The organism is Maribacter sp. UH1 (assembly GCF_056839145.1).
This window is the reverse complement of record NZ_CM166387.1, coordinates 2218259-2679631: the sequence shown is the minus strand read 5'-3', so window position 1 is coordinate 2679631 and position 461373 is coordinate 2218259. Positions and strand designations below refer to the sequence as shown.

At 34.5% G+C, this 461373-nt stretch carries 368 protein-coding genes and 5 tRNA genes (1 of these 373 running past the window's edge); 183 read left to right on the top strand and 190 right to left on the bottom strand.

All coding sequences use genetic code 11. The annotated features are described in order from the left end of the window. Positions 1–289 carry the beginning of a 2-oxoglutarate dehydrogenase complex dihydrolipoyllysine-residue succinyltransferase gene (odhB, locus tag UH1x_RS11600; RefSeq protein ID WP_482621836.1) on the bottom strand. 932 nt of this gene lie to the left of the window's left edge, so the window shows 289 of its 1221 coding nt (coding positions 1–289); its start codon is at positions 287–289; its stop codon lies off the left edge, out of view. 25 nt (positions 290–314) lie between these two features. Then, positions 315–3110, bottom strand: coding sequence for a 2-oxoglutarate dehydrogenase E1 component (locus tag UH1x_RS11595; protein ID WP_482621835.1), 2796 nt, complete (start codon positions 3108–3110; stop codon positions 315–317). Between the two features lie 117 nt (positions 3111–3227). On the opposite strand from UH1x_RS11595, the gene UH1x_RS11590 reads away from it, so the two are divergent. Continuing rightward, the gene (locus tag UH1x_RS11590) at positions 3228–3743 is read left to right on the top strand and encodes an alpha-ketoglutarate decarboxylase (RefSeq protein ID WP_482621834.1); all 516 of its coding nucleotides are present in this window, start codon (positions 3228–3230) and stop codon (positions 3741–3743) included. A 36-nt stretch (positions 3744–3779) separates the two neighbouring features. Beyond that, a complete protein-coding gene (locus tag UH1x_RS11585; RefSeq protein WP_482621833.1) occupies positions 3780–4883 on the top strand; it encodes an acyltransferase family protein in 1104 nt (367 codons plus the stop codon). A gap of 7 nt (positions 4884–4890) precedes the next feature. Here UH1x_RS11585 and UH1x_RS11580 read toward each other — a convergent pair whose 3' ends face one another. From UH1x_RS11580 to UH1x_RS11565, 4 genes are all read right to left on the bottom strand, one after another. Beyond that, entirely contained in the window at positions 4891–5244 is a 354-nt protein-coding gene (locus tag UH1x_RS11580; protein ID WP_482621832.1) for a hypothetical protein, read from the bottom strand. A gap of 46 nt (positions 5245–5290) precedes the next feature. Further along, entirely contained in the window at positions 5291–6562 is a 1272-nt protein-coding gene (locus UH1x_RS11575) for a metal-dependent hydrolase family protein (RefSeq protein WP_482621831.1), read from the bottom strand. Between the two features lie 76 nt (positions 6563–6638). Further along, positions 6639–7655, bottom strand: coding sequence for a UDP-glucose 4-epimerase GalE (galE, locus tag UH1x_RS11570; RefSeq protein ID WP_405410673.1), 1017 nt, complete (start codon positions 7653–7655; stop codon positions 6639–6641). 44 nt (positions 7656–7699) lie between these two features. Continuing rightward, complete coding sequence (locus UH1x_RS11565; protein WP_482621830.1) at positions 7700–8854, bottom strand: DegT/DnrJ/EryC1/StrS family aminotransferase; 1155 nt, start codon at positions 8852–8854, stop codon at positions 7700–7702. A gap of 89 nt (positions 8855–8943) precedes the next feature. On the opposite strand from UH1x_RS11565, the gene UH1x_RS11560 reads away from it, so the two are divergent. The 3 genes from UH1x_RS11560 (at position 8944) to UH1x_RS11550 (ending at position 10861) form a co-directional block, all read left to right on the top strand. Continuing rightward, the gene (locus UH1x_RS11560) at positions 8944–10191 is read left to right on the top strand and encodes a 3-deoxy-D-manno-octulosonic acid transferase (protein ID WP_482621829.1); all 1248 of its coding nucleotides are present in this window, start codon (positions 8944–8946) and stop codon (positions 10189–10191) included. A gap of 181 nt (positions 10192–10372) precedes the next feature. Then, positions 10373–10504 carry a hypothetical protein gene (locus UH1x_RS11555; protein ID WP_262493302.1) on the top strand — a complete coding sequence of 44 codons (132 nt, stop codon included), beginning with the start codon at positions 10373–10375 and terminating at the stop codon, positions 10502–10504. Between the two features lie 234 nt (positions 10505–10738). Beyond that, positions 10739–10861, top strand: coding sequence for a hypothetical protein (locus UH1x_RS11550; RefSeq protein WP_262493301.1), 123 nt, complete (start codon positions 10739–10741; stop codon positions 10859–10861). 185 nt (positions 10862–11046) lie between these two features. On the opposite strand, the gene UH1x_RS11545 is transcribed toward UH1x_RS11550, so the two are convergent. Next, positions 11047–13131, bottom strand: a complete 2085-nt coding sequence (locus UH1x_RS11545; protein WP_482621828.1) for a family 16 glycosylhydrolase — start codon at positions 13129–13131, stop codon at positions 11047–11049. A 299-nt stretch (positions 13132–13430) separates the two neighbouring features. Next, positions 13431–16226 (bottom strand): triple tyrosine motif-containing protein, encoded by a 2796-nt coding sequence (locus UH1x_RS11540; protein ID WP_482621827.1) that lies wholly within the window; start codon positions 16224–16226, stop codon positions 13431–13433. Between the two features lie 404 nt (positions 16227–16630). Here UH1x_RS11540 and UH1x_RS11535 point away from each other — a divergent pair, with 404 nt between their 5' ends. Further along, entirely contained in the window at positions 16631–16879 is a 249-nt protein-coding gene (locus tag UH1x_RS11535) for a hypothetical protein (RefSeq protein ID WP_036157715.1), read from the top strand. 64 nt (positions 16880–16943) lie between these two features. Here the strand turns inward: UH1x_RS11535 and UH1x_RS11530 are convergent, their stop codons facing one another. From UH1x_RS11530 to UH1x_RS11505, 6 genes are all read right to left on the bottom strand, one after another. Further along, positions 16944–17222, bottom strand: coding sequence for a DUF427 domain-containing protein (locus UH1x_RS11530; protein ID WP_209435205.1), 279 nt, complete (start codon positions 17220–17222; stop codon positions 16944–16946). Between the two features lie 20 nt (positions 17223–17242). After that, on the bottom strand, positions 17243–18448 hold the full coding sequence (locus UH1x_RS11525; protein ID WP_482621826.1) for a bifunctional alpha/beta hydrolase/OsmC family protein: 1206 nt from the start codon (positions 18446–18448) through the stop codon (positions 17243–17245). Positions 18449–18637: 189 nt separating this feature from the next. After that, positions 18638–19783: an alpha-hydroxy acid oxidase gene (locus UH1x_RS11520; protein ID WP_482621825.1), complete on the bottom strand. Its 1146-nt coding sequence runs from the start codon at positions 19781–19783 to the stop codon at positions 18638–18640. 8 nt (positions 19784–19791) lie between these two features. Beyond that, positions 19792–21165 (bottom strand): FGGY family carbohydrate kinase, encoded by a 1374-nt coding sequence (locus UH1x_RS11515; RefSeq protein ID WP_482621824.1) that lies wholly within the window; start codon positions 21163–21165, stop codon positions 19792–19794. Positions 21166–21175: 10 nt separating this feature from the next. Beyond that, complete coding sequence (locus tag UH1x_RS11510) at positions 21176–22456, bottom strand: sugar isomerase (RefSeq protein WP_482621823.1); 1281 nt, start codon at positions 22454–22456, stop codon at positions 21176–21178. A 76-nt stretch (positions 22457–22532) separates the two neighbouring features. Next, positions 22533–24638 (bottom strand): bifunctional aldolase/short-chain dehydrogenase, encoded by a 2106-nt coding sequence (locus UH1x_RS11505; protein WP_482621822.1) that lies wholly within the window; start codon positions 24636–24638, stop codon positions 22533–22535. A 230-nt stretch (positions 24639–24868) separates the two neighbouring features. Between UH1x_RS11505 and UH1x_RS11500 the strand changes: the two genes are divergently transcribed. The 9 genes from UH1x_RS11500 (at position 24869) to UH1x_RS11460 (ending at position 37444) form a co-directional block, all read left to right on the top strand. Beyond that, the gene (locus tag UH1x_RS11500; protein ID WP_482621821.1) at positions 24869–25915 is read left to right on the top strand and encodes a GntR family transcriptional regulator; all 1047 of its coding nucleotides are present in this window, start codon (positions 24869–24871) and stop codon (positions 25913–25915) included. A gap of 111 nt (positions 25916–26026) precedes the next feature. After that, on the top strand, positions 26027–26851 hold the full coding sequence (locus UH1x_RS11495) for a phytanoyl-CoA dioxygenase family protein (RefSeq protein ID WP_482621820.1): 825 nt from the start codon (positions 26027–26029) through the stop codon (positions 26849–26851). A 2-nt stretch (positions 26852–26853) separates the two neighbouring features. Next, the gene (locus UH1x_RS11490; RefSeq protein ID WP_482621819.1) at positions 26854–27561 is read left to right on the top strand and encodes a creatininase family protein; all 708 of its coding nucleotides are present in this window, start codon (positions 26854–26856) and stop codon (positions 27559–27561) included. Position 27562: 1 nt separating this feature from the next. Continuing rightward, positions 27563–28525, top strand: coding sequence for an aldo/keto reductase (locus tag UH1x_RS11485; protein WP_482621818.1), 963 nt, complete (start codon positions 27563–27565; stop codon positions 28523–28525). A 13-nt stretch (positions 28526–28538) separates the two neighbouring features. Further along, positions 28539–29576, top strand: a complete 1038-nt coding sequence (locus UH1x_RS11480) for an L-rhamnose/proton symporter RhaT (RefSeq protein WP_482621817.1) — start codon at positions 28539–28541, stop codon at positions 29574–29576. Between the two features lie 32 nt (positions 29577–29608). Further along, entirely contained in the window at positions 29609–31735 is a 2127-nt protein-coding gene (locus UH1x_RS11475; protein ID WP_482621816.1) for an alpha/beta hydrolase fold domain-containing protein, read from the top strand. 160 nt (positions 31736–31895) lie between these two features. After that, positions 31896–34298, top strand: coding sequence for an alpha-L-rhamnosidase-related protein (locus UH1x_RS11470; protein WP_482621815.1), 2403 nt, complete (start codon positions 31896–31898; stop codon positions 34296–34298). Between the two features lie 61 nt (positions 34299–34359). Further along, positions 34360–36162, top strand: coding sequence for a glycoside hydrolase family 2 protein (locus tag UH1x_RS11465; protein WP_482621814.1), 1803 nt, complete (start codon positions 34360–34362; stop codon positions 36160–36162). 34 nt (positions 36163–36196) lie between these two features. After that, positions 36197–37444 carry a hypothetical protein gene (locus tag UH1x_RS11460; RefSeq protein ID WP_482621813.1) on the top strand — a complete coding sequence of 416 codons (1248 nt, stop codon included), beginning with the start codon at positions 36197–36199 and terminating at the stop codon, positions 37442–37444. On the opposite strand, the gene UH1x_RS11455 is transcribed toward UH1x_RS11460, so the two are convergent. The 4 genes from UH1x_RS11455 to UH1x_RS11440 form a co-directional block, all read right to left on the bottom strand. Beyond that, positions 37441–40812 (bottom strand): VCBS repeat-containing protein, encoded by a 3372-nt coding sequence (locus UH1x_RS11455; RefSeq protein WP_482621812.1) that lies wholly within the window; start codon positions 40810–40812, stop codon positions 37441–37443. The two genes, UH1x_RS11460 and UH1x_RS11455, sit on opposite strands and share 4 nt — an antisense overlap. A gap of 100 nt (positions 40813–40912) precedes the next feature. Next, the gene (locus tag UH1x_RS11450; RefSeq protein WP_482621811.1) at positions 40913–42424 is read right to left on the bottom strand and encodes a RagB/SusD family nutrient uptake outer membrane protein; all 1512 of its coding nucleotides are present in this window, start codon (positions 42422–42424) and stop codon (positions 40913–40915) included. Between the two features lie 18 nt (positions 42425–42442). Next, positions 42443–45562 carry a SusC/RagA family TonB-linked outer membrane protein gene (locus UH1x_RS11445; RefSeq protein ID WP_482621810.1) on the bottom strand — a complete coding sequence of 1040 codons (3120 nt, stop codon included), beginning with the start codon at positions 45560–45562 and terminating at the stop codon, positions 42443–42445. 546 nt (positions 45563–46108) lie between these two features. Further along, positions 46109–46193: transfer RNA gene (locus tag UH1x_RS11440), tRNA-Leu, on the bottom strand. Between the two features lie 207 nt (positions 46194–46400). Here UH1x_RS11440 and UH1x_RS11435 point away from each other — a divergent pair. Beyond that, positions 46401–47615, top strand: a complete 1215-nt coding sequence (locus tag UH1x_RS11435; RefSeq protein ID WP_482621809.1) for a phage integrase SAM-like domain-containing protein — start codon at positions 46401–46403, stop codon at positions 47613–47615. An 85-nt stretch (positions 47616–47700) separates the two neighbouring features. Here UH1x_RS11435 and UH1x_RS11430 read toward each other — a convergent pair whose 3' ends face one another. The 11 genes from UH1x_RS11430 to UH1x_RS11380 form a co-directional block, all read right to left on the bottom strand. After that, on the bottom strand, positions 47701–48231 hold the full coding sequence (locus UH1x_RS11430; RefSeq protein WP_482621808.1) for an NADPH-dependent FMN reductase: 531 nt from the start codon (positions 48229–48231) through the stop codon (positions 47701–47703). A gap of 155 nt (positions 48232–48386) precedes the next feature. After that, positions 48387–49454, bottom strand: coding sequence for a TolB family protein (locus UH1x_RS11425; protein ID WP_482621807.1), 1068 nt, complete (start codon positions 49452–49454; stop codon positions 48387–48389). A 159-nt stretch (positions 49455–49613) separates the two neighbouring features. Continuing rightward, complete coding sequence (locus tag UH1x_RS11420; RefSeq protein ID WP_482621806.1) at positions 49614–50213, bottom strand: Crp/Fnr family transcriptional regulator; 600 nt, start codon at positions 50211–50213, stop codon at positions 49614–49616. A gap of 44 nt (positions 50214–50257) precedes the next feature. Then, on the bottom strand, positions 50258–51052 hold the full coding sequence (locus UH1x_RS11415; protein WP_482621805.1) for a DUF4138 domain-containing protein: 795 nt from the start codon (positions 51050–51052) through the stop codon (positions 50258–50260). Beyond that, entirely contained in the window at positions 51049–51975 is a 927-nt protein-coding gene (gene traM, locus UH1x_RS11410) for a conjugative transposon protein TraM (RefSeq protein ID WP_482621804.1), read from the bottom strand. Before traM ends, UH1x_RS11415 begins: the two co-directional genes overlap by 4 nt. Before the next feature lie 12 nt (positions 51976–51987). Further along, on the bottom strand, positions 51988–52617 hold the full coding sequence (locus tag UH1x_RS11405; RefSeq protein ID WP_482621803.1) for a conjugal transfer protein TraK: 630 nt from the start codon (positions 52615–52617) through the stop codon (positions 51988–51990). A 6-nt stretch (positions 52618–52623) separates the two neighbouring features. Then, entirely contained in the window at positions 52624–53463 is an 840-nt protein-coding gene (locus UH1x_RS11400; RefSeq protein ID WP_482621802.1) for a hypothetical protein, read from the bottom strand. Further along, complete coding sequence (locus UH1x_RS11395; protein ID WP_482621801.1) at positions 53463–54044, bottom strand: TrbJ/VirB5 family protein; 582 nt, start codon at positions 54042–54044, stop codon at positions 53463–53465. Before UH1x_RS11395 ends, UH1x_RS11400 begins: the two co-directional genes overlap by 1 nt. 34 nt (positions 54045–54078) lie before the next feature. Beyond that, a complete protein-coding gene (locus UH1x_RS11390) occupies positions 54079–56484 on the bottom strand; it encodes a TraG family conjugative transposon ATPase (protein WP_482621800.1) in 2406 nt (801 codons plus the stop codon). Then, positions 56477–56755, bottom strand: coding sequence for a hypothetical protein (locus tag UH1x_RS11385; protein WP_482621799.1), 279 nt, complete (start codon positions 56753–56755; stop codon positions 56477–56479). The genes UH1x_RS11390 and UH1x_RS11385 overlap by 8 nt, the downstream gene beginning before the upstream one ends. A gap of 31 nt (positions 56756–56786) precedes the next feature. After that, a complete protein-coding gene (locus UH1x_RS11380; protein WP_482621798.1) occupies positions 56787–57074 on the bottom strand; it encodes a hypothetical protein in 288 nt (95 codons plus the stop codon). 177 nt (positions 57075–57251) lie between these two features. Here UH1x_RS11380 and UH1x_RS11375 point away from each other — a divergent pair, with 177 nt between their 5' ends. From UH1x_RS11375 to UH1x_RS11350, 6 genes are all read left to right on the top strand, one after another. After that, positions 57252–57899: an N-acetylmuramoyl-L-alanine amidase family protein gene (locus UH1x_RS11375; protein WP_482621797.1), complete on the top strand. Its 648-nt coding sequence runs from the start codon at positions 57252–57254 to the stop codon at positions 57897–57899. Between the two features lie 153 nt (positions 57900–58052). Further along, the gene (locus UH1x_RS11370; RefSeq protein WP_482621796.1) at positions 58053–58340 is read left to right on the top strand and encodes a helix-turn-helix domain-containing protein; all 288 of its coding nucleotides are present in this window, start codon (positions 58053–58055) and stop codon (positions 58338–58340) included. Further along, complete coding sequence (locus UH1x_RS11365) at positions 58333–59277, top strand: HamA C-terminal domain-containing protein (protein ID WP_482621795.1); 945 nt, start codon at positions 58333–58335, stop codon at positions 59275–59277. The genes UH1x_RS11370 and UH1x_RS11365 overlap by 8 nt, the downstream gene beginning before the upstream one ends. After that, positions 59274–61799: a DEAD/DEAH box helicase gene (locus UH1x_RS11360; RefSeq protein WP_482621794.1), complete on the top strand. Its 2526-nt coding sequence runs from the start codon at positions 59274–59276 to the stop codon at positions 61797–61799. The genes UH1x_RS11365 and UH1x_RS11360 overlap by 4 nt, the downstream gene beginning before the upstream one ends. After that, entirely contained in the window at positions 61796–62998 is a 1203-nt protein-coding gene (locus tag UH1x_RS11355; RefSeq protein WP_482621793.1) for a Shedu immune nuclease family protein, read from the top strand. Before UH1x_RS11360 ends, UH1x_RS11355 begins: the two co-directional genes overlap by 4 nt. A gap of 10 nt (positions 62999–63008) precedes the next feature. Beyond that, positions 63009–64673, top strand: a complete 1665-nt coding sequence (locus UH1x_RS11350) for a DUF6035 family protein (protein ID WP_482621792.1) — start codon at positions 63009–63011, stop codon at positions 64671–64673. Positions 64674–64708: 35 nt separating this feature from the next. On the opposite strand, the gene UH1x_RS11345 is transcribed toward UH1x_RS11350, so the two are convergent. The 32 genes from UH1x_RS11345 to UH1x_RS11190 all read right to left on the bottom strand — a co-directional run bounded on the left by UH1x_RS11345 (position 64709) and on the right by UH1x_RS11190 (position 93476). Beyond that, entirely contained in the window at positions 64709–69181 is a 4473-nt protein-coding gene (locus UH1x_RS11345) for a restriction endonuclease (RefSeq protein WP_482621791.1), read from the bottom strand. A gap of 4 nt (positions 69182–69185) precedes the next feature. Continuing rightward, a complete protein-coding gene (locus UH1x_RS11340; protein ID WP_482621790.1) occupies positions 69186–69860 on the bottom strand; it encodes a hypothetical protein in 675 nt (224 codons plus the stop codon). 174 nt (positions 69861–70034) lie between these two features. Beyond that, a complete protein-coding gene (locus UH1x_RS11335; RefSeq protein WP_482621789.1) occupies positions 70035–70697 on the bottom strand; it encodes an ATPase in 663 nt (220 codons plus the stop codon). Then, a complete protein-coding gene (locus tag UH1x_RS11330; RefSeq protein ID WP_482621788.1) occupies positions 70694–71233 on the bottom strand; it encodes a hypothetical protein in 540 nt (179 codons plus the stop codon). Before UH1x_RS11330 ends, UH1x_RS11335 begins: the two co-directional genes overlap by 4 nt. Before the next feature lie 108 nt (positions 71234–71341). Then, on the bottom strand, positions 71342–71620 hold the full coding sequence (locus UH1x_RS11325) for a helix-turn-helix domain-containing protein (protein ID WP_482621787.1): 279 nt from the start codon (positions 71618–71620) through the stop codon (positions 71342–71344). Between the two features lie 276 nt (positions 71621–71896). Next, the gene (locus UH1x_RS11320; RefSeq protein WP_482621786.1) at positions 71897–72745 is read right to left on the bottom strand and encodes an RteC domain-containing protein; all 849 of its coding nucleotides are present in this window, start codon (positions 72743–72745) and stop codon (positions 71897–71899) included. A gap of 9 nt (positions 72746–72754) precedes the next feature. After that, positions 72755–73426 carry a DUF2461 domain-containing protein gene (locus tag UH1x_RS11315; protein WP_482621785.1) on the bottom strand — a complete coding sequence of 224 codons (672 nt, stop codon included), beginning with the start codon at positions 73424–73426 and terminating at the stop codon, positions 72755–72757. A gap of 102 nt (positions 73427–73528) precedes the next feature. After that, complete coding sequence (locus UH1x_RS11310; protein WP_482621784.1) at positions 73529–74311, bottom strand: hypothetical protein; 783 nt, start codon at positions 74309–74311, stop codon at positions 73529–73531. Positions 74312–74321: 10 nt separating this feature from the next. Continuing rightward, positions 74322–74711 carry an SRPBCC family protein gene (locus UH1x_RS11305; protein WP_482621783.1) on the bottom strand — a complete coding sequence of 130 codons (390 nt, stop codon included), beginning with the start codon at positions 74709–74711 and terminating at the stop codon, positions 74322–74324. Positions 74712–74808: 97 nt separating this feature from the next. Continuing rightward, positions 74809–75669 (bottom strand): helix-turn-helix transcriptional regulator, encoded by an 861-nt coding sequence (locus UH1x_RS11300; protein WP_482621782.1) that lies wholly within the window; start codon positions 75667–75669, stop codon positions 74809–74811. An 11-nt stretch (positions 75670–75680) separates the two neighbouring features. After that, entirely contained in the window at positions 75681–76385 is a 705-nt protein-coding gene (locus UH1x_RS11295) for an SDR family oxidoreductase (RefSeq protein ID WP_482621781.1), read from the bottom strand. A gap of 16 nt (positions 76386–76401) precedes the next feature. Further along, entirely contained in the window at positions 76402–77748 is a 1347-nt protein-coding gene (locus tag UH1x_RS11290) for a hypothetical protein (protein ID WP_482621780.1), read from the bottom strand. Between the two features lie 73 nt (positions 77749–77821). After that, a complete protein-coding gene (locus UH1x_RS11285) occupies positions 77822–78703 on the bottom strand; it encodes an SDR family oxidoreductase (RefSeq protein ID WP_482621779.1) in 882 nt (293 codons plus the stop codon). A gap of 62 nt (positions 78704–78765) precedes the next feature. Next, positions 78766–79341, bottom strand: coding sequence for a TetR/AcrR family transcriptional regulator (locus UH1x_RS11280; protein WP_482621778.1), 576 nt, complete (start codon positions 79339–79341; stop codon positions 78766–78768). Between the two features lie 79 nt (positions 79342–79420). Then, positions 79421–79882, bottom strand: a complete 462-nt coding sequence (locus UH1x_RS11275; protein ID WP_482621777.1) for an RDD family protein — start codon at positions 79880–79882, stop codon at positions 79421–79423. Between the two features lie 51 nt (positions 79883–79933). Beyond that, entirely contained in the window at positions 79934–82039 is a 2106-nt protein-coding gene (locus UH1x_RS11270) for a T9SS type A sorting domain-containing protein (protein ID WP_482621776.1), read from the bottom strand. A 118-nt stretch (positions 82040–82157) separates the two neighbouring features. After that, positions 82158–82679, bottom strand: a complete 522-nt coding sequence (locus UH1x_RS11265) for a DinB family protein (protein WP_482621775.1) — start codon at positions 82677–82679, stop codon at positions 82158–82160. 31 nt (positions 82680–82710) lie between these two features. Next, entirely contained in the window at positions 82711–83151 is a 441-nt protein-coding gene (locus UH1x_RS11260) for a DoxX family protein (RefSeq protein WP_482621774.1), read from the bottom strand. A gap of 78 nt (positions 83152–83229) precedes the next feature. After that, positions 83230–83889, bottom strand: a complete 660-nt coding sequence (locus UH1x_RS11255) for a hypothetical protein (protein ID WP_482621773.1) — start codon at positions 83887–83889, stop codon at positions 83230–83232. A 172-nt stretch (positions 83890–84061) separates the two neighbouring features. Continuing rightward, positions 84062–84808 carry a hypothetical protein gene (locus UH1x_RS11250; protein WP_482621772.1) on the bottom strand — a complete coding sequence of 249 codons (747 nt, stop codon included), beginning with the start codon at positions 84806–84808 and terminating at the stop codon, positions 84062–84064. 354 nt (positions 84809–85162) lie between these two features. Further along, on the bottom strand, positions 85163–85687 hold the full coding sequence (locus UH1x_RS11245; RefSeq protein WP_482621771.1) for an MBL fold metallo-hydrolase: 525 nt from the start codon (positions 85685–85687) through the stop codon (positions 85163–85165). Between the two features lie 125 nt (positions 85688–85812). Continuing rightward, positions 85813–86376 (bottom strand): GrpB family protein, encoded by a 564-nt coding sequence (locus UH1x_RS11240; RefSeq protein ID WP_482621770.1) that lies wholly within the window; start codon positions 86374–86376, stop codon positions 85813–85815. Between the two features lie 59 nt (positions 86377–86435). Then, positions 86436–86729: a hypothetical protein gene (locus UH1x_RS11235; protein ID WP_482621769.1), complete on the bottom strand. Its 294-nt coding sequence runs from the start codon at positions 86727–86729 to the stop codon at positions 86436–86438. A gap of 168 nt (positions 86730–86897) precedes the next feature. Further along, positions 86898–87767 carry an enoyl-CoA hydratase/isomerase family protein gene (locus UH1x_RS11230; RefSeq protein WP_482621768.1) on the bottom strand — a complete coding sequence of 290 codons (870 nt, stop codon included), beginning with the start codon at positions 87765–87767 and terminating at the stop codon, positions 86898–86900. Between the two features lie 67 nt (positions 87768–87834). Beyond that, positions 87835–88392 carry a Crp/Fnr family transcriptional regulator gene (locus tag UH1x_RS11225; protein ID WP_482621767.1) on the bottom strand — a complete coding sequence of 186 codons (558 nt, stop codon included), beginning with the start codon at positions 88390–88392 and terminating at the stop codon, positions 87835–87837. A 52-nt stretch (positions 88393–88444) separates the two neighbouring features. Then, positions 88445–89875, bottom strand: coding sequence for a type IV secretory system conjugative DNA transfer family protein (locus tag UH1x_RS11220; protein WP_482621766.1), 1431 nt, complete (start codon positions 89873–89875; stop codon positions 88445–88447). Positions 89876–89883: 8 nt separating this feature from the next. Continuing rightward, positions 89884–90912 (bottom strand): MobB family relaxase, encoded by a 1029-nt coding sequence (gene mobB / locus UH1x_RS11215; RefSeq protein WP_482626505.1) that lies wholly within the window; start codon positions 90910–90912, stop codon positions 89884–89886. 19 nt (positions 90913–90931) lie between these two features. Beyond that, positions 90932–91315, bottom strand: coding sequence for a BfmA/BtgA family mobilization protein (locus UH1x_RS11210; RefSeq protein ID WP_482621765.1), 384 nt, complete (start codon positions 91313–91315; stop codon positions 90932–90934). Between the two features lie 441 nt (positions 91316–91756). After that, on the bottom strand, positions 91757–91954 hold the full coding sequence (locus UH1x_RS11205) for a hypothetical protein (protein WP_482621764.1): 198 nt from the start codon (positions 91952–91954) through the stop codon (positions 91757–91759). 10 nt (positions 91955–91964) lie between these two features. Continuing rightward, positions 91965–92414, bottom strand: a complete 450-nt coding sequence (locus UH1x_RS11200) for a JAB domain-containing protein (RefSeq protein WP_482621763.1) — start codon at positions 92412–92414, stop codon at positions 91965–91967. Between the two features lie 75 nt (positions 92415–92489). Beyond that, the gene (locus tag UH1x_RS11195) at positions 92490–92825 is read right to left on the bottom strand and encodes a single-stranded DNA-binding protein (RefSeq protein ID WP_482621762.1); all 336 of its coding nucleotides are present in this window, start codon (positions 92823–92825) and stop codon (positions 92490–92492) included. A gap of 569 nt (positions 92826–93394) precedes the next feature. Next, positions 93395–93476: transfer RNA gene (locus tag UH1x_RS11190), tRNA-Leu, on the bottom strand. Between the two features lie 202 nt (positions 93477–93678). Here UH1x_RS11190 and UH1x_RS11185 point away from each other — a divergent pair. The 3 genes from UH1x_RS11185 to UH1x_RS11175 all read left to right on the top strand — a co-directional run bounded on the left by UH1x_RS11185 (position 93679) and on the right by UH1x_RS11175 (position 97052). Beyond that, positions 93679–95070 (top strand): dipeptidase, encoded by a 1392-nt coding sequence (locus tag UH1x_RS11185; RefSeq protein WP_482621761.1) that lies wholly within the window; start codon positions 93679–93681, stop codon positions 95068–95070. A gap of 261 nt (positions 95071–95331) precedes the next feature. Next, on the top strand, positions 95332–96240 hold the full coding sequence (locus tag UH1x_RS11180; RefSeq protein WP_482621760.1) for a YHYH protein: 909 nt from the start codon (positions 95332–95334) through the stop codon (positions 96238–96240). A 170-nt stretch (positions 96241–96410) separates the two neighbouring features. Next, positions 96411–97052, top strand: coding sequence for a toxin-antitoxin system YwqK family antitoxin (locus UH1x_RS11175; RefSeq protein WP_482621759.1), 642 nt, complete (start codon positions 96411–96413; stop codon positions 97050–97052). Positions 97053–97062: 10 nt separating this feature from the next. On the opposite strand, the gene UH1x_RS11170 is transcribed toward UH1x_RS11175, so the two are convergent. After that, positions 97063–97641, bottom strand: coding sequence for a PhnA domain-containing protein (locus UH1x_RS11170; RefSeq protein WP_482621758.1), 579 nt, complete (start codon positions 97639–97641; stop codon positions 97063–97065). A 225-nt stretch (positions 97642–97866) separates the two neighbouring features. On the opposite strand from UH1x_RS11170, the gene UH1x_RS11165 reads away from it, so the two are divergent. The 3 genes from UH1x_RS11165 (at position 97867) to UH1x_RS11155 (ending at position 102397) form a co-directional block, all read left to right on the top strand. After that, complete coding sequence (locus UH1x_RS11165) at positions 97867–98232, top strand: BlaI/MecI/CopY family transcriptional regulator (protein ID WP_405410717.1); 366 nt, start codon at positions 97867–97869, stop codon at positions 98230–98232. A gap of 2 nt (positions 98233–98234) precedes the next feature. Then, positions 98235–101156 (top strand): M56 family metallopeptidase, encoded by a 2922-nt coding sequence (locus tag UH1x_RS11160; protein WP_482621757.1) that lies wholly within the window; start codon positions 98235–98237, stop codon positions 101154–101156. Positions 101157–101293: 137 nt separating this feature from the next. Beyond that, complete coding sequence (locus UH1x_RS11155; RefSeq protein WP_482621756.1) at positions 101294–102397, top strand: DUF4407 domain-containing protein; 1104 nt, start codon at positions 101294–101296, stop codon at positions 102395–102397. Positions 102398–102455: 58 nt separating this feature from the next. Here UH1x_RS11155 and UH1x_RS11150 read toward each other — a convergent pair whose 3' ends face one another. Beyond that, a complete protein-coding gene (locus UH1x_RS11150; RefSeq protein WP_299797603.1) occupies positions 102456–102584 on the bottom strand; it encodes a hypothetical protein in 129 nt (42 codons plus the stop codon). A gap of 422 nt (positions 102585–103006) precedes the next feature. Here UH1x_RS11150 and UH1x_RS11145 point away from each other — a divergent pair, with 422 nt between their 5' ends. Together UH1x_RS11145 and tamL are read left to right on the top strand one after the other, a co-directional pair. Next, positions 103007–107998 carry a translocation/assembly module TamB domain-containing protein gene (locus UH1x_RS11145; RefSeq protein ID WP_482621755.1) on the top strand — a complete coding sequence of 1664 codons (4992 nt, stop codon included), beginning with the start codon at positions 103007–103009 and terminating at the stop codon, positions 107996–107998. Further along, entirely contained in the window at positions 107988–110309 is a 2322-nt protein-coding gene (gene tamL / locus UH1x_RS11140) for a translocation and assembly module lipoprotein TamL (protein ID WP_482621754.1), read from the top strand. The genes UH1x_RS11145 and tamL overlap by 11 nt, the downstream gene beginning before the upstream one ends. Positions 110310–110313: 4 nt before the next feature. Here tamL and UH1x_RS11135 read toward each other — a convergent pair whose 3' ends face one another. From UH1x_RS11135 to UH1x_RS11050, 18 genes are all read right to left on the bottom strand, one after another. Further along, positions 110314–111315, bottom strand: a complete 1002-nt coding sequence (locus UH1x_RS11135) for a metal-dependent hydrolase (RefSeq protein WP_482621753.1) — start codon at positions 111313–111315, stop codon at positions 110314–110316. Between the two features lie 73 nt (positions 111316–111388). Then, positions 111389–113788 (bottom strand): hypothetical protein, encoded by a 2400-nt coding sequence (locus UH1x_RS11130; protein ID WP_482621752.1) that lies wholly within the window; start codon positions 113786–113788, stop codon positions 111389–111391. A gap of 49 nt (positions 113789–113837) precedes the next feature. Further along, positions 113838–115610: a MutS-related protein gene (locus UH1x_RS11125; protein WP_482621751.1), complete on the bottom strand. Its 1773-nt coding sequence runs from the start codon at positions 115608–115610 to the stop codon at positions 113838–113840. A gap of 88 nt (positions 115611–115698) precedes the next feature. Next, entirely contained in the window at positions 115699–116181 is a 483-nt protein-coding gene (locus UH1x_RS11120; RefSeq protein ID WP_482621750.1) for an ExbD/TolR family protein, read from the bottom strand. A 4-nt stretch (positions 116182–116185) separates the two neighbouring features. Further along, positions 116186–116803: an ExbD/TolR family protein gene (locus UH1x_RS11115; protein ID WP_482621749.1), complete on the bottom strand. Its 618-nt coding sequence runs from the start codon at positions 116801–116803 to the stop codon at positions 116186–116188. 111 nt (positions 116804–116914) lie between these two features. Next, positions 116915–118783 carry a carboxypeptidase-like regulatory domain-containing protein gene (locus tag UH1x_RS11110; RefSeq protein ID WP_482621748.1) on the bottom strand — a complete coding sequence of 623 codons (1869 nt, stop codon included), beginning with the start codon at positions 118781–118783 and terminating at the stop codon, positions 116915–116917. Positions 118784–118816: 33 nt separating this feature from the next. Next, entirely contained in the window at positions 118817–119170 is a 354-nt protein-coding gene (locus UH1x_RS11105) for an MmcQ/YjbR family DNA-binding protein (protein ID WP_482621747.1), read from the bottom strand. A 79-nt stretch (positions 119171–119249) separates the two neighbouring features. After that, the gene (locus UH1x_RS11100; RefSeq protein ID WP_396635326.1) at positions 119250–119609 is read right to left on the bottom strand and encodes a Dabb family protein; all 360 of its coding nucleotides are present in this window, start codon (positions 119607–119609) and stop codon (positions 119250–119252) included. 53 nt (positions 119610–119662) lie between these two features. After that, positions 119663–120289 carry a DUF4230 domain-containing protein gene (locus UH1x_RS11095; RefSeq protein WP_482621746.1) on the bottom strand — a complete coding sequence of 209 codons (627 nt, stop codon included), beginning with the start codon at positions 120287–120289 and terminating at the stop codon, positions 119663–119665. Continuing rightward, positions 120282–120641 (bottom strand): DUF4260 domain-containing protein, encoded by a 360-nt coding sequence (locus UH1x_RS11090; RefSeq protein WP_036151739.1) that lies wholly within the window; start codon positions 120639–120641, stop codon positions 120282–120284. Before UH1x_RS11090 ends, UH1x_RS11095 begins: the two co-directional genes overlap by 8 nt. A gap of 2 nt (positions 120642–120643) precedes the next feature. Beyond that, the gene (locus UH1x_RS11085; protein WP_482621745.1) at positions 120644–121390 is read right to left on the bottom strand and encodes a cyclase family protein; all 747 of its coding nucleotides are present in this window, start codon (positions 121388–121390) and stop codon (positions 120644–120646) included. A 102-nt stretch (positions 121391–121492) separates the two neighbouring features. Further along, positions 121493–122626 carry a radical SAM family heme chaperone HemW gene (gene hemW, locus UH1x_RS11080; RefSeq protein WP_482621744.1) on the bottom strand — a complete coding sequence of 378 codons (1134 nt, stop codon included), beginning with the start codon at positions 122624–122626 and terminating at the stop codon, positions 121493–121495. 152 nt (positions 122627–122778) lie between these two features. Next, on the bottom strand, positions 122779–123144 hold the full coding sequence (locus UH1x_RS11075) for a four helix bundle protein (RefSeq protein ID WP_482621743.1): 366 nt from the start codon (positions 123142–123144) through the stop codon (positions 122779–122781). Positions 123145–123209: 65 nt separating this feature from the next. Beyond that, positions 123210–123767: a crossover junction endodeoxyribonuclease RuvC gene (gene ruvC, locus UH1x_RS11070; RefSeq protein WP_405410744.1), complete on the bottom strand. Its 558-nt coding sequence runs from the start codon at positions 123765–123767 to the stop codon at positions 123210–123212. Between the two features lie 5 nt (positions 123768–123772). Next, entirely contained in the window at positions 123773–124249 is a 477-nt protein-coding gene (locus tag UH1x_RS11065) for a hypothetical protein (RefSeq protein WP_482621742.1), read from the bottom strand. 42 nt (positions 124250–124291) lie between these two features. After that, positions 124292–125431, bottom strand: coding sequence for a tetratricopeptide repeat protein (locus UH1x_RS11060; RefSeq protein WP_482621741.1), 1140 nt, complete (start codon positions 125429–125431; stop codon positions 124292–124294). A gap of 3 nt (positions 125432–125434) precedes the next feature. Continuing rightward, the gene (locus tag UH1x_RS11055) at positions 125435–127879 is read right to left on the bottom strand and encodes an energy transducer TonB (RefSeq protein ID WP_482621740.1); all 2445 of its coding nucleotides are present in this window, start codon (positions 127877–127879) and stop codon (positions 125435–125437) included. Further along, positions 127876–128238, bottom strand: coding sequence for a BlaI/MecI/CopY family transcriptional regulator (locus UH1x_RS11050; protein ID WP_036151723.1), 363 nt, complete (start codon positions 128236–128238; stop codon positions 127876–127878). Before UH1x_RS11050 ends, UH1x_RS11055 begins: the two co-directional genes overlap by 4 nt. Positions 128239–128382: 144 nt before the next feature. Between UH1x_RS11050 and UH1x_RS11045 the strand changes: the two genes are divergently transcribed. Beyond that, the gene (locus UH1x_RS11045) at positions 128383–128898 is read left to right on the top strand and encodes a DUF456 domain-containing protein (RefSeq protein WP_482621739.1); all 516 of its coding nucleotides are present in this window, start codon (positions 128383–128385) and stop codon (positions 128896–128898) included. 8 nt (positions 128899–128906) lie between these two features. Here UH1x_RS11045 and UH1x_RS11040 read toward each other — a convergent pair whose 3' ends face one another. After that, on the bottom strand, positions 128907–129464 hold the full coding sequence (locus UH1x_RS11040; protein ID WP_482621738.1) for a nitroreductase family protein: 558 nt from the start codon (positions 129462–129464) through the stop codon (positions 128907–128909). Positions 129465–129604: 140 nt separating this feature from the next. Beyond that, entirely contained in the window at positions 129605–130498 is an 894-nt protein-coding gene (locus UH1x_RS11035; protein ID WP_482621737.1) for a LysR family transcriptional regulator, read from the bottom strand. 84 nt (positions 130499–130582) lie between these two features. On the opposite strand from UH1x_RS11035, the gene hutH reads away from it, so the two are divergent. The 4 genes from hutH to hutG all read left to right on the top strand — a co-directional run bounded on the left by hutH (position 130583) and on the right by hutG (position 136589). After that, the gene (gene hutH, locus UH1x_RS11030) at positions 130583–132157 is read left to right on the top strand and encodes a histidine ammonia-lyase (RefSeq protein ID WP_482621736.1); all 1575 of its coding nucleotides are present in this window, start codon (positions 130583–130585) and stop codon (positions 132155–132157) included. Between the two features lie 4 nt (positions 132158–132161). Further along, the gene (gene hutI, locus UH1x_RS11025) at positions 132162–133409 is read left to right on the top strand and encodes an imidazolonepropionase (RefSeq protein WP_482621735.1); all 1248 of its coding nucleotides are present in this window, start codon (positions 132162–132164) and stop codon (positions 133407–133409) included. 69 nt (positions 133410–133478) lie between these two features. After that, positions 133479–135479: a urocanate hydratase gene (locus UH1x_RS11020; protein WP_482626504.1), complete on the top strand. Its 2001-nt coding sequence runs from the start codon at positions 133479–133481 to the stop codon at positions 135477–135479. A 153-nt stretch (positions 135480–135632) separates the two neighbouring features. Next, on the top strand, positions 135633–136589 hold the full coding sequence (gene hutG / locus UH1x_RS11015) for a formimidoylglutamase (RefSeq protein ID WP_482621734.1): 957 nt from the start codon (positions 135633–135635) through the stop codon (positions 136587–136589). Between the two features lie 183 nt (positions 136590–136772). On the opposite strand, the gene UH1x_RS11010 is transcribed toward hutG, so the two are convergent. Next, positions 136773–137126 (bottom strand): hypothetical protein, encoded by a 354-nt coding sequence (locus UH1x_RS11010; RefSeq protein ID WP_036151705.1) that lies wholly within the window; start codon positions 137124–137126, stop codon positions 136773–136775. Between the two features lie 106 nt (positions 137127–137232). Further along, positions 137233–137691, bottom strand: coding sequence for a COG2426 family protein (locus UH1x_RS11005; protein WP_482621733.1), 459 nt, complete (start codon positions 137689–137691; stop codon positions 137233–137235). A 234-nt stretch (positions 137692–137925) separates the two neighbouring features. Between UH1x_RS11005 and UH1x_RS11000 the strand changes: the two genes are divergently transcribed. Next, complete coding sequence (locus tag UH1x_RS11000) at positions 137926–139317, top strand: Gfo/Idh/MocA family protein (RefSeq protein WP_482621732.1); 1392 nt, start codon at positions 137926–137928, stop codon at positions 139315–139317. Here UH1x_RS11000 and UH1x_RS10995 read toward each other — a convergent pair whose 3' ends face one another. Beyond that, positions 139318–139791: an Lrp/AsnC family transcriptional regulator gene (locus tag UH1x_RS10995; protein ID WP_348353385.1), complete on the bottom strand. Its 474-nt coding sequence runs from the start codon at positions 139789–139791 to the stop codon at positions 139318–139320. Positions 139792–140324: 533 nt separating this feature from the next. Between UH1x_RS10995 and UH1x_RS10990 the strand changes: the two genes are divergently transcribed. The 4 genes from UH1x_RS10990 (at position 140325) to UH1x_RS10975 (ending at position 146332) form a co-directional block, all read left to right on the top strand. Beyond that, positions 140325–143288, top strand: a complete 2964-nt coding sequence (locus UH1x_RS10990; RefSeq protein ID WP_482621731.1) for a TonB-dependent receptor — start codon at positions 140325–140327, stop codon at positions 143286–143288. A gap of 28 nt (positions 143289–143316) precedes the next feature. Continuing rightward, positions 143317–143820 carry a hypothetical protein gene (locus UH1x_RS10985; protein WP_282074617.1) on the top strand — a complete coding sequence of 168 codons (504 nt, stop codon included), beginning with the start codon at positions 143317–143319 and terminating at the stop codon, positions 143818–143820. A gap of 28 nt (positions 143821–143848) precedes the next feature. Beyond that, the gene (locus UH1x_RS10980) at positions 143849–145039 is read left to right on the top strand and encodes a pyridoxal phosphate-dependent aminotransferase (RefSeq protein WP_396632300.1); all 1191 of its coding nucleotides are present in this window, start codon (positions 143849–143851) and stop codon (positions 145037–145039) included. 117 nt (positions 145040–145156) lie between these two features. Continuing rightward, complete coding sequence (locus UH1x_RS10975; protein ID WP_482621730.1) at positions 145157–146332, top strand: AEC family transporter; 1176 nt, start codon at positions 145157–145159, stop codon at positions 146330–146332. Positions 146333–146340: 8 nt separating this feature from the next. Here the strand turns inward: UH1x_RS10975 and UH1x_RS10970 are convergent, their stop codons facing one another. Next, a complete protein-coding gene (locus UH1x_RS10970) occupies positions 146341–147693 on the bottom strand; it encodes a Gfo/Idh/MocA family protein (RefSeq protein ID WP_482621729.1) in 1353 nt (450 codons plus the stop codon). Positions 147694–147837: 144 nt separating this feature from the next. On the opposite strand from UH1x_RS10970, the gene UH1x_RS10965 reads away from it, so the two are divergent. From UH1x_RS10965 to UH1x_RS10940, 6 genes are all read left to right on the top strand, one after another. After that, entirely contained in the window at positions 147838–148716 is an 879-nt protein-coding gene (locus tag UH1x_RS10965) for a nucleotidyltransferase family protein (protein WP_482621728.1), read from the top strand. Between the two features lie 264 nt (positions 148717–148980). Further along, positions 148981–149346: a DUF7009 family protein gene (locus UH1x_RS10960; RefSeq protein WP_482621727.1), complete on the top strand. Its 366-nt coding sequence runs from the start codon at positions 148981–148983 to the stop codon at positions 149344–149346. Between the two features lie 82 nt (positions 149347–149428). Next, positions 149429–151726, top strand: coding sequence for an FdhF/YdeP family oxidoreductase (locus UH1x_RS10955; protein ID WP_482621726.1), 2298 nt, complete (start codon positions 149429–149431; stop codon positions 151724–151726). A 239-nt stretch (positions 151727–151965) separates the two neighbouring features. Beyond that, positions 151966–152829 carry a UDP-2,3-diacylglucosamine diphosphatase gene (locus UH1x_RS10950; RefSeq protein WP_482621725.1) on the top strand — a complete coding sequence of 288 codons (864 nt, stop codon included), beginning with the start codon at positions 151966–151968 and terminating at the stop codon, positions 152827–152829. Next, positions 152826–153860: a glycosyltransferase family protein gene (locus UH1x_RS10945; protein ID WP_482621724.1), complete on the top strand. Its 1035-nt coding sequence runs from the start codon at positions 152826–152828 to the stop codon at positions 153858–153860. Before UH1x_RS10950 ends, UH1x_RS10945 begins: the two co-directional genes overlap by 4 nt. A 74-nt stretch (positions 153861–153934) precedes the next feature. Beyond that, a complete protein-coding gene (locus UH1x_RS10940; protein ID WP_482621723.1) occupies positions 153935–155290 on the top strand; it encodes a GH1 family beta-glucosidase in 1356 nt (451 codons plus the stop codon). Positions 155291–155431: 141 nt separating this feature from the next. On the opposite strand, the gene UH1x_RS10935 is transcribed toward UH1x_RS10940, so the two are convergent. The 6 genes from UH1x_RS10935 to UH1x_RS10910 all read right to left on the bottom strand — a co-directional run bounded on the left by UH1x_RS10935 (position 155432) and on the right by UH1x_RS10910 (position 160414). Beyond that, positions 155432–156610: an acyl-CoA dehydrogenase family protein gene (locus UH1x_RS10935; RefSeq protein ID WP_036151675.1), complete on the bottom strand. Its 1179-nt coding sequence runs from the start codon at positions 156608–156610 to the stop codon at positions 155432–155434. 55 nt (positions 156611–156665) lie between these two features. Then, positions 156666–157379 carry a tRNA1(Val) (adenine(37)-N6)-methyltransferase gene (locus tag UH1x_RS10930; RefSeq protein ID WP_482621722.1) on the bottom strand — a complete coding sequence of 238 codons (714 nt, stop codon included), beginning with the start codon at positions 157377–157379 and terminating at the stop codon, positions 156666–156668. Positions 157380–157389: 10 nt separating this feature from the next. Next, complete coding sequence (locus UH1x_RS10925; protein WP_482621721.1) at positions 157390–158103, bottom strand: LytR/AlgR family response regulator transcription factor; 714 nt, start codon at positions 158101–158103, stop codon at positions 157390–157392. Next, complete coding sequence (locus UH1x_RS10920) at positions 158100–159185, bottom strand: sensor histidine kinase (protein WP_482621720.1); 1086 nt, start codon at positions 159183–159185, stop codon at positions 158100–158102. Before UH1x_RS10920 ends, UH1x_RS10925 begins: the two co-directional genes overlap by 4 nt. A gap of 112 nt (positions 159186–159297) precedes the next feature. Further along, entirely contained in the window at positions 159298–159825 is a 528-nt protein-coding gene (gene rimM, locus UH1x_RS10915) for a ribosome maturation factor RimM (RefSeq protein WP_396632313.1), read from the bottom strand. Between the two features lie 13 nt (positions 159826–159838). After that, complete coding sequence (locus UH1x_RS10910) at positions 159839–160414, bottom strand: 30S ribosomal protein S16 (RefSeq protein WP_405410802.1); 576 nt, start codon at positions 160412–160414, stop codon at positions 159839–159841. 400 nt (positions 160415–160814) lie between these two features. Between UH1x_RS10910 and dnaE the strand changes: the two genes are divergently transcribed. The 4 genes from dnaE to UH1x_RS10890 all read left to right on the top strand — a co-directional run bounded on the left by dnaE (position 160815) and on the right by UH1x_RS10890 (position 166972). Continuing rightward, positions 160815–165251: a DNA polymerase III subunit alpha gene (dnaE, locus tag UH1x_RS10905; protein WP_482621719.1), complete on the top strand. Its 4437-nt coding sequence runs from the start codon at positions 160815–160817 to the stop codon at positions 165249–165251. A 210-nt stretch (positions 165252–165461) separates the two neighbouring features. Next, positions 165462–165779: a thioredoxin gene (gene trxA, locus UH1x_RS10900; protein WP_024481982.1), complete on the top strand. Its 318-nt coding sequence runs from the start codon at positions 165462–165464 to the stop codon at positions 165777–165779. A 117-nt stretch (positions 165780–165896) separates the two neighbouring features. Beyond that, complete coding sequence (locus UH1x_RS10895) at positions 165897–166826, top strand: DUF58 domain-containing protein (protein ID WP_482621718.1); 930 nt, start codon at positions 165897–165899, stop codon at positions 166824–166826. A gap of 72 nt (positions 166827–166898) precedes the next feature. Then, positions 166899–166972 (top strand) — tRNA-Asp (locus UH1x_RS10890). 97 nt (positions 166973–167069) lie between these two features. Here UH1x_RS10890 and UH1x_RS10885 read toward each other — a convergent pair. Beyond that, positions 167070–167672: an RNA polymerase sigma factor gene (locus UH1x_RS10885; protein WP_482621717.1), complete on the bottom strand. Its 603-nt coding sequence runs from the start codon at positions 167670–167672 to the stop codon at positions 167070–167072. Between the two features lie 149 nt (positions 167673–167821). Here UH1x_RS10885 and UH1x_RS10880 point away from each other — a divergent pair, with 149 nt between their 5' ends. From UH1x_RS10880 to UH1x_RS10870, 3 genes are all read left to right on the top strand, one after another. Continuing rightward, a complete protein-coding gene (locus tag UH1x_RS10880; RefSeq protein WP_482621716.1) occupies positions 167822–168985 on the top strand; it encodes a FecR family protein in 1164 nt (387 codons plus the stop codon). 288 nt (positions 168986–169273) lie between these two features. Next, positions 169274–172468, top strand: coding sequence for a TonB-dependent receptor (locus UH1x_RS10875; protein WP_482621715.1), 3195 nt, complete (start codon positions 169274–169276; stop codon positions 172466–172468). A gap of 18 nt (positions 172469–172486) precedes the next feature. After that, a complete protein-coding gene (locus UH1x_RS10870) occupies positions 172487–174244 on the top strand; it encodes a RagB/SusD family nutrient uptake outer membrane protein (protein WP_482621714.1) in 1758 nt (585 codons plus the stop codon). Between the two features lie 666 nt (positions 174245–174910). Here UH1x_RS10870 and UH1x_RS10865 read toward each other — a convergent pair. From UH1x_RS10865 to UH1x_RS10850, 4 genes are all read right to left on the bottom strand, one after another. Further along, the gene (locus tag UH1x_RS10865) at positions 174911–175141 is read right to left on the bottom strand and encodes a hypothetical protein (RefSeq protein WP_482621713.1); all 231 of its coding nucleotides are present in this window, start codon (positions 175139–175141) and stop codon (positions 174911–174913) included. Between the two features lie 526 nt (positions 175142–175667). Next, positions 175668–176591 (bottom strand): PorP/SprF family type IX secretion system membrane protein, encoded by a 924-nt coding sequence (locus UH1x_RS10860; RefSeq protein WP_482621712.1) that lies wholly within the window; start codon positions 176589–176591, stop codon positions 175668–175670. A gap of 15 nt (positions 176592–176606) precedes the next feature. Beyond that, positions 176607–186500, bottom strand: a complete 9894-nt coding sequence (locus UH1x_RS10855) for an Ig-like domain-containing protein (RefSeq protein ID WP_482621711.1) — start codon at positions 186498–186500, stop codon at positions 176607–176609. Positions 186501–186889: 389 nt separating this feature from the next. Then, positions 186890–187159, bottom strand: coding sequence for a hypothetical protein (locus tag UH1x_RS10850; RefSeq protein WP_482621710.1), 270 nt, complete (start codon positions 187157–187159; stop codon positions 186890–186892). A 244-nt stretch (positions 187160–187403) separates the two neighbouring features. Between UH1x_RS10850 and UH1x_RS10845 the strand changes: the two genes are divergently transcribed. From UH1x_RS10845 to UH1x_RS10775, 15 genes are all read left to right on the top strand, one after another. Further along, positions 187404–187883 carry a UpxY family transcription antiterminator gene (locus tag UH1x_RS10845; RefSeq protein WP_482621709.1) on the top strand — a complete coding sequence of 160 codons (480 nt, stop codon included), beginning with the start codon at positions 187404–187406 and terminating at the stop codon, positions 187881–187883. Positions 187884–188447: 564 nt separating this feature from the next. Then, on the top strand, positions 188448–189794 hold the full coding sequence (locus UH1x_RS10840; RefSeq protein ID WP_482621708.1) for an undecaprenyl-phosphate glucose phosphotransferase: 1347 nt from the start codon (positions 188448–188450) through the stop codon (positions 189792–189794). Positions 189795–189868: 74 nt separating this feature from the next. Beyond that, positions 189869–190651, top strand: a complete 783-nt coding sequence (locus tag UH1x_RS10835; protein WP_482621707.1) for a polysaccharide biosynthesis/export family protein — start codon at positions 189869–189871, stop codon at positions 190649–190651. A 106-nt stretch (positions 190652–190757) separates the two neighbouring features. After that, positions 190758–193061, top strand: coding sequence for a GumC family protein (locus UH1x_RS10830; RefSeq protein WP_482621706.1), 2304 nt, complete (start codon positions 190758–190760; stop codon positions 193059–193061). Positions 193062–193112: 51 nt separating this feature from the next. Beyond that, complete coding sequence (locus UH1x_RS10825; protein ID WP_482621705.1) at positions 193113–194441, top strand: lipopolysaccharide biosynthesis protein; 1329 nt, start codon at positions 193113–193115, stop codon at positions 194439–194441. A gap of 14 nt (positions 194442–194455) precedes the next feature. Beyond that, complete coding sequence (locus UH1x_RS10820) at positions 194456–195427, top strand: glycosyltransferase (protein WP_482621704.1); 972 nt, start codon at positions 194456–194458, stop codon at positions 195425–195427. Positions 195428–195971: 544 nt separating this feature from the next. Next, positions 195972–196556, top strand: coding sequence for an acyltransferase (locus UH1x_RS10815; protein WP_482621703.1), 585 nt, complete (start codon positions 195972–195974; stop codon positions 196554–196556). Between the two features lie 175 nt (positions 196557–196731). Then, positions 196732–197973 (top strand): glycosyltransferase family 4 protein, encoded by a 1242-nt coding sequence (locus UH1x_RS10810; RefSeq protein ID WP_482621702.1) that lies wholly within the window; start codon positions 196732–196734, stop codon positions 197971–197973. 6 nt (positions 197974–197979) lie between these two features. After that, complete coding sequence (locus UH1x_RS10805; RefSeq protein ID WP_482621701.1) at positions 197980–199278, top strand: hypothetical protein; 1299 nt, start codon at positions 197980–197982, stop codon at positions 199276–199278. Next, on the top strand, positions 199253–200482 hold the full coding sequence (locus tag UH1x_RS10800; protein ID WP_482621700.1) for an acyltransferase family protein: 1230 nt from the start codon (positions 199253–199255) through the stop codon (positions 200480–200482). The genes UH1x_RS10805 and UH1x_RS10800 overlap by 26 nt, the downstream gene beginning before the upstream one ends. 64 nt (positions 200483–200546) lie before the next feature. Next, positions 200547–201542, top strand: coding sequence for an acyltransferase family protein (locus UH1x_RS10795; RefSeq protein WP_482621699.1), 996 nt, complete (start codon positions 200547–200549; stop codon positions 201540–201542). Between the two features lie 723 nt (positions 201543–202265). Beyond that, entirely contained in the window at positions 202266–203555 is a 1290-nt protein-coding gene (locus UH1x_RS10790; RefSeq protein ID WP_482621698.1) for a WcaI family glycosyltransferase, read from the top strand. Between the two features lie 487 nt (positions 203556–204042). After that, a complete protein-coding gene (locus UH1x_RS10785) occupies positions 204043–205032 on the top strand; it encodes a glycosyltransferase (protein ID WP_482621697.1) in 990 nt (329 codons plus the stop codon). 23 nt (positions 205033–205055) lie between these two features. Then, positions 205056–206195 carry a glycosyltransferase gene (locus UH1x_RS10780; protein WP_482621696.1) on the top strand — a complete coding sequence of 380 codons (1140 nt, stop codon included), beginning with the start codon at positions 205056–205058 and terminating at the stop codon, positions 206193–206195. 9 nt (positions 206196–206204) lie between these two features. Continuing rightward, entirely contained in the window at positions 206205–206768 is a 564-nt protein-coding gene (locus UH1x_RS10775; protein ID WP_482621695.1) for a WcaF family extracellular polysaccharide biosynthesis acetyltransferase, read from the top strand. Positions 206769–206778: 10 nt separating this feature from the next. Here the strand turns inward: UH1x_RS10775 and UH1x_RS10770 are convergent, their stop codons facing one another. The 4 genes from UH1x_RS10770 to UH1x_RS10755 form a co-directional block, all read right to left on the bottom strand. Continuing rightward, positions 206779–208938, bottom strand: coding sequence for a hypothetical protein (locus UH1x_RS10770; protein WP_482621694.1), 2160 nt, complete (start codon positions 208936–208938; stop codon positions 206779–206781). After that, a complete protein-coding gene (locus tag UH1x_RS10765; protein ID WP_482621693.1) occupies positions 208935–209672 on the bottom strand; it encodes a hypothetical protein in 738 nt (245 codons plus the stop codon). Before UH1x_RS10765 ends, UH1x_RS10770 begins: the two co-directional genes overlap by 4 nt. A 1-nt stretch (position 209673) precedes the next feature. Then, on the bottom strand, positions 209674–210240 hold the full coding sequence (locus UH1x_RS10760) for a T9SS type A sorting domain-containing protein (protein ID WP_482621692.1): 567 nt from the start codon (positions 210238–210240) through the stop codon (positions 209674–209676). A gap of 335 nt (positions 210241–210575) precedes the next feature. Further along, positions 210576–211316 (bottom strand): WecB/TagA/CpsF family glycosyltransferase, encoded by a 741-nt coding sequence (locus tag UH1x_RS10755; RefSeq protein WP_482621691.1) that lies wholly within the window; start codon positions 211314–211316, stop codon positions 210576–210578. Positions 211317–211773: 457 nt separating this feature from the next. Here UH1x_RS10755 and UH1x_RS10750 point away from each other — a divergent pair, with 457 nt between their 5' ends. Beyond that, positions 211774–213228, top strand: coding sequence for a right-handed parallel beta-helix repeat-containing protein (locus tag UH1x_RS10750; protein ID WP_482621690.1), 1455 nt, complete (start codon positions 211774–211776; stop codon positions 213226–213228). A 38-nt stretch (positions 213229–213266) separates the two neighbouring features. Here UH1x_RS10750 and UH1x_RS10745 read toward each other — a convergent pair whose 3' ends face one another. From UH1x_RS10745 to UH1x_RS10710, 8 genes are all read right to left on the bottom strand, one after another. Continuing rightward, positions 213267–214202: a nucleotide-diphospho-sugar transferase gene (locus tag UH1x_RS10745; RefSeq protein ID WP_482621689.1), complete on the bottom strand. Its 936-nt coding sequence runs from the start codon at positions 214200–214202 to the stop codon at positions 213267–213269. Further along, positions 214199–215086 carry a glycosyltransferase family 2 protein gene (locus UH1x_RS10740; RefSeq protein WP_482621688.1) on the bottom strand — a complete coding sequence of 296 codons (888 nt, stop codon included), beginning with the start codon at positions 215084–215086 and terminating at the stop codon, positions 214199–214201. Before UH1x_RS10740 ends, UH1x_RS10745 begins: the two co-directional genes overlap by 4 nt. A gap of 19 nt (positions 215087–215105) precedes the next feature. Further along, the gene (locus tag UH1x_RS10735) at positions 215106–216473 is read right to left on the bottom strand and encodes a lipopolysaccharide biosynthesis protein (RefSeq protein ID WP_482621687.1); all 1368 of its coding nucleotides are present in this window, start codon (positions 216471–216473) and stop codon (positions 215106–215108) included. Then, on the bottom strand, positions 216473–217735 hold the full coding sequence (locus tag UH1x_RS10730) for a hypothetical protein (RefSeq protein WP_482621686.1): 1263 nt from the start codon (positions 217733–217735) through the stop codon (positions 216473–216475). The genes UH1x_RS10735 and UH1x_RS10730 overlap by 1 nt, the downstream gene beginning before the upstream one ends. A gap of 39 nt (positions 217736–217774) precedes the next feature. Beyond that, a complete protein-coding gene (locus UH1x_RS10725) occupies positions 217775–220090 on the bottom strand; it encodes a GumC family protein (protein WP_482621685.1) in 2316 nt (771 codons plus the stop codon). 110 nt (positions 220091–220200) lie between these two features. Further along, positions 220201–220992, bottom strand: coding sequence for a polysaccharide biosynthesis/export family protein (locus tag UH1x_RS10720; RefSeq protein WP_482621684.1), 792 nt, complete (start codon positions 220990–220992; stop codon positions 220201–220203). Between the two features lie 203 nt (positions 220993–221195). Next, a complete protein-coding gene (locus tag UH1x_RS10715) occupies positions 221196–221888 on the bottom strand; it encodes a 4'-phosphopantetheinyl transferase family protein (RefSeq protein WP_482621683.1) in 693 nt (230 codons plus the stop codon). A 21-nt stretch (positions 221889–221909) separates the two neighbouring features. Further along, complete coding sequence (locus UH1x_RS10710; RefSeq protein ID WP_482621682.1) at positions 221910–229310, bottom strand: amino acid adenylation domain-containing protein; 7401 nt, start codon at positions 229308–229310, stop codon at positions 221910–221912. Between the two features lie 484 nt (positions 229311–229794). On the opposite strand from UH1x_RS10710, the gene UH1x_RS10705 reads away from it, so the two are divergent. Further along, positions 229795–230658: a class I SAM-dependent methyltransferase gene (locus tag UH1x_RS10705; RefSeq protein ID WP_482621681.1), complete on the top strand. Its 864-nt coding sequence runs from the start codon at positions 229795–229797 to the stop codon at positions 230656–230658. Between the two features lie 21 nt (positions 230659–230679). On the opposite strand, the gene UH1x_RS10700 is transcribed toward UH1x_RS10705, so the two are convergent. After that, positions 230680–234633 (bottom strand): non-ribosomal peptide synthetase, encoded by a 3954-nt coding sequence (locus tag UH1x_RS10700; protein ID WP_482621680.1) that lies wholly within the window; start codon positions 234631–234633, stop codon positions 230680–230682. A gap of 498 nt (positions 234634–235131) precedes the next feature. Next, positions 235132–235386, bottom strand: a complete 255-nt coding sequence (locus UH1x_RS10695; RefSeq protein WP_482621679.1) for a hypothetical protein — start codon at positions 235384–235386, stop codon at positions 235132–235134. A 945-nt stretch (positions 235387–236331) separates the two neighbouring features. Here UH1x_RS10695 and gmd point away from each other — a divergent pair. The 3 genes from gmd to UH1x_RS10680 all read left to right on the top strand — a co-directional run bounded on the left by gmd (position 236332) and on the right by UH1x_RS10680 (position 240046). Continuing rightward, positions 236332–237444, top strand: coding sequence for a GDP-mannose 4,6-dehydratase (gene gmd, locus UH1x_RS10690; RefSeq protein WP_482621678.1), 1113 nt, complete (start codon positions 236332–236334; stop codon positions 237442–237444). A 40-nt stretch (positions 237445–237484) separates the two neighbouring features. Beyond that, complete coding sequence (locus UH1x_RS10685) at positions 237485–238576, top strand: GDP-L-fucose synthase family protein (protein ID WP_482621677.1); 1092 nt, start codon at positions 237485–237487, stop codon at positions 238574–238576. Between the two features lie 123 nt (positions 238577–238699). After that, positions 238700–240046: an exopolysaccharide biosynthesis polyprenyl glycosylphosphotransferase gene (locus UH1x_RS10680; protein WP_482621676.1), complete on the top strand. Its 1347-nt coding sequence runs from the start codon at positions 238700–238702 to the stop codon at positions 240044–240046. Between the two features lie 21 nt (positions 240047–240067). On the opposite strand, the gene UH1x_RS10675 is transcribed toward UH1x_RS10680, so the two are convergent. The 5 genes from UH1x_RS10675 to UH1x_RS10655 form a co-directional block, all read right to left on the bottom strand. Further along, a complete protein-coding gene (locus UH1x_RS10675; RefSeq protein ID WP_482621675.1) occupies positions 240068–240934 on the bottom strand; it encodes a DUF808 domain-containing protein in 867 nt (288 codons plus the stop codon). A 127-nt stretch (positions 240935–241061) separates the two neighbouring features. Continuing rightward, a complete protein-coding gene (locus tag UH1x_RS10670; RefSeq protein WP_482621674.1) occupies positions 241062–241442 on the bottom strand; it encodes a hypothetical protein in 381 nt (126 codons plus the stop codon). 105 nt (positions 241443–241547) lie between these two features. Beyond that, a complete protein-coding gene (locus tag UH1x_RS10665) occupies positions 241548–243899 on the bottom strand; it encodes a GumC family protein (protein ID WP_482621673.1) in 2352 nt (783 codons plus the stop codon). A 235-nt stretch (positions 243900–244134) separates the two neighbouring features. Beyond that, a complete protein-coding gene (locus UH1x_RS10660; RefSeq protein ID WP_482621672.1) occupies positions 244135–245487 on the bottom strand; it encodes an exopolysaccharide biosynthesis polyprenyl glycosylphosphotransferase in 1353 nt (450 codons plus the stop codon). A gap of 229 nt (positions 245488–245716) precedes the next feature. Beyond that, complete coding sequence (locus UH1x_RS10655) at positions 245717–247207, bottom strand: hypothetical protein (protein WP_482621671.1); 1491 nt, start codon at positions 247205–247207, stop codon at positions 245717–245719. A gap of 269 nt (positions 247208–247476) precedes the next feature. Between UH1x_RS10655 and UH1x_RS10650 the strand changes: the two genes are divergently transcribed. Beyond that, complete coding sequence (locus UH1x_RS10650; RefSeq protein WP_482621670.1) at positions 247477–248529, top strand: glycosyltransferase family 4 protein; 1053 nt, start codon at positions 247477–247479, stop codon at positions 248527–248529. 149 nt (positions 248530–248678) lie between these two features. Here UH1x_RS10650 and UH1x_RS10645 read toward each other — a convergent pair whose 3' ends face one another. Genes UH1x_RS10645 through UH1x_RS10635 form a run of 3 tightly spaced genes read right to left on the bottom strand, consistent with a single transcriptional unit; the run spans position 248679 to position 251822 of the window. Next, positions 248679–249485, bottom strand: a complete 807-nt coding sequence (locus tag UH1x_RS10645; protein ID WP_482621669.1) for a glycosyltransferase — start codon at positions 249483–249485, stop codon at positions 248679–248681. A 46-nt stretch (positions 249486–249531) separates the two neighbouring features. Further along, positions 249532–250821 (bottom strand): hypothetical protein, encoded by a 1290-nt coding sequence (locus UH1x_RS10640; protein ID WP_482621668.1) that lies wholly within the window; start codon positions 250819–250821, stop codon positions 249532–249534. Next, positions 250821–251822: a glycosyltransferase family 10 domain-containing protein gene (locus tag UH1x_RS10635; protein ID WP_482621667.1), complete on the bottom strand. Its 1002-nt coding sequence runs from the start codon at positions 251820–251822 to the stop codon at positions 250821–250823. Before UH1x_RS10635 ends, UH1x_RS10640 begins: the two co-directional genes overlap by 1 nt. Positions 251823–252441: 619 nt before the next feature. On the opposite strand from UH1x_RS10635, the gene UH1x_RS10630 reads away from it, so the two are divergent. From UH1x_RS10630 to UH1x_RS10590, 9 genes are all read left to right on the top strand, one after another. Next, on the top strand, positions 252442–253452 hold the full coding sequence (locus tag UH1x_RS10630; protein ID WP_482621666.1) for an NAD-dependent epimerase: 1011 nt from the start codon (positions 252442–252444) through the stop codon (positions 253450–253452). 77 nt (positions 253453–253529) lie between these two features. After that, entirely contained in the window at positions 253530–254894 is a 1365-nt protein-coding gene (locus UH1x_RS10625; protein ID WP_482621665.1) for a lipopolysaccharide biosynthesis protein, read from the top strand. 13 nt (positions 254895–254907) lie between these two features. Beyond that, on the top strand, positions 254908–255570 hold the full coding sequence (locus tag UH1x_RS10620) for a CatB-related O-acetyltransferase (RefSeq protein ID WP_482621664.1): 663 nt from the start codon (positions 254908–254910) through the stop codon (positions 255568–255570). Between the two features lie 45 nt (positions 255571–255615). After that, entirely contained in the window at positions 255616–256881 is a 1266-nt protein-coding gene (locus tag UH1x_RS10615) for a hypothetical protein (RefSeq protein WP_482621663.1), read from the top strand. A 193-nt stretch (positions 256882–257074) separates the two neighbouring features. Continuing rightward, on the top strand, positions 257075–257665 hold the full coding sequence (locus tag UH1x_RS10610; RefSeq protein ID WP_482621662.1) for an acyltransferase: 591 nt from the start codon (positions 257075–257077) through the stop codon (positions 257663–257665). Beyond that, entirely contained in the window at positions 257662–258252 is a 591-nt protein-coding gene (locus UH1x_RS10605) for a serine O-acetyltransferase (RefSeq protein WP_482621661.1), read from the top strand. Before UH1x_RS10610 ends, UH1x_RS10605 begins: the two co-directional genes overlap by 4 nt. 77 nt (positions 258253–258329) lie before the next feature. After that, the gene (locus tag UH1x_RS10600; protein WP_482621660.1) at positions 258330–259511 is read left to right on the top strand and encodes a glycosyltransferase family 4 protein; all 1182 of its coding nucleotides are present in this window, start codon (positions 258330–258332) and stop codon (positions 259509–259511) included. A 63-nt stretch (positions 259512–259574) separates the two neighbouring features. Next, positions 259575–260684, top strand: coding sequence for a glycosyltransferase family 4 protein (locus tag UH1x_RS10595; protein WP_482621659.1), 1110 nt, complete (start codon positions 259575–259577; stop codon positions 260682–260684). 98 nt (positions 260685–260782) lie between these two features. Then, positions 260783–260920: a hypothetical protein gene (locus tag UH1x_RS10590; RefSeq protein WP_036151586.1), complete on the top strand. Its 138-nt coding sequence runs from the start codon at positions 260783–260785 to the stop codon at positions 260918–260920. Positions 260921–261130: 210 nt separating this feature from the next. On the opposite strand, the gene UH1x_RS10585 is transcribed toward UH1x_RS10590, so the two are convergent. Both UH1x_RS10585 and dinB read right to left on the bottom strand, forming a co-directional pair. Further along, positions 261131–264178: a DNA polymerase III subunit alpha gene (locus tag UH1x_RS10585; RefSeq protein WP_482621658.1), complete on the bottom strand. Its 3048-nt coding sequence runs from the start codon at positions 264176–264178 to the stop codon at positions 261131–261133. Positions 264179–264417: 239 nt separating this feature from the next. Then, positions 264418–265632 carry a DNA polymerase IV gene (gene dinB, locus UH1x_RS10580; RefSeq protein ID WP_482621657.1) on the bottom strand — a complete coding sequence of 405 codons (1215 nt, stop codon included), beginning with the start codon at positions 265630–265632 and terminating at the stop codon, positions 264418–264420. 175 nt (positions 265633–265807) lie between these two features. Here dinB and UH1x_RS10575 point away from each other — a divergent pair, with 175 nt between their 5' ends. The 4 genes from UH1x_RS10575 (at position 265808) to UH1x_RS10560 (ending at position 270335) form a co-directional block, all read left to right on the top strand. Beyond that, positions 265808–266485, top strand: a complete 678-nt coding sequence (locus tag UH1x_RS10575) for an outer membrane beta-barrel protein (protein ID WP_482621656.1) — start codon at positions 265808–265810, stop codon at positions 266483–266485. A 279-nt stretch (positions 266486–266764) separates the two neighbouring features. Further along, the gene (locus tag UH1x_RS10570; protein ID WP_482621655.1) at positions 266765–267712 is read left to right on the top strand and encodes a hypothetical protein; all 948 of its coding nucleotides are present in this window, start codon (positions 266765–266767) and stop codon (positions 267710–267712) included. 45 nt (positions 267713–267757) lie between these two features. Further along, positions 267758–269119, top strand: a complete 1362-nt coding sequence (locus UH1x_RS10565; RefSeq protein ID WP_482621654.1) for a hypothetical protein — start codon at positions 267758–267760, stop codon at positions 269117–269119. A gap of 172 nt (positions 269120–269291) precedes the next feature. Next, positions 269292–270335, top strand: a complete 1044-nt coding sequence (locus UH1x_RS10560; protein ID WP_482621653.1) for a DNA cytosine methyltransferase — start codon at positions 269292–269294, stop codon at positions 270333–270335. Between the two features lie 21 nt (positions 270336–270356). Here the strand turns inward: UH1x_RS10560 and UH1x_RS10555 are convergent, their stop codons facing one another. Together UH1x_RS10555 and UH1x_RS10550 are read right to left on the bottom strand one after the other, a co-directional pair. Next, positions 270357–271199 carry a CPBP family glutamic-type intramembrane protease gene (locus tag UH1x_RS10555; RefSeq protein WP_482621652.1) on the bottom strand — a complete coding sequence of 281 codons (843 nt, stop codon included), beginning with the start codon at positions 271197–271199 and terminating at the stop codon, positions 270357–270359. Positions 271200–271357: 158 nt separating this feature from the next. After that, positions 271358–271437, bottom strand: a tRNA-Leu gene (locus tag UH1x_RS10550). Between the two features lie 191 nt (positions 271438–271628). Here UH1x_RS10550 and UH1x_RS10545 point away from each other — a divergent pair. The 3 genes from UH1x_RS10545 (at position 271629) to pth (ending at position 273969) form a co-directional block, all read left to right on the top strand. Further along, positions 271629–272570, top strand: a complete 942-nt coding sequence (locus UH1x_RS10545; protein WP_482621651.1) for a ribose-phosphate pyrophosphokinase — start codon at positions 271629–271631, stop codon at positions 272568–272570. Positions 272571–272611: 41 nt separating this feature from the next. Continuing rightward, positions 272612–273244 (top strand): 50S ribosomal protein L25/general stress protein Ctc, encoded by a 633-nt coding sequence (locus UH1x_RS10540; protein ID WP_482621650.1) that lies wholly within the window; start codon positions 272612–272614, stop codon positions 273242–273244. A 95-nt stretch (positions 273245–273339) separates the two neighbouring features. Then, a complete protein-coding gene (gene pth / locus UH1x_RS10535) occupies positions 273340–273969 on the top strand; it encodes an aminoacyl-tRNA hydrolase (RefSeq protein ID WP_482621649.1) in 630 nt (209 codons plus the stop codon). Here the strand turns inward: pth and UH1x_RS10530 are convergent. Next, positions 273966–274616 carry a hypothetical protein gene (locus UH1x_RS10530; RefSeq protein WP_482621648.1) on the bottom strand — a complete coding sequence of 217 codons (651 nt, stop codon included), beginning with the start codon at positions 274614–274616 and terminating at the stop codon, positions 273966–273968. The genes pth and UH1x_RS10530 overlap by 4 nt on opposite strands. A 32-nt stretch (positions 274617–274648) precedes the next feature. Next, positions 274649–278413 (bottom strand): zinc-dependent metalloprotease, encoded by a 3765-nt coding sequence (locus UH1x_RS10525; protein ID WP_482621647.1) that lies wholly within the window; start codon positions 278411–278413, stop codon positions 274649–274651. Between the two features lie 53 nt (positions 278414–278466). On the opposite strand from UH1x_RS10525, the gene UH1x_RS10520 reads away from it, so the two are divergent. The 17 genes from UH1x_RS10520 to UH1x_RS10440 all read left to right on the top strand — a co-directional run bounded on the left by UH1x_RS10520 (position 278467) and on the right by UH1x_RS10440 (position 293689). After that, a complete protein-coding gene (locus UH1x_RS10520; protein WP_482621646.1) occupies positions 278467–279393 on the top strand; it encodes a bifunctional riboflavin kinase/FAD synthetase in 927 nt (308 codons plus the stop codon). A 2-nt stretch (positions 279394–279395) separates the two neighbouring features. Then, complete coding sequence (locus UH1x_RS10515) at positions 279396–280727, top strand: HTTM domain-containing protein (protein WP_482621645.1); 1332 nt, start codon at positions 279396–279398, stop codon at positions 280725–280727. Between the two features lie 80 nt (positions 280728–280807). After that, entirely contained in the window at positions 280808–282079 is a 1272-nt protein-coding gene (serS, locus tag UH1x_RS10510) for a serine--tRNA ligase (protein ID WP_482621644.1), read from the top strand. A 246-nt stretch (positions 282080–282325) separates the two neighbouring features. Next, positions 282326–283867 carry an amidase family protein gene (locus UH1x_RS10505; RefSeq protein ID WP_482621643.1) on the top strand — a complete coding sequence of 514 codons (1542 nt, stop codon included), beginning with the start codon at positions 282326–282328 and terminating at the stop codon, positions 283865–283867. Between the two features lie 103 nt (positions 283868–283970). Beyond that, complete coding sequence (locus UH1x_RS10500) at positions 283971–284849, top strand: endo alpha-1,4 polygalactosaminidase (RefSeq protein WP_482621642.1); 879 nt, start codon at positions 283971–283973, stop codon at positions 284847–284849. Positions 284850–284893: 44 nt separating this feature from the next. Continuing rightward, positions 284894–285220 carry a DMT family transporter gene (locus tag UH1x_RS10495; RefSeq protein WP_482621641.1) on the top strand — a complete coding sequence of 109 codons (327 nt, stop codon included), beginning with the start codon at positions 284894–284896 and terminating at the stop codon, positions 285218–285220. Between the two features lie 115 nt (positions 285221–285335). Next, positions 285336–287123 carry a tetratricopeptide repeat protein gene (locus UH1x_RS10490; protein WP_482621640.1) on the top strand — a complete coding sequence of 596 codons (1788 nt, stop codon included), beginning with the start codon at positions 285336–285338 and terminating at the stop codon, positions 287121–287123. A gap of 75 nt (positions 287124–287198) precedes the next feature. Next, positions 287199–287831 (top strand): DUF4286 family protein, encoded by a 633-nt coding sequence (locus UH1x_RS10485; RefSeq protein WP_482621639.1) that lies wholly within the window; start codon positions 287199–287201, stop codon positions 287829–287831. A 20-nt stretch (positions 287832–287851) separates the two neighbouring features. Next, the gene (gene rsmA, locus UH1x_RS10480) at positions 287852–288718 is read left to right on the top strand and encodes a 16S rRNA (adenine(1518)-N(6)/adenine(1519)-N(6))-dimethyltransferase RsmA (protein WP_396632398.1); all 867 of its coding nucleotides are present in this window, start codon (positions 287852–287854) and stop codon (positions 288716–288718) included. Beyond that, a complete protein-coding gene (mgtE, locus tag UH1x_RS10475; protein ID WP_482621638.1) occupies positions 288705–290057 on the top strand; it encodes a magnesium transporter in 1353 nt (450 codons plus the stop codon). Before rsmA ends, mgtE begins: the two co-directional genes overlap by 14 nt. Before the next feature lie 96 nt (positions 290058–290153). Next, positions 290154–290519: a cupin domain-containing protein gene (locus tag UH1x_RS10470; RefSeq protein ID WP_482621637.1), complete on the top strand. Its 366-nt coding sequence runs from the start codon at positions 290154–290156 to the stop codon at positions 290517–290519. Positions 290520–290529: 10 nt separating this feature from the next. Further along, complete coding sequence (locus UH1x_RS10465) at positions 290530–291474, top strand: 2-hydroxyacid dehydrogenase (RefSeq protein WP_482621636.1); 945 nt, start codon at positions 290530–290532, stop codon at positions 291472–291474. Position 291475: 1 nt separating this feature from the next. After that, a complete protein-coding gene (locus UH1x_RS10460) occupies positions 291476–291931 on the top strand; it encodes a DUF1801 domain-containing protein (protein ID WP_482621635.1) in 456 nt (151 codons plus the stop codon). Positions 291932–291937: 6 nt separating this feature from the next. Next, the gene (locus UH1x_RS10455) at positions 291938–292324 is read left to right on the top strand and encodes a VOC family protein (RefSeq protein WP_482621634.1); all 387 of its coding nucleotides are present in this window, start codon (positions 291938–291940) and stop codon (positions 292322–292324) included. 55 nt (positions 292325–292379) lie between these two features. Next, entirely contained in the window at positions 292380–292775 is a 396-nt protein-coding gene (locus tag UH1x_RS10450; RefSeq protein ID WP_036151530.1) for a TM2 domain-containing protein, read from the top strand. A 79-nt stretch (positions 292776–292854) separates the two neighbouring features. Further along, entirely contained in the window at positions 292855–293178 is a 324-nt protein-coding gene (locus UH1x_RS10445) for an ArsR/SmtB family transcription factor (protein ID WP_482621633.1), read from the top strand. A 10-nt stretch (positions 293179–293188) separates the two neighbouring features. Beyond that, positions 293189–293689: a GNAT family N-acetyltransferase gene (locus UH1x_RS10440; protein ID WP_482621632.1), complete on the top strand. Its 501-nt coding sequence runs from the start codon at positions 293189–293191 to the stop codon at positions 293687–293689. Here UH1x_RS10440 and UH1x_RS10435 read toward each other — a convergent pair. The 3 genes from UH1x_RS10435 to UH1x_RS10425 all read right to left on the bottom strand — a co-directional run bounded on the left by UH1x_RS10435 (position 293686) and on the right by UH1x_RS10425 (position 297359). After that, the gene (locus tag UH1x_RS10435) at positions 293686–295512 is read right to left on the bottom strand and encodes a GNAT family N-acyltransferase (protein ID WP_482621631.1); all 1827 of its coding nucleotides are present in this window, start codon (positions 295510–295512) and stop codon (positions 293686–293688) included. The two genes, UH1x_RS10440 and UH1x_RS10435, sit on opposite strands and share 4 nt — an antisense overlap. Before the next feature lie 80 nt (positions 295513–295592). After that, a complete protein-coding gene (locus UH1x_RS10430; RefSeq protein ID WP_482621630.1) occupies positions 295593–296840 on the bottom strand; it encodes an aspartate kinase in 1248 nt (415 codons plus the stop codon). Between the two features lie 36 nt (positions 296841–296876). Continuing rightward, complete coding sequence (locus UH1x_RS10425) at positions 296877–297359, bottom strand: GNAT family N-acetyltransferase (protein WP_482621629.1); 483 nt, start codon at positions 297357–297359, stop codon at positions 296877–296879. Positions 297360–297467: 108 nt separating this feature from the next. Here UH1x_RS10425 and fbp point away from each other — a divergent pair, with 108 nt between their 5' ends. Continuing rightward, positions 297468–298478, top strand: a complete 1011-nt coding sequence (gene fbp / locus UH1x_RS10420; RefSeq protein WP_482621628.1) for a class 1 fructose-bisphosphatase — start codon at positions 297468–297470, stop codon at positions 298476–298478. 51 nt (positions 298479–298529) lie between these two features. Here fbp and UH1x_RS10415 read toward each other — a convergent pair whose 3' ends face one another. Further along, complete coding sequence (locus UH1x_RS10415; protein WP_482621627.1) at positions 298530–298952, bottom strand: tellurite resistance TerB family protein; 423 nt, start codon at positions 298950–298952, stop codon at positions 298530–298532. 102 nt (positions 298953–299054) lie between these two features. Here UH1x_RS10415 and UH1x_RS10410 point away from each other — a divergent pair, with 102 nt between their 5' ends. The 5 genes from UH1x_RS10410 to UH1x_RS10390 are packed head-to-tail and all read left to right on the top strand — an operon-like array spanning position 299055 to position 305779. After that, a complete protein-coding gene (locus tag UH1x_RS10410; RefSeq protein WP_482621626.1) occupies positions 299055–300080 on the top strand; it encodes a ligase-associated DNA damage response exonuclease in 1026 nt (341 codons plus the stop codon). Next, positions 300077–301696, top strand: a complete 1620-nt coding sequence (locus tag UH1x_RS10405) for an ATP-dependent DNA ligase (RefSeq protein ID WP_482621625.1) — start codon at positions 300077–300079, stop codon at positions 301694–301696. The genes UH1x_RS10410 and UH1x_RS10405 overlap by 4 nt, the downstream gene beginning before the upstream one ends. Further along, positions 301689–304157, top strand: coding sequence for a ligase-associated DNA damage response DEXH box helicase (locus tag UH1x_RS10400; RefSeq protein WP_482621624.1), 2469 nt, complete (start codon positions 301689–301691; stop codon positions 304155–304157). The genes UH1x_RS10405 and UH1x_RS10400 overlap by 8 nt, the downstream gene beginning before the upstream one ends. Positions 304158–304168: 11 nt before the next feature. Continuing rightward, the gene (pdeM, locus tag UH1x_RS10395; protein WP_482621623.1) at positions 304169–304918 is read left to right on the top strand and encodes a ligase-associated DNA damage response endonuclease PdeM; all 750 of its coding nucleotides are present in this window, start codon (positions 304169–304171) and stop codon (positions 304916–304918) included. A 57-nt stretch (positions 304919–304975) separates the two neighbouring features. Continuing rightward, complete coding sequence (locus tag UH1x_RS10390; RefSeq protein WP_482621622.1) at positions 304976–305779, top strand: tryptophan-rich sensory protein; 804 nt, start codon at positions 304976–304978, stop codon at positions 305777–305779. Here the strand turns inward: UH1x_RS10390 and UH1x_RS10385 are convergent. After that, on the bottom strand, positions 305776–307125 hold the full coding sequence (locus UH1x_RS10385) for a dihydrolipoyl dehydrogenase family protein (protein ID WP_482621621.1): 1350 nt from the start codon (positions 307123–307125) through the stop codon (positions 305776–305778). The genes UH1x_RS10390 and UH1x_RS10385 overlap by 4 nt on opposite strands. A gap of 125 nt (positions 307126–307250) precedes the next feature. On the opposite strand from UH1x_RS10385, the gene mfd reads away from it, so the two are divergent. From mfd to UH1x_RS10355, 6 genes are all read left to right on the top strand, one after another. Continuing rightward, complete coding sequence (gene mfd, locus UH1x_RS10380; protein ID WP_482621620.1) at positions 307251–310619, top strand: transcription-repair coupling factor; 3369 nt, start codon at positions 307251–307253, stop codon at positions 310617–310619. Position 310620: 1 nt separating this feature from the next. Further along, positions 310621–310947 (top strand): TerB family tellurite resistance protein, encoded by a 327-nt coding sequence (locus UH1x_RS10375; RefSeq protein WP_482621619.1) that lies wholly within the window; start codon positions 310621–310623, stop codon positions 310945–310947. A gap of 99 nt (positions 310948–311046) precedes the next feature. Further along, positions 311047–312072 carry a 3-dehydro-L-gulonate 2-dehydrogenase gene (gene yiaK, locus UH1x_RS10370; RefSeq protein ID WP_482621618.1) on the top strand — a complete coding sequence of 342 codons (1026 nt, stop codon included), beginning with the start codon at positions 311047–311049 and terminating at the stop codon, positions 312070–312072. A 221-nt stretch (positions 312073–312293) separates the two neighbouring features. Then, positions 312294–312623 carry a hypothetical protein gene (locus UH1x_RS10365; protein WP_482621617.1) on the top strand — a complete coding sequence of 110 codons (330 nt, stop codon included), beginning with the start codon at positions 312294–312296 and terminating at the stop codon, positions 312621–312623. Positions 312624–312631: 8 nt separating this feature from the next. Further along, positions 312632–312964: a tellurite resistance TerB family protein gene (locus UH1x_RS10360; protein WP_482621616.1), complete on the top strand. Its 333-nt coding sequence runs from the start codon at positions 312632–312634 to the stop codon at positions 312962–312964. A 130-nt stretch (positions 312965–313094) separates the two neighbouring features. Then, positions 313095–314414, top strand: a complete 1320-nt coding sequence (locus UH1x_RS10355) for a TlpA family protein disulfide reductase (RefSeq protein ID WP_482621615.1) — start codon at positions 313095–313097, stop codon at positions 314412–314414. Here the strand turns inward: UH1x_RS10355 and UH1x_RS10350 are convergent. Beyond that, positions 314411–315070, bottom strand: coding sequence for an aspartate kinase (locus tag UH1x_RS10350; RefSeq protein ID WP_036151486.1), 660 nt, complete (start codon positions 315068–315070; stop codon positions 314411–314413). The two genes, UH1x_RS10355 and UH1x_RS10350, sit on opposite strands and share 4 nt — an antisense overlap. An 88-nt stretch (positions 315071–315158) precedes the next feature. Next, complete coding sequence (locus tag UH1x_RS10345) at positions 315159–315518, bottom strand: YraN family protein (RefSeq protein ID WP_482621614.1); 360 nt, start codon at positions 315516–315518, stop codon at positions 315159–315161. 185 nt (positions 315519–315703) lie between these two features. On the opposite strand from UH1x_RS10345, the gene UH1x_RS10340 reads away from it, so the two are divergent. Further along, a complete protein-coding gene (locus UH1x_RS10340) occupies positions 315704–317197 on the top strand; it encodes a DUF1800 domain-containing protein (RefSeq protein WP_482621613.1) in 1494 nt (497 codons plus the stop codon). 11 nt (positions 317198–317208) lie between these two features. Continuing rightward, positions 317209–318912, top strand: coding sequence for a DUF1501 domain-containing protein (locus tag UH1x_RS10335; protein WP_036151479.1), 1704 nt, complete (start codon positions 317209–317211; stop codon positions 318910–318912). Between the two features lie 54 nt (positions 318913–318966). Here the strand turns inward: UH1x_RS10335 and UH1x_RS10330 are convergent, their stop codons facing one another. Then, positions 318967–319146, bottom strand: coding sequence for a hypothetical protein (locus UH1x_RS10330; protein ID WP_396632427.1), 180 nt, complete (start codon positions 319144–319146; stop codon positions 318967–318969). 208 nt (positions 319147–319354) lie between these two features. On the opposite strand from UH1x_RS10330, the gene metG reads away from it, so the two are divergent. The 4 genes from metG (at position 319355) to UH1x_RS10310 (ending at position 325602) form a co-directional block, all read left to right on the top strand. Continuing rightward, positions 319355–321442, top strand: a complete 2088-nt coding sequence (gene metG / locus UH1x_RS10325) for a methionine--tRNA ligase (RefSeq protein ID WP_482621612.1) — start codon at positions 319355–319357, stop codon at positions 321440–321442. Positions 321443–321655: 213 nt separating this feature from the next. Then, positions 321656–323779, top strand: coding sequence for a Tex family protein (locus tag UH1x_RS10320; RefSeq protein WP_482621611.1), 2124 nt, complete (start codon positions 321656–321658; stop codon positions 323777–323779). 8 nt (positions 323780–323787) lie between these two features. Next, positions 323788–324690, top strand: coding sequence for a histone deacetylase family protein (locus UH1x_RS10315; protein WP_482621610.1), 903 nt, complete (start codon positions 323788–323790; stop codon positions 324688–324690). A gap of 78 nt (positions 324691–324768) precedes the next feature. Next, complete coding sequence (locus UH1x_RS10310) at positions 324769–325602, top strand: phosphatase PAP2 family protein (RefSeq protein WP_482621609.1); 834 nt, start codon at positions 324769–324771, stop codon at positions 325600–325602. Between the two features lie 19 nt (positions 325603–325621). Here UH1x_RS10310 and recQ read toward each other — a convergent pair whose 3' ends face one another. The 3 genes from recQ to UH1x_RS10295 all read right to left on the bottom strand — a co-directional run bounded on the left by recQ (position 325622) and on the right by UH1x_RS10295 (position 329128). Continuing rightward, on the bottom strand, positions 325622–327706 hold the full coding sequence (gene recQ / locus UH1x_RS10305; protein WP_482621608.1) for a DNA helicase RecQ: 2085 nt from the start codon (positions 327704–327706) through the stop codon (positions 325622–325624). Positions 327707–327846: 140 nt separating this feature from the next. After that, positions 327847–328179: a single-stranded DNA-binding protein gene (locus UH1x_RS10300; protein ID WP_299319354.1), complete on the bottom strand. Its 333-nt coding sequence runs from the start codon at positions 328177–328179 to the stop codon at positions 327847–327849. Between the two features lie 259 nt (positions 328180–328438). Continuing rightward, entirely contained in the window at positions 328439–329128 is a 690-nt protein-coding gene (locus UH1x_RS10295; RefSeq protein WP_482621607.1) for a GNAT family N-acetyltransferase, read from the bottom strand. A 283-nt stretch (positions 329129–329411) separates the two neighbouring features. Here UH1x_RS10295 and UH1x_RS10290 point away from each other — a divergent pair, with 283 nt between their 5' ends. Continuing rightward, the gene (locus UH1x_RS10290; RefSeq protein ID WP_482621606.1) at positions 329412–330911 is read left to right on the top strand and encodes a sensor histidine kinase; all 1500 of its coding nucleotides are present in this window, start codon (positions 329412–329414) and stop codon (positions 330909–330911) included. A 22-nt stretch (positions 330912–330933) separates the two neighbouring features. Here the strand turns inward: UH1x_RS10290 and UH1x_RS10285 are convergent, their stop codons facing one another. Continuing rightward, the gene (locus UH1x_RS10285) at positions 330934–331569 is read right to left on the bottom strand and encodes a CatA-like O-acetyltransferase (protein ID WP_482621605.1); all 636 of its coding nucleotides are present in this window, start codon (positions 331567–331569) and stop codon (positions 330934–330936) included. A gap of 154 nt (positions 331570–331723) precedes the next feature. Between UH1x_RS10285 and UH1x_RS10280 the strand changes: the two genes are divergently transcribed. From UH1x_RS10280 to UH1x_RS10265, 4 genes are all read left to right on the top strand, one after another. Then, positions 331724–331927, top strand: a complete 204-nt coding sequence (locus UH1x_RS10280; RefSeq protein WP_482621604.1) for a CDGSH iron-sulfur domain-containing protein — start codon at positions 331724–331726, stop codon at positions 331925–331927. A 109-nt stretch (positions 331928–332036) separates the two neighbouring features. Next, on the top strand, positions 332037–333329 hold the full coding sequence (locus tag UH1x_RS10275; protein WP_482621603.1) for an allantoate amidohydrolase: 1293 nt from the start codon (positions 332037–332039) through the stop codon (positions 333327–333329). A gap of 6 nt (positions 333330–333335) precedes the next feature. Then, on the top strand, positions 333336–333779 hold the full coding sequence (locus tag UH1x_RS10270; protein WP_482621602.1) for an SRPBCC family protein: 444 nt from the start codon (positions 333336–333338) through the stop codon (positions 333777–333779). A gap of 57 nt (positions 333780–333836) precedes the next feature. Continuing rightward, entirely contained in the window at positions 333837–335387 is a 1551-nt protein-coding gene (locus tag UH1x_RS10265) for a M20/M25/M40 family metallo-hydrolase (RefSeq protein ID WP_482621601.1), read from the top strand. 5 nt (positions 335388–335392) lie between these two features. Here the strand turns inward: UH1x_RS10265 and UH1x_RS10260 are convergent, their stop codons facing one another. Then, on the bottom strand, positions 335393–337981 hold the full coding sequence (locus UH1x_RS10260) for a cyclic nucleotide-binding domain-containing protein (RefSeq protein WP_482626472.1): 2589 nt from the start codon (positions 337979–337981) through the stop codon (positions 335393–335395). 203 nt (positions 337982–338184) lie between these two features. Here UH1x_RS10260 and UH1x_RS10255 point away from each other — a divergent pair, with 203 nt between their 5' ends. The 9 genes from UH1x_RS10255 to UH1x_RS10215 all read left to right on the top strand — a co-directional run bounded on the left by UH1x_RS10255 (position 338185) and on the right by UH1x_RS10215 (position 345415). Further along, entirely contained in the window at positions 338185–341340 is a 3156-nt protein-coding gene (locus tag UH1x_RS10255; protein ID WP_482626471.1) for a WD40/YVTN/BNR-like repeat-containing protein, read from the top strand. Positions 341341–341347: 7 nt separating this feature from the next. After that, on the top strand, positions 341348–341920 hold the full coding sequence (locus UH1x_RS10250) for a pentapeptide repeat-containing protein (RefSeq protein WP_482626470.1): 573 nt from the start codon (positions 341348–341350) through the stop codon (positions 341918–341920). 36 nt (positions 341921–341956) lie between these two features. After that, positions 341957–342523 (top strand): hypothetical protein, encoded by a 567-nt coding sequence (locus tag UH1x_RS10245; protein ID WP_482626469.1) that lies wholly within the window; start codon positions 341957–341959, stop codon positions 342521–342523. Positions 342524–342525: 2 nt separating this feature from the next. Next, positions 342526–342744, top strand: coding sequence for a DUF6500 family protein (locus UH1x_RS10240; RefSeq protein WP_482626468.1), 219 nt, complete (start codon positions 342526–342528; stop codon positions 342742–342744). A gap of 7 nt (positions 342745–342751) precedes the next feature. After that, positions 342752–343309: a hypothetical protein gene (locus UH1x_RS10235; protein WP_482626467.1), complete on the top strand. Its 558-nt coding sequence runs from the start codon at positions 342752–342754 to the stop codon at positions 343307–343309. Positions 343310–343516: 207 nt separating this feature from the next. Then, positions 343517–344026 carry an outer membrane beta-barrel protein gene (locus tag UH1x_RS10230; RefSeq protein WP_482626466.1) on the top strand — a complete coding sequence of 170 codons (510 nt, stop codon included), beginning with the start codon at positions 343517–343519 and terminating at the stop codon, positions 344024–344026. Positions 344027–344140: 114 nt separating this feature from the next. Next, entirely contained in the window at positions 344141–344521 is a 381-nt protein-coding gene (gene gloA2 / locus UH1x_RS10225) for an SMU1112c/YaeR family gloxylase I-like metalloprotein (protein WP_482626465.1), read from the top strand. Positions 344522–344572: 51 nt separating this feature from the next. Then, entirely contained in the window at positions 344573–345064 is a 492-nt protein-coding gene (locus UH1x_RS10220; protein ID WP_482626464.1) for a DUF6265 family protein, read from the top strand. Then, complete coding sequence (locus UH1x_RS10215) at positions 345065–345415, top strand: hypothetical protein (protein WP_396632451.1); 351 nt, start codon at positions 345065–345067, stop codon at positions 345413–345415. Positions 345416–345519: 104 nt separating this feature from the next. Here the strand turns inward: UH1x_RS10215 and UH1x_RS10210 are convergent, their stop codons facing one another. Continuing rightward, entirely contained in the window at positions 345520–345984 is a 465-nt protein-coding gene (locus UH1x_RS10210; protein WP_299319281.1) for a CBS domain-containing protein, read from the bottom strand. A gap of 120 nt (positions 345985–346104) precedes the next feature. Here UH1x_RS10210 and UH1x_RS10205 point away from each other — a divergent pair, with 120 nt between their 5' ends. From UH1x_RS10205 to UH1x_RS10190, 4 genes are all read left to right on the top strand, one after another. Then, entirely contained in the window at positions 346105–348387 is a 2283-nt protein-coding gene (locus tag UH1x_RS10205) for a M28 family peptidase (RefSeq protein WP_482626463.1), read from the top strand. Then, on the top strand, positions 348380–349186 hold the full coding sequence (locus tag UH1x_RS10200) for an SDR family oxidoreductase (RefSeq protein WP_482626462.1): 807 nt from the start codon (positions 348380–348382) through the stop codon (positions 349184–349186). Before UH1x_RS10205 ends, UH1x_RS10200 begins: the two co-directional genes overlap by 8 nt. A 125-nt stretch (positions 349187–349311) precedes the next feature. Then, positions 349312–349686, top strand: a complete 375-nt coding sequence (locus tag UH1x_RS10195) for a hypothetical protein (RefSeq protein ID WP_036151420.1) — start codon at positions 349312–349314, stop codon at positions 349684–349686. Between the two features lie 136 nt (positions 349687–349822). Further along, the gene (locus UH1x_RS10190; RefSeq protein ID WP_036151418.1) at positions 349823–350527 is read left to right on the top strand and encodes a tetratricopeptide repeat protein; all 705 of its coding nucleotides are present in this window, start codon (positions 349823–349825) and stop codon (positions 350525–350527) included. 140 nt (positions 350528–350667) lie between these two features. Here the strand turns inward: UH1x_RS10190 and UH1x_RS10185 are convergent, their stop codons facing one another. Further along, positions 350668–351168 (bottom strand): hypothetical protein, encoded by a 501-nt coding sequence (locus UH1x_RS10185; protein ID WP_482626461.1) that lies wholly within the window; start codon positions 351166–351168, stop codon positions 350668–350670. Between the two features lie 63 nt (positions 351169–351231). On the opposite strand from UH1x_RS10185, the gene UH1x_RS10180 reads away from it, so the two are divergent. Continuing rightward, the gene (locus UH1x_RS10180) at positions 351232–352173 is read left to right on the top strand and encodes an NAD-dependent epimerase/dehydratase family protein (protein ID WP_482626460.1); all 942 of its coding nucleotides are present in this window, start codon (positions 351232–351234) and stop codon (positions 352171–352173) included. Positions 352174–352294: 121 nt separating this feature from the next. Continuing rightward, the gene (locus UH1x_RS10175; protein WP_482626459.1) at positions 352295–352717 is read left to right on the top strand and encodes a hypothetical protein; all 423 of its coding nucleotides are present in this window, start codon (positions 352295–352297) and stop codon (positions 352715–352717) included. A 115-nt stretch (positions 352718–352832) separates the two neighbouring features. Here UH1x_RS10175 and rimK read toward each other — a convergent pair whose 3' ends face one another. The 6 genes from rimK to UH1x_RS10145 form a co-directional block, all read right to left on the bottom strand. Further along, entirely contained in the window at positions 352833–354203 is a 1371-nt protein-coding gene (rimK, locus tag UH1x_RS10170; RefSeq protein WP_482626458.1) for a 30S ribosomal protein S6--L-glutamate ligase, read from the bottom strand. Between the two features lie 37 nt (positions 354204–354240). Further along, positions 354241–355767, bottom strand: coding sequence for a bifunctional GNAT family N-acetyltransferase/carbon-nitrogen hydrolase family protein (locus UH1x_RS10165; RefSeq protein ID WP_482626457.1), 1527 nt, complete (start codon positions 355765–355767; stop codon positions 354241–354243). A gap of 115 nt (positions 355768–355882) precedes the next feature. Continuing rightward, the gene (locus UH1x_RS10160; RefSeq protein WP_036151408.1) at positions 355883–356206 is read right to left on the bottom strand and encodes a hypothetical protein; all 324 of its coding nucleotides are present in this window, start codon (positions 356204–356206) and stop codon (positions 355883–355885) included. Positions 356207–356208: 2 nt separating this feature from the next. After that, positions 356209–357186, bottom strand: coding sequence for a deoxyhypusine synthase family protein (locus tag UH1x_RS10155; protein ID WP_396632461.1), 978 nt, complete (start codon positions 357184–357186; stop codon positions 356209–356211). Further along, positions 357173–358111, bottom strand: a complete 939-nt coding sequence (gene speB, locus UH1x_RS10150; protein ID WP_482626456.1) for an agmatinase — start codon at positions 358109–358111, stop codon at positions 357173–357175. The genes UH1x_RS10155 and speB overlap by 14 nt, the downstream gene beginning before the upstream one ends. Positions 358112–358169: 58 nt before the next feature. Continuing rightward, positions 358170–359582, bottom strand: coding sequence for an arginine decarboxylase (locus tag UH1x_RS10145; protein WP_482626455.1), 1413 nt, complete (start codon positions 359580–359582; stop codon positions 358170–358172). Between the two features lie 484 nt (positions 359583–360066). Between UH1x_RS10145 and UH1x_RS10140 the strand changes: the two genes are divergently transcribed. Beyond that, the gene (locus tag UH1x_RS10140) at positions 360067–360816 is read left to right on the top strand and encodes a hypothetical protein (protein WP_482626454.1); all 750 of its coding nucleotides are present in this window, start codon (positions 360067–360069) and stop codon (positions 360814–360816) included. Positions 360817–361216: 400 nt separating this feature from the next. Here the strand turns inward: UH1x_RS10140 and UH1x_RS10135 are convergent, their stop codons facing one another. Further along, on the bottom strand, positions 361217–361786 hold the full coding sequence (locus UH1x_RS10135) for a RidA family protein (protein ID WP_482626453.1): 570 nt from the start codon (positions 361784–361786) through the stop codon (positions 361217–361219). A 237-nt stretch (positions 361787–362023) separates the two neighbouring features. Between UH1x_RS10135 and UH1x_RS10130 the strand changes: the two genes are divergently transcribed. Continuing rightward, positions 362024–363268 (top strand): MFS transporter, encoded by a 1245-nt coding sequence (locus UH1x_RS10130; protein ID WP_036151386.1) that lies wholly within the window; start codon positions 362024–362026, stop codon positions 363266–363268. Positions 363269–363342: 74 nt separating this feature from the next. Here UH1x_RS10130 and scpA read toward each other — a convergent pair whose 3' ends face one another. The 6 genes from scpA to UH1x_RS10100 all read right to left on the bottom strand — a co-directional run bounded on the left by scpA (position 363343) and on the right by UH1x_RS10100 (position 371073). Next, a complete protein-coding gene (gene scpA, locus UH1x_RS10125) occupies positions 363343–365505 on the bottom strand; it encodes a methylmalonyl-CoA mutase (RefSeq protein WP_482626452.1) in 2163 nt (720 codons plus the stop codon). Then, the gene (locus UH1x_RS10120) at positions 365498–366871 is read right to left on the bottom strand and encodes a methylmalonyl-CoA mutase subunit beta (protein WP_482626451.1); all 1374 of its coding nucleotides are present in this window, start codon (positions 366869–366871) and stop codon (positions 365498–365500) included. Before UH1x_RS10120 ends, scpA begins: the two co-directional genes overlap by 8 nt. Before the next feature lie 109 nt (positions 366872–366980). Continuing rightward, the gene (locus UH1x_RS10115) at positions 366981–367838 is read right to left on the bottom strand and encodes a DUF6503 family protein (protein ID WP_482626450.1); all 858 of its coding nucleotides are present in this window, start codon (positions 367836–367838) and stop codon (positions 366981–366983) included. Between the two features lie 249 nt (positions 367839–368087). Then, on the bottom strand, positions 368088–368240 hold the full coding sequence (locus UH1x_RS10110) for a YqaE/Pmp3 family membrane protein (protein ID WP_036151377.1): 153 nt from the start codon (positions 368238–368240) through the stop codon (positions 368088–368090). Between the two features lie 104 nt (positions 368241–368344). After that, complete coding sequence (locus tag UH1x_RS10105) at positions 368345–368761, bottom strand: response regulator (protein WP_482626449.1); 417 nt, start codon at positions 368759–368761, stop codon at positions 368345–368347. An 11-nt stretch (positions 368762–368772) separates the two neighbouring features. After that, entirely contained in the window at positions 368773–371073 is a 2301-nt protein-coding gene (locus UH1x_RS10100; RefSeq protein WP_482626448.1) for a PAS domain S-box protein, read from the bottom strand. 254 nt (positions 371074–371327) lie between these two features. Here UH1x_RS10100 and UH1x_RS10095 point away from each other — a divergent pair, with 254 nt between their 5' ends. From UH1x_RS10095 to UH1x_RS10075, 5 genes are read left to right on the top strand one after another with little or no spacing between them, the layout of a single operon-like run. Beyond that, positions 371328–374168 carry a TonB-dependent receptor gene (locus UH1x_RS10095; protein WP_482626447.1) on the top strand — a complete coding sequence of 947 codons (2841 nt, stop codon included), beginning with the start codon at positions 371328–371330 and terminating at the stop codon, positions 374166–374168. 20 nt (positions 374169–374188) lie between these two features. Next, positions 374189–375481, top strand: coding sequence for a DUF4249 domain-containing protein (locus UH1x_RS10090; protein WP_482626446.1), 1293 nt, complete (start codon positions 374189–374191; stop codon positions 375479–375481). Then, complete coding sequence (locus tag UH1x_RS10085; RefSeq protein WP_482626445.1) at positions 375478–376776, top strand: DUF4249 family protein; 1299 nt, start codon at positions 375478–375480, stop codon at positions 376774–376776. Before UH1x_RS10090 ends, UH1x_RS10085 begins: the two co-directional genes overlap by 4 nt. 9 nt (positions 376777–376785) lie before the next feature. Then, a complete protein-coding gene (locus tag UH1x_RS10080) occupies positions 376786–378093 on the top strand; it encodes a DUF4249 domain-containing protein (protein WP_482626444.1) in 1308 nt (435 codons plus the stop codon). Positions 378094–378102: 9 nt separating this feature from the next. Next, complete coding sequence (locus UH1x_RS10075; protein WP_482626443.1) at positions 378103–379881, top strand: hypothetical protein; 1779 nt, start codon at positions 378103–378105, stop codon at positions 379879–379881. Between the two features lie 3 nt (positions 379882–379884). On the opposite strand, the gene UH1x_RS10070 is transcribed toward UH1x_RS10075, so the two are convergent. The 7 genes from UH1x_RS10070 to UH1x_RS10040 form a co-directional block, all read right to left on the bottom strand. Continuing rightward, positions 379885–381798 carry an OmpA family protein gene (locus tag UH1x_RS10070; protein WP_482626442.1) on the bottom strand — a complete coding sequence of 638 codons (1914 nt, stop codon included), beginning with the start codon at positions 381796–381798 and terminating at the stop codon, positions 379885–379887. 11 nt (positions 381799–381809) lie between these two features. Beyond that, positions 381810–382760, bottom strand: a complete 951-nt coding sequence (locus UH1x_RS10065) for a PorP/SprF family type IX secretion system membrane protein (protein ID WP_482626441.1) — start codon at positions 382758–382760, stop codon at positions 381810–381812. Between the two features lie 3 nt (positions 382761–382763). Next, on the bottom strand, positions 382764–388439 hold the full coding sequence (locus UH1x_RS10060; protein ID WP_482626440.1) for a T9SS type B sorting domain-containing protein: 5676 nt from the start codon (positions 388437–388439) through the stop codon (positions 382764–382766). A 294-nt stretch (positions 388440–388733) separates the two neighbouring features. Next, positions 388734–389858: a glycerate kinase gene (locus UH1x_RS10055; protein ID WP_482626439.1), complete on the bottom strand. Its 1125-nt coding sequence runs from the start codon at positions 389856–389858 to the stop codon at positions 388734–388736. 10 nt (positions 389859–389868) lie between these two features. Beyond that, the gene (locus UH1x_RS10050) at positions 389869–391473 is read right to left on the bottom strand and encodes a sodium:solute symporter family protein (RefSeq protein WP_482626438.1); all 1605 of its coding nucleotides are present in this window, start codon (positions 391471–391473) and stop codon (positions 389869–389871) included. Between the two features lie 102 nt (positions 391474–391575). Then, positions 391576–392889 carry an amylo-alpha-1,6-glucosidase gene (locus tag UH1x_RS10045; protein ID WP_482626437.1) on the bottom strand — a complete coding sequence of 438 codons (1314 nt, stop codon included), beginning with the start codon at positions 392887–392889 and terminating at the stop codon, positions 391576–391578. 176 nt (positions 392890–393065) lie between these two features. Further along, positions 393066–395741, bottom strand: a complete 2676-nt coding sequence (locus UH1x_RS10040) for a TonB-dependent receptor (RefSeq protein WP_482626436.1) — start codon at positions 395739–395741, stop codon at positions 393066–393068. A gap of 194 nt (positions 395742–395935) precedes the next feature. On the opposite strand from UH1x_RS10040, the gene UH1x_RS10035 reads away from it, so the two are divergent. After that, entirely contained in the window at positions 395936–396961 is a 1026-nt protein-coding gene (locus UH1x_RS10035; protein WP_482626435.1) for a LacI family DNA-binding transcriptional regulator, read from the top strand. Between the two features lie 15 nt (positions 396962–396976). Here the strand turns inward: UH1x_RS10035 and UH1x_RS10030 are convergent, their stop codons facing one another. The 7 genes from UH1x_RS10030 to rseP all read right to left on the bottom strand — a co-directional run bounded on the left by UH1x_RS10030 (position 396977) and on the right by rseP (position 404445). Then, complete coding sequence (locus UH1x_RS10030) at positions 396977–398518, bottom strand: acyl-CoA carboxylase subunit beta (RefSeq protein ID WP_482626434.1); 1542 nt, start codon at positions 398516–398518, stop codon at positions 396977–396979. A 30-nt stretch (positions 398519–398548) separates the two neighbouring features. After that, positions 398549–400021 (bottom strand): acetyl-CoA carboxylase biotin carboxylase subunit, encoded by a 1473-nt coding sequence (gene accC, locus UH1x_RS10025; protein ID WP_482626433.1) that lies wholly within the window; start codon positions 400019–400021, stop codon positions 398549–398551. 92 nt (positions 400022–400113) lie between these two features. Next, entirely contained in the window at positions 400114–400593 is a 480-nt protein-coding gene (locus tag UH1x_RS10020) for a biotin/lipoyl-containing protein (RefSeq protein WP_482626432.1), read from the bottom strand. 235 nt (positions 400594–400828) lie between these two features. After that, a complete protein-coding gene (locus UH1x_RS10015) occupies positions 400829–401101 on the bottom strand; it encodes a hypothetical protein (RefSeq protein WP_482626431.1) in 273 nt (90 codons plus the stop codon). A 141-nt stretch (positions 401102–401242) separates the two neighbouring features. After that, the gene (locus UH1x_RS10010) at positions 401243–402439 is read right to left on the bottom strand and encodes an Lcl C-terminal domain-containing protein (protein ID WP_482626430.1); all 1197 of its coding nucleotides are present in this window, start codon (positions 402437–402439) and stop codon (positions 401243–401245) included. 499 nt (positions 402440–402938) lie between these two features. After that, positions 402939–403012 (bottom strand) — tRNA-Asn (locus UH1x_RS10005). Between the two features lie 80 nt (positions 403013–403092). Beyond that, on the bottom strand, positions 403093–404445 hold the full coding sequence (rseP, locus tag UH1x_RS10000; RefSeq protein ID WP_482626429.1) for an RIP metalloprotease RseP: 1353 nt from the start codon (positions 404443–404445) through the stop codon (positions 403093–403095). A 162-nt stretch (positions 404446–404607) separates the two neighbouring features. Between rseP and UH1x_RS09995 the strand changes: the two genes are divergently transcribed. Next, complete coding sequence (locus tag UH1x_RS09995; RefSeq protein ID WP_482626428.1) at positions 404608–405282, top strand: SCO family protein; 675 nt, start codon at positions 404608–404610, stop codon at positions 405280–405282. Between the two features lie 52 nt (positions 405283–405334). On the opposite strand, the gene UH1x_RS09990 is transcribed toward UH1x_RS09995, so the two are convergent. Beyond that, on the bottom strand, positions 405335–406990 hold the full coding sequence (locus tag UH1x_RS09990) for a hypothetical protein (RefSeq protein WP_482626427.1): 1656 nt from the start codon (positions 406988–406990) through the stop codon (positions 405335–405337). A 345-nt stretch (positions 406991–407335) separates the two neighbouring features. On the opposite strand from UH1x_RS09990, the gene UH1x_RS09985 reads away from it, so the two are divergent. The 4 genes from UH1x_RS09985 (at position 407336) to UH1x_RS09970 (ending at position 411565) form a co-directional block, all read left to right on the top strand. Next, entirely contained in the window at positions 407336–407581 is a 246-nt protein-coding gene (locus UH1x_RS09985) for a FeoA family protein (RefSeq protein WP_396632484.1), read from the top strand. Continuing rightward, positions 407578–409770, top strand: coding sequence for a ferrous iron transport protein B (gene feoB / locus UH1x_RS09980; RefSeq protein ID WP_482626426.1), 2193 nt, complete (start codon positions 407578–407580; stop codon positions 409768–409770). Before UH1x_RS09985 ends, feoB begins: the two co-directional genes overlap by 4 nt. A 2-nt stretch (positions 409771–409772) precedes the next feature. Continuing rightward, positions 409773–409922 carry a hypothetical protein gene (locus UH1x_RS09975; protein ID WP_482626425.1) on the top strand — a complete coding sequence of 50 codons (150 nt, stop codon included), beginning with the start codon at positions 409773–409775 and terminating at the stop codon, positions 409920–409922. Between the two features lie 104 nt (positions 409923–410026). Next, a complete protein-coding gene (locus UH1x_RS09970) occupies positions 410027–411565 on the top strand; it encodes a carboxypeptidase-like regulatory domain-containing protein (protein WP_482626424.1) in 1539 nt (512 codons plus the stop codon). On the opposite strand, the gene UH1x_RS09965 is transcribed toward UH1x_RS09970, so the two are convergent. Beyond that, positions 411562–411948 (bottom strand): DUF423 domain-containing protein, encoded by a 387-nt coding sequence (locus tag UH1x_RS09965; protein ID WP_482626423.1) that lies wholly within the window; start codon positions 411946–411948, stop codon positions 411562–411564. The genes UH1x_RS09970 and UH1x_RS09965 overlap by 4 nt on opposite strands. Positions 411949–412019: 71 nt before the next feature. Between UH1x_RS09965 and UH1x_RS09960 the strand changes: the two genes are divergently transcribed. Then, positions 412020–412418 carry a hypothetical protein gene (locus UH1x_RS09960; protein WP_482626422.1) on the top strand — a complete coding sequence of 133 codons (399 nt, stop codon included), beginning with the start codon at positions 412020–412022 and terminating at the stop codon, positions 412416–412418. 3 nt (positions 412419–412421) lie between these two features. Here UH1x_RS09960 and UH1x_RS09955 read toward each other — a convergent pair whose 3' ends face one another. From UH1x_RS09955 to UH1x_RS09940, 4 genes are all read right to left on the bottom strand, one after another. Further along, on the bottom strand, positions 412422–412844 hold the full coding sequence (locus UH1x_RS09955; RefSeq protein ID WP_482626421.1) for a DUF2141 domain-containing protein: 423 nt from the start codon (positions 412842–412844) through the stop codon (positions 412422–412424). 155 nt (positions 412845–412999) lie between these two features. Beyond that, entirely contained in the window at positions 413000–413440 is a 441-nt protein-coding gene (locus UH1x_RS09950) for a hypothetical protein (RefSeq protein WP_482626420.1), read from the bottom strand. A gap of 87 nt (positions 413441–413527) precedes the next feature. Further along, on the bottom strand, positions 413528–414349 hold the full coding sequence (locus tag UH1x_RS09945) for a ZIP family metal transporter (RefSeq protein ID WP_396632491.1): 822 nt from the start codon (positions 414347–414349) through the stop codon (positions 413528–413530). A gap of 27 nt (positions 414350–414376) precedes the next feature. Continuing rightward, the gene (locus tag UH1x_RS09940) at positions 414377–415039 is read right to left on the bottom strand and encodes a metal-dependent transcriptional regulator (protein WP_396632492.1); all 663 of its coding nucleotides are present in this window, start codon (positions 415037–415039) and stop codon (positions 414377–414379) included. Positions 415040–415116: 77 nt separating this feature from the next. On the opposite strand from UH1x_RS09940, the gene UH1x_RS09935 reads away from it, so the two are divergent. Then, a complete protein-coding gene (locus UH1x_RS09935) occupies positions 415117–417393 on the top strand; it encodes a TonB-dependent receptor (protein WP_482626419.1) in 2277 nt (758 codons plus the stop codon). A gap of 75 nt (positions 417394–417468) precedes the next feature. Further along, the gene (locus UH1x_RS09930; protein WP_482626418.1) at positions 417469–418611 is read left to right on the top strand and encodes a lycopene cyclase family protein; all 1143 of its coding nucleotides are present in this window, start codon (positions 417469–417471) and stop codon (positions 418609–418611) included. Here the strand turns inward: UH1x_RS09930 and UH1x_RS09925 are convergent. Next, the gene (locus UH1x_RS09925) at positions 418608–419582 is read right to left on the bottom strand and encodes a polyprenyl synthetase family protein (RefSeq protein ID WP_482626417.1); all 975 of its coding nucleotides are present in this window, start codon (positions 419580–419582) and stop codon (positions 418608–418610) included. The genes UH1x_RS09930 and UH1x_RS09925 overlap by 4 nt on opposite strands. Before the next feature lie 183 nt (positions 419583–419765). Here UH1x_RS09925 and UH1x_RS09920 point away from each other — a divergent pair, with 183 nt between their 5' ends. Genes UH1x_RS09920 through UH1x_RS09905 form a run of 4 tightly spaced genes read left to right on the top strand, consistent with a single transcriptional unit; the run spans position 419766 to position 426414 of the window. Then, the gene (locus tag UH1x_RS09920; RefSeq protein ID WP_036157597.1) at positions 419766–420371 is read left to right on the top strand and encodes a TetR/AcrR family transcriptional regulator; all 606 of its coding nucleotides are present in this window, start codon (positions 419766–419768) and stop codon (positions 420369–420371) included. Further along, positions 420372–421712 carry a TolC family protein gene (locus UH1x_RS09915; RefSeq protein ID WP_482626416.1) on the top strand — a complete coding sequence of 447 codons (1341 nt, stop codon included), beginning with the start codon at positions 420372–420374 and terminating at the stop codon, positions 421710–421712. It abuts the gene before it with no gap. Between the two features lie 25 nt (positions 421713–421737). After that, positions 421738–422904 carry an efflux RND transporter periplasmic adaptor subunit gene (locus tag UH1x_RS09910; RefSeq protein WP_482626415.1) on the top strand — a complete coding sequence of 389 codons (1167 nt, stop codon included), beginning with the start codon at positions 421738–421740 and terminating at the stop codon, positions 422902–422904. A gap of 6 nt (positions 422905–422910) precedes the next feature. Then, positions 422911–426414, top strand: coding sequence for an efflux RND transporter permease subunit (locus UH1x_RS09905; protein ID WP_482626414.1), 3504 nt, complete (start codon positions 422911–422913; stop codon positions 426412–426414). 72 nt (positions 426415–426486) lie between these two features. On the opposite strand, the gene UH1x_RS09900 is transcribed toward UH1x_RS09905, so the two are convergent. Then, a complete protein-coding gene (locus UH1x_RS09900; RefSeq protein WP_482626413.1) occupies positions 426487–426834 on the bottom strand; it encodes a toxin-antitoxin system YwqK family antitoxin in 348 nt (115 codons plus the stop codon). Between the two features lie 258 nt (positions 426835–427092). Here UH1x_RS09900 and aspS point away from each other — a divergent pair, with 258 nt between their 5' ends. The 6 genes from aspS (at position 427093) to UH1x_RS09870 (ending at position 432711) form a co-directional block, all read left to right on the top strand. Continuing rightward, entirely contained in the window at positions 427093–428847 is a 1755-nt protein-coding gene (aspS, locus tag UH1x_RS09895) for an aspartate--tRNA ligase (RefSeq protein WP_482626412.1), read from the top strand. Between the two features lie 129 nt (positions 428848–428976). Continuing rightward, positions 428977–429525 carry a hypothetical protein gene (locus tag UH1x_RS09890; RefSeq protein ID WP_482626411.1) on the top strand — a complete coding sequence of 183 codons (549 nt, stop codon included), beginning with the start codon at positions 428977–428979 and terminating at the stop codon, positions 429523–429525. Beyond that, the gene (locus tag UH1x_RS09885; RefSeq protein ID WP_482626410.1) at positions 429497–430324 is read left to right on the top strand and encodes a tetratricopeptide repeat protein; all 828 of its coding nucleotides are present in this window, start codon (positions 429497–429499) and stop codon (positions 430322–430324) included. The genes UH1x_RS09890 and UH1x_RS09885 overlap by 29 nt, the downstream gene beginning before the upstream one ends. A 35-nt stretch (positions 430325–430359) precedes the next feature. Continuing rightward, positions 430360–432144: a chloride channel protein gene (locus tag UH1x_RS09880; protein ID WP_482626409.1), complete on the top strand. Its 1785-nt coding sequence runs from the start codon at positions 430360–430362 to the stop codon at positions 432142–432144. Between the two features lie 38 nt (positions 432145–432182). Continuing rightward, positions 432183–432449: a hypothetical protein gene (locus UH1x_RS09875; RefSeq protein WP_482626408.1), complete on the top strand. Its 267-nt coding sequence runs from the start codon at positions 432183–432185 to the stop codon at positions 432447–432449. A gap of 70 nt (positions 432450–432519) precedes the next feature. Beyond that, the gene (locus tag UH1x_RS09870; protein ID WP_027065298.1) at positions 432520–432711 is read left to right on the top strand and encodes a cold-shock protein; all 192 of its coding nucleotides are present in this window, start codon (positions 432520–432522) and stop codon (positions 432709–432711) included. A gap of 61 nt (positions 432712–432772) precedes the next feature. Here UH1x_RS09870 and UH1x_RS09865 read toward each other — a convergent pair whose 3' ends face one another. Continuing rightward, on the bottom strand, positions 432773–433216 hold the full coding sequence (locus UH1x_RS09865; RefSeq protein ID WP_482626407.1) for a nucleoside deaminase: 444 nt from the start codon (positions 433214–433216) through the stop codon (positions 432773–432775). A gap of 63 nt (positions 433217–433279) precedes the next feature. On the opposite strand from UH1x_RS09865, the gene UH1x_RS09860 reads away from it, so the two are divergent. Together UH1x_RS09860 and UH1x_RS09855 are read left to right on the top strand one after the other, a co-directional pair. Continuing rightward, the gene (locus UH1x_RS09860; protein WP_482626406.1) at positions 433280–435046 is read left to right on the top strand and encodes a 1-deoxy-D-xylulose-5-phosphate synthase; all 1767 of its coding nucleotides are present in this window, start codon (positions 433280–433282) and stop codon (positions 435044–435046) included. A gap of 6 nt (positions 435047–435052) precedes the next feature. Then, positions 435053–436171 (top strand): DUF3078 domain-containing protein, encoded by a 1119-nt coding sequence (locus UH1x_RS09855; protein ID WP_482626405.1) that lies wholly within the window; start codon positions 435053–435055, stop codon positions 436169–436171. Here the strand turns inward: UH1x_RS09855 and UH1x_RS09850 are convergent. After that, positions 436168–437511 (bottom strand): deoxyguanosinetriphosphate triphosphohydrolase, encoded by a 1344-nt coding sequence (locus UH1x_RS09850; protein ID WP_482626404.1) that lies wholly within the window; start codon positions 437509–437511, stop codon positions 436168–436170. The two genes, UH1x_RS09855 and UH1x_RS09850, sit on opposite strands and share 4 nt — an antisense overlap. Positions 437512–437684: 173 nt before the next feature. Between UH1x_RS09850 and UH1x_RS09845 the strand changes: the two genes are divergently transcribed. The 3 genes from UH1x_RS09845 (at position 437685) to UH1x_RS09835 (ending at position 441337) form a co-directional block, all read left to right on the top strand. After that, positions 437685–438083 (top strand): carboxypeptidase-like regulatory domain-containing protein, encoded by a 399-nt coding sequence (locus UH1x_RS09845; RefSeq protein WP_482626403.1) that lies wholly within the window; start codon positions 437685–437687, stop codon positions 438081–438083. Positions 438084–438316: 233 nt separating this feature from the next. Further along, positions 438317–440584, top strand: coding sequence for an inorganic phosphate transporter (locus UH1x_RS09840; RefSeq protein ID WP_482626402.1), 2268 nt, complete (start codon positions 438317–438319; stop codon positions 440582–440584). 33 nt (positions 440585–440617) lie between these two features. Further along, a complete protein-coding gene (locus UH1x_RS09835; protein ID WP_482626401.1) occupies positions 440618–441337 on the top strand; it encodes a DUF6503 family protein in 720 nt (239 codons plus the stop codon). Here the strand turns inward: UH1x_RS09835 and nadD are convergent. The 6 genes from nadD to UH1x_RS09805 form a co-directional block, all read right to left on the bottom strand. Beyond that, entirely contained in the window at positions 441334–441918 is a 585-nt protein-coding gene (gene nadD, locus UH1x_RS09830; RefSeq protein ID WP_482626400.1) for a nicotinate (nicotinamide) nucleotide adenylyltransferase, read from the bottom strand. The two genes, UH1x_RS09835 and nadD, sit on opposite strands and share 4 nt — an antisense overlap. A gap of 6 nt (positions 441919–441924) precedes the next feature. Then, complete coding sequence (gene gmk, locus UH1x_RS09825; RefSeq protein WP_036151271.1) at positions 441925–442506, bottom strand: guanylate kinase; 582 nt, start codon at positions 442504–442506, stop codon at positions 441925–441927. After that, a complete protein-coding gene (locus UH1x_RS09820) occupies positions 442507–443364 on the bottom strand; it encodes a YicC/YloC family endoribonuclease (RefSeq protein ID WP_482626399.1) in 858 nt (285 codons plus the stop codon). A 133-nt stretch (positions 443365–443497) separates the two neighbouring features. Further along, on the bottom strand, positions 443498–444322 hold the full coding sequence (locus tag UH1x_RS09815) for a 3-keto-disaccharide hydrolase (protein ID WP_482626398.1): 825 nt from the start codon (positions 444320–444322) through the stop codon (positions 443498–443500). 12 nt (positions 444323–444334) lie between these two features. Continuing rightward, positions 444335–445072, bottom strand: a complete 738-nt coding sequence (locus UH1x_RS09810; protein WP_482626397.1) for a 3-keto-disaccharide hydrolase — start codon at positions 445070–445072, stop codon at positions 444335–444337. 8 nt (positions 445073–445080) lie between these two features. Continuing rightward, positions 445081–446133 (bottom strand): sugar phosphate isomerase/epimerase family protein, encoded by a 1053-nt coding sequence (locus UH1x_RS09805; protein WP_482626396.1) that lies wholly within the window; start codon positions 446131–446133, stop codon positions 445081–445083. A gap of 161 nt (positions 446134–446294) precedes the next feature. On the opposite strand from UH1x_RS09805, the gene UH1x_RS09800 reads away from it, so the two are divergent. Both UH1x_RS09800 and UH1x_RS09795 read left to right on the top strand, forming a co-directional pair. Further along, a complete protein-coding gene (locus tag UH1x_RS09800; RefSeq protein WP_482626395.1) occupies positions 446295–447998 on the top strand; it encodes a GMC oxidoreductase in 1704 nt (567 codons plus the stop codon). Positions 447999–448062: 64 nt separating this feature from the next. Next, positions 448063–448521, top strand: coding sequence for an ASCH domain-containing protein (locus tag UH1x_RS09795; protein WP_482626394.1), 459 nt, complete (start codon positions 448063–448065; stop codon positions 448519–448521). Positions 448522–448595: 74 nt separating this feature from the next. On the opposite strand, the gene UH1x_RS09790 is transcribed toward UH1x_RS09795, so the two are convergent. The 4 genes from UH1x_RS09790 to UH1x_RS09775 form a co-directional block, all read right to left on the bottom strand. Then, a complete protein-coding gene (locus UH1x_RS09790) occupies positions 448596–449735 on the bottom strand; it encodes a Gfo/Idh/MocA family protein (RefSeq protein WP_482626393.1) in 1140 nt (379 codons plus the stop codon). A gap of 166 nt (positions 449736–449901) precedes the next feature. Next, complete coding sequence (locus tag UH1x_RS09785) at positions 449902–451131, bottom strand: nucleoside permease (RefSeq protein ID WP_482626392.1); 1230 nt, start codon at positions 451129–451131, stop codon at positions 449902–449904. Continuing rightward, a complete protein-coding gene (locus UH1x_RS09780; protein WP_482626391.1) occupies positions 451132–451575 on the bottom strand; it encodes a DinB family protein in 444 nt (147 codons plus the stop codon). A 15-nt stretch (positions 451576–451590) separates the two neighbouring features. Further along, the gene (locus UH1x_RS09775; RefSeq protein WP_482626390.1) at positions 451591–452583 is read right to left on the bottom strand and encodes a sugar phosphate isomerase/epimerase family protein; all 993 of its coding nucleotides are present in this window, start codon (positions 452581–452583) and stop codon (positions 451591–451593) included. A gap of 173 nt (positions 452584–452756) precedes the next feature. Between UH1x_RS09775 and UH1x_RS09770 the strand changes: the two genes are divergently transcribed. From UH1x_RS09770 to UH1x_RS09760, 3 genes are all read left to right on the top strand, one after another. Then, entirely contained in the window at positions 452757–454466 is a 1710-nt protein-coding gene (locus UH1x_RS09770; protein WP_482626389.1) for a GMC oxidoreductase, read from the top strand. After that, positions 454466–455113 (top strand): gluconate 2-dehydrogenase subunit 3 family protein, encoded by a 648-nt coding sequence (locus tag UH1x_RS09765; RefSeq protein ID WP_482626388.1) that lies wholly within the window; start codon positions 454466–454468, stop codon positions 455111–455113. The genes UH1x_RS09770 and UH1x_RS09765 overlap by 1 nt, the downstream gene beginning before the upstream one ends. A 78-nt stretch (positions 455114–455191) precedes the next feature. Then, on the top strand, positions 455192–456115 hold the full coding sequence (locus tag UH1x_RS09760; protein ID WP_482626387.1) for a hydroxypyruvate isomerase family protein: 924 nt from the start codon (positions 455192–455194) through the stop codon (positions 456113–456115). An 890-nt stretch (positions 456116–457005) separates the two neighbouring features. On the opposite strand, the gene UH1x_RS09755 is transcribed toward UH1x_RS09760, so the two are convergent. Beyond that, entirely contained in the window at positions 457006–457563 is a 558-nt protein-coding gene (locus UH1x_RS09755) for a hypothetical protein (protein ID WP_482626386.1), read from the bottom strand. Between the two features lie 460 nt (positions 457564–458023). Between UH1x_RS09755 and UH1x_RS09750 the strand changes: the two genes are divergently transcribed. Together UH1x_RS09750 and UH1x_RS09745 are read left to right on the top strand one after the other, a co-directional pair. After that, entirely contained in the window at positions 458024–458758 is a 735-nt protein-coding gene (locus UH1x_RS09750; protein WP_482626385.1) for a LytR/AlgR family response regulator transcription factor, read from the top strand. A gap of 153 nt (positions 458759–458911) precedes the next feature. Beyond that, positions 458912–460747 (top strand): tetratricopeptide repeat-containing sensor histidine kinase, encoded by a 1836-nt coding sequence (locus UH1x_RS09745; protein ID WP_482626384.1) that lies wholly within the window; start codon positions 458912–458914, stop codon positions 460745–460747. Here the strand turns inward: UH1x_RS09745 and UH1x_RS09740 are convergent. Then, complete coding sequence (locus UH1x_RS09740; RefSeq protein WP_482626383.1) at positions 460740–461309, bottom strand: DUF3109 family protein; 570 nt, start codon at positions 461307–461309, stop codon at positions 460740–460742. The genes UH1x_RS09745 and UH1x_RS09740 overlap by 8 nt on opposite strands. Positions 461310–461373: the final 64 nt, after the last annotated feature.

Sequence of the window (461373 nt, the reverse complement as noted above, 5' to 3'; positions counted from 1 at the left end):
TTTTCTCTTCTTTCGGTGTACTAGATGCATCTGCAGCACCTTCTGGTTTCGCTGCACTCGTATCTATTAAGCAAACGACAGCACCTACGGCAACAGCATCACCTTCTTCTGCTTTCAATGTAATTGTACCACTTACTTCTGCTGGCAATTCTAAAGTAGCCTTATCTGAATCCACTTCTGCAATTGCTTGATCTTTTTCTACATAATCCCCATCTTCAACTAACCATTCCGCTATCTCTACCTCTGTGATAGACTCTCCCGGCGAAGGGACTTTCATTTCTAGAATCATTCTTTCTATAATTTGATATGTTATATTATTTTTTAGGTTTGGACATATTGTCCTTTGTCTTGTCAAAGACGTAATCTATAACTTGTTGGTGACGTGCTTTTGAACGTACAGAACTACCTGCTGCAGGTGCCGCATAAAAACGTCTAGACACTACTCTGAAATTTCTAGCCTCGTCAAAATGCGTTAATAAATGGCTCCATGCACCCATGTTTCTAGGTTCTTCTTGAGCCCACACCACGTCATCTGCATTTTTATACTTTGCAATAGCCGCTTTCATTTGTTTTTCCGGTATAGGAAACAACTGTTCCACCCTTACCAAAGCAACATCATCTCTATTGTCCGCTTCTTTAGCAGCTAGCAAATCATAATAGAACTTACCTGTACAGAATACTAAACTTTTTACTTTTTTAGCATCTGCAGTTTCATCATCTATTACTTCTTGGAAACCACCACCGGTTAAGTCCGCAATTTTAGATACAGCCCTTGGATGTCTCAACAAACTCTTAGGAGTAAATATGATCAATGGCTTTCTAAAATTAGACTTCATTTGTCTACGAAGAATATGGAACATCTGCGCTGGTGTAGTCACATCTGCTATATACATATTATCCTTAGCACACAATTGTAAGTAACGCTCCATTCTAGCAGAAGAGTGCTCAGCACCTTGTCCCTCATAACCGTGTGGTAATAACATTACCAAACCGTTTTGAAGCTTCCACTTATCTTCTGCCGCAGAAATATACTGGTCAATCATAATTTGGGCTCCATTACTGAAATCTCCAAATTGTGCTTCCCAAATAGTTAATGTATTAGGACTGGCCATAGCGTAACCATAGTCAAAACCTACCACACCATATTCTGACAATAGTGAATTGTATATTTGAAATTTAGCTTGCTTTTCAGAAAGGTGATTTAATAAAATAACCTCTTCTTCACTTTCTTCAACTTTCATTACCGCATGACGGTGAGAAAAGGTACCACGCTCTACATCTTGTCCAGACATACGAACCGCATAACCTTCTTCTAATAAAGAACCGTATGCTAAAAGTTCTCCCATTGCCCAGTCAAGATTATCGGCTTCAAAATACATGTTGTATCTATCTTTAACCAATTTCTCAACTTTACGTAAAAACTTCTTACCCTCTGGTAAAGCCGTAATTACTTTGGCAATTTTATTCAATTTGGTTTTAGTGAATTTAGTATTCACCGCATCCATCATTTCCCACTCACGCACATTTTCAAAACCTTTCCATTCATCTGCCATGAACGGTGTAATTACAGTTTTATCTTCTTTACGTGAATCTTCTAATTTTTCTTCTAGAGAATCTTTATACTGCTTTTCTAATTGCTTTACATAAGTGCCATCAATAACACCTTCTTGAATCAGTCTTTCCGCATAGATATCTCTTGGATTCTTATGTTTAGATATTGCTTTATATAATTTAGGCTGTGTAAATCTTGGCTCATCACCTTCATTATGCCCGTATTTCCTATATCCTAACAAATCTATAAATACATCACCCTTAAAGCGCATTCTATATTCTAATGCAAAAAGAGATGCGTGTACTACCGCCTCTGCATCATCTGCATTAACATGTAATACCGGACTCAATGTCACCTTAGCAACATCGGTACAATAGGTAGATGTTCTAGCATCTAGGTAATTAGTAGTAAACCCAATTTGGTTGTTTACAACTATATGTATGGTACCACCAGTCTTATATCCATCAAGACCAGCCATCTGAACTACTTCATAGACCAAACCTTGACCTGCTATTGCAGCATCTCCATGAACTACGATAGGTAAAACCTTAGAAATATCATCTTGATAATCTGCATCTTGTTTTGCTCTTGCAATACCTTCAACAACTGCACCTACCGTCTCTAAGTGAGATGGATTAGGAGCAATACTCATCTTAATTTTATTTCCGTTATCAGATTTTCTGTCAGACGTCCAACCTAAGTGATACTTAACGTCTCCATCAAAAATCTCTTGTTCGTAATCTTTACCGTCAAACTCACTAAAGATATCCTTAGCAGATTTGCCAAATATATTGGTAAGTACATTTAATCTACCACGGTGTGCCATACCCATAACAAATTGCTTCACACCCATTTCAGCGGCGCGTTCTACAATTACATCTAAGGCAGGGATCAATGATTCATTTCCTTCTAAAGAAAATCTTTTTTGCCCTACATATTTAGTATGCAAAAAAGTTTCGAAAGAAATAGCATGATTAAGCTTCTTAAGAATATGCTTTTTACGATCTGGCTCAAAATTCGGATGATTGTCATTTACATTTATCCAATCTTGAATCCATTTAACGCGTTCTGGCTTTCGTATATACATATACTCTACACCAATAGCATCGCAATAGATACTTTGTAAATGTCTAACAATCTCTTTTAAAGAATTTGGACCTATACCAATTACGTCACCGGCATTAAAAATAGTATCGAGATCAGACGAAGCTAATCCGAAGTTTTCAATATCTAAAGTTGGTTCGTAATGTCTTCGCTCACGTACGGGATTTGTTTTAGTAAACAGATGACCTCTGCTTCTATAACCATCTATTAATCGAATTACCTGAAACTCTTTCTGAAGAGATTCCGGCATTTCACTAGAATGGCCATTTACTACAACTGTAGTGCGATTTTCATCGATTTCCAGCTCATCTAAAGAGCTCTCCATTCCAAAATCGAATCCTTGAAAAAAGGCTCTCCAACTTGGCTCTACACTATCTGGATTTACTAAGTACTTATCGTATAACTCTGAAAAAAAAGAGGTATGAACGGTATTTAAAAAGGAATATTTATCCATGAATTACTTTCTGTATCTTTAGAATAAATTTCTAACAAAAATACAACATTTACAATATCTAACGATAGAATGCCATGTATTATTGAAAAAAACGAAACTTTAAAACAAAATCATCATATGAGCTTAAAAAAATTAATTTTTATAGGGCTAGCAACATTAAATATCACTTTCTCTCTTGCTCAATCTTCAAAAACCAATGCTGATTTCTGGAATAACGTAAGATTTGGTGGAAGTATTGGGTTAGGATTCACAAATAATGGATTTAATGGATCTATTGCACCAAGTGCTATTTACCAATTTAACGATCAATTTGCATCTGGAGCCAGCTTAAGTTTCAATTATGCCAAGTTTGACAATGATAAATTATTGGCTTACGGCGGTAGTGTTCTCTCACTTTATAACCCAATTCCGCAAATACAGCTTTCCGCAGAATTTGAACAATTACGTATAAATAGAACTATAGCTACATCAACCATAGATATAGAAGACAACTATTGGCTACCGGCATTTTTTATTGGCGCAGGATACAGCAGCAGAAATGTAACATTTGGTATACGCTATGATCTATTATATGACGACAATAAAAGCATTTACGGTAATGCACTAATGCCATTTGTACGTGTTTATTTTTAATAAATTGTTATCTTTCATAAGACCAAACCAACCAAAATGAATAAATTAAAGAACCGATATCTTTCATTGGATGTTTTTAGGGGGATGGATGTTGCGCTCATGATTATAGTGAACTCCCCCGGAAATGGTGACACGAGTTTTGGAATTTTGAAACACGCCGTTTGGAACGGATTTACACTTACCGATCTTGTCTTTCCTACATTTTTGTTCGTGGTAGGTAATGCGATGAGTTTTAGTATGAAAAAATACGAAGACGAAGGAAGTAATACATTTTTCAAAAAGGTTCTAAAACGCTTTTCTATAATATTTTTATTAGGATTTCTTATGTATTGGTTTCCATTTTTTGAAGATGGTGGTTTAAAACCGATTGCAGAGACCAGAATATTTGGAGTATTACAACGAATTGCACTATGCTATTTATTCGCTTCTATCCTACTCCATTATTTTAAAACAAAATCTGTATTGATTTTCAGTGCCCTAGCATTGATAGGTTATCAAATTATATTGTTAGTTTTTGGAGACTTCTCTTTAATGGGCAATGCCGTTTTAAAACTTGACAAATTCTTAATTGGCGCAGACCATATGTATCATGGTAATGGTGGCGTAGCTTTTGACCCCGAGGGATTATTAAGCACCTTACCTGCTATAGTAAATGTTATTGCAGGATATTTTACCGGAAAATTCATTCAAAAAAGCGGTCAGAATTTTGAAACCATTGCAAAACTTATAATGGTTGCAGGTCTTCTTGTTGTAGCAGGATTTGCATGGGATTTAATATTTCCGTTCAACAAAAAGCTTTGGTCCAGCTCTTTTGTATTACTAACTAGCGGAATAGACATATTTATTATAGCCGTTTTAATATATCTATTGGATATGTCCAAACCTGGCAAATGGACGTATTTCTTTGAAGTATTTGGCAGAAACACACTATTTATTTACCTATTATCCGAACTGTTCATTATCAGCTTGGCCGCAATATCCATGAATGGCACAAATGCTTATAACTGGATAGCAGATAACATTTTCATAGCCACAGCTGGCGATTATTTTGGTTCGCTATTATTTGCTTTATGGATAATGTTTACCTGCTGGCTAGTTGGTTATATTATGGACAAAAAAGGTATTTATATAAAGGTATAAAGTAACATTATTGATATCGATTACGATACCATACCTTTTTATACTCCCGCTTTAAAATCAATAATGTGACCTGATCTGCAACATCAACTGTATCGGTGATTTCAATATTCTGAAATGCACTTTCCGGAATGTCTATGATGTACATTAAGTTTAAATATTCAGCAAAATGCTCCATCATTAAGTAATACACTTTCTCACGAATAAGCGCTATAAACTCAGATTGACCTAATGGTTCAGTTATTTGCAGAGGTATATTGGCAAGAACAAAATCCTTCTCCACCTGATGCTTCAATTTATCAAAAAGAGAATCACCAATAGCAACCTGCATTAATTGCTCGCTATTATCAACATTTAACTTCATTTCGCACCTATATACCTTACTTCATGAAATAGAAAATAATCCATAATCATTGCTTATATACAACACCATCTTTCATAACAAAAACAACATCTGTTAATGTTTCTACATTATCTAATGGGTTTTCATTTACTGCAACGATATCGGCTAAATAACCTTCTTTGATTTGTCCTAATTCTTTCTCGCCTAAAAGCATTGCATTTGTAATTGTAGCTGAACGTAACGCTTCTATAATAGGCATACCTGCTTTGTTCATGTAGATAAATTCTTTAGCATTATCTCCATGAGGCGACACTCCAGAATCGGTACCAAAAGCAATACTCACCCCCTTTTTATAAGCTTTTGCAAAAGTTGCATTCAATTTAGGACCAATCTCCAAAGCTTTCTTAGCTACAACAGGTGGCAAGTAGTTTGGTATTTTTGCCAACCTAGCCGCTTCCTGTCCTGCAGAAATGGTCGGCACCATATACGTATCATGCTTAATCATTAAGTCCATTGTTTCCTCTGACATCAATGTACCATGCTCAATAGTTTTAATTCCTCCTAAAATGGCTCTTTGCATACCTTCATCACCATGCGCATGCGCTGCTGTAAGCATACCGTAATCTTTAGCCGTTTCTGTAATTGCTTTTATTTCCTCAATAGTAAACTGAGGGTTCTGACCATTTTTAGCAACACTTAAAACACCTCCAGTAGCAGTAATCTTAATGACATCCGCACCATCTTTATAACGTTGGCGAACCGCTTTTCTGCCATCTGCGGGTGAATTGACTACACCTTCTTTTGGTCCCGGATCACCCATTAATTCATTACTTCTACCGTTAGTTGGATCTGCATGACCACCTGTAGTAGCAAGTGCTTTTCCTGCTGTGAAAATACGTGGACCAACAACAGTACCTTTATTAACTGCATTTTTCAAGGCAATATTTACACCTGACCCACCTAAATCACGTACAGTTGTAAACCCGGCCATCAATGTTCTTTTTGCATAGACTGTAGATTCAAATGCTACATCAGCTTCATTCATGGTAAAAGCCTCTAAATATCTTGACGGACTAGATTCGCTTTCAATGTGCACATGCATATCTATAAAGCCCGGTAATATGGTCTTTGACATTAAATCCACCACCTGATCTTGATCGTTACCAACTACATAACCATTTTTGATTTCTGTAATCTTGTTACCCGAAATAACAATTGTTTTCTCAGACAACACCTTACCCGATTCAACATCTACAATTTTACCGCATTGAAGGTATGTGTCTTGCGCTGTAGCTACTGTAAAAGACAGAAGCATAAGAAGAAATAATGATTTTTTCATAAGAGGTGGTCTTTAAATTAAATAAGGGGAAATATAGCTATATTTCCCCTTATTTATATGGTTACACCTGAAAAAATCAGTCACGTATTTTCTGTTCCCAGATCCATGCATAATTCATGGCCTCTTCTAAAGTATACTCCGCTTTCCAGCCCAATACTTTATTTGCTTTAGTGGTATCTGCATAAGCAGTGGTAATATCACCTGGTCTTCTGTCAACTATTTTATAATTTAATTTTCTGCCAGATACTTTTTCAAAACTTTTTATAGCCTCTAATACCGAGCTACCAGTTCCGGTACCTACATTAAAAACTTCAAAATTAGATTCGTTTTTCCCGTTCAACAAACGCTCCAAAGCAACCACATGCGCTTTAGCCAAATCCACCACATAAATATAATCTCTTATACATGTACCATCTGGTGTAGGGTAATCATCTCCAAAAACAGATAACTGATCCCTTAATCCAATACCAGTTTGCGTAATAAAAGGCACCAAATTCTGAGGCACTCCTTTTGGCAACTCCCCTATTTCTCCACTTGGGTGTGCACCCATTGGATTAAAATAACGCAAGGCAATAGCATTTAAACTTGGAGTAACTTTACAGGTATCTGCTATTATTTCTTCGCCCATTTGCTTGGTATTACCGTATGGCGATTCTGCAACCTTAACCGGTGCGTCTTCTGTAATCGGCATTTTATCTGCCTGACCATATACCGTACAAGAAGAGCTAAAAATAAAACTAGCCTTATTCTTTTTACAAAGTTCTTTTAATATGTAAACTAACGTACCAATATTGTTTTCATAATACAACAATGGTTTCTCTACACTTTCGCCTACTGCTTTAGAGGCAGCAAAATGGATAACGCCAGCAACATCCTGATATCGTTGAAAAAAGTCTTCAACTTTATGTTTTTCTTTTAAATCTAACTTTTCATAAAGCGGCTTTTTACCTGTAATAGCTTTAATACCATCAAGTACATTTTCATCAGAGTTAGAGCAATCATCTATAATGACCACTTCAAAGCCTTTGTTTTGAAGCTCCACTACTGTGTGAGAACCGATAAAACCTAATCCGCCTGTTACTAATACTTTCATTTACAATGCTGTTTGATTGTTATCAAATTTAAAAAACTACACCACTACCCGTTTACAAATCCGATAATTAACTCAGTTATGTAGTTAATCTGTTCTTCATCTAATTCTGTGTGCATAGGCAAAGACAGTACTTCTGTCACCAATTGATTGGTTACAGGAAAATCTTCTTCCTTATATCGATCATCTAGATAAGCTTTCTGCTTATGTAACGGTATTGGGTAGTAGACACCAAAAGGAACTTTATTTTCAGCCAGAAATTGTGCTAGCTCATCTCTTTTACCATTTGTAATTCTCAAAGTATATTGATGAAAAACATGACAATCGCACACATCGCAAATACCCTCACAATTATTTACCGTTACTGGAGTAATGATATGTTCTTGACCCTCAAATGCTTTTGAATACGCACGAGCGGCATTTCTTCTTGCATAGCAATAACCATCTAGCTTAGGTAATTTAGCTCTCAACACTGCGGCTTGTATAGAATCTAATCTTGAATTAACACCAACTACATCATGGTGGTAACGTTCGTACATACCATGATTAACAATACCTCTTAAGGTATGAGCTAGTTCATCATCATTGGTGAAAATTGCTCCACCATCTCCATAACACCCTAAATTTTTAGAAGGAAAGAAAGATGTTGCACCTACATTACCCATACTACCAGCCATATGCTTTGTACCATCTTTTGAAAGGTATTTAGCCCCAATTGCCTGGGCATTATCTTCAATAACGAACAAATCATGTTTTTTCGCCAATGCAAGTATAGCATCCATATTAGCACATTGACCAAAAAGATGAACGGGAACAATAGCTTTCGTTTTTGGCGTTATTGCTTTTTCTATAGCTTCTATATTGATATTGAACGTATCTGGATAAACATCTACCAAAACCGGAGTAAGTTGTAACAATGCAATAACCTCTACTGTAGCGGCAAAAGTAAAATCTGCCGTAATAACCTCGTCGCCAGGCTTCAAGCCTAAACCCATCATTGCAATCTGCAAAGCATCGGTACCATTGGCACATGGTATTACATGCTTAACCTGAAGATAGTCTTCTAGCTCCTTTTGAAAAGCATGAACCTCTGGTCCGTTTATAAATGCCGACGTTTCTAAAATTTGAGTTATAGAAGTATTTACTTGATCTTTAATTTCTTGGTATTGACCACCTAGGTCTACCATTTGTATCTTTTTCATCTGTTGTAATTACATGAAGTCGTACAAAAATACGAAACAGACGACACTAATTTTATGGAAGAAACGTAATTTAGCCTAAAAGCATCTGTTTGAACTTTCTCTATAATCTTCTTGTCATAAGCGCATCTGCCATTTTAAAGGTATTAGCATTGGTGAATTCAAAACTATCGCTATTTGTAAAGGGCAGAAAAGAAACTATTTCGCTTATTAAGCAATCTATCTCAAAAGGCGACAGCGTTATTTGGATTCATGCAGCATCTTTAGGCGAATATGAACAAGGTTTGCCTGTTATTGAACAATTAAAAATTCATCATCCTACACATAAAATAGTACTTACTTTTTTTTCTCCTTCAGGATACGAAGTAAAAAAGAATAGCAAAATAGCTGATGTTATTTGCTACCTACCTATGGATACGAAGCGGAAAGTAAATTCCTTTTTCACAGCCGCACACCCAGATATCGCCATTTTCATTAAATATGAAATATGGCCCAATTACTTAAATGCCTTAAAAAAAGCTGATACTCCCACCTATTTAATTTCAGCATTATTTAAAGAAAATCAAATTTATTTTAAGTGGTATGGTGGTTTTATGCGCAACGCATTAAATAACTTCTCGCACTTTTTTGTGCAAAACGAAAAATCAAAATCATTATTAAATTCCGTTAACTATACTAATGTAACCATTGCCGGAGATACTCGTTTTGATAGAGTAAGTGAAATAGTAGAGCGTGACAACAAATTAGATTTCATGACCCGCTTTAAAAATGATAAGTACTGCTTTGTTGCAGGAAGCACATGGACAGAGGACGAAAAAATCATTATAGACTATATCAATAAAAATGTTCAGCCAATAAAATTTGTTATAGCTCCGCACGCCATTAAGGATAATCATATTGAAGAGATAATAGCAGCTATTGACAAAAGAGTAATACGTTATACAGAAATGGAAAACGCAACTTTAGCTGAATATGACGTACTTGTCATTGACACCATAGGTATTTTGACCAAAGTATATAGCTATGCCGACATCGCATATGTAGGTGGCGGTTTTGCTACAGGATTGCACAATACATTAGAACCAGCCGTCTTCGGTATCCCGGTTATTATAGGTCCACAGTATAATGGATTTGCCGAGGCAGAAGAATTGGTACAACTAGGAGGTGTCATTTCTATAAAGAATAAAAATGAATTCCAAGAGCATGCAGATATGTGCTTTGAAAGTATTGACTACAGCTCAAAAATCGGTCTTATAAACACAGGCTACATCAAAGAAAAAGCTGGTGCCACCGAACGTATTGTTTCTAAATTAAATGCAGTTTTAACATCAAATAATTGAATTATATTCAATTAACCACCTTCTGTATTATTTAATAAACCAATTTCATAACTGATAGTTATTGTATAGAAAACATACTTTACACAGATACTTTCTATACGTTAATCGATTTTACCCCTCTATTTAACAGCACTTTAGGCTAGATCTACCATATTGAAAGCAGAACAATAGAATAATGATTATGGAACAAGAACTAACCTCAGGAGTTAAAATACTCAATGGATTTCTTAAATTAATGGTTACCTGCTTGGTAATAATACTTTTATCTGTACCCTTGGCAGGCATAGCAGATTGGTTGAATCTTATTAAATAGATTTCATCATAATAATACTTACGAAAGCTAAAAATTGTGATATAAAATTCTAAAGTGCTGTAATTCAGTTATCGACGAGATACCATTTTCTAGGCTGAAATGCGTATTTTAAAAAACATATACCACAAAAATTTAGGATTTTACATCTATTTAAGAGAGTTTTACAACTTTTTCTATGGAATTGTTGCTTAATTCAACTAACTTTAGTAGTGTAACTTTAAAGTAGGTAATGTTATGAACAATTTATCATTTAAAACCGGAGTAGAAACTTATCTCTCCGTGCTTGTTATTGCAATGCATGCATTTTTAGCTGTAGTTGTGGTAGGAGCTTTTTTAGCCCTTTTGGGGATTGTCTAATCTTTTAATACCAAATCCTTATTGAGAAAAAATTACTTTAAAAAAAATGCCCCTTATTCAAGGGGCATTTTTTATATGATCAATTCATGTAATATTTAATCTTATAATTCTTCTAAAATTATTAAAGAAAAACAAAAGGGCTGTTGATTTAGAAATCAACAGCCCTTTATATAAACCAAATGTTATTATTGATAAACTCTTACATAATCTACTTCCATAGTATCTTCTGTAAAAGCCGCATCGATAGTACCACCTAGTGTACCGCCCATAGCGACATTCATTATTAAAAAGAAATCAGCATTGAATGGTGTTGTAGCATTGTTCACAAAACTGTTATGTACTAACTGATCATCTACAACAAACTTAATACTATCAGGTGTCCACTCTACAGTATAATTATGAAACTCAGAAGTTGCATTTTCCACTGGCGTAGATCCTACTACGGCATTACCTGCAGAATTACCAGGATAATGTAATGCACTACTAATAGTATTGTTATTATTACCAACATGTTCCATAATATCTATCTCTCCAGCCGTAGGCCAACCAACTTCATCAAAATTAGCACCTAAAGCCCATAATGCAGGCCAAGTACCACCAGTTGATGGAAGTTTAGCTCTTATCTCAACTCTACCGTAAGTAAACTCGAATAAGTTTTCAGATTTAATACGACCTGAAGTAATTCCGCCAGAAGGAGAAACACCAAAATCAAAAAACAACACAACTCGGTCATAAGTACCAACAGGAACACCAGTGAAATCAAATGTTAGTGTTTCCCAAGCATCAGCAACAGTTGAATTAACACTTACCTCAACATTCTCATCAGCATTAGCCTGATTCTCAAGTTTCAAAATTATATTGGCTCCAGCTGCAGGCGACCATGTTTTTAAACTAATACTAGGATATGCAACAAGATCAACCGGTGCAGACAAATCAAAGAAAGAACCTGCCCATGTCTCAGCACCTAAAGCTTTAGTAGATTCTGCCACATTAGCACTAGTATTCTCTCCCGTAGGATCCGGATTTGCAATTACTGCAGTACCAACACCACCAAAACCAGTAAAAACAGGGGCTGCACCTTCAAAATCTTGTAAAGTTTGCGTAGCACCACTTCCATCGACTAATGTCATTTCATCAAAATAGTGAACAGCTGCTTCTCCCTCACCAGCTATAGCGGTAATTTTTAAAACACCGTCTTCAACTTTAACGTTTTCAGCTGCATCTGTATATGTTTGAGCCTCACCATTACCCCAGCCACCTGCGCCAAGGTCATAACCCCAATTGGCAGCATTTGGTGCACCATCAACATCAAATTCATCTGACCAAACTAAATTGGTATAAATGGTTTCAAGACTTTCGTCTCCACCATCAACAGCAACATCAGAAGTAAATTTATGATACCACGCTAAATCAGCATTCTCCGTATCATATGTTCTTACATATAAGAAATCCTCGCTTATAGATAGTATTTCATATACAGAAGAACCTACATAGTACCCCATGAAACCTCCATCAGAAAATGTCATTTGTATTCCAGTTGTCTCACCCTCGGGAACATTTCCTTCTACTTCAGAAAGCTGAACTGCTTTTTCACCTGAAGTATCAAAATCATAACAAAAATCAATATCCTCACCTCCGCCAACAACAGCTTTATGACCTACATTAAAATATGTTTGACCTTTATTATCCAAACTGTAAACTAAACCGCCAGTCGCATTTACTGAAAATGTAAGTTCATCATCACAAAGACAATCAGAATCTTCCGTTCCACATTTTTCAAATGCAGCAGCGGAATACCATTTAGGATACCACCAATCGCCATCAATACCTTCTCTAGCAGGTCCAAGTCCTAAGTGACCCTGTTGAGATGCCGCTAAAAACCAAGTTTTTGAGCTATCGTTAGTTAAAAATGTTACCGTTTCAGTATCGGTAAAAGCTAATGAAACGGAAACCTCTAAAGTCTCAGATATCTTATTACCTTCAGTTGAACCCGCAGTAATAGTTACAGTATATGTATTATCACCTATTTCTTCATAGGTTTTTGAAGTTGCTCCAGAAGTTTCCAAAGCACTTGTGCCATCACCAAAATCATAATGATAATAATTAGCATTTGTTGCTGATGCTGTAAAGTCGAATACACCTTCGCCCATGTTCTGAGCACTAACCGTAAGATTAGAAGGCGTAACCGATTCTGGAATATCAATGTCATCACCATCGCAGCTCATCATTACTGCAAATACCGACACCATGATGTACTTTAATTTTTTCATAGTTAATTTTTTGAGTTAATTATTTGTTTTACAATTTATCTAAACATAACACCAACTAACTATGTAGTGTTAAAACTAAGATAATCGCTTATGCAATTTACAATATGCAATTATCAAATTATAAATTTTTACCACTACAAAAAACATACAATACAAAATAAATGGTTTAAAAAAGAGATTATGATAAACAAAGCCGTGAATTATCAACTTAAAATCAGAAACAAAACATACACTACAAATACATAAAAACATCTATTGTTGTGGTAATGTTGTGGTGCTTTTGGATATTGTAGTGGAGATTACAAATTAATGATATAGTCTGTTAATCCAGTTTCGTGCGGAAGATTCATTTTTTTACGCAGGCGATATCGTTTCACTTCAACACTTCTGACCGATATATTTAAAAGAGGTGCAATTTCTTTAGAAGACAGATTTAATCTCAAATATGCACATAATTTTAAATCATTAGCAGATAACTCAGAATGCTTTTCTTTCACCTTTTTCAGAAAATCTTTATCTGCATTATTAAATGCACTTTCAAAAAAATTCCAGTCATCTGCATTGTTAATATTACTATCTATAGTTTTAATTACTGATTTTATCAGTGGAATATCACTACTATCTTTCAACTTTTCTTTGATAGTATTCAAAAACTCATTCTTTTTTATAATACTCATCGTAGAAATAGCTAGTTCTCTATTTTTACTTTCTACAAGTTCTTGCAGCTGTTCATTTTTTATTTGAACTATCTTTCTTTGATTTTTCAGCTTTTTACGTTTCAACCTCTTATTATTCTCCTTGACAAGGTTCCTTTGCTGTTTCTTGTAATAATCCTTGTACATCTTATGAATTAAAACAGCTAGGAAAGCACCTAATATTATATAACCCAACAGCGCCCAGTAAGAGATGTACCATGGTCTTTCTATAACAAACCTATATGAAGATGTATTTTTGGTTAATTCATTACCTACTTTTCCTCTAACCTCAAATTCATAGGAACCATAAGGTAAATTATTAAAAGAAACTTCTGACCCAGTATCCCAATTACTCCAATCATTGTATAAACCGTCTAATCTATACTGGTAACAAACCTCAGTGAATTTATCATATGATTTAATGTTATAATTGAAGCTTAAACTATTTTGATCATATGAATACTTGTCATTGTCTTTAAAGGCGACAGGAACGCTTGGAACATCATAAGACTTACGTGAAACACTGTTAAGATTGATATTATAATCTCGCTTTTTAACATTACTAAGATTTAAAGTGACGTAACCGTTAGAAATTCCAATTAAATACAATTCATTTTCTAAATGAACTACAGATTCAAAACCAAGAACTCCCATACTTCTTCTAAAAAAATTGGGGATAGATATTTTAATAGTTTCTGGTTCTTCACTTAAATGCCCTGTAGAAACACTAATAATATTATCATCTGTGAAACCCCATAACCTCTCAAAATCATTAGTAGATTTTAGCACCCCAAGAATACTTTCATTTTTAGTGAAAAATTTACTAGTCAACAATGTATCTAAAACAAAGTTATTCTCCTTAGCCCTAAATTTGAAAACACCATTTATAGTAGAATATACTATATCGTTGTTATATCTCAACAAGCTTGACCCGTTACCTTTCGATTCAATTTGCTTGACATCTAAAGCTGATGTATATGTTACATCTACCTTTATGTCAAAAACACCTTTATAATCGTGGTTAACTAATATTCGATGATTATCCACAAACTCAAAAAATCTGCTTGAACTATCAAATCCCTTTATATTATTTCTGTATTTCCATACTCCGTTTTTAAATTCAAGAATACTCAACCCTTTGTAATTACCTTGAATTAGTAACTCTGAATTTGTTTTTATAGGTTGAATATCCCAAGTACCTGGATAATCTGAAATAAGGGTAGCGGTATCATTTTCAACAACGTAAGTACCTTTGTGATGCCCACAAAACAAAGTACTGTTAATTTCTTTTAAAATCCATACCTGACCTTCCGTACCTTTAACTAGTTTAAAGTCTTCCTCCTCGTCTCTTTTATAAAACAGTCCTTGATTTGTACCTAAATACAAAACATTATTCATTTTCTTTGCAGTATAAACCACTCCTAGAGCCCCTAAATGATCTATATACTCTTTAAACGGAGAATCTAGATTTAACACACTTAACCCATTATCCAGACCCAGCCATAAGTTATGATCATCATCTTGAAATAAGGAAAGGACCGTATTATTATTAAGCCCTTTTTCTTGATTTATATGTTCAACTATTTTTCCGTCCTTATCTAAATGATAAATACCTTTTGAAATAGTTCCCAAAACAAAAGTCCCATCATTTAAAATCAGAGAACTGTAAACTTTCACTGATGACAAATCTATCTCTGATTTAATCTCCCATTTTTCAAGATGACCATCTTTCAGGTATAAAAACGCTCCATTCTCAGTAATAACTAACATATTATCTCCAAATGGAAATGCACCAACAATATTATTATTTTTAAAGATAAAATCATCGGAAACCAAGAGTGGTTTGCCATTTTCTAATGTAAAAAAACCTTTATCTTTTATTTGAAAATAGACCTTTCCCCCAACTTCAAAAATTTTTGCTCTTGTGTTTTTTGCATTTAATATTTCAAAATAGCCTGTTTTAGAATTATATATATAAATCCTATCTAAAGATTGAAACAAAACCCAATCTTTAAACTGAGTAATATTCCAAAAGTCTTCATCGTCAATTAATGGCTCATTTAATTCAGAGGATAACGAACTATAATTTAAAACCCCTAAATCATCCTTTTCCCAAAAGCCGAATTCCATGTAACCTCCAGTGTAAATTTTGCTTCCAATGGATTTTACAGATTTAACAGGAGTACCAAAAGGAGCCTGATGTAATTGCCAAGTAGTGCCATTAAACGCTAACAAGCCACTATTATTTGCAACATATATAGTTTGATCTTCTGACTGGCTTAAATTCCAATTTTGATTACCGGCATTATATTCAATAGGAGTATAATTTTGAATAGGAGATATTTCTTGAGCAGAAACAAATAAAGAATACAAAAGAAAAATGTAATAATACGGCTTCATGATTATTTTTAGAAAAATCAAAGTTAGTGGCATTTAAATATAATGCATTTAAAACGAGAGAAGAACTGAATACCGTTGTATGTTGAATTAAAAAAGACATAAAAATATGACTTGCTAGATTTTTTTCATTCATAAAACTAAGTATTGAAAAAGTCTAAATTACATTCATTCAAAATGATATTTAAAATCTAACATTTATAGTCATTTTATATTTACCTAGGTCTTAATCTTGATTGAAATAGTAATTTCATTTTCGGTTAAAAACACCTGAAATACCGCTTATGTTGCTTTCAATAAAGTATTATTTTTAAATAATCTAAATACATACAACTGAAAAACAGTTATTTAAATTGCTTCTAAAAGGTGAAGGGTCTAATTTTAATATGAATTTAAAACAGAAGATTATGTCGATAAGATTTGGAAATAGCTGTGTTAATTGTGATAATTTAGTTGAAGGCAATACTTGTAAAGTGCACGGCGTAAAAGTAGGGAATAGTTATACGTGTGATAGTTTTGAAATGAAAGCCACTTTAAAAGATGACACCAATTGTGTAACCTGTGTAAAGTTTGAATCTAGTGATTGTGCTAATCCGCAAAAGGCAGCACCAGGTATGTCATGTAGTCATTGGGCACCACAAAATGCTACTGCATAAATGCAAAAATCATTCAAGTGAAAAATTTAAAGGTCAGCCGAAAGCTGACCTTTTTTAATATAAACTATTTTACTTCTACGCCTTTCCAAAAAGCCACATAACCCTTAATTCCTTTGGCTAATTCTGAAACTTCAGGATAATACCATGCAGCATCTTTATTAACATCTCCATTCACTTCAATATCATAATACGACGCCACACCCTTCCAAGGGCAGTTTGTATGGGTCTCGGTACCTTTGAAAAATTCTTGTTTTATTGCTGTTGGAGGAAAATAATGATTTCCTTCGATCACTACTGTAGCATCACTTTCTGCTATTACTTCGTTATTCCAAATTGCTTGTATCATATCTTAAATATTTAATTCTATTTTAATTCCGTTAATACTGTAGAACCTGTTGTTAAAGTTTTATGTACGGGACATTTATTAGCAATCTCCAATAACCGCTGACGTTGTTTTTCATCTAGATTACCGAACAGTTCTATTTTTCTTTTAAAGGTATCTATTTTCTTAATCGATGCCGTGTTTTCAGAATCTGGGGCATGCTCTTTGCCATAATCAACATGTACTATTACTCTTTGTAAATCCCATTTCTTTCTAGTGGCGTACATTCTCAATGTCATCGCGGTACAAGCTCCTAATCCCGATGAAACATAATCATATGGAGAAGGACCAAAATCGTTTCCACCAAAATCAGTAGGTTCATCTGCAATCAACAAATGATTACCAGAAACTATTTCAGAGGTAAAACCTTCATTACCTATACTCACCGCTACTTGATGAGCTGTCTTTAAAGGTGCTCTCTTAGGAATATCCAAATAACGCTCTGCCCAACCGGCAATAACATTACCTACATAAGTAGAATCTTCATTATCCGTCAAAAGATGATCAGCCTTATCTATAGAAATAAAGCTCTTAGGATGATGCGCGTATTTATACAATTCTTTTGCATTTTCAATACCCACAATAGTATCTTGTGGCGAATGAATGACCAAATATGGTTTTCTCAAGTTCTTTAAAACCTCTTTCATAGGTTTTGACTCAATATCATCAATAAAATCTTTTTTAATAGTGAAGTCCCTACCACCAATATTTACTTTTGCTTTTCCTATCGCATTTATTTCTTCCACATTAGACTTGAACAAATGTTTTACATGAGCTGGTGAAGAAGGAGCCCCAATAGTTGAAACAGCGACAACAGATGCAATTTGAGAAGCAGCAAAAATTACAGCCGCACCACCAAGCGAGTGTCCAATTAAAAGAGAAGGAGCTTTATAATTTTCTTCTAAAAATTTAGCCGCGTGAATAAGATCAGAAACGTTCGATGAAAAATTGGTGTCCTCAAAACTACCCTCACTATCACCTAGACCTGTAAAATCGAAACGAAGTACGGCAATTCCTTTATTTACTAAAGCTCTTGATATATTACGAACGGCAGAAAAATTCTTGTTACACGTAAAACAATGGGCAAAAATTGCATAACTATGAGCCACTTGATTGTTAGGCACTTCTAACCTAGCCGCTAATTGTTTTCCTTCAGAATTTGTAAACGATACTTTTTCGAACCCCATATTTGACTTTTCTATACTGTTAATCTAACCTAAAGTATTAGAAGTAAATAAAGGTTAAAACTTACAAATCTCTTTTAAAAGGGAAGTTCTAAAGAGCTTATTAGAAAAAATTCATCCATAAAAAAGCCCCTTGATTTCTCAAGAGGCTTCTCTATTGCAAATTATTGAGAACAGAAAAATAATTGCAATTTATATAAGATGTTTGGGTAAATCTTTAACACGTTCACAACATAACTGATCCATAACCTGTTTAAACTGTGTTTTTAGCATCCCGATAGTATGATCACCGCCTTTATCACCTAGCGCGCCAGTTCCATAAACGAAAGAACGACCCATAAAGGTGAATTTAGCACCACTAGCTATTGCACGCGCAATATCAGGACCTGAGCGCAAGCCACTGTCCATCATAATCTCAATTTGACCGCTATATTTAGTTGTGATTTCTTGAAGCGAATTTATCGTCGATTGAGCTGCATCTAACTGTCTACCTCCATGGTTAGAAACGATAATACCATCAAAACCCATGCGTATAGCATCTTGAGTATCTTGTTCAGAAGCAACTCCTTTTAAAACTAGTTTTCCTTTCCATTTATCTCTGATTGGTTTGATTTTCTCTTCATTCAATCTACCTGAAAAAGTTTTATCCATAAATGCACCTAGTTCCTTTAAATCTAGCCCTTCTGGCGTATATGGTTTCAATGTCTCAAAAGTAGGTTGACCATATTTTAAGGTGTTATATGCCCAATTTGGTTTTCCTAAAATTTGAAGAATATTAGCGACAGTCATTTTTGGTGGTAATGCCAATCCGTTTCTAAAATCGCGCGGGCGGTACCCAAACGTAGGAACGTCACATAATAAAACAAGAACAGGGCAACCTGCAGCTTCGGCACGATTGATAATATCATCTCTTATGGCGTCGTCAACGGGGTTATACAATTGAAACCAAGCATTACCCTTTGTGAGCTCGCTAGCTTTTTCAATATCCATAGTGGTAACAGTACTAAGTATAAACGGAATATTATGATTATGTGCTGCTTTTGCAAGAATAGCCGGTGTATTTGGCCACATGAGACCTTGAAGTCCGACAGGGGCTATGCCAAAAGGAGCATCGAACTCCATCCCCATTATTTTTGTCTTTAAACTAGAGGTACCATTATTCCTAAGATACCGTGGTTGTAGCTGAACCTTCCGAATATCAGATGTGTTCCTAGTAAGACTTACATCTTCATTACAGCCACCATCTAAATATTCAAAAGCGAACTTTGGAATTCTTGATTTTGCTTTAGACCGCAAATCGTCTACTGACGGATAGTCTGAGTTGAAATTCATAGCCATAACTAATTTTATTTTAAAATGAGTGGCACGTGTTTTTTAACAGCGTAATTATTTTTAAGAAATTTAGACTCTAATATCTTGTCTGAAATAACGATTGCAGCACCTAGAGCAGAACCAAGCGAAGAATTTGCAGTTCTAAGCTTCATCGTGTTCATAAATTGTGAAAGCATTTGTATGTACACTTCATTATCACTAAAACCACCGTCAATATAAAGTTTTTTGATTTTAGATTTTCCAATAGCAGCTTTAATACTCTTCTCTTGAAGTAAAACTAATTCTAAAAGCAATTGATGATAAGCATATTCATAACTATCGTATACCATTATGGTTTCATTAGGCATATGTTCTGAATACATGGTAGACCACTTGAACATGTGAGTAAAATTTCTGTTGATTTCTAAAAAGATATCTTGATTGAATTTTACTTTTTTATGACAGTCATAAGGCACATTGTAATAATCGGATAATACTTTGACTTGGACCTTGTACTCGTTACCCAAAAATAATCGTGAAACTTTTACAGCACTTCCGTCTACTCTCATGTTAAAAAGCGAACTATTTTCAATATCATTTAAACTCAACATCCCGTCATTAAAAGGGTTGATAGAAATACTCCATGTACCCGTAGAAACCAATAAAAATGGTTTGAGAATACTACGACTATATGGTACTAGCGCCGATGAACTATCATGAATACCACAACCTATATTAATTTGATGTCCTTTATAATTAACCAATGTTGTTTTACACGAAGATTGTATAGGAGGCAATTTCTTATCAATTCCTTCTTTATTCACCCAATCGTGATAGTCTTTCTTTTCAAAATCCCATAGCATGGTATGACAACCAATACTTGTAAATTCACTTACCGGAATACCTGTAAATAAATAGCTTAAATATTGTGGTAGATGTAACGAATATTGAATTTTCTCAAAGACCCCTGGTTGGGCTAACTTTAGCCAATATAACTGTATTCCAGCATTTAACATGCCTAATTTTGGTGACCCGGTTACTCTGGTAATTTCGGTTTCTGCACCGTGAGTTTCATAAAAAGAATCTAAAACCTCATCCTTTAAAGGTTTCATATAATTGTAAAGATGCGTAAGTGGCTTACCCTTTTCATCAATATGCACCAAACTAGCCCCATAACAAGAAAAGTTTAAAGCTTGTATATCATATTCTTTTGAGTCTAGCATTTTATCAAAAATGGCTACAGCCCAATTTTTCAAAGCTTCTAGGTTTTCGGTAGGGTAACCGTCTTCGTCTTCAATTTCATCAAAACGAATATACTCGCGATGAATCTCTCTAAAAGATTCGTCGAATAGAAAAAACTTTTTGTTCGTTTTTCCAATATCGAATACAGCCGTTACCTTTATCTTCATTGCAATATGATTATAGACCTGACGCTACTGAATTAACTCCTCTTTCTTTTATTAAATTTTCTCTTACTTGCAATGACCTATAAGCTTTTAAAGGGTCTAACGCACCTTCATTATTTAGCCTTGCCTTCTCAAGTAATGGTCGCACATCTGTGCGGTAGGCAGCTTGAAGTATCTCTTGACATTTTACAACATCATGATTCATTTGTGCGGTCGTTAAAAGTTCTTGGTCTACAAGCAGGGCTTTTGCGTATGCTTCTTTTATGGCTTCTAAAGACTGAATTAAATCTTCTAAAGGATCTTTAATATTATGACTAGCATCTATCATCCATGCAGGGTATGGGTTTTGAGGATTATTCTCCATCCCGTAAACTAAGGCATTAAAAATTAAAAATAAGGAATAAGGCTTAATACTACCAACCGTAAGATCATCATCGCCATACTTACTATCATTAAAATGAAACCCACCTAATTTTCCTTTTAACATTAAGGTAGAAACTATTTGCTCAATATTGGTATTCGGTAAATGATGACCTAAATCAACTAGAGTATATGCTTTTTCTCCACAGGCATTTGCAAGCATAAATGAGGTACCCCAATCTTGAATTACCGTACTATAAAAATTAGGCTCGTAAGGTTTGTATTCAATAAACATTTTCCAATCATCAGGTAGTGTTTTGTAAATATCCTTTAAACTATCTTCAGTATTTTGAAGTGCAGATTGAAAATTATTCTGACCAGGAAAATTAGCTCCATCTGCCAACCAAACGGTTAAACTTTTTGAACCTAATTTGTCGCCGATTTTTATAACTTCAATATTGTGTGCTATTGCCTGTTCACGTGCAGCTTTGCTTGTGTTACTTAGTGACCCGAACTTATAACTTTTTTTTGAATCTCTTTGGTCTTGAAAGGTATTGGAATTGACCGCATCAAATATGATGTCGTGAGATTTAGCCAAATCTTTTATTGCATTATAATCTTGTGGAACATCCCATGGAATATGTAATGATATTGCACCCGCACTTTGCGTAAGAGAATGAATAATACCAACATCATCAATTTTCAACTCTAAACTAGAAGGTTCGCCTTGATATCCAAATCTTCCAAAACGAGTACCACCAGCACCTAATGCCCAGCTTGGTATGGCTATCTGAAAGTGTTCAATTTTTTTAATTATGTCATCAACATTGGTACCTTTTTTAGCCAATTTATTAGCTAAAAAATCGAAATGCTCATTATGCTCAATGATGTCTTTTCTATTTACATCATCAAGTTGATTTTTATCTATTCTCATAAACTTCTTAATTTTGGAAAAATACTTCCATGAGCGAATTAACCCTAATGACCCATGGAAGTAAGAACAAACTAAATTATCTTACAAAGGCATTACTCATACCACCATCTACATTAATAATATTTCCGGTAGTTTTATTTAAAATACCTACGCATGCAAACACACCATTTGCAATATCTTTAGGGTAAATAATTTCATTTAAAAGGTTTCTTTTAGCGTAATGTGCAGGTAGCTCATCTACGGTAATTCCGTAAGCTTTCGCTCTACCTTCTGCCCAATCGCCTTCCCATATCTTACTACCTACGATAACACCGTCAGGATTTACAGTATTAACACGTATTTTATCACCACCTAATTCAGCTGCCAACAATCTTGCCATATGTTGCTGAGCAGCTTTTGCTGTTCCATAAGCAACATTATTTGGACCTGAAACCAGACCGTTTTTACTGGCAATACTAACAAAATCACCACCTAAGCTTTGTTTTCGCATAATACTTACAGCTTTTTTTGCAAGTTCGAACTGACCTTTTACCAGTACGTTTTGTAATATATCCCAATCTTTATCTGTAGTTTCTTCTAAAGGTTTTGAAATAGCAAGACCTGCACTATGAACAACAATATCTACACCACCAAATTCTAAACATGCCTTTTTATAAGCTTCAGTTATAGATTCACTTTCTGTTACATCACAAACCGCATAGCTTGCTACATCTTTAGCATAAGTTGCAACGCCTTCCTTCAGTCTATCTTCCGCAATATCAGTCAATACAACGTTAGCGCCTTCTTGAGTTAATTTATCGGCAATAGCTTTACCAATACCGCCACCTGCACCAGTAACCAAAGCTACTTTACGTGATAAAGGCTGTTCTTTTGGCATACGCTGTAGTTTTGCTTCTTCTAATAACCAATATTCAATATCAAAAGCTTCTTGTCGCGGTAAGGAAGTATACGCCGTAAGTGCCTCTGCTCCGCGCATTACATTAATAGCGTTTACATAAAACTCATTAGCAACACGGGTAGTCTGTTTATTTTTAGCAAAACTGAACATACCAACACCAGGATAGATAATTATAACCGGATTTGCATCTCTAACAGCAGGGCTATTTTCGCGCTTATGATTGTCATAATAAGAATTGTATTCTTTTCTATACTGCTCAAATGCCGGATGCAATTTCGAGAATACTTGTGCTGTATTTGAAAAATCTTCATTAGGATCTAAATTCAATACTAACGGCTGTATTTTAGTTCTAAGAAAATGATCAGGACATGAAGTACCCATAGGTGCCAAACGTTCTAAATCATTACTATTAATAAATTCCAAAACAACATCACTATCATTAAAATGGCCAATCATTCTATTTTCTGAAGAGCAAAGCCCCCTAAGCATAGGCATTAATTGCGCTGCTTTTTCTAATCGATCTTCTTTAGCAAGGCTTTTTATCTTTTGACCACCAAATACGCTACCGTTATCGGCAATCTTTTTCTCTATGTATTCAGAAGCCATTTCAATAACTTCAAGACTATTTATATAACATTCATAAGAAGTATCGCCCCAAGTAAAAAGTCCGTGACTACCTAATACGATCCCTCGAATTCCGGGGTTGTCGTTAAGACATTTTTCTAGTTGAAGCCCTAAATCAAATCCAGGTCTTTGCCAAGGTACCCACCCCATGGTATCTCCCCATATTTCCCTGGTCACCTTTTCACTATCCTTTGCTGCAGCAACGGCAATCAAAGCATCTGGATGTAAGTGGTCTATATGTTTAAATGGTAATAAGCCATGCAAAGGCGTATCAATAGATGGTGCTTTACTTTCTAGATCATAAATACAATGATTGAATAGACCAACCATACGATCTTCATCTTCTAGGCCACCATAAACATTTTTTAAATTTCGTAGTCTCTCCGTATAAAGACCTGCTATACCTGCTTTAGTTAAGGTGCCGATATCGCCACCAGAACCTTTAATCCACATTACTTCAGCTTCTTCATTTGTCAACGGATCTTTTTCAATGGTTTTACAACTTGTATTTCCACCACCGTAGTTTGTTATTCTTAAATCTGCACCTAAAATATTTGAACGGTAAAGGAATAAGGCAACTTGGTCATTACCATATTCAGCGGCTTTTTTATGATCCCATAAATAATCAACATACTTTAAATTCTCAGATATATGACTCATGAACTTTACTTAAATAATTAGTATTATCGTTAGATTAGCTAGCTAAGCTAAAAGTTAGTAACCAATATAGCATCCTGTACTATACTGTAAATTAGCACTCTCGTTTTAAATATTTATTTTACCCTTGTTTAAGCAAAATCATTGCGTATTTTAAATGAATAATAGCTTTAGTTAGTAATGCTATCAACTAAATAACCCTCTGTAAACAATAAATCGACAACCCCATTTTCATGATAACATTTAGAAAAATAGTAATCGACAGAAAGTCAAGAAAACCTAAATATAGACAAATTGTTGATTCAATAATTGATGGTATTGCTACTGGATCTATAGTTATAGACGAACAGCTACCATCTATAAATATGTTTAGTGAAGAATTCTTATTATCGCGAGACACTGTCGAAAAAGCATACAAAATTTTAAAAGAAAGAAAAATTATAACCTCTGTAAGAGGTAAGGGTTACTTTGTATCAAGAACACAATTAATCTCAAAAATCAATGTGCTATTTCTTACAAACAAAATGAGCACTTATAAAATGAAAATTTACAATTCATTTATAAACTCCTTAGGCAGCGATGTTCATACAGATTTGTTTATTTACCACTGCAATGAATCTTTATTCTTGAACCTATTAGACAAAAGTCAGAGTGCATATGATTATTATCTAGTAATGCCACATTTTAAATCTGAACAACTGAAACATAAAAGTTTTTCTGAATCCATTATCAACAAATTGAATGATATTCCTAAGAAGAAACTTATTATAATGGATAATAATAAGATTGAGTTAAAGGGTGATTATTCTGAGGTATATCAAGATTTTGAAAATGACATTTACAATGCGCTAAATGATGGTATCGATAAAATTATAAAGTATAAAAAACTTCTATTGGTTTATCCTGAAAAAATAGAATACCCCTATCCAAAGCGTATTGTATTTGGGTTTAGAAAATTCTGCGCAGAAAATAATCTTGATTTTGAAATACTAAATGAGATTTATGATGATATGATTTTAAAGAAGGGGGATCTCTATATTACAATTGAAGAATCGGATTTAGTGAATTTGGTTCATCAAATTCGAGAAGACCATATGTCTATAGGAGAAGATATTGGTATTATCTCATATAACGACACCCCTTTAAAAGAGCTTTTAGGGATAACCGTAATATCTACGGATTTTGAAAATATGGGAAAAACAGCTGCTCAGTTAATTTTAGAATCTAAAGTGAGTAAAATTAAAAACCCATTTAACTTGATTGATCGCAACTCTATGTAATATAAATTGTTTAAAATATTACAGGATAGCACAGGATGAAGCAAATACTAATTTATTCTAGTATTGTTTAACAAAATAGAACCAATATTCAAAATTCTAAATTATCGAGTTATGAGACATAATTTAACGGCAGAAGAAATTTCAAGTTATCGCACAAACGGATTTTTAATCGTTGATGACTTTTTAAATGAAGATGAAGTAAAATTATGGAAAGACACCATTGATTTAGCCATTGAAAAAAGACAGGGTCGAAAATTTCCTCACTCAGAAGTAAAAACTGGTGATTCTGACGGAATCAATAAAGATGCAGAATACTTTGGTAAAGTTTTTGACCAAATCATCAACTTATGGATGACAGATGAAGGCGTGAAAAATTTGATGCTCGACAAGCGACTAGGTAAGATGGCAGCAGATCTTTCGCAAGCAGATGGTATTCGTATTTGGCATGACCAATCTCTAGTAAAACAACCTTGGGGCAACCCTACTTCTTGGCATTTAGATACTCCGTTCTGGTCGTTTAATGATAGAGAAGCATTAAGTATATGGGTAGCTTTAGAAGATGTAACATTACAAAATGGGTGTTTATATTTTATGCCTGGCTCCAATAAAGATACCGAGCTTGTAGAACCAGGTATTGGTTCTAATATGGGAGATATTTTTAATTCGTACCCAAAATATGGCTCAAAAGACCCGCAACCTGCGGTAATAAAAGCTGGTAGTTGCACTTTTCATAACGGATTAACAATACATGCCGCAGGTGTGAACATGACGCCAAGAACAAGAAAAGCAATGACGTGTGCATATATGCCAGATGGCGCTGTCTTTAATGGAAAACAAAATGTATTACCAGATGACTATTTCAAGTCATTAAAAATTGGGGATGTTCTAGATAATGAAGATCAAAATCCATTAATTTATCATAAAAACTGGGATTAAAAATGGACGATGCTAATTGGGGGCATTTTGATAGAATGCTTCCTATACAAATAGAAGCCATATTCAAAAAAACTCCGATTGCGTATATACCTTGGGGGGCAATAGAATATCATGGTAATCATAACCCGACAGGGTTGGACACACAGAAAGCATATCATTTATGTGTTGATTTGGCAAAGGATTCTGGCGGTTTAGTTTTTCCGCCAATAAGTTTGGCTGCCAATTTAATAAAATCATATCCAGGTGTTAATTTCCCTAAACATTCCATAGAGTTTTCTGAACATTTAGTACGCTCTATTTGCGAAGAATATTTAGAACAATTAATCTCTCAAGAATTCAAAATAGTGGTGTTATTATCTGGTCATGCCGGTCAACCTCATCTAGATATTTTAAAAGATGTAGCCAAAGAGTATAATAAGAAGCAAACAGGCTGCTATATCTGGGCATTGGCAGAATTTGATATTTTGCCTAATGAGTTATTAGAAGCAAATCATTCAGCTTTAGGCGAGACATCTTTACAATTGTATTTCGAACCGCAAACAGTAGCTCTTGATAATCTGCCAAAAGAAAGAGAGGTAACGTTAGAGCAAGATGCTGTATCTGGTAAAGATCCAAGATTAGCTAACAAAAAACTTGGTGAGCAAATAGCAAAAACCTTTGTTTTGAACGCATCAAAAAAAATTGAAGCCTTAAAGCAAACATATTTTTAAAATGAAAAAAAGAATATTAGGTCGTACAGAATTAAATGTAAGTGAGATAGGTTTAGGTACCTGGGCTTTCGGAAACAATGTTTACGGTGGCGTTGCCGAAAAAGATGGTATCGCGACAATTCATGCAGGTATAGACATGGGTATTAACTTATTTGATACAGCACCACAATATGGAACAGACAAGCAAGATGGTGTTGCTGAAATTGTATTAGGAAAAGCCTTGAAAGGCAAAAGGAATAAAGTTTTCATATCATCAAAATTTGGAAGAAATCCTTGTATTAAAAATGGTGCTTCACAGTTTTACAAATCACGAATTATAGATTCTGTTGATGAAAGTTTAAAACGTTTACAGACCGATCATATAGATGTACTTTTTTTTCATTCTCCTTTCTCTTCCGATGAAATAAATGATGATGTTTGGGAAGGTGTTGAACATGTAAAAAAGCAAGGCAAAGTTCGCTTTATGGGACATTCAGTTTCAATGTTCGACCAAACAGAAAATATGGCTAGACAATGGGCGAATGAAAATAAAATAGATGTTGTACAAGTTGTACTTAGCTTAATGAACAGAGAATCACAAAAGCTAATTAATGAATTACACGAATCTAATATTGGCGTGTTCGCAAGAGAATGTCTTGCTAATGGGTTTTTATCGGGAGCATTTAAAAAAGACACCATTTTTAAAGAAGGTACTTTAAATGCTCGTTATTCTCGTGAGCAACTTGCTGAAAGAATTGACCAAGTAGAAGCTTTTAAATTCTTAATTAAAAACGACATTCATAATATGCCAGAGGCTGCACTACGATGGGTTTTAGACCAAAATGGTGTAACCACTACTTTATCTGGCGCAAAAAACATTCATGAACTTGAAGGTGCCGTATCTGCTTCAAAAGCTGATTCTTTTACAAAAGAAGAATTACAAAAAGCCAAGACAGTTTTGAACAAAAATTATGAAGCGGCATAAAAATTAAAAAACTATGGGCGCATTACTAGGTATAATTTTACATGCAATTGGTGGTTTTGCCGCAGGTAGTTTTTACATTCCTTTTAAATTAATAAAAAAGTGGAGTTGGGAAACTTCTTGGTTTGTATTAGGTATTGCCGCATGGCTAATAGCGCCAATACTAATGGCTTGGTTTACTGTCCCGAATTTATTTGACGTTTTGTTTGCTGCAGATTTTGAAACCAAACTTTACACCTTCATTTTTGGAGTTCTTTGGGGTATTGGAGCTTTAACCTTTGGTTTATCTATGCGTTATTTAGGCATAGGCTTAGGTATGGCCGTTGTCTTAGGCTTTACCGCAGCATTTGGCACATTAATACCACCAATTTATTCTGGTACATTTTTTCAGTTATTAGAAACACCCGGTGGTATTATGGTATTGATAGGAGTATTAGTAACACTTTTCGGAATTGCAATTGCGGGAAAAGCCGGAATTTTAAAAGAGAAAAATTTAAACGTAGAACAACAACAAGCTGCTATTGCAGAATTCAACCTTTCTAAAGGTATTGTGATAGCTATCATCTCAGGTATTCTGAGCGCTTGTTTTGCTTTTGGACTCGCCGCCGGCAAACCAATTGCAGATGAGGCTTTAAAAGTCGGAGTCCAGAATATATTTCAAAACAATCCTGTTATTGTTTGGATCCTTTGGGGTGGATTATTAACCAATATCATTTGGACAGTTGTTTTAGGCATTAGGAACAAAACATTTGGTCAACTTACAGATGAAAAAATACCTAACAAACCCAAAAACTATATGCTAGCTATAGCCGGTGGTATAACCTGGTATTTTCAGTTTTTCTTTTACGGTATGGGTACTACTTTTCTAGGTAAAGAATATGAATTTGCCAGCTGGTCTTTACACATGGCCTTCATTATTATTTTTAGCACACTTTGGGGAATTTATTTTAAAGAATGGGAAGGTGTCTCTAAAAAAACCATGCGTACATTATGGCTCGGTCTCTCTGTAATCATTTTATCCACACTATTGATTGGAATAGGAAACAGCCTATAATTTCAACATTGAATTAAATACTTAGAGTAGAAATGAAAATCAAAAATATAGCATCGCTATTTGTCTTTTTATTACTTGTAATAACAACTTATGGGCAAGCTAATTTTATTCTGGAAGATGCAACTACATCTAGGTTCGATCTAACCGATAAAATTTGGGCACAAAATATTGGCGATGCATCCGTTTCTCTTTGGAACGATGATAAATTAAGTGCATTTAGCATTACCATTGACGATAACTATGAACAGGATATTCCTTTTTGGATTGAACAACAGAAACGATTTTCTTTTAATTTTACATGGTTTGTAATAACAGAGGCTGAAGAAAAATACAATGTAAAGAATTGGTCATTATTCAATGAACTTGCAAAAAAAGGAAATGCCATACAAGGTCATGATGATAGAAATTGGTATGAAGATAAAACCAAAGGCATCAATTTTCCTTCTTTAAAAGAATACAACCGCAGATTAAATAGAACAAAATCTAAAATTGAAAAGCATATTAAAAATCTAAAATGCTTAACATATGCATATCCATGGGGCGAAGGAAATGAAAATGAGGCTAGTAAACACTTTATAGCTAGTAGAGGAGTTATTGGCAGATTGAACACTGCAAATCAAATAGATTTTAAACAGGTAAGAAGTATTTCCAATCCTCATATTTATAAAAACGACAGTACTCGTAATCATTACATATTACCGCTCTTAGACAAGACATCAACATTAGAAGGTAAAAACTATTATAGAGGTTGGGGAAGCACTCATTTTCATGAAGTATCTACCTTAGAATCACAAAACAAAACCATAGATTTTCTTAAATATCTCAAAGAAAAAGAAGATAAATTATGGATTGGCACTTTTCCTGATATTGCAAAATATGCTCAAGAATATGCAACTCACTCTATCAATGTAGATTCTGTTTCCGCGACTAAAATTCATATTACATTAAAGGATGAAATGAGAGATAATATTTACGACTATCCATTAACTGTAAAAGTTCGTTTAGCCAATAATTGGGTGTCTCTATCTACAATCCAAGACGGAAACGAAATAGAAAGTGAAATTATACAATACAATGGCAACAAATATGCATTAGTAAAAGCTATACCCGATAACGGCCAAATTATATTAGAAGGAAAAGTTGATCATACCATTCCCAAAAACAGTAATCAAATGCGTTTTGAGCTAACTACTCTTAAAGACGAATATTACGTACCCTCTACCATTTCTAAAGAAGCAAAAGAAATTCTTAAAAAAAGAGGAAGGTTTGCAAAAAACAATGCCCGTTTACCAAATCCAGATGCACCTATAAAAGAGTGGACAGATTACCAAAACAATTTAGAAAGTAGAGTATTAAAAGCCATAGAGCCGATTAAACTGTTTTATAAATCATCAATTGACACCATAACCATTGGTGGTATTAGGGCAATAGATATAAAGCCAAAAGGGCATAAGAAAAACAACAAAGTAATAGTCTATGTGCATGGCGGCGGTTATGTTTCATTAAGTGCCGATGCAACATTGGCATCTATGCTTCCGCTGGCAGATATATCAGGGTTAAGAATTATAGCTATAGATTACACGCTAGCCCCACAAGCTAAATTTGAAGCAATTACGAATGAGGTTATTCAGTTTTACCAAGCACTCTTAAAGCAGTATGATGCTGAAAATATTGCTTTCTACGGTGACTCTGCAGGTGGCGGATTGGCTGCTGGTAGTATATTAAAAATGAGAGATTCAAATTTACCCTTACCCTCTTCATTGGTTTTATGGTCACCATGGCTAGATGTTGCAAAAGTAGGCGACAGTCATTTTACGTTAGCAGATAACGACTCAAGTTTAAAATATTCAAATCTCTTAGAAAACGCAGCATTAGCATATGCCCCTGATACCGAGTTTAAAAACCCATATGTTTCTCCTGTTTACGGTGATTTTTCTAAAAAATTTCCACCTACGTTAATACAGGTTGGTAGTAAAGAAATATTGTTAAGTGATGCTATAAGAATGTATCGAATCTTAGATAACCACGGTATAGAAACAAAGCTAGATTTATACGAAGGTATGTGGCATGTTTGGCAAGGTTATTACTTAATTCCAGAATCAAAAACCGCGGTCGAAAACACAAAGAAATTTATTTATAAGCATCTAAATATGAATTAGAGAATTTAGATTTTCAATTAGATGTAGCCGTATTATCATCTCTACTTTATTAGAACGAATTCACTTCTAATAATGTTTCGCTCATCTCAAATTCAACACTTATGCTCATCCAATATATCTTTAAAAACAATTACGACTACATCAAAACCTATTCAATATCATGAACAAAAGTACACGCTGCCTTATCTTTTTATTCTTTTTGTCAATATTCAACCTTGCTACCTCGCAAGAATCTACCGTAACTATAAACCACGAAGGCAAAGAGTTTACGCAGCTTAAACATGCATGGACTTCTCAATGGATTACACACCCAAAAGAATCAACGTTAGATGCTAGAAAATTCTTATTTCGAAGAACCTTTGAATTGGAGTCGAAACCAGAAAAATTCATAATACACCTTTCAGCAGATAATCGCTATCGTTTATATGTAAATGGCAAATATTTACTTTCTGGACCTTCTTCATCTAACATTGATAATTATAGATACGAAACCATTGATATTGCAAATTACCTCAAGATCGGGAGTAATATAGTCTCTGCTGAAGTGGTCAATTTTGGAGAATATAGAAAAGCTTCTTCTATGACTTTCCAAACTGCATTTATATTACAAGGTGATAAAAAAAATACTGTAAATATTAATACAGGTAGAGATTCTGAATGGAAAGTGATTAATGATGAAGGTTTTAAAAGCATACCATTTGTCAGCGATTCTTTACGAGGTTACTATGCTGCAGGACCAGGTGAAAAACTAATTTCCAAAAAACACCAATGGGGCTGGCAAAATACAGACTACGATGATACAAAATGGCTAAATCCAAAATTGGGTACGGTTGAGTTTGCCGTTGGTCGTGGTTTTCTATATGGCAGTACATGGTACTTAGTACCTAGAAAAATTCCTTTTTTAGAAGAAACTCAACAACGTTTCGATAAAATCGCCAGGACCGAAGGTTTAAAAGCTAATACAGATTTCATAAAAGGAAAAAATAAATTAATAATACCTCCTAATAAAAAACTCAGCGTTTTACTAGACATGTCTCACCATACAATTGGTCACCCAGAAATTAAATATTCTAAAGGAAAAGACAGTCAAATTAAAATAACATATGCAGAAGCTTTGTATGATACAAATTGGAAAAAAGGCAATAGAAATGAAATAGAAGGCAAACAAATTTTAGGTTACTATGATATCATAGAACCAGATGGTGGAGAAGATCAAACTTTCAAACCTTTTGGACAAAAAACGTTTCGATTTGTACAATTGGATATAGAAACTAAAGATGAAGCCTTATTAATTAATGACTTTTACAACATATTTACGGCTTACCCTTTTAAAGAAAATGCACAATTTAAAACAGATAATGAAGTACTTACCCAAATTTGGGATGCCTCTTGGCGCACTCTTAGAAACTCATCTACCGAAAGTTTTATTGACCCATATTACGAACAACTACAGTATATTGGTGATACTAGAATAGAAGCCAAGGTATCTATAAGTGTTGATGGTGATGACAGGTTAATGCGTAAAGCTATAGAAATGTTCGATAATTCTAGATTACCGAACGGACTTACACAAAGTAGATACCCCTCTTATATTGTTCAAATAATACCTACATATTCTTTACTGTGGATTAATATGTTACATGATTACCATATGTATAAAAACGATGATGAATTCGTTAAAAAATTTATACCTGGTATGAAAACTGTAATTGACTGGTGGATAGATAAAGTAGACGATAACGACATGCCTGCAAATATGGAATGGTGGAATTTCACCGATTGGGCAAAGGGTTACAAAAACGGAATACCTCCTGGTGCAGATGATGGGTATTCTGCATCAGTAGCATTACAATTTGTAAAAACACTACAAGATGCAGCTCAAATTTTTGGTGATTTAGGCTATCAAGAAGAGGCTATAAAATACCTTGATTTAGCAAAAAGAATAAGTGATAGTGTTCTAAGAAATTGCTTTGTAAAAGAAAAAAGAATGCTTGCAGAAACACCGAATAAGACCCAGTTTTCACAACATACCAACATAATGGCTATTCTAACAGATGCCATACCCAAAGAAAATCAGAAAGCATTAATGCAAAAAATTCTTGATGACAAAAGTTTGATACAAACTACAATATACTATAAATACTATTTATTTGAAGCTTTACATAAATCGGGTTTAGGTAATAAGTACCAAAACATGCTAGATAGCTGGACGAATCAATTAGACCAAGGGTTAACCACATTTGCAGAAAAGGACATAGAACCAAGATCAGAATGCCATGCATGGTCAGCATCACCAAATTATCACTTTCTTAAAATTATAGCAGGTATTTATCCCGTCGAATCTAATTTTAAGAAAATAGCTATAGCACCAAATTTTGGAGGGTTAAATGAAATTAGTGCTAAAATGCCTCACCCTAATGGAGAAATACAAGTAGTTATTAAAAAAGATGCTAAAGACCGGCTAAAAGGCTTCGTTTCATTACCTAAAGGCACCTCTGGAATATTTATATATGGTAAAAACCAACTAGAATTAAACGCCGGAAGTACAGAAATTAATTTCTAGGACAACATTTATCACAACAACAGGATTACATAATTATATATCATCAATTAAACGTTTACACATGAAAAAACTATATACACTTATACTATTATTATTAGTATCTATAACTGGTCTATGCCAAGAAAACTCTGATATTAACCTATTTCAAAATACAGAGGAAAGAGAGAAAATATCATTAAACGGTTTATGGGATATTATAGTTGACCCATTAGAAAACGGGTATTACAGTCATAGATTAGAACCTAAACCAGATGGCTATTTTCTTAACAAGAAAATGAAAAAACCATCTGACCTTGTGGAATATAATTTTGATACTAGCGATCAACTTATTGTACCAGGAGACTGGAATACTCAGAAAGACAAACTGTATTATTACGAAGGCACCATTTGGTACAAGAAAGACTTTGAATACATTAAGGATGAGCAAGAAAATCTATTCCTTTATTTTGGTGCCGTAAATTACAAGGCTATAGTTTATTTAAACGGAGAATTGGTTGGCACGCACGAAGGCGGTTATACACCTTTTCAATTCAATATAACAGACAAGGTTAAAGATGGTAATAACTTTGTTGTAGTTAAGGTTGATAACAGAAGAGAACGTGAAAATGTACCTACAGTCAACCAAGATTGGTGGAATTATGGTGGTATTACAAGATCTGTTTATTTAGTAAAAACACCGAAAACATTTATTAGTGATTACTCGGTTCAACTATCTACAGGTAATAAAAACGAAATTTCTGGATGGGTTAATGTTAAAAATGGATCAGAAAACAACAAGGTTATTTTAGAAATACCAGAATTATCAAAAAAAGTAGAAATCAAAATAAACAATGGTGTAGGTAAATTCAATTTTAAAGCTAAGCCCCAATTATGGTCCCCTACAAACCCAAAATTGTATAAGATTTCAATGACAACCAAATCTGAAACACTTACAGATGAAATAGGGTTTAGAACCATTTCAACCGATGGAAGTGACATTCTGCTAAATGGAGAAAAGATATTTTTAAAGGGAATAAGTATACATGAAGAAGCACCATTTAAAACCGGTAGAGTAACAACATTAGAGGAAAGTAAAACCCTTTTAGGTTGGGCAAAAGAATTGGGTTGCAATTTTATACGTTTAGCTCATTACCCACATAATGAACAAATGGTTCGTGAAGCCGAAAAAATGGGATTAATGGTGTGGTCAGAAATTCCGGTATATTGGACAGTTGCTTTTGAAAATAAGAACACCTATAAAAATGCGGAAAACCAATTATCTGAAATGATAGCAAGAGACAAAAACAGAGCTGGTGTAATTTTATGGTCGGTTGCAAATGAAACTCCGGAAGGAGAAGACCGATTACAATTTTTAGATAATCTTATTAAACGAGCCAGATCTTTAGATCCTACTCGCCTAATTACAGCTGCGTTAGATACACAAGCAGAAGGTAATGATGGAAAACATATTGAAGACGCTTTAGGCAACCTAGTAGATGTCATTGGTATCAATAATTATTGTGGATGGTATTATGCGACACCAGAATCGTGTGCAGAAGTAAAATGGAGCAGTAAATTTGATAAACCAATGATTATGAGTGAAGTTGGTGCAGGAGCGTTATATGGACTTCATGGAGCATCTGATGAAAGATGGACAGAAGAATATCAAGCTAACGTTTACGAGAATAACATAGAAATGATGAAAAACATCGATTTCTTGGCAGGGGTATCTCCATGGATATTGATGGACTTTAGATCCTCACGACGACCTCTTAAACGCATTCAAGAAGACTTCAACAGAAAAGGACTTATATCTGAACAAGGAATGCGTAAAAAAGCATTTTACACATTACAGAAGTACTATATGAATGAAAACAAAGATTGATATCTAATATTATCGCTAGCAAAATCAAAAGATGATGAAAGATAAATTTGCAATTATAGTAGTACTAATAGCCTGCCTCTTTGGATGTAAAAAATATAAAAGAGAGGCATCAACTTTAATTGCTACAGAGAATAAAGTTGAAACTAAACAAGAGTTAATTGATCGAGTTTTTCTATTTTCAGAGAAACAATACGACCTACTTATCAATAACATCTCTAACGAAAAACCATTACTTCAACCTAGAGGTGTAACCAAAGATAATAGCGTACGATTAGTTCCCTATCAAGATTGGACAAGTGGATTTTTTCCTGGTTCTCTTTGGTACATTTATAAACACAACAAGAAAGATGAATGGAAAGCTAATGCCATAAAATTTACTGCTGCATTAGACTCTGTGAAGTACATTACAAATTCACATGACGTTGGGTTTATGCTTGACTGTAGCTATGGCAATGGTTATTTATTAACGAATGACACCCTCTACAAGAACGTAATTATAAAAGGTGCAACATCTTTAATTACTAGATATAGACCAAATAGTAGAATAATACAATCTTGGGATACGACACCAGATATGGGATGGATTTCAGAGAAAGGGTGGAATACACCAGTAATCATAGACAATATGATGAATTTAGAATTGCTGTACAAAGCTTTTGAATTTACAAATGATTCTACATTTTATAAAATAGCATCAAATCATGCGCTAACAACTCTGAACAATCATTTTAGAGAAGATTACAGTAGCTTTCATGTAATTGACTACAATAATAAAACCGGTAATGTAAGAAGCAAGCAAACTGCTCAAGGATACTCAGATTCATCATCATGGGCCAGAGGCCAAGCCTGGGGTCTTTATGGTTTTACTGAAACTTATGAAAACACGAAAGACCAAGTATTCTTAAATCAAGCAAAAAACATTGCATACTATATCATGGAGAATGAGAAGATTCCAAACGATTTAATTCCTTATTGGGATTATGACGCTCCAGGTATACCAAACGAACCACATGATGCATCTGCGGCAGCGGTAACCGCCTCTGCACTATTGTCATTACAGAATTACGTACCAGAGGAGAAAGAAGCTATGATCGTATATGCCGAAAAGATAATACGACGACTTTCGTCTAATGATTATCTGGCAAATTTAGGTAGCAACCAAGGTTTCCTATTAAAACATTCTGTAGGTAATATTCATACTGGAGAAGAAAATGACGAACCTTTGAACTATGCCGATTATTACTTTTTAGAAGCATTGATAAAATGGCAAAAGGTAAACTAATCTAAGTTCACCTCTACTATTTGTAAAGCATCATTATTATTCGCTATTAGTATACACTGTTGACCAGCGATAGTAATTTCTTTCATTTTTTTAACGTCCTTCTTTGCTAAAAACCCAGATTTCTTTAATGATATAGGTTGTAGACCATTTTCGTTATTCTCTATTAACAAACCAATAGAAGCATCATTACGAGGTGTTTCTGCTTCAGAAGCAAAAAGATTACCAGCTACTAGAACCTCATTATTCCCATCATGGTTAAAATCATTTACCAGTATGGCATTGATTGAAGAAAACTGTGCTTCGCTAGGTAGTTTCTTACTTTTAAAAGAGCCGTCTCCCTTATTTTCGATATATACAGAGGCAAAACTTTCTGCTTTATAGTGCAAACCATCTTCTAACTTATCTTCTGTATAAATATCGACCAAATCTGCATCTGCATATTTTTCATAATTATCAAACTTCTTTGCAATGCCTGGTATTTGCTGAGAAGAACATTCTCTTCCTCTAAGTGGTAATTGTCTTTTACCTTCATAGTAGCTTAATACGATATCTAATTGATTATTATTATCAAAATCGTTTGCAAAAACATCAAAAGTTTTATCTGGTTTTGCTTTGTATTTATAGTTTAATCCTAAATTACCCACTACAAAATCTTGATCACCGTCTTTGTCTAAATCAGCTTTGGCAATACTATACCACCAACCCGTGGTATGCTCTAAATAATTTTTATCAGTTACATTTTTAAATGATTTATTATCATTTTCTAAAAATGTAATTGGCATCCATTCTCCAACAACAATTAAATCTTCATCATTATCATTATCGAAATCTATACTAATTGCATCAGTGACCAACCCTAAATCTGTAAATGGGGAAGATATGCTAGTCACATCTTTGAATTTCACACCTTGCTCGTTACTAATATTCTCTAATAAATGGCTGGTTGCTGGGGTAGGGTAATTTTGCGGCACTAATCTAGAACCTACAAATAAATCTAAATCACCATCGTTATCAAAATCAATAGGTAGCACTTTACCCCCACTTTCATAAGCTTTAGGCAATGCTAAATCATCTCTCTTAAATAAGCCATCACCAATGTTTATATATAACCTGTCTTCGTAATTCTTTGAATTAGCTTCAAATTCATTTCCTCCACTAACAACGTACAAATCTTGTAAACCATCATTATTGGCATCAAAGAAGATTCCGTCAATATCCTCATATCTACTTTCACTTTGAAAAAGTTCATTATTGGATTTTTCAAAACTCCCCTCTTTATTTTGAATATAAAGGGCGCCAGCTCTATTCAGCGCTCCACCAACCCAAAAGTCATCGAGACCATCACCGTTTATATCGCCTACCACTAATCCTGGTCCGAATTGCGACATTCTATGAGGCAATAAAGGCTCTTTTGTGAAATCGAAATAATTATTCTCAACATGTGTATAATTAATTTCTGAACTTCTATCACCGCTATTAAAAATGGTTGTATTCTCTTTAGAGCTAATTCTGTTATCTTCTTTTATAGATTGCTTAAAGCCTAAGATCAATGTTTGATTAGCTGATACATCAGTTAATTTATGTGTAGTACCATCAACCCACTTTACTATCAATGAATCAATGGTTTTAGTTTCACCAACACCAAAATGAATATTAGGAGCAACTGAAGATTGATACCCTCTAGTCAACATTAATTCTGATACTTGTAAATTTCCGTCGTTATAAATAGTAACAATATTTCCAACACCCATAGGGTTTTGCTGAGTTCCTTCGAATTTTATTTTTAAAAAATTACCGCTCTTAGATTTCTCAAGTGTGTTTTCATATAAATCTGCGGTAGCATCAATATTATTAACAACTAAATCTAAATCGCCATCATTATCGAAATCGGCATATGCAGCACCATTAGAAAAAGCTTTATCACCCAGTCCCCATTCTTTACTCTTGTTGGTAAATGTTAGATCCCCATTATTATGAAAAAGAAAATTGGCTAAGGGTTCTGAAGGCATTTTTTCTAATATCTTAAAATCATCTTTTTTATGCTCAATAGTTTTTTCGAAATAAAGAGACTTTTTAAATTGATTAAAAAAATCATTATTGTTGATATCGCGCCTTGTACCATTTGATATAAACAAATCTTTCTGTCCATCATTATCAAAATCTGCAAACAAACCAGCCCAACTCCAATCTGTAGATTTTACACCTGAAAATGCTGCAATATTGCTGTATACAGGTAGACCTTCTTGATCTAAGCCTCTATTAAGCTGTAGACTATTATACATGTATTGATGATGTAAACCTAGACCTATAATTTCATCAAATTTTTCTGGCAACATACTTGCCATATTTTCTTTTGATCGTTTGTGCGTAGTAGGCGCCATATCTAACTGTATAATATCGAACAAACCATCATTGTTGAAATCTGCAATATCCGTACCCATACCATAGTACGAAGTCTGTTGTGTTACTTCTTTACTCTTTTCAGAAAAAGTGCCATCTCCATTATTCAGATAAAAGAAATCTGGACTAGCAAAATCATTAGACACATAAATATCTTTAAAACCATCATTATTAACATCAGACACACTTACCCCTATGCTTAGACCAAACGATAATAGACCGCTTTCTTTAGTGATATCGCTAAAAGTATTATCACCATTATTTTCATAAAAATGACTTGAAGATTGATGCTGTGCATTGTTCAATAATAACGCATAAATGCTAACTGGTGTTTTAAAATCTGTAGTTGGATAGTTGATTACATATAAATCTAAATCGCCGTCATTATCATAATCAAAAAAAATACTTTGTTGAGTTCTACCCTTATCTGCAATACCATAACTTTCAGCATCTTCTAAGAAAATGGGTATACCATTTTTATTAGTACCTTGGTTTACAAATAATTTATTAGAAAATAAATTATCTCTGCCACCTACACTAACATAAATATCTAACAGCCCATCATTATTGATATCAACCGTTGTACTACCAGTTGACCAAAGGTTTGACGTGGTCGTATTTGATGTAGTAGTTACATCTGTAAATTTTAATTCACCATCATTGATATATAGCTTGTTATCAACCATATTACCGGTAAAGTAAATATCATCTAGATCATCATTATTAAAATCACCTACAGAAACACCACCACCCATATAAATATATTGGAAATTAAAATAATTGAACTCTTCTGTTTCTAGAAGGCTATTATTAAAATCAATACCAGAATAAGATGCATCTTTCTTTACAAACATCTGTTGGTCACTTGAACCTCCTTTATATTCTTCTTTGGTAGTACATGAATCAAAGATAAAAATGGAACAAAATAGGATGATAAGAAAATGCGGTGTTTTTAGGGTATATCTCATCTTATGAAATTTAAATAAAGAAAATAAAAGTCAAACTACTTGAAATAAAAAACTGACCTTTTATAAAGGTCAGTTTTTACACAAAAGAAAACTAACCTACTTAATAACCAGGGTTTTGATCAGCCGAAGCGTCTAACATTAAATTTGTATCGAACTCCCCTTGAGGAATTGGAAGTAAGTAATTCTTACTCGCATTAAATTTACTACCCAATACGGTTTCTATTAATCCCCACCTCATTAAGTCAGGAAATCTAGATTGTTCGCCTGCAAGCTCAACTCTTCTTTCATGAACAACGGCATTAAAGATTTCTGCTTTGGTTGTAACAGGAAATGTAGCATTCATTTCATCAGTTCCATAATTAGGCATATTTACCCTATCACGTACTTCGTTAAGGTAATCTATAGCTACTTGACTATTATTTAATTCATTTTCTACTTCTGCTGCCATCAGCAATACATCTGCATATCTAATAGCACGATGATTAATATCTGATAAACCGTTATAGTTAGAATTATCTTGACCATAAGTTTTGGTATATTTTCTCCATAAAGCACTTACTGAACCTACTTGGTCAGCCGTAACGATATTTGCACCACCAATACCATAAACATCGCCTTCAACGTAAAAATTATCACTAAATCTTAAATCGCCGTCTTCATATTCATCCAATAATTCTTGAGAAGGATCATTATTATGAAAACCACCAAAAGCACCATATTCAGCAGACCTAAATGTAGTTTCAGAATGACCATTATCTTGACCTCCCCAATCAGCGTATGCCCAAGCATTACCACCGTCAAAAGTAAATTGAATTTCAAAAACAGATTCTGCGTTATTTTCTGTCTCAACATTAAAATTATCGTAGTAATTAGCCATTAGACTATACTCCCCAGAATTTATAACCTTGTCAAAAGCAACTTTTGCAAGTGCAAATTCTTGCTGATACAGATATAATTTACCCAATAGTGCATTTGCACTACCTTGGGTTACCCTACCTACTTCTTCGCTAGATTTTAAACGTAGTTTAGTTGTAGCATCGGTCAAATCACTTATGATTAAATCATAAACTTCTTCTTTTGCTGATTTCGCCAATCCGTTAGGACTTACATTTGTTGTAGTGTAAAGTGGAATATCACCAAATCTTTCTACTAAAAGAAAATAGTAATATGCTCTTAAGAATTTTGCCTGACCAATATATCTATCTTTTACTTCTTGTGAAGCAACACTTTCTTCAAGCTCATTAATATTAGCTTCTTTATCTAAAATAAAGTTAGCTCTTGATATTCCATTATAGGCATTCTTCCAGTATAAATAAATATCATTGTTACTAGAGGTAAAAGTGTAGTTTATGAACTCTAATAAATCTGGAGTTCCTCGTTGGGTTTGGCAATCATCACCCATATAATCATACATATAGAATAAGTATCTACCGTATAGTCCTTGAGATTGTAAAGGCGAATAAACGCCATTCATTGTCTGTTGTAGCTCAGCCAGTGTTTGCGGGAATGTTTCAGCAGATACTCCAGAACCGTTAGATAGTTCTAGATCATCTGTCTTACATGCGTTCAACAAAAGACTAAAAGTGATAATTGTAGCGATATATTTTTTCATAATATTTTATGTTTAAGATTAGAATGACATTTGTAAACCAAATACAAAGGACTTGGACTGAGGATATTGTCCACGATCTATACCAAGTTCACTATTGCCATCACCACTGGTAGAACCTATATTCAATGAAGGACCTACTTCAGGGTCAAAACCAGAGTAATCTGTAATAGTTAATAAGTTCTGAGCACTTATATATATTCTTAGCTTAGAGAATGTACCGTCAATCATTCTTTCTAAAGTTGCACTAGGCAAACTATAACCAATTGATATATTTCTCAATCTTAAATATGACCCATCTTCAACGTATCTATCTGAAACTCTAGAATTTTGATTAGGGTCATTTAAAACTGCTCTTGGCTGTGTAGTAGAAGGGTTCGTAGTCGTCCATCTATCTAATACCGCTGTACTTGTATTTGTTAATTGCGATGCACCGTCTAAGTAATATCTAGTAGCGTTGAATATTTCATTACCCGCAACACCTGATAATAAAACAGCGATGTCAAAATTATTATATCTACCGTCTAATGAAAGACCATAAGAGATATCTGGAAAAGGATTTCCTATAACCACCCTATCATCACTATTAATTTCGCCGTCTCCGTTATTATCTTTAAAACGAATATCACCAGGTGCCGCACCACTTTGTGTTGCCGCTGAAGCAATCTCAGCATCATTTTGAAAAATACCATCAGTTTCATAACCATAGAAATGCCATAACGACTCCCCTACTGCTATTCTAGAAATTGACCCGTTCGCTAAAACATTGGGCTTATCACCATTAAAAATTTGCTCTACGTTTGGAGCTAAATTTGTAATCTCGTTTTCAGTTGTACTTAGATTTAAATTTGCAGACCATTTAAACTTTTTTTCCGCTTCGCTAATTCCTAAGTTAAATTCGAAACCTTTTGTAGTCATACCACCAATATTAGTAGGTGTACTATTTGGCACCCCAACAGAAGCTGCTGCCGGCAATGCAACTATTAAATCATCGCTTGTATTATTATAATACTCTGCGCTAAAAGTCACTTTGTTTTTGAAGAAACCAAAATCTACACCAATATTTGTAGTTTCTGTCTGTTCCCATTGTAAATCAGGATTCTGAAGAGAACTAATTGCCAAAGCAGCATCGTCACCGTAGAAAAAATTTGCAAGTAAACTAGATTCATAACTATAATCACCTGCACTATTATCATTACCTGCAAGACCCCAGCTAGCTCTAAATTTTAAGTAGTTTAATACTGAAGTATCATTTATGAAATTTTCATTGCTAACTACCCAACCACCAGCTACCGAAGGGAAATTTCCCCATCTTTTATTTGCTCCAAATCTAGAAGAACCATCTCGTCTTATTGAGGCCGCTAAAATATATTTGTTATCGTAGTTATAATTTAATCTACCTAAGTATCCAATTTTATTATACTCCACTGTTGCAGCTCCGCCGGATAATGCCGCGCCAATATCTGAAATACCAAGATCGGTTGTACCTACACCGCTTAAGGTGGTGGTTTTTCTTTTTTGACGTTCAGATAAACCCAAAAATTCTACATTATGCTTGTCATTAAAAGTAGTTTTATATTGAAGGCTATTTTGAAGCGTTACTGTTTTCACCCTTGTATCAAAATACGTATAACGTGTAATTAGCTGATTAAAAAGCCCACCAGAAATACCGTAAGGAAGTTCTGTTTTCTTGAATGAATTATCGTAAAAATTCATACCTCCGTTTATTTTATACTCCAATCCAGGAGCTAATCTGGCTTTTGCATAAACGTTACCTAAAATACTTATGTTTTTATTTAGCTGTTCTTCTCTATTTAATGTTCTAAGTGGGTTACGTGTGGTATTAATATCTTCTGCAGTCAACTCACTATACCCACCTATATACTCTGAATTAGTAAACGGTAAATATGGCGCCATATTAATGGCATTCTCAATAGGTGAAACACTAAACGCCAGTATAAGTGGGTTTTGCTCAGCATATGTAATACCTAAAGATTCGCCAAATGAAAATATGCCTTTATCAAAACTACTGTTAAGTCTTAGGGTATACCTATCTAAATCTGTATTAAGTAAAATTCCTTCTTGAGATTGATATCCAGCTGAAAGACGGAATTTTGCAACATCGTTACCTCCGGCAGCACTAAATTCATAATTCTGAATAGATCCAGTTTGAAAAATCTCATCTTGATAATTATAATTATTTCCTGTTAAACTACCATCGGTAAACTGACTTGGTACTGTCGCATTAGAATCAGCGTTTAATATCATATCTGTTGCATATGATAAATATTGACTTGTAGATAACACGTCAAGTGATTTTGGTTTAAACTGAGTACTTAAATAAGTATTGAAATTATAAGCTACTTCTCCAGCTTTACCAGTTTTCGTTTTAATCACAATAACTCCGTTTGCACCTAAAGAACCATAAACAGCGGTTGTAGATGCATCTTTCAGAACACTTATAGATTCAATATCATTTGCACTTAAGCTAGATATATCGGTTACTACAATATCATCAACAACATACACAGGATTATTATTACCTAAAGTACCAATACCCCTAATACGAACCGTTGGTTCTGAACCTGGTGTTCCACCATTAATAATAGTTAAACCAGATGCTTTACCCTGTAACGCCTCTACTGCATTAGTGGTCGGCAGTTTCACTAAATCTTCTGAACTTACCGTTGATATAGCACCAGTAACCATATATTTATTCTGTGTACCGTAACCTACCACAACTACCTCATCTAAAACATTACTGTCAACATTCATTTGAACAGTAATAGTTGTTTGCGTTTCTACCGCTACTTCTTGCTTTAAATATCCAATATAACTAATAACAAGAGTATCTGAAGATGCAGCTTCAATTATAAAATTTCCATCAAAATCTGTCTGTGTACCAATTGAAGTTCCTTTTACAACTACAGACGCGCCTGGAAGAGGTGATCCATTTTCATCCAGTATAGTTCCTTTAATTTGCTGTTGCAATTTTATGCTTAGTGTGTTTTCTATTTCATCTCCTTTATTTGCAGCATATGAAAAATCACTAAGCATTAGTGTACAAAAAATTAAGACACTAGCACTAAGACTAGTCTTTGCTTTAAAAAAGTGGCTAAAAAACCCTATCGTGTTTTTCATAAGAATCTTGAGTTTGGTTGAACATTATTGATTGAATCATCAATTCAAGTTTCTAAATTATCAGTTTGAATATTTATAAGTATCCTGCCGTATCCTGCTTAAAATTATAATATCACAACTAAACTGTCCATTTATTGCGAAAAATTAAAATAAAGAATATAAAAATCTAACTTAAAGTCTCGCAAAAGCCAATCATATATTAAATTGAAGAGTTAAATACCAATTGAGGATTTAACAGATTTATATTTTATAAGTCTAAAATATTTTATCTGGCAACTAAGGTTATTTATTTCTTATTATTCTGAGTATTACAAAAACAATGTTTAATACGTCTTGAATAATATTCATTTTACTCTTGTAGATATTCAGTATTTAATTCTAGCGCATAAAAAAAGCCCCTTGATTTCTCAAGAGGCTTCTCGTTGTACAGGCGGAGAGACTCCCTTCGGCTGCGATCAGGATAAACTTCTCATCTCTCCGAATAGAATCTCCAATAATTTTTTTCCATAAAAAAAGCCTCTCAGTTTCCTGAAAGGCTTCTCGTTGTACAGGCGGAGAGACTCGAACTCTCACACCGCAAGGCACTAGATCCTAAGTCTAGCGTATATTTGACCAAAAGAACACAAATTGTCTCATTATCAATAATTTACATGTTCTTTCATTTTCTTTAAAGTCATTTAATATCAGTTGATTTCAATATTTGTTGTACCTATGTTGTACCTAGAAAACCTAATAAATTCGTATCTTTAAAAGTGTTTTATTGGTAAAAAATATTCTCAATAGAATGTTGTACCTATGTTGTACCTGATTTGGCTTTCGTATACAAAACAGGTTAATTATGTCATCAAATGCCAAAATAGTTCTTCGAAAAAAACCTAACAAAGAAGGTTTATATCCACTCGCAATCCGAATAACAAAAAATCGTCGTTCAACATATCAATATATTGGCCATTACATTGATATTGAGGATTGGGACAGCAAAAACATACGAGTAAGAAAATCTCATCTGAATTCAGACAGTCTAAACAGTTTATTATCTCAAGAACTTTCTGAAGCAAATAAGGCCCTAATTATTTTGCAATCCGAAAAGAAAGATGCTTCGGCCAATCAAATCAAAAAAGAGTTATATAATTCAAGTGGAAACTCAACATTTTTTGAACTCGCACAAGAACATTTAGATGATTTGAGATTAGCCAATAAACTAAATCGCTTATCGTCTGATAAAGCTTGGATAGGTTTTATATTAAAATTCCATAAATCCAGACAACTAACATTTCAAGAAATCGATGAACGCTTTTTGAAAAAGCTTATGGTTAATTTAAAGTCAAAACATTCTTTGTCTAACACCTCAATCATGAATATTCTTGTTCTTATACGTTTACTTTATAATCGAGCTATAAAACAAAGAATTGTAGACAAAGAATTATATCCTTTTGGATCCGATAAGGTAAGAATCAGATTTCCTGAAACAACCAAAGTTGGACTGACCATTTCAGAGGTCAAGAATATCGAATCACTAGAAAATTTAACTTATAGAGAAGCTCATACAAGAAACGTATGGATATTTAGTTTCAATTTTGCTGGCATGAGAGTTTCTGATGTTTTAAGAACGCGATGGTCAGACGTTTACGATAACAGATTTCATTATAGAATGAGTAAAAACTCTAAGCTTCTATCTTTAAAAATTTCAGATAAAATACTAACCATCTTAGAAAGTTATAAAACAGACAAAAGAAGTGATGATGATTTCATTTTTCCGGAGCTCAAAAAAGCCGATTTAAAGAATCCAAAAGATGTATTTAATAAATTAAAAACAGCCAACAAAAAATTTAATGATTGTCTTAAATCAATTACAAAAAAAGCAGGTATTAAGAAAAAAGTTACTATGCATATTGCAAGACACAGCTTCGGAAACATTGCTGGCGACTCTATACATCCATTAATGTTACAAAAACTGTATCGACATAGTGACTTAAAGACTACTTTAAATTATCAAGCTAATTTTATTCATAAAGAAGCCGATGAAGCTTTAGAGACTGTACTTAACTTTTAAATTTAGATTTCATAAAAAATTTAAGGGTTCTATTTTTAGTTAAACTAAAGCGCTCCAACTCCCCATTAAATTAGTTACAATCTATTTAAAGTAACTTCTGAAAATCATTAACCTTATCGTTTAAGTCTGTTTTCAATATTTCATTAGAGATTTCATTTTCTATGAAATTATCATAGAAAGAAGGTAAGGAAAAATCAGAAACGATATTCCCCCCTAAGTAAGGAAAATATGTTTTAGCAGTTTCTAAGACTGTTTTTCCTCCTCTTGCCCCTGGAGATGTTGACATTAAAAGCATGGGTTTATTTTTCCAAACTTTTTGGTCAATTCTCGATAACCAATCTAATATGTTTTTGAATACAGAAGCGTAAGACCCGTTATGTTCTGCCAACGAAATTATTAATCCATTTGCAGAATCTAAATGATTATTAAATTTTAATATATTCTCTGGAATTCCATGTTCGTTTTCAAAATCAATCCCATAAAGAGGTGCATTAAAATCGTTTAAATCTAGAACAATAATTTCTACATTTTCAATTTTATTTACTGTATACGTAACCAATGTTTTATTAATTGAGCTTTTACTATTACTAGCTCCAAATGCTATTATCTTCTTCATATTAAGTTATTATTTATGATTACAGCAAAGGTTCGTTTATACGCCAGAGAAAAAAATAATGTAGATTAAGAAATCATCAATGTCCTTTTTTTTTAATAAAAACCATATTTTAAAAATCAATTTACCTCTATAAAATCCATAACCAACACTACCATTTAATTTGGCAACCAAGCCATAGTTCCTCCTTTTACAGAGAAATCTGTTGTTAATTTGGTATTTGTACGATTTTGTTTCATTCCAAAATGAGATTGAATATGTACAATATCTGGATTATCGTCAGTTAACAAAATATTATCGCTTTCAGATGAAATTACATATGCGCCTCCTTTAAGTCCCAAATCGATGTTGGTTGCTGCGGCAATATGTCCATGGGTGAATAATATGTGTTTCCCATCAGGAGACCACGTAGGGTTTTCAAAACTTGGTCTTTGTCCATTGGATACATGTACTAACTGTTTTAATCCAGTGCCATCAATGTTAGCCACCCAGAGTGTTGCAGTACGTGTTCTAAATGTAGCATCAGTTTGCAAAACAAAAGCTATCTTGTTACCGTCTGCACTAACTGTTACCTGTTTGGGTTGCCCTTGTTCTTCATTAAAAACAATTATAGGTTGAGAGGAAGAAAAATCTACATTGGTAAGATATATGCCTTGTTGCCTATCATAAACAATGCTATTATTAGGTAACCAGCTTAAGGATGATGCGACATTATATCCTTCTATTTGCAATCCGGAAATTGGTTCAAATTCTCTTGTTGTTACTATTAAGGCGGGGGCTATCCCGTCTACCTCGTTGTCATAGAAAAAAGCAATTTTTTGACCATCCCTTGATAGCTTAGGTTCTGCCCAAATGTCTTCAAAAATAGTATTACTTTCGATTAAGTTTCCTTTATCATTATAAATACCGAGGCAATCCCTAAAGTAACTGGGATAATCTGGATTATTAGAACGTTTACAATGACTTATTTTTAACAAAAATTCATCATTAGAATATTCAATGGGATAGGCGCTAAAATTTGCCATGCTATGAAAGTTTTTATTTTTGTTTTCCCAATCTACTCCTGGTATTCTACTATATTCTCCTGTAGTTAAATTCATTATCCAACCTTCCCCAATTCCGCCAAGAAATAATTTTCCAACTAAACCTTCATTTATTTTCTCAGGAAAACCCTCCTCATTACTATTGTCACTTGAGTTACTGCAACTCAAGGGCAGTACTATCATAAAACTAATACTTGCTAATATTTTTATAAAATGCCTTGTTCTCATCTTGATTCAATTATTACTAATTCCAAGTACTACCACTTTCTTTATACTGCAATAATATAATTGAAACAAAGGTTACTTTATATGTAAAACAAAAAAATAATGTAGATTAAGAAACTACTTATGTGATAATCTTTTTTTTAATAGGCTTAAAAATTCAGGAGTTATTCCAAGGTATGATGCTAAGTGTTTTTGAGAGACTCTTTGTTCTATTGCAGAGTAATTTTCTTTAAAGTTTAAATACTTCTCTTTTGCAGTGAGAGAAATGTCTTGATTAACCCTTCTTATATGACTTGCAAGTGAATTTTGATACAGTATCCTAAAAAAACGTTCAAACTTTGGTACTTTTTTATAAAGTAACTCCTTTTGTTCTTTAGAAAGAAAAATAATCTCACTATCCTCTAAAGCTTCAATAAAAAAAATAGTAGGCTTGCTTGTAATAAAACTGTATAAATCTCCTGTCCACCAGCCTTCTATAGCAAATAATGAAATGTGCTCACCTCCTTTATCATCAATAGTATAACATTTCACATACCCGCTATTGATGAAGATTTCGTAATCAGCTATTTTATTTGGTGATAAAATAAGTTCCTTCTTCTTATATTTTCTAAACTCTAAAATTGAGCAAAAAAAATCAATCTCGGATTGATTTAATTCAATATGTTGATTTATATTTTTCAATATAAAATCATATTTCGAGTAATTTTCTATGTTCAATGCTTATGTTTTTTTTAAACAAATTTAAAAAAATATAAGCATTTTTAGTTTTTCAAAATAACTTTCCTACTCCCATTTAACTCTTTTAATTGAATGTGTAACCTCTCATTATCCCCAAGAACAAATTTTGGAAGCACATAAACAAATCGTTTTCTTTCTCCTGTTTTGACTTCATTGGGTAATTGATATTGATGAATTGCTTTCTGTTCTAATCTTTGAAAAGAGGCCTTGCGCTTTTTATTTCCATTTGTTCGATAAATATTGAGATAGTCAATCTCGAAATTGATTTCCGAATTGTTTTTGATTTCAAGAACCAAGTAAACCTCAGAAGCATTATAAACCATTTTCTGCAATTGCAATTTGATACCCTTTTCCCGGTTAGTTGCAATGGATTCATATTTTGATTTTAGTAAATATGTACTGAATTTTTGGAAATAAGCGATTCTGTTTGCGTATGGACTTTGCAGTTGAGTAATAGGCTTTTCTTTTATCCTTTCTGGTAGTTCGTTTCCAATACTCTCTTTTGGATTGATAAAATAATTGAGTTGAGAAAGCTGTTCTTTATACTTCAAAATATAGGAATAGACTTGACCATTTTTAGTTACTGTCAATAAATTACTTTCTGTTCCTGGAGTTGCTTGTAGCAATCCAAAGTATTGCTCTTTTTCTCGGTTATAAGTAAACACAAAATTACCAGCACCTGTTATGCCCTGGCGAATTGGGTCAGGAAAAAACAACGCAACATTTTTTTTGTCATTAGCATAAATAGTGTCTAATGACTGTTGTGCTGCTAAGTAGTTCAAACAAATTGTTATTACAAGGATGATATAGGTTTTCATAGTGTTGGTTTTAAAATGAGTTTGTAATTATCGGTTACGGTAACTTTTACAGTTCGATTATTGCGTTGAAATATCTGCTTAATACCGCTTACTTGTGGAACTCCCACTATATTGATGTCATCCACAATATCTCCCACAACTTCTTGTCTGGCTTCAGCTCTAAAACTATTTTCTACATAAATACCTGCGTTGCCATCCTGAAGGTCAAAAGCTTTTAGACTTACTGGTTGATGGTTTATACTTTCAATATTAATGATGGTTCGATTGGGCTTAAAACTCACAAAACCATATATGAGTGCATTTTTCGGAACTGAAACATCGTTGATTAGTGCGCCTTTAGTCAAACGCATTTGTAAACGGAAATCGTTTCGTACCGTTTGTGTGCCATCAACTCGAACATAAATCATGGCATCTGTATTTAGAGAGTTTAATTTTTCGTTTTCTAACGGATTGGAAGCAAAAAACAGTTGATGTTCTAAGGCTAATTCTTTTGATGTAAGAGTATTTTCTTCCTCAATTTGAGATGTAGATTCTTTTTGAATTGTTCCAAGTTGAATTTCAGTATCTGATTTTCTAAAACTTCTATCGGAATAACTAATGCGTCCTTCATTATAGATACTATCCACAATACGCATCTTTTGTTTATCTAATAAATCAGGGTCATAAACACCTGTCGAATCCAATAAGCGCTCATCGTAGATGCTTGGTGCATTTGTCTGTCTTACTTCTTTTAGGTCGTCTATAGCCTCTAATTTAGATTCGTATTCTTTCTGGTTGCCTTCCAATTCAGGAACAGGAATTTGGTTACTTTCAATGGTCGGTTCTTCGTCTTCGCCAAGCATGATTACTGAGTACGACCCAATAAAAAGCACCACACATATTAGGACTGCTGCAAAGACAATTTTATTCTTCTCTATTTTCATAATCTTGTTATTTTAATGCCCATTATGGGCTTCATAATTTTCTATTTTTTTAAGGGTGTTTTCAAAAAAGTTGGTCATCAACAATCCGTGGGTGTTTTTTGGGAAGTTTCTGTCTACATGGATAAGGTTTCCTGTAGTGTTTAATTCATAAGTGTCTGTTATTGAACCTCTATTAATTTCAAAAACGGTTGTAGTTTCAAAGCGATACGGTTCTTGTTGTATATCGATTCTAGATTCAATCTTAAGCACCTTTTGAACCAATGAATATTGCAATAAACGATTGTAAACTCCATCTGCTTTTTTCTGTCTGTACAAAGCATCCACGGAACTATTGCCTAACCATAAAGCTTTCTCTAGATTCTTTTCGTAATTACTGGCATCTATGTTATAGAAATAGGTATGAAAAAGCTCTAAATATGCCAGTATTTCTACTTCTAAATTTTCCTTTTGAGAAACCAGTTTTAACGGAATTACATGACCATCGGTATTGACCACAAAGGCATTATTAACCGTTTCTTTATGGAGTTTTACAACGAGTACCACAGAAATGATACAAGTAAGAGCAGCTGCGGTGATGACTGCTAATACAATGAAACGATTTAGCTTCAGTATGTTGTAAATATTTTTATAAGGTGTTTTCATAATGGATTAGGCGCTAAAGAGTTTAAATACAAAAGATGTAGCTCTACGATAAAGCTTGAATTTGAGTAAGACGATGAATCCTATTGAGCCAAATTCTAGTAAGGGTGCAAAAAAGTCACTTCCCCAATCTGTTCCGAATAAATCGGACCAGAAATTAGTATTGATTTCTGTATAGAGATTGTTTACAAATACATTCACTAGAAAAAAGGCAGGCACTAGCATATAAACTCCTGCATAGAGTTTAAAGAAGTTGTAGGCTAGTGTTCTGAACTTTTCGAATACGGCTAGACTGATTACCAAAGGGAAAAAAGCCTGCATGATTCCTAATAAGAAATAGCGTTCTGCTAGAAACAAAGGGTAGATGAATAAATCTAGCAACCAGAGGAACTTCCCAATAATAAAGGACAATACTTTGAGTCCGTATAAAGGTGTAACCAAAGCTTCGTATAACATAGCCAATGCTTTTTTGGCGGCTTCCAGTGCGCCCACATCCTGTTCCAAATCGATATCTTGCATTTGTAACGGAAGGAGCGCAGGAGCCGTGTCTCGATATTGAGTTTCAATAGCGACTAAAACGCTATCAAAAACACCCAATACCTGTGTGGAAAAAATGACTAGAATAATGACTGCAAAATTCTTTGCTAATTCTGAAGGTGTTAGTCCCCAAGTATATCCTTCATTATTGGCAACACCTTCATTGTATTTTTTTAGGATATTAATAAGAAAGAACAGAATGGCTAGCGTTTTCATTCCAGTAATGGTGTACTGAGAAAAATCGCTGTTCTTGATGGTGGTAAAAACAGCATCAATATATTCTAACCCTATGCCTAAAAAAAAGCCTGCCATTAGTAATTGGTTTCTCTGTTGTTGATTTTATCCTGCATTCTTCTAAAGGCAATAATCTCTCTGTAACGTCTAGTTTTAGCTTCAATTTCTGCTACCATTTCTTTGGATTCTAGTTCTTTTGCTTTTAGGACTTCGGCACGTTCAGCATCTGTCATTTTTAGATTATCACTAGAAAGTACCTGGTCGATAAATTCCAAACCTTCTAAAGAACTTTCAATAATAGAATTAAAGGATTCCGAAACCCGATTAACTTCATCTGGCTTGATGTAAGGTGAATTGAGAATCTCTCGTAAATCATCTTGTACAATATCAAATAGCTTTTGATTGTTCTTTGCTAATTCACGCACCGCCTTTAATTGTTTTATGACATTGTTTACCTTCTCGATATTCTCTTTCTGTTTTTTTAAAAATTCAACTGATTTTAATAACTGTGAGGTCTGTTTTGCAGATTCAATCAAAGATTTTGCAAAACTGATAAAGTTGGTGTTATCATACACCGGCATTCCTTGGCAGGCAGCGCCTGCTGGCATTAAAAGGGCAAAGGTTAACGCTATCCCTAAGATTTTGATTTTTTTATTCATGAGTATTTATTTTAAAGATTAATATTAAATCAGCCTATGGCTGTTGTTTTATGAATGTATTTATAGCTTCTTCCATATCATTTGTTTTTTCATAAATCCGCATTATGCGGTCGCTTTCTTGACCGTCTGTGAGATATGCTGCGTAGACCTCCTTTGGAACTTCTAATCGGAAAATGTTACTTTCCTTTCCAATCTTGATAAACATTTCGGTATACTTTCTTGCTCCAGTTAGATTGTTTCTAATGGATTTTAATTGGTTTAAATCATGGCTAGAAAGATTCAATCGTTTTTGAAGTTCTTCGTATCCTTTTTCGTTATTAAGACTATACACGACTTGGGTGTTTTCCAGAATACTTGCCGATGTTGAATTATTAGGCAACTGATTTATGGACTGAAGTATAATACCAATAGCTCCGTTCTGTTTTCTAATGGCTTGATAGTAGAATTCTACACTTTCTAGCACGTTTGCGAATTTGAGTTGTTTTGCAAACTCATCAAACAGAATGATGCCTTTTTCGGCTCTGTTTCTCCAGATAGTGCGTTGTATTGCCGATTTAATCAGCTTCAACATTACTGAAAGGATTTCCTTGTTGTCCTTGACTTCATCGAGTTCAAAAACAATCAATCGTTTGTCTTCAATCTTGTAGGTTTGGTCTTCACTTACGTTGAATAGGAAACTATACAAACCATCGTCTACATATTCTGATAGGATGTGTAAAAAGTTATAGATATTGAAGTAGTCTTCCTGAATTTTAAGTTCAGATATGAGTGTATCTTTTTTATCATCGATAAATTGATATAATGAAGCCAAAGAATGTCCTTTTCGGATATTTTTATAGTAATGTAATAACACTTTCTTGATAGCGACTTCCTCGGCTTTGGTAGCTACTTCTCCTGAAGCCATCAGCTCCAATAGGAAAATGCCTAAATCTTCTAACCGTTCTGGTGTAAGGTCACTTTCTCGGGAAATATAAAAAGGATTGATACCAAGATTCTTTCCTTGTTCGTAGCGAAGAATAATATGCTTATCCGGATACAATTTTGCGAACTTAGAATACGAGCCACCCAAATCAATAATCACCAGCCGGACGCCGGCCTCGAAATATTGCCGAAGTATATTGTTTGCTAAAAAGGATTTGCCTTCACCAGTAGGTGCAAAAATGGCGAAATTTCTAGCTTTGATACGTTTCTTTCGCTCATCCCAAACATCCTTTAAAACTGGAATGTTATGTTGCCTGTCATTAAAGATGATTCCTGTTGCATCTGACTTATAATTACTGTTATTGATGTACAAACATAAGGCGTGTTTTAAATCGGTTACATACAAATCTTCATTAGAAAAATTGGATGTAAAACAACAATAGGAATTCAGGAAATAGTGCTTTCGTTCTTCTCCTTTTGGGTAATATGGAACTATATCCAGTTCCTTGAATTCGGTTTTTATCTTTGAAGCTATATTACTTAAATGTCCGGCTTCTGGACACCAAAAAATAACATTCAAATGCCCTCGAATGATTCTAGAGGAATCATCTTCATTGATTTTAGCAACGATGTCTTCAATCTTTTTTAAGATGACTTTATTTTGTGTTCCGAAATTGGAACTCTTATTGAGTTCTTCAATTTTCTTATCGAGTAGCTTACGCCATTTTTGCTTATCATCTAAATAGATAATTTGATTGACGATATGGTTTTCATTGAGATTTAATCCCAATCCGTCAATAAACCCTTGATGAAATACGAAATCATCTGAAGTAAATTTATCATTGGTTTTACTGCTCTGTACCACATCGCCAAAACAGAGCTCGTTATTTACAGCCAAGACATCAAAATAGTTTTCTCCGATTTCAACATTTGATTTTTTCAATTGGATATCCGTATCAAAGCCTTCATTGAATCCATTGAAGTAGGTATTGGTCAGTTCAAGAATCTCATTCTGATTTAATGGTCTCAATAACACCTTTCGACTATTATTGATAAAGGAAACAGCATCGTTTACCGAAGCGATAAATTCGGTTACATTGTGGTCTATTTTCTTATGAATACCCTTTTGAACTTTGCGGAAAGGATTCGTGAACTTGGAAGCATTCAAAGCCTTACTGATAGGTAGTGTAAAGAACAGATAAGAGGTGTGTTCAATATATTCTCTTCCTTTAAAATAGGTATTAGTAGCCTTTTCCAGGAAACTATCATTTGGAATAGTCTTCGCATCATAAGCCGTCTTTTGATAAATATCCTGCTTATGAATAACCGTGCTTACGGGTAACGATTTAAAGACTTGAAACCAAGCCCCATGCATATCTTCAAAGTCGTTTTCCGATAAGGAATATATTTCGGGAAAATCAACTTTATAACCCAATACTACATTCCCATTATTGGCAAAAATAGTATGGTCTTTGATATCTAAAATAGGATGATATGCGGACAGATTAATCTTATTCATAATATAATGGAGTTACCTTTTTGTTACTGATGGTTTGTGGAAACACTTTTTTTAAGTGTAAGAGTGCTGGATTTTTAGTGAGGTGTGTTAATGCTACATATAAAGTTGCATTGACGACAAATACGCAGATGATTACAAAAAAACTAAAAGAAAAAATGATGAGTAATAATGAACCAATAACGGATGTCATCATTAGCGCGAACAGTGAAATAGGTAAGCCCATAATCACCGCTCGCTTTCTAATATTTTTATAGACCTCGTATTTTTTCATAATCCATTCATACTTAATGTCGCTTAGCGACTTACACTACGATACCGATTAGGTAGGTAAAGATGCCAACCACAGCTCCAGCGATAAGTACAAATACCAATACTCTGGTAATTCCTTTTTTGAGGTCTGCATTTTCACCAAAGAAATGACCTGCATTGAATAGGAAACCTATTAGAAAGATGACACCCAATATGATTGGGAAAATGGTTCTTATGGTATCAGAAACATCATTTACAGAATCTTCAATACCTCCAATTTGTGCAAATAAGGTGTTTGAAATAAAAAGTAACAAGGCGGTTAAAAAGAGTGATTTTTTCATGCTAAAATGGTTTAAATTTTGCTTCATTTTTATAGTATGAAAAATACATTATATTTGAATTCAAATAACTGATTATCAATATTTTATGTAAATAATATTATTTGAATTCGTTTGATTTCAATTGAAAACAAAGGGGTTTAAATCTTATGAAAATTGATAGAAAAAATCCACTCGATTATGAAAATAAAATTCAAAAAGATGCTCCAAAACGTCAGTTTTGTGATTTTACTACTGAAAATGTGCTTCATTTTTGGTCAGAAAAAAGTAGTTGTAATTGACCCTGGACATGGCGGAAAAGATACTGGTGCAATTGGTGTAAATAATATTCAAGAAAAAGATGTGGTTTTTAATGTTGCCAAGGAAATTTTAAGCCTGAATAAAACGATTTTGAATAGTGAGTTTGACATTTATCTAACTCGGTATAAAGACACCTTAATTTCTTTATCAGATAGAACTCGATTGGCTAAACGTTTGAAAGCGGATGTGTTTGTGTCTTTGCATTGCAATGCATCTCAAACTTATTCTAAGGGAATAGAAGTGTATGTACATAATTCTGATAATTTAAATATCGAAGAATCTATAGTACTTGGTTTATCAGTACTGAATGAAAGTACTCAAAAACTAGGGTTTAAAGAACGAGGTGTGAAGTTTGCTAATTTTCGAGTGTTACGTAAAACCGTAATATTTTGTCCAGCGGTTATTGTAGAATTGGGATTTGTAACCAATACCGATGAAGCAGATTATTTTTTGAAACCTAGAAATATTAGGTCTATGGCATTGGCTGTTTTGATTGGAGTTACTAATTTCTTAAACACGGGATTATGAAGGAGTTTTTTGTTGAGGTGGTTAGGAATTTAAAGGAGTTACTAATTAAAACATTTCATGAGGTGTTTTCATGGCTTCAGAAATTGTAAGAATCTCATTATTAATTTTTTTATTTGTAAATTAGACAAATTATGACAAGAAAAATATTGACAAATGGAGAGGTTATCAAAACTATTAAAAGCAAGACGGGAAAAGAAAGGTTTATTACTAAGAGAAGTTGCCTCAAAAATTGAAGTAGATACCGCCCTTATAAGTAAGATTGAAAACAATGATAGAAGGCCAACCAAGGAACAATTAAAAAAATTATCTAGAACATTGGAAATCGATTTTGATAATCTTTTAATCTCATGGTACTCAGAAAAAATATATGAAGAAATAAAAGGTGAAACCATAGCAATGGAAGTAATAGAGTCTGTGCTAAAAAGAATTAAAAATGAATAGAATAGAAAAGGCCATAGATAGCTTATTAATTGAAACAAAAGGAGAAATATTTGCAAGAATTGACAAAGTTTCCTTTGAGGTTAATGTTTTAGAAACCCAAGCAAAATGTTATTGTTATTCTGTTAAAAGAGATAATAATGGAAATTTAAGAGTCGAAGATTTAATAGACTTTATAGATGAAAAAATAGTAGACTACGCAATACCTAAAAAAAAGATTGATGATGCCAAAAAGTATCTTGCTGATACTGGCTCTACTTCTAAAATAGTTAAACTTAAAAAACAAGCTGTTGAATTATTTACAAGTCTAAATAAAACTGGCGAGGGCGGTGAACTACTTTTATACATACTCGCTATTGAAATATTAAAAATTCCTCAATTAATTAGTAAAATGTCATTAAAAACTTCCGGGGAATTACATTATCAGGGTTCTGATGGAATTCATGTCAAGTACGATGATTCAACTAAAAGTTTAAATTTATATTGGGGTGAATCCAAAATGTATAAAAATATATCTCAAGCTTTTCTTGAGTGTTTCAAAAGTTTAAACAGTTATCTGTTGGACCCCTATAGTTACAAATCTACTCAAGAGAGAGATTTAATTTTAATAACTGATAATATTAATCAAAATATAAACAATGAAGATTTTGAAAATTTAATAGTTGCATATTTTGATAAGGATAATGATTTATCCAATAAACTAACATACAAGGGTATCTGCTTTATAGGTTATGATTCTGACAAGTATGAAGATGATACTAAAACAATGGATGAAGTAAAAAAAGAACTCTTAAGAGAATTAGAAAAACATTATATAAATATATCCACACAAATTAAAAAGTACTCTGGTTTAGATAAAAAGGAAATTCACGTTTTTCTTATGCCGTTCCCTTCTGTAGAAGATTTCAGGAAGTATTATTTAAATACATTAAAAGCATGATTTCAGATAAAATCTATGCTTTAAATAGCTTTAAAAGACAATATGATGCGTTAATAGCTTTATCTGTTTGTGAAACAATACCAAATCTAATATGGAATGAAAACAAGGAATTTCTATTAGAAAGAATTGATTGGAATAATATGTTAGGAATAGCTTCTGTTTTCAGCTACTCAGATAATACTACTTACTTAGATGCGGCATTAAGAATTTGTCAAACTTGTATCTCACAAGAAATAACAACTAATATCCAAAAAAGCGCGTCTGCAATTATTCTATCCAACTTAACAAATAAACCAGCAATTGATTTGGCAATTAAAAGAGGTTTTATTGATAATAATTATAGAGAGCACTTCCCCTTAGGGTTTAAGATACAGTCAACAAGAACTCAAATTGAAAATTCAGTTTTTGTAAATGATAAATTAATTCACCTGAACAAGTTTCAAAAAAAGGTACACAATGTCTACGAAAGCTCGGATACAATAAGTATTTCTGCTCCTACATCAGCTGGCAAATCCTTTATTCTATGCACAATATTGGTGGAAGAGTTAATTAATAAAAAACAAAACATAGTATATATTGTACCTACAAGAGCTTTAATTAGTCAAGTAGAGTTTGATTTAAGAAATTTAGTTAAAGACTATGATATCAAAAACGTCAATATCTCTACTGTTCCACAAAATGAGATTGAGCAAAACACTTCAAACGTTTTTGTGTTTACCCAAGAAAGGCTTCATTGGTTTTTAATAGATAACGAAATTAAAATTGATTTATTAATTATTGATGAAGCTCATAAAATTGAAGATGGTAACAGGGGAATTTTATTGCAACAAAAAATTGAAGAAGTAGTAAAGAACAATGAAAAAGTTAAAGTCTATTTTTCGAGCCCATTTACATCAAATCCTGAAATTTTACTTGAAAATGTTGATAATAAGATTAAAAAGGAAAAGGTTAATACTCAATTTGTTTCAGTAAATCAAAATTTAATATATGCTACACAGTTTCCAAGAAAATCCGATAAATGGAATTTGAATTTATGCTTAATAGATAAGAATATATTATTAGGACAAATTGTTTTAAAAGATAGACCATCTACAAATACGACAAAAATAATTACTTTTTTGAGTCATGCTATTTCGGGAAATCAAAGTGGGAATATTATTTATTCTAATGGCGCTGCTGAATCAGAAAAAAAGGCATTGGTGCTTTATGGTTTATTGGATGATGTTGAAAAAAACAATTATATAACCGAACTTCAAAAAATAATAAAGAAGACTATCCATAAAGATTACACTTTAGTAAAAGTACTTGATAAGGGTATTGCTTTTCATTATGGAAACATGCCCCTATTGATTAGGCAAGAAGTTGAAAAACTGTTTAAAGAAGGGCATATTAAATATTTAATATGTACATCTACTCTATTAGAGGGCATAAACTTACCATCAAAGTCTATTTTTATCAGAAAACCAAGTAGAGGAAAAAATAAACCATTAAATCAGAATGATTTTTGGAATCTTGCTGGAAGAGCAGGTAGATGGGGACAAGAATTTAGTGGTAATATAATATGTGTAAATCCCCAAAAATGGGATATTAAACCAAACCCCAACAAATCTAAGCAATTAATAAAACGAGCTATAGATGATATTGAAAAGAACTATCAAGAATTAATAGATTATATAGAAAATGACACTCCAAGAGACATTGCAGAAGGACGACAAGATTTAGAATTTGCTTTTGGTTATTATTACATCAAATTTTTAAATAATGATTTTAAATTAAAAACTTCTTTTCATGAAGAGTTGCAAAATCTGTTTTTAAAAATAAAACCAACAATATTAATTCCAAATTATATAATAAAAAGAAATCCAGGAATTTCTCCGATTGCTCAACAAAAGTTATATGATTATTTTAATGAAAACATTGATAGGATTGATGAGTTGATACCTGTATATCCAGAAGATGAAAACGCAGTTAATGAGTATACAAAATTAGTCGGTAGAATGGGGAAAACAATTTCAAATTATCCACCAATGCTAAATTTCTCAAGAGCTATTTTACTTGTGAATTGGATGCGTGGTAGACCACTCTCTCTTTTAATTGCCAGCAGCTATAAATCATATCAAAAAAACAATAAAAAGAACAAAACTTTACCAATTGTTATTAGAGAAGTCATGAGCAACGTAGAAAGCTTTGTTAGATTTAGATTTGCTAAAGACTCTGGCTGCTATATAGATATATTAAGATATTTTTTAGAACTCAACGGAATGCATGACCTAGAATCCAACATTCCTGAATTAAACTTATGGTTAGAGTTTGGTGTATCTCAAAAAACTCATCTTTCAATGCTATCTATAGGGTTATCCAGAAATACCGTAATAGAGTTATCAGAGTTTATTCCAGAGTCTAAAATGTCCAAAAACGAATGTCTAGATTGGTTGAAAAAACAAGATTTTGACCAGTTAGGATTATCAACTATTATTATTAATGATATCAAAAGAAATATTGACATTGAAAAAGAAGCATGATAAGTTTTGAAAAAATAGAAGCAAAAATTACTTTCACTTATAGCTCAGACTATGCCAATGTAGATTGGGTTAGAGAAGATTTAAAAGTTGATGGAAATGTCACGATAAAATCAATATTTCACTTTGAAAGCAAAGATGTTTTTGAAGAGTCAACAAATGAATATAATGAAGAAGACATTTTTGATGATGAAATCCCACCCATATCATTTGTATTCGCAAAAAAGGATGAGGATTACTTCAAGGTCATAAAAAATGTTTTAGTAGAAAGCATAGATATTTATTTTCATGAAGATATTGATTTGGAGTTAAAATATTTTTTGGCGGACACCAAATATTCCATATTTAAACAAATTGAAAATTTAGCTCATCAAGATATTTATATAGGAGGAAACAATCACAATGCAATACCATATGAGGCTTTTATACAGATTGTAAAAGATTTCCCTAACTCCTACGAGAAGAGATTGTATGCAGAAGCTAGAGTTTCTACAATACTTAGAAATTATTTTGAAAATGTACCAGATATTGGAACAAAGTTTAATCGGTACCTTAATAAAAAAATAAGTAAAAAAGGGAAACAATTATCTAAAGTTTTTCAGGAATATGAATTAGAAAAACATACTACTATTCTTGAGAAATTAGAAGATATGTTGAATAATGTTGGTTCTTACAATGAGGACCAATGGCAAGATGAAATCCTTGAAATAATTTTACTTCTTTACCCAAAGTATATTAGAGCTTTCAAGAGCACTCATATAAAAGCTGATTTCAAAAACAGGTTTTTGGATTTCTTATTAGTAGATAGTAATGGTCATATAGATATCATAGAGGTAAAAAAACCTTCAAATGATATTATAATGTCTCACAGTTACTATAGAAATAATTATATCCCAAAAAGAGAGCTCTCCGGAACTGTTATGCAGTTAGAAAAGTACATATACTACTTGAACAGATGGGGAGAAAAAGGAGAGAAAAAGCTTCAAGAAAAGCTAATAAAAGAATTGCCTGAAGGTCTTGAGATTAAAATCACAAACCCTAAAGGACTAATTATAATGGGAAGGGAAAATGATTTATCTCCTGAGCAGAAAATTGATTTTGAAGTTGTTAAAAGACAGTACAAGAATGTAATTGACATTATCACGTATGATGATTTATTGGAAAGATTGAGAATGACAATAGCACAAATAAAGAAAAGATAGAAGAACTATAGTGAGCTTTGAAAGAACCATAAAATATGCCTTTAATAAGGAAACAGGTGAAATTATTGATGCAGATGAAGTCTTCAATAACAGGGAAATTGGATTTAATTATAGGACAGAATATAATAGAGAAGAATTCGTCCCATATTGTTTAGAATGTGATAAAGAACTAACAGTTTCCTCCAGTAAATATGATAGAGTTTATTTCAAACATTTCCCAAATTCTGAATATTGTTTTTTAAAAGATGAAAAACTAACCCCAAAGGAGAAAGAATTTTTTATCAATACATTAAAAAGTAAAGAATCTGAAAGGCATATTTTTCTAAAAAATAGGATTGGTAAATTCCTGAATGAAACCGCTGACATACAAGAAGTTCATATTGATGATAAATTTATTTTTAATAATAAAGGAGAAAAGAGAAAGCCAGACGTCTATTGTAAATATGAAGATAAAGAATTAGTTTTCGAAATTCAATTATCCGATTTATCACAACGATACCTTCTAAGTAGGTATGATTTTTATAAAAGTCAAGGCATATATCTTATATGGATACTTGATAATTTCGATGTTCTTGGGAACTCCCAAACAGAGAAAGACATAAAATACTTATCACAGCATCAAAATTACTTCAGGTTTGACGATTCCATCGAAGAATTTAAACTTAATTGTAGGTTTAAACAAACCAGGCTTTCCCCTTCTACAAATGAATTTTATGATGAATGGCAAGAAGTCGATATAGCCCTAAATAAGCTGTCATTTGATGAAGAGCATTGTGAGGTCTATTTTCATAATTTTTTAAAAGAAAAAATAGAAGTTTTAGCTATTCAAAAGAAGTATGAGCTCATTATTAAGAAGAAAAGACAAGAAAGGGAGGTGAAGAAAGAGCAAGAAAGAATAGCTTATAAAATTCATAATTTTTTAGAGAAAATTGCTGAGGAAAAAAATGGAATTATATCAAATTTCACAAGCCTTCAATCAGATTTGAGATACTTTGAAGAGAGTGAGATTATTGCACTTAACAATAGATTAGATTTAAACAATAATCAACGTGTTTTTAGATGGTTTCAAGAGGCTGAAAATTATGATTATGATTTTTTAGTATTCATTCTAGCATCTCATCAAATTGAAGTAGATATCAACAGAAAAGATAAAGAGGGTAATAACTTTCTCTATTATATATTTAAAAACGAAGATATCTACGAAAAATATGAATTTATCAAACTGTTGTTTGAATGTGGTTTCGAATTCTCTAAAAATGACGAAACCATAATTGAACAACATTACGGTTTGAGCGAAAATCTCACAACTCAAAGAATTATAACAATATGTAATCTGGCAAATAAGATTAGTCAAAAAAGGCTTTACTACTCACTTTTCGAATATAGAAATCAAATGGCACTTTGCATAATTGAAAGTTGTATTCAAAACAAGATTATAGGTTACAAGTACTCACAAGAAAGTTGGCTAATGTTTGCAAATAATGCTATTCAACACTATCCAGAATATTGGGAATATATTGAGAGTATTTTTAAAAAATATGGGTTATTTGATAAACTCATACAAATTGATAAGAAGGGTTCTTTCCAAAAAAAACTGCAACAATATTATTCAAAAGAGGTTGAAACCTATTACTCGTTTGATGAATTGTTTCAAGAGTTATATCCAGAATTATGACAATAGTAAAAGTCAAAAGCAATTCTTGTTATTTCTTAATAAGCGTCTATATCTTTAATTATTTGATAAGCCGATGAATCTCTATAATCTTTATTTTGAAGTATGTCATCAAATACATCCATAGCGCTTTCTAAAGTTTCATTAGTTTTATAGTATTCTCTCATTGCATTATATGCACTTATTATAACCTGTAAAGGCTCATTTCTCAACATTCGTTCTGTAATATCAGGTGAATTATGATTATTGAATTTACTGGCAAGAGCTATACAATCCTTAGGATGTTTATTACAAGACTTTAATAAAAAGTCATAAAAAGGGTGTTCTCTATATTTGCCAACTTTTGAATTAACGTATTGATAAAGAAAATCTTTAAGCTGAGAAAATAAGCTCGGTTTTATATGAAAAAATGCTCGATTGTAAATTTCCCCTATTTCTTTATCCTCATTATCATAGAATCTTTCAATTAGAGATAATGCTTCTTCAATTTTAGTTTCGTTTTCTACGAATTCAAATGCTGTCCTAATAACTGTATTTGGTTTATTAAGCTTTAAAAATTCTTCTACTAGAGGTTTTGAACCTTTGTAACTTCTACAATAAGCTATTGTAATAAGCTTTCCAATTTCCGTACTAGACTCTTGTACTTTAATAGCATTTTGAAAAAATGGAATTAATCCTTCAAAATTATGATTGATGAGATATTGTAGAGGATTAATAGATACCTTTAAGATGTCTGGATGAAAATCATTTGCTAGCTCTAAAAATAATTCCATCACTTGGTCCTTACCGTGTTGTAATAGATATTGCATTTTATATAGAGCTGCTGCTCTAGTAGATGGCTTAGAATTATTAGCTAAAGTTTTTAAAGAACTACAAATAAAATCAAAGCTTTCTTTTGAAAAAGAATAATCTACTAAAGCACTAGCTGCTGCACCACGAACTGAATTGATACCTGTAGACAAACTATCTTTTAAATTATCCCTTCCTTCATCTCCTGTTAAAAGGTTTTGTTCTAGGTAACTAAAAACTTTATCATCAGTTTTTTCATTCTCTGAAAAATATCTTGTGAGCCATATAAGATATAAAGTGTTTTCTTTTTCGAATGTTCTAGTTATAATTGTTTTGCAGAATAATTCTATTAGTTTTTCTGTTTGTAATTTTCCTTCTTTTAAACCTTCTAACGCTTTCACAACATACGTATTAGAAACATCTAAATCTTCAATGATTTCTTCAATAAAGTTTATGAATTTAGATGGATTTTGAGATACGACATCAACAAATCTTCTACCGTGTTCATATTCTGTAGGTTGATTCCAACTATCAAATTTTTTATTCTTGATAGTATATGTTTTGAAACTTTGTTTCCAATTATCTAAAGTAAACTTATCATATTGAGCATTTAATGGGTCTCTGTTTACGTGCACGATAACGCCTTCTGGTTCTTTATTTTCAATACTACCAAATTTTCGTTTTAATTCTTGATACTCTTTATACAAAGACTCATTTAAATCACTTCCCGCATTGACTATGGAGGTAAGTAGTTCATATTTACCAATACCATAAAATTTATTTCTTCTAACTACTCCGTCTTCGTTTTTAAAAACCCTTAATTCATAAGACTTGTGAAAATTTGAGATTACATCTTTGTTTAAAGTTTCTTTCTCATTCCAATCTAATAATAAATATAGCCTTCCAAAAACTTCTAAAACTATATAGTTTAAATATTGATTTATGCTATATACTTCGGACAACTTATCATAGTTTAAAAAGAAGTTGTAAGCTTCTTCTTTGAATTCTTTAGTGTATTTAAAAATTACACTAAAACCTATTATAATTTCAGTTATGTAATTAGACTTTAGATATTCCTTAACTTCCGTTTTTACAAAGTCGGGGCTAATTTTGTATTTATCTTCTAAATAATTTTGAAGTTTGTCTAGCTGACCGTGATGTTTATATAGGTCATTATTTTTTCTATCATATAATAAGTAAGCTGTATCTGATTTAATATCTCCTTTACTATCATAACATCTTTTATCTATTATTTCCTTGATAATAGCTTTTACCGTCTCATAAGCAATGTCAGGGTGTTTTTCCCATAAAGTATCGTAAACTTGACTATTATGATTTCTTGAATAAAAATAGTTACTTTCATCATTGATATCTGTACCTTTTTTAATATCTAAATTGGATAGTATTTGTTTTTTTACCCACTTAGGAAAATTAGTAATAGTGTTTTCTAAAATTCTATAATACCAATACTCTTTTGTATAAGTAGGCTTGCGCTTTAGAACAGTTTCAATTAGTTCAATAGCTAGAGAATTATTGAGCTCATTAACATTCCATAAATAATCAATTATCAACTCATCTTTAGAAGCAGAATCTTTTAAAGATTGATAATATTCAAGTAAAGGTTTGCCGTTGTCGATAAAAATAAAGCGTCTAAAAACATTAATAATCTTACGGTTAATGACATCAGTATCCTTTTGTAATTCTTTCCGAAAAATATCTTCTTCTATAAAAAAGTATAACCAACCCTCTCCCATAAAAAGAGATAAAAATGTATCACTCAAACTAGTGTTTGGTAGAACAATTAAATTTACTATATCTTGTTCTGAAACAAGTGGTTGTTGCTGAAATGCTATTTGCTGAAGGACTAATAATTTAATATGAAATCTAATATCTTCGTGTAGAATTAATTCCTTGATATCTTTACAATAAGTAGGTTCATCCACACTTCTTCTGTAATTAAGTATTTGCTTAATTTTTGAACGTATAAATAATCCTTGATGACGAGCTAAAACATCCTTTGTTAGATTTTTATTTTCGTTGGTGAAATTTCTGGCAAAAGCGTAATCAAAAAATGACTGATGAAAGAATTCAATTTTATCTGTAGTGTTTATAATTCCTTCGGTTCTTAAATAGATAATTTCTTCAGAGAACTTATCTTCAAATAACCTTTGGTCTATATTGATTTGCTGAATTTCATACATCTTTGAAGCTAGTTCAAACACCAAATTCGATACTTTAGAATAATCAACCTTTACTGTGTTAAAACTTCTATTTCCGATAATTTTATCGCGCCATAATACTGAATACAAATCTTGCAAACTTTTAATTTCATCGGTATGTAAATCTGATGTATATACTTTTAGAAATACATCAAGGTGAAGAGGAACCGATATTAAATCAATAAAAGAATCACTAAACTTATTATAATCTTGAATCCCTGATTTATCTATTATATTATTAAGTGTATACTTATCTAATGGTCTAATAATAAAGTTTCGCTTACCTTTATAATTTGATATTATAGGGTCATAGTTTAAATCATATATACGAGTTGACACAATAATCTTAACCCTAGGATTACCTATAAACTTCTGAATTAAGTTATCGTAAAACTTCAACGGTTTTAAATCTGAAGATAATGCTTGAGAGAGCGCATCTATTTGGTCAATTAGTAAAACACCATATTGCTCATTATCTATTAATTGATTTAAAAAGGTTTTGAAACCTATACCTAAATCATATGCATCTTCTAACTCTTTTGAAGTATTATATGTTAATCTATCTGCTTTTAGCGAAACTACTGGTATTCTTTCTTTATCTAATCTATTATATAATTGAGAAATAACAACAGATTTACCCATACCTGCATTACCAGCAACTATTGCTATATTAGTCTCATTATCTTTAAGTTTCTTGTTTATCCAATTATATATTTCCTGTGTTTCTGGTCTTATAATAGCTAAATCTTCATTGTTCCCAAAATATGTTTTAACTCGATTAATATCCCTAGAAATTTCTTTCGCTTTCGTTTTTAATTCTGCGTTTGATAATAATATATTATTACTATTTTCACTTTTATGATTATAAGTATCAGTTGAAAATTGAATAACATAAAAATATCTATTAATTATATCTACATTTGACCGTATTATTAGGTCTAAATCAATAGCTTTAAGTGATAAAACATTTAATTGATTTAACAAACCTTCTACTTTAGGGTGTACCTGTTCTATTTTTAATTTATCAAGTTTCACATATTTTAATTCATTTTCAATAAGCGGCCTAATATCTGTTGATTGCCATTTATTATTAAAATCGGCTAGTAGAAGTTTTGTGTTTTGAGTAAAATCTTTTGAGACTGCTATGTAATATGTAAATGATTCAATATCATTTATCAAAGATGATGATGAACCTTTATTAGTATCTAATTCATTTAGATGATGCAAGAGAAACTTTATAATTTCTGATAAAACAGTTTTGCTATCTATATTTTTACTATACTTTTTACATTGAACAACACCTTCAATCTTACCCTTGTAAAACAACATAACATCAGCTCCTTTTTCTGCCACACCAGATGAGAGCTCAACTTTATCATATACACCTTCATAAAACCCTTTTTTTAACTGGTCATTAAAATAATGGTATACGACCTCTTCAAACTCTCTACTGCTTAAGGAGTTGAAATTTAGTGGTTTGTTACTATAAGCTTCTGGTTTCATTTTTTTAATTATTAAATTCAATCATCTCCTCGTAAAACCAATTAATAATTGCCTTTTTATCAATTTTTGTCTTATTGCTTGAGCATTCACAAGCCTTATTGAAAAATAAGTTTTTGACTGCATTATGATGCCCTACAGATACAAACCTATGCTTCAAAAGATTCTGTATCTCAACAAGAGGTAAACATCTCATTTCAACTTTCTTAGCAAATTCGATTAATTGAAAATCATTATAATCTAAATATTGTTTAGCTTCTTCCCATTGTTCTATAGCAAAATTAGATTGTAAGACATCATATATTTGATTTGGTAATTCTGCATTTCTAGCTCGCATAAATACCTCTGAAAACAAATAGCAATTACTCTCAGAGACTAGAACCATTTTACAACTGGGGTCTGCTGAGTGTTGATTTTTAAATTCTTTAAAAATCCCTTGTGAATTAAGGTTAGATTGGTCCCAATGTAACCTTTTCGAACTTGACCTAAACTTAGCACTATAAACTGTTTTACCAAATCTTGATTTTACATTAATATCATCAACAATAACTGTTTTAGACCTCAATGCCTCTGGATAAATAATAAAATCGGGTTCTAGATATGCATACGAAATAAGAAGTGCTAAATACCAATTTTGATAGGCCGCTCCAGATTGCATTGCACTACCTCCTGGATATGGCATTTTTTAATAAGCATTTCTTTATAAAATTGATAATCAATATTTTTTAAATAAAAAAGCCAATGAATATCCATTAGCTTTACAAAAATCTATATCTGGCTTTATCGCCTATAAATATATTAAAAATTTAACATAATTTCTTACGGATTTCCACAAACGATTACCAACCTTATAAGATTATACTCTCTTGTCTTTACTTTCCTTATCAAAAGCCACTAAATTAAAAAGCTGCCGCATTCTACTACGTACCCGATTACCATACCGTTCCTCTAACTCTTTAGCATTCAAGTTAGTTGTACAATGCGTTTTTATTTTGTGTTCAACAAATAACTCATATCGAGACAAAAGAATTTCCCCCATAACATTACAGTCCTTCCCATAGTGCCGCCCAATAGGCTCTACTCCTAAATCATCAAAACAGAAGTATTGACCATCGCCATAATCCTCAATGGTTTTATAGCCAATGTGGTTGAAACCAAATGCAATGTTTCGGGTAGGGATAATTTTATACGGTTTTTGGTGTGGCACCATATGTCGCAGCAATTTCATCAAACTTGTTTTTCCACAACCAACAGGACCAGTAAGTAGAATCCCTTTGTTGATATCAATATTCAATTTTTGGCAATTGGCTGCATCCTTGATGAAGTAGCTGCAGAGTTTAAAAAGTATGTCTCGGTCTTCATCAAATATTTTGAATTTAGAACCGAACAAGAGCTTTCCTTTTGCATTGAGATACATCAGCATTTTATCAAAATCATAGATAATCTGATTGCCTTTAAGTTCTCCCAATTGGTATTGCATGCTGCCTTCAATGATGATATGTGGTTTAGTGCTATTCATAAAGGCTCATCATAATTTTTATTTGAACTAGTTTTTAAGTTGTCCTGATATGGGACGGCTGGGTTTTGTTCGTTTTCAGTTTCGGAGTTCTGAGAATTTAAATTTTTAAAATTTTGCCGTTTGTTTAAGTTTTTACTGTTTTCTATAGTTTGTATATGTTTGTTTATACGTACCAATGCTTGTCCAGTACTTGTCTCAATATTGGTACGACTTGGGTACAGAGCTTGTTCAGTACTTGTCCCAAAATCGAACATCTTAATTCTACTTCCCTTAAATGGATTATGGGATGGTGTATATAGCAAGTATTTCCAATGACTTAATTCCTTAATGCAACGATGGTAGGTAGACTTAGAGCCAATTTTAGAGTAATCCATAACTTCCACACGATTGATATAGAATTCACCTTTAAAAAAGCTGTTATTCCAAAGCTGAAACAGGGCTACATATAAACTTATATGTGTTGGATTTAAGCGCGTGTCTTTAGAGAATTGCACAAACACACCATTGAGGTGCTTTATATAGTTTACATCTTCCATAATCTGTTAGAAATACAATGCCAATGCGCCAGCCGGCTCCTTCGTTAAAACAATCCACAGGACTGTTTCTTTACACTCGATCCTATAATTTACATCTTCCAAAATAGCTTAATACCTATTGTGAATCCTGTTCTTTTCTAGCACTTGCATGATTTCTTGATAATCATAATATAATACACCACCAACTTTAGTATAAGGCAAAGTGCCATTAATACGCAAGTTTTGTAATGTGCCTGGGGAAATACCTAAAAGGTTTCTGACTTCTGGTGATTTAAGCCATTTCTTGGAAGTATGTCCAGATTGATTGGTAAGTAATTGTTTAATGTCATCGAGTAGTTCCATTTTAAACTCTCGAAGGTCTTCTGTTGTAATAATTGTTGCTCCCATATTTGTAGAAATGATTTTAGAAAACAAAGCCGCCAATGATTTTAGTTTTTAAATGACGGCTTTGAATTGATTTGACTTTCGTCCTACAAATTTGGTAAGTTTTAACCTATAATATTCAATAGTCAAACCCAAGTTGGGTAGTTTTTTCACTCATTTTTAACGAGTTACAATAACTTAAATTGTTTCGCAGAAATTAAATACTGACTACAAATTGACAACAAAAAAAATGAATACATTTTATTTTTAGTTTACCCACCTTGGGTACAACTATGGTTTTTATTCATCCAATCGATTAAAACGTTCAATCAATGTTTTTTTCAACTTATCAATGAACTTCGTTTTACTAGATTTCCTTGCCCTAATTTCAATAAATGTGTGATAATAGTTTCCTAAATCTATATTGAATATTTGCTCACAAACTGCTGCCATTTCTTTAATGTCAGCTGTCCCGCTATTTATTGCACCACAGCTATCTAAAGCGTAAATAAGTTCTATTAAATCTGTCTTGTTTCCTGTCCAAAATAATTTTGATGAAGACATTGGGGTTGCAGAATTTGTGAATTCCATACTATTTGTCATTTCTAGTTTATCTATCTCCTTTTTTAGATGAATAATAATCATATCGTATGCCATTATTGTTGCAACAGTAGAATCATGACTTGTTGAGAACTGCTTGTCTGTAAAAAAATGAAAAGTATCTGGATGTAAACGAATATCTTCTCTACCCCTCATAAAGTATTGTTCATCTAATGTGGTTGCACATCTTCTATGGTAATGATAGAACTCCAAATTATCATTAAAATAGACCTGAAGTTTGTCTATATGTTTATTGAGGTATTTTACTTGTGATTTATTGCTACTTCTTGGTCGTTTACTTTCTATATTAAACAACTTTACATAATAGATAAGTTTACTGTAAAGTTGGGGCTTTAACGTTTTAAAAAACGTAATTTCTTCAATCATGTTTTTAAACCCTTTATTTATAACCAAACCTCTAAACTGTTCCAAAGTATTCTTAGTGATTTTTATAGCTTTTTCTGATTTATAGAGTATATCACTAGAACTTGATTCCAACTTTTCAAGGTTACTATCCAATTCATTTAATATATCTAGGTATTCCTCCATCAAAAAAAATTAAGAATCTAAGGCTTGTCTAAAGAATTGATTTATTCCAATTGCTGTTTTATAATCCTGTAACAACTGACCCATCAGTTGTTTATCCAAAGCGAATTCTGGCTTGTATTTTTTAAAATAATAGAATGATTTATTAAACAGCAAAGGTTGTTTAACTGCCAAGTTCACATATTTTTCGGGTATTCTTTTATGTTTCTCTCCTCTTATCTCTGTAAATACTTTCTGAAAAGAGGAATCACTTATTAATACATCGAACTCATTGCTATTACTTAGGATATAATTCCTTATTTTTTCTTTTTCGCTAGAGGAAAGGTCAAAACACCCACTATACAGTCTAATATCTTCTCCTGAAAACTGTATATAAGCTCCAGGTGTCGTTTTATCTTTTCTGCCACCACTACTAATCATTGCAGACACATGATTCTTATAAGGGGTTTTATCTTTACTAAATCGAACATCTTTATAAATTCGAAAAACACATTCTTTCTCTTCTATATTCAAATTTGGTATATACGGCTGAAGTTCGTTTATAAAATCAAAAATGAATTCTTTAAAAGGTTTTTCTACATCTTTTTTATAACGCTCTTTGTTTTCATGAAACCATTCTTTATTATTATTCGCTGGTAATTCTTGTAAGAATGTAACAAACTCTGAATCAAAATATTTTTTCATATTAAAAATTATTAAACCCAAATAAGCCATTGCCTTAAGAATACTTTTCTTGTAGCAATGACTTATATTTTATCATTAAGATTATAAATACAATTCTTTTAACTACAGCGTAGCATTCCCTATAAAGAATAGTAAGTTTTTAAGTGATGCATCTCTTTTAGGAAATAATGCTTTCATTCTTTCATCTGTACCCATTTGTTCTAATCCTTCCATAGAATCAAAATAAAATCTGTGAATTTCATTTGGCATTTCCACTTCTCCTTTTGATTGGAAAGGCGCTATAAAACGTTCAAAGTGAGTTCCAAATTCTGGCATAATTTCACAAACTTCATCGTGATATTCCGCAAATTGTTTTTCGTATTTCTTCCCTTCATTAAAATACACCAATGCGACACCATATGTTTTGTCTTTACCTCCTTCTTCTTTTTTAAACTTAAAATCTGTATTCTTACTTGTAAACACAGCTATATTTCTTAGTGCAGGCATAGCATATTCATCTCTAATCTTGATAAATTCTTCATCTTTATTAAAATTATTAAAAGCTTCTAAATTTGGATATGTAGCAAAATGAATTTCGTCTGGCATTTCAATATCTCCTTGCGCCAACATTGTTGGTTTAATCACACGTTCTATTTTACCTCCATATTGCTCAAGTATAGCTCCTCCTTTTCTTTTATATTCTTCAAATCGTTCTTCTTCACCTTCTTTTAGGTACATTAAAGCAACATTAACTATTTCCTCATTTTTTTTACTTTCCATCTTTGGTTCTATTTTCTTTGTTTCATTATTTGACGCTAGTGTCTTGTTTTTTGTTTTAGTATTGTTACAGGATAATGACAAGAAAAAAACACTTAATCCAAAAACTATTTTTATACCATTTTTCATAATTATAATTTTAAGAGTTAGTAATAAAGGTTTCCATATCTTTCAACCCCATTGTCCATAAATTCCTAAATGCTTCTTGGGCGATAGGAGCGTTTTCTTCTGTAGAATCAAATGTTGCCGACCACTCAACTGAAGCTTTATTTTTAGCACCTTCGTTTACTTGCATTGTTCCTACAATATTTTCTACAGGTAGCATTTCTTGCGATGGTATCCCATAAACAAATGTTCTAGTATCTCCATCTACTTTTATAATATCCTCGTTTAACTTGGAGCCGTCATGAGTTTCACAAAAACGTTTTCCGTTTTCTACTTTACACGTTTTAATAAGAGAACTAAACCACTGATTAACGCCACCGACTTTGCCGATTACTTCCCATACTTGCTCTGGTGTTACATCCATATCAAGTATAATTTTTTCTGAAAAATTTTTCATCTTTTGTTTTATTTAAGATTAATACTGCAAAGATGTTCCAGAATAGGCGGAATTACTTTGGGTATTAGTTCAATGATTTGTGCTTTTGGGTCACTTTATAAACTGATGGGGATACTTTAAACCTTTCCTTAAATGATTTTGAAAAGTGAGCCAAGTCATTAAAACCACAATCAAATGCTACACTAGAAATGCTTAATTCTGATATGGAGAGTAAGTTTGCTGCTTTATTTAAACGTCTTGTTCTTATATAATTATTTGGCGTATCATTATATTCCTTTTTAAACTTTCTTTTGAATGTGGATACACTATTATTGGTTAGTAAGGCTAACTCAGAAATTCCTATGGAAGAAAAAACGTGTGCTTCTATTACTTCTTTAAAGTCAAACGAATTTTCAGTAAACAGGTTGGATAGTATGCCTTTTATTTTTTGAGAATTACCTGTGTGTAACAGTAAAAGTATAATCTCCTTAAGCTTTAAAATTAATATATCTTCATTTACCAAATTCGGATTCTCAAAATAGAAAAGTATTCCTTCTATATACTTTTTAATTAATGTTAATGCCTCAAACTTGACCATATTAGATGGCTCTTTTTGCGTGTGTTTTTTTAAAAAGGCAGGGAGTGAATTACCGTACGCCTTTTTTAAAATCTCCGGATAAAAATGAACCGCTATTGCCTGGTACGTTCCATCCTTTTTCTCTGGTAGCATTTTAGAAACAAAATTTCCACATTTCATCAGCACAGATTCTTCGGCTTTAATTCTTAATTTTTCAACCTCAGAAATAGAATCATATTCCCCTTCCATTATATATAAAAAACAAGCTTCATTTGGCATTAGGTTCGGCTTGTTAAAAGGTGGCTTAATAACTGCCTTTTCAAACAACATTTTATCGTATAAGTCTAATGTTTTGTGGGAGATAATCATATGAGTTTTACTTAAAATGGATTGGTTGCCCAAACAGTAACTTCTGGCACGAAACCTTTTGAATTGATTGATAAGGTTGATACAATTGTATCTGCTATTTCTATCGCAGATAGTTTATTATCCACATCTGCACGCTCTTCCCTTGCGTCATTTGCAAATGCAGTAGTTACCTCACTTGGGTTTATTAGGGTTACACGAATATTATGTTTTCTTAATTCTGCTTGCCATGATTGTGTCATTCCTCTTAATGCAAACTTTGAAGAGGCATATACGGTACCACCAACAAATCCTTTTTGACTTGCAGTAGAACCTATATTTATAATATTTCCATGGTTTTGTTTGATAAATATTCTAGAAATCTCTTGTGTCAACAATGCTAAACCGAACACATTAGTTGCATATACTTTCTGAAAATCTTCAACAGTAATCTCTCCTAACTTTGGAAAAACACCAATACCTGCATTATTAATTAATACATCTATTTTACCATCGAGAATTGTTAAACATTCCGCTACTTTTTCTTTTAAGTTAACTAGCTCTGAAACATCAAAAACTACTGGAATAGCTCCTATTTCGATTGCCGTTTTCTCTAATCTCTCTTTATTTCTACCTGTTATTACTACTGTTGCGCCTTGTTCAACTAATATTCTGGCTGTTTCTTTTCCAATACCTAGACTTCCTCCAGTTATTAAAATATTTGAATTTTGTATTTTCATTTTACTTTTTATGTTATTATTTTATTAAAACCATTGTGTGCGGACCTCGGGTTACAGGAACACTATAACGTGTTTGCATGAGCATTTCTGGTTCTGAATTTAAAGGGTCTGCTACAATTTTAAAAAAGTCTATTGCCCCTCCTTTTATAGTATCATCAAAATGGTCGTATGTAGTTACCGCTATGTTTTTACCTGTTTCATCAAACACTAGAGATTCTGGCAGAATACCTTCATATGGGAGCGTATGTATTACATTCATTGCTCCTGTTTTTGGATTTCTTTTTATCAAGGATAAGGAACTAAACCAACTTTGTCTGGCATCGTTATAAGGCAACCAACTTCTTTCCATGTTAGCCGAAATCACAAAATCTCCTTTGGGTGAAACTGTAAAACCTTCTGGACTTACCCCTACCATTACTTGAGATGAAAGTTCATGTCTCACATTCCCTTTTTCTACATCTACATTCAAACTGATATTTCCTATAGTTCCTTTTGGTGCCGAATTCCAGGTTCCTTGAACATCAGTTCCCCAAAATGTATTATTGACCAAAAAGTGTTCTCCATTTTTAGAGAACCTTCCAATCATTGGAAATTTACCCACGGAAACCGTATTTCCCCATTTAGTCATTGTTTTTTTTGCAGTATCAATATTGAAAAACGAAACTTCCGCTTTGGCGTTATTAATTACTGAAATGGTTTTTCCGTTAGGATGCCATGAAGCATAAATTAGCTTATCTTTTGAAGTCCAACTTGGTAATTTTGGATAATAAACATCTACAATTTTTCCATTCTCTAGGTTATAAACCCCTAGATGATTTTCATCTTCTAACGTAGTATAATAACTTATTAAAAGTCTAATCCCATCAGGGCTAATATTAATAGAAACAGGCCTCTTATTAATTTTATGTTTCCCAACAAGTTTTGGGGCTTTCTTATCTTTTATGTCATATACTGTCAACAACTCACCTAAAAGTAAATCATTGAATGTATGCTCTTGATTATTAGTCTTGGGTCTAGGAGTGAATGTTTCAATTATATAGGCATATTCACCCAATGCATCAACTGCTAAAACTGCCGGTGGGCCACCAACCGAGTTGCTCGCTGGTACTTCTATCACATTTTTTTTAATTGGATTATTATTTAAATCTATTATTGACATTACATCTGTTCCTTCTCTAGAACCTAGCTTACCATCTGTATAGGCAGAGGCCAACATATCGGCATCTGAGACACTAATTAAATACTTCCCTTTAAAAAAATTAAAACCATCATCAGTATTAGAAATTGTTTGTGCAATTACCAATTGTAATGGTAACATTATAAAAAGCAGTAGGCCTACCGTCAAGTTATTTATTTTTTGCATTAAACTTTTTTTTTTGATAAGAGACAGAAGTTTATATTGTCTTCTGCCTCTTATTAATTTAAACTAAAAAACACTATTTGGAAACTTGTAAAAGATGTTCCATTTGTAGAGCATCTTTAACTAAAGCTGTTTGAATAGGTGCCACCTTTTCATTTAACTCTATCAAACCGTAATCTATTCCCGACACAACTCGCTCAACTCGAGACCCACGTTCTGCCTCAATTAAAGAAGCAATATCATCTGCAACTAATTGCGGGTCTTTAGCGTCATCTGTAGCGTAAAAACCTTCAAAATTTTTCAACATTGCATGTGGTACATCTTTATAATCGCCATACGCATTAAAAACCTCTTGATCTGCCTCTTTAGGTCCTGTAAACAATAAGTTAGTTCCAAATGGCCCAGGCTCAACAATGCTTACTTCAATTCCGAATGGAGCCAACTCATAACGCAAAGCCTGTGAATAGGTTTCAACTGCGTGCTTACTTGCACAGTATATGCCGAAGTAAGGAAATGTTAGTCTACCAGCTAGTGAAGTAACATTGATGATTACTCCTTCCTTTTCCTTACGCATATGTGGAGCTACTGCCTTTATTGTACGCATTACACCAAAAAAATTGGTCTCAAATTGATCCTTTGCTTGTTGCATACTATAAGCTTCTGTTATACCGACAAACATATAGCCAGCGTTATTGACCAAATGGTCTACTTTACCATCCTCATTAATAATTGTCTGAATTGCTGATGTAACAGAATCATCGCTAGTCACATCCATCTCAACTACTGAAATATTTAAACCTTCTGCTTTTGCTAGGTTTAGTAATTCTTCCTTTTTTAAAGCGTTTTTTGTTTCGGCATTCCTCATTGTTGCCCATACTTTAAAGCCTTTTCGAGCTAAAGTCAAAGTAGATAAGTATCCAAACCCACTACTAGTACCTGTAATTACTACGTTTTTCATTTTTAAATTATTTATTATATTAATATTAGACCAGTCTATTACTTATATTCAAAAAAAAAGAATTAAAGTATAAATTCTTCTATAAATTGGATAAACACATCAATAGAATCATTATTCTTCGATGATTTCATTCTTAAAATGGCACCCTCCCAACTTGAGAGTAAAAAACTTGCTGTATCAGAAACTGATTTGTTTCTTTTAATTACTCCTATTTCTTGACCTTCTGCTATACATTCTTCAAAGCAAGATTGCCACCTATCTAACTCTAAGGCTATAGTGTTGCTAAATGTTTCAGAAATATCCGATAATTCTAAACTACAATTACCTAACAAACAGCCTTCTTTAAAACCTTTGTCGGAATAAACATTTTTCATATCATTAAAGAAAAGCAACAACCTTTCTTTAGGGTTTTTACTTTCATCTCCTAAGTAACTGTTTAAAATTTTCAAAGAATGCTCAGAGTAATAATTTATTAACTGTAAACCAAAATCCTCCTTATTTTTAAAATAATAATAGAAAGAGCCTTTAGGAATATTAGCCGTTTCTAAAACTTCTAAAATGCCAAGGTTATTGTACCCCTTTTTCAAAACTAAATCGGTTCCAATCGCTAAAATATTATCTACTGTTTCTCTTTTCATAATTCAATTAATAGACCAGTCGTCTACAAAAGTATGAAAAGTGATTTTATAAAAATAATATTTTCATCTTTTTTTTACATTATTCATTTTCTACAACATACGTATCAGAAATGATATCATGTAACGTTTGCTTGTTTTCGGTAAATAAAGCTACTAAATACCCTATCATTAATACACTCGATATTATCTTAGACAAATTTCGGATAAAACAGGAAAAAAATGAGGCTCTCCCTCCTCTATAATCTATTACTTTAATCTTCATCACTCGCTTACCTAGTGTGCCTTGAAATTTAGAAGCTTCAAAAAAAGATTGATACAATATTATAACTACAGGAAAGCCGATAACATAGAATAATAATCCAAATAACATTGTTCGGTCATTTACCTTCCATAATAACAAACCTGTACCTAGCAATGAGTCTATTGAATTAACTAATACCATACCTGATATAATACTTATAATAAAAGCATCAATACATATTGCTAAAAACCTGCTGCCAAAATCTGCAGGTTTAATCTTATTTGAATAAAAATCTAACATTGCTAATTAAGGAATTAATATCTTATCCATTTTCTTAAACTCTTTTAAAGATTAATTTTTAACAATTCTCTTCGAGAATTCCTTTCCTTTTTCAGATGTAATCATGATGACATAAACTCCTGATGCTAATGCTGAAACATTAATTTCATTAGTGTTATTATAATCAAAACCTATTCTCTGTCCTGATAAAGTAAATATTGCTATGTTAATTATCTTTTCATTATTAGTTAATGTAATTGTAATATTATCTTTAGTAGGGTTAGGTGTTATGGTTATATTAGGTGTTTCTTCTCCATCTATGTCTATAACTCCAAGACTACCATCATTAAACTCATAAGCACCTATATCAATTGTTCCATTAAATACTCTATTAGTATTTAAATAGTCTTTAGGCCAATAATCAGAAGGATCTCCTGGATAAAATTCATCATTTGTATAACGATCTAGATACTGCTGGTATACATCTTGCATGCCACTAGCATAGTTCTGCGTACCAGAATCTATTGCAGGCGAGTTTACATTTATATTATACTCGTTATTCGCAACATCTTCATACAAAGGGTCTCCAGAAAGATTATTTACTGTCCAATCTTGGGCATTAAGGTTCGCTAGGGTTTGATACGTATTATTGTTTACTGAAACCTCTCCACTATAATTATCAAATAAATTATTTTCTACAAATACCGCTAGTCCGTTTGACGTGTCCAACGTAATTGATTTAGAAGTCCCATCGATATTTGCTGAAATATTAGAGAATATATTATTATATATATGAAGCTTTGCTTGGTTATCATGACGGTTCGTCTTTGCCCAAATTCCATGACAGTTATTATCAAAAACATTATTTACAAAGTAATGTTCTCCCCATTGACTAAATAAAGTCACACCAGAACATAATCTCCAGCTATCATTACTTTCTCCATTCTTATTATCATAAAATAAATTTCCTATAATGAATAATGGCCCGGTCATTGGGTCGTTTGCTGTATGCATCCAACCAGATGAGGATTTGGTTCCTACATTATTTATCCACCAGTTATAATCCCCCAAATCGTATGAATGCCCGTAACATTGACCGTTTCCACCTGCTAATGCATACGTATCTGTACAGTAGTTACCTGAAAAAAGAACATCTGTAGCTCGCTTTGTCCATCCCAAAGCTTGACGAGCAAATTCTTGATAATTTCCTGCAACAAAAACGTGATGATTCCCACCAGAAGATGCTATCTGATCTCCAACTTGAACTAGATTACCCGACAAACTTTTAAACAATCCATCTACGGGGTCTGGATCATCCCCTTTGATTGCATTATTATTTATTATCCATATTCTATACGTTTCATTGCCCCCAATATTTCCATTTACTTTATATGCATGATGGTCATTATCTCTTGATATCCAATCAAAACCACCACCACAATTCTTGAATATATTTCTATATGCAACAATATCGTGTAATTCAGCATTTTCTATTGTATTAGATGTTATACTTACAATGGCTCCTCCACCTGCCACATAATCAAGATTTTCAAATCTCAGATTTCGTAATGTTACGTGATGTGTTGGATAAGCTCTATCTCTGGTAAGGCTTAGAACTCCATTTTGTTGATTGTCATCAATCCATTGTAAATTATCCAGGATGACGTGACGACTATTGAACATTCCTAGAAATACCCCTGAGAATACAGGTTTATCATCAGGGTCTCCGTATAACCATATGGGTTGACTTGAAGTTCCTTGAAATTGGGGAGACCATGTACTGTAAAAATTACTAGAAGTATATGTACCTCCCTTCAACCAGATTATAGTTCCAGGGGTAAATAAATCATTAATCCAACCTTGGCTAGGAATCGTAGCTCTTGGTCTATTAGGATAACCAAATCGTCCATATTCACTTGTAAGCTCTCCTTGTTCAATGACATCTGTTGCATTTGGATGGTTTGGAGCTACATAATAATAGTCTTGTTTTGCTGTGCTTGGCCATTCAGATGGTGTTTCTAATTCAATTGCAAAAGGGTCATAATCCCAATCCGTATATGGAATTCCTGTATAAGACCAAGCATTTTGGCTATTTACTTGATTTAATCCTACAAGAATTAATATCAAAGCAATTAGAATCTTCCATTTAGGAATTGGATAGTGGTTAAAGAACTTCATATCTAAAAAATTTGGGGCTGTGGTAAGTGCAATTTGTTACTTGACAAAAGTAGTAATTATTATTTATAATAGACTGGTCTATTATAGATAATAATTACTAAACCGAAAACCTATTAAACTATTTATTACTAAAAGCTGTAATTATTTCACTTATTCTGGCCAAATGATGGTCATCATGTTCTGCTACAAACAAAAATAAATCCATAGTTCTCATTGGTGTTTTTAGTCTGGGATGTAAAGCCGTTTTATATACTTCCTCTTCTGTTAACTTAACTAACTTATTTAACAGGACGTTTCTTAAATCTTGAAACTGGATAAGCAAACTATTAATGTCTGTTTTATTATGTAAAGCTAAATCGGTCTTTTTATTATCTAAATCGGTAGGTCTTAAAAACTCACTATGTTTTAGTATATCGCTCAATCGACCAAACCATAAAGGTTCTAAATCAATTAAGTGCCCTACATTTTCTTTTATAGACCATTTATTTTCTGGTTTAATTTCTAGAAGTTCGGGTTGAATTAACTTTAACTTTTCTTCTAATCGTATCATTGTGCCCTCAAGTCGTTCAATGATTGATGGAAAAATATTTTGCTGATAAGAAAAATCAAATTTTCTTTCAAACCATTTTATTTGTTGCATAATATTAGTTCATTAATTCTGAATATAATTATTATGCTATAATTATTCTATCTAACGACTTTTTACCACTTCCGTTAACTAATATAGCAAGCGCAATTCCTATTACAAGCAATGCGTATTCATATCCTTCTCCCTCTTGATTCCCAAGCCAATTCATAAAAAAACCATGGTCAATATGAACGGTAAAAATTATACCTAAAAAAAGAAATATAAAAGACATTGCCCATATTCTGCTAGCCAAACCAATAAGCAAAGCAATTGAACCAAAAAACTCCAAACATATTGTCAAAAAGGCAACAATCCATGGTAGTTCCATGTGCTTTGTAAAGGTATCCATTGTTGCACTAAAACCTTGCCCTCCGAACATTCCTAACATTTTTTGTGCTCCATGTGGAAACAAAACTATACCAAGTGTTACACGAGCAATTAAACCTACCCAATCATCATTTGTTTTAAATATTAAGTTTTTCATAATTTACTTTAAGTTGATTATTGATTCGCAAAAATGATTTGATTTAACTTCATAAAAAATAATGTACATTAAGAATAACTACCCTTCCTTTTTTAAAAACACTTTTCTAATAAATAGGCCAAATGAACCTTGGTTAATAGGTTTCTTTCCATATTCATCAAAATCTACTGCCAGACCAAATTGATTGTTTTTATGTGACACACCCACTCTTAATTGCTGAAAACTTCTTGCATGGATTGAAAATTTATCCCAACTATTTAATAGTTGGGCGTAAACTATTAAACTCCATTGTTTTTTTAATGGTTTAGAATATTCAGCATAAACAAACAGTTCTCCATTTACACTTTTTGTTTTCTCAGAATAAAGAACGGTAGGTATTATATTGAAAACAAAGTGTTCCCCCTTTTTCGACATCAAAAAGGAAATTCTTTGTGTTAATCCTGTTACACTATTATAGTACAGCGATGGCCCTACTGAAATAGTTTTACTGAAATTCCAATAAAGTGTGCCTTGTACACCAACTTCATCAAAAATAGATTCTTCCTTATGATGATACTTTTGAAAGAAAGCTAATGTTGAAAAGGACAATGTCTTTTTATCATTAAGAGGTTTTAATGAGAATGAGGAAAAATCCGTTTTGTTATTTCCTGAAAAAAGCTCTAATTGAGTTATTTGTCCTTGGATAAGGTTGCTAAATAAAATTGCGATTATAGCAAAACCTAGATTTGTTTTTTTCATGGACAAACTTCACTATTTTTTAGATTAAGAAAAATAATGTAGATTAAGATTGTTATTTTTTGAAAATATTACTCCTAATCAGAACTAATAGCTCATCATCCTGAATTTTAAACCATAAAAGCTTCAAATGACCTTATAATTTAACTAGAATGCGCGTTTTTATGTACAGAGTTTAATCATCCTGAATGATAAAATCTTCTCCCTCTGAATATGTAAACTTTTTCAATCCATTATAAAATTTAATGATATTGTCTTTTTGAATTGCAATATTATAACTAGAAACCATTATATAATCATAGTCCAGAGGAATTGTAAATTCACCCATATCATTATCAAGTTCCCAATTTTTATTACTATTATAACATTTAATAACATTATCTTTTCGTACAGCGATTGCTTTTATAATTGGATAAATTTCATCGAATCCAGAGGGTATTCTAAAATCTAAATCTTTATTATAATTCCATCTTTGGTCTGAAAATGAAAATTTGTAAAATTTTACATCATTCCCGTCTCTAACTCCTAAGTATTCTTTAAAAGCTATTATTTCATCACAGTTGAATGGAACCTTAAAATCGACATTATTTAAGTGCTTCCAATTATCATTACTATCATAAAATTTAACTGTATTTTGATGTCGAATGGCAATAATATCTCTAATGATATCTATTTCATCAAAATCATCTTCTATTAAAAAACTCTTACTTCTTTTATAATCCCATTCTACTTTTTTTCCAAAATCTAACAATGAAGATTGTTGTTTATAATATAGAGTAAGTGTATTACCTGAGACTATAGGTAAAGCATTTATTTCATATGTTCCGTTTATTATTTTTTCATTTGTGTTTTGAGAGCTTACTTCTAAAACACTGGAGGTCAAAATAATTAATACTAATAATATATTGATTCTTTTTTTCATTTATTAAATACTAAGCTTGATTCATTGTATTAAGTTTTTTTGAAAATGTCTTTTTTCTTTCTATATCTCTGATTACAGATTTTATCATATTTAACTTGGATAGTTCTCCGTTAGATAAAAATTTGACTCCATAAAACTCTTTTAATTTAAGCTTTTTAAAAATCTGTTTTGGCGTGAATTTATTTACATATAGTTCAGACACTTGTAATTCAAAATTTAGTAAATAAAAGAGTTTTTGTTCTAACTTTTGTCTACCATTTACTAACTGTGGGTTGTGACTACATAATAAAACGTCGAAATCTAATTTCAAGACTTTTTTAATCGAACTGATTTGTTCGCTTATACTTTCCTCCTTTAAAAAATATCCAATATGAGTATTAATAAATCTGCAGAGAATAACCATTTCTGATTTGGCTCATATAACGCCATCATATCAGACGAATGACCAGGAACAGAAATTATTTCAAACTCAAATTTATTAGTGGCTATTTTATCTGATATAGCTATTAAATTTGAATTAGCTGGGCGACCTCCCATTAATAATTTTCGACTAAGACCTAACGTTGGTGGTGCTTTCATTATTTCGCAACACAATTCTGATGCATAGACTGGACAATTATAATGACTTTCGAGTTTATCTATATTACCTGTATGGTCTTCATGAAAATGTGTGATATAAATTTGCTCAACTTTCAAATTCTTAACTGCTTTAAAAATTTCTTCTTGCATTCTTCTTTGCCCTGTATCAATCATTAATCCATCAACAAAATATATGTGAGGAAATAATTTAGGTTTTCCATATGGTATAGACATAAATCTATATCCTATAATATCGTCAACTGTGAAAGAACTTTTTAAATAGGGTATTGTTTGATTCATAATGTTTGTTTGGTATATTAGCTGTCACGTGTCTCGGCACAGTTCTTTACTGATTGAAACCGACTTTGGAAAATTCTGCGATTTTTCTAAGTGAGGACTGACGAAACTATAGCTTATATATTGTATTATATGCTGGATTTGTCGAGAACCATTTTAACAAAATCAGCTTTTTTATCTGTATATGTTTCTCGATCAGTTTTGTATTTTTTAGCTAAATCTATTTTTAACTTTTCGTATTGATTTTTCAATTCCTTGTCCACAATTAATTTGTCTCGAAATATGATTTGGTCGGATAGTTTTTTATATCCCATTGGGTAAAAATGTAAATGATGAGTTCTTGGCAGATTTTTAAAGAAGAATTGATGATTTTTGTTCGGGTTGTTTTCCCAATATTTGTATCCTAAATTTAAAATCAGCTCTGTTACCCTTGTATTTAAAGGAAACTGTTCAAGTCCGATAGCTATATCAATTATCGGTTTGGAAACAATATCAGGAATTGCCGTACTTCCCACGTGAAAGAATTCAGCTCTGTTTTCTCCAAGTATTCTTTTTAAAAACTCAACCTCTTTTTCATACTTAAGAGTATAATTCACATCGTATTCTTTTAAGATAACGTTGTCAATTTCTCCGAAGAAATTTTTATTATAACTCATTTCTTTTTCTTGTCTAATGGTTTTTTCAACTTGCACATAGTATATATATAACCACCTCCCTAGAGATTTAGAAATAGAACCTAATGATTGTTATATTATTTTTCTAAATGCTTTTCATGGAAATACTTGTAACAAATTTTTCCCAAAACTAGATATGATATTATTACAAAAACAGCACCAGCATAAATACCATTACTCAATATTTCGTCTATTCCATATTTATATACAAATAAACCAACTGAAATAGCAAAATTGAGTAATCCGTATGCAGTGTTTTGCTTGTTTCCAAAACCAAATCCACTAAACATCCTACCTTTCCATATTCCAAGTACAAAATGAGGTATTGTATTAATTAGAGTAAGTCCTATTATAAAATCTATTATTGACATATTTTATTAATTTAAATGATATCAAGCCTTTTTCCTTGACAAAAAGGGCGTATCATAATATCGGCATAAGGTTGAACTTTGTTAACAAACAAAAAATAATGTAGATTAAGAAAAATAAAAGGTAGTTACACTTTTATCTGCTGTACTATTATCTGCTATTAGGGATAGCTATTTTAGTTTGTCCGCCCATTCCTTCCAATTCTCCAATTCACCCATCCTAGTTTGTCCACCTTGAGCGAAGAATTTATTTACTCTTTCATCAAATTCTGACGATTTAACAAGTTTAGAAAACCATCCATTTGATGTTATAAATTCTTGTTCCCTATCGCTTTCAAATAAATTGACCGTAGCTTTATTAAGAGCAATAGCTTGTAATGGGTAGCCAGCTATTCTATAGGCAAGTTCAGCTACAAAAGAATCAATTTCATTGTCTGGTAAAGCTCTATTGATATAACCGTATTTTTCGGCTTCTAATGCGGTAAAATCTCCTCCTCCCAAGCATATTTCCATTGCCCTAGACCTTCCTACTTTCCTTGCTAAATATTGAGCTGCTCCACCACCAGGTAAAATGCCCATAATAATTTCCATTTGCGAAAGCAATGCAGAGTTTTCTGCTCCAAAACTCATATCCATTGCCATAACAAACTCTGCTCCACCTCCTCTAGCTCTACCTTGTATTTTTGCTATGGTGGCTTTAGGCATTTTCCTAAATTTTTCTAATAAGGCAGAATACAATGGCATTTCATCACTATCATAAGCGCCTTGATCTCTAAAATCTTGAAGTAATTTAAAATCGGCGTGAGAAAGAAAATAATCTGGGTTAGCACTTTGAAAAACAATTACTTTTATTGATTCATTTACCTCCAGCATATTTGCTAAATCTACAAGCTCAGTAACAGAAGTTAAATCTAAAATATTGGTCCCTCCATGATTGAAAGTAACGAAAGCTACTTCTTTATCTATTTTAACAATAAAGCTTTGAAAATTATGATTAGTTATGGTTGTATTATCAGTTGAATAGTTTTGTTCTGATTTCATCAATTTAATTTTTAAAATTTAAGAAATCAAAAGTCAAATATTTAGCCACATAAAACATTGACTGAAATCAACGTTTTTTTAACCTGCTTAATGTTTCAGGTCTCATTCGTAAATAAGATGCTAAATATTTATTAGGAATCTCTTGAAAGACCCAAGGGCTTCTTTTCAACAATCTATTATATCTTTCTAAAGGTGTTCGAATAGAAATATCTAATTCTCTTTCTAATTGTTGCACTGCAAATTCTTCAAGCATTTTTGTCCAAAGTTTCTGGTTCTCATTTGTGGACTCAATGAATAAATAAAAATCTTTTTTACTTATTTTAAATAACGTACATTCCTTTATTGCTTGAATATTAAATAAGGATGGCTGACTGTTTAAAAAAGAGGGAAAAGAAGTCATCCAAGACCCCTTATACCCAAGTCTTAATGTAATTTCTTCAGACTCGTGCCGTACAAAAACTCTTAAGCTACCTTTTTCAACTATATACATGTTGTTTTCAATAATCCCTTCTCTTATTAAATAATCATTCCGGTTTAATACAACATTGTTATTTCCTTTTCCATATATGTGCTGAACCAATTTTTCTTTTAAAATTTCAGAAGAGTTTTGTCCTTTCTTTATCATTTAATCTTATTGTTTTTATTGTAGTCTTATTTTTAATCAAAATACTAAAATATTATTTTGAAAAAATTGACCTTACTTCTTTATAAGTTTTCTCATAATTTAATTGTAACACATTTTTGGAATAATGGATTTTTTTATTTGGTAGTTCTTTTACAAAATCTTGTAATTCAAATCTAACTTTTCTATCCTTACCGTCCGCAAAAGTGATAAACTCCCCTTGCTTTAATCTAAAAAAAACATCTGCTCTTTGTTTTGAAACCTCTTTTTCTCCTTTAGTTACCCTAGTATCAAAGTTGAGATTAAAACCCTTATTAACACTAGTGGTTTTCATTTTTACAATTTCAAAAAAGCGTTCATAATACTTTGCGGTATCAGGGTCGTTCACTTTGCCAAAAAACTGATATGATAAATTACTTAGAATGGCTTTACTTGCTTTATCACCATACATCATATCATTTTGAATTTTGTCTTGCATTACATAAATCGTTGCAATATTATAACTCCTTAAAGTAGCAGGAATGCGATGCATATTCAGTAAACGAATGGTAGGTGCTTCTTCCATCATTAAAAAAGAAGGATTGGCATTTCTCACACTCATTTGTTTTGTAATGGTGTGGATAATAGTTGCTATAATTGGGGAATAAGCCGTTTCATATTTTGGGTTATTTACGACAGATATCACACCTGATTTTTCTGTGTTATTAATATCTAATGGGACTTCATCTGCGGATAAAGTCATAAAAATACGTTGTGTACTTATTTTTTTTAAAGCATTGGCTAAAGTGCTTTTTACTCCTGCGGTTTGCCTATCAGAATCTTTTCCGCTTATAAAAGCATCTGCCATAGCTCTAGAAGTCGTATTACTTTCTAAAAACACAATAAGGCTATCTGTATCTAAAAGTTGGTAAATAGCTATTAAATGAGGTAATGTGCAGAACTGCGGATAAGCCGTTTTTAGCTTCCAAATTAGCCCACCAATTAAACCTTCTGCGGCATCATTAAAAAACCGGGTTGTACCTGAACTACCAGATTCTTTTTGTTCCAACAAATTTTCAATCAACACCCTTGAAACTTCATTGACACTCTCCTCGTTTTCCATATATCGAGGTGCAATAGGATTTACTCGGTCATAAATTGAGTCAAAAGAAATAATATAAAAAGGAATTTCAGCTGCCTTAAAAAGAGGATACGCCATTTCGGTCAATTCAAAGTTTTTATAATCATGAATGACACCACTAAAAGCATGTTTGCTAAAATGTCGCAAAAAATTGAAGACGACACTTTCTGTTTTTCCACTTCCCGCAGAACCGATTACGGAAGCTCCACGTTTGATGTTGTCAATTTTAAATCTACCAGATTTGACTTTAAATTGGATTTGATATTTTTTATCCAAAGTTTTATTTCCTTCCTTATGAAAGAATACATACAGAACAATAATTAAAATTAGCGCAGGAACCATAATATAGAGTATGATATATGGCATAGACAAATTCATATCCCTATAGAACTTGATTTAATAGCTATATCAACACCGTGTTTCAATTGTTTAATGGCTTTTATTGCCAATTGCACTTTGTTTGTTGGGATATTCATCATTGGAAGACCAGACTTTCCTAACATTTTAAAAGCAATAGCTTTTTCATTTTTTGGTAAACCCATTAATACAGAAAAATATAGCTTCGGATTCTTAACAAAATCCTTTTTTGCTTGATAGGTTTCCGCATAGTTTCGTTTGTAGCCAAATTGTTTATCAAAGGTTTTTTCTGCATTTGCAAAAAATTGATCTCTATCAAAACCACGTTTTACTTTTTTACCGTTCATCACCACATCCGAAGCTTTGTATTTACTTCCTGGTGACAAACTCACCGAATTAGAAGCATCTTTTCGGCTCACTATAATATGAATATGGCTTTGGTTGCCATCTTTTTGCAAGCCTTGAATAATCCGTTTTCCATTTTGTTGATGTGGAGCTTCTTTTTCTAATTGATTTATCTTTTGCTTTAACATTCCAATATTTCCTGATAATTCTCCACGTTCTATCTTTCGAATTTTTTGTTTGTTCTGAAGTATTTTTGTGGCAAAAGATTGGTTCTCTTTTACCTGCTTATCTGTTCCTTTATAACTTCGTTGATGTTCTATTTTGGCAAAGTATTTTATATCATTAATAGTAATCGGCTTGCCATTGATTTCTCTATTGAAAGACGTAACATAATTTTTCATTACTTCACGAGTATATGCTTTTAAATCTTTACTGCTATTTTGTAATTGCTTTAATTCATATGTACTTGGACTTACTGTTATGGAATAAAATTTTGGTTCTGTCTTTTTTAGTTTCGCTCCATTTCCATCAATCTCCTTTATTACATCTTTGGTGTTTATTTTATCTCCATATTGATTGAAAAAGTGTTCCATATCTTGTTGTTCCAAACCTTGATTTTCCTTTTCTAAATACGTCACAAAATCGGCAACACTTTGTGAATAAGCGCCTCCTACTATCTGTGGTGTAATGGTAATATACATATGAAATAATTCTGTAATTTTATTTTTCACGAAAACGAATTTTCTCTTCTTTTTTAATACTCTTCTTCTCCACTAAAAGCGGTTTGCTTTTAGGTTCTGGTGTTACTTCCTCAAAAAGTGACTGCATCATTGCAACGGTAGGTTTCGTTTGACTCTTTTCCATATCTCTTAAAATGGCAATAACGGCACTTACTCTTTTTTTTATCAAGTTTTCAAGTGTATGAACAGTTGGACCAATAGATTCTTTTGGAGACAGATTATTGGTTTCAAAAAAGTCTAGCATCATCAATAAAGTCATAGAATTGGACGCTCCCATTTTCTTGCTAAAAATTCTGAATTTTTTAGCAACGGAGTCTTTAAAACTAATGGTAGTAAACTGTTCTTTTTCGTATCCGTTATCCATTTTTACTCTAAAAATTCTCTGTTTTTCCTAGGCTGAATTCCTTTTTACTCTAAAAACCAATCTTAATTTTCATTTCTCATCTTGATTTTATTTTTAAATAACTGATTTTCTGTTATTTAAAAACAAGAGGCTTATCGGAACATCGCAGCGCGTGTTACCCTCTTGCTTCTCCTTTTCGTTCGCCCCAAGCGAACAAAAATTCCGAACAACCAGATTAAAAAATCGGTTGCCTTTTTTCTAAAAATATTGCCTTATAAATCTATCTATTTGAATTAAGAAATTGAAACGTGCATTAGTCTCTAATACCCCGTTTTTAAACCATTATGTATGATTATAGGATTTTGCTTAAAACAGAACTTCAGGTTAGGAAATATCCGCCTATATTTTTCAATAAAAAAAGACCCTTGAAAATCAAAGGCCTTAACACTTACTTCTACTGGTTCAAATGTTGAAAACATAGGAATATGCATATAAATTTTTGACGGCTTCCTCATATAGAATAGTTTCATACTCCATATGGTTTTCCTTAGCATATATTTTTAAATCCCTACCAAATTTACTTTCTATTTCTTCTTTAGAAACGGATAGCAAATGTTGCTGGGTTTCTTCATCGAGGTTGTTATAATTTAAGTATATCATAGTCTAAAAATTATAATATGGAATTATCTGCAAAACTGTAGTATTCCCCATTTGGAGTAATAATCAAATGGTCTAATACTTTGACATCAAAAAGAGCCGCTGCCTTTTTTATTTTCTCCGTAATTCTTTTATCTGCTTCACTAGGAAGTACTTTTCCGCTAGGATGATTATGTGTTAAAATAATACCTACAGATAGCGTTTTTAATACTACGGCAAATAATATGCGTAAATCAATAAGCGTTCCTGTAATTCCACCTTCTGACAATTGATAAATACCTTTTACTTTATTGCTATTATTTAATAACACCACTTTAAAGGATTCGTGTAGTTCTATGGTATTTTTATTCCAATGTTGGTATACTAATTCGCTAGCGTCTTGGGAAGAGCTTATTTGTTGCCAAAAAGGTGCTGGTACTCGCTCTTTGTAACTAATTCGAATTTCGTTAACTTTGTCTTTCATTGTTTATTTCTTAAGGGATTAATAATGAAAAAGAGGGCAGAACTTTTGCGAGAGATGCCCTCTTTCTTTTTTGATTTACTTACTTCCTAAAAGCAATATTTCGTTTACTTCGATTTCCGTAACATAGCGTTGGTTTCCATCTTCGGTTTCGTAAGTTCTGGTCTTTAGTTTTCCAGCAATTCCGACCTCCTTTCCCTTGTTTACAAATTTTTCGATGATTTCAGCAGTCTTACCCCAAGCAACAACCGTATGCCAATTCGTATCTGTTTGTTTTTCGCCTTTACTGTCCTTGTAATTCTCATTGGTAGCCAAAGAAAAACGGGCTACTTTTTTTCCACTTTCGAGGTTTGTAACCGTTGGTTCTTGTCCAACATTTCCAATTAACTGCACATGATTTTTAATTGTACTCATAATTATAGATTTAAAGATTTATATTTATTTAAAAGTGATTTACTTATTATATCCAGAGTGTTTTCCTTTTTCCAGCATTGCTGGTTTTGTTAATTTTAGTTCCACTTCCTTTTTGGATATTTTGAGATGATTTCATACTTCGATATTTTGATTTACTTCCCATAGAGCCTTCGTTGTTACCTTTTTTTGATGCCCCGTGTGATTCAATATTCAGATTTGATAAGACGTATAAAAAAGAGCGAGGTATGAGCCTGGTTTATGCCGTAGTTCAAAACTGAATGTTGTTGTTTTGCTGTCAAAAAAAGGTGATGATGGAGACTCGGTAAGTGAATTAAAAAACTAGGTGAAGTTTAAAATGGAAGGGAGTGGAGCTAAATGCATTACTACATTTAACCAAGAAAATATTAAAATCGGAATTGTTTAATTCTTATTGAAAGAAAATAATATCAATAAAGAGTTAATAAAATTGAAGTATGAAAATTTACAAATGTTGTACCTATGTTGTACCTGAGTAAAAAAGAAGGCTATTTTTAAATGAAAAAAGCTCCCAATTTCTTGAGAGCTTTTAGTACAGGTGGAGAGACTCGAACTCTCACACCTCGCGGCACCAGATCCTAAGTCTGGCGTGTCTACCAATTCCACCACACCTGCATTTTAAAATCTTTTTAGACTTTTACTTGTCTAATTCCTAAGTCTAGCGTGTCTACCAATTCCACCACGCCTGCATACTTTCCAAAATCACGATATATGATTATCGGGGTGCAAATATAATGCAAAAAATCAATTCTCTAAATTTTAGCTATTTAAAAATTACGCTTTTTGTACTTTTATCGAAAGTTACATAAAAAAGCACATGATAAACGTAAAGAATTATATAGCGGAAAATAAGGACAGATTTTTAAATGAAATCATAGAACTACTTAAAATACCGTCTGTTAGCGCAGACCCTGCCTTTTCTCAAGATGTTTTAAATGCTGCAGAAATGGTAAAGTCCAGATTAGAGGATGCAGGTTGTGATGTTGTTGAAATTCATGAAACAGCCGGTTACCCTATAGTTTATGGCGAAAAAATCATTAATAAAGAACTACCAACGGTTCTAGTATACGGTCATTATGATGTACAACCGGCAGAACCATTGGAATTATGGACTTCGCCACCTTATGAGCCGGTAATTAAAAAAACGGACTTACACCCAGAAGGAGCCATTTTTGCCCGTGGTGCGTGTGACGACAAAGGGCAAATGTATATGCATGTAAAAGCATTGGAACTTATGGTGAAAACCGACCAGCTACCATGTAATGTAAAATTCATGATTGAAGGTGAAGAGGAAGTTGGCAGTAATAACTTAAGCATTTACGTAGCCCAGAATAAAGAAAAACTGGCTAACGATGTTATTTTAATATCTGATACAGGTATGATTGCCAATGATGTGCCGTCTATAACTACAGGTTTACGCGGACTTAGTTATGTTGAAGTAGAAGTTACTGGTCCTAATCGTGATTTACATTCTGGCTTATATGGCGGTGCGGTTGCCAACCCTATCAATATTTTAACCAAAATGATTGCTAGTCTACACGATGAAAATAATCATATAACAATACCCGGTTTTTATGACAAAGTAGAAGAACTTTCTGCTGGTGAACGTGCAGAAATGGCAAAAGCACCTTTTAGTATTGAAAAATACCAAGAGGCTTTAGATATTGAATCTGTTTACGGAGAAAAAGGATATTCTACCAACGAACGTAATTCTATTAGACCCACATTAGATGTTAATGGCATTTGGGGTGGATATACTGGAGAGGGTGCAAAAACGGTCATAGCAAGTAAGGCATACGCCAAAATATCTATGCGATTAGTTCCTAATCAAGATTGGAAAGAAATTACCGACTTGTTTAAAACACATTTCGAAGCTATTGCCCCAAAAGGCGTGAAGGTAGTTGTAAAACCTCACCATGGCGGACAAGGTTATGTAACCCCTATCGATACTACTGCATACCAAGCTGCCTCAAAAGCATATGAAACTACATTCGGCAAAAAACCGATACCGCAACGTAGTGGTGGTAGTATTCCTATAGTTTCCCTTTTTGAGCAAGAACTAAAAAGCAAGACCATACTTATGGGCTTTGGTTTAGATAGTGATGCCATACACTCCCCTAACGAACATTTTGGAGTATGGAACTACTTTAAAGGAATTGAAACCATTCCTTATTTCTATGAGTATTTTACTGAGATGAACAAGAAGTAGTCACCCATTAGTTTCAGTCTTTCAGAAAAAAGAAGCGACTTATAGCTTTGGTATGCCAAAGCTATAAGTCGCTTCTCTGTATATATAATAAGTAGTGAAATTTTAAATAAACCAATACCTCAAACTTTAAATAAATATAAAAAGACTCAGAGTACAGTTTCACTTAAATATAACTACTATTCACAGAATTCATAAAACACCAATTGTTATCTATCTTATTTTTAATAAATAAATCATCTTAACTTATTTAAAATCAAGATAATGATAAAGTATTTTTTAATTCTATTACCGTTTTATTTCGCAAGCTGTAGTAATTCTGATAGTACAGATGACGAGACTACAACAACCACTACTACCACATCTGAAAATGGCTCAGTTGATATTTCCTCTGTAGTCCAGAATGTTTTCGACTCAGAAAATGGTGTCACGGTTAACGTTGAGGGCGAAACTATTATTATAACCAGTACAGGCCTTCCTGATCACAAAACACCATATTGGGATATTGAAGGTATGGAGCATGAATTGTACGAATCTTTCCCTACTTATATTATTGATGATACCGATGCCTATGACGATGATGCAGAAGAATTAAGTAGATTAATCAGTACCGATAGTGAAGGTAATACGTTAATAACCTATCAAAATAACATGAATATGGAAATGATAGCTTTTGATTATAGTATGGAAATCCCTACTAATCCTTCAGAAGCCGAAAACAAAGAACAAACCGATCTTGGGTTAATAGGTTTAGCTTTAAACGGAGTTCCTATTTATAATGATTCCGAAGGTAGAGATGTACTTGGTGTTGTTGCCATGAGTACTTTTGATTCAGCAGGCGCACACCCAGGTCCTAATTCAGATTATCATTACCATACAGCATCGCAATTAAGTATTTATGCCGAAGACGATGGTAGTACATACCCTACTGTAAATGATTCTAATTTAATAGGATTTTTAAGAGATGGATTCCCTATTTATGGACGTCAAGAGGCAGACGGTACCTACCCTGATGATTTGGATGAAAATGGGGGACACATTGCCGCAACAGCAGATTTCACCGAAGGTATATATCATTACCATTGTAGTAGTGAAAATTATCTTAACACAGGTTGGTACTTAATGAAGGCAGGTGCTTATCATGGTACTCCCGGACCTTCGTCAGGTAATTAGAATACCATCATAACAAACTAAAGTTAGCTGTGATAATTAAAAAATCCCAGCTATCTTTTTCATATTTTTATTTATGATTCAAACCATCATTATTAGCTTTAAAAGATCCTAAGTAAACTATGAATACTTTGACAATAAAATACCTTTGTTGTATTGTTATAATCTTAGGCATGCTTTGCAGTTTTACTTCATGTAAACAATCTACCAAAGACAATGATAATAGAACTATTAACAAATTTGCATTACAAACACAAAGTGTAGCTATAGCTATAGACCTTTCAGGTGTACCAAACGATACTATAAATAGCACCGATCCTGATTACGCTATTAAAAATGGTCTTTTCTATTATAAGGGCAAAAAATATTCTGGCATCTTAAAAAAGACTCATACGCAAGTTAACATGATAGCTTACACCTCTGTTTATAAAGGCAAACGTCATGGCTCTTATAGCAGCTATTACGATACAGGAGCACTTTTTGAAACCAAACAATACAAGCAAAACCGCGTTACAGGTAGACACTATATATATTGGAAAAACGGCAATCTAAAAGCTGACAACTGGTACTATAATGGTAAAATGGAAGGTACACAGAAGAAGTGGTATGCAGATGGCTCTCCCTTCTACGTATTCAATTATATAAACGGAAAACGAGAAGGAAAGCAAAAAGCATGGAGAACCTCAGGTAAACTACAGATTAACAATGAAATTATAAATGGTAAAACCTATGGATTAAACAGAGCTTCCCTTTGCTATAATGTTAAAAAAGAAGAACCAGAAATGTTAGGTTATACCGAAGTAACAAAAAAATAAGCTTCTTGGCTTAAATCTTTTTTACATATTTGGTAATGATAACCGTCATGGTTGGTCCTACCTTACCTTCAATGTATTCTGCATTTTCACGATCTAAAGAAATTCTACGAACCGCGGTACCTTGCTTGGCTACTTGGCTAGAACCTTTTATTTTTAAGTCTTTAACCAAAACCACACTATCGCCATTTTCAAGAATTACCCCATTTACATCTCGGTGAATTATTTTCTCGCTTTCTGCTAATCCTTCGCCAGTAGCTTTTGCCCAATCTAAAACCTCTGGTTCCAAATACATCATATCCAGCAAATCTTTAGGCCAGCCTTCAGATTTTAATCTAGAAAGCATTCGCCAAGCTACAACTTTCACTGAGTCATATTCACTCCACATACTGTCGTTCAAACAACGCCAATGGTTTGCATCCATCTGTTCTGGATCATCTATTTGGGTACGGCATGTTTCGCAAGCCAAAATACTTGAATCGACTCCACTAATAGAAACCGGTTCTACTTCAAAAACCTCTAAATTATTGGTTCCCGTACATAATTCGCAAGTGGAGCCACTACGCGCTTCCAAATCTGCTAATACACTCATTATTCATTATTTTTATAATACGAATTTACATCTTTTAAATTGGTCAATTGGACCTTTCCCCAAAGAATTGGGGTCGGGCTATACATTACAAGTACGCTTTGCTAAAAAGCAAATGCGGGCTTTTCATTACTATCCCTAAGGCAAAAAAAAACAAAACTTACTCTACATTTGTAGAATCAAAATATATGTTCTATGTTTGTAGAACATACTCTAAACTTGTAGAAAATGCAGTTATCCAAATCGGAAGAAGAATTAATGAATATTCTATGGAAGCACAAAAAGGCGTTCATGAAAGATCTACTCGATGCTTATCCAGAGCCAAAACCCGCTACAACAACTGTTGCCACACTTTTAAAAAGAATGACCGACAAGAAGTTTATTGACTATAAAAGCTTTGGTAGAAGTAGAGAATACTATCCGCTGGTAAAAAAGAAAGATTACTTCTCTAAACACGTTAACGGACTCATTAAAAACTTTTTCAATGATAGTGCCAGTCAGTTCGCATCATTTTTCACTCAAGAAACCAATTTAAGTAAAGCTGAATTGGAAGAACTTAAAAAACTAATAGATGTTGAAATAGAAAAGAAGTAATTATGGAAATCTATCTTTTAAAATCCGCCGCATGCATGGGCATCTTTTTGCTTTTCTACAAACTCCTTTTGGAGAATGAAAGTATGCATCAATTTAAAAGATTCTTTCTATTAACTGCAGTCATCGCGTCTTTTATAATACCACAAATTGTATTTACAGAATATGTTGAAGTAGAACCCACCACGGCAGTCACTCAAATTATATCCATAAATGAACCCCAGAACATACCACCAGTAGTTCAGACTATTGAAAAATCGCCCATGAATTGGTCTTTAATACTATGGACTATCTACGGATTAGGAGTTGCAGGATTCGCATTTCGCTTTATGTTTAATCTACTTAAAATATGGAAACGTATTCGTAACAATCCAAAAACGAAACATAGTACTATCTATAGAATCCTATTAAAAGAACAACTGCCACCACACACTTTTTTAAAGTACATATTTCTGAACAAACAAAAATTTGAGACTAAAAGCATACCTAATTCTGTGCTGCTACATGAAGAAACCCATGCTATACAAAGGCATAGTTTGGATGTTCTTTTTCTAGAGGTATTGCAAGTGGTACTCTGGTTTAATCCATTGATTTACGTTTACAAAAAAACAATAAAACTAAACCATGAATTCTTAGCAGATAGTGCTGTACTAAATGGTCAAGAAGACCACTTAAACTATCAAAATACATTACTGTCGTACTTATCAAACGACAGCTTTAACACCCATCAATCAGTTGGTATTGCAAATGCCATAAATTATTCATCAATCAAAAAACGATTCATCATCATGAAAAAACAAACATCAAAAAAAGGAATTGCAATTCGAAGTCTATTGTTGCTACCTGTATTGGCTTTAATGCTTTATGGTTTTGCAGAAAGAAAAGAAAAATTCATAAGTAAACCCGATAGTAACTCCATTAATGGAGATTGGCTAAATAAAGAAAATGAATTAGAAAAATTAACAATTACAAAAGAAAATGAAAATTTACTATGGGGTAATAACCAAGGTCATATCTTAAAAATTGAAAAACAAAAAGGTCAATTTTACTATTATTCCAAGCCTAATGAAGAAAAGATATTAATTGAAATAAACGCAAAAGAAGAAACCATTAAAATTAACGGAGAAAGATTTATCCGCAAAGAAAAAAGCTTAAAAAATCAATTAAATGGCTCATGGCGTAATGAGGAAAATAACATTGAAATAATTGTTTCCGAATACGATATTTATATGGTTTTTGATTTTATAGAGGGTAATAAAAAAGCCGTTCGTTATTACCCTAAGAAACGTGGCAACAGTTATTATTTCACCTATGGCTATGAAGATTGGTCGTTTAAAATTGAGAATAATCAATTAGTTGACTCTAGAGGAAATTATTATACCAAACAAGAGAACCAGCAATCAATCAAAAAATCCAACAGAGTAATAAAACTTGCTGGTTTAGTAGTAGATTCTGAAACTTTAGAACCTTTAGTAAATGCAGAAATTAAGGACCATAACGGAACTGTTCTCACCAAAACAGACATTAAAGGTTATTATTCGTTTGAATTAAATAATGACTCACAAGGTGAATTAAATTTTAACCTAACGGTCAGAAAAGATGGCTATAAATCATTATTACAGAATGAGCATTGGGGAAATCTTCAAAATGAAATTACTAGCTCCTTCTTCTTCGGTCTTCAAAAAAATAATGGAGATACAACTGAGTTCTCTAAACTTTTTACGAGGAACGGTAACTTAGATTATGCATCTGTTTTAAAAAACAAATCTATAATTGAAAGCGAACGGTTTTTGAATTCAAAGTTAGAGGATGCAAAAAATGGTAATACTAATTGTATTATAAAGGTTAATGAATCACATTATTTAGTAGACGTTACGTCATGGATTAAACTAAATTCTACAAACGATATAATATCTATTAATGATAAAGAGAATTTACCTGCTTACAAATTAAACGGTTATATTAATAGAAACAGTATAAAAGCAATGTCTCCATTAGAAAGCTTTGACAGTGCTCAGTTTGCTATATATACCACTTCGGGTGATATCCATACCAGCCTAAACAAGAGAGCTTTTTCCACATATAATAACCTTGCTAAAAAATACAACGCTATTCCCATTGCAACGAGAGAAATTCCACTTAATGATTTGAAAATATTGGAATCTCTTTATAGAAATATGAATCCAGCTCAAAGAGAGGAGGCTCAACCCTTCCCCAAGTATTTGCCTAAGCAAAATCAAGATGGTGCTACAAAAGAGCAAATATCCACCTACAATAAGTTGGCAAAAAGTTATAACACTATGATATCCGAAGGCGGCAACATACGCATTCTAAAATCTGATGTTGATCAACTAAAATATATCTACGGATTAATGTCTGAGAAACAAAAAGTGAATGCAGAAACATTCCCTGAGTTCCCAGAACCACCACCTGCTCCAAAGGCACCTAAAGTGGCAAAAGGAGAAAAAAGTAATATTCCGCCTCCACCAGCTCCAAAAGAACCAGAAACACTTATAGAATCATCATTAAATTTCCCTGCACCGCCCCGCTCACCCCATGCACCAAAAACACTGAACACGACTAACTATGCTAGTAACCAACTAAAAGAAATAATTAAAAATCAAGATCGATATGATCATTTAAACCTCGATGCAAAGGCTATAAACGGAATTCCTTCAAACACCCAAACTTTTCATTCTAAAACTAGCGGTCCGGTTGCCCCTTCACCTCCTACTCCACCATCTCCATTAGATTATGCCATTGATATGGCAAAAAAAGGAGCAACATTCTTCTATGAAGGCAAAAAGGTTTCGTCTGACAAAGCCATTGACCTACTAAAGAAAAACAAAGAGTTAAACATAGAATCTAGAGAGAAACATGGCAAAGCAGAAGTACTAATTACCAAAGAACCTGTAACAATAAGATAACCACAACGTCAAACATATGTTAAAGCCCTCTTTTCGAGGGCTTTTTCAGTACCAAAAGTGAAATAGTTACGTTCACCCAGTATACATCATCATCAACTTGCCAGCCGTATGGATGGTCAAAAAACAAATCATTAATCATGATACAAGACTTCTTTATTCTCTGCTCAGGGGCAGATGCCGATCTTTTAAAAACCTGCTCTAAAGGTGAACAAAACAAATATGCAGGTATTGGCGCTACTGTATTTTTCACAGCTGTAATGGCTTTTATTGCTAGTAGCTATGCATTATTCACGGTTTTCGACAATGTGTATACCGCAGTATTCTTCGGTTTCATTTGGGGACTATTAATATTCAATTTAGACCGTTTTATAGTTGCTACCATTAAAAAGAGAAACAATTTTGGTCAAGAATTTTTACAGGCTACTCCGCGTATCATTCTCGCAGTCATAATTGCCATAGTAATTTCAAAACCCTTGGAAATGAAAATTTTCGAGAAAGAAATAAATCAGGTACTATTAGAGCAAAAAAATGAACTTACACTTGCCAATAAAGACCAACTTGCGTTGCAATATACGCCAAGGGTTGAGCAATTGAATCAAGAAATAGCTGCATTAAAAAATGAAGTTTCAATAAAAGAAACAGAGACGAATGCACTGTATGATATTTATATCAATGAAGCCGAAGGTACTGCAGGAACCAAACTGCTAGGTAAAGGTCCCGTTTATGCTGAAAAACGAGATAAGCATGATGCAGCCCTTGCAGAATTACAGGCACTAAAAACTACTAATAATGAAAAAGTATCGGCGATAGAATCTCAAATAGCAGCATTAGATACGGAATATGCAGAAGTAGTTAAAAATTCACAACCCATTATAGATGGTTTTGACGGATTAATGGCAAGAATTACCGCATTAGATGAATTACCTTGGTTACCTTCTTTCTTTATATTTCTATTGTTCTTGGCTATTGAAACATCGCCTTTAATAGCCAAATTACTTGCCCCTAAAGGAGAATATGATATTAAATTAGAAGAGGAAGAAAGTGTACTTTCTACTTGGGTAGAGCAAAAATTGGCGCAACGTCAACTTATAGCTTCAACTGACGGAGAAATTAATCAGAAAATATATGAAGATTTGAAGGGAGAAGAGGAATTGTACGGCTATAAAAAGAAAAAAGCAGAAGAACTACTTCGCCTACAAGCCGATAGTTTTCATAAAATTCAGACCAAAGGATTAAAATAAAAAAAGCCAATATTTCTATTGGCTTTTTGGTGATTTGGGGGAACTACCTGAACAACTATTATTTTGCCATAGCTTCTAGTATCAATTCTGAATTTGTAATATTAAAATTGTCTATTTCAAAAATCTCATCTTGGTTCGCTGATTCAAAATAACCTAAACATCTATTTGAATTTTTAACAGTTTTCATAAGATTCAGAGTTAATGATATTACTTGTTAATCTTTAATTACACTTCAAAGGTATAAGGTTATGATCGCTTTAATCTGGCTCAATTGACTAAGAGAGGATAAGTATAGACCGAATGACAAAATGTATAGACGAGCTGTTTTTTTATTTTAAATTTTAGTTTTAGAACCAAACACATACACAGATTATGTTGTTTACCGACAATCTTCGCAGCAAATAAGCTAAATTTATATATTGGTAGGTTTAACTTTGTGTTTTTATGGCATCACTTAAAGAAACCAAGAAAAAGAAAAGAAGGTTTTACAACCTAATGATCATAATAGTTTTACTAATTATAATTGCTACAGGTTTTATGGCGCAACTGGGATGGTAACGTCACTGTTGAAAATTGAATGTTAGTATTCAATCCTATAGTGTTCACCATATGGTCGAAAAAAATCAGAAAATTAAAAAGTATTTAAAACGCTTCGGAAAAGTTATTCTGGGGGTGTTATTGCTATTTTTTGTTTTGGTGTTGGTCATTAGAACTCCTTGGGCGCAAAACTTCATTGTTTCAAAAGTCACTAATTACATATCTGACAAAACAAATACTAAAGTAGAAGTTGACAATCTATATCTTACCTTCTCAGGAGACATTCTAATAGAGAATATATTTCTGGAAGATAAAAAGGGTGATACGTTATTCTACTCAAAATCACTGCAAGCAGATATCCCTATCTACCCCATAGTTTTTAAAAATGAACTTTCCATTGATGACGTAGCTTCAAATGGAGTAGTTGCTAATATTAGTCGAGGAAGCAGCCCTGATGAATTTAATTTTACATTTTTAATAGATGCTCTGACCACACCAACGGATACTACAACAACCAGCGAACCAATGAATATTAACGTGGGTAATTTAGATGTAGCTGATTGGAAATTGACCTATACAGATGCCTATCTTGGAACGGACATTAACCTAGTACTTGGTAAATTAGGTATAGATGTATCTAAATTTGACTTAGACGCCATGAAATTTTCTTTGGATGATTTTGAGTTGAGCGATACCGAGTTTAAATACGTACAATCTCATGTATTTCCCATAACCGAAGACACCACTAGTACAGCGTTACCATATATTGAAGTTGAAGATTTTAATGTGAATAATATTCATATCAACTACGACAGTCAGCCTGATGGTCTACGAACTAAATTACAATTAGGTACTATTGAACTCACAGATATACTAGCGGATGTTTCTAAGAATAGATACGAAACAGATGACTTTGTTTTTCAAAATTCCCAAATAGACCTTCAAATAAGTAGTGAAGAAACTGAAATTACTACCACTAATACAGCTGAATTTGAATGGCCAGAATTTATCATTGTTGCCAACGATATTGAAATTGCAAAAAATACATTTAGCTATTCATTAAATGGTAACCAACATAACACTGAAAGCTTTAACCCCAATGCCTTTAAAATTGAAAAGTTGCAACTGCTAGCTGAAGATTTAAAATACCAACCCGAGAAATTTAATCTGAACGTTTCTAAATTTTCTTTTTCAGAATCTAGTGGCATCGAATTAAATCAATTGGTATTTAATGCAGGTCTGACCAATACCGAAGCATCACTTTCAGATGTCGTTTTTCAAATGAATCAGAGTTCAGTAAAGGCAGATTTTAATGTACAGTTTAGTTCCTTAAAAGGCGCATTGAAAAATCCTAAGAAAAGTACCTTGTCCGCTACTATTTCAGCTCTTAATTTAGAGCTTGACGATGTACTTCAACTACAACCGGAACTAGCCCAAAATCAATATTTAGATTCCTTGTCCGCACAACCTATTACCGGTAATCTAAAAGCCGTAGGTAGTCTTGAAAAAGTGAATGATTTTAATACAGAACTATTATGGGGAAAAGATACTAAACTAACTGCAGAAGGTAGCATCAGCAATCTCACTGCTATAGATTCACTTAGGTACGACTTGAACGGTATTAGCTTTACAAGTACTAAATTCGCAATCAATAAAATAATATCGTCCAAAGAATTAGGGATAGCTATTCCAGAATCTATCCTCGCAGAAGGAAGTTTATCTGGTGGAACCACTTGGGTAAATCCTGATTTACAAATCAAAATACCCGAAGGAAACGCCAATGTAAATGCACTTGTTGATTTTGATGACATCATGAAGTTCAATGGTCAAATTTCTGTTGATAGTCTACAATTAGGAAAGCTATTACAAAACGACCAATTAGGTAAATTATCACTTAAAATTGAAGGTACAGGTGCGGGTTCTCAACTTAATGATTTTGACAGTACTATTGATGGCACTATTACACAATTTCAATATGACGGATACAATTATAATGACATAGAAATTACCGGAAATCTAAAAAATGGTAACGGTACTATAACCGCTAATATAGATGACCCAAACTTGAACATGAAAGTCAATTCAACTATGGCACTTTCTTCTCAAGAAAATGATATTATTTTTACTTCAAATATTATTGGCGCCGATTTACAACAACTAGGTCTCACAAAAAACAATATAAAAATAGCGGCAAATCTTAACGGAAATTATACCGGCACACCATCCAATTTTACAATAAACACAACTATAGAAGACGGTGTTACCATTGCCGACAATGAGCAATATCAAGTAGCTGCTATCGCCCTAAAAGCTCATATTGAAGATTCTATTACAGATGTATCGGTTAAAAGTAATTTCTTAAATGGGCAATTAGCATCAAATGCATCACCAAATCGTATTACTACTGCACTTAAAAAACAAATAGAGCAATACTTCTCTACTGATGACACAACATTTGAAGCTGAGGACGATATTGATGCGAAATTGGCACTTGCCATTATACCTACTCCCGTTTTATCTAAGGTGTTTTTTAATGGAGTTGAAGACTTAGACTCCGTTAATATAGATGCTAGTTTCAATTCTAAAAAGCGAAAGATATCTGCCGAAATAAAAGTACCTCACATTGCATATGCAGGTAGCTCTGTTGACAGTTTAAATGCTTTTGTAAAGGGAGATTCTGTAGACCTTAAATTCTCTGCTGGTTTGGCAGATTTAATCTATGAACCCATCCATCTAAAACAAACTTATTTGGAAGGCAGCCTTAAAAACAAAGAACTGTTACTTGACTTTACATCAAAAAATGACTCTGTACAAGTAATGCATATTTCATCTGGTTTGGCATTTCAAAAAGACACTTTAAAACTTCACATTAGCCCAAATGATTTAATCTTAAATAAAAAACAATGGGAAATACCTGAAGACAACAACATAGTCATAGCGCAATCTTATTCATACTTTGACAACGTAATCTTGAGTAGAAATTCTCAGAAGATGGAAATTTCAAATAAGTTTCCAAAAATGAGTACCGAACATATTGGCATTTTATTCGAGAATTTTCAACTTCAAACATTCCTAAGCTTTTTTAATCCTGATGAAGCTTTAGCAAAAGGTAAGGTCGCCGGTGATTTTGTAATTCTTAATCCGTATGCCGCTTCCGGTTTAGTAGCAGATATTGATATTAAGGATTTTCAGGTCATGGAGAACCCGTTAGGAACATTAACGTTAGATGCGTCTTCTAAATCATTATCTGAATATGATTTTGATTTGGCATTAAAAGATGGTGGAGCCAATCTAACATTGACCGGAGACTATACCGCGAAAGAAAATACAGCAGACTTGAACATGGAGCTCGATATTCAAAAATTAGAAGCTAGTATTATTCAAGGTTTATCAAACAATCAATTAACGGACGGTAAGGGGTATTTAGATGGTAGTCTTCTTGTAAATGGCTCACTTGCCGAACCAAAATATTCTGGCAGAATTAATTTCAATGATTTTAGTTTAACCTTAGCAGCGTACAAATCATCTTTTGCCATTAATGACGAGTATATAGATATTGATCAAGATGAAATTACATTCAACTCCTTTGCTATTAATGATATTAACCAAGGTATGTTAACCGTAGATGGTTCCATAACTACTAAGAGTTTTACAAATCCTGATTTTGATCTCTCGGTTAAAACAGACCAATTCAGGGTATTGGATTCTAAAAAAGGAGATGACGAACTTGTTTATGGTATTGCTAGTATTTTGGCAGATTTAACCGTTAAAGGAAATCTAGAACTACCTGTTATAGATGGAAAATTACGTGTGCGTGATATAACGGATATCACCTATGTAGTGCCGCAAGACCAATTAGATATTCAAGAGCGAGATGGCGTGGTCATTTTTGTAAATAGGGAAAACCCAGACGCCATACTTACACGTAACGATGGCGAAAAATCAGATGCTTTTTTTGCAGGCATGGATATCAATACGATTTTAGAAGTAGCTAATGAAGCAAAGTTTACCGTTGTTCTTGATGAGAAAACAGATGACAAACTACAGGCATCTGGCAATGCAACATTGAATCTTAATATAGACCCCAACCAAGATATACGTTTATCGGGTAGGCTAGAATTAAATTCCGGTTTTTACAGAACAAGCTTATACAATTTAGTTAGTCGCGAGTTTAAACTACAGGAAGGAAGTAGTATTGTTTGGAGCGGAGACCCTTATGATGCTAAAATGGATGTTACCGCTATTTACGAAATTGAAACTTCGGCATCTTCGCTAATGTCATCTATAAGTTATGGTACAGACAGTAGTGTATCTGGCACTTACCAGCAAGCAACAGACTTTTTGGTTTACCTGAATATCGACGGACAGCTAACCCAACCAGAATTATCATTTGCTTTAGATATGCCTGAGAGTGAACAAGGTAATTTTGGTGGTGCAGTTTATAGTCGTGTACAACAACTTAACGAACAAGAGTCTGAGTTGAATAAGCAAGTTTTTTCATTATTGGCATTAAATCGTTTTTACCCAACCACGGGTAGTGATGGCAGTAGCGGCGGTGCTATTTCAATTGCCAAAAACAATGTCAACAAGGTCCTTTCAAATGAACTCTCCTCTATTTCAAACAAACTATTGGGTAATACCGGTTTTGAGCTAGGTTTTGATTTGGATAGCTTTGAAGACTATGAAAGTGGCACTGCTGAAAGTAGAACACAGTTAAATATAAGCGCAAGTAAGAAACTATTTAATGACAGGCTAATAGTTACTGCTGGTAGTGCTGTAGATGTTGAAGGTAGCGCCTATTCTAGTGATACCGAAACCCCTTTAATAGGCAATGTGACGTTAGAATACCTGTTGAGCGAAGAAGGTACGTACCGACTTAAAGGATACAGAAAACAAGAGTATCAAAATATCATTGATGGTCAATTGATAATTACCGGAGTCGCGTTTATCTTTAATCGCGAGTTCAATAAGTTCAGTCAATTATTTAGTCCGATAAAAAAGGAAGATTCAGAGAAAAAATCTTCAAAAAAGAACGATAAGAAAGAAGATACAATTGAAAAATAAAAAATTCACATATCGTACTATACTCTGTTTAGTACTATTGTTTGCCTATTCATGTGGTATAGAAAAATATATACCTGAAGGAGAACAATTGTATACTGGTGCTACTCTTGACATAAATTCTGAAAGTGAACTCCAAGATGGTAAAGAAATAAAGTCAGAATTACTTGATCTTATTGAACCAAACCCTAATACCAAATTTTTAGGAATGAAACCTGCCTTATTTTTTCATTATAAGGCGCAGCGAGAAAAACCAGGATTCTTATATAAATTTCTAAACAAATCTTTTGGAGAAGAACCCGTTTATTTTTCAGATGTAAACCCTGAACGTGTAGAAGAATTGATACTGAACAGATTGGATAATAACGGATTTTTCTACAGTCAGTCTGAATCTGAAACTGTCATAGATGAAAAATTTGCCTCGGTCAATTATTCCGCCAAGTTACCTGCTCCTTACGTATTAGAGAATTACAATCTAGAATCTGACACCTTACCAATGTATAAGGAAATAGAAAAAATACTTCCTGAAACCGCTTTAAAGAAAGGAGACCGTTTTGATTTAGATCTATTAAAAGCGGAAAGAGCACGTTTGAATAATGCTTTAAAACAAAAGGGGTTTTACAATAGTCAAGAAGATCTTTTAATTTTTGAAGCGGACACCAATCAATACAAAAATCGAAAATTTGATTTGTTCTTAAGACTCAAAAAAGATGTTCCTAGTCGTGCTTCTATTCCCTATAAAATAGACTCTATTACCGTTTATCCTAACTACTCAATAGAAGGAGATACGTTGCCATTCACCAAAGAAAACGTCACCCAAGTAGATAGTATAGATTTTATACAGAACGAATTATATTTCAAACCTGAGCTCTTAGAGTCATACTTGCTTTTTAATGAAGGTGACCTATACGATGCGAACACGTCTAAACAAACAAGCAGCAGATTATCTGCATTGGGCAGCTACAAGTACGTAAACATACAATACACCGAATTGGACACTACTGCAACCGACGGTAATGGCGGAACCTTAGCAGCAGATATCTATTTAGCCCCATTAACAAAACGATCCATTAGGGCAGAACTACAGGCGGTTTCTAGATCTAACGGTTACACGGGTCCGGGAATCTTATTGAGCCATACCAACAGAAATGTTTTTAATGGTGGTGAAACTTTTAGTGTTTCGGCAGATTTTTCTTATGAGTTACAATTGTCTAACAGCGATTCTAACCTTAGCAGTATTGCCGGTGGTTTAAGTGCCGATTTGATCATACCAAGATCAATACCATTTTCGCCTAGTAGATTCAAATATGCCGTGCCCAAAACCAAAATATCTCTAGGTATTGATTTTCTGCAGCGTAGCGACCTATTCACCCTAAGTTCTGTAAACAGTAGTTTTGGGTATACCTGGAAAGAAAATCAGTACGTATATCACACCTTAGACCCTATCAGTATTAACTATTCTAGACTATCTAATGTAACCGATGAGTTTCAGGCTATTCTAGATGACAACGAATATTTAAGTCAAAGTTTTGAACAGCGTTTTATAGCTGGCTTACTGTATAGTTTTACGTATGACGAAGTATCTAATCTTAGCAAAGAAAAACCAATTTACTTTTCTACGAATTTTGACTTAGCAGGAAATGCATTGAGTTTGTTTAGCGGAGGCTCAAGTACAATTTTTGGATCTGAATATGCACAATATGCAAAAGTAGATGCCGATTTACGACTCTATTTACGCTGGCAAAAAGAACGTACGTTAGTGTCTCGTTTATATGCAGGCTGGGGTGTACCGTATGGAAATAGCACCACTTTACCTTTCGTTAAACAATTTTACTCTGGCGGTCCATATAGTGTGCGTGCTTTTGATATCAGATCCATAGGTCCTGGTAATTTTTTACCGGACACCGATGATGATACTACCGATTATTACGACCAATCTGGTAATTTAAAACTAGAAGCCAATGTAGAGTATCGTTTTCCACTTTTCTCATATTTAAAAGGTGCGTTTTTTGTGGATGCAGGTAATGTATGGCTAACGGGCGATTATTCTAGTCTAATAGAAGATGAGTCTACCAGTACTTCATCTGTTTCACTTTTTACTGATGGTAAATTTGAAAAAGACTGGTTAAGCGAAGTAGCAGCAGGTGTAGGTTTTGGTGTTCGTTTAGATATACAAAGTTTTGTAATTCGCTTAGATTTGGCTTCCCCACTGCGTATACCCTATTTAGATGAAAACGAACGTTGGAATGTACCTTTCTTTGGTAATGCAGATAATAATATGACCTTAAATTTTGCTATAGGCTATCCATTTTAAGAAACTAATTGCCCCACATACGTTGCCACAGCGCAGCCATTAAACGTTTGGCGTCTCTTTTAAACTTTGGTCTTTCTTCCACAATTAAATCATCACCATTAGGTACTAGTTTATAACTGAATGCAAATTGATTTTCATTTTCGTCTAAACTAATGAGTCCAAATCTTAGGTCATTAAAATACAGCTGTCCGTCATTTTCGGTAATCGTATACCAGCCTTCGGTTATTTTTATAAGTCGCTCTATTTTATCGTTACTAGACCATTTACCCAGTAATTCATGATTTTTAGGATACGATGTAAACGAGATAGGCTGCGTATCAAAGAAAGAATAATCTCCCATTAAATAAGCATCTTCAGTATCTATATTTGCCATCCAAAGTACCGTATTCAATGGTGCAGGGCGGGTATTCATATCATTATAAGAAATACCTTGTTCCTCAAGCGCATTTTCAAATTTCTGAAAAGCAATTCCTTTTAAAAGTAGTGTTAATACTAAATATGATGTACTAACTAGTAGTCCAAGTTTTACATACCTCTTGCGTTTTATAGACGTCCGTTTTTGAAACATGGCTAATATCAAAAAAATGATAAACGGAACAGTATACAATGGATCTATCACAAATACACTTTGAAACGCTAATCTTGTTTTAAATGGCCAAAATAATTGTGTTCCCCAAGTAGTAAATGCATCTAATAACGGATGCGTAAAGAGACCCCAGAACATTAACCAAGACCAATCTTTCCAAGTAGCAGATTCTTTCTTGTTTATTTTCCAGACCAGCCAACCAAAAAGGGGTGCACATACTACTGAAAAGAAAATAGAATGACTAACTCCCCTATGCCATTCGGTAGCAGTAACAGTATCTAGAAAATAACGGGTAATCACATCTAAATCGGGTATTGTACCAGCAATAGCACCGTAAAGCATAGCCTTATTACCCACTTTCTTACCAAGAACCGCCTCGCCGACCGCTGCCCCAAGTACTATTTGTGTTAATGAATCCATATGATGCCGAGCCCCCTAGCCCCCAAAGGGAGAGTTAACAGGTGTTGTTATATTGTTTTAAAAATATTAAAAATCAATCAATTATAAGATTTTGTTCAGCAGAAATCAAACTACCATCAGACCCCATGCCTTCAATATAAAAATTGATATTATTCTGTAAGGTATTTAGTATTTTGAAGGTAGCAATACCATTTTCATCAGTCTTTAATTCTGGAACCCAATGTATAGTACCAAAATTCTCAAATTCATTAGAAAGGTATGAAGTGTATTTAGGGGTATAGAATTTCTTAACAGGCTCAAATCCTTCTTTAAGTTCGTACTTAAAAACATTCTCATCTTTACCATACTGACCATTATAATCCCTTGGCAATCTTCTGGTATAAATACGAATTACACCACCGGCGCCTCTTGCTCCTTCACCTGCGCCTGTTTTATCTATTAAAAAACTTTCCACCTCACTAGTTGGCATTCTATATAAAATATCAAGTGTACTTAATCTTGCACCATTTAAATAAATAACAGGAACAGGCAATGCATTACCTGAAAGAAAAGATTGTACAGTTCTTGCTCTAATAATTAGCCGATCTGTACTACCAAAACTTAACTCTTCTCTAACGTAATAACCCCTAGACGCTATAATGTCGGTTATTAGCGGAAAACTAAATTCTATATCTTCAGTAACCTCTGTCATTTTTCCTTTTAAATATTTAGGAATAAACACGTTACTTTCTACAGTAGATTTGATCTTATCTTCAACAACCGTAACCTCATTTAGACTTATGGTATTATCAGAAGAAATTAAATCTGGCGCATTATCTATTTTAGAACTATTTTCATCTTCAAATTCTACTTTTTCTTTCCAAATAGTATCAATTTCATCGGGGATTGCCCCTAACTTCATATTCAAACCTATATTTGGTTTTGCCAATTTTCCATTATTTACAATTAACGTAAAATCCAAAGTTTCACCTTTTACAGGGAAATTTTTCTGAATCAAAAATCTATTGTCTAAAATGTCTAAATATCTACTACGACCATCAGGAAAACTAACTAAAAGCTTTTCTTCTGATGTAACTCCTTTATTATAAATAGTTCCTTCTAAATCTATTCCCTTTTCAAATTCATAAAACTGACCAGGAGGTCCTTTAAACACATCGGTCCAATCATATCTAGACCAACCTTGGGTCATCAATAAAAGGTCTAGATCATTCTCTTTCTTAGGGGTAACATCCTTAAAATAATATTTTGGATTTTCAATAAATCCTTTTACATAAGGTTTTAAATATAAAGCACTATAAATAGAGTTTTTTTGATTGTAAGAAATTGTATTGCCAGGTAAAACAGAGACACTTAAATTTTGTTGCACATTACCGTTATCGAGAAGTTTGACTTGAATATTTAAAGAATCGCCCTCTGTAGTTATTTTGCTTACCTTCAACTTAGTGTCTAAAAGATCTGCATGATTAAAAACCAATCGTTCTGCAATTGGCTTACCATCTGGATTAAATAACGTCAAGATATTCAACCCTTTATTAAGCACCTCTTTATTTAAAACTTTTGATACAAATAGTTTATTCTTGGGGAAGGTAATGGGTATTCTATTTGCGTGACCATCTTTATGTACCAGCAAAAAAAACTGTTTTTCTTTAATAATTTCCTTTGTCGCCTCGTTTGTAGTTAAACTAATAATGAACCGGTCATCATCAACATTCTTTACACTAAAAGAGATGCCGACTTTAGAAGGTTTTTGAAGCGTAGTGGTTTCCACACTACCATCGTCAAACTCAATTTTAGCAACATACTCAACACCCGCCTTAGGATTAAAATTAAATTTTCCTAAACCAAAAATTGATGTATAGAATCTGGCTACCTGAGTATTATCGCTATCAAATACAGACCCTTCTACAATTCTAACACCATATCCGTTAGCATCAGTAACTTTAACTCCCATAACACCAGGCGCGTCTTCAACGAAGTTACCGCCTTCAGGCAGAAACTGGATATCATAATCTTTAATAGATTTAGCCTTTTCAATCGGTTTTTCATTTAAAATGGTGATTTTCTGAACAAAAGAATCATCTTCTTTAAAATTCTTCATCCAATTTGTACTTGTACGAAGATAATACTCACCACTAGCAAGCATTGAATCTACGACAATACTACCTTTAAAATAACCATCACCTGCTTTAAAATGATAGTTGTTAAATTTCTTTCCGTCAGCATTATACAAGCCTACATGAACCGTTCTAGTCTGACTAAAGGGTTTATTGTTATGCCTATCGTAAACATAACCCTTTAACCATACTTCTTCATTGGCTATGTATGTTGTCTTGTTAGTGTGCAGAAATACAGACTCTCTTGGTAATTCAAAATATTTAAGGAATTTATCCTTGACCAAATTGTTACCAATTTCATTTTGAGCTAAAAGAATATTTGAAAAAAGAAAAAGGAATAAAAGCGAAATTCTATGCATAAAAAAGACGGAAAATGATTACAATATTAAATCTATGAATAAAAAAGATTTATTCTATAATCCCCATCTTCTTTAACAAAAAAGAAGCGTTCATATTTTGACAAATACCGTCTTTAAACGTGTAATCAAAATGCAATTCGTTATCTATGATTTCTGCGTCAAAATAATGGTTCTTAACCGCATCATATTCATTTGCGACTTCGCAAAGACTAAGATCATGCGTAGCAATAATACCAGTAGATTTACTCTTTACTAATCGTTCTACAAACTTTCGCGAACCCAATGCCTTATCAGTACTATTAGTTCCCTTTAAAATTTCATCTAAAACAATGAAATAGCGATCAGTCTGAATTTCATCTACAATGTATCTAAGGCGCTTTAATTCTGAAAAGAAGTAAGACTCATCATCTGTCAATGAATCCGTAGTACGCATACTCGTAATCAGTTTAATTGGAGAATAACTTACAGATTCAGCACAAACTGGCAACCCAACATTAGCCATCATAATCTGTAATGAAACAGTTCGTAAGAATGTACTCTTACCAGCCATATTTGCACCAGTAATAATAAAGAACTGTCCGCCATCAATAGTAATATCATTTAATACACTTTTCGCTGGATCTAACAACGGGTGACCAGCATTTTTAGACTTTAATACCACTCCGTCATTGGTTATCGTAGGATACGTAAAATTTGGATGGTTAAAAGCGAAGTTCCCTAAACTACTATAGGCATCAAAAAACGCGATGGTATTGAACCAAACCTCAACACTTTTACCATGCGCCTCAATCCATTTCTCAATAGCAAGACAATCAGTTAATGAGCGAAGGAAAAATCCGTTTGCAAATATTAAATAAAGTAGATTATTATTACGATCCAGGTTGCTTAAAAGTGATGCGAATTTCTTTAGAACTTTAGAATTATGTTCACCATTGCTTAAAATATTTTCCTTTTGTTTTTTCAATAGATCTGATGTAAAATCAGTCTTTTCTATCATTGCCAATAGTTGATTGTACTGATCAAAAGTAGATTTCATTTTGGTAGCACTCTGTCCTAAATTGGTTACCTTTTTTGTAAATAGACCAACGATGATTATACCTAGAACCAACCATGAAATCAATACAGATTCCGGTAGGTAATCCAAAAAGTATGCAATAAAAATAGCCACTGAAATAATTGAAAATACTAGCGGAATAAATTTCATTGCCTTTGGTACAAAAGACTCGTAATTCTTTAACCATTTGGCAATAGTATGTGTAGAAGTTTCCGTTTTCGTTAATGCCGCCATCGCAGAAAACTCTTGTCGCCAATCAACTTTTTTACCAATTTCAGTAATTGCTTCTTGCTTTTCGGCAATGTCGTTAATCGAATTCTCCTTATAAATATCGGCTAATAAAAGGCTACCCTCGGCAAGTTTTGTCCTATTTGAAATTTGATAAAAAGAACCTTCACCAAACAAGTCTATATCTTGGCTGAAAAAATGAATGTCATCGGCAAATTCTTTTCCGTTAGGTAATTTAGAAAAATCTCTTTTTAGCACTTGTAACTCTACTTGATTGAGATTTCTCAACTCTTCAATTTTAGCTTTTTGAAGTTTTAGATTTGTGTACTTACTTACTAAAAACAAGAACAATGGTATACCAACAAATAAAACGGCAACCACATATTTGGCATTTACCGAAGCGAAATAAAGTGCAGCTATTGTACCTAAAAATATCAGTAATCGTAACGTGCTAAATAAAAATAGTTTCTTATTTAAAGCTTCAATAAGATCCTCAAACTTTTGTACGCGTTGGGTGTAAAATTCTTCTAAATTATTCATGAATATCAACCTATTATAGAAAAGGCAAAGATAACCTTAGAAAGTGGTTTCTATAAATGTAAAGTAGATTTAAAACATTCATTTCATTCTATAAGTTATCTACAGCAGTACCTTCATAAGTGGTATAGTTTATTTTCAACAAATTCACCATACGAAGTTCACTTTTAAGGTCTTCTATAACACCCATTTTCACTCCAATATCTGCTTTAATAGATACTGTTGCAACACTTTTTAAATGCTCTGGCATTGACGACAAGGCTTGCAATGCATAATCTCCGACTTCATCTACGGTAATAAATTTATTATACATTTGAATTCTGGGCTCATCTCCCAAATTTGTATTACTGTCGTTAGTAGGCTTGCCTACATAAATTTCTATAACTCGGTCTTTCTTATCTAACTTCTCGGTCTCAGTTGCCGTCGGCAAGGTGTTCTCAACTAATAAGTTCTGATTTTTCATAACAGTAACTGTCATAAAGAAAAAGAGAAGTATAAAAACGATATCTGGTAATGATGCAGTTGATACAGGCGGCAAGCTTTTACTAGATCTATATTTGTTGAATTTTATCATGGCTTTAGTTATTTAAGGTTTCTAGTTCTAAAATTTTCTGTGGATAAAGTGCTCTTATGATTTCTAATCGTTCTTTTAAAACTTTCTTTTCATCCTCGTTAATTTCTTCATTGTAATAATCGGAATAAATGGTTTTATAAGGAGTATTGAACAATCGTAAGCTCTCTCTATCTCGTAAATCATTATAAGCTGCAATCACTTCATTTTGCACAGTTACATAAACCGGATAACTACTATTACGCTGTGCCTTTAAAGAAATGATGGCTTTATCAGGATTCTCAGAGGAATTTGCTGATCTATCTCCTTTACAATAATCGCAGTATCCCTCTGCTTCTAATGGTAATCCTCCGTTATCAATAAAAGTGATTACTTTCTCCTTAAGATTGTTAGGGTCTAAAATATCTCCTTCTGCCATTATTAAATCAGCGTCATTTATGCTGATTTCAAAAAGGTTTCTCTCTTTGATATCTACAATAGCATTATTATCATCAGGAGGCATAATACGGTTTAGTCCCATATCATTTTCTATAGTAGTGGTAACTAAGAAAAAGATGAGTAATAAAAAAGCGATGTCAGCCATTGACCCGGCATTTACTTCTTGGGGTGATCTGTGGTTTTTCATGAATAGTGGTTTTAAGCACTATTAAGTACTGAAAATTGACCGCTAAAGAAAAGTTAGAATGAGGGAATGGTGGCTTTGAGTGAGGGAATGGGAAAATGCTTTTTTCAAATATTAAAATTTTAAAGAAATACCTGTATTTATAGTGAAGCTATTTCTCAATAGGTCATTTTGATTTGTATCAATTAAAAGGTTTTGTTTTCCGTTCTTGATAAAAGCTTTTTTACGAAAAAGAAAAAAACCATCTTGTTCCTGAAGAATAATTCCTTCTGTATTATTTAGTGGAAAATTATATCCTACGGACAATAAAAAACTTAATCTTCTACTCTTTTCCAGTTTTAAAAATATACTAGGTTTTATTCTCATTCCTCTTTGAGACATTACTGCACTTACGTTTTCGCTATCAAAAGATTTATTTTCAATTTTAAAACCTTCTTTTACAGAATAACCTCCAATTTCATAAGCTAATTCTAGATAGCCTAAACTTACCCGAGGAGATATATAGATTGGCCTTCCGGTAGGATTTAAATTAAAATTTTTAGCAAGTACTAAGTCATGTGAGTTAATGCCAATACTTGAAAATTTACTAACGTTAGAATACCCAATTAAAAAATTAGGTGTAATCGAAAAGAATAGAGAGGAAGTGAAACCAAACGTATTATCTTCTGAAGGCACACCATCTCGTTTAATCTCCAAAGCCTCATTAGCAAAATCTAACGAATATGAATTAATACTTAAAGGTGTCCAGTTGAAACTCATTTCATAGGTGAGTTTACTTAAAATGTTTAACAATTTATTAGATTGAGTTTTTGAATTTTCTTTTTCGGAGTAATCAATGGATTTAAACAAACTCTCGGATACAGCATCAGGGGAAATAATGTTATAGCTATTCCAAAAATCAGGGTTATAATCATTGTTCTCATCTAAAAGAATATCATCAAACTGTAATTTTTCTAAATATAGAATATCAGGCATATTACCATGAACTTCTGTTGTTACATAATTACTAACTAAGTTGAGCAATTTCCCTCTTTTCTTAAAGGCGGTTTCATATTGAGAATTTTTAAATCTCCATATATTATCATCCCCCTGTTCATAAGCTATAGTATAATTTAAAAATTGACGATTGGGTCCAGATAATTCAAAGAAGGCTTTTACTTTAACTTCTGCTTTTATTATCGCAAAAGTGGAATCCATCACATAAACATATCCAGACACTTTATTTTTATTTTCAAAATAAACCTTGTAAATATCTTGATCGTATTGCCGTAAAGTATCTGCTATTTTATACCTATAAGCATTAATATTATTTAAAAAATAATCTCTTCTTGCCACCAAATCAAATCTATGTATATGGTGACTTCCTGCTTTAATTTTTGTAGTAAGGGAATCTAGTTGCTCACTTTCGTATTTACGTAACTCAACTAGTTTGACATCACCAGACTTAATTGCTTTTGTGTATGCTTTTTTATTAGCCTCTATAACTGCTTCTGAAATATAAATTGGATTTTCTTCTTTATTCCAAGTAGTTGTTTCTCTATAAAAACCTTTATGCCTCTCATTTTTAACCGGGTAGTTATCAGGAATAGATGCAATGACGTTTTGTATTAATTCTTTACCAAAATCTTTGGCATATAAAACAACCTCATTTAATTCAGTAATATCTTTATCCAATGAAATTACTTGATAACCTTCTCTTAAAATTACAGTTTTTGTTCTGTAGCCAATTGTAGAAATAACTAAGTTAAAATTTATGCTTTTTGAATCTGAAACTAGTTTAAAAAGCCCAACATCGTTAGATATAGTACCAATGTTTGAATTTAGGATACGAACATGAACAAAAGGTAATGGGTTACCATCTTCGTCAATAATTTTACCAGAAATTATAGATTGAGAAAAAATAAATTGAAAAGAACATAAAAAAATAAGTGCAAAAAAGGTTGACCTATATTCATTAACTATCTTTTCAAAAAAAACTATCATATTAATTTGTTATTCCTTGCTAAATCAAACAAATCACAACGCCTCCAACTCCGCCTTCACTTTCTTAGTCAATTTAGAAACCACCAAATTGTATGAATGATCAATAAGTTCTTTTGTAAGGACTTTGGATATTTTATCTAAGTAAACAGTGTTCCAATGCTTTTTACTCATGTGCCAACCTTCAATAATGCCATCATGCTCTTCACGAAGTGCTATAGCTCTTTCTGGGTCGCATTTTAAATTAACGCGAAGCGGAACATTATCCAAGCCACAAAGGGCGAACATTTTACCCATAACTTTGAATACCAGCGTCGTCTCATCAAAAGGAAAAGATTCTGTTACTCCTTTCTTTAAAATACAATAATCTCGGTATTCTTCAACATTCATGCTATTGAGGTATTAGAACATAAATTAACTTAAGGTCAAATACAATAAACAGTACCTGACCTTAAAATTATGGTACTTTTTAAATACCTGTAGAATCGTAAACGATGACCTTAGACCACAACTTCTCAGATTCGGCAATAAACACCTTGTGCGGTGCCTCATCTTGGTATGCTTGCTGAGATTCAGCAGAATCAAAACTTACGATTAAAGAATACGTAAATGAACCATCTACCACATCTCTACTCGCTTTTGGCGGCTTGCCAATAAATTGTGTTTTAGCATATGCCGAGTTATCTAAAAACTTACGTAAAGAAGTTTCAAAAGCAGTTCGGTCTGCTTGATTATCAGGGTTTTTCAACCAAAAAAATACAGTATGGGAAAAATTAGCGTCGAATTCAGTCATTTTATCATCATTTTGACCAAAAGTTACAGAGGTCATTAGTGTTATTGCAAGGATACAAATTACGTTTTTCATAATTAAATCTTAGTTGTTTATTGTTTTTCTTCGAGTAATTCTATTTGTTTCTGCGAAATTTTAAGTGCGGAATAATCTAATGTCCAACCTATGGTCTCTACAATTTTTTCCATTATCAAAACTGTCTGCAAGGCTTCTTTTCTTGCGTTATCCATTAGTCCGCTTTCAGGAATCTTTTCCTTTATATGTGCTTTGGCTTCCGCATTTAATTTGGTTAAATCATCTGGAGCAAAAAAGTTAAAAAATCCACTTTTAATATCATAAAACTCCAGTTCTGGTTCAATACTTAGCACTTCCGGTTGCGGAAAATTATCAAGAACTATTTTTTTCTTTTTCTCATCGGCATGCATTAAAAGTTTACTTAGATCATAGCCAATATGTGCTTTAGCTTTTATAACTACCAAAGCCTTCTTTTTACTACTCACCAAACTCATGAAATCTTTTACATTTTCATACTGGTAGATTTCTGCAAATTCACCTTCTACAGATATCAATTTGCAAACACTTTTCATCTTCTCTAACAACACGGTAGATTGGTGTGTTGTAATCTCTTTACTTTTCTTGCCTTTAAAAAAATTAAAAAGCCAATACATGCCAATAGCCCCTAAAACCAGACCGAGAATCGTATCAAATATATTATCCATTGTTATTTCCTATTTCGCCTAAATGCGTAAACTTAAACCCTTTATCATATTTGAGTCCGTATCCAAAGATACGGTCCATGGCGGTATGTATAAAAAGAATTGTACCTATTAATTGTATTATGGGTAACATAAAATAAATACCTACAAAGTATAATAGTACGGCGAATCCCCTATGGTGAAAGGTATTATAACACACAGCACCTATTTTGGAACCTAGTAAATAACCCAACATTGAAATATCTGGCGTAAGTATCAAAACTGGCAACCACCACCATTGGTAACCTAACAAGCCGAACATAAAAATACCGAGCACCATTAAGGCGAGTTCCTCTAATTTCAGTAGATTTCTCATAATTATTCTATTTTATAAAGCACTGGTCTGCTTGGGCTAGCGTCATTCTCAAAAGGTGCCACCTGCAAGTTTACAAAGTACGAACCATCAGCAATTGAATCTGGAACGTAAATAAACTCCGTAATGGTAGCGTTTAATCTCACCTCTGAATTGAAGTTCCAAAATGCCTTGTGCGCTAGAAGCTTGCCATCATCTTTTTCCTTGTCTACAGATGGTAGGTCTATCAACAAATGCTCCACTCCCAATTCTCTAATAAAGACCATGGCATCTTCTAATATGTATGGCGGGTTGGTATGGGAATAATGCCTATTTCGTTTTGATGCCAGATTAGGAAGCGTTCTTATCACTAATGCCTTTGGGGTATTATTGCTAAGTGCATTTTCAATTTGATTTTTTGTGATGACCAAATCTCCTTTTTCTTCAGATGGTGTAATCGTAATCACCTCAGCCAAAAAGAAAAACTGTTTTAAATGCTGATTTATAGATTGATGCTCTGCAGAAATATGACCAACACACTCCGTATGCGTACCATGGGAATGCGGATTGAAAGATATATCATAAAAATTAGTACTAGAACCTGCCGCAATACTTCCTGTAAAATTAGTTTCTCTATGGGGCTCTATTGTTGGAGCATCAACATACCAAGCGTTTACGTTATCTTTTTTATTAGTAATAGGTATGGAAATATCTAGGGGTTTAGACAAGTCTATTTGATACTCTTTAGCATTATGGGTTATGGTAGTCTTCATTTTACAATTTGTAAATTTATGTGCAGACGTATGGTTAAGGCTTTTCTTTTAATAGTTAGAAAATTACGAATTTTTAGATTGCTCATAACAAGCTTCTTTCATCTATTTCAAATTCAACATAAACAAATCTGCCGCAATGCCGTCTGCTAGAAACATCCCTTTTTTAGTGGTCTTCAGAATGTCACCATCAACGAAAAGCAAATGCTCTTTTAGAAACTTATCGGCTTGCATTAGGATGTACTCTTTGTATTTAGGTCCGAATTCAGTTGATATTCTAGTAAGAGAAACCCCCCAGATAGTCCGCAAGCCTGTCATAACATACTCGTTGTATTTATCGGTCGAAGAAAGTACTTCCTCCTCCATAGGTAATATATTCTGCTCTATGGATTTTATATACTTTGGGTTGTTATTGATGTTCCATCCTCTACGCACACCATCAAAAGAATGTGCAGACGGACCAATACCTATATATTTTTTCTGCTGCCAGTAGGCAGAGTTATTCTTAGAGTAATATCCTGGTTTCCCAAAATTGGAAATCTCGTAACAATCGAATCCTTCCGCAAGCAAAGTATCATTCAGCAGGTTAAAATGCTCTTGTGTCTCTTCGTCAGATGTAGGCGTAATCAACCCATCCTCCACAAACTTCGCAAGTGCCGTTTTAGGCTCTACCGTAAGAGCATAACTAGAGATATGCGTAATACTATAACTAAGTGCTTTATCTATATTCTGTTTCCAGCGTTCTAAAGTCATATTCGGCATTCCATAAATAAGATCAATCGAAATATTATCAAAATGCTGACTTGCCAATTGTAAACACTTTTCAGCTTCCAAAGCATTATGTGCCCTGTTCATCAATTTTAAATCTTCCTCAAAAAACGATTGAATGCCTATACTTAAACGATTTATAGGACTGACTGCCAGTTGTAGTATTTTCTCTTCGGATAAATCATCAGGATTCGCCTCTAAGGTAATCTCCGGATTGTCTACAACATTATAATGTTCACGAACCGCTTCTATCAACTGCTCAATTTCCTTAGTTTCTAAAACAGAAGGCGTACCACCGCCAAAATAGATGGTTGCAACCTGTTCTTCAGAAAACTCGTTCTTACGCAGCTCCAGTTCTTTACACAATGCTTTCACCATCGCTTCTTTCTTTCCCATAGTGGTAGAAAAATGGAAATCACAATAGTGACACGCTTGTTTACAAAATGGAATGTGGATGTAGATTCCGGACATAGTTTCAGTTTTCAGTGGGCAGTACCAGTATTCAGTAGGCAGCACCAGTTATCAGTGGGCAGTACCAGTATTCAGTAGGCAGCACCAGTTATCAGTGGGCAGCACCAGTTATCAGTGGGCAGTACCAGTTTTCAGTTTTCAATTTACAGTTCTTAGTTTGAACCAAATTTACTTGGGTTATTAATCATATAGTTTAAAAGCTTACCAACTTCTTCACTATCTTTTATAAAATCATTAAATGTTATTTGGTCAATATATTCACATTGTAATGCAAACTCTAGCCAAGTCTGAGTTTCTGAATTTTCAGCATCGCTATCAGTCAACTTACTTATAAAGTGCTTAGGATAACTTCTTTTACGATAGGCTTCTGCAATATTAGCGCTCACACTTCTAGACGAACGTCTAATTTGGTCAGTCAAAGAATATTTCTCTTCTTTAGGAAAGGATTTTGAAGTATGAAATATCTTCATTGCAAGTGCAAAAGACTTTTTGTAAGCCAACAAATCTTGAAACTGCATATATTATTTTTACTGGTTACTGCTACTAATAACTGTTACTGAATACTGGTACTGCCCACTGAAAACTATTTTTTAACTCGTTTCTCATTCTGCTTAACAAAAGCGCCCCAGCCAGAATAGCTTTTACCGACCACATCAACTCTCCCTTGATTATAAAAATGACAAACGGCAGCAGCAAGTCCGTCAGTGCTATCTAGGTTTTTTGGAAGTGTTTTTAGTCCCAATACGCTTTGTAACATTCTAGCGACTTGCTCTTTACTAGCATTACCATTTCCGGTAACCGCCATTTTAATTTTTTTGGGCAAGTATTCGGTAATCGGTATTTGACGTGATAGTCCCGCTGCCATGGCAACCCCTTGTGCACGACCCAACTTTAGCATCGATTGTACGTTCTTACCAAAGAAAGGAGCTTCTATTGCAATCTCATCTGGGTGATAGGTATCTATCAATTCGATAGTACGCTCAAAAATGAGTTTTAATTTGGTGTATGGGTCGTTATATTTTTGAAGAAGCAATTCGTTCATTTGAATAAACTCCATTTTTTTACCTACCACTTTTATGAGTCCGAAACCCATAATAGTCGTACCTGGGTCAATACCCAAAATTATTTTCTCGTTCGCCAAAATGCTTAGTTTGTGTTTAATTGAACCGGAATTCGATATTTGGTATTCACCGGAATTCCTCTTTTTAAAGCGGGTGCAAGTTTAGGAAGATTCTTTAAGCTTTGCGTAATAACGCCATCAAATTCTGGCATTTGGTTTAATACTAGTTCATTTTTATAAATATTATTAACTCGTATTTTACCTAAGGTATCAATTACAAAAATAACTTCAACGGTTTCACTTTCCTTATCGGTCAAAGTGAATTCAAAATCATTCAAGGTTTCTTGAAAATGGGAGATTAAGGTTTCTTCAAAGCAAATCTTTTGCTGTTCTTTGGTAACCGCTTCATCGCAAGTATAGAAAAACGGATAAGAATCTACACTGTTCCAATCTATATGGCGCAACTCCTCATCTATAAGCTCTTGCGTTCTTTTTTGTTTGGACTCAAAGAACGAACAAGAACTTATTAAAATTAACACAAGAAAATAGATAACTCGTTTCATTTCACCTGTTCTACTGGTGAAATTACGATTTTTTTGAGGAGTTTAATCTTTGGTAAAATGGATTTCTTCCTTTAATTCAGAAATACGTTTTTTAGTGGTTTCATAATAATACGGATGCTCATTCGGGTAATCATTTAAAAAATTCTCATAATAGCCTAATTTCTTCTTCAAGTCAGTACCAAACTGATCGTACGTTGTGGCTATATTATAATATATACGTGCATCAAATGTATCTTCTTGATGAGCCATTTTGAAGAATTTGAATGCTTTTTTAAAATCTTTTTGTTCACGGGCTATATATGCCAATTGACTATAACCGTTCGCAAAAATGGGTTTTTGAACTGCCATGGCTTTCTCAATGAAAATTTTTGCGCTGTCTAATTTATTTTCTTTCTGATAAACGCTGGCTAACTCAAAATACGTCTGTGAATTGGTATCATCTCTCTTCAATAAAATGGCATAAGCTTCTTTAGCCTTTTTAAACTCCCAATTTCGCCTGTAGGAAATGCCTAGTTTTTCATAGACGTAATCTTTATCTTCTCCTAATTCTAAAAGCCGTTCGAATAAAGGAATTGCTTTCTCGAATTGAGAATCATTAAATAGTACCAATGCATGTAAATTAATGAGAGAGACATCATTCTCATAATAATCCAAACCCTGTAAAATGTACTTTAAAGCATTATCGCGCTCTTGCTTAATAGTATAATGTTTTGCAAGCTGAAACAGACTTCTAAGATGCGTACTATCTAAATCAATTGCTTTTTTATATTGTTTTAAACTTGCGTCTGTAGCATCTAAATGACGATTGACTTCCCCCAAATAAAATTGAAATTCCGGATTAGTTGTATTGAGATTGGACAAATTTGTAAACACAGATTTTGCGCCTTCAAACCTATTTACTTTCAGCAATAATTTTCCAAGTTCAAATTGTGCGAGTTGATTTTCAACATCTTCCTCAACCACATATTGATACTGTGTAATAGCTTTCTCATAATTGCCAACGGCATTGTAACTTCTTGCTATCTGAAGCGCAGCAGAAAGTCCGCCAACTTTGGAATATTCATTAATCGCCTTTGAATAATTCCCTAAAATATATAAGCTATCAGCAATAGCTAAAGCCGGGGTTTGAGCCTCGACTTTAATCTGTAATAATAGCAGTGTAAATATAAAAAGATGCTTCACTTATTACTTTTTAATTTTAATTTCAACAACTCCATTTTTACCTTCTTCACCATATTTTTCTATGGCTTTTTCATCTTTTAAAATAAAAATACTTTCTATAGTATTTGGATCAATAGCTTCCATTTCTAGTTTAGTGATTTTTCTATCATTAACATAGTACAAAGGCTCCATTTCCATATCATCTGAAATTTCAGAAACCATATTCGCAGTATCATCCTCTTGTAATTGAAATTGAACCGGAATCGAAAAAGGTACGTTCACAGCCTTACCCGATTGCTTTCCAGGTGTCATTTCTGGTAACCTCGTAATAATGCGTTCTACCTCATCTTCTAACAACTTATCTGGACCACGCATTTTAATATTTTCAATAGTGCCTTCTGAAGAAATGATGAACATAGTATTTACTCGCCCCTCTATATTCGCATCTCTAGCTGCTTTTGGATAATTAAAATATTTACCAATATGTTGCTGCATTTTTTCATTAAAACAAGCGCGTTTATCAGCTGCGTCTTCACAACCTGGGAAAATTGGAACCTCGTCAACTACGGCAAAAGGTATATACCCTTCATTTAAGTATCGTTCTTCTTCAACATCAGAATCATCACCGTCATCCAACTTAAACTGAATAGGAATAGAAAAAGGTACGTTCACAGCCTTACCCGATTGCTTTCCTGGAGTCATCTTTGGTAACCTCGTAATAATGCGTTCTACCTCATCTTCCAATAACTTATCTGGACCGCGCATTTTAATATTTTCAATTGTTCCCTCAGAGGAAATAATGAACATCGTACTTACTCGCCCCTCTATATTCGCATCTCTAGCTGCTTTTGGATAATTAAAATGTCTCCCAATATGTTGCTGCATTTTTTCATTAAAACAAGCGCGTTTATCAGCTGCGTCTTCACATCCAGGAAAAATCGGAACTTCCTCTACTATTGCAAAAGCAACATTGACATTATCCATATCTTCAAATTCTTCTTCGCTTACAATCTCAACACTTCGAGACTCAATACTACCCCTTAAATCTTTGATATCGGTCTTTATTAAAAAAACATTTGTGTCATCAGAAAGAATAATATTCGTTAAATAATCAGGTTCATTTTCTAAACTAACTAACAATTCATTGAATTTTTGTAATTCATTTGAACTAAGCTTCGATGTATTATTTACTTTATATTTTAGAAAATCTGATGGATATGCCCCTAAACTGTTATCATAAAAAGTAATATCCTTTCCGAATGCTTTAACCGATGATTTTAGGTCATTATCTATTAATTTATAAGCTTTTCTTTGACCTATAAAACTATTATATCCATCAGCAGAAGGTGACTGTAACGTTGCTAACTCAATGTTTTCACCCGGGTTTTCTTTAATATAACCTTTAAATACCTTCTCCATGACTTCATTTTGTAAGACTTTATATAGAAAAAATTCATGTTTGGTAATTTCTTGATTTATATCTTTATATTTTTCCGCTAAACCAGAATTATATAAATAATTCATATCCAAATTATCCTCTTTAATTTTAGTCTTTACTTCTGAAATTAAAAGCTCATCATTTTCATTGATTACTTGACTATCAGTTGTGGTCTTATTCATTTTACAACTTGTATACAACAACATTCCAAATATCATTGGCACAAGGAGCAAATACTTCAACTGCCAGATTTTTTTCGATTTTGATTTTTGTAACATGACTATTCGTTTTTTGATTAATGATTTTGTAAAAAATTGATTAATAAATGATATATGTTCGGTTTGAAAAACCTGAGCTAACAACTGCTCATAATGATCTGATTTATGCTCTTTTGATACTTGAGCATCGGCAATAAATTCATGTAATTCTGAAATGCGATTTTGATACACGTATACTAGCGGATTAAACCAACCTATAATTCGCATCAGTTCAAAGAACAACAAGTCGTACGTATGCCTTTGTTTTATATGCACCAATTCATGGGCGATTATGGTATCATGTTTCATGCGTAATACACGGTCACCAATAAAAATGGACTTAAAGAATGAGAAAGCTATGCTACTATTGGCAATAACAATTTGCGTAAAAAACGGATACTGAACTTTCTCTCCACTCTTTCTCAACAGATATAATTGTCTAATTTTTAGTATAAAAAACAACGATGCCAAAAGCATTCCGCCATAAAAAACACCTTCTTGCCAAGTAAGATTCCAGCTGGCTGATTCCTGAACTTGAACCACAACCGCTTCATTTTGTAATTCCCATAAATATTCTGGGTATTGGGCAAATGTCTGCGGTACTTGCTGCTTAAAAGCTTCAATTTTCACCCAAGGTAATATCAAAGACAAAACAAAGGTTCCGATTAAATACAGCCTATTCCATTGAAAAAATGTCTCTTTCTTTAGAAAAAAGTCATAAATAACCAAGAAAAGAAGCTGAAAGGCGATGCACTCCAAAATGTATTGTATCATGGTTTCTCCTTTTTAATTTCATTCAATACCGACTCTAATTCAGAAAGGCTCATATCATTTTTCTTCATGAAAAACGACACCATACTTTTAAATGAACCTTGAAAATAGCCGTCTACCAATTTGTTGATGGACTGATTACTGTAATCTGATTTCTTCACCAAAGGGAAATACAAATATCCTTTACCTACTTGTTCATGATCAACAAAACCCTTGCTTTCTAAAATTCTAACAATTGTAGAAACGGTATTATATGCCGGTTTTGGTTCAGGTAATTTTTCAATGATCGATGCTACGTTACATTTCTGTAATTCCCATAACACAATCATTACTTCTTCCTCTGCTTTTGTCAACTGCTTCATTCAACTAATCTTTTAGTTCTATGCTCAAATATAACTAAATATTTAGTTTAAACTAATTTTATAGTTGAAAAAATTACTTTTGATAGGTGTTCATGTAACAAATGCAACCTATATTAGTCTTATAAGCAACACTTACTATTTACAATGGATATATTTTTATTAGTACTAGGATTTCTTTTAATGCTTGTAGGCATTTTAGGAAGCTTTTTACCCGTTTTACCAGGACCACCAATCAGTTGGGTGGGTTTGCTGCTACTTTACTCTACAAGCGCAATTACCATGAATTGGACGTTTTTAGGTATTACACTAGCTATAGCCTTAGTCGTTTTCGGATTAGATTACGTAATACCAGCAATAGGAACAAAGAAGTTTGGAGGTACGAAAGCGGGAGTTATAGGAACCACGGTAGGATTATTGGTTGCTTTAATATTCCCAGTTCTAGGACCCTTCGGAATTATTATATGGCCTTTTGTTGGTGCTTTAGTAGGAGAACTACTGAATAAAGCGGACAAAAAAACCGCTACTAAAGCGGCTTTTGGATCTTTTTTAGGATTTTTAACGGGTACTTTTTTGAAATTTATGGTCGCCATTGTTTATTTAGGACTCTTCGTTTCAAAAGCTTGGGAGCATAGTAACACCCTATTTCCATTTTTTAATTAAAGGAGATATTACTCCGTTATCCATTCTGTTTTACTTTCAATAGGCTCGCGTTTACCATCGGTCAATTCGCCATCGAAATTACCCATGTAGAAAAATCCTAGGCATTTTTCACCTTCGGCTAAACTTAAAAACTCACCCATGTGTTTTATGAGTCCCGGTGAAGACCAATAGGATCCAATGCCCATTTCTGTACATTGCAACCACATGTTCTGTACTGCCATAGCAACCGCCGCCACTTCTTCCCATTCAGGTACTGATTCATTTATATCTCTTTGCATACAAATTGCTACAATAGCTCCGGCCATTTTAGGGTTTTCCTGCAACTTTTTAATCTTCATTGCTTTTGGCTTAGGATCAAGCTCCTCATACTTCTTTGCCAAAAACGCACCAAGTCTGGCCTGTACCTCACCTTGAATTACTTTAAATCGCCATGGTTCTGTACACCTATGGTTTGGAGCCCAGTTTGCCGCTTCTAAGACCTTTTCTATATCTGCCTTCGCTATTGGTGTATCATTATACTGTACCGGAAATACCGATCGTCTCTTCTTTATTATATCAAATATCATATTTTCGTTTATTCGCGGTGCGCATTACGCTAAGCGCAGCACGCCTAATTTCTCTTTTCTATTCTCTATTTTCTATTTTCTCCCTTTTGTAACCAAAGTAAAATTAAGATTTGAAAACCTCATTCTATGTTACATAAGTATTAAAACTTATCTTTTAAAAGTAACTCCATACAATTCTTAAGAACAGGGTTGGTATGTTCCTTTTTCCAAATAACCGATAGTTCTGCTCGTTGGGGAATATCATTTAACTCCACAAATTTCACCCTCATTTGAAATCCGTTTTGCAAAGAAGTAGGTACAATGGCAATACCCATGTGATTTTCTACCAGCTTAAAAATAGTATGCGCATGAACCGATTTGTGAGAAACTTTAGGTGCAAAACCAGCATCTTTACAAATACTCATGATAGTGTCATAATACAACGGACTATAAGCCTGACTAAACAGAATGAAATCTTCATTGGCAAATCGTTGCATTCCATCAAATTCCCTAGTAAGCATGGGGTATCTTTCTGGCAACACTAGCGAAAAAGTGTCCGTAAATACTGTTTTCATTTCCAAGGTACTTGGTACCCTTGAAACCCGCACAAAACCTATATCCAATTTATCTTTTAAAACAGCATCTACTTGGGAAACATTAGAGAGTTCTTCTAAAGATGTTTTCACTTTTGGGTAGTTTTCCTTTAATCCAAGTAATAATTCGGGTATTATCTGTTGCATCGCAGAACCTAAAAAACCAATACGCAGTTCGCCACTATTACCATCGCCAACCAACTTCAATTGACGTTCTACTTTTTCTAGATGGTTGAAAATATATTCAACCTCCTTTTTTAAGTAGTGACCAGCGGGTGTTAATGCCACTTTTTTCTTATTTCTTTCGAATAATTGGGTCTCTAATATCTCTTCCATCTGCTTCACCTGCCTACTAAGTCCCGGTTGCGAAATGAATAATTTTTCTGCAGCCTTTCTAAAGTGTAATTCTTGCGCTACAGCTAGGAAATAGGTCAGGTGACGCAATTCTATCTGATTACTCATAGTTATTAATTAATGATAAAAATGATATTACCAAGTATCAAAAATAGTCATTAATTTTAATTAGAACATTCAAGACAGATAGCTATGAGCAAACAGACATTTAAATTGGGCGAAGATTGGCTAACAGCCGGTAAAGCAATGCAAATTGTTCATGGTAAAATTAGCCCCATACTGTCTAAACCTACAGAAGATAAAATAACTAAAAGCTGGAAAATTGTACAGAACATTGTAGATAAAGGTCATCCTGTTTATGGCATTAATACAGGTTTTGGACCATTATGTACCACCAAAATATCAAAGTCAGAAACTAATATTTTACAGAGCAATATACTTCAGAGTCACAGTGTAGGTGTTGGTGACTCTATAGCAAAAGACATTGCAAAATTAATGCTGATTCTTAAAGCACAATCGTTGGCAAAAGGATATTCTGGGATAGCATTACAAACACTGAAACGTATTATTTGGCATATAGAAAATGATGCCATTCCTATAGTGCCATCGCAAGGTTCTGTTGGTGCATCAGGAGATTTAGCGCCATTATCCCACCTATTCTTACCACTTATTGGTTTAGGTAAGGTAGAATACAAAGATGAAACCATTACGACCGAAGCCCTTTTCAAAAAAACAGGACTGGAGGCAATTGAATTGGGACCAAAAGAAGGACTGGCATTGATAAATGGCACACAATTTATAGCGGCACATGCCGTAAAAGTAGTAGCCCAATTACATTCTATTTTAGCTCAGGCAGATGTTATTGGCGCCATGATGATAGAAGGTTTACAGGGTTCTGTAAAACCATTCTATAACGAGCTTCATGCACTGCGTCCATTTAAAGGGAATGTGCATGTGGCCAAACGAGTAAAGAAATTATTAAAAGGTTCAGAAATCATGGAAGCCCATGTAGATTGTGAGAAAGTCCAAGACCCCTACTCCATCCGCTGTATTCCACAGGTGCATGGTGCTTCAAGAACAGCATGGTTACATTTAAAAGAATTATTGGAAGTAGAGTTGAATTCGGTCACCGACAATCCTGTAATTATAGATGAAGAATTGACTATAAGTGGTGGTAATTTTCACGGTCAGCCATTAGCAATGGCCTTGGATTATGCCTGTTTAGCTGCATCGGAAATCGGTAATATTTCAGACAGACGTATTTATCTTTCCTTAGAAGGTAATAGTCCCGGTGTACCCAAATTGCTCATGAACGACACCGGCATCAATTCTGGTTACATGATTTTACAATACACTACCGCAGCATTGGCAAGTGAAAATAAGGGACTTTGCTTTCCATCAAGCGCAGATAGTATTCCTACTTCATTAGGTCAAGAAGACCATGTGAGCATGGGCTCTATTGGTGGTAGAAAGGCTTTGCATGTTATTGGTAATGTTGAAAAGATATTGGCAATTGAATTACTGACCGCTGCTCAAGCTTTTGAATTTAGAAAGCCTTTGAAATCGGGCATTTATTTAGACGAGGTACATAATGCGGTTCGCGAGCAAGTAGCTTTTGCAAGTAAAGACCGCGTATTTGCAGACGATATTGAAAAAGGTATTGCTATGATAAAAGATCAGACCATACTTAAAGTTATAGACCGTGTACAAGCAGAACATAACATATCTTTAAAGACAAAACACTCAGAAGAGTTCGAAAACTACTAATCTAATGACAAAAAGAACACTTATAGGTCCGTTTAAACAAATCATTCCTATGACCGGCATGGCATTAAAAGGTGCAATTGCCGACCATGAGCTTGAAGTGATCGCTGATGGCGGAATTGTGATAGAAAATAACCTAATACTTGCCACAGGGAATTTTGAAGACTTAAAATCGAAATATCCAGCAGCGGACATCCAATTATTAAAAGGAAATCATGTTTGTCTCCCTGGCTTTGTAGATGCCCATACCCATATCTGTTTTGGTGGCTCGCGTGCAAAAGATTACGCCATGCGAAATGCAGGTAAAACATACTTAGAAATTGCAAAAGCCGGTGGTGGTATTTGGGACACCGTTACCGAAACCCGAAAGGCGAGTACTGAAGAATTGACCAAAAACACCATAAAAAGAGCCAATCGCCATTTAAAAAACGGCACCACAACACTAGAGGTTAAAAGTGGCTACGGATTAACAATAGATGACGAATTGAAAATGCTTCGCGCAATTAGAGAAGCTAATGAAAAGGCATTACCAGAATTGATAGGTACATGCCTTGCAGCGCATATGTTACCCAAAGATTTTAATGGCTCAGAGAAGGAATATTTAAAAATGATTTCTGAGGAGCTTTTCCCTGTTCTTAAAGAGGAAAATCTAACCCATAGAATGGATGCTTTTATAGAACAAAGCGCTTTTTCTGCTGATGATATTCAAGCGTATTTCTCGAAAGCGGACGACCTGGATTTTGACATTACCGTACATGCGGACCAGTTCTCAACAAGCGGAAGCAAAGTTGCCGTGAACCATAAAGCCATTAGCGCAGACCATCTTGAAGCTAGTACAGATACAGAAATAGCACTTTTAGCAAACAGCGATACCATTGCCGTAGCACTTCCGGGAGCTTCCATAGGATTAGGATGTAATTTTACTCCCGCACGTAGACTGTTAGATGCGGGAGCAGCACTTGCCATCGCCAGTGATCATAATCCAGGATCCGCACCAATGGGCGATTTACTGACCCAAGCCAGTATTATGGGAACATTTCAAAAATTAACGAATGCCGAGGTCTTGGCAGGAATCACCTTTAGAGCTGCAGCAGCATTGAAACTAGAAGACAGAGGAAAATTGGAAGCGGGACTACTAGCGGATTTAGCCGTTTTTCATTCAGATAATTATCAAGATATTCTGTACAATCAAGGAAATCTAAAACCGTGTATGATTTGGAAAAATGGTGAGTTGGTTTTTGATAGACATAAATAGTTGTTGGTTGTTGGTTGTTAGAAAATAAACCTCTAACCAAAACCAGATAAATATATTTAAAAATTAATGATGGATTTTAAAGCTCAAATACAGATGGGGATACCTACTGAATTACCTCCAAAAAAGGAGCGTTCTTCAGCGGTTAGTCATGCGCCAAATAGAAGGCAGATACTTTCTAAAGAAGAGAAGCAATTGGCAATTAGAAATGCACTGCGTTATTTCAAGGCGGACTGGCATGCGCTATTGGCTCCTGAATTTGCTGAAGAGTTACAGACATATGGTAGAATTTACATGTATCGCTTTCAACCATCTTATGATATGCATGCCCGTGCTATTTCAGCATATCCGGCACAGACTAGTCACGCTGCAGCCATCATGCTCATGATTCAAAATAATTTGGACCCGGCAGTAGCACAGCATCCGCAAGAACTCATAACCTATGGAGGTAACGGTGCTGTATTCCAGAATTGGGCTCAGTATTTATTAACTATGCAATACTTGTCAGAAATGACCAATGAGCAGACTTTACATATTTATTCCGGTCACCCAATGGGATTATTCCCATCATCCAAAGAAGCACCAAGAGTTGTGGTCACAAACGGAATGATGATTCCGAATTACTCCAAACAAGATGATTGGGAAAAATACAATGCACTAGGTGTCACTCAATATGGTCAAATGACAGCGGGTTCGTATATGTATATAGGTCCGCAAGGTATTGTTCACGGTACAGCGATCACCGTTATGAATGCTTTTAGAAAGGTGTTGAAGTCGGATGAAAATCCCAATGGAAAAATATTCTTAACTGCAGGATTAGGCGGAATGAGCGGTGCACAACCAAAAGCTGGTAACATAGCCGGATGCATTACTATTTGCGCAGAAGTGAATCCCCTTGCCGCAAAAAAGAGGTATGAGCAAGGCTGGGTAGATGAGGTTATCGATGATATTGTTATTTTAATTGCTAGAACAAAGGAAGCTAAATCTAAGAATGAAGTCGTTTCTCTGGCGTTTATTGGAAATGTAGTTACAGTTTGGGAAGAATTTTACAAGGAAAATCTGTTTATTCACCTTGGTTCAGACCAAACTTCTTTGCATAATCCGTGGGCAGGTGGTTATTATCCTGTAGGGTTAACTTTTCAAGAATCTAATGAGATGATGAATCAAGATCCTGACGCATTTAAAATAAAAGTGCAGGATTCGCTACGCCGACATGCAGATGCCATCAATCAGCATACGGCAAGAGGCACCTATTTCTTTGATTATGGCAACGCCTTTTTATTGGAAGCCTCAAGAGCTGGGGCAGATGTAATGGCAGCAAACGAAATAGACTTTAAGTATCCGTCGTATGTGCAAGACATTTTAGGTCCCATGTGTTTCGACTATGGTTTCGGACCATTTCGCTGGGTATGCTCTTCTGGAAAAATAAAAGATCTACAAAAAACCGATGCCATTGCACTACGTGTACTAAAGGAAATTAAAAAGGATGCTCCTGCAGAAATTCAACAGCAACTATCAGACAATATTAAATGGATAGCCGAAGCTGAGCAAAACAAGCTAGTTGTTGGTTCTAAAGCACGAATCTTATATGCAGATGCTGAAGGAAGGGCAAAAATAGCCTTGGCTTTTAACGAAGCAATTGAAAATGGAGAATTAAGTGCTCCTGTAATTTTAGGTCGGGACCACCATGATGTTAGTGGTACAGATTCACCGTACAGAGAAACAAGCAATATTTACGACGGTAGTAAATTTACAGCAGACATGGCAATACATAATGTTATTGGAGATAGTTTTAGAGGAGCAACTTGGGTATCTATACACAATGGCGGCGGCGTTGGTTGGGGAGAAGTCACCAATGGTGGTTTCGGTATGGTGTTAGATGGATCTAAAGATGCCGCACGTAAATTGAAAAACATGCTATTCTACGATGTAAACAACGGAATAGCTAGACGTAGCTGGGCAAGAAACAAAGAGGCTATGTTTGCTCTGAAACGAGAAATGGAACGAACAAAAACTCTAAAAATAACCTTCCCTACCTTGGTGGCAGACAAGCTTCTAGAAGATTTATTTTAAAGATTAAGGCAACATTAAACTAAATCTTCACATTTAACATAGTAAAAAGTAAGATTAGTATTACTTTTTCGTTTAGCTAAAACACTTTTTAGAATTTTAATTCCCTCAGATTATCAGGAAGTTCAAGATTCATGATTCCAAAAAAAGAATGATATGTCTACTTATAAGTTAGCGAATACCGATAATTGGTTTGGACGAAGCTCTGAACAACAACTTTATCTGCACGAAAAAGTATCATTTTCTAACCTAAACGAATCTTACTCAGCTACCACTAATAAGACTATTGCATTATTAGGCTATAATAGCGATGAAGGAGTTAGACGCAACCTGGGAAGAGTTGGTTCAGCCTTGGGTCCTGATGCTATTCGAAAGCAATTAGGTAAAATGCCTAATCATTTAGAAAAAGATACACAGCTAATAGATTTTGGAAATTTAGAATGTAAACATCAAAACTTAGAAGAACTACAGAAAGAATGTGCCAATGCAGTAAGCTTTTTAATAAAAAATAGAACAACCCCAATACTTATTGGAGGTAGTCATGATTTATCTTATGCTCATTATAATGGGTTACTACAACATATAAAACCCGAAGAAAAAATAGGAATTATAAATTTTGATGCTCATTTTGATTTAAGGTCAAATACAAATGGCAATAATTCTGGCACCCCATTTTACCAAATTGCCTTAGACCATAATAAAAATGGTCAGTCTATCAAATACATGCCTTTAGGCATACGTAAAGATGCCAATACCAAAGATTTATTTGAATTCGCAGAGTTGCACCAAGTCAACTACCTCTTTCAGGAGTACTTTAACATGAACTACCTTGAACATGTACAATTAAGGATTATTCAATTTCTTGAGGATGTGGATTATGTATACACTACAATAGACTTAGATGGGTTTTCTTCAGCTTTTGCACCAGGTGTAAGCGCACCTTCACCCATGGGTTTTTCTCCAGACATTGTAATTGAAAGTTTAAAACTTATTATAGAGTCCGGGAAATTAGTGGGTTTAGATGTGGTAGAATTAAACCCTAAGTATGACATTGACGATCAAACGGCAAAATTAGCCGCCTCATTATTGCATTACGTGATACATAAACTATAGGGTTAAAACAAAAAAAGCCTCCCTTAATGGAAAGCCTTTCATTGGGTTCTATCGATTAAATTCGATAAACACAATTGCCTCAAATTGCTTTGAGACACAACACAACGCCGTAAAGGTAATAAGAGTTTTTTAATTAAAAAACGGTCTGTTCATTTCTTGTAATAACTATACTACTTTTAAATATTATTGCCCCTCATCAGCTTTGAACAATTTATAGATATATTGCTTCTCTTTTAAAGTGAATTGCTTCTCTTCAAACCAATCATGAATCCGTATTTTTTCATTTTCTATCTGGGCATTTCTAATTGCTTTTAAAGAAACAATATGCCAATGCGAGCCCTTATTCCTATTAACAGAATAGCCAACATCTTCCATAATATAGGACTGTTTAGGTCTGTTAATAAGTCTTACCCCATTCTTTAAAACCGCTAAGGTTTCGGTAAGTCGTACTACTTCAGAAAAAGAATAACGTGCAAAATCGCTGAATCCGTTCTGTTCAACATTATATAATTTGTCTCCAATTTTAAGGGTATCCATAGCTCAAAAAAAGCTACAAATTTAAAAGGACAAGTCAGTTAATGAAATTAAAATTGGGTATAGTTATTCACAAAAAAAATGGATAAAAAATCTTGGAAATTACATATTATGCCATTCCCTTCATGGTCAACAAAGTAGTTGCCCAAACTATCAAAGAAGATAAAAATATACCTATCGTATTCGCCAAAAAGGCTTTCTTTCTTTCAATTTTAAATAGGTAGCTAGCAATACTACCGGCATAAACACCAGTACCTGGCACAGGCAACATTACGAAAAATATAAGTCCAAAAAAACCATACTTCTTAATTTGATCACCAGATCCAGTTTTTGCCCTTCTTGCTACAAATAATGCATTTTTTTTATAGAAATGCCATCTCAATAGATACCTATTCACTGTATTTAAAAAAAACATCATGATAGGAAATACCATCACATTTGCTAAAAAACAAACTACGAATACCACGTAAATGTTAGCCCCTTGTAGCAGACCATAGGGTATACCTACCTTAGCCTCTCCTAATGGCGAGATGCTCCAAAGTGCTGCTATAAGTATATCTTTCAACAATTGTCTTTTTTAAGGGACTGCAAAATTACGGTGTTCTTGAAAAAAATAATGCCATTTATTTCATAAATGTTGTCAATTGGTCAATTATACAGGTGAATGACCGTAAAACACCTAGCGTTGGGCTTAAGGAAATGAAAAATCCAAGATTAGGATATGACACCATAGACCTTAGACCATAATTAATCGGTATTTTTAATAGCTTACAACAACAACTAATTTCAACACTTATCCATCATGACAAAAAAGAATTCTAGAAGGTCGTTTATAAAACAAGCTTCAATAACCTCTGCTGCCTTAAGCACAACTCCATTTCTACTTGCAGCATCAAAAAATGAACCTCAGCTCTTAAAAAGAAATTATTCTTTTCAAAATTATAGCATAAATGACCAAATTAACATAGCCTTGATCGGCACGGGCATACAAGGCATTTATGATACCCAGGCCGCGTTGCAAGTAGCAGGTGTAAAACTCATAGCCGCATGTGATTTATACACTGGCAGGCTAGATCGTGCAAAAGAACTTTGGGGCGACGCTATTTTTGTAACAAGAGACTACCGCGAAATTTTAAATAGAAAAGATATTGATGCCGTAATAATTGCAACTCCCGATCATTGGCACCAAACTATCACCGTAGCAGCATTAAAAGCAGGTAAACACGTGTATTGCGAAAAGCCAATGGTACAGAATTTTAATGAAGGGCAAGAGATTATAAAGGCACAAAAGAGTTCTGGTAAAATCTGCCAAATAGGTAGCCAAGGTATGGCATCGCTTGGTAATGAAAAAGCAAAGGAACTTTATGAAGATGGTGCCATTGGCGATATAGTAATGCTGGATATGTATAATGACCGTTATTCATCTGAAGGGGCTTGGCAATATCCTATTCCCACAGATGCGGACAACGAAACAGTTGATTTCGATACATTTTTGGGCAGCGCTCCAAAAGTAGCTTATGATAACAACCGTTTTTTTAGATGGAGAAATTATCAAGATTATGGTACTGGTGTGGCTGGTGATCTATTTGTTCATGCATTTTCCACTTTAAATTACGTCATTAGTTCAGACGGTCCTAACAGAGCTTTGGCAACCGGAGGTCTTCGCTATTGGAAAGACGGAAGAGATGTCCCAGATGTTTCTATAACGCTGTACGATTACCCAAAGACCGAAACCCATGCTCCTTTTAATGCTGCATTTCGCATTAACTTCATTGCAGGTAGTGGCGGTGGAGGCGGATTTAAATTAATTGGCACCGAGGGCGAGATGGAAATTGGTCAGAATTCAGTTACCGTAAATCGTTCTAAATTGGGCATGGAGCCTAGTGGATATTCCATGATATCATTTACAGAAGATATGCAAGCTAAAATTAGAGATGAGTATGCAGCTAAAAAATTAAATACTAGAGCTGGTAGCTTGGCGACCGGCACAACAACCTGGAAAGCACCAAGAGATTATAAAGGAGCTCATTATGATCATTTCTATAATTTTTTCACCAGCATTAGAAAAAACGGAAAAGTAATTCAAGATCCTAGATTTGGACTAAGAGCTGCAGGCGCAGCACTTTTGGCAAACGAAAGCTATTCTACAAAACAACCTGTTAATTGGAATCCAAAAGAAATGAAACTACTGTAATTAATCTTCCTCAACTTCTACGAATTGAATATGGCGTTCTAAATTCTCTTCTATAGAAATAAATGATTCTATACCACGTATACCTGAAATACTTAGAATTTCATCTTGATATACCTGCTTGTAGTGAAAGCTATCTCTTGCATGCATCTTTATAAAGACATCGTATTTTCCGGTTACGTGGTGTATTTTAACCACTTCCTCAATTTCATTCAACCGTGCCATTACCTTTTTAAACAAGCTGATTTCACTTAAAAAAATACCTAAGAAAATAGTCATCTTCCATCCCATCTTAGCATAGTCTAGACTAAGGGTAGCTCCAGTAATCAAACCCATTTCTCTCATTTTACGCATTCGCATATGTACCGTACCAGGAGAAACAATTAATTTCTTGGCTACATCTGTATAGGGGGTCTGCGCGTTTTCTGCTAAAATGTTTAAAATACTAAAATCAACTTGGTCTAATTTGTTCCTCATATGTCCTGTTGGTTTAAATGGCTATTTCAATAAAAGCTGAATATTTATTGAACAATTGTAGGTATTTAACCCTTTTTAACAAATTTAATTTATACTTATCTAATATTTAGTTTTAATATGACAATAAAATAGCCAATTAATGCGTTATTATTTATTTTCTCCTTCTGAAATTATTAATTACATAAAAAGCACTTTTTTAGGCGGTAATATCAAATTGTTAGATTTTGATTTTCAAAAATCTAATAATCTAAATTATTGATAGTTTTTACTTAAAAAACTATCAATAATTTAAAATAAAACTTCATAACACTTTAAATAGCAGGTATTTAAAAAAATACGTGTTTTGTTATCCCTAGAACAATTTATAATATTGTCTAAGTCATACTATCACTTAATAACATGATTTTATGACCTGTAAAGTATCCGGAACTTTTCTTTTACGCATAAGGTATTCCCCCAGTAGTATTTCTGCTAACCACAGAAACGCTTTTTAGGTAGGCATACTATTGAGCAACAACTAAACTCACATGATTATGAAGAAAATTCTAACATTATCCTTCTTGTTACTATGTACACTATTCGTAGCACAAGCACAGGAAATTACAATTAACGGTAAAGTGTCTGACACACAAGGACCCTTGCCCGGCGTTAACGTTATGGTCAAAGGAACCACTAAAGGTGTCATTACAGATTTTGATGGACTTTACTCCATTACGGCATCAAGTGATGCCATACTTGTATATTCTTTTATAGGTTATGCCAAACTAGAAATACCCGTAAATAGTAAAACAACGATTAATGCTATTCTTGAAGAATCCGCACAACAATTGACAGAAACTGTAGTAGTAGGTTCAAGAGGACAAGCAAGAACAAAATTACAGACCGCATCTCCTGTAGATGTTATAAGCGTAAGTAAACAGGCCATTAACATGCCACAATTGGATGTTGGTCAATTACTTGTTGCTTCCGCACCATCGTTTACGGCTGTTAGATCGCAGGGGGGTGACCTTAGTGCTTCGGTTACACCTCCTTCTTTAAGAGGTTTAGGCCCCAATCAGTTATTGGTTCTAGTTAATGGCAAAAGACGCCATAGTGGAGCACAATTAATAAGTTCGGCAACAGGTGGATCTGCAAATTCAGTTGATATGGATTTCATTTCCTTAGATGCTATAGAGCGTGTGGAAGTTTTACGGGACGGTGCCTCAGCACAATATGGTTCTGACGCTATTGCAGGGGTAATCAATATAGTTACCAGAAAAGGCACGGACAAATTCACTGCAAACTACACTGCCGGGTTTTATACCAATTCCAATCCAGATATCAGTGATTCCAATATTAGCCAATCTGACCAAGATTTGCTTAACGATACAGACGGAGCAGATGGTATAACACATCAACTTGGAATCAATTACGGAACCTCTTTTGAAAACGGAGGATATCTTAACGTTGCAGGAACCTATCGTCAAAATGAAGCAGCAATTCGCCCAAATATTAGCGGCGCTACACCTTATGGAGACTCTTATCTAAATAATGAAAGAACTGATGCACAGGGTAACCCTATAATAACCAATCCTGAATTATTGGCAGCACAAACAGCTGGAGATGCTGCACTTGCCGCAGAATTACAGACAGATGCAGGACTACTTGCTGCACGTGGCCTTACCGCAAGAGACATATCAACCTTTGCAGGTTTATCACCAAGTGTATTGGGCGTAGTTTCTTATGATCTAGAAATACCACTTTCTGAATCGTCTGAAAGCAGTTTTTATTCCTTTGGTGATTTTGGGTATAAATCCGGTCAGCTATTTGGATGTTTTTATCGAAGATCAGCACAAACCGATCGTTTCAATTATGACCTGTATCCTAACGGTTTTAGACCACAAATGACCAATGATCAAACCAATTTGGCTTTTACAGGTGGTATTAAAGGAAAAGTAGGTGAATGGGATTTTGATTTCAGCAACACCTTTGGCACTAACACTCAAAGACTTGGACAATTTAATACGTTTAACGCCAGTTTACAATCCGCTTCACCAACAGAAATGGATTTGGGTACGCACAAATTTACACAGAACACAACCAACTTTGACCTTTCTAGATACTATCCAGATTTCTTATCTGGCCTTAACATAGCTATTGGAGGAGAATTTAGAATTGAGAACTATATTATAGAAAGAGGACAAGAAGAAAGTTATGCTGCAGGCGATGCAGGTGTTATTACTGCAACAGAAGACAACCAACAACTTATTGGACCAGATGGTTTTCCTTTAGAAGGTTTGGACGGCAGTCCAATTGTTGATGGCAATGGAGATGCTCTTGTACTACCTTATGGTGGTGTTAGCTCCTATCCTGTACTTCAATACAGTCCAAATTGTCAATGTTTTAGAGGTTTTGCACCTGAGAACGAGGCAAATGAGTTTCGTTCGGTTACAGGACTTTATCTAGACCTTGAATTAGATGTTACAGACAAATGGTTTGTAAGTGGTGCGTTACGTACAGAACAATACACCGATTTTGGCGGAGTTTTTACCGGAAAATTTGCTACTCGTTATTCTATTACAGATAATTTATCAGTTAGAGGATCAATCAGTAATGGCTTTAGAGCACCATCATTACAAGAATTGAATTACTCACATACGTTTACCTTTTTTGTTGATCTAGAACCGTTTGACGGAACACTGTACCCAAATAGCAGTCAAGTCGCAAAAACTATAGGTATTCAACAGTTACAGGAAGAAAGATCTACTAACATTGGTTTAGGAATTACCGCAAAACTTTTTAATAAGTTAGACCTTAGTATTGATGCCTTTCAAATAGATATTAAAGACCGCTTGTTCAGTACTGGTAACTTTAGCGCAGATGACGCACCAGCTTTAGAACCACTTATAGGTGCTGGTTTGGCAAGTTTTAGAATTAACGGTGGTGATATCAGCACAAAAGGTATTGAAATTGTAGCTAACTATAGTGAAAGAGTTGGTGAAGGAATGTTGAATCTAAACGTATCCGGATTACTATCAGACAGAACTTTTGAAGGTGCAAACGTTCCTGACTTGAATACGGTTTTGACCGATCAAGAACTTGAAGACCTTTATATTGACCGTGCCGTAATAGGTGCGTATGAGCAAGGTGTTCCAAATACACAATTTATTGCTTCTGCAACCTATAGCATAGGAAAATGGTCCGGAATGCTAAGAGGTAACTATTTTGGGGAAATCGCTAGAATAGATGATGGAATTGGCACCTTGACCGATGCTAACTTTCCAAATGTTGGAGAACAAGGTTATTCTGATCAAACATTTTCGGCTCAGGTTACCTCTGATTTAGGGATTACATATAAGGCTTCTGAGAACTTAGCCTTTACCCTTACAGGACAAAATATTTTCAATAATTATCCCGATTTATATCGATCAGAAGAAAGAGGTTTTTACCTATACGGTAATGCACAACAAGGATCTCTAGGGGCTTTTTATTCAGTAAGGGCTACACTAAGCTTCTAATTGATGTTTAATATTAAAAATTAAGAAAATGATAAAGACATATATAAAAAAGTTAAGTGTATTAACTGTAATCTTAATAACATTCGGGTCGTGCGATTTAGAACGGCTAGATTCAGCTCAAGAGGCAGCCGAAGGCGGTGGCACCTTAGATACGTTTACAGCCTATACCATAGATTCTACAGACCCAATGGGATCCAATGTTTTTGGAAGAATCGTATTCTGGAAGACCGATTTAGAGCAAACATTGGTACAGATATCAATGTACAATACCATAGAGGACACCTTTCACCCAGCAGTGATTATTGATGGAGCTGTTGGCGTTGGTACTTCGGTTTTAACAACGTTAGATGATGTAGACGGAACTACTGGAGAACTTACTGAAAACAAGTTCTTTCTCATTACGGACACATCGTTCTACGACAGTTTAGAAACACTAGACGCACATGTAAGCATTGCATTGAGCACAGTCGATGACACTGTTGTTGCCGAAGGAAATATAGGTGCCAATGCTACGCCGGTAGATTCAAACTAGAAATTTTTTAACTTAAATATAGCACAGTATGAAAACAAATGTAAACAGAAGAGATTGGCTTAAAAAAGGCGTTCTCACAGCAGCAGGTGTAATGGCAGCACCTTATTTGACCTATGGGGCTTTCCCATCACAACCTATTGCATTAGATGCAAAAGGAAACATACCGTACACTCCGTTTTTTAAAGAGTATTTACCATATGCACCAACAGAACCTTTAGCGCTTGCAGCAAAATTAAATGCAAACGAAAATCCTTACGGACCTTCACCAATGGCTGTTTCCGCTATGCAGGAATATGCACCAAAAGGTAACAGATATGCTTGGAAAGAGTTGTATCAACTTATGGATAAGATCGCTGTAGAAGAGGGTGTAAAGCAAGAGAATATTATGATGGGACCTGGATCTTCTGATCTATTGGAAAAAACAGCCATGGTATTTTTTCAAAATGGAGGAAACATTGTTTCTGCAGACCCTGCATACATGTCGTTGATTAAAGTAGCTCAGGCTACAGGTGCTACTTGGAAACCAATTCCATTAAAGAAAGACTGGTCTCACGATCTAGCGGCAATGGAAGCTGCTGTTGATGATGACACAAAATTGGTATACATCTGTAACCCAAATAACCCAACGGGTAGTATGACAGACCATGCAGAGCTGATAGATTTCTGTTCTCGCGTATCTGAAAAGACTCCGATTTTTGTTGATGAGGCATATTTAGGTTTTTTAGACGATGCTGCTAAAAAGAGTATGGTATCATTGATCAACGAAGGTAAAAATGTAATCATTGCGCGTACATTCTCTAAAATACAGGGTATGGCAGGTTTACGTGTTGGTTACGTAGTTGCGCAACCGGAAACTTTAAACATCATACAAAAAATTACACGTGGTGGTATGGGTATATCCTTACCGTCTGTATATGCTGCAATGGCAAGTATGGAAGATATTGCTTTCAAGGATAAATCTAGAAAATTGAATAAAGAATGTAGGGAATATGTCTATGAAAATCTTGACAGATTAGGGTTCGAATATGTGCCTTCTTCTACAAGTTTTATCATATTTCCAATAGAAATGGACGGTAAACCTTTCTTAGAAAAAATGACCGCCGAAGGTGTTGGTGTTAGAGCTTTTGAAATCTACGGAAAAAACTGGTGCCGTGTAAGTATGGGTACTATGGATGAAATGAAGCTGTTTACAACTGCCCTTGAAAAAGTGCTAGTTTAAGTTTGAATTAGTCCAGGAGTTGAATGTGCGGATAATTGCCTTGACAACAAAAATCTAAATTCAACTCCTACGGACTATTCATAATTCATCTATCTACTCAAACAAAAACACTCGAAAATGAATTTTGCACTACAAAAAACCCTCGAATTAATACTTATTATAGGTCTTGGTGTACTTCTACAGAAAAAGGTAGCCAAGCAAGATTTAAAAGGAGTTAAAGTCTTAATATTAAGTGTTGCTCTACCTGCAACAATCTTTGTTGCACTTCTAAAAATAGAGCTTAACGGAACTTTATTGGCCTACCCATTAATGGCCTTGACCTTCAATTTGTTAATGTTACTCGCTAGTAAATATTTTTTAGCAGCTTCATTACCTAACGAAGAGAATAGTAAAAAACGGACCTTGATGATGCTATTGCCATCTACTGCGCCTGGTCTTTCTTGTTTTCCATTTATTGTAGCTTACTTAGGTGACGATACCTTAGCATTAGCCGCACTTGCAGATATTGGAAATAAAATATTCGTTTTGATACTACTGTATATGTTAGCCATGCATTGGTATCGCAAGAACTCAATTACAGAGAAAAAAGAATCATCTAAAAGCAAACTAAAAGGTCTAATGGTATCATTGATCAATGAACCTATAAACATGGTTATTGTAGTAGGTTTGGTTATGCTAGGTTTTGGATTGAACCTTTCTTCTCTTCCTACTTTTTTTCAAAACACTGCGTTAAGTATAAAAGGCTTAATGACCCCTTTAGTTCTGCTATTTATTGGTATGGCAGTTAGAATAAATTCGGGGGAGTTTAAACTAATCTTATCCATGCTATTACGTAGAAGTGGTCTAGCATTTTTACTTAGCGGAGTTTTTGCTTTTATTTTACCGTCATTAACACCTGCCATGATTTTACTATTGGTGGTATTTCCACAAAGTGCTTGTAGTTTTTGGCCATTTGCCCATATGAGTGCCATACAATCTATGGAAGATAAGGACAAGCACCCAAAGCCAACTTTTGATGTAAACTTTGGTTTAAATATTTTGGCTTGTTCGTTACCCTTTTCTACTTTATTGATTATTGGTATCTTCTCTTTTAGTGATTACTTCATCAATCCATTGACATTAATTGGAATTGGTACTGTTATTCTTGCAATTACTTTTGCTCAGGATATTCTAAAAGCGATAAGTTCCAATAGCCGTCAAAAAGTAAATGATAACGACCCACAAATAACTATTGCGAATAACAATTTTAACCACGAAGACAAAAAAAACCTGAATGAAGCGAAAGCTAGTTAAAGTTATCTTTAATAAGATTCCTTCATCCATTCGTAAGGTTTCCTTTTCATCCAAAGGCCTCGAGTAAAATCTGGAAAATCTTGAGGCTCACCGTTATTGGCAATCGAAACTTCTGAAAGCGGTGTTACCGCACTCCATGCCGCAGCATCATAAGCATCTAAAGGTGGAGCAATATTCTGCTTAGCAGATTCTACGAAGGAGTTCAATACAAAAAAATCCATTCCGCCATGCCCTGCATTTAATGCATATTCCCCATATTTTTTCCAAAGCGGGTGGTCATATGTTTCTAACCAAGGTTGCGCATCATCCCATTGATGTGGTTCAGATTTCCCTTCCACATAAATTCTGCTACCATCAACTTCCCAGAGTCCGTTTGCACCTTGCGCACGAAATCCTAAAGAATAAGGTCTAGGTAGATTACAATCATGGGTAATGATAATGGTTTCTCCATTTGCGGTATTAATGGTTGAAGTAATTACATCGCCTTGCTTAAACTTTACTTTTGCATTAGGGTGTTCTTCCCCTCCTTCTTTTACAATATAATTGTGTAGCCCAATACCTTTAGATGCATGCGAGGTCATTGATATAAACCGATTACCACGATTAACATCTGCCATTACGGCTACAGGACCCAAACCATGAGTTGGGTATACATCTGCATTTCTTTTTACGGAATGCTCGGTACGCCATTTAGATTCCGATATTCCTTTTTCACCAAATTCAACACCCTTACCATAAGCTGTTTTACCATCATTGAATTTTACATGACGTAAATCGTGCTGATAGCCACATCTGTAATGCACCATTTCACCAAATACGTTTTGTTTCACCATATTCAACACCGCTAACACATCTCTACGGTAATTCACATTTTCTAAAATCATCATGTGGGTGCCTGTGCGCTCATGGGTATTTACCAAATCCCAACACTCTTCTAGCGTATTAGAGGCAGAAACTTCCACTCCTGCATATTTACCGGCTTCCATAGCATCTACCGTCATGCGTGTGTGCCATAACCAAGGTGTAGCAATAATTACGGCGTCAACCTCTTGTAAAGCCAATAGGTTCTTATAATCATATTCATTTGCACCAAATACTTTTGGATGCTTGCCTTTTGCATCAGCTATATGTTTATTGGCAATTTTTATTCTCTCATCGTCCACATCACAAATTGCAGTGACATTTACATCTTTTCTAAGCAATAAATTCTGCAAATGGTTGGTTCCTCTCAAACCTACACCAATTAAACCAACATTCAATTTATCTGCAGCGCTAAAACTATTATGTGCAAAACCTGGTACTGCAAATAGTCCCATACCTGCCAATGATGTACTTCTTATAAAATTTCTTCTAGTTGCCATTTAGTCACGTAGTTTATGAACTTTGAATTTATAAAAAGTTACCGATCCATATTAACTAATCATCAAGTTTATAGATGTTACAATCAATATTTTGTACGAATTTTAATCACATTCGCTATTTTTGCCCGGTAAATACAGAAAATTATGACATTACTTTTAATGGCTGCCGGTAGCGGTAGTAGATATGGAAAGCTAAAACAGTTTGATGATTTAGGACCTAATGGTGAGTTTTTAATGGAGTTTGCCATTTACGATGCCATTCAGAATAATTTTGAACAAATTGTAGTTATCACAAAAAAAGAGAACGTTTCTTTTTTAGAGGAGCACCTTTCTAAAAGAATACCAAGCAATATAAAACTAAATGTTCTTGCACAAGAACTTACTGATTTACCTGATGGGGTTACTTTCACTGGTGAACGCAAGAAACCTTGGGGTACCGCTCATGCAGTTTGGACAGCAAGAAAAGTGATCGATGGACCATTTGTTGTAATTAATGCCGATGATTTTTATGGACAATCTGCTTATAAAAAAGCAGCTGATTTTATGAAAACCGATGATAGCGCATATGCACTTTTAGGTTATACGCTAAAAGATACTTTGTCTGAACATGGCTCAGTTTCTAGAGGTGTTTGTGAAGTAAATGGCGACAATCTGGTTTCTGTACAAGAGCGACTTAAACTTGTACAAAAAGAAAATAGCATTGTAGATGAAGATACCAATCTAGAATTTACCGGTGACGAACAAGCTAGTATGAATTTTTGGGTTTGTAGACCATCTATCTTTGATAAGATCGAATCTGAATTTAGAATATTCTTGAAAGACGAAGACCGCATAGCAAATAGCGAGCTTTACATTCCTCTAATGATACAGGAAATGTTACAAGCAAATGAAATTGAAGTGAAATGTATTCCTTCTGGTGGAGATTGGTTTGGTGTAACTTATGCAAGTGATAAAGAAAAAGCAATGAACAGCTTAAAAGAAAAATCGGATTCAGGTAAATACCCTGCTCCTATTTGGAAATAAATTTTCATAACGTATAGCAGAACCCATTAGATAATTGTTTAATGGGTTTTTTTATGTTCAAAAATGACCTAAACTAAAAAGAGTCCGATCTTAACAGACCGGACTCTTTTACGAGAACACTATATGAAAATGAAAAAATTTTAATTCGTTTTTAATAACACTGTAAATGTACAGGTAAGGTTAAGTATTAAAAACAAATTGATGTCAACCCCTTATATTTTGTTGTCAGATGGTCTATTTTTGTTGTGAACTCAATTTATAGCTATGAAAATTAGAATAAAAGGTGATTCCGTTCGGTTTAGACTAACCCAAACAGAAGTAAAATCGCTATCTCAAGAAGGAGAAATATTTGACAAAACTAATTTTGGTCCTGCACAATTCAATTACGGCGTGGTATTAAAAAAAGATATTGACCACCTTCAAGTTAGTTTTGAAAACAATACGGTAGTTTTAGAAATGCCGCAAACAGATGGTAAGATATGGTTTAGTAACGATATTATTACTTATGACCATACTATGAAAACAACTTCAGGAAATAATCTTTATCTATTATTAGAAAAAGATTTTACATGTTTGGATAATACTATAGAAGATCAGTCTGACAATTACCCGAACCCAAAGTTGAGTTAAGTCTATTATAATTAACACTATTTAAGGCAGTTTTAGCTGCATTCGTTACTGTTGTTACTTCTACATTTACTAAGTTTAGAGTATGAATGCAAAAAACGAACGTAACGTCTCTTTTAGAGGATCTGAAGAATTTCTTGATATTGAAATAAAAGAACCCATAACCCATGCTGCAGGGTATTTGGGTGTTCGTGAAGCTTTAAAGCATACTTTTAAAGAAATGGGCGTTCTACGATCCATGCGTACATTATTAAGCATGAACCAAAAAGATGGTTTTGATTGCCCTAGTTGTGCATGGCCAGATCCAGAACATCCATCTCCTGTTGCAGAATATTGCGAAAACGGAGCAAAAGCCTTAGGTGATGAAGCTACTACAGAAAAAATTGGCGCAAGTTTCTTTCAAAAAAATTCAGTTGAAGAATTATCTAAACTAACCGATTACGAATTAAATAAATTTGGTCGTTTGGTAGAACCTATGGTTTTAAAACCAGGTAGTGTTCATTACGAACCCATTTCTTGGCAAGCAGCTTTTGATTTAATAGCATCTGAATTAAAAAAATTGAACAATCCAGATGAGGCTATTTTCTATACCTCTGGTAGATCAAGTAATGAAGCAGCTTTTATATACGGAATGTTTGCACGTGCACTAGGCACCAACAATTTACCAGACTGCTCTAATATGTGCCATGAAAGTAGCGGTGTTGCATTGGGCGAAACTTTAGGGATAGGAAAAGGGTCAACTACTTTGGAAGACCTTTACGAAGCCGAGGTTATTTTGATTGCCGGTCAAAACCCCGGTACTAACCATCCAAGAATGTTATCTGCTTTAGAAAAATGCAAGCAGAACGGCGGTAAGGTGATTAGCATTAATCCACTTGAAGAATCTGGTCTCGTAAATTTTAAAAATCCACAGCATGTTGGTGGATGGATAGGTGGTGGTGAAGACATGGCAGACATTCACTTACCTATCAACATTAACCAAGACATCCCTTTGGTGAAATTGATATTAAAAAAACTAGTTGCGTTAGAAGAAAAATCAAATGATGTCTTTGACCATGCATTTATTGAAAAATATACCGATGGATATGAGTCTTTAATTTCCGATTTAAAAAATTACAACTCAGAAGAACTACTGGCACAAACAGGCGTTTCTGAAGAAAAAATAGATGAAACCGTAGCATTACTAGCTAACAAATCTAAAATTATAGTGTGTTGGGCAATGGGACTGACCCAACATAAAAATGGTGTAGAAAATATTAGAGAGTTCATTAATCTTCTTTTACTTAAGGGAGCGATAGGCAAACCAAATACCGGTACCTGCCCTGTTCGTGGGCACAGTAACGTACAAGGAGACCGCAGCGTTGGTATTCAGCATTTTGTTGATAAGGCAATGAACGAACGTATCAAGGAACACTTAGGTTTTACACCTCCAGATCACGAAGGTGTTGATGTTGTAGGCACCCTAAAAGCTATGTATGAAGGCAAGGCAAAATTATTTATGTGCTTAGGCGGTAACTTTTTAATGGCAGCATCAGATACCGAGTATACTGCAAAGGGTATTCAAAACTGTGACCTTACCGTACAGATCAGTACAAAACTGAACAGAACACATTTAATTACCGGTAAAACAGCTCTTATTCTACCTACTATTGGTAGATCAGAGAAAGACATGAAAGATGGTAAACCACGTCATTTTACTGTTGAAAATAGTATGGGTCGCGTAAAACGCTCTAAAGGAATTCTGAAACCCGCCTCTGACACCATAATGAGTGAGCCCGAGATTATTGCCAATATGGGGCATGCTTATTTTGGAGAAGGTCATTCTATGAACTGGAAAGCCTTAGGCACAGATTATGAACTTATAAGAACCCAAATAGACCAAGTAGCTAAAGGTTTCAACAAAACAGAAGAACGTTCTGTTGGTGCTGGTTACTACTTACCAAATAATGTACGTGAGCTAGACTTTAGCATGTTACCCAATGGAAAGGCTCAGTTTACCATAAATAAATTACCAGAACATAAATTGGAAAAAGACGAGTACATGTTAATGACCATTCGTTCTCACGATCAGTTCAACACCACTATTTATGGTTTAGATGATCGTTACAGAGGCGTGTATAATGCACGACGAATCATTTTCATGAATATTGATGACATGAAAGCTGTGGGGCTTAACAAACTAGATGTTGTAGATATTACCAGCACTTATGATGAAATTATTAGAACCGCACATAATTTCAAGGTTGTGCCATATAATATACCGTCAGGTAATTTAGCATCTTACTTTCCTGAAACCAATGTCTTAGTGCCGTATAACCATTTCGCAGACCGTAGCAAAACACCTATAAGCAAATCGGTTAAAGTGAGATTGGTAAAGAAATAGTTAACCAACACACTACTGAAATTCAATTACATAACAATCTGGTAACTCAAAAATAAGTTAGCAGTAACCTATCTATTCTATTATTTTTTGAAACTTTACGGTCATATGTTTCAGTACATGAAATCTATTGAATTGACCGTTTTCTTACATACCCTTCTTGCATTTAATGCCAAGTTGGAGGTCAATCTGCCCCCCTTTACTTTCTTAAAAGTTTCAGTTCAAAAACCTCCAACCATTTTATGAAAAAAAGACCAGTTGATATTGTGGTCATATCTGATGTTCACTTAGGAACATATGGCTGCCACGCCAAAGAACTTTTAAAATATATGAAATCAATTAAGCCAAAAGAAGTAATTCTCAATGGTGATATTGTAGATATCTGGCAATTTAGTAAGCGCTACTGGCCCAAATCCCATATGAAGGTGATCAAGCTTTTATTAGAATGGGTAGCGAAAGGTATACCAGTTCATTACGTAACAGGCAACCATGATGAGCTTTTGCGTAAGTTTTCTGGAAATAGAATGGGTTCTTTAAGTATTGTAAACAAAATGGTGATTCCGCTTGAAGATAAAAAAGCATGGATTTTTCATGGCGATGTGTTCGATGTAACCATGCAGCATTCTAAATGGGTCGCCAAGCTTGGTGCTAAAGGCTATGATTTCTTGATTCTATTGAATAGAGCTATAAACTTCATTAGCAAGAAAATGGGCAAGGGACCTATCTCTATGTCCAAAAAAATTAAGAACGGCGTAAAATCTGCCGTCAAGTTCATTAATGACTTTGAACAGATAGCAGCGGATATTGCCATAGAGAACGGATATGACTACGTGATTTGCGGTCATATTCACCAACCGGAAATTCGTAATATAAAAACAGAAAAAGGTGAGGTAACCTACCTTAATTCTGGAGATTGGATAGAAAACTTAACTGCACTAGAATACCATAATGGAAAGTGGAAACTCTATTCATATCTAGAAGACCTGCTTACCATAGACCATAAAGAGGATATTAAGGAGGAAACATTTGTATTAGAAAAGGCAGAGCTTTTTCAAAGTTTGCTAGAAGAGTTTAGAATTAGTGGAATGACACAGCAGAGTAAATGAGAGTACTATATGCAATTCAGGGTACCGGAAACGGACATTTAAGTAGAGCGCGAGACGTAATACCAGCGCTTTTAAAACACAATATCTCGTTAGACATTTTGGTTAGCGGCATACAAGCGGATATCAAGCTACCCTACCCTGTTAGATATCAGTTAAAAGGGCTTAGTTTCATTTTTGGTAAAAAAGGAGGCGTAGATGTCTGGAAAACTTACTATAGGGCGAATTCTATGCGCTTGCAGAAAGAAATTAAGAGTATTCCTGTAGAAGATTACGACCTGATCATAAATGATTTTGAGCCAGTGACGGCATGGGCATGCAAGTTAAAAAACAAACCCTGTTATAGCTTTAGCCACCAAGCCGCGGTTTTATCTGACCTAGCACCAAAACCAAAGAAAAAAGATAGAATGGGCAAATGGATTTTAAACAACTACGCCCCTACCAGTAAACAATACGGCTTACATTTTAAGTCTTATGAAGAAAATATTTACACACCCATAATCAGAGATGACATTCGTTCTGCAACAATTACAAAAGGGGAACATTACACGGTATACCTACCTTCATTTAGTGATGAGAAATTACTGAATTTTTTAAGCAAAATGAAGAGCGCAAAATGGGAAGTTTTTTCCAAGCACAACACCTATGAATATTTCAATAAAAACATTCATATAAAACCCATTACCAATGAAGCTTTTGTAAAAAGCATGGCCTCTAGTAAAGGTGTTTTATGTGGAGCTGGTTTTGAAGCCCCTGCAGAAAGTCTTTACATGCAAAAGAAATTGCTCGTAATACCTATGAAAGGGCAGTATGAACAGCAATGCAATGCTACGGCATTGGCAGAAATGGGCGTTCCGGTTATAAAATCGCTCAAAAAAAAGCATCTAGACAAAGTAAGACACTGGCTAGAAACCGATACAATAGTACCTGTTAATTACCCAGATATTACAGATAAAATCGTTTCTAAGCTTTTAGAAGAATCTCTAGTAAACAACCACGAAGCAAGTTTGCCGGGCATTGAATTGAAAGTGTAACTATAATTTAGACACGAGCATCGGAACTATTAAATCTCGACTATCGAGTAATTCCCTAAAAGCATCCTATATCATTGAAAGAACATAAAGAAACCATTTTGAACGCATCAGATTTTGGTGAGGATTTTACATGGGGAGTATCTACGGCAGCATATCAAATTGAAGGTGCACACAATTTGCATGGTAAAGGATCTTCTATTTGGGACAAGTTTACCGCCACACCAAAAGTGATTCTTAACGGAGAAAATGCAAATGTTTCTTGTGACTTCTACCATAAGTACAAGGAAGATATTTTGTTAATGAAATCCATGAATATTGATAACTATCGTTTTTCAATCTCATGGCCAAGGATTTTACCTAACGGTACAGGTACTATAAATGAAGCTGGTATACAATTTTATAATGATGTCATAAATTTTTGTTTGGAGCAAAATATTACCCCTTGGATTACTTTATACCATTGGGATCTACCTCAAACCCTAGAAGAAAAAGGAGGATGGACCAATAGACAAATCGTTACATGGTTTTCAGAGTTCACTCAAGTATGCGCTAATGCTTTTGGTGACCGGGTGAAAAATTGGATGGTAATGAACGAACCTATGGTTTTTACTGGTGCCGGATATTTTTTAGGTGTGCATGCGCCAGGTAAAAAAGGATTGAAAAACTTTTTACCTGCCGCTCATCATGCAGTTCTTTGTCAGGCAGCAGGTGGTAGAATTCTTCGTAGACTGATACCAAATGCCAACATAGGCACTACATTTTCATGTTCACAGATTACACCCTATAGACAGAATAAAAGAGATAGAAAAACCGCTATTAAAGTTGACGCCTTACTCAATCGTTTATTCATTGAGCCAACACTTGGTTTAGGTTACCCCACAAAAGAAGCTCCCGTACTAAAAAAACTACAGCCCTATATTAAATCTACGGATATGGATGATTGTAAGTTCGATTTTGATTTTATAGGAATTCAGAACTATACACGTGAAAAAGTAAAATACAGCCTTTTAGTACCCTACATAAGAGCCAAGATTGTAAAAGCCAGCAAAAGAAATGTTGCTACTACATTGATGGACTGGGAAGTTTACCCGCCTAGTATTTACAATATGATTGAAAAGTTCAGCAACTACCCACAAATAAAAAAAATAATTATCACCGAGAATGGAGCCGCTTTTAAAGATAAGATAGATGGTGACAACATTACCGATACGAAACGGACCGACTTTCTACAACGCTATTTAACTCAAGTTTTAAAGGCAAAACAAGCAGGTTTAAATATTCACGGATATTTCGTGTGGACATTTACAGATAATTTTGAATGGGCAGAAGGTTACCATCCAAGATTTGGGTTGGTATATATTGATTTTAAAACACTAAAAAGAACAATAAAATCTTCTGGAAAATGGTTCTCTCAATTCCTTTCTAACTAAAATAAAGGCACAAAAAAAGCCGATGCTCCCACCGGCTTAAGCTTTTATCCAAAATAAACATACACACATCTTACTTGCGCAATGCAAAGATAGATTGTCATTTTTTATGCTATGTTAAGGCTACTATAGTAAAATGTTACTTTATTGAAAAGCAGGCATACCCGTAATATCCGCACCTGTAATTAATAAGTGAATATCATGTGTACCCTCATAAGTGATTACACTCTCTAAATTCATCATATGGCGCATAATGCTATACTCACCTGTAATGCCCATACCACCTAAAACTTGTCTTGCTTCACGAGCTATTTTAATAGCCATCTCCACATTGTTTCTTTTTGCCATGGAAATTTGTGCAGAAGTAGCTTTACCTTGATTTTTTAATTGTCCTAAACGAAACGCTAATAATTGCGCCTTGGTAATCTCGGTAATCATTTCCGCTAATTTCTTTTGCTGCAATTGTGTTGCTGCAATAGGCTTACCAAATTGAATGCGCTCTTTTGCATATCTCAAAGCCGTATCATAGCAATCCATAGCAGCACCAATCGCACCCCATGCAATTCCAAATCTCGCGGAATCCAAACAACCTAATGGAGCTCCCAATCCAGACTTATTCGGTAACAAATTTTCCTTTGGAACTTTTACATTATCAAATATCAATTCTCCCGTAGCCGAAGCTCTTAAAGACCATTTATTATGTGTTTCTGGTGTGGTAAAACCTTCCATTCCACGTTCCACGATTAAACCGTGAATACGACCTTCTTCATTCTTTGCCCATACTACCGCTATATCGCAAAAAGGTGAATTCGAAATCCAAAGTTTGGCACCGTTCAACAAATAATGATCACCCATATCTTTGTACTTGGTTTCCATACCGCTAGGATTAGAACCGTGGTTAGGCTCTGTTAACCCAAAGGAACCCATCCATTCACCAGAAGCTAATTTTGGCAGGTATTTTTTGCGTTGCTCCTCAGTACCGTAAGTATAAATTGGGTACATTACCAAAGAAGATTGCACAGATGCCGTAGAACGCACTCCACTATCTCCCCTTTCAATTTCTTGCATAATGAGTCCGTAACTTATTTGATCTAAGCCTGCACCACCATATTCTTCAGGAATGTACGGTCCAAAAGCTCCAATCTCCGCAAGACCTTTTATTATCTGCTTTGGAAATTCTGCCTTTTGGGCATATTCTTCAATGATTGGAGATACATCTCTCTTTACCCATTGGCGTGCAGCATCCCGAACTAGCAAATGTTCTTCAGAAAGTAAATCGTCTAAATTATAATAGTCTGGTGCTTCAAATAAATCTGGTCTCATAACAATGCTTTTATCAAAGATAATTAAAGAAATATAACATTTTACTACACTAAAGTTACATTTTTAAATAAAACTCTTTAGTCAAGTCCACATACTCAGCAGTATATACATGCCTATCAGTTTCGATGATCAATTCTGTGGTATTGGATTCTTTCGCTACTCTAGAGAACGTCAATAACACACGTTTTATTTCTGCGGTTGGGTTTCCTCTCACATGTAAACACTCATTCAGAAATAAACCTTCACCTTCAGCTCTTTTCACAAAAGTATCTTTTTCCTTAAAAGGTATAATTGTGGTGAACACGCCATTGTCAGACAACAACTTTGAAACTGCCGTTATGAGTTCATCAAAAGGAAGAAACTCATTTTGCCGTGCCTGATCTCGTTGTACATTTCCTGATGCAACATTTTCTGAATAAAATGGCGGATTACACACTATCAACTCATACTGATCTTCAATTTCATCAACAAACTCATCCAGACCGGCATGATAGCAGTATAACCGATCTCCCCATGGGGATAATTCAAAATTCTCCACACACTGCTCATAGGCATCCGCATCTATTTCTAAGGCGTCAATTACCTCAGCGTTGCTTCTTTGTGCCAACATCAATGCAATAACTCCTGTACCGGCACCAATATCAAGAATAGATTCTGGATTATTATCTAATGTAGCCCAAGCACCCAGCAATACACCGTCCGTACCAATTTTCATGGCACAACGGTCTTGATTAATACTAAACTGTTTAAATTTAAATAGTTCGCTCAATGTATATTTTCTAATCTGTTAAGTTATTTAATATTCTGCTTTTTGCATCTGCAAGGTAGCTTCTGCCAATGGTATATCTAATACCGCCAATTTCAACACTATTTCCTTCAACTACATTTACCTTATCTACTGCAATCGTGAAAGATCGATGTATTCTGATAAAATTATCTCCAGGGAGTTCATCTGTAAAACTACTCAGTGTACTATGAATGATATATTTAGCAGTAGGGGTAATAATCCTGATATAATCCTTAAGGCTTTCTATAACCATTATCTCCTCAAGATATATTTTCTGAAGTTTCTTTTTATCGACCTTCACAAAAATAGATGGCTTCTCGTCCTTTTCCAAAGAGCCATTACCAAAACCTTTCTTTAGCCCTATTACACGATCTACAGATTTAAAAAAACGTGGTAATGAAATAGGCTTAACCAAATAATCTATCGCCTCAAGCTCAAAACTCTTTAATGCATGCTCTTCATGTGCCGTGGTCATAATGACAAACGGCTTTTTATGTAGGGTACTCAAAAATTCCAATCCATCAAGAAAAGGCATATTAATGTCCAAGAACATAATATCTACTTGGTTATCTCTTAAAAAAGTCGATGCATCTAACGCGTTAGAAAAGGTACCTTCTAATTTCAATTCCTTAACTCTTTCTATATAGTTTTTAAGCACATTTACTGCCAACGGCTCATCATCTACTACTATCACTTTCAAAATCATACTACCTTAAGCTTTAAAACAACATTGAACATTTTATCCTCCTCAAATATCTTTAAATCGTAATCATTTTTATCATACCCCAACTCTAAACGTTTTTTTACATTAGAGAGTCCTATACCACCGCGTTTTACAGGATATGTATATTCTGTATTTACGAGCGGAATGGAATTTGACACTTTAAAACCCATAAATCCGTCCTCTACGTTGACATCTATTTTAATCTTCATTTCCCCAATATTCTTATTTGCCCCATGTTTAAAGCAATTTTCAATAAGAGGAATCAAAAGCATTGGCGGAATCTTACAATTCGTAAGATCGCCAGAAATATTCATATCAATCTTCAAAGAATCATCGAACCGAATACGTTCCAAATCTATGTAATTTCTAATACAATTAATTTCACTTGTTAAATCTTGACGCTGTTTTTTAGTGGCATACAGCAAGTATCGCATCAGTTCAGATAATTTTAAAATTACTTCTGGTGCCTGATCAGATTTTTCTAAGGTTAAAGAGTATATATTATTTAAGGTATTAAAGAAAAAATGTGGTGAGACCTGAGACCTTAAAAAACGAAGTTCCGTTTTAAGTTGACGCTTTTCTAAATCATGAAGTTTACTACTTTCCCTAATCCAATCTACGGTTAATTTTATAGCCGTAAAAAATGATATTACATACACTTCACCAATCATACTTTGTACAGCAAAACCAATAGTTAACCTATCAATAATTTCTGAACTTTCTGGCATTACATCTTTACTTACCAAATAATAAGTAAGATTAAATTTCACCAATAGCATTAGTATTAATGCTGCTATTATAAAAAGCGTGTATTGGATATACTTTTTATTATAAATGAACTTTGGCATTAAATAATAAGCATTTAAATACGCCAAAAACATATGTATTGGAAACCCAATCATGTTGGTGTGTAGTGACAATAGAAAATTGTCATGTATAAATGACCAACGAAAAGTATTAAAGACGAAATATACAGACCAGAATAAAAAATGATGCCATGGTTTAATATCATTTGCACCAAAAAAATTAGGCTTTCGTAAAAACTTCATCAATCTAATATCCATGATGAAAAATTAATACTATTTCTAATATTATTTACTGTTAATAGTAATCTTTATTGGTTTTATCTTTTAGTATTTACTCTCCTAAATAGTACCTGAAAAAAGCAAATAAAAACTAGGACAAATACAGATCAACCAAACCTTCAGGTGTAGTGACAAAAATACTCTTGTTCTCGCGGTCTACTTTAGTAATGATATCGTCACTTACAGGTATTAATAATTGAGTTCCGTCTTTCTCCACTTCAAACAAAGCTTGTGCTGTAGTATCGTTAACGCTTTGTATTATACCTATATCACCGTGAACAGAATCTATCATAGTAAAACCGATGATTTCATGATAATAAAACTTGTTACCCGTTAGTTTGGGCAACATGGTAAGTGGTAAGTATAGTCCAGATTTCATAATGCGGTCCGCATCAGATTCTGATTTCACCTCTTCAAAATCTATACGAAGTAAGTTAGATTTATGAAGTCGGCATCTTTTAATAAAAAATGGAACCAGATTGTTTCCTAAAGAAACAAATACTGATTCCATTTTTTCGTATATCTCGGGGTCATCGGTATCTAGTTTTACTAGCACCTCACCTTTGAAACTATATTTTGAAACGATATTACCTAGGTAGAAACAATCTTCCTTTCGCATCGTTTCTTAAAAATTATGCTTTATCTTCTTCAGCAGCAGGAGCTTCTGGAGTTTCAACAGCTTGTTCTGGCTCACCAGCAGCTTCAACAGCTTCTACTTCAGCTTCAGCGTCTTCACCTTCAGCAACTTCTGGTAAAGCAGCAGCGGCAGCATCAGCAGCACGCTTATCGTTTACTTCTTTTTCCGCTTTTAAGGCAGCAGCTCTAGCATCAGCTTTAACTTTATCAATACCACCAACTTTATCAGCAATAGCAGCTTCTTTTTCAGTAACCCAAGCATTGAATTTTTCTTCAGCTTGCTCTTCGGTCAATGCACCTTTACGAACACCACCTAATAAGTGATGCTTTAAAAGAACACCTCTATAAGAAAGAATAGCTTTAGCAGTATCAGTTGGTTGTGCACCGTTTTGTAACCACTTTACAGAACTATCAATATCAAGTTCAATTGTTGCAGGGTTAGTATTAGGATTGTAGATACCTAATTTCTCTAAGAATTTACCATCTCTTTTAGCTCTTGCATCTGCAGCAACTACCCAATAGAATGGTTTTCCTTTTTTACCGTGTCTTTGTAATCTAATTTTTACTGGCATATCACATTAATTTGTAGGGTGCCCGACCCTTGATTATTAATTCTAGTTTTTTAACTCGTTCGCCATCAGCCAGCAAAGCTAATCTGAAAGCGGGTGCAAATATAATTTAAAATGCTGAATTGGCAACAATGAATTTAAGTTATTTCAATTGGCTTTTTCAAAAATACAAAACAGAAGATTCAAAAATACAACTATCTAACAGTAAACACCATATACACTAGCCTTCCGGCTATTAATCAGCAAGCACAAATCTAACTATACTATTCATTTATTACTCATAAAAACCACTCGTTAATAACTCTTAGCAACTCCGCTTTTTCTAACAAGCACTTTTTAGTAATTTTATAGGCAATTTTTAGGTCACGTAACTGACCGCTTTTGAACACACAGAAAATTCGCTATGTACCTCATATTTGATACCGAAACTACCGGTCTTCCAAAAAACTGGAACGCACCTATTACAGACACAGACAACTGGCCACGTTGTATACAGATTGCATGGCAGCTGCATGACGATATGGGAAAATGCATTGAGCATGAAGATTATTTAGTTCGCCCAGAGGGGTTCAACATTCCTTATGACGCCGAGCAAATTCACGGTATTTCTACTGAGCTTGCCGAGCAAAAAGGTATTTCCCTTGCAGAGGTTTTGGAGAAATTCAACATTGCCATGTCTAAAACAAAATTCATTGTTGGGCAGAATGTAGGTTTCGATTTAAATATTATGGGCGCGGAATTCCACCGTTTGGGTGTTGAAAATCCGTTACAAGAACTTCCTGTTTTAGATACCTGTACAGAGCACACGGCACAATTATGCCAGATTCCCGGTGGTAGAGGTGGTAAATTCAAGTTACCAACATTAACAGAATTGCACCAATATTTATTTGGGGAGCCTTTTGGCGAAGCGCATAATGCAACTGCCGATGTTGAGGCAACTACACGTTGTTTTCTTGAACTTATCCGTAAGCAACAGTATACAAAAGAACAGTTAGATGTTCAACCCGATTATTTCAAGAATTTCTCTGAGGCTAATCCGCAGGAAATTGAACTTATCGGTCTTAAACACATCAACCTTAAAAAAGCATCGAAAAAAATTGCCGATGCACTTTGGGCAAAAGATACTGGCGGAGTTTCTCAAGAAGAGATAGAAGAAAACCTGGCTACCTTAGGGAACGCAAGTTTTTCACATTTACATAATCACACACAATTCTCCATATTACAATCTACCATAAGCGTTCCTGATTTGGTAAAAGCTGCAGCAAAAGCCAAAATGCCTGCGGTGGCCATGACGGACCATGCGAATATGATGGGTGCATTTCATTTCGTAAACGGAGTGTTAAATCATAACAAAGGTGTTGTTTCTAGAAATGAAGCAAATCAGAAAAGATATGAAGCCACACAAAACGGCACTTTAGAAGAAGGTCAAGAGCCTTTAACCGAACTACCGGAACCTGAACAAGAAATAACTCCTATAATAGGCTGCGAATTTCAGGTTTGTGAAGATCATACCAACAAATCACAAAAAGACAACGGCTACCAAATAGTAATGCTCGCCAAGAGCAAGAAGGGCTATTTGAATTTAGCCAAGATGTCATCAATTGCCTTTGTTTCGGGTAAATACTATGTGCCTCGTATCGATAAAAAAGTAATTGAGCAGTACAAAGAAGATGTCATGGTGCTGACAGGAAACTTGTATGGCGAGGTTCCTAGTAAAGTATTGAACGTTGGTGAAAAACAAGCCGAGGAAGCATTAATCTGGTGGAAAGAGACTTTTGGCGATGATCTGTATATAGAAATCATGCGCCACGGTCAAGAAGATGAAGATCGTGTTAATCAAGTCTTGATTCAGTTTGCCAAAAAACACAATGTAAAGCTAGTAGCCACCAATAACACCTACTACGTAGAAAAGGAAAATGCACATGCGCATGACATTCTTTTATGTGTTAAGGATGGTGAAAAACAAGCTACCCCAATTGGTCGTGGTCGTGGATATCGTTACGGTTTACCAAACCAAGAATACTACTTTAAGTCATCTGATGAGATGAAGGAGCTTTTTAAGGATATCCCTGAAGCTATCATCAATATTCAAGAAATCGTTGACAAGGTAGAGACCTTTACTTTAGCTCGTGACGTACTGTTACCTGCGTTCGATATTCCTGAAGAATTTCAGTTCGAGGAAGACAAGCTGGATGGTGGCAAACGAGGAGAAAATAAATTTCTACGCCACATTACCTATGAAGGCGCAAAGAAAAGATATGGTGAAATTACACCTGCCATTGACGAGCGATTAGATTTTGAGCTTAAAGTAATTGAAAAAACGGGCTACCCTGGTTACTTCTTGATTGTGGAGGATTTTATTAGGGCAGCAAGAACTATGGATGTATCCGTAGGTCCCGGTCGTGGATCTGCCGCAGGATCTGCCGTTGCTTACTGTTTATGGATTACGAATCTAGACCCTATTAAGTACGACCTACTTTTTGAGCGTTTCCTAAATCCGGATCGTGTAAGTATGCCCGATATTGATATTGATTTTGATGATGAAGGGCGTGGTCGTGTAATGGACTATGTAATCGACAAGTACGGGGCTAACCAAGTGGCACAGATTATCACTTATGGTACCATGGCTGCTAAATCTGCTATTAGAGATACGGCACGTGCCCTGGATTTGCCTCTGCAAGATTCAGACCGCATGGCAAAGTTGATACCCGATATGTCTAAGTTAAAAAAGATTATTGGGGTCGATGAAAAAGTCTTGAGATCGAAATTTAGATCAGAAGATTTAGAAAAGATAAATGAACTTTTAGCAATTTCCGAGGGTGATGGTCCTGAATCAGAAACCTTAAATCAGGCGTACATTTTAGAAGGTTCGGTTCGTAATACCGGTATTCATGCCTGTGGGGTTATTATTACCCCAGATGACATTACCAAGTTCGTACCCGTGGCACTTGCCAAGGATTCCGAAATGTACTGTACTCAGTTTGACAACTCCGTTGTGGAGGATGCCGGACTGCTGAAGATGGATTTCTTAGGATTGAAAACGCTGACCTTGATTAAGGACACCGTTAAGATTGTAAAAGCAAAACACGGAGTTGAGCTAGACCCAGAGAATTTTCCGTTAGATGATGTAAAAACATACGAGCTCTTCCAAAGAGGAGAAACAGTTGGTGTATTCCAATATGAATCTCCCGGGATGCAGAAACACATGAGATCGCTAAAACCTACCGTTTTTGCGGATCTTATTGCTATGAACGCATTATACCGTCCTGGTCCAATGGAGTATATACCAAGTTTCATTGCCCGTAAACACGGTACCGAAGAAATTGTATATGACCTTGATGCCTGTGAGGAATACTTAGCGGAAACCTATGGTATTACGGTTTACCAAGAGCAAGTGATGCTCCTTTCACAGAAGTTGGCGGACTTTACAAAAGGTGAAGCTGATGTCTTGCGTAAGGCAATGGGTAAAAAGCAGAAGCACGTACTAGATAAAATGAAGCCAAAGTTCATTGAACAAGCTTCAGCCAAAGGACATGCAGTTGATAAACTGGAGAAAATTTGGAAGGATTGGGAAGCATTTGCAGCCTACGCCTTTAACAAATCTCACTCTACTTGCTATGCATGGATCGCATACCAAACCGCATATTGTAAAGCCCACTACCCTGCTGAATATATGGCGGCGGTATTGAGTAATAACATGAACGATATTAAACAGGTTACCTTCTTCATGGAAGAATGTAAACGTATGGGCTTGGATGTTTTGGGACCAGATGTAAATGAATCTTACTACAAGTTTGCCGTAAACGATGCCGGTGCTGTCCGTTTTGGAATGGGTGCCGTAAAAGGTGTTGGTCGTGGTGCGGTAGAAACCATCGTAGAAAACAGAAAAGAAGAAGGACCCTACAAATCCGTATTCGATTTTGCAAAACGAATAGATCTTCGTGCAGCAAATAAAAAAGCATTTGAAAGTTTAGCCGTTGCAGGAGGATTTGATTCTTTTGGCGATACACACAGAGCACAGTATTTTCATAATGAAGGAGACGGAGTAACGTTTTTAGAGAAGACCATAAAATATGGAGCTAAATTTCAAGAGAGCGAGAACTCTAGTCAAGTAAGCCTTTTCGGAGATGCGAGTGAGGTACAAATACCAGAACCAGTAGTACCGCCATGCGAGGAATGGGGTACCATGGAAAAACTTCGAAGAGAAAAAGAAGTGGTAGGTATTTATATTTCTGGACACCCTTTAGATGACTTTAAAACAGAAGTAAAGGCATTTTGTAATGCCAATATTGCTTGCGTAAACGACCTACCAACTTACGTCAATAGGGAACTCACCTTTGCAGCCGTAATTACAGATGTACAGCATAGGGTTTCCAAAAACGGAAAAGGTTGGGCAGCATTTACCATGGAAGATTATACCGACTCTTATGAATTTAGGATTTTCGGGGAAGAGTACCTTAAATTCAGACACTTCTTAATGATCAACTCCTTTGCCTACGTAAAATTATTTGTACGTGATGGATGGATGAATAAAGATACCGGTAAAAAAGGTGACCCAAGAATGCAGTTCAATAGCTTTATGTTGCTACAAGAAGTGATGGAAACATACGCCAGAAAACTCACGATAAAATTGAACATTGCCGACTTGAAAGAAGAGAAGGTACGCACCCTAAAAGACACCTTCATAGACCATGTAGGTGAACACCCGGTTAATTTTATCGTCTATGAAATGGAAGAAAAAATTAAGGTTACTTTAAACAGCAGACGACAGAAAGTAAATATTTCGACCGAGTTATTGCAACTTTTAGAGAAACAAGACGTTCATTTTAAACTGAATTAAAGAAGCAAGTATCCTGTTTAACTATTGAAATAGTAAATTTTACATCTTAGAATCGCAAATTATACTTTATAAGACGTGATGCTATGTAAGAAAAGAACTATATAAATATATAAATTAGCTTGATACCTTAATAGGCAAAACGAATTGCCAAGCGGTAAGGAAACAGAAGAATAATTGACTAAATTTGCATAATCAATAAAAGAAATTAAGATGGCATTAGAAATAACAGATGCTACTTTTGACGAGGTAGTATTAAAAAGCGATAAACCAGTAGTAGTAGATTTTTGGGCAGCATGGTGCGGTCCTTGTCGTATGGTAGGTCCTATCATTGACGAAGTTAGTACTGAATATGACGGCAAAGCTGTTGTTGGTAAAGTTGACGTAGATGCAAATCAAGAATTTGCCGCTAAATACGGGGTACGTAACATACCTACAGTATTAGTATTCAAAGGTGGTGAAATTGTAAGCAGACAAGTAGGTGTTTCACCTAAGAAAGTTTACACAGATGCTATAGACGCAGCTTTGTAAGCACAACACACGTATATAAAAGATAAAAAGAGCTGGCATATGCCAGCTCTTTTTATTTGGCACAATTTTAATTCGACCAATACAGCTAGTTAAAATGTCTTTATTATCTTTAGAAGTGTGAATCTACAATCAGAATTAAACAAGTCATCCTTATTCTCTAACCTAGAGCTGCTAGCTAACCAAGTAGTAGAAGGTTTCATTAGCGGAATACACAGAAGTCCGTTTCATGGCTTCTCTGCGGAATTTGCCGAACATAAAATCTACAACAATGGTGAAAGCACCAAACATATAGACTGGAAGCTCTTTGCAAAGACAGATAAGCTTTATACAAAACGCTATGAAGAGGAAACCAATTTAAGGTGCCACATGATACTGGATAATTCTGCGTCTATGTATTATCCGCAGGTAGATAATTTAAGCATTGATTCCTTAAACAAGATAGGATTTAGCGTCTTGGCAATTGCCGCCTTAATGAACGTACTTAAAAGACAGCGAGATGCCGTAGGTTTAAGTATTTACTCTGATGCCTACAATTATTACGCACCTGAAAAAGGAAGTGAGCGGCATTTTCAAATGCTATTGGCGCAATTAAGTGAAGTTGGCATGGCTAAAAATCCTCCAAAAGAAACAAATACCTACACCTATTTACATCAGATTGCAGAAAACATTAAGAGAAGAAGTCTCATTTTTCTGTTTACGGATATGTTCCAAACCGAAAAAAACGATGATGAATTGTTCGAAGCGCTCCGACATTTGAAATATAATAAGCACGATGTTGTACTTTTTCACCCGATGGATAAAAATCGCGAATTATACTTCAATTTTGAAAATACACCCAAAAGATTTGTCGACGTTGAAACCGGCGAACATTTAGACTTATATGCCGATAATATTAAAGAAGCTTATAATGAACGTATTACCGCATATTTATCTGACATAAAAATGAAATGTGCTCAATATAAAATCAAATATGTGGACATAGATATACACCGAGATTTCTCAACAGTGCTCAATACTTTTCTAGTAGAAAGAAATAAATTTCTCTAGATTGAAAAAAAAGTAAAAAAAATGTTTGTGCAATTAAATAAACCACATATATTTGCACTCGCTAAACGCCACGGTCTGGTAGTTCAGTTGGTTAGAATACCTGCCTGTCACGCAGGGGGTCGCGGGTTCGAGTCCCGTCCAGACCGCAAAAGCTCTCAAGAAATTGAGAGCTTTTTTTGTTTTAATTTTTTTTAGCAAATAAAATAAACTTATTTAATTTTTTAAATAAGTTTATTTTATTCTCTAATTACATTTGATATCATCCTCCATAGAGTGCATACCAAAAACCAAAAATAGAACAGCTCTATATTCATCTTTTAAACTAGTACGAAGTACATTAAAAGCTTTTGTAATTTGCGCTTCTACTGTTTTAGGAGATATTTTTAGATATTCTGCAATTTCAATATTGGATAGACCTTCTTTTTTACTCAATGAAAATACTTCTCTACATTTCGGGGGTAGTTTTTCTATTTCCTTGGAAACTATATGTATCATTTTCTCTATAACCTTGTCCTCTGAGTTCTCAACTACTTCTGCCAATGACTGGTAATATTTCATTTGAAGCATCATAATGGATTTATCTTTCTTATAACTATTTACAAACTCATTATATATAGATTTATATAGAAAACTCTGGATAGAGAATTCTGTATTTAATTTTTTCCTGTATTGCCAAGTTTTTAAAAATACATTCTGAACAATATCCTCAGCTAACATATGGTCGTTTATTAGGCTCATTGCATAAGCATACAGTCTTCTATGATATTTATCCAATAGAAACATATAGGCTTTTTCGTTTCCCTTTCTAAGGCTCTTAATCAATTCTGAATTGTTTTTAAAATACATTTTAACAAATTGTAATAACTCAACAATACTATGAATATCACAATTAAAAACAAAATTTTATATGAATTTGAAAAAAAAACCACACAAAAATAAGGGTATTGATATTTAGCCTTGTATTATTAATATGAAACGATATAGAATAATTATAGATGATTAGTGATGAAATCCATAATTGCTTAGTAAGGTATCTAAACAACTCAGCTACAGCCTCTGATTTGAACATTTTAAATAAATGGATTCAAATTTCTTCTAATAATATACTCTTTGATGAATATATTAAAACACATTTTGCAATTACTATTGGTATGAATAATCCAGATCCTTCAGAAATAAAAAGGCAACTTCTAAAAGAAATTAGAAAAAACAAAAATATCTTTTATCGCATAAAACCAAAATCTATATTAAAGTACGCAGCTGTAGGTTTTCTCTTTTTAGGGATTGGTTATATTTCTCAAACAAGATTAGAGAAAATTTCATCTCAAGATGTACCTCAACCTAAAGAGGAAAATATTACACTAGAATTACATGATGGAAATGTAAAGATTATATCTGAAGATGGTTCTGATAAAATTGTCGATATCAACGGGAAAATTGTAAGTAAAAAACAAGGTCGTCAGTTGATGTATTCTAATGATTTAGATATCACTAAAGTAACTTATAACACTCTTACGGTGCCATATGGAAAAAGATTTAATTTGAATCTTTCGGACGGGACCAAAATTCACCTTAACGCTGGAAGTTCTCTTCGTTACCCAGTAAAATTTTTACCTGGAAAAATTAGACAAGTTTATTTAAAAGGGGAGGCATATTTTGATGTAGCTAAAAATGAAAAAAACCCATTTGTTGTAAATGCTTATGAACTTAATGTACAAGTAATGGGTACGGAATTTAATGTTATTGCATACCCTGAAAATAGTGATACAGATGTGATTCTTATTGAAGGATCGGTAGGTTTGTATGAGAGTAATGAAGAGTTTGATATAGAAAAAAGCACAATGTTAAAGCCCGGTTTCAAAGGCAGTTTTAATAAAGAGTATAAAACAATTGACACCAATAAAGTGAATACCACCCTGTACACTTCTTGGATAAATGGAACTATAGTTTTTAGAAATGAGACTTTTGAAAATATTATTAAAAGTCTTGAACGCCAGTATAATACTACTATAATTAATAATAACACCACCCTTGGAGAGGAAACATTTAATGCTAGTATTGAAGTTGAACGAGAAAGTTTAGAAGAGGTTTTGAACTACTTCAATAAAGTTTATGCAATAGAACACCAAGTCGTGAATAACAAAGTGATTATAAACTAATTCAAAAGCTTAAGATATGAAAACAAATACCTAATCCATTTTAAAAGAAAATTAAAAATCGGAAAATGCGCTAACATTTCCCGATTGTAAAATGCGATTAAACTCTAATTAAGTTAACCACCAAAACACACTAAATATATGAAAAAAGCACGAATCCCATTTGTTAAAGGCATCGGGGCACCAAAAATTGACCTAAAAATGAAATTATCATTGTTTTTTTTATTGATAACTATGTTCTCTCTGCAGGCCAATACGGCTTATTCTCAAAAAACAAAGATCTCTTTAAATATGAAAAACGTTACCGTTTCACAGGTAATTGATGAAATAGAGGTTAAGACTGAGTTTAAATTCATTTTTAACACTAAGGCATTAGATTTAAAAAGGCGTGTTTCTATAAATGTAGAACAATTTACAGTAGATAGAATACTAGAAAAATTATTCAACAAAACCAAAACTACCTTTGAAATCGACAATAGAAAAATCCTTCTTCGTCAAAAACAAAGGAATAAAATAGTTTCTGTTAATCAATCTAAAATAGCAACTCCACAAGACCTAGAAGTTAGTGGGTCAATTACAGATTCTAATGGTCAACCTTTGCCTGGCGCAAGTATCTTGGAAAAAGGGACTACCAATGGTACTCAAACTAATTTTGACGGGGAATTTTCCATAAATGTTGCTAGTCAAGATGCGATACTTGTAGTTTCTTATCTCGGTTTTATAACAAAGGAAGTTTCTCAAAACAATCAAACTGAATTAACTATTATATTGGAAGAAGATGCTTCTAAGTTAGAAGAAGTAGTTGTAGTTGGTTATGGAACACAGAAAAAATCAGATGTAACTGGTTCAATAGCTTCGATAAAAAGTGAAGACTTCAACCAAGGGGTAGTAACAAACCCAGGGCAACTTTTACAAGGAAAACTAGCGGGTGTTAATGTAGCTTCTGTAAGTGGTGAGCCTGGTGCTACTCAAAATATTATTATACGTGGTGTTGGTAGTCTTCGCTCGGGTACTACGCCTCTTTTTGTTATTGATGGCTTTCCAATTGATAATAGTTCTACGGGCTTGGAGTCGAACCCTTTGAATTTTATAAACCCTCAGGATATAGAATCCATGGATGTTCTGAAAGATGCTTCTGCCACAGCTATTTATGGTGCCCGTGCAGCTAACGGGGTTGTTGTGATTACTACCAAAAAAGGTAAATCTGGTAAAACGAAGATGAACTTGTCGGTTTCGACAGCTATATCGAACATAGCAAGAGAAATAGACGTGTTTAGTGCCGCTGAATTTAGACAACAGGTCCCTGCAGTTGGTGGCATCTTAGACGATCAAGGCGCAAATACCGATTGGCAAGACGAATTGACAAGAACAGGTATATCAAATAATGTGAACTTCTCTATGAGCGGTGGTGCCACTGATCAATTTTCTTATTTTATATCTACCGGTTTAGAAGATCAAGAAGGTATTTTAGAAAACAGTGGGCTAAAGCGATATTCAGGCAGGGTAAACTTGAACCAGAAAGCTATGAACGGACGCTTGAATGTTGATTTCAACTTAACAGCTTCAAGAGTATTGAATGAAAGGTCTGACGGCGGGGCTGTAGGGAACAATGTTAATGAACAGAGCACGATTGTAGATATGTTACAGTTGAATCCGACTATTCCCGTATTCACCAATGGGCTGCCTACACTTTTAGACGGACGTTTGAACCCTGTTGAACGCAATCGTCTTTACACAGATTTAGCGAACCAAAACCGAATCTTAGCCAATATTGCAGCTTCGTTTGAAATCATAAAAGGATTAACATACAGAGGGAGTATAGGTATTGATTATTCTTCAGCAACACGTGATCAACAACAATTACCCTTTGCACTATTAGAAGGTTTTGAAGATGGGTTATTGAATACCTTTACCACCACCAACAGTGGTTTTTTAGTTGAGAATACCCTAACCTATTCTTTTGATACTGGAAAACATAATGTATCGGCATTGGCTGGTCATTCGTATCAAGAAACCGAAGTCAGGCAAAAACAATTGCAATTGGAGGGCTTTGCTCTTAACGGTATTGAACCCCGGTTTCAAGATCAAATTAGTACTGAATTATTACCTACAACACTTAACTCTCAAGCCTTCACAAATGAACTACAGTCCTTTTTTGCTAGGGCACAATATGCCTATGACAGCAAATATTTGTTAACTGCAACCATGCGGGCTGACGGTTCTTCAAAATTCGGGGAGAATAATAAATATGGCTACTTTCCATCAATAGGATTAGGTTGGAATATACATGAAGAGAATTTCATGGCTGATAATACCTTATTCACGAATCTAAAATTAAGAGCAAGTTGGGGGGAAACTGGTAACCAAGATGGTATCGACAGTAAAGTCAGCTTAGCGAGTTTCGCGGATTCGAAAGGTGATATTGATACCTACCCGTTAGATCCAAATGCTACGACATTGGATGATTACCCTTTCGGTACTGTAGCAGTTCGTACAGCCAACCCAGACCTGAAATGGGAAATTGCTACGCAAACTACGATTGGTCTTGATTTTGGGTTGTTAAACAACCGATTGACTGGCTCGCTAGATTACTTTAATAAAGTGACAAGCGATGTGGTTTTGTTGGCCTCTAAGATTGACCCTATTCAACCAACAGAAACATTCTGGACGAATGTTGAAGATATGGAAATACGAAACTCTGGTATTGAATTTGCATTGGACTATAACAGTGATTTCACCAAAGATTTTTCATATAATATTGGTGGTAATATTGCTTATACAGACAATGAGGTGAGAGATTCCCCATTCTCCGTCCTAACTACTGGTAGAGCATCAGGGGCTGGTCAAACAGGTGCTACCATTAATGGATATCTAAATGATGAGCCCGTAGGCACCTTCTTTCTAAAGGAGTTTATAGGTATAGGTGATGACGGATTAAATCAATTTAGAGATGTTGTTGCCGATGGAGAGGATTTGGATAATGATAGAATAGCCGCTGGAAGTGCCTTACCTGACGTTATTTATGCCTTCTTTTTTAATTTTAAGTATAAGCAACTTTCTTTGGGTTTGAATTTTAATGGGGTCGCTGGTAATAAAATTTTCAACCATACGGCTTTGACATTATTCAGTAACGGTCAACTCAGTAGAAATTTAAATACGACCAACTTTGCAACACAATTTCCTAATGAAGACCTTAGCAATTCTAATGAAGTATCCACCCGTTATTTGGAAGATGGTGGTTTTCTGCGACTGAACAACGCTACTTTGGCCTATAACTTAAGCCCGAAAGGAGCGTTTGGCGATTTGGTAAGCGGTATTCGATTTTCACTAACAGGTCAAAACATATTTGTAATTACCGATTACTCAGGTTTTGATCCTGAAGTAAATACAGGTACTTCTTCAGGCGGTATTCAAACATTCGGCATCGACCGTTTTACATACCCTACGCCTAGAACATTTCTATTTGGACTAAATGTATCATTCTAATAAAAAAATAATTAACAGATGAAAAACAAAATTTTTATAACGGTATTAGCAATCGCTTCCCTGTTAAATTGGAGTTGTACCGATTTGTTGGAAGAAAGAATTGATGAAGCGGAATTTGGCGGGCAAGCCGAAGTAATAAGCGGAGCCATCGCACCAGCTTACGGACAGGTGTCATCTACATGGTATATGACGCGTTACTATGGTTTACAATTAATTGCTGCTGACGAAGCTATTTTACCATTCCGTGGTGGAATAGATTGGTTTGACGGCGGTAAATTTATGTCAACCCATAGCCATACCATTACTCCCACCAATGACTTGGTAGGTGATTCTTGGAACGAGCTTACGGAGAATATCGCTAGAACATTGGCGGCAATTGAAGTATTAACTCCTTTGTCTGAAGCAGGAGATACCGAAGCGGCAGGAGCTTTGTACGAAATGATAGCTTTACGAGCGTATTTGAATATGCTGCTTTTAGATAGTTGGGGCCTTGTACTCAGAAAAGATTCTTCAAACGAGCTTTCCACAGTACTTAGAACACAAGAAGCTATTGATTATGTCGAAAGCGAATTCTTGTCTGTTGTAGACCTTATCAATACCGATAAAGGATCTGGTAGAATGACGCAGAGTGCTGTTTGGGGCTTCTTGGCAAGATTACATTTAAATGCTCCCGTATATCGCGACCCTTACGGTACGCCAAATTTTGAAGCAGCAGATATGGACAAGGTTATCCAATATTCTGACAACGTGATTAATTCTGGATTATATAGCTTATCTCCTGAATATTTTGAACTCTTCAATGATGATAACGGGCAAAATGCGGAGTTGATTTTTGCTTTAGACCAGCGCGGTGTCTTAAGAGAAGAACATAGTCGTTGGTCCTATTGGTCTATTTCAAAAACTATGTTTCCAAGACCAGAACACCCAAGTGCAGATGGTACAGATGGCCCTGGAGTAACTTCTGATTTCGTCCAAACTTGGGTAGATGCATATGGTGATGTCGACCCTGCCGAGGCTGATTCTCGATTCTATCAAAGAAATACCTTGGTTCCTGAAGCACAACTAGCAGATTTAGCAGGCCGAGAGCCGCTACTTGAAACAGAAACAGAAAATAGTTTTTATTGCGTTGACGCTTTAGATTATGAAATGGACAGAGGAATTATAAGAGGTATGCTATGGGGGGCTAGAAAAGGTTCTGATGGTGCATTTTTAACCTGCGACGACGGTAAGATAAAAATATTACCTGTGCAGCTAACAAAAGGAAACGGACCCTTTGTGGATATAGGATATGTGAACCACACTTTGGATATCGATTTCACAGTAGAAGGTTCATTACATGATGCAGGATATAGAACTGGTAAATATGCATTTAGTGCTACCTCTCCAAATGGTAATCATTTCAGTAGTATTAATCTTGTATTGATGCGTTTGGCAGAAATTTATTTAATGCGTGCAGAAGCGAAATTAAGAAAAGGAGATAATGGCGGTGCATTAGCTGATGTGAATCTAGTAAGAACGTCTAGAACAGCTAGACCTGATCAAACTCCAGCTCCATTGGCAGCGCTTGATGTGAATACCTTATTCAGAGAAAGAGGTTTTGAATTTTATTGGGAAGGTATTCGAAGAACTGACCAAATTCGATTTGGTAAATATGAAGATTCTTGGACAGATAAAACCGATTCGGATCCAAATAATCGTTTATTTCCGATTCCACAAAGTGCCATTGATGGTGCCTCAGGTATAGAAGGTTTCCTAGATCAAAATGCGGGATATTAATTTGTTTAGTAGACCCTTTATAACATTGTCAATGTAATGTTTGATAAGAGTAAGTTGTTAGTTTAAGTTAGTTTCTATTAAAGGGTGGCTATTGACAATAGTCATCCTTTTTATACGTCTAAATAAAGGAGATTAAAAAAGAATATATAGCCTCTAATTATGAATAGTCTATTTTCAGAAAATCCAAGTGATATTTTAATGCAGTTTCATTCGGGTTGGATGTAAAAAAAAGAGTACAATACAACTCACGGAAACATCTATACTTGCGATACTCATATACTTTTATTGTGGTATGAGAATAGTATTCCTAAAGGAAGATCAGTAAAAAAACATGTAATCACTCAAATTGCACCAACGCTTTCTATACTATTAAATATTATATTACCCTCTACAAGTAATAGAAATCCTATTGAAGAAATATTTAAAGACCAAGAACTAATAAATTTAACATCAAAAAAAGAGTAGCACAGATCACCTATTGAATTATTATCACCTCATTCATCATCGTAACAACCAGTACAAGAAGGATTATTTTGGGGTATAAACTATCGTAGATATATTAAAAATAAGGTACAGTAGGTTTTTCTTAATTACTCTCAACAAAATTATCAATAGCTAAACCACTATTGTGATATAACTATTTTAATAAGTTGAAAAACGTATATTTTAATATCTACCACCTAGTCTTTCATTCATAATCTTAGCATACAAAATTTGATTCTCTTCAATTTGTTTTTCTAAATCGCTAAGTACAGGTTTTGATTCTACGTTCAAAGTACTTTTTGAATCTGAATACGTGTCATTACTTTTAATTGTTAAATCATTTAATAAAGTGTCTAACTCTTTACTTACTGACTTCTTTGATAGATTTTGAGGAGTTTTCTTAATTGAAAACAAAGACTGTATAGGGGGTCTTTATCAATTACAATAAGCGCATATTTAAAAAATTCATTTTCCACTACATCATTCCCATACCCTTCCAAGGCAGAACAATTAATTTCTATATCTTCTTTATTTAAAGTTATGTACACCGCCTCACTAAAACATACTTGATATTTATAATTCTTAATAACATCTTGGCTTTTTATCTTCATTTTATTTAACTGCTTTATTCTTATCGTCTAATCGCTTGTAAAGTGGCAACGTTCTTCTATTCAGGTCTATACTTTTCACTTCCAAAAAAGTTCGTTCCATAGTGTCTTTGACTTTAAAAGTCCCTCTAATGGCATTTAACATTTCAAACTGCTCTAAATATTCAACTATAATATAAAAATCTGTATACAGTCTTGAAATACGTTTAGAGCAGTTCTGTAAGTAATATTTGAATGTTGTATTTCGTAAACTTGGGTTTTCGTTTTTAGTTTAATCCAAAACAAAAAGCTCTCAAGAAATTGAGAGCTTTTTTCCTTTTATAGTATGTAGTTTAAAAGAATCTAGGCGACTTAATTATTCTATCCCTAGACTTGAGCATGAATCTCAAAAAGATCTCGTGCGTTCCAGAATTATATGCCGTTAATTGAGTGGTAGAAAAATCATAGGCATACCCCATATTTAACTGTGGTGTAATCTGCAATCCAAAAAGTGCACTTACACTATCATCCCATCTATAATTTACACCAAGCGTTAATTTTTCGTTCATTAAGAAATTAGCAGATACATCTGCTGAAAGCGGTGCACCCGCAACATGTTTTACAAAGAACGAGGGCTTAAACTTTAAAAACGGATTTAAATCAAATACGTAACCACCTATTAAGAATATATGAATACGCTCTACAGATTCTGCTTCTTGTATTTCATCATAATGGGTGTTTGTCAAAATATTTGGAGTGGAAAGTCCTATATAGGCGTTTCTTGTATAATAGAATACCCCTGCCCCAATAGATGGTAAGAGTTTTCCATTTACGTTTTCGTTTAAAAATACATCACCCTCATCTCTATACAGACCTTTGCTCCAATCTATACTTAAAAACCGTACTCCGGCTTTTAATCCTAAAGCAAGTTTATCACCCTTGCGGTTCACGACCAATTGGTGGGCATAGTTACCATCAATATAGGTTTCAGAAGATGGACCAATTTCATCTTGTACGATTGAAAGTCCCGCTCCATCATATTTCCCAATAGGGGAATCAATACCGAACGTCAGTGTTTTTGGAGTACCTTCAACACCTACCCATTGGTTTCTATATAAAGAGATGATAGCCAGATTACCTCTAGACCCTGTGTATGCCGAATTTACGGTCATTGTATTATAGTTATAATGGGTGTACTGAGGGTCCTGCTGAGAGAATCCGTCTGTAGTACCTATTAAAGCCACTATTATTATCGTTATGTATAAGCTAAGCTTCATACCTATTTTATAATTTTATCTAGTTATGTATAACCAACCTGTTTTTGGCTCTGAACCATCACCGAAATCTATTAGATAGAAATACGTACCTACAGGCAGTTTCTCTGGTGCGCTTATGGTAGCTCTACCCATTGAAGTACCGTCCCATGAGTTATCATAGTTATCCATTTCAAATACTTGGTTACCCCATCTATTAAATACCTTGACATTATTATTTGGGTAATTCTCAATACATTCAATAAAGAACACATCATTTAAGCCATCATTATTAGGTGTAAATTTGTTGAATACCGTAAAACATTGTGCCTGTGTAACGACTGGAGTTGCTTCTGCCCTATCATTATCCATATTAAGATCTACTTGATCTACATAGATTAGTTCAGCTACATTGGTATAGTCATCAACATCCGTAACATTAACTGTCATTTCCAATGATGCCGTTGCACCAATTGCTATGCTAGGAATATCCCACGTTGCAGTTGTTTCACTATAAACGCCATGTGTAGCTGTTGCAGAAACAAAGGCATAACCTGACGGAAGCACATCTTCCACTCCTATATTTGTAGCTTCATAAGTACTATTATTGGTAACGGTCACCGTAAATACAATAGTATCCTCAAAGAAAGTTTCCTCTTTGTCTATCGTCTTAGAAATCTCTAAGTCAACCGTTGGTGCATTGATCATATGACTATCCTCATCATCTTCACTTTGATCACCATCATCATTATTAGGAGTTGAGTCCGGATCAAATTGATCAGATGCAATTACCTGTGCAATATTGGTATATTCATCGGCAACATTATTTGGCGCATTTAATGTCACCTCATAACTCACTACCTGTGTACCAACAGGAACGTTTGCAAAATCCCAGGAAATTACATTTCCAGAAACGATACCGCCGTTGTTTACAGTGCCTAAAGTATAACCATTAGGCAAGGTATTTTCAATACTCACATTTGTAGCAATGCCAGGTCCGTCGTTTGTTAAAGTCAATTCAAAAGTTACCGTATCTCCAGAATTTGGAGCCGGGTTAGATGCTGAACTTAATGCTATACCTAAACTTAAATCTGCAGGAATTAAAACGATTTCAGCATTATCCTCATCATCTTCACTTTGATCACCATCATCATTATTAGGAGAGGAATCTGGATCCAATTGATCTACGTTAACAATCTGTACCGTATTTAGATATTCATTTGTTGTATTCGTAGGTACATTAATAGAAGCCTCAAATGTCAAGGTTGTAGTAGTTCCATTCGGAATATCTAAACCACTCCATAAAATCTCGTTACCAGTTTGTACTCCACCTTCATTAATTGTAGTTACCGTAAAGCCAGCAGGAACAATATTAGACACCTCAACATTGGTAGCGTCATCGATTCCATTATTAACAACCTCAACGGTAAAAGTTAATACATCACCTGGATTACCTGTATCCGGTGTAACGGTATTTATAATTTCTAAATCGGTTGATTGTAGTCGTAGCTCCACATTATCCTCATCATCTTCACTTTGATCACCATCATCATTATCAGGAGCAGAATCAGTATCAAACTGATCCACCGCAATAACCTGTACCGTATTCAAATATTCATTTGTAGCATTTACAGGATTGTTTACATCCACATTAAAAGTCAATGTAGTCGTCGTTCCACTTGGTATCGATAATCCGGACCAAGAAATTGTATTTGCACTTTGCGAACCACCATCATTTATTCCAGTTACCGCAAAACCTACAGGAACTATATTTTCAATACTAACGTTGGTAGCATCATCAGGACCATTATTAAGGACATCAACAGTAATTATCAACGCATCACCAGGGTTTGCACTTGGTTGCGAAATTGTATTTATTACTTCTAAATCTGCCACTTGCGGAACAATAGATGCCGATGCTTCATCATCTTCACTCTGATCGCCATCGTCATTATTAGGTACAGAATCAGAATCATAATTTGTTGCCGAGGTTACTTGTGCAATATTCAGATATTCGTTTGTTGCACCTGTAGGGGCATTAACTATAGCCGCTATTTCTACAGATACACTTGCACCGTTAGCTAAACTAGGTAAAGTCCAGTTTCCAGTAACAGCATCATATATACCATTAACAGTACTACCTGTATCGCTTACATAAGTATATCCTGCGGGAAGTAAATCGTTAATTACAGTTCCGCCTGTATCATCACTTGGACCATTGTTGGTAGCAGTTAGGGTGAACGTAATAGTATCGCCAACATTAGGATTTGCAACATCTACCGAATGCGCTATTTCAATATCTGACGTAGCATTCACGGTTATAGTCACACTATCTGTATTTTCACAAGTATTGCCATCTGTACCAACAACCGTATAGGTAGTGGTCACTAAAGGATAAACGGTATCACCATCGGTAACACTATTATCCCAAACGTATGACGTAGCTCCAGAACCATTTAAGGTAACCGGTTCACCAGCGTTAATTGTTGTTGTTGATGCATTAGCAACTACATTTGGCAATGCATAAATTGTCAAACTCACAGGGGTTCTACTAAAGCTCGTACAAGAGCTTGCATCATCTACTTTTTCCGCATAATATGTTGCAGTACCCACAGCATTAATACTTGGGTCCGCTACCACATTTCCGCCAGTTGCGGCATCATACCAAACTACACTATAACCAGAAGGAATAGATACCGCAGCGGTTAAGGTCTGAGTAGGATTCTGCTCACATTCCGCCTGATCACCACCACTGGTAGGTGCAGGTGGAGTTTCCTCTATTGTTAAGACAACTTCCGTTCTAGTATTACTAACACAATTGGTCACATTTTGTACACTTTCAGCGAAATACGATACTGTACCTACGGTATTCAAAGATGGATCTGTAACTACATTTCCACCCGTTGCCGCATCATACCAAACAATAGTTGCGTCTGATGGTGGCGTTGCCGTAGCTGTTAAAGTTTGAATAGGATTTTGTTCACATTCCGTTTGATTACCGCCACTTATTGGAGCATCAACTAGCGGACAAGCACAATCAGGTGCTGTAACTGCCATGGTTTGTGTACAAGCATTTGGTGCCGTAACAGTTAATGTTATATTATTTCCTGAGATAATACCTGATATGGTCCAATTATTTCCACCATTATCAGTAACCGTACCTTCTGTAGAAGTCACCGTTCCTTCGCTAACATCTACAGAAACCGAATAGGTCAATAGATCAGGGGCACAAGTGGCCGCCGTTGCTATAGTAATATCAGGAGTATCTTGAATGGTTAAGTTTACCGCAGTTCTTGAAAGGCTTGTACAAGAGCTGGTAGTATTTTCACTTTCTGCATAATATGTTACTGAACCTACAGTATTTAATGTTGGACTAGCCACTACATTTCCACCAGAGGCAGCATCATACCACACAACACTTGAACCTGCAGGGGCAGTTGCCGTAGCTGTCAAGGTTTGAATTGGAGAAGCCTCACATTCCGTAACATCCCCACCACTAATTGGAGCAGTTGGCGCAGCTTCAATAGTTAAGGCAACCGCTGTTCTTGAAAGACTTGTACAAGAACTTGTAGTATTTTCACTTTCCGCATAATACGTTATAGAACCAACAGTATTCAACGTTGGGCTAGCAACTACATTTCCACCAGTTGCCGCATCATACCAAACTACGCTTGAACCTGCCGGAGCAGATGCTATCGCAGTTAATGTTTGAATAGGATTCTGTTCGCATGCTACCTGGTCACCGCCACTTGTTGGAGCTGTCGGAGCAGCTTCAATAGTTAAAACAACCGCTGTTCTAGTGCTGCTTACACAGTTCGTTACATTATCACGACTTTCAGCATAATATGTAGTTGAACCGGTTGCATTCAAAGATGGATCGGCTACTATGTTTCCTCCAGTAGCAGCATCATACCATACTACCGTAGCACCTGCTGGCGGTGTTGCCGTTGCCGTTAATGTCTGAATAGGATTCTCTTCACATTCCGTTTGGTTTCCTCCACTTACAGAAGCATCCACTACAGGACAAGCACAATCAGGAGCAGTTACATCTAAAGTCTGTAAACATGAATTCGGTGCCGTTACCGTCAAAGTAATATCGTTACCTGAAGTAATTCCGGATATCGTCCAATTATTTCCACCGTTATCAGTAACCGTACCTTCTGTTGAAGTTACCGTACCCTCGCTAACATCTACAGAAACCGAATAGGTCAATAGATCGGGCGCACATGTTGCTGCTGTTGCGATAGTAATATCTGGAGTATCCTGAATAGTCAAGCTTACCGGTGTTCTTGTAAAGCTTGGACAAGCACTGGTATCGTTTTCACTTTCCGCATAATAGGTTACCGTACCTACGGCATCTAAAATAGGACTAGCTACTACACTTCCTCCAGTTGCGGCATCGTACCAAACTACAGTTGAACCTGCTGGTGCAGTTGCCGTTGCTGTCAATGTCTGTATTGGTGAAGCTTCACATTCTGTAATATCTCCTCCGCTGATTGGAGCCGTGGGTGTTGCATCAATAGTCAACACTACTGCTGTTCTACTTCCGCTTACACAGTTCGTTACATTATCACGACTTTCTGCATAATAGGTTGTATTACCTGTTGTATTCAATGATGGATCAGCTACTACATTTCCTCCAGTAGCGGCATCGTACCATACTACTGTAGCACCTGCTGGCGGTGTTGCCGTTGCCGTCAATGTCTGAATAGGATTCTCTTCACATTCCGTTTGGTTTCCTCCACTTACCGGAGCATCAACTACCGGACAAGTACAATCAGGAGCAGTTACATCTAAAGTCTGTAAACATGCATTCGGTGCCGTTACCGTCAAAGTAATATCGTTAGCTGAAGTAATTCCGGATATCGTCCAGTTATTTCCACCATTATCAGTAACCGTACCTTCTGTTGAAGTTACCGTACCCTCACTAACATCTACAGAAACTGAGTATGTCAATAAATCGGGCGCACATGTTGCTGCTGTTGCGATCGTAATATCAGGTGTATCTTGAATAGTCAAGCTTACCGGTGTTCTTGTAAAGCTTGGACAAGCACTGGTATCACTTTCACTTTCCGCATAATAGGTTACCGTACCTACGGTATCTAAAATTGGGTTTGTAATTACACTTCCACCAGTAGCGGCATCATACCAAACTACGCTTGAACCTGCAGGGGCTGTTGCCGTTGCTGTCAAGGTTTGTATTGGCGACGTTTCACATTCTGTTTGATTTCCTCCACTGATTGGAGCAGTCGGTGTTTCATCAATAGTCAACACTACTACCGTTCTACTTCCGCTTACACAGTTCGTTACATTATCACTACTTTCAGCGTAATAAGTTGTTGTACCTGTTGCATTCAATGATGGATCAGCTACTACATTTCCTCCAGTAGCGGCATCGTACCAAATTACCGTAGCACCTGCTGGCGGTGTTGCCGTTGCAGTTAATGTCTGAATAGGATTCTCTTCACATTCCGTTTGGTTTCCTCCACTTACTGGAGCATCCACTACAGGACAAGCACAATCAGGCGCTGTAACCGACATGGTTTGTGTACATGCATTTGGCGCCGTAACCGTTAATGTAATATCATTACCCGAAGTAATGTCTGATATCGTCCAGTTATTTCCACCGTTATCTGTAACCGTACCTTCCGTTGAAGTTACCGTACCTTCGCTAACATCTACTGAAACCGAGTATGTCAATAGATCAGCCGCACATGTTGCAGCTGTTGCAATCGTAATATCAGGAGTATCTTGTATGGTGAGTACAACAGCGGTTCTACTAGTACTTACACATGATGTTGTCGTATTCTCACTTTCCGCATAGTAGGTCACAGAACCAACAGTATCTAAAATTGGGTTGGTAATTACACTTCCACCAGTTGCCGCATCGTACCAAACTACAGTTGAACCTGCTGACGCAGTTGCCGTAGCGGTCAATGTCTGTACTGGTGAAGCTTCACATTCTGTTTGATTTCCTCCACTGATTGGTGCCGTTGGAATAGGCTCAATCGTTAAACTTACCGCAGTACGTGAATGACTCACACAACTTGATACATCATCCTGACTTTCTGCAAAATACGTTATTGAACCTACACTATTTAAAGTTGGGCTCGCCACGACATTTCCTCCCGTGGCTGCATCGTACCAAACAATAGTAGTTCCTGACACACTTGTGGCGGTTGCCGTTAAAGTCTGTATTGGTGCAGTTTCACATTCCGTAATATCACCCCCACTTGTTGGAGCGGCAGGTGCTGCTTGAATAGAAAGACTAACAGCCGTTCTTGTAGTACTCGTACATCCGTTAACATCATCAACACTTTCAGCATAATAGGTTACCGAACCAACAGTATTCCATGTAGGACTAGCTACCATGTTTCCACCCGAAGCTGCATCATACCACACAATACTTGCACCCGTAGGCGGTGTTGCCGTAGCAGTTAATGTCTGTATAGGGTCTTGCTCACATTCCGTTTGATCACCACCACTTGTTGGTGCATTTACGGTAGGGCAAGCACAATTTGGTGCGTTTATACTAATACTTTCCGAACATGTGTTTGCATCGATTACCGTAACAGTTATATTATTTCCTGAAGTAATTCCAGAAATGGTCCAATTATTTCCACCATTGTCGGTTACTGTACCTTCTGTTGAAGTTACCGTACCCTCACTAACATCTACTGATACAGCATAGGTCGATAAATCTGCAGAACAGGTTTGTGAACTAGGTGTAATCGCTATTGTAGGATTTTCGTTCATGGTCAGCGTTACCGGTGTTCTGGTTTCACTTACACATCCACTACTTGTTGTGCTACTTTCTGCATAATATGTAATAGTACCTACTGCATTTAAAGTTGGACTAGCCACCATACTTCCACCTGTAGCTGCGGTATACCAAACTACAGTAGCTCCTGCCGGTGCGGTTGCACTTGCCGTCATTGTCTGCGCTGGGTTTGCTTCACATTCTGTTTGATCACCACCACTTGTTGGTGCATCAGGAATAGCGTCAATAGTCAAAGTTACTGGTGTTCTTGAAAGGGAAATACAACTACTAGTATCATCTTGACTTTCCGCATAATAGGTAATTGAACCTACTGTATTCCATTCAGGACTGGCTACAATATTGCCACCCGTTGCTGCGTCGTACCAAGTTAAGGTAGTACCTGAAGGTACCGTTGCCGTAGCGGTTAAAGTTTGTATAGGATTCTGCTCACATTCCGTTTGGTCACCACCACTTGTTGGTGCAGCTGGTGCAGGTTGTATAGTTAGAGATACTGGTGTTCTTGTGAAACTAGTGCAACTAGTAACATCATCTTGACTTTCCGCATAATATGTTATAGTTCCTACGGTACTCCAATCAGGATTCGCCACTACATTTCCACCACTAGCAGCATCATACCATACTAAAGTTGCACCAGAAGGTACCGTTGCAGTTGCGGTTAGTGTTTGGATAGGGTCTTGCTCACATTCCGTTTGATCTCCTCCGCTTACCGGTACAACTGGCGCAGGGTTGATAGTTAGGCTTACAGCAGTTCTCCCCACACTTGGGCAACCATTTACGGTATCATTACTTTCTGCATAATATGTTATAGTACCAACCGCGTTTAATATTGGACTAGCCACTACATTTCCACCTGTAAGGGCATCATACCAAATAATGTTCGCTCCAGAAGGAGGTGTAGCCGTTGCCGTTAATGTCTGAATAGGATTTTGCTCACATTCCGTTTGATCTCCTCCGCTTGTTGGTACAACCGGTGCAGTATTTACAGTTAATACCGCCTCATCTGAAATTGCATCAGAACAACTCGCAGCAGGACTAGTAGCTATTGCTCTATATCTATTACCGTTTAATGCCAACGTTACATTTGAAACAGTAAGTGTATTTGTATCTATATCGCTATATGGTGCAGTTTCAGTTAAATCGACCCAACTAGAGCCATCAAAAAGTTGCCATTGTATCGTACCTGAATCTGTAGCTACGGCATCAAAAGAAACCGAACCTCCTTCACAAACCGCTTCGTTTGTTGGTTGAGTTGTAAAAACCGGTGCATCATAAACATTTACTTGTAATCTGATTCTACCACCTTCGCAAGTTGCACTTCCATTTATACTTGATTGTGATACCCAATATGATTGTTGACCTGAAACAGCAGTAGTTGGTACGGTAGTTCCTGGTAATTCATTTCCTCCGGTTGCAGCATCATACCACTTTAAGTTTGTACCTGTTGCATGGGAATCTAATGGTTCTGCCTTGTCTCCTAAACAATAATCTACGGGAGAATCAACTACGGGAGCAGTTGGTATCGCATATACAATTACATCTATTTGCGTACGATCACTTTCACAAGTTGTTGAGTCGTCTGTTTGACTTACATAATATGAAGTCGTCCCAGCACCAGAAGTACTTGGCGTAGGTGCCGTTGAAGCGGCAGTACCACCAGTAGCAACCGTGTACCATTGTAAAGTATGATTTGATAAGGCTGTAGCCGATAAAGGTATCGCTGTTTCACCCACACAATATTCTACAGGACCATCGGCAGCCGGTGTCGGTGGCTTAGGTATTTGATATAAATCTATCGACAGGAAATTTTCACTCGTACACCCATTGGCATTCTGTGAATACACTAAATAATTTCTATAAAATTCACCGGTAGCAGGTGCCGTATATGTAGTAACGCCTGTTGCTACCAAATTACCATTTTCATCGTACCAGTTAGCTGTTTCTCCACCAGCAACATCTACCGTTACAGACATTTCTGGAGGTGTATCGCCTTCACAATACATATATTCAGTGGTCCCCGCAGGTGGGTTTACATCATTTTCAACAGTGATATTAAAAGATCTTTCCGCAAAATTTCCAGAAGCGTCTCTAACCGTATATCTAATAGTAGTAGTACCTATATCAAATTGATCACCACTATCAAGTCCCGTACCATCAGTTCTGAAAATTACATAATCCGCAATTTCACAACTAGTATCGTTAATATTAGTCACAATAGTTCCAGGGATAAGCAGATCATCTAAATATGCCTCCATACCGGAATTGAACAAAGAGGTAGAAGAATATCGAATCTTGATCTGATAATTACCTACCAGGTTAAATGGTATAATTTCTTGCTGAACACCAGTCGTAGTATACGTTTTACTAAAATAGCTAGTAGTAATCGTAGTTCCATCTTCATCTAAAACATCTAAGTGAATGGAAGGGGAATTGTTAGTACTTGATATACTATGCGAAAAAGTAATTTCTCCAAAGCCATTAAAGTAAAAAACAGGTGTAGTCATTGAACTAGCAAAAAAAGTTCCGCTAGAAATACCTGTAGAAACTAAATTTCTTGTTCCGTTTATGACTCCGCCACCTTCAATTGAAGAACGAACGAAGGTATAACATTGGTTAATTGCGTTTTCAAAATCTTGAAGCACGGAAGCTTCCCCTTCACCAGCAGGACAGTTATCTGAAGCCGTAGGCTCTGCCCAAGTATGAGCAGCTGTACATGTATCTGGATCAGCTGTTAAAGTTACATCTGTAGGAAAAGTGTCAAATATAGGATCTTGATTATCTTCAACAGTCACATTAAAAGTACAGACCGTTACATTACCACCTGCATCTTCTGCCCTATAAATTACAGCGGTTGTTCCTGGAAGAAAAGAATCACCAGAACTATAATTACTTGTTACACTTACCGCATCTGCAGAAGCAGTTGGGGGAGTCCAAGTTACAACAGCACTACATTCATCTGTAGTATAAGCAATAGATATATCTGAAGGTGGACAATTTGAAAAAGTTGGAGGTACATCTATAGCATCATCATATACGTTAACTAAAACCGAATTAGTTAAAATGCTATTAGTGTGTACTTCATTAGCAGTTGAAAAGCTAGAAAAGCCAATCAACAGTAATAATGATATAAGTAGTTTAGTAAGTTTGGACATCATCAAGTTATACTTTGCTCTAATGATCTCATTTATTCTTAAACACTTTAAAAAGTATTCTTAAATAAGCTCAATCACTATCTAGCAAAATTTAACTTTTAATGTCTCTTATCAATATATTTGTTGTGAGATACAGGCAATTCTGTTGTTATTTGCAACTATTTGTAGTTTTTCATCGATTAAATTTGTCTATTTGAAGTGTTTTATTATGTGATTTTAAAAAGTAGTCCTTAAAAATCCGATAAAATTTTGACCCTTGTAATGAGCAACCGATAATGTCCATATTTACTAGTATTGCTAATCAGAGTATTAAAAAAAAGATGCAAAATTTTGTTTTTTCAGTATACCCCAGTTTCCTTAAAAAAGAAGATAAAGGATATTTACAGGAAAAATTACACTAGCTTTCTACGCGTTCTCATCATACGCTCTTGCATTATTTTTGCGTATAGAATCTGATTTTCCTCAATTTGTCTTTCCAAAGATGACACAGCTTTAACAGCCTTTTCTTTAATAGAACTTTCTACCTTGGAATTTTTGTGATTTTCAGGACTCTCAATTGTTAAATCATTTAATAAAGAGTTCAACTCATTAGAAACTGAATTTTCAGAAAGAGATTGCTTATTTACTTGTTTTGCACTAGACTTAAATAGATTTAAAAACATAAGGCGATAAGATTTTGGGTTACATTTAAAACGACCTAAATATGATAATAGTATAAATTAAGTAATCTTTTTCTTACAATAAAATTATTTGAAACAAATTTTACAGTGCTTCAAACTAGTAATTCACAACATTCTGAATCTTTAAAACAAAAAAACACTTACGAAATCCCTATTTTAGGGCACTTATAAATACTAGAAAAGCAAAAAGAGTGTTACCTAATTACAGAATCTACGTTTACACCCTATGACTAAAAACTGGTACGTACTTTATGTAAAACCCAAAAATGAAAAGAAGGTGGCCGAAAGGTTGTCATCTCATCAACTAGATGTCTATTGCCCAATGATCAAAGAAGTGAAGCAATGGAGCGATAGAAAAAAGACAATTGAAGTACCCTTATTTAAGTCATACGTTTTTGTAAATATTAGGGAATGCGAAAGACAAAAAGTCTTTGAGGTTCCAGGTGTAGTTCGTTATTTGTTTTGGTTGGGTAAACCTGCAGTAGTCCGTGACATTGAAATGGAAACTTTAAAAAAATGGTTATCTGACGATACTGTCGAAAACTACAGTCTTACCAAATTAGAATCTGGCGATAGAGTAGCCATTAAACGTGGAGCGTTAAAGGACAAACAAGCTGAAATTATAGAAATAGGCAAAACCAGAGTTAAATTAATTTTAGAAGGTATGGGTGTTGTCCTAAATATGAAATTGAGAGATATTGTTTGATCTATTACTTTTCTAAAGCCCACTCCTATTATTTTATAGCGACCATTAACCACTACGTCAATTATTTGACAATACACTACATTTTTCAAAGAAAAAACATGCCGTTCATCGATCAAATATTTATTTGATCCAACAGCAATTCCTCTTAATATTAAGAGTCCCTAAATTGACATTAACATATGGCAATTAGAGTAATAAATTTATGTTGATATTATGGTAAAACCCTCCCAAAAATTGGTAATTCATAATTTATAGATTCCTTAACATTAAATTTTGGTTTGTAGGAATTAGCTACTTATGTTTGCTTCATAATATTACCTCCCCCGTAAAGTTTTCAGAAGTTATAGGTTGACTTCGTTTTTTAAAAATAAACCTTTGGTCAGTACCAAATAATGTGGCTGACAATGCGGAGCGCTATTCAAAATTTAAATTTCCTTAGCCTAAAATTAAACACAACCATTTATAATTATGCAGGTTTAAAATATCTTTTTGTTTTCACAAAGTGCTATTAAACAAACCCTTACAAATTTTAGAGTTAAACCCCCTTTGCTTTAACCTCACCAGATGAAAAAATCATTTTTTGTCATTCCGTTATCTTTCATAGTTCATATCTTAATAATTAATGTTACTTTATATGTATTAATCCCAATTACCTATACTAACCTCTTCAGTATACTTTACTATAACATCACATGGTTTATAGTTACCTATAGTATAGACTTTTATCCTACAGCAAGAAGAGAAAGTTTTGAGGTTAATTTGAAAAGCTTTTTTACATTAATTCTTTTATATGGCTTAGTCTATTTTACCTCATTTTCATTTTTAAGCCCACATCCATATACTTGGCAACATTTATTAATGGTGTACACTATTATATGCTTACTAATGATGCTATTCAGAATGTTTTTTTATTGGGCAAGAAATCTTGTAAGACGTAAAGAGTACGTGCACACCAGAGCAGTCGTAATAGGTAGGGATAAAAATCTAAAAAAGATAAGACGCATTTTTGATATCCCAGAGTATGGTTATAGATATATGGGATATTTTGATAATTATAAATCAAACAGCCCAACGTACCTAGGCGATATACAAAGTAGCTTTGATTATATATTTGAAAACAATGTTGAAGAAGTATATTGTTTGGCCTCTCGTCTATCAAAAGATGAAATAAAGCACTTAATGAACATTGCCGACAATAGTTTTAAACGCATTAAAATTATACCGGATAACAAAGAGTTGTTTTCAAGGGCCATGTCCATTGAGTTGTATGATTCAGTACCTGTTTTAAATTTAAGGGCCTCTCCGCTAGATTTAGATTACGCTAATCTTATAAAACGTATTTTCGATATTCTCTTTTCGTTATTTGTTATCGTAACTGTATTATCATGGTTAGTTCCTATTGTATTTATTTTAATGAAAATAGATTCTAAAGGACCATTATTCTTTAAACAAAAAAGGCATGGGGTAAATAAGAATACCTTTTGGTGTTACAAATTTAGATCTATGACCAAGAGTGATGACAGCGATACCAAAATGGCAACCAAAAATGACATGAGAATTACCAAACTTGGTAGAATATTAAGAAAAACCAGTATTGATGAGTTACCGCAGTTTTACAATGTTTTAAAAGGTGATATGAGTATTGTAGGTCCAAGACCACACATGGAGCTACATACCAAACAATACGAAACCTCTGTTGACAAATATCTAGTCCGTCATTTTCTAAAACCTGGTATAACTGGTTTGGCTCAGGTCAAAGGCTATAGAGGAGAAATTATTCATAAATCAGATATTGTTAACCGGGTACGCTATGATATTTTCTATATGGAAAAATGGTCTATTCTACTTGATATTCAAATAATTACACTTACGGTAACTAATATTTTCAAAAGTGAAGAGAAAGCTTATTAAGAATACCAACAAACATATTATTTTTGAAATAGATATAAAATTAAGATAATAACCCTATACTAAGGCTAAACACTATGAACCATAAATTTAATTTTAATAAAATTTTACTTTTTCTTTTACTGCCACTTATTTTTTCTTGTTCTCGAAGAAATTTAGGGTACTTCAGTAATTATGGAGAAAAGAGGCTACAAACTGAAGATATCACTTTAAAAACAACACAAGCTGCTATCCAGCCTGGCGATCTTTTACAAATTACGGTTACAGATAACAATCCCGTAGCAGCAGCACCTTTTAATAAAAATGTTTCAAATGAAAACCCTAATAATAATTCTTCCTCGAATATTCAAGATGGTTATTTAGTGGATGAAAATGGAATCATTGATTTCCCAGTGATCGGAAGAATAAAAATTGGCGGTCAAACTAAAGCAAATGCCAAAATTAGTATTACCAACCTTTTAACTAATTATTTAGGCAACCCTATTGTTACCATCCGTTATTTAAATTATAAAATTACAGTTGTTGGTGAAGTTAAAAATCCGAGCACATTTTTAGTACCCTCAGAGCGTATTAATCTTATAGAGGCATTAGGCATGGCCGGAGACTTAACCATATATGGCAAGCGTGAAAATGTCATGATTATCAATGAATCTAACGGTATACGTACCGTTGCACAATTAAATTTAAATGATAAAGCCATATTAGACTCCCCTAATTTTTATCTAAAACCTAACGATATCGTTTACGTTGAACCTGTTAAAGCAAGAAAAGATCAATCTAGCTTAACACGGTCAAATATATCTCTAGTTTTAGGTGTCATTTCCGCTGCATCATTAATCTTATTGAATATAAATAGGTAGATTAAAAAGTAAGCATCAACTTTTGTATACAGATATATCTACCATAAACTTTGTAATTAGCCGAAATATTAATCCTTTTATTTCATAAGCCTTTATTTTACTACATATGAATGAATTAAAAAATGAGCTATTAGGCTCAAATAATAAGAATGTTGCTGATATTTTAAAGAAATATTTACAATATTGGCCCTTATTTGCAATTGGTATTATAATTAGTGTATTAAGTGTTTTCCTGTACATTCGTTATAAGGCCGATACTAAATATGCCATTTTAAGTACTATATTCATAAAAGAAACTACCACTGGTCAAAGTGTAAATGAAAACCAAGGGTTTAATAATCTTGGTCTTATTAAAACCTCGCACAGCATTGATGACGAGATGGGTATTTTAAAATCCTCAGGTATAATGGAAAAAGTTGTTTCTAAATTAAATCTGAATGTTGCCTATTTTCTAGAAGGAAAAATACGTGATATAGAAATTTATGGAGCTGACGTACCAGTTAATATTTTGGTAGATGAAACGTCAGACTATTTGGCATTTAATCTTCCAATTTATATTAAGATTCTTACAGAAGACACCTATGAATTAAAAACTGAGTTTCAAGAGAAAACCATTAAATCTGTACACAATTTTGGAGATTTGGTTTCTGAATCTTTTGGCACAGTCACAATAACCAAAAAAGAAAACACCACTTTTATAGAAGAAGGCAAACCTATATACTTTTTGATAAAAAATAAAGACCGTTTAGTAATCGATTTTTTAGGGAAATTAGGTGTAGCCACATCAAATAAAGGAGGTAACTTACTTAATATTAAATTTCTAAGCTCTTCAAAACAAAAAGGTGAAGACATTGTTGCCGGCTTAATTGAAACCTATGTAGAAGAAACTATTAAATATGAAAATGAGATTGCTGAAAATACCATTCAGATGATTGACGACCGCTTAACAAAACTGTCCAGTGAGATTGACGGTGTTGAAAGTAATGTCGAAAATTTCAAATCAAGAAATGTAATTACAGATGTTGCCAGTAACGCCAATAGTTATATAGGCCAGGCCAACGATTATAAAAATAGAATCTCAGAATATCAATCGCAGATTAATGTTTTAGGATATGTTGAAGAATCATTTAATAATGGTAGCGGAGACGCATCTATTAGTAGTTCTATTGCAATGAATGATGGCGTATTGAGTAATATGGTGAATAATTACAATGAAGCATTGATAGAGAAAAAGCGATTATCACAATCAACTCCATCCAGTAACCCTATCATTGTGGATTTAGACACCACTCTTAACAATTTACGTACTTCTATATTACAAAATGTTAGAAGTACTAAGAACGGTCTTGTTATTGCTCAACGAAATTTACAATCTAACGCAAATAAATATCAAGCTCAAATTGCAAGGGTACCGTCTATGGAACGCAAATTATCAGATATTAGTAGAGAGCAAAGTACCAAAGAGGGACTCTTTCTATATCTTTTGCAAAAACGTGAAGAAGAAATTCTATCAATGGCTGCACCAGTCTCTTCTACCCGAATTGTAAGTTTACCCAAAGCTAGCTTGTATCCTATAAGCCCAAATAAAGTTTCGTTGTACCTAGGCGGTATACTACTAGGGTTGTTTTTACCATTCTGTATTGTGTTTACCAAAGAAATGCTTGACAATAAAGTAAGCTCATTAGATGATTTAACAAAATTATCTTTAGCACCAGTTCTTGGTGAGATTTCAAAAAACAAATCAAAAAATAGTCTTGTTGCAACGGAAAGAGAACGCACCCCAACCGCAGAACTATTTCGTTTACTGCGTTTCAATTTAGAATATTTAAAAAAGAATGAAAAGAACCAAACTTTAATGGTTACCTCGTCTGTTAAAGGGGAAGGTAAAAGTTTCGTAGCTGCTAATTTAGCCATTTCTTTAGCTGCCGCAGGGGAAAAGGTTATCCTACTTTCCTTTGATTTACGAGAACCAAGCTTAATGCCATTATTTGGTCTAACCGAAAAACCAGGCATTACCGATTTTATCGTAAAAAAAGGTATGTCTTTAGATGAGATTATACAAACCCATACCGATATTGATAATTTAAGTCTTATTGGAGCTGGTATTCCAATGATTGAAGTGGGTAAATTAATTTTAAATGAACGAATAGAAATTTTATTCAAAGAACTTAAAACTAAGTACGACCGTATAATTATAGATACTGCCCCTATTGGAAAAGTTTCCGATGGTTTTGCCTTAAATTCTTATATCGATAGTACAATTTATGTAGTAAGGCAGAGTTATACAAAAAACGAATATTTAAAATCATTGAACAATATATATCAAAATAACAAACTCCGTAATACTATGGTATTACTAAATGACACCACTGCCGGTCAAACATATGGATATGGAAATAAACCAAGTTAATAGTAAACAAACTATTTGACACAAAGAATCCAAACGAAATAAATCAAAATATTGAATTTTTTTAAAAAAATAAGTGAGATAATTTCTAAATACATTCCACCTCCACTAAGAAAAGCAATCAGTCAAGTATTGGGAGCTCAATTTTTATTGCAACTTATGGGTCTGGGTATAAGTGTTCTTATGGTTAGGGTTCTACCAAAATCAGAATATGGTATTTATACTGTACTTATGGCCGTTTTAGGGATGCTAAGTGTTATATCCGGTTCTGGTATAATGATTGGTTTCAAAAAAATAGGTGGTCAGGTTTGGAATCAAAATAAAGCTTTAGCTGATTTAATTAAAACTACTTTTTCAATTAGAAAATATTTAATTCTATTTGCCTTTTTGGTTGTAGGAACTTACGCATTCTTAGTTTTCAATAGACAGAATGTTCCGTTTTACGACAGTTTATTTTTTATTGTCACATTACTTTTTATGGTGATACCAAATGCCAGTATCGGAATTTATTCAGAAGGCTTAAGGCTACAGCAAATATATGCTCCGGTACAATTACAATCACTCATTAGCCAAGGTATAAGAATAATAGGCATTTTTGTTTTATTTTTTTTTTGGAAAGAATATTTAACTATTAAAAGTATCTTAATCATTACCGTAGTTGGTCTGTGGGTATCGTTGATTTACCTAAAGAAAAAACAAAATGCTAGTTTATTAATTAATAATTCGTTTATAGAAACGCCTAGTGTAAATATTGAATATAGAAATACATTAATAAAATTCATAAAATTAAATTGGCACAATTCTATATTCTTTGCCTTCAAAGACCAAATCTCTATTTTCATAATCGGTATTTACGGCTCAAAGGCAAGTTTAGCAGATTTAGGGGCAATAACAAGATATTCAATGGTTTTTTTGGTAATCGTGGCACTTATTACCAATATTTTAGGTCCTACATTTGGTAGGTGCAATAAAAAACAAAGGTTAAAGCAGATAACCTTATTCACCTTAATTAGTTATCTATTCTTCTTCGTTTTTGTAATAATTATGGTTGTTCTTTTTTCAGACCAATTACTATGGCTTTTAGGATCAAAATATGAAGGGTTAAATAAAGAATTACTCTTGGTATTTATCTCTAGTTTATTATTACTCGGTGTACAAATAGTTAGCGCACTAAACAGCTCAAAAGGATGGATTAAATATTCTCCACTATTAGAAATACCACTTGGCATTATTGGTATTATTACAAGCATCATCGTATTTGATTTGAGTACCGTTACAGGAGCTCTATATCTGTCGATTGTTTCTATGACAATTATGCTTTTAATGCATATTGCAAATTTTATATTTGGCTATAAACATTTTAAAGAAATAACAAGTTTTTGATAAACGAAGTTAATATGAAAATTTCTGTAGTTGTACCTACTTATAAACGTACTAAAGATTTTATTAGAGCTTTAATGTCGTTACAGAATCAAGTAAGATTAGTTGATGAACTAATTGTGGTCATTGGACCTGGTGATACCGATACTTTTAAAGCTTTAGATGATTTCGAATTTAATATCAAGAAAGTTAAAATATTAAAAGCCAAAAAACCAAGTTTAATACACTCGTTAAATTTAGCCCTTAGAAATGTAGAAGGAGATATTATTTGTTTACTAGATGATGATGTTTGGTTACCTCTAGACTGGTCCAAAAAAATTGAAAAAGCTTACAAAGAGAATAAACAAATGGGAGCTTATGGCGGAAGAGACCATTTACAATCTGAAAACAAAGCCTTAGCTAGCCCATCACCTGCAATTACTGTGGGAACTTTTCTTGTGAATGGAACTGCATCAGGAAATCATCATTGTGGTTCAGTAAAATCCCCTATAGTTGTTGATGTTTTAAAAGGAGTTAATCTATCATTCAGAAAATCAGCCTTTAGCAGACTAGAAATAGATACTCAGTTAGAAAGTAAAGGTGCAGAAATATGCTCTGAAATTGATATCTGCCAAAGTATTCAAAAGAATAACTTTACAATAGTATACGATAATGAAAATTATCTTTTGCACTTTGCATCCCCACGACCTAGTTATGATAATCGTGATATTTTTTTTCAATCCATTGAGAAAAATAGAATATTTAACAAATCATATGTTTACGGAAAATATAGACCATTATCTGAAATATTCTTATTTACCATAAGACAAATAATCATTGGCAATAAATTACAACCAGGAATTGTATGGTCTTTAGTTCTATTAACTAGAACTAAAAAAATAAAAGCCCTAGTATTTCCTTTTAGTCTTTACAAATACATGGTTAAAGGAATGGTAAAAGGCAGAAAAAATTATTATACACAGAATACCAAAAAAAAACAACTTAACTGAAAGTTATGGTGTTACATAAAAAAAGTAACCAAGTCAATAATTCTATTTTCAATTGGGCTTTATAAAGCGAAACAGTTGTAGGAACTTTAAACTTTTGTAGCTGTATTTCCATAGGATTATTTTGACAAGCTAACTAAATCACAACCATAGGCAATGTTAAGCAGAAGACATTGTCAATGATACCTACAAAATTAGAACTCTACTCCTACTTAAAAGAATTCGATAAATTTTTGTTGCCAAAATTATGTATGAAAACAATTAACCACAGTTGAACAATCATAGTTCTCATTTTTTATTCTTAACTCATATTTTTATAAAATAGCAGCAAATAAAATGCTTAAATAACCAACAGTATGACAAATGTCATATATACCTAAGAAGACGATGCATACTCCATTAAATTTTGGATGCTTTGTAGGAGCGATGGTAATATAGTCAATACTCCATATTAAAATTTGGGGGAGTATATCCACTAAAAATTGGTAATCACATAAAACAACTAAACTATACTGTAAATTACAGAAGACTACTAAATAATATGAATATGGAAAATAAAGTCATCCAAAAATCATTCTTCGTTTTTAAATTTAGACTCATAAGTAGTGCTGCCTCGTCTTTGAGAAAAATTTATTACCGAACTAAAGGGATGACCATTAAAAAAGGGACAAATCTTCCGAAAATTTTTATCACATGGCCACACCAAGTGTGTATAGGTGCTAATTGTAAACTTGAGCATCACATTTATTTTAGATTTGACGGTATTTGGAAACCAGGTAAAGCCATCCAAATTGAAGACAACACATTCATAGGTTCAGGCACGGAATTTAATATAACTAAAGGAATTAAAATTGGAAAAAATTGTTTGATAGCCTCAGGTTCTAGATTCATTGATCATGATCATGGTTATGACACTAGATCAGTCCTCATGAATATTTCAAGAACCGGAAAAGAAGCTACTATAAAAATTGGCGAAGACGTATGGCTAGGCTGTAACGTTGTAGTTTTAAAAGGGGTTCAAATTGGTAATGGGGCCATAGTTGCAGCCGGTGCAGTTGTAAATAAATCCATTCCAAAATATGAAATTTGGGGCGGGGTTCCCGCAAGAAAAATTGGAGTAAGACCTTTATAATTAATACAGTTAAATACGTCTGTAACCCGTGGCTACTTTTCAAATAAAGTTGTATTACCTTTTGTAAATAAACTAAAAGAGATTTAAAAAAGTAAAAAATTGACCAATAGCATTTTTATAGTTTTTTAATAAAAACTAAACTAACAAGCAAAATACCTTTATTATTAAAGCATAAATGAAAATAATTGTCTCACACCCAACAAGTAACCAAGTCAATAGAGCTATGTTAAAAGGTCTTTATAAAGCTAATCAACTGCAAAGCTTTTACACCTCTGTAGCAACTTTCCAGAACGATTCTTTAGATAGGTTAAGTGGACTAAAACCTTTTTCAGAATTAAAAAAAAGGCAGTTTGCAAGTGAACTTCAAAATATGACACATACTTACCCATATAAAGAACTAATGCGTATGGTGTTGCCAAAAATTGGAATGAACAGCTTTACTGCAGAAGAAAAATCTAAATTTTCTATATATAGTGCTTATCAATATTTTGACAAAATGGTAGCTAAACAATTATTGAAAGAACAAAATAGAGGTGCCACTGCACTTTATGCCTATGAAGATGGTGCATACCATTCATTTTTGAAAGCAAAGGAATTAGGTGTAAAATGTATGTACGATCAACCTATAGGCTATTGGCGAGTTGCACATAGTATACTGCAAAAAGAACGTGAATTATGGCCGGAATGGGAAGCTACTATACCTGGCCTAAATGACTCAGAAGAAAAGTTATTAAACAAGGATAACGAATTACAATTAGCGGATTGTGTATTTGCCGCTAGTACTTTTACCGCCAACACATTAAAAGAATATCCTGGAGAATTAAAACAGATTAAAGTAATACCTTTTGGCTTTCCTGAAATTAAAACGAACAAACAATTCAAAAATATTTCACCTAATAGTAAGATTCGCCTTTTATTCGTAGGCGGACTATCTCAACGAAAAGGAATTGCAAATTTATTTACAGCAGTAAACAAATTTAAAAATCAAATAGAATTAACAATTGTAGGTAGAAAACTTAACGAAAATTGCAAAGTATTAAATAAAGAACTTAAAAAACATAATTATATTTCTAGCCTACCTTTCCCTAAAGTTTTGGAATTAATGGGACAAAATGATGTTTTTGTATTCCCATCACTTTTTGAAGGCTTTGGAATGGTTATAACTGAGGCTATGTCTCAAGGTTTACCCGTTATAACTACCATAAACACCGCTGGTGGAGATTTCATAGAACATGGTAAAAACGGATGGCTAGTACAACCTGGTGACACCGACGGCTTAATTGATATGCTAGAAGAATTAATTGAAAACCCTGAACAAATTACAGTAGTTGCAAAAGAAGCTATAAAAACGGCAGAAGCAAGACCTTGGTTTAACTATTCAAAAGAAGTAGTACATACTTTGACAGATTTAAAGTAATTAATTTTGATTCAATTATCTCAAAAAATAGATACCGAAAATTACACCCTGGTTTGGCTAAAAAGAGGCATATGGCTGTACTTCTTTTTACTGATTTTCGAAGGGGCGTTACGAAAATGGATATTGCCAGGACTATCAGATGTATTATTAATCATAAGAGACCCACTAGCTATTGTAATGCTATTTTTTGCATGGAAAGCAAATATTTTAAAAGTAAATGGGTATATCATTGTTATGACTGCCATTACAATATTAAGCGTAATTGCTACCTTTTTTACTGGTCATCAAAATATTGTTGTAACTGTTTATGGAGCTAGAATATTTCTAATTCAGTTTCCGTTTATTTTTGTCATTGGGTCTGTTTTTTCTAAGGAAGATGTTATTAAAGTTGGCAAACTATTACTTTGGATATCTATTCCTATGACAATTTTAATAGTATTACAATTTTATAGTCCGCAATCTGCATGGGTAAATAGAGGCGTTGGTGGTGATATGGAAGGTGCTGGGTTTTCTGGTGCTCTAGGTTATTTTAGACCTCCGGGAACTTTTTCTTTCACTAATGGCACTAGTTTATTTTATCATTTCTTAGCCTGCTTTGTTTTTATCTTCTGGCTAATGCCTAAAACAATCAACAAATTACTATTGATCTTCGCTACTATATGTTTATTAATTGCCATACCCATATCTATAAGTAGAACTTTATTGTTTTCTGTAATTATCTCGCTGATATTTTATTTTTTTGCTTCATATTTCAGACCAAATTTTTTAAGAAAGTTATTGGTTTTTATTTCTAGTATGTTCGTTATTGGTTTTATTGTAACTAACCTAGAATTTATGGGGGATGCCACCGAAGCTTTTACATCAAGATTTACCAATGCTAGTGAAAGCGAAGGAGGTTTAGAAGGTACTTTAATTGACAGATACTTAGGTTTATTAATTGGAGCTGTTACAGATACTCAAGACACTCCTTTTTTTGGACACGGAATGGGCATGGGTACTAATGCTGGCAGTCAACTTTTAACGGGTGGACGTACATTTTTAATCGCTGAAGATGAATGGGCACGCATAATTGGTGAAATGGGAATTCTTCTCGGATTAGCAGTTATTATTACAAGATCAATACTAACCATTAATTTAAGCTTCCAAAGTTTCAAAGCTTTAAAAAATTTAAATTTCATCCCATTCTTATTATCTAGTTTTATTATTTTAATAGTTCCTCAAGGGCAATGGTCACAACCCACAAGTTTAGGTTTTGCCATATTTGTTACAGGTATTTTGATTGCATCATTTAAAACGCAGCCTTAATAAACAATGTTCATTACCATCGAATTATTTTATCATAATTTCCTTTTTTTCCATTTTATCATATCCTATGCAAGAAAGCAATAGAAATTATACGCTAGATCTTATTAGAGGAGTTAGTGCCCTTATAGTTTTGATGAGTCATTTAAGAGCAGCCATGTTTTTAGATTTTAATCAACTAGATTTAAATGTGGGTACCGGTATTATTGCAAAAGTATTCTATTTTTTAACAGGTTTAGGTCACCAAGCAGTTATGGTATTTTTTGTTTTGAGCGGTTACTTTGTTGGAGGATCCATATTAAAACTTAGAAAAAAATTTACTTTTAAAAAGTACCTTATTGCACGATTATCGAGACTTTGGACTCCCCTAATCCCTATTTTATTTTTCACCCTTTTCATCGATTATTTTTTGAATATTTTGTCTCCAGAAATTATTTCTGGTAAATATTATGATATATTAAATTCTGGACCAACCAACGATTATTCAAACTCAATAGTTACTTTTATTTCCAATATATTTTTTTTGCAAACAACTATAACTCCAGTTTATGGTTCTAACGGTCCTTTATGGAGTCTTGCATATGAATTCTGGTATTATATAATTTTCCCTTTAATAGCAATTGCCATAGGGGTTATCCCTTCAAGTATATGGAATAAAATAATTTCCATAATTTTCATCATCCTTATCGCTGTTACCATATCAACAAACATGCTTCAAGGTTTTTTAATTTGGATGTTAGGTGTTGGCGTATATTATATCACAACAAAGAACAATATAAAAACGAACACCTTTTTTATAATAAGTTTTATTCTAATTTTTTTAGTTTCCTTAATACATAGTAAGTTTCATTTCTTTAATTCGAAGAATGATTTTTTAGAGGACTTATTTGTAGGGCTTGCATTTAGTGGATTATTAATATCTATAATTAATTATCAATTACCTAAAATATCATTTTTAAACCTTAGAAAATTATCTTTTGGTATATCTGAAATCTCTTATACACTATACATATTACACTTTCCATTAGTACTATTAATCTATGGGTTATTCTATATAAAAGACCAAGAGGTTTTTAGCATATTAAGCTTTTTACAATTCTTTGCATGGTCATTGTTTTTAATTATTGTTAGCGCTTTATTTTGGTATTTATTTGAAAGAAACACTAATAGTGTCCGCCAATTTATGGTTAACATTCTAAAGAAATAGTTAGGTGGAATCTATATAATAAAAACCACAAAATGTTATTAATAAAACATCAGAAACTAGTCTAATGTCTCGAAACTTTAATGGAGATTTATTAAAGAGTATTTCAATATTTGCAGTAGTTTATATCCATGCCTACTCAATAATCAACGAAATACCAATTCTAGTGTTCATCAAAGATGTTTTTAGATTTGCTGTTCCATGTTTTATAATTCTTTGGGCTTATTTTTTAGAAAAATCATACCTGAGAAAAGAAGTTGATCAAAGAAATAAGTATCTACTAAAACGTTTCATACACTTATTGCGAGTTTTTCTTATATGGAGTCTACTGTATTTTTTACTTTCTGTTGAATGGTCTACTTTAACGTTAAAAAACTTTTTCTCACAGTATTTTAGTGGTTATGGTTGGTCAGGACAATATTTTTTTATTATCCTCTTTCAGTTAATAATCCTATATCCATTTTTAAGAAAATTATTTGATATTAAAATTCTTAAATTCTTGTGCATATTATTATCAATTATAATATATGTATACTTTGAATTTTATTTCGACATGATTCCTGAAATCCTAATTAAATTAGGCTATCGACCCTTCTATTTCTGGGTGATTTATGTATTCGTTGGCATTACAATGGCTAGAAAACCAATTAAAAAAATCCATCCAATATTTATATTCTTCCCTATTTTCATAGGAGTTGAATTATTATACTTGCGCAAATACAATTTTGAACATTTTGATTATATCACTTTAGGAACTATTCTGTTCTCAACTTTATTTTGTTCTTTTTTTACACAAAAAAACACGTATTATTATTCAAAAAATATCAATACACTAATTGGCTTTATAGGTCAAAATACGCTAATCATTTTTATCAGTAATCCTCTTATTATTATTTTACTAAATAATGCTATTAAACAAACCAATTTCGTAAATACAGCATTACAAACCCAACCTTGGGTTAGTATTCTATTATCCTTGGTTATGGTAACCATAGTATTTATTGCCGCATTAATAATTGCCAAAGTATTTCATAAGACAAATTTGAATAAATTAATAGGATAAAATTAAAGTGTTAAATAACATGGTAAAATTGAAAACTATATTAATAAACCGTCATAAAGAATTTAGAGAATTTAACAAAAGCCGCTACACCTAATTTTTGAACAATGTTTTTCATGAATTAGGCAATGTTACCGAAATAAAGACGTGAAGTAATATTAAAAAAATTTAGAAGTGTTTACCAACTTTTTGAAGAAGGCGATTTTTATAAAAGAGGGGTTTTTAAATTCTATGACTAGGAACTAACATTACAAATAGAACATTGCCGTTATTATATATTGAAAGCACCTCATAACTAGATATTAAAGTAATATGTAAAGCTTCACCAAAATAAAATCTATTTATAAATAGAGTTGATAATCACATTTCATTAAAAGCTTACTAAGGTGCCTCTCTAATTCTTTTTCCTTCTTCAGCAGAGGTTTTAGTCTATTCAAATGGTAATGGTATCTGCATGCCAGGTAATTGCTACCAATGAGACACTTACTTATGCAGTTAGACAAATATAGATATCTATATAAAAACTTTCAATGAGACCAACAATACTGAGCATAAGCAACTAAAGCAGCAAAAATTTCAGTTACGAAAGTATATTACTAGAAGTAGAATCCTTCTACAAGTCTATAATAACTTCTCAATACATTTAATAGGAAAACAATTTAATCAAATACTTATTTCAATTGCAGATATCATATTCTCACCACACAATCTTTTAAAACGCACATCATGAAAACAAAAAATACAAAACGCATTTTGTTCGTAGGTTATAATTTTTCTCCGGAGCTTACTGGTATTGGTAAATACTCAGGTGAAATGATGCAATGGTTGGCAGAAAAAGGGCATGAGTGTACCGTATTGACTTCATACCCTTATTATCCTTATTGGAAAATACAGAAACCTTATAGAAAAAACCGTTTTTGGTATAAGAAAGAAGTAACAATTTTCGAATCCGGTGGAAAACTTAGTGTGATAAGATGCCCCATGTACGTTCCTAATAAACCAAGTGGAATAAAAAGAATGTTATTAGACTGTACCTTTTCACTATCTGCCTTTTTAGTGAGTATTCCACTCTTATTCTATAAAAAATATAATAGGGTCATTACCGTTGCACCATCTTTTCAAATTGGTCTGCTTGGTGTCTTTTATAAAAGGATTAGAAATGCGATGCATATACACCATATACAAGATATGCAAATTGAGGCTGCACAAGATTTGGGAATGATAAAATCTCCTAAGCTTTTAAATGCCTTATATGGGGTGGAAAAATATATTTACAACAATACAGATGTCATCAGTAGTATCTCTGATGGTATGATTGAAAAAATAGAACGTAAGGCAATGAAGCCTATTTCATTTTTTCCTAACTGGACCGAGACCAATACCTTTTACCCTATTAAAAACAGTAAAGATTATAAAAAAAACTGGGGCTTTAAATCATCGGATTTTATAGTACTCTATTCTGGAGCAATAGGTGAAAAACAAGGGTTAGATGCCATTTTAACTTCTGCAAAAGATCTACAAGCCCATCAACATTTACAATTTATCATTTGTGGGACAGGTCCTTACAAGAAAGTTTTGAGCGAAAAAGCAAAAAGCATGAATTTGAACAATGTTCATTTTATGCCTTTACAACCTAAAGAAAAGTTTAATAAATTTTTAAATATTGCAGATGTACATTTGGTCATACAGAAAGAAAAAGCCAGTGATTTGGTGATGCCATCAAAATTAACTACTATACTATCCGTAGGCGGTTTAGCTTTGATAACGGCAAATCCAAACTCTAGTTTACATCGTGTAGTCAGTAAGCACGGCATGGGTATTTTAGTTGCTCCAGAAAATCAAGAAGCTTTAAATACCGGAATTTTAATAGGTCTTGGCGAAATGGATAATCAAGATATTAAAAAGGCAGCACGTAGCTATGCAGAAAAATATCTGGCAATTGATACCGTAATGCAAAATTTTAATAAAAAAATTATTGCTGAACAAAAAAAACAAGCCATACAATTTGTCAATTAACATTGTATGATTAGATAATTAAAAAAAAATCCTCTATTTACCCAAGATATATTATAGCGACATTAAAATTTACTATGTCAATAAACATATTCACGTTCAGCCCAGCAATCTAATAATTGTTCAAATTGATACTTAAACTAGTACTTCAACCTAGATAGGATATAACCAAACTTATAATCTAAAAATATCCACACTGGCACGAATAGTAGTTTTGAAATTAAAACCATCTCTTTTTTTCAAGATTCTGCAAAAATGGTTTTAGACTTGCAAAATAAAATGTCCATTATAAAACAAATTAAATAGCAAGCTATTGTAGATAGTAAGAATAGAATTGTAATAATGGAACAATTATAGTACAGAAGTTGAACTTTAAGGAGCTACGCAAGGTCCTAGCTATTCACATCTAGGTTGGAGTTGCTTTTACATAAAATGATATTTAAATATTACAAAACGAGTAGAGCTACTCATAATCTCAACATTTTTTTGAATGAAAATCAATTATTTTTTTAGACATCCAAAAGTCGGTCATTCTATACATCGTGTTTTTAGAACTATACTTCAAGAGTTGAATAGAACAGTTGAAATAGATACGTATGATGTACCAAATGTTGGTTCAATGCCAATTGATGTTCTAAAAAATAATTTATATACCTATAAAAAACGAGACAAAAAAACCATTCATCATGTTACAGGTCATATACACGATGTGCTTTTGGCACTAACCGGAGTAAAAACGGTTTTAACTATACATGACCTTGTGTTCTTAGACAATGTTAAAAATCCTATCAAACGTTTTTACAAATGGTTATTTTGGTTCTATTTGCCTATTAAAATTGCAGATAGGGTAGTTTGCATATCTAACCAAACTAAAAACAATATTTTAAACAAAATAAACACAGATAAACTATCAGTCATTTACAATGCTGTAGACCCCATATTTAAATATACACCCCACAGTTTTAATGAAGAAAAACCGATTATACTTCATATTGGAACAGGTTGGAATAAAAATCTAGAGCTTACTATTGAGGCATTAGAAGATATTGATTGTCACTTAAGAATTATTGGAAATTTAAGTGATAAACAATTACAACTTCTTTTGAACCATAACATTGATTTTTCAAATGAATCTAATTTGACCGATGAACAAATTAAACAGGAATATATTAACTGTGACATTGTAAATTTTCCTTCAAAATATGAGGGCTTTGGAATGCCCGTAATAGAAGGGCAACAAACAGGAAGAGTTGTTATTACAACTAAAATAGAACCTATTATTGAAGTTGCCAATGACGCTGTAGCTTTCGTTATTCCTAATGACACCAACTCTTTGAGAAATACATATTTAAAAATTAAAAACAATTCTGTTTATAGAAACAATATTATTGAAAAAGGGCTAACGAATGCAAAAAGGTTTTCCGTAGAAGCTATTACGTTACAGTACATTAACTTATATCAAGATTTAGATAAAGAATGAAAATACTTCGCATAATACCTAGTATGAATCCAACGCAAGGAGGCCCTTGCCAGGGCATTCGAAATTCCATACCCGAACTACAAAAGTTAGGAGTTACCAATGAGGTGGTATGTTTAGATGAATCATCTTCCTCATATTTGGGTGACGACCCATTTACTATTCATACTTTGGGAAATGCTAAAACTCCATGGAAATACAATAAAAACTTATTACCATGGTTAGTAGAAAATTATAAAAATTATGATACTATTATAGTTCATGGTCTTTGGTCTTATCATAGCCATGCAGCTATAAAAGCTTTTTTAAAATTAAATAAGGAAGAAAAAGGTGCTCCCAAAATATATGTTATGCCGCATGGCATGTTAGACCCCTATTTTCAAAAGGCAGATTCGCGTAAGTTAAAAGCTCTACGCAATGACATTTATTGGAAATGGGTAGAAAATAAAGTCATTAACCAAGCTGACGGTATTTTATTTACTTGTGAAGAAGAATTGCTATTGGCGCGTACAACATTTCCCAACTACAAGCCAAAAAAAGAAATTAACGTGGGTTATGGCATACAGCCACCACCAGCCTACACACAAGAAATGCGTGAAGCATTTTCTAGAAAAGTACAGCAATGGAACGGTAATCCACACTTAGTATTCTTAAGTAGAATACATCCAAAAAAAGGAGTTGACCTACTTATAAAAGCTTACCTTAAACTTGAGAAAGAAATGGACAATATACCTCAACTAGTTATTGCAGGTCCGGGACTTGACGACCCCTACGGTAAGGAAATGCAAAATTTAGCCAACAAATCTGAAAATATCTTATTTCCGGGAATGTTACGTGACAATGAAAAATGGGGTGCTTTTTATGAAAGCAGTGTTTTTGTACTATCTAGTCATCAAGAAAATTTTGGCATTGCCGTTGTTGAAGCATTAGCATGTTCTAAACCAGTATTGATAAGCGAGAAAGTAAATATCTGGCGGGAAATTGCACAAGAAAACGCAGGTATCGTCAAAAAAGACAACGAAGAAGATACTTATCTACTTTTGAAAGACTGGCTAACAAAAACAACTACAGAACAAGAACAAATGGCAAAAAATGCTTTTAATGTCTATACTAAACACTTTACTATTGCCAATGCCGGCAAACAGTTATTAAACAATATTGATTAAACCATTTTCATGAACACCACTAAATCTAAAGTACTGTTGAACGATTTTAATCCTAACATTGGACTAGAAAGAGGTGCAAGTAAATTAAAGGAAATTCTTTGGTATTTGATCAAGGTCCTATTTTTCTTAAGTGCTTTACCTTATCCAAGTGGATTTAAAGTATGGTTATTGAAAATTTTTGGTGCAAAAGTAGGGACAGGTATTGTAATCAAACCAAGAGTTAATATACACTTTCCTTGGAAGTTAGAAATTGGCAGTCATGTATGGATAGGTGAAGAAGCCTTTATTTTAAATTTTGAAAAAATAAAAATAGGTAATAACGTGTGTATTTCTCAAAGAAGCTTTTTGTCTGGGGGAAATCATGATTACCGAATTCCATCTATGCCTTACCGAAATGGCCCTATAGAGCTGCAAGATGGCTGCTGGGTGGGTGCAAATTGTTTTATTGGCCCAAATGTTATAGTAGGCTATGATTCTGTAATTACCGTGGGGTCAATAATAGTAAACAATACAGAACCAAATAAAGTGATTACTCAAAGACCTGAAAATAAAGCTAACGTGCGTTGGAGATAATGTAAGTATATTAATGCGTTACCAAGAATTGAGGATAGGGGGTTGAGATATCATCTAAAATAATTGAAGGAATACGATTTGAGTAATTAATAAGTAAAGACTGTGCTCTATCATCACCTGATATAATTGAATTTATCAGCATTCCATTATCAATTCGACCCAATCTTCCCAACGCATTAGAATTTCTCACAAAAGCTTTAATACTTGCATCTGATGTAAATAAATCTATATCATCTAAAAAACTACTGCCTTCAATCATGATTTCTCTTATATCAAATATAGTTTTAGTATTATTTTGATTAAATCTACAAGAGTATAAGCTAATTGGACTTCCCCCAATAATATATTCACCTGCATGATTAGTAAAGTCACAATTCGCAAAAAAAGATCCATTATGATACTTCATATCAGCGGCAATTTCATTATCATCAAATTTAGAATCTACCCAAGCATTTAGATTATCTGCTCTACCGGCAATCATGCTAATTGCAGTATTACATTCCACATACTGATTTTTATAAAATACTATCTTATCAACATACATCATCGTGTAATTCTCACCCGAGACATAATTAGGATCGACTTCTTGTAAGAATCCAATTCCACAATTAACAAAGTTCAAATGGTCCAAAAAATTATTGTCAAAACCATAAAATTTATCTAAATGAATGCCGATTTCTTGATCACGAAAAACTAAAAACTTAAATGCACATGAGGTTACTTGCATAAAATTATCTCCTATATGATGTATTCTTAATCCAGTACTACCACCTTGCAAAGTTAGATTAGAAAGTACAAAATTAACGGCAGTAGAACTGCCTTCACCTGTTACTAAAGGAAAATCATCCGAAAGACCTACTATTGCAGTCTTGCCGGTACCTTGGCCTATAATACCTTCTTCATCCTCAATTATTAAAGTTTTACCTATATAGTAAATACCCTCTTCTAGTTCAGCTATACCGTTACTATCAATTAAATTTTGAATATAATCACTCTGATCAGTCCTAGAAACTCTCTGATTAGACCAATCAGGACCCAAAATATCTGGAATAGTTTCGTATAAAGGGCTATCCCATGGGTCATTTTCAGTTCCAATTAAATACTCTGTTAAATTATTTTTTTCTATAGCTGATAAATTACTATCTAGCTCAGTTTGATTATAATGAATAACGTTATTACCAGAGTATCCGTTAAAATTAAACCCAGTAGAAGCATTCTCCATAACATAACCCTCAGATTTATCATGTAAAGACATTATATTAGTATTATTTCTTACGATACTAAAACCACCTCCATTAGATGTAGTTTTTTTACCATAAATATCTATATTCTCAGCCTGAATATCGAAAACTGGACTTTTATAATTATAATTATTACCTCCAGTAAGTCCAACCAATTTCACATCACCCATATTGCGCAAAAAGGTCATTGCTTTATCACTTTCATTATTCCAATTCCAACTTTCAGAATCAAGACCTACATAAGTCTGAGAAGACAAATTTTCAAGTTCTATTGCATGACCTCCGGGTGTTAATAAATTTGACCATACTGTTACATTTCCATAACTAGGTGTAACATCATTACCTCTCATAACTATTTGAGGCCATTCACCATGAACCCAATGTTTTATAAATTTGTTGTTACGGAAATACCCAGAACCTCTACTGTCCCAATTTAATCGACATCTATCTAAATTAATAAATGTGTTGTCTTCTAAGATACAATTTGTGCACTCAAGTGGGGTAAAACGAATATTCTTAAATGTGGAATTAGAAATTTTAGCGCCAGAGTTAAATAATATATAAGAGTCTACATTCTGTATTCTAACGTTACTACTACCCGATTGCACTGTAATGTTGGGGACTTTAGTTATTGTTGGGTGCCCAAACAGTCGTTGCCCAGATGTCATGATTATGGGATTACCAGAATAATCACCATTTTCTAAACGAACAGATCCATGAGCCATTAATGCTTGTTGTAATTGATCAGCTTCAGAAACAGGCAACAGATATGAATTGAAATATAAAATCTCTTCTTCAAAATTTTGAACCCCGGTAAATTCTTCTGTTTCAACAATGTCACTTTCTTTCTTTGAATCTAAGGCATAATGATAATTTTGCCCAAAAACCGAAGAGGTTAATAAAAATGAAATGATATAAAATAACTTCATTGACCTGATATTATATAAGAATTAACATCCATTTTTCTAAATAACCCAAAACGAACAGTACCCTCACTGCTCTCAAAAGAAGCAGAGCCTGCATCTACATAATTAAGCTGAACACCATCTGCTACAGCAATAGTTAATATTGCTCCATTATGGGCTTCTAAGTTTATAGTATCACCTACTTCCATACTATTAAAATTAGCGGTTATAAGCAATGTCGCGGTAGCTGTACATTCTATAGTATTATCTATATCGCCCACCGTTATATCTCTAGATGCTTGTAAAGGAATAATTTTAGATTTCAACAGGTATTCACCGTCTGCATTGACTAAAGCACCAGCAGTTTTGGAATATAAGGCATATGGTACGCTCAACAATTCGGTTAAACCTGTTATTGTATAATTTGTACCACCATTCAAATCTGTTTGTGTTTCTAAGTAATAGGGGCCATTGGACCAATCGATTTGTGTAAAATTACCCATAGAAACCAACCCTGTTCCAATATGCAAGCTAATAAGACCATTTTCATTTGTTACAGGAACATGAGACTCTTCATAAACACGTTGCCCTGAAGTTGATTCTTGAATAACGCTTACTTTTAAGCCAATTGGAGTATTTGCTAAAATATCACCATCTACAGTTCTGATAATAGCCTGGTAACTTATGTTTTCAGGCGCTTGTGAAAATGCTGCTAACTGGCAGCACAAAATGAATACAATTACTAGATATGTCTTCATGCTATTTTTTTATAATTTTCAACGAATACACCCTTTTATCGTTATTTGCCACAACAAGTAAATATATACCTGATCTTATATAGTCTAATTGAATTTCAGAAATTGTGTTTTCCAAAATACCTTTCTTAATAAGCTTACCACCAAAATCAAATACTTGAAAAGTTAGATTTTCAAACTCCTGGTATCCCATATTCACATGTAGAATATCTACAACCGGATTAGGATATGCAATAACATCTAAGGCTAAACTATCAATATCCGGATTAGGGTTTATAACAAAATTTACGATTACGCTATCAACTACTTGCGAATTACTTTCAGGGACTTCTTCAATATTACCTTGTTGTACACCACTATCTATTTGACCTTCTTCCTTAAAAACCTGATTTGAAAATATTTGCCCTATAGAATAAGAGTAATTCCCTTCTTGACCCAATGCTTCACCACCACCAGAGTTTATTGAATAATTAGTTTGGTGATTAACGGTAGAGTTCTCAACATCAGAGTTTATTTGACCGAAAAAAGGAGAAAACCAAATCATTAAAATTAAAGTGAATAAAAATTTCATGAAAATTGACAATACGTTCAAATTGTCCTTCGGTCTAAAGAACAAAATAATTTATTAAAAAGCTAAAATACAATTACACTCATTGAAAGAAAATAATTGAAATATAGTTTAAAATATACGCTTGAATAGTCTATTTAGACCATTGAAATAAGCACTTTTTTGATTCTTTTTGAAAACAAATCAAAAATCTACCGAATGTTCAATAAAAACATCGATTTTTAGAAGTAAAAATATTAAAGAAAATGACATACACTTAAATAAACGTCGTTATTTAAATGTAAAATATTAGAATTGAATGCATTATAATAAACCCTATTAAGTTTTATAAGGTCAAATTAACTGCTTCTTAGCTTAGCCTTCACCAAATGCTTAGCAAAAACACCACCATAATAAATATAGCGTCTCCACATTCTCTTTGGTTCTTTTAAAAGACGACCAAACCACTCTAAACCTAAATCTTGCCATATTTTATTAGGTCTTTCTACCGTACCTGCATAAAAATCAAATACAGCGCCTATAGAACAGATAATTTTAGCATCGAGCGCATCTTTATGTGCATAGCTCCATTTTTCTTGTTTTGGAGCAGTCATACCTATAAATAATACATCTGGGCTAAAATTGTTCACCTCTTGTATCATTTTAGCGTTATCCTCTTCTGTAAAGTTGGGTTTATAAGGTGGAGAGTAACTACCCACTTTTACGTTAGGGTAATCTTTTTGCAATCTAGCTTTTATCTTTGCTAAAGTTTCGTTAGAAGCACCTAAGTAAAAACAAGAACCGCTTATTGCATTTAAACGTTTTAATTGAAATTCATGAAAATCCGCACCAGCTATTTTTTTTACCTTAACGCCATTTAACCACTTTGATGCAAATACAATACCTACACCATCGGGTAAAATTACATCACTATTTAAAAGTGCTTCTTTGAAAGTAGCATCTTCTTCTGATATACAATAGGAATATTGATTAACAGTATTTACCAATAGCTTAGATTTTAACGGTAGTCGATCCAAAGAACTATTGAACACTGGATATCCCATGCAAAAGACTTCAGATTTTTTTTGTGGTTCTTTCATTGGGCTTTTATAAAAAGCATGGAACATGTATTCATTTTTAAGCTAGAAAAACTATTTAATCTCATCAATCAAGCATAAGTGATAATTGCAATCATTATTGCATTAATCATAAAAACTAGGTAAATATATTACATGTTAGGACAACCTATGTATAGATTCGTTAATCTGTTATGGTTTTAAGTTTTTATGTAAAAATCTTGAAAAATTAATTATACTAATAACATTTTAGAGCTAAAGAAATTACATATAAAACAAAAGGCAACATTAAAATAAAAAATGTTTTGAAAGAAAATTTCAAAACAAAAAAATTAGTTGACTTATTTTTAATAATAGCCGTTAATCGAACTTAATATATCATGAACAACAATACCTAAAAAATCTAGTTATCTAAAAGGAGTAGTCATTTTAGACTAAGTATAAAATGTATGGTTCATTGTTTAGTTAAAAAATTAGAATTATGGCTAAAACTAGATTTCAAACTATGTACTTCAATTCTTCAGTAGCTTTTCTTTTATTACTTGCATTCCCTTTATTACAATTAGGTTCTTGTTCTTCAGATCCAGATATTATTAATGAAGGAGTTATTATAGATGCCCCAACAGATGATTCTGTTGTTATATCTGTGCTAAAAATTACCGAGTTTATCATTCAATCTATAGATAACACTGGTTTAAACTCAGACATTGAAGGTGTCATAGATGAAGAAAAAAATCTTATTTATGTTGATATTGATACCAGTAGCACATCTACGCTTCAACTAAAACCTACCATTACCGTAGATTCTGCTTCAACGGTAACACCAGATACCGGCACTCCACAAGATTTTAGTGAAGAAGTTACCTATACTGTAACGACTGAAAATGGAGAAGAAGAAAATTATACCGTAATACCTATAATAGTAGAACCTGAGAATGTAGAACCAGAGATCCTAGAAACGCCATGTTCTAGCAATCGTGAAGATTCTGGTCCTATTATAGTCACTGAACATAATCAGCGTATAGAAAACCTGCATATAAGAACATCAAATCAACATGGTATAGAGATCAATGGTTTTACAGGCGTAGTAATATCTAATTGCATCATTGAATACACTGGTGCTTATATGGGAATTAAATTCTCTGAAGCAGATAACTTAACTATTGAAAACTGTTCCATAACATACACAGATGCCCCTTCTAGTGGTCCTTTAGCCGATGCTACTAGAAATTGCATTGAAGGATTTGATTCTCAAAATTTAGTGATTACACATGTAAAAGTTGAAGATGGCTCTACAGGTATTAGATTGGACCAATGTGACGAATCTGTATTGACCTATATTGAAGGTCATAATATGAGGGGTCCTTTTCCTAGAGGGCAATTAGTACAGTATGATAAATGTATTGGAGGGTTGTTAGAGTATTTTTCAGTAATCAATGACCGGGAAATTGCATGGACAGAAGATAATATTAGTATCTACAAAAGTGCAGGTCAACAGATAAAAAACGGCTTGATAGTTGGCAATAATAGTCCTAAGGGTGTTGGTGTGATGATTGAAGATCAAAATACCGAAGGTGCACGTGGCGGTATTGGCGCTCTTGTGGAAGATGTTGACTTTTTGGAAATGGGTAATGGTGTTGCATCTTCAGTTGAAGGTTCTGGGAATGTAACCTTTAATAGATTACGCGCCAAAGAAATCATATGTGGCGAATTAGGTCAAAACAGAGGACAAGCAGAATCTAACTCCCTCATATTTGCTGCTTTTGAAACTACAGGTGGTAATAAAATAACCGACTGTTTAGTTTATGATTCATGTAACCCTACAAATATCATTTGGCCAGAATACAGTTTTGAAGTTGTAGACTATAGGGATGATATTGATTTTGAACCTAGAGCACCTATTATACTGGATTTTGGTTGCAGTGCTACTAATTAATATTGGTTATCTAGTAATGTTCAACTTGATCGCTAAAATTATCCGCGAGTAGAATACCCTGGTATTCTTAAGAATCCTAATATTTTTCTTCGTAAGATCGTCTTCTTAAAGAAGCAATTAAAGTACCTTCTATCTGCCTTTGTATCTCTGATTACAAAATTAGGGTGCTTTAAAGGAAAGCTTATCTCATGCGCCATATTATGCTGCCTATCGTCATTGGAGCTGATAGTGTGCGTGGCATCTTCCCCAAATCCTAAATTTTGAATCATATTTTGGTGGGGTATTATCGATAATCCTGAATTGATCAGTTTTGTATAATCCCACTGATAATCCCACCAAGAAACTTCCTTGGCGTTCATCGTTTTTTCAATCTTGCTAAGTCGGTATTTCTTTTCTATAAAATTAGAGAAGTATTTATCAAAATAACCTTTCTCTTTTAACTCCGGATAGGTAGAAACCTCATAATCATAATGTTTCCATGCCCTACGCCAGCTTGCCCAACCCCACTCATGACTAAAATAAGAGAAGTAGTAAGAGTACTCAGAATCTGACACATAGCCATTTTGAAAATTAGAACCACCTATGTGCATTATCTGGCTATTATCTCTATATTTTTCCAATAACTCTGAACAGAATCTAAAAAAGCTTTCTGAAGGCAAACAATCATCTTCAAGTATAATGCCTTCTTCTTCATTTTCAAAAAACCAATCTATTGCTTCTTTTGGTCCTAGACCACAACCAATATTTTCTTCCCTGAATAAGGTTTTAACCTCACAGTCCCAATCTACTAAATCTATTATAGCTCTAGTTTCTTTACAACGTAGGTCGTCCTTACCATTATTTCGTGGTCCGTCTGCAGCAACATAAAGTTTTTTTGGTTGCGCTTTCCCTATCATTTCAAAAACCTTCTTCGTTTGTTCAGGCCTATTAAAAATGATAAAAAGTACTGGAGCTTGTGGTGTAGATATTCTCATTTTAAATAGTCTTCATTTTTGAATAATTGCCAAATAATAGGGAACAAGGTTTTACCCCACAACAATATAAACGCTTGTGGCAGGTGTAAAGGAAAATGTGTTTTAATAAATTGTAAATATTCTCTGTACGATAATCCTGTAGGACTATATAAGTACTTGATTCTATCTTTTAAATTACTTTTCTGTGTTAGCCAGTTTACGCCATGATCATTGGTACAATACCCACAATAAGCACTTGAAATATAGCTGTTTATATCACTTTTCAAAGCCTTTAAGGTATAGTCAAAATCTGCAATACCATGCGTATAGCTTTCTGTTAAAGAACCAATTTCTTGATAAACCTCTTTTGGCACCAACATAATATTGGCATTACCCATTTCACATTTTCGAGGAAACTCATTATTAGGTATTAACATTTTACTTTTAAATGTTAGCCTATTTAATAGTTGATGTCCACCATAAGAAATCTTCTTTGAATCTGGGTCCAAAGTAGGACCTACAATAATACTTTTTGGTTCATTTATATATGCTAAATCACTGAACAATCTGGTAATAGTATTTTCAAAAACGATGGTATCATCATTTAATAGCAAATAGTAATCTGTATTGTTTTCCTGGTCATTTGCAAACTTCCAAGCTTTACGCATACCACCTGCCCAAAAAAGGTCTCCAGAACCTTGTATGATTTGAAGGTTATCAAATTTTCCTTGTAAATATTCTGTTGTACCATCTGTACTACCATCATCTACCAGGAAAATCTTCAATTCGAAACCATCATCTAAAGTACATTTAGATAGCGCTTGCAAACAGCTATACGTTTTCTCCTTACGGTTATGACACGTAAGCAAAACAGTAATTAATTTCTTTTCATTAGTTGACATCATCTCTAATTTATTTCAACTGTTAAGTTGGTAACTTTCGATTTTTTCTCATTTCAACATACACCTGATAGGGCGCTACTATTAATCCGTTGACATTCGTTACTACGATTGCCATACATATTCCAAATATCCCATATCCCAGTTCTACCGAAAAGAAATAGGCAATAGGTACAAAGAATATAATTACAAATATGGATATATAGAATTGTAAATTTACTTTACCCATACCGTTCAATACACTGATAAATATCTCTGAAAAACAATTTGATAACACAATAAGGACAACACCCAATGAGGTTATAAATGGTATGGTTATAATATCACCAATCCATAAATTGTAAATAGTAGGCGCAATTAATAATACGATAACACAACCTACGGCAATAACGACCCAAATAAGTAGTAGTTTCTTTATTAATTTTTTAATCCATGTGTAATCATTGTTTACTTGTGCATTGGTGACAGAACTCCATACGGGGCTCAATATGATACCAAATACTAAAGAAGCAACGCTAAACAGCTTAAAAGCGATATTGAATTCGGTAACCTTTTCTGGTGAAAAGTATTTACTTATTAAAAAATTACTTGTTTGAAACTGCACCATATACGCAATGTTCAAAAAGAAAAACTTTATACCCAGTGAGAATATAGAACCTAAGGTATCTGCTGTAGGTTTTTCAATTTTCTGTATTAAATCCGGCCTTTGAAACAAAAAGAAATATGCTGTAAAAAGAAATATAGAAAGTACATTACTGCCCATTACCACAGCCCCTAAATTAATTAATGAAGGTTCTGAAAATTCTCTTAAATACAATATACCTATTAACCCCAGTGCATTACCCAATAATATGGTTCTCGCAATCATTGCCGGTTTTTGAAGGGCAAACTGTATAGGATTATAAATCTGGAATATGAACTGTAAACTAAAAAAGGATATTAAAAGAAAAATCAATTGTTGTAGTTCCGTTCGATAAGATGCATCTACTCCTAGAAATTCATCCCATTTTATTTGATCTGTAAATATGACATTTAGGATAAATATAATCGTGGAAATTAAAATAAGTACAGCCGCAGTAGTATGCACCAATTTTCGCTGCTCTTTTATATCATCTAAGGCTACAGCTTCTGAAAATTTATTACGCAATCCGTTACCAAATCCAATATCTAACAGTGTAAACCAGGTTAATACAGAGCTTAAGGTTAACCATATACCGTAACGTTCCGCATTTACAAAATTGATGACCAAGGGTACAAACAAAAAGTTTATAGCCGTACCCAAGCCTCTTAAAATCAACGAGGAAAAAACATTCTTAATCAACAGATTAGTCCTAGAATTTCCTTGGAAATAAGATTGGATAATTACCCTTATGGAATTAAACCTTTTTATCATTATAAATTGTTAGGTTTTTGCAATTCTAAATATTTTGTTCGGTAATTGAAGGATAAAGCTGAAAAATCTTGCTTCTTAAATGTTGGCATAAATATAAATATCACGCATATAGGTAGCATTAGTATAGGCTCACCAAAACTTAGAATTATCAATATCAATATCGCGTAGGCTACATATTCCATTTTTCTTAGATAAACCTTGCATAGTTTACCATATCGGTAGAGTAAAAAGAATAGACCTACCACACCAAACTTTGTGATAAAATCCATTATTCCATTTGATATATTGACGTTATATTCATTAATATAATATTCGTCGTACTGATTACTGACACCTAAAAAAAGTTTCCAATCAAATTGCTCATATAGGAAAATAACACTGGCAAATCTATTTAATGGAATTTGTCTTTGCACATCTTCATAATAGCTAGACAATTGTTCCAACTCCTTTAAATCCCTAATATCCTGATCATAAATTTCAACGATTTTCTCACCTAAAAATGGCACGTTAGGTATCGCTATTGCAAACACGATCGCAAACACGATGATTGCCATTTTACTGCCCTTATTCAATACTCTGTACCTTAAGAAAAATAAAAGAAATACCCCTAAATATGCCGTAGTAGATACTGTCGTTAAAATTGCCAATGTAATGATGAACGCTTCTTTGTTCAGCTTAAAGTCATTTATCAAGAAATTGAATAAAAGTGCTAACGTCAAAAATGAACCGAAAGCGCCAGGTTCCCAACAAAAGCCAGAGTTTCTATAATAATGGATATCATCAAAGGTGAAAAAGATAAAATTGGTATATCTAAACGATTGATCATCTACCGTAATACTTTCAAAAGCAGTACCAATTGCCTTAACTATTGCACCACTCTGAACCATTTGAAGCGAATAGAACACGAGTGAAATTATAGCCAAGTGAGAGATAACTTTCACTAAATAGTAAAGCGCCTTCTCTTTTAAGATAAGACAGAACAAATAGGATGTAAACACGTATTTAAAAAAATAGAAAGCATCACTAGTAAAATAGTCTGAAGGCAACTTGTTCAATTTAAAACGGAACAAAATGTAAACAAAATATATACCGGCACTTACTATAAAAAATTGAACGTCCTTTTTTTTAACCCTTTTTAAATGAAAGGCAACAAATATCATAAATACCTCTAAACCAAACCACGCCACATTATAATCAACTAAAAAATTGGCTTTAGAAGAAAATAACAGGAATAGTAAAACTACAAGGTAGTATAAATTCATTCTAGTCTTTTATGTGTGTTTATGGCTGTAGGCTTGGTATTATTTTTTAGAAACATCGTTCATTACCACCATTGGGTTCTTGAACTTTTTGTTTGTTCTAACATCTTCTATAATACTTAAGTCCTCTAATTTAGAGTGTTTAGCACGTACCATATACAAACAACAATCTGTATATTTTGAAAGTGCAAGGGTATCTGCCAATGTACCTATTGGTGCAGAATCAATTAAAATATAATCGAACTCCTGTCTCAATTGAGCCATTAACTCCTCCATTTTCTGTGAACCAAATGACTCTAACCCGTCAATTTTTTCAGAACCTAAACCAATAGCAAATAAATTTTCATTGTCTTTGACCGGAACTAAAATATCATTTACGGTAATGGTACTAAAGGGTTGATTTAAGTAATTGGTAACTCCGAATTCCTTTTTTGTTTCACCTAGAGTTTCAATTAATTCCGGATTATGTTTATCTAATTCCAAAATCACAACTTTAGAGCTTGATGATGCCAATGCTACGCCCATATTAGAAGAGAAGAATGTTTTTCCTTCTCCTTTAATTGCAGAGGTAACCAAAACAGTCTGCACCTTCTTTTTAGACAACATAAAATCTAAGTTCATTCTCATCATTCTAAAACCTTGAGCCAAGGCACTTACTTCCTCCCCTTTCTCAATTAAATTTTTTCTAGATATATTATGAGCAATTTCGCCTATAAGGGGAACGCCAGTTCTCTTCTCTACGTCTTTCTTATCTTTTACTTTAGTACTTAAAAAGTTTCTTAAATGAATAATACCAATAGGTAGTGCCAAAGCCATTAATAAGGCTATCAATAAAAATAATTTTTTACTTGGCGATCCAGATTTATAATCGGTAATAGCTTTATCTATTACGATAAAATTATCTTGTTTTACCCCAACCATTAATGCAGCCTCTTCCCTTTTTTGCAATAAGTATAAGAATAGGTTCTCTTTAATACCTTGTTCCCTGCTTATTTCAAGTAACTGGCGTTGCATTGAAGGTATACTCTGTTTTTTTTCCGCAAATTGATCAGACCTACTTTTAATACTAGCAATAGTATTACGAAGACTTCTTTTTGAAGAAGAAAGGCTACCCAGAATATTACTTTTTAATTGCGATAATTGGTCTCTAATATCGACCATTCTCGGGTTGTTTTCCGGTACTGTTCTTTGCAAGCTTTTTCTATCGATCTGTAACTTGTTATAACTATCTATTAAAAAAGTGAGGTTAGAACTTGAAACACTTAAGGAATTGATCGTAGATTCATTATCGCCCCTCTTCAAATTACGTTCAATTGAATTAAGTACTTTCAGCTCAATTTCAGAATCTACTAGTTTGCGATCATAGTCTATCTTTTGTTCAGAAAAAGAATTTGCATCTAACTCAACATTAGCCAATTCATTTTCCGTTTTAAACTGTGCAACATTCATATCCACTTCGCTAAGCTCTGCAGAAAGGGTATTTAAACGATTATCTATGAATTTTACGTTTTCTAAAGCGATAGCATTCTTTTCCAAGTATGCTTTTTGACCATACATTTCAACTAGAACATTGATAATATCCTCTCCCTTTTCAGGATTCGATTCTTTCAACTCAATGTTTATAACAGAAGCATCTTTATTTATCACGTAAATATTCAATGCCTTTTTCACATAGTCGTGAGCCAGCTCATCAATATCCCTGAATTCAACTACAAACTCCTTATCTTTTGAAGAAGCTTTCTCATTTTTAACAAGTTGAAATACCCCGTATGGTTTTTCAATTTTATAGCCATAATTATATTTATTATAACCATGAGAAGAGCTCGCTGTACCTGATGCTTCTGCAGCATCTTCAAACTCTTCAGAAATACTAAAACTATCGTTTCCTTCAATTTTAATTTTTAAGGTAGTTTCATATGCAAGTGGAAATAAGGTATCTACTACTACCTTAAAAGGCAATTCAGATCCGTAAAGTTCATTTTTTGGAAAAGCATCCGGAGCCGTAATTTCGCATTGCAATGACAAACTATCCAGTACAGAACGCATTAAATGAACTGAAGTTAGTACTTCAATCTCATTGTTGACTTTTTCTGAATTACTGAACGGATTATTGTTCACCAAGTTATTACCGGAAGCATCAATATTTGAAGTTTCGTTCTTCAATAGTATTTTGCTGGACACGTCATAAGAAGTATCTACAAATTGCAAGGCAAGAATTGCCAAGCCAATGAAAAAAATCAAAGAAATCAAGAATAATTTCCAAGATTTAAGGTATTTGCTAAATAGTGCTTTCAAATCAAAATTCTCTTCGTTTTCTTTCGAAGACATTTGTGAATCGAAATATTCCTTTTCAGTCATTATATTCAATTTTATATGGAAAACAGGCTTTGGTTTACTTAAACGATTTATTGTTTCTTAAAACACTTTAAGCTTTAGCCAAGCTGTTTTTAAAAGATATATTGTTACGTTTACTTAAAAGTAGAAATAGAGATTACCGCTAATGACAACGAACCTAGTATTACAGAAAACCACTGGGCAGCGTTTGAAGTATTTCTTACCTTTCTATCGTTAGGTTGAACATAAACGATATCGTTTGGCTTTAAATAGTAGTTAGGTGAAGTAAATAATTCATCTGAAGTTAAATCGATTCTTTTGGTACTCTTAACTCCATCTTCTTCGCTAATTAACAACACATTATTACGCTGTGCGTAAATGGTCATGTCACCAGCCATACCCAACGCTTCTAATAAAGTAACTTTCTCATTAGGGATTGTAAATACTGCAGGCTGATTTACTTCTCCTAATACGGAAACCTTAAAGTTCATAAAACGGATATCTACAATAGGTTCCATTAATAATCTTTTAGAAATCAACTCACCTCTAATATATTCTCTTAGTTCTTTTTTGGTCAATCCTGAAACTTCTATTTTACCTAAAACCGGAAAACGAATGAAACCATCTTGATCAATTAAATAACCCGTAGGTTGCGCACCACCAGCATTATTGGCTAGATTGAACATCTCTGTAACTTCTGCATTTAAACTAGTAATGTTTATGCTTAACAAATCGTTCTTCTGTAATATTGGTTCTAATGGTTCAAAGTAAGTAGCAAATGAATTGTTTCCTACTTCATTGAAGTAAGAGGACTTTTTAGCACTACCACATGATGCAATTTGTAAAGCAACCACGAGTAGTAAAGAAAATTTAAGCAGATTGGCTTTTATTTTTTTCAGGTTAATTGGGGAAAATTCAGCTTTCATAAAATAAATAATTTGTAGCTTATAGTTATTGTACATGGTAAGGCTCAAAATTAGACCAAACAAAAATTGATTGCTTATAAATTCCGACGTCAGCGTTTATATAATCGTCGTAATTAAGAAAATCGTCCATATCACAATTGCAGCCTATGCAGATTGGATATAAACGAAAACACTTTAACGGCCACACAAGGCATACACCGCTATTAGCAAAAAGATTTAAAGTTATTACATGACCCAAAATCTGTAATCAATTCCGTATTGAGATTTGTTAACGTAATTACGCTATCGGATATTATATTTTGAGTAGCTACATTGCATATATACTGGGGATTGAGAGGTATTTCCTTCAAAAAATAACATTGATTACCAATTGTTGCCTGATGGTTATTTATTTCAAATGAATTCAATGGTATATGCAAACCAGAACCATTTGCCTTAACAATGGCCTCTTTTTGAGTCCAAAATCTATAAAACTGCTCTAGAACATTTGACGAGCTTATGATTGCTTCGTATTCTGACCGAGAAAATTGTTCTTTAAAATCTTGAATATTAATATCACTGATTTTCTCCACATCAACGCCAATATCACCCACCGATGTAATTGCGCAAACAATTACATCATTGGAGTGTGAAATGTTGAATTGAATAGACGAATTTTCTAAAAAGGGCTTTTTGTCCTTTGAGAAACCCATCTTGAGGTTATTTATATCTACTTGATACAAATTCTGTAATCCGTAAGCTAATAGCAACCTACCAAGTATAGTAGATTTTGCATCTTGCCAACGTTTATATTTAGAGAACTTATTTACAAACTCCGCTGAGAAACGATACTTTGCCTCAGCAAAAAAATCATCGTTGCCTTCATCTGTTAAATAAGTAAACAATACATGTGTCATCTAAATAATCATATCTATTTTTTAAATTTCAATTTTCAAATAACCGCTCTCTTGGCTTTCATCTGCCACGTACCAAGCTGGTTGGCCTTTTTCATCTCTACCTAAACGTGCACCAGGTACCGGAGGCGTATTTAATTTATCAAAAGATGATTGCGAGCTAGCAACATGATTACCGTTTACCCCTTGCTTAGTAAGGATTCCTACAGCCACCAATTCATCTATTGAAGACAATAAGGTTTTCATCAAGAAATCAACATCATCACTAGTATAAGCAGTGGTCAAGAAACAAGGGAAACCATCCCAAATATGAATACCTTTTTCACGCATACTAACGAATAGTAATTCTGAATACGGAATGTCTTTCTTGAATTTCAATCTCCATAGAGAACCAAAATAAGTGATTTCAATTGGGAGTCCGTCTTTTGCAAAAGTAGCATTCAAGCTTTTAGCCATTCGCTCTGTCATAGCAGATACATTTGCCTGCAGACTTGGACCTTGTTCTTTCATATGAAGTAAGGCTGCCTTTGAAGAAGCCAATGCTAAAGGATGACGAACAAAAGTACCAGCAAAATAAGTAACACCTACTTCCGGATACGAATCATCTCCATATTCCCAGAATCCGCCATCAAGGGCATCCATGTATTCTTTTTTACCTACAATGGCGCCAATGGAAACTCCGCCACCCATAACTTTACCATAGGTAGCTAAATCTGCCTTGACATCAAATAATGCCTGAGCACCACCCGGGTGCATTCTAAAACCGGTTATCACCTCATCGAAAATAAAAGCAATCTCTTCTTTAGTAGTTAGTTCTCTTACATTCTTTATAAATTCAATTGGCTGAAACTCTGGTCTACGACTTTGAACAGGTTCTATAAGCACACCTGCAATTTCATGAGCTCTATCCTTTATTATTTGTAAACTTTCTTCTGTACCATAATCAAGTATCAACATATTCTGTACAGCTTCTGGCATAATACCCGCAGCAGCCGGAAACGTTTTTTTCTTTTGGGAACCTCTTACAATACCCTCATCGTTAATACCATGGTAAGCACCCGTAAATGCAACGATAAGCGAACGCCCTGTAACTGTACGTGCAATTCTCATAGCTCCAAGAACCGCTTCTGACCCCGTATTACACAAGGCAGCTCTATCATGACCTGTAAATTCGCATAAAAGTTCACAAACCTCACCTGCTAATGGATGTTGTGGTCCTACTTCATAACCAAGATCTACTTGTTTATGCATAGCCTCTTTGATAAAATCTGGTTGATAACCAAAGAAACAAGAACCAAATCCATTTAAGGCATCTATATATTCATTTCCATCTATATCCCATAAACGGTTACCTGAAGATTTGCCAATTACAACTGGATAAACTAATTCTTTTGTTAATGGCTTAAACCCAGATACTACCCTAGGATCTGCCATTTTGGCTCTATTGTCTTGAGCATAATTTTTACTACCAATAGTTTTGGTATTATACTTTTCAGTAAGTTCTTTTAGATATTGCGATTGCGCCTGATCCAATCCCGTTGACTGCTTTTCAATTCTTGGTGATGCACCAAACGGTTTTTTATGTTCAAGCTTTTCCTTTTCTGAACGAGAATCTAAAGTAGCCGATCCATTTACCACTTTTGCCGGAGCAGGCTTTGGAACATCAACTGCTTGTGTTGCAGGAGCTGGAGTATTGCCTTGTAACAATTGAAGCTGTCTACTTAATAAATTAAGTTGTTCACCTATTAAGCCAATAGCCGTTTGATTGATAGCCGATGTATTATAATTAGCAGGAACAGCTTGTTGAACAGGATTAACAGCAGCAACTGGCTGAGGAACTGCTTCTGCAACCGGTTGTGGCGCCATAAACTCTGCAGGCAAATTCTTATCTAAGTAATTTGCTAGAAGCTCAGGCGTATTAATATCTTCATTTAGCTGTCTAAATGTAATCGGAATCTTAAATTCTTTTTTACATGTAATCGCCATTTGTGTTAGAATTAAAGAATCTAATCCTAATTCTAGAAAGCTACTGTCTTTGTCGGCAACTTCAAGCTCAATTCCGTATGAATTTGAAATTAGCTCTGAAATTTTATTTAAAATAGAGACGTTTCTCATTGGTGCGGCACTTTTTGGTTTTTCTTTTATTCTAGTTATTGGCTGATCGACATTCAAATGGGTTCTTTCTTTTGGGATAGAAACCAGAGGATCGATCCAGCATGGTTTACGGTCAAAAACATAAGTTGGTAATCTCAGTTTTTGCCTTTCTTGGTTTGTATACAAAGCGTTCCAATCTATGGTAAGACCAGTTAGCCATAATTGACCTAAAGCTTTTAATACCCCGTGATAAGAATTCTCATCGTTTTTAGGGATAGGTAATGAAGCCAAAGATTTTATATTTTTTGCGCCCTTATTCTGGCGACTTAAAGTGGTAAGCGTATTACCCGGACCCACTTCTAACAATACAACGTCTTCTAACTTTACTATGGTATCCATAGCATCTGAAAATAGTACGGTATCTCGTAAATGGTTTGTCCAATATACAGGATCAACAGCTTCTTCATTCGTAAGCCAGGTACCTGTAACGGTAGATACTATTGGTAATTCAGGAATGTTTAATTTGATATTCTTGACTACATCACCAAATTCCTCTAAAATAGGATCCATCATAGAAGAATGAAAGGCATGACTGGTAGCAATTAAACGGTATGCTAAGCTTTGCTCTTTTAGCAGCTTACTGAATTTCGTTATCTCATCATCTTCACCAGATACTACGCATAGTTTTGCTGAGTTTACAGCTGCTATAGATAATGTCTTCGGAAGAATTTTTTCTAAGGATTCTTGATCAATCCTCACAGTAAGCATACTCCCTTTTGGAAGTCCGCTTACCAGAATACCTCTCATTGAAACCAATTTCAAGGCATCTTCTAAACTGAAAACTCCGGCTAAATGAGCTCCTACAAATTCCCCAAGGCTATGACCGCATAATACAGTTGGCTGTATTCCCCAGCTCATCCATAATTGTGAAAGCGCATATTCTATGGTAAATAAAGCAGGTTGTGTGTAACGGGTATCTCGTAACTTGTTTTGAGCATCTTCAGAATTCGCATCCTGAAAAATGATTTCCCTGATATCTACTTTTATGGTGTCTAACAGTAAATCGGCACAAACATCTACAGCTTCTCTAAAAGCGCTTTCCCCATCATATAAATCTTTACCCATATTTAGATACTGGGAACCTTGACCCGGAAGTAGAAATACGATTTCACTGGGAACGTTCTTTACAATTGATGATTGCATAGCTTTTTTATCACTATCAATCAACAATGCAGAAGCGTCTTTTATATCACTCGCTAAAATAAATCTACGCTGGTTGAAATTAGCTTTGGTAGTGCTTAGCGTATAAGCAACATCTGCCAAATTCAATTCTGGTTTAGCATCGATATGTTTTTTTAATGCGGTTTCGAATCCCGCTAAACTTGTATTCGTTTTTGCAGAAATAGGTAGTAGTTGCAAAGGACGTTGAAATTTGGAAGGCTTCTCCTCCATTTCATATTCCTCTAAAACCACATGAACATTGGTACCACCTACGCCAAAAGAACTTACACCCGCTCTTCGTGATCCTTCTACATTCCAATCTGTCAATTTGTTGTTGACGTAAAACGGACTATTGTCAAAATCAATTACAGGATTTGGTTTTTCAAAACCTAAAGAAGGCGGTATTACTTTATGATTAAATGCTAAAATTGTTTTTATTACGCCGGCAACACCTGCAGCTGCTGTCATATGCCCCATATTGCTCTTTACGGAACCTAGACCACAAAAATTCTTTTTTGATTGTTCACCAAAAGCCAGATTAAGACCATCTATTTCTATAGGATCACCTAACGGAGTCGCTGTACCATGTGCTTCTACATAGCTAATGGTATCCGGAGAAATATCGGCATCGTCAATGGCACTTTTAATAGCATTTGCCTGACCTTCTGCACTTGGTGCCGTAAAGCTTCCTTTACCGCCACCATCGTTATTTATACCAACACCTTTTACTACGCCGTAAATAACATCTCCGTCATTTTTGGCTTCTTCTAAATCTTTTAAAACGATTACTCCGGCTCCATCGCTAAAGACCGTTCCTCTTGCTTGAGAATCAAACGGCCTACAATGACCATCTGTACTGAGCATAGAACCCTCTTGGTAAAGGTGTCCGCTATTTATAGGTGCGGTAATACTAGAACCACCCGCCAAGGCAACTTCACAATGACCATTACGTATAGACTCTACGGCTTCGGCAATTGCCAATAATGATGTAGAACATGCCGAATGCACACTAACCGCCGGACCTTTTAAATTTAATTGATACGCGGTTCTTGAAGCTATATAATCTTTTTCGTTCACCGTATCTAATTGCAATTGTCCAATAGATTCTACAACCTCGTAATTTGGCAGTACATTCTTTTTATAATAGGTATTTGTACCTGTACCAGCATATACTCCTACCCTACCTGTATAATGTTCCGGTAAGTGGCCAGATTCTTCAAGAGCTTCCCACGCCAATTCTAAAAATAGACGTTGTTGGGGATCCATAGCTTCTGCCAATTTAGGCGTTAAGCCAAAGAAACGAGCATCAAACTTTTTTGCAGACGGCACAACACCTCTTGCAGCAACATATAACGGGTCATTTCGTAAAGACGCTGGTATACTTTGATCCAATTCTTCTTTCGTAAAAAATGAAATGGTTTCTTTTCCATTTTTCAAGACATTCCAGAATTCATCGATGGTATTTACGCCAGGAAACCGACCTGCCATACCAACAATAGCAACATCGTTAGACTGGTTTTTATTTTTCACTTTACGTTTACCAGAAAACAATGTTGTTTTCTTATCGCCTTCCATAAATTCTGAAAGCGTAGCAATAGTAGTATGTTGATACAATTTGGTTACCGGTATTCTTACTTGAAGCGTTTTCATGATAGCGTTGACTACCTTTTGTGCTACAATAGAAGTACCTCCCATTTCAAAGAAGTTATCATCTAAACCAATACCTGATACCTTTAGTTCTTTTTCCCAAATACTGGCAAGACCTTTTTCAATCTTGGTACGTGGCTTCCTAAATATGACATCAGAAGTTGATCTAACATAACTTGGTTCCGGTAATTTTTCTTTATCTATTTTACCATTGGAGTTTGTTGGAAACTCATCTACCCACATAAAAAATGTAGGTACCATAAACTCTGGTAGCTTCTCAACAAGTTCTTTTCTTATACTACTTATTTCAGGTTTTTCACCTTCAGGCAGAAGATAGGCAACCAATCTGGCTTCGCCTTCTTCATTTGTATTAGGTAAGACCACAGTGCGTTTTATACCCGAAATGGCATCAATAGAAGATTCAATTTCCCCTAATTCAACTCTGTGTCCACGGATTTTAACTTGGTGATCTATTCTACCAATATATTCTAACGTACCATCAGCAAGTCTTCTTACCAAATCACCTGAACGATACATTTTCTCTCCAGGTTCAAATGGATTATCTATAAACTTCTGTTCAGTCAGTTCTGGTCTGTTCAAATAACCTCTTGCCAAACCATGACCAGAAATACATAATTCACCAATAACACCAATTGGTTGTAACTGATTATTGGTATTTACCACATGAGAAGATAAGGTTGATATGCAATTTCCAATATTAGAAACATTGGTTCTAATATCTTCATCATCAATGATATTAAAGGTGGTAAAGATGGTCGTTTCTGTAATACCATACCCATTTACAAATTTGATATTCGGAAACTTACGATACCATTTTTCTAGATACTTAGGAAATAAAGCTTCTCCCCCAAAAATGACATATCGTAAATTTAAATCGATATCACCTGTAGGCAAACTACCCATAACATTTAAAAAATAAGAAGGCGTTTGGTTTAAAATCGTCACCTTTTCCTTAATTACCAAAGACATGAATTCGTAAGGATCTTTAATCACCTCTTTTGAAGGAATCACCAATTTACCTCCAAATAACAATGCCCCATACATTTCCCATACCGAGAAATCGAAACAATAGGAATGGAACATAGTCCAAACATCGGTTTCGTTAAAATCATAGAACGGTTCATCGTTTACGAATAAACTAACAATATTTCTATGCTCTAATTGTACACCTTTTGGCTTACCAGTGGTACCAGAAGTATAAATAATATAAATTAAATCGTCTGGTGTTAATTCATTGTTCTTAATATCTTCAGTAGCATATTCACTAACCGTATTTTTAAAATCTTCAATTGCCGCAGCATCAACCGTAAAATGGCAATTACTATCTTCCTTTATGTAATCGATACGCTCAACAGGGTAATTAGGATCAACAGGAACATATACTGCCCCAGCCTTCATAATACCCAACATACTTATAATCAACCATTCGCTACGTTCTAGTATTAAACAAGCAAAATCACCTTTGGAGGCACCATGTTTTTTTATAAGATAGTCGGCAAATTGATTCGATAGCCTATGAAGCTCATCATATGTTAAACTAGCACCTTCATAAACTACGGCAATATTATCAGGGGTTTTAGAAGCCTGTTCATTTATAAGATCAACAATAGTTTTCTCTCTTGGGTAGTTTACAGCAGTTTTATTGAATGTATTTAATAAGGTAGAACGTTCTTTTGCGGAAAGGAAATCAAGTTTTCCAATTTCTAGCATCGGTTGTTCAATTAAACTAGCTATAATATTTTTATAGTGAATTATTAATGGCTCAATTAGAGATCTTTCAAATGCCTCTTCATTATAAATGACATCGAACTTTATTTGCTCGTCATCAACTTCAAGTAAGAATTTAAGGTTGGCATCACAATCAACTTCACCTACAAATTGAATAGTCTCATCCGTACGCTCTGTTTTATTTGAATTCTTATCTTCTATACCCAAGGTATCTATAGAAAGTACAACATCTAACAATGAATTTTGACCGTTGCTTTGTATTACATCAAAATCATTCAAAAAATCATTGGTTGCATAGTAATTTTCAAAGTTCAAGGACAATCTCCTTTCCGTACTGTTACAAACTGAATTAAAATTGTCTGAAGATTCTATTGTATTTCTAAAAAGTGATACGTTATTATTTATACCTAAACGCTCATTATTATTGATAATTAACCCAAAGGCTATATCTGTTTGACTTGTATATCTATGTAATAAGACAGCAAGAGATGCCACTAAGAAACTCTCCAAACTATCTGGGGCAGAAACATACGAACGAATATTGCTCGTTGTTTCATTTGAAAAATAGGTACGTAGTAAAGATCCTTTACTTGCACTATTCCTTAATGATATTTTTCTATTAGGCAGGTCCAACAATTTAATATCATCTGATAATAAATTATTCCAATACGCTTTTGCAGTATTGGAATTAGCACCTTCATTTTTAGCTTTCATATCTAAATACGATATAATTAATGACTTCGTAGGTTAAAAACTGGAGTTGTAAATTCTTAGAACACTTATAAAACACATTTCTGTAATAGCTTATTGGGCTAAAAACAAATCGATTTGTATTAATTTCCAAGTTATTCAAAACTACTTTTGGGTAATAATTAGTCAATTTCAAGACTAATTGTATCAGTAAAATTAGCAAAACATAAATATAAACTTGATGCAAACATACCGTATCTACGATGATATTTTAAAAACATTTTTCATAATTAATTGATATTCAATGTTTTAAATTTTAAAATTAAAGATATTACACTGAATTAATATTTTCAACCTATAAAATTTCATCGAACAAAAAAATACGTTCCTCGATACTAATATTAGTTAACGTTATCGAGGTAGATAAATTGAATGATTTTTATGATTAACGGTAATTAACATTAATACTATTCGACTACTTTTATATAAAAAAGCTTCCTCACTTAAAATGAAAGAAAAGATTGTAATATTAATTGGTAACATTCTTGTTTATTTAATGCCTAAGAAAGCAAAAGAATTTGCAAAGAATGGTATGACTATTACTGACAAAAGCAAGATTACTATTACTGAACTTTTTATTCGTAAATCTCTCTTGAGAAAAGCCGAAATAAATGCGGATTACAAAACCTTGTCCGCATTTCATAAAGCTTATTGGGAAAACCAAGGAGATAAGTTCTTTTCTGGAACATCAGATTCTTTTGAAAACAAATTCTTACCAGAATGTACCTTTATTTTTGAATTGCTACAAGAAAAATTATCTGGAGAAAGCCATGACTTTAATACAATTGTTGAGATAGGAACCGGAAACGGAAAAGTTTTGAATTACCTAAGCGAGCAGTTTCTAGAAATTAATCGATTTGTTGGAATCGACTTAAGTCAGAATCAAATTTTACAAAACAAAAAGAAATACATTAATAATAATAATAAACTAGAATTTGTTGTTAGTGATGGTTTTGATTGGGTGAATACCTATGCTAATAAAAATATGATTTTTGTTACGTCTAGAGGAGTTCTAGAGTACTTTACCGAAAGTAGACTACAAGACTTTCTACAGCAGGTGAATCGTTTAGGGACTACCATTTTCATCGCTATTGAGCCCAACGGTGTTCATCATGATTTAGATGTCAATAAGCATTCAGAACCTTATGGTTATGAAAGGTCCTTTTCCCACAACTACAAATTACTCTTCAAAAATGCAGGCTTTAATTTATGGCATCACTCTAAAAAAGACAGCAGTATAGAGCACTACTTAAGCTATATGGGTGCTGACAATTATAGCGAAAAAGAAATTTTAGTCTCTACCATCAGTTAACTAAAGCAGTTCTGATCAACTTTAATTATTATCAAGCACTTTCTGTAATGATGCTGATAAAACCTTATCATTAGGTGAATAAAACATACTTAGGTGATTTCCTGGTACATAATGTAGCTCAATTCCTTTTTCCGCAAAAGATTTCCAACCCAGATGTACGCTATCATGCGTGTAATCAATAACATCTTCAATTCTAAACAAATCGACTTTGATGGGCAATGGTTTTAAATGATAGCTATCTACTACCTTATTATGAGCAACAATTCGGTTTTCATACTCCCAATCATATTCTGTTTTTGCTTCTGCAGTTTTATCTTTCTTAAATCTTAAGTACAATTTCTTCAAATTAGCTTTGGTAACTCCAACTCTATATTTAAATCCTTCTACACTAGACAATTGTCTTAAAACATGTAAAGTCTTATTGGCTAAATAATTACCGTAAGCCAACTTTTTACCCAAAGTAGTACTTTTACCATAATGGGCGTATGCATAGGTGTCTAAAAGTGCTAGAGCAGAAATCTCTTCTCCTTTTGCCATTAATTGTTTTGCCATTTCATAGGCGATAATACCTCCGGATGAATAACCCGCCAATTTATATGGTCCTTTTGGCTGTGTTGCCAAAAGTGCTTCATTATAATGCGCTGCTATCTCTTCTACAGAAGTCAATAAATCTTCTTTACCATCTAAACCTTTAGCCTGAAAAGCATAAATGGGCTGATCAGGATCCATATGATCTTTTAAGGTTTTAAAGGCAAGAACATTTAACCCTGCACCATGAACAATAAATAATGGTGTTTTAGAACCGTTAGGTTGAATTGGCACCAATGAATCCCAGGTTACGGAATGCTCTTCAATTTTTAATAAGCTTGCCAGGTTTTTTACCGTTGAATATTCAAATAAGGAAGATAATGGCAATCTTTGACCAGACTTCTCTTCTAGCCTTGTCATTACTTTGGCCGCAATCAATGAATGCCCACCCAACTCAAAGAAATCATCATTTAAATTGATAGTATCTAAAAACAAACATTCTTTCCAAACATCTGCAACTAGTTTTTCAGCTTTCGTGAACGGTTGAATGGCCTCAACTTTATTCGTAACCAAATTGGTGTCTTCTGGCAGACTTTTTCTATCTAATTTACCATTTAAGGTAACTGGTAATTCATCTATTTTAATATAATCATGAGGCAACATAAAAACCGGTAATTCTGTCGCTAATTGATTTTTCCAAAGCGTAACATCATGATCCCAATCTTGACCTTCATAAACTACATATGCCTTTAACCCGTTGTTTCTGACATCAGTGGCCGCTGATTGAATTCCTTTTAATTTATTTAAAGAATACTCAATTTCACCCAATTCAATTCTATGTCCGCGAACTTTTACTTGACCATCTTTACGACCTAAACATTCAATTTGACCATTAGGTAAAAGTTTACCTATATCGCCAGACAAATACATCTTGGAACTAGCCCCGGTTTGGAATGTATTATTTACAAAACGTTCATTGGTCAATGCTACCTGACCCAAATATCCGTTTGTTACTCCGTCACCGCCAATAGCTATTTCACCAACCTCACCTATTCTTACAGGATTACCTTTAGTATCTAGAATATAGATATCAGTATTAGCCACAGGCTTACCTATAGTAATTGGATTATCTTGTTCAGAAATTTTTGTGAGTATACAACAAACCGTGGTTTCTGTAGGCCCATAAATATTCCATACTTCATCACACTTTTCAAGTAGTTTTAATGAAAGTGCTTTAGTAACCGGTTCTCCACCAATGAGTGCTTTAATATGCAATGGTTTTTTCCAACCAGAATCTAATAAAATTTGCCAAATTGTTGGTGTTCCCCAAATTACGGTAATCTCATCTTCAATGGCTTTTTGTAATAAAAGATGGCCATCTTTTCTTGTTTCCTCGTCTACCAAAACCACACTGGCACCATGAACCAATGGCAAGAAAATTTCCATCACCATGGCATCAAAAGAGATAGTGGTGGTGGCAAATATTTTATCGTTTTGTGTAATACCGGGTTCATTGCCCATGGAATATAGAAGGTTGATCACATTACTATGCGTAACCTGTACTCCTTTTGGCTTTCCTGTAGATCCAGAAGTATATATAATGTAAGCTCCTGCATCAGAAGCTACATTTACATCAATTATAGTTTCACTGGTTTCATTTGCTTTGACTCGTATATCTTCAATGAAAATCGTTTGTGCTCCATGCTCTAAACCTTGCTTAGACTTATCACAAATAAAGAAAGTAGATTCAGCATCTGAAATCATCAATAAAGTACGATTATCAGGATAGCCGGTATCTATTGGCACATATCTAGCTCCACATTGAAGAATTGCAAATAGTGTTGCAATTAAATCAGGTGATCTTTCTAGTGAAATAGCAACTGTATCCCCTGTTCTTATACCTTTCTCCCATAAGTAAACAGCGGTACTATTAATTTTACGCTGTAAGGCTGCATAGGTTAACTTCTCATTTTTAAACTCTAAAGCAATTGCCGTTGGCGTACTTGTAGCCTGTTCATACAACAACTCATGAAGTGTAGTTTTCGGATATTCCAAGACAGCACCCTTTACAATACTTTCTTCATTAGTTAGGTCTAGTATTTCAGACAACTTAACATCCGGGCGCTTAATTAGTTTACTTAAAATAGCAGTAAAAGTTTCGCCCATTTCAAGTATCGTACTTTCTTTGAACAAGTCGGTATTGTAAGACCATTCAAGCACTATATTATCTTTTGAACCTGTAGCATTCAAGAATAGCTCAAATGTTTCATGTTCACGTTCATTACTATGATATTGGTAAGATAGTCCTTCAAAAGTAACACCATCGTCCAAATCCATATCCACATTAAAAACTACCGGCACTAAAGGTACTCTACCAGGTATTCTTGGAATATTAAGTTTCTTCAATAAACTACCAAATGACAGTTCTTGATTCTCGAATGCATCAAAATTGGCTGATTTTCTTTTCTTCAGATAATCTATAAAACTATCATTGCCATCAAAATCACTTTTCATTGGTAGCAGTTTCACACAATGCCCAACTAAATGTTTAGCTCCCATAGATGACTGTCCTGCAACCGGTAAGCCAAGTACAATACTATCCTTGTGTGTAGTTTTATAAAGCAATAACTCAAAAGCCGCCATTAATGTAAGTACCAAACTAGTATTTCCTTTTATACCGGTTTGCTTTATATCTTTTACTAGATTTTTATCTAACAATTGATTAATTCGAGCACCGTTATAGGTTCTTTTTGTTATTTGTTTGAAATCTATAGGAAGATTAGTTTTAGGAATATCGTTCTGAAAGACCTTCAACCAGTATTTTTCCGTTTGATTGTATTCGGGACTTATCTTTATTTCATTTTGATCCGCTACATATTCAGTATATGGTACAGCATCAGGAAGGTTATGAGGTATATTTTTAACCTTTGCAGAATACAATGCACCCAATTCTTGCATGATAATACCTAAAGACCAACCGTCACAAACAATATGATGCGTGGTCATTATCAACTGATATATAAATTCTTCTATTCTAAGAACCGTGAATCGTATTAATGGTTCTTTAGTTAGATCAAACGCCCTGCCAATATCATTTTTTGTAAATTCTTTTATTGCCACTTCTTTATCTTGAGCAGACAAACCAGCATAATCCTGTAAATCAATATTGGCGATGATGGAAGAAAAGACATTAATAAATTTTCCATCAGGACTAAATACAGAGCGTAAAGACTCATGCCTACTAATAAGCATGTCAACAGACCATTGCAATGCGGTAATATCCAAATTACCTTCAAATTCAATGGTTAATGAGAGGTTATACGCTTTATTTGCATCGTCGCCTCCAAAATAACAAGAATACCAAATCTCTTCTTGCGCATCTGTAGTGTGCAAAATATGTTTTATCTCTGGACCTTCAAAAGGGTTAAAATGTGTCAGTACTTCCAAGATTGTTTAATAATATAGGTTGTTGCAATTCAAAATTTAGGGGAACCAACAGTCACAAAGGTCTTATAATTTAAAAATTCTTTAGTCCTTTTTAATCAGGTATTTACTATTTCAGTAAAATAAACAAAAGCTCTAGAGCTTATTAAATTAATAGCATTATGGCTGTGATTACTATTTACAATTATAACATTGTGCGATAAATATATTATTAATCTATAGATTAATAATTTAGTTTCGCTGATGTGTAGTGAATACTAGATGTGTGTTTAAATTGGAAGAAAAAACCGAAATATGACTAGGGTTATTAAAACTATGTACACTCAATAATACATTGAAAGCGATAGCACTATTAGAAGCTACATTGAGTTTTAAAACACAAAAAGTGTGCTAATAAATTTTAAAATTCATTAGCACACTTTCCTATTTATACTCATTGAGCACTACTTACTTAAAACAGAAAACACTTTCACAAAGAAAACATTCTCCACTTTTAACAGCCTAAACTTTCAACAACCTTTCAGTCATGATTTTGGCATACAAAATTTGATTTTGCTCAATGGAATTGAATGCATCTTGAACTTTTGCACTCTTAGATCTTTCACGAACCAATACATTATCGGTGTCGTTACTCTTTACACTTTTCTTTAAGCTAAAATATGGCTTAAGGTGCATGTAGCAATTTTCTAGAGAAACCAACTTTTTCTTCTGATAAGAAGATGTTAGTCTCCCGCTTAAAATGTTAGATATCATCATATGGTGGTTTAAGTTGATAAAATAACGGGGAAAAACAATAAAAATTTTAAATCAAAACCAAAATCTATTTCTAAGATAATTAAGACGGATTTTAAATTTTGATGAAATAAACTTAAGCTAAATATTAATAACCGCACTACATTTGTGTGAATTTTACTAAAATTTAACATAATTTAATGCAAATTGACAAATACATAAGGCTTGTTCATGCATTCCAAGACCTGCTTAGTAAAAGCTAGAGATATTGAATATTTCACTGCATGTTAAGCAGTTAAAATGGAATAGTTTTGGAGGCAAATTAACTAAGTATCTAGTTCCAAGGTAACATTTGATAATTACTACGAAGTCAAGTAGGACAAAGGCTACAACACGTTTAAAAGTCTATTGACACAAACTTTACCTAATAACATCTAATCTTTTAAAATATTAATAATCACACACAATACCATAACAAAACAGCTTCTAAATCATAAGTATGATATGCAATCTAACTTCTAATTTTACACATTACCATAATCCAAGGTAATTGAAAACACAGTTTATCGAATAAATCAATAGTTGGCCTAAGGTTTGATTTTTTTGAAGTAGAATACTCAAATAATATTCTAAATTTGTCTCACAACCATTAACCAAAGTTAGTCCCCCTATTAATAGTATTAATATTTATACTGACTTCTAATTACTTAAATTTTATAATCTAGGTAGTGGTAAAACATACTTTTACTTTTAAAAACTAGTTATAATAACTTTAAAGAATGATTCCCCATACTTATTTAAACCGTTTAAATAATTTATCAATAGAACAAAACACAAATATAATAGTGCATTGTTTGGCGGAAACATTAAATTTAAATAGATTTTTTACATTACAATTATTTAACTTCTATATAAAGCATTTAGATAATTATTAAACAATAAAACATTATAAATCCATTTTACAATAGTATGAAAGTAGCATTAATCACTGGAGTCACAGGTCAAGACGGCGCTTATTTAAGCGAATTTTTATTAAAAAAGGGATATCAAGTACACGGTCTTAAAAGAAGAGCATCTTTGTTTAATACCGACAGAATTGATCATCTTTATCAAGACCCACATATTGAGAATAGAAATTTTGTACTTCACTATGGTGATATGACAGATAGTACTAATCTTATTAGATTAATACAAGAAATTCAACCAGATGAGATTTATAATTTAGCGGCAATGAGCCATGTTCATGTATCTTTTGAAGTTCCTGAATATACTGGTAATGCCGATGGTTTAGGTACACTTAGAATTTTAGATGCAGTTCGTTTGTTAGGTCTTGAGAAAAAAACACGTATTTATCAAGCATCTACTTCAGAATTATACGGAAAAGTACAAGAAGTACCGCAATCAGAGACTACTCCTTTCTACCCACGTAGCCCATATGCAGTAGCAAAAATGTATGCTTTCTGGATCACGGTTAACTATAGAGAAGCATATAATATGTTTGCTTGTAACGGTATTCTCTTCAACCATGAATCACCAATTAGAGGAGAAACTTTTGTTACAAGAAAAATCACAAGAGCAGCAGCAAGAATTGGTTTAGGCTTACAAGATAAAATCTACTTGGGTAATTTAGATGCACAACGAGATTGGGGGCATGCTAAAGATTATGTTCGTATGATGTGGATGATTCTTCAGGCTGATGAAGCAGAAGACTGGGTAATTGCAACTGGTAAAACCACGCCTGTTCGTGAGTTTGTAAGAATGGCTTTCGCTGAAATGGGCATTGAATTAGAATTCAAAGGTGAGGGTGTAGATGAAAAAGGATATGTAAAATCTTGTTCTAACCCAGATATACAGGTAGAAATAGGCAAAGAAGTTCTTGCGGTTGATCCCAAATATTTTAGACCAACAGAAGTTGAGCTATTAATTGGTGATGCAACAAAAGCAAATACAAAATTAGGCTGGATTCCTGAATATGACTTACAAGGATTGGTAAAAGACATGATGACTCATGATTTAAAATTAATGCAAAAGGATCAATACCTGAAAAAAGGTGGTTATGTGACTTTTAATTATTTTGAATAACAAACTTTACAATTTGCTAATAGTAGGTAAATAACATCCAATGTTAAATAAAGAAGCTAAAATATATATAGCAGGTCACAGAGGTCTTGTTGGTAGTGCCATAGTCAAAAACCTTGAAAGTAGAGGGTATTCGAATTTAGTTTACCGAACGCACAAGGAGCTAGACTTGACTAATGCCAACAAGGTTGCTGAGTTCTTTCAAAATGAAAAACCATCTTATGTTATTCTTGCTGCTGCCAAAGTTGGCGGTATTGTTGCGAATAACACGTATAGAGCAGATTTCATTTATGAGAATCTAATGATTCAAAATAATGTCATACATCAAAGTTATCTGCATGGTGTGCAAAAATTGCTGTTTTTAGGTAGTACTTGTATTTATCCTAAGAATTGTCCGCAACCTATGAAAGAAGATTACTTGTTGACCGATGTTTTGGAATATACAAATGAACCTTATGCCATTGCTAAAATAGCAGGTATAAAAATGTGCGAGAGTTACAATTTACAGTATGGCACAAACTTCATTTCTGTGATGCCTACCAATCTGTATGGGCCTAATGATAATTTCGATTTAGAGAAATCACATGTATTACCAGCATTAATTAGAAAAATGCACCTAGGCAAGGCTTTAGAAAATAATGATTGGAATACAATTGCTGAAGATTTAAATGCATTGCCTATTGAAGGAGTAAATGGAAATTCATCTGAAAAAGAAATACTTACCATTTTAGAAAAGTATGGTATAAAAAGAAAAGATGATACCATTTACCTAGAAATATGGGGTTCAGGTAAACCAATGCGCGAGTTTCTTTGGAGCGAAGACATGGCAGATGCCTGTGTTTTCTTAATGGAACAACGAGATTTTAAAGATTGTTATTCACAAGACACCAAAGAAGTACGTAATACACATATTAATATAGGTACTGGTGTAGATATTACCATAAAAGATTTAGCTGAACTCATACAGCAGAAAATCAATTTTAAAGGTGAATTATATTTTAATACCGAAAAACCAGATGGTACTTTAAAGAAATTAACAGATCCCTCAAAATTACATGACCTTGGATGGAAACATACCGTTTCATTATCACAAGGAATAGAACAAGTATATTCTTGGTATACCGCTAAGAATTAATTGTTTATTTACCTACAGATTTCTATCAAACTCAAATTTAACGTTGACCGGCAGCTGTTAAGCTATCGGTCAACATTAATAACCTATCATTAGCTCTTTGACCAACCATTACTAAAAGCTTAAATGAAGAAATCGAATTTTATTATACCATTATCATTTGTGGTGCATATATTGTTAATAAATATAACGCTATATGCATTCATACCAGATACCTATTTTAATGGTTACAGCATACTTTATTATAATCTTACATGGCTCATAACTACGTATAGCTTAAACTTCTACCCTACGGCCAGAAGAGATGGTTTTATGACAAATCTTAAAACTTTCGTTGTATTGTTTGTCATCTATGGCTTAGTCTATTTTACCTCATTTGTATTTTTAGGTATGAATTCGTATACCCCTATATATCTATCATTGGTATATGTACTAATCTGCTTTCAATTAACGTTGTTCAGGGTATTATTCTATTGGGCAAAAAAATTATACAGAACAAAAGGATTCAACAGTACAAGAGTTGTAGTAATCGGAAAAGATAAAAACCTTCAAAAACTAAGACGTATTTTTGACAACCCAGAATACGGATATCGGTACATGGGTTATTTTGATAATGTAAAATCAAATCACCCTACATGTTTAGGAGATATAGAAAGCTCTTTCAATTATATTTTTGAGAATAATGTAGAAGAAGTATACTGTATGGCCTCTAAATTATCAAAGGCTGAAATACAATATGTAATGAAAATTGCCGATAATAGTCTTAAAAGAATAAAGATCATTCCAGATAATAAAGAGCTCTTTTCTAGAGCCATGTCATTAGAATTATATGGAGCTGTTCCTATTTTGAACTTAAGGGCCTCTCCATTAGATTTAGATTATTCCAATTTAATAAAACGAATTTTCGATATTCTAGTAGCAAGCTTTGCAATTGTATTTGTATTGTCATGGCTAACACCAATAGTATATATTTTTATGAAAATTGAATCAAAAGGTCCTTTGTTCTTTAAACAACAACGACACGGGGTCAATAGAGAGATTTTTTGGTGTTACAAATTTAGGTCTATGACCCAAAGTACTACCAGCGATACTAAAATGGCAACTAAGAATGATGTACGAATTACAAAATTGGGCAAAATTTTAAGAAAGACCAGCATAGATGAGCTACCGCAATTTTTTAATGTTTTAATGGGAGATATGAGCGTAGTTGGACCAAGGCCGCACATGGTTATACACACCCAAGAATATGAAAGCTCCGTAGATAAATATTTAGTTCGCCATTTCTTAAAGCCCGGTATTACCGGTTTAGCACAAATACAAGGTTGTAGGGGGGAAATTGTAGAAAGAGCCGATATTGTAAATAGGGTTCGTTATGACATTTTTTACATGGAAAAATGGTCATTAGGTTTAGATGCTAAAATAGTATTTTTGACCATCTACAACGCTATAAAAGGAGAGGCCAAAGCCTATTAACAGGAACCAATTAAAATTTATTTACTTTTTAAAAAGCTTCTTAGCAGTTTCAAAAAGTAAAAAAGCTATAAAACCTACTAATAGTCCGGCTAAGAATTCAACTATGATACTGGGCACATTGGGTAAAATATGATGCATAAAGTCAATATTATGCACAAAAATACCTCCTGACACCAATAAAAGCGCAAGCGTTCCTATAACAGACAATGCCTTTATTACCTTTGGTAAAGCATTTACAAAGAAGTGGCCAATACTATCAGAAATACTATTTTCCTCTTCATTAAGATTAATAAGGCTAGTACCAAATTCATCCATACGTACAATTAGCGCTACAATACCATAAACACCAACCGTTGCAATTAATGCGACTACTGAAACCACAGCTATTTGAGTGACCAAAGGCTCATTTATAACTGCACCTAACGCAATGATGACAATTTCAATGGACAATATAAAATCGGTTACTATGGCAGACTTTACTTTTGTCTTTTCCAATGCCAGAATTTCTTCTTTGGTCATTGGTTTTGTATCTGCAGCAATATGTTCGTGTTCGTGCGGTACAAAGAATTCATATATTTTCTCCGCCCCCTCAAAAGCTAAATAAATACCACCGAGTATTAAAATTACCGTTACCGCCCAAGGCAAAAAAGCACTTAACAAAAAGGCAATAGGTAAAATGATGATTTTATTTAATAAAGAGCCTTTAGAAATTGCCCACAACACCGGTAATTCTCTTTTAGAGACAAACCCAGAGGCTTTTTCTGCATTAACGGCTAAATCGTCACCTAATATACCAGCCGTCTTCTTAGTGGCTATTTTACTCATTGCCGCTACATCATCTAAAAGTGCTGCTACATCATCTAAAATTGCAAAAAAACCTGAGGCCATGTATATCTATTTTTGGTCAAAAATAAATTAAGCATTTCATTTATAAGAATTCTATTTATAAAAAAGATAACCCATCTCTGATTTCTGTTAATAGAAATTGGAGATGGGTCATAAAATTGAGGCGATATTATTTTTTAAAAATCCAAATAGTAGGATTATCCTTAACTTGCTTAATTTCTATTCGATCATTTTCTTTCTTCAAAACGAAAGATTCGTTTAAGGAAATTAAAACAAAATTATCTTCTGAATTTTCTTCCCAGGTACCTACATATGCACCTCGAGAATCTAATTCACAATTATCTCCATTATGATTAAGCCAACTCCATGAATTATCGTCTTTAAATGTTATACTATTTTTTAGGTTACAAACATTTTTTCCACTCGTTCCATTAGTAACAATATCAATTTGTTTCCATGTATTAATTAAAGGATAATTGATAGGTTCTTCATCATTCTTTGAACAGCATGTAAAGAGAATCGAAATCGTAATCAAAACTATTTTTTTCATTTACAATTTTTTTAATAAGCCCATTAAGATAGTGATAATAAAAATAAAATTGATAAAACTTGTAAATGATCTTAATACATTAAATTACTGGATTATACTCAATATTTAAGAGCTATAATCATATCCGTAACCATAAGCAGCATCTTTTAGTTTTACGTCATTTAGAACTAAACCTACATTTCTAAGTTTACCAGATTTATCCATTTGCTCAACAGCATCTATGGTACTCTTTTTTGTTTCCGAAGCTCTTAACATATATAAGGTTAAATCCGCATATTTACTGATAACAAAAGTATCTGCTAATTGTAATACTGGCGCAGTATCAACTATAACATAATCAAAATACTCTTTTAATTCTTCAAACATTAAGGGCACTTTCGAATTCTTTAGTAGTTGAATTGGATTGTTTGGAATCGTCCCTGAATACATAAATTTAAGATTATTATGTAAATCAGTATTTTGAATATAATCCTGTAGTCTTACACTACTATTATTAAGAAAAGTGCTCAAACCATTTTTATAGTTTGCATTTGTTTGATAACGTTGCAATTGCGGATTCCTTAAATCTCCACCTATAACAACAACCCTTTTTCCTTCAGAAGCCAATGTAATACCAAGATTTACAGAAGTAAAAGTTTTCCCCTCTCCTTTCAATGAAGAGGTAACAAAAATACAAAGCGATTCTTTTTCAGGATTTGTTTTTTCAGCAAAATGTTGCACATCCGTAGCCAAAACATTAAAAGATTCAGATAAAATTGAACGCGTATTTGCTAGAATTACGGATGATTGTTTTGGTAAAATATGTGGTAACTCCCCTAAAAGGAGTAAATCTTTAGATTCCTTCTTAACATCATCTGTACTTAAAATTTTATCATTTAAAAGAGAAATTACATTAATGGTTAAAAACGGAAGTGCAAGACCTGCAATTAATGCTACAAACATTACGTTTTTAGAGTTAGGTGAAACTGGAACACCCGTAGTATAAGCTTTATCCACAATTTTTGCCTTAGGTGCACTTGCCGCTAAAGAAAGTGAATTTTCTTCTCTTTTTTGAAGTAAAAACAGATACAATGCTTCCTTAATATTCTGCTGACGTTCTATTCCTCTATAAGCACGTTCTTGGGCTGGCACATCAGAAATCTGAGAAGCTAGAACACCCGATTGTCGACTTAGATTATTCTTTTTTATTCGCAAGCTTGACCTCATACCAACCAAACTTTGCATTACATTATCTCTTATTTGCTTAATTTGATTGTTTAAGCCCACCACCAAAGGGTTTTGTTCACTAGCACTTTTAAGTAATTTATTTCTTTCTAATACATTAGAGTTAAATTCTGCAATTAACCCAGATAAACCAGGGTCATCTATACCTATGTTCGCTGGCAATAAACTGGTTTTATTATTTCTAAGGTGCTTAATCAAGGCATTGGTCAACTCTAGTTCAGTTCCTATACGTTGTTGTTCATTATTATAATCACTAACATTTTTTACAATTAGCTGAGATTCAGCCTCTATATCCGTTAGCAAATTTGATTCCTTAAATCTTTCCTTTCCAGTTTCTACAGAATCTAATTCAGAATTAATAATTGCCAAACGATCATCAATAAAAAAAGCTGTATTTCTTGCTATTAAATCTTTATCTTCAATAGCTTCTTGATTATATTCAAAAACCAATTGATCTAAAACCTCTTTTGCTCTAAGGGCATATTGATCGACCAAACCCAACTGAATCATAGTAGAATTTTTATCTACTAAGCCAACATTTAATTTATCGCTTAAGTAAGTAGAGGTACTCTCTACTCCATAGATAAAAACCTTTACATTTTTAAATTCTCCATTATCATCAACCCTAAAACTCATCTTATCATTAGGTTCCACAAAAAACTTAATATACTCAAGGTCTACTATTTCACCTATTTTGCTTATAATCGCCGTATCACTATTTTCAATTACTACTTCTACTTCTTTCTCATTTAAATACTTTATAGTAAAAGCATTTACTTCTTCTTTAACTGCTTTACTCAACAAATCATTATCTAAAAAAGCAGTTCTAATAACGTACGGACTATTTTTATAATATTCCTCTTTAAAAAAACCGCTATCTTCAGTATACTTAACATTTAGGTTTAATGCCTTTACAGCATTATGCATCAATCTTTTTGAACGTAATAGACCTAGTTCATTTTCAATACTACTCGTTGCTATACCACTCAATAACGATAAATCTGCAAAACCAGATCCAGCAGAAGGTCCTTTACTTTTTTCATCTGCTATAATAATGGTAGCGACTGCTTTATAAGTAGACTTTTTAAAGCTTAAATAAATAATACCAAAAAATATAGAAATCGCTGCACATGCTGCAAACCAAGTCCAATATTTTATATAACGGTCTAAAATTGACCTAAATGCAACACCTTCAGGCTCTTCAAAATACATATCGTAATTTTCCTTATTCATTTTAAAATTGCTTTTTTAATAAACGCAATCAACGAATTTAAAGCGTTTTTTTATCATTATTATAAAGTTCTTAATCGAATATAACTTTGATATTCTTTTTTCTGTAACTAGTCCATTTTTTTATTTCATTAAAAACTACTTAAACCAAGTTTTGAAATTCTCTCTACTGAATAAAATCGAACAACAATGACGGTATATTAGCTTATTAAATGGTAACTACGTAATATTACAATATCTAATACGCATTTTCTTCTCCTTTTATGATATTATAAACTGTGTAAAATAAAATTTGTAAATCCAACCCAAGAGACCATTTTTCTACATAAAAAATATCTAGTCGTGTTCTATTTGTTATATCAGAAGACTTAATAATCTCGCCCCTATACCCTTTAATTTGGGCCAGTCCCGTAATACCTGGCTTTACAAAGTGCCGCACTAAATATTTGTCTACAGATTTTTCATAATCTGATGTATGTACTACCATATGTGGACGAGGACCTACAACACTCATTTCACCCTTAAAAACATTAATGAATTGAGGAAGTTCATCTAAACTTGTCTTTCTTATAAATTTGCCGATACGGGTTACCCGCATATCGCCTTTTTTAGCCATTTGAGAATCAGATTCTTTATTTACGGTCATAGATCTGTATTTATAACACCAAAAAGTTTGTCGTTTATACCCATGCCTAAGTTGTTTAAAATAAAAATTTCCCGGTGAATCAATTTTTATCAAAATATATAATATAGGAGTTAACCATGACAGCAATAATAATATTACAAGACCTGAAAATACGATATCGAAAGCCCTTTTTGTAATTCTACCATATTGTGTATCCAAGGGAACATTTCTTAGGTTAAGCACAGGTGTAGTATTATAGGACTCTAATGACATGGCTCGATTAAATACATCCATATCATTAAGTATAACCTTAAAACGAATTAAATTATTATCTGCAAAATCCATGAAATTCCGCAATTCTGCTTCACTAAAGTTAGAAGCTACACAATAAATTATATCGATATCGTTATTTAAAATATACCCAAAAGATTTTTTTATTTCCCCCAAGTAAGTGGGACTTTTTGATTCTTTATCAGAAAAGTATCCATTATACTGATAACCAAAAGAAGGATTATCGAATACCTTTCTTATCTTTTTCAAATTACGATCTCTACCTAAAACAACTACTTTTACTTGATTTCCTCCACCTAATCTATACTTACCACGCAACCAATAAAATATTACTCTATACCATAGTAAACAAAGTGATAAAATAGTAAACACCAAATACTGATATACACTATTATCCACAATTCCACCCCTCAAAGAAAACAAGGCAAAATATGACAGAAAATAAACAAATATCACTTGAACTATCTTGTGAAATCTACTAAAAAATAATTCTTGTCGTTCTGTTGGATAAAAATTTAAAAAAAAAGTAATCAATAACCAACTGCAATTATAATAAACAATATTATAAAAATTCAAATAGGTTTCTGGAGTTAAAACAAACAAGACTACATTAATAATACATAGATGAATAAGTATTGAAATGGGAATTATATAATCTGACTTACGATATTTCATTTTATTGTAGGGGAAAGTTCCAATATATATTTTAAGAGTAATAAAATTAAGTAATGCAATATTCCTTTAATAAAATTATATCTCCAATTATTATCGACAAAGTAGAACTATTAATTGCTAAGAGATATGGACACTAAAATTTACAACTGTATCTGCAAACCAATATAGGAAGCTAAATTTATTGAGATAGCAATATGAAACATATAAGTGATTTAAAACGTTTTTTACATCAGTTAATCTGTTCCCACGCAAAACCACTACTCTGTAATTGCGTTACGCTACCCGGCGGAAATTCAGTTCGCCGTATCGATTCAGTATCATTATAACTACCATTGTTGGTAAGTTGAACCCTAGTATCTTCTGTTGGATTAAGCGCATTTTTAGGACTTATTTTAATAATATATATTCTGCCCACACAAGTGCTTGGATCCGGTAGGGTAACAAATGTAGAATTTAAAATAAACGTAGTGTGATGCTCTTCTGTTAGAATTCGAGGAGTCCCTACAGGTGTTGAAATAGAGCCTTCAACTCTAAAAGTAGTTAAATCATCTGTAAACCCGTCAATTAAGATTCTATCATCGAATGCTCCAACTCTTAATTGTTTATTGTTTTCATCGTAAAATAAATTATTATTGTCCTCAGAAGGTTGGGCTAATTCATTAGCAAAAAATATAGACCCTTGTGCTCCAGTATGACCGCCAACATCTACAGCATCTAGTTGTAGCCTAGTCACAAAATCTTCTGGTTCAGTTCCATCTTCACCTTTTACTCGCCCATGAAATTCAGCAACCTGTATGCTAGAATCACCAGTATCTATTGTAAGTTTATCAGTGAGTGTTTTCTCTCCCGCTACCGATTGCGCCGTCATAATGTCTACATAATTCTCAAACTCAGAAGCTAAATCGATTTGATCGACCAAATTTCCAGTTATTGCGCCCCAACTAGAAGCGCCACCCGAAGCATCTAATTGTGCCTTGGTCACAAAATCTTCAGGAGCTGTACCTTCCTCTCCTTTAACACGGCCAAGAAACTCAGCGACTTGCGCATCTATATCACCTGTATCGACTGTCAATTTATTAGTAAGTGTTTTTTCTCCCGCTACCGATTGCGCCGTCATAATGTCTACATAACTATCAAACTCAGAAGCTAAATCGATTTGATCGACCAAATTTCCAGTTATTGCGCCCCAACTCGAAGCACCACCCGAAGCATCTAATTGTGCCTTGGTCACAAAATCTTCAGGAGCTGTACCTTCCTCTCCTTTAACACGACCTAAAAACTCAGCAATTTGCGCATTTACATCACCTGTATTTATTGTCAGTTTATCAGTAAGTGTTTTCTCTCCCGCTACTGACTGTGCGGTACTTAGATTTACATAATTTTCAAATTCAGATACTAAATCAGTTTGATCCGTCAAAGAACCTGTTAACGAACCCCAAGATATATTGCCTGAACTTTCACCAGCACACATGTTATTCCACTGCGCTCCATCATAATAATAAATACAAGATGCATCAATATTAAAAACCATAGCACCTTGTAATGGATTTATTGCGAGCATTTCCACTTCTGTCATTCTACTAATCACTAAAACTTTTGAAGAACTCTCCAATTCAAGTAACGAAGTTGAATCTAGAGTTTGTGGATTGTCTCCAATTTTAATTTGTGCGGAAATAAAATTAGTTATTGTAAGCAATAAAAAGAAACAGAAATTTTTCATAATAATTACAAACTTTTAATTATAAAATAATTTATTTTGTAAGACCAGTAAAAATACCAACATACTATGAGTTATCACTTTTTTATCGACCATTTGTTAAATACATCGATATCCTTTCAGGAGTAATAATTTATAATATAAATTGCACATAAATAATTACTTTTCATAAACTAAATATAAATAGCATTTTTTAAAGATTATAAGATTTAATTATTTCTTCAATTAACATTTTTTAAAAATTTCAGATTAATACACATTACACAGTTTTAATGAAGAAAAAAAAGCATAAAGTATTAGTCGTAGCCACTTCTAAATTAACCCGAGGTGGTATTACTTCTGTTATTAAAGCTCATCAAAGTGGTCCGCAATGGAATTTAAACAATTGTAAATGGATAGAAACACACAGAGACGGATCTAAAATCCAAAAAATATGGTATGTCTTTAAAGCTTTGGTTATTTTCACTTGCTTATTACCATGGCATAATATTGTTCACGTACATATTGCTACGACTAATTCTGCAAAGCGAAAAAAACTATTTATATATCCTACCAAATGGTCAGGGAAGAAACTAATCTTACATTTTCACCCATCCAATGAAAAGTTTTTATTTGAACCAAAAAACCAAATACTTTATAAAAATTTATTTTCAAAAGCAGATTTAATTTTAGTTTTATCGGAACAATGGAAGCGTTGGCTCAAAGAAGCATTAGAAATAAATGATAATGTGGCTATTCTTTATAATCCGTGTCCTAAGGTTCATCAAAATAGAAGTTTACAAGATAAAAATATACTTGTAGCAGGTTCTATAATTCCTAGAAAAGGTTACGAAACTATTATAAATGCATTTGCCTTAATTGCAAAAAAAAATACAGAGTGGAAGTTAGTTTTTGCCGGAAATGGTGAAATTGAAAATGCCAAAAATTTAGTTAAGAAAAATGGTATTGAGCAACAAGTTGATTTTTTAGGTTGGGTAAAAGGAAAAGACAAAGAGCTAGCTTTTCAAAAATCATCTATATATTGTTTGGCGAGTGATGGAGAAGGCTTCCCCATGGGTCTTTTAGATGCTTGGGCATATCATTTACCTAGTGTTGTTACACCTGTCGGAGGTATTCCGGATATTGTTGAGCATGGTTTTACCGGTATGATTTTTCCTGTAGGGGATTTTAAAACATTATCATCCCAGCTTAATCAACTTATTAATGATACAGAAATGCGTAAACGTATTGTTAAAGAAACAGATAAGTTGGTTACAACTATTTTCAATGTTGACCACATCAACAATCAACTAGACCAGATTTATAAAGATTTAATTAAAAATTAAATTCTTATAATAAGAAAATAACTGGTGTAAGTTCTACGAATACACATCTTTTCTTAAGAAAAAAACCTATTAAATTCAGTTAAAATCTAGGTTTATTTTAAATAATTTAAATTGGATATAAAATTAGCAACATACCTACCAAATAGTTACTATTGCAAAATTTTTTTTCTTAATGGACTATCATAAATTCCTTTAATCAATTTTGGTGGCATATAACGCATTAATATTCGGCTAAATGGATATACATAGCGCCATGTTATGCCCTTTAATTTCCTTATGCCCTTCATGTATATCTTAAACTCGTGTAGCCCTTTAGATTTATCTCTAGATACAAAAGAATCTTGCGTTATTCTGAACTGAATTAAGCACTCAGGAATATTCCCGATTTTATATCCGGCATTTAATATGGTGAACCAAAGTGCCAAATCTTGCGTTAATCGATATTCTTCGTTATACCGTATTCCTTTATCAAAGATTTCTCGTTTCAGCATTACCCCTGCGTGCTGTAAAGGGCATGCTTTACAGATGTAATCTCTAACTTCTTCATCTGTAAGCGGGTAGTTTCTAATATTGGTATAGTTACCCAGCTCATCAATCTCTTGTGCTAAAGAGCCAACTACAGAATAGTCAGGGTTTTTTTCCAAATATTCAATTTGTTTTATAAAACGACCGGAGACCGATACATCATCACTGTCCATACGAGCTATATAAAGTCCTGTTGCATTATCAATGCCAATATTTAATGATTTTGTAAGTCCAATATTGCTTTCATTCTTATGTATTACTAAAATTTCTTTTAAAGTTTGTTTCCATTTTGCAATAACTTCATAAAGCCCTTTAGTCAATTCACCATCCTCAACGAGGATGATTTCTGTAGGTTTTAAGTTTTGAACAGTCCAAATACTATTAAGAGCCAGTTCTAAATATTCTGGTTTTTCTTTGTAGTATACAGACATGATTACCGAGAGGGAACGTTTAACCATTTTTCGTTTTTCTTGAAAATTATAGTGATAAAATTGATTTGATATCAATTACTTGTTGTCTTCTTTTACCTTGATAAACGGTATCAAAACTAATATATTCACCACTAGTTGAGAATCTAGGATGCAAATCGCAACGCGTTTCATTTTTGTATTTAGTACTTTGAAAAAATTCTGCCAAACAATGTAATTCCTTTGTTTTTCTATTGAAAAGAAACAATTTTTGCATTCTACTTTTATCTGGATACGAATCAAAAACTATCCAATCTCCAAAACAACTAGGATGGCCGTCACCTAACTGAAGTTGGGTCATTTCTAGGCATAATGTTGCAACTCCATTTAGACCTAAGTAATAATATCCATTTTCTCCATTTGCTTTTAAATAACCTAAAATAGTCTCATTATCTAGCCAATAGCAATGGCTTACATATTCTTCATCTATTACGACTTTAATAGTTTCAAAATCTGAATACATTAACCTATCAAATCTTCTTTTGCCTTGAAAATACCGATGTATAAACATAAATCCTTTTCCATTTGGCTGTATGATCAAATGATTCAATTTATGGGTACAATCTTTAAAAATATCTTTTGTTTTTACATTGACAACATCTTCTATAGTGTGCAACATCTTTGCATTACCAGAAGCATAATCTATTCTCCAAATACCATCATTTTTTAGATTGGTCAATTTAGATTGTTGTAATGGTGGTAAGCTGCGATACCCATAATCAGGTCGCATACTCAATAGCCGTTGATAATTTATAGAGAGAAAATACTTGTCTTTGTGGACCGCTTGTACGGGATAATCAAAAGTTTTAATCAATGAATTCTCTTTGGCGGAAAACACTTTAGATTCGTACCTTTTTAAATCTTCATTAAAATCATTAAAAACGAATAGCTCTTCATTTATCCAATGCAGTCGCGTGCCTTGTTGCCAATTATACGCTTTTGATTGTGCTATTTTCTTTGTTGTACCATCATGAATATTTGTAATCGTAATATCTACCGGTACAGAATCTGAAGGCAAATTAACAGATGCGACAGAACTCCTATGCGAAAGAACCTGACCATTATTATTCACTGTTGCTATATCATAATACCCACCAAATGTTTCAGATGAAGTATCAAAGCTAATTAACGGATCTATAAGTGTAATTTGAACAGGTTGTTCCATTAACTTAATAATGTAATCCTTTTTATGAAGTTTAGCGTTGATTGAAATATAAATATCTTTTAAAAAGGATTTTAAACCAGGAGTAGCCGATAAAATGGCCGCAAACACGCGCTCCTTCTTACTAAATGTTGCCATTATTTAAATTTCATTTTTAGCTTATTAACTACTCTAGATATCACCATAATCTTGATTTTCGCAAAATCAACGAAAGCGGTATCATGCTTTAAGGTAATCTGCTTTTTTGTGGCATTCGGATCCATAGTATCAAATTGAGATGCAAGCACGGCAAATAAATTATACTTATCCAATACCAAATCTTTAGCTTTTTGAATTTGGGCTATACTATTATTATAAGTGTCCTTTTCAAGAATATCTTCAATTATTTCTACTGACCTTTCAAAATCGTTAATATCAATTATAGAATAGGCATCCTTATCAAAATATTTATCTAGATTGGTACATCCATAATAAATAGGATATGAGTTACCCAAATAGCAATCAGCTAACTTCTCTGTCCAATAATCTGAGTACGAAGAATTTTCTATTACTACATGATATTTATAAGGAGCAATAACATCCCACTTATCATCAAAATCATTAAAACCCCTACCGAACAAATCAATTTGATCTCCAAAATGTGCCTTTAGCTTATGTACAAAATCTATTCTTTCTTGATGCCCTTTGGTAAAAGCTTTATTACTAGATATTACCGAGATCAATTTAGATTTAACTGGTGGTTCTTCATTCTTAAAACTATCATAGTTTTTTGAAAAACTTATTTCCCCCTTTTCATTTGCAATCTTACCTATATGCCAAGGCTGCGCTGGTTGATAATGCGTTTGATTCTTATGTTCTAAATTGTTTTGACAAACTACTATTTTACCAAATTGATTTACAAAACCTTTAGAGTAATGGTATACAGTCTCTGGCTCACCTGTTACAAAGAGCGTATTTTCAGGTGCAATTTCACAGGTTTCAGTCTTACGTTCACCTTTACTGTAAACAACCCAAAAATCAGGATTTTTAATCTCTTGATTAATATAAAACTGATATTCACCCCATTGAACAAGTTCAGCGGGTGTTTGCCGCTTACAACCTTCATTATCCTTCGCAATGGATAGTTTAACTTTATACATTATTTATTATTATTAGTGTTTTTTCAATACCGGCATTGAATATCAAAATTCAAATAGAAGATACTATCCAAAAAATTAGAGAAAATTATCGTTACAATTAATAAATTCTGCAAAAAAACAAATTATCTTTTTATTAAGAGATGTATAAATCATATTCTCGTTGATTAACCTAATTATTCTATCATTTAACTACATTTAATTATATTAATGATAATATTTAATATTAAATATTGTTTTTTTGTAAAAATTATAAATATAGTACTATTAATATTTTTAATCATATTTCAAACAAATAAAGCCTAATTCAAAAACAAATCTCAAAATTTAACCACTAGATAATACGGTTTTTCAATTGAAAAATTGTTTTAACAAAATATCTATTAAATCAAAAAATAAATCACTTTGTATTTTTTAAGATTTTGATATTTACAATTATAAAAAGTATGAATAAAAATAATCTTCCCTGTATATAAAAACCGTCTTTTTTCAAATTATAAAAAGCTTATCACAGTTTGTTGACACTTCAACGAATAGCAAAATAAAATCGAATGAACATTTTAGGAAAACGGTATCTTTCAAATCTTATTAATTAATAATAGATTTAAATAACAAAAAATAAATGAAAATTTTAGTAACGGGAGCAGCTGGTTTTATTGGCTTCCACTTAATTGAAAAATTAATTAAAAATGGATATCATGTAGTTGGTATTGATAATATCAATGACTATTATAGTGTTAATTTAAAATTTGCACGGTTAGCGGAAGCAGGAATTAACCGTAATTCAGTATCAACTGAGGGAAAATTAATTAAAAGTAAAATCTATCACAACTATCATTTTGCGAAAATCGATTTAACCGACTTACCAAAAATGGAAAACCTTTTTAGTCAAGAAGGTTTTACCCATGTCGTTAATTTGGCTGCTCAGGCTGGTGTTCGTTACTCCTTAGAAAATCCTCATGCTTATGTGCAATCTAATGTTGTTGGTTTTGTAAATTTATTAGAGTGTTGTCGAAACCATAAAATAGAACATTTCTTATATGCCTCCAGTTCTTCTGTGTACGGGGCTAATTCTAAAATACCTTTTTCCGAGGAAGATCGTGTTGACCATCCTGTAAGCATATATGCTGCAACTAAAAAAAGTAATGAGCTAATGGCACATTCTTATAGTCATTTGTATAGTTTACCAACGACAGGTTTGCGATTTTTTACGGTATACGGTCCTTGGGGGCGACCAGATATGGCACCAATGCTTTTTGCAAATGCAATTTCAAAAGGGGAGGCTATAAAGGTATTTAACAATGGCGATATGGAAAGGGATTTCACATATATAGATGACATTGTGGAGGGTATTAATAGTTGTATTTCTGCTTTGCCTGAAAAACAAAAAGCGGTAGTATACAATATTGGTAATTCTAAGCCAGTAAAGCTTATGGATTTTATTACTTGTATAGAAAAACACTTGGGAGTTAAAGCAGAAAAGAATTTTATGCCTATGCAAGATGGTGATGTAAAAAGAACTTGGGCGGATACCAATGCGTTGGAAAAAAGAGTTGGCTATAGACCCAAAATCGACTTAGAGGAAGGAGTTAGGTATTTTATTAATTGGTTTAAAGTAAATCCAAAATATTAATCTTTCTTTATTTAATAAAAAAGGGTAAGCAGTATTTGGAATTTATTTTCAGATACGTATTAAATGTAAAATAAAAATTGAAAAATAAAATAAAAAAAATATTAAATAAGGTAGGTATTAAAAGTGAACGGACTAAGAACATAACCAAGCACGTTCTTTTATCTGCATTGTATAAAGGCGGTAGTATACTATCTACTTTTATGTTGGTACCGCTGACTATTAATTATTTAGATACCGAGAATTACGGAGTTTGGTTGACACTAAGCTCGTTTATTGCTTGGTTTGCTTTTTTTGATATTGGATTAGGAAACGGTTTGCGAAATAAATTTACGGAAGCAAAAGCCAAAGGTGATTTAAAATTAGTGCAGGGGTATGTGAGTTCTGCTTATTACACTATTGGAGTTGTATGTCTTGGTTTAATTGTAATTTTTTCTTTACTTAATTTTTTTATAGACTGGACCAAAGTATTTAATACATCACCAGATTTGCAAAAAAACCTCAGTATTTTAATGCCTATAGTTTTTGGTTTCTTTTGTTTACGACTTGTCGCAAAATTAATTATAACTATATATACGGCTGATCAACACCATTCTATGCAAGGTAGAATTAACTTTTTTACACAGGCTGGGTCTTTGTTTTTGGTTTGGATGATGACCAAAACATCTGAAAGTTCTCTTCTAATATTTGGAATAATATATTCCATTTTTCCATTAGTTATTTTGGTTGGTCTCAATTTTTTTGCGTTTAATAACAAATACAAAGTGTTTAAACCGAAATTCTCTTTATGGAAGAAAGAATATTTAAATGATATTTTTGGATTGGGAATGAAATTTTTTGTTATTCAGATAGCTAAAATGATATTATTTTCAACAGACAATATTATTATCACACAATTATTTGGACCAGAGGAAGTGGTCCCTTACAATATAGCTTTTAAATACTTTAGTATAATAGAAATGGGGTTATCCTTAATACTAATGCCTTATTGGTCATCAATGTCAGAAGCTTATATAAAAAATGATTTTGATTGGATTCGGCAATCCATGAAGAATTTAATTAGGTTATCTTTTCTTTCAATCATAAGTCTTATTGTTTTAGTATTTGCTTCGCAATTATTTTATGATCTTTGGATTGGTGATCAGGTAGTTATACCTCTTTCGCTCTCTATCTATATGGCAATTTATTTTGCGGTAGTGATAAGTTATGGGCCTTTTACACATTTTATTAATGGCACGGGAAAGGTAAAATTGCAAATGTATGCTATCATATCAACCTCGGTAATTAATATTCCGTTATCTATTTTTATAGCAAAAACAATGGGATTTGGTGTTTCTGGGGTAATAATTGCAACCATCGTTTGTTTGCTTCCACATCTTTTTCTTTGTCCAATACAATATTCAAAAATTATAAATAAAAAAGCCTATGGCATTTGGGATAAGTAAATTTTTTAGTTTCTTGAGTTTACAAAGGATTGTTTTAGAAACAAAAAGGTTAATTAGAAGCTACAAATACCGTAGTGTCAATTTGAATTTAGCTTTAAATTGTGGTATAGTCAACACTAAATTTGGTATATATAATTATTTAGGAGAAAATGTATCCGTAATTAATACAACTCTTGGAGATTATACTTATGTAAATAGGGATTCTAAATTACTAAATACAAAAACGGGAAAATTTTGTTCTATAGGACCCAATGTTCAGATTGTTTTAGGAAAGCACCCATTGGACTTAGTCTCTACACACCCTGCTTTCTATTCTATTAATAAGGCATTTAAAACTTTTTCGGACACTAAATATTTTAATGAGTATGATCACGTTACAATAGGGAATGATGTTTGGATTGGTGAAGGAGTTTTAATACCAGCAGGAGTAACTATTGGAGACGGAGCTGTAATAACTGCTCGAGCAGTCGTTACGAAAGATGTTGCCCCTTATTCTGTGGTTGGAGGAGTTCCCGCTAAGTTTATAAAATATAGATTTACTAAGGAAATAATTGAAGAAATTAAGGCGACAAAATGGTGGGATTGGCCTGAAGATGAATTGAAATCTTCTTTTAAGTTATTCCATAGCCCTGAACTTTTTATTAAAAAAGTTGTTGAGCGAAAATTAATGGAATGATTTGTTTGAAACAATCTTATTAGATTAATACACCTTTTCTGATGCATGAAAAAAATTTTTAGTAATCTTATCGTTTTTCTATTTCTTTTAATTTCAGTTACATCTGTTGAAGGCTGGAGTTCGATTATGTTATCGACTTCTTTGACTTTTACTCTAATTAGGTCTTTTATATATGTTTTTATTTTGGTCTGGGGTTATTTTATATTTAAAAACCCATTTAATAAGCCCAAAATTGGGGCTTTTTCTTTTTTTATGATTTTAATTGTGATAACTGGTGTTAGATCAATTTTTATTGCTGAAGGAAAGGAACAGTGGGAGTTTTTGCTTTTATATTTTCCAGCAATGTTGAGTTTTATAACTGTTTATTATTTAGATTATCCTTTTTTGTTTAGGAAGATTAATTATTTTTGGTTTCGTATAGCTCCAATTCTATGTCTTTTGTGGTTTCCGTTTATGTCTAGTATAGGAGAAGCAATTGGCTTTTTTCTTCCACTACTACTAGTTTACTTATTATTTTTCAGAGTAATTCCTTATAAATCAAAAGTCATCCTATTAATATTATCTTTTTTAATCATATTTATTTGTTATAAAGAAGGAGCTAGAAGCCATGTATTAAAATTTTTAATTGCCTTATTACTAGGTGTTAGCTTGTATTTTAAATCCACTTGGGTTTATTTAAAAGCTATTAAGTTTGGGCGAAATATTTTTTTAATTACACCTATTGTTCTTTTTATATTAGGCATTACTAATGTATTTAATGTGTTTAAAATGGATGAATACATTTCCGGGGATTTTTCTTACGTAAATACTAATACCTATGGAGAAGTGCGTGAAACTAGTTTGACAGCCGATACTAGAACTTTTTTATATGAAGAATCTATATATTCTGCTATATTAAACAAAAATGTGATTTTTGGACGCACTTTTGCAAGGGGTTATGATTCAAACTGGCAGGCTAGGAGATCTGCTAGTCAAGGAAAGATAATAACGACAGATGTTGTTGATCGTATATCAGAAGTAGCAATAATAAATATTTTTACTTGGATGGGGTTACTAGGAGTACTATTATATTTTTTTGTTTTTATAAGAGCCACAGCATTGGCTATTTATCATTCTAATAATAGTTATATTAAAATTGTAGGATTATATCTAGCTTTTCGTTGGTCATATGGTTGGGTAGAGGATTTTCAGAGATTGGATATTTCAACTTTAACTTTGTGGATGCTCTTTGCTATATGTTTTTCAAAAAGTTTTAGAAGTATGAATGATTTTCAGATTAATAAATATATGAGTTCCATCTTTATTAAATAACTATTTTGCGATAAGCATGATATAATTTAATTATCTAAGGGTTATTGATTAGTCATATATTTTAATAACCATAAAAATTTTGAAGAAAAATATTAGTTCTTTAGTTATTAATCCTTGAACATGAAATATCTACTAACATGCAGAATGGTTTTTTTTATCAAAGTAATGGGTGAATTCTAGAAAATATATTAAAATGAATAGATTTTTTAAAAAAGTTAACACAATTAGATTTAAAGTAATAAATAGTATAATATCTTTTTTTGAGTCTAATTATTTAAAATTTATTGGTGTAAAATTAGGCAGCAACTGTAGTTTTAGGGGATGGGCTTCTTTTGAAATGGCAATTAATTCTTTAATTAAAATTGATGATAATTGCCGCTTTAATTCTAGAACAACATCTAATAGAATAGGTGTTAATCATAAATGTATGATTTCTACATTAGAGAGGAATGCAATATTGGATATTGGTTCTGGTTCTGGTTTTAGCGGTGTAACAATAGGTTGTTGGAAAAAAATAATTATAGGAAAAAATGCCATGGTTGGAGCAAATGTGTTAATTACAGATAGTGATTGGCATATGGATGACCCTAGAGTTTCTGGACGACCCAAACCTGTTTTTATAGGAGATAATGTTTGGTTAGGGTATGGTGTTGTAGTAATGAAAGGAGTTTCGATTGGTGATAACACTATCATAGGTGTCAATAGTGTCGTAATTAAAGATATACCTGCAAATGTTGTTGCAGCCGGAAATCCTTGTAGGGTTATAAAAGCAATAAATTCATGAAATTAAAAGTCGAAAATAAAAATAATTTATTTAACTATATAAAGTCTGATTTATACAGATTAGGCAAAGGAGTTTCAAAGAAGACTTTTCTAAAACAATATAGAACAAATAAATGTTTTCGTTTTATAGTTTGGTTTAGGTTAGCTAGGAACTATAATATCTTAAAAAGAAAAAAACAATATTTTCTTTTTGCTTTTATATCAAAAATTATTTATACAAAACTGAGCACAAAATATGTTATAGATTTTCCTTTATCCGTTCAAGTTGGATATGGCTTAAAGATCAATCACGGTATGGCATTAGTTGTTAATTACCAAGCTATAATAGGGAACAATGTAATGTTATCCCATAGTGTTACTCTTGCATCAGAAAAAAATGGAGTTCCTATTATAGGTGACAAAGTAAGAATTTCTCCAGGAGTAGTAATTGTTGGTGGAATTCATATTGGCAATAATGTTGTTATTGGTGCTAATGCATTGGTAAATAAAAATGTACCTGACAACTCAGTTTCTGTTGGTGTACCCAACAGAAATATTCTAAAAGAATTTGAAGAATTCACAGAGCGCTATTATTATGAAGATTTTTAATCCTGCATAAATTTTTTATATATCCATACTTATTTTGAACAAAATTGTAACTCAAATCTTATTAAGCATATAAAAAAATGAAAGTATTCTTGATAACCAAACAAGCATTTCCAAATGGAATGGCTGGAACAAAACGCGTCAATTGTTATGCAAAAGGCTTAATTTCAGCAGGCATAGATTGTGAAATAATTATAGCTACAAGAACTGAGGTATATGGAAAACCAATTAAAAACAACATCCCTCAAGGTGAATATTATAGGTATATTAGCAATAAGACTGAGCGTGAATCAAATATCTTAATCCGTAGATATAATGATTACATGGATTATGTAAAAACACTGAAATACATTGTTAAACACAGTACAAATGAAGATATAATCTTAAATTACTTAAGAGAAGATTCTTTAAATGGCTTAATTATAAAAGCTGCTAAAAAAACAGGAGCCAAAGTCGTTCGAGATTTATGTGAATTCCCTTTTGGGACTGGGGAGGAGAATAATAAAATCAAAAAGAAACGTGAGAAATTTTTAAAAAACATTTTTCCGAAATTTGATGGGTTCATTTGTATTTCAGAACCATTATCTAATCTAGCACATAAATACAAATCACTAAACGCTAAAATAATTAAAGTTCCAATAATGGTGGAGCCAAAGGATGAAGTTATAAACAAGAACTTAACAATGTCAATTGACACACCATATATTTTTCACTCAGGAACTTTATATGAACAAAAAGACGGTATTTTAGGAGCTCTTGAAGCTTTTGCAATTGCTTCACAAAAGTTAAAGTTTCCTATTAAATATATTCTTACCGGAAACTTATCGAAATCTCCAGATCGTTCAAAAATAAATGATATTATTGAAAAATATAATATACAAGACAAAGTTATATTTACTGGTTTTTTGTCAGTAGAAGATTTAGATACATATCAAAATGGTTGCACTTTAATGATAATCAATAAGTTATACAATCAACAAAATTTTTACTGCTTTGCGACAAAATTAGGCGATTATTTATTGGCAGAAAAACCAGTAATTACTACTACTGTTGGTGAATCTTTAAATTACCTAAAAGATAATGAATCAGCCTATATTATTGAACCTGGTAATAATCAAATATTAGCTGATAAAATAGTTCAGGTGTTTCTGAATTCTGAAAGGAGTAAACAGATTGCTAAAAAGGGAAAGGAAGTGGCTTTAAATAATTTTTTATATAAAATTCAAGGTTTAAAATTGGTAAACTTTTTTAAATCTCTTTAAAATATTTTATTAAAACTTTATAGTATTTCCCTTAATTAGTCATACAAACAACAATAATAGATTATGAAGATTTCGTTCGTTTTAGATTCATTCGGTGGTGGTGGTAAAGAACGCAGATGCTTGCAACTCATTCAAGGTCTAAATAATGAAGGTTATAATGATATTCAAGTTATAATAATCAATAATGATGTAGACTATGAAGATTTGTATGATGCAAATATTGAATTACATATTATTGATAGAAAAAATAAAAAATTAAATTTTTTAAAAACCTATCGCACCGTTAATCAATTGTTAATCAAGTTTAACCCAGATATTGTTCAAGTTTGGGGTGTATTTTCTGCTTTTTTCACAAACCCTGTAAGTATTTTTAAACGTTTTAGCTACATAGGTTCTTATGTTGCAGATTGTAACAGTCCTTATTTTTTTTCCGTTTCTAAATTAACCGTTTCGTTAAATATTATCCTTTCAAATTATATAATAGGCAACTCAAAAGCCGGTATAAATGCCTATGGTATTCCCTTAAAAAAAGCTAAAGTAATTTATAATGGTTTTAATGAAAGTAGATATAAAAAAAATGGATTTACTAAAATTGATATAAAGGATAATCTCAATATAAAATCAAAAAACATTGTTTCAATGATTGGTCGAGTTGATAACAATAAGGATCAAAGAACATTCATAGATGCTGCAAAAAAAATTTTAAAATTTAGAAGAGATATAACCTTTTTAGTTATCGGTAAAGGCGAAAACTTAAAAATGTTAAAAAATATGATTAACAAAGAAGAAAGTGAACATATTCATTTTCTTGGATTCAGAACAGATGTTGAAGACCTAATAAAAATTTCAGATATTACAGTACTTTGCACAAATCCATTAGTACATAAAGAAGGAGTTTCCAACTCAATTTTAGAATCTCTTGCATTTGGAGTTCCGGTCATAGCAACGAACGATGGTGGTACACCTGAAATTATCGAGCATGGGATTAACGGTTATCTTATTAACGCTTTTGATTCTGAAGATTTGAAAAATAAAATTAATGAAATATTGATTGATGAAAATTTAAGTAATAGCCTTTCGAAAAATGCTGTGAGAATTGTAAAGGAAAAATTTACTTTAACGACAATGACCAATAATTATATTGAATTATATAAGAAGTGTCTTAACACCTAAATAACGTTACTTTTTTATACAAATTAGATTACCACTGAATAATCTTTCAAGCTAACTTTTAAACCAAAAGCGACCACCAAAACCCGTAAATTGATCTCATGAAAAAATTAATACAATTCTTTGGTGCTTGGTATGGTGCTAAGAAAATAGGCGGCGGTAAATGTGGTTGTATCGGAACCTTTTTTGTGTTCTTGATATTATTTTGGCTATTGGGATATGTGTTTGAGGCATTTTAGGAAAAATCGTTATTCGTTTTTCGTTGATGGTTTTTTGCGCTAGACGTTGTACGCTTTACGCATTTCACTGGGCGCCTTTCGCTGGGTGCTTCAATTGAGCTTCGCCTGTGACGCGATAACCGGGGTGCTTTTCGTCTCGCGATGAACTTCACGAAAAAATTATTTTGCGCTGAGCGCGTAGCGCATTGCGAATAGCCAACTGCGCTTCCTCTATTCTCTAACATCTATACTCTCTTCTCTCCCTCCTGCTTTCTCACCAGTTTTCTTTTGATCAAAAACCTTAACGCTGGTTTTCATATCTGCATATCTTGGGTCTTGTATGAAGTCTTGCTTTTGCATTTTCATGACCTCAATACTTAAAAAGCCAAATTCACTAACCACCTTGCCGTAGAATCTATAAATTCCTCTTCCTCTGAACATATATTTTTTAGCTACGGGCGGAAACAGCACGGTATCAAAAACTTGCCCTTGTTGATCTAATAACGTGGCAAAGAACATAGCTTTTTTTGTATGTGTTCTAGTTCTTTTTACCGTTATCAAATATCCGTAGATATCAATATTTCTGTTTAAATACCGCTCTAAATCTTCACTCCCAGAACTATTTAATGGTGCTTCTACTAACAGCTCAAACGGACTGCATAAACTAAACCCTAACAACTCTAGCTGTGTAAAAGCAACTTCTAGATTAGTACTATATAATGAAGGAATTTCAAAATGTTGATGCCTTGGCGCGAACAGTTTTGGGTGTTCTATTTTCTTCGTCTTGTTCAAAAACAAATGTGCTTTCCAAAGTAATTCATGTTTGTTGGTTTTGGTAAACCGGAATGCATCAATTCGTATTAAAATACTGACTTGTTCTATGGAGATGATCAGTCTATCCAAAAAATCTTCCAACGATATAAAATCACCTTTCACAAAGCGTTCTTTTAAAATACGCTCCATCACCCGTTGTTCCAATTCCCGCAAATAACCTAATCCTAAAAACAAATCTTTATCATAAATCTTATTTGCTGCATTACTTCTATTTACGCAAGGCGGATGAATTGTTGCCCCCAACATACGGGCTTCGTGTACGTAGAATTCGGGTTTATAAAATCCGCCACCATTATTGAGCACCGCCACCATATATTCCAACGGATAGTAGGCACGTAAAAATAAACTTTGGTAGCTTTCTACCGCATACGATGCCGAATGCCCTTTGGCAAATGCATAGCCTGCAAAACTTGCTACCTGATTCCAAATCTCCTGAATGAGTTTTTCTGCATATCCCTTTTTACGGCAGTTGTCCATAAATTTATCTTGCACTTTTTGAAACTCCTCCCGTGAACGGAACTTACCGCTCATTCCGCGTCTTAATACATCGGCTTCACCTAAATCTAGATCTGCAAAGTGATGGGCTACTTTAATGACATCTTCTTGGTAGACCATAACTCCGTATGTCTCTGGCATAATTTCCAGCATTACCGGATGTGCCAGCTTCTCTGCCCTGCCCTTATTACGATGGCGAAGAATATATTCGCGCATCATTCCGCTTTTAGACACTCCTGGGCGAATAATAGAACTTGCCGCTACCAAACCCAAATAGGTATCTACCTCTAGTTTTTTCAACAGCATCCGCATAGCGGGAGATTCCACATAAAAACAACCCATGCACTGCGCAGTTTTTACCAAATTATTGACTTTCGGGTCTTTTTTAAATGCCTTGATATCATGAATATCAAACTTGGCAAATTCTTCTGGTCGGTCACATTCCAGAATATCTAGCGTCTCTTTTATTTTCGAGAGTCCGCGTTGGGCAAGAATATCGAACTTAAAAATACCAACATCTTCGGCAATCACCATATCAAACTGCGTGGTGGGAAATCCTTTTGGAGGCATATTGGTTGCCGAAAACCAGTGAATGGGTTTCTCGGTAATTAGAATTCCGCCTGCATGAATACTCAAATAATTGGGCATACCGTGTAGCAGCTGTGTGTATTTCAAAACCAAAGCCGATATATTATCTAATCTACTCGCCTCTACATTACCATTACATAATAGATCTATTTCATCTTTTGGTAGCCCGAATACCTTACCCAGCTCTCTGATTACTCCCCTAGATTGAAAAGTAACATAGGTCCCCAAGAGCGCTACATTCTCGAATCGATTAAAAATATACTCCGTCATCACCGGTCTGTCACGATGCGAGAAATCTATATCAAAATCGGGCGGATTTACACGATACAGATTAATAAAACGCTCAAAATACAGGTCGAGCTCCATGGGATCTACATCGGTAATAAAAAGCAGGTATGCCACAATACTATTGGCACCGCTACCCCTACCCACGTAAAAGAAATTCTGCTTTCGGGCATAAGTGATGATATCCCAATTGATCAGAAAGTAAGAGACAAAATTCATTTCTTTAATGAGGTGCAGCTCCTTCTCCAAGCGGTCCAATACCGCCTGATTTATATCAGGATACCTAAGCGGTAAGCCTTCTTGACATAATTGTTCTAAGAATAGTTCATCTTCTTCTGTACTGCCTAAATACTTACTCAAATTTTGAGGTTCTCGATCTTTAGTGAAATCGAAATAAATGGAACAAGCATCCATTAACCGCTGGGTATTTTCAAGTATAAAACTATGTTCGGAAAAATGCGCCGCCAAATTAGGTATCGCGTACATGTGTTCGTCATCGCGAGCCTGCTCCGTAACCGACAACATACTCAGCAAAGTGTTATTATCAATGGCACGTAATAATCGATGCGCATTAAAATCGCGCTTATTTCTAAACGTTACGGGTTGCAGCAATACTATTTTATCTCGCTGCTCCAATAATTTTGAAAACCGAAGTCGCTTTAGCTCATTTACGGAAACCCCAATAAACTCATGCTCGGCAAAGGTTTTCTTTTCATGCTGCAGCACTTTCTCAAACGGATAAATAACGAACACCTCTTTAAACTGCGGAGCGAGTTCCGGTAGTTTCTTTTCGTTGTGAATGTGATGGGACAAAAAATCATTGAGTTCTAAAAACCCTTCATTATTCTTTGCAACACCTACAAAACAAGGTTCTACTCCGTTTCTAAAATCGATTCCCAAAATAGGTCGCACATCATATTCAGTCGCCTTACGAACAAAATTTAAACAAGCAGAGGTATTATTAATATCGGTCAGTACTAATTGTGTAATGCCATGCTTTTTTGCCAATTGCAAAAGCTCAATCTCCGAGAAAGTCCCGTATCGAAGGCTGTAGTATGTATGGCAGTTTAGGTACATTTTTTTTGTTCGTTTTTTTCGCTGTTCGCTATTCGCTTGACGCTATGCGAAGTGTGCTTTTTTTGCGTTTTGCGTGTGACGCTCGGCGTGCTGCGCAATGCGCTCCCTCTCTTTTCTCTTCTCTCTTCTCTATATTCTATTTTCTATATTCTAGCTTCTTTTCTCTCCTCAACAAACAACAGGTCTCCACTGCGCTCGACCGGACATCACCCCCAAAACATACAGCCAAAAACCAACAACTAGATTTTTCTATGCGCCAACACAACAGGCGGCAATCCGTTGAAAGGGTTATGCATTCTGCCAATTGTTTTTGCTCCCATACCTGATGCCCGCAATACACTTTTGTCTCCGTAGCGTTTTCTAATATTGTCCATAGCGTTGTAAAGACTTAGAATTTCTTCAGTATCATCAAACAGATTAATTTGATAATTACCCGATACTAAATGACTGAAACGTATACCAATTAATCGCACTAACAACCTACGGTTATATAAGGTCTTGAACAGATCTAAAATTTTAGGTATTAGAATATGGTCTCCGCTGGTATAGGGAATACGCATTTGCTTTGAATAAGTATTAAAATCCGAGTACCGAATCTTCACTGAAATACACGCCGTTAGCTTCTCTCCCCTTCGTAATTGATATGCCAAATTTTCGGTCATTGCGATAAGAATACCACGTAGTCTATTTACATCAATAGTGTCTTTGTTAAAAGTTCGTTCTGTAGAGATTGATTTTCGCTCGCAAAACGGAATTACGGGCGTATTATCAATTCCATTAGCACGCTTCCATATTACTCCGCCATTAACACCCAAAACACGTTGCATGACTTCCATGGGCATTTCTTGTACGGTGCGGACTTGTCTCAGTCCAAGGTTCCGTAAGGTTTGATAAGTCTTATCGCCCACCATCGGTATTTTTTTAATGGATAACGGAGCCAAAAAAGGTTTTTCTAACCCTTCATCAATCTTTAATTGATTATTAGGTTTCGCCTCGTTTGTGGCTACTTTAGAAACTACTTTATTAGCTGATAATCCAAAGGAAATGGGGAGTCCCGTTTCTGTAATAATCCTCTTTCGCATTTCTGATGCATATTGGTAGCAACCAAAAAAACGATCCATACCGGTTAGGTCTGCATAGAACTCATCTATACTCGATTTTTCGAATACTGGTACGTACTCTTTTATGATTTCGGTCACTATATCTGAGTGCTTACTATAGTCACCCGCATTACCACGAATTACAACAGCATCAGGGCACAGTTCTCGCGCCATTTTCATGGGCATGCCAGAATGTACACCGAAGCCACGGGTCTCATAACTACACGCCGCTACTACTCCGCGATCTCCGGTACCGCCAACTAACAAAGGCTTATACTGCAACTCACGATTATTTAATCGTTCTACAGAAACATAAAAGGTATCTAAATCGATATGTAAAATGGTTTTGCTCATAACTATCCTTCAAAATTCGGGATAGCTAAATTATGGATTATTTCCAATTATTAGGATTATTTCCATTTTTTAACATTGAAATTAATTTAATGTTACGCAATGGTTAATGTAAGAATTTACATCAATAATGGCATATCAATTGATAGTGCCTAAGTGAACATAAAACATAATACCTATGAAAACATTTTTAATGATTACCGCCATCTGCGTTACCACTTTTTGTGCCGCACAAGAAACCGAAGAAAAACAAATTATCGAAAAAGGGACTTGGAACATTACAGGTAATGCCTCCATAAATTTTTCGAATGGTACGGATCATAGCTATCCAACATCCACTTTCTTGGGTGATATCAGAGAAACATCAAGTAGCTCATTTTCAATAACACCGTCTTTTGGTTATGCCTTTAAAGACAATATAAGTTTGGGGGTAGGTTTACAGTACAGAAATTATACTTCTGAAGGCACCGTAAGTGATGACATTACCAGTAATTCTTCAAAATCAACTCAACACGGTTTAGGAATAACCCCTTACGCAAGAGGTTATAAAGGCATAGGAAAACAACTTTCTCTCTATTTACAAGGCGAGATAAATTATTTTAAATATTGGAATTCCAATAAATTGAATAATCAAAATGAACAAAATGACCATAAAATAAACACTGTATTTATTGGAATACGCCCAGGTATTACCTATTTCTTAAATAAAAAATTAGCAATGGAAGTTACCTATGGTTTTTTAGGATATTCTTTTTCAGAAATTAAATACGATGCAGGAAATTATTCAAAAAACAATAGTTTTAACCTCAACCTAAATACATCTGACCTATTATTTGGGGTCGCTTATTATTTTTAATAGCAATTTAAAAACCCTGTCACCCAACTAACGCTGACAGGGTTCAGAACAGACCGCTCTATCAACGCAATCTAATGCAGAAGTTACAAGTATCCAATGTAGCATCATTGATCAAGGTTGCTGTAGAAAAGAAACTGATTTAGCCCATAAACCTAAAAAAGGGGCAAGAGATTATATTAAATGTCTATAATTTTTCGTTTAATGTCCATATATCTTGTAGATTATAGAGGTATTGAACTAATAACTGTTTAAGCCTATCTTTAAGATAAGACATTACCTATGCGCCAAATTCATTTTATATTATTAGCTGCCTTATTACTAATATCAACTATTGGTAATGCGCAAAATACCGCTACAATAAATATTGTTTCCCCAAATGAAAATACTGCCTGGAATATTCCAGACAAAATTGCATTGCAGTGGAATACCGTAAAAATTGACACCAGTAAATCTATTCGCTTTTTTCTGGTACGAAATGAAATGGTAGTGCAAGAATTGGGTTCTTTTAAGAACGACGGTTTTGAAGACGGAATAGAATTGGCAAAAAACATAGGATCCGGCAATAGGTATCAAGTAGTTGCCATAGAGTTATTCCCAGATGATAAGTTTAATATTGCTAAAAAGGTTACCCCCTTTTTCTCGATTATTAATGCAGCATCAGACGAAAGAAAGAAAAAACAACAATTGGCAAATGTTAATACAAAAACATCCAAGAAAAAACGGTCAAGATCTAAATCTAAAGCAAAGAAAAAAGTAAAAGAACAGATAACACCCAAAGAAACTGCTGTTGTCCAAACCAATAACAATCCTGAGCCAAGAACTGAAAGCAAAACAGATAAGAAATCTGACAACCAACCTGATAGCAAACCTGAAGTTAGAGATAGCTTTGATGGTAGAAAAATTTCATACACCAAAGAATTTGCCTTTGAATCTGAAAATATCACAGTTAAAATTTGGGACCACGGTAGGCAAGATGGCGATATCGTTTCTATTTACCTTAACGGTGTACAAGTAGTTAAACAGTATTATTTAACTTACTGGAAAAAAGAATTTAAAATTAAACTAGACCCTAAAAAATCTAACGATTTATTTCTTTACGCACATAATTTAGGAGATTCACCACCCAACACCGTATCCGTAGAAATATCTGACGGAAAAAAATCTGAAAACATAGTATTGAATTCAGACCTAAAGAGCTGCGAAGCAGTATTGATCAGTGTGAAGTAATTAAACGCCCTCTTACTTACAATGTAACTATCAGTTAAAATATAAATGCCATTTCAATCTTATTTTGATGAACCTGAAAACTATAAAGACCGATTCGGTTTTTATGACCAAGGTGGCTCTCCCTTACTCCTTCAAAAGTTTATTGACACCATTGAGGAGCAAAAAAATGAAATTGAAGAAATCAATATTTCATGGTATTTGTACAACAACCAACATCTACATGATTATCTAAAAGAAGTAGCTACATATGGCATTACAGTTAATGTCATTACCATTCCATTAGAGGGTTATGATCATTCTAACCCAAAAGTTATAGAGAACCTTGTAACGGGCGAGAAATCAAGCACCTCTTTTACTAAATATAATTTAGCTAGAAAGATTTTTGGGGAGATGTATAGAACAACATCACACAAGAATTTCAATCTATATATTTTTTCGCATTTATACGTTAGAAGTGCGCGCGTTAAAAAATTCTCAAGAGGTACACTCCCCTATTCATTACACATCAAATCCGCTTACATCAAAAAGAAAAGTGGCTATATAGTACTAATGAGTTCCTCTAATTTGGCAGTACGGGATTTGGTGAAAAACGAATCAATGATCAGCGTTGAAAATGAACCACTTTATGAGAAAAATATTGAAATTTTTTACAAGAATTTAATTGAGAACTCCATTCCCATTAAAAACTACAAAGCAGCTTTAGATACTAAGTGTAACACTTACGAGAAATTAGAATTTGAATATTCAGATTTGGTAGGTATTACGGCACCATTCTACGACAATTCTGCCCATCTTTTAGAGAAGAAAATATCTGAACATATTTGTGCAGCCAAAGAAAGGATTATTGTTTGTGCTCAGCATTTAGCGGCATTCAATTATGAATTTAACGCAAAACATCATTCTACTATCAAAGAGAATGAGACCCGAAAAGGTATATTGGGCGAAGTTATTGGTATGGCAACAAAAGGTGTAAAAGTAACTTGCCTTTCACAAACCTTTGCTCCTTTAGCTGAAGATGAGGAGAAATTTAAAAAGTCAAATTTTCGGAAACCTGCAAACTCTCATAATTTTCAGCAATTTTTCAGTCAGCTCGCTAAAACTGAAAATGCAGAATACTTTGTCAATGAAAACATACATTCTAAATATATTATCATAGATAACATACTTATATATTGTTCTTATAATTTCACTCCCACCCAATTTATTTATTTGGACAATGTAAAAATCCCAAAATTCAAAAACATGCCAGATTTAAGTTATACCGGAATTCATTGTGAAGTAGGTATGCATCTAGTAATTAAAGACCAAACTACCGTTAAGGCTTTTGAAAATAATGTAGCAGATATCAAACAAAAGAAAGAAACCATACAAGTAGCTAACTTTGGCGGCAAGTCCACGAACTATTAAATTGAAAACATAATTGATATTTAGAGACTGACATTGAAACATTCAATTCTCGATTATCAAGTAAAATAGATGGTTGAATTAAAAGCATTTTGAAAATCTAAAATGTATTTTTGTATGATGTCTTTTCGATATCTTATTTGAAAAACATAGATCAAAAGAATAGCATAAAAAAATGAATATAGTATCCTTTTTTGCTGGAGCAGGCGGATTAGACCTTGGTTTTGAACAAGCTGGCTTTAATGTCATTTGGGCAAATGAATATGACAAGGATATTTGGGAAACGTACCAGAAGAATCACCCTGATACTACATTTGACAAAAGAAGTATAGTTGATATACCTGCGGATGACGTACCCGATTGTGACGGAATTATTGGAGGACCCCCATGTCAAAGCTGGAGTGCAGCTGGGGCAGCAAGAGGTATTCAAGATAAAAGAGGACAGTTGTTTTATGACTTTATCAGAATACTGGAAGCAAAACAACCCAAATTCTTTTTAGCAGAGAACGTAAGTGGAATGCTTATTGGCAAACACAGCACAGCACTTGATGGAATTAAAAAATTGCTAAAAAATGCTGGTGCAGGTTATGATCTATCTTTTAAAATGCTCAACGCATCTGACTATAATGTACCGCAAGACAGAAAAAGAGTGTTCTTTATAGGCATTAGAAAAGACTTAGGTTTCAAATATGAATTCCCTACCGAAACCTTCCCTAAAATAACGCTAGAATCTGCCATAGGCGATTTAGATACAAAAGCAATTCCCGCTTTGGAATTTAATAATACCAATGGCAATAAGTGTACTATTCCCAATCATGAATACATGATCGGTGGTTTTTCAACTATGTTCATGTCTAGAAATCGCGTTCGTAATTGGGACGAGCAATCTTTTACCATACAAGCTGGTGGCAGGCATGCACCTATACATCCGCAAGCACCAAAAATGAAGCTTGTTGAAAAAGACGTGCGTGTCTTTGTTCCTGGCAAAGAGCATCTTTACAGAAGGTTAAGCGTTAGAGAATGTGCACGAATTCAAACCTTTCCTAATGACTTTACCTTTCATTATAAGAAAGTGGCTGCTGGTTATAAAATGATCGGTAATGCAGTACCAGTAAATTTGGCAAAGTTTTTAGCCGGGAGTATTATGACTCAATTAAAGGCTAATGAAACTAAAATAGCTAGTGATAAAAAGGATAAAGCTTATAAGATTTTAGAATAGTCAAAAACTATCTTATAACTACTACCCACCTACAAGTTCTTTTGTTGCCGTATTTATCTTTGGCGGCATAAAATACATAAAAACCAACATGACCAGAAAATAAAGAACTGCAAAAATTGTATAGGTATAGTCACCCGCATCTGGCGAAATTGGCAATAAAACTAAAGACATATTCAACATCGATTGTATAACCAATACACATATTCCGCTTTTGGTTTTTGAATATACAATAGCACACATACCGGCAGCCCCCATCATATTTAAAAATAATGGCCAAACAGGCAAATCTTCTATTACTCCAACATTTATATAAACAGAAGGTAACCACCATAAAGACCATACAAATCCAATAATAAGGCTGGCATAAAATGCTTTTATAGTTTTTGATAGTTCGCGAACGGCATAGCCAATCCATACCACTTCACCTAGAAATGCCCAAGACAATAAGAATAATGTAAATTTTAATGTAGGTATGTAAATCTCGAAATCAAGAATAGACATATCTCCATTATAGAAAGCTACTATTGATAGTGTTATTAAGCCTATTGTAAAAGCGAATAAAAGACCAAACAGATACCACTTTGGATGTACTTTCCAAATCAGCATAGGTCTAAACAAATTCTTTATACCCTCATTTCCTTTTGTAATTTTTACGATAAATAGCAATAAAAACATCAGCGCATAAAAGCGACCGTTGGTATATGGAAAGAAGTCTATAAAACCTTTACTCTTGGCGTAAGTTATCACAAAATTCAACAATGGAGCAAGCGCTAAAAATATCCATATTTCATATTTTTTTAGAAATTTGAACATTCTTGTAGCCGTAGATGAATTATTAGAAATAACCAAACGCTGTTTATTCATTACTATACTATATTTTAAGCTGGTGAACAGTTATAATAAAGACTAAAATAGAGTAAACATTTTTTAAGATTTAAATTTTAAGAAAAATACAACATATAATTAGCAATTAATGAAAATTAAAAAACCCTCTTAATCAAATGATTAAGAGGGTTTAGAAGTACTCGAGGCGGGAATCGAACCCGCACTCCGAAGAACTGGATTTTGAATCCAGCGCGTCTACCAGTTCCGCCACTCGAGCATATTTTACCGTTAAGAAACGACATCCTGTAAAACAGGACTGCAAAACTAAATAATTATTTTCTTTCCAACACCAAAAATATCCAGTTTTATGCATTAGCAACCAAATTTAATTTTTAAATTTGCACCTCCTTAAAAACAAAAGACTCGATATTTTATTGAATCAACTGTTTGGAAAACAATTAGAAAGACATGCCATACCAAGTTCCACAACCGAAAATATTTGCTTGTACACAAAGTGAAATCTTAGGCGAGAAAATCGCTAAGGCTTACGGAACGGAATTGGGTAAGATATCTTTTTCTCGCTACAGTGATGGGGAGTTTCAACCTTCTTTTGAAGAATCTATTCGTGGAACACGAATTTTTATTATAGGTTCTACACATCCTGGTCCAGAAAACTTAATGGAAATGTTGTTGATGATAGATGCTGCAAAAAGAGCATCTGCAAGACACATTACTGCGGTAATGCCATACTTTGGTTGGGCAAGACAAGATAGAAAAGACAAACCTAGAGTACCAATTGCAGCCAAACTGGTTGCCAAAATGCTTGAAACAGCAGGTGCTACTAGAATTATCACTATGGACCTGCATGCAGACCAAATACAAGGTTTCTTTGAAAAGCCAGTAGATCATCTGTTTGCATCTACATTGTTTCTACCATATCTAAAAAACTTAGGTTTAAAAGACCTTACTATTGCTTCTCCAGATATGGGTGGTTCTAAAAGAGCTTATGCATATTCTAAAGCTTTGGATAGCGATGTTGTGGTATGTTACAAACAAAGAGCCAAAGCCAATGTAATTTCACATATGGAATTAATAGGTGATGTACAGGGCAAAAACGTTGTACTTGTGGATGACATGGTAGATACCGCAGGAACTTTAACAAAAGCAGCAGATTTAATGATGGAGCGTGGTGCTATTAGCGTTAGAGCTATTACAACACACGGTTTATTATCTGGTGATGCATATGAAAAGATTGAAAACTCTAAGCTTACCGAATTGATCATTACAGATTCTATTCCTATTGAAGTTAAGAGTGATAAAGTAAAGGTATTGACCTGTGCCAATCTATTTGCAGAGGTAATGGATAAGGTTCATAACAATAACTCTATATCTTCTAAGTTCTTAATGTAAGATTAGAAGCAAAACAAGAATATTAATTTTTTATATATATAATGAAAGCAATTACAATTAAAGGATCAGAAAGAGAAAGCGTGGGCAAAAAGGCAACGAAAGCCCTACGTAATGCTGGAAAGGTTCCTTGCGTGGTATACGGAGGGGATAAACCATTACACTTTTCAGCAGATGAACTAGCGTTCAGAGATTTGGTTTACACTCCAAATGCACACACAGTTGCAATTGAATTGGATGGCGGAACTTCGGTTAAAGCTATCATGCAAGATATTCAGTTTCACCCTGTAACAGATGCCATCATCCATATTGATTTTTATCAATTATTCGATGATAAAATGGTTACTATGAATATTCCTGTAACATTAGAAGGAAATTCTCCAGGTGTACGTAATGGTGGACGTTTATTATTCAGAAAACGTAAACTTGCAATTAAAGCTTTACCAAGTAAATTACCAGATTTCTTTAACGTCGATATTTCTAAATTGAAAATCGGTCAAAATATTTCTGTAGCATCATTAATGAGTGAAGATTTCACCATCTTACACCCAGAAAGTCAAGTTGTTGTACAAGTTAAAACTGCTCGTACCGCTGTTGTGGCCGATGATGAAGATGAAGAAGGAGAAGAAGGAGCTGAAGGTGCAGAAGGTGCATCTGAAGAAGCTGCTCAAGAATAGTCTTAAAAGTCTTAAAAGTCTTAATTATACATTAAAGCATCCTGGTACTTGTATCAGGATGCTTTTGTATTTTTACACCCTAAATTAAACTATCCATGTTCCAGTTTTTAAAATCTCTTTTTAATAACCAGAACATAATTACAGAAGAGAAAGATCCCATGAAGAAATTTTTAATCGTTGGCCTTGGCAACATAGGAGAGGAATATGCAGAAACTCGTCATAATATAGGTTTTAAAGTACTGGACGAAGTAGCCAAAGTAAATGACTTTACTTTTGAAACCGCTAAACTTGGTGATATTGGATCATATAAAATTAAAGGCAGAACAATTATTTGCCTTAAACCATCTACTTACATGAACCGCAGCGGTAAAGCTTTGAAGTATTGGATGGATAAAGAAAAAATTCCTCAAAGTAATGTTTTAGTAATAACCGACGATATCAATTTACCTTTTGGAACTATTCGTATAAAAACAAAGGGAAGCAATGGCGGGCACAACGGATTAAAGGATATAGAGCTGTTTCTTCAAACCATTCTATACAATAGGTATAGATTTGGCGTGGGAGCAGATTTTGGCAAAGGCAGACAGGTAGAATATGTATTGGGCCAATGGAACGATGAGGAAAAAGAACTAATGCCAGAACGTTTAAAAAAATCCACAGAAATTATTAATTCGTTCGCACTTGCAGGAATAGCAAGAACCATGAATCAATTTAATAATTCTTAAAGTACTTTAAAGGAATACACCCCGGTATCCGATCTATTACCCTCTTCGTCAATTACAATTACTTTCCAGTAATAGACAGTATCTGATGTTACTGAAACGTTTACACTTGTTACGGTGGCAGATACTTCCCTAATTAAATCTATTGGCGGTGTTTCTACGGAGAAATACACTTCATAGCTAGCAATATCATCGTCTAAATCAGACGCAGACCACGATAGTTCCACCTCGTTATTAATATCCTTGAATACGTTATCTGAAGAAGCGGGACTTATGATAGTTGCAGGAAATGGTGCAAATGTGGATCTTGATCCTGCATTATTAAAATACCATTCTTGACTAGAAACAGTTTCTTCTACTTCACTATTTCTAGAACGAACAAACCAAGAAAATTGTGCTCCTTTAGCCAAGGGTAATTTAGCTGAACTAGAAGCTGATACAATTGTCTGTACAGTACTTGTTTCTATATTGGTAACACGCAATTCATAGGTCTCCGTATTATCCGCTAAATTCCACCTGAACTCTACTTGACTGGTTTCCTCACCTAAACTGACACCTGTAGTACACTCAGAATTTTCCTCAGGAAACACCAAAAGAACCGCTTCTGGTGGGTTTGCCGCACTTTTCTTCTTACAGCTGGTCACAGCCATAAACAAACATATTATAAGCACTAAAAAACGCATCATTCTTTAATTACTTTAGAAGTTCCTTTAATAGTTCTACCCTCATACTTCAAATAATAAATACCCGTAGAAAGCGAACTCAAATCAAGCTGCATTACACCACCAATCACCATAATCTTTTTATTAAAAATATACCTGCCATCGGCACTAAAAACACTTACGGTTACTTCTTCCTGTTGCGCACCTAAATACACCTCAACAATATCTTTCACGGGATTTGGATATACTACCGGTTCTACATAAAAACCAATCTGTTCTTCATAAACACCTTGACAAGGTATATCCGTATATACTTTCAATGTATTTAATCCTTTAACTAAATCCAATGCTATTATTGATTCTTCTGTTTGCACGGCTACACCGTTCAATTCAATTGTATAAAAAGAAGAACCATTCATTTCAAGCGTTACCTGAGAGCCATCTACTGCAACTTTAGAAGTTACACTTAATGCTGAAGGTTCTGTAATCTGCACCTCAACACAATATTCTTGGTACGCTATTACACTATCGGTCCCAGTTATACATAAAGTATATGTCCCGGATTCCAGATTAGCTAAATTAAACGCATTTGAAAAGTTCTGGGTTAGATTTAATCCGTTACCAGTAACTACTACTTCATAATCAAGAGCCAATTTGGGTACTATAGATAAAGAACCGTCATTATTATCTCTACATGTTTCACTTTCTAAGCTAACAATAAAGTTCTCTTCCGGAAAACGATAAATAGCACAACCAGAAGCATCTACCTCTTGACCAGCCGGAGTACCTAAACACAAATCATCACCATCATCAAATACTCCATCATTATCTGCATCTGGCCTAAACTCACCCTCTACACAAGCTTCAAGAACAAATGAATTTAAACTCCCACCATCAGATGGGGCATTATCTTTAACCTCTAATGTCCACTCGCCAAGAATCGATTCACCATTAAATGAACTTAAACTTCCCAATGATTTTACCGAACCACTAATCCCCGGACTTACAGAACAGTTAAATGCCGCACTATCATCATCAAAAGTGGCATTGATATCACGTGAATCTCCACAAGAATTAGAAACTAAGGTTACCGTAGTACCAGCAGGGCTAGTAAGACTAATTACCAAATCAGCTAAAAATGTATGTTCTATATCAAGCTGCACATTGATGTCCGCAACAGGTAAATCCTCAAAAAACACGATTTTAGATGTAATCACCGGCGTACCGCTACTTGATATAGCGATCGGCGTACCTGTAGCACTTTTTGTAGTGCAATTAAATTGTACCGTAGAGAAGCTAAAAGGAGCACTAAAAACACCTTCCCCACAATCGTTTTTTGGTTTTACCCTCCAAAAATAAGTGCTATTATTATCCACTAGCGTTGGTGAGAACGAACCGCCGTTAACAGTACTTGATTCTATAATAGTTGTAAAACTAGCATCAGCTGCAATTTCAACATCGTATAGTGTATTCCCTATAGATGTTTCCCATTCCAGCATCACGTCTGTAGAGGCATTCTCAAAACCATCTATAGGAGAAACCAAAACTACTTCTTCAAATTCATCGTCATAAATTCTTAACTGTAATGTGATTTCTTTTGTAACCGTATCTGCGCTAGACACAACCCTAATAGGGTATATACCGGCGTCTACGGCAGAAATACCTTCGAAATCAATAGTAACCAACGTATCGTCAGCATCAGCAACTGTAGGTGTAAAAGTTGCCGTAATACCAATGGGCAAATCAAGCACACTAAACGTACTTTCTTCATCGAAACCCAAATCAGTTTCATAAGTGAAATCAATACTTAAATCATCGGGTGTACAAATATCAAAAACCAACTCGTCAAAATTAAGTACGACTTCTGATGGAGTAATGGAAAAATTAGCATCATTGACAGCAAAGAAAATATTACCATCTGCCTTGATCATAATACGCCCTGTACTAGTAGTTATATTTGGTATGATAATAGTCTGACTACCATCGTTCAAAGTATTTTCCTCTAGAACAATTGGAAAAGTGACCCCACGATCTGTAGATAATAATATGGAAACAGTTTCAGCGTTTACGGGTGATATATCTGTATTGGCAACATCCCAAGTAATAGTTTGTATAGAGCCAGCTTCAAAAGACTCTTCTGTAGCTTGCGAACTTATTAAAAAAGGACCGGCTTCATTACTTACAGTTACCGTCATTTCATCAGAATCTGACTGTCCGCCATTTAAAGCATTATCTCTAACCGTTAATGAAAAGTTTAAATCACGACCAACATTAGACAGCGTTTCCCAAGCAGAACCTGAGGTCGGTACTGTTTGCGTTAATTCCCCATTTAAAATTCTATTTAAATTAGGAAAATATCGTTCTGGAGTTAGTTTAGGTGGCAATGATCTAAAATTAGCTCCTGCAGGATTATCCGGTCCAAATGTAGCCTGTGTAACTATACCGTTATCGATCTGTTCCCAAGTATAGCTCAATACGTTTGTGGCATCAACATCGGTGGCCTCACCTGTAAGCACAAATGGTGTACCTTTTGGTATCACGTAATCTGTTAAAGGAGTAATTGTTGGAGGGTTATTGGTAAGAATCTCTGTCTCTCCACATGAAATAGTTTCAAGGTAATCCCTTATCTGAACTATACTCACGTAATGAAAATAATCATCACTATTTGAGGCTACATTATTTACACCAGTAATACCTGCATAACCCATAATGGTAGTACCACTTGCAGGCTCTACTTGTACCGTTGTACCTTCTGAAATATGTGAAAAAGAGTGATTGGCCCCAAACTGGTGCCCCATTTCATGCGCAACCAAATCAATATCAAAAGCATCACCCACAGGTGAAGATAAGGTAGTATAACCACTACCCTTTCTACTATCCGTACAAACGGCACCAATAAAACCCGAATTACCATCTAATGTATTATCCTGTTGATTGAAAAGATGCCCGATATCATAATTAGCCTCACCAATTACACTTGTTAATGTATTTTGTACTTGACTACTTAAACTACCCGTATAAGGATCTGTATCTGGATCTGTATAAATTACAAGATCGGTATTGTCTATCAACTCTAGGGTTATCGCCAAATCGCGTTCAAATACGGCATTTATTCTTGTTAGCGTAGCATTAATTGCTGCAAGGGCATCTGCCTTTGTACCACCATGAAACTCCGTATACTCCCCTGAAGCTGAGATTGCCACCCTAAACTTTCTTAAAGATTGACCATCTATCAGTTTAGCCGTAAGATTTTGCGAATATTCTTTGATTTCGGGTACAGTCTTACATACAAAATCCACATCGCGCTTATCTTGATCTGTTCTACGATACAACACATAGGTATCATCAGCAGATTTTTGCATAAACAAAGCTCCGTTTTCCCCAGAAGTCATCATGGTACTTTGTATCCCCCTATCCGAAACGCTAAATCGAATTTGTTTAGTAGCATCGTGCAAGGCAATACCTTTATAAGATTTTATGGATGGGTATTTAAGGGAAAGTCCTTTGGAAAAGAGGTGTGCATCTTCCACTAAAAACGGAATTAATTTACCGGTTTCATCTGGAAAATAAACAATTATAGAAGATTCGTTATTTGTAAGTGCCTGTAAAAACTGTTGTTGATCAAGGGTAAACGCAGTTCCTTTATTTACTCGTAACTGCTGCTTAGTGAATTGTTTAGCCGTATTGTTTAATTCCGTATTTTTCCAATATGCAGTTTGAGCCAAACCGGAAAAGGAAAGAAATACTATGGTAATTGTAAAAACTAGGCGTAATTTTGCAATCATTAAGAGGCTTTTAACTCAAAATCAAATATAAGTCTTTTTATTTTCTATCACAGGTGATTACAGTCCGCAACATTTCTAAATACAAAGAAGAACACCCTACGGTCATTACCATAGGCACCTTTGACGGCGTGCATATAGGTCACTTGAAAATACTTAATAAAATCATAAACCATGCCAAGAATACCGAATTAAAATCTTCGGTACTTACATTTTTTCCGCACCCAAGAATGGTGTTACAAAAAGACACCAATATAAAATTATTGAATACCATAGAGGAAAAAATAGGCATCTTGGAGAAACTTGGTCTTGACATACTTATTATTCACCCTTTTACTAAAGAATTCTCTAGACTTACAGCAACCGAATTTGTTCGCGATATGCTCGTAAATACATTAAAGATCAAAAAAGTAATTATAGGGTATGACCATAGATTTGGTCGCAATAGAAATGCCAATATCACTGATTTGATCACATTTGGAAGCACTTATGATTTTACGGTAGATGAGATACCTGCTCAAGAAATTGACGATGTATCTGTAAGTTCAACAAAAATCAGAAAAGCATTAGAAGACGGTGATATTGAAACTGCTAATAGCTACCTAGGCTATGAATATATGCTTACCGGAACAATCATTAAGGGTAAAGGGATTGGTAAACAATTGGGATACCCAACAGCGAACCTTTCAATAGCTGAAGATTACAAGCTAATACCTAAAAACGGTGCATACATTGTAAACAGTATCTTGAACGATAAAGTTATTTATGGTATGATGAATATAGGGTATAACCCAACCGTAAATGGCACGGAAAAATCCATAGAAATTAATTATTTCGATTTTGATAGTGATTTGTACGACTTAAAAATTCAAGTTAATATTTTGGTTCGTTTACGAGATGAGCATAAATTTGAATCTGTTGATGCTCTCAAAGCACAATTAGCAAAAGACAAAGAAAAATCGCTTCAATACATTAATCGGTAAATATGCTCAACAGGTTATTATTTCAACGTATAGATAATAGCCCATTAATTATCTTTCGCATATTTTTTGGCATACTCGTTTCTCTTGAATGCTTTGGCGCTATTGCTACTGGTTGGGTAAAGCGGAATTTAATCTCCCCCAAGTACACTTTCCCCTTTATAGATTTTGAATTTCTACAGCCACTGCCCGGTAACGGCATGTATTTCTATTTTGTATTAATGGGGTTACTAGGTCTTTTCATTGCCGTAGGGTTCAAATATCGATTAAGTATCATATCATTTACCGTGCTGTGGACTGCAACATATTTAATGCAAAAAACGGCTTATAACAATCATTACTACTTACTCATATTAATATCATTGATAATGTGTTTTTTTCCTGCGGAAAGAAGCCGGTCCTATGATGTAAAAATGAAACCCGAACTAGAAAGCAATTCAATGTACGCCTATGTAAAATGGATAGTAGTGCTTCAATTGTTTATCGTCTACGTATACGCCTCAATTGCTAAAATGTATGGAGATTGGCTTGATTTTAGTACCATAGCCGTATTAATGCATTCTAAAAAAAGTTATTGGTTAGTTGGTGCTATTTTACAAGAACCTTGGATACATAGTATTATTGGATCCGTTGGCATTCTGTTTGATTTACTTATTGTACCCGCCCTACTCTGGAAACCAACAAGGAAAGCGGCTTTCTTCATCTCACTTTTCTTTCATCTATTCAATTCCATCATATTTCAGATTGGCATATTCCCTTATTTATCCATTGCCTTCAGTGTTTTCTTTTTTGAGCCAGAAACCATTCGTAAGATTTTCTTCAAGACGAAACCGGCATTTGTATCATCCTATTCTACAACACCAAATTACAGCAACACAATTCTAGCAATAGCAACTATCTACTTCATAATTCAATTAGTATTACCTATAAGACACCATGCCATTAAAGATGACGTGCTGTGGAGCGAAGAAGGCCATAGAATGAGCTGGCGTATGATGCTACGTAGCAGACAGGGTAAAGGTAGGTTTAAAGTAGTTGACAAAGACACTAAAGAAGAGTTCATCATAAAACCTAAAGATTATGTATCTAGAGGTCAAGAACGCAAAATATTTGCTTATCCGGATTTTGCTTGGCAGTTTGCCCAATATTTAAAAAAGGAGTTTGAACAAGAAGGTAGAAACGTTTCGGTATACCTAGAAAACTCCAAAATCAGTATCAACCGTAAACCATATGTACCCTTTATAGACGCTAAAACTGATTTGGCGGCAGAGACATGGTACCAAACAAAACATCACGACTGGATTCGCCCCTCTAACTTCGGAAAGTCCAAAAAGTAGTTTAATACAGGTTTAGTCCGTAAAAGTACCTGCTATAAATATAAGATTAATGTAAATTTGCAGTCAAATACAATTCAATAATGTTACAAATACAGACCATAAGAGATAATCAAGAAGATATTATCCTTGCCCTTGGAAAAAGAAATATTGATGCACAACCCTTAATTGAAAAAGTGCTTCAATTAGATGAAAACAGACGTGCTGCCCAAACAAGTTTGGACAACGTTTTGGCAGAATCGAATAAAATTTCCAAAGAAATCGGTGTTTTGTACAAAACTGGAAAAGTTCAAGAAGCAAATTTATTAAAAGAACAAACGGTAAAGCTAAAAGAAGAATCTAAACAATTAGGTGAAGATTTAAACGCGGCAGAAGAAGAGCTACAAAACCTTCTTTACCAACTACCGAATGCACCGCATGCTTCTGTAAAAAAAGGTTCAACTGAAGAAGATAATGAAGAAATATTCAGCGAAGGTGATGTTCCTAAATTGGTTGAAGGCGCCCTACCACATTGGGAGTTGGCGAAGAAGTACGACATCATAGATTTTGAATTAGGTGTTAAAATTGCAGGCGCAGGGTTTCCGGTTTATAAAGGCAAAGGTGCTCGTTTACAACGTGCTTTAATCGCTTATTTCTTAGATAAAAATACCGAAGCAGGTTATACTGAAATTCAGGTGCCACATTTGGTAAACGAACTATCTGGTTATGGCACAGGTCAATTGCCAGACAAGGAAGGTCAAATGTACCATGTAACAGCAGACGACCTTTATTTGATACCAACGGCAGAGGTTCCGGTAACTAACATATTTAGAGACGTTATTGTAAAGGAAAGTGATTTCCCTATTACCTACACGGGGTATACCCCATGTTTTAGAAGAGAAGCAGGTAGTTATGGTGCACATGTGCGTGGCCTAAATCGTCTACACCAATTCGATAAAGTAGAAATTGTACGTGTAGAGCATCCTTCAAAATCATATGATGCCTTAGATGGTATGGTTGATCACGTAAAGAACATTCTACGAGAATTAAAATTACCATACCGAATTCTAAGACTATGTGGTGGTGATTTAGGTTTTACAGCTGCACTTACGTTTGACTTTGAAGTGTTCTCAACTGCACAAGATAGATGGTTAGAAATTAGCTCTGTTTCTAACTTTGAAACATACCAGGCTAATAGATTAAAACTACGTTTTAAGGATGAAAACGGAAAAAATCAACTAGCTCATACGTTAAACGGTAGCTCATTGGCCTTACCACGTGTATTAGCGGGGATTCTAGAGAATTATCAAACTGCAGACGGCATTAAAATACCGGACGTATTAGTTCCCTATTGTGGATTTGATATGATTGATTAATTTCTAAAAATGTTGCTTTTTAGTAACTGCTAGATTTTTCTAATATATAGTATTGAATAAAACGCCGTACAACAGAGGTTGTACGGCGTTTTATATTAAAAAAATATACCTAAAAATATGGAAATGATAAAATCAACTTTTCATTACCAATGCTACCGCCTAACCACATCTATATTCACTATTTTAGTAGAAGGTTCAATTTTCAATAGAAACATAAATTGACAAAATTTTAAAACCTTCTTCATTATGAATTTCAAATTCAATTGCTGTTTATTACTTATAAGTATAATTTTTCTTGGCTGCTCTGATGAAAAAAGTATCGAAGAAAAAAAGATAAATATTGAAGAATTAACCATTTCCGATATACATAAATCATATCAAGACAAAACCTTCAACAGTGAACAGCTAGTGAATACCTATCTTGAAAGAATTAAAAATTTTGATAGCACTTTGAACGCAATTACTGTGGTAAACCCACAAGCGCTAAAAATAGCAAAAGAACTTGATGAAGAATACCAGCGAACAGGCATTTTACGTCCTTTACACGGCATACCGTTAATTGTTAAAGATAATATTAATACAGAAGGTTTACCTACTACTGCCGGATCACTAGCACTGCAAAACTATATACCTGAAGAAGATGCGTTTATCATTAAAAAACTTGTTGAAGCCGGTGCTATAATCATTGCAAAATCTAACATGGCAGAATGGGCATTTAGCCCTATGCATAGCAAAAGTTCAACAGCTGGTACAACTAGAAATCCATATAACACCAATTATGTACCTGCTGGATCTAGTGGTGGCACTGGTGCTTCGATAGCTGCTAATTTTGGAACTATAGGACTAGGAACAGATACCGGGAATTCCATTAGAGGACCTTCATCCCATAATGCATTAGTAGGGTTTAGAACCACGCTAGGTTTAGTTAGTAGAAGCGCAATTGTTCCGCTTTATTTGAGAAATGATGTAGTCGGCCCTATGTGCCGTTCTGTTGAAGATGCAACTAAAGTTTTAGAAGTTATTGCTGGTATAGATACTAAAGACCCACTTACAACATATTCAGAAGGGAAGACACCAAAAGATTACACACAGTTTCTTAAAAAAGATGCCCTGAAAGGTTCTAGAATAGGTGTTCTAAGAACCTTAAGTGATGACAATCCGCATCCTGAAATAAATCAATTATTTAATAACGCACTTGTCCAATTAGACTCTTTGGGAGCTTCGGTCATCGATTCGGTTATCGTACCTGATTTTCAAAACTTAAGACAAAACCAATGGTGTGCAACATTCAGAACAGATGTCGAGACTTTTTTATCCGATTTCGTTAAAAATGATTCACTAAAAACCATTGAAGATATTATTGAAGTAGGAAGCAAGTCTGATTTTGCGAGAGAAAGATTAATTAGAAATGCCGCCCACACTGGAAGATGGGAAGATTCAGATATACCCTGTTTAGATGCCTACACAGATATACGTAGGGTTGCTTTTAGAGAAGCAATTGAAAATATGATGGACTCTTTACAACTAGATGCTATAGTCTATCCATCATGGAACAACCCGCCAGCACCAATTGATCAATTTCAAGAAGAATATAAGGGAGATAATAGTCAAATTATTAGTCCGCATACAGGACAGCCAGCTTTTACCGTCCCTATGGGTTATACAAGTAAAAATTTACCTGCGGGACTTCAGTTTCTAGGCAGAATGTATGACGAGCCTGTTTTAATAGGCCTTACCTATTCTTATGAACAGGGCACCAAACACAGAAAAACACCTAATTTAAAATAGCATCAACTTTCATATTAAGGTTCGAATAGGCTAATTCCTATTCTCAGGCGTATATAAACAGACAGTCTTTTATATGTCTTAAATTTTACCTTAAATACTTATTATGAAAAACCTCATCTTACTTTTAATGTTATCGGTCTTTCTTGCTTGCAGCAATCCAGATGACAATACTAATACCGAAGAGGTAACGGAAGAGGTAACGGAAGAGGTAACGGAAGAGGTAACGGAAGAAAATGAAAATTTCAACGCTATACCAGTTTACAACCACGCATATATTGAAAATTTTGAGGTAGATCAAGTTGAGTACATTGCTTTAAATGCAACTAATGCTTACGTATTGGTTGATCCTGTTGAAGATGATGTTGCAGAATCCATTGCTGAAATAAAAGCAAATGGAAATCAATTGGCAGCATATATAAGCATTGGAACAGGTGAAGATTGGAGAGATGATTTCAATCAGCTTCAACCTTTTTTAACTACCGAACAATGGGCAGAGTGGCCAGGTGAATATTTTGTAAATACCACCACTACCGGAATAATCGATGTTATGAAAGCTAGAATTGATAAAATTGCCGATTTAGGTTTTGATTGGGTAGAATTCGATAATATGGACTGGGCTTTATATGATGATACGCGAGAAACTTATGGCATTCAAGTATCGAAAGAAGATGGTATTGCCTACTATCAAGAGCTTTGTAATTATGTACATGAAAAAGGCATGAAATGTATGGCAAAGAACTTCGTTGAAAATGCCGAAGATTTTGATGGGGTAACATATGAATCATACAATGATGAGAAAAATTGGTGGGATACCTCTGGAGCACAAAGCTTTTTAGATGACGAAAAACTTGTTATAATAATTCATTATAACGAGAGCAACTGTGACCAAGTCTATGCTGATTACCAAGCTATTTACAATGAAGACCTTTCGTTTATCTGCGAAGACACTACACTTAAAAAATACCTACATTACAATGAATAGGTAGAAGAGATTATCGACCTTTAGTATAATTAAGTATTTGTATTATGAATTGGGCACTGTTAATAATCGCCGGTCTTTTTGAGGTAATTTTTGCATTCTGTTTAGGTAAAGCCAAAGAAACCACTGGCAATGAAATGTATTTATGGTATGTTGGTTTTTTAGTTGCTCTTGCCATAAGTATGATATTATTAGTGAAAGCGACACAAACATTACCCATTGGTACCGCATATGCCGTGTGGACAGGTATTGGCGCCGTAGGCACAGTACTCGTTGGTATATTCGTATTCAAAGAACCGGCAACCTTTTTACGTATACTTTTTATTACAACATTAATTGGTTCTATTATAGGTCTTAAAGTAGTATCTCATTAATTAGATAGTGACTACAAGATTTGCTAACTAGAAATAAATACTATACCCGCATAAAATCAAGTGCTTGTTAGCATCTACTTAACAACAACTTATTGCATTCTATGTATCTTTGATTATGCGCTTTACCTTTTTCATAATTACATTTTTAGCTCTGTCTACATTAGGCTTTGCCCAAGATGATTTCTTGGCGAAGCAATATTTTGCTGATGGTGATTTTGAAAAAGCAGTAGTTTTCTATGAAAAACTAGTAGAAAAAAGCCCTAGAAGAACGGAATATGTTCAAGATTTAGTTGCCTGTTACCAGCAATTAGAACGTTACCAAGATGCTGAAGATTTTTTAAATCAGCGTTTGAAAGACCGAAATCCGTATCCCACATTATTGATTGATCTAGGTTATAACTACAAGTTACAGGACAATGAACAGATGGCACAAACGTATTATGATAAGGCGCTAGATGTTATCCCTAAAAACCCTAATTACGGTTATGCCTTAGGTCTTCAATTTCAAAAATACAGCCTGCTGGACTTAGCGATTAAAGCTTTTAAAAATTCAATGGAATTGAACCCTGCTTTAAACTTCAATTTTCAACTTGCCAGAATATATGGAGAACAAGGTAATGTTGAGGCAATGTACAACTCATACCTCAATCTTGTTATTGATGGAAAAACCTCTAAATCTAATATTTTAAGAAGTATAGATGATTTTATCTCTGAAGATGCAACGGACAAAAATAACATCCTATTAAAAAAGGTATTACTAGAGCGTGCACAGAAAAACCCAGATGTTCTTTGGAATGAGCTTTTAAGCTGGTTATTTGTTCAGCAAAAGCAATACGGTAGTGCGTTTAGGCAAGAAAAAGCCATTTTTAAACGCATGAACGGCAGCTCTACCACCAGATTGGAGAATTTAGGCAACGATGCCTTGGATAATAAAGAATATGACACCGCAAAAGATATCTACGGTTACATCATTGAAAACACCAGTAATAAAATTACGCAATTAGATGCAGAACTAAACCTAATTGATATTGATTTACTAAATGCTACAAACGGACAGTTAGAAGCTATTCATAAAAAGTACGATGCTCTTGTAGATATTTACGGATATAAATCGCAATCATTACAGCTGCAAGTTGCCTATGCAAATTTTCTTACGTTTAAAAAGAACGACCCCGCACCTGCAGAAAAATTACTAAAGAATAGTCTAGAATTACCGTTAAGCGATAGAGGTACCGCTTATTTAAAACTAGCACTAGGCGATATTTTAGTGTATGACAAAAAGTTTAATGAAGCACTTATCTATTTTTCTCAGATTCAGCAAAAATTAAAAAACGATGTTTTAGGTCAAGATGCACGTTATAAAGTAGCACAAACCAGTTTTTACAAAGGAGATTTCGATTGGGCATTAACGCAATTAAAAGTACTACGAAGTTCTACTTCTCAGCTCATCGCAAATGATGCTATGCAGTTGAGCCTTTTGATATCAGACAATTCGTTGGAAGATTCCACGCAAACTGCCTTAAAAAAATATGCGAGAGCAGATTTCTTGGCCTATCAAAATAAAACCGATGAAGCCATTACCGCTTTGGGAGATATATTAGAAAATCATAAGGGAGAAAAGATCGAAGATGAAGCACTTTTAAAACAAGCACAACTATTTGAAAAGCAAAACAAATACGAAGACGCTCAATTAAACTATCAAAAAATCATCACATTCTATGGCAATGGTATTCTTGCAGATGATGCATATTATGCACTGGGCGAACTTTACCGTAAACAATTCAATGACCCCATAAAGGCAAAAGAGCAATACGAGAAAATCATCTACAATTATCAAGACAGCTATTACTTTCCTGAAGCCCGTAAAAACTTTAGAATTTTAAGGGGAGACGTCATAAATTAAAATCACTACCTATCTAATTCGTTTTAAGCCCTAGTTGAACTAACTTTGCAATTCAAATAGAACTTGAAATAATACATGTACATATATAACGTTACCACCAATATAGAAGAAACGGCCCATGATACTTGGCTGCAATGGATGAAAGAAACGCATATACCACAAGTTCTTTCAACCGGTAAATTCTTAAGCGCAAAATTCACTAAAGTTTTGGTAGAAGAAGATATGGGTGGCTATACCTATTCAGTTCAATACACCGTACCGGACAAAGCTACTTTAGACAGGTATTATGAAGAAGATGCACCGGCACTAATAGAAAGTATTCAAAAGAAATTTACAGGTCAGTTGGTTTCTTTTAAAACAGAATTAGAAGTAGTAGATGAGTTCTTTGTACAAAGAGCTACAGCAACCCACTATTTATTCACCTACGGAACTTTACAGGAAAGAGAAGTACAATTGGGAGTATTCGCAAGACCTTTAAACGGATTTGAAGACGAATTACCATTATATACAATATCAGATATAAAAGTAGCCGACCTCTACCCTACACTGCAACACACAGGATCAAAAGAAGATTCAATTAAAGGTCAAGTATATACTCTATCTCATCAAGAATTACATAAAGCAGATAGATACGAAGGTGAAGCATACGAAAGAATTGAGATTCAATTGGCATCGGGAAAAAAAGCTTGGGCCTATAAAGCAAAATAAACTGTCGCTAAAAGAGATTTATGGGAACGAAAAGAAAGAAGAACAAAGGTGATAAGTATGCTCATAAAAAGCATCATGAAAAAGGTCCTGTAAAAGCGAAGAAACATTTAGGTCAGCATTTTTTAAAAGATGAAGACATTGCCAGACAAATTGCCGAAACACTATTACAGCAAGATTATAAAAATGTCATAGAAATAGGTCCAGGAACAGGCGTTTTAACCAAATACCTACTTTTGCGAGATAGCAATTTAGTAGCAATGGACTTGGATACGGAGTCCATTACGTACTTAAACGAAACTTTTCCTTTAGAACACCCAAAGGCATTTGAGGGCGATGGTTCTTTCAAAGTGATAGAAGCAGATTTTCTAAACTTTGATATTTCCACTTTGTTCGGCGATGAGCAATTTGGTATTACCGGTAACTTTCCATACAATATATCTACACAGATCGTCTTTAAAATGTTGGAGCTTCGAAATCAAATACCTGAATTTTCAGGGATGTTTCAGAAAGAAGTTGCGCAGCGTATTTGTTCAGCAGAAGGCAGTAAAGCATATGGCATTTTATCGGTTTTAGTTCAAGCTTTTTACGATGCCGAATACCTTTTTACGGTAGAACCAGATGTTTTTGACCCACCACCAAAAGTACAATCGGGAGTTTTAAGATTAACACGTAAAACCAACTTTGAACTTTCTTGTGACGAGCAATTATTATATAGAGTAGTAAAAACCGCTTTTAATCAACGTAGAAAGACATTACGTAACAGTTTAAAAACATTTTCATTATCAGATAATCTAAGAGAAGATACTATATTTGACCTTAGACCGGAACAGTTGGCGGTTGACGATTTTATAGCATTGACGAACAAAATAGCGGATGACACCCTTTAAGCTTACAGAAGAACTTGTAGTAGAGATAGAACAGCTCATTGAACAAAGCAATGATACTGAACTAAACTCTATGTTAAGTACTGTGCATTATGCCGATGTTGCTGAAATCATTAATGAATTGGATAAGGACAAAGCTACCTATCTAATTAAATTATTGGACAGCGATAAAACTTCCGATGTTCTTACAGAGTTAGATGAAGATGTTCGTGAAGCTATATTAAGCAGTCTATCTACAAAAGAAATTGCCGGCGAATTAGAGGAGCTAGACACCGATGATGCCGCAGATATTATTGGCGAGTTACCTAAAGACCAAATACAAGACGTTATCTCTAAAATTGAAGATAGAGAACACGCAAAAGATATCGTTGATCTTTTAAGATATGCAGATGATTCCGCAGGTGGTCTTATGGCAAAAGAGCTCGTAAAGGTCAATGAAAACTGGAATGTACTCACTTGTGTTAAAGAAATGCGCACACAGGCAGAAAATGTAACCCGCGTACATTCTATTTATGTGGTAGATGACGAAGACAAGCTAAAAGGTCGGTTATCTTTAAAAGATCTATTGACCACTTCAACCAAAACACATATTAAAGATGTTTTTATAAAGAATGTAGATTCTGTCAACGTTAATGAAGACCCAGAAGAGGTAGCAAGAATCATGAGTAAGTATGATTTGGAAGCCATACCTGTAGTTGATGAAATTGGTAGATTGGTGGGTCGTATTACTATTGATGATATCGTTGATGTCATCAAAGAAGAAGCTGAGCGAGATTACCAAATGGCGGCCGGTATATCTCAAGATGTAGAAGCTGATGATAGTATTTGGGATCTTACAAGGGCGCGTTTACCATGGTTGATCTTAGGTCTATTTGGTGGTGCAGGTGCCGCTTTGATCATGGGTGGTTTTGAAGAAATGTTTCGTGAATACACTGTACTCTTTCTATTTACGCCATTAATAGCTGCAATGGCAGGTAACGTTGGTGTACAATCTAGCGCCATAATAGTACAAGGTTTGGCAAATGACGATATTAAAGGAAGTATAAGTAGTAGATTAATCAAAGAAATGCTTTTGGCATTGTTGAACGGCGTTATACTTTCCTGTTTATTATTGATTTTTACATGGATTTGGAAGGGAGATTTCCTTACCTCCTTGGCAATTTCCATTTCACTTATTGCAGTGATTGTTGTTGCCGGATTCATAGGTACTTTCGTGCCATTATTTTTAGACAAAAGAGGTATTGATCCCGCCATTGCAACCGGACCATTTATTACCACAAGTAATGACATTTTCGGTATTTTAATCTATTTTTCTATCGCCAAGTTAATTTTGGGCATATAATAAACTACTACTCTTCTTTTTAGAATACTGTGGCTTTCCGTATATTACTCTATTAAATTCCTTTCACTGCTAATTTAGAATCGAATATATACGCCCATGAAAAGCATTAATCTTAAAGAAAAATATGATTTGGTAAATGGGCATTGGCATCCACATCAAATAGGTGTTGTAGATAATATGCAGGTTTTATTGGCAAAGCTGAAAGGTGAATTTGTATGGCATTCACACGACAATGAAGATGAGCTTTTTCAAGTAGTAAAAGGTACTTTGTATATGCAATTTAGAGACCGTACGGAAGTAGTACATCAAGGAGAGATTATTATAGTCCCCAAAGGCATTGAACATTGCCCAATAACGAAGAACGATGAAGAAGTACACGTAATGCTTTTTGAAAAGTTAAGTACTGCCCATACGGGCAACGTTGCAGACGAAAAAACAAAAACAGATTACCCCGAAATATAATTAAGCATAAATGAAAGTATTACACGTAGATATAAATCACCCATTGATCATTGAACAATTCGCTGAATTAGGTTTTCAGAACGATGAAGATTATAGCTCAACTAAAGAACAGATTGAAGCAAAAATCGAAGATTATGACGGACTCATAATTAGAAGTAGATTTTCTATAGACGCTGCATTTTTAGACAAAGCAAAAAACTTGAAATTTATAGGTAGACTAGGCGCAGGTTTAGAAAACATCGATACAAAACACGCAAAATCACTAGGTATTTTTCTAGCTGCTGCACCAGAAGGCAATCGTAATGCCGTTGGTGAACATGCTTTAGGTATGCTTTTATCTCTTTTTAATAAGCTGAACACGGCAGACAAAGAAGTTAGAAATGGCAAATGGGACCGTGAAGGTAACCGTGGTATAGAACTAGAAGGCAAAGTTGTAGGTATCATTGGTTATGGTAATATGGGAAAAGCCTTTGCTAAAAAACTAAAAGGTTTTGATGTAGAAGAGGTTATTTGCTATGACATACAAGGAGGTGTAGAAGATGAAAATGCACGCCAAGTAGGTATTATGGAATTCCAAAATAGAGTTGATGTTGTTAGTCTACATGTACCACAAACAGAATTGACCATTGCTATGGTCGATGCTGAATTTCTAGAAAAATTCAATAATCCCATTTGGATTATAAATACGGCCAGAGGCAAATGCATTATAACTACAGATTTGGTCGATGCCCTAAAATCAGGAAAAGTTCTTGGTGCAGGTTTAGATGTACTAGAGTATGAAAAAGCCTCTTTTGAAAATATGTTTACAGATAACAATTTACCTGAAGCATTTCAATATCTAATTGACTCTGACCAAGTGATTCTAACACCACACGTAGCAGGTTGGACGGTAGAAAGCAAAATAAAACTGGCCCAAACGGTAGTAGATAAAGTGAAAGCAAAATTTTTAGAGTGATATGAAATATAAAGCCAACACACCAGACGAATATATTGCCCAATTACCCCTAGACCGCAAAGAGGTAATTGAAAAGCTAAGAGGTATTATTTTACAAAATTTACCCAATGGTTTTGAAGAGCAATTAAGTTATGGCATGTTGGGCTATGTAGTGCCACATTCTTTATATCCGGCTGGGTATCATGTACAAGCAGAACTACCGTTGCCTTTTATAAATTTGGCTTCACAGAAGAATTTTATCGCACTTTATCACTCCGGCATATATGCAGACCCTGCTTTAATGAACTGGTTCAAGAACGAATACCCTATTCATTGCAAACGCAAGCTAGATATGGGCAAAAGTTGCGTTCGTTTTAAAAGTATGGATGATATTCCGTACGAGCTCATTGCAGAACTATGCACTAAAATGACTCCCCAAGAATGGATTAGTTTATATGAGAATAATATCAATAAATAGATAGCTATGAAAAATAGAGTAACAGGCTTAGGCGGATTCTTCTTTAAAACAAAAGACCCTGACCATTCTAAAAATTGGTACAACAAGCATTTAGGGCTAAATACAGATCAATATGGCTGTACTTTTTGGTGGAAAGACAAAGCAGGCAACGACTGCTCAACACAATGGAGCCCCATGAATGCAGATACAGAATATTTTGAACCTAGCCAGTCTAGTTTTATGATGAACTTTAGGGTTGAAAACCTAGTTGAGCTATTGGAAGTTCTCAAGAAAGAAGGAGTTACTGTTGTTGGTGATATCCAAGAATTTGAATATGGAAAATTTGGATGGATTTTAGACCCAGACGGAAATAAGCTAGAACTTTGGGAACCAATTGATAAAGCATTTCTATGATGTTTAAATAATCGCTACATTTAACCCTTAATAATAACCACCAAACAACAAGAGAATGTCAGAAGAAAACAAAGATTTCGGAGATAAGGCAGAAGAATCTGCAAAAGAATTTAGCGAAGGAGCTAAAAAAACAGCTAATGAATTTACTGCAGGAGCTAAAGAAGCTTTTAGCGGAGGTCCAGGAGGAGACAATAAAAAAGTATTAGCAGGATTATTAGCAATATTTTTAGGAGGATTCGGAGTTCATAAATTTATTTTGGGATATCAAAAGGAAGGATTTATTCTTTTGGGTGTTTCAGTGGCTGCCTGGGTTTTATCCTGTGTTGGGGTTGGTCTACTTTTCGTATGGGTTCCAGGAGTTATAGGATTGATTGAAGGTATCATCTACTTAACAAAAACCGACGAAGAATTTTACAACACATACCAAGTAGGCAGAAAACCTTGGTTCTAAATAACTTAAGCCAGATAAAACAATATCTGGCTTTTTTTATATATTTTATTATCGTAATATAGCAATATATAAATACAAAATGGGAGTTACCAAAACACAAATTTTTAATACAGAGCAGAATAAGTTGGCGGTCATTTTCAAGGTACTGTCCAACCCTGCACGTATTGCAATTCTACAATATATAAGTCAGCAAGATGCATGTATTTGCAATGACATCGTTGATGAAATAGGTTTAGCACAACCTACTATTTCACAGCATTTAAAAGAACTAAAGAGTATAGATTTAATTAGTGGTGAAATTGAAGGTAAAAAAGTATGTTATTGTATTAATTTACAAAAATGGACAGCGGTACAAGCACTATTAAATTCTTTCTTCGACGCCACCAAAAGCAATTGTTGTTAAAAAACTTTATATGAATGAAATAACAATAAGAACAATGCTGCCCACAGATTGGGAATTCGTTGCTAATATTTACAAAGAAGGCATTGATACTGGTATAGCCACTTTTGAAACCAATGTTCCCACTTTTAAAACTTGGGACAAAGCACATATGAGCACTTGCCGTTTTGTAGCTGAAAGTGATAATGAAATATTAGGTTGGGTTGCACTCTCCCCAGTTTCCAACAGATGTGTGTATGGCGGGGTGGCAGAAATAAGCGTCTATATTTCTAAAAAAAGCAGAGGTAAAGGTCTGGGTAAATTATTATTACAACATGTAATAAGCGCAAGCGAAGAAGAAGGTATTTGGACACTACAATCTGGCGTATTCCCTACAAACTATAGCAGCATCAAAGTCCACGAAGCTTCTGGCTTTAGAATGATCGGCAAACGTGAACGTATTGGAAAACTACACGGAAAGTGGGTAGACAATGTACTTTTTGAACGACGAAGTAGTATTGTTGGCGTAGATTAAATTTGCTCTTCTATCCCTGAATTTTGAGATTCCAATAACTTCCGTTCCAATTCTGCCTGAAATTCTTCCATGACAGGTTTTACAGTACTCTCAGGTAAATCGGCTATCTTAATGTACATTAATCCGTCTACCGAATTATTGAATAATGGATCAACGTTGAACGCGACTACTTTTGCATTTTGCTTAATATACTTTTTGATTAAAACCGGTAAACGAAGACTTCCAGGTTCTACCTCATCTATTAACCTATCAAACTTATTTAAATCGGCTTGCGTTTCATCAAAAACGAATTCCTTATCCGCATCATTAAGTTTCACTTTAAATTCCTTTTTAGGTCTAATGTACTGAGCAACATATGGATCCCAATAGTTAGACTTCATAAACTCGATCATCAATGATTTAGAGAAGTTAGAAAATTGGTTGCTGATACTAACACCTCCAATTAAATACTTATGCTCAGGAAATCGCAATGTAGTATGCACAATCCCTTTCCAAAGTAAAAATAAAGGCATTGGTTTTTGCTGGTATTCTTTGGTAATATAAGCACGACCCATTTCTATGGAATTTTGCATCATACCGTACAATTCTGGCTCTACCCTAAAGAGATCTTGAACATAAAAACCATTAATACCGTGTTCAGGAAAAATCTCTGATCCCATACCCATTCTATAGGCACCAACAATACATTTTGCTTGATTATCCCAAAGAAAAAGATGGTGATAATAACTATCAAAGCTATCTAAATCAATGGCTTTATTAGTCCCTTCGCCTATTGCTCTAAAAGTTACTTCGCGCTGTCTACCAATTTCTTTTAAGATGAACGGCATGTCTTTTTCCTTCGCTAAAAAAACCTCGTAGTTCTTACTTTGAAGTAAGCGGCAATCTTTTTCCCTAAGCTTTTCTATTTCCCCTTCCATCACCTCTTTACGTACAGCCTCAGCAATCTTCTTGGGTTGTTTAGGTATTTTAAGAGATGTAGGTATTTGATCTATTAAACGCTCTTTTTCATATGCATTAGACAACATATAGGTTTTACGACGCAACAGGTCTGTATACTCCTCTAAACTTTCAATCTCTTTTTGGGAATTTACAGAAATTGGTTGCCCTATTCTCACTTTAATAGGTCTATTTCTTTGAGAGAATACTTGTGACGGAATCATTGCCGTACGTAAAGAATCGCCTAATTTAGAAATGCGATAAAACAAAGAACTATTCTTTGCATGAAAATAAATAGGAACTACAGGTACATTTGCCTTTCTAATCAATTTTATAGCTGCCTCTTCCCAAGGTTTATCTACAATGAGTTTACCGTCTTTATAAGTAGAGACTTCACCAGCAGGAAAAACACCTAATACATGACCATTATTTAAATGTTCTAATGTTCTTTTGAATCCGGCAAGATTACTTCTGGCATCTTTATGTTCACTGAACGGATTTACAGGAAGAATATAAGGCTCTAACGGCACCATTCTTTGTAGTAGAAAGTTCGCCATTATCTTATAGTCTGGACGCTGCTTTACCATTAATTTAAATAGTAAAATACCGTCAATAGCTCCTAATGGGTGATTACTAATAGTAACATACGGACCTTCTTTGGGTAAACGTCTAAAATCCTCCTCAGGAATTTCGTAATCAATTTCAAAATGTTCTAGAATGGCATTTGCATAGTCTTCACCTTCTAAATGGGCAATAGAATCATAGAATCTATTAATGGCAGATAATCTCGTAATCTTCAACAACACCCAACCAATAAAAGCACCAAACACTCCGTATTTAGAGAGGTTGATAGCCTTGGCAACTTCCTTCGCGGTAACTAAACCCATAAATCATCATCGATTAGACTGTAAATATAGGAAAATAGCCCTTGTAGGTACCTATTAAAATTATTGCAATGATGTTGAAATTACTTCACTACTAGCTGAACAGTTTCCGTACCGCGTTGCTCCAATAACAACTCATGCCCGTTCTGTAATGATTCTAGCGCTTTTGTATTAAAGTGCCTAATGGTATACAAGGATACATTTTCATGATGAGCAACTTTAAACTTACTTTTCAATTGTTGTAAAAGTTTTTCTAAGCCTCCAAATTTATTGTCGATACAAACAGAAAAACTAATAGCGGAATTCTGGATTAAGTCTACCTTAATTTTATGCTGATGAAACAATTTAAAAAGTTCGCTAATACTGTCTTCTACTATGAAAGAGAAATCTAGCGATGATAATTTCATTAATACCTGATTCTTCTTAACGATGAAACAAGGAACTTTTGGTTCTATACCAACACCCTTACCTACCGTTGTTCCTTTTCCTTTAGGATTAACGAAAGATTTTACATGAAGCGGAATCTCTTTACGTTGCAATGGTTGTAATGTTTTTGGGTGAATTACCGATGCACCGTAGAATGCCAATTCAATAGCTTCTCTGTAAGAGATATTATTAAGCAATTGTGTTTCCTCAAAATATCTTGGATCTGCATTTAAAACGCCAGGTACATCTTTCCAAATGGTTACAGAATCCGCATTTAAACAATACGCCAATATAGCTGCAGAGTAATCCGATCCTTCACGCCCTAATGTCGTAGTAAAGTTGTTATCATCACTACCTAAGAAACCCTGTGTTATGTTCAACACCTTTTGGTCAATTTTGGTAACGTTCTCTTGCGTACGCTCCCAATCTACAGTGGTATCTCTATAATTACTATCGGTTTTAATGAAGTTTCGTACATCTAACCAATTATTTGTAATACCAACTTCCTTAAAGTACGCGCTAATTATGGTGGTAGAAAGTAATTCTCCGTAACCAACAATTTGATCGTAAACAAAGTTATAGTTTGGGGATTTGTTCCAAACTAAAAATCCGTTAATCTCATCGATTAATACTTTTATTTCCTTGTAAATAGCGTGCTGTGCATTAGGAAATAATTCTGAAATAATATTATGATGGTAATCTACCAACTCTGCTACTTTAGAAGGTATTTCTTGTTTATCGTTAAAATAAGCGTTTATGATATCTTCCATGGCATTGGTTGTTTTCCCCATTGCCGAAACAACCAAAAGCGTATTTTCATACCCTACTTCTTGCAAAACCTTCACTACATTTTTAACAGCATCTGCATCTTTAACAGATGCTCCTCCAAATTTAAAAACCCTCATACTCAATATCTATCTAATTTTTTTGTTCTTTTTCAATTAAGCCAATGCGCTTAAGTACTCCTTTATTCCGGTTTCATCCAATTGAACCACATCCCAATCTCTCATGACGTTAGCTCCTTTACTTTCATAGAAACCAATGGCAGGTTCGTTCCAATCTATTACCTCCCAGCTTATTCTCTTCACCCCTAAATCATTACCATATTTAACCACCTCGTTTAGCAGTGCCGTACCTAAACCTGAACCACGCATTTCTTTAGTAACGATTAAATCCTCTAAATGTATTACAGGTCCTTTCCAAGTAGAATATCTTGGGTATACTAAAGCCATACCAACAATTTTATCACTCTTTTCTGCAACAAAACAATGAAACAACTTCTGTTTACCAAATCCGTCTTCCTCTAAATCTTGCACACTTACTTCTACTGCATCATCTTCCTTCTCAAAAATGGCTAATTCTTGAATTAATTGAAGCACTTGCTTCATATCTTCTCTCTGGGCAACTCTAATTGTATAATTCATAATTGTTACAAATAAAACACAAAGTTATAAATTTAAAAAATGTAATTAAAATGAAAATGAAACGTTTAACAAAATACACGATATTTGTATATAACCATAAACTAAAAAATGTCTCCAAAAAGAAATCAGACCCTAGGCGAGTTTATTATTGAAAATCAAGATTCATTTCAATACTCTTCAGGTGAATTATCAAAACTTATTAATGCTATTAGATTAGCCGCTAAAGTAGTTAACCACGAAGTTAGCAAAGCAGGACTAATCGATATTTTGGGCGGAGTTGGTGAAACCAACATACAAGGCGAAGACCAGCAGAAACTTGATTTGTTTGCAAATGACAAATTCATTCAAACATTAAAAAATAGAGAAATTGTCTGTGGTATAGCCTCTGAAGAAGAAGATAGCTTCATCAGTATTAACAGTAATGATGAAAACCATCAAAACAAATATGTAGTCCTTATAGATCCTTTAGATGGTTCCTCTAATATTGATGTAAACGTATCCGTAGGTACTATTTTTTCTATTTACAGACGTGTAACTCCGGTAGGTACACCAGTAACTATGGAAGATTTTCTACAACCTGGCAACAAACAAGTTGCAGCAGGGTATGTTGTTTATGGCACCTCTACCATGTTGGTTTATACAACAGGTGATGGTGTAAACGGCTTTACTTTGAACCCGGCATTAGGTACGTTCTATCTATCTCACCCTAACATGCAATTCCCTGAAAATGGCAGAATCTATTCTGTAAACGAAGGTAACTACGTACATTTTCATCAAGGTGTAAAAGATTATATCAAGTACTGCCAAATGGAGGAAGATAACAGACCTTATACTTCTAGGTACATAGGTTCTTTAGTATCTGACTTTCATAGAAACATGATAAAAGGAGGTATTTACATGTACCCAAAGAGTAGTGTTACAGAGAGTGGTAAACTTAGGTTATTGTATGAGTGTAACCCAATGGCTTTTTTAGCCGAACAAGCAAACGGTTTAGCCATTGGCGGTAAAAACCGAATCATGGATATTGAACCAACAGAGCTACACCAACGGGTTCCATTTTTCTGTGGAAGCAAAAACATGGTAGAGAAACTACAAGAATTTTTAGATAAATATCATTAATAAAAAAAGGGAGCTAAACGCTCCCTTTTTTTTATTTTATACTTTCGGTATTTATTTTTCTAGAAGATATAGATAATCTTCAAAATCCAGTTTACCACCAAATATAATTACAGAGCGCTCTATTATTTTATCAGCCTTATCTCCCGTAAAGCCAAGACCAATAGCATATTTTTTAATTAGAATTCTCTCTTCATCATCAATTTCGTGATCAGAGTATACAATTCTAAATAAGTCATATAAACGTTCTAATCTTTTCTCAGAATCCGGTGTAGAATCTATTGGGTATTTATTTTCTTTCTTAAATACCTCTTTATATTCAGACTCGGTAATATCTAACTTACTAGCAAAACGGTCTAATAATTTTTTTTCTTCGGTACTAATTTCACCGTCAATAGACGCTAAAGTTGCTAAGGCTGCAAAATGAGCTAAGTTTCTTCTGTGCTCACCGCTACTATATAAATCTGCAAAAGACATATCTTATTTTTTAATTATTGAGCAAATATAAATTTTTTAGAGGTCATAGTTTCGTTTGTCATCAACTTTGTTTGCAACCTAAAGTTGTAACTTGTTATCGCTATGAAATCTCCTCTATTACAATTTACAAGCAAAGGTATCTATTGCGAAAAGGCACAAGTATATCTTGATCCATGGAAACCAGTTGACCATGCCATAATATCACATGGTCATGCAGATCATAGTAGATATGGTCATAAAAAGTATATAACACATCATAGAAATGTTCCTATTATTCTTCACAGATTAGGTGAAATCAATGTTACTGGAAAAGAATGGGGAGAAACATTTATAATAAATAACGTAAAATTTAGTCTGCACCCTGCAGGTCATATAATTGGTTCATCACAAATACGTGTAGAACATAAAGGTGAGGTTTGGGTGTTTACAGGCGATTATAAAACCGAAAATGATGGCATTTCCACTCCGTATGAGCCTATAAAATGCAACACATTTATAACCGAATGTACTTTTGGACTTCCTGCATTTAAATGGACGCCACAAGCAGAAGTGCTAGAGAACATAAATAATTGGTGGGCAGAAAATAAAGCTGAAGGCAAAACCTCTATACTTTTTGGCTATAGTTTAGGTAAGGCGCAGCGTCTATTAAAATATTTAAATACGGACATTGGTGAAATTTACACCCATGGCGCCATTGAAAATATGACAGAGGTATTGCGCCCTCTTGTAGATTTTCCAAAAACGACTTTGATTACCAGGGAAACAAAAAAAGAGCAATTACTGGGCAATATTGTATTAGCACCGCCAAGTGCACATGGCAGTACGTGGATCAGAAAAATGGTACCTTATGTAACTGCTTCCGCAAGCGGATGGATGACCTTTAGAGGAGCTCGCAGAAGAAGAGCCATAGATAAAGGTTTTGTATTAAGTGATCATTGCGATTGGCCTGGACTTCTACAAAGTATTGAAGCAACAGGAGCGGAAAAAATTATCTGCACACACGGGTACACAGATATATTCTCCAAATATTTGCGAGAACAAAGTTATGATGCACGAACTGAAGCTACACAATACGGTGAAGAAGAAAACGAAACCGCACTGGCTTCAAAATCTACTGCAGCCATATGAAAAATTTCGCCCAGCTCATAAAGACACTAGATAGCACCAATAAAACGACGGTTAAGGTACAGGCATTGACCGATTACTTTTTAAAAGCCAACGATGCCGATAAGGTATGGACAATAGCTATTTTATCTCATAGAAGACCACCAAGACCTGTCAATACCACCCTTTTAAGAACTTGGGCATCAGAATTGGCAAATATACCTTTGTGGTTATTTGAAGAGAGTTATCATATTGTAGGTGATTTAGCCGAGACCATAGCATTGGTCATTCCTGCAGCAAATCAGTCATCAGATAAAAGCCTGACAGTCTTCTTACAAGAAATGATCGACTTAAAAAAGAAGACAGATGAAAAAAAGAAAACTTATTTATATGAAAACTGGAAAGTACTTAACTACTACGAACGTTTTGTGTTTACAAAATTGATAACTGGCGGATTCAGAATTGGAGTAAGTCAAAAATTAATGACCCGGGCATTAGCCAAAGCTACCGAAATAGATGAAGATATACTAGCCTATAAACTTATGGGAAATTGGGACCCGAACACTATATCTTTTCAGCAATTGGTTCTTGAAGAAAATGAAAGTGATTACCTATCTAAACCCTACCCCTTTTATTTAGCCTATGCAATAGAAGGTGAAGCTTCTGACTTAGGCGATATTCATGACTGGTCAGCAGAACATAAATGGGATGGTATCCGCTCACAAGTTATCCTTAGAAATGATGAACTTTTTGTGTGGAGCCGTGGTGAAGAATTGGTAACGGATAAGTATCCCGAATTTGAAAAATTTATAAGCGTAATTCCCAATGGTACTGTTATTGATGGCGAAATTCTTCCTTATCCTAATGGAACAATTGGAACATTTAACGATTTACAAACTCGTATTGGGCGTAAGAATGTAACCGCGGCACTTATGAAAAAAGTACCTGTTATTTTAAAAGCCTATGACATTTTAGAATGGGAAGGAAAAGATATTCGACAATTGCCTTTTATGGAACGCAGGGAGATTTTAGAGAAAATGTTTAAAGACATCACCGAACGTAGCCAAAACGAAATACCGCTTCACATTTCTGAAACAATGCATTTTAAATCATGGGATGAGTTGGCACAAGAAAGAGACCGCTCTCGTGAAATGCATAGCGAGGGATTAATGCTAAAAAGAAAAGATTCTCCCTATTTAGTAGGACGAAAAAAGGGTGATTGGTGGAAATGGAAAGTAGACCCGTTAACAATTGATGCCGTACTTACCTATGCTATGCGAGGGCATGGAAGGCGCAGTAATCACTTTACAGATTATACCTTTGCCCTTTGGAGAGACAATGAGAAAGGAGAAAAAGAACTGGTAACTTTTGCAAAGGCTTATTCCGGTTTAACGGATGCGGAATTCAGAAAGCTTGATGCCTGGATAAAGAAAAATACCCTAGAAAGATTTGGACCTGTAAGAAGTGTTACACCTCATCACGTCTTCGAAATTGCTTTTGAAGGTATCGCTTTATCTAAGCGACATAAAAGCGGAATAGCCACTCGTTTCCCAAGAATGTTACGATGGCGAAAAGACAAGAACATTCATGAAGCAAATACGCTTGAGGATTTGAAGGGATTAATTCCGAGTAATGAATAGAGAGAAGTTATACGATATCGCAGAAAATTGGTTTCAAGAACAAGATTGGAAACCGTTTAAATTCCAAAAAGATACTTGGAAAGCATTTCTACAGGGTAAAAACGGACTCCTAAATGCGCCTACAGGTAGTGGTAAAACATATGCATTGTGGTTTCCTATCGTATTGAATTACATTAAAAACAATCCCGATTATAAGACAAAGCATAAAAAGGGATTAAAGGCAATTTGGATTACCCCACTACGTGCATTATCCCAAGAAATCAAACAATCCGCAGAACGCATTACTTTAGATTTAGGCACCCAAATGACCGTTGGTATTCGATCTGGAGATACCCCCACGAAAGAACGCGCTAAGCAAAAAAAGCAGATGCTAGATTTGCTGATCACCACTCCCGAAAGCCTACAGCTACTTTTAGCATCAAAAGGTTATGAGAAAATTTTTAAAGACTGTTCGGCAATTGTCGTTGATGAGTGGCACGAGATTCTTGGTACCAAACGGGGTGTACAAATGGAACTTGCACTATCTCGCTTAAAAAATGTATCGCCACAATTACGCATTTGGGGAATCTCCGCAACTATAGGTAATTTAGAACAAGCACGAGATGTGCTACTAGGTATTGAATCTCAAACTCTTGAAAATTCCGTTCTCATAAAAGCCAAAATCAATAAAAAGATTACGGTAAAAAGCATCATTCCTAAAAAGATGGAGACCTTTCCTTGGCGTGGTCATTTAGGTTTACACTTACTGGAAGATGTTGTACCCATTATCAATAACAGCAAGACCACTTTACTTTTTACAAATACTAGAAGTCAGTGCGAAATTTGGTTTCAGAAAATACTGGAAAAACACCCTGAATATGCAGGTGAAATGGCAATGCACCATGGTAGTATAAATAAAGAAACACGGGTTTGGGTAGAAAATGCCATTAGAAATGAACAGCTAAAAGCGGTTGTTTGCACCTCTAGTTTAGACTTAGGTGTAGATTTTGCTCCCGTAGAAACTGTAATTCAAATTGGCGGTCCAAAAGGGGTTGCCCGATTTCTACAACGAGCAGGGCGTAGCGGTCACAGACCTGGTAAGGAAAGTGTTATCTATTTTTTACCTACGCATGCGATTGAGCTTATAGAAGCATCGGCATTGCAAAAAGCAGTAAAGCAGAATACCGTTGAAGACCGCATGCCCTACCTCAACAGTTATGATGTGCTCTTGCAGTATTTAACCACTTTGGCGATTTCTGACGGATTCTATCCTAATGAAATTTATCAAGAAATAAAGCAAACATTTTGCTACCAAGCACTTACTGAAGAAAAGTGGCAATGGTTATTGAATTTTTTGGTGATGGGCAGCCAAAGTTTACAGAGTTATGACGAGTATAAAAAAGTAGAAATTGAAGAAGATGGCAAGTTCAAGGTGAATAATCGCGGTGTTGCGATGCGCCATCGATTTCAAATAGGCACTATTGTAGGTGATGTAAATTTATCTGTCAAGTACCAAAAAGGAGGCTACATTGGATCTATTGAAGAGTTCTTTATTTCTAAACTAAATAGAGGTGATGTTTTTACGTTTGCGGGCAGAAACCTAGAATTCATTCGGATAAAGGAAATGACAGTTCAGGTAAAAAACTCGAACAAAAAAACCAATAAGATATCTAGCTGGATGGGTAGCCGACTAACACTATCTGCCCAAATGTCAGAATTACTACGAAACGAATTATATAGTTCTGGCGAACCTATAAAAAATCAATCTGCAGAAATACGGGCATTGAAACCTCTTTTTGACCGACAACGAAGAGATAGCATTGTACCCAAACCTTCGGAATTTTTAATTGAAACCTTTAAAACTCGCGATGGCTACCATCACCTCTTCTACCCTTTTGAAGGTCGTTTTGTTCACGAAGCCATGGGCAGCTTACTGGGCTATCGTATTAGTTTGCTCTCCCCTATTACTTTTTCATTAGCATTCAATGATTACGGTTTTGAACTATTATCTGACCAACCCATAGATATTCAGCAAGTATTGGATAATGATCTGTTTACGACAGATTATATGTTAGATGATTTGCAAAAAAGCTTAAATGCTACCGAAATGGCACGTCGCAGGTTTAGAGATGTTGCCATTATTAGCGGTATGGTCTTTACCGGCTACCCTAAAAAGGGAATAAAAATGAAGCATTTGCAAAGTAGTTCTCAATTGTTGTTCGATGTATTTAGAGATTATGAGCCTGACAATTTGTTATTTCAACAAGCCTTTACCGAGACTTTTGAACACCAATTAGAAGAAGGTCGTTTACGATTGTCCTTAGAGCGAATTGCAACACAAGAAATCGTTTGGAAGGCGTGCGATCAACCCACGCCATTTTCTTTCCCTTTAATTACCGAACGTGTGGGACGCGAAAAATTATCAAGCGAAAAATTAGCTGATAGAATTAAAAAGATGGCTGCACTATTGATGAAGAAATAAAAAACTTGCCCTTGAGCCCCAAAGGTGAAATTTCTGTTCTTGAAGTCAAAATGAATTTTAAATCCGGACTTTCTTGTAATTTTGCATTAATGACCCATTCCATCACCCTTCATAATCAAACTTTTGAAATGCATTTCTCTGGCGCATTATTCTGGTCAGAAAATTCAATGCTATTGATCAGCGATGTACATCTAGGCAAGGTTACTCATTTTAGAAAATATGGTGCTGCCGTACCACAACAAGCCGTAAAGCAAAATTTTGACGCTTTAACTGAAGTTGTAGACTATTTTAAACCTAAAACAATTATTTTTTTAGGTGATTTATTCCATTCCTCATTAAATATAGAATGGGCAATTTTTGAAGAATGGGTAAAAACCATATCAGCTGAAATCATTCTTGTAAGCGGCAATCATGATATTATATCGCCCTCAAAATATGAAGCTTTATCAATAAAGGTAATTCCCGAATTGATAGTCGATTCTTTCTTATTGACCCATCACCCAGAAGAACGGGAAGGTCTTTTTAATTTTTCGGGACACATACACCCCGCCATTAAATTAAGTGGATTAGGTAGGCAATCGGTTCGGCTACCTTGTTTTTATAAAACCGACCATCAAATGATAGTTCCAGCATTTGGTGAATTTACGGGCACCTACACTTTAGAACCTTGTGATGGTTGTGAGGTCTATGCTCTTTTAGGCGATGCAGTACTACCTGTTCCTATAAAAGAGGTGAAAAAGAAGCGTAAATACCGAAAATAGTTCGTTTAATGTGCTAAAGAGCATAACTTTATAAGATAACCGCTATAGTTTTACATTATGAAAAAGAAGCTATCCGTTCTCAACTTAGTCTCCGTTATTTTGGTCATTCTAGTGAATTACATTTCACAGGCATTTTCTTTAAATGATACCACAATAGGTGAAATGAGCGCCAAGTATGCTAATTTGTTTACTCCTGCAGGATATGCTTTCGCCATTTGGGGTGTTATATTTTTGAGCCTACTGGCATATGGTATTTTTCAAGTAAAAAGAGCTTTTTTCAGTGATAAACCAAGTGATTTTATTGAACAAACAGGTTACTGGTTTGTCTTAGCGAATATTCTAAACTGCTGTTGGGTAATTGCATTTATGTACAATTACACAGGACTTTCAGTTATAATTATGTTAGGTATTCTGCTTTCACTCATAAAAATTATTCTGAACACAAACATGGAAAGATGGGATGCACCTATAGAAGTACTGGCTTTTGTTTGGTGGCCTATTTGTTTTTATAGTGGATGGATATCAGTTGCCACCATAGCCAATATATCAGCATATTTAAGCAAGCTAGATTGGAACGGGGGTATTTTATCTGAACAAGCCTGGACGATAAATATGATAGTAGCAGCAACAGTCATTAATCTATTAATGATATGGAAGAGAAATATGAGAGAATTTGCTCTTGTTGGTGTTTGGGCATTGGCAGCCATTTTTGTAAGACATTATGGCTCTAATATGTACATTGCCTATTCAGCAATGGCAGGTGCTATTATTCTTTTTATCACCATTGCAGCACATGGAATCAAAAACCATAAAACTAGTCCGTTTAAAAAACTTCAAGAACGATTACAGGAGAAATCCTAAACCATATTTTTTATATCATTTACCCAAGATGGATATGAGAAAATAGTGGATTTTATATCACTATCCGTCATTCCATTATTTATTGCCATGGTAAAGATATTTATTGTCTCACCGGCATCTGGTCCTAATAAATGAGCACCAACAATCTCATTGGTTCGTGCATTCAAAATAACTTTATAGGCGTATAAAGGTGTGTTTATTCTTTTGGCATTGAACCAATCTGTCGCTATTTCAAATTTGACATGTACATTTTTAAACCTAGCTCTTGCCTCATCTTCAGAATAACCTACGGTTGCCAAATTAGGCAATGTAAATACCACTGAAGGTATTACAGGGACTTCTAATTCTTTCTTATTCCCCTTTAAAATATTTTCAGCCACCACATAACCTTGCCTACCCGAGAGCGGAGTTAGCGGTAAATTCTTATCTGAAACATCGCCACAAGCATATACATTAGGGTTACTTTTACTTTGCAAAAAGTTATTGGTTTCAACACCTTTATCGCTAAAATCAACATTGCCTTTTTCAAGATCTAAAGCCGCTAATGCTGGTACACGACCGGCAGTATTATAAAATTCATTAGCTCCTATCGTCTTTTCTACACCTTTAATTTTATACGTCAGCCTACGTAATTTTCGCTTCTTTTTCAAAGAAATCGGTGTTGCTTCAAAAATGAATTTTATACCTAATGACTCAGAATATTTTCTAAGCTCTTTTACTAAATCTTCATCAAACGCATGTAAAGGTCTTTTACCGGTATCTATAACAGTTACTTCCGCTCCAGCTCTTGCCGCCATGTGAGCGAACTCCATTCCTATATACCCTGCACCCACAAATACAACTTTAGAAGGAAGCTTCTTGAGATTTAAAAAATCGTCACTATTCTTAAAATGCTTTGCCCCAGGTATTGTTAGTGTTCTTGGTATTTGCCCTGTTGCAATCACGATCTTTTTTGCAGTAATTTTTTTACCTTCTACTAACAGACTGTTTTTGTCTATAAATTTTGGAGATTGATGAAATAGTACTATCCCCTTTTCTTTTAAAATACGCTCGGTAGAAACGGGAATATTGGTTGTAAAATTTCGCTTATATTTCTGCAGTTGTTTCCAATTGATTTTAGCAGGTTTACTAATACCCTTTCCTTTTAAATTTTCACTTAATTCGTATGCTTCCATAGCACCCAATAAAATTTTCTTTGGATCGCATCCTCTATTGGCACAGGTACCACCAAACTCACGATTATCTGCTATTGCTACTTTTATACCGGCTTTTACACAAGCTTTCGCAACGGTTTGCCCCGCAATTCCGCTTCCAATTACAAAAACATCAAATTCCTTATCATCCATAAAACAGCACTTTTTACAATAAGTTACAATTTGCGACTTTTTACGGGCAATATGTAGCCCATTTGTGATAATAATGAGTGGTATCCATTTCTTAGGTATCCGTATATTTGCAAAAACTTAAACTGTTGAGTCATTCTTCAATACAACAACGGTATAGCCAGTCTCCCCAAATAGGGAAACTGCAAAACGCTATTTCCGATTCTGAAAATTCAGGCACTAAAAACGTTCAATTAAAAGGTCTTGTAGGGTCGTCGTTATCCTTTGTACTCTCAACCATCTTTCAATTAGAAGATCGCCCGTTTTTGGCAATCTTCAATGATAAAGAAGAGGCTGCGTATTATTTAAACGATTTGGAACGACTAATTGGTGAAGATAAAGTTCTTTTTTATCCAGGTAGTTATAGAAGACCTTATCAAATTGAAGAAACAGACAATGCCAATGTACTGTTACGTGCAGAAGTTTTGAACAGAATAAATTCAAGAAAAAAACCCGCGATAATAGTCACTTACCCAGATGCACTTTTTGAGAAAGTAGTTACCAGAAAAGAGTTGGATAAGAATACCCTGAAAATGAAATTGGGGGATACACTTTCATTAGACTTTTTGAACGAGATTTTATTCGAATATAAATTTAAGCGTGTCGATTTTATTACCGAACCAGGTGAGTTTTCTGTTCGTGGGGGTATTGTAGATGTATATTCTTTCTCTCATGACGAACCCTATAGAATTGAGTTTTTTGGTGATGAAATTGATAGTATTAGAACTTTTGATGTAGAAACACAGCTATCTAAAGAAAAGGTAAAGTCAATTACCATTGTGCCAAACATGGCAGATAAATTTCTAATTGACAAAAGACAGAGCTTTTTAACTTATGTATCCTCTAATACCTTAGTTTTCGCTAAGAATACCGACTTTTTATTTGATAGGTTAGATGATTTCTTTGAAAAGGCCAAAGAAGCTTTCACAAAATTATCAAAAGACATTAAACATGCCGAGCCTGAAGAATTGTTCATGGGTGGTAAAGAGTTTAACGAGCAATTATCTGGCTTTACACTTTTAACACAAGATGCCAAGCGCGATGCTCCCAACCTAATTGAATTCCATTCAAAACCTCAACCATCTTTCAATAAAAAGTTCGATTTATTAATCGATAATTTAAACGGTTATAAAGATAAAGGCTACACCAATTATATCTTTTGTGCCAGTGAGCAGCAAGCCAAACGTTTTCATGACATTTTTGAAGAGGTAAACAAACAGGTTCACTACCAAATCATAGTGTCTCCGTTATTTCAAGGTTTTATTGATGATGACCAAAAATTGGTTTGCTATACCGATCACCAAATTTTTGAGCGTTATCATAAATTCCATTTAAAGAACGGCTACGCAAAAAAGCAAGCAATTACTTTAAAAGAGCTGAACAAGCTTGAAATTGGTGATTACGTTACCCACATTGATCACGGCATAGGTAAATTTGGAGGCTTACAAAAGATAGACGTTGAAGGTAAAAAGCAAGAAGCCATAAAATTAATGTATGGCGAACGTGATATTCTGTATGTAAGCATACATTCATTACACAAAATTTCCAAGTTCAATGGTAAAGACGGTGCACCACCAAAAATTTACAAATTGGGCTCAGGTGCATGGAAGAAAATTAAGGACAAGACCAAGTCACGCGTCAAAAAAATTGCCTTTAACCTTATTAAAATTTACGCAAAACGTAGACTGGAAAAAGGGTTTCAATATAGCCCGGACAGTTACTTGCAGAATGAACTTGAGGCATCTTTTATTTATGAGGACACCCCAGATCAAAGTACCGCTACCGAAGATGTAAAAAGAGATATGGAAAGCGAGCGACCAATGGATCGTTTAATATGTGGCGATGTAGGTTTTGGAAAAACAGAGATTGCCATTCGTGCAGCATTTAAAGCTGTAGACAACGGTAAACAAGTAGCAGTTTTAGTACCTACAACCATATTGGCATTTCAGCACCATCGTACTTTTGCCGAGCGTTTAAAGGACATGCCGGTAACGGTAGATTATCTGAACAGATTTAGAACGGCAAAAGAGAAAAAAGACACCATACAAAGATTAAGTGAAGGTAAAGTCGATATTATTATTGGCACCCATCAATTGGTCAATAAAAACGTTAAGTTCAAAGACCTTGGGCTTTTAATTGTTGATGAGGAACAAAAATTTGGGGTTGCGGTAAAAGACAAATTAAAGTCCATTAAAGAAAATGTGGATGTATTGACCTTAACGGCAACACCTATACCAAGAACCCTTCAATTTAGTTTAATGGCGGCTCGTGACCTTTCTACAATTACTACTGCCCCACCAAATAGATACCCAATTGAAAGTCAGGTAGTACGTTTTAATGAAGAAGTTATTAGAGATGCGGTCAGTTATGAAATTGAACGTGGCGGTCAAGTTTTCTTTATTCACAATCGTATTGAAAATATTAAGGAAGTTGCCGGTATGATTCAAAGATTGGTGCCAGACGCTAAAGTAGGTATTGGTCACGGTCAAATGGAAGGTAAAAAACTAGAAGCTTTAATGCTTGGCTTTATGAATAGCGAGTTTGATGTTCTAGTTTCAACCACCATTATAGAAAGTGGACTTGATGTTACCAATGCGAATACTATCTTCATTAACAATGCGAATAATTTTGGGTTGAGTGATTTACACCAAATGCGTGGGCGTGTGGGTCGTGGAAATAAAAAGGCATTTTGTTACTTTATTACTCCGCCGTACGAAGTAATGACAAGCGATGCCCGTAAAAGAATTGAAGCATTAGAGCAGTTTACGGAATTGGGCAGCGGATTCAATATAGCCATGAAAGATTTAGAGATTCGTGGTGCGGGAGATTTATTGGGTGGAGAACAAAGTGGATTCATCAACGAAATTGGGTTTGAAACGTATCAAAAAATACTAGCCGAAGCCATAGATGAGTTAAAAGAAAACGAATTTAAGGACCTGTATGAGGAAGTAGAAGGCAAACATGAGAAGGTCTTTGTAAAGGAAACACAGATAGATTCTGACTTTGAGTTGCTCTTTCCTGATGACTACATCAATAATATTACCGAAAGACTAACGTTATATACAGAGTTGAACCAAGTAAAAGACGAAGCAGCGCTTCAAAAATTCGAGGCTCAATTGGTAGATCGTTTTGGCGAATTACCCGAAGAAGCTCAAGATCTATTGAATTCCGTTCGCATAAAATGGATAGCAAATAGTATAGGACTAGAGAAAATAGTAATGAAGCAAGGTAAAATGATCGGGTACTTTATAAGCGATCAACAATCGGCATTTTATCAAACTGCAACATTTACAAGAGTATTACAATACGTGCAGTCACATGCACAGCAATGTAAAATAAAAGAAAAAAAGACCCGTAACGGTTTAAGATTGTTATTAGTATTCGAAAATATACGATCGGTAGACAGGGCATATTTGGCATTGAAGCCATTTGAAATTAAAGAAAAAACAACTGCATAATATGGAGTTCGATATACCAGAAAAATTAGCGATTGTACATCTTATTGATTCAGTAATTGTAGCTGATGGCGAGGTTCATACAGGCGAAATAAATGCTTTAAGCAAATTGATGCCTATTATTGATTTTGATAGTAATTTTTTGATACAAGCGCGTACCATTGATATTGACCAAAGTGTACATATACTTAAGGGAATGTCCGAGGCTAAAAAAATTAGACTAGCAGAAATTCTAGAAGATGTAGCTATATCTGACGGATATATACATCAAAAAGAAAGTGATGTAATCCGTCATGTATTCTCAGAAATAGGAGTATCCAAAAAAGCGTAGTTTTTTCTTAATTGTGGCAGTCCTGCTACATTGTTCTTCATAAAGTTTACCAAGCTAAACAACTTCTGTATCTTAACGGTTGAATTTAAACATACTGTTTTGAGCGAAATAATAGTTTCTTCTAAAGAAATGACATCTGTTTTAGAGTCTTTGTTCATTAAACACTCTTTCTCAAAAGATCAAGCTGCACTACTGGCTAAAATTCATACCGAAAGCACTTTAGATGGTATTTACTCCCACGGAATAAATAGAGTACCCGTATTTATAGATTATGTCAATAAAGGCTTGATCAAAACAGACGTCATAGCAACCAAAACAGCTTCAATGGGGAGCATGGAAAGATGGAACGGTAATCTAGGATCAGGAGTATTGAACGCCCTAAAATGTACAGACCAAGCAATAGCCTTGGCAAAAACTCACGGAATGGGTTTAGTTGCCCTCAAAAACACCAATCATTGGATGCGTGGCGGAACATATGGTTGGCGAGCAGCGGAACAAGGTTGTATCTCAATACTATTTACCAACACCATACCCAATATGCCAGCTTGGGGAGGAAAAGAGAACAGATTAGGTAACAATCCGTTAGTCATCTCCATCCCTAGAAAAGAAGGTCACGTTGTTTTAGATATGGCACTCTCACAGTTCTCTTTTGGAAAAATGCAAAGCTTGGATTTAAAAAATGAAGAACTTCCATTTCATGGGGGCTGGGATAAAAACAATGCATTGACCAAGCACCCCAAAGACATTATAGAAACTGGTCGCGCTTTACCGGTTGGGTATTGGAAAGGATCTGCCCTCTCAATGGTATTGGATATGCTGGCTACTTTACTGTCCGCAGGGAATTCAACTTACAAAATTGGACTCAAAAAAAATGAAACAGCACTTTCACAAGTATTTATGTGTATTGACCCAAGAACGTTTTCTGATCAAGGACTACAAGAGAATCTGTTAAACGAAATTATTGAATCTACACATGATGGACCTCCAATCAGTAAAGGAGAAAGCACATTTTACCCAGGTGAGCGCACATTGACGACTAGAAAAAAATCTAGACTAGAAGGTATGAAAGTAAATAATAAAATCTGGGAAGAAATCCTCAGGTTATTAGATGAAATAAAATCATAAAGACTAACTACACCCAACAATTTTGTAAAATACATTGAACAGTTCTTGATTTTATTTATATAAATTAAGAAAGGACTTACAAAAAATCAAACAACGCTGTATATAGCGCACATTCTATAAAATTTCAAAATTGACGTATTCTATTTTAGTGAATAAGTAGAAGTTAAAATCCATGTTATATACTATTGTTTTTTATATCTTTCAGCTCCTAAAATTATAGCATGGAGTTTGAAGAATTTGTAAAAGCAGCCTTTGTAAAGATGATTTATGAAGTTATTGAAGCAGATGGTGAAGTTCACCCTGGGGAAATAGAAGTTTTAAACAAATTAAAAAGTGTAATTGGTTTTGACGATGCTTTTTTAGAACGCGCAAAGTTGTTGGCATATGACAATGCAATTGTTACGCTTTACAACTTACCTCATGAGCAAAAAAAAGCTTTAGCAGACATTCTTGATGAAGTTGCCATTTCTGATGGTGCTATTCATAAAAAAGAAATGGATCTTATTATAGAAACCTATATAAATATAGGACTAGGGGAAGAAACAGAGTAAGCAAAAGTATGATAGACTATACAAAAGAAGAGAAATTAGCTGTAGTGAAAATGGTAGACTATGTTATTCTAGCGGATAGCAAAGTAGACCCTGCAGAAATGCGTTATTTAACGCAACTAATGGACCGTTTTGCTTTTGATAGCTTCTTTATAGGTCAAGCAAGAAATTTAAATAAGGAAAAAGCTTTTAAAATTCTTAGTTTAATGTCTTTGCCAAAAAAAAGAGAACTAGCCAAGCTTTTAGACGAAGTTGCTATTTCTGACGGATTTGTACACGACAAAGAGCTTCTAAAAATAACGGAAGCCCTTGGCCATATGGAAATTAAAAAAGAATTTTCATAAGCTTTTCAAAAATAAAGCGCTCAATTGCATTCTGAATATTACTTTTATTGTCTTTATAGTATTCTTCATAACATCAATACTTTATAAAGGATACTATTCATATTGGTCCGATAATTGTTTTTAAAATTATATGAAAGTTCTCTTTAGTATTTGCCTCTTATTTATTTCATTAAGTTCTATAGCCCAAGGTTCCATTGCCGGAAACTTTTCTCCTCCTAAAGATTTTAAATGGTTGATTGCCTATGAGCTAACACCCAATGGTGAACGTTATAGCGTTGACAGTGCCGTTAGAGACGGTTCATTTGAACTGGAAATGCCTTTAACTGCGCAAGAAGGTATGTATAGATTGGTATATGCCGTACCTCAGGATGAGTTTTATATCGATGTCATTTACAATAAGAAAGAAGATGTAAAATTCAATTTCAATCTCCAAGATGGCTTGACCATTACCAATTCTGAAGAGAATAAATGGTACCACGAGTACTTCTCTAAAATAACTGCTGCGCAGGATAAGCTTATAGAATTCTACGAAACCCAAAATGAACCTAATAGGGAATACAATAGCATTATAAAAGAGCTAAACACGCTACAAACTTCTTTTGAAGAAAAACACGCTACTACCATTGCCCATAAATTTATAAAAGCGAACAGAAGCTATATACCTTCAGAATTTGAAGATTTAGAAACATTTCTAAAAAATAAAAAACAACATCATTTTGACCATTTAGCAATTACCGACCCTATTCTCCAAGGCTCTAATTTCTTAATAGATAAATTCTCTAGTTATGTTTTTTCTGCATTGCCTACAGATATTACCACAAAGGAACAATTAGCAATTGAGGTCAATAAAAATATAAAAACTACGGCAGAATTTATAAAAACTACTCCAATAGGTTTTCAAGAAAGGGCTATGCATCAATTATGGAAAATAGCTGATGTAAATAGCATGCCCGGTGTTCAAGATTATATTTTTAAAAACCATTTGAAGAAATTAGCAACAGCCAACAATAATCAAAAATTGGTTGATGAAATAGAAATGGCATCACGATTGAGAATTGGAACCATTTCTCCAGATATTACATGGCAGGCAAATGGCAAAAAGCATTCTCTTTTAACCATGGAGCCAGCAGAAAATTATCTTCTGGTTTTTTGGAGCAGTACATGCTCTCACTGTTTAAAAGAACTTCCTCAACTTCATAAAGAAGTACAAGATTACGAAAACCTAAAAGTAATAGCTGTAGGTCTAGAAGATGATGACGTAAATTGGAAAGAAGTTTCTAAAACTTTGCCAGGCTTTAACCACGCCATAGCATTAGGTAGATGGGAAAGTGATTATGCACGTACATTTGGCATACAAAGCACACCTACCTATTTTATACTAGATAGCGAAAAAAGATTTTTAGCTAAACCGGAATCTGATAAAGAAGTTGTAGAATTTCTAGAAAACTAAAGCGACTTTAAATCTTTTATCGTTTTAAACGCCATATCTACTTGCTCATCATTTACTAAAATAGTAAACTCATTGGTTGTAGAAATAACTTCATAAAGAACGATACCCTCCCAAGCTAACCTTTGAAAGATAAAGTAATAGATACCAGGCACTGAAACATTCTCAGCTGGTAACTTTACGGTGATAGATGAAAGCTCTTCGGCTTTTTGAGTACACTTTTCATCTTTAAACAGTCTTTCAACTGTTTTATCCATAATATTACTAATTACAATATTGATTTCGTTTACACCACGACTAGAGGTATAGAAAACATCTTGATTGTTATTGATCTCTTCAAGCAATTTAGCTTGGTGCACCAGTATTTTATCTGAAGCTAAAAAAGTATAGTCGGTTAAAGAAGACCGTACGGTTATCTCACCTATATTCTTTAACACTTTTAGAATTTTGTGCGTAGCTCTAAACTCTAGGTCGTCAGAAAGACGCTTCAACGCCATAACAATTGCGCCATTACGTATGTCTTTACCTAATTCATGTTCAATCTCTGGTTTTACTATTCTAGATAGTGATGTAAGATTGATGATGCCTTGTGCTAGAGCACTTTGTAAAAATGGCTTTTTCTTGATGTACTCTTCAACGACTGATGATATTGTTTTCATTTTACTGTATGGTTGTTGTGCAAATATAACAACTTGTTACAAATAAAACAAAATGTTTTTTAATAAATCTACCAATTTAGTAGAATACTTAGAAATGATAAAAGGCAGATTCTAAATGTTCTAACTCAAATTTGCTCTTGTTCTTTAGTATTGTAATGATATCAAACCGCACTTCTACATCAAGATTATTATCGGTTACATAGTGGTCAGCAGCCATAACCAAAAGCTTAATTTTTTTAGGTGTAACTGTTTCGGCAATGTTCTCTATGAAATCTGAACTTCTAGAACGCACCTCCACAATAGCTAAAGTATCCTCTTTTCTTGCGATAATATCTATTTCAGCTTTAAGATATCTATAGTTTTTATAGTTGATAGCATATCCTTTCTTTTTAAGATAATCTACTGCTATCTGTTCCCCTTCTTTTCCAAATTCATTGTGTTTACCCATGATATAGTTAATAGATTATGCAATTCATCGAAAATATAGGAATTACAACGCCTTTTTATCAATAAATTTCGTTATTTGAAATCTAATAACCGAAAATAGATAGTTTTAAATACTATACCTAATTTCCTAGCGTTTAGCATAGAAGCCCCAACTCTACGAACGTAATACAAATGCCTATTTAAGATATGGAATATTTCATTAATTGTAATACTTCTACTCTTGCTCCGTACACAGCTAATTTAGATCAGCTAAGAGCAGCTCATTTATACCGCCGACTAGGATTTAGTGCCTCTGTGGCTACTATTAACCAAGCAACGGGTCAATCTGCCGCTGCACTGGTAGATAGCTTGATAGATGAAGCTCTAAGTATGCCGGAAATAGCTACCCCTGCCTGGGCAAATTGGAACAATGACAATTACCCAGCAGATAGCGATGCAAGCAATCAACTAAAGAGAGAACAAAAAAATGAGTTTCAGTTGGCCTATGCAAACAGTCTTCTGAACAACAATCTAAGGGATAGATTAAGCTTTTTTTGGAGCAATCATTTTGTTACAGAATTAGAAGTTTATAACTGTAACGCCTACTTGTATGACTACATAGATTGTCTACAACGCCACTCTATCGGTAATTTTAAAACCTTTACTAGTGAAATTGGGTTGACCAATGCCATGTTGTATTACCTTGATGGTGTTTATAACAATGGTAATAATCCAAATGAAAACTACGCTAGAGAATTATATGAACTTTTTACCTTAGGGGAAGGCAACGCCTATACAGAAGAAGATATTATTGAAACTGCAAAAGCCTTAAGTGGTTACGTAGAACGTGGCGAAGTTGGTTGTTCTCCTGTAGCTTTTGATGCTACAAAACATGATGCGGGACCTAAAACCATACTAGGTCAAACAGGTAATTGGGGTTATGACGATGTCATCAATATACTTTTTGAACAAAGAGCTCCAGAGATAGCAGAATTCATTTGTCGAAAATTATATGAGTTTTTCGTTCATCCAGATTCTAGAGATGACGCCAATAACGCACAAATGATTATTGACGGCATGGCAGCCACATTTGTAACCAATGATTTTGAATTGGCACCTGTATTAAGACTTTTATTTAAGAGTCAACACTTTTTTGATGACGAAGCCATTGGGGTGATTATAAAAAGTCCGGTAGACTTTTATTTTAATACACTGAACGAATCTAACTTTAGCTATACTGACACGAATGTTGCCGAAATGGTCAACTACAGTGCATTATTAAGTCAAGAAATATTTGAACCATTTGACGTTGCCGGTTGGCAAAGAGACCGATCTTGGATCAACACAAACTTTATGATTGGCCGTTGGCTGACCATTGAAAGTATTCTAGAAGAATTCTATATGGCAGACAATGAGCAATTTCGCTCATTTGGTCTTGAAATATCCGGTAATGAAGGGTTAACCAATCCAAATCCGGATGTTGTTGCAAGACTAATTATAGATTTCATTTTAACGAAGGGACTTCTAAATGAAGAGGAATATGCCAAAGCATTTGCCATATTCCGAAGTGATGTAGAAGATGTTTACTACGAAGGTGGTAATCAAGAATCATGGACATTGGCTACTTGGCCACAAGGTCCGTTTCAAGTATATCTACTTTTTCAATATTTAGCAAGACAACCTGAGTTTCAATTAAAATAACACCTACTTCTATGTGCAATACACACCATACCCCATTTAAAGGCTTACAACACGAAGGCCATGATGAAGAACATAAAACATGGAGCAGACGCTCGTTTTTACAAGCCATGGGCATTGCTGGCTCTGGCTCAATGATGCTAGGATCAAATATGCTATCGGCATCTGCGCCATCGCCTTTATCTGCGGCAATTTCAGGAGCAGAAACAGATAATATTCTTATACTAATTCGCCTATCCGGCGGTAATGACGGTTTAAGCACGGTAATACCTATTGAACAATATGATAGTTATGCCAATGCCAGACCTAATATCTATGTCCCAGAAAGTAAGGTCTTAAAATTAACCGATGAATTTGGCGTACCATCTTACATGAGTGCATTGGCGCCAATGTGGGAAGAAGGTCAATTTAAAGCGGTACATGGTGTAGGTTATGAGGGTCAGAGTTTATCTCACTTTACAGGGTCAGATATTTTTGCAAATACAGATATAGAAACTACAGGTTTTAGTGGCTTAAACACCGGATGGATGGGAAGGCATTTTGAAAGCATCTACCCAGATTATTTAGTAAATCCCCCAGCAGCACCGGCGGCCATACAAATTGGGCAGTTTGGTAGTTTGGTTTTTCAGGGTGATGAAACAAACTATGCATTTGTAACCTCAAATGTAGATCAGTTAGAGGAAATTGCAGAATCTGGTGTAGTATATGGTTTAGAAGATAGTTTATTTAATGACTGTATGTATGGTGACCAACTTAAATTTTTAAGAGGCGTTGCTAATACAACATATGAATATTCCGGTATTATACATGATGCTTATACACGTGGTCAAAACCAAGTTGAATATCAAGATAATAGCTTTGCACGCCAATTGGCACTTATAGCAAGATTGATAAAAGGTAATCTAGGCACTAAAGTATATATGATATCAATGGGTGGTTTTGACACACATGGTAATCAACCACAGGCACATGCTGAACTTATGACAAAATTATCTGTAGCGGTAAACAATTTCTATGAAGATGTAGCTTTTACCCAGCAAGATGACAAAGTTTTGAGCATGACGTTTTCTGAATTTGGTAGACGTATTTTCGAGAATGGATCCAATGGTACAGACCATGGTAAAGCAACGCCAACGCTATTCTTTGGTTCTGGTCTAAATGGTAGCGCCTTTGTTGGTGATCACCCAACGCTAGACGACCCAGATGGTAGAGGTAATCTAGAATACACTATGGATTTTAGAGACCTGTACGCAACAGTTTTAGCAGAATGGTTATGTGTAGACGTACCTTTGGTAGAAGCTCATTTATTGAATTATAAACCATATGTACCGGTAGACTTAGGCTTTAGTTGTAGTGGTGAGGCTTTTCCTGATATTGTATATAGCGATGGCGAAGTTACTCCGCCAGTTTATCCAGATGAAGAAGCAGAGACTCCGTTCAATCCAGATTTATTGAATGCCGTTGTTCATAAACCATTTTACCCAACGGATAGTACACCACATATCTATTTAGAGATGCCATTTTCGGCACATGTAGATATTCAACTTTATAATATTCTTGGTCAGAAAGTAGGCACCGTTTTTAACGAAATGATGTTTGAAGGTTCTACCGAAATAAATATACGAGAGCGCATGCCCGAACAGCTATCAACAGGTAAGTACATTTATCGTATCAATGTACAAAACCAAAAAATGAGTAAATCAGTGATGGTAGCTTAATTTGTTTCCCAAATGTAAAAAGCCCTATTCAATATTTTGAATAGGGCTTTTTATTTATGTTAATTTAGAATTGTTCATTTTAGATTCAAACCGCAGCTCTTTTTTGACCCTATGGTTCTTATCTTTATAAAGTCTTACGACATCTTCTTTATTAGTACTAGCGTTTTCTATAGCCTTTTCTATCTCGTCTAGACCATTATCCAACATAATTTTTTTTGAATTACCAACACCCATATCTCATATGTTTTAGTTAATAAATAAGTTTTTTCTTACAATAGAACTGAAATTGATGCGTTTTATTATATTTTTTCAGCTGTAATTTAACTTTAAGCTTCATTTCTAAAAAAACCCATACAAATTCACTTTTCTACAAGACCACAATTGCGAAGTAATTAGTAATTCTCCCCGCAAATTCTGTATTTTTGCAGCCTAATTTATTTTGATGTCCGATATTAAAACACCTTCTAGATATACCATAACTGCAGCATTACCATACACAAATGGTCCAATACACATAGGTCATTTGGCCGGGGTATATGTTCCAGCAGATATTTATGCTCGTTACTTAAGATTAACAGGTAAAGACGTTGCTTTTGTTTGTGGTAGCGATGAACACGGTGTTGCCATATCAATGAAGGCTAAAAAAGAAGGGGTAACACCCAAAGATATAATTGATAAATACCATGCAATTATTAAGCAGTCTTTTGTCGATTTCGGTATTACGTTCGATAATTATTCGAGAACCTCTGCGCAGGTACACCATGACACTGCATCAGAATTCTTTGTAAATCTTTATGATAAAGGAGATTTTATTGAAGAAACTACGGCACAATTATATGATGAAGAAGCACAGCAATTTTTGGCAGATCGCTTTGTAATAGGCACATGTCCTAAATGTGGTAATGAGGAGGCATACGGAGATCAATGTGAAAATTGTGGATCTAGTTTAAATGCGACGGATTTAATTAATCCGAAATCAACAATCACCGGAACTGTACCAACAACCAAAGAAACAAAACATTGGTTTTTACCTCTAGACAGATATGAGGATTTTCTAAGAGAATGGATTTTAAAAGGACATAAAGATGATTGGAAACCCAATGTATACGGACAATGTAAGTCTTGGATCGATGGCGGCTTAGAGCCAAGAGCGGTAACCAGAGATTTAGATTGGGGAATACCCGTACCTGTAGAAGGTGGAGAAGGCAAAGTTTTATATGTTTGGTTTGATGCACCTATTGGATATATCTCCTCTACCAAAGAATGGGCAGCACGAGAAGGTAAAGATTGGGAGCCTTATTGGAAAGATGAAGACACCAAATTAGTCCACTTTATAGGAAAAGATAATATCGTTTTTCACTGTATTATTTTCCCGTCTATGCTGAAAGCGGAAGGAAGCTATATTTTACCGGAAAATGTACCGGCAAACGAATTCTTGAATTTAGAAGGTAACAAACTTTCTACCTCAAAAAATTGGGCAGTTTGGTTACATGAATATTTGGTAGATTTTCCTGAAATGCAAGATTCGTTACGTTACACGTTAACAGCAAACGCACCAGAAACAAAGGATAATGATTTCACTTGGAAAGATTTTCAAGCACGTAACAATAATGAACTAGTTGCCATTTTAGGTAATTTTATTAACCGAGTGGTTGTATTGACCAACAAGTATTACGAAGGTAAAGTACCAACTGCAGGAAGCCTAACCGAAGTTGATACGGAGACACTTGAACAATTATCAAAATATCCAGGAATCATTTCAAGTTCTATTGAGCGTTACCGCTTTAGAGAAGCAGGCCAAGAATTAATGAACCTTGCCCGTCTAGGTAATAAGTACTTAGCAGATGCAGAACCTTGGAAGGTAATCAAGGTAGATGAAGAGCGTGTAAAAACTATTATGAACGTTGCTTTACAAATAGCAGCAGGTTTAGCTGTTTTAAGTGAGCCATTTTTACCATTCACATCTAATAAACTAAAGAATATTTTAAATCTAACTTCTTCAGAGACTGAGCGTAGTCAAAGTCTAAATTGGGATAGTGTTTCTTCAAAGGAAGATTTACTTGATGCAGATCATCAGATAAATCAAGGAGAATTGCTCTTTAGAAAAATTGAGGATAGTGAAATTCAAGCGCAACTAGACAAACTAGAGGCAACAAAAAAAGCGAACGAATACGAAAACAAACAAGTAATGCCACAAAAAGATACCATTACATTCGATGATTTTTCTAAACTAGATATGCGTGTAGGTACTATTATCGAAGCTGAAAAAATGGCAAAAGCCAAAAAACTTTTAGTTTTAAAAGTAGATACAGGTTTAGATGTGAGAACTATTGTTTCTGGTATTGCAGAAAGCTTTAAACCAGAAGACATTGTAGGTAAGAAAGTAACCGTATTGGTCAACCTAGCACCAAGAGCATTACGTGGTGTTGATAGTGAAGGCATGATTCTAATGACCGAAAATGCCGATGGTAAACTGGTGTTTGTCAACCCAGATGAAGATGGCGTTGGAAATGGCGAAGGGATAAATTAACACACAATTTTTATACAATTTAAAAGCCTAGGTGATTATTTACCTAGGCTTTTAACTTTTAAATAGAACTCTATTACAGATGTAATTATACTTTTAAGTTATACCGAGATATCCTATCCTTAAAAAAAGAATATTAATTCTACACAAATACTTTACACAGCTTGATTTCAATACCTAATAATGGGTATTTTTAAAAGTTCTAAACGATTTTACATGCAATTACTGCCTTATATACTAAAACACACCCAACTACCAGAGAAGGGAATTCAAAATACTATTGAGCTTTTAAATGCCGATTGTACCATACCTTTCATTTCTAGGTATCGTAAAGAACGTACGGGCAATTTAGATGAAGTACAAGTAGGTGAAATAGTTCAATTTAAAGAACAGTATGAAGCTCTCGATAAGCGTAAAAAAGCAATTATAAAAGCTGTAGATGAGCAAGGTGTATTAACTGCTGAATTGAAACAGAAATTTGAAAAGGTTGAAGATCTCACTCAGTTAGAAGATCTTTATCTCCCATTCAAAAAGAGTAAAAAAACCAAAGCCGAAGTAGCTCGTAAAAATGGATTAGAGCCTTTAGCAAAAATCATTATGGCGCAACGTGATGACAATATTGAGTTTACAGCTTCCAAATACCTTAATGCGACCATAGAGAATGAAGATGATGCCTTAGAAGGAGCACGCCACATTATTTCTGAGTGGATCAATGAACGCACAGATATAAGAAGTTCCATAAGATCTCAATTAGCAAGATTTGCTATCATAACCACCAAAGTAATAGGTACTAAAAAAGATGATGAAAAGGCACAGAAATTCCGAGATTATTTTGATTGGAGCGAACCTTTAAATAAATGTCCGTCGCACAGACTTCTAGCCATTTTACGTGCAGAATCCGAAAAATTCATACGAGTAAAAATTGAATTGGATGACGAACGATTACTGGATAGAATTGAAAATAGAATCATAAAAACAAACAATGCCTGTGGACAGCAAATTGAACTAGCCCTCGCAGATGCCTATAAAAGATTGTTGTTTCCGTCCTTATCGAACGAATTGCTTAAAGGAGCAAAAGAAAAAGCGGATGATGAAGCTATTGCTGTTTTCTCTAATAATCTAAGACAATTATTACTAGGCGCACCTCTTGGGGAAAAACGTATTCTTGCTATCGACCCTGGTTTCAGAACTGGCTGCAAGGTGGTTTGCTTAGATGCACAGGGCAATTTGGTACATAATGAAACTATTTATCCACATGCGCCACAAAATGATGTTGCTGGAGCAATCAAGAAATTAAGTTCATTGGCAAATGCATATAAAATAGAAGCAATTGCTATTGGTAACGGTACGGCATCTAGAGAAACAGAACACGTAGTAAAGAAGGTGATTTTTAATAATCCTGTTGAAGTATTTGTGGTAAGTGAAGCCGGGGCATCTATTTACTCTGCCTCTAAAATTGCCCGAGATGAATTCCCAAATTATGATGTTACTGTTCGTGGTGCCGTTTCTATTGGCAGGCGTTTGGCTGATCCACTTGCCGAACTCGTAAAAATAGACCCAAAATCTATTGGTGTTGGGCAATATCAACATGATGTGGACCAAAGTAAATTAAAGACTTCGTTAGATACGGTTGTTGAAAGTTGTGTAAATTCTGTGGGCGTGAACATCAATACAGCTAGCGTTCCTTTATTGAGTTATGTATCTGGTATTGGTCCTAAATTAGCCGAGAATATTGTTACCCAACGAAAAGAAAAAGGAGCTTTTAATAGCAGAAAAGACATAAAGGATGTCCCTAGATTAGGCGGTAAGGCATTTGAGCAAGGTGCAGCGTTTTTACGTATTAAAGATGCTAAAAATCCGCTAGACGATTCTGCCGTACACCCAGAAAGTTATGGAATAATCAAGCAGATGGCGAAAGATAAAGGAACAGAAATTCTATCATTGATCGGAAATAAAACGTTGCTCAAAGAAATTGATCTTCAAAAATATTGCACCAATGATGTTGGACTGCCAACTTTAGAGGATATTCGTTCTGAGCTTGAAAAACCAGGATTAGACCGTCGTGAGAAAGCAAAAGTGTTCACCTTTGACCAAACCATTAAATCTATTACAGATTTACATAGCGGTCAGTTATTGCCAGGCATTGTAAATAACATTACCAACTTTGGTTGTTTTGTAGATATAGGTATAAAAGAAAGCGGACTAATTCATGTTTCCAACCTTTCTGATTCTTTTGTAAAAGATGTAAATGAACATGTGCATTTACATCAGCAAATTATTGTAAAGGTTTTAGATGTGGATGTTGCGAGAAAACGTATTCAATTAAAGTTGCATAAATAATTGAACTGATGCTGAAAATAGCAAATCATCCTATATATAAACATCCGTTACCAGAGGGGCATCGTTTCCCTATGGAAAAATATGAGCTATTACCGCAGCAATTAATTCATGAAGGCACCTGTACAGAAGAGAATTTCTTTGAACCAGGTATTCCAAATGACAAACATATTGTAGCTGTTCACGACCCTGAGTATTTCTATGATTTGTTGAATATGATGATTTCGCCCAAAATGGCTCGTAAAATAGGCTTTCCCCTCTCAGAAGATTTAGTAGAGCGAGAACGTATTATTGCCGACGGAACGATAAAAGGATGCGATTTTGCCTTAAAATATGGAATTGCCATGAACATTGCCGGTGGAACCCACCACGCCTATAGTAATCATGGTGAAGCATTTTGTATGTTGAACGACCAAGCAATTGGCGCTGAATATTTATTAAACAAAGGTTTTGCGAAAAAGATTCTCATTGTAGATTTAGATGTACATCAAGGAAACGGAACTGCAGAAATATTTGAAAAGAATGATGCAGTATTTACATTCTCCATGCATGGCGAAAGTAATTATCCGTTTAAAAAAGAAAAGTCGGACTTAGATATTCCTTTGCCAAAGGGCACTACTGATGACACCTATCTTTCTATATTAAAAGAAAATTTACCAAAACTAATAGATACCGTTAAGCCAGATTTCATCTTTTACCTCTGTGGTGTTGACATTTTAGATAGTGACAAATTAGGCACTCTTGCTCTAACATTAGAAGGTTGCAAAAAGCGGGATGAATTTGTTTTAACCACATGCCATAATCTAAATATACCCTTGCAATGTAGTATGGGCGGTGGCTACTCGCCAGATATCAAAATTATAGTTGAAGCTCATGCAAATACGTTTCGATTAGCACAAAACATTTATTTCTAAGCCCTTTCAAGATTTTTAGAGTTAAACATTGTTAGCTTTTAACTATATTATAAAAAAGCAGAACTTTAAATTTACGCCATGAAAAAACTAATAATCCTCTTAAGCATAACATTTTGTATTTCGTTAAACGCTCAAGACTCCGTTAAAGATTCTACCGAAACAAGGTGGAATATGTTTAAGTACGATGTGGGTAATATGTTTAAAGGAGTTGGATATTCATATGCACGCCCTTTTCATTGGAAAGGTGATCAATGGGCTCAATTCGGCGCTGTAGTAGCAGGAACCGGGTTAGTGTATTTGGCAGATGACGAAACATCTCGTTTTATTAGAAACAATAGAGAAGGTATTCCAAGAGTAGTGCGTGATTATGGTGAGTTTTACGGAAATCCTTCTAATAATTACATAGCTACATCAGGAGTGTATGCAGTAGGATTAATTACCAAAAATGAAAAATTAAGACGTACCGGAGTGCTATTGGTTTCATCAGCAACTTCAGCAGGACTTCTACAACAGGTACTAAAATCAGTAGTGGGTAGAGCAAGACCAGTAGCAAATTTGGGCAAAGATACTTTTGACCCGTTTAATTCAAGTAGAAATTTCCATTCTTTCCCATCTGGACATGCTTTACTAGCCTTTACAAATGCATATGCAATTGGCAAACAATTTAAAAATCCGTGGGTGAAAGCAGGTATTTACACCATAGGTGCAATTCCAGGTATTTCTCGTGTGTGGGATGGCCAACATTATCTAAGTGATATGGTTTTTGCCTTTGCTATAAGTATTGCCACCGTAGAATCTATAGATAGGTATTTAGACAAAAGATATGATGAAAAATACAACGACAAATCAAAAATGGTAAGTTGGAACCTTAATTTTGGACCAGGGCAATTGGGTGTTACCGTCAATTTTTAAAACGGAATACTATCCATTTCTAAGAGTCTAACATATACAAAGCAAACTTAATTTTCCAATACGGCATTTTCTCCTCAAAGAATTCAAAATAGTCTTTTAGACCTGTAGCATCTGTTAGTTCTGATTTTGCCTTCTCTATTTCTGCTATTTCCTTTGCGTCTACAAACTGATTTAAATCGAGATCTTCACCTTCAGCGTGCTTTTTCATTAAATGTCCGTATATCGTATTCTCGGACAAATTTCTTGACGTAGCTATTTCAGAAACGGTTAACCCTTGTCTGAACAATTCAAAAGTCTGATCGTGAGTTGCTTTTTTTGATTTCTTAGCTGGAGCATTTTTAGTTATTTCAGCAATAAACACATCTGCATACTTTTCTAATTTCGCCTGACCTACTCCAGAGACTTGCATAAACTCTTCCCTATTTTTTGGGAGTTTAGCCTCCATATCCTTTAAACTTGCATCGCCAAAAACAACATAGGCAGGTACATTCTGTTCCGTTGCAATTTGCTGTCTAAGTAAACGAAGCTTTTCGAATAAATTAGTTTTCTTGGTTCGTGATTTTGCAACAGCCTTTGTCTTTTCTGTTTCTTTTTGCAATACTGCTAACTGAACTTTTTTTCCTGAAAACAAAATCTCTTTCGCCTGATCAGTTAACCCAAGTCTTGCACCTTCCCTAAAGTTAATATCTAGTACCCCTTGGTTCAATAACTGAATAACATATTGCTGCAGGTCTAACCAAGAGACATCTTTTACAGCACCATATGTTTTAATATTCTGGTAGCCTTTTTCTAAAACTTGAGCATTTTGTGCACCTCTTAAAACATCGATAACCATACCCATTGGTTCGCGTTCTTTTAAACGAGCAACACCAGAGCATACTTTTTGCGCCAATAACGTTGCATCAAAATAAGCAGGTGGAGCATTACAGATATCACAATTGCCACAACCTTCAGTTACCTGCTCTCCAAAGTAATTTAGCAGTGCTATTCTACGACAACTTAATGCCTCTGCAAATTGTTGCATACGCTCTAACTTAGCATATTCAACATCTGCATTTTCACTTTGAGTTATAAACCTACGAAGCTGAGCAACATCGGCAAAGCTATAAAATAGTAACGCGTGAGCTGGGAGACCGTCACGACCGCCACGACCAATTTCTTGGTAATACCCTTCTATGTTCTTTGGCAGGTTATAATGAATGACCCAACGCACATTACTTTTATCGATACCCATACCAAAAGCGATTGTTGCAGCTATAATAGGTACCTTGTCGGTAATGAATTCTTCTTGAACAGTAGAGCGTTCTTCTGAAGACATACCCGCATGATATGCCTTTGCATTAAAACCGGCATTGCGCAATTTCTCCGCAATAGACTCCGTACTTTTTCGACTAAGGCAATAGATGATTCCGCTTTCGTTAGGTCTGTCATCCAAGAAATCGAGAATATGCTTAATTCTATCTTGAGCAGGTTTTACATCAAGATATAAATTAGGTCTATTAAAAGAAGCCAAGTGACGTTCGGCGTTACCAATTTGCAATTGCTCTGCAATATCATCTTGGGTAGTTTTATCGGCAGTAGCCGTAAGAGCCATTACTGGAATATTTGGAAACCTTCTTTTTAATCCGCCCAACTGAGTATATGCAGGTCTAAAATCATGGCCCCATGAGGAAATACAATGCGCCTCATCAACCGCAAATAGACTTATTTTTAGATTCCCAAGAATGTTATTAAAAAAGCCCAAACTTTCTGGAGCTACATAAAATAATTTTAATTCCCCTCTTTCCAGTTTCCCAAGAATTTCTTGTTGTGTTTCTACTGATTGAGAACTGTTGTAATATTCGGCAGCAATTCCGTTAGCCTTCAGCACATCAACTTGATCCTTCATTAAAGCAATTAGCGGAGAAATCACAATTGCAGTTCCTTCAAGAGCCAATGCCGTCAGCTGATAACAAAGGGACTTACCTCCACCAGTTGGCATAATCGCCAACACATCTTTTTTACTAAGTGCATCTTCAATTATTGATAATTGATTCGGCTTAAATGAGTCGTAACCAAAATGCTTTTTTAATAATGGAATTAAGTCTTTTTCTGTTGTAATCATGTTTTGCAAAAATAGTGTTTGAAAATGTCTTTAGCAGGTCTTTTCACAGGATTAGATATTTACGAAGCAAGAAGCAATCTGTAAAATTCGTTTGCCCAACTTACAGATTACTTCGTCGTACTTCCTCGTAAAGATTTCATCTACTTCCCCAACATCAACAATTCATTACATCTAACTTCTGTGATGTATCTTTTCTCACCTTCTTTTGTTTCATAAGAACGATGGGTAAGTTTACCTTCCACGGCAACTTGTTTTCCTTTGGTTAAATAATTCTCTACAATCTCAGCTGTTTTCCCCCAGGCTACAATATTATGCCACTGGGTATCATCTACTTTTTCACCTTTCGCGTTTTTGTAACTATCGGTTGTGGCAATAGAAAACTTTGCCAATTTAGTGCCACCTTCTAAGTTTACAATTTCTGGGTCTTGCCCTAAATTTCCAATCAACTGTACTTTGTTTTTTAATGCGTTCATCTTACTAATTTTTATGGTTTAACAGTTCATACTATCAAGCCCTTTCGACTCGACACTGCAAACCTAGAACAGCATTGAAAATTTAATCGGTATGTAAACACTTACTATCGTTTGTTATCGCTTACAGTCGTTTATAAACTTTTATAATGCTTATATACAGGTATTTAAAATTATTTAAAATGAAATAAAAAAGAATTAAATTATTGAATCATAATAGAATGTAGAATAAAACCAAAAATATTAAACGTAAAAAGTGGGATTAATCAATTCTACGATACGTCCACCAATTCATATCTCTGGTTAATTTGTATCCTAATTTCTGATAAAGAGGTATAGCCAGGTTTCCTTTATTGGTATGTAGAATAGGTGTTTTATTTACTTTTAAAATCTCTTTTGTAGTATGAGCGATAAGTTGTTTTGCTAATCCTTTTCTGGTATAATCTGGATGTGTTACAACCGCACTTACTTCTATAAAAAGATTCGTTTGCATTCGCTGACCAGTTATTGAAACTAATTTCCCGTCTTTAAAAATTCCGTAATAATTACCCATTTCAAAAGTCCTTCTACGATAATAACCAGGCATTACTAACCAAATTAAATTATACACTTCATCAATATGCTCATCGGTCAGTAAAACAATATCTTCTGTTATTGAAACTTCTGTAAGTTCTTTTAACACCATTTGGCAACCATCAATTTTCTTCTCTAGAGCAATTATAGTTTCATCTATTAGCGGAGTCTGATTCTCTGAAACGAAGAAGAAACTATCTGTCGTTTTTATATATTGACTAGAAGCTTTTTCTGTTTTAGATTCATCGAAAAAAGACCCAAAAGTGCATACCTCTTGATCATAAAATTGCACTCCTTCAAATTCGACCACAAACTTTTTATGTGTTTCACTTAATGAATACCAAACGGGGTTTTTAAGTTGCTCTTCTAAGTTTGCCATAGTATAAATATAATCTGTAAAATGTAAAGTTGAATATCATCTAAAATACATTTTCATCATATCACAAATAGAACTTTTAAAAATTTTAAACAATCTATTATTCCCATATCTAGTTAAATGGACTTTTTTTTCTATCTTAAAAACAGAAAATTAGGCTCTTACATATCCCGTTTCAATTATATTAATCTATAATCTGATTTCTCCATGACATAGTTATGGTCTAGTATTGAAAAAAGTCATCTTAATGACTGCTTGAAAATCAATTAATATACCGTTTGTAATTATGAATATTATCGATTATAAATATCTAGAAACTTTTATTTTTACGGCAATATTCGGTTTTTTCGCTATTTATCACCTATTACTTTTTCTGGTTCTGAGATTCAAAGTTATACTGTATTACTGCATTATATTAGTTGGTTTAACCGCGCATTTCACACTTTACATATTATTATTCGATGCAGATGATAACTTTTCTCAGCTGATTCAGAACACTTCGTTGATCACAGCTATGATAACTACTTTCGGGTTTTTAATCTTTACTAAAAATTACCTCAATATAACTGAGAACAACAAACCTCAATTACACAAAGCTTATAAAATACTAATGTACATTACCATTACATTACCTATAATACACGTTCTTTATTTAATTCTTATTGGGAACAATTCTTTCAGTAAAATATTAGAATTAATAGCCGCAATTACTTCTTTAACCACCATGGTCTTAAATATCATTTCTGGAATTAAATTATTTCATGCAGAAAAATTCAATAAATATTATCTCTATTCCTACACGCCTTATCTTTTAGCCTCTATTTTATATATAGGAACTTGGTTGTTAGGTTATTTTTTTAATATTAAAACAGACAATATATTATTGATAACATCAACTCTTATAACCTTACAGATACTTCTTTTCTCCATTTTGATCGGGTTTAAGTTTAAATCAATTGAAGATGATAACAAAAGAATACAGGTTGATGCCAACAATAGACTAGCATATGAAGTTGATCGCCAGACCAAACAATTACAGCTGGCAAAAAATGAACTTGAGTTTCAAAACAAGGAACTGGAAACAGTTAACGAACTAAAAAACAAAATCTTCTCGCTACTAACGCATGATGTCAGAGGACCTTTAAATAATGTTAGTGTATTAATTGGATTGATAGAAAACGAACTGGTTGACACCCCTTTAAAACAAATTACCGCAAAATTGAAAAGCGATGTAAACGATAGAGTATCTATGGTAAATACTTTGTTAGATTGGTCATATAAACAAATGGAAGGAGTTAAGGTCAATAAAGAGCAATGCGATTTAAATGATATATTCAATACGGTAATCAAAGAATTTGAGTGGGCAGTAAAAGATAAAAATATTACTGTAGAACAAGAGATTCTGTGCCAAAGTATATTCATTGATCCGAACATGTTAAAGGTTATTTTACGAAACCTATTATCAAATGCCATTAAATTCAGTGAAAATGGTAAAAGAATAATTCTATCATCTCAATGCACCCCAACTATAGTAGAAATTAGAGTAAAAGATTTTGGATTAGGTATGAATACCGACTGGCAAAACAGTACGGAAAATAATAGCGGTCCTACCGTTAGAAAAGGAACAATTGGTGAAAAAGGAACCGGATTCGGTTTAATGATAACAAAAGATTTTGTAGAAATGAACGGTGGAGAAATAATTTGTATGAGTGAAATAAATAAGGGTACCGAGTTCATCTTAAGCTTTAAAAACTTAACAAATGAACAAGCAATACCTCACATCTAATTTATCAATTCCTTATTTAAATTTAAACCTCACCGGTTAAAGACATTAAACGTTGAAATTCGGCAACGAACAAACCAACCTCATACCCATCCATCAAAGCATGGTGCACATGTATTGATACTGGCATAAATCTATTTTCACCTTCACCCGTCATTTTACCAAATGAAATCTTAGGGCAGCTATCTGCAAATTCAAAATGCCGCGCATGGGAAACCGAAGTAAAATCGAGCCACGGCATGCTGGAGCAATGTAATACATTGACACCGCATTCTGGCAATTCTAATCCTGTTGATTTTTTCACCTCTTCGATTACCTTATTGGCAGCGTCTCTAAATTCATTGAACGACTTCTTATATTCAACATAAGAAAAACCGAATGTTCCGTTATCTCTACCAATGGTTGGCGATGCATGCACATAATCATACTCGAACACCTTACCATCTTCAATTCGGTATTTAAATGGAGTTATGGCATTAGCCGCCTTTAATGTTCTATGTAAATAAACCAAGAAAAATGAGTTACCAGATTGTTTTGCATAATCATAAGCTTTAGAACAATTTACCTTTACGGTTACCCCATGAAAAGGCTCACTGAACTGTGAAAAAAATTTGAAATGACCTGCCCTATTCCAATCCGCTATATTTAATTCTTTTTTCATCTATTTATTGACCTTGATTTTAGCTTAAAATCAGTTTTATTCAGCAATAAATATACAACCTCAAATTTCAATTTAAAATTGTGATAACTTGTACTTTTCAAATAAAGGGTGTTATTTCACTTTTTACAAATTATAATAATACATTAAAAAAACTATGGAAGAAAACAAAGACCAATGCACTACAGATATTATTGTAGCTAATAACGGACCGCTAAAGATAAAAGGGAATCTAAAAATTCAATTAGCATCGGGCGAAATTGTTACAAAAGAAGGAACTACGGGTTTTTGCCGTTGTGGAGTTTCAGAAAACAAACCATTTTGCGATGGATCGCACAGAAAAATAGAATGGGTAGGATAACTAATAAAAATTCTAATACATAAATTATTAGGTGTATACTACATCTCAAAAGTATACACCATTTTTGAAATATTCCAAGAGAGATAAAAACGCTTTACCATATAGGATCATGAAAAAATATAAGAATATAATTACTTTACTTTTAATTATTAGTCCTTTATTAGGTATTGCTCAAATCTCGGTGAATCAAGACCGATTAGAAAAGCGTATTCTAGATCTTGCCCAGTTTGGCATTCAAGAAAATGGCGAAACCGAACGTGTTGCTTTTAGTGATGCCGATGTTGCTGCCCAGCAATGGGTTATTGCGCAATTAAAAGCTATGGGCATTCAAACCCATATCGATTTTGCTGGCAACGTAATTGGGATACGAAAAGGGACAAAACCAAATATGAAACCTATTTCATTTGGTTCACATATAGACCGTGTTCCGCATGGTGGTAATTATGATGGCTGTGTTGGCAGTATGGCTTCTTTGGAAGTTATTAAAGTGCTTGATGAAAATAAGGTCAAAACCAAACATCCTTTAGAAATTATCATATTTTCTAATGAAGAAGGTGGTGTTGTAGGTAGCAGAGCAATCGCCGGGCATTTGAATAAAAGTGCTTTTGGGGTTATAAATTCAACAGGGTACACCATTGGCGAAGGTATGATGAGATTAGGTGGAGACACCACTAGGCTTGCAGAAGTGGCTCGTAAAAAAGGAGACGTTGCTGCCTTTATAGAACTACACATTGAACAAGGTGGTACTCTTGAAAAAGAAAATTTAGAGATTGGTATCGTAAAAGGTATTGTGGGGTTAAAATGGTGGGATGTTGAATTCAACGGTTTTGCCAATCATGCAGGTACAACACCAATGAATGCCAGAAAAGATGCATTATTAGCAGCCTCAAAATTCATTATAGCAGTCAATGAGGTTGCCACAAGTTTTGATGGATCACAAGTTGCAACTGTTGGTAGAATAAAGTCAGAACCAGGAGCACCTAATGTAATTCCAGGTCATGTAGTTACGAGTCTTGAAATTAGAGATTTATCTTCTGAGGTAATAGAAAAATTATATACTGCTATTGAAAAAAGAGCTAAAGAAATTAGTAAGGAATCTGGCGTAGAAATCACTTTTAACAAATTGGATACCACAGCAGACCCAGCCATCATGGATTCAACCATACAATCTGAAATTGAAAAAAGTGTTCAATCTCTTGAATTGAGTTACAAATCAATGCCAAGTGGCGCGGGTCATGATGCCCAAGACATGGCACTTATTGCACCCACCGGAATGATATTCGTACCGAGTAAAAACGGAATAAGTCATTCTCCAAAAGAATTTACTTCTGCGGTTGACATGGCAAATGGTGCTAATGTACTATTGCAAACTATTTTGGCATTGGACGATAAGCTTAAATAACATTTTATGAGAGACAATCAATCCATACATATAGAACAACTTCTAAATGCATCAATTGAGCAGGTATGGAAAGCATTGACCAATGTAGATGATATGCGACAATGGTATTTCGATGTTATTCCTGATTTTAAGCCAGAGGTGTCTTTTAAAACTAGCTTTTTAATTACGAATGGTGGTCGAAACTTTACTCATAATTGGATTGTAACGACCGCTATTCCAAAATCTAGAATTAGTTACACTTGGACCTTCAATGAATACCCAGGAGAAAGCATCTCTACATTTGAGCTATATGAGAAGGAGCATCAAACACTACTTACGGTCACAAGCGAAATCACAAAAGATTTTCTAACACATATTCCAGAATTTAAAAGAGAAAGCGGCGAGGCAGGATGGTCGTATTTAATTAAGGAAAGCTTACCTCTCTTCCTTCAAAAATCAGACAAATTTTAACAGCAATCTTCTATCCTTAAATGAGTACCTTAGTTCAACTAACAAACTATCTTGAACATGAAAAAAGGACTACTCATTTGTGCATACTTTCTATGCACTACCATCGCAATTTCACAAACTACAGAAGACATTGTCAATGCCATTGAAAAAGAAGGCGTTGAAAACTCGCAATTAGAGCAATTAGCCTACGAATTAATGGACCTCAACGGACCACGTTTAGTTGGAACACCAGAAATGAAAACCGCACATGACTGGGCAATAAATACCTATAAAAAATGGGGTATTGCTGCCGAAAACCAACAATGGGGAACTTGGAAAGGTTGGCAGAGAGGCATCACGCACGTAGATATGGTATCGCCCCGTGTAGCTTCGCTTCACGCCACACAATTGGCATGGAACCCAGGTACAAGTTCTAAAGGTGTTACCGCATCTTTAATAACATTGCCAAGTTTCAAAGATTCCTTATCATTTGTAAAATGGCTTCCTAATGTGAAAGGAAAAATAGTTATGGTTAGCATGCTGCAACCTACAGGTAGACCAGATGAAAACTGGGAAGAATACGCAACAAAATCATCCTTCGAGAAAATGAAAACGGAGCGCGATTCTATCGAAAAAATATGGAGACAGAATATTAACAATACAGGCTACACGAGTAGAAATATCAATGCTGCATTTGAAAAAGCAGGCGCCGTAGGTATTGCACAGTCAAGATGGTCTGAAGGTTTTGGCGCTAACAAAATATTTAGTGCAGGTACTGATAAAATTCCTGCAGTGGATATTTCTTTAGAGGATTATGGAATGCTGTACAGAATGGTTGAACATGGTGCAGACACTAAAATTAAAATAGTAGCCGAATCTAAAGACCTAGGCGTGGTACCAACATTCAATACCATAGCAACCATACCTGGCACTGAATTTCCAGAGGAATATGTAATTCTTTCTGCTCATTTCGATTCTTGGGATGGTGGAACGGGAGCAACAGATAACGGTACAGGCACAATTACCATGTTAGAAGCTGCTCGAATTCTTAAAAAAGTATATCCGAATCCGAAAAGAACGATATTGATAGGACATTGGGGAAGTGAAGAACAAGGTTTAAACGGTTCTCGTTCATTTGTTGAAGACCACCCGGAAATTGTAGCCGGCGTACAAGCTGTTTTCAATCAAGATAATGGTACCGGTCGTGTTGTTCGTTTATCGGGACAAGGTTTTCTTCATGCCTATGATTATTTAGGGCGTTGGTTAGAAGCCGTACCAGAAACGTATAAAAATGAAATAGAAACTACCTTCCCGGGATCACCTGGGCGTGGTGGTTCTGACTATGCCTCTTTTGTTGCTGCTGGTGCACCTGCTTTTTCTTTAAGCTCTCTTAGTTGGGATTATTGGAATTACACATGGCACACCAATCTAGATACGTATGACAAGATAGTATTCGACGACGTACGTAACAATGCTATTCTAACGGCTATTCTTACGTATATGGCTTGTGAAGATCCAGAGAAAACATCACGTGAAAAAGCAGTGTTAGGTATTAACCCTAGATCTGGTGAAAAAGGAGAATGGCCAACACCAAGATCACCACAACGCAAAGGTGGGCAAGACGAATAATTAATCTATAATTGATTTTCAAGCTCCAGGCTATCCGCTGCTTGTAGTGCTTTCTTAATTGCAGTACTCCACAGTGCATAGCCTTGTTTGTTTAAATGTAATCCGTCAGAAAGGTATAATTCCGGTATCGGTCTATTATCGGTAGTTATCATTTGCGCGAATACATTGATGTATTGTGCATTTAATTCGGTAATAAAATACTTGGACAACATTAAATTAGTTTCCATAATTAACGGAATTAAAGCTTCACGCTCTACACTAGGTTTAAGACTGATCAATGCCAATTCTACATCAGGATATTTATCTTGAATCAATCCTACTAATTCCATACATCCAGAAAGTACCTCTTGCGGAGTTTTACCACTATTCAAATCGTTCTCTCCTGCATACAGTACTATTTTAGACGGATTAGCTTCTGTAAATATCTCATCAAAATAATGAATACACCAAGCGAATGTAGATCCACCAAAACCAAGATTCACCACATTAAAAGGACTAAGATCTCGCTTCATATTTACCCATAAACGTACCGATGAACTTCCGTAGAAAGCTATCAAGTTTTCTTGGGTAGGTAATTTTGCTACGCGTCTTTTAAGTCGTTTTATTTCATTGCACCAAATAGCAGGTGGCTCTTCTAAATTATCAGCACCCGAACTAGATACATTTAACTGTTCAGCTCTTTCAATAGCTTCTTTGACATAGCCCTGGTATTCTAATTGGTATTGCTCCATAAAAGCATATAAATCTTTATTGCTTTTAGAAGGTACTTTTTCACTTAGCAAAAAAGGTTCTTTAATGGCACAGTAGTATAAAGATTTACCAATTCTATGATCAAAATTTACCATGACTACAGGTATTATATAAGGCTCTGGATCCCTATGCAATGCCAATTTAAAAGCGCCCATTTTAAAAGGACCGGGAGATTCGTCTGTTCTATAAGAGGTACCTTCAGGACTTATAATTAAGTTGTATTTCTGTTTTAAATGTTTAGACGCTTCACTGTAAAAAATACTTCTTGCCTCTTCTTTTCTATTACTAGAAGTTTCATCAGATTCTTTGGTATACACATTTATATAGCCCAGGTTGTCGTAGTAATTCTGATGACCGTATTCTTGTCCCTGCCCTATTCTAACTGTTCTAATACCAGGTTCTTCGTATTTTTTATACAAAACCATAGCACTTAGAAAATGAGAATCTAGGGTAATCTGAAAATTATTATTTAATGTATAATGTGGGTCATTGATTAAGTGGTTATAAATAAAAATATTACCGGTATCATTAGGCAAATTATCCCATCCTTCAATAATATAGGGTACGTTTTTAAACACCTTCATGGTCAACTCAGCGCAAACCTTTCTATTTTGCTCAGCATCTTTACTATTCTTTTCTGCTACATTCTCATAAATCTGTTGTAAGCCGCTTATAAACTCATGCTCTTTTTGATCTTCGCCCAGCAGTTCTAAACTTAATGAGGCAATATGCCGTTCTAGTGCAGTACCATTTTTAACCAAACCTGTTAAGGCATCATAAGCAAACTGCTTGGTGGTATTACTTTTTAGTAAATGTGGTACTTGGTGTAAAGGCGATGATAATAATAGGCGAGATTTATTATTCTTTATCAATTGATAAACGGCCTGCAGATTGTGCTTGCCCAACAAGCCAACATAACGTACAAAAGCAGCATTTAGCTGATTGCCCATAAGCCACAATAATCGCTGATAAAATTGACCTTCAAAAGCATCATCAATTTGAAACAATTTCATTAAATCTCCTTCAGGAATAAAATAAGCAGAGGTCTTCGTGTTTGTAATAGCAGAGCAAATATCTTTCTCCTTCATTAGGCATGACCACCCAAATACAAACCCTGAGTTCTTAATAGATCGTTGTTTAATTTCAATTGTGTTCTCTATTCGCTTAATGGTAACTTCTCCGTGAATGAGAATAAACAACCCATTACTAGAACCGTCTTGTACATATAAAACCTCATCGGGTTCATATTCCCTACGTTCTGCCAACGCAGCTAAAGCCATTAAATTTTTCTCTTCAAAATAATCTAGAAATGGTGATCGTCGCATTAAAGAAACAATCTCTTTTTGTTCAGAAACGGGAGAAATAAAAAACTGTCGGTCTTCAACAAAAGGCTGAAACCTTACGGGACTCAATAATTCGGTTTGCTTCGTTAGGGCAGTATGCAATACACGGTACAATTTTGAACCAATATTTTTCAGTAAAATATTCTGATGCCCCTTTTTTAAATACGTGTCTAGCTCATGAAATGGAATTTCAAAAAAAGATGCTTTTGGTGAAGCAACCGTAGCTTTATATGTAAATCTTTTGGGCGTATTGAATCCGTTTAAACCAATAGTAGAAAAAGGTTCTGAGTTTTGGCAAACGAGAATATCACTTTCAGGATTATCAAGTGAAATGTAATAGTTGACACTACCTTCTATAAGCCATCTAAACGTTCTTACTTTTTTATGAATATAACTGATGGCATATCCTTTAGCGTATGTTTTTAACGCTCCGTTCGGGAAATATTCTTTTAATTTTTCAGTAGTTATTTCTTGCTTTAAAACTCTATTTTGGTGTATCATACTCCTCCTAACTTAACCAGATAAAAGCGAAAAAAAAAGGACTGCCAACATTAAAACCAATTTGTCATTTTAGCAAATTGATATTGGTTAAAACCATAAAATTCACCCCCTTAAACTTAGAATAACCAAATTCAATTTATAGACTATCATTTTACACAGCCTTTTATTATCTTCCCTATTCAACAACTAATACAGACCACACCATGAAAATCATCAGACTTTTGCTCGTGCTCGTCATTATGGCACCGTTAGCATTACAATCTCAACGAAGAAAAAGTAAAATCACCCAACCAACCGTTAAACTAGAAGACTCTCTATTTACAGGATTAAAATGGAGAAATATTGGTCCGTTTAGGGGTGGAAGAAGTGTAGCATCAACCGGTGTCTTAGGTCAGCCCATGATTTATTACATGGGCACCGTTGGTGGCGGAATATGGAAAACTACGGATGACGGAATTACATGGAAGAATATTTCTGACGAATTCTTAAAAACCGCTACTGTAGGTGCCATTTCCGTATCTGAAAGCAACCCTAACATTGTAATAGCAGGTATGGGCGAACATGCAGCCCGTGGTGTAATGACTTCTATGGGCGACGGCGTATACAAATCTACCGATGCAGGTAAAACCTGGAAGCAAATGGGGCTTGATGAAACTAGACATATATCTGATATTATTATAGACCCTACCAACCCCGATATCATTTTTGTATCCGCACAAGGTGCCCAATACGGACCTTCTTCTCAACGAGGTATTTATAAGTCTACCGATGGTGGCGAAACTTGGAAAAATGTACTTTTTATAGATAACATTACTGGGGCATCTTCTTTATCTATGGATATGAACAACCCAACCATTTTATATGCAGCTATGTGGCAGCACAGACGCTTTCCTTGGACGATGGAATCTGGCGGAAAAAACTCGGGCATCTACAAATCTACAGATAGCGGTGAAACTTGGGAACAGTTAAAAGAAGGGTTACCTAAAGAAATGGGTAAAGCAGGTATTTCCGTTTCTAGAGCCAACCCAGAACGTGTATTTGCTGTAATAGAAGCAGAGGGAGAAAAAGGTGGCGTATATCGGTCTGACGATGCCGGTAAAAAATGGACCTTAATCAATAAAGACCGTATCAATATAACACGCTCTTGGTATTACATGGAGATTTTTGCCGACACCCAAAATGAAGATATCGTTTACGTATTAAATGCACCTGTAACAAAATCAATAGATGGTGGAAAATCTTTTTCACCCCTACCAACACCACACGGTGATAATCATGATTTATGGATAGACCCTTTGAACAATCAACGTATGATCAACTCTAATGATGGAGGGTCAAATGTTTCTAATAACGGTGGAAAAAGTTGGAGCTCACAAGAGAACCAAAATACAGCACAATTCTACAGGGTAATTACAGATAATTTAGTACCCTATAACGTATACGGTGGTCAACAGGATAACTCTACCGTAGCGATTGCCTCTAGAACAAATGATCGTGGTATCGACTGGAAAGATTGGTATGCCGTTGCTGGTGGCGAAAGCGCATTTTTAGCCTTTGACCCAGATAATCCTGAATTGATATATGGTGGAACGTACCAAGGTAATATTGATAAGTGGGATGCAAATACCAAAGAATCTAAACCTATTAAAGAATACCCTGAATTAGGCTTAAGTATATCACCAGAAAATGCAAAGTACCGTTACAATTGGAATGCACCGATAATTACCTCTCCACACGACAGAAAAACCATTTATCATGGTGGTAATGTTGTTTTCAAATCTACGGATGAAGGTCAAAGTTGGAAAGTTATTAGCCCGGATTTAACTAGAGACGAAAAAGACAAACACGGTCTTGGCGGTGGTCCATTTACCAATGAAGCTGCTGGTGGTGAAATATATAACACCCTAACTTACTTGACAGAATCTCCACATGAAGAAGGTGTAATTTGGTCTGGTAGTGATGATGGTTTGGTACATGTAACCAAAGACGGTGGCGCAAACTGGGCAAATGTTACTCCCGCAGGTGCAAAAGAAGGTATCATAAACAGTATTGAAGTGTCTCCTCATGATCCCGCAACAGCTTACATTGTTTTGATGCGATACAAGTCGATGGATTTTGCCAACTACATCTACAAAACAACGGACTACGGAACTACATGGACAAAAATCACCAATGGCATCACAGGCGACAATACATTTACACGTGTGGTTCGTGCAGATAAAAAGGTAAAAGAATTGATATACGCAGGTACAGAAACTGGCTTATTTGTTTCGTTAGATGACGGTATGCACTGGCAGCCATTACAATTAAATTTACCCTTAACTCCTATTAATGATTTAGTTATTCAAGACAATGATTTGGTTGCTGCAACGGCTGGTCGCGCATTTTGGATATTAGATGACTTAGCGGCTTTACAAAATGCTACTACTCCGAAACAAGACATAAACATTTTTAAACCAAAGGACACCTATTTGTTTATTGGCGGTTCTAGTGAAAAACCACTTCCTGGTTTGGGCAGCAATCCAAAAAGCGGAGTAACTTTCGATTATTATTTAAGCGAAGCACAAGACAGTACCCAATTAAAATTAGAAGTACTGAAAGATGGTAAGGTAATTAGAACCATAACCAACCAAAAAGACAAAAAATTTAAATCTTGGCCAGGCGGTCCGGCAAAGCCAGCTATTTTAGCTTCAAAAAAAGGATATAACCGTTTTACTTGGGATTTTAAAAGAGAGCCTTTACCTGCAGTGGAAAAGGTTTTTGTTCTTGGCGGATTAAACGGGTCTACTGTTGGTCCTGGTGATTATAAGTTAAAATTGACCTTAGGAGAGCAAACAGCAGAAACAACCGTAACCATTTTACCTCACCCAAAAGTAAAAGCAAGCATGGCAGACTATGCAGAACAACAAAAAATGATGAAAACCATTGAAGCTACCGTAGTAGAAATGCACAATGCGGTAAACGATATGCAGTCGGCAAAATCGCAATTAAAACAATATGATAAATTACTTACAGATAATGAAAAAGCAGAAGCGTTATTAACACAAGGCGATTCTTTAACAAAACGCATAACCACTTGGCAAGAAAACCTGATTCAGCCTAACCAGAAAACCTTTCAAGACGTGATTAATTTTGAAAATAAACTGAATTCACAATTATTGAATTTAAGAGGTTATATTGATGCTGTAGAACCAAAGGTTACTGCTGGTGCAAAGGAGCGATTAAAAGATTTATTAGCAATGTGGAATACCTTTAAAACAGAGCATAATGCAATTATCAATACTGAAATGAAAGCGTATAACACGATGTTTCAGAGCTTAGAAATACCAGCAATCATTTTACCACAGGCACAAAACTAAAATTGAATTGGAAAAATTAATACTAGATCAAACTTTTAAAGGTCAAAACTATACAGCCACCAGACTACCCAGAGCGGAGTATGAGAATTGCACCTTTGAAAGTTGTGATTTTTCTAAGGGATATGTAGACAACCAAACCTTTTTAGAGTGCGAGTTTATAGATTGTAATTTGAGCAATGCAAATGTTGTAAATACCACGTTCAAAGATGTGAAATTTTCCCATTGCAAACTTATGGGGTTAGCTTTTAATACCTGCAATACTTTTTTAATGGACTTTTCCTTTTTTGACTGCAATTTAAGTTTCTCCATTTTTACCGATTTAAAACTGGTGAGTCAGGTTTTTGTCTCTTGTAAAATGGAAGAAGTAGATTTTGGAGATTGCGATTTAAGCAAATCAAAATTTGATGAATGCAATCTAGAACGTGCTATTTTCTCAAGAACCAATCTTGAAAAAGCGGATTTTAGTTCGGCAATAAATTTCAATATTGACCCTGATAATAATTCTATGTCAGGAGCCATATTCTCTAAAGATAATTTAGCTGGGTTGTTACAAAAACACAAATTGAAGATACTAAATTAATTAAACCCCTAATTTAAGACCACCTAAATTTTCAATATGAAATTGAATCGAAAAATTTTTATCGCATATCTATTTATAGTGTTTTCAGCTTGTCACGAAGAGGAACCGAATTATTTTAATTTAGCTGAAAAATCATTTTCTAAATCTAATTATGTATTAGCAAAAAATCAATTGAACATGTTGAAATCTAATCATAAAGATTATGAAAAGGCTAGAACACTTATTAAAAAAATAGATAGTATAGAAAAGAATCTTTTACTTGAAAGAATTAAATCTGATTCGATTTTTACTAATAAAAAACAACTGTTATGGACTAAGCATGCTGGAAATTACATAGTCAACGTTAGCGATACAAATTCGATAGAATTCGCTGAAATCTATGTTCTTTCAGATGATGGAAATGCAAAATGGATGTGGATATACAATCCATATAGTAAGAAACCGACTGTTGACCAAACAAAGAATGGAGTATGGTCAATAATTGATGACGAACTAATTATCTCAATAGAAAATTCCAAAGAGACTTATGAAAATTTCAATGGAGTGAGGAGAGAAAAATCCCTGACTAAAAGATTTTTAACTGAAATTAATGAAGAATTTTAAAAATGACCCAAGCAATTAAAGCAAAAATCATTGAAGTCTGTGATGCTAAGATTACTGCAAAGGGAGAAAACGTTGGACTATCTTTCTATGCATTTTTTAAGAACAAAAACGACAATCCTGAGCTTTTGATGGAAGTGGCTCAATGGTGGATTTTAGAACACAAATTAGACCATTTTGAAAAAGCGGTGAAGATCAAAAAGATGGTAGAATCGTTAAACTAAAGAAATAATGAAAAACACATTTCTTATGCTATTCGTAATAGGATTATTGTTCGGTTGCGGCAATAAGAAGTTAAGTCGTAAAGAAACTGTTACTACATATTATAAAGCTTTTGATTCTGGCGATTTCGAAAAGCTAAAAACAGTAATTCATGACAGCATTACCATAGTTTCCGGTGATTTTGTTATGCCATTTGATAAGAATAGTTTTAATGAATTCTATAAATGGGATTCCATTTTTAATCCGTCATATGAAATACTTGAATTGGTTGAAGATAACGATCACCTTATTGCGACCATCAGTCAAAAGAACATCCGCAATGCCTTTTTAAAGAACAATCCGCTAAAGCTGAAGGTTAAGGTCTCTTTTACTGCAGGTAAAATCACAAAACTTGAAGAGCTCGATTACATTGGTGTAAATTGGAAAAATTGGAATCAACAGAAAGATTCTTTAGTAAATTATATCAAAACAAATCATCCTGAACTAGATGGCTTTGTTAATGATATGACCATGACTGGAGCAACGAATTATTTGAAAGCGATTGAATTATATGAGGGTCGGGATTAGTTAAAGTTTAAGTATGATACTATTACAAGCCTAATAAATGGATATTTAGATAATAACCTCACTAACGACTAGCAAAAATTTCAACGTATATAATTAGACTATTAATAAACATTGACAATTAAAATAATTAATTATCTTTCGCAGATATTTACAATTTAAGAATCACAAACAACATTAATTAACTAATTGTTAGTCAAAACATTAACCATGAAAAAAATCACTTTATTATTAGCCTTGTTTACAATTGGCTTTACGTACGCACAATCACCATTAGAAGAAGGAGCTTTACAAGCAAATGCAGGAGTTGGTTTCTCAGGATGGGGGGTTCCTATCTATGCAGGATTAGAATATGGTGTTGCACCGAACATATCTGTAGGTGGAGAATTATCTTATCAAACTTATAATCATGGCAGTGGTTTAGGTAGTGATTTTAAAAGTAGCATCTTCGGTGTTACTGGTAATGGTAATTATCACTTTAATGAAGTATTTGAAATTCCAAGTCAGTGGGATTTATATGCAGGAGCTAATTTAACATACTATAGCTGGTCTACTAAAATTAACGGTAGTACTGTTGATTATAGTGGTGCAGATAGTTTCGGTATAGGTTTACAAGTTGGTGGTCGCTATTTCTTCGATGACAACTTTGCAATCAACCTTCAAATTGGTGGCGGAAATGTTGTAAGTGGAGGTAGAATCGGAATTACTTATAAATTATAAGAACACTTTTTACAAAATATCAAGGGTGGTTTACAACGATGTAAACCACCCTTTTTTGTTTTTTAAATTTTCTAGCTAACCTTCTTTTAGAAAAATAATTCTAAATTGAAACCAATGAACAAAGTACACCACACCGCCATCATCTGCTCTAATTACGAGATTTCTAAAAAATTTTATACAGAGGCTTTAGGCTTAGAAGTTATTCGTGAAGTTTATCGCGAAGAGCGACAATCTTACAAATTAGATTTGGCGTTACAAGGGGAGTATGTTATTGAATTGTTCTCTTTCCCTAATCCGCCAAAAAGACCATCTAGACCAGAGTCATGTGGTTTGCGTCATATAGCTTTTGAAGTAGATGATTTAGAAAAGATAATTGCACATTGTAAAAAACACGATGTAATAGCAGAACCTATTCGTGTAGATGAGTTTACCAATAAACGATTCACCTTTATTGCCGACCCAGACGACTTACCTATAGAGTTTTATGAAAAGTAAGTGAAGCCATTTGTAAACGTTTAATTTGTATCTTGTTGAAAATACTAGAACATGAAATTTTTACTGCTTTTTTTACTATCCTCAATGTGTTTACTTCAGGCACAAAACACAGTTTCTTTTGAAGAAGGCATGACGAGTCCTGCTGCGACTATTAGCAGCATAGATTGGCTTGCGGGACATTGGAAAGGAGAAGCCTTTGGAGGAATTGCCGAAGAAATATGGAGTCCGCCTGCAGATGGTTCAATGATGTTCTCATTTAGACTGTTAGATCAGGGAATAGTCAGTTTTTATGAATTTGGACATCTAATAGAAATAGACGGCACTTTACTTCTTCAACTCAAACATTTTGATCCAAATTTAAGTGGCTGGGAAGAAAAAGATGAAAACATAGATTTCAGGTTAGTAAAAATAGAAGAGAATAAATTTTACTTCGACGACCTTACTATAGAACGCATATCTGACAAAGAAATAAACATGTATGTTGAGGTAGGTGAAGAAGATGGAACATCTAACGAAGTCACCTTTAATTACCACAGACAATAGATGAAAAAGGAATGTTTAGAATGCGGCAAAGAGGTTTTGGGCAGAGCCGACAAAAAGTTCTGCAATGATTACTGTCGCAATACCTTTAACAATAAAGTAAACCCAGACAGCAAAAACCTTATTAGAAACATCAATAATAAGCTACGCAAAAACTACCGCATTCTTGATAGTTATAAATTAAAAGACGGCAAAACGAAAACCACACGTATGCGGCTAATAGATAAAGGTTTCGATTTCGACTTTATCACCAACCTATACACCACAAAAAAAGGCACTACCTACTATTTTCTATATGATTTAGGCTACCTACCATTAGACAATGATTTCTATATGATCGTGAAGAGAGAATAGCTCGTTGTTGGTTGTTGGTTGAGAATAGTTTATCAAAAAGTCTCCTTTTCAGGAGACTTTTTGATAAACTTACTTCTTACTTCTTACTTTGTACTTTTCAATTTCTATTTCCAATTATGCCCACTTAATTTAAGTGCGGCCACGACTATATCCTTTCTACTAATTTGACCAACTAAAATATCATTTTTCATTACGGGTAATCTTCTTCTATTGTGTTGGGCAAAAATACCTGCTGCATCAAAAATTGAAATATCATGAGGAATGGTTTCAACTGACTTGGTCATAAAATTTTCTACACTCTTATCTAAAATAGGTTGATTGAAGTACCTACTTTCAGAAATCTGCTTCATACAATCTGCCTCAGAAATGATACCTACAAGAAATCCATTTTTATCCAAAACGGGACCACCAGAGATATGATGTTTTGCAAATTTTTCCATTACGGTTAAAATTGAATCATCTGGCGAAAAAGTGATTAACTTAGTGGTCATGTAATCAGCGACCAATATTGGGGCTTCAAATTCCTTTTTAAATACTTTTCTAACGCCTTGAAAGCTTTTGATTCCCATGATAGTTTATTTAGAGGTTGATTACTAAAGATAACAAATAAAACGAATTTTACTAATATTTTTCGATGAATACCTACATATACTCAGTATTTTAGGACTTTTTAAAAGAATATCATAATCATGAGAAAAACGCCAACCGTATTAACTTTACTTTTAGTCATTCTTGCCACATATTGGAGTTTTAGGGTACTACTACCACAATATAATGAGGGTAAAACAGTGGTAGACACTGAATTTTCTACAGATAGAGCCTTGCAACATGTAAAAGAAATATCAAAAGAACCGCATGGTGTCGGGTTTCCTGCACATAAGACTGTCCGTAATTATATTACTGCAGAACTCCAAAAGTTAGGTTTGGAAACTTCTTTACAAGAAGGGTATACCGCTGGTGATTGGGGTAATTTGAGCAAAGCAGAAAATGTATTGGCGAGAATTAAGGGAAGTGAATCTAATAAAGCCTTATTACTACTAAGTCATTATGATAGTAATCCGCATTCTTCATTAGGCGCTAGTGATGCCGGTAGTGGTGTTGCTACAATTCTAGAGGGCGTAAGGGCTTTTTTAAAAACTAATACCACACCTAAAAACGATATCATCATTCTCATATCCGATGCTGAAGAATTAGGTCTTAACGGTGCCGATCTATTTGTAGATAAACATGAATGGCTGAAAGATGTTGGCTTGGTTTTAAATTTTGAAGCTCGTGGTAGTGGCGGACCAAGTTATATGTTAATGGAGACCAATAGAGGAAATAGTAAATTAATTACTGAATTTATAGCTGCAAATCCTGAGTTTCCAGTAGCAAATTCACTTGCCTATAGTATTTATAAGATGTTACCCAATGATACGGATCTAACCGTATTTAGAGAAGATGGCGATGTAGAGGGGTTCAACTTTGCGTTTATTGATGACCACTTCGATTACCACACTCAAATAGATAATTATGAAAGATTAGATAGAAACACGCTGGCTCACCAAGGTAGCTATCTAATGCCATTATTAACCTATTTCAGTAATGCTGACATCAGCAACTTAAAAAGCCTTGATGATAACGTATATTTCAATGTACCTTTCTTTAAAATGGTTTCCTATCCGTTTAGTTGGATCATACCCATGCTTGTCATTGCCATTCTCTTTTACATACTATTATTAGTATCTGGATTTCGCAAAAAAGTCCTAAATGGAAAAGATATTTTAAAAGGGTTTATTCCCGTGCTCTTTACCTTAATAGTTAACGGAGTTGTAGGGTACTTCAGTTGGCAGTTTTTAAAATGGCTATACCCAAGCTATAAAGATATTTTACATGGCTTCACTTATAACGGCCATGCTTATATCTTTGCGTTTACCCTATTTTCATTAGGCACTTGTTTTTATGCATACTATAAATTCAAGGTAATTAAAACCGCAAATTTATTGGTAGCCCCGTTCATGATTTGGATTATCATTTGCGGACTAGTAGCGGTGTATTTACAAGGAGCCGCATTTTTCATTATACCTTTATATAGCTTTTTGGTTGCCTTTTACGTGCATATAAATCAAAAGAATCCGAATCCGTTTTTACTGGTATTTCTTGGCATTCCGGCATTGTTCATATTCGCACCTTTCGTAAAAATGTTTCCGGTTGGCTTAGGTCTTAAAATGTTGGCAGCTACTACCCTATTGACGACATTAATCTTCTTTTTATTACTTCCCTTAGTTACCAAATACAGAAAAAAAGGTGCATTGGCATTTCTAAGTTTCTTGTTGTTTGCAGGCTTTATGGCATCTGCGCATATGAACTCTGGATTTACCAACGATAGACCGAAACCAACTAGCCTATTATATGTTTTAGATACCGATGAAAATAAAGCGAAGTGGGCAACTTATGAGCACCGACCATCTGACTGGACTTCGCAATACATCACTAAAAAAGTTGCAGATACCCTTCTTTCAAAAAAGACCATAAGTAGCAAATACGGCTCTAATTTTACGTTTACAAATGAAGCTCCGTTAAAGAATGTACCAAAACTAACTATTGAGGTGCAACAGGATACCATAGTAAATAATATGCGCACAGTTCGTTTATGTATTACTCCAAACAGACCTATAAACCGTTTGGAAGTTTTCACCAACGATGTTGATATAGTAAAGGCAGATGTAAATGGAATAGAATTGTCTGAGCATTTTCTTAAAAATAGATATGGAGGTAGACTGATTACACATTACATCAGTGATAAAAATTACACCGACATTGTGCTAGAATTACCAGTAGAACAAGAATTGGAACTTACCATATATGAAGCTTCTAATGATTTACTTACCAATGGATTATTCACAATACCAAAGCGAAAAGAAAATGAAATACCAATACCATTTGTATTGAACGACGCCATATTAACCATACAAAAAGTGAAATTTGAATAAGAAAATAGGCGTAATTGGGTGTGGATGGATGGGTTTACCACTAGCTGAAAGTTTAATAGCAAGTGGTTATAAAGTCAATGGAACTTCTACATCTAATGAGAAAATATCGATCTTAAAAGAGAAAGGCATTACACCGTTTAAAATAGCTTTATCCGAGAATGAAATCAATGGCGATATTGATTCATTTCTTGATTCGGTATCAGTGCTAGTTATAAATATTCCGCCCAAGTTAAGAGGAAAAGGTCCTAAAGAAAGTTACATTGCAAAGATTACATTATTGCACCAGGCTATTAAAAAATCGGCAGTAAAGAATATCATATTCGCTAGTAGCACGGCAGTTTATGGTGATACAGAAGGTACAGTTACCGAGAAAACCCCACCTAACCACACTACGGAATCTGGCAAACAACTGGTACAATGCGAAGACCTTTTAAAAAACGATAATGATTTAAATACCACCATTATCCGTTTTGGAGGATTAATTGGTCCGAACAGACATCCTGTAACTATGTTATCAGGTAGAGAAAACCTTAAAGGTGGTAACGCTCCCGTAAACCTAATTCATTTGAATGATTGTATTGGAATAATAAAAAGAATTATTGAATGCGACCATTACAATGATGTGATGAATGCCGTTTATCCTGAGCATCCAACGAAAAAAGAATATTATACCAAACAAGCTGCAAAAAGAGGTATACCAGCACCACAATACGATGCTACCGGCAAAAATCAAAAAATAGTATCATTTTGTAGTATTTTTCTTATTAATAACTATAACTTTCTTACACCTATAAACTAAACCTACACAACACTTAGCTTCCCTTTCACAACAAATACCCAAAAACAGCGTTAATATATTATTGGTTTTCAACTACTTATCGACGTATGACATACCTTTGTATAACAATATAAAACCATAATATTATGAAGAAAGATAAATTACGGGAGAGGGTTTTAGTTGAATTAGAGAAGCTCATCTCCCTAAGTTGCAAGAATCCTAACGGTTCTAAAAAGTACGAAGAATTACATATTGCGCTATTGAAAAAATACTATAATGCAACAAGCGTAACTATAGACTATCATCGCCACAGAATTAAAATGGAGGTAATAGAAGACGATAGCCTATATGACCCTAAAACGGTAAATACTTATTTACCAACATTTTACACGAACTTACTATTTAACAACTTATGTAAGTTTCTAATTTCATGTGTTGAAAAAGACAACAAGAGTATTGGCTTTTACACACAGCTTTTAAATTCTTTTAAAAAATCTAATAATAGATTGGAATTAGCTTAAGAATCTAAAAACTATTGAAGTTTAAAAAAGGTGACCTGTAGGTCACCTTTTTTCATTTCTAACATTTAAACCTTTCCTTAACAAGATCATACAGATAATTTTAATAGTTTAGCGCACTTTAAAAAGAACAAGAAAGATGAAAAAATCAGTTTTAATAGTTGTAGCTGCCGTATTATTCTCAGGTAGTTATGGATATTCACAGACCAAATCAGAATTACTAAAACATTACGAAGCATTTTACGACCAAATGCGATTACAAGGCGATGTTGATGGCGTGATCAATGCCTTAACGCATTTAAATATATTATCCCCTTCTCAGCAACGTAATGATACCCTTGCTTATATTTATGCAAATGACAATCAACACTTACAAGCTTTAAACATTATAGGAATCGAGAAAGTAGATTCTGATTCTAATTTAGCCATTCAAGTAAAAGCGGTTTCTTTAAAAGCTTTAAACCAGCCAAAAAGAGCTTTAGAACAATTTGAAGCTTTGTATGCCAGAGAACCAAATGCATACCTTGCCTATGAACTAGCAGATCTTAAAGTACAAACAGGTGATAATGTTGGTGCAATGAAACATGTTGAATATGGTATTACAAACGCTACAGATGATATGAAATATGCTTTTTACGAGCGTCAGCAACCTTACGAGGTTCCTTTAAAAGCTGCTTTTATTCACGTGAAGGCTCTTATTCAGTATAACATGGATAAAGGTAATATTGACCAAGCAATTGCTACTTTAGATGAAGCCTTGGCTATTGACCCCAATTTTAACTTGGCAAGTTTGAGCAAGCAAGCATTAACATCAAGAAAAGATGCTCCTGAGGAGAAAAAATAATAGCGAAATGTTATTGAAAATAAGAAAGGCGAATCATCTGATTCGCCTTTCTTATTTCTTTATTTTAAATTCCTTCTATCGGGTTTATCCTTGTCGTTAACTTGTTCACTAGAAAAGAGTTTAATAATATTAGAAATACCCTAATTATCTTCATTTTTAATTAATTCATCTGGTAAGGTATTATTCACTACCACATTAAATTGATTTCTTAAATCATTATAAGCGGTAATCATTTGAAGGATGGATTCTCTTGGATTTTGTTGGTATTCCAAATCTCCCTTAGTTTTCAAAACATAGGTCTTAAATAGCTTTTGACGTCCTTTTACTTGTGGAATATTGAATTTCTCTGGATACGTACCTTCTTCCATTTTTTTCTGATTCTCTATCAACTCATCTACTAAGAACTGAAAATCCTCTATATGTTCTGAAGTGTAGATTTTATCAAAACTCTTATCTAAAGCATTGTATTCCAACCAATCATTTAAAATGGTTTGCGCCTTGGCATCGACACGAGATTTCTGTGGCAAGCTATCCGTGGTTTCTTCCCAACGAATTTCACGAATACTAGATTTATCTTGCGCCGCATCTTTACAAGATACCGCCAACACCACTATTGATAAAAAAAGGATAATTTTGGACATAAGCGAATGTACAAATTTTAAGAAAAGGTATCTTTATCTCAAATTCATTTAACGCAAATTTTAATGCCAAAATATATATTGATTATTGGAGCCTGTGGCCAAATAGGAACGGAATTGACCTTAACTCTAAGAGAAAAACATGGCGGTGACCACATTATTGCCAGTGATATTAGAGAAGGTAACGATGAATTAATGGCCTCTGGACCTTTTGAAATTTTAGATGCTACCAATTATGATGCCTTAGAAGAAGTTATTGCATACTACGAAATATCTGAGGTGTATTTAATGGCGGCCATGTTAAGTGCTACGGCAGAGAAATTCCCCATGCGTGCATGGAACTTGAATATGAATACGTTGTTCAATGTATTGAATTTAGCTAAAGAGAAAAAAATAGATAAGATTTTCTGGCCATCCAGTATTGCCGTTTTTGGACCGAATACACCCAAAGACGATACCCCACAAAATACGATTATGGAACCAAGTACGGTGTACGGCATAAGTAAGCAAAGTGGAGAACGCTGGTGCGAATATTATTTTAATAAGTTTAATGTGGATGTGCGCAGCATTCGTTACCCAGGATTGATCAGTTGGAAAACCATGCCAGGTGGCGGGACTACGGACTATGCAGTAGAAATCTACCATAAAGCACTTTCTGAAGGTTCATACACTTGCTTTCTAGAAGAAGACACTAAATTACCAATGATGTTCATGGACGATGCCATACGAGCTACTCTGCAAATTATGGAAGCTCCTGCCGAAAACATTAAAGAGCGTTCTGCCTATAATTTGGCGGCCATGAGTTTTACGCCTAAAGAAATGGCCGAAAACATTAAAGTTGTTCTTCCTAAATTCGAAATAGCTTACGAACCCGATTTTAGACAAGAAATTGCTAATTCTTGGCCAAGTAGCATCGATGATACTACAGCGCAAAAAGACTGGAATTGGAAGGCAGAATTCGACCTTCTAAAAACTACAGAAACAATGTTAGAAAATTTGAAGGAATAACTAGTGAACAAGTCTATTTAGTCATATTAGTTTAAATTAATTGCTGGTTCCTTTATTTCGACTTATACTTAAACGTATATTATTCCGTTATTCACAGGAAACCAACCTAAAATTTAAAATTATGATTTACGGACTTACACTAATTATTCTTGGAATATTAGCAGTGCCTTCATTGCTATTATCAAAAAAACCAAATGCAAAAGAGCTATTAGACAAAATAACACCTTATCAAGGTTGGATCGGTCTAATTTTCTGTATCTGGGGTATCTGGGGTATCATTAGTGCAGTATTAAACCTTGGTATGCTTGGTAGTTTTCCAATTTGGTGGATTACTTGGATTGCTGTTAGTATTGTTACTGCAGTATTAGGCTTCTTACTAGGTTATGGCATGATTCAAGAAATGCTTTTATCTAAAAATGCAGAAGCCATGAAAAAAGGAGAAGAGCTAAGAGCTAAACTTGCACCATTACAAGGCAAATTTGGTTTAGCTGCTATTGGTCTTGGTGTTTGGGCTATTATTTCAAGCATCATGTTCATGGGATAAACCTATGAATTAAGCCCGAACCATTTTAAATGGTTCCAAAAAAAATAGATAAATTAAAAAGAGGTTACCATTTAAGGTAACCTCTTTTTTGGTTTTAATCATTTTCAATAAAATATTAATTCACAAACTTCAATCGCTTTTCAATTGCCATGATCATAGCATTGGCGATGTCTTTACCTGTAGCATTTTCTATACCTTCTAAACCTGGTGAAGAGTTCACCTCTAACAACAAAGGTCCTTTATTGGAACGTATAATATCTACTCCTGCCACGGCAAGGTTCAATACCTTGGCTGCCTTCAAAGCCAGTTTCTTTTCGTCTGCAGTGATTTTAATAATCGATGCTTTTCCACCTTGGTGAATATTAGCTCTAAACTCTCCTTTTTGAGCTTGGCGCTGCATGCTTGCCACTACCCTACCATTTACTACAAAACAACGAATATCCTGTCCGTTTGCTTCTTTAATAAACTCTTGTACCAAAATGTTGGTATTAACACTTTTAAAAGCATTAATAACACTTTCTGCTGCCTTATTGGTTTCTGCTAGAACAACACCTTTACCTTGCGTACTTTCCAGAAGTTTAATGATTAATGGTGCACCGTTCACCATTTTGATCAAGTCTTTGGTATCCATCGGTGATTTTGCAAATCCGGTTATGGGTATATGAATATCATGATTAGAAAATAACTGAGAGGCGAACAATTTGTCCCTTGACTGTGTAATTGCCTCTGCCGAGTTCTGGCAGTATACTCCCAAATTATTAAACTGACGAATCAATGCACAACCATAAAAAGTAACAGATGGCTTAATTCTAGGAATAACGGCATCATAATCCTTCAAAATAATACCACCACGATATCTAATTTCAGGCGAATGAGCATCGAGCTTCATATAGGCTTGTTCTACATTTAAAAAATGTATTTCGTGCCCTCTTGCCTCTGCAGCTTCTACTATTCTTTTATTACTGTATAAGTTTGGATTACTAGCTAAGAGAGCAATTTTCAATCCAGTTTTTTCCTTGTAGTAAGGAGCGTACAAAGTATTAATTTCTTTATCATCAAATTCTTGTAGTTGATAATTTACGGCTGGGTTTACAACAAAGCGCTCGTTTAAAGCTTCTCTACCCAACAGCATACGAAACTCCATCGTATCTCTATTCGCCAGGGTCAGTTCAATATCAAAAGTATCTTCACCAATAGTCACCGGAGTTTTAATAACCAAACGTTCTTCAGAAATACCCGATGAACTTTTTACCATACGGCGAGCAACCAATCTTGCTTGACATTCAATGGCAATACTGCGATTTTCTTGCAAAGGGCTCACCTCAAACTTTACCCATTCTTGTCCGTTTCTCGTAACAATCTTTAAATTGGTAGCTTGTATGGAAGATGTTTTAGCTCCGGAATCAACCCTAGCCTTAATCGCTGGGATACCCAAATCATTAAACACACACCACTCTTCACTACCTACTATCTTTAAATTATCCAATTTTGTTTGTTTTTGACCCCTAAATATAGAAGCTTTCTTATTTCTTTTTTAACTCAAATAAATCTGTTCTTCTATCGCGAAGATTACGTACTGCCCCAAACTGATTTAGTTCTCTGAGTAAACTAATATCAACATCGGCAATTAAAATCATTTCGGTATTCGGTGTTGCCTCTGCTTTAATTCCGTTGGTTGGAAAAGAGAAATCACACGGAGTAAATACCATAGATTGTGCAAACTGAATATCCATATTTTGCACATTGGGCAAGTTACCTACACTACCGGCAATAGCCACATAACATTCGTTTTCTATTGCACGAGCCTGAGCGCAATTACGCACTCTAGAATAACCATTTTGTGTATCGGTCAAGAACGGAACGAACAAGATATCCATACCCTCATCTGCCAATAATCGGCTTAACTCCGGAAATTCTGAATCATAGCAAACCAACACGCCTATTTTACCACAATCGGTATCAAAAGCCTTTAATTGATTACCACCTTGCATACCCCAGACCTTAGCCTCATCTGGTGTTACATGCAGTTTCTCATAACGCTCCATACTGCCATCACGTCTACACAAATACCCTACATTGTATAAACGACCATCTATCATTTCGGGCATACTGCCTGTTATAATATTGATGTTATATGATATGGAAAACTCAGAGAATTTCTGTGCGATTGCCTGTGTATGTTTTGCCAGCTCTCTAATAGCATCTGGCGTAGACATATGATTATTTACAGCCATTAAGGGCGCATTAAAGAACTCTGGAAACAGTGCAAAATCAGAACGATAGCCAGAAACCGCATCTATAAAATATTCTGCCTGCTCTAAAAGCTCATCCAAATCTTTATAAGGTCTCATTTGCCACTGGATCAACCCTAATCTAATTACGGTTTTCTTAGTCGCAGCTTTCTTAGAAGGCTTTTGATAATAAATATTATCCCACTCCATCAAAATAGCGAAATCTTGAGAAGCCTTATCCCCATCTAAATAGCCTTTCATCACTTTTGCAGGATGAAAATCATTACTGATCTGAAAATTCAGGACAGGATCTTGAATCTCTTTTCTACGCACCTTATCGATATATTCCTTTGGAGACAATTTTGATGCATATGAATGATAATTAGGCATACGACCACCAAATACAATACTCTTTAAATTCAACTTCTCACAAAGTTCTTTTCTATAATCATATAAACGTCTCCCTAGGCGCAAACCTCTAAAGCTCGGTTTTATAAACACTTCAATACCGTAAAGCACATCGCCTTCATCATTATGAGTATCAAAACTGTACTTACCGGTAATTTGTTCGTAGGTGTGGGTATCATCAAAAGCATCATAATCTACCACAATGGACAAGGCTACTCCTGCCAATTGCCCATTGATCTTGATAACAACCTGACCTTCTGGAAATTTATCGATCAAAGATTTTATATGTTCCTCTTTCCAATATGAACCAGGCATATTGGCGTATGCAGAAATCATAGCGGTTTTCAGTTCTTGATAATCATCTAGATCTAAAAACTTTAATTCAATATTTTCAATTTCGTCGATTTTCATTTATCTGTTGTAAGCACAACGATATTTAGTTTAATTTTTAAGTGATATTTATTTTCCGGTTTACAAGAAGCAAACCGGTATTTTAAAATGTACTGATTATTAGAAACTAGGTAATCTAATCTTCATCCTCACCATCAACCATATCCTCAGGGTCTGGCTCAACTACAGCAGTTGGATCATCATCATCAAAATCCTCATAATCATCCTCATCATAATTCTCCATGGTATACTCAAGTTTGGCACTGATTTTCACTAAGTACTTAGTGTCTTCGGTTAATACCTCAACAGCTTCTATCCGTTCTCCCTGCCCGTTTCTGAAAGAGATAATGTTACGGTCATCATACCCATCTGGGTATCTTTCTACTAATAGTTTTAAAACCTCTGGCGTCAACTTTTTAAAGTCCACGATTACTCTTTTTAAATGTGCGTTCTTATCCATAATTACATATCTAATAGGTAAGCAAAAATTAAGGGCGCAACAATTGTCGCATCACTTTCAATAATATATTTAGGCGTATTAATATCTAATTTTCCCCAAGTGATTTTTTCATTGGGCACTGCACCTGAATACGAACCATAACTGGTAGTACTGTCACTAATTTGACAGAAATAGCTCCAAAAAGGAGTATCTGTACGTTCCATATCTTGATACAACATTGGCACCACACAAATAGGGAAATCACCTGCGATACCACCACCAATTTGGAAGAATCCTATTCCGTTTTCTGAATTTTGAGTATACCAATCTGCCAAGAACGTCATGTATTCGATACCGGATTTCATGGTACTCGCTTTCAATTCGCCCTTCATTACATACGATGCAAAAATGTTCCCCATTGTACTATCTTCCCAACCTGGGCAAATGATAGGCAAGTTCTTTTCTGCAGCTGCATACATCCAAGAATCTTTAAGGTCTATTTCATAATATTCCTCTAGCACGCCAGAAAGTAGCATTTTGTACATAAACTCATGAGGTAGAAAACGCTCTCCTTTATCATCGGCATCTTTCCAAATTTTGAAAATATGCTCTTGTAATCTTCTAAAAGCTTCTTCTTCTGGAATACAAGTATCCGTAACTCGGTTTAAACCTTTTTCCAATAGATCCCACTCGTCTTGCGGAGTCAAATCTCTGTAATTTGGCACACGCTTGTAATGCGAATGCGCTACCAAATTCATGATATCTTCTTCTAGGTTTGCACCTGTACAAGAAATGATCTGCACCTTATCTTGGCGTATAACCTCTGCAAAGATTTTACCTAATTCTGCAGTAGACATAGCACCTGCCAATGAAACCAACATTTTGGCGCCATTTTCTAACTGCTCTTCGTAGCCTTTTGCAGCATCTACCAAAGCAGCTGCATTAAAATGTAAATAGTATTTTTCTATAAAATTGGTGATTGCACCTTTAGTCTTCGTCATCTTCGAATCTTGAATTTGTGTTTGCTTTATAATCAACATCAAAAGTATTATCATACTCTTGATCAATATCTTGCCCTGCAAACTTATAGCTGAGCATTTTGTAATATAATTTTGCCGCCAAGAAGTCTGACGATTTATCATTTTTGTTAGGGCATAGCTCTACGATGTCAAAACCTACTACGTTCTTATCTTCAAAAACCTGTTTTAAGAATTCTAAAGTCTCGTACCATAACAATCCGCCTGGCTCTGGAGTTCCTGTAGATGGCATAATAGAAGGGTCAAAAGCATCTAGATCTAATGTGATAAATACATTTTCAGTCATAGCCTCTATCACCTTATCCGACCAATATTCATCTGCTACCATTTCGTGAGCGAAGAATGTTTTTTCTTCATCCATTACGGTTTTTTCAATAACATCCATAGAACGAATACCAACTTGTACCAAATTGGTGGTCTGGCTAGCTTCATATACGGCACAAGCGTGGTTGTACTTGGTACCTTCATAAGACTCCCTTAGATCTGCATGTGCATCTATCTGCAATACGGTTAGGTTGTCAAAACACTCATTAAAAGCACGAATAGAACCTATGGAAATGGAATGTTCACCGCCAAATAAGGTTACGAACTTATTACGCTTAATAAAGTCTTTGGTTATAGCATGTACTTCATTGACCATTGCCTCTGGCGAACTGTTTTCGGTTATAGGTTCGGTTAAATGAATCCCCTGTTTGTAAACCTCTGAGTCGGTTTCAATGTCATACAGTTCCATGTTTTCAGAAGCTTCCAAGAAAGCTTCCGGGCCTTTGTCCGCTCCTTTACCCCAAGTACTGGTTCCGTCATAAGGAACAGGTATCAAGATAATTTTGGACTTCTCTAGTTGTGCGAATTCATCGGAAATACCGGCATAATTCTTAGATGTACTCATGATATATTAGCTATTATTAAGTGGTTTTTTAGTGTAAATCTTTGTAATCAAATTAATTTTATTCTGTATCAGAAGCTACATCGTAGCCCAAAATACCCAATAAATCTTCTGCTTTTTGTTGGGCTCTAAATTGCTTATAAGTGAAATTACCGTTCTCGTCTTTATCGATCAATATATGTTTTGGCTGCGGAATTAAACAGTGCTGCAAACCGCCATAGCCACCAATTGATTCTTGATAAGCACCGGTATTAAAAAAGCCGATATACAATGGCTTTTCTCGCTTATATTTTGGTAAATAAATAGCGTTCATATTCTGCTCGCTATTATAGTAATCATCACTATCACAAGTCAATCCGCCTAACAGCACACGCTCGTACTCATCGTTCCAACGGTTAATTGGTAACATGATAAATCTTTTATTGATTGCCCATGTATCTGGTAACGTGGTAATGAAAGACGAATCTATCATATTCCATTTCTCACGATCGTTCTGTTGTTTTTGATATAAAATTTCATAAATAGCACCGCCACTTTCGCCTACCGTAAAGCTGCCAAATTCAGTAAAAATATGTGGTACGGGAACATCTGCTTCTGAACACGTAATATTGATCTGGTTTAAAATCTCATTGATCATGTATTGGTAATCATAGTCGAATGCCAATGTGTTTTTTATAGGGAAGCCACCACCAATATTTAAACTATCTAATGAAGGGCACATTTTCTTTAAACGCACGTATACCTTTAAACACTTTACAAGCTCGTTCCAGTAGTACGCATTGTCACGAATACCAGTGTTAATAAAGAAGTGAAGCATTTTAAGTTCTACCTTATCATTATCCTTTATTTGGTTCTCATAAAACGGAACAATATTCTTGTAACCAATGCCTAAACGAGAAGTATAGAACTCAAATTTTGGTTCTTCTTCAGATGCTATACGAATACCCACTTTAAAAGTATCATTGATGGCATCTGAAAGTAAATCTATCTCCTCATAATTATCGATAATGGGCACGCAGTTTTGGTGACCGTTATTAATTAACCGAGCAATATTATCAATGTATTTCTCACGTTTGAATCCGTTACAGATAACATACGTTTGATTCGTTAACTTACCATCTGCTTTTAGTTTTTCAATAATGTTAATATCAAAAGCAGAAGAGGTTTCCATATGAATCTCATTCTTAAGAGCTTCATGCATTACATGTTGAAAATGCGAACTCTTTGTACAATAACAATAATGGTATTTACCTTTATAATTATTCTTTTCTATAGCATTTGCGAACCAGTTTTTGGCTCTCAAAATATTCTCTGATATTTTTGGGAGGTATGTAAATTTCAACGGACTACCATACTGCTGAACCAAATCGTTCAACGGAATGCCATGAAATTGTAAGTGCTCACCATCTAAATTAAACTCTTCTTGAGGGAAATAGTAAGTTTGATCAATAAGATCAATGTATTTGGTATTCATGAATTGAATATTAAATAATAATGAAATATGATTATGATAAATGTAGTAACTAGCCTATAGACTTAAAGTTAAGAAAACGTAACTATTTTAAGTTAAGACATCACACCAGAATTTGCTTCTGAGTAGTAGGAATAAAGAAGTAATCATGCTGACTTTGCATGATAGTAGAATATGAGTTGGAAGTTTGCTTAACTAATCGGCAACCTATCTTATAAGCCATTTGAGAAAAATACTTCCAATTTCCCTCAAACCCGAACATAGAATAACGATACATAATGTTCAGCTAAAAGCCTGAAATATCCAACATACAAAGTTGTATCTTAGGACAGGACAAATGAAATCAAAAAAAATGAAAAAACAAGCATTTTTATTTTTTTTACGATAATTAACATTTTTTTAAGAAAATCAATACTAAAATAGTGTAAAATAAAATATAAATAACTTATTTTCAATTGATTACAAAATTCACAAACAACCCATAAAAATGAAAAAATCTTACTTAAAACTGCTACAATCGTCTCTATTTTTATTTTTTGGCGTTAGTTTAGTTTCATACGGTCAAATTCCATCTGCAGTCTATGTAGATACCATTCAAAATAATGGTTCAAAGACGGTGCATCAGGTAAAGGTAAACGATGATTATTTTATCTATAATACATATGAAATTGAACCCGAAAAATTCATAAAAACTGTTGGCGGATTTTATCAAGTTGAAAATACAGCATCAAATACCTTATTGGTTGCTTTGTTGGAATTCAATTCTAATTTTAAGAACGATACTTTAAGACAATTATCAATCCCAGTAGAAATGGACGGTAAAATTCTAAAAATGAATTGGAATCAAAAACTGACATTAACACCACTTGATGCTACAACACAAGATTTAGAAGGTGCTTGGCTTTTTGCAACTAGAGGACCGGATACCGGGCAAGAAAGAAGAGGTGAAGAAAACTCAAGAAAAACAATGAAGCTTTTAATGGATAATACATTTCAATGGATAGCCTATGACACCGAATCTTTTCGATTTTCAGGAACTGGCGGCGGCAACTACTCATCCGTAAATGGTATCTATAAAGAACACATAGCATTTTTCTCTAAAGACAATACTAGAGTTGGAGCACAATTAGAATTCAATTATAATCTAGAAGGGGATGACTGGCATCATAAAGGTAAAAACAGCAAAGGAGAACCTATGTATGAAATTTGGAGCAAAAGAATAATGACTGGATTATAAAATGGACACCGTTTATCGAAAATAACTTTAGATGAAGGTAGCCCTGCCATTCTTTTTATAGATTAGCTGAAAATTCCTACTTATGTCCAACTACATTAATCTTTTCGGATTTTTCGCAATTTGTTTAATCGTTGCCTTTTTATTGGTATTCTTTTTTAGTGAAAACAAGAATTAAATCAAAAGTCTAACACCATTTTAAGATATTGTTCATTACTATATACAAATAGAAAAGCCGATTGACTAAATCGGCTTTACCAAACTAACTCAAACTATGAACGTATCCTCTTTAGAGGCACCGCAAAATTATAGTTCTAAGTCTGCTGAAAAGTGATGTAAACATCAACCCTTAGTTATTAAATTGATGTTATAGGTTTAATACACGTATATATTATCAAAGCTACTACTCGTACACCTCAACAACCATTTCTACCTCTACAGCCATGTTTCCCGGCAAAGAACCCATGCCTACCGCAGCGCGTGCATGCTTTCCATTATCACCAAAAACTTCTACCATTAAGTCTGAATAGCCATTGATCACTTTAGAATGATCTTTAAAATCTGGAGCGGAGTTAACCATACCATGAACGCTTACAATCCTTTTTACTTTATTAAGATTGCCTAATTCAGCTTTTAACACTGATAACTGGTTAATACCTACTTCGCGTGCAGCTTGGTAACCTTGTTCTACTGTTAAACTATCGCCCAACTTACCAACAATATTTTCTCCATTCGCTTGTTTTGGACCTTTGCCTGCCAAGAATAACAAATTTCCCGTTCTTGCCGCATGTACGTAATTTGCAACAGGTGTTCCTTGATCCCTAAGCTTTATATCTAAACTATCCAGTATAGCCTCAGGGTTATAATCTTCATTGACAATTACATTAAAGCTTTTTTCATTTTCAGTTCTTGTATTTACATCGGCACAACTCATGATAATAAAAGCAAAAAGAACATAAATAGCGTATTTCATAATTTATAATTAAAGGTGGTTATTTAGACTACAAGTTAGCTAATACTTCATAATCAACACTATACTGTTCAAATCTATATACAGCTCATTGCATAAAAAACATTAAAAATTATATAAATACTATTTTTTGTGCTTTATGTCGTAGATAAGGTATCATTTTACTAAAAAAGCATTGATATTATTTCATTTTTATTAGTTTAGCAAATTATGCAAAACAACAACTAAATCAATTTAAATATGGACAGTTCTAACTCAACTTCTAGAGTAAATGCGAATAGGCTTTTTTATGCCAGCTGTTTCGCTTTAATTACCACGGCATTCTCTTTTGCCATTGCGGCAGGTATATTAGATCAATTAAAAACAGAATTAGAATTAAGCGCTAGTCAAGCGGGACTTATAACCTCCATGTGGTTTTTAGGTTTTCCAATTGCTATGGTCATTGGTGGTTTGATATATCATAAAGTAGGTGGCAAAGTCATTATGCAATTTGCATTTTTTGCACATGCCATAGGTATTTTACTTTTAATTTTTTCAGGAAGTTATATGGGCCTTTTGGTTGCCAACCTCTTAATTGGACTTGGTAACGGCTGTACCGAAGCTGCTTGTAACCCTATGATCGCAGATGCGTACAAGGGTAATAGAATGAGTACGATGCTAAATAGGTTTCATATGTGGTTCCCAGGTGGTATTGCTGTAGGAAGCTTATTATCTGGTTTTATGACAGATATGGGAATCATTGGTCAGAGCCAAGTATGGTTGTTACTAATACCAGCGGTTATTTATGCATTTTTATTCTTTGGTCAAACGTGGCCTAAAGCTAAAATTGAAGAAGCTGCAACCATTAGCGGAAACTTAAAAGGTATGTTTACTCCGTTATTTTTGTTCATTGCAATATGTATGGCACTAACAGCAATTTCTGAATTTGGACCTAACCAATGGGTTGGACTTATTCTTTCTAAAAGTGGAGCTGAACCAACTTTAATTTTAGCACTGACGGCAGGCTTAATGGCCGTAGCACGTTTCTTTGGAGGCAGCATGGTAGCGAAATTCAACCAAACGGGAGTGTTATTAGGATCTGCAATTCTAGCAACTTTAGGTATTTATTTATTTAGCACGCAAACAGGGGCAATGGCTTATGTTGCCGCTGTAATATTTGCATTGGGTGTTGCTTACTTCTGGCCAAACATGATTGGTTTGGCTGCCACTAAGACACCAAAAACAGGTGCCTTAGGCATGTCTATCATTGGAGCCATAGGGATGTTCTCATCTTCAATTTTTCAACCTATTATTGGTGGTTGGATCGATGCTGACAGAGCAGCTGCAGAAGCACAAGGATTCACAGGTGATGAATTAGAATTAGTCTCAGGTCAAGAAACTTTAGGTACTATGGTACTTTTCCCTGCTATACTTATAGTACTATTTACCATTCTATATTTCTGGTTAAAAAATAAAGAGAGTAATGTAGAAGTTGCCGCTGCGTAACTTCTTTTAATGATATAAAAAAATGCCCAAGCAATGAAATTGCTCGGGCATTTTTAGTTTATCGTATTATCAATTTATTCCAAAAGTAATTCCAACAATTGAATGGCCGCATCACTGATCTTGGTTCCAGGCCCAAAAACAGCAATTGCACCAGCTTCCTTTAGAAAATCATAATCTTGTTTCGGTATTACTCCGCCAACGATAACCATAATATCTTCACGACCGTAGCTTTTAAGTTCTTTAACTACTTCCGGCACCAAGGTTTTATGTCCGCCAGCTAAAGATGAAATCCCTAAAATATGGACGTCATTTTCTACTGCCTGTTTAGCTGTTTCCTTTGGCGTTTGAAAAAGCGGACCTATATCCACATCGAACCCTAGATCGGCATAGCCTGTAGCAACAACCTTAGCTCCACGATCATGACCATCTTGCCCCATTTTGGCAACCATAATACGTGGTCTACGCCCGTCTTGCTCTGCAAATTGATCTGCGAGCTCCTGTGCTTTCTTAAAACTACTATCTTCTTTAATTTCTCTTGAATACACGCCTGTAAATGAATTTATAATCGCCTTATGCCTGCCAAATGCTTCTTCTAAAGCACTACTAATTTCTCCTAAAGTTGCTCTCTCCCTTGCCACATCTACTGCTAAAGCTAATAAATTTTCTTCCGAATCGCTATCGTCCAATTTATTTTTAGCAGCAATGGTAAGTTCTTTCAGTTTTTGGACAACTACAGCTGTATTTCTATTTGCTTTTACTTCTTTTAGTCGTTCTAATTGCTGCCTGCGCACTTCTTTATTATCGACCTCTAAGATCTGGAGTTCATCTTCTTCACTCAATTGATATTTATTGACGCCTACAATTACATCTTGCTGACTATCTATTCTTGCCTGTTTTCTAGCGGCGGCTTCTTCAATTCTAGTTTTAGGAATACCTGTTTCAATTGCTTTGGTCATTCCGCCAAGATTCTCCACCTCTTGCATCAACTCCCAAGCTTTATGCACCAAATCATGCGTTAGTTTCTCTACATAATAACTACCTGCCCATGGGTCTACAGTTTTGGTCATGTTGGTTTCTTGTTGCAGGTATATCTGTGTTTCCCTAGCAATACGTGCGGAAAAGTCTGTAGGCAGCGCTATTGCCTCATCTAATGCATTAGTATGCAAACTCTGTGTACCGCCAAATACGGCGGCAGCAGCCTCTATAGTAGTTCTTGCCACATTATTGAACGGATCCTGTTCCGTAAGGCTCCAACCGCTAGTTTGGCAATGCGTTCTCAACATTAACGATTTCTCGTTCTGTGGATTAAATTCTTTTACCACTTTTGCCCATAACATTCTTGCAGCACGCATTTTAGCAATCTCCATAAAGTGGTTCATCCCTATGCCCCAGAAAAAGGAAAGTCGCGGTGCAAAATCATCAATTTGTAATCCCGCTTTTATGCCCGTTCTAATATATTCCAATCCGTCGGATAAGGTATACGCCAATTCTAAATGAGCAGGCGCACCGGCTTCATGCATGTGATATCCTGAAATACTGATGCTATTGAACTTAGGCATGTGTTTACTTGTGTACTCAAAAATATCCGCTACCAGTTGCATAGAAGGTTTTGGCGGATAGATATAGGTATTACGCACCATAAATTCCTTTAGAATATCATTCTGTATGGTTCCAGATAACTTATCTAACGGAACACCTTGTTCTTCTGCCGCAACTATATAAAATGACATAATTGGTAGTACCGCACCGTTCATAGTCATAGAAACCGACATTTCGTTTAGTGGAATACCATCAAAGAGCACTTTCATATCTTCAACGGTATCTATGGCTACACCTGCTTTACCTACATCACCAACCACACGTTCATGATCACTATCATAACCTCTATGCGTAGGTAGATCAAAAGCTACGGACAAACCTTTCTGTCCTGCTTTTAAATTATTTCTGTAAAATTCGTTGCTTTCTTTAGCAGTTGAAAATCCCGCATACTGCCTAATAGTCCAGGGTCTCAACACATACATTGTTGAATAAGGACCGCGTAGAAACGGTGGTATACCTGCTGCAAAATTTAGATGCTCAATATCATTGATATCCTCCTTAGCATAGCTTTTTTTCAACGGAATAGATTCCGCAGTAATAAACGGAGCGTCGTCAGATTCTCTATTACTATTTTTTTGCTCTTTGCTAAGCGATACCGAATTAGCTAATTGAATATGTTGTAAGTCTCTTCTACTCATGTGACAAACGGTTTTGCTCAAGTTCTTCTGCCAATCGTTTTTCTATAATAGGAGTAACCAATGTTTTTCTTGGATTCTTTTTTACAAATGGATATAATTCCAACTCCTGATTCATTTTATCGTCTTCATTTTGAAATGCATTCGTACCTACCAGAACAATCTTTTTTTCATTGAACTTTTCTTGTTGTTTACGTGCACCATCAGCAATTCTATTCTGAATGATATGATTCTTTAATTGTTTTAAGAATCCGCCATCTTTTTCAATCGACTTGAATAAAATCAATGCTTTTTCTGCCAATTGACTGGTTATGGTTTCAATATAGTAACTGCCCGCAGAAGGGTTTTCTACCTTATCAAAATAACTTTCTTCTTTCAACAATATCAGCTGGTTTAAAGCTATACGATCGGCAAATTCATTATCCTTTTTATAAACGGCGTTATAATTTAAATTGAACACCGTATCTGCCCCACCCAAAACTGCTGACATACATTCTGTAGTGGTTCTCAACATATTTACGTTATAATCATAAATAGTCTTATTACGCTTGCTTGGCTCCGTAGTAATATGGCACGGAATGGAAACTTCATACGCATTTGCCAAAATTTCCCAAAGGTTACGTAATGCTTTAAGCTTTGCAATTTCAAAGAAATAGTTACCCCCAACCGCTACCTTAAAATCTATATTTTTTAATTTATAAAGGGCACCCTTCTCTTCTAATAAATTTAAGTATTCATTGGCATGAGACATGGCGTATGCTAATTGTTGAACCATATCCGCTCCAGCATTTTCATAAAGCGAAACATCAACGCAAAGTAAATTTTCAATATCCTTAGAAATTAAACCCTCAACCAAATCGATATCTGCAGACATTGTATCGTTCCAATTACCTGACCTAGCCAAATTACCTATTGGGTCTATTTGAAGATGCACATTTTTTGATTGGGAAACCTTAACAAGTATTTTGTCTATATATTCTTTAGACATAAATTGCATGTTCAGATATACTTTTACAATATTTAAATCAATATTGTTCAAAATTACGGCAATATCAATGGTTGTATCCGGAATTAGAAACTGTATAGTTTCAGCGCCTTTTTGAATACTTTTAAGCGCTTTTTCATTCGCCATTATGGCATTACCCGCATATATAGACTGACCAATACTCCATGATGAGATTTGAGAAGTCTTCACCTTTACATGCTCTAAATCATCCGCATGATAAAAAGGTTTTACCTTTATTCCTTCAGGAGAATTCCAAACAACTTCTTCATTATAATCTTTTCCCTTTAAATCATACTGAATTTTCTGTTTCCATTCTTTTTCAGAAATGGTCTTAAAATTTTCAAACAAGTTTTCACCCTTCATATAAGACAGAGTTTAATTGAATATTGAGTTCTTTTAATTTCATCATTAAAACTGAATTTAACGCAATCTCTCAAAGATACAATAAGTAAACTGTGTTCTAGAATGAAGATTATTCTATCAATTCAGTCGCGTTAATATTACGCACATTCTCCGTTTCAATTCTAGAAAGTTCTTTCAGCTCGTTCATTTCATACATAGTAGGTAAATCTTTTAATGGAGTACCAACCGGAGCTGCCCAATTGATGTAATCTTGAAAACGAATACCATCAATAGTTCTTGGATTATATGCACTTCTAAAACGTACACCGCCATTATTGGTACTATAGCTGTACGCTAAATAATCAATGTAGTGAGATTGATTATTTATCCAATACATAAAAATATCATCATGGTCCTTGCCGCCGCCTTCTTTACCAAAAGTGACTCTAATAATATCATAATCCTCACCTTTTATAACCGTTTCGCCAATAAGCTCTTTATGAACCGCCTTGTCGTTTAGTTTATGTGGTAATGTAGCAAAATATATAACCGAATTTAAAGCATTACTATGTATTGAAATATCCTTTTCAGAGAGTTCTACCACTTTATCATTAATAGTTCTACTAAAAGATCCGTTGTTTAAATTGTCTTCAATTCTATTACCAATACTATCCTTGAAATTTACACGATAAGCAGACCCATCCGTATTATTGAACATGTATATTTTATCTCTAAATACAAACTCATAGTTTGCCTTGTCATATGCAGTACCACCGTGTGCTACAATAGCATTTTGAACTATAGCCTCTGCACTTAATTCTTGGCTTTCCACTTTGGAATTCTGTTTTGAACTGGCTTCACCTTTTTTTGGAGTTTCTTTACAACTTACAATGTTTAAAACCACCAAAGCGATTACTATTTTAAGATACTTAATCATTTGTTCAGCATATAAATTAGGGTTGGACTTATCAATACTTACCTCAACCATTCATTAAAATTAAATAGTCGATTGAAAAAGTAGTTACTAACGTATCAAATTTATTACTTAAATGAATGAATTTATAGTCTCTCTTCACAATAAGTGTTAACAACTGACTGAAATACAGGAAAAGCAAAAAAAACGTTACAATTATATTATATCAAGAAAAAACCGAACAACTATCATAATTTTAATAGAATTCGGTTTTTAAATGTCACTGCCAAAACAAAGTAGGCAAGACAAAATATACTTTATAACTTATTGATTAACAATAAATGCATGGATTACTCCAGGTAACCAAGCGAGCAAAGTCAATAGAATACTTATTAAAAGTGTAGTACCAATACCGTGTTTCATAAAAACAGCTAATGGCGGTAATAATATATTTAAAATGATTGTTAGTAAAGACATAGTTTAATTTTTAGGTTCAATCAAAATTACTGGTATTTAGCATTTTAGCTTAACGCGATTAAATTGAATGATGACCTAAAAAATTTGAGAATCTAAAACAACGTTTAATTTTTTCTTTCCTCTAACAACTCCTCAATAATATGCTTTAACCTACCTAAACCAATTGGTTTTACAATATAATCTGAAATAGCACTAATTTTCTTTGCTCTTTCAATATCAACAGGATCCAGGGAAGATGACACCATGTAAATGGTTATTTTTTTACCAACTCTAGGTTTAATTTTTACGTACTCTTCCATAAATTGAAAGCCGTCCATTACTGGCATGTCAATATCTAGAAAAATCACATCTGGGAATACGGAATTTTGATCAAGATTATCCAACATAAAATCAATTGCTTCTTCTCCATCTGAAAAAACCATAATCTCCATAGGTAATTTGGTTGATTCTAGTGTCTTGACCATAGTATATCTATAAATAGAATCATCATCTACTATACAAGTTTTTAAAACGTCATTCATAGCAATCTTAATTATAATATTATTGTAAAAGTTGTGCCAACATTGACTTCACTAGTTGCGGTAATTGTACCACCCATAGCTTCAACTTGAGTTTTTGTCAAAAACAAACCAACACCTTTTGCATCTGGGTGTCTATGAAAAACTTTATTTAGTCCAAAAAGTTTGTGCCCATGTCGTTCAAGATTAATGCCCAATCCATTATCCTTAAATGTAATGATATTTCTACCATTCTTAACCTTAGATTTTACTATTATTTCAGGTACCCTGTCTTTTGCCTTATATTTTATGGCATTACCAATTAAATTAAGGAAAATACTATCCATATATATTCTATTATAATTGATAATGGACACTTCTGTGAAGTCTCCTTTTATAATAGCCCCTGAAGTTAGAATTGAACCGCTTAATGTCTGGATTGTACTATCTAGTGTTTCATTTAAATCGATACTCTCCAACTCTTCCTTTGTATCGCTGATTTTTGTTTTTAACGCCTCAATTAAGGTGTTCAAGGTTAAGGTTAGCCGGTCAATTACCGTATCAAACTTTTCAAAAACATCTAAGCGCTCTTCCTCATCTTCTGTCAGCTTATAAATTTCCATCAATGAATTTAAGTTCGCAACCGGAGCTCTTAAGTTATGAGAAGTAATATGGGTGAAATCTGCTAATTGTCTATTTTGATATGATAGTTTTTGTGCAACTATTTCTAATTCTTCTTTGGCTTCAATTATTTTCTGTTCGGCTTTTTTTGATTCGGTTACATCCTGGCAAGTACCAATCATTTCTACAATTTCATCCTTTTCATTAGTAAAAACTTTCCCTAAAAGGAGAATTGTTTTAACCTTGCCCGAAGTGGTAATAATACGATGTGTAAAACTATTCCATATTTTATTCTTATCTACTTGTTCAAAATGATTATCAACAATTCCTATATCTTCTGGATGAACAAACCTATAATAGCTGTTGAAATTAAGGTCAGTTATAGCTTCGTCAAGTTCTAAAATTGTATAAAAATTGTCTGACCATTGTACTTTATCTAAAACAGTATTCCATTGCCAATGCCCTATTAAACTAATTTTCTCTGCAAAATTTAAAAGTTCATTTTTTCGTCTTAATTCATCTTTAACCTCTTTAATTTTAGAGATATCAGTAGCCACGGCTATAAAACCTTCATTTTTACCGTAACTATTATTAACTGCTGTTACAGTTGACAATACAGGAAATGTTGAACCATCTTTTCTTTTATAAGTCCATTGTCTTGTATCATTGACATTTTCGTTTCTATAGTTAAAATTTTCATCATTTACACCACCGTTAAACTCGGCAATCATATCATTTCTAAATTGCTCAAGTTCTCCTTTATGAAGATATAATTCTGGTTTTTGCAAACCAATCATTTCTACAGAATCATATCCTAATAATTTTTCGGCACCTTTATTAAAGCGATTAATTATACCTTCTGAATTTGTGGTAATTACCACTATCGCATCTGAGTTAAAAATAGCTTCTAATTCTGCATTTGCAACAGTCAATTTCTGCTCAGAAATCATCGATGACGTTATATCTTGCGTTATACCAAAAATCTTTGTGGATACGCCTTTAGTTCGTTCGACCTTTCCTATAACTTTAACCCACCGATCATTACCCTTAGCTGTTTTAAGATTAAGAGTTAGATTAACTGGAGTACCAGTTTCTTGTGCATTTTTAAGTCCCTCTAAAATTCTATTACGACTTTCTTCATCTTCAAAAAAAGTTAACCCAGAAGCGATTGTAGGCTCGTAATCAAGAGGAACCTCGTGAATTTCATACACCATACTACTCCAGGTTACTTTTTCTTTTAAAAGGTCTATTTCCCACGAACCAATTCTTGCAATTTCACTGGTATCCCTTAATATAGTATTAAACTTTTTTTCCTTTAACTCTTTCTCTTTCTGCGCAGTAATATCACCAGTATGCATAATGAGTCCACCAATTTCTCCTTCAGCATTATACCAAGGTCTTACATCCCAATAAATCCATTGAATGGACCCATCTTTACGATAAAAAGGTGCCTCATCGCATATATCAATAGCCCCTTTTAGACATAATTGATTTTTTTCTTTCCAGTCATCTCCTATTTCTGGAAAAACATCATAATGTGACTTTCCTACAATATTCTCATCCTCATTCTCAAAAACGAAATCTTTTATCCATCGTTTTGAAACTGCCAAATACACCATGTTAGTATCTAACATAGCTATTGCTGTTGGCGTTTGTTCAATAAATATTTGGTGATGTTTTTCCAGAACCTGAGAATTATCGTAGTCGTGAGTCAATTTCTATTTTTTAACATGTAATTATGTTAAAAATAGTAATAAAATACTGATAACTAATAAAACACAGATGTAAGCAAAAGATTACTTAACTAAATTTAAAACTTTCTATATAAACCTTTTAACCACAAATAACCATATTATCAGTAATACAGTAGTTATTTCAATTTCTTTCAATAAATCAATGGGATAATTTTAAATATCACATTTTGTTATACTATAGTTTTTATTACCTTGTAATGATCCAACCAGCCAATATGATTAACCAAAAAACTAATAAAAGTTCATTTAAAACTCTTATTCAACTAAGCAAATGTGTATCACCCATAAAAAAGACAATAGTCTACTTCATAATACTATTTGGTGTATTTATAAGTTATGCCCAAGAAATAACTACCGTTAATGGTCAATACTCGGCAGCTCCTTTATCATCCGTAGTTGCAGATATTGAAAAACAAATAGGTTATCGCTTTTACTTTCTAGAAAGTTGGACACAAGGCATCAACGTAACTGCCAACTTTGAAAATGAAAATTTAACCACTGCCCTGCAATCTCTTTTAGAGGACACCCCTTTAAACTATCATATTCTAGAATCACAGAAACGCATCATTCTTTTAGAGAACACCATTGTTTATGACGAACTACCAAATGGTTTTTTTGGTCCTGAAAATGTAGTTAAAGAAAATAACGATATTCAAACAAAAGCTAATGTCCCGCCTCCAACATTTTATTCTACCAAAAATAAAACCCCAAAAAATTATGATGTAGCCAAGGTTGGTAAAAGTGACCCTAACAATTTACAGGAGACTTATAGGTTGATAGGAAGGGCAATCAATTCTAAAACAGGTGAGCCTATTCAAGATTTAGCCATTCGTGTTAAAACTTCCAATCAAATTACGGTAACCGATGCCAATGGTAATTACAATCTACAATTACCTGCCGGTTACAATGTTTTAAGTATACGCGCCATGGGTATAGCCGCTACAGACCGTGAAGTTATTATGTTCAATAATGGCAATTTAGATTTATTGATGGAAGAGGGGCTACAACAATTAGACGAAGTTGTTGTAGAAGCAGACGCCTTTAAAAATGTAGAAGATGCTATTACGGGTAGCGAACAAATAGATTCTGAAGAATCTAAAAATATTCCGTTGGTATTAGGGGAACGTGATATTCTTTCTGTCGCCAAAGCATTGCCCGGTATTTCATCTGCCGGTGAAGGCGCTATGGGTCTAAACGTTCGTGGCGGTAAAACAGACCAAAATTTAGTGCTGTTAGACGATGCGGTTATTTACAATCCACAGCACTTTTTCGGAATCTTTCAAGCATTGAATCCGTTTACGACCAAAGGTGTAGATATCTATAAAGGTGCAATCCCCGTTGAGTTTGGAGGCAGGCTTTCATCTGTCTTTGAGATCAGAACAAAAAACGGAAACGTAGAAAAATTCTCAGGCGAAGGCTCTATTGGCCCAGTGACCGGAAATTTGGCATTGGAAATTCCGTTGGAAAAAGAAAAATCATCCCTTGTCGTTGGTGGTAGAGGTGCTTATGCCGATTGGATTCTGAGGTCTTTAGATGATGAATCATTAAGTAACAGCAACGCCTCTTTTTTTGACGGCATCGTTAAATATCACAATAAAATAAATGACAAGAATGAAGTGAAAGCAACCGCTTATTATAGTAGAGATGCTTTTAGTATTACCTCAGATTCTTTATATAACTATGATAACCGACTGTTTTCTGTACGTTGGGATCACAAAATGAGTGACAAAACAAATAGTGCCCTAATTGTTGATAATAGCAATTACGGTTTCGGTATTGATTTTGACGGTGATACAAATACCGATTTCAAACTTGATTATAGCATTAATGAAACCGAATTAAAATATAAGCTTCGTACATCACTGAACGATAAAAACAAGCTAGATTACGGTGGCTCTGCCAAGTACTACTCAGTTAACCCTGGAAGCATAGAACCTGACGGAAGCGAATCTGATGTCAATGAACTTTCTATTGATAAAGAACAAGCTCTTGAGGCTGCTCTTTTTATTGGGGACGAAATAACCGTTAGTGATAAACTTTCTGTCAATTTAGGGGTGAGATATGCATTTTTTGCCGCATTGGGCGAGGCTACCCAAAGAACCTATGAGGAAGGCATGCCAAAAAATGAATCTACCGTTCAAGACACCATAGCCTATTCAAGTAATGAAAATATAAAAACCTATGGCGGACCAGAAGCCAGAGTTTCCGCTAGGTATTTATTTACTCCAGATTTTTCTGTCAAGGCAAGTCTTAATAATTCATATCAATTTTTACATACCCTTTCTAACAATACCACAGTTTCACCTATTGATACATGGAAACTTTCTGACCTGAATATTGAAGCGCAGAAGGGTTATCAAGCTTCTTTAGGGTTTTATAAAAACTTTAAAGAAAACGAGTATGAATTAAGTATTGAAGGGTATTACAAGAAGATGGAAAACGTGCTTGATTTTAAAACCGGTGCCAACCTCTTCTTAAATGAGAATGTAGAAACACAGATATTGCAGGGTGACGGAAAGGCATACGGAGTAGAATTTTTATTAAAAAAGAAAAGTGGTGATTTAAACGGATGGTTAAGTTACACCTACTCTAGATCTTTATACCGTTTTGATAGTGAATTTAGCGAGGAGCGTATCAATAACGGAGAATTCTTTCCTTCCAATTTTGATAAGCCTCATGATGTAAGTATCATTACCAATTATCGTTTTACAAAACGATATAGTATTTCTGCAAACTTTGTGTACCAAACTGGTAGACCTATTACCTACCCTGTAGGTACATTTAGATTCAATAATGCAGATTTTGTTGCTTTTAGTGATAGGAATGAATTTAGAATACCAGATTTCTACCGTTTAGACCTAGGTCTTAATATAGAAGGAAACCACAAGAAGAATAAGTTAGCACATAGTTTTGTTACCATATCGGTTTATAATGTATTAGGTAGAAACAATCCGTACTCGGTGTTTTTCGTAACAGATGATGGTGAAGTAAAGGCGTTACAAAGTTCTATTTTCTCCATTCCTATTCCTTCAATCACCTATAATTTTAAGTTTTAAATATTGCTAAAAAAGAAAAGATGAGAAAGAACTTAAAATGGCTCACTTTACCTTGTTTGTCACTGGCAATATTGAGTTGCGTTGAGGAATTTGAACCTGAAAATATAACAGATGTATTAGATGGGTCATTAGTAGTAGATGCACGTATTACAGATCAAAACATACAACAAGCTATTTTTTTAACAAGAACCTTTTCATTTGATGAAATTGATCCACCGCCAGAAACTGGTGCGCAAGTAAGTATCATTGATGATTTAGGCAAAAAAATAGATTTTTTTGAGACACAAGCAGGAAATTATTACACTAACGGTGCTGTAAGTTTATTACAAGAAAGAGAATACACTTTGGAAATATTTACTAAAGACGGTGTACAGTATCGTTCAAATAAAACGACCCTACCTAAACAAGTTGAAGTTTCTGAATTAAAAGCGGAGCGTAGTATCAGTAATTCGAATACAGACGGTATTTCAATACTGGTAGACAATACGGATAATACCTCTTCTGTAAATTACTTCCGTTATGAATATGAAGAGACCTATAAGGTAATTCCTCCAGATTTTAATCCTTTTGATTGGGATGAAGTTGACTATGATTTCTTTTGTGAAGATGATGATGGTTGGGAAGTTACTGTAGCACCAAGAGATGAACCAGCTAATATTTGTTTTGCAACAAATAAATCAAATAGTATAATATTGGCTTCAACCGCTAATTTAGCCTCAAATAATTTAGATGATTTTGAGGTAAGATTTATAGTTAGTGATAATTATGCGATATCGCACCGCTATAGCATATTGGTAAAACAATATCACCATGATATAAATGCCGCTTCTTTCTTTGGTTCATTAAAAGATTTCTCAAACTCAGAAAGTCTATTTAGTAACGTCCAGACCGGGCAGTTAGAAGGCAATATAACCGTTGAGAACTCAGATATTGCAAATGTAATTGGGTACTTTGAATTGAGTTCATACAGTGAAAAGAGAATGTTCTTTAATTATGAAGATTTTTATCCTAATGAATCCTTACCACCTTATATTATTTCATGTAATGTTATTCGAGAACCGGCACTTTATCCTGATGGTTTTCACTCAACCGTAATAGATGGAAAAATTATTGTAGATCGCGGTTCAAATTCGCCTTTAATAGAGTCTATTATAGCAGGTCAGATTGGCTATATTGGCGAAAACATAGGATATTCGGAGCCTAACGAGTTTGGTGAATTAGATCGCGGACCATTTTTAGTAAAGCCTTTAGGTTGTGTCGATTGTAGAGTATATGGTAATAATGTAGCACCTAATTATTGGATTGAGGAATGAGAAGAATATCTTTTGTCATATTATCCCTTTTATTATTCGTCAATTGTATTGAGGAAGTTGATTTAGGAATAGAAACCAATGATCAAGTCCTTAAAATTTTAATTGTAGAAGCCACCCTAACCAACGAACTAAAAAACCATACGGTAGCATTAAGCAGAATGGACACTTTAGTAGATTTAGGAATAGACTCCGTTTACAATCCTTACACACCAATACGAGATATTAATAGAGATTTGGTACGCTACGAAATCAATGCTACGGTTTCAATTGAAAACAGTAATGGCACCACCTATTCTTTTAATGAGGCAAGTCCTGGTATTTATGAATCTGATATTGAATTTTCTGCTGAAATGGGCAATACTTATCAATTAAATATTATTACATCAGATGGTAAAAAGTTCTCCTCGTCCAACATGCAAATTGAAGGTTTAGATGCTATCTCTAATCTTTACGCAGAAAAAACGACAAGTGAATCTGGAGCGCAAGGTATTGGCATATTCGTAGATAATGCAGATGAATCTGGTGATGTACAAAACTTAAGATACACTTATGATGAAACCTATAAAATTATTGCTCCAAATTGGTCTCCAGAAGCTTTTAAACTTACTAATTACGAACCCTGTGCCTTACCAGAAGTTACTTATGACCTTGAAATTGTGGAAAGAGAAGAAGAGCAACAGATATGCTACGGAAATAACCTTTCTAATACAATCATACAAGCTCAACAGGGTAACTTAGGTGACAATATTACAAAGTTTATGGTACGCTTTATTGACCAAGAAAACTTTATCATTAGCCACAGATATAGTATTGAAGTTGCGCAATTGGTCTCTAACGCGGCATCATTTAGTTTCTATGACCAACTGAATAATTTCAGTCAAACCGGTAATATCTTTTCTCAAATACAACCTGGTTTTTTAGAAGGTAACTTGTCTTCAGACGATGGTTCCCAGGGTACCGTAATCGGTTTTTTTGATGTAGTATCCGTTTCTAAAGATAGACTCTTTTTCAATTACACCGATTTTTATCCGAATGAAGAATTACCCCCATACCCTTTTAATTGTAGGGAATTGACCGCACCAGAATCTCATGTTTCTTTTTGTTTTAGTGGTCCCAGAGGACCTAATCCGTGTCCGCAATCGGTAATTCAACAAGTAGATCTTGACTTAATAAGTTATGTAAAGCCAAATGTTAATGATGTTGACTGTGGCGGCCCACATATATTTGTACCAAAGGTTTGCGGAGACTGTAGGGTACTTGGAAGTAATATTAAACCTGATTTTTGGGTGGATTAATAGTTAAATATGTTTAAAAAAAGTTTTTTACATTATCGCAAATTGATGCTATTAGTTGTCCTAACTTTTAGTGCTTGTGTGGAAGAAATTGAAATTGACACTTTAAATGAAAATGAATCTCAGTCGGCATTAGTAGTTGAAGCAGTTTTTACCAATGAGGCTATTACACAAACAGTGTATTTAAGTAGAAGTTCCGTTAATTTAGATTTAGAAACAGATACGGTTTACAGTCCATACATACCTTTAGGCAGTAGACCTTTTGACACCGTTGATTGGGAAATTGGTGCTACCGTTACGTTGTTGAGCGAAAATGGCGAAGAGTTTAAATTCACAGAAGCCCAAGATGGCGTTTATCATTCCAACACTTCGTTCGCTTTACAGATGGGTGTCAACTATACTTTAGACATCAGCAGGAATAATGGACAAGAGTATGAATCTGACCCTATATCTATTCAAGGAACCTCTAGGGTCACCAATATGTATGCTGAAAAAGCTGAAAACGATAATGGCGAAGAAGGTATTGCCATCTATGTTGAAAGCGAACCTGTAGATGATAATGCCAAATATTTTAAGTACACCTACGACGAAACGTACAAAATCGTAGCACCTTATTGGCAAAATTTCAAGTTTGAGCTAACAGATTACGATGGTGTTGATGATACCGTAGATTATAGCTTAGAAGTGGTAGAAAAAACAGTTGAAGACCGTATCTGTTACAATACCGTTTCATCTAATACTATAGATGTATTTAGTACAGATGGTGTTTCTGAAGGAAATGTTACTAAGCATAAAGTCAGATTTATTACAAAAGACAATTTTATTATCGCCCAACGCTATAGCATATTGGTGCAACAACAAGTGCAATCCCCAGAAGCTAATTCTTTTTATAAGACGCTACAAGCATTTTCTCAATCGGATAATGTATTTTCTCAAGTACAGCCAGGAGCCATTTACGCAAATGTACATCGTAAAGATGGCAGTTTTGAAAATGTGTATGGTTATGTAGAAGCAGTTGGGGTTACAGAACAGCGTATCTTTTTAAATTACGAAGATTTCTTTCCGGAAGAAACTCCACCATACGCCTTTAATTGCGGTTTTGAGACTGCTAAATTGTTTAATAGTCCAACGGATCCCTGCCCCCAAGGATTACTGGAAAGAATTGATATAGGAACGGTAACGTACTATTCCGATTATGTAGAAAATCTGGTACCCAATGCAAATCCTATTTGCGTGGGTCCATTTATTTTTGTGCCTACAATATGTGGAGATTGTACGGTTTTAGGTAGTAATATTAAACCAGATTTTTGGGTAGATTAAATAACACTTATGAAGACAACACAAATACTTACCGCAATAATCATTTTAATCGCCAATCTTAGTCACGCCCAATATGTGATCAAAGATGGTGCTGAACTTTTAAATTTAAAAAAAGTACCACAAGAGAAAGCATATGTGGATCATAACGGACCATTGATACTATCTGGCGAATACTTGTATTACTCAATTCACTGTTTTAACGCACAAACCAATAACCCTACTAAAATAAGTACAATTGGGTATGTAGCACTAGTAAATGAAGCAAAGGACTTTGTTTTTGAACATAAAGTAAAATTGAGCAAAGGACATGGCTATGGTGATTTCTTTGTGTCTACAGATATACCCTCTGGCAGGTACAAGTTATTAGGCTATACCCAATGGATGAAAAACGCAGGTTTATCTCAAGTTTTTAAAGATGATATTGTAATCATCAATCCTTATTTAGTAGACCAATCTGCCCTTCTAGAAAATATACCCGATGCACTAACATCAGTTTCAACTGATGCCATTTCGGTTTCAGACTCATCAACAATTACAATCAGAACCAATCAATCTACGTATCTACCTCGACAGAAAGTAAGCCTGAATATTAAAAATTACAAAGGAGCTTTAGGTCATGGTTTTTATAGTATTAAAGTGAAGAGAAAAGAAGAAATAGCTATTCCATCTTCTCTCAATTCCGTCACCTACGGTAATGCATATTTCAATGCCGATAAAGAAATTAATCAGACCATTGGTGATAGCATCTTCTTGCCTGAACAACGAGGAGAATTAGTTTACGGCACCGTAACAAAAGCTAACTCAGGATTACCTGCTGAGAATCTTCCCGTTGTTATTTCTATTCCTGGGAAAGAATCATTATTGAAGTTTTCAAAAACCGACCAAAATGGAAATTTCTATTCTTACATACGCAAAGACCGTAAAAACCCAATGGCAGTTATACAGGTTGAAGACCAAAGCGAAATGTATACCATTGAAAAAGGAACACCCAGTCCTATTGACCTAGCCGATCTATCATTCGCAAATTTCAGATTATCAAAAGAGCAAGCCGAATACATTACCGACAGAAGCATATTGAACCAAATAGAAAATCAGTTCTTTGGTGCAAAACCAGATTCTATTTTACAAAGCAACCCTATTGATATATTTAATGGTGGCATACCAGAAGTTATCATTCTTGATGAATACACTCGCTTCCCAACCCTTGATGAGACCTTAGTAGAAGTGGTAAAATTTGCGGGGTTTAGAAAAGCGAATACTAGTGACGCGTATATTAGAATTGGTCAAGATTTTAAGTCTTATGACGAAGAATATAACGACTTCCCAGCCATTGTTTTAATTGACGGGGTATTCATACCTCATCATGAACAAATAAGAACATTTGATGCTCGAAACATTGAAAAAATCAGTTTAACAAGAGACCAATTTCGTTTAGGTCAAAAAGAATATCAAGGTATCATTTCTATTGAAACTTTCAATGCAGATTTTCTAGATACCTATACGGCTAAAAATAGCTTAGTTGTACCGTTTGCCCAACCTGTAGCCAAAAAGAACTATTTTGTACAATCTTATCAACCAGAGGATGTTTCTTTTGATAGAATTCCAGATTACAGGAGGATGCTATACTGGAACCCCCTTTTAAATATTGCCGATAGTGATTATCAGTTTGATTTTTTCACTTCAGATGTAGAAGGAACCTATGAAGTAATTTTAAACGGATTTACTTCTTATGGTAAACCAATGCATGTCGTCAAAGAAATAGAGGTAGTAGCGAAGCATATGAACTAAATATTACTCTATCAAAATAAATTCTGAACGTCTATTCAATTGATGATCTTGATCAGAACAAATGACTCCGTTTGCGCATTTATTGATTAGTGCCGTTTCTCCATAACCTTTACCTGAAATACGACTTTCATCTATTCCTGCAGAAATGATATAGGCAACCGTTCTTTTTGCCCTACGATCAGATAACCAAAGGTTGTAATTATCCTCTTCCCTACTATCTGTATGTGACCCAATTTCTACTTTTACTTCGGGTCTTTTTAGCATGTAAGCAACTACCTTATCTAAATTCTGAAAAGCATCTTCTCTTAAGTAAGAACTGTTTAGATCAAAATAGATTGGAGCTAATTTTAAAACTTTTACCAAATCGGCACCAATAACCGCAACTTTACTACTCTCTTCCAATACCACACGAGCATCTTTTATATTCTTTTCATCTGGTGTAGTGAACATAAACAAAGAACCCTCTTCGTAACCGTCAAGATTAGCAGTAATTGAATATTGACTCTCTTGACATGGAATTTCTATACTATAATTGCCCTGGGCATCAGTTGTGGTCTCCCCTATATTACCTCCTGAAGTGTTTTTACCATTCACGGTAACAAATGGCAAAGGCTGTTCCGTATCCTTGTCCACTGCCGTACCAGTAATGGTCACCATACAGTCTATAGTTTTCAATGCATAAATATCGTCACCACCAACTCCGCCAGATCGGTTAGAGGCAAAGAAACCTGAATTGGTTTCTTCATCGAAAATCATTGAAAAGTCATCGTTGGGGCTGTTAATAGGGTTACCTAAATTTTTAACTGCTCCCTGACTCTTTAGACTGACTGAAAAAATATCTAGTCCGCCTAAACCTGGGTGACCGTCAGATGCAAAATACAATACACCAGATGCTGATATGAACGGAAAAGTCTCTTTACTTTCGGTATTGATTTTTGACCCTAAATTCTCTGGCGTTCCAAAACTACCATCAGCATTAATAGCTACCTTAAAAATATCTGAAGCCCCTAAAGTTCCTGGCATATCAGATGAAAAATACAAGATTGTAGCATCTTCGTTCAAAGCAGGGTGTGCAACGGAATATAGGTCGCTATTAAATGGCAGATCCTCTATATTTCCCCATACGCCTTCTTTAAAAGTACTTCTATAAATTTTTAATCTGCTAATGCCTTTTTTATCCCTGTTGAACGAACCTTTTTTATAATTATTCCGCGTAAAATACATGGTATTCCCATCTTTTGAAAAAGTGGTAGAAGATTCATTTGCCACAGATTTCAACTCTTCAGGAAATGCTGTTGCCGTACTATATTGTTCTTTCTCTGGACGCGTTGTTTTATAAAGATTTAAATACGGGGTAGCACTACGATCAGTAGTTTCTAAATCCCTACCGGTTGAAAACACCAAAAAATCATTATAAAATGATGGTGCAAAATCTGATTCTTTAGAATTTACTGAAGACAAGTTTTCAATAGTATACTCGTTAGATGCAGTCATTAACTCATCAAAATAGCTTTCATCCTTGTTATAGTTCTGAGCACGTACATCGTTCTTTTTCGCCTTTTTGAACTTTTTCATCCAAACCTCTGAATCTTTATAATTCTTAATCGATTTTAAAGACTGTGCATATCTATACATATAGTCAGGCTCTATGGTTGAACTATTCAACTCTAACAGCTTTGCATACCAATAACTAGCTTCGTCATACTTTGCCCTTAAATAAGCTTCATTACCAAGATTTTTGCAAATATCTTCATCAGACATCCCCTTTTTGCTCAACTCTTCATATGTTGACGCATTACCCATATATGCATAATGCTCAAAATTATCGGCTACAGTTTTTTTGTTCCCTTTCTGCGCAGCGCACACTGAAGAAACTAAAAGCAGCAATAAAAGAACAATTGATGAGCTAAACTTCATTAATATTTTTTTTAAAAGAATCTAGGGGTTAAATCAATTTTATCTTTCTTCAGAAACTCGTACCTAAGAAAAACCTCAAAAGAACCATTATTATATTTTGTTCCGCCTAATTCAGAAATATCACTATCATAGGCAAGACCAAGCATAAACTCATCGGTCATTTGAAATCCGAATAAAGCACTTATAGCGGCATCCCATCTGTAAGCTGCACCCATTGAAAATTTATCGTTCAATAAAAAGTTTGCCGATACATCTGCCTGTAACGGCGCACCAGAAGTAGCTTTTAAAAGAAAAGCAGGTTTAAATTTCCATGATTCAGACATCTCAAACACATATCCTGATATTAAATACCATGTTATTCTATCAACAGAAACCAAACTATTGTTACCATCAGAACTATCAAAATGCTCCGTTTGTAAAAAGTTGGGTATGGATAAGCCCGCATAAAACTTATCGTTATGAAAATAAACACCTGCTCCAAAATTGGGCGTAAACTTTTTATATAAATCCGTGTCGGTTATAGCTACACCACCTGCACTATAATTTCTAAGGTTATTAAAATCTAGATTCAACAAATGTCCGCCAGCTTTCAAACCAAAAGATAGTTTATCCGTTTCTGAAGTTTCTAACGTATACGAGAATGCAGCATCTATGTAAGTATTTTGATTGGTATTGTTTCCTATTTCATCATGAACTATAGATAGCCCCAACCCCACTTTATACGAAGTTGGTCCGTGCACACTCAAGGTTTGAGTATTTGGAGCACCATCTCTACCCACCCATTGCGATCTGTGCAATGCTGAAATACTTAAAGCATCTCGAGATCCCGCATAAGCAGGGTTCACAGAAAAAGTATTGTACATATATTGGGTATACTGGGCATCTTGCTGACCGAATACTGATTGTTGATCGCATAATATTACGATAAAAACCAAAAAGAATATGTTTGCTATTTTCTTCATTTTTTATCGAATTACATATAAGTATCCCGTTAATATTTTCTCTTCTCCATTAGCCGTATAATAGATGTCATAATAATATGTTCCTGCAGGTAGTTTTTCATTTTGATTAATTGTGATTCTGCCCTCAGATACTCCATTAAACGCTCTGGTCTTATTTTCATAACCTTCAACCTCCCAAACCAATACTCCGTATCTATTATAGATTTTTACAGCATTTTCAGGAAATCTTTCTATGTTGATGATTTCAAAACCACCGTTCATAATATCACCAGGCTTTACCAAATCAAGTTCAACATAAATATCACACTTACTTCCTACTGGTGGTGTACCTCCAATAGAATCACAAGAATCCAAGGGATCTGTTCCGTCCAAGACTTCTTGTCCGTCCATAACTCCATCTCCATCAGTATCCGGATTATTAGGGTCAGTACCTAAAGAAAGTTCTTCATCATCTGGCAAACCATCATTATCACTGTCATTATTTAAGGTTTCATTATCAAAAATGATAACTACTTCACCACTACCCTCATTACCAGCTATATCAATTGCTGTAATAAATAATATTGTTTCAGGATTAATCATAGGGAATGCACCATTTTCTGGCACATCTGTTTCTGTGTTTATTTCCCAAATTCCATTGATATCCGTATTGATCACATAGTCCAAAACAATACCCGTATCAGCTACCTCAACTGTAATATTCAATATCTCATTAGGACTTCCCAAACCTAGTAGAACGGGGAAAGTATCCATAGTTTCAAAACTATCTACCAATGGTGGTTCAGTATTAACTATGTAAGTATGTTGATCAGAAGCTGAGCCTGTGTTTCCTTCAATAGTTAACGTAGTTACAGAAGCAATTATATTACTATCGTCATCTGCTACTAAGTCTGTGCCAGGCACTGCTATTTCAAAAAGACCATTTTCATTTACAGCACCCGTATAATTATTACTATTGATAATCAATGTAACAATGTCTCCCGCTATATAATCACCCGAAACTGTTCCTGTAACAAAAACGGGATTTTGAGCTTCAGTTTCATTAACAATATTATCTGATGTAATATCATCTAAAGTTATAATAGGAAGTACTATAATGGTTTCTTGACAATCTACAATTCCGTTGCCATCAGCATCAGTTTGATTAAATTCGACAGTAACAATGCTAGTGTCATTAGTTGCACAAGGCAAAATTGCTGCAACTGTATAGGTAAACGTGTCATTCCCATTATCAGCCCAAGTTCCACCTGCATCTGGATTACCTGTCAACTGGGCAAAAAGATCCGCATTGCTGAATGTTTCGCCTTCGCAAATATTCAATGTTCCATCACTTCCGGCATTTGGTTGCGTTTGTTCAGTTACGGTTACGATACTTTCATCGTCTACCGTGCATGGTGAAGTTGCTACTAGTGTATAAGTGTGAGTTCCATTTCCGTTATCAAACCATGTTCCGCCTATATCAGGTGAACCGGTTAACTGTGCGAATAGGTCTGAATTTGTAAATGAATCTCCGGCACAAATACTCAATGTTCCATCGATTCCTGCATTCGGCTGGGCTTTCTCCGTTACGGTTACGATACTTTCATCGTCAACTGTACAAGGTGATATTGCAGCTACGGTATACGTATGCGTGCCGTCGCCATTGTCAAACCAAGTTCCGCCTTTATCCGGAGAACCTGTTAATTGTGCGAATAGGTCAGCGTTATCAAAACTAGCTCCGGCGCAAATATTTAAAGTTCCATCGATACCCGCATTTGGTTGTGCTTGTTCTGTTACCGTTACGGTACTTTCATCGTCTACTGTACATGGTGATAATGCAGCCACGGTATAGGTGTGCGTTCCGTCGCCATTGTCTGACCATGTACCGCCTGCATCAGGTGAACCGGTTAATTGTGCGAACAAATCTGAATTTGTAAATGAATCTCCGAAACAGATATTTAAAGTTCCATCGATTCCCGCATTTGGTTGTGCTTGTTCAGTTACAGTTACCGTACTTTCATCATCTGTTGTACATGGTGCTGTTGCAGCCACGGTATACGTATGCGTTCCATCGCCATTGTCCGACCATGTTCCACCTGTGTCTGGTGAACCGGTCAGTTGGGCAAAAAGATCATCGTTATCAAAACTAGTTCCGGCGCAAATAATCAATGTGCCATCAATTCCGGCATTTGGTGGTGCTTGTTCGGTTACGGTTACGATACTTTCATCGTCTACTGTACATGGTGCGGTAGCAGTTACAGTATAGGTGTGTGTGCCGTCTCCATTGTCAGTCCATGTTCCGCCTGTATCTGGATTTCCGGTCAACTGTGCGAACAAATCTGCATTCGTGAACGTGTCGCCAGCACAAATATTCAATGTTCCATCAACTCCTGCATTTGGTTGCGCTTGTTCTATTACGGTTACAATACTTTCATCATCTGTTGTACATGGTGATATTGCAGCTACGCTATACGTATGCGTACCGCCGCCATTGTCAAACCAAGTTCCACCAGCATCCGGAGAACCAGTTAATTGAGCAAAAAGGTCATCGTTATCAAAACTAGTTCCTGCACAAATAATTAAAGTTCCATCAACTCCTGCATTTGGTTGCGCTTGTTCCGTAACGGATACGATACTTTCATCGTCAACTGTACAAGGTGAAGTTGCCGCTACAGTATAGGTGTGAGTTCCATCGCCGTTGTCTAACCATGTTCCACCTGTATCTGGATTGCCGGTTAACTGGGCAAAAAGATCATCGTTATCAAAACTAGTTCCGGCGCAAATATTTAAAGTTCCATCGATACCCGCATTTGGTTGTGCTTGTTCGGTTACGGTTACAGTACTTTCATCATCTGTTGTACAAGGTGAAGTTCCTACTACTATGTAAGTGTGAGTGCCGTCGCCATTGTTCGACCATGTTCCACCTGTGTCCGGAGAACCGTTTAATTGTGCGAACAAGTCAGCATTTGTAAATGTTTCTCCAGCACAAATATTCAATGTTCCGTCGATACCTGCATTAGGTTGGGCTTGTTCTGTTACCGTTACAGTACTTTCATCGTCCACCGTACAAGGCGAAGTTGCAGCTACTGTGTAGGTGTGAGTCCCATCTCCATTGTCTGACCATGTTCCACCTGTATCTGGTGAACCTGTTAATTGTGCGAATAGGTCTGAATTTGTAAATGAATCTCCAGCGCAAATATTCAATGTTCCATTAATGCCTGCATTTGGTTGTGCCTGCTCGGTTACCGTTACGATACTTTCGTCATCGGTTGTACATGGAGCAGTCGCTGCCACCGTGTACGTGTGAGTACCATTTCCATTATCAGTCCATGTTCCACCTGTATCTGGATTACCGGTCAACTGTGCGAACAAATCTGCATTGGTGAATGTTTCGTCTTCGCAAATATTCAATATTCCATCAACTCCTGCATTCGGCTGTGCTTGCTCGATTACCATTACGGCACTTTCATCATCTACCGTACAAGGTGAAGTTGCTGCTACAGTATAGGTATGCGTTCCATCGCCATTGTCAAACCAAGTTCCGCCTGTATCTGGATTGCCGGTTAACTGTGCGAACAAATCTGCATTTGTGAATGTTTCGCCTTCGCAAATATTCAATGTTCCATCGATTCCTGCATTAGGTTGGGCTTGCTGAATTACGGTTACAGTACTTTCGTCATCAGTCGTACATGGAGATGTTGCTGCTACAGTATAGGTGTGTGTACCATCGCCATTGTCAAACCAAGTTCCACCTGTATCTGGATTACCTGTTAACTGGGCAAAAAGATTATCATTATCAAAACTAGCTCCGGCACAAATATTTAAAGTTCCATCGATACCTGCATTAGGTTTGGCTTGTTCTGTTACCGTTACAGTACTTTCATCGTCAACTGTACATGGTGATATTGCAGCTACGGTATAGGTGTGCGTTCCATCGCCATTGTCCGACCATGTTCCACCTGTATCGGGAGAACCGGTTATTTGTGCGAACAAATCTGCATTGGTGAATGTATCTACGACACAGATATTCAATGTACCATCGATTCCCGCATTTGGTTGGGCTTGTTCTGTTACCGTTACAGTACTTTGATCATCAACTGTACATGGTGTAGTCGCTGCTACAGTATAGGTGTGAGTTCTATCGCCGTTGTCTAACCATGTTCCACCTGTATCTGGATTACCGGTCAACTGTGCGAATAAATCATCATTATCAAAACTATCTCCGGCGCAAATATTCAATGTACCGTCGATACCTGCATTTGGGCATGAAAATACTGTAATGTTTACGGTCGCATATTGTGTATAACCGTTTGCGTCTGTAATACCATACATAAAAGAATCAATTCCAGTAAAATCAGTGTCGGGCGTATATGTAAAATAATCATCTACAGGATTTGTAGCCGACCCATTATTCTCTAAAGAAATACTACCGTTTGTTGGAGTACTTACTATAAAAATACTACCCGAGTTTGGACCATTACCCCCAAAATCATCATTGTCTGTTACTAAAATATCAACTGAATTATTCTTTTCCACAGATATTGAATCATCTAAGGGAATGGGAAAGAAACTATTTGTAGTATCATCTAGTAAATTTCCATCGGTATCATCTCCGTCATCTGAAACATCATCAGTATCTCCAGGGCCGTATGGACTATCTGCCAACATACTAACTTGATTAATTACTCCACCTTCAGCAATCTCATTAGCTGTCAAAATATGACTTGCGGAATATGTTGCCACTTCACCTGCCAAAAGTATCCCTTCTAGAGAACTCATTGTTGCAGAGGAGAAAGTTGGAGCACTGCTTAACGCAATTGTATTTCCGCTAGCATCTTTAAACGTATCTGTTAAAGCAACATTTGTTATTTTCACATTTCCCGTATTCGCAACTTCAATAATATAATCTACAGAGTCACCTGTAACTACGGGAGAGCTAAAATTATTTACAACGGTCTTTGTTACTTCTATTTCTGGTTCAGCTATAACAAGGTTTGATATTATGAACTCTACGTCTTCTTGAAAAAGCGAGAGAAGACCCGCTACAGTTACATCCATATTAATAGATTTAACTGCTTCATCCATTTTCATTGTTCCTCCACCCGTACCATAAAATGTGTTATCACCACACTCACCGCCATTAAAACTTAAAATAGCATCTGCATCTATTTTAAATTCTGTATTAGTGAATTCAAAAATATCTCCATTATTACCCAAATTGGTCCATGTACCATTAGTTGAAGTAAAAACTCCCGTGTTCGAACCATTTATGATGCTTAAGGGCAAAAGCCCATATGTTCCTACTTTGTCAACATTTAAATATGGATTGGTAATAAATACCTCATCACCTGTTGACGCATCAAAGAAGTGAAATGATATGGTCCCGGGAAATAACGGATTAATAGAAATACCTAAAGATGTTTCTCCAAAAATAACTGGATCTGGATTACCGTAAGTATCGTCAGAGATACACCCCATAGTTTCTTCGCCAGTAATAGAAACTCCACCAGTGACTCTACACTCCACTCTAACCAGATTATCTGAACTAAAAGACTCATAGGTTGTCGACGAACCAATTTGAACCCAACCAGTAGTTTTCTGAGAAAATAAGGCGCTATTTATCAGTACTAAAAGAAAAAAAAGGAACACTTTTTTCCAAATAGAATTTAGAATTGTATTTGTTGAAATTGGTTTGGTCATTTGCTAAAAAAATCCATTAGAACTATACTAGTTTCAATGGATATTAATTATTACGTTAATTAAAGGTAATAGGAGCCTAGCAGCCCCTAAACAAATTGTTGTCAATATACCAAAATGAAAGGTATACAGAGTTAAAATTGTGGAAACTATAAATTAGATCATTAATTTATAATGCTAATTGTTAGATTTAATAGGTTGTTTTTACTTTTTACCAATGCCTATATTAACCATAAAAGACATATTAAATACTACCAAAAATAAAAAGTATACCAAAAGGTTTTTTTTGCAAATTGATTACTTAATCAATCTCGCAAAATTAAAGCTAGCGTTTACCAGATTGTCTTTACTATGCTTCATGGCTTCATTTAACGTAGAAACACCTCTCACAATTGAGGCTACATAATCAAGTCCGAATTTTTGTTGTTGTGCCACGGTTATACTTACCGATCCGCAGAGTGCGGCAATAGGAATTTTTTTAAGCTTTGCAGATTTCACGACCCCATCTATTGTTTTACCGGAAAGTGTTTGTTCGTCTAACTGACCTTCGCCGGTTATTATCCAATCTGCACCATTAATGGCACTATCAAAATCTGCCAGTTCTTTTACTAGATTATTTCCTGAAATTAACTCCCCGTTTAGAAAAACAAGGGCACCACCGCCTACTCCGCCAGCTGCACCGGCGCCACTTACTTTTTGTAAATCGATTTCATAGCGATTCTTAATAATTTCGGCAAAATTACATAGACCTTGATTCAGAAATATAATCTCATTTTCAGAAGCACCTTTCTGCTCACCATAAATATAAGCAGCACCTTGAAGCCCATAAAAAGGATTGGTAACATCACATGCCACTTTAACGGTTATCTTGTCAAGCTGCGGGTGTTTATTGGAATCATCAATTGTTTTAACCTTAGAGAGATTTTTACCTACCGGTGACAATTCTTGTCCTTCCCCATCTAAAAAGCGATATCCCAAAGCATTAGCCATTCCCATACCCCCATCGTTGGTAGCACTACCACCAATACCCAGAATAATTTCAACAGCACCTTTTTCCAGTGCATCATAAATCAATTCTCCCGTGCCCGAAGTTGTGGTTTTCATACAATTTCGCTCATCTTCTGAAAGCAATTTTAATCCTGATGCTTCTGCCATTTCTATGTAGGCGATTTTTGTTTCATCAGAATATAAATAAGAAGCACTGATGGGTCTAAAAAGCGGGTCGTTTACCGTAACTGCAACCTTTTCTCCTTTTATATAATGTTTAGCGACTTCCATTGTACCATCTCCCCCATCTGCTAAAGGTCTTTTCAAAATTTCGGCATCGTTGAACACCATTCGGAGTCCTTCCTCAACGGCATCGCAAAATTCGAAACCGGTTAAGGAGCCTTTAAACTTATCTGGTGCTATTACAAATTTCATCGATGTAAGATTAATTTAAAATATTCGGTAGTGCAACACTGAACGCTATAATGGCTACAAAATAGGCAATCAATATCATTACCTCTTTTTTACCTGAATAGTATTCTACTTTTAACCCTTCGTTTACCGTTCTTTTAATAGTGTAGCTAACCGCAAGTGCCACCAATACCGTTACCAAACAACCAAGAGCATTCCACCAGAACCAAAAGATCTGTGGTACATACAACCAAAGATAAACATTGAACAAAACACCTGCCACTATACCAATATTTGCACCAAGCGCATGTGTTTTCTTGGTCAGGATAGCCAAAATAAAAGCTGCCAAAATTGGACCGTAGAAAACCGAACTTATCTTATTGATCACCTCTATAACCGTACCCTCTATATTACCTGCAAAAAAGGCGAAGAACAAGCATACAAGCCCCCAAAATATGGACAAGAGCTTAGAATAGGTCATGTACTTTTTATCGGGCATATTTGGATTGAACCTTTTCACAAAGTCTTCCATAGTTACTGCAGAAAGTGAATTTACCGTTGAGCTTAATGTAGACATAGCTGCTGACATAATAGCCACGATCAAAATTCCTATTACCCCGTTAGGTAAATATTTTATGATAAAAACCGGCACCATTAAATCTGCCTTCTTACCCGCTAGAGAGCCAATATTTGCCTGATAAACAGTTTCCATCTGTTCTTGAAAAGTTACATCTTGCAATAATAACGTACCCAACACAAGACCCATTATACAGTAAGTTAATGTAAACGGAAAACGTAGTAATCCGTTTGCCATCATTAATTTTTTAAGGTTAGACATGCTACTTGATGATAACAATCGTTGCGATTGGGTTTGATCTGTACCGTAGTAGGACGCATATAGAAAAAATCCGCCTATGACCATGGGCCAAAAACCAAATTCATCATTTCCATCGGCATTATTAAAGCCCCATTTACTGAAGTCTACCGCTGTAATTCTATCGGTATCCACATGAGTTAGAAAATTATCTACTCCACCAAGCTCACTAAAACCAAAATACAGACAAATAATAATACCTATAAATAGAATACTCATCTGAATTACATCTCCCCAGATAACCGCTTTCATTCCGCCTTGAAATGAATATACCATGGTGATAAGACCGATGATTAATATAGAAATCCAAAAATCCAGTCCAATGGTTGCCTGTAGAATTAGAGCCATAGTATACACCATAACCCCTGTTGCTACCGATCTGCTAATTTGAAATACAAAGCTTATTAAAAGACGGGAAGAGGAGTCAAATCTTTTCTCCAGATATTCATACACGCTAACAATACCAGATTTATATAACGTAGGTAATACTGCAATAAGTAAAAAAGCCATTGCCAATGGTACACCAAACTCGTAAGTTAACCATTGCATGCCACCACCATCTTTAAGACCTACAAATGCAGGAGCGGAAATAAAGCTTATAGCCGATAATTGCGTTGCCATTGCCGAAAGGCTTAACGGCAGCCATGATGTTTTACGACCACCCAAAAAGTAATCGCCACCAGAGTTGTTCTCTTTGAACATAAAGCCCAACCCTAAAAAGCCTGCTAAATAAACAACAATAATGATATAGTCAACGTAGTTCATACCTTAGTTTCTATTTTTTTTGATTAAAAAGCCAACCATAACAATACCGAATAGGTAGAATACAATTAAAAAGTAATCAATATAATTCATAACACATCAGTTTTAATCGGTATTCACCATATCAATATATAAAGCGGCGCTCCAGGAAAAATTATTACCTCCGTATCCGGTAGGGTTCTCACTGCCCGTGTCTTTTCTACAGTCAAAATATTCGTAAAAACCATATCTCTCGATTAGTTCAATACTATCTTTTTTAACTTGCTCTGCCATTTTTAAAAAACCATAGTTTTTAAGTCCAAGAAAAAGTAACCAGTTCATGTTGATCCAAACAGGACCTCTCCAATATTTTCTTGGGTTAAATCGGTCGTTCGTTGGGTCGAATGACGCACATAGATATCTCTCATCACCTCCAAATTTATCCATCATGGTATTCACCAGCACCTTGGCTCTTTCAGGCGAAGGAATATTTGCGAACAAAGGTGAAAAGGATGAAGACGTAATATGGCGAATAGCTTTTTCATTCCTTAGATCATAATGCACGTAGGCACCAAGTTCAACATCAAATAACTTCTCGTTAAAACTTGCGATACTCTTAGATTGCCATTGTATTAGGGTTTTAATCTTATCTTCATTACCCCCAATTAATTCATACAATTCAATTAAAGCTTGATTGGATTTAATTAGCATGGCATTGAACAATGGATCTTGTACCAAAAAGGGGGATAACTCAGCAATTTTTTTGTCGTCATAATTATTTTGTTTAGCGATATCTATAATATATAAGTAATGATCATATTCTCTTTTAGAAGGACGCTGTGAAGCATCTACATGGGTGGTATCTTTTCTAACGAAATTATATTCTGGAGGATTCATCGTATCCCAGATATCATCCCAAACAGGTGAGTTATCAGTACCAGATTCCCAATTGTGGTAGATGTATACCAAACCTTCATCTTTGGGATCTCTATTCTCATAGAAATACACGTGATTGTCAAAAACCTTATCGATTTCTTCTTTGATAAAGCTCAACATATCATCTTTATCTTCTGCAATACGATGCATTTCTTGCAACACAAAACCAGAAACAGGTGGTTGCGTCATACCCGTAGACCTATATTTTTTAGAGGACAATGGGTGCAATTCAGATTGATGAAAATCTGCACCGGGGAAATATGAATCGTTATCCGTATGAAAAACGATATGCGGTATAAATCCGTTACCCCATTGAGAATCTAACAATGTTCTCATTTCGGTTTTTGCCTTTTCTACATCATAATGGGCAAAACCGATAGCGATAAACCCAGAATCCCACTTCCATTGAAAAGGATATAGCCCTGCGCTTGGTATGGTAAAACCTCCATCTTGAAAATTTGCATCTAATACTGCAATTGCCTTTTTATATAATTCTTGCTTCATATTATCTCATAAATAACCTTGGGGCTAACCCACTAGGTTTTGAATTGAAAAATAATTATTACTTCGACTCAAACGTCGGAGCAATTAAATCTCGATTATCGAGTAAAAAAACACATTGGTAATTCTCCAACCACCAATGTGCTCATCATTTAAACATAAACTAACAACACAAATTTTTAGAAATTGAAAGTAGCCGTTACGAACAATCTTCTAGGTAAAATTGGTCTACCTACAAAGAATTGAGATTCCGTTTGACCTACTGAACCTGCCCTTGGGTTCCCTTCTGTAATTCCGTCACTATCAAATAGATTAAAAACCGATACTCCTAAACGAACTGAATTGTTGTTATCCTCTTTAGAGAATGTGTAACCGGCACCTAATCTACCTATCGTAATAGCATCTAATTCTATATTATTGGTATCATCGGTAAATTTGGAACCTGTGTAGTTGAATCCGAAATTCGCATCAAAAGAGGCGTTGTCATAATACAAGCCTAAACCTCCTAACAGATTTGGCTGTCTAGCTAATTCATTACCAACATTAGCTTCTGTAGACGTACCGTTCACCAAATCAAAATCGGTATTTTTTGTAATCTCATGATCTTGGTAGGTAACATTACCACGAAGATTTAAGTATTGTGCAATAGAATAATCTCCGGTAGCTTCAATACCTATTGTTCTTGTATTTTGCTCTGCTCTAGTTTCATCTATTAACTGACCACCAACAATGGCTTGTCTTATAGAGATACGATCTTTAAGACCTACATAATAACCAGCAACAGAACCAGAAAATTTTTCGTTTCCAAATTTGGCACCCGCTTCAAATTGTATAATATTTTCAGCATCGTACGGGCTTTCAGAAATACCAGGAACTGGAGCAAAACCTCTTAATTGCGGAAAGAAATATCCTTTAGAAAAGTTAGCATATAAGTTGGTTGTTTCAGTTAACTCATACAAACCAGCTAAAGACAATGCCCAAGCACTTGCATTAACTTCTGTTCTTAAGAACGTACCATCTGCAGTTTGCACATCACTAAGTTCAGTGGTAATATCTGGAGTAGCATAAACCGTTTCGCTCATAATACCACCGCGACTGTTGATACCATCTGTATGTTCCCATCTGAAACCAACATCAAAACGCCATTTATCCAAAATCATCTCATCGGTAACGTATAATGCCAATCTGTTTTGAGAAAGAAAGTTATTAGCAGTTTGTCCTATACGATTGTATAATCCACCTTGAGAATACACTACATTATCGCCACCAGCATCGGTATAGTTTAAGTTTACCAATTGCGGATTGTTATTGAACTCTGTCAACACTCTATATTGATAATTAACATCTTCTGCCTCTGTACGAGCTATATAAGAACCAACAGTGATGTTATGGTTACCACCATTTGCTGTTTCAATTGATTTTGTTAAATTGATTTCGCCAGAGTAATCTGTCATGGGGCGTAAACGATCTACATGAAGGTTATCAATAACCAAATCGTTACCATTAATTTGAGCGCCTGATCCACTTTGGTAAGCAGCAGTATACCCTAAATTACCAGGAGCAATACTTTCTACATAATTATCTAATGTGATAGGATTTCCGTTAGTACCATTACCACCTACATAAAGTGCAAAATTGTGCTTGTAGTTGGCATATTTAATTTTAGATGTCAGTTTAAGATCATCTTCAAATCTGTAATTAAAATCACCCATTATATAACCACCTGTAGTAGCAACACCATCAGCAATCGGACTATTATATGTTCCGCCAGGTGTATTGAATGAAGTATTCGCTAAATCTCCAGATAGCAATTGTTCAACTGGGTTGCCGTCATTACCGTTTATACGCTCTCTGCTACCTCCACTTAAAGGAATAGGAAGATAAAACTGAGCCTTATCATCAATAAACTGTCCGCTTAAAGTAAAAGATCCGTTATCGAATTTCTTTTTGATGTTACCTCTAAATTGAACACCTTTTGTAGGTAAACCTACATCTATAGGACCTCTATCATGACGCACAAAACCTGTAAAAGCATAATAAGTATTAGAATCTTCGCCACCTAACTGACCACCAGAATAGAAATCGGTTTTAATTCTACCTTGGTTGGCAACTTCAATATTAATAATGTTACCCGGGTTGGTATCTCCCGTTTTACTTGTGTAGTTAATAATACCGGCAACAGAACCTGCACCATATAATACCGCTGCACCACCACGAACAAATTCAACACCTTTAAAACCTATGTCAGGTCTAGCATATACATCATGTGCAGAAGAGTTAAGACCGAAAGAACTAATCAAAGGCATACCATCATATTGTAGCGGATTGAAAACATATTGACCACCAGAAGGCAAACCTCTAACGAATATGTTACTTGCCGTTTCACCACCACCACCTTCAGCGGTAATACCCGGTACACTTCTAAGAATATCTGCTTGACTATTTGCAGAAAGCTTAGTAATTTCTTTCATCTTCACAGAGCTAATAGATAATGGAGCTTGCTTTTGAGAACGAAATGTACTAGAAGCTGTTAATACAACTTCATCAAGTTGCTGACCACCTTCTTGCAGCACAACATTAACGGTTTGTGCTGTACCGTTTAAGTCTAATGATTTGTCAACTGATGTAAACCCTATATATGATACACGTAAAACCTGAGTACCTGTTAGGTCTGTTGAAAAAGAAAAATTACCATCAAAATCTGATGTTGTACCCGATGTACTACCTGTAATTAAAATGTTAGCACCGGGAATTGGTTCTCCTAAATTGTCTGTTACGGTTCCTGAAATATCGGTCTGTGCAAAGGAGCCTGCACTGAATAGAAGTCCGATTACCGCAAAAATAATTTTCTTCATAATGTTTGAGTTTTTTTAAGTTGAGTCGATTTAAATTATCAAATCGTTGATTATGAAGCCAAATTATATGAATATAGCATTCTATTAACCAAAAATTAACGAAATATCAATGCAAACGTTTGCGAAAACGTTTGCATTTTATTTTGTATTATTGTTATTCCTTCAATAAACATATAATTTACTCATTTTCAACCATGAGCAAAAAAAGAAACACCACTTTAAAAGAGCTTTCTAGAGAACTTAGTTTATCCATTTCAACAGTTTCAAGAGCCCTTAACGACCACCCAGATATCAGCCCTGCTACTAAGGAGCGGGTCAAAAAATTGGCCAAGCAAATGAATTATGTACCCAATTTATTTGCTAGAGGATTTCGCTCTCGTGAAACTCATATTCTTGGGGTAATTGTACCCAACATATCGCACTTATTCACTTCTACCATTATAAAAGGAATTATTGAGGAAGCTGAGTTAAGAGGCTACCGTGTTATTATATCAGAATCTAATAATGACGACACCAAACAAGTAGAAATGTTGAATACCATGACACAGTTTGGGGTTGATGGCGTATTAATGTCATTGGCACGAAAAACAAAAGATGTAGAAGAGGTTTTAAAGGTTTTAAATCGTATCCCAATTGTTTTGTTCGACAAGGTTTCCAGTAAAATACCCTGCACGCAAGTAGTTATCAATGAAGAAGAGGCTGCATTTAATGCTGTAGAACATTTAATAGAACTTGGTAAGAAACGAATAGCTATTATTAAGGAAACCGAAAACTCATACAATTCAGAAAAAAGATTCGCTGGTTATTTAAAAGCGTTAAACAAATATGGCATACCTGTACGTAACAAACTTATTTTAAGTACAGAAGATATTTCATTAGGAAACGGAAGAAGATTAACTAATATCCTATTAAGTATGAAGAAACGCCCTGATGCCATTTTCGCAATTACGGACAATGCCGCCATAGGAGCTATTAAAGCACTACATAAATTTAAGGTAAAAATACCTGAAGAAATAGCTGTTGTGGGTTTTAGCAACTCCATTAACTCCACCATTGTGAGCCCTGGATTAACCACTGTAGACCAGCCAGGCGACAAAATAGGACGCACTGCAGTTCGTTTTTTAATTCAAGAACTTGAAAGCCCTACAAATGAAGTGATTACCAAAACCGTGGAAATCAAAACCAGTTTAATTGTTAGGGATTCTTCACTAATGGTTTAAAAAGGCAAAAATAGATTATAAAGGAATATTGCCATGCTTCTTCTTTGGCAAGGTCGCTGCTTTATTCTCTAGCATGGTATACGCTTTTATTAATTTCCGCCTTGTATCCTTAGGTAGAATTACCTCATCTATAAATCCTCTTTGCGCTGCACTGTAAGGGTTTGCAAATAGTTTTGCGTATTCCGCCTCTTTTTCTGCCAGTTTCGCTTCTGGATCATCGGCAGCACTTATTTCTTTTCTAAAAATGATCTCACTGGCACCTTTGGCTCCCATTACCGCAATTTCTGCACCTGGCCAAGCATAATTTAAATCGGCGCCAATATGTTTAGAATTCATAACATCGTATGCACCGCCGTATGCTTTTCTGGTAATTACGGTTACCTTAGGCACTGTTGCCTCACTTAAAGCATAAAGTAATTTTGCACCGTTGGTGATAATACCGTTCCATTCTTGATCGGTGCCCGGCAAGAATCCTGGAACATCTACCAAAACCAATAGCGGAATATTAAAACAATCGCAAAAGCGTGTAAAACGCGCTGCCTTTTTAGAGCTATCAACATCAAGAACACCTGCAAGACTAATGGGCTGATTGGCAACAATACCAATACTTTTACCACCTAACCTTGCAAAACCTACCACAATATTATCGGCATACGCTTCGTGAATTTCAAAGAATGAATCTTGATCTATGATTCCGTTGATAACATTGCGCATATCATAAGGCTGATTTGCATTTTCAGGAACAATATCCTCTAGTACATCACGAACTTCATTACCTAACTCAAATGGCATATCGGTTGGTTTATCCTCGCAATTCTGAGGCATGTAGCTGATCATCTGCTTAATCTGATTGATACATTGAATATCGTTAGCTGCCGTAAGATGCGTTACACCAGATTTAGTTGCATGCGTTAATGCACCGCCGAGTTCTTCTGATGTTACTTCTTCATTGGTTACCGTTTTCACCACATTTGGACCGGTAACGAACATATAACTAGAATTCTCTACCATTAATGTAAAATCTGTCATGGCAGGTGAATATACCGCCCCACCGGCACAAGGACCCATTATGGCAGAAATCTGAGGAATCACCCCCGATGCCATTACATTTTTATGGAAAATATCGGCATAGCCACCTAATGAACGTACTCCCTCTTGAATTCGGGCTCCGCCACTATCGTTTAATCCAATCATTGGTACGCCTATTTTCATGGCCATATCCATAATCTTACAAATCTTTTCGGCATGGGTTTCAGATAAAGCCCCTCCAAAAACAGTGAAATCCTGTGCAAAAACACAAACTTGCCTTCCGTTGATTGTACCGTAACCAGTAACTACACCATCACCATAAAAGACTTGTTTTTCCATACCAAAATCTTTGGTACGGTGGGTAACCAAAGCACCCATTTCTTCAAATGAGCCTTCATCAAGCAAAAAATGAATACGTTCATAAGCAGTTAACTTTCCTTTAGCGTGCTGTTTGTCAATACGTTCTTGACCACCACCCAATTTCGCCAATGCCAGTTTCTCTGCTAATATCTCTTTATTATCTTTCATTCTAATCGTTCAAAAAATCTTAATTGCCTTCTATATTCTACTCTTCTGCCAGTTAGAAGATATTTCAGACGGAATTTTTAATACTTTATCGTTATCCAAATACAATTTTAGAGCTGTTAAAGCTGCTATTCTTCTTTCTTCTGCATATTGCTTTTCTAAATGCTCTGGAGAATAGTAGTTTTTGACAAAATGAGTATCAAAATTCCCTGATGTAAAAGCTTCATGCTCACACACATATTTTCCAAATGACAAGGTTGTGGCAACGCCTTCTACTTTATAATTATCAATAGCTTTAATCATTAATTGAATAGCCTCTTCCCTATTCTTTCCATAGGTAATCAACTTAGAAATCATAGGATCGTAATAGATGGGTACTTCCATACCTTCTTCAAACCCATCATCCACACGTATACCTTCACCAACCGGTGTTTTGTAGGTTGACAGCTTTCCTATACTCGGCATAAAATTAGATAACGGATCTTCTGCATATACACGAACTTCAAGCGCATGACCTGTTATTTTTAAATCGTCTTGGGTAAATGTTAGTGCTTCGCCACGAGCTACCTTTATTTGCTGCTCTACCAAATCAATACCAGATATCAACTCAGACACCGGATGTTCTACCTGCAACCTCGTATTCATTTCCAAGAAGTAGAAATTCATGTTTTCATCAAGTAAGAACTCCACCGTACCCGCACCAACGTAGTCACATGCTTTTGCTACTTTGATGGCAGCTTCGCCCATACTCTTTCTAATTTCCGGAGTTAGAACTGCTGAAGGAGCTTCTTCTACTACTTTTTGATGTCTTCTTTGCACACTACATTCCCGTTCAAATAAATGAACGGTATTACCATGCGTATCCGCTAAAATTTGAATTTCTATATGCCTAGGTGAGCCTACGTACTTTTCTATAAAAACGGAACCATCACCAAATGCTGCTAGTGCCTCACTGATAGCTCTATCCATTTGTTCTGGAAGATCTTTCAAGTTCTCTACAACGCGCATTCCCTTACCACCACCACCTGCAGATGCTTTTATTAAAATAGGAAATCCAATTTGCTTAGCTACCTTTTCAGCTAAAGCAACGTCGGTTATAGCCTCTTCTATACCTGGCACCATGGGGATGTCATAATCGCGAACCGCTTCTTTTGCCGCTAGTTTATTTCCCATCACTTTAATAGCATGGGGCTTAGGGCCGATAAATGTGATACCGTTATCTTCAACCATTTGTGCGAAAACGGCATTCTCGCTTAAAAATCCGTAACCAGGGTGAATACCTTCTGCACCGGTCACCTTTGCGGCATCTATAACTTTCTCCATGACCAGGTAAGACTCCGATGATGGCGCTGGACCTAATAACACCGCTTCATCAGCGAATTTTACGTGTGGCGAATGGCGGTCGACTTCTGAATATACGGCAACTGTTTTGATACCCATTTTCTGGGCAGTCTTCATTATTCTTAAAGCTATTTCGCCTCTATTGGCTATTAATATTTTTTTCATTAAAACTTAATTTACTCGATAATCGAGATTTAACTACGTAACGATTTAGCATCTAAATTTTAAGAGTCACCTCTTATCACTATCGTATTTTTCTACTCCATTTCAATAATCAACTGTCCTTTTTCTACGGTATCGTCTTTTTTAATTTCAATAGATTTTACAATACCCTCGCCTTGAGCAAGAATAATATTTTCCATTTTCATTGCCGACAAAACCAATAACGGAGTACCCTCTACAATCTCTTGCCCTACCTCAACCATTACATCTACAATTAAACCTGGCATTGGTGCTTTTACTTCGTTTAATTTCTGAGTAGTAACCGCAAGCAATCCCATTTTCTTGACCTGCTGATCGTATTCATCTTCAATCTTTACGTCGTATATATTTCCGTTGACCGACAATGACATCGTCTTATTCAAAAAATCTGTATCTAGAATCTCTACCTCAAAAGCAGTATTATCATCTAAAACATGAAGTTTCTGAGTGCTAACAGAAATGCTATTTAAAGAATCAGCATCACTGGTTTTGAATTCTAATTCTTCTTCGTTTACGGTAATTAAATAGTTTGACATATAAGATCGAATAAAACAATATGAGTGTTTCCCAAAGATATTGAAAAAGATTGGCGATGGAATTTAAATAGTTTTGATGAATGACTTATAGCTTTAACAGCTTAGTATTCATTTGTATAAAATGCAAAAACCATTCAATTTCTTGAATGGTTTTTAACGCCCTTGTTTCTGCTACTTAATTTTGCCATCCACCACCAAGGGCACGATACAGTTGTATTACTGCCTGCAGCTCCTGCTACTTATCACCTACGCCATCTAATTGAACAGCTAATAGACTATTCTTTGTAGTAAGTACATCTGTATAGTTTGTTGTTGAAGAATATTCTAAAAGTGCTTCGGTGAACTCTACCGATTTTTCCAATGCTGAAATCTGAGATGCTCTGGAAAGCTGTTTTTCTTTAGCTTTCTTATAGGTAAATAAAGCATCTGAAATTTCACCACCGGCATTTAACCAAGCAACTTTGTAATCGTAAAAAGCTTGTTGCTGAACCGATTTATTAATTTTCAATCGGGCTTTATTCTCTCCATTGTCAAAAATGGGTCTTCGCTAAATTCACATCTTCATAAGCACTTCTAAAAGCCATTTCCGCTTCTTGAATTACTAATTGCAGCTAGTGTATTATGTACATCTTGCTCATATTGGGAGCATTTAATTTAAATCTCTAACCAACCTTACATAATTATTAATTCTTAAAGAATCTGCAGCGTTAACCGACTCCATTAAATAGTCTTCGATATTTCCAGATTTTGGGTCGGAACGTTGTGCACCTGCACCGTGCCAATCATAAAATTCAGTTGCACTACTATTATCTTTACTATAGGCTTTACCGAATGCTATATAACAAGCCGTGTATTTAAAATCGCCTTGTGTAGTACTAGACCAGAACCAACTATCTTCATTGGTACATTCAAAAAAGTTTTCATCTATGGCAGGAAATGTTTCTTTGTCATAATCTACAATACTCTGTAATTCTTTGATATTAGGCAATCTCCAATCTTCAAAACCCGATATTTTGCTGTTTTTTGCCATTTGTAATGCTTCAACCCAATTATAAGTATTGCCATCGTCTGTTTTTTGCCACATTAAGCCTGTTGCTTTATCGGTAACTGTTCCGTTGTTATTATCCAAAAAATCGTTCACCCCGTAAATGTTTTCCTTACCACGAACTGCCCGTACGTAATTACCAGGATTTCTTACCCCATCACTACCATCATAATAAAGTCCAGTTTCATAGGCTTTAATATGTCCGTCGGCAAAATTAAATCCAAAAGCGCCTTCCATTTGTATATTCTGTAATGGTCCTTTTACATATTTTGTGCTAGACCAATATTGTCCTGCATACGGCATTCTTTTATCGTATTCAAAATCGAAATAATCCGTATTTAAATAAGGCTGTGATTTTTCCAAATCTTGCGGGTATAATTCGCCATTAGAATTCAGAAGTGAATACAATTCTTTAATCGTTGGAAGCCTCCAATCTGTATACCCACCAATCTCCAAAGTAGCTACATAATCAAATGCATCGTAAAAATTATGTTTTTGATAATCCGGTGTTTTTTGCCACATTAAACCAGTATTATTGTCCGTTATAGTGCCATCTCCATTATCTGTATACGAAGATTGAATACCTGAAAATTGTGCATCCTGACCGTAGAATTCATTTTCTTCGTTTGGCTTATCGATTTGATTTCCTTCATTATCATAAAATTTGTCTTGACCTGTATCTGTCAGCACAAAATGTATGTCATTTTCAGGTAGACTTTCCTTTTTTTTCTCACCATCTTTACAAGACACTATTGTAACTATTGCGAAAAAACTAAGCAGATTGATTTTGGAAATTTTCATTTTTCTATTTTTTGATATATTCCTATATAATACGCTATTACAGTTACACAAATTACTGTATATAAATTAACTATTAATCCCATTGGTTTTTATTCGATACAGCATACTCGCCTCCACCGGTAAAAAAATAATGTTAGTGCCCCAAAAGCATAAAGCAGAATTAATTCTATTTCCAAGCCACCCATTTTACTAATTGCAAAAATGTTATCTGAATGAGCCAATAGTATTGAGCCGATCATTCCGAAGAAAAATACAACGGAGACTATTCGTGGCAATGTAAGTATTACGGCAAGTCAGTTTCGGAATAGCAGGAAATAAAGGTGAAGACGATAATTATAAGATAGGTTCCCGAATAGTGTACCTTATATTGGATAAAATCTTGGTATTATTAATATTTATAAGACTAGAACTTTTCAGCCTAAAACAGCGAAATGCACCGTAAATATTGACCGAAAACAAAAAATCCAACCTAAATAAATAGATTGGATTTCGTTTTTTGCTCCCCCTCTTGGGCTCGAACCAAGGACCCTCTGATTAACAGTCAGATGCTCTAACCAACTGAGCTAAGGAGGAAAATAACCCGTTTTAGTTTCCTAAAGCGGGTGCAAATATAGTAGTTTTTTGAAACTCGCCAAATAAAGAATTAAGTTTTTTTATTTAAATATCAATTTATAGACATCATTACCGTTTGCGAACAGTAAAAGTGCTATTAAAATAAAGAATCCGGTGATTTGTGCGTACTCTAAAAATTTATCACTTGGCTTTCTTCCTGTAATTATTTCATAAAGCAAAAACATAACATGCCCGCCATCCAATGCTGGAATAGGTAGTATATTCATAAACGCTAAAATAATGGATATAAACGCAGTTGTACCCCAAAATTGAGGCCAGTTCCAAGTATCTGGGAACATACCACCAATAGCGGCAAAACCACCAACCTCTTTATAGGCACCAGTATCAGGATTAAAGATTTTCTTCATCCCCTTAATATAATCTGTAAGGGTCTTAACACCTTTGTTCCATCCCGCTGGGATAGATTCTATAAAAGTGTATTTTAACTGTTTTACCTGAAAATAGCCTCTTTCAGCATATTCTTCTTGGTTATCCAAACCAAGTGAAACACCTATCTTACCTTCTTTTGATATTTTAGCTTTTAATGGTACATCAGTCCCATCACGATTCACGATAACATTTATAGTATTACCCTTATTACTTTCTAACAAAGGCCTTACTTGATCCAAATATTCCACAGAAGTTCCTTCAACATCAATTAAGGCATCTCCTTTTTTAAATCCTGAATTAACGTTTGGCGAATCTTCAGGGATTGCATTAATAATAAAAGGATTTCTTGGACTAATAAACCTTACGCTTTCCTTATTCTCAGAAATTGTTTCAATAAAATCAACAGGTATTTCCTTTTCAATTTTCTGACCATTACGTTCAATGGTAATGTTCTCTCCATACACCACTTCTGGCACTATAGTGTTTAAAGACTCTATTCTTTTTCCATCAACAGCTAAAATTTTATCTCCCGTCTGAATACCAAGTGCATCACCCAATGTAGTATCTGTAACCCAAATACCATCTTTTAAACTATCGTTGGCTACATATTGTTCTCCATAAGCATACGCCAGACCTATAAATATAACCACAGCCAAAATGAAATTCACCGTTACACCGCCCAACATTATAATTAAACGTTGCCAAGCCGGTTTGCTTCTAAACTCCCACTCTTTAGGTTCTTCTGCCATGGCTTCTTTGTCCATGCTCTCATCTATCATACCAGATATTTTTACATATCCGCCCAATGGCAACCAACCGATACCATATTCGGTTTCGCCTATCTTCTTTTTAAAAAGTGAAAACTTTACATCAAAGAACAAGTAGAATTTCTCTACTCTAGTTTTAAAATATTTTGCTGGTATAAAATGCCCTAATTCGTGTAGAACGATAAGTATAGAAAGGCTTAAAAAAAATTGTATTGTCTTTATTATTATAGGGCTCATTCTTTTTTCCTGAAAATTAAAATCGCACAAAAGTACATTTTTACAACCGCTAAAAAAAAGAAACCCACTGAGGTAGTGCCATTTTATGAATAATTTATAAGCTGAGGGAACGAATTCACTTGAAAAGTAATGAACCCTAGCGTACCTTTGTAAAAAATTCTTATGCGGTCTTTTTTCGCTAAATTCAAATTATTCGGTTTGGTACTGCTGCCCATTTCTGCGGTTATCATGTATCTATTTTATAATGCCTTGCAACCTGTAAAATTATTACCGGTCTATTCGCCTGCCATGGTAAATGCCGAATTGGTGGCTGAAGAAATTCAACATGTTAGAAAATACCATACTATAGCCGATTTTTCACTAAAGAACCAAAATGGGGAAACCATAACCCAAGATAACTACAAGGATAAAATTTACGTTGCAGATTTCTTCTTTACCACCTGCCCCACTATTTGCCCTATAATGACAAAGAACATGGTAGATTTACAAAAAGCGTTAGGTAAAGATTCTGATGTTATGCTTTTATCGCACTCGGTTACGCCAGAAATTGATTCGGTTACCCAATTAAAAAAATACGCTATTGAAAAAGGGGTCGATGATAGCAACTGGAATTTGGTTACTGGTGACAAAAAACAAATTTACGAACTGGCACGAAAGTCTTATTTAGCAGTAAAAACAGATGGTGATGGCGGACCATTTGATATGATACACACCGAAAATTTTATTTTAGTAGACGAGAAAAAAAGAATTCGGGGCTTTTACGACGGCACCAAAAAAGAGGATATTGAGAAATTATTGAAAGATATTGAACTACTTCAAGAATCCCATAAAAAGTAAAAGTCCCCAATACATATTGTAAAGGGGACTATGCACTTAGTACTATCTCAGTTTATTTACAAGCTTCTGAAAATGCTTTTGCAATCTTTATCTGATCTTCTTCAGATGTTGAAAACTCACCACCTTCAATACGTCCTGCAAGTGCCGGACAACTAGCAAAAAATTCTGCACTAGCTACTTCAGCCTTTTTAACACCTTCAATGCTAAAATAATAGGTATCCGTATCAGTTAAATCTTTAAATAGTTTTATACCAGTACCAGTGAATACACGCTGCATAAAAATGGTACTATTTAAATTAAACCCAGACAGACCAGCCTCTGTAGATTTGATAAAACCTTTTTTAGGGTTAACAGGCTCAAACACTTTACCTTCTATTACTATTTCAGAGACCTCTTTACATTTTAAAGACGAGTTTTTAGTTTTACCTTTTGCATTAACGTAAGTTACGGTAACTCTTTTCGCTGTAGTATCGCCACTAACATCCATTATATTACCACCTTCAGCTTCTTTTCCTGGAGGAGAAAAACGTATAGAAATCTTACCTTCCATTTTTTCGCCGTCATCTTTAATTACATAACCAGCTACATCTTCAACATTATGACCTTCAATAGCCTCTTTCTTTGCAATTTTTGCTAGAATTGGATCCACGGTATATCCTTCAGAATAGATACGCTCTCCAGAATCTTTATCATAATTTAGAGTATACCTTTCGTAATGTTTATTGAAAGCGTTTCTTTTGGCTTTTGTTATCCATTTCTTTTCTTCAGTCTCTAAAGCCATGTCCATATACTTAGATGCAGCGTCAAAATCTTCTTGCATCAACGCAACGTTATATAGGTTCATAATTAGTCCCCATCCCGCTTTTTTACCAGCTTTACTTGATAGGTCATAAGCAGCTAATTTTTCTTCCCAATACGTTCTAAAAGACTGTAATTGTTCTTTACCTGCTCTTAATTCTTCTAAATTGGTAAAACCAGCAGACATTTCTTCAAAAGCCATAACTTTTGCCTTTGTTTCATCTTCTAGACCTTCTGTTTTTTTGTCTTTTATAAAGTAGAATTTTTCCGCTTCATTATTAGATCTAATATCATAATCCGCATAAAGCATTGGAGCCAATTTCTTAGCTAAAAAATTTTCACCTAGACTTCTTCTCAAATATTCTTCAACTAAATACGGTGTTCCCTTAACTTTATCCTCGCCCATGATAATCAAGAATTTTTCTTCTTCTTCAAAATCGAACGTAATGATCTCAGGAATAATTTTACCCTGTGAATCTGCCTTTGCAAGTACAGGTATACGATTATAATGGACACTTTCTCCGTTTAGCATGGTTAACACACCTATACCAGCATCTGAATTAGGTACAATTGAAACGCTATACTGTTTATCACCCCTGTTGCGGGTAAATGTCATATCAAGGTCTTTTATAGTCAATCCGTTTAACGCAAATAGAAAATCAGGCGTTCCGTTTTCATCTGTTAATTTCGTAAAATCTTGAAAATCTAAAGAGTTATTAAATGCGTCTTCAGTAAAGGGTAAAGCAGCATCCTTAGAGTTTGCAAACCCACCCATATACGTTTTTACATTCTGGGGAACAGGTTTTTTTGCATAACTAGGAATTGCCACTTTAATATTCTTTCCTTTGGTGGACTGTCCAAAAATGGACACTGTTCCAAAAAGGAACAATACTAGTAATGGTTTTTTCATGATTGGTTGTTTATATATTTAATTAAGTTGATTACTCTATACATGTCTTTTATGAAACTTGTACTGTTATTTGAGTTAGAATTGTTGTTGTCGCGCAATAATATAACCCAGCTAAAAGCAATTATAAATATGTTTGAATTCAATAGTATAAATCTCATATGTTAACAAAAGACACATATTCAACGGTTATGTTAAAATAATATTTCACAAATTCCAATCTGATAAAATATAGGCAACGGCAATAGCGGTTCACCTTAAAAACTAGTAGTTAATTATTCTAAAAAGTATAGGGAATAACTATATTTCCATTACTTTTGTCTTACTTATAATGAATCTAAATAAAAATTGGAAACTACTGTTGCAGATTTAAAGCGAGGCCAAAAGGGAATTATAAAAGAATTCACAGAAAACTTACTCCCAATTAAGTTGTTAGAACTTGGTTGTCTGCCTGGTAACGAGGTAGAATTGGTACAAGTAGCGCCGCTGAAGGATCCAATTTACATTAATGTCAACGGATCACATATAGCCATTAGAAGAGAAATGGCCTTACATATAGCACTTGATATTATAGAAGACAATGCTGTAGTATGAGTAAACAAATTAATGTAGCCCTTATAGGCAATCCCAATACCGGTAAAACATCGGTTTTTAATCAACTGACCGGATTAAATCAAAAAGTTGGTAACTACCCAGGTATTACAGTCGAGAAAAAAGAAGGAATCTGTAAACTACCTAGAGGTGTAAAAGCCCATATTTTAGATTTGCCAGGAACTTACAGCTTAAACACCACTTCATTAGATGAAAGTGTAGCGGTTGAACTTCTATTGAATAAAAATGACAAAGACCACCCAGATGTTGCAATTGTTGTTTCTGATGTAGAAAATCTAAAAAGAAACCTGCTTCTATTTACCCAAATAAAAGATTTAAAAATACCCACCATACTAGTCATTAACATGGCAGATCGTATGTCTCGCAAGGGTATTACCATTGATATAGAATTATTAGAAAAGAAATTAAACTCTAAAATTGCATTAGTAAGTACCCGTAAGGAAACAGGTATTGAGCGATTACGAGAATTAATTGCAGATTACAAAAATCTATCTAAATCACAGAATGTAGATATTTCTGTTATTGCCCCAGAGTATTTTACCAGTTTAAAGGAAGCTTTTCCAAAAGAAGATATCTATAAGCTTTGGCTGGTTATTACGCAAGATGTCAATTTCATGCCATTGGAGAAGACCTTGATTAAAGACACTTCTTCTTTCACCACGAAATCAAAATCCGAACTTAAACGTCTTCAGCAAAAAGAAACCATTTTACGCTATCAGTTTATTAATGGTATTTTAAAAGAGACCTATAAAGTAGATGCGAATGCCGCAAAGGGTTTTAGGGCTACTTTAGACAAAGTACTTACGCACAAAGTATTTGGTTACGTCATCTTTTTCTTGATACTGCTTACCATTTTTCAAGCAATTTATGGGTGGAGCGAATACCCAATGGATTTGATCGATGGTTTCTTTGCTTCGGCTACAGAGTGGGTAAAAGATACTTTACCACCTGGTGTGTTCACTAATTTAATTGCAGAAGGTATTTTAGCCGGTATTGGTGGTATCGTCATATTTATACCGCAAATAGCATTTTTATTCTTGTTTATAGCCCTACTTGAAGAAACAGGTTATATGAGTAGAGTAGTATTCTTGATGGATAGAATTATGCGTCCGTTTGGGTTAAGCGGTAAAAGTGTGGTTCCTTTAATTTCAGGTACTGCTTGTGCTATACCAGCGGTAATGGCCACTAGAACTATTGAAAACTGGAAAGAAAGATTAATTACCATTTTGGTTACCCCTTTTACCACTTGTTCCGCAAGATTACCTGTATATCTCATTATAATTGCCTTAGTAATACCGGAAGGCAGTTTTCTAGGATTAAGCTACAAGGCACTAACTTTAATGTCGCTGTATTTAATGGGGTTTGGAGCCGCTATTCTATCGGCAGTAATCTTAAATAAGATTTTAAAAATCAAGAGCAAATCTTTCTTCGTTGTTGAAATGCCTAATTATAAATTACCATTGTTAAAAAATGTAGGCTATACTGTACTTGAAAAGACAAAGAGTTTTGTTTTTGGAGCCGGTAAAATCATATTGGCCATATCTATTGTACTTTGGTTTTTAGGTTCTAACGGATTTTCCGATGAATTTAAAAATGCCGAAAGCATCGTAACCCAAAGAGTGCAAGAACAAGGCTTCAGCACCAATAGTGAAGTTTATTTTGAAAATCGGCAAGATGAAGAAGGAAATACGTTAAATGAAGAAGCTGCAGATTTAAAATTAAAAGAGTTAGAAAACCGGGCACTAAGTCAAGAGATTGCCAGCTACAAACTAGAGCACTCTTATATGGGTTACATGGGTAAAGCAATAGAACCGATTGTAAGGCCATTGGGGTATGATTGGAAAATAGGTATTGCGGTACTTACTTCATTTGCTGCACGCGAAGTATTTGTGGGTACACTTGCTACCATTTATAGTGTAGGTAACGATGAAGAAGAAACTATTAAAAATAGAATGGCGGCTGAAATAAATCCAAGAACCAAAAAGCCTTTATTTAATTTGGCATCGGGTATTTCACTACTATTGTTCTATGCATTTGCCATGCAATGTATGAGTACTTTAGCCGTGGTAAAAAGAGAAACCAATTCATGGAAATGGCCGGCAGGACAACTAGTTTTTATGAGCCTTTTTGCGTATATTGTAGCTTTAATAGCTTATCAATTATTAAAATAAATATGGATATATTACAACACATATTAGTTTACATTACAGTAGCTATTTCTGCACTATATTTAGTCAACAAATTTTTACTTCCAAAATCTATTTGGGCAGGTAAAAAAACGAATTCAAAAGCTTGTGGTCAAGGAGATTGTGGCTGCCACTAAATTTTGGTTCTGTTAATTATTTTCTAAAACATTCATAACAATTTCTAAAATTGTAACGTTACTTACTTTCGTTCGTCTAGATTGCGTAGGAATAATCTAACACTATGAACTCAAGACCATTTTTATTACCCCTTTTTACTTTTTTATTATTCAACCTATTTAACGTCAATGCACAAAGCTTAAGTGCAACCGTTATAGATAGCGTAAGTCAACAACCTATACCTTTTGCCTCGGTTCAATTAAAAGAGAACTGGGCAATAACCAACGAGGAAGGCAATTTCAATTTAATATTTGATGAAGCTATATCAGAAGCTGACTCCCTGACCGTATCTTCAATGGGTTATGAAACATTAACCAGACCCATAGCTGAGTTTACCTCCACTAAAATTTCACTTGTACCAAAGGCTATAGAATTAAGAGAAGTTATCGTCTCAAATAAAAATTACACAGCTGACGAAATCATGGATTTCGTGGAAGATAATCTTGAGAAGAACTATACTAATGACCTGTCTAAAAAGAGGCTTTTTCATAGAACAACCAATACCGATAGGTGGACCAAAAGTGATTTTAAAGTCAAAAAATCTTCCATAGATGTATTGAACCAGCAATTCATTGATAGTGTTATAAACACTGTACCAAAAAGCGACACCTATTATTCTGAAATAGTAGGAGACCTATATGGTGACCCTAGTAAAGAATTACTGAAACTAGACCTTCTTAAAGCTTCTAAATTATTTGATAAAAGTAATGAACTTGATGCCGAAAAGTTAGAAGAAAAGTTTAATGAAATACTGAGGGACAATGTTAAACCAGGCTCTTATTTCAAAATAAAATCTGGACTGTTTGGAACTAAAATAGATGCTGACGAAGTAAGTGAACTTTTAGAAACCGAAGTTGATTCTTCTGAGGTGGCAGCTGCAAACGATGAATTGGAAAAAAGAAAAAAAGACAAAGAAGAACAGCAGAAAAATTATGCAAAGTGGAAAAAGAATCAGCTGAACGATATTTTTCTTAGCCTCCCTACAGAAGAAGATAGCAAGTTAAATTTCATCCTCAAAACTAGAAAATACGACTATACATTACAAGAGTTTACCTACTTAGGTGATGAAGCTGTTTACGTAATCTCATTTAAACCAAGTGGTTCAGCAGACTATGAGGGAACACTTTATGTTAATGCAGAGGATTTTGCCGTAGTTCAAATAGATTACAGCAATGTTAAACCCACTAGAAAATTTAATTTGCTAGGTATTTCTACGAACTACTATTTATCTAAAGGGAAGATAATATATAATAAAAATAAAGACAACCATTATAGCGTACGCTATTTAGAATCTGAAAGTGGTATGCGAGTGGGTGTTAAAAGACCGCTCAAAATAATTGAAAAGAATAAAATTGTAAAGGGAAAAAATAAGCAGAACGAGCTCTCTGGCGATATGGACTTTGTGATAATTGGCTCCGAAAAAAATGAACTTATTGTGTTCGACTCCAACCATATCAATCAATCTACGTATGATGGTTTTACCGAAAACAATACTGTATCTCCAACCTATATGCCTAAATACGACCCAACCTTTTGGGAAGGCTATGCAATTATAGAGCCCAATACCGCCATTAAAGAATTTAAGGCCGCGTCCATAGATTAAATAAGATTTTTAATAAAATTAAAGAACAATAATCCCCAGCCTACTACTAAAAATAGTCCACCTAGTGGGGTTATGGGACCTAACATCTTTATTTTATTTCCTTTGGATGCAGAAATACACAGTCCGTATATGCTGAACGAAAAAAGAATTACACCTATAACTAAACAGTAAATGATTGCTTTCTCAAGACCAGTTTCCAAATTTAGGTTAAAACTTAGCATCAGTATCAATAGCGCATGATACATTTGATATTTCACTCCGGTCTCAAAACTATTCAATTGATCAGCCGTAAATGTTTTCTTAAGCAAATGCGCTCCAAAAGCACCAAATACAACCGCTAATAAACCTAATAAAGCTCCTACCAATTGTGCTACTAAAACCATATCTTTTTAATTCAAAGATACTGTCATCTCCTATTATTTCATAAATTACAGAAAGTATAATCTTATAAAATATGAAACCGCATCTATTATTATGTAGCATTATATTCGTATTAATATGCAGTTGCGGACCTACTAAAAATACGAGCAGCGATAAATCTTCTTTAGATACCGAGCTAAGGGAAAAGAACAGAGCAAATATTTCTTTATTACAACGTATTCGACAAAAACCAGGTGTTGTACTTCAAAACAATGTTCCCATTTTAAATAAAACCACAAACTCGTTTGATTCAGGTGGAAATCAAGAGCCTTTATACATTTTAAATAATCAGGTTATAGGAAACTCGTTTCGCTCCGTTAATGAGCTAATAAACAGTTATAATGTAAAGAAAATTATAATTCTATCGGGTGCAGATGCCGCAGCTTATGGCACCCAAGGTTCTAATGGTGTAATTAAGATAATTAGTTATTAAATATTAGTTTAACCTAATATTCATCTCCATATGAGAATTTACGGTAAATGCACATTCTTTATATTTTGGCGGACCAAACATTTTCATTTTCCCTTTAGAAAAAGCTATTTGCTCTTTAGGAATGCCAAGCATATTGGTATCTAAATTTTTATTACCATTAGCGTCATGAAAAATAGCAATGGCATATTCCCCTTCTGGCAGGTCTTTAATATCAAAAGCCGTCTTACCCTTTACAGCCTTTTCCGAACCTGATTTATACACCTCATCAAACTTTAAAAAAGACCCTTCATTATTATAGACGGCAAAACAGATATTTCCTTTTTCAGAAGTAACTCCGTCAATATTTATACTCACATTATGTTGTGCAAAAAGACTTGTAGACAATAAACCTATTGTTAATAGTGCTATAAGATTCTTTATAATCATGTGTACTATAATAATTTAAATAACCTCTAGGCAATACTACGAGGCATTGAATTAAATATGAATTAGATGTCTATTATCGATTCAAAAATAGTTTCAATAGTTATGCCAAAACCAATCTACACTTTAACCTTAGTTTAAATTCTCAACTATAGCCTTTAGTTAGGTTCACTTAAAGCTCCTGTTCTTGAATTTAGCTTTTGAAACAATTGCACAGTTTCAACGGAATCTTTTAGGTTAAAGTATACATAAGTAGAATCATTATAGACCAATTTAACCTTGTTCTGATTGATGTTATCTACAAATACATGAACTTTCTTATCGGTTAAAGAATCCTTAAACTCCCTGAATACGCCTTTTTCCTTATCCAAGGCAGAAAAACCATGCAAACGCTGCATTGGAGGAATTCTCTCAACAAACATAACACTATCCAATTCATTTAAGGGAATTTCAATAGTATAAAACCCTGAGCGTAGACCAAGACTATTATCATCATTAGTTACCCAGTTCTTAACATGAAGTATTAAAACGGCTGCACAACAAATAACAGTTATGATCAGTGCTAATGTCCAAATCCAATTTTTCTTAGAAGAATGCATAAAATATTAAAGCATCAAGTTAACAATACTATTGCCTAAAACGCTAAAACCGGTATTAAATTATTTCATCAATAAAACACTTTAATTTTAACCTAGACCAACGTCTAAAGTCATCATGATAATGAAACCACCAATGAAGCCCATAGTGGCAATATCCGTGTATTTATCTTGCTGTGTTTCCGGTATTACCTCTTCAACCACAACAAAAATCATAGCGCCTGCGGCAAAAGAAAGTGCATAAGGTAAAATTGGCTGAAAAGTCATCACTGCCCAAGCCCCTAGAACAGCGGCTACAGGTTCTACAAGTGCAGATGCCTGACCAAACATAAAACTCTTTGTTCTACTTAAACCATGTCTTCTTAATGGCATGGCAACGGCAAAACCTTCTGGAAAATTCTGCAGACCAATACCAAGTGCCAATGCTACTGCACCTCCAATAGAAGCCCCATCAAAACCAGCTGCTACTCCACCAAAAAGAACACCTACCGCCAAACCTTCCGGTATATTGTGTAATGTAATTGCTAAGGTCAATAATGTAGTTCTACGCCAAGGTGTTTTCACCCCTTCCGCCTCGCTTTCCTTAAAATTGATATGTAAGTGCGGTAATACTTTGTCCAAGCCAAAAATGAACATGGCACCAAGAAAAAATCCCACAGCCGCAGGTATCACCTTTACAAAGCCTTCACCGGGACTCATTTCTATACCTGGTGCCAGCAAACTCCAAAAACTTGCCGCGACCATTACTCCACCAGTAAAACCTAACATACCATCTAAAACGGCACGGTTCATTGTTTTAAAAAGAAATACCAAAGCAGCCCCGGCAGCTGTTAGCCCCCATGTAAACAATGTCGCATAAAACGCAGCTAAAACTGGGTCTATCGATTCAAAATACGCTATAATTTCATCCATAATCTTATTAATTCAATAATTTAAAACCTATTCTTCATCTACAATTTCTAAAAACAAGTTCGTTGCTATTTGCTTTGAAATACGAATGGACCCGGACCTTGTTGAAATAGTCACGGAGCCATCAAATTCCTCAATTTCCAATATTTTAAAAGTATCGCCCAGCGCGATTTTATTCTTGTCTAAAAATTTTAAAAATGCAGCCGATGAATCGTTGACACCTACACATACCCCTTGACTACCAACTGGTAATTCACTAATTAATTTCTTAACAGATTTTGTAAACACGCCATCCTTATTAGGAATTGGATCACCGTGCGGATCCACCTTAGGGTAACCTAAATGGGCATCTAGTTTATCTATTAAGGCATCACTCTTTATATGCTCTAATTGCTCTGCCACTACGTGAACCTCATCCCAAGAGAAATTAAGCTTGTCAACCAAAAACACTTCCCACAAGCGATGTTTTCTAATAATAGAAAGTGCAACTAGCCTACCTTTCTCTGAAAGCAAAACCCCCTGATACTTTTTATAATTCACCAAAGATTTTTCAGACAACTTCTTAACCATATCCGTAACAGAGGATGGCTTTGTTTTCATCTGCTCAGCAATAGCATTTGTAGCAACGGATTTACTATTGAAATCGCTTAAGTGATAAATAGTTTTTATGTAATCTTCTTCTGATAATGTCATTTCCAAACAATAATAACACAAAAATACATTTTTATACGTAAAAACAATTTTTTAGTTTTGTCTAAAATTAATTTTAGATGATTAAAACACTTTTTTTTGCCTGTTCTATTTTATCCTTTGGTATCATCAGCGCGCAAAATTCGAACATATCTGGAACAATCTCTTCGAATGGTGTTCCGGAAGCTTATGTAAACATTTATTTAAAAGGCACCCAAATTGGTACGGCTTCTGATGAAAATGGCAATTACTCTTTAAAGAATGTCCCGTCGGGAAAACATACCCTTATTGCTTCTAACATCGGTTTTGAAAAATTTTACAAAACATTGACGATTTCTGAAGGTGAGGATAAAAATTTGAACATCAGCTTATCACCCTCTACAGAATCTTTAGATGAAATGGTCGTTACCGGAACTTTAAAGCCCGTTAGTAGGTTAGAGAGTCCGGTGCCGGTAGAAGTTTACAAACCTACGTTTTTCAAAAAAAATCCAACGGCGAGTATTTTTGAAGCCTTACAAAACGTAAACGGAGTAAGACCGCAGATCAACTGTAATGTGTGTAATACAGGAGATATTCATATTAACGGATTAGAAGGTCCGTATACATTGGTGCTTATAGACGGCATGCCCATTGTAAGTGGTTTGGGAACCGTGTACGGGTTATCTGGTATACCCAATTCCCTTATTGAACAGATTGAGGTAGTAAAAGGGCCTGCTTCTACACTCTATGGTAGTGAAGCCGTTGGTGGTCTTATAAATATAATCACTAAAAATAACTTGACAGCTCCTAAATTTTTCGCTGATAGTTTTGTGACCGATTGGGGCGAATTTAATCTTGATGTAGGCACAAAATTCAATGTAGGAAAAAAAGCAAATGTGCTATTAGGAGCTAACTATTTTAGGTATGATAACCCTATTGATAATAATGGCGACAATTTTACAGACCTAACACTACAAGACCGGATTTCTGTTTTTCAGAAATGGAATTTCACCAGAAAAAACTCCCGAATATTTTCCTTGGCAGGACGTTTTTTCTATGAAGACAGATGGGGAGGAGAAATGCAATGGACTCCAGAATTTAGAGGAGGAGATGAAATTTATGGGGAAAGTATTTACACACGTAGATGGGAAGTGTTAGGTAAATACCAATTACCGGTAGAAGAAAATATGATGCTTTCTTTTTCCTATAACGACCACAAACAAAATTCCGTTTATGGTGATGTTCCCTACCTAGCTGATCAGCGTATAGGTTTTACCCAACTAACCTGGGATAAAACCGTTGGTAAACATAGCCTTTTAGCCGGAACTGCTTTACGTTACAACTATTATGATGATAGCACACCCGCTACGTTAAGCGCTGAAGGTAACGAACCAGATGAAGTTGTCATACCCAGTTTATTCATACAGGATGAAATAGCGTTCAACAAAAAACATTCATTACTTCTAGGAGGTAGATATGATTATGACGGCCGCCATGGAAACATATTTACCCCTAGGGCAGCGTACAGGTTTAAGTTTACTGATAATGATATTATTCGCCTTAATGCCGGCACAGGTTTTAGGGTAGTAAATCTTTTTACCGAAGATCACGCAGCTTTAACGGGATCAAGAGATGTTATTATTGCGGAAGAACTAAAACCGGAGCGTTCGTTTAACGTTAACCTGAATTATTTAAAGAAAATATACGGTGATAACGGCACATTCGTTGGCTTGGATGCCTCTGTTTTTTACACCAATTTCCAAAATGTAATTATTCCAGATTATGACACCAATCCTAATCAGATTATATATGATAATTTAAATGGCACTTCAATTTCAAAAGGAATAAGTGCCAATCTAGATGTGGCTTTCTACAACGGATTAAAACTAATGATAGGCGGTACTTTACAAGATGTGAGCAATACTGAAGACGGAGTAAAAGAAAGACAGATACTTACAGAAAGTTATTCTGCAAACTGGAGCATTAGCTATGATATTCGCGCTTGGGACCTAACAGTTGATTACACCGGTAATTTATACGGCCCCATGCGATTACCTACCCTGGGCGATAGTGACCCAAGAAGCGATTTTTCACCGGCATGGAGTATTCAAAACATACAATTATCTTATGATGGAATAGAAAATCTTGAATTCTACGGCGGAGTTAAAAATCTATTAGACTGGACTCCAAATAGAGGAAATCCGTTCATAATCGCCCGTGCAAACGATCCATTTGATAAAGAAGTCACATTTGATGATAACGGCAATGCCGTTGCTACACCAAATAATCCAAATGCGCTGACTTTTGATCCTTCTTATGTATATGGACCAAACCAAGGCATACGATCATTTTTTGGAGTGCGTTATACCTTGAATTAAGCACAAAAGACAATTGCTATTTCGTATTTTTGAACACCTCGGCAATACATCAGTCTGGGTGATGTTTAAAAAAATATGAACGAATACGACTATATAATTATTGGCGCGGGTGCTTCTGGTTTACTTCTTGCAGATGCTATGCTGAACGATTCGTTTTTTGATCAAAAAAAAATTCTGCTACTTGATAAAGATGCAAAAGACGTCAATGATAGAACATGGTGCTTTTGGGAAGATGGCGATGGTCAGTTTGAAGCTATAGTCCACAAAAAATGGAATTCAATTCACTTTCAAGGAGAAGATATTATTAGAAGAACAGATATAAATCCGTACGCTTATAAAATGATTAGAGGTATTGATTTCTACAATCATTATCTAGGTCAGATTAAAGAATCAGCAAACATTAACTTTATTCAAGAGGCTTTAATAGATTTAGAAGAAACGGATACGGAGGTTAAAGTAAAGACAACCGGAAACACCTATTCTGGCAAGTACATCTTTAATAGTCTTTTTGACTATAAAATGGCAACTGGGCAAAATAAATACCCCGTATTACAACAGCATTTTGTGGGTTGGGTCATTAAAACCGATAAGCCGGTTTTTAATAGTAATGAAGTCACTTACATGGATTTTTCCATCCCCCAAAAAGGCAATACGCGTTTTATGTATGTACTCCCCTATTCTGATAATACTGCATTGATAGAATACACCTTATTTTCGGAGCAGTTATTACCAAAAGAAGAATACGATGAAGCATTAAAGAAGTATATAGCAGAGCGATTTAAATGTGATGCCTATGATATAATAGAAACAGAAGCCGGTAGCATACCCATGACTGCATATGACTTTAAGGAACACCACACCAATAGGGTTAGCTACATAGGTACCGCAGGCGGATGGGCAAAGCCTAGTACAGGGTATACTTTAATGAGTACGGCTAAGAAAATACCTAAACTGGTAGCGCTAATAAAGCAAGGAAAATCACTTCAAAAGTTAAAACTAAAAGGGAAATTTTGGTTTTATGATATGCTTTTTTTAGATGTTCTACATGATGACAATGCAAACGGACATACCATTTTTGAGTCCATTTTTAAATCCTTAAAACCTCAGATGGTATTTAAATTTCTAGATGAAAAAACCAGTTTAAAAGAAGATATCGTTTACATCAATTCCTGCCCCAAAGCTCCATTTATAAAAGCATTATTTAGAAGGATTTTCTAAACAGTTCTGTTCATAAGGTTTTCACCGAATTCCCTAAGTAAAGTTTTCTTTTCTTCCGCTACATCCATTTCATCAAGTACTTCAAAAGCTTTTGCAGTGTAGTCAGAAATGGCAACTTTAGTAGCTTTATCCGCCTCGGTTTTTTCAAAAATTGAACGTACGGCTTTTACTTTAGCATCTGCTTCCTTTGGTTGAATAGAATATAAATGCTCTAGCTCTTTTGTCATCATTTCAGAACCAGAGTTAAGCGCTTTTAAGTAAAGATATGTCTTCTTATTTTCAATAATATCACCACCAACTTGTTTTCCAAAAGTTTCAGGGTCACCAAAAACATCTAAATAATCATCTTGCAATTGAAAGGCAATACCTAGGTTTAATCCAAATTTATACATATGTTCTTGGGAGGTTTCAGAAGCACCTGCAACAATAGCCCCCATTTTTAACGCAGCAGCCACAAGAACCGCTGTTTTATATTCGATCATTTTAAGATACTCGGGCAACATAACATCATCACGAGTTTCAAAATCCACATCGTACTGCTGACCCTCGCAAACCTCTAATGCTGTTTTACTAAAAAGCTTAGCCAAGTCACGAAACACATTGGGCTCATAATTTTCAAAAAGTTGATAAGCCATAATCAGCATGGCATCACCAGACAAAATACCTGTATTTACATCCCATTTTTCGTGAACGGTAGTTTGCCCTCTTCGAACAGGGGCATCATCCATAATATCATCATGAACCAATGAAAAATTATGAAACACTTCAATTGCTACCGCAGCATCTAAAGCATTTTTAAAATCTCCTTTAAAAATTTCAGCAGTCATTAATACCAAAACAGGTCTTAAGCGCTTACCACCTAAACCAAGAATATAGGTAATAGGCTCATAAAGGTTTCTAGGTTCCTTTGTAATTTTCTTTGAGTCTAAATACGCAATAAACTCATCTCTATATTCTTCAATAGTGTGCATTACTAGCAATTTTTTTCAAAAATACGTTGTATTTTATAAACGTTTCTTTTAAAAAATGATTAGAAACAAAATAATCTTCTAAAGGTGTAAAACGATTTATTTAATGGTAAAGCATTAATAAATTGTAAAACTTTGGAAACTTTTATAGTTTTTAAAGTTTCCTGCAGTATATTTGCCACCGTTATGAAGGAAAAAATACGGGATACGGCATCACAGCTTTTCTTGGAACGTGGTTTTAAAAGTATTACAATGGACGATATTGCCAATGAAATAGGCATGTCTAAAAAAACCATTTACAGCGAATACAGTAATAAAACTTCATTGGTCGAAGATTGTGTGATGAACAAGTTTTGCCACTTAAGTGATGGTATAGACTTAATTATAGCGATGGAGAAAAACGCTATAGAAGAATTATATGAGATAAAAAGGTATGTAATGTCTCATTTAAATGATGAAAAAAGTTCACCCCAGTATCAACTAATGAAATACTATCCAAAAATTCATAAAAATCTTAAGCTCATGCAATTTGATAAAATGCATAGCTGCGTATTATTAAATGTAGAACGAGGTTTGGAGCAAGGGTTATTTAGGGACAATATAGACCCTGAATTTGTTGCCAGAATATATTTTACCGGTATGAACAGTATAAAAGATCAAAATGTGTTTCCCCTAGATCGTTTTCCAATTTCTAAACTAATGGATTCATTTTTAGAATATCACCTTAGAGGAATAGTCACCCCAAAAGGAAAAGCAATTTTAAACAACATCATCAATTCAAATCAAGAATAAATGCGAAATCAACTAGTAATCTTAATCACAATTCTAAGTATTAGCTTAGGATATTCACAAGAGCAAAACTATTCCTTCACTTTAGACGAGGCCATAGAGTTTGCTTTGGAAAACAACTATTCTGCCATTAATGCAAATAGAGATATTATAGACGCCCAAAAGCAAAAATGGGAAACCATTGCAGGTGGATTGCCACAAATAAATGGGTCAGTTGGTTATTCTAATCAATTAAAACAACCTATAACATTGTTACCAGCAGAACTAGTAGGAGGTGCAGCAGGAGAATTTATTCCAGTAGTATTCTCTCAACCACAATCCATGACAGCTACTGCTACCTTAACACAACAAATTTTTGATGGTTCGTACATTGTAGGTGTACAAGCAACCAAAGCTTTTTTAAGTTATAGCGACAACAACAAAGAGAAAACCGATTTAGATGTTAGAAAGCAGGTAGTTGAAGCATACGGCAACGTGCTTCTAGCTGAAGAGAGCGTAAAAATATTGGAGAAGAATAAAGAAACGCTTGAAAAGACACTTTTTGAAACCTCAAAATTATTTGAAAACGGATTAGGAGATGAAGAAAGTGTTGATCAGTTACAGATCACCTTATCATCTATAGAAAATCAGTTGCAAAATACACTTAGACTTAAGGAAATTACTTTACAAATGCTAAATGTAAGTATGGGGCTAGATCTTAACGCACCAACTCAACTGCAAGAGAAATTAGAAGATTTAACGATGTCAAAAATGGATTTAGGTATTCTAACTACCGATTTTAATATTGAAGACAATGTAGATTACAAACTAGCGGAGAATCTAAACGAGCAACGCTTTTTTGAATGGAAATTGGCGAGAAGTCGTGCACTACCAACGTTAAATGCATACATCAACTACGGTAGTTCTGCCTACTCAGAAAGCTTTGATTTTTTTAGTGGAGATCAAGAGTGGTTTGATTCTTCCATATTGGGTTTAGACCTCAATATTCCAATTTTCAGTTCTTTAAAAAGAAGCGCCAGTACGCAACGTGCTAAAATTGCTTTAGAAAAAGCAAAAACACAGTTAACAGAGGCAGAACAACAGATTAGATTACAATTAGAAAATGCAAAGAATAACTACACATTAGCAATTGATAATTATGAAACTGCCAAACAAAACCTAATGCTATCTGAACGCATTGAAAATAAAAACCAAATAAAATATAAAGAAGGTTTAGCCACCAGTTTTGAGTTAAGACAGGCTCAAACCCAATTATACACCACCCAACAAGAATTCTTACAATCTATGGTTGAGGTTATAAATAAAAAAACCGAGTTGGAAATCATCATAAATACAAAAGACTAAATAATCAATCATTAAAAATACAATCATGAAGAAAATACTAATTTTATTAACTGCAACCATAGGCATTTACTCGTGCGGTGACGGCGAACAATCGGTAGCGGATATTATATCCCAACAAGATTTAGAGGCCATACGAGCAAAGAAGAATGAAATTACAGCTCAGCAAAAAGTTATCGATGCCCAACTTAAATCATTGGATTCCGCTATCGGTATTTTAGGTAATGAGGAAAAATTACCTTTGGTAAATACCTTAACCGCTAAAAAAGAAGTATTTAATCACTTTCTAGAATTACAGGGCGATGTTTCTACCAAACAAAATGTATTGATCTATCCAGAAATGGCTGGTACACTACAAAGGGTTTATGTTAAAGAAGGTGCTAAAGTTTCTAGAGGTCAGGTATTGGCTACTATTGATGATGGTGGTATGTCAAGCCAATTAAGTCAACTGAAATCTCAGGCCGCACTTGCTAAAACTACTTTTGAACGTCAAGAGCGTTTATGGAATCAGAATATTGGTTCAGAAATCCAATTCTTACAGGCTAAAACCAATTATGAAGCTGCTGAAAATATGGTATCTCAGGCACAGAGTCAATTAGGAAAATCTACTATTAGAGCTCCGTTCTCCGGTATCATTGATAATGTAATAAAAGATCAAGGTACAGTGGTTGCTCCAGGTCCAGGTTCTGAGGTTTTTCGTATTGTAAACCTATCAGACATGTATATTGAAGTAGAGGTTCCAGAATCTTACATTGGCAATGTAACCAAAGGAAAAGAAGCATTGGTATACTTTCCTGTTTTAGGCGACAGCATTGTTACCAAAATTAGAGAGACAGGTAATTTCATCAATCCTTCTAACCGTTCTTTTGAAGCTGAAATTCCCGTACCTAACAAAGAAGGTAGAATAAAACCTAATTTAACTGCAAAGGTTGCCATAAACGACTACACCAGTGAAGAAGCTATTTTAATACCAACTAGTATAATTTCAGAAAATGCAGACGGCGAGCAGTATGTATTCGTAGCGGAAGAGCCTAATGCTGATGGAGAAGCGCTAGTAAAAAGAAGTGTTATCACAACTGGCAAAACTCAAGGTGCAAATATTGAAGTGTTATCTGGTTTAGCCGATGGTAATGAAATAATAAAAGAAGGAGCCAGAAGCGTTAAGGATGGTCAAAAAGTAAAAATCAAAAAATAGATATCGATGAGCAAAGTACAAAAGAACGCCGATAAGGAATTCGGTATATCGTCTTGGGCCATTGATAACCCTTCGGTTATTTATGTCATGATAGCCATTTTTCTTTGGTTGGGATTTAGTGCCTATATGGCCATGCCTAGAGAAGATTTTCCAGAAATTATAGAAACCAAAATCTACATTAGTACACCATACCCTGGTAACACCGCTGAAGATATTGAAAAACTGATTACGGATCCTTTAGAAGACAGGTTAAAGAACATTAGTAATGTGGTTGAAATTACCTCAACATCACAAGAAGATTATGCCATTTTAACCATAGAATTTGACGAGGACATTACCGTTGAGCAAGCTAAGCAAAAGGTAAAAGATGAGGTAGACAGTGAAAAAGCGAGTGAAGACTGGCCAACTTTTAATGGTGCCAAAGTAGAACCAAATGTATTTGACCTTAACTTCTCTGAAGAAGTGCCTATTATGAACATCAACTTTACAGGGGATTATCCTGTAGAGAAATTAAAGGAATTTGCTGAATACCTGCAAGATGAGGTAGAAGATCTACAAGAAATAAAACAAGCAGACATTCGTGGCGCACAAGATTTAGAGGTGGAAGTTGGTGTTGACATCTACAAAATGATGGCTGCTAAAATTAGCTTTCAAGATGTTATCAGCGCTATAAGCAATGGTAATATGACCATGTCTGCCGGTAATTTGAAAACTGTTGGACAAAGACGTACCATTCGTATTTTAGGTGAAGTAGAAGATCCTAAAGAACTAAACAACTTTGTGGTTAAATCTGAGAACGGTGCCGTATACTTAAAAGATATTGCGACGATTAACTTTCAGGCAAAAGACAAAACTACTTATGCTCGTGAATTTGGGAATAACGTAGTAATGCTCGACGTTAAGAAGAGAGCGGGTAGAAACTCCATTTCTGCTGCTGATAAAATAAAAGCATTGGTAAAGAAAGAGAAAGCCGATTACTATCCGCCAGATTTAAATATCTCTATTGCCAATGATTCTTCTACGCGTACATTGAACCAAGTTGATGATTTGGTAAACAATATCATCTTTGGTATTATACTCGTAGTAACCGTTTTAATGTTTTTCTTAGGTTTTAGAAATGCATTATTCGTTGGTTTTGCAATACCGATGTCCATGTTCATGTCATTTGTAATTCTTTCATGGCTAGGTTACACGTTGAACACTATGATTCTCTTCGGAATGATTATGGGACTTGGTATGTTGGTAGACAATGGTATTGTAGTTGTTGAAAATGTATACCGATTAATGGACGAAGGCATGTCTAGAATAGAGGCCGCTAAAAAAGGTATTGGTGAAATTGCCTACCCAATTATTATATCGACAGCTACAACTGTGGCAGCGTTTGTTCCTTTAGGTCTTTGGCCCGGTATATTTGGGCAGTTTATGATCTACTTCCCTATTACATTATCCGTTGTATTGGGATCCTCATTATTTGTGGCCATATTCATGAACTCTATGCTGGTTTCCAAATTCATGAGCACCGATGAAAAAGAACTGACCTTAAAGCAATTGATTAGAATGAGTGCTATTCTAGTTGGTCTAGGAGCGTTAATTTTAATTTTTGGTGGTGCAATGCGCGGCTTAGGTTCTGTATTGATCCTTACTGCGATTATGTTCTGGGCATACAAATACATCATTAAGGGATCTGCTATTAAATTCCAGAAGAATACAATGGCACGTTTTGAAAACTGGTACGAAAGACGATTAAAACACGCCTTAAGAGGCAGCAACGTATACTGGTATTTTGGTATTACATTCTTAATGCTGATCGGTGTATTCATGTTATTTGGTATGTCCGTTGGCAGCGGTAGAACTAAAATTGAATTCTTCCCAGATAACAAACCAAATGAAATCTATGTGTATGTAGAATATCCTGAGGGAACATCTATTGAGAAGACTAATGAGATTACCAAAGAGGTTGAGAATCAGGTGTACGCAATCATGGATGATGATATGTACAAGAATGAAAAGGGTGAAAACTTTATGATGGCATCTGCTGTATCTGTAGTAGGTGAAGGTGCCGGTAATCCGCTTACCGATGGTGGTTCATCTGCCGAAATGCCACATAAGGGTAAGGTAACCGTAAACTTTAGCGAGTATAAATTTCGTAATGGTCTAAATACCGAAGATATTCGTGGTCGTGTGCAAGCTGCATTACAGGGTATTTATCCTGGTGTTGCCATATCGGTAGAGAAAGATGCTAATGGACCGCCAGCAGGTTTCCCAATTAACATTGAACTTGAGGGTAACGATTATGACGAACTGATCAATACTGCCGAAGACATTAAAAACTTTATCAATACTAAAAACATTGCTGGTATTGAAGAATTGAAAATAGATGTAAACAAGGGCAAACCAGCCATGCAAGTAATTGTAGATCGCCAAAAAGCCGGAGAATTAGGTGTTGCCGTGGGTCAAGTTGGTAACCAGTTAAGACGTTCTATTTTTGGTGAAAAAGCTGGAGTTTACAAAGAGGATGGTGAAGATTATGATATCAATATCAGATTTAATGAAGACTTAAGGTACAACAAGAGTGCGCTTTTCAATCAGAATATCATTTTTAGAGACCCGTCTAACGGACAGATAAAGGAAATTCCTATTTCTGCGGTAGCAACCGAAAAGAATACATCTGGTTATAGTGCTATTAAGCACCGCGACGGTAAACGTGTTGTAACTATATATTCAGGATTAAAACCTGGTTTCACGGATGCCGGAGCTATTGTTGCCGAAATCCAAAATGAAATGGGAAGTTTTAATGGAACTCCCGCTACCGTTAAAATTGATTATACAGGTCAATTAGAAGAGCAAGCGAAACAACAAGCCTTCTTAGTAGGTGCTTTTTTCTCAGGATTAGGATTAATCATGCTTATTCTAATCTTCCAATTTGGTGGTATTTCTAAACCATTGATTATTATGATTGCCATTTTCCTAAGCTTTATAGGAGTGTTTGGAGGATTGATGATAACCGGATGGTCTTTCGTAATTATGATGACCATGATGGGTATTATATCATTAGCCGGTATTGTAGTAAATAACGGTGTGGTACTACTCGACTATACCCAAATTCTAATAGATCGTAAAAAAGTACGTCTGGGTATAGAAGACAGTGATCTCTTAACTATGGATGATGCAACAGATTCCATGATCGTAGGTGGCAAGGCAAGATTACGACCGGTAATATTGACAGCCATAACAACAGTATTAGGATTGATTCCGTTGGCTATTGGTCTTAACATTGATTTCTTTGCACTATTCTCAGAGTTTAACCCACATATCTATATTGGTGGTGACAATGTAATTTTCTGGGGGCCATTGGCATGGACCGTAATCTTCGGTTTATTGGTTGCTACCTTCTTAACCCTAATCATTGTACCTGTTCTATTCAATATAGTTTATCGTATAAAAGTCAAGATCAGCAGTTTTGGAAACAAGGGCAATGACCAAAACGAACAACTAGAAAGTGTAGCATAATCCACTTTAAGTTAATTGCATAAAAAAGCCCGTATCATAATTGATACGGGCTTTTTATTTGAGTTAGTTAGTTTATTTATTACTAACGACAGGATCTTTTGCGCTTGCTTTAGATACACTTGCAATTCTGTTATTATCAAAACTTACTTCGCTTTGTACATCACCTTCCCAGAATAACCACTTACCGGTTCTAACACCGTTCTCATAGTTACCCATTGCAATTTTATCTCCTTTTTCATTGAACATTTTCCATTCACCTTCTAACTTTTCATTTAAAAAGTATCCTTCTTGAGACTTTTCTCCATTTGCGTGAAAGTAAGTAGCTTTAACTTTATCGCCTTCTTTTTCAAAAGTAGGATCAACTTGAGCATATGCTCCTAAAGACAATGCCATCACGGCTATAATTAAGATTTTTTTCATGATATATTTTTTTTGGGATTATTATTTTACAATACTCTAACGAGATAAAGATACAATTATTTTGCAATTAATCAATGTTTTGGTAACTTTTACATAACATTAACTTTACATTGAAGATATACTAGACTGTTTGTTAGGTGTTTAGATTAAAACAGCATCGATTATAACATAAACCGGTCATCCTATAAAACGTGCCTTTCATATAGACCTATAATGAAATAGACTTCTTAAATTTGCCCTTTCATTAAAGCACATGTTATGTATAGAAGCCATTCCTGCGGGGAATTACGAGAATCACATATTGACGAAACAGTTACCCTATCTGGGTGGGTTTCCAAAACAAGAGACAAAGGTTTTGTTGTTTGGGTAGATATACGTGATCGTTATGGTATTACACAACTAGTTCTTGATGAAGACCGTACCAATGCAGAACTTTTAGAGCAAGCTAGAAATCTAGGAAGAGAGTTTGTTATTCAAATTAAAGGTGAGGTTATTGAAAGAGCTTCCAAAAACGCAAACATCCCAACGGGTAATATTGAAGTTTTGGTATCTGAATTAACCATTTTAAACGAATCTAAGACTCCGCCGTTCACTATTGAAAACGAAACTGATGGTGGTGAAGACCTACGTATGAAATACAGGTATTTAGACATCCGTAGAAATCCTGTAAAAAACAACCTTATTTTTAGAAGTAAGGTAACCATGGAAGTTCGTAAATTTTTATCTGGCGAAGGCTTTATAGAAGTAGAGACTCCGTATTTAATAAAATCTACACCAGAAGGTGCTAGAGATTTCGTGGTACCTAGCCGTATGAACGAAGGGCAGTTTTATGCCCTACCACAATCGCCACAAACATTTAAGCAGTTGCTAATGGTTGGTGGTATGGATAAATACTTTCAGATTGTAAAGTGTTTTAGAGATGAGGATTTACGTGCCGATAGACAGCCAGAATTTACGCAGATAGATTGTGAAATGGCCTTTGTTGAGCAAGAAGATATACTTAACGTTTTTGAGAACTTGACCAAGTACCTTTTAAAAGAAGTGAATGGTGTTGAAATCGATTCTTTCCCAAGAATGACTTATGATGATGCTATGGCTAAATACGGTAACGATAAGCCAGATATTCGTTTTGGTATGGAGTTCGCTGAATTAAACGCTATTGCACAGCATAAAGAATTTGGAGTTTTCAATTCATCTGAACTAGTAGTTGGTATTGCCGTGCCAGGTGCTGCTTCTTATACAAGAAAAGAGTTAGATGCCTTAGTAAACTGGGTTAAGCGCCCACAAATTGGTGCTAACGGAATGGTTTACGTAAAATGCAATGAAGACGGAAGCTTTAAATCTACCGTTGATAAATTCTACGACCAAGACGATTTGGCAAAATGGGCAGAAGCAACAGGCGCCAAACCAGGTGATCTTATATGTGTACTTTCTGGTGATGCCAATAAAACAAGAACACAGTTAAGTGCCTTACGTATGGAAATGGCTACTAGACTAGGATTAAGAAAACCAAACGAATTTGCGCCATTATGGGTAGTAGATTTCCCATTGTTGGAACTTGATGAAGAAACTGGTCATTACCATGCCATGCACCACCCATTTACATCACCAAAACCAGGTCAGTTAGAATTACTGGATACTGATCCAGGTGCTGTACGTGCAAATGCATACGATTTGGTATTGAACGGAAACGAAATAGGCGGTGGATCTATTCGTATACATGATAAGGATATGCAAGCAACCATGTTCAAGCATTTAGGTTTCACACCTGAAGAAGCAAAAGCACAATTCGGGTTCTTAATGGATGCATTCCAATACGGTGCACCACCACATGGCGGACTAGCATTTGGTTTGGATAGACTTGTATCTATTTTAGGAGGACAAGAAACGATTAGGGATTTCATTGCCTTCCCTAAAAATAATAGCGGTAGAGATGTCATGATCGATGCCCCTGCCCCAATTGATAATGAGCAATTGAAAGAATTGAACTTGAAGTTGGATATTCAAGAATAAACCATCTTGACAAAGTGATAATTAAAAATCCCGCCTAGTGCGGGATTTTTTGTTTGCTCTTCTCTTCAATTAGATACCTTACAAATCAACTACCACAATAAGTAAGATATTTTTTGTTAAATTCACTTTGTGAAAAAATGGGTAAAAGTTGTATTGTATAGTTTATTGGGCATAGTTCTAATCATTGGTGCTGCGGCTGGGTACTTTTACCTTAAGTTTAAAAAGGATTTCGACACTACTGACCAACCATATAAAAACTACATAGGTTACATAGACCCAGAACATGCGCTATTGAATAATACATATAGCTTATGCAATAATGGTAAAATTTACCGCACTTACAATGGCGCTGGCTTAGACGCTTACAAAAATACCAAAAGGCAATTTAGAATAAACCTAGCAAACAACTATTCTGGTGATTCGTTTACCGAATCTGGTTACATAAACTTTCGCTTTTTAGTGAATTGTGATGGAAACCCCGGCTGGTTTGAAATTGTTCAAATGAATTTAGACTTAGAGGAAAAAGAATTGAATTCAGAAATGGTAGATTCTCTTTTCAATTTTACTGCAATGCCAGAAAATTGGAATGCTCTTAAATTTCGCGAAGATCCTGGTAATTATTATATGTATATATCTTATCGAATAGAAAATGGAAAAGTGGTCGAAATTATTCCTTAGTGGTTTATCATTCTTGTTTTTTATTTCCTGTGGAAAGAGTGACAACGCAAAAGATCCAAGAACCCTCGCCGAAGAACGGTTTAAAGACGCCATATTTTATATGCAAGGCTCGGTTGCTTTTCAAAATGGTATAGCTGAAGCAGTAGCTATAGACCCAACATATGAACCTGGAGTTTATGAACTATCAGTAGCCGACCTAAAACGTGGATTACCACATAAATGGCTACCTCAATATAATAAAGCAGTAGCATTAAATCCTGAACAACGAATTCCATGGCGAGGTTATCTCTACTTGTGGTTCTACAGAGACTACGAAAAAGCAATAGCCGATTTTAACGCATCTGATTCATTGACACCATATTTAGATTATCCACAAGGGCATAGTGTAGATTTTTGGCGTGGTATTGCGTATTTAGGCGCAAAAGATTATGATAACTCCATTGCTTATTGGGACAAACACATTACTAAAGAAACAGAAGATTCAGATGAAGATTGGGTAGAACTAGAAGCTTTTCTTTACAGAGGGATAGCCTATTTTGAATCTGGCAATACAAAGAAAGCAAATGAGAATTTTGACAAAGTTATTCAGTACTTTACCAACTCTGCAGATGCCAAATATTATAAGGCGCAGTTATTATTAAATGAGGGTAATAAAAAAATGGCTATTAATATGATTGAAGATGCCATTGTAGATTTCAACAACGGCTATTATAACAATAGAGCTTATGTCGAAACCCTACGCCAAATTTACCTCGAAGATTTAGAAGAGCTTAAATCAAAAATCATAGCAAGTAATTAAATACCTTTGACCCTTACTAATGTTATGGCCAAAACATGCCCATTCAAGCGAACAACCTTTTAAAGCGTATTTATAAGTGGAGATATAAGAACATCTCCCAAAAGACCTTTATATATATTTTAAGTGTTGTTGTGGGGCTTTTAGCTGGCTTGGCATCCGTTACCCTTAAAAACATAACCTACTTCATTGAGGCATCTCTTGAAAAAGGAATTATATTCTCTAGCAATCAACTGTATTTCATACTCCCTATTATCGGTCTTACTTTGGTATATCTTTATGTAAAATACATTCATAAGGAGAAACTTAATCATGCCGTATCCTCTATTCTGTTTTCTTTATCTAAAAACAAAGGACATATAGATGTAAAGCAAGTATACACCCAACTTATTATTGCTCCGTTAACCGTAGGTTTTGGTGGATCTGTAGGGTTGTTAGGACCTGCTGTTGCAACGGGCGCAGCTATAAGTTCAAATCTAGGACGCCTGTTTCATATCAATTCAAAAACTCGTTCCCTGTTAATTGCTTGCGCATCGGCGGGTGCTATATCCTCCATATTTCAATCCCCCATTGCGGCCATAATTTTCGCCGTAGAAGTTTTTAGCATGGATCTTACCATGATATCCATGCTACCCTTATTACTAGCTTCCATAAGCGGTGTGCTTACTTCCTACTTTTTTATGGGAAATGAGGTTTTATTAAACTTTTCCAATACAGAACCTTTTGAAATTAAAGACACCTTATTCTATATTCTTTTAGGAGTTGGTACTGCGGTAGCATCTATCTATTTTACAAAAATGTACTTTAGAATCGTAAACCTCTTTAAACCATTAAAAAGTCCGAAATACCGCCTTTTAGTTGGTGGTTTAGCTATAGGCATTATGCTATATATGATCCCGCCTTTATATGGTGAAGGGTTTTCCTTTATAAACTACTTGCTTATAGGTGATCACATTACTGCTTTAGGCAAAACTCCTTTTGATACCTACACAAACAATATCTGGATTGTAATTGCTCTATTAATAGGTATTACCATTTTTAAGGCTGTTGCCATGACCACTACACTGGCTGCAGGTGGTGCTGGTGGTATTTTTATCCCAACCATGGTAATGGGCAGTGCCTTAGGTAATGTAGTTGCCAAGATTATCAATAATTCTGGACTAGGGTTTTCAGTATCCGAGAGTAATTTTACGTTAATTGGTATGGCCGGTCTAATTGCCGGAGTACAACACGCCCCATTAACCGCTATTTTCTTAATTGCGGAAATCACTGGTGGTTATGCTCTATTTGTTCCTCTGATGATTACGGCATCTATATCATACCTTATCACTAAAAACACGGTAGATTACACTATTTACACGAGAGAGCTAGCTGAAAGTGGCGATTTATTGACCCATGATAAAGACCAAGCTGTTCTTACGCTAATGGACCTAGAATCTGTAATTGAAACTAATTTTAAAATTGTGCATCCAGAGATGACTTTGGGTGAAATGTTACATGATTCCGTTGCAAAATCTACCAGGAACATTTTTCCCGTAGTTGATGAAAATCAACGTTTTTTGGGCATTATTCTTTTAGATGATATTAGAGAATTTATGTTCGACACCAAATTGTACAACACCACAAAGGTGGAAACCTTTACTCATAAAGCCCCAGATCATATTTATTACGGGTTGGACAGTATGCAGATAGTAATGCAGAAATTTCAAGATAGTGGCGCGTGGAATTTACCCGTTGTTAAAAATGGAAAATACATGGGCTTTGTATCAAAATCAAAATTATTGACCGCTTACAGAAGAGAATTGATACGTTTTACCAAATAAAAAGTAAATTTCTCAAATCTTTTAGAAAAAGAAACAACATGAAATACATTATCACCATTATAGTTTTAATCTCCATAGGACTAATCATTTATGGATTTAGCCTAGATACTAACCAAGAAGCATTATCACATAGATTTATTGGTTCAGGCACTTTAGGACTGTTTTTATTGGCAATGCCACTTTTCTTGATAAAAGAAAGCAAGGGTAAAAAATTCAACGATTATATGCTAACAGATGAAAATGTGAGAAAAATGCAAGGAAAAAAGCCTAGAAACACTGATAATCAAGATACTCCAATAAAATAAACCCTCAATTTCCTACCAATCAACAGGAAAAAATATTAAATTAGAATGTTAATATTAAAATTTCAATACAATGATTGGTACCGTCAAATTTTACAATGAATCTAAAGGTTATGGATTTATAACCAATGAAGAAACTGGAAAAGATATTTTTGTTCATGCCACCGCTTTACACGGCACAGAAATTAGAGAAGGTGATAAAGTGAGCTACGAAGAGGAAGAAGGAAGAAAAGGCACAGTTGCCGGACAAGTACAAGTACTATAAATTCCTTTCATGAAAAACTAGATAACCGCGCTATTGCGTGGTTTTTCATTTATACTAAATCCTATTTTCTTTTCTTAGCAAAAAACTGAAGCAATAAACTTGCAGCTTCATCTTCTAAAACACCACCAGATATTTTAGTTTTAGGATGTAATGTAGTTCCCATAACTCCGCACCCACGCTGTTCATCTGTAGCGCCATAAACGATTTTACCGATCTGGCTCCAATACAAAGCACCAGCACACATTTGGCATGGCTCTAAGGTTACATAAAGCGTACAGTCCTTTAAATATTTTCCGCCTAAAAAATTTGCGGCCGACGTAATTGCCTGCATTTCTGCATGCGCCGTAACATCGTTTAATTTTTCAGTAAGATTATGTGCTCTGGCGATGATTCTATCTTGCACTACAATTACTGCACCTACAGGTACTTCGCCAGCTTCAAGGGCGTACTCTGCCTCTTGTAGCGCCTTTTTCATAAAATAAGTATCGTCGTAAGGTAAAACCATAAGTTCAAAAATACGACAGTTTCATTTTTAAAAAAGTATTTTTGTCTTCATTATACCCACAGTTTGAAATCGATACTAGAACATATCAATTCACCCAACGACCTTAAATCTTTAAAAGGAAAAGATTTAGAACAATTGGCTGTTGAGTTACGTGAGTTTATAATTGACATTGTTTCGGTTAAAGAAGGGCATTTAGGTGCTAGTTTAGGTGTTGTAGAATTGACAATAGCGTTACATTATGTTTTCAATACACCCATAGACAAGTTAATATGGGATGTTGGACACCAAGCCTACGGTCATAAAATACTGACCGGTAGAAAAAATATATTTAATACCAATAGACAGTTAGGCGGCATAAGTGGCTTTCCAAAAATGGAAGAAAGCGAATATGATGCTTTTGGTACGGGGCATAGCTCCACTTCTATTTCCGCTCTGTTAGGTATGGCTTTAGCTGCCCAATTACAAGGTAAATTACAGAGACAACATATTGCCGTTATTGGAGATGCTTCTATAGCCAGCGGTATGGCTTTTGAAGGATTAAACCATGCCGGGGTTACCAACGCGAATATTCTAGTGGTTCTCAATGACAATGCCATGGGGATTGACCCAAGTGTTGGTGCATTAAAAAAATACTTGACCAACGTAAAAACAGGTACGGCAAAAGAAGAGAATATTTTTGAGTGCCTTAATTTCAATTACACAGGTCCTATAGACGGTCATGATTTACACGGTCTGGTAAAAGAACTAGAACGTTTAAAGCATATTGAAGGTCCTAAATTGCTACACGTAATCACCACGAAAGGAAAAGGGTTGCAAAAGGCAGAGGAAAATCAGGTTACCTATCATGCGCCCGGTAAGTTTAATAAGCAAACGGGTGAACTACAAAAGAAAACAAACGTTGCCCAACCACCCAAGTTTCAAGATGTATTTGGTAAGACATTAGTTGAACTTGCCCAAAAGAATGAAAAAATAGTAGGTATAACTCCCGCTATGCCCACAGGTAGCTCTCTAAAATTTATGATGGAAGCTATACCCAATAGGGCTTTTGACGTTGGTATCGCAGAACAGCACGCGGTAACGTTGGCTGCAGGTATGGCTACTGACGGTTTGGTCGTATTCTGTAATATTTACTCTACATTTTTACAACGTGCCTATGATCAGGTTATACATGATGTAGCTATACAAAATTTACCAGTAATTTTCTGTTTGGATCGTGCAGGATTGGTGGGTGAAGACGGACCAACACATCACGGTGTTTTTGACATTTCATATTTAAGATGCATACCAAATCTAATTATATTTTCACCACTAAATGAAATTGAGCTACGCAATATAATGTATACCGCACAATTGGGTTTAGACCACCCAATTGCCATCAGGTATCCTCGTGGTAGAGGTAATTTATTAGATTGGCAAGCACCAATGGAAAAACTTATAATTGGAAAAGCAAAAGTTTTAAAAGAAGGAACCAAAATTGCCATTTTAAGTACAGGCCCAATAGGAAATATGGCATCAAATTTGCTGTCAGAATTGGACCAACATACAGCAATTGCTCATTATGATTTTCCATTCATTAAACCGCTGGATACCATTTTATTAAAAGAAATCTTACAGAAATATGAGCATATTATTACGCTTGAAGATGGCTCCGCTGTTGGTGGATTTGGTAGTGCTGTATTAGAATTTGCAAATAATATTGGAATCCACAAAATAATTAAGATATTTGGCATTCCTGATCATTTCATTACCCACGGTGCGACCGAAAATCTGTATAAAATAGCAGGAATAGACCAGATGTCCGTAAAACAATATGTACAACAGTTTCTATAAAATATAATGGCTTCAAAATCGCTTAAAATATTAATTCCGTTATTCCTGTTGGTAGCCACGTTTTCATTTGGTCAAGACACCATACCGGCTCCAATTCTTGTAGATAGTGTTACCGTAGACAGTATAGCTGTAGACACCATTGTTATAAGAAGAACAGTTGATAAAATCTATACTCCTAAAAAAGATGTAAACCTTCAAATACCCAATATAGATTTCAAAAAAACCAAGACCTTACAAAAAGGTTTTAAACGGTTTAGGGTACCTTCTTTTTGGGAAACGGAAAATAGCTTTGGCATTAACATAAGTGAAGTAGCCTTTGTAAACTGGAATGCGGGTGGTGATAATGCAATAAGCGGGTTAGGATTTTTAAAATTTGCCAGAAAATATAAATTCAGCAATTTTCAGTGGGAAAATAATTTAGAATTACGATATGGACTAAATGCACAAGAAGGACAGAAGCTTAGAAAAACCGAAGATGTAATTCGTCTGAGTTCTAACTTGGGTTTTAAGAAAGACAATGATAGCAGATGGTTCTATTCAGTCCAGCTAAACTTCAATACACAATTCTCTAACGGTTACAAATACCCAGATAGAGATACACCTATTTCAAGATTTATGGCACCCGGCTATTTACTGTTTGGTGCGGGTACATCATATATCACAAAAGATGAGAAATTTAATCTTTACCTATCTCCATTAACCCAAAAATCGACATTTGTATTAGATCAGGATTTGGCAGATAGCGGCGCTTTCGGTGTTGAAGAAGCAATTTTAGATGCAGACGGCAATGTTATCACGCCCGGTGAAAATCATTTACTGGAGATTGGTATTCTAATTACCAATAATTTCAATTATACCATTGCAGATAATATTGAAATGAAAAGTAGACTGAACTTATACTCTGATTATATTAAAAGTTTTGGAAACATTGATGTTGATTGGGAACTTACCCTAAACATGAAGGTCAATAAATTTATTAGCACCAGTTTAGGTACACAAATAATTTATGATGACGATATTCTTTTTGACGTTGTCAAAAACGATAACGGCACCATAGTAAACCCTGGTGTACCAAAAATACAGTTCAAACAAGTACTAGGCGTGGGTATTTTATACGCCTTCTAAAGAGTTTTCCCTTTTATTTTATTGTGCATATGTACTGCAGCGCTATCAGATAGACTTGCAACATAACAACAGGTATTCAAAACAATTTGATATAATGATACATTTGTATCTTGATAAAACCCGGGCAGCGTTCTTAAAATAAGTTTATGGTAATTAGAAGCGCTATTATTTTTCTTACCAATCAAAGCATCGATATACACATCTAGAATATCAGAAATAATGGTATAACCAGCTATCTCTTTTTCTACCACTTCTTGAGATTGATATATTTTTTGAACACTCAAACTTATAATATCTTCAATTTGCGCTTTAAATTTACTTTTATCCAATAAAGAGACTTCAAAAGAACCATTTAATATACTTTCCTCGTTCTCGATAAATATAGAAACAGCATCTTGGATCAGTGTGTTTATGGCTAGGGCACGTAAATAGCTAAGCCTATCTTCCATATATTCCAAAGAATTATACTTCTTGGTATTTATAGTATCCTTAACTAGTTTTATTAGGTATTCCAGAGCATAATCTTCAGAAATTAGTCCTAAATTAATACCATCTTCAAAATCGATAATAGTATAACAGATATCATCTGCAGCTTCCACCAAAAAAGTCAAAGGATGTCTACCGTAAGAAATGGTACCATCAGTACTTCTGCTTTGCAGACCTAAATCCTCGGCAACACTTTCAAAAATATGTTTCTCACTTTGAAAAAATCCAAATTTTTTATCGCAAATATGGTTCGTTGGTTTTTTAGGCAATGACTCCTTAGGGTATTTCATAAAAGCACCCAATGTAGCGTAGCTTAAACGTAGACCGCCAGAAACTCCAGCCCTATCTTGGGTCAATAATCGAAATCCGTTGGCATTACCCTCAAAATCGATAATATCTTGGTATTCCACATCAGAAAGTAATGCTTTGAATTTTAATCCGTTCCCGGTTTTAAAATATTCTCCAATAGCTTTTTCACCACTATGACCAAAAGGAGGATTTCCTATATCATGCGCTAAAGCTGCGGCAGCCACAATACCTCCAAAATCATTGAATTGATATCCGTGAACCTCTTTTAAATATGGGTGTTTTTCAATTATTTTTTTCCCTGCCAACCTACCTAAGCTTCTACCAACCACAGAAACTTCAAGGCTATGAGTTAATCTTGTATGTACAAAATCTGTTTTTGAAAGTGGTATTACTTGGGTCTTATCTTGAAGACTCCTAAATGCGGAAGAAAATATAATACGGTCATAATCAACATCGAACCCTAAACGAGTTTCATCTTGCTCATTTCGTAACCTTTTATTCTTATCTCCTTGTCTTCTTAAAGAAAGTAATTGCTCCCAATTCATGCCAATTAATTTAATGCCTGCAAGATACAGTATTTGCTCATTTTGATACCGAAAGTATCGATTACGGTAAATTATTACATACCAGAACCTTAACCTTTAAAACATATATTAATAATCCTTAGGTAACCTTATCTTAACCTTGGGTTACTTTATTTGCACCAGTTATTTTACACATGAAGAAATTATATATTTTATTCGCTTTAATGATTTGCTCTTTGTCTTTTGCACAGGAGACCAGTTCTATTAAAGGTAAAATTTTAGACGGTGAATTCTTTAATGAACCATTACTTATGGCATCAGTAAGTTTGGACAACTCCGCTCTTTCTACACAAACAAACTTTAGAGGTAATTTTGAATTTAACGATATAGCTGCCGGCACACATAAGGTCTTGGTCCAATTCGTAGGCTATGAACCGATAAACCTAGAAATTACGGTCAAAGAAGGAGAACAAACTGAAATTTTAGAGACACTTTATGCAAAACAAATAGCATTACCCTCTACCGCTAAAGTAAGCTCAACTACAGAAGATGCAATCAGCTCTTTAGAATTAGCATCTAGTAAAACAAAATAATCTTACGACACATTCATTTGGGATCATCTAAACTTTTTTGTTTAGAAAATTGATTTTTGATATTAAAACAAAAAGTTATTTTCAAAAAGAAATTAGTACTTTCATCCACTAATCTTGGTTTTTTTCACATGTACCAACCATCATTAGTAAAGTATACAATATTAACTTCATAACCTTATGTTAACCTTAATGATAATTTATAATATCATTTTTGTTCCTTATTTAGATTTTTGATGGGCGAGAACATATATTTATTCATGATTATTGCATTGGCTGTTTTAGCCATAACAGATTTAATTGTTGGTGTTAGTAATGATGCCGTCAATTTTTTAAATTCAGCAATAGGGTCAAAAGCAATTTCCTTTAAAACCATTATGCTTGTTGCCAGTGTAGGTATAGCCTTCGGTGCAGTATCATCTAGCGGAATGATGGAAGTAGCTAGAAAAGGAATCTTTAATCCGTCAGAGTTTGTCTTTGCAGAAATAATGATTGTCTTCATGGCCGTTATGATCACTGATATTCTCTTGTTGGATTTCTTTAATACCTTGGGCATGCCAACATCTACAACGGTATCTATCGTATTTGAATTATTGGGTGCCGCCGTTGCCATATCACTAGTAAAAATTTATTCAGGAGATGGTAATTTTACACATCTTTCAAACTACATTAATACAGATAAAGCGACCGAAATCATATTGGGTATTTTATTATCCGTCGTCGTCGCATTTACAATTGGCGCCATCGTTCAATTTTTTACCAGGGTATTAATATCCTTTAAATTCAACGAGAAACCGAAATGGGTAGGTGCTATTTTTGGCGGCATGGCTATTACGGCAATTATATACTTTATACTTATTAAGGGTCTTAAAGGCACCTCTATTATTAGCCCAGAGGCATCTATGGTTATTTCCGATAATCCTGAATTATTTTTATTAGGGAATTTCATAATATGGTTTGCACTATCTTGGTTGGCAACGACTTTCATGAAATGGAACATTTATACCATCATTATTATTTTAGGCACGTTCGCTTTAGCAATGGCTTTTGCAGGTAATGATTTAGTAAACTTTATTGGAGTGCCTTTAGCTGCTTACGAGTCGTTTTTAAGTTGGTCAGAATCTGGTCAATTAGCATCTGAATACAACATGAAGGGATTAGCAGTTGCAGTACAGACACCAACCTATTTACTATTAGCATCAGGTGTTATCATGGTAGTAACATTATGGTTTTCTTCAAAAGCTAAAAATGTTGTAAAAACTAGTGTAGACCTTTCTAGACAAGATGAAGGTGACGAACGCTTTGAGCCAAATTACCTATCTAGACAAATAGTGAAATTTTCAATCAAAGCATCTGAAAATTTAAACAGTATCATACCGGTATCATTACAAAAGAGAATTGATACTCAGTTCATAAAACCAACTTCATACGCTCAAAAAGCAAAGGCAAAAGACCAACCTGCATTTGACCTGATAAGAGCTTCTGTAAACTTAATGGTAGCAAGTGTACTAATTTCATTAGCGACGTCATTAAAACTACCATTATCCACAACATACGTAACTTTTATGGTGGCTATGGGTACATCTTTGGCAGATAGAGCCTGGGGCTCTGAAAGTGCCGTATATAGAGTTGCTGGTGTATTAAATGTTATAGGCGGATGGTTCTTTACCGCAATTGTAGCATTCGTAGCTGCAGCCATTATTGCTTACATCATTCACCTAGGTGGTATTTATGCAATTAGCGCATTATTGATTTTTGCATTTGTATTAATTGGCAAGAATTACCTTTCACATACCAAGAAATTAAAAGAGACTAAAGAAGAAGAAATTTTAGAACGTGCAGAAAGCAGTTCTATTCAAGGGGTTATAGAAGAAAGTGCTAAGAACATTGCCAATGTTGTAAAAAGAGCGAATAAGATATACTCTAATTCTATTAACGGATTAGCAAAACAAGACCTCAACTCACTTCATAAAAACAAGAAGCAAGGCGCTAAATTGGCAAACGAAATTGAGGACTTAAGAAATCATACCTTCTATTTTATCAAAAATTTAGAAGAAGCTCATATTGGCGCAAGTAATTTCTATATTAATGCCATGGGGCATTTAACCGATATTTCTCAATCATTGGAATATATAGGTAAGGTTAGCCACAAGCATGTCAATAACAACCACAAGAAATTAAAATACAATCAAATTAAAGAGCTTAAGCAAATTGATATAAAACTAGCTGAGATCTTAGACAATACTTACCATGCATTTGAAGAAAGATCATTTGAAAAAATTGGTACTATTTTGAACAATAAGCAAGAGCTATATGATTTGGTCTCTCAAAAAATAAGCCTTCAAGTAGAGCGCACAAGGTCAGAAGAATCTAGTCCTAAAAACACAACATTGTATTTCACCATCTTGCTTGAGACAAAAGATTTAATGACCGCAACAATGGACCTACTAGAATTGTATTATAAGGAGCATGACGCGGATATTGCCCCGGCTACGTTGGATTAAATCAATTTTTCTATTGAACTAAAAAACACATTTATGAAATATTTAGTTTTGATTGCTTTTCTATTTACAGGGATTTTTAATCATGCCCAAGAAATAAGCGGTAACGAATTATTAGAAAAAGCAATAGCATTTCATGACCCAGAAGACAATTGGTCTACCTTCAAAGGTAAAATGCTTATTGAGATGGAAAACCCAAAAAGTAGTATGCGCAGTACTCTAGTTGAATTAAAATTACCTACCAATTATTTTAAAACAACCGTAACAAAAGACAATTACGTTATTGAATCTGAACTATATAATGACGAGTGTACGCTAAAATTAAATGGTAGCACCTCTATATTCCCTAAAATAAAAGATAGTTTGAATATTAGCTGTGATCGCGCTAAAATGATGAAAAACTATTACACCTATCTATACGGATTGCCAATGAAATTAAAGGACCCAGGCACCATTATAGATAACAAGGTTATTAAGAAAACCTTTAAAGGCAAAGAGTACCTAGTTTTAAAAGCTACATATGAAAAAGAAGTAGGTAACGATACTTGGTACTTCTACTTTGACCCAAAGACATATGCCATGGAAGTCTATCAATTCTTTCATGATGAAAGTAAAAACGATGGGGAGTACATTCTGCTTTCAGAGCTAATTACCGTAAACGGAATCAAGATTCCTAAAGTACGTAAGTGGTATTATAACAAAGGTGATGTATTTCTTGCAACGGATGATCTTCGTAAAGTTAGTAGTATAGATTAGCGATAAAAATTCATTTCATCTATATACTTCCATACTTCTGGCGGCAATAACGGTTTAATATTTTTACCATTTTTATGCTCTTTACGTATAAATGTAGAGGAGATTTCCATGATTGGAGCGTTTACCCTATGAATCTTATCGTGCTCTTTAAATTGATGCTCAATTACCCCTTCAGATATTCTTGGGTAGACATACAAATGATGGAGATCTAAAATAGCCTCATAGTTCTTCCACTTGTGAAGTCCTTTTAGATTGTCTTCACCCATAATCAAAGAAAAATCATATCCTTCAGGATATTTTTCCTCCAAATGAACCAGGGTATTTATCGTGTAGTTTGGCTGCGGCAGGTTAAATTCTATATTAGTAGGTTTTAGCTTATCATACTCCTTAGTTGCTTCATAGACCATTTCAAACCTTTGGTGGTTATCCAAAAGCGTTTTCTTGACCTTAAACGGACTTTGAGGTGTTACTACGAACCAAACCTCATCTAGGTCTGAAAACTCAACCATATGGTTCGCTATAACCAAATGACCAATATGAATAGGGTTAAAGGTGCCAAAGTATAGTCCTACCTTTTTCATACTCGGTTATTCTTTATCGTCCGAAACGAAAGATGCCACTAAATCTACTGCTTCCTTCAAGGCTACATCAAGATCATAATTCTTAATAACCTTATCAAATTGTGGTGCGGTTGCCAGTTCTACCGAAGCCTTTGCGATACGCATATTTATTTTGTCTTCGCTTTCAGTGCTTCTCTTTTTAAGTCTGATCTTAAGTTCGTCTACACTTGGCGGCTTCACAAAAACAGCTAAAGTCTGATCAGGAAACTTCTTTTTTATTCTTAGCCCACCAACAACGTCAATATCAAATATTACGTTCTTGCCTTCTGCCCAAAGTCGTTCTACCTCACTTTTTAATGTACCATAAAAATTATCTCGATATACTTCTTCCCATTCCAAAAAATCATCATTCTTTATGTGATTTTTAAATTCGGAAACCGACATAAAATAATAATGTTCCTTATTCTTTTCTTTACCCCTTCTAGGACGTGAAGTTGCAGATACCGAAAAAGCCAAATTCAATTCTGGCTGTGCCAATAGATGGCGTACAATGGTTGTTTTTCCACTTCCTGATGGCGCAGAAAAAATGATTAGTTTTCCACCTTTCATCTATAGTACGTTTAACATTTGTTCTTTAATCTTCTCTAGTTCATCTTTCATTTGCACCACTAATTGTTGCATAGGTGCAAAGTTTGCCTTAGAACCGATCGTATTAATTTCACGACCGATTTCTTGAGAAATGAATCCTAATTTTTTACCGTTACTATCGTCTGACTGTAATGTTTTACTGAAGTAGTCTAAATGATTTGCCAAACGAACTTTTTCTTCGGTAATATCATACTTCTCTAAGTAGTAAATAAGTTCTTGTTCAAATCTATTTGCATCTACATCTGCTTTTATATCTTGAACGGCTTTTTCTAAACGCTCACGAATAGTAGCCTGCCTATCTGGATCAATACTAATAACTTCTTCCAACAATTTCTTTAAAGAAGCAATTCTGTCCAGAAAATCTTTTTCCAAAACACCACCTTCTTCTGACCTGAACTCGTTTATCTCTACCAACGCTCCTTTCAACGCTTCTTTTATAGCCTCATATTCAGATTCGTCAATATCTTCCTTATCCGTCTTCATAGCATCAGGAAAACGCAATGCCATTTCTAACAACCTAAGATCATCGCCGTCAGCAATACTTTTCAACTGACCCATGTATTGTTTCACTGCAATTTCATTGACCTGAGTAGAAGTTTCGTTACCGGTTAGCTCAACATAAAGATTAAAATCTACCTTACCGCGCAACAAAGAATTAGCAACCAACTTTCTTAGCTCCAATTCTTTTTCACGATAACTTGAAGGCATACGTGCATTTAAATCTATACTCTTACTATTAAGTGATTTTATTTCAACAGTAATTTTTTTGTTAGGCAGTTGAACTACGTGCTTTCCAAAGCCGGTCATCGATTGAATCATAAATACATTTTAAGATTAAGACAAAGGTAAGGTAAATGAAAAATTTATTATGAATCTTCCCTCCCTACTTAAACAGTTAAGGAGCAAACAAAAAATATTCTTGTTTGCTCCTTAAATTATACCTGGTAAAATATTAAAGTTCTCTAACCCAAATATTTCTAAAACTAACACGACTATCGTCACCATGGTCTTGTAACATTAAAGGTCCTTTACCATGAGCTGGATTTTTAGGCCAACCAATATAAGGCGTAGTTCCTTTAAGTTCTACATGGTCTTGAACCAAAATTCCGTTATGGATTAAAGTAATATCTCCAGATTTTATCTTGCCACCATCCACATTAAATTCTGGTGCGTGATAAATGATATCATAAGTATTCCACTCTCCCGTTGGCACGGAAGCCATTACCAATGGTACATGTTGTTTATAAATAGAACCCACTTGCCCATTTACGTAGGTGGCATTATCATTTTGATCCAAAATCTGTACTTCATATATACCGTTTAAAAATACACCACTATTTGCCCTGTTTTGACCTTCTCTTTGCACCGGCAAAGGGGATTTCCACTCTATATGTAATTGTACATCGCCAAAGTTCTGCTTGGTCTGTATATTTCCGGTTTTATCATTTACCGTCATACTTCCATCTTTGTTCAAATACCATTTAGCGGCAGTACTATCATTTGTACTGATCCAATTATCTAAGTTGGTACCATTAAAAAGAACAATGGCATCACTTGGTGCGTCACTAGCAGTTGCTGGTTTAACCACAGCAACCTTAGGCTCGTAAAATTCAGTTTCTTCGGGTGTAGTTGGTTCTTCACCCATGTATTCTTCATAAACGATTACACTATCATTAACAACCTCTAGCCCTCCATCAGTAGCTACCGTTACTTTTTCTTGACAAGATATTACTCCCAAAGAAGCAATTAATAATAGTAATGAATATCTATTTTTCATAAGTAAATGCAGTTAAAGTCGTTTGATTTTTATATTTCTGAATGCCACCACATTTTGGTGATCTTGTAGTCCGATTTTTCCGGTGGTATATTTTCCGAATCCGTCCCAATCCGCAAACTTTGATTTTGCGACCATAGCGTCCCATTCTTCATTCGCTACAGGAAAGGTTACCATTTCTGTACCATTTAGGGTAACACTACCTATATGCTCTTCGTGATTTACGGTAATTACCATAGTATTCCACTCCCCAACAGGCTTAGTAACATCTTTTGCAGGAGAAACCATATCATACAATGCACCCGCTTGGTGGGTTGTACCCGCTTTTGCATCTGGGTGCTTATCATTATCTAAAATTTGAATCTCGGGACCTGTTTGATATCCTGTTCCAAATTTTTCATCCTCACTTACTCCCCAGAATACGCCACTGTTACCACCTTCGGAAATTTTCCATTCTAAAGAAAGTATGAAATCGGTATACACTGCTTTAGTTACAAGGTCATGATTTTTATACTCCTCATCTTCGGGCGGTGTGTAAACCAATGCATCACCAACTATTTTCCAGGTATCACTTATTCCATCGGTTTTAAACTCTTTCCATTGATCTAAAGAACTACCGTCAAACAATACTTCCCAATCATTTTCAACTACGGCAACTTCTTTGACTACTGCCGTTTCAACAGTGTCCTTTTTCTCTTGTTTACAAGCCATGAAAACTAATAAACAAGTAACACTTGCTATATATTTTCTCATCCTCTATTTTAAAGTCCCAACATTTTCTTCAGCATTTCCTTATCTATCTCAGCACCTGCAAAATCATCAAAAGTTTTCTCTGTAGCTTCAATAATGTGGTCAGAGATAAATTTGGCACCTTCACGAGCACCTTGCTCAGGACTTTTAATACAACATTCCCATTCCATTACCGCCCAAACATCGCAACCGTATTGTGTTAATTTAGAAAATATGGTTTTGAAATCTATTTGCCCGTCACCTAATGAACGGTATCTACCAGCTCTATCTCCCCAGTCATTATAACCGCCAAAAGCACCTTTTTTACCTGTTGGGTTAAATTCAGAATCCTTTACATGAAAAGACTTTATAAACTCATGATAGTGGTCAATATATGTAATGTAATCTAACTGTTGCAATACAAAATGGCTTGGATCATAAAGAATATTTACTCTTTTATGATTGCCTGTAGCTTCTAAAAAACGTTCAAAAGTATCGCCATCATGTAAATCTTCACCTGGGTGAATTTCATAACAAACATTAACACCCTCTTTATCAAAATGATTTAAAATAGGAGTCCATCTCTTTGCCAATTCCTCAAAACCCATTTCCACTAAACCCGCTGGTCTTTGCGGCCATGGGTGCATAGTATGCCATAATAAAGAACCAGAAAAAGTAGCATGGGCATTTAACCCTAATCTTCTACTTGCCGTTGCCGCTTTCTTTACGGTTTCAATTGCCCATTCTGTTCTAGCTTTTGGATTGCCATGAACATTACTAGGTGCAAAAGAATCGAACATTAAATCGTATGCAGGGTTAACAGCAACCAATTGCCCTTGTAAGTGAGTTGAAAGTTCTGTAATTTCTAATCCGTAAGAGTTTACTTTGGCTTTAAGCTCATCGCAGTACGTCTGACTTTCAGCTGCTTTATCCAAATCGATTAAAAAACTTTCCCAAGTAGGAATTTGAATTCCTTTATATCCAAGGTCAGCTGCCCACTTACACATTCCGTCTAAAGAATTAAATGGAGCTTTACTATCTACAAACTGCGCCAAAAAAACGGCTGGTCCTTTAATTGTTTTCATAAAAATATACTATCAGTTGTTGTTTGAATTTGTTGTTGATTTTGAGATATAAAATCTCTCAAAAAATCTTATATTTAAGAATTGTATCAAGTTCTTCTCGATACATTAGAGATTTGCTATAAATATAGGGAATACCATCAGAAAAAGATAAAATTTCAAGCATGAATCAAAATGAAATATTCGACGCAATCGTTGTCGGAACAGGAATAAGTGGCGGCTGGGCTGCTAAGGAATTAACAGAGAAGGGCTTAAAAACACTTGTTTTGGAACGCGGTCCAATGGTGAAGCATATTGAAGATTATCCTACCATGAACGATGATCCTTGGGATTATCCGTTAAAGGGTAAATTATCAAAAAAGGACCAACAAAAATATCATATACAAAAAAGAGTGATATGGGCACCAACCGAAGATTCTAAACACTTTTTTGTTAACGATCTGGACCACCCTTATGTAGAAACAAAACGTTTTGACTGGATACGTGGTTATCAAGTAGGCGGTAGATCATTGACCTGGGGAAGACAAAGCTACCGATGGAGCGATATTGATTTTGAAGCGAATAAAAAAGATGGTGTTGGTGTAGACTGGCCTGTAAGATATAAAGATATTGCACCTTGGTATGATAAGGTTGAGGAGTATATTGGAGTTAGTGGTGAAGCCTTAGGATTAGAGGTATTACCAGATGGAAAATTTCAGCCCGCCATGAAATTAAATTGTGTTGAAGAAGATTTTAAGAAAACTACGGCAGACAAGTTTGAAGACGGTCGTTTAGTTACCATAGGTAGAACGGCACATATTACAGACCCCAATGCCACTTTTGAAGGTCGTGGCACATGCCAAAACAGAGACCGTTGTTGGCGCGGATGCCCATTTGGCGGGTATTTTAGTAGCAACTCTTCTACATTACCAGCTGCTGAACGTACAGGCAACATGACTTTAAGACCTAATTCTATAGTACATGAAATTGTATATGACGATACTACTAAAAAAGCAACGGGAGTAAGAGTAATAGATGCTGAGACCAATGAAAAAATAGAATTTAAAGCAAAGGTGATTTTTCTATGCGCATCCGCAATGGCATCGGTGGGTATTTTGTTGCAATCTAAATCTGAACGTTTCCCTAACGGATTAGGAAATGATTCTGATGCTTTAGGAAGAGGTATTATGGATCACCATTATAAATTAGGTGCAACGGCAAAGGTAGATGGGTATTTAGATAAATACTATAAAGGAAGACGTGCAAACGGATTTTACATACCTCGTTTTGTAAACTTAAATGAAGAAACTAAACGCGAAGGGTATTTACGTGGGTTTGGTTATCAAGGTACAGCAAGTAGAGGGGATTGGTCTGCAGAAATAGGTGAATTAGGATATGGAAAAGATTTAAAGGAATCTGTACTAAAACCAGGTAGATGGACTATTGGTGTAACCGGATTTGGAGAGTTTTTACCATACGACGACAACAGGGTAACACTTAGCCCAACTGAAAAAGATAAATGGGGACTGCCTCAATTAGCCTTTGATGTAGAATTCAAAGAGAACGAATACAAAATGCGTGAAGACATTAAAAAAGAAATTGTGAACATGTTTGAAGCTGCAGGCTTTAAAGATGTGGCATCTTACGAAGAGCCTAACGGACCTGGTTTGGGTATACATGAAATGGGTGGTGCCAGAATGGGCCACAGCGCAAAGACTTCTATAATCAACAAGAATAACCAAGTACATTTAGTACCCAACGTATATGTAACCGATGGCGCTTTTATGTCTTCTTCTAGCTGTGTAAACCCATCATTGACCTATATGGCATTTACCGCGCGGGCAGCAAATCATGCAGCTGAACAATTAAAAGCAGGTAAATTTTCTTAAAATTAAAATTAATTACAAAGTATTACGTTTATTACATCCTATAGATTAAAGAAAATATCAGCTTATGGAAAATGCTTCGGCCAGAAATATGTGGGGTAATTATTTGAAAAATCATCTCGAAGATGTCTTTCATGAGACACCAAAAACCATGTGTTTTGGCAATAATGAACACGATGCTAATGAAAGTGTTAGGTTAATACAAAATGGCGATAAAAAAGCAATCTCACATTCTCTGTTAGGTTTACAAAACCGTAATGAACCGTTACCTAAAATAGGAGACTATATTGTGGTAACAGATTGGAATGGCGAGGCAAAATGTATTGTTGCAACCACTGCGGTTACACTTAAGCCATATTTTAGTATTGACACTACTTATGCCCAATTAGAAGCTAATGGGGATAAATCATTAGACAGCTGGAAAAAATATCATTGGGATTTTTTCACTAAGGAATTACAAGAATTTAAAAGAGAACCAAGAGAAAGTATGATCGTTGTGTGCCAAACCTTCAAAAAAGTAAATTAATGATCTTTCTATAATGATTTACAAAACAAAAAGAGCCGCAAATTGCGGCTCTTTTTTATAGTTTATAGTTCTATTTAATTTTCTAAAGCTACCCAAGTATTTCCGCTTTTATGTGAATCTACGGTTGCCTCAATAAAGTTCATACCACGAACACCGTCTGCCATAGTAGGAAATTCACCATCATTGTATTCTTCACCTCTAATAGCTCTTGCAACACCCTTATAGATGTTCGCCATAGAATCGAATATACCTTCTGGGTGCCCTGCCGGCAATTTGGTACCGTCTAAAGAAAGTTCAGAGTTATATGCATGACCCGGCTTGTAAATTTGAGTAGGCTCCGTATCACTCAACTTATATAAAAAATTAGGTTTTTCTTGCTCCCATCTGAAAGCACCTTTTTCACCATAAATAGATATAGCTAGTCCGTTTTCCTCACCTGTAGCTACTTGACTTCCTCTAATAACACCTTTTACATGGTCGCTCATACGTATAAGTACGGTGCCATCAACATCCATTTGGTTATCCTCATACAAGTAATTGAAATCACAAAGTAGCTCGTTCACTTTAAGTCCCGTAGTATATTCTACCATATTAAAAGCATGAACACCAATATCTCCCATACAAGAACTAATACCTGCTTTTTTAGGATCTAATCTCCAAACAGAAGATCTTTTCTCCTTGTCATGAATAATAGTATTGATCCACCCTTGGTAATACACTGCATCTACTTTGTGTATTTTACCTAAAGCACCGGCCTTGATCATTTCACGCATTTGGCGAACCATTGGGTAGCCTGTATATGTATGCGTTAAAGCGAAGACAGTGCCAGCTTTTTCGTGAGATTTTTGCAAATCTTTAGCTTCCTCTAAAGTAGTGGTCATGGGCTTTTCACAGATTACGTGGAACCCATTATCCAATAACTTCTTAGCCATTGGGTAGTGCAAAAAGTTAGGTGTAAGAATAGAGCACACCTGAATACGCTCATCTACCGGTAATTTCAACTCCTCTTCTATTAAGGTGTCAAAATCTTTATATATTCTATTTAACGGAACATCAATTTCTTTGGCGAAAGCAATGCTTGCATCATAATCAGGATTAAAAACAGCTCCTGTAATTTCATAATTATCATTAATAAAAGAAGCTACTCTATGTAACACTCCTATTAATGAATCTCCTCCTCCACCTAATATTCCTAAACGTATTTTCTTTGGCATTTTGTTGTTGTTTTTGTTGTTTGTTATTGAAAATAGTATTGTTTAAAATCCCTAAGGATTTATATTCGTATTAATATCTTAAAAATCTTGTCGCGTTAATCCATTAAAAAAATAGATGTAGCAGTAATGGTTTACAATTTTCAGGCGTTTAAAATAAAGAATTTATCTAAGACTGATATTCTATTTTCTCTGTTTTAAAGAAAATAGCAAACAATATAAATACAGCTAGTGCAAAACCAGCCGGATACATCCAGATGGTTTCCCAAACATGTTTACCATCTCCTAAAAGGTATGCCGTTGATATTTTTCCTGCTATCCAAAACCCTATTAACATACCTACACCATATGTAGCCAATGTTATAAGACCTTGGGCAGAACTTTTGAATTTTTCACCAGCCTTGCTATCAGTATAAATTTGCCCTGATACAAAGAAAAAATCATAACATATACCATGCAGCGCAATACCGATAATCAGCATAAAGCCAAGTTCATTGACATCACCAAATGCAAATAACAAGTAACGCACCACCCAAGCTACCATAGCAACAAGAATAGTCTTTTTAAAGCCAAATTTGGTAAAGAAATACGGAAGTAGCAACATAAAAGCAATTTCAGATATTTGACCTAATGTCATTTTACCTGTTGGGTTATCCATACCTATTTCTACCAGAAAAGGATTTGCATTTTGATAATAAAACGCCAATGGTATACATATTAAAACCGATGATATAAAGAAGATTAAAAAGTTCCTATCCTTAAATAAGCTTAAAGAATCTAATCCTAAAATCTCTTTAAGACCAAGTTTTTCAGAACTAGCTGCTTTAGGCGGAGTTTTAGGCAAGGTAAAGCTGAACAATCCTAAAATTAAAGATGCTATAGCCGTCATTAAAAATGTATTTTTAAGAAGACCTCTACCTATATTTTCTCCTTGGTCCCAGCTAAAAATATAACTTATTGAAAGCCCTGCAATTATCCACCCGGCAGTTCCAAAAACGCGAACCATAGAAAACTCTTTCGCGGGGTTTTTCATTTGGTTGAAAGAAACTGAATTTACCAAAGCCAAGGTAGGCATGTACAAAATCATGTAGGCTAAAACCATCATATAAAAACCATCAAATGTGGTACTTTGGTACATGAAATACATAAGAGCGGCACCCAAAAGATGCAAAATACCCAAAATTCTCTCTGCATTAAAATACCTGTCTGCTATGATTCCAATAACAAAGGGAGCAATAATAGCCCCCCATGATTGTGTAGAAAATGCCAAGGCTATTTCACTATCGGTTGCCTTTAAATTGTTTCCTAAAAAAGTACCTAAGGTTACAAACCATGCACCCCAGATAAAAAATTCTAAAAACATCATAAAGCACAACTGCGCTCTAACTTTATTTTTCATCTATCTTCGGTAATAAACATAATCTGAGCTTATAGGAGTTTCATCATTATTTCTAAAATCTACGGCAATTTGCCCTCTATGACTTGTAGAATGATTTATAATATGAAAAAGGATATCTTGTAAGGTATTGGTAAACAATCGCCCTTCAGAATTTTCATAATCTATACGCTTGTCAAAATTATCGGCATTAGTTACTATCTCAAACGAACTACGTTGATTTTCATAATGAATGTCTGCCCATTTTTTCACGTCATGCTCTTGCCAAACCTTGTATTCACATGGTTTATTTAAGATTCTTGCATTCCAAATATGGTGTGCATTTAAAATATGACTAAATAAACGCATGGTTTCTGGTGGCACAGTTTTAAGCGCCAAACACTGTTCTATAAGCTTCTTGTTACAGTGAAAATTATAGTCGAATATTTCATTGAAAAAAGTCTCCATAAATTACGCTATTGATTATTCTATTTCTTTTGCAGCTTTTAGCAAAAGATCTCTAGTAGCGATGATGCCGTCTGCTTCACTTATTTCAGACCCTTCATATTCCACACCAATAAAGCCCGTATAGCCTGCATTATTTACAATCTTCAGCATTTCTACATAATCAATACCTGTATCATAACCATCTGCGTCAAAATTATTAGACTTGGCACTTACCGCTTTTGCGTAAGGCATTAATTCTTTAACACCTTTGTATTTGTCATATTCCGTAAGGCAGTCCCTACTATCTGGTTTACGCTCTATACAGAAGTTTCCAAAATCAGGTAAACTTCCACAGTTATCCATATTCACGGTTTTCATAACCTGTGCATGCAATTCTCCATTAGATGATAAACCACCATGGTTTTCTACCAATATATTAATACCCTTGGTTTTTGCATAAGTGGCTAATTTTGTAAGACCGTCTACGGAATTCTTTATCCATTCTTCTGGAACTTTACTACCATTAAGGTTTACTCTAATGGCATGACAACCCATTGCTGCGGCAGCATCTACCCATTTTTTGTGTTTCTCAACAGTTTCATTTCTTTCAGCTTCATCGTCAACAGCCAAATTACCTTGACCATCAATCATGATCAAAACGTTTTTCATTCCATGTTTCTCTGCTTCTGCATTAGATTTTGCAACGAAATTTGCCATTGCCTCGTCAGAATAACCGGCATCTTCCAATTCAGGATTATACAGTTGGCTTACATACTCTAAACCGGTAAATCCCCAATCCTTTGCTTTTTCGGCAAAAGAGTATGGATCCACACCATCTTCCCTAATCATTTTGTGCATTGACCATTGTGCCAAAGACAATTTAAAAAATGGAGCTTTAGTACTTTCTTCCATTACAATTTCTGCATTTTCTACTTTCTCTTTTTTTGTTTCCTTACAAGCGTAAGTTCCTAGTAACGAGATACCGATACCCGCCATCGATACAAATCGGATAAAACTTTTTCTTTTCATGTTTTGGTAGTTTGTTGTTGTTTGAAATATAATATTAACCATTGACGTTAAAATCATGAATAAACCAATTAATCTAACTCAAAGTTAATTTTAGCGAATTTCGCAATAAGAATGGACATTAAATGTATAGAATTAATTTAATATTTAATAAATTTAGAGATTAAACAACTTTTATGAGCAAATTTTATTATAACGAAGAACAGGAGTCCTACGACGCTATAGTTGTAGGGACCGGAATTAGTGGCGGTTGGGCCGCGAAAGAATTATGTGGGGCAGGCCTTAAAACGCTAGTATTGGAGCGTGGTAGAATGGTTAAACATATTGATGATTATGAGACTGCTAATATGGACCCGTGGGATTTTCCGAATGCAGGTGAACCTACTAAGGAAATAATAGAGCAACAACCAAAGCAAAATAGAACTGGTTATACAACAAACCAAGCAAGTAATATGTGGTTTGTAAATGACCTTAAGCATCCATACAATGAAACAAAGCGATTTGACTGGATGAGAGGATATCACTTAGGTGGTCGTTCACTACAATGGGGACGTCAAAGTTACCGTTTAAGCGATATTGATTTTGAAGCAAATAAAAAAGAAGGTATTGCCGTAGATTGGCCTGTTCGTTATAAAGATATTGCACCTTGGTACGATAAGGTTGAAGAGTACATTGGCGTGAGTGGTGAAAACTTAGGTTTAGAGCAATTACCAGATGGTAAATTTTTACCAATGATGGACCTGAACTGTGTAGAGCAGGAATTTAGGGAAAAAGTTGCTGAGAATTTTGATGGTCGTGTAGTAACTGCCGGTAGAACAGCACACATTACAGGAACAAAGCAATTTGACGGAAGAAGCAAATGTCAATTTAGAAATAGATGTATTAGAGGGTGTCCTTTTGGAGCTTACTTTAGTAGCTTATCTTCTACTCTACCTGCAGCAGAAGCTACCGGTAATATGACACTTAGACCAGATTCTATTGTACATGAGGTTATTTATGACCCAAATACAAAGAAAGCAACAGGTGTAAAAGTTATTGATTCAAATACGAAAGAAACTTTTGAATTTAAGGCAAAGGTTATATTCTTATGTGCATCTGCAATAGCATCTACTTCTATATTAATGCAATCTAAATCTGAAAGTTTCCCTAATGGTATGGGTAACGAGTCTGATCAATTAGGCCGTAACATCATGGACCACCAACTTCAAGTAGGAGCTTCTGGAAAATTTGATGGTTTTGAGGATAAGTATTATAAAGGAAGAAAACCTAGTGGTATCTATATTCCAAGGTTTAGAAACTTAGGCGGAGATTCTGACAGGGATTACAAAAGAGGGTTTGGCTATCAAGGTGGAGCCTCTAGAGGTAACTGGGAAGAATCTATTGCAGAACTATCTCACGGTAAAGACTTAAAAGATGCCGTTTTAAAACCAGGTGGATGGACATTTGGTATGATGGGCTTTGGAGAAGTACTACCTTACGAAAACAATAGATTTACCTTAGATTACGATAAATTAGATGATTGGGGCCTACCAACGGTAACTTTTGATGCTGAGCTTCAAGAAAACGAACTTAAAATGCGTAAAGACATTTTAGAGTCGGCCGTTGATATGTTAGAAAAAGCCGGACTTAGAGATGTAAAAGGGTATGATAACGAAAGTGCTTTAGGTTTAGGTATTCACGAAATGGGAACTGCCCGTATGGGAAGAGACAGGAAAACGTCTGTTTTAAATGGAAACAACCAATTACATGATGTACCAAACGTATATGTAACTGACGGGTCGTTTATGACTTCTGCCAGTTGTGTAAACCCATCATTAACTTATATGGCCTTTACGGCCAGAGCTGCAGATCATGCGGTTAAAGAACTTAAAAAAGGAAACATATAATGGATAGAAGACGCGTATTAAAAAATATGGGAATGTCACTTGGATATATGGTGGCCACCCCAACCTTGTTATCAATTGTTCAAAGCTGTAAAAGTGAACCGGCCCTAACTTGGACTCCAGAATTCTTGGCTCAAAATGAAGGTGCCGTACTTTCTAAATTGGTAGATATTATTTTACCTAAAACAGATACACCATCTGCTACAGAAGTACAGGTTGATATTTTTATTGACAAATTTGCAAAAGATGTTATGGAAAAAGAGCAACAAGACTTCTTTAAAATGTCTATGACAAAATTCACTAATAAAGCCTTGGCTGATTCTGGAAAAGAAAAAGCCGAAGATTTAACCGCTCAAGATTTAGAGCCTGTTTTGGCAACATCTTTGAAATACACCAAAGATCAGCAAGCAGAAATGTTCAAAACCATTAATAGCTACACAAAAGCTATTGCAGATGGAGGTACTGCCGAGTTAGATGATGAAGTTTCAAGATTTGCATTTGCCAATAACTTAAGAGGTATGACTATTTGGGGCTACAAAGCTTCTGAATATGTAGGCGAAAATGTTTTAGCATATTTACCTGTACCGGGTGAATATGTACCATGTGGAGACTTACAAGAGCTTACAGAAGGTAAAGCATGGTCTTTATAATCAACTAATATTTTAGTATTCAAAAGCCAAGAACATGTTTTTCATTGTTCTTGGCTTTTTACTTTAAATCAACCACTTATGAAAAGAAGAAGTTTTATACAGAAATCTGCATTGACCACGGGTGCCATTTCACTTGGCAGTACTTTAACTTATGCTAACACAATGAACAATAAGCCTAAGACCCATAAGTATAATTTAAAATACGCACCACATTTAGGCATGTTCAAACATCTGGCCGGTGAGGACCCCATAGACCAATTGAACTTCATGGCCGATCAAGGTTACACCGCATTTGAAGATAATGAAATGCGTAAACGTCCTATTGAACAACAGGAAAAGATGGCTGAGACCATGAAAGAACGAGGTTTAGAAATGGGCGTGTTCGTTGCCCACGAAATACACTGGAAAACCCCAAATTTAGCATCTGGTGATCAAACCAAAAGAGAAGAATTTTTAAATGATATAAAAAGCTCTATTGAAGTTGCCAAACGTGTAAATGCCAAATGGATGACGGTAGTACCCGGTCATGTAGATCTTAAACTAAGAATGGGCTACCAGACCGCTAATGTCGTCGAAAGCCTTAAACAAGCATCTGCGTTACTGGAACCACACAATATTACAATGGTATTAGAACCATTGAATTTTAGAAATCATCCAGGTTTGTTTTTAACAGACTCCCCACAAGCTTTCGAGATTTGTAAGGCGGTCAACTCACCATCGTGTAAAATTTTGTTAGATATATACCACCAGCAAATACAAGAAGGAAACCTAATACCTAATATGGAAGCCTCTTGGTCTGAAATTGCATATATTCAAATAGGAGATAATCCTGGCAGAAACGAACCTACTACGGGTGAGATCAATTACAAAAATGTTTTCAAATGGATTCATGCACAAGGATTTGATGGAGTACTTGGTATGGAACATGGCAACTCTAGGGACGGTAAAGAAGGGGAACTAGCGGTAATTGAAGCATATAAAAAAGTAGATGATTTTTTATAATTATGTTGATCACTTTTATTGACCCTAGACATAAGCTAAGGAGCATAATATGTATTTCATCGAAAAAGAATCAACTATTCGATGAAATACATATTTACAATGTAAGAAATAACTTACTTATTCGTTCTTTTGTATATGTCCCAATACCTACAAGCAGTACTCGTCTATGCCAGTTTACTTCTGGCTTCCAAATTATCTTTTTATATCTATAAAAAGGTAAAGTCCCATTCTTTTGAATTGTTTCAAATTAGACTTAGTTATAAATGGTTTAATCTTAAAAGTGCCATAAGATTAACGTATCATAGTTTTTTTAACGATACCATCAAGTTTCCGTAATCCAAAATGGAATTTGCTGCGTATATAACTTATACTCTAATACTTAAGCTATGGAAAACTACATCACAATATTAATGATATATGCAGCTGCGCTACTTTTTTCTACAGTATTAAAGCCATATATCAAAAACGATAAATAAGAATCCCCTTACTTAACCTCGGCTTAGCCGTATATAAAAAAGACCCCACAATGCGGGGTCTTTTTTATTCTCTTATTTCAAAATAATCTTTAAAGTCCTACTAATCTTGATTAATTTTTTAATCATTCTCTAACACTATACTACTCATTTTTAAATACATAGAGTTATTATTAATCATGAAACTTAATAATCTAAATTAGGTGAATGATTTAATTTTTGACATAAAAAATGTACGGCCCCACTAATGCTTCTGTTATGAAAAATGCCCACCAAGCCTAATAAAGGTAGTTCCCCCGAAACCTTTTCTTAGAACGTAATCATACGACGAATCGTAGTTATACTTATTTTGGCGCTCAAACATTAGATATAAGATAACATACACTATCTTATTAAGAACCGTACTAAATTTTAATTTTAAGCTTTTATATCTGCATTAAAAGAGCCTTTAATTTTTAACAACTCTCCTTCCGCATTTACTAATTGCACTTCTAACTTGCCATCGACTTTGTTAGAAAAACTTTCAGTGATTATTATATCTCCAGATTTTATAAAAAAAGGTAATTCACTTACATTACCTAAATCTGCAAAACCATAAACTCCATTGAAATTACTTATCAAATAATTTAGGTCTTTAATTTTATGTTTGCCGGCTTGTACACCAAACTTTCCTTTTATATTAGATGCAATTATAAATTCCAAAGTTTGCATCTCCTTATCATTGCATGATTTAAAACGCAATAACAATTTATTTGTCTTATTACCAAACCTATCTTCTTCAGTTTTATTTTCAAAGGTTGCAGCTCCATTTAAATGAAAGCTTAGTTGTCCTTCGACATTAAAACTACATGTTCCGTTATCTAAACTAGATGTATCAAAATCTTCTTTTGATCCACCTGCAAGCAACATTAATGGTATAAAACCAAAACAAAACATTTTAAAAGACTTATTTATAAATCGTTTAATGTTCTGCATGATTTATAATTATGGTCTAGTTATATTTTGTTTTTGAACTTCGGTTGCCAGAGCTAAATTTTCATTTAAATCTTCTTTTTTTTCTGACATAAATTGAGAAGCAATCAATAAGACTACTATAAACAATGTCAACATCATGCCACATTTTCTCATGTCAAATTTATTTATAACACACTGAAGTTCTTTGCTAAAGGTAAATTTATGCTTAAAACTGGTAGACCTATTTTGTATAATCTGTCTCTTTTTATGTATAAACGGATACCAAAAATTAGGACAATATTAAGAAATACAATATTTGTAATCTTTTTCTCTCTTTTTGTAAGCATTACTATAACCAATTCACCCTTAGTCCAAAATATACCGATTACACTAATATTTCTTCCATTGATACAAATTAGCACTTGAAAACTGTACATGCGTTTAATTTTTCATAACTTTCTAACTTGATACCCGATCTTTTATGTTGCAAGCTGTAATCGTTGATGATGAAATTAAAGCCCTTCAAAGTTTAACTTGGGAGCTCACAAACTTTAGTGATGAAATCAATGTAATAGCTTCGTTTACAAACCCTAACGAAGCTCTAGCTTATTTAGAAAAACACACGCCAGATTGTCTATTTTTAGATATAGAAATGCCAACTATGGATGGCTTTCAGTTTATTAGTAAACTGACCAATAAAAATTTTCCCGTAATAATTACCACAGCTTACAACCAATATGCCTTAAAAGCAATAAAAAGTCAGGCTCTGGACTATCTTTTGAAACCAATTGATACAGATGATTTAGAAGAAACCATTGTAAAGATTAAAAAATTCAATAGCAAAAATTTCTCTGTTGAAAATTTAGAAATGGCACTTATCAATTACAACTCTAGAGCGGTGCATAAACGTATTACGCTCAATACAGATGGTAAACTGTTATTTTTGGAAAGCGATGAAATATTATACGCTGAATCTGACGGAAATTACAGCACTATATTCTTAACCGATGGTCAAAAAATAGTGCTTACCAAAAAATTAAAAGAAGTAAATGAATTACTACCGTCTGATTCATTTTTCAGAATTCATAATTCATACATTATCAACTTAAACAAGATAAAGGAATTTTTAAAGACAGATGGTTATGTTGTCTTAAAATCGAATCATAAAATACCTGTATCTAGGCAGAAAAAATCAGATTTTTTAGACATGTTATAAATCCTTAATTTGGTTTAATACATAATACTCAAGCTTTTCCATAAACGTATAGTGCATATATTCAAGTACAAAATTCTATTTCTTCTTCTGTACACTTTGGTGTTATCGCACGATAGTTACTCTCAAGACATACCTATTGGTTTACAAGACAATTTGGATAGTATATTAGTAACCAGACCCCAAACTTGTCAAGAGATAGATAATTTGCTAAGCTCTTTCAGCAACGATAGTACCGCTTTACGCTATATTGAACAAAAATCACTTTCCAAAAAATACTATTCAGGGCAAGCCTATGCCTTAAATAATCTTGGTAGCATTTACCGCGACCATTCTTTATATAATAAATCCCTAGAACTTTATCAAAAAGCACTTAGAGTAGCCGTAGAAGGCGATAATATTGAATTTAGAGTTTATAGTCTTAACATGATCAGTACGGTCTATAGACGTACTGATGCCTTCAAGTCTGCCTTGGATTATAGTCAAGACGCACTAGAACTAGCAGAGACCAAAGCAAATCCTAGTTTAGGTCTTAAAAAAAGTATTATCGTGTCCTTGAATAGTATCGGTAGTATTTATCAAATGCTTGAGCAATATGAACTGGCCATAGAGAAATACGAAAAGGCCATGGTACTAGAAAAAGAATTAGATGACAAGTTAGGCTTAGCTATAAATCACCTCAACTTAGGAGAATGCTATGAATCTCAAGGAGACTTGGAGCCTGGTTTAAAAAATTTTAGAAAATCCCTAGTATACTATGAAATAATAAACTCTAGTAGAGGTAAAATAAAATGTAATTACAACATAGCCCATATTTACGTTCACCAAGGTAAGGTGAAGGAAGCTATTCATATTTTACAATCTAATTTACTAAAAGCCATTTCTCTTAACGACCAAAAAATTATCACCACTATTTACATTAATCTTGGTTGGGCACTAATTAACTTGGGTGATTATGATGCTGCAGAAACAAATTTAGAATCTGGCCTAGCACTTGCCGAGAAATATGATTTCAATGTTGAAATAGCAGATGCCAACAAATTCTTATCAGAATTATGGATCAAGAAGGATGACTTTGAGAAAGGCATGAAGTATTATAAGGAATCAAAAAAATATGAAGAACGAATAACAAATACGCTCAACCTTAGATATGTTAATGACATGATCTTAAGGTATGAGTCTCAAATAAGAGCCAACCAATTAGAACGACTTGCGCAAGAGAATGAATCTGTGCGATTAAGGCTAAAAAAGAATAAGACCATGCTTATCATCATTGGTATTTCTTTGATTTTATTGATTGGTATCTTGTACATTCTTTACCGTCAAAGTCAATTAAACGCAGACAAGAAACTATTGACTTTAGAACAAAGTATGCTGCGTAGTCAGATGAATCCGCATTTTTTATTCAATTCACTAAATTCCATTAAATTATATATTATAAATAATGAGAAAAAGAATGCCGTTCATTATTTAAATAAATTCTCAAAACTTGTACGTAAAATATTGGAAGCATCTTCTCAAAGAGAGATATCACTGGCAGAAGAACTTGAAACAGTAGAGTTATATATGAATATTGAAAATATTAGATTTTCAAATGAAATTAACTTTAATATAGATATAAAGGATGATATAGACCCACATCATATTAAAATACCCTCCTTAATACTGCAACCTTTTTTAGAAAATGCATTATGGCATGGTCTATCATCAAAAGATGGGATTAAGAATATAGATTTAGAGGTTAAAAAAGGTAAAAACGGATTTATAGAAATAGTTATTACTGACAATGGTGTTGGTAGGGACGCTGCAGAAAAGATTAAGGACGGTAAATTGCTAAAAAGAAAATCTGTAGGTATAGATATCACCAAGGAACGTTTGGCAAATTTCTCACGAGATTATGAAAACTATTTTCATGTAGATATCATTGATAAGTTTGATGATGACACCAACCCGATCGGCACGCAGATTGTAATTTACATACCTACTATTTAAGATGGTCTTTTGCCACTTCTTCTAATTCAGCATACCACTCTTCTCCAAATTTACGTATCAACGCCTCTTTTACAAACTTGTATATCGGCACTTTTAGTTCGTCTCCCAAGGCACAAGCCGGATCACAAATTTGCCATTTATGATAATTAACCGCAGTTAATTCTGTGTATTCACGTACTCTAATTGGGTACAAGTGACATGAAACAGGTTTTTTCCAATCAATTTCCCCTTGGTTATATGCTTCTTCAATACCACATTTAGCCACCTTTTTATCATCAAAAATAACATAGGCACATTCACTACCGTGTACTAAAGGAGTTTCCCATTCCCCATCTTCACCTTTTACAAAAGCACCCTGCTCTTCAATAACGGCAACACCTTCCGGTCTTAAGAAAGGTTTTACTTTAGCATAGATATCAACCATTATTTCGGTTTCAGAATCCTCTACCGGTGCACCTGCTTCGCCATCAACGCAGCAGCCACCTTTACATGCGCTAAGATTACACACAAAATCGTTTTCTATTATCTCTTCGGATACTATGGTTTTCCCTAATTGAAACATAACCTAATTTAAAGGGCGCAAGATACATTTTTTAAAAAGTATAGGTCTTAGAAAATTTTATCAA

Excerpts from the sequence above, each read along its gene's own strand:
- UH1x_RS11595 (WP_482621835.1), bottom strand. The coding sequence starts at position 3,110 with ATGGATAAATATTCCTTTTTAAATACCGTTCATACCTCTTTTTTTTCA.
- UH1x_RS11590 (WP_482621834.1), top strand. The coding sequence starts at position 3,228 with ATGAGCTTAAAAAAATTAATTTTTATAGGGCTAGCAACATTAAATATC.
- UH1x_RS11585 (WP_482621833.1), top strand. The coding sequence starts at position 3,780 with ATGAATAAATTAAAGAACCGATATCTTTCATTGGATGTTTTTAGGGGG.
- UH1x_RS11580 (WP_482621832.1), bottom strand. The coding sequence starts at position 5,244 with ATGAAGTTAAATGTTGATAATAGCGAGCAATTAATGCAGGTTGCTATT.
- UH1x_RS11575 (WP_482621831.1), bottom strand. The coding sequence starts at position 6,562 with ATGAAAAAATCATTATTTCTTCTTATGCTTCTGTCTTTTACAGTAGCT.
- galE (WP_405410673.1), bottom strand. The coding sequence starts at position 7,655 with ATGAAAGTATTAGTAACAGGCGGATTAGGTTTTATCGGTTCTCACACA.
- UH1x_RS11565 (WP_482621830.1), bottom strand. The coding sequence starts at position 8,854 with ATGAAAAAGATACAAATGGTAGACCTAGGTGGTCAATACCAAGAAATT.
- UH1x_RS11555 (WP_262493302.1), top strand. The coding sequence starts at position 10,373 with ATGGAACAAGAACTAACCTCAGGAGTTAAAATACTCAATGGATTTCTT.
- UH1x_RS11550 (WP_262493301.1), top strand. The coding sequence starts at position 10,739 with ATGAACAATTTATCATTTAAAACCGGAGTAGAAACTTATCTCTCCGTG.
- UH1x_RS11545 (WP_482621828.1), bottom strand. The coding sequence starts at position 13,131 with ATGAAAAAATTAAAGTACATCATGGTGTCGGTATTTGCAGTAATGATG.
- UH1x_RS11540 (WP_482621827.1), bottom strand. The coding sequence starts at position 16,226 with ATGAAGCCGTATTATTACATTTTTCTTTTGTATTCTTTATTTGTTTCT.
- UH1x_RS11535 (WP_036157715.1), top strand. The coding sequence starts at position 16,631 with ATGTCGATAAGATTTGGAAATAGCTGTGTTAATTGTGATAATTTAGTT.
- UH1x_RS11525 (WP_482621826.1), bottom strand. The coding sequence starts at position 18,448 with ATGGGGTTCGAAAAAGTATCGTTTACAAATTCTGAAGGAAAACAATTA.
- UH1x_RS11520 (WP_482621825.1), bottom strand. The coding sequence starts at position 19,783 with ATGGCTATGAATTTCAACTCAGACTATCCGTCAGTAGACGATTTGCGG.
- UH1x_RS11515 (WP_482621824.1), bottom strand. The coding sequence starts at position 21,165 with ATGAAGATAAAGGTAACGGCTGTATTCGATATTGGAAAAACGAACAAA.
- UH1x_RS11510 (WP_482621823.1), bottom strand. The coding sequence starts at position 22,456 with ATGAGAATAGATAAAAATCAACTTGATGATGTAAATAGAAAAGACATC.
- UH1x_RS11505 (WP_482621822.1), bottom strand. The coding sequence starts at position 24,638 with ATGAGTCATATATCTGAGAATTTAAAGTATGTTGATTATTTATGGGAT.
- UH1x_RS11500 (WP_482621821.1), top strand. The coding sequence starts at position 24,869 with ATGATAACATTTAGAAAAATAGTAATCGACAGAAAGTCAAGAAAACCT.
- UH1x_RS11495 (WP_482621820.1), top strand. The coding sequence starts at position 26,027 with ATGAGACATAATTTAACGGCAGAAGAAATTTCAAGTTATCGCACAAAC.
- UH1x_RS11490 (WP_482621819.1), top strand. The coding sequence starts at position 26,854 with ATGGACGATGCTAATTGGGGGCATTTTGATAGAATGCTTCCTATACAA.
- UH1x_RS11485 (WP_482621818.1), top strand. The coding sequence starts at position 27,563 with ATGAAAAAAAGAATATTAGGTCGTACAGAATTAAATGTAAGTGAGATA.
- UH1x_RS11480 (WP_482621817.1), top strand. The coding sequence starts at position 28,539 with ATGGGCGCATTACTAGGTATAATTTTACATGCAATTGGTGGTTTTGCC.
- UH1x_RS11475 (WP_482621816.1), top strand. The coding sequence starts at position 29,609 with ATGAAAATCAAAAATATAGCATCGCTATTTGTCTTTTTATTACTTGTA.
- UH1x_RS11470 (WP_482621815.1), top strand. The coding sequence starts at position 31,896 with ATGAACAAAAGTACACGCTGCCTTATCTTTTTATTCTTTTTGTCAATA.
- UH1x_RS11465 (WP_482621814.1), top strand. The coding sequence starts at position 34,360 with ATGAAAAAACTATATACACTTATACTATTATTATTAGTATCTATAACT.
- UH1x_RS11460 (WP_482621813.1), top strand. The coding sequence starts at position 36,197 with ATGAAAGATAAATTTGCAATTATAGTAGTACTAATAGCCTGCCTCTTT.
- UH1x_RS11455 (WP_482621812.1), bottom strand. The coding sequence starts at position 40,812 with ATGAGATATACCCTAAAAACACCGCATTTTCTTATCATCCTATTTTGT.
- UH1x_RS11450 (WP_482621811.1), bottom strand. The coding sequence starts at position 42,424 with ATGAAAAAATATATCGCTACAATTATCACTTTTAGTCTTTTGTTGAAC.
- UH1x_RS11445 (WP_482621810.1), bottom strand. The coding sequence starts at position 45,562 with ATGAAAAACACGATAGGGTTTTTTAGCCACTTTTTTAAAGCAAAGACT.
- UH1x_RS11435 (WP_482621809.1), top strand. The coding sequence starts at position 46,401 with ATGTCATCAAATGCCAAAATAGTTCTTCGAAAAAAACCTAACAAAGAA.
- UH1x_RS11430 (WP_482621808.1), bottom strand. The coding sequence starts at position 48,231 with ATGAAGAAGATAATAGCATTTGGAGCTAGTAATAGTAAAAGCTCAATT.
- UH1x_RS11425 (WP_482621807.1), bottom strand. The coding sequence starts at position 49,454 with ATGATAGTACTGCCCTTGAGTTGCAGTAACTCAAGTGACAATAGTAAT.
- UH1x_RS11415 (WP_482621805.1), bottom strand. The coding sequence starts at position 51,052 with ATGAAAACCTATATCATCCTTGTAATAACAATTTGTTTGAACTACTTA.
- traM (WP_482621804.1), bottom strand. The coding sequence starts at position 51,975 with ATGAAAATAGAGAAGAATAAAATTGTCTTTGCAGCAGTCCTAATATGT.
- UH1x_RS11405 (WP_482621803.1), bottom strand. The coding sequence starts at position 52,617 with ATGAAAACACCTTATAAAAATATTTACAACATACTGAAGCTAAATCGT.
- UH1x_RS11400 (WP_482621802.1), bottom strand. The coding sequence starts at position 53,463 with ATGGCAGGCTTTTTTTTAGGCATAGGGTTAGAATATATTGATGCTGTT.
- UH1x_RS11395 (WP_482621801.1), bottom strand. The coding sequence starts at position 54,044 with ATGAATAAAAAAATCAAAATCTTAGGGATAGCGTTAACCTTTGCCCTT.
- UH1x_RS11390 (WP_482621800.1), bottom strand. The coding sequence starts at position 56,484 with ATGAATAAGATTAATCTGTCCGCATATCATCCTATTTTAGATATCAAA.
- UH1x_RS11385 (WP_482621799.1), bottom strand. The coding sequence starts at position 56,755 with ATGAAAAAATACGAGGTCTATAAAAATATTAGAAAGCGAGCGGTGATT.
- UH1x_RS11380 (WP_482621798.1), bottom strand. The coding sequence starts at position 57,074 with ATGAAAAAATCACTCTTTTTAACCGCCTTGTTACTTTTTATTTCAAAC.
- UH1x_RS11375 (WP_482621797.1), top strand. The coding sequence starts at position 57,252 with ATGAAAATAAAATTCAAAAAGATGCTCCAAAACGTCAGTTTTGTGATT.
- UH1x_RS11370 (WP_482621796.1), top strand. The coding sequence starts at position 58,053 with ATGGAGAGGTTATCAAAACTATTAAAAGCAAGACGGGAAAAGAAAGGT.
- UH1x_RS11365 (WP_482621795.1), top strand. The coding sequence starts at position 58,333 with ATGAATAGAATAGAAAAGGCCATAGATAGCTTATTAATTGAAACAAAA.
- UH1x_RS11360 (WP_482621794.1), top strand. The coding sequence starts at position 59,274 with ATGATTTCAGATAAAATCTATGCTTTAAATAGCTTTAAAAGACAATAT.
- UH1x_RS11355 (WP_482621793.1), top strand. The coding sequence starts at position 61,796 with ATGATAAGTTTTGAAAAAATAGAAGCAAAAATTACTTTCACTTATAGC.
- UH1x_RS11345 (WP_482621791.1), bottom strand. The coding sequence starts at position 69,181 with ATGAAACCAGAAGCTTATAGTAACAAACCACTAAATTTCAACTCCTTA.
- UH1x_RS11340 (WP_482621790.1), bottom strand. The coding sequence starts at position 69,860 with ATGCCATATCCAGGAGGTAGTGCAATGCAATCTGGAGCGGCCTATCAA.
- UH1x_RS11335 (WP_482621789.1), bottom strand. The coding sequence starts at position 70,697 with ATGAATAGCACTAAACCACATATCATCATTGAAGGCAGCATGCAATAC.
- UH1x_RS11330 (WP_482621788.1), bottom strand. The coding sequence starts at position 71,233 with ATGGAAGATGTAAACTATATAAAGCACCTCAATGGTGTGTTTGTGCAA.
- UH1x_RS11325 (WP_482621787.1), bottom strand. The coding sequence starts at position 71,620 with ATGGGAGCAACAATTATTACAACAGAAGACCTTCGAGAGTTTAAAATG.
- UH1x_RS11320 (WP_482621786.1), bottom strand. The coding sequence starts at position 72,745 with ATGGAGGAATACCTAGATATATTAAATGAATTGGATAGTAACCTTGAA.
- UH1x_RS11315 (WP_482621785.1), bottom strand. The coding sequence starts at position 73,426 with ATGAAAAAATATTTTGATTCAGAGTTTGTTACATTCTTACAAGAATTA.
- UH1x_RS11310 (WP_482621784.1), bottom strand. The coding sequence starts at position 74,311 with ATGAAAAATGGTATAAAAATAGTTTTTGGATTAAGTGTTTTTTTCTTG.
- UH1x_RS11305 (WP_482621783.1), bottom strand. The coding sequence starts at position 74,711 with ATGGATGTAACACCAGAGCAAGTATGGGAAGTAATCGGCAAAGTCGGT.
- UH1x_RS11300 (WP_482621782.1), bottom strand. The coding sequence starts at position 75,669 with ATGATTATCTCCCACAAAACATTAGACTTATACGATAAAATGTTGTTT.
- UH1x_RS11295 (WP_482621781.1), bottom strand. The coding sequence starts at position 76,385 with ATGAAAATACAAAATTCAAATATTTTAATAACTGGAGGAAGTCTAGGT.
- UH1x_RS11290 (WP_482621780.1), bottom strand. The coding sequence starts at position 77,748 with ATGCAAAAAATAAATAACTTGACGGTAGGCCTACTGCTTTTTATAATG.
- UH1x_RS11285 (WP_482621779.1), bottom strand. The coding sequence starts at position 78,703 with ATGAAAAACGTAGTAATTACAGGTACTAGTAGTGGGTTTGGATACTTA.
- UH1x_RS11280 (WP_482621778.1), bottom strand. The coding sequence starts at position 79,341 with ATGAAAAGAGAAACAGTAGATAATATTTTAGCGATTGGAACCGATTTA.
- UH1x_RS11275 (WP_482621777.1), bottom strand. The coding sequence starts at position 79,882 with ATGTTAGATTTTTATTCAAATAAGATTAAACCTGCAGATTTTGGCAGC.
- UH1x_RS11270 (WP_482621776.1), bottom strand. The coding sequence starts at position 82,039 with ATGAAGTTCTTTAACCACTATCCAATTCCTAAATGGAAGATTCTAATT.
- UH1x_RS11265 (WP_482621775.1), bottom strand. The coding sequence starts at position 82,679 with ATGCAACAAATAAAATGGTTTGAAAGAAAATTTGATTTTTCTTATCAG.
- UH1x_RS11260 (WP_482621774.1), bottom strand. The coding sequence starts at position 83,151 with ATGAAAAACTTAATATTTAAAACAAATGATGATTGGGTAGGTTTAATT.
- UH1x_RS11255 (WP_482621773.1), bottom strand. The coding sequence starts at position 83,889 with ATGAAAAAAACAAATCTAGGTTTTGCTATAATCGCAATTTTATTTAGC.
- UH1x_RS11250 (WP_482621772.1), bottom strand. The coding sequence starts at position 84,808 with ATGAAAAAAAGAATCAATATATTATTAGTATTAATTATTTTGACCTCC.
- UH1x_RS11245 (WP_482621771.1), bottom strand. The coding sequence starts at position 85,687 with ATGAATCAAACAATACCCTATTTAAAAAGTTCTTTCACAGTTGACGAT.
- UH1x_RS11235 (WP_482621769.1), bottom strand. The coding sequence starts at position 86,729 with ATGTCAATAATAGATTTTATAATAGGACTTACTCTAATTAATACAATA.
- UH1x_RS11230 (WP_482621768.1), bottom strand. The coding sequence starts at position 87,767 with ATGAAATCAGAACAAAACTATTCAACTGATAATACAACCATAACTAAT.
- UH1x_RS11225 (WP_482621767.1), bottom strand. The coding sequence starts at position 88,392 with ATGATAAAGAAAGGACAAAACTCTTCTGAAATTTTAAAAGAAAAATTG.
- UH1x_RS11220 (WP_482621766.1), bottom strand. The coding sequence starts at position 89,875 with ATGCCATATATCATACTCTATATTATGGTTCCTGCGCTAATTTTAATT.
- mobB (WP_482626505.1), bottom strand. The coding sequence starts at position 90,912 with ATGTATATTACCATTACACCACAGATAGTAGGAGGCGCTTATTCACAA.
- UH1x_RS11210 (WP_482621765.1), bottom strand. The coding sequence starts at position 91,315 with ATGGATAACGGATACGAAAAAGAACAGTTTACTACCATTAGTTTTAAA.
- UH1x_RS11205 (WP_482621764.1), bottom strand. The coding sequence starts at position 91,954 with ATGATATACTTAAATTATAACAACCTCGATGAAGAAACCCAGCAACAT.
- UH1x_RS11200 (WP_482621763.1), bottom strand. The coding sequence starts at position 92,414 with ATGAAAGACAAAGTTAACGAAATTCGAATTAGTTACAAAGAGCGAGTA.
- UH1x_RS11195 (WP_482621762.1), bottom strand. The coding sequence starts at position 92,825 with ATGAGTACAATTAAAAATCATGTGCAGTTAATTGGAAATGTTGGACAA.
- UH1x_RS11185 (WP_482621761.1), top strand. The coding sequence starts at position 93,679 with ATGATAAACGTAAAGAATTATATAGCGGAAAATAAGGACAGATTTTTA.
- UH1x_RS11180 (WP_482621760.1), top strand. The coding sequence starts at position 95,332 with ATGATAAAGTATTTTTTAATTCTATTACCGTTTTATTTCGCAAGCTGT.
- UH1x_RS11175 (WP_482621759.1), top strand. The coding sequence starts at position 96,411 with ATGCTTTGCAGTTTTACTTCATGTAAACAATCTACCAAAGACAATGAT.
- UH1x_RS11170 (WP_482621758.1), bottom strand. The coding sequence starts at position 97,641 with ATGAGTGTATTAGCAGATTTGGAAGCGCGTAGTGGCTCCACTTGCGAA.
- UH1x_RS11165 (WP_405410717.1), top strand. The coding sequence starts at position 97,867 with ATGCAGTTATCCAAATCGGAAGAAGAATTAATGAATATTCTATGGAAG.
- UH1x_RS11160 (WP_482621757.1), top strand. The coding sequence starts at position 98,235 with ATGGAAATCTATCTTTTAAAATCCGCCGCATGCATGGGCATCTTTTTG.
- UH1x_RS11155 (WP_482621756.1), top strand. The coding sequence starts at position 101,294 with ATGATACAAGACTTCTTTATTCTCTGCTCAGGGGCAGATGCCGATCTT.
- UH1x_RS11150 (WP_299797603.1), bottom strand. The coding sequence starts at position 102,584 with ATGAAAACTGTTAAAAATTCAAATAGATGTTTAGGTTATTTTGAATCA.
- UH1x_RS11145 (WP_482621755.1), top strand. The coding sequence starts at position 103,007 with ATGGTCGAAAAAAATCAGAAAATTAAAAAGTATTTAAAACGCTTCGGA.
- UH1x_RS11135 (WP_482621753.1), bottom strand. The coding sequence starts at position 111,315 with ATGGATTCATTAACACAAATAGTACTTGGGGCAGCGGTCGGCGAGGCG.
- UH1x_RS11130 (WP_482621752.1), bottom strand. The coding sequence starts at position 113,788 with ATGCATAGAATTTCGCTTTTATTCCTTTTTCTTTTTTCAAATATTCTT.
- UH1x_RS11125 (WP_482621751.1), bottom strand. The coding sequence starts at position 115,610 with ATGAATAATTTAGAAGAATTTTACACCCAACGCGTACAAAAGTTTGAG.
- UH1x_RS11120 (WP_482621750.1), bottom strand. The coding sequence starts at position 116,181 with ATGATAAAATTCAACAAATATAGATCTAGTAAAAGCTTGCCGCCTGTA.
- UH1x_RS11115 (WP_482621749.1), bottom strand. The coding sequence starts at position 116,803 with ATGAAAAACCACAGATCACCCCAAGAAGTAAATGCCGGGTCAATGGCT.
- UH1x_RS11110 (WP_482621748.1), bottom strand. The coding sequence starts at position 118,783 with ATGATAGTTTTTTTTGAAAAGATAGTTAATGAATATAGGTCAACCTTT.
- UH1x_RS11105 (WP_482621747.1), bottom strand. The coding sequence starts at position 119,170 with ATGAATGTTGAAGAATACCGAGATTATTGTATTTTAAAGAAAGGAGTA.
- UH1x_RS11100 (WP_396635326.1), bottom strand. The coding sequence starts at position 119,609 with ATGACCTCTGTAACTTTTGGTCAAAATGATGATAAAATGACTGAATTC.
- UH1x_RS11095 (WP_482621746.1), bottom strand. The coding sequence starts at position 120,289 with ATGGATAATATATTTGATACGATTCTCGGTCTGGTTTTAGGGGCTATT.
- UH1x_RS11090 (WP_036151739.1), bottom strand. The coding sequence starts at position 120,641 with ATGAGAAATCTACTGAAATTAGAGGAACTCGCCTTAATGGTGCTCGGT.
- UH1x_RS11085 (WP_482621745.1), bottom strand. The coding sequence starts at position 121,390 with ATGAAGACTACCATAACCCATAATGCTAAAGAGTATCAAATAGACTTG.
- hemW (WP_482621744.1), bottom strand. The coding sequence starts at position 122,626 with ATGTCCGGAATCTACATCCACATTCCATTTTGTAAACAAGCGTGTCAC.
- UH1x_RS11075 (WP_482621743.1), bottom strand. The coding sequence starts at position 123,144 with ATGCAGTTTCAAGATTTGTTGGCTTACAAAAAGTCTTTTGCACTTGCA.
- UH1x_RS11065 (WP_482621742.1), bottom strand. The coding sequence starts at position 124,249 with ATGAAACGAGTTATCTATTTTCTTGTGTTAATTTTAATAAGTTCTTGT.
- UH1x_RS11055 (WP_482621740.1), bottom strand. The coding sequence starts at position 127,879 with ATGATACAATACATTTTGGAGTGCATCGCCTTTCAGCTTCTTTTCTTG.
- UH1x_RS11050 (WP_036151723.1), bottom strand. The coding sequence starts at position 128,238 with ATGAAGCAGTTGACAAAAGCAGAGGAAGAAGTAATGATTGTGTTATGG.
- UH1x_RS11045 (WP_482621739.1), top strand. The coding sequence starts at position 128,383 with ATGGATATATTTTTATTAGTACTAGGATTTCTTTTAATGCTTGTAGGC.
- UH1x_RS11040 (WP_482621738.1), bottom strand. The coding sequence starts at position 129,464 with ATGATATTTGATATAATAAAGAAGAGACGATCGGTATTTCCGGTACAG.
- UH1x_RS11035 (WP_482621737.1), bottom strand. The coding sequence starts at position 130,498 with ATGAGTAATCAGATAGAATTGCGTCACCTGACCTATTTCCTAGCTGTA.
- hutH (WP_482621736.1), top strand. The coding sequence starts at position 130,583 with ATGAGCAAACAGACATTTAAATTGGGCGAAGATTGGCTAACAGCCGGT.
- hutI (WP_482621735.1), top strand. The coding sequence starts at position 132,162 with ATGACAAAAAGAACACTTATAGGTCCGTTTAAACAAATCATTCCTATG.
- UH1x_RS11020 (WP_482626504.1), top strand. The coding sequence starts at position 133,479 with ATGGATTTTAAAGCTCAAATACAGATGGGGATACCTACTGAATTACCT.
- hutG (WP_482621734.1), top strand. The coding sequence starts at position 135,633 with ATGTCTACTTATAAGTTAGCGAATACCGATAATTGGTTTGGACGAAGC.
- UH1x_RS11010 (WP_036151705.1), bottom strand. The coding sequence starts at position 137,126 with ATGGATACCCTTAAAATTGGAGACAAATTATATAATGTTGAACAGAAC.
- UH1x_RS11000 (WP_482621732.1), top strand. The coding sequence starts at position 137,926 with ATGACAAAAAAGAATTCTAGAAGGTCGTTTATAAAACAAGCTTCAATA.
- UH1x_RS10995 (WP_348353385.1), bottom strand. The coding sequence starts at position 139,791 with ATGAGGAACAAATTAGACCAAGTTGATTTTAGTATTTTAAACATTTTA.
- UH1x_RS10990 (WP_482621731.1), top strand. The coding sequence starts at position 140,325 with ATGAAGAAAATTCTAACATTATCCTTCTTGTTACTATGTACACTATTC.
- UH1x_RS10985 (WP_282074617.1), top strand. The coding sequence starts at position 143,317 with ATGATAAAGACATATATAAAAAAGTTAAGTGTATTAACTGTAATCTTA.
- UH1x_RS10980 (WP_396632300.1), top strand. The coding sequence starts at position 143,849 with ATGAAAACAAATGTAAACAGAAGAGATTGGCTTAAAAAAGGCGTTCTC.
- UH1x_RS10975 (WP_482621730.1), top strand. The coding sequence starts at position 145,157 with ATGAATTTTGCACTACAAAAAACCCTCGAATTAATACTTATTATAGGT.
- UH1x_RS10970 (WP_482621729.1), bottom strand. The coding sequence starts at position 147,693 with ATGGCAACTAGAAGAAATTTTATAAGAAGTACATCATTGGCAGGTATG.
- UH1x_RS10965 (WP_482621728.1), top strand. The coding sequence starts at position 147,838 with ATGACATTACTTTTAATGGCTGCCGGTAGCGGTAGTAGATATGGAAAG.
- UH1x_RS10960 (WP_482621727.1), top strand. The coding sequence starts at position 148,981 with ATGAAAATTAGAATAAAAGGTGATTCCGTTCGGTTTAGACTAACCCAA.
- UH1x_RS10955 (WP_482621726.1), top strand. The coding sequence starts at position 149,429 with ATGAATGCAAAAAACGAACGTAACGTCTCTTTTAGAGGATCTGAAGAA.
- UH1x_RS10950 (WP_482621725.1), top strand. The coding sequence starts at position 151,966 with ATGAAAAAAAGACCAGTTGATATTGTGGTCATATCTGATGTTCACTTA.
- UH1x_RS10945 (WP_482621724.1), top strand. The coding sequence starts at position 152,826 with ATGAGAGTACTATATGCAATTCAGGGTACCGGAAACGGACATTTAAGT.
- UH1x_RS10935 (WP_036151675.1), bottom strand. The coding sequence starts at position 156,610 with ATGAGACCAGATTTATTTGAAGCACCAGACTATTATAATTTAGACGAT.
- UH1x_RS10925 (WP_482621721.1), bottom strand. The coding sequence starts at position 158,103 with ATGATTTTGAAAGTGATAGTAGTAGATGATGAGCCGTTGGCAGTAAAT.
- UH1x_RS10920 (WP_482621720.1), bottom strand. The coding sequence starts at position 159,185 with ATGGATATTAGATTGATGAAGTTTTTACGAAAGCCTAATTTTTTTGGT.
- rimM (WP_396632313.1), bottom strand. The coding sequence starts at position 159,825 with ATGCGAAAGGAAGATTGTTTCTACCTAGGTAATATCGTTTCAAAATAT.
- UH1x_RS10910 (WP_405410802.1), bottom strand. The coding sequence starts at position 160,414 with ATGCCAGTAAAAATTAGATTACAAAGACACGGTAAAAAAGGAAAACCA.
- dnaE (WP_482621719.1), top strand. The coding sequence starts at position 160,815 with ATGTACCTCATATTTGATACCGAAACTACCGGTCTTCCAAAAAACTGG.
- trxA (WP_024481982.1), top strand. The coding sequence starts at position 165,462 with ATGGCATTAGAAATAACAGATGCTACTTTTGACGAGGTAGTATTAAAA.
- UH1x_RS10885 (WP_482621717.1), bottom strand. The coding sequence starts at position 167,672 with ATGTATTTTAAAAACAATTCAGAATTGATTAAGAGCCTTAGAAAGGGA.
- UH1x_RS10880 (WP_482621716.1), top strand. The coding sequence starts at position 167,822 with ATGATTAGTGATGAAATCCATAATTGCTTAGTAAGGTATCTAAACAAC.
- UH1x_RS10875 (WP_482621715.1), top strand. The coding sequence starts at position 169,274 with ATGAAAAACGTTACCGTTTCACAGGTAATTGATGAAATAGAGGTTAAG.
- UH1x_RS10870 (WP_482621714.1), top strand. The coding sequence starts at position 172,487 with ATGAAAAACAAAATTTTTATAACGGTATTAGCAATCGCTTCCCTGTTA.
- UH1x_RS10860 (WP_482621712.1), bottom strand. The coding sequence starts at position 176,591 with ATGAAGCTTAGCTTATACATAACGATAATAATAGTGGCTTTAATAGGT.
- UH1x_RS10855 (WP_482621711.1), bottom strand. The coding sequence starts at position 186,500 with ATGATGTCCAAACTTACTAAACTACTTATATCATTATTACTGTTGATT.
- UH1x_RS10850 (WP_482621710.1), bottom strand. The coding sequence starts at position 187,159 with ATGTTTTTAAATCTATTTAAGTCTAGTGCAAAACAAGTAAATAAGCAA.
- UH1x_RS10845 (WP_482621709.1), top strand. The coding sequence starts at position 187,404 with ATGACTAAAAACTGGTACGTACTTTATGTAAAACCCAAAAATGAAAAG.
- UH1x_RS10840 (WP_482621708.1), top strand. The coding sequence starts at position 188,448 with ATGAAAAAATCATTTTTTGTCATTCCGTTATCTTTCATAGTTCATATC.
- UH1x_RS10835 (WP_482621707.1), top strand. The coding sequence starts at position 189,869 with ATGAACCATAAATTTAATTTTAATAAAATTTTACTTTTTCTTTTACTG.
- UH1x_RS10830 (WP_482621706.1), top strand. The coding sequence starts at position 190,758 with ATGAATGAATTAAAAAATGAGCTATTAGGCTCAAATAATAAGAATGTT.
- UH1x_RS10820 (WP_482621704.1), top strand. The coding sequence starts at position 194,456 with ATGAAAATTTCTGTAGTTGTACCTACTTATAAACGTACTAAAGATTTT.
- UH1x_RS10815 (WP_482621703.1), top strand. The coding sequence starts at position 195,972 with ATGGAAAATAAAGTCATCCAAAAATCATTCTTCGTTTTTAAATTTAGA.
- UH1x_RS10810 (WP_482621702.1), top strand. The coding sequence starts at position 196,732 with ATGAAAATAATTGTCTCACACCCAACAAGTAACCAAGTCAATAGAGCT.
- UH1x_RS10795 (WP_482621699.1), top strand. The coding sequence starts at position 200,547 with ATGTCTCGAAACTTTAATGGAGATTTATTAAAGAGTATTTCAATATTT.
- UH1x_RS10790 (WP_482621698.1), top strand. The coding sequence starts at position 202,266 with ATGAAAACAAAAAATACAAAACGCATTTTGTTCGTAGGTTATAATTTT.
- UH1x_RS10785 (WP_482621697.1), top strand. The coding sequence starts at position 204,043 with ATGAAAATCAATTATTTTTTTAGACATCCAAAAGTCGGTCATTCTATA.
- UH1x_RS10780 (WP_482621696.1), top strand. The coding sequence starts at position 205,056 with ATGAATCCAACGCAAGGAGGCCCTTGCCAGGGCATTCGAAATTCCATA.
- UH1x_RS10775 (WP_482621695.1), top strand. The coding sequence starts at position 206,205 with ATGAACACCACTAAATCTAAAGTACTGTTGAACGATTTTAATCCTAAC.
- UH1x_RS10770 (WP_482621694.1), bottom strand. The coding sequence starts at position 208,938 with ATGAAGTTATTTTATATCATTTCATTTTTATTAACCTCTTCGGTTTTT.
- UH1x_RS10765 (WP_482621693.1), bottom strand. The coding sequence starts at position 209,672 with ATGAAGACATATCTAGTAATTGTATTCATTTTGTGCTGCCAGTTAGCA.
- UH1x_RS10760 (WP_482621692.1), bottom strand. The coding sequence starts at position 210,240 with ATGAAATTTTTATTCACTTTAATTTTAATGATTTGGTTTTCTCCTTTT.
- UH1x_RS10755 (WP_482621691.1), bottom strand. The coding sequence starts at position 211,316 with ATGAAAGAACCACAAAAAAAATCTGAAGTCTTTTGCATGGGATATCCA.
- UH1x_RS10750 (WP_482621690.1), top strand. The coding sequence starts at position 211,774 with ATGGCTAAAACTAGATTTCAAACTATGTACTTCAATTCTTCAGTAGCT.
- UH1x_RS10745 (WP_482621689.1), bottom strand. The coding sequence starts at position 214,202 with ATGAGAATATCTACACCACAAGCTCCAGTACTTTTTATCATTTTTAAT.
- UH1x_RS10740 (WP_482621688.1), bottom strand. The coding sequence starts at position 215,086 with ATGATGTCAACTAATGAAAAGAAATTAATTACTGTTTTGCTTACGTGT.
- UH1x_RS10735 (WP_482621687.1), bottom strand. The coding sequence starts at position 216,473 with ATGATAAAAAGGTTTAATTCCATAAGGGTAATTATCCAATCTTATTTC.
- UH1x_RS10730 (WP_482621686.1), bottom strand. The coding sequence starts at position 217,735 with ATGAATTTATACTACCTTGTAGTTTTACTATTCCTGTTATTTTCTTCT.
- UH1x_RS10725 (WP_482621685.1), bottom strand. The coding sequence starts at position 220,090 with ATGACTGAAAAGGAATATTTCGATTCACAAATGTCTTCGAAAGAAAAC.
- UH1x_RS10720 (WP_482621684.1), bottom strand. The coding sequence starts at position 220,992 with ATGAAAGCTGAATTTTCCCCAATTAACCTGAAAAAAATAAAAGCCAAT.
- UH1x_RS10715 (WP_482621683.1), bottom strand. The coding sequence starts at position 221,888 with ATGACACATGTATTGTTTACTTATTTAACAGATGAAGGCAACGATGAT.
- UH1x_RS10710 (WP_482621682.1), bottom strand. The coding sequence starts at position 229,310 with ATGAAAGCTAAAAATGAAGGTGCTAATTCCAATACTGCAAAAGCGTAT.
- UH1x_RS10705 (WP_482621681.1), top strand. The coding sequence starts at position 229,795 with ATGAAAGAAAAGATTGTAATATTAATTGGTAACATTCTTGTTTATTTA.
- UH1x_RS10695 (WP_482621679.1), bottom strand. The coding sequence starts at position 235,386 with ATGATGATATCTAACATTTTAAGCGGGAGACTAACATCTTCTTATCAG.
- gmd (WP_482621678.1), top strand. The coding sequence starts at position 236,332 with ATGAAAGTAGCATTAATCACTGGAGTCACAGGTCAAGACGGCGCTTAT.
- UH1x_RS10685 (WP_482621677.1), top strand. The coding sequence starts at position 237,485 with ATGTTAAATAAAGAAGCTAAAATATATATAGCAGGTCACAGAGGTCTT.
- UH1x_RS10680 (WP_482621676.1), top strand. The coding sequence starts at position 238,700 with ATGAAGAAATCGAATTTTATTATACCATTATCATTTGTGGTGCATATA.
- UH1x_RS10675 (WP_482621675.1), bottom strand. The coding sequence starts at position 240,934 with ATGGCCTCAGGTTTTTTTGCAATTTTAGATGATGTAGCAGCACTTTTA.
- UH1x_RS10670 (WP_482621674.1), bottom strand. The coding sequence starts at position 241,442 with ATGAAAAAAATAGTTTTGATTACGATTTCGATTCTCTTTACATGCTGT.
- UH1x_RS10665 (WP_482621673.1), bottom strand. The coding sequence starts at position 243,899 with ATGAATAAGGAAAATTACGATATGTATTTTGAAGAGCCTGAAGGTGTT.
- UH1x_RS10660 (WP_482621672.1), bottom strand. The coding sequence starts at position 245,487 with ATGAAATATCGTAAGTCAGATTATATAATTCCCATTTCAATACTTATT.
- UH1x_RS10655 (WP_482621671.1), bottom strand. The coding sequence starts at position 247,207 with ATGAAAAATTTCTGTTTCTTTTTATTGCTTACAATAACTAATTTTATT.
- UH1x_RS10650 (WP_482621670.1), top strand. The coding sequence starts at position 247,477 with ATGAAGAAAAAAAAGCATAAAGTATTAGTCGTAGCCACTTCTAAATTA.
- UH1x_RS10645 (WP_482621669.1), bottom strand. The coding sequence starts at position 249,485 with ATGTCTGTATACTACAAAGAAAAACCAGAATATTTAGAACTGGCTCTT.
- UH1x_RS10640 (WP_482621668.1), bottom strand. The coding sequence starts at position 250,821 with ATGGCAACATTTAGTAAGAAGGAGCGCGTGTTTGCGGCCATTTTATCG.
- UH1x_RS10635 (WP_482621667.1), bottom strand. The coding sequence starts at position 251,822 with ATGTATAAAGTTAAACTATCCATTGCGAAGGATAATGAAGGTTGTAAG.
- UH1x_RS10630 (WP_482621666.1), top strand. The coding sequence starts at position 252,442 with ATGAAAATTTTAGTAACGGGAGCAGCTGGTTTTATTGGCTTCCACTTA.
- UH1x_RS10615 (WP_482621663.1), top strand. The coding sequence starts at position 255,616 with ATGAAAAAAATTTTTAGTAATCTTATCGTTTTTCTATTTCTTTTAATT.
- UH1x_RS10610 (WP_482621662.1), top strand. The coding sequence starts at position 257,075 with ATGAATAGATTTTTTAAAAAAGTTAACACAATTAGATTTAAAGTAATA.
- UH1x_RS10605 (WP_482621661.1), top strand. The coding sequence starts at position 257,662 with ATGAAATTAAAAGTCGAAAATAAAAATAATTTATTTAACTATATAAAG.
- UH1x_RS10600 (WP_482621660.1), top strand. The coding sequence starts at position 258,330 with ATGAAAGTATTCTTGATAACCAAACAAGCATTTCCAAATGGAATGGCT.
- UH1x_RS10595 (WP_482621659.1), top strand. The coding sequence starts at position 259,575 with ATGAAGATTTCGTTCGTTTTAGATTCATTCGGTGGTGGTGGTAAAGAA.
- UH1x_RS10590 (WP_036151586.1), top strand. The coding sequence starts at position 260,783 with ATGAAAAAATTAATACAATTCTTTGGTGCTTGGTATGGTGCTAAGAAA.
- UH1x_RS10585 (WP_482621658.1), bottom strand. The coding sequence starts at position 264,178 with ATGTACCTAAACTGCCATACATACTACAGCCTTCGATACGGGACTTTC.
- dinB (WP_482621657.1), bottom strand. The coding sequence starts at position 265,632 with ATGAGCAAAACCATTTTACATATCGATTTAGATACCTTTTATGTTTCT.
- UH1x_RS10575 (WP_482621656.1), top strand. The coding sequence starts at position 265,808 with ATGAAAACATTTTTAATGATTACCGCCATCTGCGTTACCACTTTTTGT.
- UH1x_RS10570 (WP_482621655.1), top strand. The coding sequence starts at position 266,765 with ATGCGCCAAATTCATTTTATATTATTAGCTGCCTTATTACTAATATCA.
- UH1x_RS10565 (WP_482621654.1), top strand. The coding sequence starts at position 267,758 with ATGCCATTTCAATCTTATTTTGATGAACCTGAAAACTATAAAGACCGA.
- UH1x_RS10560 (WP_482621653.1), top strand. The coding sequence starts at position 269,292 with ATGAATATAGTATCCTTTTTTGCTGGAGCAGGCGGATTAGACCTTGGT.
- UH1x_RS10555 (WP_482621652.1), bottom strand. The coding sequence starts at position 271,199 with ATGAATAAACAGCGTTTGGTTATTTCTAATAATTCATCTACGGCTACA.
- UH1x_RS10545 (WP_482621651.1), top strand. The coding sequence starts at position 271,629 with ATGCCATACCAAGTTCCACAACCGAAAATATTTGCTTGTACACAAAGT.
- UH1x_RS10540 (WP_482621650.1), top strand. The coding sequence starts at position 272,612 with ATGAAAGCAATTACAATTAAAGGATCAGAAAGAGAAAGCGTGGGCAAA.
- pth (WP_482621649.1), top strand. The coding sequence starts at position 273,340 with ATGTTCCAGTTTTTAAAATCTCTTTTTAATAACCAGAACATAATTACA.
- UH1x_RS10530 (WP_482621648.1), bottom strand. The coding sequence starts at position 274,616 with ATGGCTGTGACCAGCTGTAAGAAGAAAAGTGCGGCAAACCCACCAGAA.
- UH1x_RS10525 (WP_482621647.1), bottom strand. The coding sequence starts at position 278,413 with ATGATTGCAAAATTACGCCTAGTTTTTACAATTACCATAGTATTTCTT.
- UH1x_RS10515 (WP_482621645.1), top strand. The coding sequence starts at position 279,396 with ATGCTCAACAGGTTATTATTTCAACGTATAGATAATAGCCCATTAATT.
- serS (WP_482621644.1), top strand. The coding sequence starts at position 280,808 with ATGTTACAAATACAGACCATAAGAGATAATCAAGAAGATATTATCCTT.
- UH1x_RS10505 (WP_482621643.1), top strand. The coding sequence starts at position 282,326 with ATGAATTTCAAATTCAATTGCTGTTTATTACTTATAAGTATAATTTTT.
- UH1x_RS10500 (WP_482621642.1), top strand. The coding sequence starts at position 283,971 with ATGAAAAACCTCATCTTACTTTTAATGTTATCGGTCTTTCTTGCTTGC.
- UH1x_RS10495 (WP_482621641.1), top strand. The coding sequence starts at position 284,894 with ATGAATTGGGCACTGTTAATAATCGCCGGTCTTTTTGAGGTAATTTTT.
- UH1x_RS10490 (WP_482621640.1), top strand. The coding sequence starts at position 285,336 with ATGCGCTTTACCTTTTTCATAATTACATTTTTAGCTCTGTCTACATTA.
- UH1x_RS10485 (WP_482621639.1), top strand. The coding sequence starts at position 287,199 with ATGTACATATATAACGTTACCACCAATATAGAAGAAACGGCCCATGAT.
- rsmA (WP_396632398.1), top strand. The coding sequence starts at position 287,852 with ATGGGAACGAAAAGAAAGAAGAACAAAGGTGATAAGTATGCTCATAAA.
- mgtE (WP_482621638.1), top strand. The coding sequence starts at position 288,705 with ATGACACCCTTTAAGCTTACAGAAGAACTTGTAGTAGAGATAGAACAG.
- UH1x_RS10470 (WP_482621637.1), top strand. The coding sequence starts at position 290,154 with ATGAAAAGCATTAATCTTAAAGAAAAATATGATTTGGTAAATGGGCAT.
- UH1x_RS10465 (WP_482621636.1), top strand. The coding sequence starts at position 290,530 with ATGAAAGTATTACACGTAGATATAAATCACCCATTGATCATTGAACAA.
- UH1x_RS10460 (WP_482621635.1), top strand. The coding sequence starts at position 291,476 with ATGAAATATAAAGCCAACACACCAGACGAATATATTGCCCAATTACCC.
- UH1x_RS10455 (WP_482621634.1), top strand. The coding sequence starts at position 291,938 with ATGAAAAATAGAGTAACAGGCTTAGGCGGATTCTTCTTTAAAACAAAA.
- UH1x_RS10450 (WP_036151530.1), top strand. The coding sequence starts at position 292,380 with ATGTCAGAAGAAAACAAAGATTTCGGAGATAAGGCAGAAGAATCTGCA.
- UH1x_RS10445 (WP_482621633.1), top strand. The coding sequence starts at position 292,855 with ATGGGAGTTACCAAAACACAAATTTTTAATACAGAGCAGAATAAGTTG.
- UH1x_RS10440 (WP_482621632.1), top strand. The coding sequence starts at position 293,189 with ATGAATGAAATAACAATAAGAACAATGCTGCCCACAGATTGGGAATTC.
- UH1x_RS10435 (WP_482621631.1), bottom strand. The coding sequence starts at position 295,512 with ATGGGTTTAGTTACCGCGAAGGAAGTTGCCAAGGCTATCAACCTCTCT.
- UH1x_RS10430 (WP_482621630.1), bottom strand. The coding sequence starts at position 296,840 with ATGAGGGTTTTTAAATTTGGAGGAGCATCTGTTAAAGATGCAGATGCT.
- UH1x_RS10425 (WP_482621629.1), bottom strand. The coding sequence starts at position 297,359 with ATGAATTATACAATTAGAGTTGCCCAGAGAGAAGATATGAAGCAAGTG.
- fbp (WP_482621628.1), top strand. The coding sequence starts at position 297,468 with ATGTCTCCAAAAAGAAATCAGACCCTAGGCGAGTTTATTATTGAAAAT.
- UH1x_RS10415 (WP_482621627.1), bottom strand. The coding sequence starts at position 298,952 with ATGTCTTTTGCAGATTTATATAGTAGCGGTGAGCACAGAAGAAACTTA.
- UH1x_RS10410 (WP_482621626.1), top strand. The coding sequence starts at position 299,055 with ATGAAATCTCCTCTATTACAATTTACAAGCAAAGGTATCTATTGCGAA.
- UH1x_RS10405 (WP_482621625.1), top strand. The coding sequence starts at position 300,077 with ATGAAAAATTTCGCCCAGCTCATAAAGACACTAGATAGCACCAATAAA.
- UH1x_RS10400 (WP_482621624.1), top strand. The coding sequence starts at position 301,689 with ATGAATAGAGAGAAGTTATACGATATCGCAGAAAATTGGTTTCAAGAA.
- UH1x_RS10390 (WP_482621622.1), top strand. The coding sequence starts at position 304,976 with ATGAAAAAGAAGCTATCCGTTCTCAACTTAGTCTCCGTTATTTTGGTC.
- UH1x_RS10385 (WP_482621621.1), bottom strand. The coding sequence starts at position 307,125 with ATGGATGATAAGGAATTTGATGTTTTTGTAATTGGAAGCGGAATTGCG.
- UH1x_RS10375 (WP_482621619.1), top strand. The coding sequence starts at position 310,621 with ATGGAGTTCGATATACCAGAAAAATTAGCGATTGTACATCTTATTGAT.
- UH1x_RS10365 (WP_482621617.1), top strand. The coding sequence starts at position 312,294 with ATGGAGTTTGAAGAATTTGTAAAAGCAGCCTTTGTAAAGATGATTTAT.
- UH1x_RS10360 (WP_482621616.1), top strand. The coding sequence starts at position 312,632 with ATGATAGACTATACAAAAGAAGAGAAATTAGCTGTAGTGAAAATGGTA.
- UH1x_RS10355 (WP_482621615.1), top strand. The coding sequence starts at position 313,095 with ATGAAAGTTCTCTTTAGTATTTGCCTCTTATTTATTTCATTAAGTTCT.
- UH1x_RS10350 (WP_036151486.1), bottom strand. The coding sequence starts at position 315,070 with ATGAAAACAATATCATCAGTCGTTGAAGAGTACATCAAGAAAAAGCCA.
- UH1x_RS10345 (WP_482621614.1), bottom strand. The coding sequence starts at position 315,518 with ATGGGTAAACACAATGAATTTGGAAAAGAAGGGGAACAGATAGCAGTA.
- UH1x_RS10340 (WP_482621613.1), top strand. The coding sequence starts at position 315,704 with ATGGAATATTTCATTAATTGTAATACTTCTACTCTTGCTCCGTACACA.
- UH1x_RS10335 (WP_036151479.1), top strand. The coding sequence starts at position 317,209 with ATGTGCAATACACACCATACCCCATTTAAAGGCTTACAACACGAAGGC.
- UH1x_RS10330 (WP_396632427.1), bottom strand. The coding sequence starts at position 319,146 with ATGGGTGTTGGTAATTCAAAAAAAATTATGTTGGATAATGGTCTAGAC.
- metG (WP_482621612.1), top strand. The coding sequence starts at position 319,355 with ATGTCCGATATTAAAACACCTTCTAGATATACCATAACTGCAGCATTA.
- UH1x_RS10320 (WP_482621611.1), top strand. The coding sequence starts at position 321,656 with ATGCAATTACTGCCTTATATACTAAAACACACCCAACTACCAGAGAAG.
- UH1x_RS10315 (WP_482621610.1), top strand. The coding sequence starts at position 323,788 with ATGCTGAAAATAGCAAATCATCCTATATATAAACATCCGTTACCAGAG.
- UH1x_RS10310 (WP_482621609.1), top strand. The coding sequence starts at position 324,769 with ATGAAAAAACTAATAATCCTCTTAAGCATAACATTTTGTATTTCGTTA.
- recQ (WP_482621608.1), bottom strand. The coding sequence starts at position 327,706 with ATGATTACAACAGAAAAAGACTTAATTCCATTATTAAAAAAGCATTTT.
- UH1x_RS10300 (WP_299319354.1), bottom strand. The coding sequence starts at position 328,179 with ATGAACGCATTAAAAAACAAAGTACAGTTGATTGGAAATTTAGGGCAA.
- UH1x_RS10295 (WP_482621607.1), bottom strand. The coding sequence starts at position 329,128 with ATGGCAAACTTAGAAGAGCAACTTAAAAACCCCGTTTGGTATTCATTA.
- UH1x_RS10290 (WP_482621606.1), top strand. The coding sequence starts at position 329,412 with ATGAATATTATCGATTATAAATATCTAGAAACTTTTATTTTTACGGCA.
- UH1x_RS10285 (WP_482621605.1), bottom strand. The coding sequence starts at position 331,569 with ATGAAAAAAGAATTAAATATAGCGGATTGGAATAGGGCAGGTCATTTC.
- UH1x_RS10280 (WP_482621604.1), top strand. The coding sequence starts at position 331,724 with ATGGAAGAAAACAAAGACCAATGCACTACAGATATTATTGTAGCTAAT.
- UH1x_RS10275 (WP_482621603.1), top strand. The coding sequence starts at position 332,037 with ATGAAAAAATATAAGAATATAATTACTTTACTTTTAATTATTAGTCCT.
- UH1x_RS10270 (WP_482621602.1), top strand. The coding sequence starts at position 333,336 with ATGAGAGACAATCAATCCATACATATAGAACAACTTCTAAATGCATCA.
- UH1x_RS10265 (WP_482621601.1), top strand. The coding sequence starts at position 333,837 with ATGAAAAAAGGACTACTCATTTGTGCATACTTTCTATGCACTACCATC.
- UH1x_RS10260 (WP_482626472.1), bottom strand. The coding sequence starts at position 337,981 with ATGATACACCAAAATAGAGTTTTAAAGCAAGAAATAACTACTGAAAAA.
- UH1x_RS10255 (WP_482626471.1), top strand. The coding sequence starts at position 338,185 with ATGAAAATCATCAGACTTTTGCTCGTGCTCGTCATTATGGCACCGTTA.
- UH1x_RS10245 (WP_482626469.1), top strand. The coding sequence starts at position 341,957 with ATGAAATTGAATCGAAAAATTTTTATCGCATATCTATTTATAGTGTTT.
- UH1x_RS10240 (WP_482626468.1), top strand. The coding sequence starts at position 342,526 with ATGACCCAAGCAATTAAAGCAAAAATCATTGAAGTCTGTGATGCTAAG.
- UH1x_RS10235 (WP_482626467.1), top strand. The coding sequence starts at position 342,752 with ATGAAAAACACATTTCTTATGCTATTCGTAATAGGATTATTGTTCGGT.
- UH1x_RS10230 (WP_482626466.1), top strand. The coding sequence starts at position 343,517 with ATGAAAAAAATCACTTTATTATTAGCCTTGTTTACAATTGGCTTTACG.
- gloA2 (WP_482626465.1), top strand. The coding sequence starts at position 344,141 with ATGAACAAAGTACACCACACCGCCATCATCTGCTCTAATTACGAGATT.
- UH1x_RS10220 (WP_482626464.1), top strand. The coding sequence starts at position 344,573 with ATGAAATTTTTACTGCTTTTTTTACTATCCTCAATGTGTTTACTTCAG.
- UH1x_RS10215 (WP_396632451.1), top strand. The coding sequence starts at position 345,065 with ATGAAAAAGGAATGTTTAGAATGCGGCAAAGAGGTTTTGGGCAGAGCC.
- UH1x_RS10210 (WP_299319281.1), bottom strand. The coding sequence starts at position 345,984 with ATGGGAATCAAAAGCTTTCAAGGCGTTAGAAAAGTATTTAAAAAGGAA.
- UH1x_RS10205 (WP_482626463.1), top strand. The coding sequence starts at position 346,105 with ATGAGAAAAACGCCAACCGTATTAACTTTACTTTTAGTCATTCTTGCC.
- UH1x_RS10195 (WP_036151420.1), top strand. The coding sequence starts at position 349,312 with ATGAAGAAAGATAAATTACGGGAGAGGGTTTTAGTTGAATTAGAGAAG.
- UH1x_RS10190 (WP_036151418.1), top strand. The coding sequence starts at position 349,823 with ATGAAAAAATCAGTTTTAATAGTTGTAGCTGCCGTATTATTCTCAGGT.
- UH1x_RS10185 (WP_482626461.1), bottom strand. The coding sequence starts at position 351,168 with ATGTCCAAAATTATCCTTTTTTTATCAATAGTGGTGTTGGCGGTATCT.
- UH1x_RS10180 (WP_482626460.1), top strand. The coding sequence starts at position 351,232 with ATGCCAAAATATATATTGATTATTGGAGCCTGTGGCCAAATAGGAACG.
- UH1x_RS10175 (WP_482626459.1), top strand. The coding sequence starts at position 352,295 with ATGATTTACGGACTTACACTAATTATTCTTGGAATATTAGCAGTGCCT.
- UH1x_RS10165 (WP_482626457.1), bottom strand. The coding sequence starts at position 355,767 with ATGAAAATCGACGAAATTGAAAATATTGAATTAAAGTTTTTAGATCTA.
- UH1x_RS10160 (WP_036151408.1), bottom strand. The coding sequence starts at position 356,206 with ATGGATAAGAACGCACATTTAAAAAGAGTAATCGTGGACTTTAAAAAG.
- UH1x_RS10155 (WP_396632461.1), bottom strand. The coding sequence starts at position 357,186 with ATGACGAAGACTAAAGGTGCAATCACCAATTTTATAGAAAAATACTAT.
- speB (WP_482626456.1), bottom strand. The coding sequence starts at position 358,111 with ATGAGTACATCTAAGAATTATGCCGGTATTTCCGATGAATTCGCACAA.
- UH1x_RS10145 (WP_482626455.1), bottom strand. The coding sequence starts at position 359,582 with ATGAATACCAAATACATTGATCTTATTGATCAAACTTACTATTTCCCT.
- UH1x_RS10140 (WP_482626454.1), top strand. The coding sequence starts at position 360,067 with ATGAAAAAATCTTACTTAAAACTGCTACAATCGTCTCTATTTTTATTT.
- UH1x_RS10135 (WP_482626453.1), bottom strand. The coding sequence starts at position 361,786 with ATGAAATACGCTATTTATGTTCTTTTTGCTTTTATTATCATGAGTTGT.
- UH1x_RS10130 (WP_036151386.1), top strand. The coding sequence starts at position 362,024 with ATGGACAGTTCTAACTCAACTTCTAGAGTAAATGCGAATAGGCTTTTT.
- scpA (WP_482626452.1), bottom strand. The coding sequence starts at position 365,505 with ATGAGTAGAAGAGACTTACAACATATTCAATTAGCTAATTCGGTATCG.
- UH1x_RS10120 (WP_482626451.1), bottom strand. The coding sequence starts at position 366,871 with ATGAAGGGTGAAAACTTGTTTGAAAATTTTAAGACCATTTCTGAAAAA.
- UH1x_RS10115 (WP_482626450.1), bottom strand. The coding sequence starts at position 367,838 with ATGGTTGAGGTAAGTATTGATAAGTCCAACCCTAATTTATATGCTGAA.
- UH1x_RS10110 (WP_036151377.1), bottom strand. The coding sequence starts at position 368,240 with ATGTCTTTACTAACAATCATTTTAAATATATTATTACCGCCATTAGCT.
- UH1x_RS10105 (WP_482626449.1), bottom strand. The coding sequence starts at position 368,761 with ATGAATGACGTTTTAAAAACTTGTATAGTAGATGATGATTCTATTTAT.
- UH1x_RS10095 (WP_482626447.1), top strand. The coding sequence starts at position 371,328 with ATGATTAACCAAAAAACTAATAAAAGTTCATTTAAAACTCTTATTCAA.
- UH1x_RS10090 (WP_482626446.1), top strand. The coding sequence starts at position 374,189 with ATGAGAAAGAACTTAAAATGGCTCACTTTACCTTGTTTGTCACTGGCA.
- UH1x_RS10085 (WP_482626445.1), top strand. The coding sequence starts at position 375,478 with ATGAGAAGAATATCTTTTGTCATATTATCCCTTTTATTATTCGTCAAT.
- UH1x_RS10080 (WP_482626444.1), top strand. The coding sequence starts at position 376,786 with ATGTTTAAAAAAAGTTTTTTACATTATCGCAAATTGATGCTATTAGTT.
- UH1x_RS10075 (WP_482626443.1), top strand. The coding sequence starts at position 378,103 with ATGAAGACAACACAAATACTTACCGCAATAATCATTTTAATCGCCAAT.
- UH1x_RS10070 (WP_482626442.1), bottom strand. The coding sequence starts at position 381,798 with ATGAAGTTTAGCTCATCAATTGTTCTTTTATTGCTGCTTTTAGTTTCT.
- UH1x_RS10065 (WP_482626441.1), bottom strand. The coding sequence starts at position 382,760 with ATGAAGAAAATAGCAAACATATTCTTTTTGGTTTTTATCGTAATATTA.
- UH1x_RS10060 (WP_482626440.1), bottom strand. The coding sequence starts at position 388,439 with ATGACCAAACCAATTTCAACAAATACAATTCTAAATTCTATTTGGAAA.
- UH1x_RS10055 (WP_482626439.1), bottom strand. The coding sequence starts at position 389,858 with ATGAAATTTGTAATAGCACCAGATAAGTTTAAAGGCTCCTTAACCGGT.
- UH1x_RS10050 (WP_482626438.1), bottom strand. The coding sequence starts at position 391,473 with ATGAACTACGTTGACTATATCATTATTGTTGTTTATTTAGCAGGCTTT.
- UH1x_RS10045 (WP_482626437.1), bottom strand. The coding sequence starts at position 392,889 with ATGAAGCAAGAATTATATAAAAAGGCAATTGCAGTATTAGATGCAAAT.
- UH1x_RS10040 (WP_482626436.1), bottom strand. The coding sequence starts at position 395,741 with ATGAAGAAAATTATTTTTGCGGTAATCGGACTTCTATTCAGTGCAGGC.
- UH1x_RS10035 (WP_482626435.1), top strand. The coding sequence starts at position 395,936 with ATGAGCAAAAAAAGAAACACCACTTTAAAAGAGCTTTCTAGAGAACTT.
- UH1x_RS10030 (WP_482626434.1), bottom strand. The coding sequence starts at position 398,518 with ATGAAAGATAATAAAGAGATATTAGCAGAGAAACTGGCATTGGCGAAA.
- accC (WP_482626433.1), bottom strand. The coding sequence starts at position 400,021 with ATGAAAAAAATATTAATAGCCAATAGAGGCGAAATAGCTTTAAGAATA.
- UH1x_RS10020 (WP_482626432.1), bottom strand. The coding sequence starts at position 400,593 with ATGTCAAACTATTTAATTACCGTAAACGAAGAAGAATTAGAATTCAAA.
- UH1x_RS10010 (WP_482626430.1), bottom strand. The coding sequence starts at position 402,439 with ATGAAAATTTCCAAAATCAATCTGCTTAGTTTTTTCGCAATAGTTACA.
- rseP (WP_482626429.1), bottom strand. The coding sequence starts at position 404,445 with ATGAGCCCTATAATAATAAAGACAATACAATTTTTTTTAAGCCTTTCT.
- UH1x_RS09995 (WP_482626428.1), top strand. The coding sequence starts at position 404,608 with ATGCGGTCTTTTTTCGCTAAATTCAAATTATTCGGTTTGGTACTGCTG.
- UH1x_RS09990 (WP_482626427.1), bottom strand. The coding sequence starts at position 406,990 with ATGAAAAAACCATTACTAGTATTGTTCCTTTTTGGAACAGTGTCCATT.
- feoB (WP_482626426.1), top strand. The coding sequence starts at position 407,578 with ATGAGTAAACAAATTAATGTAGCCCTTATAGGCAATCCCAATACCGGT.
- UH1x_RS09975 (WP_482626425.1), top strand. The coding sequence starts at position 409,773 with ATGGATATATTACAACACATATTAGTTTACATTACAGTAGCTATTTCT.
- UH1x_RS09970 (WP_482626424.1), top strand. The coding sequence starts at position 410,027 with ATGAACTCAAGACCATTTTTATTACCCCTTTTTACTTTTTTATTATTC.
- UH1x_RS09965 (WP_482626423.1), bottom strand. The coding sequence starts at position 411,948 with ATGGTTTTAGTAGCACAATTGGTAGGAGCTTTATTAGGTTTATTAGCG.
- UH1x_RS09960 (WP_482626422.1), top strand. The coding sequence starts at position 412,020 with ATGAAACCGCATCTATTATTATGTAGCATTATATTCGTATTAATATGC.
- UH1x_RS09955 (WP_482626421.1), bottom strand. The coding sequence starts at position 412,844 with ATGATTATAAAGAATCTTATAGCACTATTAACAATAGGTTTATTGTCT.
- UH1x_RS09950 (WP_482626420.1), bottom strand. The coding sequence starts at position 413,440 with ATGCATTCTTCTAAGAAAAATTGGATTTGGACATTAGCACTGATCATA.
- UH1x_RS09945 (WP_396632491.1), bottom strand. The coding sequence starts at position 414,349 with ATGGATGAAATTATAGCGTATTTTGAATCGATAGACCCAGTTTTAGCT.
- UH1x_RS09940 (WP_396632492.1), bottom strand. The coding sequence starts at position 415,039 with ATGACATTATCAGAAGAAGATTACATAAAAACTATTTATCACTTAAGC.
- UH1x_RS09935 (WP_482626419.1), top strand. The coding sequence starts at position 415,117 with ATGATTAAAACACTTTTTTTTGCCTGTTCTATTTTATCCTTTGGTATC.
- UH1x_RS09930 (WP_482626418.1), top strand. The coding sequence starts at position 417,469 with ATGAACGAATACGACTATATAATTATTGGCGCGGGTGCTTCTGGTTTA.
- UH1x_RS09925 (WP_482626417.1), bottom strand. The coding sequence starts at position 419,582 with ATGCACACTATTGAAGAATATAGAGATGAGTTTATTGCGTATTTAGAC.
- UH1x_RS09920 (WP_036157597.1), top strand. The coding sequence starts at position 419,766 with ATGAAGGAAAAAATACGGGATACGGCATCACAGCTTTTCTTGGAACGT.
- UH1x_RS09915 (WP_482626416.1), top strand. The coding sequence starts at position 420,372 with ATGCGAAATCAACTAGTAATCTTAATCACAATTCTAAGTATTAGCTTA.
- UH1x_RS09910 (WP_482626415.1), top strand. The coding sequence starts at position 421,738 with ATGAAGAAAATACTAATTTTATTAACTGCAACCATAGGCATTTACTCG.
- UH1x_RS09905 (WP_482626414.1), top strand. The coding sequence starts at position 422,911 with ATGAGCAAAGTACAAAAGAACGCCGATAAGGAATTCGGTATATCGTCT.
- UH1x_RS09900 (WP_482626413.1), bottom strand. The coding sequence starts at position 426,834 with ATGAAAAAAATCTTAATTATAGCCGTGATGGCATTGTCTTTAGGAGCA.
- aspS (WP_482626412.1), top strand. The coding sequence starts at position 427,093 with ATGTATAGAAGCCATTCCTGCGGGGAATTACGAGAATCACATATTGAC.
- UH1x_RS09885 (WP_482626410.1), top strand. The coding sequence starts at position 429,497 with ATGGAAAAGTGGTCGAAATTATTCCTTAGTGGTTTATCATTCTTGTTT.
- UH1x_RS09880 (WP_482626409.1), top strand. The coding sequence starts at position 430,360 with ATGCCCATTCAAGCGAACAACCTTTTAAAGCGTATTTATAAGTGGAGA.
- UH1x_RS09875 (WP_482626408.1), top strand. The coding sequence starts at position 432,183 with ATGAAATACATTATCACCATTATAGTTTTAATCTCCATAGGACTAATC.
- UH1x_RS09870 (WP_027065298.1), top strand. The coding sequence starts at position 432,520 with ATGATTGGTACCGTCAAATTTTACAATGAATCTAAAGGTTATGGATTT.
- UH1x_RS09865 (WP_482626407.1), bottom strand. The coding sequence starts at position 433,216 with ATGGTTTTACCTTACGACGATACTTATTTTATGAAAAAGGCGCTACAA.
- UH1x_RS09855 (WP_482626405.1), top strand. The coding sequence starts at position 435,053 with ATGGCTTCAAAATCGCTTAAAATATTAATTCCGTTATTCCTGTTGGTA.
- UH1x_RS09850 (WP_482626404.1), bottom strand. The coding sequence starts at position 437,511 with ATGAATTGGGAGCAATTACTTTCTTTAAGAAGACAAGGAGATAAGAAT.
- UH1x_RS09845 (WP_482626403.1), top strand. The coding sequence starts at position 437,685 with ATGAAGAAATTATATATTTTATTCGCTTTAATGATTTGCTCTTTGTCT.
- UH1x_RS09840 (WP_482626402.1), top strand. The coding sequence starts at position 438,317 with ATGGGCGAGAACATATATTTATTCATGATTATTGCATTGGCTGTTTTA.
- UH1x_RS09835 (WP_482626401.1), top strand. The coding sequence starts at position 440,618 with ATGAAATATTTAGTTTTGATTGCTTTTCTATTTACAGGGATTTTTAAT.
- nadD (WP_482626400.1), bottom strand. The coding sequence starts at position 441,918 with ATGAAAAAGGTAGGACTATACTTTGGCACCTTTAACCCTATTCATATT.
- gmk (WP_036151271.1), bottom strand. The coding sequence starts at position 442,506 with ATGAAAGGTGGAAAACTAATCATTTTTTCTGCGCCATCAGGAAGTGGA.
- UH1x_RS09820 (WP_482626399.1), bottom strand. The coding sequence starts at position 443,364 with ATGATTCAATCGATGACCGGCTTTGGAAAGCACGTAGTTCAACTGCCT.
- UH1x_RS09815 (WP_482626398.1), bottom strand. The coding sequence starts at position 444,322 with ATGAAAAATAGATATTCATTACTATTATTAATTGCTTCTTTGGGAGTA.
- UH1x_RS09810 (WP_482626397.1), bottom strand. The coding sequence starts at position 445,072 with ATGAGAAAATATATAGCAAGTGTTACTTGTTTATTAGTTTTCATGGCT.
- UH1x_RS09805 (WP_482626396.1), bottom strand. The coding sequence starts at position 446,133 with ATGAAAACAATTAAAGGACCAGCCGTTTTTTTGGCGCAGTTTGTAGAT.
- UH1x_RS09800 (WP_482626395.1), top strand. The coding sequence starts at position 446,295 with ATGAATCAAAATGAAATATTCGACGCAATCGTTGTCGGAACAGGAATA.
- UH1x_RS09795 (WP_482626394.1), top strand. The coding sequence starts at position 448,063 with ATGGAAAATGCTTCGGCCAGAAATATGTGGGGTAATTATTTGAAAAAT.
- UH1x_RS09790 (WP_482626393.1), bottom strand. The coding sequence starts at position 449,735 with ATGCCAAAGAAAATACGTTTAGGAATATTAGGTGGAGGAGGAGATTCA.
- UH1x_RS09785 (WP_482626392.1), bottom strand. The coding sequence starts at position 451,131 with ATGAAAAATAAAGTTAGAGCGCAGTTGTGCTTTATGATGTTTTTAGAA.
- UH1x_RS09780 (WP_482626391.1), bottom strand. The coding sequence starts at position 451,575 with ATGGAGACTTTTTTCAATGAAATATTCGACTATAATTTTCACTGTAAC.
- UH1x_RS09775 (WP_482626390.1), bottom strand. The coding sequence starts at position 452,583 with ATGAAAAGAAAAAGTTTTATCCGATTTGTATCGATGGCGGGTATCGGT.
- UH1x_RS09770 (WP_482626389.1), top strand. The coding sequence starts at position 452,757 with ATGAGCAAATTTTATTATAACGAAGAACAGGAGTCCTACGACGCTATA.
- UH1x_RS09765 (WP_482626388.1), top strand. The coding sequence starts at position 454,466 with ATGGATAGAAGACGCGTATTAAAAAATATGGGAATGTCACTTGGATAT.
- UH1x_RS09760 (WP_482626387.1), top strand. The coding sequence starts at position 455,192 with ATGAAAAGAAGAAGTTTTATACAGAAATCTGCATTGACCACGGGTGCC.
- UH1x_RS09755 (WP_482626386.1), bottom strand. The coding sequence starts at position 457,563 with ATGCAGAACATTAAACGATTTATAAATAAGTCTTTTAAAATGTTTTGT.
- UH1x_RS09750 (WP_482626385.1), top strand. The coding sequence starts at position 458,024 with ATGTTGCAAGCTGTAATCGTTGATGATGAAATTAAAGCCCTTCAAAGT.
- UH1x_RS09740 (WP_482626383.1), bottom strand. The coding sequence starts at position 461,309 with ATGTTTCAATTAGGGAAAACCATAGTATCCGAAGAGATAATAGAAAAC.